General features: G+C 64.2%; 404 protein-coding genes and 4 pseudogenes (1 of these 408 only partly in view). 183 read left to right on the forward strand and 225 right to left on the reverse strand.

All coding sequences use genetic code 11. From position 1 onward, the window contains the following. The 3 genes from AAFG16_RS33715 to AAFG16_RS33725 all read right to left on the reverse strand — a co-directional run. On the reverse strand, positions 1-2,239 hold the 5' portion of the coding sequence (locus AAFG16_RS33715; RefSeq protein ID WP_283080764.1) for a CusA/CzcA family heavy metal efflux RND transporter. The gene continues 878 nt to the left of window position 1, outside the view; only the first 2,239 of its 3,117 coding nucleotides appear in the window; the start codon lies at positions 2,237-2,239; its stop codon lies beyond the left edge, outside the window. Between the two features lie 37 nt (positions 2,240-2,276). Continuing rightward, positions 2,277-3,521, reverse strand: coding sequence for an efflux RND transporter periplasmic adaptor subunit (locus AAFG16_RS33720; RefSeq protein ID WP_342732257.1), 1,245 nt, complete (start codon positions 3,519-3,521; stop codon positions 2,277-2,279). Positions 3,522-3,666: 145 nt separating this feature from the next. Then, positions 3,667-5,067 carry a CoA transferase gene (locus AAFG16_RS33725; protein WP_342732260.1) on the reverse strand — a complete coding sequence of 467 codons (1,401 nt, stop codon included), beginning with the start codon at positions 5,065-5,067 and terminating at the stop codon, positions 3,667-3,669. A 113-nt stretch (positions 5,068-5,180) separates the two neighbouring features. Here AAFG16_RS33725 and AAFG16_RS33730 point away from each other — a divergent pair, with 113 nt between their 5' ends. Both AAFG16_RS33730 and AAFG16_RS33735 read left to right on the forward strand, forming a co-directional pair. Then, the gene (locus AAFG16_RS33730) at positions 5,181-5,468 is read left to right on the forward strand and encodes a hypothetical protein (protein WP_027558723.1); all 288 of its coding nucleotides are present in this window, start codon (positions 5,181-5,183) and stop codon (positions 5,466-5,468) included. 199 nt (positions 5,469-5,667) lie between these two features. Further along, on the forward strand, positions 5,668-6,438 hold the full coding sequence (locus AAFG16_RS33735; RefSeq protein WP_283080767.1) for an SDR family oxidoreductase: 771 nt from the start codon (positions 5,668-5,670) through the stop codon (positions 6,436-6,438). Between the two features lie 231 nt (positions 6,439-6,669). Here AAFG16_RS33735 and AAFG16_RS33740 read toward each other — a convergent pair whose 3' ends face one another. The 3 genes from AAFG16_RS33740 to AAFG16_RS33750 are packed head-to-tail and all read right to left on the reverse strand — an operon-like array spanning position 6,670 to position 12,501. Beyond that, entirely contained in the window at positions 6,670-10,227 is a 3,558-nt protein-coding gene (locus AAFG16_RS33740; RefSeq protein WP_342732263.1) for an error-prone DNA polymerase, read from the reverse strand. Continuing rightward, entirely contained in the window at positions 10,224-11,816 is a 1,593-nt protein-coding gene (locus AAFG16_RS33745) for a DNA polymerase Y family protein (RefSeq protein WP_342732265.1), read from the reverse strand. The genes AAFG16_RS33740 and AAFG16_RS33745 overlap by 4 nt, the downstream gene beginning before the upstream one ends. Continuing rightward, positions 11,713-12,501 (reverse strand): DNA repair protein, encoded by a 789-nt coding sequence (locus AAFG16_RS33750; RefSeq protein WP_342732267.1) that lies wholly within the window; start codon positions 12,499-12,501, stop codon positions 11,713-11,715. The genes AAFG16_RS33745 and AAFG16_RS33750 overlap by 104 nt, the downstream gene beginning before the upstream one ends. 162 nt (positions 12,502-12,663) lie before the next feature. Between AAFG16_RS33750 and AAFG16_RS33755 the strand changes: the two genes are divergently transcribed. The 3 genes from AAFG16_RS33755 to AAFG16_RS33765 all read left to right on the forward strand — a co-directional run bounded on the left by AAFG16_RS33755 (position 12,664) and on the right by AAFG16_RS33765 (position 17,067). Beyond that, positions 12,664-13,899, forward strand: a complete 1,236-nt coding sequence (locus tag AAFG16_RS33755) for a putative DNA modification/repair radical SAM protein (protein ID WP_283080771.1) — start codon at positions 12,664-12,666, stop codon at positions 13,897-13,899. Further along, positions 13,899-15,341, forward strand: a complete 1,443-nt coding sequence (locus tag AAFG16_RS33760) for a UdgX family uracil-DNA binding protein (protein ID WP_283080772.1) — start codon at positions 13,899-13,901, stop codon at positions 15,339-15,341. Before AAFG16_RS33755 ends, AAFG16_RS33760 begins: the two co-directional genes overlap by 1 nt. A 97-nt stretch (positions 15,342-15,438) precedes the next feature. Further along, complete coding sequence (locus AAFG16_RS33765) at positions 15,439-17,067, forward strand: inorganic phosphate transporter (RefSeq protein ID WP_342732270.1); 1,629 nt, start codon at positions 15,439-15,441, stop codon at positions 17,065-17,067. Positions 17,068-17,142: 75 nt separating this feature from the next. Here the strand turns inward: AAFG16_RS33765 and AAFG16_RS33770 are convergent, their stop codons facing one another. Continuing rightward, positions 17,143-18,315, reverse strand: coding sequence for a M20 aminoacylase family protein (locus AAFG16_RS33770; protein WP_342732272.1), 1,173 nt, complete (start codon positions 18,313-18,315; stop codon positions 17,143-17,145). A gap of 212 nt (positions 18,316-18,527) precedes the next feature. Here AAFG16_RS33770 and AAFG16_RS33775 point away from each other — a divergent pair, with 212 nt between their 5' ends. The 8 genes from AAFG16_RS33775 to AAFG16_RS33810 all read left to right on the forward strand — a co-directional run bounded on the left by AAFG16_RS33775 (position 18,528) and on the right by AAFG16_RS33810 (position 24,580). After that, positions 18,528-20,147, forward strand: coding sequence for a GMC family oxidoreductase N-terminal domain-containing protein (locus AAFG16_RS33775; RefSeq protein ID WP_283080775.1), 1,620 nt, complete (start codon positions 18,528-18,530; stop codon positions 20,145-20,147). 12 nt (positions 20,148-20,159) lie between these two features. Beyond that, a complete protein-coding gene (locus AAFG16_RS33780; protein WP_342732275.1) occupies positions 20,160-21,041 on the forward strand; it encodes an alpha/beta hydrolase in 882 nt (293 codons plus the stop codon). Positions 21,042-21,175: 134 nt separating this feature from the next. Then, positions 21,176-22,120, forward strand: a complete 945-nt coding sequence (locus tag AAFG16_RS33785) for a metallophosphoesterase (protein ID WP_283080777.1) — start codon at positions 21,176-21,178, stop codon at positions 22,118-22,120. Between the two features lie 24 nt (positions 22,121-22,144). Continuing rightward, positions 22,145-22,483 carry a cupredoxin family copper-binding protein gene (locus AAFG16_RS33790; protein ID WP_235539447.1) on the forward strand — a complete coding sequence of 113 codons (339 nt, stop codon included), beginning with the start codon at positions 22,145-22,147 and terminating at the stop codon, positions 22,481-22,483. Positions 22,484-22,598: 115 nt separating this feature from the next. Then, on the forward strand, positions 22,599-23,147 hold the full coding sequence (locus AAFG16_RS33795; protein ID WP_342732278.1) for a sigma-70 family RNA polymerase sigma factor: 549 nt from the start codon (positions 22,599-22,601) through the stop codon (positions 23,145-23,147). Beyond that, positions 23,144-23,911, forward strand: a complete 768-nt coding sequence (locus tag AAFG16_RS33800) for an anti-sigma factor (RefSeq protein ID WP_342732280.1) — start codon at positions 23,144-23,146, stop codon at positions 23,909-23,911. Before AAFG16_RS33795 ends, AAFG16_RS33800 begins: the two co-directional genes overlap by 4 nt. 69 nt (positions 23,912-23,980) lie before the next feature. After that, positions 23,981-24,262: a type II toxin-antitoxin system RelE/ParE family toxin gene (locus tag AAFG16_RS33805; RefSeq protein WP_283080780.1), complete on the forward strand. Its 282-nt coding sequence runs from the start codon at positions 23,981-23,983 to the stop codon at positions 24,260-24,262. Positions 24,263-24,274: 12 nt separating this feature from the next. Next, positions 24,275-24,580 carry a HigA family addiction module antitoxin gene (locus tag AAFG16_RS33810; protein ID WP_342732283.1) on the forward strand — a complete coding sequence of 102 codons (306 nt, stop codon included), beginning with the start codon at positions 24,275-24,277 and terminating at the stop codon, positions 24,578-24,580. A gap of 24 nt (positions 24,581-24,604) precedes the next feature. On the opposite strand, the gene AAFG16_RS33815 is transcribed toward AAFG16_RS33810, so the two are convergent. Both AAFG16_RS33815 and hpnO read right to left on the reverse strand, forming a co-directional pair. Further along, positions 24,605-25,009, reverse strand: coding sequence for a GFA family protein (locus tag AAFG16_RS33815; RefSeq protein ID WP_283080782.1), 405 nt, complete (start codon positions 25,007-25,009; stop codon positions 24,605-24,607). 117 nt (positions 25,010-25,126) lie between these two features. Beyond that, a complete protein-coding gene (hpnO, locus tag AAFG16_RS33820) occupies positions 25,127-26,518 on the reverse strand; it encodes an aminobacteriohopanetriol synthase HpnO (protein WP_283080783.1) in 1,392 nt (463 codons plus the stop codon). A 140-nt stretch (positions 26,519-26,658) separates the two neighbouring features. Between hpnO and AAFG16_RS33825 the strand changes: the two genes are divergently transcribed. After that, positions 26,659-27,282: a DUF2147 domain-containing protein gene (locus AAFG16_RS33825; RefSeq protein ID WP_283080784.1), complete on the forward strand. Its 624-nt coding sequence runs from the start codon at positions 26,659-26,661 to the stop codon at positions 27,280-27,282. Here AAFG16_RS33825 and AAFG16_RS33830 read toward each other — a convergent pair. Beyond that, complete coding sequence (locus tag AAFG16_RS33830) at positions 27,250-29,838, reverse strand: MMPL family transporter (protein WP_342732286.1); 2,589 nt, start codon at positions 29,836-29,838, stop codon at positions 27,250-27,252. The two genes, AAFG16_RS33825 and AAFG16_RS33830, sit on opposite strands and share 33 nt — an antisense overlap. Positions 29,839-30,289: 451 nt before the next feature. Between AAFG16_RS33830 and ispH the strand changes: the two genes are divergently transcribed. Beyond that, entirely contained in the window at positions 30,290-31,216 is a 927-nt protein-coding gene (ispH, locus tag AAFG16_RS33835) for a 4-hydroxy-3-methylbut-2-enyl diphosphate reductase (protein WP_342741012.1), read from the forward strand. Between the two features lie 36 nt (positions 31,217-31,252). Continuing rightward, complete coding sequence (gene hpnH, locus AAFG16_RS33840; RefSeq protein WP_283080786.1) at positions 31,253-32,413, forward strand: adenosyl-hopene transferase HpnH; 1,161 nt, start codon at positions 31,253-31,255, stop codon at positions 32,411-32,413. 79 nt (positions 32,414-32,492) lie between these two features. Here the strand turns inward: hpnH and AAFG16_RS33845 are convergent, their stop codons facing one another. The 6 genes from AAFG16_RS33845 to AAFG16_RS33870 all read right to left on the reverse strand — a co-directional run bounded on the left by AAFG16_RS33845 (position 32,493) and on the right by AAFG16_RS33870 (position 38,684). Then, positions 32,493-33,242 carry a phosphorylase gene (locus AAFG16_RS33845; RefSeq protein ID WP_283080787.1) on the reverse strand — a complete coding sequence of 250 codons (750 nt, stop codon included), beginning with the start codon at positions 33,240-33,242 and terminating at the stop codon, positions 32,493-32,495. Continuing rightward, positions 33,239-35,221 (reverse strand): squalene--hopene cyclase, encoded by a 1,983-nt coding sequence (gene shc, locus AAFG16_RS33850; RefSeq protein ID WP_342732290.1) that lies wholly within the window; start codon positions 35,219-35,221, stop codon positions 33,239-33,241. The genes AAFG16_RS33845 and shc overlap by 4 nt, the downstream gene beginning before the upstream one ends. 63 nt (positions 35,222-35,284) lie before the next feature. Continuing rightward, positions 35,285-36,541: a hydroxysqualene dehydroxylase HpnE gene (gene hpnE / locus AAFG16_RS33855; RefSeq protein ID WP_342732292.1), complete on the reverse strand. Its 1,257-nt coding sequence runs from the start codon at positions 36,539-36,541 to the stop codon at positions 35,285-35,287. Continuing rightward, on the reverse strand, positions 36,541-37,380 hold the full coding sequence (gene hpnD, locus AAFG16_RS33860) for a presqualene diphosphate synthase HpnD (RefSeq protein ID WP_283080790.1): 840 nt from the start codon (positions 37,378-37,380) through the stop codon (positions 36,541-36,543). Before hpnD ends, hpnE begins: the two co-directional genes overlap by 1 nt. Then, positions 37,370-38,254, reverse strand: a complete 885-nt coding sequence (hpnC, locus tag AAFG16_RS33865; RefSeq protein WP_283080791.1) for a squalene synthase HpnC — start codon at positions 38,252-38,254, stop codon at positions 37,370-37,372. The genes hpnD and hpnC overlap by 11 nt, the downstream gene beginning before the upstream one ends. Positions 38,255-38,444: 190 nt before the next feature. Next, the gene (locus AAFG16_RS33870; protein ID WP_027558691.1) at positions 38,445-38,684 is read right to left on the reverse strand and encodes a hypothetical protein; all 240 of its coding nucleotides are present in this window, start codon (positions 38,682-38,684) and stop codon (positions 38,445-38,447) included. Between the two features lie 457 nt (positions 38,685-39,141). Between AAFG16_RS33870 and AAFG16_RS33875 the strand changes: the two genes are divergently transcribed. Both AAFG16_RS33875 and AAFG16_RS33880 read left to right on the forward strand, forming a co-directional pair. After that, positions 39,142-39,639 carry a hypothetical protein gene (locus tag AAFG16_RS33875; RefSeq protein ID WP_027558690.1) on the forward strand — a complete coding sequence of 166 codons (498 nt, stop codon included), beginning with the start codon at positions 39,142-39,144 and terminating at the stop codon, positions 39,637-39,639. A gap of 87 nt (positions 39,640-39,726) precedes the next feature. Beyond that, positions 39,727-40,572, forward strand: coding sequence for a hypothetical protein (locus AAFG16_RS33880; protein ID WP_342732297.1), 846 nt, complete (start codon positions 39,727-39,729; stop codon positions 40,570-40,572). Between the two features lie 18 nt (positions 40,573-40,590). On the opposite strand, the gene AAFG16_RS33885 is transcribed toward AAFG16_RS33880, so the two are convergent. The 5 genes from AAFG16_RS33885 to AAFG16_RS33905 form a co-directional block, all read right to left on the reverse strand. Further along, positions 40,591-41,382 carry a class I SAM-dependent methyltransferase gene (locus AAFG16_RS33885; RefSeq protein WP_342732299.1) on the reverse strand — a complete coding sequence of 264 codons (792 nt, stop codon included), beginning with the start codon at positions 41,380-41,382 and terminating at the stop codon, positions 40,591-40,593. A 73-nt stretch (positions 41,383-41,455) separates the two neighbouring features. Continuing rightward, the gene (locus AAFG16_RS33890; protein ID WP_342732301.1) at positions 41,456-43,822 is read right to left on the reverse strand and encodes an MMPL family transporter; all 2,367 of its coding nucleotides are present in this window, start codon (positions 43,820-43,822) and stop codon (positions 41,456-41,458) included. 205 nt (positions 43,823-44,027) lie between these two features. Further along, the gene (eutC, locus tag AAFG16_RS33895; RefSeq protein ID WP_342732303.1) at positions 44,028-44,810 is read right to left on the reverse strand and encodes an ethanolamine ammonia-lyase subunit EutC; all 783 of its coding nucleotides are present in this window, start codon (positions 44,808-44,810) and stop codon (positions 44,028-44,030) included. 6 nt (positions 44,811-44,816) lie between these two features. Beyond that, complete coding sequence (locus AAFG16_RS33900; RefSeq protein WP_342732305.1) at positions 44,817-46,403, reverse strand: B12-binding domain-containing radical SAM protein; 1,587 nt, start codon at positions 46,401-46,403, stop codon at positions 44,817-44,819. Positions 46,404-46,559: 156 nt separating this feature from the next. Beyond that, positions 46,560-47,942 carry an ethanolamine ammonia-lyase subunit EutB gene (locus AAFG16_RS33905; RefSeq protein ID WP_342732307.1) on the reverse strand — a complete coding sequence of 461 codons (1,383 nt, stop codon included), beginning with the start codon at positions 47,940-47,942 and terminating at the stop codon, positions 46,560-46,562. A gap of 220 nt (positions 47,943-48,162) precedes the next feature. On the opposite strand from AAFG16_RS33905, the gene AAFG16_RS33910 reads away from it, so the two are divergent. Then, positions 48,163-49,902: a HAMP domain-containing methyl-accepting chemotaxis protein gene (locus AAFG16_RS33910; protein WP_342732310.1), complete on the forward strand. Its 1,740-nt coding sequence runs from the start codon at positions 48,163-48,165 to the stop codon at positions 49,900-49,902. Between the two features lie 390 nt (positions 49,903-50,292). After that, positions 50,293-50,727, forward strand: a complete 435-nt coding sequence (locus AAFG16_RS33915; protein ID WP_283080799.1) for a low molecular weight phosphatase family protein — start codon at positions 50,293-50,295, stop codon at positions 50,725-50,727. Between the two features lie 442 nt (positions 50,728-51,169). On the opposite strand, the gene AAFG16_RS33920 is transcribed toward AAFG16_RS33915, so the two are convergent. The 17 genes from AAFG16_RS33920 to hpaR all read right to left on the reverse strand — a co-directional run bounded on the left by AAFG16_RS33920 (position 51,170) and on the right by hpaR (position 74,029). Beyond that, a complete protein-coding gene (locus AAFG16_RS33920) occupies positions 51,170-51,433 on the reverse strand; it encodes a hypothetical protein (RefSeq protein WP_342732312.1) in 264 nt (87 codons plus the stop codon). A 304-nt stretch (positions 51,434-51,737) separates the two neighbouring features. Then, on the reverse strand, positions 51,738-53,195 hold the full coding sequence (locus tag AAFG16_RS33925) for a hypothetical protein (protein ID WP_342732314.1): 1,458 nt from the start codon (positions 53,193-53,195) through the stop codon (positions 51,738-51,740). 340 nt (positions 53,196-53,535) lie between these two features. After that, entirely contained in the window at positions 53,536-54,765 is a 1,230-nt protein-coding gene (locus tag AAFG16_RS33930) for an acyl-CoA dehydrogenase family protein (RefSeq protein WP_342732316.1), read from the reverse strand. Positions 54,766-55,132: 367 nt separating this feature from the next. Further along, positions 55,133-56,344: an ABC transporter substrate-binding protein gene (locus AAFG16_RS33935; protein WP_283080802.1), complete on the reverse strand. Its 1,212-nt coding sequence runs from the start codon at positions 56,342-56,344 to the stop codon at positions 55,133-55,135. A 197-nt stretch (positions 56,345-56,541) separates the two neighbouring features. Beyond that, positions 56,542-57,117, reverse strand: coding sequence for an HdeD family acid-resistance protein (locus tag AAFG16_RS33940; protein WP_283080803.1), 576 nt, complete (start codon positions 57,115-57,117; stop codon positions 56,542-56,544). 124 nt (positions 57,118-57,241) lie between these two features. Next, positions 57,242-58,765, reverse strand: coding sequence for an FAD-dependent oxidoreductase (locus AAFG16_RS33945; protein WP_342732319.1), 1,524 nt, complete (start codon positions 58,763-58,765; stop codon positions 57,242-57,244). 31 nt (positions 58,766-58,796) lie between these two features. Then, positions 58,797-59,423, reverse strand: coding sequence for a GTP cyclohydrolase I FolE (gene folE / locus AAFG16_RS33950; RefSeq protein ID WP_283080805.1), 627 nt, complete (start codon positions 59,421-59,423; stop codon positions 58,797-58,799). Between the two features lie 270 nt (positions 59,424-59,693). Beyond that, positions 59,694-60,587 carry an alpha/beta hydrolase gene (locus AAFG16_RS33955; RefSeq protein ID WP_342732321.1) on the reverse strand — a complete coding sequence of 298 codons (894 nt, stop codon included), beginning with the start codon at positions 60,585-60,587 and terminating at the stop codon, positions 59,694-59,696. Positions 60,588-60,699: 112 nt separating this feature from the next. Then, positions 60,700-61,527 carry a metal-dependent phosphohydrolase gene (locus tag AAFG16_RS33960; protein ID WP_283080807.1) on the reverse strand — a complete coding sequence of 276 codons (828 nt, stop codon included), beginning with the start codon at positions 61,525-61,527 and terminating at the stop codon, positions 60,700-60,702. A 320-nt stretch (positions 61,528-61,847) separates the two neighbouring features. Next, the gene (locus AAFG16_RS33965; RefSeq protein WP_342732323.1) at positions 61,848-62,726 is read right to left on the reverse strand and encodes a transglutaminase family protein; all 879 of its coding nucleotides are present in this window, start codon (positions 62,724-62,726) and stop codon (positions 61,848-61,850) included. Then, complete coding sequence (locus tag AAFG16_RS33970) at positions 62,723-65,257, reverse strand: circularly permuted type 2 ATP-grasp protein (protein WP_342732326.1); 2,535 nt, start codon at positions 65,255-65,257, stop codon at positions 62,723-62,725. Before AAFG16_RS33970 ends, AAFG16_RS33965 begins: the two co-directional genes overlap by 4 nt. A 27-nt stretch (positions 65,258-65,284) precedes the next feature. Further along, a complete protein-coding gene (locus AAFG16_RS33975; RefSeq protein WP_342732328.1) occupies positions 65,285-68,554 on the reverse strand; it encodes a transglutaminase family protein in 3,270 nt (1,089 codons plus the stop codon). Positions 68,555-68,867: 313 nt separating this feature from the next. Next, positions 68,868-70,172 (reverse strand): methyl-accepting chemotaxis protein, encoded by a 1,305-nt coding sequence (locus AAFG16_RS33980; protein ID WP_342732331.1) that lies wholly within the window; start codon positions 70,170-70,172, stop codon positions 68,868-68,870. After that, positions 70,150-70,671 (reverse strand): PAS domain-containing protein, encoded by a 522-nt coding sequence (locus AAFG16_RS33985; RefSeq protein WP_342732333.1) that lies wholly within the window; start codon positions 70,669-70,671, stop codon positions 70,150-70,152. Before AAFG16_RS33985 ends, AAFG16_RS33980 begins: the two co-directional genes overlap by 23 nt. A 186-nt stretch (positions 70,672-70,857) precedes the next feature. Then, a complete protein-coding gene (locus tag AAFG16_RS33990) occupies positions 70,858-72,381 on the reverse strand; it encodes an altronate dehydratase family protein (protein ID WP_283080813.1) in 1,524 nt (507 codons plus the stop codon). Between the two features lie 97 nt (positions 72,382-72,478). Then, positions 72,479-73,255 (reverse strand): aldolase/citrate lyase family protein, encoded by a 777-nt coding sequence (locus AAFG16_RS33995; RefSeq protein WP_027558665.1) that lies wholly within the window; start codon positions 73,253-73,255, stop codon positions 72,479-72,481. A gap of 255 nt (positions 73,256-73,510) precedes the next feature. Beyond that, the gene (gene hpaR / locus AAFG16_RS34000; RefSeq protein WP_342732337.1) at positions 73,511-74,029 is read right to left on the reverse strand and encodes a homoprotocatechuate degradation operon regulator HpaR; all 519 of its coding nucleotides are present in this window, start codon (positions 74,027-74,029) and stop codon (positions 73,511-73,513) included. A 110-nt stretch (positions 74,030-74,139) separates the two neighbouring features. On the opposite strand from hpaR, the gene hpaH reads away from it, so the two are divergent. The 6 genes from hpaH to AAFG16_RS34030 all read left to right on the forward strand — a co-directional run bounded on the left by hpaH (position 74,140) and on the right by AAFG16_RS34030 (position 80,733). After that, positions 74,140-74,946 carry a 2-oxo-hept-4-ene-1,7-dioate hydratase gene (gene hpaH, locus AAFG16_RS34005; RefSeq protein ID WP_342732339.1) on the forward strand — a complete coding sequence of 269 codons (807 nt, stop codon included), beginning with the start codon at positions 74,140-74,142 and terminating at the stop codon, positions 74,944-74,946. A gap of 29 nt (positions 74,947-74,975) precedes the next feature. Further along, entirely contained in the window at positions 74,976-75,374 is a 399-nt protein-coding gene (locus tag AAFG16_RS34010; RefSeq protein WP_342732341.1) for a 5-carboxymethyl-2-hydroxymuconate Delta-isomerase, read from the forward strand. Further along, positions 75,367-76,905, forward strand: coding sequence for a 5-carboxymethyl-2-hydroxymuconate semialdehyde dehydrogenase (gene hpaE, locus AAFG16_RS34015; protein WP_342732343.1), 1,539 nt, complete (start codon positions 75,367-75,369; stop codon positions 76,903-76,905). Before AAFG16_RS34010 ends, hpaE begins: the two co-directional genes overlap by 8 nt. A 141-nt stretch (positions 76,906-77,046) precedes the next feature. After that, the gene (hpaD, locus tag AAFG16_RS34020; protein ID WP_342732345.1) at positions 77,047-78,030 is read left to right on the forward strand and encodes a 3,4-dihydroxyphenylacetate 2,3-dioxygenase; all 984 of its coding nucleotides are present in this window, start codon (positions 77,047-77,049) and stop codon (positions 78,028-78,030) included. A 182-nt stretch (positions 78,031-78,212) separates the two neighbouring features. After that, positions 78,213-79,082 (forward strand): fumarylacetoacetate hydrolase family protein, encoded by an 870-nt coding sequence (locus AAFG16_RS34025; RefSeq protein WP_342732347.1) that lies wholly within the window; start codon positions 78,213-78,215, stop codon positions 79,080-79,082. Between the two features lie 25 nt (positions 79,083-79,107). After that, on the forward strand, positions 79,108-80,733 hold the full coding sequence (locus AAFG16_RS34030; RefSeq protein ID WP_342732350.1) for a thiamine pyrophosphate-dependent enzyme: 1,626 nt from the start codon (positions 79,108-79,110) through the stop codon (positions 80,731-80,733). Positions 80,734-80,900: 167 nt separating this feature from the next. Here AAFG16_RS34030 and alkB read toward each other — a convergent pair whose 3' ends face one another. From alkB to AAFG16_RS34050, 4 genes are all read right to left on the reverse strand, one after another. Continuing rightward, positions 80,901-81,554, reverse strand: a complete 654-nt coding sequence (alkB, locus tag AAFG16_RS34035; RefSeq protein WP_342732352.1) for a DNA oxidative demethylase AlkB — start codon at positions 81,552-81,554, stop codon at positions 80,901-80,903. A 9-nt stretch (positions 81,555-81,563) separates the two neighbouring features. Beyond that, entirely contained in the window at positions 81,564-82,313 is a 750-nt protein-coding gene (locus AAFG16_RS34040) for a 2OG-Fe(II) oxygenase (protein ID WP_342732354.1), read from the reverse strand. 179 nt (positions 82,314-82,492) lie between these two features. Continuing rightward, the gene (locus tag AAFG16_RS34045; RefSeq protein ID WP_283080823.1) at positions 82,493-83,179 is read right to left on the reverse strand and encodes a DUF2848 domain-containing protein; all 687 of its coding nucleotides are present in this window, start codon (positions 83,177-83,179) and stop codon (positions 82,493-82,495) included. Further along, complete coding sequence (locus AAFG16_RS34050) at positions 83,172-84,521, reverse strand: amidase (protein ID WP_342732357.1); 1,350 nt, start codon at positions 84,519-84,521, stop codon at positions 83,172-83,174. The genes AAFG16_RS34045 and AAFG16_RS34050 overlap by 8 nt, the downstream gene beginning before the upstream one ends. 193 nt (positions 84,522-84,714) lie before the next feature. Between AAFG16_RS34050 and AAFG16_RS34055 the strand changes: the two genes are divergently transcribed. The 4 genes from AAFG16_RS34055 (at position 84,715) to AAFG16_RS34070 (ending at position 88,586) form a co-directional block, all read left to right on the forward strand. After that, positions 84,715-85,128, forward strand: a complete 414-nt coding sequence (locus tag AAFG16_RS34055) for a Zn-ribbon domain-containing OB-fold protein (RefSeq protein WP_212369054.1) — start codon at positions 84,715-84,717, stop codon at positions 85,126-85,128. Positions 85,129-85,131: 3 nt separating this feature from the next. Then, the gene (locus AAFG16_RS34060) at positions 85,132-86,271 is read left to right on the forward strand and encodes a thiolase (RefSeq protein ID WP_283080825.1); all 1,140 of its coding nucleotides are present in this window, start codon (positions 85,132-85,134) and stop codon (positions 86,269-86,271) included. A 158-nt stretch (positions 86,272-86,429) separates the two neighbouring features. After that, positions 86,430-87,344: an SDR family oxidoreductase gene (locus tag AAFG16_RS34065; protein ID WP_283080826.1), complete on the forward strand. Its 915-nt coding sequence runs from the start codon at positions 86,430-86,432 to the stop codon at positions 87,342-87,344. A gap of 129 nt (positions 87,345-87,473) precedes the next feature. Beyond that, complete coding sequence (locus AAFG16_RS34070; RefSeq protein WP_342732362.1) at positions 87,474-88,586, forward strand: SMP-30/gluconolactonase/LRE family protein; 1,113 nt, start codon at positions 87,474-87,476, stop codon at positions 88,584-88,586. Between the two features lie 131 nt (positions 88,587-88,717). On the opposite strand, the gene ppc is transcribed toward AAFG16_RS34070, so the two are convergent. The 3 genes from ppc to AAFG16_RS34085 all read right to left on the reverse strand — a co-directional run bounded on the left by ppc (position 88,718) and on the right by AAFG16_RS34085 (position 93,362). Next, on the reverse strand, positions 88,718-91,507 hold the full coding sequence (gene ppc / locus AAFG16_RS34075) for a phosphoenolpyruvate carboxylase (RefSeq protein WP_342732364.1): 2,790 nt from the start codon (positions 91,505-91,507) through the stop codon (positions 88,718-88,720). Positions 91,508-91,705: 198 nt separating this feature from the next. Beyond that, positions 91,706-92,110, reverse strand: a complete 405-nt coding sequence (locus AAFG16_RS34080; RefSeq protein WP_027558645.1) for a YccF domain-containing protein — start codon at positions 92,108-92,110, stop codon at positions 91,706-91,708. Positions 92,111-92,159: 49 nt separating this feature from the next. Continuing rightward, a complete protein-coding gene (locus AAFG16_RS34085; protein ID WP_342732367.1) occupies positions 92,160-93,362 on the reverse strand; it encodes a rhomboid family intramembrane serine protease in 1,203 nt (400 codons plus the stop codon). A gap of 224 nt (positions 93,363-93,586) precedes the next feature. On the opposite strand from AAFG16_RS34085, the gene glgX reads away from it, so the two are divergent. Then, positions 93,587-95,704, forward strand: coding sequence for a glycogen debranching protein GlgX (gene glgX / locus AAFG16_RS34090; protein WP_342732369.1), 2,118 nt, complete (start codon positions 93,587-93,589; stop codon positions 95,702-95,704). 35 nt (positions 95,705-95,739) lie between these two features. Here glgX and AAFG16_RS34095 read toward each other — a convergent pair whose 3' ends face one another. The 3 genes from AAFG16_RS34095 to AAFG16_RS34105 all read right to left on the reverse strand — a co-directional run bounded on the left by AAFG16_RS34095 (position 95,740) and on the right by AAFG16_RS34105 (position 98,466). Next, complete coding sequence (locus tag AAFG16_RS34095) at positions 95,740-95,949, reverse strand: hypothetical protein (protein ID WP_342732371.1); 210 nt, start codon at positions 95,947-95,949, stop codon at positions 95,740-95,742. Beyond that, positions 95,946-97,490 (reverse strand): acyl-CoA synthetase, encoded by a 1,545-nt coding sequence (locus tag AAFG16_RS34100; RefSeq protein WP_342732373.1) that lies wholly within the window; start codon positions 97,488-97,490, stop codon positions 95,946-95,948. The genes AAFG16_RS34095 and AAFG16_RS34100 overlap by 4 nt, the downstream gene beginning before the upstream one ends. 166 nt (positions 97,491-97,656) lie before the next feature. Further along, the gene (locus AAFG16_RS34105; RefSeq protein ID WP_342732375.1) at positions 97,657-98,466 is read right to left on the reverse strand and encodes a crotonase/enoyl-CoA hydratase family protein; all 810 of its coding nucleotides are present in this window, start codon (positions 98,464-98,466) and stop codon (positions 97,657-97,659) included. Positions 98,467-98,571: 105 nt separating this feature from the next. Between AAFG16_RS34105 and AAFG16_RS34110 the strand changes: the two genes are divergently transcribed. After that, entirely contained in the window at positions 98,572-99,444 is an 873-nt protein-coding gene (locus AAFG16_RS34110; RefSeq protein WP_342732377.1) for an SDR family oxidoreductase, read from the forward strand. A gap of 258 nt (positions 99,445-99,702) precedes the next feature. Beyond that, the gene (locus AAFG16_RS34115; protein ID WP_342732379.1) at positions 99,703-101,283 is read left to right on the forward strand and encodes a fatty acid--CoA ligase; all 1,581 of its coding nucleotides are present in this window, start codon (positions 99,703-99,705) and stop codon (positions 101,281-101,283) included. A 129-nt stretch (positions 101,284-101,412) separates the two neighbouring features. On the opposite strand, the gene AAFG16_RS34120 is transcribed toward AAFG16_RS34115, so the two are convergent. Next, positions 101,413-102,687 carry an acyl-CoA dehydrogenase family protein gene (locus AAFG16_RS34120; RefSeq protein WP_342732381.1) on the reverse strand — a complete coding sequence of 425 codons (1,275 nt, stop codon included), beginning with the start codon at positions 102,685-102,687 and terminating at the stop codon, positions 101,413-101,415. A gap of 213 nt (positions 102,688-102,900) precedes the next feature. Here AAFG16_RS34120 and AAFG16_RS34125 point away from each other — a divergent pair, with 213 nt between their 5' ends. Continuing rightward, a complete protein-coding gene (locus AAFG16_RS34125) occupies positions 102,901-103,680 on the forward strand; it encodes an enoyl-CoA hydratase-related protein (RefSeq protein ID WP_342732383.1) in 780 nt (259 codons plus the stop codon). Positions 103,681-103,915: 235 nt separating this feature from the next. On the opposite strand, the gene AAFG16_RS34130 is transcribed toward AAFG16_RS34125, so the two are convergent. Genes AAFG16_RS34130 through AAFG16_RS34140 form a run of 3 tightly spaced genes read right to left on the reverse strand, consistent with a single transcriptional unit; the run spans position 103,916 to position 106,062 of the window. Continuing rightward, entirely contained in the window at positions 103,916-104,287 is a 372-nt protein-coding gene (locus AAFG16_RS34130) for a DUF6285 domain-containing protein (RefSeq protein WP_342732385.1), read from the reverse strand. A gap of 3 nt (positions 104,288-104,290) precedes the next feature. Continuing rightward, positions 104,291-105,277 (reverse strand): phosphotransferase family protein, encoded by a 987-nt coding sequence (locus AAFG16_RS34135; RefSeq protein ID WP_283080837.1) that lies wholly within the window; start codon positions 105,275-105,277, stop codon positions 104,291-104,293. After that, positions 105,274-106,062 carry an enoyl-CoA hydratase/isomerase gene (locus tag AAFG16_RS34140; protein ID WP_342732388.1) on the reverse strand — a complete coding sequence of 263 codons (789 nt, stop codon included), beginning with the start codon at positions 106,060-106,062 and terminating at the stop codon, positions 105,274-105,276. The genes AAFG16_RS34135 and AAFG16_RS34140 overlap by 4 nt, the downstream gene beginning before the upstream one ends. A gap of 166 nt (positions 106,063-106,228) precedes the next feature. Between AAFG16_RS34140 and AAFG16_RS34145 the strand changes: the two genes are divergently transcribed. Both AAFG16_RS34145 and AAFG16_RS34150 read left to right on the forward strand, forming a co-directional pair. Next, positions 106,229-107,008, forward strand: coding sequence for an SDR family oxidoreductase (locus tag AAFG16_RS34145; protein WP_342732390.1), 780 nt, complete (start codon positions 106,229-106,231; stop codon positions 107,006-107,008). 108 nt (positions 107,009-107,116) lie between these two features. Continuing rightward, the gene (locus tag AAFG16_RS34150; protein WP_342732392.1) at positions 107,117-107,497 is read left to right on the forward strand and encodes a VOC family protein; all 381 of its coding nucleotides are present in this window, start codon (positions 107,117-107,119) and stop codon (positions 107,495-107,497) included. A 181-nt stretch (positions 107,498-107,678) separates the two neighbouring features. On the opposite strand, the gene AAFG16_RS34155 is transcribed toward AAFG16_RS34150, so the two are convergent. Then, complete coding sequence (locus AAFG16_RS34155; protein WP_342732394.1) at positions 107,679-108,626, reverse strand: IS110 family transposase; 948 nt, start codon at positions 108,624-108,626, stop codon at positions 107,679-107,681. 442 nt (positions 108,627-109,068) lie between these two features. On the opposite strand from AAFG16_RS34155, the gene AAFG16_RS34160 reads away from it, so the two are divergent. Further along, the gene (locus AAFG16_RS34160) at positions 109,069-110,346 is read left to right on the forward strand and encodes an acyl-CoA dehydrogenase family protein (protein ID WP_342732396.1); all 1,278 of its coding nucleotides are present in this window, start codon (positions 109,069-109,071) and stop codon (positions 110,344-110,346) included. Between the two features lie 171 nt (positions 110,347-110,517). Here AAFG16_RS34160 and yghU read toward each other — a convergent pair whose 3' ends face one another. Further along, positions 110,518-111,393: a glutathione-dependent disulfide-bond oxidoreductase gene (yghU, locus tag AAFG16_RS34165; protein ID WP_342732398.1), complete on the reverse strand. Its 876-nt coding sequence runs from the start codon at positions 111,391-111,393 to the stop codon at positions 110,518-110,520. Between the two features lie 169 nt (positions 111,394-111,562). Beyond that, complete coding sequence (locus AAFG16_RS34170; protein WP_342732400.1) at positions 111,563-113,218, reverse strand: NAD(P)/FAD-dependent oxidoreductase; 1,656 nt, start codon at positions 113,216-113,218, stop codon at positions 111,563-111,565. 255 nt (positions 113,219-113,473) lie between these two features. Between AAFG16_RS34170 and AAFG16_RS34175 the strand changes: the two genes are divergently transcribed. After that, positions 113,474-114,607 (forward strand): nitronate monooxygenase, encoded by a 1,134-nt coding sequence (locus tag AAFG16_RS34175; RefSeq protein WP_342732402.1) that lies wholly within the window; start codon positions 113,474-113,476, stop codon positions 114,605-114,607. A gap of 115 nt (positions 114,608-114,722) precedes the next feature. After that, entirely contained in the window at positions 114,723-116,240 is a 1,518-nt protein-coding gene (locus tag AAFG16_RS34180) for an acetyl-CoA acetyltransferase (RefSeq protein ID WP_342732404.1), read from the forward strand. A 159-nt stretch (positions 116,241-116,399) separates the two neighbouring features. Here the strand turns inward: AAFG16_RS34180 and AAFG16_RS34185 are convergent, their stop codons facing one another. The 7 genes from AAFG16_RS34185 to ltnD all read right to left on the reverse strand — a co-directional run bounded on the left by AAFG16_RS34185 (position 116,400) and on the right by ltnD (position 127,708). After that, positions 116,400-117,602, reverse strand: a complete 1,203-nt coding sequence (locus AAFG16_RS34185; RefSeq protein WP_283080844.1) for an efflux RND transporter periplasmic adaptor subunit — start codon at positions 117,600-117,602, stop codon at positions 116,400-116,402. After that, on the reverse strand, positions 117,589-120,768 hold the full coding sequence (locus AAFG16_RS34190) for an efflux RND transporter permease subunit (protein ID WP_342732406.1): 3,180 nt from the start codon (positions 120,766-120,768) through the stop codon (positions 117,589-117,591). The genes AAFG16_RS34185 and AAFG16_RS34190 overlap by 14 nt, the downstream gene beginning before the upstream one ends. 168 nt (positions 120,769-120,936) lie before the next feature. Beyond that, the gene (locus AAFG16_RS34195; RefSeq protein WP_342732408.1) at positions 120,937-122,631 is read right to left on the reverse strand and encodes a methyl-accepting chemotaxis protein; all 1,695 of its coding nucleotides are present in this window, start codon (positions 122,629-122,631) and stop codon (positions 120,937-120,939) included. A gap of 237 nt (positions 122,632-122,868) precedes the next feature. Then, positions 122,869-124,560: a methyl-accepting chemotaxis protein gene (locus AAFG16_RS34200; protein ID WP_283080847.1), complete on the reverse strand. Its 1,692-nt coding sequence runs from the start codon at positions 124,558-124,560 to the stop codon at positions 122,869-122,871. A gap of 165 nt (positions 124,561-124,725) precedes the next feature. Continuing rightward, positions 124,726-126,000: a 3-oxo-tetronate kinase gene (otnK, locus tag AAFG16_RS34205; protein WP_342732411.1), complete on the reverse strand. Its 1,275-nt coding sequence runs from the start codon at positions 125,998-126,000 to the stop codon at positions 124,726-124,728. Next, a complete protein-coding gene (gene otnI / locus AAFG16_RS34210; protein ID WP_283080849.1) occupies positions 125,997-126,779 on the reverse strand; it encodes a 2-oxo-tetronate isomerase in 783 nt (260 codons plus the stop codon). Before otnI ends, otnK begins: the two co-directional genes overlap by 4 nt. A gap of 11 nt (positions 126,780-126,790) precedes the next feature. After that, a complete protein-coding gene (ltnD, locus tag AAFG16_RS34215; RefSeq protein ID WP_342732415.1) occupies positions 126,791-127,708 on the reverse strand; it encodes an L-threonate dehydrogenase in 918 nt (305 codons plus the stop codon). 104 nt (positions 127,709-127,812) lie between these two features. Here ltnD and AAFG16_RS34220 point away from each other — a divergent pair, with 104 nt between their 5' ends. Continuing rightward, positions 127,813-128,499 carry an aldolase gene (locus tag AAFG16_RS34220; protein ID WP_342732417.1) on the forward strand — a complete coding sequence of 229 codons (687 nt, stop codon included), beginning with the start codon at positions 127,813-127,815 and terminating at the stop codon, positions 128,497-128,499. Positions 128,500-128,683: 184 nt separating this feature from the next. Here the strand turns inward: AAFG16_RS34220 and AAFG16_RS34225 are convergent, their stop codons facing one another. The 6 genes from AAFG16_RS34225 to AAFG16_RS34250 all read right to left on the reverse strand — a co-directional run bounded on the left by AAFG16_RS34225 (position 128,684) and on the right by AAFG16_RS34250 (position 134,276). After that, on the reverse strand, positions 128,684-129,388 hold the full coding sequence (locus tag AAFG16_RS34225; RefSeq protein ID WP_027558619.1) for an ABC transporter ATP-binding protein: 705 nt from the start codon (positions 129,386-129,388) through the stop codon (positions 128,684-128,686). Continuing rightward, positions 129,372-130,103 carry an ABC transporter ATP-binding protein gene (locus AAFG16_RS34230; protein WP_092216921.1) on the reverse strand — a complete coding sequence of 244 codons (732 nt, stop codon included), beginning with the start codon at positions 130,101-130,103 and terminating at the stop codon, positions 129,372-129,374. The genes AAFG16_RS34225 and AAFG16_RS34230 overlap by 17 nt, the downstream gene beginning before the upstream one ends. Next, entirely contained in the window at positions 130,100-131,083 is a 984-nt protein-coding gene (locus AAFG16_RS34235; protein WP_342732422.1) for a branched-chain amino acid ABC transporter permease, read from the reverse strand. Before AAFG16_RS34235 ends, AAFG16_RS34230 begins: the two co-directional genes overlap by 4 nt. After that, complete coding sequence (locus AAFG16_RS34240; protein ID WP_231164374.1) at positions 131,083-131,916, reverse strand: branched-chain amino acid ABC transporter permease; 834 nt, start codon at positions 131,914-131,916, stop codon at positions 131,083-131,085. The genes AAFG16_RS34235 and AAFG16_RS34240 overlap by 1 nt, the downstream gene beginning before the upstream one ends. A 211-nt stretch (positions 131,917-132,127) precedes the next feature. Next, positions 132,128-133,372 carry an ABC transporter substrate-binding protein gene (locus AAFG16_RS34245; RefSeq protein WP_342732424.1) on the reverse strand — a complete coding sequence of 415 codons (1,245 nt, stop codon included), beginning with the start codon at positions 133,370-133,372 and terminating at the stop codon, positions 132,128-132,130. A gap of 88 nt (positions 133,373-133,460) precedes the next feature. Then, the gene (locus AAFG16_RS34250) at positions 133,461-134,276 is read right to left on the reverse strand and encodes a putative hydro-lyase (RefSeq protein ID WP_283080854.1); all 816 of its coding nucleotides are present in this window, start codon (positions 134,274-134,276) and stop codon (positions 133,461-133,463) included. Between the two features lie 119 nt (positions 134,277-134,395). Here AAFG16_RS34250 and AAFG16_RS34255 point away from each other — a divergent pair, with 119 nt between their 5' ends. The 5 genes from AAFG16_RS34255 (at position 134,396) to AAFG16_RS34275 (ending at position 139,414) form a co-directional block, all read left to right on the forward strand. Then, positions 134,396-135,313: a LysR family transcriptional regulator gene (locus tag AAFG16_RS34255; RefSeq protein ID WP_027558613.1), complete on the forward strand. Its 918-nt coding sequence runs from the start codon at positions 134,396-134,398 to the stop codon at positions 135,311-135,313. A 32-nt stretch (positions 135,314-135,345) separates the two neighbouring features. After that, positions 135,346-136,596 carry a Zn-dependent hydrolase gene (locus AAFG16_RS34260; RefSeq protein ID WP_342732428.1) on the forward strand — a complete coding sequence of 417 codons (1,251 nt, stop codon included), beginning with the start codon at positions 135,346-135,348 and terminating at the stop codon, positions 136,594-136,596. Between the two features lie 12 nt (positions 136,597-136,608). Beyond that, positions 136,609-137,520, forward strand: coding sequence for an NAD(P)-dependent oxidoreductase (locus AAFG16_RS34265; RefSeq protein WP_342732430.1), 912 nt, complete (start codon positions 136,609-136,611; stop codon positions 137,518-137,520). Positions 137,521-137,531: 11 nt separating this feature from the next. After that, complete coding sequence (locus AAFG16_RS34270) at positions 137,532-138,605, forward strand: malate/lactate/ureidoglycolate dehydrogenase (RefSeq protein ID WP_342732432.1); 1,074 nt, start codon at positions 137,532-137,534, stop codon at positions 138,603-138,605. Between the two features lie 167 nt (positions 138,606-138,772). Beyond that, entirely contained in the window at positions 138,773-139,414 is a 642-nt protein-coding gene (locus AAFG16_RS34275; RefSeq protein ID WP_342732434.1) for a suppressor of fused domain protein, read from the forward strand. A 247-nt stretch (positions 139,415-139,661) separates the two neighbouring features. Here AAFG16_RS34275 and AAFG16_RS34280 read toward each other — a convergent pair whose 3' ends face one another. Further along, positions 139,662-140,735 carry a tartrate dehydrogenase gene (locus AAFG16_RS34280; protein WP_342732436.1) on the reverse strand — a complete coding sequence of 358 codons (1,074 nt, stop codon included), beginning with the start codon at positions 140,733-140,735 and terminating at the stop codon, positions 139,662-139,664. Positions 140,736-140,891: 156 nt separating this feature from the next. On the opposite strand from AAFG16_RS34280, the gene AAFG16_RS34285 reads away from it, so the two are divergent. Both AAFG16_RS34285 and AAFG16_RS34290 read left to right on the forward strand, forming a co-directional pair. After that, positions 140,892-141,668 (forward strand): SDR family oxidoreductase, encoded by a 777-nt coding sequence (locus AAFG16_RS34285; protein WP_342732438.1) that lies wholly within the window; start codon positions 140,892-140,894, stop codon positions 141,666-141,668. A 119-nt stretch (positions 141,669-141,787) separates the two neighbouring features. Beyond that, complete coding sequence (locus tag AAFG16_RS34290; RefSeq protein WP_342732440.1) at positions 141,788-143,206, forward strand: amidase family protein; 1,419 nt, start codon at positions 141,788-141,790, stop codon at positions 143,204-143,206. A gap of 54 nt (positions 143,207-143,260) precedes the next feature. On the opposite strand, the gene AAFG16_RS34295 is transcribed toward AAFG16_RS34290, so the two are convergent. The 3 genes from AAFG16_RS34295 to AAFG16_RS34305 all read right to left on the reverse strand — a co-directional run bounded on the left by AAFG16_RS34295 (position 143,261) and on the right by AAFG16_RS34305 (position 145,896). Beyond that, the gene (locus AAFG16_RS34295; RefSeq protein WP_342732443.1) at positions 143,261-143,473 is read right to left on the reverse strand and encodes a hypothetical protein; all 213 of its coding nucleotides are present in this window, start codon (positions 143,471-143,473) and stop codon (positions 143,261-143,263) included. Between the two features lie 123 nt (positions 143,474-143,596). Continuing rightward, on the reverse strand, positions 143,597-144,706 hold the full coding sequence (locus AAFG16_RS34300; RefSeq protein ID WP_342732446.1) for an amino acid ABC transporter permease: 1,110 nt from the start codon (positions 144,704-144,706) through the stop codon (positions 143,597-143,599). Positions 144,707-144,708: 2 nt separating this feature from the next. Further along, positions 144,709-145,896, reverse strand: a complete 1,188-nt coding sequence (locus AAFG16_RS34305; RefSeq protein ID WP_342732448.1) for an ABC transporter permease subunit — start codon at positions 145,894-145,896, stop codon at positions 144,709-144,711. A gap of 87 nt (positions 145,897-145,983) precedes the next feature. On the opposite strand from AAFG16_RS34305, the gene AAFG16_RS34310 reads away from it, so the two are divergent. Genes AAFG16_RS34310 through AAFG16_RS34325 form a run of 4 tightly spaced genes read left to right on the forward strand, consistent with a single transcriptional unit; the run spans position 145,984 to position 149,930 of the window. Then, positions 145,984-146,856, forward strand: a complete 873-nt coding sequence (locus AAFG16_RS34310) for a MurR/RpiR family transcriptional regulator (RefSeq protein ID WP_342732450.1) — start codon at positions 145,984-145,986, stop codon at positions 146,854-146,856. A gap of 3 nt (positions 146,857-146,859) precedes the next feature. After that, complete coding sequence (locus tag AAFG16_RS34315) at positions 146,860-148,209, forward strand: aspartate aminotransferase family protein (RefSeq protein WP_342732452.1); 1,350 nt, start codon at positions 146,860-146,862, stop codon at positions 148,207-148,209. Positions 148,210-148,221: 12 nt separating this feature from the next. Beyond that, positions 148,222-149,232: an amino acid ABC transporter substrate-binding protein gene (locus AAFG16_RS34320; protein WP_342732454.1), complete on the forward strand. Its 1,011-nt coding sequence runs from the start codon at positions 148,222-148,224 to the stop codon at positions 149,230-149,232. A 59-nt stretch (positions 149,233-149,291) separates the two neighbouring features. After that, the gene (locus tag AAFG16_RS34325) at positions 149,292-149,930 is read left to right on the forward strand and encodes an aspartate/glutamate racemase family protein (RefSeq protein ID WP_342732456.1); all 639 of its coding nucleotides are present in this window, start codon (positions 149,292-149,294) and stop codon (positions 149,928-149,930) included. Here the strand turns inward: AAFG16_RS34325 and AAFG16_RS34330 are convergent. Next, on the reverse strand, positions 149,927-150,574 hold the full coding sequence (locus tag AAFG16_RS34330; protein WP_283080870.1) for a TetR/AcrR family transcriptional regulator: 648 nt from the start codon (positions 150,572-150,574) through the stop codon (positions 149,927-149,929). The two genes, AAFG16_RS34325 and AAFG16_RS34330, sit on opposite strands and share 4 nt — an antisense overlap. A 155-nt stretch (positions 150,575-150,729) precedes the next feature. Here AAFG16_RS34330 and AAFG16_RS34335 point away from each other — a divergent pair, with 155 nt between their 5' ends. From AAFG16_RS34335 to AAFG16_RS34355, 5 genes are read left to right on the forward strand one after another with little or no spacing between them, the layout of a single operon-like run. Beyond that, on the forward strand, positions 150,730-150,939 hold the full coding sequence (locus tag AAFG16_RS34335; RefSeq protein ID WP_027558597.1) for a ferredoxin: 210 nt from the start codon (positions 150,730-150,732) through the stop codon (positions 150,937-150,939). Positions 150,940-150,999: 60 nt separating this feature from the next. Then, complete coding sequence (locus AAFG16_RS34340; RefSeq protein WP_342732460.1) at positions 151,000-152,223, forward strand: cytochrome P450; 1,224 nt, start codon at positions 151,000-151,002, stop codon at positions 152,221-152,223. A gap of 32 nt (positions 152,224-152,255) precedes the next feature. Next, positions 152,256-153,578, forward strand: a complete 1,323-nt coding sequence (locus AAFG16_RS34345) for an MFS transporter (RefSeq protein WP_283080872.1) — start codon at positions 152,256-152,258, stop codon at positions 153,576-153,578. An 18-nt stretch (positions 153,579-153,596) separates the two neighbouring features. Then, positions 153,597-154,256, forward strand: a complete 660-nt coding sequence (locus tag AAFG16_RS34350) for a sulfite oxidase-like oxidoreductase (protein WP_342732462.1) — start codon at positions 153,597-153,599, stop codon at positions 154,254-154,256. A 26-nt stretch (positions 154,257-154,282) separates the two neighbouring features. Beyond that, positions 154,283-155,506: a bifunctional alpha/beta hydrolase/OsmC family protein gene (locus tag AAFG16_RS34355; RefSeq protein ID WP_342732464.1), complete on the forward strand. Its 1,224-nt coding sequence runs from the start codon at positions 154,283-154,285 to the stop codon at positions 155,504-155,506. 9 nt (positions 155,507-155,515) lie between these two features. Here AAFG16_RS34355 and AAFG16_RS34360 read toward each other — a convergent pair whose 3' ends face one another. Next, positions 155,516-156,940: a PLP-dependent aminotransferase family protein gene (locus AAFG16_RS34360; protein ID WP_342741013.1), complete on the reverse strand. Its 1,425-nt coding sequence runs from the start codon at positions 156,938-156,940 to the stop codon at positions 155,516-155,518. A gap of 101 nt (positions 156,941-157,041) precedes the next feature. Here AAFG16_RS34360 and AAFG16_RS34365 point away from each other — a divergent pair, with 101 nt between their 5' ends. Beyond that, positions 157,042-157,956: a DMT family transporter gene (locus AAFG16_RS34365; protein ID WP_342732466.1), complete on the forward strand. Its 915-nt coding sequence runs from the start codon at positions 157,042-157,044 to the stop codon at positions 157,954-157,956. Here the strand turns inward: AAFG16_RS34365 and AAFG16_RS34370 are convergent. The 16 genes from AAFG16_RS34370 to AAFG16_RS34445 form a co-directional block, all read right to left on the reverse strand. Next, entirely contained in the window at positions 157,935-158,990 is a 1,056-nt protein-coding gene (locus tag AAFG16_RS34370; protein ID WP_342732468.1) for a YeeE/YedE family protein, read from the reverse strand. The two genes, AAFG16_RS34365 and AAFG16_RS34370, sit on opposite strands and share 22 nt — an antisense overlap. A gap of 2 nt (positions 158,991-158,992) precedes the next feature. After that, positions 158,993-159,997, reverse strand: a complete 1,005-nt coding sequence (locus AAFG16_RS34375; protein WP_342732470.1) for a zinc-binding alcohol dehydrogenase family protein — start codon at positions 159,995-159,997, stop codon at positions 158,993-158,995. 64 nt (positions 159,998-160,061) lie between these two features. Continuing rightward, a complete protein-coding gene (gene paaK, locus AAFG16_RS34380) occupies positions 160,062-161,393 on the reverse strand; it encodes a phenylacetate--CoA ligase PaaK (protein WP_342732472.1) in 1,332 nt (443 codons plus the stop codon). Between the two features lie 32 nt (positions 161,394-161,425). Beyond that, positions 161,426-161,875, reverse strand: a complete 450-nt coding sequence (paaI, locus tag AAFG16_RS34385) for a hydroxyphenylacetyl-CoA thioesterase PaaI (protein ID WP_342732474.1) — start codon at positions 161,873-161,875, stop codon at positions 161,426-161,428. Positions 161,876-161,930: 55 nt separating this feature from the next. After that, entirely contained in the window at positions 161,931-163,013 is a 1,083-nt protein-coding gene (paaE, locus tag AAFG16_RS34390; RefSeq protein WP_342732476.1) for a 1,2-phenylacetyl-CoA epoxidase subunit PaaE, read from the reverse strand. A gap of 2 nt (positions 163,014-163,015) precedes the next feature. Next, positions 163,016-163,519: a 1,2-phenylacetyl-CoA epoxidase subunit PaaD gene (gene paaD / locus AAFG16_RS34395; RefSeq protein ID WP_342732478.1), complete on the reverse strand. Its 504-nt coding sequence runs from the start codon at positions 163,517-163,519 to the stop codon at positions 163,016-163,018. Continuing rightward, positions 163,513-164,289 carry a 1,2-phenylacetyl-CoA epoxidase subunit PaaC gene (paaC, locus tag AAFG16_RS34400; RefSeq protein WP_342732480.1) on the reverse strand — a complete coding sequence of 259 codons (777 nt, stop codon included), beginning with the start codon at positions 164,287-164,289 and terminating at the stop codon, positions 163,513-163,515. Before paaC ends, paaD begins: the two co-directional genes overlap by 7 nt. Beyond that, entirely contained in the window at positions 164,289-164,576 is a 288-nt protein-coding gene (gene paaB, locus AAFG16_RS34405) for a 1,2-phenylacetyl-CoA epoxidase subunit PaaB (protein WP_008136594.1), read from the reverse strand. The genes paaC and paaB overlap by 1 nt, the downstream gene beginning before the upstream one ends. A gap of 9 nt (positions 164,577-164,585) precedes the next feature. After that, positions 164,586-165,578 carry a 1,2-phenylacetyl-CoA epoxidase subunit PaaA gene (gene paaA, locus AAFG16_RS34410; RefSeq protein WP_342732493.1) on the reverse strand — a complete coding sequence of 331 codons (993 nt, stop codon included), beginning with the start codon at positions 165,576-165,578 and terminating at the stop codon, positions 164,586-164,588. A 76-nt stretch (positions 165,579-165,654) separates the two neighbouring features. Next, positions 165,655-166,521, reverse strand: a complete 867-nt coding sequence (gene paaX / locus AAFG16_RS34415; RefSeq protein WP_342732495.1) for a phenylacetic acid degradation operon negative regulatory protein PaaX — start codon at positions 166,519-166,521, stop codon at positions 165,655-165,657. Positions 166,522-166,735: 214 nt separating this feature from the next. After that, a complete protein-coding gene (locus AAFG16_RS34420) occupies positions 166,736-167,506 on the reverse strand; it encodes an alpha/beta hydrolase (protein ID WP_342732497.1) in 771 nt (256 codons plus the stop codon). 188 nt (positions 167,507-167,694) lie between these two features. Further along, positions 167,695-168,981 (reverse strand): DUF445 domain-containing protein, encoded by a 1,287-nt coding sequence (locus AAFG16_RS34425; RefSeq protein ID WP_342732499.1) that lies wholly within the window; start codon positions 168,979-168,981, stop codon positions 167,695-167,697. A gap of 205 nt (positions 168,982-169,186) precedes the next feature. Beyond that, positions 169,187-169,642, reverse strand: a complete 456-nt coding sequence (locus AAFG16_RS34430; protein ID WP_283080888.1) for a phasin — start codon at positions 169,640-169,642, stop codon at positions 169,187-169,189. 223 nt (positions 169,643-169,865) lie between these two features. After that, positions 169,866-170,459 carry a GNAT family N-acetyltransferase gene (locus tag AAFG16_RS34435; protein WP_027558578.1) on the reverse strand — a complete coding sequence of 198 codons (594 nt, stop codon included), beginning with the start codon at positions 170,457-170,459 and terminating at the stop codon, positions 169,866-169,868. Then, positions 170,456-171,538, reverse strand: a complete 1,083-nt coding sequence (locus AAFG16_RS34440) for an alpha/beta fold hydrolase (RefSeq protein WP_283080890.1) — start codon at positions 171,536-171,538, stop codon at positions 170,456-170,458. The genes AAFG16_RS34435 and AAFG16_RS34440 overlap by 4 nt, the downstream gene beginning before the upstream one ends. Beyond that, entirely contained in the window at positions 171,535-171,915 is a 381-nt protein-coding gene (locus tag AAFG16_RS34445) for a hypothetical protein (protein WP_283080891.1), read from the reverse strand. Before AAFG16_RS34445 ends, AAFG16_RS34440 begins: the two co-directional genes overlap by 4 nt. Positions 171,916-172,082: 167 nt before the next feature. On the opposite strand from AAFG16_RS34445, the gene AAFG16_RS34450 reads away from it, so the two are divergent. Beyond that, the gene (locus AAFG16_RS34450) at positions 172,083-172,997 is read left to right on the forward strand and encodes an alpha/beta hydrolase (protein WP_342732504.1); all 915 of its coding nucleotides are present in this window, start codon (positions 172,083-172,085) and stop codon (positions 172,995-172,997) included. Between the two features lie 126 nt (positions 172,998-173,123). After that, on the forward strand, positions 173,124-173,588 hold the full coding sequence (locus tag AAFG16_RS34455) for a nuclear transport factor 2 family protein (protein ID WP_342732506.1): 465 nt from the start codon (positions 173,124-173,126) through the stop codon (positions 173,586-173,588). A gap of 136 nt (positions 173,589-173,724) precedes the next feature. Here AAFG16_RS34455 and AAFG16_RS34460 read toward each other — a convergent pair whose 3' ends face one another. The 6 genes from AAFG16_RS34460 to AAFG16_RS34485 all read right to left on the reverse strand — a co-directional run bounded on the left by AAFG16_RS34460 (position 173,725) and on the right by AAFG16_RS34485 (position 181,596). Then, positions 173,725-174,399: a spermidine synthase gene (locus AAFG16_RS34460; protein WP_342732508.1), complete on the reverse strand. Its 675-nt coding sequence runs from the start codon at positions 174,397-174,399 to the stop codon at positions 173,725-173,727. Positions 174,400-174,564: 165 nt separating this feature from the next. Further along, positions 174,565-177,801 (reverse strand): cytochrome P450, encoded by a 3,237-nt coding sequence (locus AAFG16_RS34465; protein WP_342732510.1) that lies wholly within the window; start codon positions 177,799-177,801, stop codon positions 174,565-174,567. A 133-nt stretch (positions 177,802-177,934) separates the two neighbouring features. Continuing rightward, a complete protein-coding gene (locus AAFG16_RS34470; RefSeq protein WP_342732512.1) occupies positions 177,935-178,930 on the reverse strand; it encodes an alpha/beta hydrolase in 996 nt (331 codons plus the stop codon). A gap of 10 nt (positions 178,931-178,940) precedes the next feature. Then, on the reverse strand, positions 178,941-180,491 hold the full coding sequence (locus tag AAFG16_RS34475; RefSeq protein WP_342732514.1) for a wax ester/triacylglycerol synthase family O-acyltransferase: 1,551 nt from the start codon (positions 180,489-180,491) through the stop codon (positions 178,941-178,943). Positions 180,492-180,538: 47 nt separating this feature from the next. Then, on the reverse strand, positions 180,539-181,339 hold the full coding sequence (locus tag AAFG16_RS34480; RefSeq protein ID WP_283080898.1) for an alpha/beta hydrolase: 801 nt from the start codon (positions 181,337-181,339) through the stop codon (positions 180,539-180,541). Further along, complete coding sequence (locus tag AAFG16_RS34485) at positions 181,339-181,596, reverse strand: DUF6489 family protein (RefSeq protein ID WP_027558568.1); 258 nt, start codon at positions 181,594-181,596, stop codon at positions 181,339-181,341. Before AAFG16_RS34485 ends, AAFG16_RS34480 begins: the two co-directional genes overlap by 1 nt. Before the next feature lie 376 nt (positions 181,597-181,972). On the opposite strand from AAFG16_RS34485, the gene AAFG16_RS34490 reads away from it, so the two are divergent. From AAFG16_RS34490 to AAFG16_RS34545, 12 genes are all read left to right on the forward strand, one after another. Further along, the gene (locus AAFG16_RS34490) at positions 181,973-183,574 is read left to right on the forward strand and encodes an ABC transporter substrate-binding protein (protein WP_342732517.1); all 1,602 of its coding nucleotides are present in this window, start codon (positions 181,973-181,975) and stop codon (positions 183,572-183,574) included. A 115-nt stretch (positions 183,575-183,689) separates the two neighbouring features. Then, on the forward strand, positions 183,690-184,670 hold the full coding sequence (locus AAFG16_RS34495; protein WP_283080900.1) for an ABC transporter permease: 981 nt from the start codon (positions 183,690-183,692) through the stop codon (positions 184,668-184,670). A 1-nt stretch (position 184,671) separates the two neighbouring features. Beyond that, positions 184,672-185,634, forward strand: coding sequence for an ABC transporter permease (locus AAFG16_RS34500; protein ID WP_342732520.1), 963 nt, complete (start codon positions 184,672-184,674; stop codon positions 185,632-185,634). Between the two features lie 13 nt (positions 185,635-185,647). Then, positions 185,648-186,634, forward strand: coding sequence for an ABC transporter ATP-binding protein (locus AAFG16_RS34505; protein WP_283080902.1), 987 nt, complete (start codon positions 185,648-185,650; stop codon positions 186,632-186,634). Continuing rightward, complete coding sequence (locus AAFG16_RS34510; protein ID WP_283080903.1) at positions 186,631-187,620, forward strand: oligopeptide/dipeptide ABC transporter ATP-binding protein; 990 nt, start codon at positions 186,631-186,633, stop codon at positions 187,618-187,620. The genes AAFG16_RS34505 and AAFG16_RS34510 overlap by 4 nt, the downstream gene beginning before the upstream one ends. 82 nt (positions 187,621-187,702) lie before the next feature. Further along, positions 187,703-189,508 carry a gamma-glutamyltransferase family protein gene (locus AAFG16_RS34515; RefSeq protein WP_342732523.1) on the forward strand — a complete coding sequence of 602 codons (1,806 nt, stop codon included), beginning with the start codon at positions 187,703-187,705 and terminating at the stop codon, positions 189,506-189,508. A 9-nt stretch (positions 189,509-189,517) separates the two neighbouring features. Then, a complete protein-coding gene (locus tag AAFG16_RS34520; RefSeq protein ID WP_342732525.1) occupies positions 189,518-190,228 on the forward strand; it encodes a DUF1028 domain-containing protein in 711 nt (236 codons plus the stop codon). Further along, on the forward strand, positions 190,225-191,214 hold the full coding sequence (locus tag AAFG16_RS34525; protein ID WP_342732527.1) for an ABC transporter ATP-binding protein: 990 nt from the start codon (positions 190,225-190,227) through the stop codon (positions 191,212-191,214). The genes AAFG16_RS34520 and AAFG16_RS34525 overlap by 4 nt, the downstream gene beginning before the upstream one ends. Positions 191,215-191,389: 175 nt before the next feature. Then, entirely contained in the window at positions 191,390-192,493 is a 1,104-nt protein-coding gene (locus tag AAFG16_RS34530; RefSeq protein ID WP_342732529.1) for a dipeptide ABC transporter ATP-binding protein, read from the forward strand. Positions 192,494-192,516: 23 nt separating this feature from the next. Continuing rightward, positions 192,517-194,040, forward strand: a complete 1,524-nt coding sequence (locus AAFG16_RS34535; protein WP_342732531.1) for an ABC transporter substrate-binding protein — start codon at positions 192,517-192,519, stop codon at positions 194,038-194,040. 31 nt (positions 194,041-194,071) lie between these two features. Beyond that, a complete protein-coding gene (locus AAFG16_RS34540) occupies positions 194,072-195,013 on the forward strand; it encodes an ABC transporter permease (RefSeq protein WP_027558557.1) in 942 nt (313 codons plus the stop codon). A 4-nt stretch (positions 195,014-195,017) separates the two neighbouring features. Continuing rightward, complete coding sequence (locus tag AAFG16_RS34545; RefSeq protein ID WP_342732534.1) at positions 195,018-195,905, forward strand: ABC transporter permease; 888 nt, start codon at positions 195,018-195,020, stop codon at positions 195,903-195,905. Positions 195,906-196,118: 213 nt separating this feature from the next. Here AAFG16_RS34545 and AAFG16_RS34550 read toward each other — a convergent pair whose 3' ends face one another. The 9 genes from AAFG16_RS34550 to AAFG16_RS34590 form a co-directional block, all read right to left on the reverse strand. After that, entirely contained in the window at positions 196,119-196,865 is a 747-nt protein-coding gene (locus tag AAFG16_RS34550; RefSeq protein WP_342732536.1) for a hypothetical protein, read from the reverse strand. Between the two features lie 9 nt (positions 196,866-196,874). Further along, complete coding sequence (locus AAFG16_RS34555) at positions 196,875-198,125, reverse strand: adenylate/guanylate cyclase domain-containing protein (RefSeq protein ID WP_342732538.1); 1,251 nt, start codon at positions 198,123-198,125, stop codon at positions 196,875-196,877. Next, the gene (locus AAFG16_RS34560; RefSeq protein ID WP_283080912.1) at positions 198,122-198,511 is read right to left on the reverse strand and encodes a response regulator; all 390 of its coding nucleotides are present in this window, start codon (positions 198,509-198,511) and stop codon (positions 198,122-198,124) included. Before AAFG16_RS34560 ends, AAFG16_RS34555 begins: the two co-directional genes overlap by 4 nt. Then, positions 198,508-201,087: a cache domain-containing protein gene (locus AAFG16_RS34565; protein ID WP_342732540.1), complete on the reverse strand. Its 2,580-nt coding sequence runs from the start codon at positions 201,085-201,087 to the stop codon at positions 198,508-198,510. Before AAFG16_RS34565 ends, AAFG16_RS34560 begins: the two co-directional genes overlap by 4 nt. Before the next feature lie 145 nt (positions 201,088-201,232). Further along, positions 201,233-204,328: a MexW/MexI family multidrug efflux RND transporter permease subunit gene (locus tag AAFG16_RS34570; RefSeq protein ID WP_342732542.1), complete on the reverse strand. Its 3,096-nt coding sequence runs from the start codon at positions 204,326-204,328 to the stop codon at positions 201,233-201,235. Between the two features lie 68 nt (positions 204,329-204,396). Further along, positions 204,397-205,587 (reverse strand): efflux RND transporter periplasmic adaptor subunit, encoded by a 1,191-nt coding sequence (locus tag AAFG16_RS34575; RefSeq protein WP_283080914.1) that lies wholly within the window; start codon positions 205,585-205,587, stop codon positions 204,397-204,399. A gap of 1 nt (position 205,588) precedes the next feature. Continuing rightward, positions 205,589-206,290: a TetR/AcrR family transcriptional regulator gene (locus AAFG16_RS34580; protein ID WP_283087036.1), complete on the reverse strand. Its 702-nt coding sequence runs from the start codon at positions 206,288-206,290 to the stop codon at positions 205,589-205,591. A gap of 144 nt (positions 206,291-206,434) precedes the next feature. Beyond that, positions 206,435-207,025, reverse strand: coding sequence for a thiamine pyrophosphate-dependent enzyme (locus AAFG16_RS34585; protein WP_283080915.1), 591 nt, complete (start codon positions 207,023-207,025; stop codon positions 206,435-206,437). Then, the gene (locus tag AAFG16_RS34590) at positions 207,022-207,564 is read right to left on the reverse strand and encodes a phosphonopyruvate decarboxylase (RefSeq protein WP_342732545.1); all 543 of its coding nucleotides are present in this window, start codon (positions 207,562-207,564) and stop codon (positions 207,022-207,024) included. Before AAFG16_RS34590 ends, AAFG16_RS34585 begins: the two co-directional genes overlap by 4 nt. 106 nt (positions 207,565-207,670) lie before the next feature. Between AAFG16_RS34590 and AAFG16_RS34595 the strand changes: the two genes are divergently transcribed. Together AAFG16_RS34595 and rocD are read left to right on the forward strand one after the other, a co-directional pair. After that, positions 207,671-208,903, forward strand: coding sequence for a cytochrome P450 (locus tag AAFG16_RS34595; RefSeq protein WP_342732547.1), 1,233 nt, complete (start codon positions 207,671-207,673; stop codon positions 208,901-208,903). A gap of 223 nt (positions 208,904-209,126) precedes the next feature. After that, complete coding sequence (gene rocD / locus AAFG16_RS34600) at positions 209,127-210,341, forward strand: ornithine--oxo-acid transaminase (protein ID WP_342732549.1); 1,215 nt, start codon at positions 209,127-209,129, stop codon at positions 210,339-210,341. A 70-nt stretch (positions 210,342-210,411) separates the two neighbouring features. On the opposite strand, the gene AAFG16_RS34605 is transcribed toward rocD, so the two are convergent. Beyond that, positions 210,412-211,143, reverse strand: coding sequence for a hypothetical protein (locus tag AAFG16_RS34605; protein WP_342732551.1), 732 nt, complete (start codon positions 211,141-211,143; stop codon positions 210,412-210,414). A 353-nt stretch (positions 211,144-211,496) separates the two neighbouring features. Here AAFG16_RS34605 and AAFG16_RS34610 point away from each other — a divergent pair, with 353 nt between their 5' ends. The 3 genes from AAFG16_RS34610 to AAFG16_RS34620 all read left to right on the forward strand — a co-directional run bounded on the left by AAFG16_RS34610 (position 211,497) and on the right by AAFG16_RS34620 (position 214,953). Further along, complete coding sequence (locus tag AAFG16_RS34610) at positions 211,497-211,892, forward strand: hypothetical protein (protein WP_342732553.1); 396 nt, start codon at positions 211,497-211,499, stop codon at positions 211,890-211,892. A 637-nt stretch (positions 211,893-212,529) separates the two neighbouring features. Next, positions 212,530-213,675 (forward strand): fructose-1,6-bisphosphatase, encoded by a 1,146-nt coding sequence (locus AAFG16_RS34615; protein WP_283080921.1) that lies wholly within the window; start codon positions 212,530-212,532, stop codon positions 213,673-213,675. 90 nt (positions 213,676-213,765) lie between these two features. Beyond that, a complete protein-coding gene (locus AAFG16_RS34620; protein WP_342732555.1) occupies positions 213,766-214,953 on the forward strand; it encodes a 6-phosphofructokinase in 1,188 nt (395 codons plus the stop codon). A 677-nt stretch (positions 214,954-215,630) separates the two neighbouring features. Here AAFG16_RS34620 and AAFG16_RS34625 read toward each other — a convergent pair. Next, positions 215,631-215,873 carry a hypothetical protein gene (locus AAFG16_RS34625; protein ID WP_342732557.1) on the reverse strand — a complete coding sequence of 81 codons (243 nt, stop codon included), beginning with the start codon at positions 215,871-215,873 and terminating at the stop codon, positions 215,631-215,633. Positions 215,874-215,897: 24 nt separating this feature from the next. Between AAFG16_RS34625 and AAFG16_RS34630 the strand changes: the two genes are divergently transcribed. Continuing rightward, positions 215,898-217,055 (forward strand): Spy/CpxP family protein refolding chaperone, encoded by a 1,158-nt coding sequence (locus tag AAFG16_RS34630; RefSeq protein ID WP_342732559.1) that lies wholly within the window; start codon positions 215,898-215,900, stop codon positions 217,053-217,055. 324 nt (positions 217,056-217,379) lie between these two features. Here the strand turns inward: AAFG16_RS34630 and AAFG16_RS34635 are convergent, their stop codons facing one another. From AAFG16_RS34635 to AAFG16_RS34645, 3 genes are all read right to left on the reverse strand, one after another. Beyond that, complete coding sequence (locus AAFG16_RS34635; RefSeq protein ID WP_342732561.1) at positions 217,380-217,568, reverse strand: hypothetical protein; 189 nt, start codon at positions 217,566-217,568, stop codon at positions 217,380-217,382. 785 nt (positions 217,569-218,353) lie between these two features. Then, positions 218,354-220,915, reverse strand: a complete 2,562-nt coding sequence (locus AAFG16_RS34640; protein WP_342732563.1) for an arylsulfatase — start codon at positions 220,913-220,915, stop codon at positions 218,354-218,356. A 191-nt stretch (positions 220,916-221,106) separates the two neighbouring features. Beyond that, the gene (locus AAFG16_RS34645) at positions 221,107-222,282 is read right to left on the reverse strand and encodes an OpgC domain-containing protein (protein WP_342732565.1); all 1,176 of its coding nucleotides are present in this window, start codon (positions 222,280-222,282) and stop codon (positions 221,107-221,109) included. Between the two features lie 857 nt (positions 222,283-223,139). On the opposite strand from AAFG16_RS34645, the gene AAFG16_RS34650 reads away from it, so the two are divergent. Continuing rightward, positions 223,140-224,069, forward strand: a complete 930-nt coding sequence (locus AAFG16_RS34650) for an AraC family transcriptional regulator (protein ID WP_342741014.1) — start codon at positions 223,140-223,142, stop codon at positions 224,067-224,069. A 124-nt stretch (positions 224,070-224,193) separates the two neighbouring features. On the opposite strand, the gene AAFG16_RS34655 is transcribed toward AAFG16_RS34650, so the two are convergent. The 9 genes from AAFG16_RS34655 to AAFG16_RS34695 all read right to left on the reverse strand — a co-directional run bounded on the left by AAFG16_RS34655 (position 224,194) and on the right by AAFG16_RS34695 (position 233,820). Continuing rightward, complete coding sequence (locus AAFG16_RS34655; RefSeq protein ID WP_342732567.1) at positions 224,194-225,057, reverse strand: sugar phosphate isomerase/epimerase family protein; 864 nt, start codon at positions 225,055-225,057, stop codon at positions 224,194-224,196. Then, positions 225,057-226,247, reverse strand: a complete 1,191-nt coding sequence (locus tag AAFG16_RS34660; protein WP_342732569.1) for a dihydrodipicolinate synthase family protein — start codon at positions 226,245-226,247, stop codon at positions 225,057-225,059. Before AAFG16_RS34660 ends, AAFG16_RS34655 begins: the two co-directional genes overlap by 1 nt. A gap of 130 nt (positions 226,248-226,377) precedes the next feature. Beyond that, entirely contained in the window at positions 226,378-227,529 is a 1,152-nt protein-coding gene (locus AAFG16_RS34665; protein WP_342732571.1) for a Gfo/Idh/MocA family oxidoreductase, read from the reverse strand. After that, the gene (locus AAFG16_RS34670; RefSeq protein ID WP_342732573.1) at positions 227,526-228,923 is read right to left on the reverse strand and encodes a hypothetical protein; all 1,398 of its coding nucleotides are present in this window, start codon (positions 228,921-228,923) and stop codon (positions 227,526-227,528) included. Before AAFG16_RS34670 ends, AAFG16_RS34665 begins: the two co-directional genes overlap by 4 nt. 206 nt (positions 228,924-229,129) lie before the next feature. After that, on the reverse strand, positions 229,130-229,975 hold the full coding sequence (locus tag AAFG16_RS34675; RefSeq protein ID WP_342732575.1) for an ABC transporter ATP-binding protein: 846 nt from the start codon (positions 229,973-229,975) through the stop codon (positions 229,130-229,132). Next, on the reverse strand, positions 229,972-230,964 hold the full coding sequence (locus AAFG16_RS34680; RefSeq protein ID WP_342732577.1) for an ABC transporter substrate-binding protein: 993 nt from the start codon (positions 230,962-230,964) through the stop codon (positions 229,972-229,974). Before AAFG16_RS34680 ends, AAFG16_RS34675 begins: the two co-directional genes overlap by 4 nt. Before the next feature lie 70 nt (positions 230,965-231,034). Continuing rightward, the gene (locus tag AAFG16_RS34685) at positions 231,035-231,844 is read right to left on the reverse strand and encodes an ABC transporter permease (protein ID WP_342732579.1); all 810 of its coding nucleotides are present in this window, start codon (positions 231,842-231,844) and stop codon (positions 231,035-231,037) included. A gap of 204 nt (positions 231,845-232,048) precedes the next feature. Beyond that, positions 232,049-232,801: a TetR/AcrR family transcriptional regulator gene (locus AAFG16_RS34690; RefSeq protein WP_342732581.1), complete on the reverse strand. Its 753-nt coding sequence runs from the start codon at positions 232,799-232,801 to the stop codon at positions 232,049-232,051. A gap of 170 nt (positions 232,802-232,971) precedes the next feature. Further along, positions 232,972-233,820, reverse strand: coding sequence for a VOC family protein (locus AAFG16_RS34695; RefSeq protein ID WP_342732583.1), 849 nt, complete (start codon positions 233,818-233,820; stop codon positions 232,972-232,974). Positions 233,821-234,036: 216 nt separating this feature from the next. Between AAFG16_RS34695 and AAFG16_RS34700 the strand changes: the two genes are divergently transcribed. Next, positions 234,037-234,930: a sugar kinase gene (locus AAFG16_RS34700; protein ID WP_027558529.1), complete on the forward strand. Its 894-nt coding sequence runs from the start codon at positions 234,037-234,039 to the stop codon at positions 234,928-234,930. 17 nt (positions 234,931-234,947) lie between these two features. After that, the gene (locus tag AAFG16_RS34705; protein ID WP_342732586.1) at positions 234,948-235,853 is read left to right on the forward strand and encodes a ribokinase; all 906 of its coding nucleotides are present in this window, start codon (positions 234,948-234,950) and stop codon (positions 235,851-235,853) included. A 170-nt stretch (positions 235,854-236,023) separates the two neighbouring features. Here the strand turns inward: AAFG16_RS34705 and AAFG16_RS34710 are convergent, their stop codons facing one another. Continuing rightward, the gene (locus tag AAFG16_RS34710; RefSeq protein WP_342732588.1) at positions 236,024-237,241 is read right to left on the reverse strand and encodes an FAD-dependent oxidoreductase; all 1,218 of its coding nucleotides are present in this window, start codon (positions 237,239-237,241) and stop codon (positions 236,024-236,026) included. 242 nt (positions 237,242-237,483) lie between these two features. Here AAFG16_RS34710 and AAFG16_RS34715 point away from each other — a divergent pair, with 242 nt between their 5' ends. After that, positions 237,484-238,278 carry an enoyl-CoA hydratase-related protein gene (locus AAFG16_RS34715; protein WP_342732590.1) on the forward strand — a complete coding sequence of 265 codons (795 nt, stop codon included), beginning with the start codon at positions 237,484-237,486 and terminating at the stop codon, positions 238,276-238,278. A gap of 4 nt (positions 238,279-238,282) precedes the next feature. Here the strand turns inward: AAFG16_RS34715 and AAFG16_RS34720 are convergent, their stop codons facing one another. The 4 genes from AAFG16_RS34720 to AAFG16_RS34735 all read right to left on the reverse strand — a co-directional run bounded on the left by AAFG16_RS34720 (position 238,283) and on the right by AAFG16_RS34735 (position 243,130). Further along, positions 238,283-239,623: a TRAP transporter large permease gene (locus tag AAFG16_RS34720; protein ID WP_283080940.1), complete on the reverse strand. Its 1,341-nt coding sequence runs from the start codon at positions 239,621-239,623 to the stop codon at positions 238,283-238,285. After that, a complete protein-coding gene (locus tag AAFG16_RS34725; protein WP_342732592.1) occupies positions 239,620-240,198 on the reverse strand; it encodes a TRAP transporter small permease in 579 nt (192 codons plus the stop codon). The genes AAFG16_RS34720 and AAFG16_RS34725 overlap by 4 nt, the downstream gene beginning before the upstream one ends. A 154-nt stretch (positions 240,199-240,352) precedes the next feature. After that, entirely contained in the window at positions 240,353-241,360 is a 1,008-nt protein-coding gene (locus tag AAFG16_RS34730; RefSeq protein WP_342732594.1) for a TRAP transporter substrate-binding protein, read from the reverse strand. Positions 241,361-241,417: 57 nt separating this feature from the next. After that, complete coding sequence (locus tag AAFG16_RS34735) at positions 241,418-243,130, reverse strand: IlvD/Edd family dehydratase (protein WP_283087037.1); 1,713 nt, start codon at positions 243,128-243,130, stop codon at positions 241,418-241,420. Between the two features lie 173 nt (positions 243,131-243,303). On the opposite strand from AAFG16_RS34735, the gene AAFG16_RS34740 reads away from it, so the two are divergent. Then, the gene (locus AAFG16_RS34740; protein WP_283080943.1) at positions 243,304-243,990 is read left to right on the forward strand and encodes a GntR family transcriptional regulator; all 687 of its coding nucleotides are present in this window, start codon (positions 243,304-243,306) and stop codon (positions 243,988-243,990) included. Between the two features lie 17 nt (positions 243,991-244,007). Here AAFG16_RS34740 and AAFG16_RS34745 read toward each other — a convergent pair whose 3' ends face one another. Genes AAFG16_RS34745 through AAFG16_RS34755 form a run of 3 tightly spaced genes read right to left on the reverse strand, consistent with a single transcriptional unit; the run spans position 244,008 to position 245,219 of the window. Beyond that, on the reverse strand, positions 244,008-244,466 hold the full coding sequence (locus tag AAFG16_RS34745; protein WP_283080944.1) for a MaoC/PaaZ C-terminal domain-containing protein: 459 nt from the start codon (positions 244,464-244,466) through the stop codon (positions 244,008-244,010). 52 nt (positions 244,467-244,518) lie between these two features. After that, a complete protein-coding gene (locus AAFG16_RS34750; protein ID WP_283080945.1) occupies positions 244,519-244,932 on the reverse strand; it encodes a hypothetical protein in 414 nt (137 codons plus the stop codon). Between the two features lie 23 nt (positions 244,933-244,955). Next, positions 244,956-245,219: a GlsB/YeaQ/YmgE family stress response membrane protein gene (locus tag AAFG16_RS34755; RefSeq protein ID WP_283080946.1), complete on the reverse strand. Its 264-nt coding sequence runs from the start codon at positions 245,217-245,219 to the stop codon at positions 244,956-244,958. A 193-nt stretch (positions 245,220-245,412) separates the two neighbouring features. Here AAFG16_RS34755 and AAFG16_RS34760 point away from each other — a divergent pair, with 193 nt between their 5' ends. Next, on the forward strand, positions 245,413-246,318 hold the full coding sequence (locus tag AAFG16_RS34760) for a transglutaminase family protein (protein ID WP_342732598.1): 906 nt from the start codon (positions 245,413-245,415) through the stop codon (positions 246,316-246,318). Between the two features lie 31 nt (positions 246,319-246,349). Then, entirely contained in the window at positions 246,350-247,180 is an 831-nt protein-coding gene (locus tag AAFG16_RS34765) for an ion transporter (protein ID WP_342732600.1), read from the forward strand. A 65-nt stretch (positions 247,181-247,245) separates the two neighbouring features. On the opposite strand, the gene AAFG16_RS34770 is transcribed toward AAFG16_RS34765, so the two are convergent. Beyond that, positions 247,246-248,070 carry an NAD(P)-dependent oxidoreductase gene (locus AAFG16_RS34770; RefSeq protein ID WP_342732602.1) on the reverse strand — a complete coding sequence of 275 codons (825 nt, stop codon included), beginning with the start codon at positions 248,068-248,070 and terminating at the stop codon, positions 247,246-247,248. Between the two features lie 89 nt (positions 248,071-248,159). Here AAFG16_RS34770 and AAFG16_RS34775 point away from each other — a divergent pair, with 89 nt between their 5' ends. Next, positions 248,160-249,137, forward strand: a complete 978-nt coding sequence (locus tag AAFG16_RS34775) for an SMP-30/gluconolactonase/LRE family protein (RefSeq protein WP_342732604.1) — start codon at positions 248,160-248,162, stop codon at positions 249,135-249,137. A 275-nt stretch (positions 249,138-249,412) separates the two neighbouring features. Here AAFG16_RS34775 and AAFG16_RS34780 read toward each other — a convergent pair whose 3' ends face one another. Both AAFG16_RS34780 and AAFG16_RS34785 read right to left on the reverse strand, forming a co-directional pair. Beyond that, the gene (locus AAFG16_RS34780; RefSeq protein WP_342732606.1) at positions 249,413-250,843 is read right to left on the reverse strand and encodes an aldehyde dehydrogenase family protein; all 1,431 of its coding nucleotides are present in this window, start codon (positions 250,841-250,843) and stop codon (positions 249,413-249,415) included. Positions 250,844-251,139: 296 nt separating this feature from the next. Further along, positions 251,140-253,503, reverse strand: coding sequence for a transketolase (locus tag AAFG16_RS34785; protein ID WP_342732608.1), 2,364 nt, complete (start codon positions 253,501-253,503; stop codon positions 251,140-251,142). Between the two features lie 134 nt (positions 253,504-253,637). Between AAFG16_RS34785 and AAFG16_RS34790 the strand changes: the two genes are divergently transcribed. The 3 genes from AAFG16_RS34790 (at position 253,638) to AAFG16_RS34800 (ending at position 256,682) form a co-directional block, all read left to right on the forward strand. Beyond that, the gene (locus AAFG16_RS34790; RefSeq protein WP_027558508.1) at positions 253,638-254,099 is read left to right on the forward strand and encodes an Lrp/AsnC family transcriptional regulator; all 462 of its coding nucleotides are present in this window, start codon (positions 253,638-253,640) and stop codon (positions 254,097-254,099) included. A gap of 206 nt (positions 254,100-254,305) precedes the next feature. Further along, entirely contained in the window at positions 254,306-255,226 is a 921-nt protein-coding gene (ppk2, locus tag AAFG16_RS34795; RefSeq protein WP_283080954.1) for a polyphosphate kinase 2, read from the forward strand. Between the two features lie 46 nt (positions 255,227-255,272). After that, positions 255,273-256,682 (forward strand): TAXI family TRAP transporter solute-binding subunit, encoded by a 1,410-nt coding sequence (locus AAFG16_RS34800; protein WP_342732612.1) that lies wholly within the window; start codon positions 255,273-255,275, stop codon positions 256,680-256,682. Here AAFG16_RS34800 and AAFG16_RS34805 read toward each other — a convergent pair. From AAFG16_RS34805 to AAFG16_RS34860, 12 genes are all read right to left on the reverse strand, one after another. Beyond that, complete coding sequence (locus tag AAFG16_RS34805) at positions 256,660-257,739, reverse strand: zinc-binding dehydrogenase (RefSeq protein ID WP_342732614.1); 1,080 nt, start codon at positions 257,737-257,739, stop codon at positions 256,660-256,662. The two genes, AAFG16_RS34800 and AAFG16_RS34805, sit on opposite strands and share 23 nt — an antisense overlap. Before the next feature lie 60 nt (positions 257,740-257,799). Then, positions 257,800-258,744, reverse strand: a complete 945-nt coding sequence (locus AAFG16_RS34810; protein ID WP_283087038.1) for a DMT family transporter — start codon at positions 258,742-258,744, stop codon at positions 257,800-257,802. Between the two features lie 188 nt (positions 258,745-258,932). Continuing rightward, entirely contained in the window at positions 258,933-259,772 is an 840-nt protein-coding gene (locus tag AAFG16_RS34815; protein ID WP_342732616.1) for an aldo/keto reductase, read from the reverse strand. A 185-nt stretch (positions 259,773-259,957) separates the two neighbouring features. Next, positions 259,958-260,860, reverse strand: coding sequence for an SMP-30/gluconolactonase/LRE family protein (locus tag AAFG16_RS34820; RefSeq protein ID WP_342741015.1), 903 nt, complete (start codon positions 260,858-260,860; stop codon positions 259,958-259,960). A 289-nt stretch (positions 260,861-261,149) separates the two neighbouring features. Continuing rightward, positions 261,150-263,135: a methyl-accepting chemotaxis protein gene (locus tag AAFG16_RS34825; RefSeq protein ID WP_342732618.1), complete on the reverse strand. Its 1,986-nt coding sequence runs from the start codon at positions 263,133-263,135 to the stop codon at positions 261,150-261,152. Positions 263,136-263,273: 138 nt separating this feature from the next. After that, on the reverse strand, positions 263,274-265,976 hold the full coding sequence (locus AAFG16_RS34830) for a molybdopterin-dependent oxidoreductase (RefSeq protein ID WP_342732620.1): 2,703 nt from the start codon (positions 265,974-265,976) through the stop codon (positions 263,274-263,276). Between the two features lies 1 nt (position 265,977). Next, positions 265,978-267,195 carry an FAD-dependent oxidoreductase gene (locus tag AAFG16_RS34835; RefSeq protein ID WP_342732622.1) on the reverse strand — a complete coding sequence of 406 codons (1,218 nt, stop codon included), beginning with the start codon at positions 267,193-267,195 and terminating at the stop codon, positions 265,978-265,980. Between the two features lie 10 nt (positions 267,196-267,205). After that, positions 267,206-267,634: a globin family protein gene (locus tag AAFG16_RS34840; RefSeq protein ID WP_283080961.1), complete on the reverse strand. Its 429-nt coding sequence runs from the start codon at positions 267,632-267,634 to the stop codon at positions 267,206-267,208. A 122-nt stretch (positions 267,635-267,756) separates the two neighbouring features. Then, positions 267,757-269,136, reverse strand: a complete 1,380-nt coding sequence (locus AAFG16_RS34845; RefSeq protein ID WP_342732625.1) for an MFS transporter — start codon at positions 269,134-269,136, stop codon at positions 267,757-267,759. Between the two features lie 337 nt (positions 269,137-269,473). After that, the gene (locus AAFG16_RS34850) at positions 269,474-270,268 is read right to left on the reverse strand and encodes an ABC transporter ATP-binding protein (protein ID WP_342732627.1); all 795 of its coding nucleotides are present in this window, start codon (positions 270,266-270,268) and stop codon (positions 269,474-269,476) included. A 13-nt stretch (positions 270,269-270,281) separates the two neighbouring features. Beyond that, positions 270,282-271,178, reverse strand: coding sequence for a nitrate ABC transporter permease (ntrB, locus tag AAFG16_RS34855; RefSeq protein WP_342732629.1), 897 nt, complete (start codon positions 271,176-271,178; stop codon positions 270,282-270,284). A 64-nt stretch (positions 271,179-271,242) separates the two neighbouring features. Next, positions 271,243-272,559 (reverse strand): CmpA/NrtA family ABC transporter substrate-binding protein, encoded by a 1,317-nt coding sequence (locus AAFG16_RS34860; protein WP_342732631.1) that lies wholly within the window; start codon positions 272,557-272,559, stop codon positions 271,243-271,245. 671 nt (positions 272,560-273,230) lie between these two features. Between AAFG16_RS34860 and AAFG16_RS34865 the strand changes: the two genes are divergently transcribed. Both AAFG16_RS34865 and AAFG16_RS34870 read left to right on the forward strand, forming a co-directional pair. Beyond that, positions 273,231-274,070 (forward strand): formate/nitrite transporter family protein, encoded by an 840-nt coding sequence (locus AAFG16_RS34865; protein ID WP_283080966.1) that lies wholly within the window; start codon positions 273,231-273,233, stop codon positions 274,068-274,070. A 67-nt stretch (positions 274,071-274,137) separates the two neighbouring features. Next, positions 274,138-275,868, forward strand: a complete 1,731-nt coding sequence (locus tag AAFG16_RS34870) for a bifunctional protein-serine/threonine kinase/phosphatase (RefSeq protein ID WP_283080967.1) — start codon at positions 274,138-274,140, stop codon at positions 275,866-275,868. Between the two features lie 55 nt (positions 275,869-275,923). On the opposite strand, the gene AAFG16_RS34875 is transcribed toward AAFG16_RS34870, so the two are convergent. Next, complete coding sequence (locus AAFG16_RS34875) at positions 275,924-276,967, reverse strand: medium chain dehydrogenase/reductase family protein (RefSeq protein ID WP_342732634.1); 1,044 nt, start codon at positions 276,965-276,967, stop codon at positions 275,924-275,926. A gap of 170 nt (positions 276,968-277,137) precedes the next feature. Between AAFG16_RS34875 and AAFG16_RS34880 the strand changes: the two genes are divergently transcribed. After that, positions 277,138-277,449, forward strand: coding sequence for a hypothetical protein (locus AAFG16_RS34880; RefSeq protein WP_283080969.1), 312 nt, complete (start codon positions 277,138-277,140; stop codon positions 277,447-277,449). Between the two features lie 81 nt (positions 277,450-277,530). On the opposite strand, the gene AAFG16_RS34885 is transcribed toward AAFG16_RS34880, so the two are convergent. Next, entirely contained in the window at positions 277,531-278,448 is a 918-nt protein-coding gene (locus AAFG16_RS34885) for an intradiol ring-cleavage dioxygenase (RefSeq protein WP_342732636.1), read from the reverse strand. Positions 278,449-278,611: 163 nt separating this feature from the next. Here AAFG16_RS34885 and AAFG16_RS34890 point away from each other — a divergent pair, with 163 nt between their 5' ends. Next, positions 278,612-279,886: a serine hydrolase domain-containing protein gene (locus tag AAFG16_RS34890; protein ID WP_342732638.1), complete on the forward strand. Its 1,275-nt coding sequence runs from the start codon at positions 278,612-278,614 to the stop codon at positions 279,884-279,886. 225 nt (positions 279,887-280,111) lie between these two features. Here the strand turns inward: AAFG16_RS34890 and AAFG16_RS34895 are convergent, their stop codons facing one another. After that, the gene (locus AAFG16_RS34895) at positions 280,112-280,345 is read right to left on the reverse strand and encodes a hypothetical protein (RefSeq protein WP_342732640.1); all 234 of its coding nucleotides are present in this window, start codon (positions 280,343-280,345) and stop codon (positions 280,112-280,114) included. A gap of 139 nt (positions 280,346-280,484) precedes the next feature. On the opposite strand from AAFG16_RS34895, the gene AAFG16_RS34900 reads away from it, so the two are divergent. Together AAFG16_RS34900 and AAFG16_RS34905 are read left to right on the forward strand one after the other, a co-directional pair. Beyond that, a complete protein-coding gene (locus AAFG16_RS34900) occupies positions 280,485-280,829 on the forward strand; it encodes a DUF1236 domain-containing protein (protein WP_283080973.1) in 345 nt (114 codons plus the stop codon). Positions 280,830-281,179: 350 nt separating this feature from the next. Continuing rightward, positions 281,180-282,637 carry a sensor histidine kinase gene (locus AAFG16_RS34905; protein ID WP_342741016.1) on the forward strand — a complete coding sequence of 486 codons (1,458 nt, stop codon included), beginning with the start codon at positions 281,180-281,182 and terminating at the stop codon, positions 282,635-282,637. Positions 282,638-282,718: 81 nt separating this feature from the next. Here AAFG16_RS34905 and AAFG16_RS34910 read toward each other — a convergent pair whose 3' ends face one another. Both AAFG16_RS34910 and AAFG16_RS34915 read right to left on the reverse strand, forming a co-directional pair. Further along, positions 282,719-283,450: a cytochrome c biogenesis protein CcdA gene (locus AAFG16_RS34910; RefSeq protein ID WP_283080974.1), complete on the reverse strand. Its 732-nt coding sequence runs from the start codon at positions 283,448-283,450 to the stop codon at positions 282,719-282,721. A gap of 206 nt (positions 283,451-283,656) precedes the next feature. Continuing rightward, positions 283,657-283,923 carry a hypothetical protein gene (locus AAFG16_RS34915; RefSeq protein ID WP_283080975.1) on the reverse strand — a complete coding sequence of 89 codons (267 nt, stop codon included), beginning with the start codon at positions 283,921-283,923 and terminating at the stop codon, positions 283,657-283,659. Between the two features lie 494 nt (positions 283,924-284,417). Between AAFG16_RS34915 and AAFG16_RS34920 the strand changes: the two genes are divergently transcribed. The 6 genes from AAFG16_RS34920 (at position 284,418) to AAFG16_RS34945 (ending at position 289,066) form a co-directional block, all read left to right on the forward strand. Next, positions 284,418-285,467, forward strand: a complete 1,050-nt coding sequence (locus AAFG16_RS34920) for a LysR family transcriptional regulator (protein WP_342732644.1) — start codon at positions 284,418-284,420, stop codon at positions 285,465-285,467. A 29-nt stretch (positions 285,468-285,496) separates the two neighbouring features. After that, positions 285,497-285,868: a helix-turn-helix transcriptional regulator gene (locus AAFG16_RS34925; protein WP_027558475.1), complete on the forward strand. Its 372-nt coding sequence runs from the start codon at positions 285,497-285,499 to the stop codon at positions 285,866-285,868. A gap of 374 nt (positions 285,869-286,242) precedes the next feature. After that, positions 286,243-286,674 (forward strand): hypothetical protein, encoded by a 432-nt coding sequence (locus AAFG16_RS34930; protein WP_342732647.1) that lies wholly within the window; start codon positions 286,243-286,245, stop codon positions 286,672-286,674. Next, positions 286,671-287,576 carry a L,D-transpeptidase family protein gene (locus tag AAFG16_RS34935; RefSeq protein WP_342732649.1) on the forward strand — a complete coding sequence of 302 codons (906 nt, stop codon included), beginning with the start codon at positions 286,671-286,673 and terminating at the stop codon, positions 287,574-287,576. Before AAFG16_RS34930 ends, AAFG16_RS34935 begins: the two co-directional genes overlap by 4 nt. A 120-nt stretch (positions 287,577-287,696) precedes the next feature. Continuing rightward, positions 287,697-288,518 (forward strand): enoyl-CoA hydratase, encoded by an 822-nt coding sequence (locus AAFG16_RS34940; RefSeq protein WP_342732651.1) that lies wholly within the window; start codon positions 287,697-287,699, stop codon positions 288,516-288,518. Positions 288,519-288,784: 266 nt separating this feature from the next. Continuing rightward, positions 288,785-289,066 carry a hypothetical protein gene (locus AAFG16_RS34945; protein WP_283080979.1) on the forward strand — a complete coding sequence of 94 codons (282 nt, stop codon included), beginning with the start codon at positions 288,785-288,787 and terminating at the stop codon, positions 289,064-289,066. Between the two features lie 40 nt (positions 289,067-289,106). Here the strand turns inward: AAFG16_RS34945 and AAFG16_RS34950 are convergent, their stop codons facing one another. The 3 genes from AAFG16_RS34950 to AAFG16_RS34960 form a co-directional block, all read right to left on the reverse strand. Next, entirely contained in the window at positions 289,107-290,186 is a 1,080-nt protein-coding gene (locus AAFG16_RS34950; protein WP_342732653.1) for an isocitrate/isopropylmalate dehydrogenase family protein, read from the reverse strand. A gap of 136 nt (positions 290,187-290,322) precedes the next feature. After that, complete coding sequence (locus AAFG16_RS34955) at positions 290,323-291,390, reverse strand: alcohol dehydrogenase (protein ID WP_283080981.1); 1,068 nt, start codon at positions 291,388-291,390, stop codon at positions 290,323-290,325. A gap of 148 nt (positions 291,391-291,538) precedes the next feature. Beyond that, positions 291,539-292,735, reverse strand: a complete 1,197-nt coding sequence (locus AAFG16_RS34960; protein WP_342732655.1) for a CoA transferase — start codon at positions 292,733-292,735, stop codon at positions 291,539-291,541. Between the two features lie 204 nt (positions 292,736-292,939). Between AAFG16_RS34960 and glgA the strand changes: the two genes are divergently transcribed. Then, positions 292,940-294,355, forward strand: a complete 1,416-nt coding sequence (gene glgA, locus AAFG16_RS34965; RefSeq protein ID WP_283080983.1) for a glycogen synthase GlgA — start codon at positions 292,940-292,942, stop codon at positions 294,353-294,355. A gap of 230 nt (positions 294,356-294,585) precedes the next feature. Here glgA and AAFG16_RS34970 read toward each other — a convergent pair whose 3' ends face one another. Next, on the reverse strand, positions 294,586-295,536 hold the full coding sequence (locus tag AAFG16_RS34970) for an oxygenase MpaB family protein (protein WP_342741017.1): 951 nt from the start codon (positions 295,534-295,536) through the stop codon (positions 294,586-294,588). A gap of 83 nt (positions 295,537-295,619) precedes the next feature. Beyond that, on the reverse strand, positions 295,620-296,768 hold the full coding sequence (locus tag AAFG16_RS34975; RefSeq protein ID WP_342732658.1) for a patatin-like phospholipase family protein: 1,149 nt from the start codon (positions 296,766-296,768) through the stop codon (positions 295,620-295,622). 198 nt (positions 296,769-296,966) lie between these two features. Here AAFG16_RS34975 and AAFG16_RS34980 point away from each other — a divergent pair, with 198 nt between their 5' ends. After that, positions 296,967-297,848, forward strand: coding sequence for a LysR family transcriptional regulator (locus AAFG16_RS34980; protein WP_342732661.1), 882 nt, complete (start codon positions 296,967-296,969; stop codon positions 297,846-297,848). Positions 297,849-298,043: 195 nt separating this feature from the next. Here AAFG16_RS34980 and AAFG16_RS34985 read toward each other — a convergent pair whose 3' ends face one another. Together AAFG16_RS34985 and AAFG16_RS34990 are read right to left on the reverse strand one after the other, a co-directional pair. After that, the gene (locus AAFG16_RS34985; RefSeq protein WP_342732663.1) at positions 298,044-298,760 is read right to left on the reverse strand and encodes a peroxiredoxin-like family protein; all 717 of its coding nucleotides are present in this window, start codon (positions 298,758-298,760) and stop codon (positions 298,044-298,046) included. 83 nt (positions 298,761-298,843) lie between these two features. Next, on the reverse strand, positions 298,844-299,128 hold the full coding sequence (locus AAFG16_RS34990) for a hypothetical protein (RefSeq protein ID WP_342732665.1): 285 nt from the start codon (positions 299,126-299,128) through the stop codon (positions 298,844-298,846). A gap of 237 nt (positions 299,129-299,365) precedes the next feature. Here AAFG16_RS34990 and AAFG16_RS34995 point away from each other — a divergent pair, with 237 nt between their 5' ends. Beyond that, complete coding sequence (locus AAFG16_RS34995) at positions 299,366-299,848, forward strand: cupin domain-containing protein (RefSeq protein ID WP_342732667.1); 483 nt, start codon at positions 299,366-299,368, stop codon at positions 299,846-299,848. 102 nt (positions 299,849-299,950) lie between these two features. After that, a complete protein-coding gene (locus AAFG16_RS35000) occupies positions 299,951-301,153 on the forward strand; it encodes an MFS transporter (RefSeq protein ID WP_342732669.1) in 1,203 nt (400 codons plus the stop codon). Here AAFG16_RS35000 and ccoS read toward each other — a convergent pair. The 10 genes from ccoS to AAFG16_RS35050 all read right to left on the reverse strand — a co-directional run bounded on the left by ccoS (position 301,150) and on the right by AAFG16_RS35050 (position 310,671). Further along, positions 301,150-301,317 carry a cbb3-type cytochrome oxidase assembly protein CcoS gene (gene ccoS / locus AAFG16_RS35005; protein WP_342732671.1) on the reverse strand — a complete coding sequence of 56 codons (168 nt, stop codon included), beginning with the start codon at positions 301,315-301,317 and terminating at the stop codon, positions 301,150-301,152. The genes AAFG16_RS35000 and ccoS overlap by 4 nt on opposite strands. Further along, on the reverse strand, positions 301,317-303,509 hold the full coding sequence (locus tag AAFG16_RS35010) for a cation-translocating P-type ATPase (RefSeq protein WP_342732673.1): 2,193 nt from the start codon (positions 303,507-303,509) through the stop codon (positions 301,317-301,319). The genes ccoS and AAFG16_RS35010 overlap by 1 nt, the downstream gene beginning before the upstream one ends. An 11-nt stretch (positions 303,510-303,520) precedes the next feature. Then, positions 303,521-304,006, reverse strand: coding sequence for a FixH family protein (locus tag AAFG16_RS35015; RefSeq protein WP_342732675.1), 486 nt, complete (start codon positions 304,004-304,006; stop codon positions 303,521-303,523). Positions 304,007-304,021: 15 nt separating this feature from the next. Then, complete coding sequence (gene ccoG / locus AAFG16_RS35020) at positions 304,022-305,488, reverse strand: cytochrome c oxidase accessory protein CcoG (protein ID WP_342732677.1); 1,467 nt, start codon at positions 305,486-305,488, stop codon at positions 304,022-304,024. 110 nt (positions 305,489-305,598) lie between these two features. After that, complete coding sequence (gene ccoP / locus AAFG16_RS35025) at positions 305,599-306,474, reverse strand: cytochrome-c oxidase, cbb3-type subunit III (protein WP_283080994.1); 876 nt, start codon at positions 306,472-306,474, stop codon at positions 305,599-305,601. Between the two features lie 6 nt (positions 306,475-306,480). Then, complete coding sequence (locus AAFG16_RS35030; protein WP_283080995.1) at positions 306,481-306,645, reverse strand: cbb3-type cytochrome c oxidase subunit 3; 165 nt, start codon at positions 306,643-306,645, stop codon at positions 306,481-306,483. A gap of 13 nt (positions 306,646-306,658) precedes the next feature. Beyond that, positions 306,659-307,393: a cytochrome-c oxidase, cbb3-type subunit II gene (gene ccoO, locus AAFG16_RS35035; protein ID WP_342732680.1), complete on the reverse strand. Its 735-nt coding sequence runs from the start codon at positions 307,391-307,393 to the stop codon at positions 306,659-306,661. A gap of 10 nt (positions 307,394-307,403) precedes the next feature. Next, positions 307,404-309,053: a cytochrome-c oxidase, cbb3-type subunit I gene (gene ccoN, locus AAFG16_RS35040; RefSeq protein ID WP_342732682.1), complete on the reverse strand. Its 1,650-nt coding sequence runs from the start codon at positions 309,051-309,053 to the stop codon at positions 307,404-307,406. Positions 309,054-309,386: 333 nt separating this feature from the next. Further along, complete coding sequence (locus tag AAFG16_RS35045; RefSeq protein ID WP_283080998.1) at positions 309,387-309,812, reverse strand: CBS domain-containing protein; 426 nt, start codon at positions 309,810-309,812, stop codon at positions 309,387-309,389. 25 nt (positions 309,813-309,837) lie between these two features. Continuing rightward, positions 309,838-310,671: a universal stress protein gene (locus AAFG16_RS35050; RefSeq protein ID WP_283080999.1), complete on the reverse strand. Its 834-nt coding sequence runs from the start codon at positions 310,669-310,671 to the stop codon at positions 309,838-309,840. Between the two features lie 205 nt (positions 310,672-310,876). Here AAFG16_RS35050 and fixL point away from each other — a divergent pair, with 205 nt between their 5' ends. The 4 genes from fixL (at position 310,877) to AAFG16_RS35070 (ending at position 314,298) form a co-directional block, all read left to right on the forward strand. Next, positions 310,877-312,394, forward strand: coding sequence for a sensor protein FixL (gene fixL, locus AAFG16_RS35055; RefSeq protein ID WP_342732686.1), 1,518 nt, complete (start codon positions 310,877-310,879; stop codon positions 312,392-312,394). A gap of 3 nt (positions 312,395-312,397) precedes the next feature. After that, positions 312,398-313,015, forward strand: coding sequence for a response regulator FixJ (gene fixJ / locus AAFG16_RS35060; RefSeq protein WP_283081001.1), 618 nt, complete (start codon positions 312,398-312,400; stop codon positions 313,013-313,015). A gap of 58 nt (positions 313,016-313,073) precedes the next feature. Then, the gene (locus AAFG16_RS35065) at positions 313,074-313,496 is read left to right on the forward strand and encodes a response regulator (RefSeq protein ID WP_283081002.1); all 423 of its coding nucleotides are present in this window, start codon (positions 313,074-313,076) and stop codon (positions 313,494-313,496) included. Between the two features lie 103 nt (positions 313,497-313,599). Further along, positions 313,600-314,298, forward strand: coding sequence for a helix-turn-helix domain-containing protein (locus AAFG16_RS35070; RefSeq protein WP_283081003.1), 699 nt, complete (start codon positions 313,600-313,602; stop codon positions 314,296-314,298). 37 nt (positions 314,299-314,335) lie between these two features. Here AAFG16_RS35070 and AAFG16_RS35075 read toward each other — a convergent pair whose 3' ends face one another. Genes AAFG16_RS35075 through AAFG16_RS35090 form a run of 4 tightly spaced genes read right to left on the reverse strand, consistent with a single transcriptional unit; the run spans position 314,336 to position 320,243 of the window. Beyond that, a complete protein-coding gene (locus tag AAFG16_RS35075) occupies positions 314,336-315,640 on the reverse strand; it encodes an MFS transporter (protein WP_342732688.1) in 1,305 nt (434 codons plus the stop codon). A gap of 23 nt (positions 315,641-315,663) precedes the next feature. After that, a complete protein-coding gene (locus AAFG16_RS35080; RefSeq protein WP_283081005.1) occupies positions 315,664-316,200 on the reverse strand; it encodes a PRC-barrel domain-containing protein in 537 nt (178 codons plus the stop codon). A 17-nt stretch (positions 316,201-316,217) separates the two neighbouring features. Next, the gene (locus AAFG16_RS35085; RefSeq protein ID WP_342732691.1) at positions 316,218-318,422 is read right to left on the reverse strand and encodes an amylo-alpha-1,6-glucosidase; all 2,205 of its coding nucleotides are present in this window, start codon (positions 318,420-318,422) and stop codon (positions 316,218-316,220) included. 57 nt (positions 318,423-318,479) lie between these two features. Further along, positions 318,480-320,243 (reverse strand): ABC transporter ATP-binding protein, encoded by a 1,764-nt coding sequence (locus tag AAFG16_RS35090; RefSeq protein WP_342732693.1) that lies wholly within the window; start codon positions 320,241-320,243, stop codon positions 318,480-318,482. A gap of 277 nt (positions 320,244-320,520) precedes the next feature. Here AAFG16_RS35090 and AAFG16_RS35095 point away from each other — a divergent pair, with 277 nt between their 5' ends. Then, positions 320,521-321,591 carry a glycosyltransferase family 4 protein gene (locus AAFG16_RS35095; protein WP_283081008.1) on the forward strand — a complete coding sequence of 357 codons (1,071 nt, stop codon included), beginning with the start codon at positions 320,521-320,523 and terminating at the stop codon, positions 321,589-321,591. A gap of 171 nt (positions 321,592-321,762) precedes the next feature. On the opposite strand, the gene AAFG16_RS35100 is transcribed toward AAFG16_RS35095, so the two are convergent. The 6 genes and pseudogenes from AAFG16_RS35100 to AAFG16_RS35125 all read right to left on the reverse strand — a co-directional run bounded on the left by AAFG16_RS35100 (position 321,763) and on the right by AAFG16_RS35125 (position 329,315). Beyond that, positions 321,763-323,691: an alkyl sulfatase dimerization domain-containing protein gene (locus AAFG16_RS35100; protein ID WP_342732696.1), complete on the reverse strand. Its 1,929-nt coding sequence runs from the start codon at positions 323,689-323,691 to the stop codon at positions 321,763-321,765. Positions 323,692-323,924: 233 nt separating this feature from the next. After that, complete coding sequence (locus tag AAFG16_RS35105; RefSeq protein WP_342732698.1) at positions 323,925-325,085, reverse strand: GGDEF domain-containing protein; 1,161 nt, start codon at positions 325,083-325,085, stop codon at positions 323,925-323,927. A 120-nt stretch (positions 325,086-325,205) separates the two neighbouring features. Beyond that, complete coding sequence (locus AAFG16_RS35110; RefSeq protein ID WP_342741018.1) at positions 325,206-326,489, reverse strand: TRAP transporter large permease subunit; 1,284 nt, start codon at positions 326,487-326,489, stop codon at positions 325,206-325,208. 288 nt (positions 326,490-326,777) lie between these two features. Continuing rightward, positions 326,778-327,098 (reverse strand): annotated as a pseudogene (locus AAFG16_RS35115) (TRAP transporter small permease subunit); the annotation flags it as partial. A gap of 235 nt (positions 327,099-327,333) precedes the next feature. Further along, on the reverse strand, positions 327,334-328,344 hold the full coding sequence (locus tag AAFG16_RS35120) for a DctP family TRAP transporter solute-binding subunit (RefSeq protein WP_342732700.1): 1,011 nt from the start codon (positions 328,342-328,344) through the stop codon (positions 327,334-327,336). Positions 328,345-328,544: 200 nt separating this feature from the next. After that, positions 328,545-329,315 (reverse strand): methyltransferase domain-containing protein, encoded by a 771-nt coding sequence (locus AAFG16_RS35125; protein WP_342732702.1) that lies wholly within the window; start codon positions 329,313-329,315, stop codon positions 328,545-328,547. A gap of 138 nt (positions 329,316-329,453) precedes the next feature. On the opposite strand from AAFG16_RS35125, the gene AAFG16_RS35130 reads away from it, so the two are divergent. After that, positions 329,454-330,197: an SDR family oxidoreductase gene (locus tag AAFG16_RS35130; protein WP_342732704.1), complete on the forward strand. Its 744-nt coding sequence runs from the start codon at positions 329,454-329,456 to the stop codon at positions 330,195-330,197. A gap of 132 nt (positions 330,198-330,329) precedes the next feature. Here AAFG16_RS35130 and AAFG16_RS35135 read toward each other — a convergent pair whose 3' ends face one another. The 4 genes from AAFG16_RS35135 to AAFG16_RS35150 form a co-directional block, all read right to left on the reverse strand. Further along, positions 330,330-330,527 (reverse strand): hypothetical protein, encoded by a 198-nt coding sequence (locus AAFG16_RS35135; protein WP_283081014.1) that lies wholly within the window; start codon positions 330,525-330,527, stop codon positions 330,330-330,332. Between the two features lie 133 nt (positions 330,528-330,660). Next, the gene (locus tag AAFG16_RS35140) at positions 330,661-330,918 is read right to left on the reverse strand and encodes a hypothetical protein (protein WP_283081015.1); all 258 of its coding nucleotides are present in this window, start codon (positions 330,916-330,918) and stop codon (positions 330,661-330,663) included. A gap of 18 nt (positions 330,919-330,936) precedes the next feature. After that, complete coding sequence (locus tag AAFG16_RS35145; RefSeq protein WP_283081016.1) at positions 330,937-331,107, reverse strand: hypothetical protein; 171 nt, start codon at positions 331,105-331,107, stop codon at positions 330,937-330,939. Between the two features lie 180 nt (positions 331,108-331,287). Next, complete coding sequence (locus AAFG16_RS35150) at positions 331,288-331,491, reverse strand: hypothetical protein (RefSeq protein WP_342732707.1); 204 nt, start codon at positions 331,489-331,491, stop codon at positions 331,288-331,290. A gap of 138 nt (positions 331,492-331,629) precedes the next feature. Between AAFG16_RS35150 and AAFG16_RS35155 the strand changes: the two genes are divergently transcribed. The 3 genes from AAFG16_RS35155 (at position 331,630) to AAFG16_RS35165 (ending at position 334,045) form a co-directional block, all read left to right on the forward strand. After that, a complete protein-coding gene (locus AAFG16_RS35155) occupies positions 331,630-332,019 on the forward strand; it encodes a helix-turn-helix domain-containing protein (RefSeq protein WP_342732709.1) in 390 nt (129 codons plus the stop codon). A gap of 131 nt (positions 332,020-332,150) precedes the next feature. Beyond that, entirely contained in the window at positions 332,151-332,576 is a 426-nt protein-coding gene (locus AAFG16_RS35160; RefSeq protein ID WP_342732711.1) for a hypothetical protein, read from the forward strand. A gap of 374 nt (positions 332,577-332,950) precedes the next feature. Beyond that, positions 332,951-334,045: an amidohydrolase family protein gene (locus AAFG16_RS35165; RefSeq protein ID WP_342732713.1), complete on the forward strand. Its 1,095-nt coding sequence runs from the start codon at positions 332,951-332,953 to the stop codon at positions 334,043-334,045. A gap of 554 nt (positions 334,046-334,599) precedes the next feature. Here AAFG16_RS35165 and AAFG16_RS35170 read toward each other — a convergent pair. The 5 genes from AAFG16_RS35170 to AAFG16_RS35190 all read right to left on the reverse strand — a co-directional run bounded on the left by AAFG16_RS35170 (position 334,600) and on the right by AAFG16_RS35190 (position 341,991). Continuing rightward, on the reverse strand, positions 334,600-336,663 hold the full coding sequence (locus AAFG16_RS35170; protein WP_342732715.1) for a pentapeptide repeat-containing protein: 2,064 nt from the start codon (positions 336,661-336,663) through the stop codon (positions 334,600-334,602). A gap of 15 nt (positions 336,664-336,678) precedes the next feature. Next, positions 336,679-338,697, reverse strand: coding sequence for an effector-associated domain EAD1-containing protein (locus AAFG16_RS35175; RefSeq protein WP_342732717.1), 2,019 nt, complete (start codon positions 338,695-338,697; stop codon positions 336,679-336,681). Positions 338,698-338,757: 60 nt separating this feature from the next. Further along, complete coding sequence (locus AAFG16_RS35180; RefSeq protein WP_342732719.1) at positions 338,758-340,317, reverse strand: hypothetical protein; 1,560 nt, start codon at positions 340,315-340,317, stop codon at positions 338,758-338,760. 82 nt (positions 340,318-340,399) lie between these two features. After that, entirely contained in the window at positions 340,400-340,549 is a 150-nt protein-coding gene (locus AAFG16_RS35185) for a hypothetical protein (protein ID WP_283081023.1), read from the reverse strand. Positions 340,550-340,929: 380 nt separating this feature from the next. Further along, positions 340,930-341,991, reverse strand: coding sequence for an isocitrate/isopropylmalate family dehydrogenase (locus tag AAFG16_RS35190; protein WP_342732721.1), 1,062 nt, complete (start codon positions 341,989-341,991; stop codon positions 340,930-340,932). Positions 341,992-342,163: 172 nt separating this feature from the next. Here AAFG16_RS35190 and AAFG16_RS35195 point away from each other — a divergent pair, with 172 nt between their 5' ends. Then, entirely contained in the window at positions 342,164-343,552 is a 1,389-nt protein-coding gene (locus AAFG16_RS35195; protein ID WP_283081025.1) for an MFS transporter, read from the forward strand. Between the two features lie 4 nt (positions 343,553-343,556). Here the strand turns inward: AAFG16_RS35195 and AAFG16_RS35200 are convergent, their stop codons facing one another. Beyond that, a complete protein-coding gene (locus tag AAFG16_RS35200) occupies positions 343,557-345,149 on the reverse strand; it encodes a B12-binding domain-containing radical SAM protein (protein ID WP_283087043.1) in 1,593 nt (530 codons plus the stop codon). Between the two features lie 344 nt (positions 345,150-345,493). On the opposite strand from AAFG16_RS35200, the gene AAFG16_RS35205 reads away from it, so the two are divergent. Genes AAFG16_RS35205 through AAFG16_RS35250 form a run of 10 tightly spaced genes read left to right on the forward strand, consistent with a single transcriptional unit; the run spans position 345,494 to position 354,646 of the window. Then, positions 345,494-345,943: a (2Fe-2S)-binding protein gene (locus tag AAFG16_RS35205; RefSeq protein WP_283081026.1), complete on the forward strand. Its 450-nt coding sequence runs from the start codon at positions 345,494-345,496 to the stop codon at positions 345,941-345,943. An 11-nt stretch (positions 345,944-345,954) separates the two neighbouring features. Further along, entirely contained in the window at positions 345,955-348,141 is a 2,187-nt protein-coding gene (locus AAFG16_RS35210) for a molybdopterin cofactor-binding domain-containing protein (RefSeq protein ID WP_342732724.1), read from the forward strand. A 47-nt stretch (positions 348,142-348,188) separates the two neighbouring features. Then, positions 348,189-349,472, forward strand: coding sequence for an NAD(P)/FAD-dependent oxidoreductase (locus AAFG16_RS35215; RefSeq protein ID WP_342732726.1), 1,284 nt, complete (start codon positions 348,189-348,191; stop codon positions 349,470-349,472). Further along, the gene (gene soxX / locus AAFG16_RS35220) at positions 349,465-349,917 is read left to right on the forward strand and encodes a sulfur oxidation c-type cytochrome SoxX (RefSeq protein ID WP_342732728.1); all 453 of its coding nucleotides are present in this window, start codon (positions 349,465-349,467) and stop codon (positions 349,915-349,917) included. The genes AAFG16_RS35215 and soxX overlap by 8 nt, the downstream gene beginning before the upstream one ends. Positions 349,918-349,921: 4 nt before the next feature. Beyond that, a complete protein-coding gene (locus tag AAFG16_RS35225) occupies positions 349,922-350,389 on the forward strand; it encodes a SoxY-related AACIE arm protein (RefSeq protein ID WP_283081030.1) in 468 nt (155 codons plus the stop codon). Further along, positions 350,389-350,706, forward strand: coding sequence for a thiosulfate oxidation carrier complex protein SoxZ (gene soxZ, locus AAFG16_RS35230; RefSeq protein WP_283081031.1), 318 nt, complete (start codon positions 350,389-350,391; stop codon positions 350,704-350,706). The genes AAFG16_RS35225 and soxZ overlap by 1 nt, the downstream gene beginning before the upstream one ends. After that, positions 350,703-351,482, forward strand: coding sequence for a sulfur oxidation c-type cytochrome SoxA (soxA, locus tag AAFG16_RS35235; RefSeq protein WP_283081032.1), 780 nt, complete (start codon positions 350,703-350,705; stop codon positions 351,480-351,482). The genes soxZ and soxA overlap by 4 nt, the downstream gene beginning before the upstream one ends. Positions 351,483-351,540: 58 nt before the next feature. Next, the gene (locus AAFG16_RS35240; protein WP_342732732.1) at positions 351,541-352,890 is read left to right on the forward strand and encodes an extracellular solute-binding protein; all 1,350 of its coding nucleotides are present in this window, start codon (positions 351,541-351,543) and stop codon (positions 352,888-352,890) included. After that, on the forward strand, positions 352,887-353,825 hold the full coding sequence (locus tag AAFG16_RS35245) for a sugar ABC transporter permease (RefSeq protein WP_342732734.1): 939 nt from the start codon (positions 352,887-352,889) through the stop codon (positions 353,823-353,825). The genes AAFG16_RS35240 and AAFG16_RS35245 overlap by 4 nt, the downstream gene beginning before the upstream one ends. Beyond that, positions 353,822-354,646 (forward strand): carbohydrate ABC transporter permease, encoded by an 825-nt coding sequence (locus AAFG16_RS35250; RefSeq protein ID WP_283081035.1) that lies wholly within the window; start codon positions 353,822-353,824, stop codon positions 354,644-354,646. The genes AAFG16_RS35245 and AAFG16_RS35250 overlap by 4 nt, the downstream gene beginning before the upstream one ends. Before the next feature lie 25 nt (positions 354,647-354,671). Here the strand turns inward: AAFG16_RS35250 and AAFG16_RS35255 are convergent, their stop codons facing one another. Together AAFG16_RS35255 and AAFG16_RS35260 are read right to left on the reverse strand one after the other, a co-directional pair. After that, the gene (locus AAFG16_RS35255) at positions 354,672-354,992 is read right to left on the reverse strand and encodes a hypothetical protein (protein ID WP_342732736.1); all 321 of its coding nucleotides are present in this window, start codon (positions 354,990-354,992) and stop codon (positions 354,672-354,674) included. A gap of 235 nt (positions 354,993-355,227) precedes the next feature. Next, entirely contained in the window at positions 355,228-356,739 is a 1,512-nt protein-coding gene (locus AAFG16_RS35260; protein WP_342732738.1) for a hypothetical protein, read from the reverse strand. Between the two features lie 311 nt (positions 356,740-357,050). Between AAFG16_RS35260 and AAFG16_RS35265 the strand changes: the two genes are divergently transcribed. Further along, positions 357,051-358,019: an AraC family transcriptional regulator gene (locus tag AAFG16_RS35265; RefSeq protein ID WP_342732740.1), complete on the forward strand. Its 969-nt coding sequence runs from the start codon at positions 357,051-357,053 to the stop codon at positions 358,017-358,019. Positions 358,020-358,096: 77 nt separating this feature from the next. On the opposite strand, the gene AAFG16_RS35270 is transcribed toward AAFG16_RS35265, so the two are convergent. The 3 genes from AAFG16_RS35270 to AAFG16_RS35280 all read right to left on the reverse strand — a co-directional run bounded on the left by AAFG16_RS35270 (position 358,097) and on the right by AAFG16_RS35280 (position 361,750). Further along, positions 358,097-359,749 carry a regulator gene (locus AAFG16_RS35270; RefSeq protein WP_342732742.1) on the reverse strand — a complete coding sequence of 551 codons (1,653 nt, stop codon included), beginning with the start codon at positions 359,747-359,749 and terminating at the stop codon, positions 358,097-358,099. A 10-nt stretch (positions 359,750-359,759) separates the two neighbouring features. Beyond that, positions 359,760-360,458: an isochorismatase family cysteine hydrolase gene (locus AAFG16_RS35275; protein ID WP_342732744.1), complete on the reverse strand. Its 699-nt coding sequence runs from the start codon at positions 360,456-360,458 to the stop codon at positions 359,760-359,762. A gap of 338 nt (positions 360,459-360,796) precedes the next feature. Next, positions 360,797-361,750 carry a hypothetical protein gene (locus tag AAFG16_RS35280; protein WP_342732746.1) on the reverse strand — a complete coding sequence of 318 codons (954 nt, stop codon included), beginning with the start codon at positions 361,748-361,750 and terminating at the stop codon, positions 360,797-360,799. Between the two features lie 163 nt (positions 361,751-361,913). Here AAFG16_RS35280 and AAFG16_RS35285 point away from each other — a divergent pair, with 163 nt between their 5' ends. Then, entirely contained in the window at positions 361,914-365,390 is a 3,477-nt protein-coding gene (locus tag AAFG16_RS35285) for an indolepyruvate ferredoxin oxidoreductase family protein (protein WP_342732748.1), read from the forward strand. Between the two features lie 256 nt (positions 365,391-365,646). Here AAFG16_RS35285 and AAFG16_RS35290 read toward each other — a convergent pair. The 4 genes and pseudogenes from AAFG16_RS35290 to AAFG16_RS35305 form a co-directional block, all read right to left on the reverse strand. Beyond that, positions 365,647-367,374 (reverse strand): annotated as a pseudogene (locus AAFG16_RS35290) (FAD-dependent oxidoreductase). A 245-nt stretch (positions 367,375-367,619) separates the two neighbouring features. Next, positions 367,620-368,639: a trypsin-like peptidase domain-containing protein gene (locus AAFG16_RS35295; protein ID WP_342732750.1), complete on the reverse strand. Its 1,020-nt coding sequence runs from the start codon at positions 368,637-368,639 to the stop codon at positions 367,620-367,622. Between the two features lie 106 nt (positions 368,640-368,745). Beyond that, positions 368,746-369,195 (reverse strand): hypothetical protein, encoded by a 450-nt coding sequence (locus tag AAFG16_RS35300; RefSeq protein ID WP_283081045.1) that lies wholly within the window; start codon positions 369,193-369,195, stop codon positions 368,746-368,748. A 197-nt stretch (positions 369,196-369,392) separates the two neighbouring features. Further along, positions 369,393-370,991 carry a GMC family oxidoreductase gene (locus tag AAFG16_RS35305; RefSeq protein ID WP_342732752.1) on the reverse strand — a complete coding sequence of 533 codons (1,599 nt, stop codon included), beginning with the start codon at positions 370,989-370,991 and terminating at the stop codon, positions 369,393-369,395. Between the two features lie 199 nt (positions 370,992-371,190). Here AAFG16_RS35305 and AAFG16_RS35310 point away from each other — a divergent pair, with 199 nt between their 5' ends. After that, positions 371,191-371,979, forward strand: a complete 789-nt coding sequence (locus AAFG16_RS35310; protein WP_342732754.1) for a thermonuclease family protein — start codon at positions 371,191-371,193, stop codon at positions 371,977-371,979. A 406-nt stretch (positions 371,980-372,385) separates the two neighbouring features. Here the strand turns inward: AAFG16_RS35310 and cyoD are convergent, their stop codons facing one another. From cyoD to AAFG16_RS35330, 4 genes are read right to left on the reverse strand one after another with little or no spacing between them, the layout of a single operon-like run. Continuing rightward, the gene (gene cyoD, locus AAFG16_RS35315) at positions 372,386-372,772 is read right to left on the reverse strand and encodes a cytochrome o ubiquinol oxidase subunit IV (protein ID WP_283081048.1); all 387 of its coding nucleotides are present in this window, start codon (positions 372,770-372,772) and stop codon (positions 372,386-372,388) included. Beyond that, a complete protein-coding gene (locus tag AAFG16_RS35320) occupies positions 372,769-373,410 on the reverse strand; it encodes a cytochrome (ubi)quinol oxidase subunit III (RefSeq protein ID WP_283081049.1) in 642 nt (213 codons plus the stop codon). The genes cyoD and AAFG16_RS35320 overlap by 4 nt, the downstream gene beginning before the upstream one ends. After that, complete coding sequence (gene cyoB, locus AAFG16_RS35325; RefSeq protein ID WP_283081050.1) at positions 373,410-375,410, reverse strand: cytochrome o ubiquinol oxidase subunit I; 2,001 nt, start codon at positions 375,408-375,410, stop codon at positions 373,410-373,412. The genes AAFG16_RS35320 and cyoB overlap by 1 nt, the downstream gene beginning before the upstream one ends. Then, positions 375,400-376,200: a cytochrome ubiquinol oxidase subunit II gene (locus tag AAFG16_RS35330; RefSeq protein WP_342732757.1), complete on the reverse strand. Its 801-nt coding sequence runs from the start codon at positions 376,198-376,200 to the stop codon at positions 375,400-375,402. The genes cyoB and AAFG16_RS35330 overlap by 11 nt, the downstream gene beginning before the upstream one ends. Positions 376,201-376,466: 266 nt before the next feature. Between AAFG16_RS35330 and AAFG16_RS35335 the strand changes: the two genes are divergently transcribed. From AAFG16_RS35335 to AAFG16_RS35345, 3 genes are read left to right on the forward strand one after another with little or no spacing between them, the layout of a single operon-like run. Further along, the gene (locus AAFG16_RS35335; protein ID WP_342732759.1) at positions 376,467-376,658 is read left to right on the forward strand and encodes a hypothetical protein; all 192 of its coding nucleotides are present in this window, start codon (positions 376,467-376,469) and stop codon (positions 376,656-376,658) included. A 13-nt stretch (positions 376,659-376,671) separates the two neighbouring features. After that, positions 376,672-377,226, forward strand: a complete 555-nt coding sequence (locus AAFG16_RS35340; RefSeq protein WP_342732761.1) for a carboxymuconolactone decarboxylase family protein — start codon at positions 376,672-376,674, stop codon at positions 377,224-377,226. A gap of 1 nt (position 377,227) precedes the next feature. Further along, positions 377,228-378,028, forward strand: a complete 801-nt coding sequence (locus tag AAFG16_RS35345) for an SDR family NAD(P)-dependent oxidoreductase (protein WP_342732764.1) — start codon at positions 377,228-377,230, stop codon at positions 378,026-378,028. Between the two features lie 172 nt (positions 378,029-378,200). On the opposite strand, the gene AAFG16_RS35350 is transcribed toward AAFG16_RS35345, so the two are convergent. Beyond that, positions 378,201-379,529, reverse strand: a complete 1,329-nt coding sequence (locus AAFG16_RS35350) for a sorbosone dehydrogenase family protein (RefSeq protein ID WP_342732766.1) — start codon at positions 379,527-379,529, stop codon at positions 378,201-378,203. Positions 379,530-379,765: 236 nt separating this feature from the next. Between AAFG16_RS35350 and AAFG16_RS35355 the strand changes: the two genes are divergently transcribed. The 5 genes from AAFG16_RS35355 to AAFG16_RS35375 all read left to right on the forward strand — a co-directional run bounded on the left by AAFG16_RS35355 (position 379,766) and on the right by AAFG16_RS35375 (position 383,995). Beyond that, positions 379,766-380,956, forward strand: coding sequence for a urate hydroxylase PuuD (locus tag AAFG16_RS35355; RefSeq protein WP_342732768.1), 1,191 nt, complete (start codon positions 379,766-379,768; stop codon positions 380,954-380,956). Positions 380,957-381,093: 137 nt separating this feature from the next. Further along, positions 381,094-381,951, forward strand: a complete 858-nt coding sequence (locus AAFG16_RS35360) for a VOC family protein (protein WP_342732770.1) — start codon at positions 381,094-381,096, stop codon at positions 381,949-381,951. A gap of 79 nt (positions 381,952-382,030) precedes the next feature. Then, complete coding sequence (locus AAFG16_RS35365; protein WP_342732772.1) at positions 382,031-382,306, forward strand: hypothetical protein; 276 nt, start codon at positions 382,031-382,033, stop codon at positions 382,304-382,306. Positions 382,307-382,485: 179 nt separating this feature from the next. Continuing rightward, entirely contained in the window at positions 382,486-383,436 is a 951-nt protein-coding gene (locus AAFG16_RS35370; RefSeq protein ID WP_342732774.1) for a lytic transglycosylase domain-containing protein, read from the forward strand. A gap of 94 nt (positions 383,437-383,530) precedes the next feature. After that, complete coding sequence (locus tag AAFG16_RS35375; RefSeq protein ID WP_342732776.1) at positions 383,531-383,995, forward strand: NUDIX domain-containing protein; 465 nt, start codon at positions 383,531-383,533, stop codon at positions 383,993-383,995. A 32-nt stretch (positions 383,996-384,027) separates the two neighbouring features. Here AAFG16_RS35375 and AAFG16_RS35380 read toward each other — a convergent pair whose 3' ends face one another. After that, positions 384,028-385,002: a tripartite tricarboxylate transporter substrate binding protein gene (locus tag AAFG16_RS35380; protein WP_342732778.1), complete on the reverse strand. Its 975-nt coding sequence runs from the start codon at positions 385,000-385,002 to the stop codon at positions 384,028-384,030. 405 nt (positions 385,003-385,407) lie between these two features. Between AAFG16_RS35380 and AAFG16_RS35385 the strand changes: the two genes are divergently transcribed. From AAFG16_RS35385 to AAFG16_RS35395, 3 genes are all read left to right on the forward strand, one after another. Then, positions 385,408-386,013, forward strand: a complete 606-nt coding sequence (locus tag AAFG16_RS35385) for a hypothetical protein (protein ID WP_342732780.1) — start codon at positions 385,408-385,410, stop codon at positions 386,011-386,013. Beyond that, a complete protein-coding gene (locus tag AAFG16_RS35390; RefSeq protein WP_342732782.1) occupies positions 386,010-386,279 on the forward strand; it encodes an HGGxSTG domain-containing protein in 270 nt (89 codons plus the stop codon). Before AAFG16_RS35385 ends, AAFG16_RS35390 begins: the two co-directional genes overlap by 4 nt. Positions 386,280-386,449: 170 nt before the next feature. Continuing rightward, entirely contained in the window at positions 386,450-389,560 is a 3,111-nt protein-coding gene (locus AAFG16_RS35395; RefSeq protein WP_342732784.1) for a hypothetical protein, read from the forward strand. Positions 389,561-389,668: 108 nt separating this feature from the next. Here the strand turns inward: AAFG16_RS35395 and AAFG16_RS35400 are convergent, their stop codons facing one another. Next, entirely contained in the window at positions 389,669-389,806 is a 138-nt protein-coding gene (locus AAFG16_RS35400; RefSeq protein ID WP_342732786.1) for a hypothetical protein, read from the reverse strand. A gap of 194 nt (positions 389,807-390,000) precedes the next feature. Between AAFG16_RS35400 and AAFG16_RS35405 the strand changes: the two genes are divergently transcribed. The 7 genes from AAFG16_RS35405 to AAFG16_RS35435 all read left to right on the forward strand — a co-directional run bounded on the left by AAFG16_RS35405 (position 390,001) and on the right by AAFG16_RS35435 (position 397,814). After that, the gene (locus tag AAFG16_RS35405) at positions 390,001-391,515 is read left to right on the forward strand and encodes a CHAD domain-containing protein (protein WP_342732788.1); all 1,515 of its coding nucleotides are present in this window, start codon (positions 390,001-390,003) and stop codon (positions 391,513-391,515) included. A gap of 16 nt (positions 391,516-391,531) precedes the next feature. After that, positions 391,532-391,900, forward strand: coding sequence for an avidin/streptavidin family protein (locus tag AAFG16_RS35410; protein WP_342732790.1), 369 nt, complete (start codon positions 391,532-391,534; stop codon positions 391,898-391,900). Between the two features lie 192 nt (positions 391,901-392,092). Then, a complete protein-coding gene (locus tag AAFG16_RS35415) occupies positions 392,093-393,340 on the forward strand; it encodes an MFS transporter (RefSeq protein WP_342732792.1) in 1,248 nt (415 codons plus the stop codon). Positions 393,341-393,427: 87 nt separating this feature from the next. Then, positions 393,428-394,621 carry a M20/M25/M40 family metallo-hydrolase gene (locus AAFG16_RS35420; protein WP_342732794.1) on the forward strand — a complete coding sequence of 398 codons (1,194 nt, stop codon included), beginning with the start codon at positions 393,428-393,430 and terminating at the stop codon, positions 394,619-394,621. A gap of 5 nt (positions 394,622-394,626) precedes the next feature. Further along, entirely contained in the window at positions 394,627-395,163 is a 537-nt protein-coding gene (locus AAFG16_RS35425) for a hypothetical protein (protein ID WP_342732796.1), read from the forward strand. 138 nt (positions 395,164-395,301) lie between these two features. Next, entirely contained in the window at positions 395,302-396,390 is a 1,089-nt protein-coding gene (locus AAFG16_RS35430) for a mandelate racemase/muconate lactonizing enzyme family protein (protein WP_342732798.1), read from the forward strand. A gap of 275 nt (positions 396,391-396,665) precedes the next feature. Continuing rightward, a complete protein-coding gene (locus tag AAFG16_RS35435) occupies positions 396,666-397,814 on the forward strand; it encodes an amidohydrolase (RefSeq protein WP_342732800.1) in 1,149 nt (382 codons plus the stop codon). On the opposite strand, the gene AAFG16_RS35440 is transcribed toward AAFG16_RS35435, so the two are convergent. After that, complete coding sequence (locus AAFG16_RS35440; RefSeq protein ID WP_342732802.1) at positions 397,811-398,032, reverse strand: hypothetical protein; 222 nt, start codon at positions 398,030-398,032, stop codon at positions 397,811-397,813. The genes AAFG16_RS35435 and AAFG16_RS35440 overlap by 4 nt on opposite strands. Before the next feature lie 126 nt (positions 398,033-398,158). Here AAFG16_RS35440 and AAFG16_RS35445 point away from each other — a divergent pair, with 126 nt between their 5' ends. Both AAFG16_RS35445 and AAFG16_RS35450 read left to right on the forward strand, forming a co-directional pair. Then, positions 398,159-398,884 (forward strand): DUF72 domain-containing protein, encoded by a 726-nt coding sequence (locus tag AAFG16_RS35445; RefSeq protein WP_342732804.1) that lies wholly within the window; start codon positions 398,159-398,161, stop codon positions 398,882-398,884. A gap of 63 nt (positions 398,885-398,947) precedes the next feature. Continuing rightward, positions 398,948-400,105 (forward strand): caspase family protein, encoded by a 1,158-nt coding sequence (locus AAFG16_RS35450; RefSeq protein ID WP_342732806.1) that lies wholly within the window; start codon positions 398,948-398,950, stop codon positions 400,103-400,105. Between the two features lie 131 nt (positions 400,106-400,236). Here AAFG16_RS35450 and AAFG16_RS35455 read toward each other — a convergent pair whose 3' ends face one another. Together AAFG16_RS35455 and AAFG16_RS35460 are read right to left on the reverse strand one after the other, a co-directional pair. Continuing rightward, entirely contained in the window at positions 400,237-400,416 is a 180-nt protein-coding gene (locus AAFG16_RS35455) for a hypothetical protein (RefSeq protein WP_342732808.1), read from the reverse strand. Further along, on the reverse strand, positions 400,413-400,637 hold the full coding sequence (locus AAFG16_RS35460) for a hypothetical protein (RefSeq protein WP_342741019.1): 225 nt from the start codon (positions 400,635-400,637) through the stop codon (positions 400,413-400,415). Before AAFG16_RS35460 ends, AAFG16_RS35455 begins: the two co-directional genes overlap by 4 nt. Positions 400,638-400,977: 340 nt before the next feature. Here AAFG16_RS35460 and AAFG16_RS35465 point away from each other — a divergent pair, with 340 nt between their 5' ends. Then, the gene (locus tag AAFG16_RS35465; protein ID WP_283081076.1) at positions 400,978-401,430 is read left to right on the forward strand and encodes an Hsp20 family protein; all 453 of its coding nucleotides are present in this window, start codon (positions 400,978-400,980) and stop codon (positions 401,428-401,430) included. A 115-nt stretch (positions 401,431-401,545) separates the two neighbouring features. Next, positions 401,546-401,884 carry a hypothetical protein gene (locus tag AAFG16_RS35470; protein ID WP_283081077.1) on the forward strand — a complete coding sequence of 113 codons (339 nt, stop codon included), beginning with the start codon at positions 401,546-401,548 and terminating at the stop codon, positions 401,882-401,884. A 30-nt stretch (positions 401,885-401,914) separates the two neighbouring features. Here the strand turns inward: AAFG16_RS35470 and AAFG16_RS35475 are convergent, their stop codons facing one another. Further along, positions 401,915-403,102, reverse strand: coding sequence for a CoA transferase (locus tag AAFG16_RS35475; RefSeq protein ID WP_342732811.1), 1,188 nt, complete (start codon positions 403,100-403,102; stop codon positions 401,915-401,917). A gap of 173 nt (positions 403,103-403,275) precedes the next feature. Here AAFG16_RS35475 and AAFG16_RS35480 point away from each other — a divergent pair, with 173 nt between their 5' ends. The 5 genes from AAFG16_RS35480 to AAFG16_RS35500 all read left to right on the forward strand — a co-directional run bounded on the left by AAFG16_RS35480 (position 403,276) and on the right by AAFG16_RS35500 (position 409,160). Then, complete coding sequence (locus AAFG16_RS35480) at positions 403,276-404,163, forward strand: hypothetical protein (RefSeq protein ID WP_342732813.1); 888 nt, start codon at positions 403,276-403,278, stop codon at positions 404,161-404,163. Between the two features lie 167 nt (positions 404,164-404,330). Next, complete coding sequence (locus tag AAFG16_RS35485; protein WP_283081080.1) at positions 404,331-404,690, forward strand: hypothetical protein; 360 nt, start codon at positions 404,331-404,333, stop codon at positions 404,688-404,690. A gap of 108 nt (positions 404,691-404,798) precedes the next feature. Next, positions 404,799-405,875, forward strand: a complete 1,077-nt coding sequence (locus AAFG16_RS35490; RefSeq protein WP_342732815.1) for an efflux RND transporter periplasmic adaptor subunit — start codon at positions 404,799-404,801, stop codon at positions 405,873-405,875. Next, positions 405,872-408,202, forward strand: a complete 2,331-nt coding sequence (locus tag AAFG16_RS35495; protein WP_342732817.1) for an ABC transporter permease — start codon at positions 405,872-405,874, stop codon at positions 408,200-408,202. Before AAFG16_RS35490 ends, AAFG16_RS35495 begins: the two co-directional genes overlap by 4 nt. Beyond that, positions 408,189-409,160 (forward strand): HlyD family efflux transporter periplasmic adaptor subunit, encoded by a 972-nt coding sequence (locus tag AAFG16_RS35500; protein ID WP_342732819.1) that lies wholly within the window; start codon positions 408,189-408,191, stop codon positions 409,158-409,160. The genes AAFG16_RS35495 and AAFG16_RS35500 overlap by 14 nt, the downstream gene beginning before the upstream one ends. A gap of 141 nt (positions 409,161-409,301) precedes the next feature. On the opposite strand, the gene AAFG16_RS35505 is transcribed toward AAFG16_RS35500, so the two are convergent. Then, positions 409,302-409,832 (reverse strand): cytochrome b/b6 domain-containing protein, encoded by a 531-nt coding sequence (locus AAFG16_RS35505; RefSeq protein ID WP_283087045.1) that lies wholly within the window; start codon positions 409,830-409,832, stop codon positions 409,302-409,304. A gap of 300 nt (positions 409,833-410,132) precedes the next feature. Between AAFG16_RS35505 and AAFG16_RS35510 the strand changes: the two genes are divergently transcribed. The 6 genes from AAFG16_RS35510 to AAFG16_RS35535 all read left to right on the forward strand — a co-directional run bounded on the left by AAFG16_RS35510 (position 410,133) and on the right by AAFG16_RS35535 (position 416,837). Further along, on the forward strand, positions 410,133-410,486 hold the full coding sequence (locus tag AAFG16_RS35510) for a carboxymuconolactone decarboxylase family protein (protein WP_342741020.1): 354 nt from the start codon (positions 410,133-410,135) through the stop codon (positions 410,484-410,486). A 206-nt stretch (positions 410,487-410,692) separates the two neighbouring features. Continuing rightward, entirely contained in the window at positions 410,693-411,676 is a 984-nt protein-coding gene (locus AAFG16_RS35515; RefSeq protein WP_283081084.1) for a zinc-dependent alcohol dehydrogenase family protein, read from the forward strand. A 148-nt stretch (positions 411,677-411,824) separates the two neighbouring features. Beyond that, on the forward strand, positions 411,825-414,356 hold the full coding sequence (mgtA, locus tag AAFG16_RS35520) for a magnesium-translocating P-type ATPase (protein ID WP_342732821.1): 2,532 nt from the start codon (positions 411,825-411,827) through the stop codon (positions 414,354-414,356). Positions 414,357-414,445: 89 nt separating this feature from the next. Then, complete coding sequence (locus AAFG16_RS35525) at positions 414,446-415,279, forward strand: universal stress protein (RefSeq protein WP_342732823.1); 834 nt, start codon at positions 414,446-414,448, stop codon at positions 415,277-415,279. Next, a complete protein-coding gene (locus AAFG16_RS35530; RefSeq protein WP_342732825.1) occupies positions 415,279-415,629 on the forward strand; it encodes a c-type cytochrome in 351 nt (116 codons plus the stop codon). The genes AAFG16_RS35525 and AAFG16_RS35530 overlap by 1 nt, the downstream gene beginning before the upstream one ends. A 377-nt stretch (positions 415,630-416,006) precedes the next feature. Further along, on the forward strand, positions 416,007-416,837 hold the full coding sequence (locus tag AAFG16_RS35535) for a Tat pathway signal protein (RefSeq protein ID WP_342732827.1): 831 nt from the start codon (positions 416,007-416,009) through the stop codon (positions 416,835-416,837). A 144-nt stretch (positions 416,838-416,981) separates the two neighbouring features. On the opposite strand, the gene AAFG16_RS35540 is transcribed toward AAFG16_RS35535, so the two are convergent. Genes AAFG16_RS35540 through AAFG16_RS35550 form a run of 3 tightly spaced genes read right to left on the reverse strand, consistent with a single transcriptional unit; the run spans position 416,982 to position 418,693 of the window. After that, the gene (locus AAFG16_RS35540; RefSeq protein ID WP_342732829.1) at positions 416,982-417,761 is read right to left on the reverse strand and encodes a sulfite exporter TauE/SafE family protein; all 780 of its coding nucleotides are present in this window, start codon (positions 417,759-417,761) and stop codon (positions 416,982-416,984) included. 29 nt (positions 417,762-417,790) lie between these two features. Continuing rightward, positions 417,791-418,339: a rhodanese family protein gene (locus AAFG16_RS35545; RefSeq protein WP_283081090.1), complete on the reverse strand. Its 549-nt coding sequence runs from the start codon at positions 418,337-418,339 to the stop codon at positions 417,791-417,793. Positions 418,340-418,363: 24 nt separating this feature from the next. Then, the gene (locus tag AAFG16_RS35550) at positions 418,364-418,693 is read right to left on the reverse strand and encodes a metalloregulator ArsR/SmtB family transcription factor (protein ID WP_283081091.1); all 330 of its coding nucleotides are present in this window, start codon (positions 418,691-418,693) and stop codon (positions 418,364-418,366) included. 93 nt (positions 418,694-418,786) lie between these two features. Here AAFG16_RS35550 and AAFG16_RS35555 point away from each other — a divergent pair, with 93 nt between their 5' ends. Then, entirely contained in the window at positions 418,787-419,674 is an 888-nt protein-coding gene (locus AAFG16_RS35555) for an MBL fold metallo-hydrolase (protein WP_283081092.1), read from the forward strand. Positions 419,675-419,764: 90 nt separating this feature from the next. Here AAFG16_RS35555 and AAFG16_RS35560 read toward each other — a convergent pair whose 3' ends face one another. Further along, on the reverse strand, positions 419,765-420,403 hold the full coding sequence (locus AAFG16_RS35560; protein WP_342732832.1) for a DUF6064 family protein: 639 nt from the start codon (positions 420,401-420,403) through the stop codon (positions 419,765-419,767). Positions 420,404-420,679: 276 nt separating this feature from the next. Here AAFG16_RS35560 and AAFG16_RS35565 point away from each other — a divergent pair, with 276 nt between their 5' ends. Genes AAFG16_RS35565 through AAFG16_RS35575 form a run of 3 tightly spaced genes read left to right on the forward strand, consistent with a single transcriptional unit; the run spans position 420,680 to position 424,721 of the window. Further along, positions 420,680-422,212 (forward strand): thymidine phosphorylase family protein, encoded by a 1,533-nt coding sequence (locus tag AAFG16_RS35565; RefSeq protein WP_283087047.1) that lies wholly within the window; start codon positions 420,680-420,682, stop codon positions 422,210-422,212. Continuing rightward, positions 422,209-423,129, forward strand: coding sequence for a ribose-phosphate diphosphokinase (locus AAFG16_RS35570; protein WP_283081094.1), 921 nt, complete (start codon positions 422,209-422,211; stop codon positions 423,127-423,129). Before AAFG16_RS35565 ends, AAFG16_RS35570 begins: the two co-directional genes overlap by 4 nt. After that, the gene (locus AAFG16_RS35575; protein WP_342732835.1) at positions 423,126-424,721 is read left to right on the forward strand and encodes an MBL fold metallo-hydrolase; all 1,596 of its coding nucleotides are present in this window, start codon (positions 423,126-423,128) and stop codon (positions 424,719-424,721) included. The genes AAFG16_RS35570 and AAFG16_RS35575 overlap by 4 nt, the downstream gene beginning before the upstream one ends. A gap of 29 nt (positions 424,722-424,750) precedes the next feature. Here AAFG16_RS35575 and AAFG16_RS35580 read toward each other — a convergent pair whose 3' ends face one another. The 4 genes from AAFG16_RS35580 to AAFG16_RS35595 all read right to left on the reverse strand — a co-directional run bounded on the left by AAFG16_RS35580 (position 424,751) and on the right by AAFG16_RS35595 (position 427,855). Beyond that, the gene (locus AAFG16_RS35580; protein WP_283081096.1) at positions 424,751-425,863 is read right to left on the reverse strand and encodes an OpgC domain-containing protein; all 1,113 of its coding nucleotides are present in this window, start codon (positions 425,861-425,863) and stop codon (positions 424,751-424,753) included. 34 nt (positions 425,864-425,897) lie between these two features. Next, positions 425,898-426,368 carry a CBS domain-containing protein gene (locus AAFG16_RS35585; RefSeq protein WP_283081097.1) on the reverse strand — a complete coding sequence of 157 codons (471 nt, stop codon included), beginning with the start codon at positions 426,366-426,368 and terminating at the stop codon, positions 425,898-425,900. A gap of 91 nt (positions 426,369-426,459) precedes the next feature. Beyond that, a complete protein-coding gene (locus tag AAFG16_RS35590; protein ID WP_283081098.1) occupies positions 426,460-427,281 on the reverse strand; it encodes a universal stress protein in 822 nt (273 codons plus the stop codon). 127 nt (positions 427,282-427,408) lie between these two features. After that, on the reverse strand, positions 427,409-427,855 hold the full coding sequence (locus AAFG16_RS35595; RefSeq protein WP_283081099.1) for a host attachment family protein: 447 nt from the start codon (positions 427,853-427,855) through the stop codon (positions 427,409-427,411). 292 nt (positions 427,856-428,147) lie between these two features. On the opposite strand from AAFG16_RS35595, the gene AAFG16_RS35600 reads away from it, so the two are divergent. The 4 genes from AAFG16_RS35600 (at position 428,148) to AAFG16_RS35615 (ending at position 433,117) form a co-directional block, all read left to right on the forward strand. Beyond that, positions 428,148-428,360 carry a hypothetical protein gene (locus AAFG16_RS35600; protein WP_342732838.1) on the forward strand — a complete coding sequence of 71 codons (213 nt, stop codon included), beginning with the start codon at positions 428,148-428,150 and terminating at the stop codon, positions 428,358-428,360. A gap of 339 nt (positions 428,361-428,699) precedes the next feature. Continuing rightward, positions 428,700-429,734, forward strand: a complete 1,035-nt coding sequence (locus tag AAFG16_RS35605) for an efflux RND transporter periplasmic adaptor subunit (protein WP_283087048.1) — start codon at positions 428,700-428,702, stop codon at positions 429,732-429,734. Further along, complete coding sequence (locus AAFG16_RS35610) at positions 429,735-432,809, forward strand: CusA/CzcA family heavy metal efflux RND transporter (protein WP_342732840.1); 3,075 nt, start codon at positions 429,735-429,737, stop codon at positions 432,807-432,809. Then, entirely contained in the window at positions 432,806-433,117 is a 312-nt protein-coding gene (locus AAFG16_RS35615) for a DUF3240 family protein (RefSeq protein WP_342732842.1), read from the forward strand. The genes AAFG16_RS35610 and AAFG16_RS35615 overlap by 4 nt, the downstream gene beginning before the upstream one ends. Before the next feature lie 50 nt (positions 433,118-433,167). Here AAFG16_RS35615 and AAFG16_RS35620 read toward each other — a convergent pair whose 3' ends face one another. Together AAFG16_RS35620 and AAFG16_RS35625 are read right to left on the reverse strand one after the other, a co-directional pair. Beyond that, positions 433,168-435,471 (reverse strand): heavy metal translocating P-type ATPase, encoded by a 2,304-nt coding sequence (locus AAFG16_RS35620; protein ID WP_342732844.1) that lies wholly within the window; start codon positions 435,469-435,471, stop codon positions 433,168-433,170. A 78-nt stretch (positions 435,472-435,549) separates the two neighbouring features. Next, positions 435,550-435,912: a c-type cytochrome gene (locus AAFG16_RS35625; RefSeq protein ID WP_342741021.1), complete on the reverse strand. Its 363-nt coding sequence runs from the start codon at positions 435,910-435,912 to the stop codon at positions 435,550-435,552. A gap of 302 nt (positions 435,913-436,214) precedes the next feature. Here AAFG16_RS35625 and AAFG16_RS35630 point away from each other — a divergent pair, with 302 nt between their 5' ends. Beyond that, the gene (locus AAFG16_RS35630) at positions 436,215-436,667 is read left to right on the forward strand and encodes a pyridoxamine 5'-phosphate oxidase family protein (RefSeq protein ID WP_342732846.1); all 453 of its coding nucleotides are present in this window, start codon (positions 436,215-436,217) and stop codon (positions 436,665-436,667) included. 153 nt (positions 436,668-436,820) lie between these two features. Continuing rightward, positions 436,821-437,177, forward strand: a complete 357-nt coding sequence (locus AAFG16_RS35635) for a cytochrome c (RefSeq protein ID WP_342732848.1) — start codon at positions 436,821-436,823, stop codon at positions 437,175-437,177. Here AAFG16_RS35635 and AAFG16_RS35640 read toward each other — a convergent pair. Next, positions 437,174-437,938, reverse strand: a complete 765-nt coding sequence (locus tag AAFG16_RS35640; RefSeq protein WP_342732850.1) for an IS5 family transposase — start codon at positions 437,936-437,938, stop codon at positions 437,174-437,176. The two genes, AAFG16_RS35635 and AAFG16_RS35640, sit on opposite strands and share 4 nt — an antisense overlap. 291 nt (positions 437,939-438,229) lie before the next feature. Here AAFG16_RS35640 and AAFG16_RS35645 point away from each other — a divergent pair, with 291 nt between their 5' ends. The 7 genes from AAFG16_RS35645 to AAFG16_RS35675 all read left to right on the forward strand — a co-directional run bounded on the left by AAFG16_RS35645 (position 438,230) and on the right by AAFG16_RS35675 (position 443,130). Then, positions 438,230-438,973 carry an MFS transporter gene (locus AAFG16_RS35645; RefSeq protein WP_342732852.1) on the forward strand — a complete coding sequence of 248 codons (744 nt, stop codon included), beginning with the start codon at positions 438,230-438,232 and terminating at the stop codon, positions 438,971-438,973. 52 nt (positions 438,974-439,025) lie between these two features. Further along, positions 439,026-439,322, forward strand: coding sequence for a hypothetical protein (locus tag AAFG16_RS35650; RefSeq protein WP_342732854.1), 297 nt, complete (start codon positions 439,026-439,028; stop codon positions 439,320-439,322). Positions 439,323-439,366: 44 nt separating this feature from the next. Then, positions 439,367-439,771 (forward strand): transposase, encoded by a 405-nt coding sequence (locus AAFG16_RS35655; RefSeq protein ID WP_080134401.1) that lies wholly within the window; start codon positions 439,367-439,369, stop codon positions 439,769-439,771. Beyond that, positions 439,768-440,115 (forward strand): IS66 family insertion sequence element accessory protein TnpB, encoded by a 348-nt coding sequence (gene tnpB, locus AAFG16_RS35660; protein WP_080134400.1) that lies wholly within the window; start codon positions 439,768-439,770, stop codon positions 440,113-440,115. Before AAFG16_RS35655 ends, tnpB begins: the two co-directional genes overlap by 4 nt. A 70-nt stretch (positions 440,116-440,185) precedes the next feature. Next, entirely contained in the window at positions 440,186-441,814 is a 1,629-nt protein-coding gene (locus AAFG16_RS35665; RefSeq protein ID WP_194482923.1) for an IS66 family transposase, read from the forward strand. Between the two features lie 197 nt (positions 441,815-442,011). Next, positions 442,012-442,362 carry a hypothetical protein gene (locus AAFG16_RS35670; RefSeq protein WP_342732856.1) on the forward strand — a complete coding sequence of 117 codons (351 nt, stop codon included), beginning with the start codon at positions 442,012-442,014 and terminating at the stop codon, positions 442,360-442,362. 105 nt (positions 442,363-442,467) lie between these two features. Beyond that, positions 442,468-443,130, forward strand: a complete 663-nt coding sequence (locus AAFG16_RS35675) for an HAD family phosphatase (RefSeq protein WP_283081108.1) — start codon at positions 442,468-442,470, stop codon at positions 443,128-443,130. 276 nt (positions 443,131-443,406) lie between these two features. Here AAFG16_RS35675 and AAFG16_RS35680 read toward each other — a convergent pair whose 3' ends face one another. Then, positions 443,407-444,249 carry a hypothetical protein gene (locus AAFG16_RS35680; RefSeq protein ID WP_342732859.1) on the reverse strand — a complete coding sequence of 281 codons (843 nt, stop codon included), beginning with the start codon at positions 444,247-444,249 and terminating at the stop codon, positions 443,407-443,409. Between the two features lie 237 nt (positions 444,250-444,486). Between AAFG16_RS35680 and AAFG16_RS35685 the strand changes: the two are divergent. Further along, positions 444,487-445,837: pseudogene (locus tag AAFG16_RS35685) on the forward strand (IS701 family transposase). A 77-nt stretch (positions 445,838-445,914) separates the two neighbouring features. Here the strand turns inward: AAFG16_RS35685 and AAFG16_RS35690 are convergent. From AAFG16_RS35690 to AAFG16_RS35705, 4 genes are all read right to left on the reverse strand, one after another. Beyond that, positions 445,915-446,616, reverse strand: a complete 702-nt coding sequence (locus tag AAFG16_RS35690; RefSeq protein ID WP_342732861.1) for a hypothetical protein — start codon at positions 446,614-446,616, stop codon at positions 445,915-445,917. A gap of 179 nt (positions 446,617-446,795) precedes the next feature. Further along, positions 446,796-447,014, reverse strand: a complete 219-nt coding sequence (locus tag AAFG16_RS35695; RefSeq protein WP_342732863.1) for a hypothetical protein — start codon at positions 447,012-447,014, stop codon at positions 446,796-446,798. A 191-nt stretch (positions 447,015-447,205) separates the two neighbouring features. Then, positions 447,206-447,769: a hemerythrin domain-containing protein gene (locus AAFG16_RS35700; RefSeq protein ID WP_342732865.1), complete on the reverse strand. Its 564-nt coding sequence runs from the start codon at positions 447,767-447,769 to the stop codon at positions 447,206-447,208. A gap of 289 nt (positions 447,770-448,058) precedes the next feature. Beyond that, positions 448,059-448,679 carry a helix-turn-helix domain-containing protein gene (locus AAFG16_RS35705; RefSeq protein ID WP_342732867.1) on the reverse strand — a complete coding sequence of 207 codons (621 nt, stop codon included), beginning with the start codon at positions 448,677-448,679 and terminating at the stop codon, positions 448,059-448,061. Positions 448,680-448,728: 49 nt separating this feature from the next. On the opposite strand from AAFG16_RS35705, the gene AAFG16_RS35710 reads away from it, so the two are divergent. The 3 genes from AAFG16_RS35710 to AAFG16_RS35720 all read left to right on the forward strand — a co-directional run bounded on the left by AAFG16_RS35710 (position 448,729) and on the right by AAFG16_RS35720 (position 452,012). Then, a complete protein-coding gene (locus tag AAFG16_RS35710; RefSeq protein WP_342732869.1) occupies positions 448,729-449,649 on the forward strand; it encodes an alpha/beta hydrolase in 921 nt (306 codons plus the stop codon). A 119-nt stretch (positions 449,650-449,768) separates the two neighbouring features. Continuing rightward, positions 449,769-450,233, forward strand: coding sequence for an NUDIX domain-containing protein (locus AAFG16_RS35715; RefSeq protein WP_342732871.1), 465 nt, complete (start codon positions 449,769-449,771; stop codon positions 450,231-450,233). A gap of 579 nt (positions 450,234-450,812) precedes the next feature. After that, positions 450,813-452,012, forward strand: coding sequence for an IS256 family transposase (locus AAFG16_RS35720; protein WP_342732874.1), 1,200 nt, complete (start codon positions 450,813-450,815; stop codon positions 452,010-452,012). Between the two features lie 850 nt (positions 452,013-452,862). Here the strand turns inward: AAFG16_RS35720 and AAFG16_RS35725 are convergent. After that, entirely contained in the window at positions 452,863-453,702 is an 840-nt protein-coding gene (locus AAFG16_RS35725; protein WP_342732877.1) for a cyclic nucleotide-binding domain-containing protein, read from the reverse strand. Positions 453,703-454,035: 333 nt separating this feature from the next. After that, entirely contained in the window at positions 454,036-454,500 is a 465-nt protein-coding gene (locus AAFG16_RS35730) for a MaoC/PaaZ C-terminal domain-containing protein (protein ID WP_283081117.1), read from the reverse strand. Between the two features lie 637 nt (positions 454,501-455,137). Here AAFG16_RS35730 and AAFG16_RS35735 point away from each other — a divergent pair. Beyond that, positions 455,138-458,353: an adenylate/guanylate cyclase domain-containing protein gene (locus AAFG16_RS35735; RefSeq protein WP_342732879.1), complete on the forward strand. Its 3,216-nt coding sequence runs from the start codon at positions 455,138-455,140 to the stop codon at positions 458,351-458,353. A 299-nt stretch (positions 458,354-458,652) separates the two neighbouring features. Here the strand turns inward: AAFG16_RS35735 and AAFG16_RS35740 are convergent. Next, positions 458,653-458,787, reverse strand: a pseudogene (locus AAFG16_RS35740) (SDR family oxidoreductase); the annotation flags it as partial. A 12-nt stretch (positions 458,788-458,799) separates the two neighbouring features. Beyond that, the gene (locus tag AAFG16_RS35745; RefSeq protein ID WP_342732881.1) at positions 458,800-459,381 is read right to left on the reverse strand and encodes a DUF6624 domain-containing protein; all 582 of its coding nucleotides are present in this window, start codon (positions 459,379-459,381) and stop codon (positions 458,800-458,802) included. A gap of 397 nt (positions 459,382-459,778) precedes the next feature. Between AAFG16_RS35745 and AAFG16_RS35750 the strand changes: the two genes are divergently transcribed. Next, positions 459,779-460,297, forward strand: coding sequence for a septal ring lytic transglycosylase RlpA family protein (locus tag AAFG16_RS35750; RefSeq protein ID WP_342732883.1), 519 nt, complete (start codon positions 459,779-459,781; stop codon positions 460,295-460,297). The last annotated feature ends 1,076 nt before the right edge of the window (positions 460,298-461,373 follow it).

Below are 461,373 nucleotides of genomic sequence, written 5' to 3' on the forward strand. Positions count from 1 at the left end.
TCGTGGCGTTGATGTCGCCGGGCGCAAGGCCATAGCGCGCGGCTTTGGCACGGTCGATGTCTATCTGGATGGTCGGCTGCCCGAGCGAGGTGAACACCGCAAGGTCGGTGACGCCCTGCACGGTCGACAGCACCTGCTTGATCTTGTTGGCGGTGTCGGTGAGCGCCTGGAGATCGCTACCGAACAGCTTGATCGAGTTCTCGCCCTTCACGCCGGAGACGGCTTCGGAGACGTTGTCCTGGAGATATTGCGAGAAGTTGAACTCGACGCCAGGGAAGCGGTCGTCGAGTTGCTTGAGCAGCTGCGCGGTCAGCTCTTCCTTGTCATGCGTGCCCGGCCACTGGCTCGCGGGCTTGAGCGGGGCGAAGAACTCGGCGTTGAAGAAGCCGGCGGCGTCGGTGCCGTCGTCGGGACGGCCGTGCTGCGACACCACGGATTCGACCTCGGGCCGGGCGCGGATCACCTTGCGCATCTCGTTGACGTAGGAATTGCCTTCCTGGAGCGAGATGGTCGGCGGCAGCGTGGCGCGGATCCAGAGATTGCCTTCTTCCAGCTTCGGCAGGAATTCGAGACCGAGCAGCCGGCTCAGTGCCACCGTCATCAGCACGAGGCCGACCGCGGCGCCGAGGACGATGCTGCGGTTTGCGACCGCCCAATTCAGCACAGGCATGTAGAGCCGGTGCAGGATCTGCATGACCTTCGTCTCGGTTTCCTCGACATGTGCGGGCAGGATGATCGCTGACAGCGCCGGGGTGACGGTGAAGGTCGCAAGCAGGCCGCCGGCGAGCGCATAGGCATAAGTGCGCGCCATCGGCCCGAAGATGTTGCCTTCGACGCCTGACAGCGTGAACAGCGGGATGAACGCCGCGATGATGATCGCCGCGGCGAAGAAGATCGAGCGCGAGACGTCGGCGGCGGCGCTGAGGATGGCGTGGCTCTTCATGCCGAACAGCGTCTCGGACGACATGTGCTCGGTTTCCGACACCGGCGTCGTCTGCGTCAGGCGGCGGAAGATCGCCTCCACCATGATGACGGTGGCATCGACGATCAGGCCGAAATCGATGGCGCCGACCGAGAGCAGGTTCGCCGATTCCCCGCGCAGCACCAGGATGATCACCGCGAAGAACAGCGCGAACGGGATGGTGGCGCCGACGATCAGCGCGCTGCGGAGATCGCCGAGGAAGATCCATTGCAGCAGCACGATCAGCAGGATGCCGACCACCATGTTGTGCAGCACGGTGTGGGTGGTGAGCTCGATCAGGTCGCCGCGGTCGTAGATGCGCTCGATGCGCACGCCCGGCGGCAGGATGCTGGAGTTGTTGATGGTTTGAACGAGCTGATGGACGCGCTTGATGGTTGGCGAGCTCTGCTCGCCGCGGCGCATCAGGACGATGCCCTGCACGATGTCGTCGGAATCGTCGATGCCGGCGATGCCGAGGCGGGGCCTCTGCCCGACGGTGACGGTGGCGACGTCCTTGACCAGCACCGGATTGCCGTTGGTCTGGGCGATCATGGTGTTGGCGAGGTCGTCGATCGAGCGGATCAGGCCGACGCCGCGCACCACCGCCGATTGCTGGCCGATATTGACGGTGTTGCCGCCGACATTGACGTTGGAATTGCTGACCGCCTGGAGCACTTGCGGCAGCGTCAGGCCATTGGCGACCAGCTTGTTGTTGTCGACCTGGAGCTCGTAGGTCTTGCTCTTGCCGCCCCACCCCGTGACGTCGATCACGCCGGGCACGGCGCGGAAGCGGCGCTGGAGCACCCAGTCCTGGATGGTCTTGAGGTCGAGCACGCTGTAGTTCGGCGGGCCGACCAGGCGGTAGCGGAAGATTTCACCGATCGGGCTGAGCGGGGAGATCTGCGGCTGCACGTTGCCCGGCAGCGGCGCGAGCTGCGCCAGGCGGTTCAGGACCTGCTGCTGTGCCTCGTCATAGGTGTAGGCGAACGAGAACTGGAGTTTGACGTCGGAGAGGCCGTAGAGCGAGATGGTGCGGATGGTCGTGAGGTTCTTCAGACCCGCCACCTGGGTCTCGATCGGGATCGTGATGTAGCGCTCGATCTCCTCCGCCGACAGACCCGGGCTCTGCGTCACGATATCGACCATCGGCGGGGTCGGGTCGGGATAGGCCTCGATGTTGAGCTGGTTGAACGCGATCAGGCCGCCGATCAACACGGCGACGAACATGCCGACCATCAGGAAGCGCCGGTTGACGGCAAGGGCGACGAGGCGATCCATTTAGGTCTTCAGCTTGTCTTGTTTGTTAGATCGTCGATCAGCTGCCGGACGCCGCGCGGTCGATGAACAGGCTGCCCTTGACGACGATCTGCTCGCCGGGTTTCAGATTGCTGGTGACTTCGACGAGGTTGCCGTTGATGAGGCCGGTCTTGATCTCGCGCAGCTCCACCGACTTGTCCTCGCGCGCGACCCAGAGACGGACCTTGTCGGCTTCATAGATCAGCGCCTGCTTGGGCACCGCGGGCGCGGCACGGTCGCCGGCCGAATAGATCGTGACGTTGGCGAACATCTCCGGCTTGAGCAAGCCGTCCTTGTTGTCGATGGTGGCGCGGACCAGGAGACGGCGGGTGCTGGGATCGATCGCGGCGGCGACGTAGTTGATCTTGGCGGTGAGCGGACGGCCCGGCAGCGCCATCACGTTGACGGTGATATCCTGACCGGTGCACACCGCTGCCGCATCGCTCTCGCGCACGAAGGCGGTGAGCCAGACCGTGGAGAGGTCGCCGACCACGAACACCGGATCGCTGGCACCGGCGTTGACATACTGGCCGGGGCCGATCTTGCGCTGCACGACGGTGCCGGAGATCGGCGAGTAGATCGTGATCTCCCGATCGATGACACCCTTGTCCTGGAACGCCTTGATGGTCTCGTCGGTGAAGCCGAGGATGCGCAGCTTGTTGTGCGCGGCCTCCAGCGCCGTCACCGATGAGCGCATGTCGTTCTGCGCCTGGACCTGGTTTGCTTCCGCCTGCTGAAAATCCTTCAGCGGAATGGCGTGGCCTTCATAGAGATCCTTGGCACGCCTGAACTGGATGTCGGCAAGATCGATCGCCGACTTCGCCTTGTTCTGCGCGGTCATCGCCGCGATGAAATCGTTCTGGGCCTGCACGGTGTCGGCGGCCTCGATCGTGAACAGCGGTTGACCCTGCTTCAGGGTCTCGCCGGGCTTGGCCAGCAGCTTGGTGACCCGGCCCGCATAGGGCGAGAACACCGGCGTCGAGCGGTCCTCGTCGACCGCGACCTTGCCTTCGGTGACGTACTCGGCCCGGAAGGTCCTGGCCTTGACCGGCTCGATCGTCAGCGTGGCCCATTCGGACGGCGTCGGCGTGAAGTTCTGCGCATTCCTGCGCGACTGGCTGGAAATCTCGGAGTGGCTCTTCTCCTTGGCTCCCGCGCGGAGGAAGCCATAGGCGCCGGCACCGGCAAGGGCTAGTAAAACTACGGATGTGATCACCCGTTGTTTCGTAAGCACCTGCATTCGCTTGGTATTTTCAACTACCATGGGGCCCGGTCGTGTCTGCGACGATCTCGGCAGATGGCTGCCTTATCGGTCGCGCTAATAGTGCTGAATTGGGATTTCAAACAACCTAAAAAACGCAACGTGCCTTTCGGTTTGCGTTAAAATTTTGCGATGCGTCAGCTTCCCGTCAGCTTCGCCCCGGCCACTGTGCCGGATGGCTGCCGAGCGGCATCGCCGGACGGCTCCATTGTGCCGGCGTCCTCGAGAGCAGCGCAGAATGGCGCACCGCCTTCAACGTGCCAAAGCCAGATGGCACGGCTTCGATGAACGCAGGATGTACGGCCTCGCCCGTAAGATCCGGGGTATCCAGGCCGCCCTCGAGCCGGCCGAGATTCCACAACCAGCGGCCGGTCTGGGCCAGCGACACACGCACGTGCCAGCTGCCGCCTTCGCGGGCCTGGCGCACCTTCGCCATCATCGCGCCGAACGCCATCAGATAACCGGTGGCGTGGTCGAGCATTTGTGCCGGCAATTCCTTGGGGCCGTCGATGCCGGCGGCCTTCCCTTCCGCATCGTTGAAGCCGGTCGTGGTCTGCACCAGCGAGTCGAAGCCGCGCCGCTCGGCCCAGGGGCCGGCATGGCCGTAGGCGGACAACGTCACGTAGACGATGCCGGGATTGATCTCCGCTGCGTCCTCCGGCGCAAAGCCGAGAGCGGCGAGCGCACGCGGGCGATAACCTTGCGAGAAGATGTCGGCATCCTTGAGCAACGCGCGCATCTGCGCCCTGCCCGGCTCGCTCTTCAGCTCGATGAAGGTGGTGAGCTTGCCGCGGCCGGTGTCGATGGTGAGCCAGGGAATGGCCGGCAGCTCCGGCCCCGACACCAGCAGCACGTCGGCGCCGTGCGCGGCGAGCGTGCGCCCGGCGACCGGGCCTGCAATGACGCGGGAGAGATCGAGCACGCGAATGCCAGAGAGCGGACGGTCGCCTTTGGGCCACGGCTTTGGCGGAGCATCGCCGACCTTCTCGATCGAGATCAGCGGCAATTCGGCGAGCGCACGCGCCTGCGGCAGCGCGGACCATTCGTCGTAGCTCCGCATCAAGGCAACGACACCGCCCGCGGCGTAAGCGGCGGTTTCAAAATCCTCGCCCCTCCATTGCATCAATGCGGCCTGCACTTTCTCGCGCTCCGCCTCGCAGCCGAGCACCTTGCAGACGGCATCGCGATGATGCGGAAAGTTGGTGTGGCAGCGGACGAAGCTGTTATCGCCGGTCCTGTAGACGCCGGCGATGGCGTCCCAGGCCGGAGGCGGCGGTTTGTCGTCCAGGCGCAGATAACGCTCGGAGCGGCATTCGGCGACAGCGTGGCGCATGTCGACGGAGACGTCCTGCGCCTCGCCGCTGCGCAGCTGCCAGAGTTCGGCCGCAGCGAGGCCGGCGGCAGCAATCGTCGTCTGTCCGGCGACAGCGACGCGAAACGAGGACGGGATCTGCGGCTCTTCCCCGATCAGCCGCACGCGCGCGAGCGCGGCCGCATCGCCGCCGGCGGAGGTCCAGATATCCCTAAGAATATCGGCGGGGGTTTGCATGACCGCTCCTCTCCCGTTCAAGTCCAGCATGATCTTTTCGGAAAACCGCTGCGCACTTTTCCGGATCATGCTGTAATTTTCGCGACCATGTCATGATCGCAGAAAGGATTGCAATGGCCGCCATCGATCCCCTCACCGCAGGCGCCGTGTTCGTCGCAACGGCGGCCACCGACGCGGTCTACGTGATGTTCACCTCGGCCGTGGTCGCGCGCAAGCGCATGCCGGCGGCGACCTGGAGCGCGATCTGGTACCTGCTCTCGTCCTATGCCGTGATCAGCTACACCGAAAACGCCTTCTATGTGGCTTTCGCCGCGATCGGCTCCTGGGTCGGCGCGTATGCGTCCCTGACCTTCCTGCACCGCCCGCCCGGCGGCCCGCCGGTGGGGGCCTCGCCGGAGTGAGGGCGGCGCAGACGATGTCATGCGCGGTGTCATCATCCGCGAAGGCGGATGATCCGGTATTCCAGAGACGCCGGCGATCGAACCGAGACGTTACGGCGTACTGGATACCCGCCTGCGCGGGGTATTACACCGAGAACGAATTCGATATCTTCACTCAAACAAACAAGCTCCGCACGACCAGCAAGAAGGAAAACCAACAATGGATCTCGGTCTCAAGGGAAAGAACGCCGTGGTGCTCGGCGGCACGCGCGGCATCGGGCGCGCGATCGCGGACACGCTGGCCGCTGAAGGCGCCAATGTCGCGGTGTGTGCGCGCAACGCGGATCAGGTTGCGGCGACCGTCGCTGAACTGAAGGCGAGTGGCATCCGCGCTACCGGCGGCACCGTCGACGTCACCGACGGCGCGGCGCTGAGAGCCTGGATCGAGAGCGCGGCGAAAGAGCTTGGCGGCGTCGACCTGCTGTTCTCCAATGCCGGCGCAATGGCGCAAGGCCAGGACGCCGCGTCATGGGAACAGAATTTCCGGCTCGACGTGCTCGGCGCCGTGCATGCGTTCGACGCGGCGCGGCCGTTCCTGGAAGCCGGCGGCGGGCGCAGCGGCGATGCCGCCTTCGTCATCATCTCTTCTATCGCGGCGGCGCAGGCGGATGCGGCAAGCTCCTACGGCCCGATCAAGGCGGCGCTGATCCACATGGCCAAGGGACTGGCGCGGCAATACGCCAAGAAGAAAATCCGCGTCAACGTGGTCTCCCCGGGTACCGTCTATTTCAAGGGCGGCGTCTGGAACACGATCGAGCAGAACATGCCCGATCGCTACAACGACGCGATGAAGCGCAACCCGACCGGCCGCATGGCAACGCCGCAGGAGATCGCGAACGCCGCAGTGTTTCTGGCGAGCCCGGTGTCGGCGTTCACGACGGGATCCAATCTCGTCGTGGACGGCGCGATCTCGAACCGGGTGAATTTCTAGGAAAGCGGCGCACACCTCCCTGCGCCGTCATGGCCGGGCTTGACGACTGAGGGTATGGGCGCGCGCGATCGGTCAACAAACTCGTCATTGCTAGTGCAGAATCTGTAGGGTGGGCAAAGCGAAGCGTGCCCACCATCCGTCAGTGATCGCAAAAGAATGGTGGGCACGGCGCCTACGCGCCTTTGCCCACCCTACGGCAGCTGAGGGTGTGGCGGCATCCCGTGCCACATCTCAATGAAAATCCCGCGACGGCGGCAGGATGCGGACGTTGCGGGGATGGCGGTGTTTTTGCGCGGGCATGTCCGCAAGCGCGCGGGGGTCTTCGTTGAGGGGCTCGACCACCGTCGCGCCCGTCGGCACCGGATGCTTGCGGCTCAGGGCGTCGTTGGCCAATCCGACCAGATCGTGCGAACGGTCGATCATGCGCTGGGCGATCAGATGGGTGACCTTCTCAGGGCTGCTCTGGATGTAGCCCTGAACCTCGATGAGGCGCGCGCCCATCACCTCCTTGCGGTACTGCTCCATCACCTTGGGCCACACCACGACATTAGCGATGCCGGTCTCATCCTCCAGTGTCATGAACACGACGCCGCTGGCGCTGCCCGGCCGCTGCCGCACCAAGACCACGCCGGCGCAGCGGACGCGACGCCGATCGTTCTCGTGGCTGATCTCCTTGCAGGCGACGACCCGCTCGCGCGAAAACATCTCGCGCAAAAATTCCATCGGATGACCCTTCAGCGATAGCCGGATGGTCTGGTAATCGGCGACGACCTGCTCGGCGCGCGGCATCACCGGCAGCGGCTTTGCGTGCTCGTCCGGCTGCTCGCGTGCGGTCGCCGCCTCGAACAGCGGCAGCGGCACGTCGTCGGGCAGCCGCCGCACCTGCCACAGCGCCTCGCGGCGGTCGAGCCCGAGCGAGCGGAACGCATCGGCATCCGCCAGCAGGATCAGCGCGCGCTTGGGCAGGCCGGTGTCGCGAGCGAAGTCTTCCAGCGAGGTGAAGGGCCGGCGGTTGCGGGCGGCGACGATGCGGTCGGCCCAGTCGAGCTCAGCTTCTTCAACGCGCATCTGGGCCAAGGCCGCACGGGAGGTGGATGGGTTCCCTCCCCCCTTGCGGGGGAGGGGTAGGGAGAGGGGTAAGCCGCGCGGGCGGTGCTCGTGGCTTACCCCTCTCTCCAACTCTCCCCCGCAAGGGGGGAGAGAGCCCAACTGCTCGTGCGTCCCTGACTCAGGCGCATCGATATTTCGCATGCGGCGCAATGCCTGATCGCGCTTCAACGACTCCTCATCGGGATCGAGCCAGTGAAAACCATCGATCTGGCGAAAGCCGAGGCGTACGGCACAATAATTGTCCTTCGTATTCTCCAGCGTGTTCTGCGCAAAGCTGTAGGACACGTCGATGTCACGCACCTCGACGCCGTTCTTGCGGGCATCGCCGACGATCTGCGCCGGGGCGTAAAAGCCCATCGGCTGCGAGTTCAACAGGCCACAGCAGAAGGCATCGGGATGGTAGTGTTTGAGCCATGACGAGATGTAGACGAGCTGCGCGAAACTCGCGGCATGGCTCTCAGGGAAACCGTAGGAGCCAAAACCCTTGATCTGGTCGAAGCAGCTTTTGGCAAAGTTGGGATCGTAGCCGCGCGCGACCATATTGCCGATCAACTTCTCCTCGTACTGGCCGATGGTGCCGACATTGCGGAAGGTCGCCATCGAGCGGCGCAGGCCGTTGGCTTCTTCGGACGTAAAATGTGCGGCCTCGATCGCGATGCGCATCGCCTGCTCCTGGAACAGCGGCACGCCCAACGTTTTGTGCAGCACATTGTAAAGCTCGTCCTTGTCGCCGTGATCCGGCGACGGAGACGGATAGCTCACCTTTTCCAGACCATTCCGCCGCCGCAAGTAAGGATGGACCATGTCGCCCTGGATCGGTCCCGGCCGCACGATCGCGACCTCGATGACGAGATCGTAGAACGTCCGCGGCTTCAGGCGCGGCAGCATGTTCATCTGGGCGCGGCTCTCGACCTGGAAGACGCCGAGCGACTCGCCGTCGCACAGCATGTCGTAGACCTTGGGGTCGTCCTGCGGGACGGTCGCCAGAACCCAACGCTCGCCTTTGTGCTGATCGATCAGATCAAAACACTTGCGGATGCAGGTCAGCATGCCCAGCGCAAGCACGTCGACCTTCATCATGCTGAGCGCGTCGACGTCGTCCTTGTCCCATTCGATGAAGGTGCGGTCGTCCATCGCGGCGTTGCCGATCGGCACATAGGTGTCGAGCCGGTCCTGCGTCAGCACATAGCCGCCGACATGCTGGGACAGATGGCGCGGGAATTCGATCAGCTCTGTCGCGAGCTCGACCGCGAGGTTGATCATGGGATTTTGCGGATCGAGCCCGGCCTGCCGGACCTGCATGTCGTTGAGGCCCTTGCCCCAGCTGCCCCAGACGGTGTCGGCGAGCGCGGCGGTGACGTCCTCGGTCAGGCCCAACGCCTTGCCGACGTCGCGAATGGCGCTGCGCGGACGGTAATGGATGACGGTGGCGATGATCGCGGCGCGGTGGCGACCGTAGCGGCGATAAACATATTGCATCACCTCCTCGCGCCGCGAATGCTCGAAGTCGACGTCGATGTCGGGCGGCTCCAGCCGCTCCTTGGAGATGAAGCGCTCGAACAGCAGGTCAACCTTGGTCGGGTCGACCGAGGTGATGCCGAGCACGTAGCACACGGCCGAGTTCGCCGCCGAGCCCCGCCCCTGGCACAAAATGTTCTGGCTGCGCGCATAGTGCACGATGTCGTGCACGGTGAGGAAGTAATGCGCGTATTTCAGCTCGGCGATCAGCGCGAGCTCTTTCTTGAGAGTGGCACGCAGCTTGTCGTCGATCTTGCCGCCGAAATATTTGTCGACGCCCGCCCAGGTCAGATCCTCCAAATGCCCCTGCGCGGTCTTGCCGGGCGGCACCGGCTCATCCGGATATTGGTATTTGAGCTGGTCGAGCGAGAAGTCGATTCTGTCCGCAAAGCGCATGGTCTCCGTGATCGCCTCGGGGAAATCGCGAAACAGCCGCGCCATCTCGCGGGGCGTCTTCAGAAAGCGCTCGGCATTGGCTTCCAGCTTGCGTCCCACCGCCTCGATCGTGGTCTTTTCCCGGATGCAGGTCAGCACGTCCTGAAGCGGACGGCGCGCGGGATGGTGGTAGAGCACCTCGTTGGTCGCGAGCAGCGGCACTTTGGCTTTTGCGGCGAGATCGTCGAGCCGCGCCAGGCGGCGGCGGTCGTCGCCGCGATAGATCAGGCTCGCCGCCAGCCACACGCCCTCGGCACCCCTGTCCTTCAGCTTTGCAAGAATATCCAGCACCTGCGTCGGCTCGAAGCGATGCGGCAGCATCAGGACCAGGAGCTGCCCTTCGGCGAACTCGAGCAGGTCAGCAAACCTGAGATGGCATTCGCCCTTCTCGATCCGCGTGATGTCGTCGCCGCGCTTGCCTCGGGTGAGGAGCTGGCACAGCCGGCCATAAGCGGCGCGGTCGCGCGGGTACACGAGAATATCGGGCGTGCCGTCGATGAAGACGATGCGCGCGCCGATCAGCAGTTTCGGCTTGTGCAGCACCTTGTCATTGTCGAGCTCCTTGTAGGCGCGCACGACGCCGGCGAGCGTGTTGTGATCGGCAATGCCGATTGCGGGGATGCCGAGGATGCTGGCCTGATGCACATAGGCGCGCGGATCCGAGCCGCCGCGCAGGAAGGAGAAATTGGTGGTGATGCCGATCTCGGCATAGGCTGATGTCGTCATGCGAAGAGCCCGTGTACATACCAGTTGGGAGAGGCGGGCTCGCCGTCGCCGTCGAACACTTCCCCTTCGTAAAGACCGTCGCGAAAGATCCAGAAGCGCAGGCCCTCGGCATCCTCGATGCGGAAATAATCCCGCGTCAGCTGCTTGCCGTCCTGCCGCCACCATTCCATCGCGATGCGCTCGGGCCCTTCCACCCGCACCACCGCATGCAGCGCGCGGCGCCAGGTGAATTGATGCGGCGGACCGTCGGGCACCGTCGCGAACGGCACCTTGATCGGCTCGGGCTTCTCGAACAGACGCAACGGGCGCAGCGGCGGCTCGCTCTCGGCGCGGGCCGGCCATTCGGCCTGCATGGCGGCCGCGAGATGATGCTGGCCGGGCGCGGTCAGCACGGCGCATTCCGGGATATGGGTATCCTGCGGCAGATGCACGACGACGCGCTTTCCCCCGATCCGCGCGGCGATGCGGTCGATCAAGGCGGCAAGCTCGTCATTGTCGTGGACATGGGCATCGAGATCGCGCTGCTCCTGCACCACGATCTCGGTGCGGCTCGCCGACAGGCGCACCATGTCGAAGCCGAAGCCGGGATCGAGGGGATCGGCGAGCGCATCGAGGCGCTCGCGGAACAGGCGGTCGACAACCGCGCTTCGCGTCACCGGCCGCCCGGTCTCGACCATGATCGCGCGCACCACGCCGTCGGTGCGGAAGAACGCGGCTTCGAGGCGCCGTGCGCCCTTGCCCTGCTTCTCCATGGAGGCGATCAACGTATCGGCCAGCCGCGACAGCGTCATCGCGATCATGGTGTCGGTTGCGATCGGCTCGGCAAAGCGCTTCTCGACGATATAGTCGGGCAGCGGCTTGCGCGGATTGATCGGCGCATCGCCCTGCCCCAGCGCATGCGCGAGCAGCGTGGAGAACCGGGCGCCGAACCGCGCCGTGATCTCGCTCGGCGAACGCGAGGCGACATCGCCGATGGTCTTCAGACCGGCACGGCGCAGGCCGGTGGTGATGGCCTCGCCCGCGCCGAGCGCGGACACCGGAAACCGGTCGATCGCCGCCGCCTCGCCGCCGTCGGCGACGATGCCTGAAGTCTGCCGCGTCAGCGTGCGCGCGCAGACGGAGGTGCCGGCGATCGCCGCGCTGACGGCAAAGCCTTGCCGGGCGAGCGCACGGACCAGTGTCTGCAACAGCGCGGCCTCGCCGCCGAACAGATGCGCGCAGCCGGTGATATCGAGGAACAGCCCATGCGGGGCATCGAGCGCCACCAGCGGCGTGAAGCGGTCGCACCAGTCCGCGATGTCGCTGAGCGTCTTGGCATCGGCCACGACATCGGCGTCGAACACCTTCAAGTCCGGACACATCGCCCGCGCATTGGCGAGCGGCTGGCCGATGTACAGGCCGAGATGCTCGGCAACCTCGTCGAGCGCATGGATCACCAGCGCATTGTTGTCCTTGATGACGACGATGCTCGGTTCGTTATTGTTTTTACCCAGCCCGGCGCTGCCAAGAAACCGCTGGATCCGGTCGATGGGCAGGCGCGGCAGCCACAGGCTGAGAATGCGTCGACGGTTCACTGAACTGGCACTCATCACAATTCCATTCCATGATCCACCGGCCGCACGGGCCATGACGATTGCGCAAGAGCTCGGCATCGAAGCGCGGCGCGCCCCAGGCACTCCATACTGGCCCCGGCGGCGAATGCGCCGCGCGCAGCATCCATCGCGTCTCCGCGGTCGAAGGCAGCGGCTGCGCCGCCATGCGCAGCATCAGCCCGGTGACGCCTGAAGATTGCGCGGCGAGCGTCAGCTTGCGGCTCGCGACGAGATCGAACTGCCTGACATCGCCCCAGAGCTCGAGCACCACAGCGCCGAGCGCATCGCAGGCGAGCGCGTCGGCCGAGGTGCGCAGCGCGCTCTCGACATCGGCGGCGCGCACCATCACCACGCGGCGCGGATCGAGGCCAAGCTCGGCGAGCCCGCTCATCGACAGCGCGCCGGTCTCAAATTCCGAAAAATCCTGCCGCACCCACAGCAGCGGCCGCTGTGCCGAGACGCGCCCTGCGAGGCCCATGACAAAACCCGTCGCGGCTGTCCCCTGCCGACCCTCGCAAAACACCTCGTGGATCGCCGCGCGCGCGAGCCCGCCCTTCAGCGCGGCGTCGGCCTCGCCATGGCCGAGCGCGATCCGATCGTGATGATGCACGACCTCCGCCGTCTCGATGCGCTCGATCTGGCCGCGCAAGGTCGCAAGCGCGCTGATGCGTGCGCTGCTCATGCTCGCCGCTCCTTCAGAGGTGATTGCCGGTGGCTCTCAAAAAGAGAACCAGCGGCTGGCTCATTTGTTCATGGTATGTTCTAATATAAAGCTAACGGCGCCCGAAGAGTCAATCGAATTGGCGCGCCAAAGATTCATGAGTGGAATCAAAGAGATTCAAGCATGGACATACAACGCAAACTGGCAATTCTCGCGGATGCCGCCAAGTACGACGCGTCCTGCGCCTCCAGCGGCACCGAGAAGCGGGATTCCAGCGACGGCAAGGGCATGGGCTCGACCGCCCCAGGCATGGGCATCTGCCATTCCTACGCGCCGGATGGACGCTGCATCTCGCTGCTCAAGGTGCTGCTGACCAACGCCTGCAATTACGATTGCCTCTATTGCGTCAACCGCGCCTCCTCCAACGTGCCGCGCGCCCGCTTCACCATCGAAGAGGTGGTCAAGCTGACGCTCGACTTCTACCGGCGCAATTACATCGAGGGCCTGTTTCTCTCCTCCGGCATCATCCGCAGTCCCGACTACACCATGGAGCAAGTGGTGAGCGTCGCGCGAAAACTGCGCGAGGAGCATCACTTCCGCGGCTACATCCATCTGAAGACCATTCCCGAGGCCGACGACGCGTTGATCGCGGAGGCCGGCAAATATGCCGACCGTCTCTCCATCAACATCGAGATGCCGCAGGAGACGAGCCTGCAGCAATTCGCGCCGGAGAAAGATGTCCGAGCGATCCGCCGCACCATGGGCCGGCTGCGGCTGAAGCTCGACGAGGCCGAGGAAAGCCGCACCGCGAAGACGAAAGCAAAACCGCAGCGCTTCGCGCCGGCCGGCCAAAGCACGCAGATGATCGTCGGCGCCGACAACGCGAACGACCACACCATCCTCCACACCAGCGCCAATCTCTACGGCTCCTACCGGCTGCGGCGGGTCTACTACTCCGCCTTCAGCCCGATCCCCGACGCCAGCCGCGCCTTGCCTCTGGTGCAGCCGCCGCTGCTGCGCGAGCACCGGCTCTACCAGGCCGACTGGCTGATGCGGTTCTACGGATTCGACGTCGGCGAGATCGTCGACGACAGCGCGATGCTGCCGCTCGACATCGATCCGAAACTCGCCTGGGCGCTGCGCCATCGCGATCGCTTCCCGCTCGACGTCAACCGCGCCAGCCGCGAGGAGCTGCTGCGCGTGCCGGGCTTCGGCACCAAGGCGGTCGAGCGCATCATCGCGACGCGCCGCACCACCACGATCCGCCTCTCCGATCTCGCGCGCCTGCATGTGCCCCGCAACAAGGCGCTGCCGTTCATCGTCCTCAGCGATCACCGCCCCTCAGCGCACCGCCTCGATGCGGCCGGGCTGATCGAACGGTTCAAGCCGAAGGCAACGCAACTGGGGTTTGGCTTCTGATGCAGTACATCATCCTCGACACCGAAACCGATTTCGACGGCTGGCGCAAAGCGGCGCGTTCACTCGTGCTTCATCATGTGGAGCCCGCCGATGTCACCTGGGCCGTGCAGGGCGGCGAAGCCGATTTGTTCGCGCCACCCGCGCCGTCTCCGATCCTCGAGGTGAACGACGGCACCTTCAACGTTCCGGCAAAATTCGTCGAGCTCGCCCAGGCCGCGATCCTGCATCGCGATGGCGAGCGTTTTGCGATCCTCTATCGCCTGCTGTTCCGGCTGAAGGACGATCACGATCTCATCGAGGTCGCGACCGACTCCGATGTCGCGCAGGTCATTGCGATGGCGAGAGCGGTTCATCGCGACGAGCACAAGATGCATGCCTTCGTGCGCTTCCGCGAGATCGGCCGCGAGCGCGCCGCGCATTACGTCGCCTGGTTCGAGCCGGAGCATCACATCGTCGAGCTCGCCGCGCCGTTTTTCGCAAAACGCTTTGCCGACATGCCGTGGTCGATCCTGACGCCGGACCTCTGCGCGCATTGGGACGGCCACGCGCTCTCGTTCACGCCGGGCGTGAGCAAGAGCGAGGCACCTGGCGAAGACCGGCTGGAGGAAACCTGGCGGCGCTACTACGCCAGCATCTTCAATCCGGCCCGGCTGAAGGTGAAGGCGATGCAGACGGAGATGCCGAAGAAATACTGGAGGAACCTGCCCGAGGCTTCGATCATTAAACCCCTGATCGAGGACGCCGAGCGCATGACCGGCGCCATGATCGCCAATGCCGCAACCGATCCGCACAAGCCTCAGAAGCGGGCGGAGGCTCCGATGAAACGCAAACCTGCTGCCGACGATCTCGAAGCCCTCCGCGAGGAGGCCGCGCATTGCCGCGCCTGCCATCTCTACAAGGACGCGACACAGACCGTGTTCGGCGAGGGCCCGAAGAACGCCAACATCATGCTGGTCGGCGAGCAGCCCGGCGACAAGGAAGATCTCGCCGGCCATCCTTTCGTTGGACCCGCCGGGCAGATGCTCGACCGCGCGCTGGAGGAAGCCGGCGTCGACCGCAAGAAGGTCTACGTCACCAACGCGGTCAAGCACTTCAAATTCGTGCCGCGCGGCAAGATCCGCCTGCATCAGAAGCCGAACACACCTGAGATCCGGGCCTGCCGGCAATGGTATGAGCGGGAAGTTTCGGCAATCCAGCCTGATCTCATCGTCGCGATGGGCGCCACCGCCGCGCAGAGCGTGTTCGGCAAGATCACTCCGATCGGAAAGACCCGCGGCCGGCTCATAGACCTGCCCGATGGACGCAAGGCGCTGGTGACGGTGCATCCGTCCTATCTGCTGCGGCTGCCCGATCCGGAAGCGAAAGTACTGGAGTATCAGCGCTTTGTCGAAGACCTGAAGATCGCCGCCGCCTTGCAGAAGAAAGCTGCCCGCGCCGCTTAAATAGAAGAGGAAAGCGACGTTAGCACGCAGGTTGTCATCCAGCCTTCAAATCATTCGCGGACAATAGCCCTTCCAATAGGTTAAGGGGCGTTCAAACATGACCGATGTAGCATTTAACGGGACGGTAGCCGATGGCACGCCGATCCAGCCGGCTTCCCGGCCAAACCTCGACAAGGGCTTCAACCCTCTCACGATGATCCTGTTCTTCGGCATCCTCGCCGCGGGCCTGCTGTTCGTCGCCTACAGCATCTATGTCGACGTCAACGCGACCGGCACCAAGGTCACGACCTTCCTGCCCTATATCCTCCTGTTCGTCGCGCTCCTGATCGCGCTCGGCTTCGAGTTCGTCAACGGCTTCCACGATACCGCCAATGCAGTGGCGACGGTGATCTACACCCATTCGCTGCCCGCCGAATTCGCCGTGATGTGGTCGGGCTTCTTCAACTTCCTCGGCGTGCTGCTCTCCTCCGGTGCGGTCGCCTTCGGCATCGTCTCGCTGCTGCCGGTCGAGTTGATCCTCCAGGTCGGCTCCAGCGCCGGCTTCGCCATGGTGTTCGCGCTGCTGATCGCTGCGATCATCTGGAATCTCGGCACCTGGTTCTTCGGACTTCCCGCCTCCTCCTCGCACACGCTGATCGGCTCGATCATCGGCGTCGGCATCGCCAATGCCGTCATGCGCGGCCGCGACGGCACCTCGGGCGTGGACTGGAGCAAGGCCACCGAGATCGGCTACGCGCTGCTGCTGTCGCCGTTGTTCGGCTTCATCTGCGCCGCCGTGCTGCTGCTGGTTCTCAAATTCATCGTGCGCAACCCGGCACTCTATGCTGCGCCCGAAGGCCACAAGGCACCGCCGCTCTGGATCCGCGGCATCCTGATCGCGACCTGCACCGGCGTCAGCTTCGCGCATGGCTCGAACGACGGCCAGAAGGGCATGGGCCTGATCATGCTGATCCTGATCGGCACCGTCCCGACCGCTTACGCGCTCAACCGCGCGCTGCCGGAATCCCAGGTCGCCCAATTCCAGAAGACCTCGGAGGCCGCCTCCAAGGTGATCTCGGCCAAGGGCGCCGGCCACAGCATCATCGGCGATCCCCGTCCGGCGGTGACGCAGTACATCGCACTGCATCACATCAACGAGGGCACCTATCCTTCGCTCGCCGTGCTCGTGAAGGATGTCGGCGATCAGGTTGCCAAATACGGTTCGCTGAACAAGGTGCCGGCGGAAGCGGTCGGCAACACCCGCAACGACATGTACCTGACCTCGGAAGCGATCCGCTTCCTGATGAAGGACAAGGAAAACGATCTCAACAAGGACGAGGTCGCGACCTTAAACGCCTACAAGGGCTCACTCGACGCCGCCACGAAGTTCATCCCGAACTGGGTGAAGATCGCCGTCGCCATCGCGCTCGGCCTCGGCACCATGATCGGCTGGAAGCGCATCGTGATCACCGTCGGTGAGAAGATCGGCAAGACCCATCTCACCTACGCCCAAGGCGCCTCCGCCGAGCTCGTCGCCGCCGCCACGATCGGCGCCGCCGACGTGTTCGGCCTGCCGGTCTCGACCACCCACGTGCTGTCGTCCGGCGTCGCCGGCACCATGGCGGCCAATGGCTCGGGCCTGCAATTGGCGACGATCCGCAACCTGCTGATGGCATGGGTGCTGACGCTGCCCTGCGCGATCATGCTGTCGGCCACGCTCTACGTGATTTTCTCGCGCATGTTCTAAGCCGAGCAGATCCCGCAACGACAAAGGGCCCGTGCGATGCGCGGGCCCTTTCATTTTGTGCGTCGGACGTGAGCCTTACGACGCCGCGAGCTGTTCCTCGACCAGCTTGACCCAATAGGACGTGCCGTAGACGATCGCCTCGTCGTTGAAATTGTAGGCGGGGTGATGCAGGCCGGCACTGTCGCCGTTGCCGCAGAAGATGAAGGCGCCGGGGCGCGCTTCCAGCATATAGGCGAAATCCTCCCCGCCCATCAGCGGCGGCATCTCGAGCACGTTGGCTTCGCCCGCAACCTGCTTCGCAATGCGCGTCGCCACTTCAGTCTCCGCGGCGTGGTTGTTCACGACGGGATAGTTGCGTTTGTAGTGCAGATCGATCTTGGCGCCCGTAATCTGCGCCACGCCCGCCACCACCTCGTGCACGCGCTTCTCGACCAGCTTGCGCACCTCAGGTGTCAGCGTGCGGATGGTGCCGCGCAGCGTCGCCGTCTGCGGAATGACGTTGCGGGCGTTGCCGGCGTGGAACTCGCAGATCGAGATCACCGCCGATTCCAAGGGATCGACGCTGCGCGCGACGATCGATTGCAGCGCCGTGATTACCTGCGCGCCGACCAGCACCGAATCCACGCATTTGTGCGGACGCGCGGCATGACCGCCGAAGCCCTCGATCACGATATCGACCTCGTCGGTCGCCGCCATGATCGGGCCCGGCCGGATCGCGAACGAGCCGATCGGGATGCCGGGGCCGTTGTGCATGCCGTAGACCTGCTCGATGCCGAAGCGCTCCATCAGCCCGTCCTTGACCATGGCCGCACCACCGGCGCCGCCTTCCTCGGCCGGCTGGAAGATCACCACCGCATCGCCGGCGAAGTTACGGGTCTCGGCAAGGTAGCGCGCCGCGCCGAGCAGCATCGCAGTGTGGCCGTCATGGCCGCAGGCGTGCATCTTGCCGGGGGTCTTGGAGGCGTAAGGCAGGTTGGTCTCTTCGTCGACAGGCAGTGCATCCATGTCGGCGCGCATGCCGATCACCCTGAGCCCCTCGCCGGCCGGCTTGCTGCCCTTGATCACGCCGACCACGCCGGTCTGGCCGACACCGGTCACGACCGCGTCGCAGCCGAACTCGCGCAGGCGGTCCGCGACGAATGCTGCGGTGCGGTGGACATCGTACAGCAGCTCGGGATGCTCATGGATGTCCCGGCGCCAGGCCTGAATATCGGGTTGGAGGTCGGCGACGCGGTTCACAACTGGCATGGAGGGTCTCAAGCTTGGTTGAAAATACAGCACTGTCTACCATGCAAGCGCGAGTCCACCCAACTGCTTGGGGTCCGGGGTAGCTCTGTCTTCCCGTCATGGCCGGGCTTGTGGCCAGCTTGTCTTGCCCATCCACGTCTGAGTATTAGGACGGGAAGCGCGTGGAAGCCCGGGACAAGCCCGGGCATGACGCCTGTTTGGGTGGAAGCAGAATGCCAAGACGGCTCGAAGGTGAGTTTGACTATATCGTCGTCGGAGCCGGCACCGCCGGCTGCATCCTCGCCAACCGGCTGTCCGCCGAGCCAAAGAACCGTGTCCTGATTCTCGAAGCCGGCGGCGACGACAACTGGATCTGGTTCCATATCCCGGTCGGCTATCTCTTCGCGATCGGCAATCCGCGCTCGGACTGGATGTTCAAGACCGAGGCCGAGCCGGGCCTGAACGGCCGCGCGCTCGCCTATCCGCGCGGCAAGGTGATCGGCGGCTGCTCGGCGATCAACGCCATGATCTCGATGCGCGGCCAGGCCGCCGACTACGATCACTGGCGCCAGCTCGGCATGACCGGCTGGGGCTATGACGATGTGCTGCCGCTGTTCAAGCGGCTGGAAGACCACTTCCTCGGCGCGAGCGAGCATCACGGCGCCGGCGGCGGCTGGCGCATCGAGGCGCCGCGGCTGTCGTGGGCGGTGCTCGACGCCGTTGGAGACGCCGCCGAGGAGATGGGCATCAAGCGCATCCCGGATTTCAACACCGGCGACAACGAAGGCACCAGTTACTTCCATGTCAACCAGAAGCGCGGCCGCCGCTGGTCATCGGCACGCGGCTTCCTCAAGCCGGCCCTGAACCGCCCCAATCTGCGGCTCGAGAAGCATGTGCTAGTCGATCGTCTCATCATCGAGCAGGGCCGCGCCGTCGGCGTGCGTTTCATCCAGAACGGCGAGATCATCGAGGCGCGTGCCAAGCGCGAAGTCGTCCTCTCGGCCGGCTCCATCGGCTCGGTGCAGGTGCTGCATCGCTCCGGCATCGGGCCTGCCGACTGGCTATCACCGCTTGGCATCGACATCGTCATGGACAAGCCCGGTGTCGGCCGCAATTTGCAGGACCATCTCCAGCAGCGCGCGATCTACAAGGTCGAGGGCGTACGCACGCTGAACGAGACCTATTACAATCTGTTCCGACGCGGCCTGATGGGGCTCGATTACGCCTTCCGCCGCCGCGGTCCCTTGACGATGGCGCCATCGCAGCTCGGCATCTTCACGCGTTCCGACGCGACGCGCGCGCGGGCCAACATCCAGTTCCACGTGCAGCCGCTGTCGCTCGATAAGTTCGGCGATCCGCTGCACCGCTTCCCCGCGATCACGGTCAGCGCCTGCAATCTTCAGCCGACCTCGCGCGGCACCGTGCGCCTGCGCACGGCGACGCCCGACGAGAAGCCGATCATCGCGCCGAATTACCTCTCGACCGACGACGACCGCCAGGTCGCCGCCGACGCCATCCGCACCACCCGCCGCCTGATGCAGCAGAAGGCGCTGGCAAAGTACCACCCGAGCGAATATCTGCCCGGCCCGTCGGTCGGCGACGACGAAGCCTCCCTCGCCAAGGCCGCCGGCGATATCGGCACCACCATCTTCCATCCCGTCGGCACCGCCAAGATGGGCGCAGCGAACGATCCCATGGCGGTGGTCGATGAGCGCCTGCGCTTCTACGGCCTCGGTGGCCTGCGCATCGTCGACGCCTCGATCATGCCGACCATCACCTCGGGCAACACCAACACGCCGACGGCGATGATCGCGGAGAAGGGCGCGACGATGATCCTGGAGGATGCGAAGTAGCATCGCATCGCCATGGTCAATCCGCACCGCTTTTCAATTGGCCCCGCCGGCGCAGAGATCGCCATGTTGCAATGGGGCGAGAGCGGGAAACCGCCCGCCCTGCTCGTGCACGGCACCGGTTTCGTCGCCGACGTCTGGGACGAGGTCGCACGCGAGCTTGCATCGACCTACACCGTCTACGCCCTCGACCGCCGCGGCCACGGCGCCAGCCACAAGCCCAGCACCTATCACTTCCTGGACTTTGCCGACGACGTCTGCCGCGTCATCGATGCGCTCGGGCTGCGCGACGTCTACGGCATCGGCCACAGTGCGGGAGCGACCGACCTCCTGCTCGCAGCAAAGCTATTGCCCGGGCGTTTCACGCGCCTGTTCGTGATGGAGCCGACCATCATGGACCCGCGCGCGGCACACTCCGGCGGATTGGACGAAGGGGCCCTGTCCCGCGTGCAAGGCGCGCTGCGCCGGCAGGCGGAATTCGACAGCCACGATGCCGTCTTCAACCGCTACCGCGCGGCACCGGCATTCGCGGATTGGACCGAAACGTCACTGCGGGCCTATGTGCGTCACGGCTTTATGCCGCTCGAGGATGGCCGGGTCCAGCTCTGCTGCACGCCTGAGATCGAGTCGGCGATGCTGCGTCCGATCTACGAGGCGATGACACAGGTTTACGTGGGCGATTCCCGCGGCAATCCGTTTGCCTCGCTCGCCGAGATCGACTGCCCGGTGCGCATCACCACCGCCGCGAAGTCGGGGCCGATCTACAAGGTGATGGCGGCGCGTGCGGTCTCGCTGATTCCGCGCATCAGCACGCTGGTCTTTGAAGGCGCCGGGCACTGCGTGGCGCAGGAAACGCCGGCATCCGTGGTGGAAGCCGTGCGGGAGTTCGCGAACTAAGTCTCGTGCCCCGGACGCGCTGCGTCCGGGACACGAGAGCCGCCTCACGAAATCGTCATCGCGTCCGGGAATAAGCCTCCCCCTCCCGCAATCACCTCCCCGCAGCCCTATTCCGGGCGAAGCGGAGAGGTGCGATGAGCGGACACGATCACGGGGACGACGGCGTCAGCCGCCGCAAGGTGCTGGAATGCATGACCTGGGCCGGCACGGGGGTGCTCTGGACCGTCACGGGTGGCGTGCCGCGCTCGCTCGGCATCATCGATTCGGCTGAAGCCGCGACGGCGGCCACGCCCGGCATGACCTTCCTCCAGATCAGCGACAGCCATGTCGGCTTCGACAAGCCGGCCAATCCCAACGCGCTCGGCACGCTGGAGGAGGCCGTGAACAAGATCAACGCGATGCCGGCAAAACCGTCCTTCATGATCCACACCGGCGACATCACGCATCTGTCGAAGGCCGCCGAGTTCGACAATGCCGAGCGCATCATCTCGCAGAGCAAGCTCGACGTGCACTACGTTCCGGGCGAGCATGACTTCCTCGACGAGGAGGTGAAGTTCTATCGCGAGCGCTACGGCCGCGGCACCAAGGGCCAGGGCTGGTACTCCTTCGACGCCGGCGGCGTGCACTTCGTCGGCCTCGTCAACGTCGTCGACCTCAAGGCCGGCGGCCTCGGCAATCTCGGCGCCGAGCAACTCGCCTGGCTCGCGGACGATCTGCGCGGCAAGTCGAAATCGACGCCAGTCGTCTTGTTCGCCCACATCCCGCTCTGGACCGTCTATCCCGAATGGGGCTGGGGCACCGAGGACGGCGGCCGCGCGCTGGAGCTCGTGAAGGGCTTTGGCTCGGTGACCGTGCTCAACGGCCACATCCACCAGGTGATGCAGAAGGTCGAGGGCAACGTCACCTTCCACACCGCGCGCTCGACCGCCTTCCCGCAGCCGTCGCCGGGGGCCGCCCCCTCGCCCGGACCGATGAAGGTCGAGGACGCAAAACTCCGCTCCATGCTCGGCGTTGCCAGCGTCAACTTCAAGCAGAACGAGCAGCGGCTCGCGATCATCGACACGCCGCTCCAGGGTTGATCCAGGGCCAGACGGAAGCTGACAATGAAAACCCTCAACCGCCGCGACTTCGGTGTCGACCTCGGTCTCGCTTTGGCCGCGGCCATCCTGTTGCCCGCCACAAAAGCCCGTGCCGACAACGACTTGGAAGTGCATATCGACAATTTCGTGTTCCAGCCGGCCGAGCTCAAGATCAAGGTCGGCACCACCGTGACCTGGACCAACCGGGACGACATCCCGCACACCGTGGTGTCGGCCGGCAAGTTCAGGTCCAAGACCCTGGACACCGACGACAAGTTCTCGTTCACCTTCACCAATGCGGGCGACTACAAGTATTTTTGTTCGCTGCACCCGCACATGACGGGGATGATCAAGGTTGAGTAACGTCTCCAACCAAGGCATCAACGTCTTGCCCGGCCGGTGGTCCCACGCCGGCCGGGCTCACGCGTCTTCGGCCGCGACCAAAGCAGAAGCAAAGCAAGAGGCAAAGCGAGGAGCGATGCCCGCCAACGACGATTTGCAGAAGGCCCAGCGCTTCCGCGAGGCCGCGCTGCCCTATCTCGACGACGTCTATACGCTCGCGCGCTATCTCTTGCGCGACGCCTCCGACGCCGAGGATGCGGTGCAGGAGTGCTATCTGCGCGCGCTGAAGCACTTCGACAGCTACCGTGGGCCGGCGATGAAGCCTTGGCTGTTCGCGATCCTGCGCAATGTCTGCAACGCCGAATATGCACGGCGGGCGCACCGGCCGAGCGCGATCGAGGATACGCCCGGCGCCGCCGAGCAGACGCCGCTCTGGCAGGAAAGCGAGGCAAGCCCCGAGACCGAGGTGCTGCGTAGCCGAGATGCCGGCACCATCCGCAAGCTGATCGACGCGCTCGCCGATCCGTTCAAGGAAACATTCGTGCTGCGGGAGATCAACAACCTGTCCTATCGTGAAATCGCCGAGGCGGCCGGCGTGCCCGTCGGCACCGTGATGTCCCGCCTCGCCCGCGCCCGCGCCATGCTGCGCGCGGCCTGGACGGCGGAAGAGGAGCATTCGAAATGACTTGCGACGAAGCAAAGATCCTGCTTCACGCGCTGCTCGACAACGAGCTGGACGCCGGCCATGCGCGCGAGGTCGAAGCCCATATCGCAAGCTGCCCGGATTGCGCCGCCGAGTTTGCCGCTCAGCGCGAGATGCAGCGCGTGCTCGCCGACACCGATTTGCGCTACACCGCGCCGGCCAGCCTCCGCACCCGCATCGAGGCCTCGTTGCCGCAGCCGCAGCGCCAGCAACCCACCCGCCGCTCCGTGCTGCGCGGCTTTGCCATGGGCTCGGCGGTCTCCGCGCTCGCCGCCTCCGGCGTCGTCGCCGTGGTGCTGCGTCAGGACGACCAGCAGCGCATCCTGTCGGAGGTCGTCTCCGCGCATCTGCGCTCGCTCCAGGCCGGTCACCTCATCGACGTGGTCTCGACCGACCAGCACACCGTGAAGCCGTGGTTCAACGGCAAGCTCGACGTTGCGCCCCCCGTGATCGACCTCACCGCGCAAGGCTTCACGCTGGTCGGCGGCCGGCTCGACTACATCGACGCGCGCGCCATCGGCGCCGTCGTCTACAAGCGCCGGCAGCACGTGATCAACCTGTTCGTGTCGCAGACGTCGAACGCGGAATATCGCGCACCGAAGACCGCGACCATGCAGGGCTTCAACTGCCGCCGCTGGGGCAATCGCGGCCTGAACTTCTGGGCCGTCAGCGATATCGGCGCCGACGAGCTCGCCGAGTTCGTCGACAAGTTCGAGGCCGCGATGAAGGCGAATGTAGAGGGGTAGACTCAAGGTATGTATCACACACTGATACATTCTCCTTGTGTCTGTATCAGACTATGATACACTGCCTCGGTGATCAGAACGTTTCGGGACAAAACCACTGAAGCGGTCTTTAACGGCGAAAGTCCAAAGGGCTTTCCGGCCGACCTCGTGAAGGTTGCGCGGCGGAAGTTGCGCTATCTTCACGCGGCCGCCGAGCTCGGCGACTTAAGGGCGCCGCCCGGCAACCGCCTCGAAGCCTTGGCAGGCGATCGCAAGGGACAGCACTCGATCAGGATCAACGATCAATTCCGAGTGTGCTTCATCTGGACCGCGGAAGGTCCCGCTGAGGTCGAGATCGTGGACTATCACTAAGAGAGCGAGAAGATGGCGAGAAAGCTCAAGCCCATGCATCCTGGTGAGGTTCTGCGGGAAGAATTTCTGATCCCGCTGAACATGTCCGCCGGCGCGCTCGCCAAGACATGCGGCCTGCCGCGCACGCGCATTGAGCGGATTGCGAGTGAGCAGACCGGGATTACCGCCGACACGGCACTTCGGCTTGGCAAGGCGCTCGGCACGACCGCCGAACTTTGGCTCAATCTTCAGAACGATTTCGACATCCAGATCGCCAAACGCGATCTCGGCAAGGCGCTCGATCGCATCGAGACCGTCAACAAGCCCAAAGCGGCCTGAGCGATCGTACGGCGCCTGCGCGCGTTATTCGAGCGGGGGAAACCGTTCGAACACCGGCAATTCGTGCGCCCGCTCCATCCAGCCAATCCGCTCGGCGATCTGGATGTGCATCATGGCCGGAATGGCATCGGGGTCATCATAGGTGCCGCTCTGGATGTCGATGACGTCGGGCATCAGGTTTTCGTTGACGTAGAACAGCCCCGTGCCGCAATCGGCACAGAAGTGCCGGCGTCCATGCTCCGAGGAGTGGTAGATCTTCGGCTGGCCCCGCACCACTTTGACCGCTTCGCGCGAATACATCGCCCAGCCGACCATCGGCGCTCCCGAATGGCGACGGCAATCCGCGCAGTGGCAGAGCGCGTGCACCATCATGTCGCCGTTCACCTCGTAGCGGATCGCACCGCAATGACAGCCGCCAGTCACAGGCATCGCGCAACTCCTCTCCCGGTCAGGTCAATGCCGGGAAAGTAAGTGCCGATTTGGCGTTTCAGGAGGCAGACTGCTTCAGCAGGCCGCACGTCGCGACATCAGGCCGCGGCGGAGGCCTTACGCCGACCGCCGCACCGCGTTGTCCACCAGCGTCTTGCCGAGCGACCAGATCGCGCCGGGGACCTTGTGGCTGCCGGCGATGACGTCGTCGAAGGCGCGCTCGATCCAGTTGCAGTCTTCTTCGGTGATGGTGAGCGGCGGCAGCAGCTTGATGGTGTGGCTGCCGTGGCCGGCGACCTGGGTGAGGATCTTGTGGTCCTTGAACAGCGGCACGGTGATGAGCTGGCAGAACAAGCCCTTGTTGGCGGTCTCCAGCACGTTCCATGAGGCGCGCAGGCGCAGCGACTTCGGCGGGCCGAACTCGACGCCGATCATCAGGCCCTTGCCGCGCACTTCCTTCATCAGCTCGTAGCCGGGCACCATGCGCGTCAGCGCGAGGCGCAGCTCGGCGCCGCGCTTGGCGGCGGACTCGATCAGCTTCTCGGACTCCATGACATCGAGCGTGGCGATGCCCGCGGCCATCGCCAGGTCGTTCTTGGAGAAGGTCGAACCGTGCACCACCGCACGGTCCATCTGGTTGAAGATCTTGTCGAAGATGCTCTTGCGCGTCAGCACCGCGCCGACCGGCACGTGTCCGCCGGACAGCGACTTCGACAGCAGCACCATGTCGGGCTCGACGTTCCAGTGCTCGACTGCGAGGAAGCGGCCGGTACGGCCCATGCCGGTCTGGATCTCGTCGGCGACGAACAGGGTGCCGTATTTCTTGCAGAGCGCGGCCGCGCCCGGCAGGAACTCGTCGGTGGGCATGTTGACGCCCTTGCCCTGAATCGGCTCGACGACGAAGGCTGCGACCTCGCGCGAGGCCAGTGCCTTTTCCAGCGCGGCCAGGTCGTTGAACGGGATCGACGTGCAGCCCGGCAGCAGCGGCTCGAAGCCGGTGCGGAAGTTCGAATCACCCGTCAGCGACAGCGCGCCATAGGTCAGGCCGTGATAGCCGTGGGCGCAATAGACGATGCCGGGACGCCCTGTCGCGCCACGGGCGAACTTGATCGCCGCTTCGACGCATTCGGCGCCGGAATTGGCGAAAAACGCCTTGTCGAGATAGGGGACGTATTTCAGGAGGCGCTCGGCGAGCACGCCGGCGAGCGTCGAGACGTCGAACTGGACGAGATTGGGCAAATCGGCGTCCAGCACGCTCTTGAGCGCCTCGCGCATGACCGGATGATTGCGTCCGATCGCGAACACGCCGAATCCGGACAACAGGTCGAGATAGCGCGCCCCGTCGCGGTCGTAGAGGTACTGCCCCTGCCCCTTCTGGAAGCCGACATCGTAGCCGATGGTCTTCAGAACCCGGACGAACTGCTCGTTCAGGTACCGATTATGCAGAGCGCTGCGCTGGGCCTGACGGTCCGCGAACAGCTGAGACATGTCTGGATTTGGACTGTGCATCCGCTACATACTTCGGTTGAGGGCCGTCTCGTCAACTGAAAACGGACCGTTACTGAAAACGGCTGTGCGGCCTTTTGCCCTTTTTCGGACCATCTTCGCAAGCACAGCTTTAGACCATGTTGCACTGCCAAGGAACTCTCATGCGTTTAGCCCTTTACACCGGAATTATACTGGCTGGCGGTTACACCTGCCTGACCCCGGCGCTCGCCGCCGATCCCACCGGCGACTGGCGGGTCGCCGACGGCGTCGCCAACATCCGTGTCGCCCAATGCAATGGCAGCATGTGGGGCGCAGTTTCCTGGGAAAAACAGCCCGGCGGCCGCGACGAGAACAATCCGGATGTGTCAAAAAAGAACAGGCCGACGCTGGGCATGGCGACCCTGATCGACATGAAGAAGAAGCCCGGCGTCGATCAGTGGGAAGGACAGGTCTACAACGCCAAGGACGGCCAGCTCTACAGCGCGACCATCACGCCTGCCGGCACCGACCAGCTCGAAATCAAGGGCTGCGTGATGGGCTTCCTCTGCGGCGGCGAGACCTGGACCCGGGTCGGCCCGCCGATCCCCTTGAGCACAGCGAACGCCATGGCGAAGGGTGGACCGAAGTCCACGGCGCCGAAAGCCCAGAGCACGACGGGCGCCGCAGCGCCTGCAGCCCCCGCGCCCGCAGCCCCGAAGACCGCCGCTAAGCCCGGTCAGAAAGGCGCCGCCGACACGGTCGGCGACATCTGCCTACTCCCTGAGATTGCGGGGCTTGCCCATTAGGGCCGGCTGGAACAGCAGCACCGCGGCAAGCGTCGTCACCAGCGAGAGTGCGAGCAGCTTGCCCATGCTGGACGTGCCGGGATGGCTCGACAGCCACAGGCTGCCGAACGCAGTCGCCGTCGTCAGCGCACTGAAGAAGATTGCGCGCGTGAGGCTGGTCTGGAGCAGATTCGTTCTGCCCGAGCGCCAGGCCACGACATAATAGATCTTGAAGGCGACGCCGACGCCGAGCAGCAGCGGGAACGCGACGATGTTGGCGAAGTTGAGCGGCAGGCCGATCAACACGCAGATTTCGAGCGTCACCGCGCCGGCCACCAGCAGCGGCACCAGCGTCATCAGCACGTCGACGAACCGCCGCAGCGTGATCCACAGCAACAGGCTGATCACCAATAGCGCGTAGATGCCGGCGTGGATGAACGCCTTCACCACGGTGTCGCCGGACTTCAGGATCGAGACCGGCCCGCCGATCGCAGTCGGCTCGGCCGCGAGCACGGCGGCGGCAAATCTGCGCAGCGTGTCGTTGTCGTTGGGATCGCCCTTGGGCAGCGCCTCGACGCGGATGACGCCGTCCTTGCTCTTCCAGGCGCTGACGAGATCGGGCGGCAGCGAGGCCAGGGTTACGGGACCCGCCTGCATCGCGTTCCTGAGCTGGTCGAACACGATCTTCATCGGCGTGACGAACACGGCCTGCGCCTTGTTGCGCGTGGCCTCGTCGCCATTGGCGAGCTTCTCGAGCGCGTCCGCCAGCCGCCGCGAGGCGACCGCGCCAGGGCCCTTCGTATCACCGGCAGTCCGGCGCAGATTGTCGACCGAGGATTTCAGCGCCTCGACATTTTCCTGATCCGTCGGCGCCGCATCGATCTGGTCGGGGTTGAGCGCGGGGTTCAGCACCTTGGCGCCCTGCGCGATCAGCTTCAGCTTCGGCTGCTGGTCCTGCGGCACGAAGCTGTCGAGCGACATCACCCGCAGCACTTCCGGGACCTTCTCCAGCCTCGCCTCGACCTGCCTCGCCTGCTCCTCCGATGTGGTCATCACGTTGATGGCATTGGCGCCGGTGTTGGGATCCTTGCGCAGGTCGAGGAAGGTCGCGATCGATTCGGCATGCGGGTTGCGCAGGTTCATCGGGTTGAAGTCGAACTTCATGAAATAGAGCAGCGGCAGGCCGGCGAGCGCCAGCAGCAGCGTGCCGCCGACGACCAGCACACGGTGCTTCTCCAGGAAGTGATCGAGCGGCGCCAGGAAGGCGTAGCCGACCGGCTCCATCTCGCCGGGCGGGTTCAAGAGCTTCAGCAGTGCCGGCAGAACCGTGATCGAGGACAGGAATGCCACCAGCATGCCGACGCCTGCAATCTGGCCCAGCTCCGCGATGCCCTTGTAGTCGGTCGGCATGAAGCAGAGGAAGCCGGCCGCGGTCGCCATCGCCGCCAGCGACAGCGGGATCGCCGAACGCTTCGCCGCCAGCACCAGCGCACCCGTGAGGTCGTCGTGCTTGTAGCGCTCCGAGCGATAGCGGACGCTGTACTGGATGCCGAAATCGACGCCGAGGCCGACGAACAGCACCGCGAACGCGATCGACAGCAGATTGAACGAGCCCACCATCATCAGCCCGGCCGCGGTCGTGATCGCGAGTCCGACGAAGAGATTGATGAACACGGCGAAGATGATCTTGGCCGAATGCAGCGCCAGCCACAGGATCACCAGCACGACGAGGACCGTGCCGACGCCGTTCAAGACAGCACCTTCCTGCACGGTGGCGTATTCCTCGTTCGCGATCGGCACCGGGCCGGTCAGCCGCACCCGGGCCTGGAATTTGGTCGGGAAATCGAGCTCGGCGGCAGCCTTGCGGATCGCGTCGGTGGCGTCCTTGCCGGGCTCCAGCGCGTTGTAGTCGAGGATCGGCTTGAACTCGATGAAGGCGCGCCTGTCCGAATCCGACAGCGGCTGGTCGCTGACGAGCTCGCGCCAGGAGAAGGTCGCGTTGCCCTTGTTGACCACGGTCTCGACGGTCTGCGCGATCTGGTTGAAAGGCCGCTCGGTGCTGTCGAGCTTCACCTGCCCGCGCTTGACGCCGGCAAGCCCGGTCTCGAGCGCTCCCGTCAGGCCGCGGATCGAGGGATCGCCGGCCATGATCTCGATCAGGGGCGCTGCGGATTCGAACTGACTGGTCGCCTTGGCAACCTCTTCGGTCGGCAGGAACAACAGGCCGTTGCGCTCGAAGAACTCGCCGGTGCCGAGCTGCTGCATCGACACGAAATTGGTCTTGTCGTCTTTCAGCTTCGCATAGAGCGCGTCCGCCGCGGCGGTCGTCAGCTCGGGCGTCGCGGCCTCAACGACCGCGAGAATCGTCGCGTCGCGGTCGAAGGCGCGGTCGAACTGCTGGTCGCGCTGGCGCCAGTCGAGATTCTGGGAAATCAGCGAATTGATGTCGGTGTTGATGGCGAAGTGCCGCGCGGCGTAATAGCCCGCGCCGACCGACAGCAGGAGCCCGAGAATGACGACGAGGGAGGCAAACCGGGTGCAGGCCCTGACGATGGCAACGACTACGCTTTGCAGCACATCTTTTCTTTCTGGTGAACAGCTTGCCGAAAACGCCCGCTGTTTATCGGAGTTCCCGGGCGAAACCTATTGCTGTTTTGGGTGGCACTCGCCGCACCGAGGTTCGAGGTAAACGGCAAAGTCCGTCGCGAAATGCGGCGGTCGGTATAGCCGGGGAGTTAAGGCGGGAAAGTGGCGATGCGGTGAGCACAAAGGTCGCTTTGCCCACCGGGGGGTACCATATTATAGTACCGCATCGTTAGGGCAGCCGGGAACCCGGGTTCATTGACCTTTCCTTGCTGCCGATTTTTTGACACAAAGTATTGCGCCTCCATGCGCCGGAACCCCGATGGGGGTGGGTGGTTACCGCGTGCGCGAAACCAATGGTGCGGTTATTGCACCTGATTGGTCAGGGTCGGGGTGCCGCCGGGGACTTGAAGCGGATTGGTGCAACTTGCGTGATGGGCGTCCTATGGAAGTTTACCTAGCGCAGCCGCGCGGCTTCTGCGCCGGCGTGGTGCGTGCGATCGAGATCGTGGAACGGGCGCTGGAGAAGTACGGCCCGCCCGTCTACGTGCGCCACGAGATCGTGCACAACAAGTACGTGGTCGAGAGCCTGAAGAACAAAGGCGCGATCTTCGTCGAGGAGCTGTCCGAGGTTCCGCCGAAGGCCGTGACGGTGTTCAGCGCCCATGGCGTCGCCCGCAGCGTCGAGGAAGAGGCCGCCGCGCGCGACCTTCCGGTGCTCAATGCCACCTGCCCGCTGGTCACGAAAGTTCACAATCAGGGGAAGCGCTACATCACCAAGGGCCGGACCCTGATCCTGATCGGCCATGCCGGCCACCCCGAGGTCGAGGGCACGATGGGCCAGGTTCCCGGCCCCGTGCTGCTGGTCCAAAGCGTTGAAGAGGTTAACGCCCTGGCGCTGCCGGCAGATACGCCATTGGCCTACATCACCCAGACCACCCTGTCGGTCGACGACACCAGGGACATCATCGCGGCCCTCCAGGCCCGCTTTACAGATATTCAAGGTCCGGATATCCGGGATATCTGCTATGCGACACAGAACCGCCAATCTGCGGTAAGGGACTTGAGCAAGCTGGTCGACATGATCTTGGTGGTGGGCGCTGCCAATAGCTCGAATTCGAACCGGCTCCGCGAAATCGGCACTGAGGCCGGCGTCGCGAGTTATTTGATTGCCGACGGCAGCGAGCTCAATCCGGAGTGGTTGAAGGATGCCAGGACCGTCGGCGTCACGGCCGGCGCCTCGGCGCCCGAGGTACTCGTGGATGACGTGATCGAAGCGATGCGGCGGATCGGACCGGTGAAGGTTCAAGTGCTGCCGGGCCGCGAGGAAAACATCGAATTCAGGCTTCCGGCCGAACTGGCTGCGAGCTGACCTACCCCGAATTCCAATCCCAGAAAGAAACCTGCAATGGCTATCCCCTTCTTCAAGGAAATGCGTATCGGCGGCTATTTGCTCAAGCAGAAACTGCTTGGCCGCAAACGCTATCCGCTCGTGCTGATGCTGGAGCCGCTGTTCCGCTGCAACCTCGCCTGCGTCGGCTGCGGCAAGATCGATTATCCGGATGCGATCCTCAACCGCCGCATGACCGCGCAGGAGTGCTGGGACGCGGCCGACGAGTGCGGCGCGCCGATGGTCGCGATTCCCGGCGGCGAACCGCTGATCCACAAGGAGATCGGCGAGATCGTGCGCGGCCTCGTTGCGCGCAAGAAGTTCGTCTCGCTCTGCACGAACGCGCTGCTGCTCGAGAAGAAGCTCGACCTGTTCGAGCCCTCGCCCTACCTGTTCTTCTCGGTGCATCTCGACGGCCTGCGCGACCACCACGACAAGGCGGTGTCGCAGAAGGGCGTGTTCGACCGCGCCGTCTCCGCGATCAAGGCGGCCAAGGCGCGCGGCTTCACCGTCAACGTCAACGCCACCATCTTCGACGGCCATCCGGCCGAGGAGATCGCAAAATTCCTCGACCTCACCGTCGAGCTCGGTGTCGGCGTCTCGATGTCGCCGGGCTACGCCTATGAGCGCGCGCCGGACCAGGAGCACTTCCTCAACCGCACCAAGACCAAGAAGCTGTTCCGCGACGTCTTCGCGATGGGCAAGGGCAAGAAATGGAACTTCATGCATTCCGGCCTGTTCCTGGACTTCCTCGCCGGCAACCAGGAATACGAGTGCACGCCGTGGGGCATGCCCGCGCGCAACATCTTCGGCTGGCAGAAGCCCTGCTACCTGCTCGGTGAAGGCTACGCCAAAACCTTCAAGGAGCTGATGGACACCACCGACTGGGACACCTACGGCACCGGCAAGTACGAGAAGTGCGCCGACTGTATGGCCCATTGCGGCTACGAGCCGACGGCGGCGACCGCAGCGCTCAACAACCCGCTGAAGGCGATGTGGGTGTCGCTGCGCGGCATCAAGACCACTGGCCCGATGGTGCCGGAGATCGACATGTCCAAGCAGCGCCCGGCGCAGTACATCTTCTCGGAGCAGGTCCAGAAGAAGCTGTCGGAGATCCGCAAGGACGAAGCGCTCGCCGCCGAACAGAAGGCCGCGCGGAAGGCTTCGACCGCCGCGTAAGCGCGCGGACAACAGATACAAACAGAAAGGCCCGGTCGCGCGACCGGGCCTTTTCTTTTGCTCAGCGCGAAGACGTCGCTCAGGCCGCCTTGGACACCAGGACCTCGCTCTCGATGAGCTCCGTCCCGATCAGATAGTCGCGGCAGCCGCGAAGTGAGCGTAGCGCGCGATTGAAGTCGATGCCGGTCGAGACCAGCGCATGCAGCGTCGTCGGATTGCGCACGATGCCGCGCAGCACGGCCGGAAGGTCGATCTGGCCGTTCGGCTTGATCGCGGCACGGGCGAGCGCCGGCAGCGCACGGTGAGCGGGATCGCTGATGACGCGGACCGCGGCGAAGGGCAGCCCGGCCTCGGCGGCATAGGCAGCCGCGATGTGGCTTTCCATGTCGACGGCCGCAGCCCCGGTCTCGGAATGCAGCGCCGCCTTGCAGGACCGCTTCGTGACCACCTCCTCGGCGCCGGCGAGGCTGCCGCGCACCACGCGGCGGCGGCCCGAGGTCAGGCGGTCGATCAGGTCGTCGCCGAGCGACAGGCCTGCGGCCCAGCGGGTGTCGCCGGACAGCACCTCGGTCGCCAGCACGACGTCACCGGAGCGCAGCGTCGGATCGAGCCCGCCGGCCACGCCGAACGAGATCACGCCGCGAATCGTATCGGGATCGACCACCGTCAGCAGCGCGCGCAATTGGCTGGGGCTGCTGGACGAGCAGATGACGGCCATTCCAGGCCCGGCCGCGATACGGGCCTCCTGAACCAGTCCAGTCACGATCAAGATCGGCCGCGGATCAATGGCATTGCCCGCGGTAAAATAGTCCCCCGTCCCCAAAGTCACATTCCGACCCCTACCACCCTGCTGTTGGTGTTCCGCAAGTTCCGATACCGCGCCAGCGCCCACAGCGGAAAGAACTTTGGGTAACCATGATACCGTAGATAGAACACGCGGGGGAAGCCTGTGGCGGTGTACCGCAGCTCGTCCCACAGTCCTTTTTTGTTCTGTGTTGCAATCAGGTACTCCACCCCGCGGGCGACGGCCGGGTGATCAACCTCGCCTGCCGCCATCAGGGCAAGCAAGGCCCATGCCGTTTGCGAGGCGGTCGACGGGGCGGCCTCCCAGCCCTTGTAGTCCAGGCGGTAGCTGACCGCGTCCTCGCCCCAGCCGCCGTCCTTGTTCTGGATCGAGGCCAGCCAGGCGGCAGCCTTCCGCATCATCGGGTCCTTGTGGTCGACGCCCGCCATGTTGAGGGCGCAGAGCACGGACCAGGTTCCATAGATGAAGTTCAGGCCCCAGCGGCCATACCAGGAGCCCTCGGGATGCTGGGTCTTGCGGAGATAGGCCACGCCGTCGGCGACGTGCTTGCTGGTCTTCTCGGTCTCGCCGAGCTGGGCCAGCATGGAGATGCAGCGAGCGGTGACGTCCTCGGTCGGCGGATCGAGCAGCGCGCCGTGGTCCGAGAACGGAATGTTGTTCAGGTAGTATTCGAGGTTGTTGACGTCGAAGGCAGCCCAGCCGCCATCGTCGCTCTGCATGCCCTCGATCCACTCCCGGCCGCGGGCGATCGGGGCATCATAACCGGCGACGCCGTGCTCCCGGCGCATGCGGTCCATCGACATCACCACCACGGCGGTATCGTCGAGATCAGGATAATGGGCGTTGTTGTACTGGAAGGCCCAGCCGCCCGGACGCACGTCGGGCCGCTTCACCGCCCAGTCGCCCTTCACCTCGAGCTCCTGCTTCGGGATCAGCCAGTCGAGGCCCTGCCGGGCCGCGGGCACCGCCTTGTCGCCGCCGGCTTCCAGCAGCGCATGCGCGGTCAGCGTCGTGTCCCACACCGGCGAGACGCAGGGCTGGCAATAGGCTTCGTCGTCGCGGATCACCAGCAGCTTGTCGATGCCCCGGCGCGTCACCGCACGCGGCGGATAGTTCTCGTCCTTGCCGAGCGCGTCGTACATCATGACGATGTTGGCCATTGGCGGATAAATCGCGCCCATGCCGTCCTCGCCGTTCAGCCGCTCCTCGGTGAAGGCGAGCGCCGCATCGATCGCGCGCTGGCGCAGGCTCTTCGGAAACATCGGCTCGATGACACGCAGGATCGCATCGAGCGAACGGAATAGCAGGAACCAGGCCATGCTCTGATGCGGCGCCTTCGCCGTCATGCCGATCGAGCGCGGATCCTGCAAAAACAGCTCGTCGATGCCGACGCCCTTCGGATTCTTCGCGCGCGGCTTCAGCGCAGCGATCACCATCAGCGGCACCATGGTGGTGCGCGCCCAGTAGGAGATCTTGTTGAGGTGGAACGGCGACCAGAACGGCAGCAGCACGATCTCGATCGGCAGCACCGGCACCGCGCGCCAGGTCACGACGCCGAACGTCGCGAGCAGGAAGCGTGTGAAGACGTTGCTGTGAATCGCGCCGCCGCGGGCATGGATCGCCTCGCGCGCACGCACCATATGAAGCGCATCGACGGAGTCGCCGATCATCTTCAGCGCGAAGTACGCCTTCACGCTGGCGCTCATGTCGAACTCGCCGTCATGCACCAGCGGCCAGCCGCCATGGGCGCCCTGGACGCGGCGCAGATAATTGCCGATCTTGGCCTCGAGCACGGTGTCGACGGGCTCTGCGAGATAATGGCGGAGCAGGATGTACTCGGCCGGAATCGTGCAGTCGGCCTCGAGCTCGAACACCCAGTGGCCGTCCGGTTGCTGGAAGCCGAGGACGCCTTGCGTGGCCGACGCAATGCTCGAGTCCAAGGTCCTCGATTCCAAGGTCCTCGATTCCAGGACTTCGCGATTGGGCGCGTTCACGGAATCCATCTCGCTCGATTACTCCGATAGTTGATTGAAAATGACCGGGACATCCGCCCGTCAGGGCCGCTTTCAAGATCCTTTGGCGGCCAGAACCAGATCCGCGGCGCGGTCACCGGACCGGACCGATCCTTCGATCGTTGCAGGCAATCCCGTAGCAGTCCAATCGCCGGCAAGGAACAGGTTTTTCAGCGTAGTCGCCGGCCCTGGACGCAGGGCATTCTGGGCCGGCGTCGCCGCAAATGTGGCACGGCGCTCGCGCACGATCTGCCACGGCGGCAGCTCGCCGGACACGCCTGCGGCCTCGCAGACATCGTTCCAGATCGCCTGCGCCAGTTCCTCGCGCGGCATGTCGACCAGGCGGTCGCCATTGCTGATGGTGACTGAGAGCCGGTTCGGGAACGCGAACAGCCATTCCACGACGCCGCCGATCACACCGAGGATCGGCGCCGAACCGGGCGGCGGCTCAAAGCGGAAATGCGCGTTCACGATGGCGCGGAATTCGGTCGGCGTCTTCAGGCCAGGCAGCAGGCTCGCTGCCGCGCGCGGCGGCACCGCCATCACGATGACGTCGCCCTCGCCGAGCTGGACCACGTCCTCGCCGCCGAAATTCAGCGCGGTCACCTTGCCGTCGCTGCTGACGAACGAACGCAGCTCGTGGCCGAGCTGAACGGAATGGCCGCGCTCCTGCAGGAATTTCACCGCCGGCTCGATCAGCACGGCGCTGAGGCCGTCGCGCGCGATCAGCGGGCGGCAGGCCTGCCCGCCCGCAAGCAGCGTCTCGCGCACGATGGCGCCGGCAAGTCCGGCCGAGCCCTCGGGCGGATCGACGTTGAGCGCGGCAAGCAGCAGCGGCTGCACCAGGCGCTGATAGAGGATGCCTTCGCAAGGAATCGACTTGCCGACCAGCGTGTCTTCCGAGGCCCAGATCAGCGGCGCCAACTTGAGATAATCGGTGAGCCCGGTGTCGGGCACGCGGCGGCTTTCGTCGAGCACCCAGGTCGGCAGCCGGCCGTTGCCGAGATCGATCTGCCAGCGCTGCCCGGTCTTGATGTCGACGAAGGGAAACTGCGCGCTGTCAGGGCCGACGAGGCCGGCCTCGGTGCCGATCGAGCGCGCATAGGCGCGCGCATGGCCGTTGCCCGACAGCAGCAGGTGATTGCCGTTGTCGATGGTGAGATTGGTGGCGCCGTCGAAATAGGAGCGGCAGCGGCCGCCGGCCTGGTGCGTCGCCTCGTGCACGGCGACCTTGACGCCGGCATTGGCGAGCCGCACGGCGGCAGAGAGGCCGGAAATTCCGGCGCCGATGATGTGAGCTGTCTTTTGCATCAGATGAAAGCGTAGCGGAGCAGGATCAGCATGCGTGTGACCTTCGACACACGCACCGGTTCGCGCGGCGCGTTGAAACCGCGCGCGATCAGGAGGTCCAGAATGGAATGGTAGTACTTCGACATGATCCGCGGCGCACGCACGGCGCGGCGCTTGTTGCGGTTCATGATCTCGTCCGACTTTTCGAAATGCGCCTTGGCGCGCTGCGTCAGCGGCACGCAGACCTTCGGCAGCGCGCGCTCGGCGATCACGCGGTTCGGATCGTTGGAGGTGATCCCGGCATGCAGCAGCGCCTCACGCGGCAGATAGAGCCGGCCAAGGCCGGCGTCCTCGTCGATGTCGCGCAGGATGTTGGTGAGCTGGAGCGCGCGGCCGAGATGATGGGCGAGCAGGATGCCGTCCTCTTCCGGCAGGCCGAACACGCGCACCGACAATCGTCCGACAGCGCTCGCGACGCGATCGCAATAGAGATCGAGCGTCGCCATGTCGGGCGCGCGGATGTCCTGCGGCACGTCCATCTCCATGCCGTCGACGATGGCGAGGAAATCCTCCCGCTTCAGGCCGAAGGTCTTCACCGAGGCGACGTAGTCCTTCAGCCGCGGCGGCGGATTGCCCTGATAGAGCGCATCGATGTCGTTGCGCCACTCCTGCAGCGCGGCGAGCCGCTCGTCGCGCGGGCCGTCGGAATCGGCGATGTCGTCGACCTGGCGGCAGAAGCTGTAGATCTGGAACATCGCTTCGCGCTGGTCATGCGGCAGGATGCGCATCGCAGCGTAGAAGGAGCTGTTCGATGCGGTCGAGCCATAATTGGCGCCGGGCGAGGTCGCCTCAAGCGTCATGGGCAGTCCCCGGTCTGGAAATGGCCTTGCGCCCGATCGCGCGGCGGCCGACTTCGCCGATCATGCCGGCGAGGCTGAAGGTGAGCAGCTCGAACTTGTTCAGGTGCACGCGCTCGCGCAAGGGGTCGCGCACCTTCAGAAGGCGCACGATGCGGTCGGCATAGGCCTGGATCACCGCGACGTCGACGCCGAGGCGGAAATCCCGGATCTCCGCAGCTAGCGACCTGCCCTCGTCGAGCAGGGCCTCATTGCGCGCGGCAAGCGACTGAAGGCAGGCCAGCATGGCCGGCGGCGACTGCGCGAGCCCGAGCTGCTCGACCGAGGCGCCGCTCGCGGCCAGCGCATCGCGCGGCAGATAGACGCGGTTGAGCTCGCGGAAATCCTTGCCGCAATCCTGGAGATGATTGTTGATCTGAAGACCTGCGCAGAGCGCGTCCGACGCGGCCCAGGTCGAGGTGCTCTCACCGTGGACGTCGAGCATGAAGCGTCCGACCGGCATCGCCGAATAGCGGCAATAGTGGATCACTTCGTCCCAGGTCTCGTAACGCAGCTTGGTCACGTCCATGCGGAACGCGATCAGCACGTCGAGCGCATGGCGCGGCGTCATGCCGCGGTCAGCCAGCGCACGCCGCAGCGTGACAGCCTCGGCCTGGGTGTCGCCCTTGCCGAGCAGTTCCGCCTCGAGCAGGTCGAGATAAGCGAGCTTCTGGTCGGGGGGCAGCGTGGCGTGGTCGGCGATGTCGTCGGCGGTGCGGACGAAATTGTAATACGCCAGGATCAGGGCGCGATGACGCGGATGAATGATCCAGGACGCGACGGGAAAATTCTCGTCGCGGTCACCCTTGCCGGATCGCAATTCGCTCGCAGAGGTCATCGAGGGCTGATTTACAATCGTTTGGACAGGAAGGGGTTTTTCGCTCGCGCGGGCTCATGCCGGCGATGCCGCCGCGGCCCCCATATAGGGGAATACGGCCGCAAAACCAATCCTGTCTCTCGATGGCAGCCCTTCCAGATCCGCCCGAAAAGGCGGCTCCAGGGCCGCCTTTGTGGGCCAGTGGCCGAGCTTACTGGTTGTGGTTCTTCAGGACCTGGTCGCAGGCCTGCGAGATCTTGGCCCGGTTCTCCTTGAGGCAGGCCAGGATGGTGAAATCGCCCTGGTCGATGACCGGACGGCAGAACTTCTGCACGTCGCGCGTGCAGGCCTTCTGCTCGGCGTCCGTGCCGCGCCCACCTTGCTGCTGGGCGAATGCTGCCGTCGAAAGAGATGCGGACACCAGGGTGAGAGCGACGAGAAGCTTACGCATTGTATTCCTTCATTCTGACGGCAGAATCGCACCGATCCCGGACAGCACAGCGCGGAGACGGGAACGGATTGTTCTGATGGCAAGTCGCCGCGGAAGCAGCGGCCTCGGAGAAGGCACAAGCACTGGCAAATGCGGCCAAATTGGCGCCGCGCCTCCCAAATCAGGTCTTCCCTACGCTTTCATTGGCAGATGTAACAGGTTGATACTACGTCATAATTCTGGCACGTCGCGTTTTGCTTGGCACCTGTTGCACACCTGCATCTCTCCGCCCGGCTGTTTCGCCCAAAAACATGCGGAAATACGGGGAATCGCGATATCGGGGCGGCGCGAGCCGTCGTGAACCGCCATCTCTGGCGGCCGGGATTTGAACCTGAGACAGGCTCAAGGCACTAAACTTTCGATGTGGCGAGACGTTCTTCATCATAAGCGAACGTCGTTCCAAAACGGGATATTTGAGATGAAATTCTTTGGGCGATCTGGACTGGCAATCAAGGCGGCCGGCATCGGGGCTGCGCTGCTCTTCTCAGTTACGGCAAGCCATGCTCAGTCGTCCGGACCCTTTGCCGGTTTCGACGGCGCGTGGACCGGCACCGGCACGGTGTCGCTGTCAGACGGCTCCACCGAGCGCATCCGCTGCAAGGCCGACTACAAGGTCGCCGGCAGCGGCCTCGCGCTCAAGCAGGCGCTGCACTGCGCCTCCGACAGCTACAAGTTCGACCTGACCAGCGATGTCACGAGCCAGGGCGAGCGGATTTCCGGCAATTGGAGCGAGTCCAACCGCAACATCTTCGGCAATCTGCAAGGCACCGCCGGCGGCGGCCAGATCGACGTGTTCGTCGAGGCCAACGGCTTTGCCGCCAATTTGTCGCTGCGCACCAACGGGACCAAGCAGACGGTCCAGATCTCCTCCAAGGGTGAGATCCGCGGCGTCAACATCACGATGACGAAGGGCTGATTGCCCTTCTCGCGTTGGAAGGAACACGCCCCCGGTTCTCGCGAGCCGGGGGCTTTTTGCTGACATGAACGTGGCCGGATTGCTGAAATGGACCTAATCCGCAGACATCTTCTCAAGGCCGCCGGGCTCTTCGTGGCCAGCCGCGCCTTCGCCGACGATCAACCGCCAAATCGACAGGGAACGAACATGCAGCCATCCTCGGTGAAGCCGCGTTGCGTGCTCTGCTTTCTCGGCAAGGACGAGAACCTGCTGCATCCACCGAAGGCGGTGGCCAGTACGATCGCCGATTTCAACTTCGAGATCGACCGCACCTATTCGCAAGCCAAACCCGATCCGCATATGGAGCGATCGTTCGGCGTGTGCTGGGACCGCGTCTTCCCGAAAGCATGGTCGGCGGCCGACGAAGCCGCCGTGGCGAGCCACAAGGCGGTTCTCTACGTGCTGAGCCCGCCGCTGGAGCAGCAGAAGGCGGTCGCCTATTCGGCGGCAGCCTTGCGTATCGTCGAGGAAATGATCGAGGCCGGCGCCACCGCCGTGAAGGGCGAAAGCGCCGGCGTCGCCCATGGGCTTGCGCGGTGGCGCAGCCTCGCTGATCAGGCACGCACGGGCGCAAAGATCAGCCAGGGCCTTGGCATGACGCTCGCCCTCGCCAAGGCCTGTCGCCTTGCCTTCGCCAAGCGCCCGCTCGGCGGCGATCGCTATTTCGAGACCGTCGGCTATCACCTCGTCGGCCTGCCGGAGGTCTATGTCGCAAAATCGCGCGGCAACGAGTGGTCCGCGGTGATGCTGATGGAGGAAATCGCCAACGCGATGGCGGAGCACGGCATCGAGGCGACGCTGCGCGACCGCAAGCTCACGCTCTCGCGGGAGCAGGACTACGCGGAAGACGATTTCAAGTTCAATCCGTACGGGATCGTCCGCATCGAGACGTGAGCGCCGCACGCCGCCGGGTCAGTCCTTGCGCGCGACGCATTCGCACCGGCATCTGAAATAGACAGCGTCCGGATCGCGCCCCCAGGCGTCCCATCCGGTCAGCGCAGCCTGAATTTCAACATCCGTGGCGAGCCCCTTCCCGACAAGCTGCGGCCCGAGACCGAGCAAGCTCCGCCGCGCATCGGCGACGGCCTCGCTGCGGCTCACGGCATCGGCGCTATGATTGACATAGCTCGCACCGGCCCAGACCGGCGTAAAACCGTGAGCGCGAAGAATCGAACCCTGCCGCCGGCCGAAGCGAAGCGCGTCCGGATCACCGTGCTCGTACCAGCGCTGCCAGAGATCGAGCGCGAGGCGCACGCCATCGATGTCAGGATGAAGGACGTTGCCGCCGATATCGGCGTCACGCGTCGCGATGAGGCCACCGGGCTTCAGCAACCGCCGGGCTTCTGCCAGCGCTCGCGCCAGCACCGCATGGCTCTGATGGTAGAGCACCGCATGAAAGAACACCGCATCGAACGACTCGTTCTCGAAGGGAAGCGCGGTGATGTCGGCTTCGACAAAGGCCAGATTGGTCAAGCCTTCCGCTGCTGCCAGCCGATTGGCGGCAACGATCGCATTCGGCTCGATGTCGACGCCGACTGCCTTTGCGACGACGCCCGCGAGCGCCGCCGTGATGGTCCCGGGCCCACAGCCGGCATCGAGCAGGATCATGCCCGACGTCAGGAACGGGACGAGAAAGGCGGCGGAATCACCGCTCCGCTTCCGCTGAAACTCCACGATGGAACTGTCGTGCCGTATCGGCCGCATGAGCTATCCTCGGAACGAAAATCGGCGCAGTCGTTCAGACTGCGCCGATTCCATGTCCGGTGGATGAAGCCGCTCAGATCGCCGGCTTGTCGGGGCCCTGAAGCCTGGCGTGCAGGTTGATCAGCCACATCGCCGTCGGCCTGAGGATGAAGAGGTCGGCGACGAGCGCCATGACCATCGAGAAGGCACTGAGCCAGCCGAACAGCCGCAGCGACGGCAGGTCGGAGAACACGGTGACGACGAGGCCGCAGGCCAGCACCACCGTGGTCAGGATCAGCGCAGGTCCCACCAGCACGGTCGCCCGCTCCACCGCGAGCGCCGAGCCGACGCCGGGCTTACTCTCCAGGCGGAGGCGATTAAGGAAGTGGATGGTGGCACTGAGGCCGAGACCGAACGAGACGGTGAGCGCGACGACGCTGGCAAATTGCAATCCCTCGCCCATCGCCCACAGCACCGTTCCCGACATCACGACGGGGAAGATGCCCGGCAGGATGCAGGCGAACATCACGACCCATGAGCGGAAGGCAAGGCCGATGAAGAGCGCGACCAGCGCGAATTCAACCGTGAGGCCGCGGTTCAGCTTCTCGATCATGCTGGCGGAGTTGCGCGCGGCAATCGCGGCAAGACCGGTCACCGCGATCTCATAGCCGGGATGCTTCTTGCGAACGGCGTCGAGCTCGGTATCGAGCTTGTCGACGATCGGCAGCAGCTGGCTGGAATCCTTGTCCGGCACGCGGCCCGCGACCACGACGGCATCCTGCTCGGCGTCGATGAAACGCCGCACCAGATGCTCGGGGATGACGCTGACATATTCCTTCAACGTCGCGACGTCGGCGCTGCCGGCCTTTTCCGCGAGCCAGCGGCGCAGGGTCTCGAGCGACCAGACGTTGCCGACCCCGGCCGCCTTCTCCACCGTCGCGTGCACGTCCGCGATGGTCTGGAGCGTCTCCGGCGAATACAGCGTCTCACCCTTGGGGAACTGGATCAGCACGTTGACCGGGTTGGCGCCGGTCAGCTTGGCGTCGAGCCGGTCGCTGGCGGCGACCGCCTGGCGCTTGTCCGGGACCTGGTCGGCGAGCCGATAGCGCGGCTCCAGATTGGCGTAGATGACGCCGAGGCCGCCGACGAACAGCACCGCGATCAGGCTGAACAGGCCGGGCCGGCCGACCATGCGCACCGCGATCCAGTAGCAGAAATTGCGCAGCGCCTGCACGCCGGCATCGGCGCCCTGGAACTTGACCGCGAAGACCTTCTCGTTGCGCACGAACAGCACGCCGAACACCGGCACCAGCGACAGCACCGCGACCAGCGCGATGATGGTGGCGGCAAGGCCCGCCTCGCCGAACTTGCGGATCAGGTCGGAGTCGGAGAACTGGAGCGCGATGAAGGAAATGCCTGCGGTGCCGTGCGTCAGCACGCAGGCTGGCCCCACCACCAGCACCGCGTTCTTGAATGCGGTGAACTTGTCCTGCCCTGCGATCAGCCGGTCGCGCGCGGCGAAGGTGAGCTGCATCGAGTCCGAGAAGCTGATCACCATGATGAGCGGCGTCATCACGTTCAGGAACATGTTGAGATTGAAATTGGCCCAGCCGAGCGCGCCGAGTGCCAGCAGGATCGCGATCATCGGCGGGAACGCCGCCGCGATCATGAAGGAGATCTTGCGGAAGAAGATGATGGCGATGACGCAGCCGGCGAGAATGCCGAGGATGTTGTAGGTCAGCCCGTCGCGCTCGACCGCGTTGCGGATCTCGAGCTGCATCACCGGCACGCCGGAGAGCTGCACGTTCAGCCCGGTATCGCCGAGATCCTCCTTCATCAGCGCGCGGATGTCGCCGACGGTCTTGGTCAGCTTGCTGGAGGCGACCACCTCCGGATCGAGCGAGAGCACGATCAGCGCCAGTGTGCCGTCCTCCGAGAGCAGCTTGCCGCGGATGATCTCGTTGTTCTTGACGGTCTCGATGAACTTGTCATAGGCCGCGCCCTCGGGCAGCTCGGGCGGGAACAGCGCCGCCGGCAGCTTGCCCGGCGCCGGTGCCTGGCGCGCCGAGAACAGCGAGACGAGGCCGCGGGTGCCTTCGACCAGCTGCATGTCGGTGATGAAGTCGCGCAGCTTCTCGAGGTTGTTCCGCGCCAGGAGATTCTTGCCCTCGACCACGACGAGGACGTCGAATTCCTCGGCCGGGAACTTCTTGGTCACCTCTTCATACTGCCTGAATTCGCGGGTGTCGGAGCGGAACAGCTGCGACAGCGAATCGTCGATCTTGATCCGGTGGATGCCGAACACGGCGCCGACGATCAGCGCGAGCAGGATGATGCAGGAGACGATCGGCGCTCGGACCGCGATCAGGCCGATGCGTTCGAGCCCAAAGGCGATCGAGGACGCAGGTCCCTGCTCGACCTTGTCGACATGAACCTCACTCTCGCTGTGCTTTTCGAGCATGCCTTATCCAGTTCCTAAATCGGCTCAAGCTGTTGGCTTATGGCGTCCCGCGAACGGCTTGAAAATGCCATACCAATGGGAGGCTTGCCCTTTGAAATTGCGCGGAAAATCGCCGGCAGCGGTTTAGCAGGTCAAAAGGCCTTTTCGCAAGCAGGCGGAGGGCGGCCGAATCGATCAAGATGCGGCGATTTTGCCGGAATGCCCGTCATTCGGGCCGCGCCGTACCGATTCGACGCGGCGCGCGGTCGGCGCTCTCGTCCTTCAGCGCCACCCCGGTGACCTCCCGGGCCAGCCCCTCGCGGACCAGCCAGGCGATCTTGAAGGCGGCCTCGTCATAGCCCAACCCGGCCTTGTGGATGTTCGAGACGCAATTGCGCTCGGCATCGCTGCGGCCGGGCTTCGGCGCGAAGGTCAGATAGGCGCCGAGGCTGTCGGGCGCCGACAGGCCGGGCCGCTCGCCGATGAGCATCACGACCATGCCCGCACCGAGAATCGCGCCGATCTCGTCGCCAAGCGCCACGCGCGCGCCTGAGGCGACGACCAAACGGCCGATCGCGACATCCCCTTCCGCAAGCAACGGCTGCAGGCTGGCCACCAGCGCCGCCGCATGGGCGTGGACCGCCGCTGCCGACAGGCCATCGCCAATGACGATCGCGAGCGGGCACGGCGTGGAAGCACTTCGTGCCAGTAGCTCAGCCGAGCCGGCATCGAGCTGTCGTCCGAGATCCGGCCGGCGCAGATAGTCCCTGCGATCGACCGCCTGGCTGCTCGCCTCGGTGACGACGAGGCCGAGCGCGCGGAGATCGGCAGCGAGCCGCGGCGCATCGAACACCGCATGCACGGCGTCGCGCGCGCGGGCATGATCCAGCGTGAAATCGAGTAGGGGCTTGGTCGGCACGCTCGCGCCGCTGCGGCCGAGCGCAACGCGCGCGGGTGTGAGCGACCTGAGATCAAGGGTCGGACGGCGCGGAACGGCCGGATCAGACATGTCGCATCATTCTGCGGGAACGGCAGCCTCGCGCAGCCGCAGCGAATAGTTCGACGCATTCTGCTGGCCGCTGGAGGCCGCGCGCGCGAAGGTGATGAGATGGTGCGCGATCAGGGTGCAGCCGATCAGGCCTTCGAGATCGCCGCGCTTGATGCGGCCTAGCGCGAACTTCCAGAACACGCGCCTGTAGTTGCCGAGCACGCCGACTTTCCAGAAGATGTTGCGCATCATGACGAGACCGCGCCGGATGTTCGGCCAGGTCTTCATCTCGTCCGGCACCGGTATCTTGAGGCGGTGGGGATAGACGTGATCACACTGATACTGGAAGCGCGCGTAGACCTTCTCGGGCTCGTAGGCGACGGCCATGGCGTGCTTCCAGGACGCGACGACGTCGTCATAAGGCAGCAGGAAGTCGACGTTGGAGTCGCGCCCGTCATCGTCGATCAGGCGCCCTTCCCGCTCCAGCCGGTCCCACAGCGGCGTCTTCGGCAGCGCCTGAAGCAGGTTGATGGTGAGCAGCGGAATGCGCGATTCCTCGACGAAGGCGAGCAGCGCTTCGGATGTATTCGGCTTGTCCGTGTCCAGGCCCATGATGATGCCGGACACCACCTCCATGCCGTAGGAGTTGATGGTGCGCACACCCTCGAGGATCGGGACCATCATGTTGTGGTCCTTGTGCATCGCCTTCAGCGCGTCGGGATCGGGCGTCTCGATGCCGCAGAAGATGGTGATGAAATAGGCCTCGCGCATCTTCTCGAGGATCTCGGGCCGCTTGGCGATGTTGAGCGTGGCCTCGCAGGCGAGACGCACCACGTAGCCGGTCTTCTTCTGCCATTCGATCAGATGCGGCAGCAGGTCCATCGCCGCCTTGCGGTTGCCGATGAAATTGTCGTCGACGAAATAGACCGTGTCGGTCATGCCGCATTCGCGCAGGCGGTCTAGCTCGGCGATGATCTGCTCCGGCGTCTTGATGCGCGGGTTGCGGCCGTAGAGGCCGGGGATGTCGCAGAACTCGCACTGATAGGGACAGCCGCTGGAATACTGGATGCTGCCGAGGAAGTATTTCTTCACATCGGCGAGCTCATAGGCCGGGATCGGAAACTCCGTCATCGGCACGCGGTCTTTGGTGGTCAGCACCACCTGTTCGTCGGGACGCGAGGTGTCGCGCGAAAGAATCTCGATCAGCTGGTTGGTGGCGTCGCCAAGTTCGCCGACATGGAGATAGTCGAACGACGGATAATCATCCGGGCAGGCGCTGACGGAGGGACCACCGAGCGCGACCGGCAGATCGAACTCATGGGCGCGGCGGCAGATGTCGTTCATCTGCTGGCGCTGGATGTGCATGCCGCTGACGAAGACGGCTTCCGCCCATTCGAACTCGTCCTTCGTGGTGCGGCGGAGATTCTCGTCGACGAATTTGACCTGCCAGTCCTCAGGCAGATAGGCGGAGATCAGCAGCAGGCCCTGCGGCGGCATGAAGGCGCGGACGCCGTCGGTCAAGGGATAGGAGTGCTCGAACGTCCCGAACGACGAGGTGTATCGCGGAAACACGCAGAGAATCCGCCGGGCCGTACCGTTGCTTTCAACTCGCATCAAAGCTCCCCCAGCCACGCTCGACAGATGGTGCGGAAATTGCCAGCAGACACATAGCGTAACGCTGCCGCCGGAATTTCTCAATATTGTGGCAGCATCTTAATTCGCAAAGCCTGCCAATGGTTTCCTCTCGGGGATCTGGGCGCTTCAGCGCCCTCATGCGATCAGCCGCGAGGCAAAATCGGGCAGCAGGCCTGCATCGCCGGCAAGGCGGAAATCGGCGCCTGCAATGCCTGACTGCACCAGCCAGTCGTCGAATTCCGGGGCACGGCGCAATCCGAAGACGTCGCGGACATAGAGCGCGTCGTGAAAAGACGTGGACTGGTAATTCAGCATGACGTCGTCGGCGCCGGGGACGCCCATGATGAAGGTGACGCCGGCCGCCGCGAGCAGCGTCAGCAGATTGTCCATGTCGTCCTGGTCCGCCTCGGCATGGTTGGTGTAGCAGATGTCGATGCCGAGCGGCAGGCCGAGCAGCTTGCCGCAAAAATGATCCTCCAGCCCGGCGCGGATGATCTCCTTGCCGTCATAGAGATATTCCGGGCCGATGAAGCCGACCACGCTGTTGACCAGCAATGGCGCGAAGGCGCGGGCGACCGCATAGGCGCGCGCCTCGCAGGTCTGCTGGTCGACGCCGTGATGGGCGTTGGCCGACAGCGCCGAGCCTTGGCCCGTCTCGAAATACATCACGTTCTCGCCGACCGTGCCGCGCCGCTGCGACAGCCCGGCTTCTCGCGCCTCCTTCAGCAAGGCGAGGTCGATGCCAAAGCTGCGGTTGGCGGCCTCGGTGCCCGCGACCGACTGGAAGACGAGGTCGACAGGCACGCCCTGCCCGATCAGCGACAGCGTCGTCGTGACATGGGTGAGCACGCAGCCTTGCGTCGGGATCTTCAGCCGCGCGATGATCTCATCAAGCAGCCGGAGCAATTGCGCGATCACGGCAGGATCGTCGCTGGCCGGATTGATGCCGATGCAGGCATCGCCGGCCCCCAGCAAAATGCCGTCGAGGATCGAGGCGGTGATGCCCCTCGCATCGTCGAACGGATGGTTGGGCTGAAGCCGCGTGCTGATTCGGCCCTTGAGGCCGATGGTGTTGCGGAAGGCGGTGGTGACCTCGCATTTCCGTGCCGCCAGGATCAGGTCCTGGTTGCGCATCAGTTTTGAGACCGCAGCCGCCATTTCCGGGGTGATGCCGCCCGCCAGCTTGCGCAGGACCTCGGGCGTCGCGGCATCCGAAAGCAGCCAGTCGCGGAAGGCGCCGACCGTGAGCGAGGAGACCTGCGCAAACGCTTTTGCGTCGTGGCTGTCGATGACGAGGCGGGTGACCTCGTCGGCCTCATAGGGGATGACCGCTTCCTGCAAGAACTGCCCGAGCGGGACGTCGGCCAGCGCCATCCGTGCCGCGATCATCTGCTCGGCGCTGGCGGCGGCGATCCCGGCCAACCGGTCGCCGGAGCGCGGCGGGGTTGCCTTGGCGAGCAGGTCGCGCAGATCGGGGAAAGTATAGGTCGTGGCATCGATGGTGTGGCGGTAGACCAAGGGCCTCTCCGGGACTCGTCGGCCAGCGGCCGACTCCAGGGACTATCCTGAAACTATACCTTCTGATCAAGACGCTGAAATATCTTACCTTTCTTTCGACTAAGGGCGAAGGGGGCGACGGCGCATGTTAACGCTGCATCCACCTTCGTTCTGCATAGTTTTGCATCAATTCTAGACGACCGCACTCTCCGGCCGCTCCCGGCCATTCGGGCTCCGCACCATGACATCAGACCGATCTGGGAATGCCGCCGGGCTGGCAGGCCGTTTCACGCTGACCGCCAAGCTCTATGCGATCTTCGCGCTGTTTGCCCTGCTGACGGCGGCGATCGCGATGCTGTCCGACTACAACAGCCGCCGCAGCGCCGAGCTAACCAGCGCGATCGAGACCGCGAACGCCGCCGCGCTGAACGTCGAGCGGGTCAATTCGCTGGTCTACGCGGTCGTGATGGAGTCGCGCGGCGTCTACATGTCGACCGAGCCTGCCGTCGTGAAGAAATACGGCGATGGCCTGCTCAAGTTCAACGCGCAGATCCTCGAGGTCGTCAAGCGCTGGGAGACCATCGTCAAGGCGGACGATGCCGAGCAGTTCGCCACCTTCAAGAAGCGCATCGAGCAGTTCGTCGAGTTCCGCAAGGAGCTGGTGCGCCGCGGCGTCGAGATCAATGCAGCCGCCGGCCGCGAATGGGGCGACAACGACGCCAACCGCGCCGTGCGCTCGGCGTTGAACAAGGATCTCGAGGCGCTCTCCAAGGTCTATGCCGAGCGCGCCAAGCAGATCGCGCACGAGACCGAGACCAACCGCACCCTGTCCTTCGTCCTGACCTGCCTGGGCGGCGTGGCGCTGGTGCTGGTCGTGATCGGCATCGTCATCATCGCCCGCTCGATCGCGCGGCCGCTCTCGGCCATCACCGCGACCATCAAGCAGGTTGCCGACGGCGCCGAGGATGTCACGGTGCCGCACACCGAGCGCGCCGACGAGATCGGGGCGCTGGCCCGCGCGATCCAGGTCTTCCAGGAGGCCATGGACCGCAACCGCAATCTGGCCTCGCAGGTCTCGCAGGACTCCGCGACGCGCGAGGAGCGTGCCCGCCACATCGAGACATCCGTCGAGGCGTTCCGCGAGGCGATCGGAGCGATCATGCGCGGCCTCAGCGACAACGCCACCGTCATGCGCGAGACCGCGCAGACCATCACGCGCGCCACGGCGAACGCCAGCGGCCGCGCCGGCACGGCGGCCAGCGCCACCGAGCAGGCTTCAAACAACGTCACCGCGGTGGCGGGCGCGGCCGAGGAGCTGTCGGCGTCGGTGGAGGAGATCGGTCGTCAGGTGCGGCAGTCCGCGAGCGCCGTCGAGCAGACCGGCCAGCGCACCGAGAAATCGATCGCCGAGATCGAGAGCCTAGCTGCCGCCACCCAGCGCATCGACGGCGTGCTCAATCTCATCCAGGCGATCGCCGAGCAGACCAACCTGCTCGCGCTCAATGCCACCATCGAAGCCGCCCGCGCTGGCGATGCCGGCCGCGGCTTTGCCGTGGTCGCCCACGAGGTGAAGGCGCTGGCGGGCCAGACCGCCAAGGCCACCGCCGAGATCGGCGAGAACGTCTCGATGATCCAGAGCTCCACCCGCAACGCGGTCGACGCGGTGCGCGAGATCGGCGGCGCGGTGCGCGAGATCAACGAGGTCACCTCGGCGATCGCCGGCGCCATCGGCCAGCAGGACCAGGCCACGCGCGAGATCTCGTCCAACGCGCAAAGCGCGGCGCAGGGCAACGAGACGCTGGTCGCCAACATCACCTCGCTGCGCGACGCCATCGGCGAGACCGACACGGCGGCATCCTCCGTGCTGACCGCCGCGAGCAGCCTCACCGCAACGGCCGCAACGCTGTCGCGCGAGGTGGAGACGTTCTTCCAGAACCTGCGCTCGGGAGCGGCCGACAGCCGCATCGCCAAAGCGGGATGACAAGGCGGGATGACAGCGGTTCCGCCCGCTCCAACAAAATATCGAAAACAACCCCATGCACAGTAGCCGGGGTGAGCCTTATCAACGGCTTCGCTGCCCCGCGCAGCGGTTGTGCGGATTTTACGAATTCCTTTTGACACGTCGGGCAAAACACTGGCATGATGTCAGTATGCCGATCCTGCCCGTAGCCGCGCGATGCTTCCATTCCTCATCCCATCACTCCAGCGCTGGATATGCATTCCCCCTCGAAGAGTGCGTCAGGTCGAATGTCCAGCACTTCATCGAAACTTCTATCTGGCGACGTACTATACGGGCTAGTCACGCAGGCTGCCGCAAACGGCAAAAGACGATCATCGCCGAAAGCACAACTCAATGAACAAGAACAATCGCGTGCTGTTTCTCTGCACCGGCAATTACTACCGCAGCCGTTATGCCGAAGAGATCTTCAACCACCGCGCCAGGCGCGAAGGACTGGATTGGCTTTCCTTCTCGCGCGGCGTCGCCGAAGCACTTTCGCCGGAAAACGTGGGCCCCATCTCGATTCATACGCTGGACGCCCTGCAGGCGAAGGGCATCGCGCCTGATGGCGCTGCGCGGAATCCGGCGCTGTGCACGACCAGCGACTTCGCGGACGCGGCGCTTGTGATTGCGCTGAAGGATGCCGAGCATCGCCCGATGATCGAGCGCCGCTTTGCCGGCGTCGCCCATCGTGTCGAGTACTGGGACGTGGATGACATCGAGTATCTCGATGCGCCAACGGCGCTGGGCAAGATCGATGAGCTCGTTGGGCAGCTGATCGGGAGCCTGCAAAGCCGCTCCCGATAGACGGCGTTGCTCCGCCGTCACACCGTCAGCAACGTCTTGATCGCGCGGCGCTGGTCCATCGCGCGCGTAAGGAGCTTGCGCGCCGGTGGCAGCCCTAGAGCATCATGGAAGCGAGGACGATCAGGCCGATCGCGGTCAACCCCCAAGCCAGCGAATGCATTGCCCACGGCCGCATCGTTGTACTCCGTCCGGATCTCCTGCGCTCAGCATGAAACGCCCGGGCGACACGCACGGCTTGAGGTAGATCAATGATTGAAGATGAGCGCAGAGACGACGGCCACAGTGAAAGCACCGGCCGCAATGGCGATGACGCGCAGGAGAAGCTCGTTGCCCATGCCCAAGACTAACATGGGTTAAGCCGGGCAAATTATGCAGTTTGTGCCAGAATGGACCGTTCGGACAATGCGCCGCTTCGATAGGCCGGGTTAGTCCGCCGTTGCGCCTATTTCGGCAGACATTCCACATTGTAGGCGATGATGATCTGGCTGGGGTCGGCCTTTCCCAGGCTCTTCAAATCTTCTAGGCCACTCTTCAGCCTCTCGCCTGCGTGGCTCAGGCTGGACTCGAGCGTCGTCTTTGCCGCCCTGCATCGCTCTTCGTTCGAGAACTCCTGAAACACGACGGTCGGCAGCAGCCGCCATTCCGCCTTGTCGTTCGTTGCGGCCGGACTGACCGAATAGGAGAAGACGTACATCAGGACCCACATTGTGCGGCTCCAGTGAGATGCAGACGAAACCGTACGGGCCCTATCGCGCCACGCGGCGCCGTGTCCTGCTTGATCCAGATCAACGAATGATGGGTGGGTCTCGCGGCCTGCGCAGCCATTCCCGTGGCGCAGGCCTCGACAACGAAAAGCCTCGGCATGGGGACCGAGGCTTGCGATCTAGCCCACGTACATCCGGCGAACCGATCGTCGATGCAAAGGTTAGCCGCGAATTTTGAATAGATGATGACGGACTGGCATCGACAAAATGTCGCGCCGGGTCGGAACCGGATCGCGCATGGTGGGACTATCGTTCCGAAATCGCTTTTTGATCGACGAAGATCCGAACGCGGCCGATATCCTCGACCTCACGATAGTGGCTCAACTCGAGCTTGAGCTCGGGATCCGAACTGGCCCAGGCCAGCCAATCGAACGGAACCGAGCTCAGCATGTAGGTATCCACCAGAATCACGTCGGGGCGGCCGCTTCGCAGGTCAGCCAACAGTTGCCGCCGTTCGAAATCGATGATGCCGTCCAGCTTTGCCCGCTCGCTCTGACTGAGCTGCGGGTTTCTCTGCTGCATCATCGCGCCGGCCGCCAGCATTTGCACACAGGCATTGCCCGCCCAGGTCCCCTTGATCTTGCGGACGAGCGGATGCCCCAGAGCGATGTGATCGGTGATCGTGATCAGCCGCGGGTTTTTGACGAGGCCCGCGATACGCTCCTCCAACGGAGGAAAGTGCCGGACCGGCACGGACAGGCAGAAGCCGATGAACACGATGGCAGCGAGGCCGCCGATCATGACCGGCAGGCGCAACGTCCTCGCGCGAACATGCAGCAACGGCGCGGCGATCGCAAACATGCAAAGCGCGAATGCCGTGTAGGTCCAGCCCTTGCCTTGCAGAACGAAGCTCGCGGCGCCGCCAACGGCTGCGGCGAGCCACGGGGTTGCCTCGCCGTCCAGCTTGAAGTGTTGCGGAGCGACCAGGCGCAGAAACGCGATGGAGGCGAAAATCACGATGGCCGGAAAGTAAAGCAGATCGCCCAGATTCATCCTCAACGGCACATAGGTGGCCGCGACCATCGGAGCATAGGTGAACAGATACTCGGGAAAGGCGAGAGCGAGCACCGCGCCGTAGCAGATGACGACGGCTGCGGCTGCGCACGCTTCAGCGGTGAACAAGGGCCTGAGCGAGCGCTGGCGCAAGGCGGCAAGGATGATCGGAACGCCTGCCACGAGCGCGAGATGCGGCTTGATGCTCATGGCGAGCCCGGCCCCCAGCCCCGCCACGACCGCAACCGGTCCGGGGCCAAGGCCGCGCCAGCGGATCGCGGTAATCGCGACGAAAGGGGTCAGTGCAATGACGGCGATGTGCTCGCGCTGTCCGAACACGGCGCTGGGAAGGATTGCGAACAGGAAGGCGAGCAGGCACGTCGCAAGACTTCTCTCGCCAGCCTCCAGCCCTGCCGTCACGGCAGCGCGGTCGATCACGACGAGCGCGCCGACGATCTCGATCATCACCAGGATGATCACGAAGATCTCGGGCGCAAGGCCGGTCGCACGCGCCAGCATCAACGCGGGCATGTAGAGGTAGACCGAGAGCGGCGGATTCACCTCGAAGACGTTGACCCCGAGCTTGCCGCCGTCCAGGACCTTCTCGCCTCCGGTCAGCAGGCAGCCCAGATCCGCGTTGAGAACGACGGGCATCTGAACAAGCAAGGCCGTCAGCAGGATCGCGGCCACGATCATCCAACGGTGCTTCATGCTGAAATTGCTTCCTGACAGACCCGGGGCGCGGCCGCCTCTCGTGAGGCCGGCAGAAGCGCTCTCCGCGGGCGGGAGCAGTCTATTCTCTTCACCTGCGTGAACCTGCCGTAGAGCGCGCTCAGCGCCACTCTCAACAGTAGTCGTTACTATTGTGCTACAATGATCTGAAACAATGCTGCGATAGCCTCGAATAATGCCCGTGTCATTACCGGAGGCAGGGCACCGGCGGCCTTCTCATTCTCGCCGATAACATAAAAACATAACATATAACAACAACGTTGCGCCGGCGATCCTGCGGTGCCCGACTGCGCATCCGTCTCGGCCGGCGGCTAGCGGCCTACCTCATCACCCCGCCGCGCTTGATCAGCTCCTTGCCGACCGCGGCAAGGTGCACCTGATCCGGCCCGTCGCCGATGCGGATGAAGCGGGCGTAGACGTAAGCACGCGCGAGGAACGTATCCTGCGAGACCCCGGCGGCGCCGTGGATCTGGATGGCGCGGTCGATGACGCGCGCGGCCATGCTGGGCACCACGATCTTGGCCGCGGCGATCAGATCGCGCGCGGCCTTGTTGCCCTCGCGGTCCATCTTGTCGGCGGCCTGCAGCGTGAGCAGGCGCGCCTGCGCGATCTCGCAGAAGGAGTGCGCGATGTCCTCGCGCACCGAGCCCTGCTCGGCCAGCGGCTTGCCGAAAGCAACGCGGGAGACCGACCGCTGGCACATCAATTCCAGCGCGCGCTGGGCGCAGCCGATCAGCCGCATGCAGTGATGGATGCGGCCGGGGCCGAGCCGCCCCTGCGCGATCTCGAAGCCACGGCCCTCGCCGAGCAGCATGTTCTCGGCGGGCACGCGGACATTCTCATAGACGATCTCGGGATGGCCGACCGGGGCGTCGTCGTAGCCGTAGGCGAGCATGTCGCGAATGATGCGCACGCCGGGCGTCGCCTTCGGCACCAGGATCATGGATTGCTGGCGATGGCGGTCGGGATCATCGGGCGCGGTCTTGCCCATCACGATCAGGATCTCGCAATCCTCGTTCATCGCACCCGAGGTGAACCATTTGCGACCGTTGATGACGTAGTCGTCTCCGTCGCGTCTGATCTCGCACTGGATGTTGGTGGCATCGCTGGAGGCGACCTGCGGCTCTGTCATCGAGAAGCCGGAACGGATGCGTCCTTCCAAGAGCGGCTTCAGCCAGCGCTCCTGCTGCGCCTTGGTGCCGTAGTTTGCGAGCACCTCCATGTTGCCGACATCGGGGGCCGAGCAGTTGAAGACTTCGGGCGCCCAGAGGATGCGGCCCATGATCTCCTTCACCGGCGCATAGTCGAGATTGGAGAGACCCATGCTGTTAGGGTCTTGGCCGTGTTCGCCTGACAGAAACAGGTTCCAGAGCCCCTGCTCCCGCGCCAGCCGTTTCAGGTCCTGAAGCACAGGCGGCGTCTTGTAGCGCGCGGCCTCCGGCTTCACCTGCTCGTAATAGAGCTCCTCGACCGGCTCGACATGGGTCGCCATGAACCGGCGGACGCGCTGCTGGAGCTCCAGCGAACGGGCGGAGTGTTGAAAGTCCATGGTGGTCTCCTGTTCCCTTCTCCCCTTGTGGGAGAAGGTGGCGCGAAGCGCCGGATGAGGGGTCTGTCTCCGCAAATTCAAATGCGAGTCAGCTCGCTGAGAGAGACCCCTCACCCGGCTCGCCGCTTCGCGGCGATCCACCCTCTCCCACAAGGGGAGAGGGTGCACCGCCTCTGCGGCCGTTAGTCAGTCTCGTAGGGTGGACAAAGCGACCTGTCCGCCGTAGCTCGAAGAGCGAAGGCGGAAGCGTGCCCACCATGTCTCTTGAATCATTGATAGGTGGTGGGCACGGCGCAAGTGCGCCTTTGCCCACCCTACGGCACCGAACGAGTGGAGAGAGCCCGCTCACCCCACTCGTTGCCCCGCTTCACGTCCCGCGCAAGAGCTCGCTCGCGACGACCCAGTCGTTGCCGTCGAACTGGAGCATGTAGCCGTCCTTAATCGGGCGGAAATCCTGCGGCGTGGTGTTGAGGGTGATGCCAGGCATCAGCAGCGAGAGCGGCACGTTCTTCAGGTTGGCCGCCTGCGCCATGATGTTCTCGCGCGTCAGATTGTCCTTGCATTGCTTCAGCAGCACCACCAGCGCCTCGGCGACGGTGTAGCCGTAGAGCCCGGCGACGTTGTTGATGTCGGCATTGGGCAGGCGCTTCTTCATGAACTCGATATAGGCCGTCATCGCCGGATCGTCCTTCGGCTGCTCGACGAAGGGCTTGAGCGAGCCGAGCGACAGCACGCCCTTGCCGGCATCGAGGCCGGCAGGCGTCATCACCGTCGCCTTGTTGGCGCAGCCGCTCGCAAGGAAGCGCGTCGGCTGCCAGCCGACCTCATGCGCCTTGCGAATCGCCTGGGCGCAGGCGCGCGGTGTCACCGAATAGATCATGAAGACGTCGGCCTTGGTGTTGGCGAGCGTCAGCACCTGGGAATCGACGGTGGGATCGGTGACCTCGAAGCTCGACGCCATCGCGATCGCCTTGTCGGCGTCGGCGCCGAGCGCCTCCTTGACGCCGCGGAAATATTCCTTGCCGGCGTCGTCGTTCTGGTAGAGCACGGCGAAGCGCGCATTCGGGTTCTTGGCGCGGGCATAGGCGACGTCGATCGCAGCCTCGCTGGTGTAGTTGGGCGCCCAGGGCAGCGCCATCGACCACGGCATGTTGGCGGGATCGTTCCACTTCGAAGCCGAGCTGATCAAAAAGATCTGCGGCACCTTGTTGCTGTTGAGATATTTCGCGATCGCCGAGCTCGGCGCGGTGCCCATGGTCGCGAAGATGAAGGCGACCCCGTCGCCTTCGACGAGGCGCCGCGCGGCCTCCATGGTCTTGGGCGGCGAGAATGCGTCGTCGAGCGAGATCAGGTTGAGCTTGCGGCCGTTGACCCCGCCCTTCTCGTTGACCTCGTCGAAATAGGCGGAGATCACCCGGCCCGTGATGCCGAGCGGCGAAGCCGGCCCGCTATAGGGCATGGTGTTGCCGATCTTGATCTCGGTGTCGCTGACACCAGGACCGTAGGATTTCTGCGCGAACACGGGTGTGGACAGGCAGGCGGCAGCTAGCGCTGCGGCCAGGGCCCAAGCGGCTTTCATGGTTTCTCCCCGATGATTTTCGCCGCGCGAGGCGACACGCGGCGTGCTGCTTCTTGTCAGCGCGTCAGATCAGCGGAGTTCCGCAAGAGGGTCTTGCGTCGAGTTGCTGGTAGCTAGTGCCTCAGGTTGTTGCTTGAGCATGATCTTTTCGGAAAACCGCCGCGCACTTTGCGCCAACGCGGCCGTCCGGGTCCGGATCATGCTCTCCGCTTCAGGCTCAAGCCGAGGCCGATCCAGCCCGCGCCCGCCATGATCAGGTCGATGCCGAGGAACAGGCCGAGGATGTAGACGCTGTTCACCGGCCAGCGCGCCACGATCAGCAGACCAAGCAGCAGCGTGATGGCGGCCGAGAGTGCCACCCACACCCACGGGCTTTCGCGCTTCATGCTGAAGGCGAGAAACAGCCTGACGGCGCCGGAGGCGATCAGCGATATGCCGAGGAAAAGCGTCAGCAGGACTGCCGCGAATAGCGGGTTCTCGAAGGTGAGGAAGCCGGCGATGACGTAGAGCACGCCGAGCAAGGCCCAGATCAGGAACTTGCCCCAGCTCTTCATCTGGAACGCACCGATGATCTCGGTGGCGCCGGCGACGATCATCATGGCGCCGACCACGATCACGCTCGCCACCGTCGCCATCACCATGCTGCCGAGCGCGATGAAGCCGGCGATGAGATAGACGACGCCGAGCGCGACGATCCAGCCCCATTTGGCGTGAAGCGCCGTGATACCCGAGCCGAGGCTTGAAGGATGAGTCGTATCCGAAGCACTTGTCATGGCGGCCACTCCTGCATGCAAGCCCGGAGGCACACGCCAGGATAGCACGAGCCGAGCCGGGGCGACAGCATCAGAGCAGCCCTCAGCGACAGCAACATTGACGCAAATCAAGAAATGCGGCGCGTCAGGGGCGCGAGCGCTCCATCTCGAGCTCGGCCTTGAGGCTGTCGAGGTCGCGATAAATTGAAGCGACCGCCAGCACGCGGCCGCCCTTGCGGTACTTCAGCAGACAGTCCTTGCCGGAGATGCTGCCGTCGATCGCGATGTCGTCAAAACTCTCGGCGTGGCCGACATAGTTGATCGGCACGTCGTAATGCTGGCTCCAGAAGAACGGCACGGCCTCGAAGCGCTCGCGCCTGCCGAGCATGTTGCGCGCCGCGGTCTGGCCCTGGCGCTCCGCCACCACCCAGTGCTCGACGCGGATGGTGTGCCGCGAGTGCGGATCGGGCCAACGCGCGATGTCGCCGGCCGCGAAGATGCCGGCGATGCTGGTCTCCAAAAATTCGCTGACGCTGACGCCGCGATCGGCGGCAAGGCCCGCCTGCTCGGCCAGCGCCAGGCGCGGCTTGACGCCGATGCCGACCACGACGAGATCGGCCTCGATCACCCCGCCGCTCTTCAGGGTGGCGCGGGTGCCGTCGAGCTTCTCGACCGTGTCTTTCAAGTGAAAGTTGACGCCGTTCTCCTCGTGCAGCGAGCGGACGAAGTCGCCCATCTCGGGGCCGAGCACCTTCTGCATCGGCCGCTCCTCGGGGGCGACGACATGCACCTCGATCTTGCGCGCACGCAGTGATGCCGCGACCTCGAGGCCGATAAAACTGGCGCCGATCACCAGCGCGCGCTTGGCGCTGCTGGCCGCCTTGATGATGGCACGGCTGTCGGCGACGGAGCGCAGGGTGTGGACATGCGGCTGGTCCGCGCCTGGAATCTGGAGCTTGACCGGCTCGGCGCCGGTGGCGAGCAAGAGGCGGTCGAACGGGAGCTTGTCGCCATTGCCGAGCGTCACGCTGCGCGCCTTCGGATCGATCGCCGAGACGTCAGTGTTCAGCCTGAGGTCGATGCCGGCGTCCTGATAATAGTCCTCGCCCCGCAGCGGCAGCCAATCCTCCGGCGCATTGCCGGCGAGGTAATCCTTGGAGAGATTGGGACGGTCGACCGGCATCGCGCCGTCATTGCTGAGCATGGTGATGGCGCCGGCAAAACCCTCGCGCCGGAGTGTCTCGGCCGCCGCAAAGCCCGCCGCACCACCGCCGACGATAACGAATCTTTCCGGCGTCGGCGCGTTGCGATGAGCCGTTGATGGCTTCGGCGCCTCGCGCTTGCGCTTGACGATGATCCTGTCGCCATCGCGCAAGACGTCCCATACCGCGAGTGCATTCAGCGCCGGCGGGCGCGTGGTCTCGCCCGTGCGCAAGGAGAAGCAGGCGTGGTGCCAGGGGCAGCGGATGGTGTCGTCGACCACGAGGCCTTCCGCGAGCGGGCCGTGATAGTGGCTGCAAGACGGCTCGATCGCAAAAATCTCGCTGCCGGCCTGCACCAGGAGGACATCCTCTTCGCCGACATGGCCGAGCAATTTGCCGTCCTTGAATTCGGTCAGCGACACGCCGCTGGTGAGGTCGGGTCCGCTCGGCTTCTTGTCCTCGGTCATGGTCGTCTCCTTGGCGTCGTCTCCTTGCGGATCAATCGTCCGAATTTGCCAGCCCCAACAGCTCCTGGCGGGTCAGCGCATTGTCGCGGAACACGCCTAACATGCGGCTGGTGACGAGATCGGTGCCGGGCTTGTGCGCGCCGCGCGTCGTCATGCAGTGATGCGTCGCCTTGATGATGACACCGACGCCTTCGGGCTGCAGCACATCGTTGATCGTGTTGGCGATCTGCGCGGTCATCTTCTCCTGGATCTGGAGGCGTTTGGCGTAGATGTCGACGACGCGCGCAAGCTTGCTGATGCCGACGACGCGGCCCTGCGGGATATAGGCGACCCAGGCGCGGCCGACGATCGGCGCCATGTGGTGCTCGCAATGGCTTTCGAAGCGAACCCCGCGCAGCACGATCATCTCGTCATAGCCTTCGATCTCCTCGAAGGTCTTTTGCAGGATTTCGGTCGGATCCTGCGCATAGCCGGAAAAGTACTCCTCGAAGGCGCGCGCGACGCGGTCCGGCGTCTCGCGCAGGCCGTCGCGCGAGGGATCATCGCCGGCCCAGCGGATCATGGTCCGGATCGCCTGCTCGACCTCCGCCCTGTCAGGCCGGTCGCTCGGCGCCTGCGCCACCGCGACCCGTTCCAGCTTGCGCGCTTGCAACTTCATCCAAAACCTCCCCTGCAACGAGCCGCAGACAAAAGCGGCCCCACAGCTTGGACGGCCGCGATTGGAAAAGGTTCCCGGGATCGGGAAAAATCGCGAAGGATGGCGGTTCAACAGAGCCACGCCCCCTTTAGACCCTCATGGTGAGGAGCGCCACAGGCGCGTCTCCGGACGATGCTTCGCATCGCCGGGAGAACCATGCAGGCCCGGCTGTGGCCTTCATCCTTCGAGACGCCCGCTGCGCGGGCTCCTCAGGATGAGGAGCTGGGCTGTCTATGACGCAGCCGCCTTGCGCGCGTCGATCGCGGCCTGCGCCCATTCGGCCGGCCGCTCCTGCGGCAGGTTGTGACCGGCGCCCGCGAACACGCGGCGCTCGACGAAAGCTTCGAACTTGCGCGCGTGGTGCGCGGTGCCGGGATTGACGCCGTCGCTGTCGCCGTCGATCGCGATCGTGGGAACGCGGATCTGGGGCTGCGCGGCGAGCTTCGCCTCGATCCCCGCATAGGCCGGATCGCCCTCGACCAACGCGTAGCGGTGGCGGTAGGAGTGGATCACGACATCGACGAAATCAGGATTGTCGAAAGACGCGGCGCTCCTCTCGAACGTCGCGTCGTCGAAGGTCCATGTCGGCGACCACATCGACCAGAGCTGGCGCGCAAAGCCGCGCCGGTTGCGATCCAGCGCACGGCGGCCGCGCTCGTTGTGGAAGAGATATTGATACCAGAACGCCGCCTCCTCCGGCGGCGAGGCCGGCTCCATGGACCGCGCGATGTTCTGGATGTTGTAGGAATTGCCGGAGACGAGCGCGACGACGCGCTCGGGATGCAGCGCCGAGACCACGCAGGCCGCGCGGCCGCCCCAGTCGTAGCCGCCGACCACCGCGCGCTCGATGCGGAGCGCGTCCATGAAGGCGAGGAGATCGGCCCCGAGCGCGGCCTGCTCGCCGGAGCGCAAGGTCGACGCGGAGCGAAATCGCGTCGGCCCATAGCCGCGCAGCCAGGGCACCAGCACCCGCGCGCCCGCTGCCGCGATGAGCGGCGCGGTCTCGGCATAGGCGTGCACGTCGTAGGGAAAGCCGTGGCCCATGATGCAGGGCCAGCCATCCTCAGCGCCGTAATCGAGATAGGCGATGTCGAGAACGTCCGTGGTGATGGTTTTTTGTTGCATGGTTTGCTCACGGATTGGGGGACCTCGTAGCCCGGATGGAGCGCAGCGTAATCCGGGGTTCGCGGATGCAGGCGTCCCCGCATTCCGCTCCGCTCCATGCTGGCTACGAGAGCTACTTCTGCGGCCCGGACAGTGAGATGTCGCGCTCGGCGCGGAACACGTTGCTGTAGAGGTTGGCGATCCACTGCCGGCCAATCTCGGTCTTGTTGAGATAGCCGATCTCGGTCTGGATGTGCGGTGCGACGCTATTCCAATAGAATTGTGGATAGCGGTTCACGATGTCGGCCGGCGAGTCGTAGCCGAGCTGGCGATTCATGCCGACTTCCTCGAACTCGTAGTAGAGCGCATTGGCCTTGCGCAGATAGTTGGGATCGCCGAGCTGGCCGATGAAGTCGGCGGCGCGCAGGATCGAGGCCTCGTCGTCATATTCCTGCCCCTCACGTGCCGGGAAGCGCGTTCCCTCGATGGCACGGACAATGCGCTCAGAGTCGAGGCCACGGATCGGCGGCAGCCGCCGCCGCACAAACAGTTGCGAGCGATCGACGTGATACATCATCAGACTGGCATCCGAAGCGCCGCGCGGCAGCGACACCTTAGTCCCGGCTTCGTCGATTATGAAACCATCTTCGTCATCCTCCGGAAACAGGCCGCGGACATAGCCGATGTCGTGCGCAAGGCAGGCAATCAGGACATGAACGTAGTCGTCCGCCTCCAGGTGAGTGTGAAGGTACCGCCCGCTGAGAATGGAATGGCCCGCCAAAGTCACCAGCATCGTATGCTCGATGTTGTGGTAGAGCGCATCGCTGTTGCCGATGCATTCCATGGTGGTGCGGGTGGCGCTCTCGATGACGTTCGCCGACTCCTCGCCGTACCTGCGACGCATGAACGAGCCCAGCAACTTCTCCAGGGATTCAGCCGCCAGTCTCGGCAACGTCAACATGGATGCAGCCCCGCTTGTCGGTGGTGTCCCACGCCAGCTCCCGACGTTATTGTCCTCAACGCGAGAGCCAGCATAGCCCATCTTGGGCCGGGGGGCCAAATCCCGCGCCCCAAATCGGTAAATTAAGTTGCTCTTGTGCCCCGCGAGATCGTGGTTGCAGTCGCGGCGCGATGCAGCCGGGCCGACCGGTCGGAAGGCTCCGGCCGAGACGCGTAAATCAAATTCGCTTTATCGGACGTCGGCGCAAGGCTGGCGCAATGGACCGCAGCTGGGCGCATGCGCCTGCATCGTCTTCGCGGCCGGGACGGCGGAGCGCGCCGTCACTCCACCAGCAACACGTCGACGGCGACGCCGAGCTTCTGTTTCGGCGAACCGACGATGATGCCGTCGACCGGGGAGACGTCGGAGAAGTCGCGGGCGACCGCGAGCACGATATGGTCGTTGGCGACAAGGAGATCGTTGGTCGGATCGAAATCGACCCAGCCGAGCTCCGCCCCGCACCACAGCGACACCCAGGCATGAGTGGCATCGGCACCTTGCAGGCGCGGCTGGCCCGGCGGCGGAATGGTGCGCAAATAGCCGCTGACATAGGCCGCAGGCAGACCGAGCCCGCGCAGCCCTGCGATCATCACATGAGCGAAATCCTGACAGACGCCGTGGCGCTTGTCGAAGACCTCGTTGAGCGGCGTCGAGATCACGGTGGCCTTCGGATCGTAGCGGAATTCGGTGCGGATACGGTGCATGAGATCGACCGCGCCGGCGAGGATACCCCTGCCCGACGCAAAACTCTCTGCAGCATAGGCACTGACGGGACGCAGAACAGGCACCAGCGGGCTTGCAAAGACGTAGCCGACCGGCGAGGACGGTCCGAGGCTGGTTGCTTCGAACGCGATGTCGCGAACGCTCTCCCAGGGCGGGCTCGACGCATCGCGCGCCGGCGGCTGCCGCTCAACGGAGACACGCGAACGTGAATCGATCCGCAGGTTTCGATGCGCGGCCTCGATCACGATGCTCTCGGTCAGCGTGCCGAAGAAATCGCGCCGCACGTGACGCTCGGCCGGGCGCGGACGGATCTCGACGCGATGCGAGATCAGCTCCTGGCCGCTACCGCTCTTCGGCTCGAGCCGCAGCGTGCAGCGGGCGAAGCTGACCGGACTTTCATATTCGTAAGTGGTGACGTGACGGATGTCGTAGATCACGCCAGCCCCGTCAGCTTTTCCGGCCGGCTGGCATTGGGGCCGTGCGGGAAGTAGTGCAAGCCCACCGCCTCGGCGAGGCTGAGCAGATCCTGCTCCAATCCGAACAGCGTCTTGACCTCGAGCTTCTCGGCTTCCGCGGTGGCGAGCATCGCCTGCACGGCGACCGCAAGCCGCTGCGGCTGCTCGATCAGGCCGTGCTCCTTCAGGCTCGGCAGTGCCGCGATATGCTCATTCAAGGTCGCGACCTGGAACGCGACCGACCGCGGGTTGTACGTGTCGAGCACGGCGAGGTCGCGCACGGGCGCGAGGATCGGCGTCAGCAGATAGCGCGAGCGGTAGGTGATCTGGGAATCCACCAGCGTCAGCAGGATGTCGAGATCCTCGTCGCCAGCCTCGTCATATGCAAATTGACGCGCAAAGCGCGTGGTGTTGATGGCGCGCTCGGCGCGGCGGCCGATGTCGAGGAATCGCCAGCCGGCAGCGCGGTTCATGTTCTCCTGCGCAAGGCCGGCAAAGCTCGCGAGCTCCTGCAAGGTGAGCTCGGCCGCGCTCAGCACGTCGTCGTCGTCCTCGACCTCGAGAGCGAGGCGCTCGGCCATCTCGGTGATGACCTGCCAGGCATCGGGCGACAATCGCTCGCGCAAGGAGGTCGCGGTGCGCTGTGCCGCGCGCACCAGCGACAGCGCCGAGCCGAAACGCGCCTCGCTCTGCAACGCTTCGGCGACGATGCGCCCCGGCGCCGCGCGCGAGGCCTGCGAGATCGCGCCCCACGCCACCAGCAGGCGCTGGATGCGGTCGGCCGATTGCAGCGAGGCCGCGGTGCCCTTGTTGGGCCCGCTCGGCGAGCCCAGCGCGCGCACGAGACGCAGCGTCGCCTCGGCGCGTTCGAGATAGCGGCCGAGCCAGAACAGATTGTCGGCGGCGCGGCTCGGCAGCACGCCGGCGATGCGGCGGATGCGGACCTTGTCGGTCGCCGGCAGCAGCGTCGCGGTCGAGACCTTCTTCTCGGAGACCACCCAGACGTCGGCCGCGCGCGCGCCGTCGCCCATCGACACCGCGCGCGCATCGGCCTGCTCGGCGATCCGGCAGAAGCCGCCGGGCATGATGGCCCAGCCGTCCGGGGTTGCGGCCGCAAACACCCGCAGCACGAAGGGGCGCGGCGTGAGCTGGCCCTGTTCCCACACCGGCATGGTCGAGAGCCGCACCACCTCCTGGCCGACATAGTCCATGCCGCGCGCGCCGATGGCGTCGACCAGGCGCTGACGTCCAGATGCATCGAGCTCGCTCGCGAGCACCGGACCTTTGCTCTCGAAGCCGGGAACGCCGCGGCGATAGGCGCCCTCGATCGCGACCTCGTCGAGCCGCGACAGCACCTCATCGCGCGCGTTGCGCTGGCCGCACCACCAGGTCGCGATGTGCGGCATCTTCAGCTCTTCGCCGAGCAGTCGGCGGCTCAGCGCCGGCAGGAAGCCGAGCAGCGCGCGCGCTTCGAGGACGCCGGAGCCCGGCATGTTGGCGACGACGACGCCGTCCTTGCGCAGCACATCGATCAGGCCGGGCACGCCGAGATGCGAGGATGCATCGAGCTCGAGCGGATCGAGCGAGTTGGAATCGACCCGGCGCAGCAGCACGTCGAGCCGCTTCAGCCCGGCCACAGTGCGGATGTGGATGCGGTTGTCGCTGACGGCGAGATCGTCGCCTTCGACCAGCAGGAAGCCGAGATAGCGCGCCAGCGTGGCGTGCTCGAAATAGGTCTCGCTGAAGCTGCCCGGCGTCAGCACGCCGATGCGCGGCTCGTCGCGATCGGCGCGCGCGCGAAGACTGTCGCGGAACGCCTCGAAGAACGGGGCGACGCGCGGCACGTTCATCGACTTGTAGAGGTCGGAGAAGGCGCGCGATTGCACCAGGCGGTTCTCCAGCGCATAGCCCGCGCCCGACGGCGCCTGGGTGCGGTCGCCGAGCACCCACCAGCGGCCGTCCGGGCCGCGGCCGACATCGGCGGCATAGAGCGAGAGATAGCGCCCGCCGGGCGGCGGCACGCCGCAGACCGGGCGGAGATATTCGGGACTGCCGGCGATCGCGGCCGCCGGCAGTGCGCCTTCGGCGACCAGCCGGCCCTCGCCATAGATGTCGCGCAGCACGAGCTCCAGAAGCTCGGCGCGCTGGGTGATGCCGGCGGAGAGCTGCTGCCAGTCGGCTTCGTCGATCAGGAGCGGCAGATGGCTGAGCGACCACGGCCGGTCGGCGCCGTCGCCGGGCGCGCGGTAGGTGACGCCGGCCTCGCGGAGGTGACGGTCGGCCATGGCGAAGCGCCGCTCGGCCTCGTCGGGCGCCAGCGCGCCGAAGGCGTCGAAGAAGCGGCTCCAGACCGAGCGGGGCGCGCCGTCGGGCCCCAGAAACTCGTCGGGAATGCCGGGCAGATGGCTGTAGTCGCGGACCCATTGGGCGAGACGGCGCTGGCCTTCACGCTGGCCATCACGCTGGCCTTGCGCCTGCCCCGCTCTGTCGTCCTCGGCTGCGCCCTCGGCCATGCCCCTCTCCCTGCCCCACCATCATACTCATTGCAGGAGCGGGGTCCGCAAGTCGAGGGTCAGCGGAAACTCATTTGTGCGTTCCTCGGGCGGCGGCTGCATCGGACCCGGGGTGTGGCCGTGGTCCTGGAAGCGCGCCAGCCGCCGCGCCTCGGCCTCGTAGGTGTTGACCGGCTTGGTGTCGTAGTTGCGCCCGCCGGGGTGGGCGACGTGGTAGACGCAGCCGCCGAGCGAGCGGCCGTTCCAGGTGTCGATGAGATCGAAGGTCAGCGGTGCATGCACAGGGATGGTCGGGTGCAGGCCGGAGGCCGGCTGCCAGGCCTTGAAGCGAACGCCAGCCACGGCCTCGCCCGAGCGGCCGGTCGCGGTCATGGGCAGGCGGCGGCCATTGCAGGTGACGATGTGGCGGCCTTCGACGAAACCTTCAGCCTTTACTTGAAGACGTTCAACCGACGAGTCCACATAGCGCACGGTACCGCCGGCCGAGCCCTCCTCACCCAAAACATGCCAGGGCTCCAGCGCCTGACGCAATTCCAAGGTCACGCCGCCATGATGAACCCGGCCGAACGCGGGAAAGCGGAATTCGAGCTGGGCCAGATACCATTCCGGCTCAAAGGGATAGCCTGACTGCTTCAACTCAGAAAGCACTTCAACGAAATCTTCCCAGATGAAGTGAGGCAGCATGAAGCGGTCGTGCAGCGCGGTGCCCCAGCGCACAAACTTGCCGGCTTGCGGCTCGCGCCAGAACTTTGCGATCAGCGCGCGGATCAGGAGTTGCTGCGCCAATGACATGCGCGGATCAGGCGGCATTTCGAGCGCGCGGAATTCGACGAGGCCGAGGCGGCCGGTCGGCCCTTCCGGCGAATAGAGCTTGTCGATGCAGATCTCGGCGCGATGGGTGTTGCCGGTGATGTCGACAAGCAGATGCCGGAACAGCCGGTCCACCAGCCACAGCGGCGTCTGGTAGCCCGGCGGCGGCACGTGCGAGAGCGCGATCTCGAGCTCGTAGACACTGTCGTGACGGGCCTCGTCGATGCGCGGCGCCTGGCTGGTCGGACCGATGAACAGGCCGGAGAAGAAATAGGACAGCGACGGATGCCGCTGCCAGTACAGCACCAGGCTCTTGAGCAGATCGGGCCGGCGCAGGAACGGCGAGTCCTGCGGGCTCGAACCGCCGACCACGACGTGATTGCCGCCGCCGGTGCCGGTGTGGCGGCCGTCGACCAGGAAACGGTTGGCGCCGAGGCGCACCTTGCCGGCGTCCTCATAGAGGCCCGTGGTGATCTCGACCGCGTCGCGCCAGCTCTTCGCCGGCTGGATGTTGATCTCGATGACTCCAGGGTCGGGCGTCACCTTGATGACCTCGATGCGCGGGTCGAACGGCGGCGGATAGCCCTCGACATGCACCTGGAGCTGCATCTCCTCGGCGGTCGCTTCGAGCGCCGCGACCAGCTCGAGATAATCCTCGATGCGCTCGACCGGCGGCATGAAGGCGCAAAGCACGCCGTCGCGGACTTCGACCGACATCGCGGTGCGGACCGGGATGGAGGTGTTGAGATGCTCGGGAGCGACCCTTGGCGGCGCTTCCGGGCGCGCCGCGAGGGTGAACACCGGCAGCTTGCCGCGCGCCTCCATCGGGTCCCGCTCGATGACGTAGGGATATTGGTTGGGCGGGACGTAGCCGAGCGAACCGATCGGCAGGCGCAGGCCGAGCGGTGAATCGCCCGGCGTCAGGAACAGATGGTTGCGCCGGAGTTGCCAGCGCTCGCTGCGCCAGCGCGGCGGCGCATTCCAGCGCTGCACCGGCAGCACGAAGCCGCGCGGCGTATTGAGGCCCTGCTCGAACACCCGCGCGATGCGCGCACGCGCCTCCGGATCGGATAATTTGGAGTCGGTCGGATCGACGTTGACGGGAAGCTCGGCTTCCTTCTGAAGCCAGAGCGCGGTGTCCTCATAGGCCGGCATGATGTAGCCGGGATCAAGCCCGAGCCGCAGTGCCGCGCCCTCCATGAAGGCTTCGGCGTCCTTCGTCCCGGCGGGCCGCGGATTTTCGATCTTCGCGATGAGGTCGGCGTTCTTCCAGATCGGCACGCCGTCCTTGCGCCAATAGAGGCCGAAGGCCCAGCGCGGCAGGCTCTCGCCCGGATACCATTTGCCCTGGCCGTAATGCAGAAGGCCGCCGGGCGCAAAGCGCGTGCGCAGGCGTCGGATCAGATCGTCGCCGAGTGCGCGCTTGGTCGGGCCGACGGCCTCGGTGTTCCACTCCGCCGCTTCGAGATCATCCACGGAAACAAAGGTCGGCTCGCCGCCCATGGTGAGCCGGACGTCCTGCGCGGCGAGATCGCCGTCGACCTGCTCGCCGAGATCGTTGAGCCGCGCCCAGGATTCGTCGGAGAACGGCTTTGTGATGCGCGGCGCCTCGCGGATGCGCTTGACGCTCATGTCGAAGGCGAATTCGACTTCGGCAAAGCCGGCGCCGCCGGAGATCGGCGCGGCCGAGCGATAATGCGGCGTGGCGGCCACGGGGATGTGCCCCTCGCCCGCAAGCATGCCGGAGGTCGCGTCGAACCCTATCCAGCCTGCGCCGGGCAGATAGACCTCGGCCCAGGCATGCAGATCGGTGAAGTCGTTCTCGACTTCTGGCGGGCCCTCGATCGGATCGATGTCGGGACGGATCTGGACCAGGTAGCCGGAGACGAAGCGCGCGGCGAGACCGAGATGGCGCAGGGTCTGGATCAAGAGCCAGGCAGAGTCGCGGCACGAGCCGGCACCGGACGAGAGCGTCTCCTCCGGCGTCTGCACGCCGGGCTCCATCCGGATGATGTAGCGGACCTTGTTCTGGAGCTCGCGATTGAGCTCGACCAGGAAGTTGACCGTGTTCGGGGCTTCATGCGGAATCGTGTCGAGATATTTCGCGAACAGGCGATCGGGCTTGATGGTCTCAAGATAGGGCGCGAGTTCGGTCTTGAGATCCTTCGGATATTCGAACGGAAAGCTGTCGGCATAGGGCTCGACGAAGAAGTCGAACGGGTTGACCGTGGTCATCTGCGCCGTGAAGTCGACCTCGAATTTCAGCTCGGTGGTCTTCTCCGGGAAGACGTAGCGCGCGAGCCAGTTGCCTTGCGGGTCCTGCTGCCAGTTCACGAAGTGATTGGCCGGCGTGACCTTGAGCGAATAGCTCAGGATCGGCGTGCGCGTGTGCGGCGCCGGCCGCAGGCGGATGGTCTGCGGTCCGAGATCGATCGGGCGGTCGTATTTGTAGTGCGTGACGTGGTGTAATGCGACGTAGATCGACACGGGGTGCGGTGCTCCAGCAGCTTTTTTGAGCAGAACACCTGATGTCAGTGCGATCAAGCACTAACAACGGGCAGAGGCTGCCTATGCAAGGTGCGGGCCGAGTGCTTGTGGGGCGTTCTCGGCGCATGCTGCCCTCCCTTCTCCCCTTGTGGGAGAAGGTGGCGCGCGAATGCGCGCCGGATGAGGGGTATGTCTCCGCTGCGCAAGAACGCTCGTGAGGATAGAGACCCCTCACCCGTCTCGCGGTATCGCAGCGAGCCACCCTCTCCCACAAGGGGAGAGGGTAAGAAGACGCCCAGTCTTGGCGCAAATCTTACGCCGCCGACGTCAGCCGCTGCAGGAACTGCGTCACCTCGTGGCGGAGCGTTTCGACTTCGCCGTGGACACGTTCGGAGGCGCTGTTGACGCGGCTGGCGACGCGGCCGGTGTCGGCGGCGGCATCGCTGATGCCTGTCACGTTGGAGGAGACCTGCGAGGTGCCGGCGGAGGCTTCCTGGACGTTGCGGGCGATCTCGCGCGTTGCGAGGCCCTGCTGCTCGATCGAGGTCGCGATCGCGGCGGTGATGCCGTTGATCTCGGCGATGGTCTGCGCGATCGCCTCGACGGCCGCGACCGAATTGGTGGTCGATTGCTGCATCTCGCCGACCTTGGCGCTGATCTCTTCGGTCGCCTTCGCAGTCTGATTGGCGAGGCTCTTGACCTCGGAAGCCACCACCGCGAAGCCGCGGCCGGCCTCGCCTGCGCGCGCCGCCTCGATGGTGGCGTTGAGCGCGAGGAGATTGGTCTGCGAGGCGATCTCGCTGATCAGCTTGACGACGTCGCCGATCCGCATCGCCGCGTCCGCAAGCGCGCGGATCTCGCTGCCGGCACGATTGGCCTCGTTGACGGCGCGGCCCGTGCTCGCGGTCGAGCCGGTCACCTGGCGGCCGATATCGGCAATCGAGGATGCCAGCTGCTCCGCCGCGCTGGCGACGGTCGCGACATTGCGCGAGGCCTGGTCGGAGGCGCTGAGCACGCCGGAGGTCTGACGGCTGGTCTTCTCGGCCGCCGCCGCCATCTGGTGGGCGTCGGATTCGAGGTCGGTCGCAGCGCCCATCAGCGTGCCGGCGACGCCGTCGAGATGCGTGCCGAACTGCTTGGCGAGATCGGCGATTTCCACCACGCGACGGCCAAGGCTGTCGGTACCGGAATTGATGACGACAGCCGAACGGCGGAACGAGCCAGGCAAGCCGCGCGCCAGGATCTTGCGGAAATGCTTGCCGCGGCTGGCATAGTCCATCGATGCCGAAGCCTCGCGCAGGAATGCGTCGGTGATGTCGAGCATGTCGTTGACCGATTTCTGGATCGACCCGATGCGCCCGGCCTGGCGGTCGCTCAGGATGCGCGCTTCGAGATCGCCCTGCGAGGCCTTGCGACAGACATCGGCGACCTCATCGACGGCCGCGGCGGTGCGATGCTGGCACCAGACCGCATAGCCGAGCAGCGCGACCGTCGCGCCGAGCAACACCGCTCCGGAGATTCCAGTTACACCGAGAAGCGAGAGTCCGAAGGCAACGACGGCAAGAACACACGCGAGCGCGGTCGCTCCCTGCGCCTTAGAGAGAGAGCACAAATTCATCGTAACCGATACCCTGTTGCTTCAGTAATCCGACCATCGCATCAAAGCTCGCATGCATGCCGTCCTTGGCATTGGCGTGCCGAGCCTCTTCCGCGCACAACGTCTTGTAGATCGGCGTGATGCGCTCGATCTGCGCCGGATCGGGCTTGCGACGGTTGGAGTGATAGCCGACGATGTTGCCGCGTTCGTCGAACGTCGGAGTGACGTGGGCAAACACCCAGTAATGGCTGCCATCCTTGGCCAGATTGACGACATAGGCGAAGATCTCCCGCTTCGCCTGAAGCGTGTCCCAGAGCAGCTTGAAGACGGCGCGCGGCATGTCAGGGTGACGGATGATACTGTGGGGCGCGCCCATCAGCTCCGCGTAGCTGTATTTCGCCATGCGGACGAAGACGTCGTTGGCGTAGGTGATGCGGCCCTTGAGATCGGTCTTGGAGACGATCAGTTCCTCCTCACCGAGGAGATTTTCCACGCCGGTCGGCCGCATCGCACGCGTCATCGTTGACGAATCCTGTCGAAAGGCAGCGCCCCTCGAAGGAGTCGCCCGCATCACCTCACGATTACGGTGGGAAACATTAATCCCGAGTGACCGCGGGAACTGCTGCGATCATATGACACCTACGTATGACTACGTAGGTGTCCGCCGTTCCTTCTGTCATTCCAGCAGCGAGGTGCATCAGCACCGTTACATCGTCGCGCCCAGCACCCAGGGCGCGAACTCGGCGCCGCCGAAATCGAAGCTTTCGCTCTTGGTCGGCTGGCCGGATGCGGTCTTGAGGATGAGATCGAAGATGCGCTGGCCGCATTCCTGAACGCTCTCCTCACCTTCGAGGATGGTGCCGCAATTGACGTCCATGTCCTCTTCCATGCGCTTGTACATGGGCGTGTTGGTGGCGAGCTTGATCGAGGGCGCGGGCTTGCAGCCGAACACGCTGCCGCGGCCGGTGGTGAAGCAGACGAGATTGGCGCCGCCGGCGACCTGGCCGGTCGCAGCGACTGGGTCGTAGCCGGGCGTGTCCATGAAGACGAAGCCCTTCTTGGTAATGGGCTCGGCGTAGCGCAGCACCTCGACGAGGTTGGTGGTGCCGGCCTTGGCCATCGCGCCGAGCGACTTCTCCAGAATGGTGGTGAGGCCGCCGGCCTTGTTGCCGGGGCTCGGATTGGCGTTCATCTCGGCGCCTTCGCGCTCGGTGTATTCATCCCACCAGCGCATCAGATCGACCAGCTTCTCGCCGACCTCGCGGCTGACCGCGCGACGCGTCAAGAGATGCTCGGCGCCGTAGGTCTCCGGCGTCTCCGACAGGATCACGGTGCCGCCGTGGCGCACGATGAGATCGCTCGCAGCCCCCAGCGCCGGATTGGCTGATACGCCGGAATAGCCGTCCGAGCCGCCACATTGCAGCGCCACGGTGAGCTCGCTCGCGGGAACGCTCTCGCGCTTGACCTTGTTGGCGTCAGCCAGCGCCTCGCGCACGAAGGCGATGCCTGCTTCGACCGTCTTGCGGGTGCCGCCGACCTCCTGGATGTCCATCGCGCGCAGACGGCCGGCAAGTTTCTGCTCTTCCATCAGCCCGCCGATCTGGTTCACCTCGCAGCCCAGCCCGAGCACGATGACGTGGGAGAAATTGACGTGCCGCGCGTAGCCGCCGAGCGTGCGGCGGAGCAGCGCTAAGGGCTCGTTCTGCGTCATGCCGCAGCCGGTCTTGTGGGTCAGCGCGACCACGCCGTCGACGTTGGGGAAATCGGCCAGCGGATTGTCGCCGGTGAAGGGATTCTTCTTGAAGACGTCGGCGACGAGGCTTGCGACATGCGCGCTGCAATTCACCGAGGTGAGGATGCCGATATAGTTGCGCGTGGCGACGCGGCCGTCCGGTCGGCGGATGCCTTCAAAGGTTGCCGGCAGGTCGAAATTCGGCGTCGGCTTGACGTCGGCGCAATAGGCATAGTCCTTGGCGAAGTCGCCCATGCCGATGTTCTGCACGTGCACATGCTGGCCCGGCGCGATCGGTGCGGTCGCAAAGCCGATGATCTGGCCGTAGCGGATCACAGGCTCGCCCACGGCGAACGGCTTGATCGCGACCTTGTGGCCGGAGGGAATGCGATCGACCGTGGTGACGCCGTCGGCGACGACCGTTCCCGGCGGCAGGCTGGCGCGCGCGATCAGCACGCCATCATCGGGATGCAGGCGGATGACGGGGCTGATGGTCATGGCGAATCTCCTTCGGAGGCGAATAGCGAATGGTGAGTGGCGAATGGAAAAGGGGAGCAGCGCCATTCGCTACTCCCCATTCGCCATTCGCGAGTTCCTAGGCTTTGCCGCCCGACTCCTTGCGGGTCGCGTTGACCTGCATCTTGGCATAGGTCGTCATTAGGCCGACCTCGTTCGAGAGCGTCACCAGCTTGAAGCCCATGTTGATCGCACGTGCCGCGCCCTCGGCGCCGCTGCAATGGATGCCGGGGTTGAGGCCGCGCTTGCCGCACTCCTTGATGATCTTCTCGTAGATCGCGAGGATCTCGGGCTCGGTGCGGTCGAGCTTGGGCTCGAGGCCGTAGGAGAAGCCGAGATCGGACGGGCCGATATAGACGCCGTCGATGCCCTCGACGTCGAGGATCGCTTCCATGTTCTCGACCGCGGTCTTCGTCTCCATCATCGGCAGCAGGATGGTGTCGGCATTGGCGGTCTTCTGATAGGAGCCCGCGGTGCCGTACATGCCGGCGCGGATCGGGCCGTTGGAGCGCACGCCCTGCGGCGGATATTTCGAATAGGAGACGAGGTTCCTGGCTTCCTGCGGCGTGTTGACCATCGGGCAGATCACGCCATAGGCGCCGCCATCGAGCACCTTGCCGATGATGCCAGGCTCGTTCCAGGGAACACGCACCATCGGCGTGACCGGATGCTTGTCCATCGCCTGGAAGCACTGCACCATCGAGAGGTAATCCTGCACGCCGTGCTGCATGTCGACCGTGACGCTGTCGAAGCCGCATTGCGCGATCATCTCGGCCGAGAAACCGGACGGTATCGCGAGCCACGCATTGACGACGGCCTTGCCCGACTTCCAGATCTCTTTGACTTTATTCGCCACGTTGCCTTCCTTCTTTGTTGTTTGGACCGTCGTTGTTTGGACCGTCGTCACCATGACGAGTGCCGCGACAGGGCGGCGCCGTTATTACCGCGAACTCGATCGCCGCGCTACGCTCGCGATGACGCAAGATGTCTTGGCTGGCGCGCGTTATCCGTTCCGGCGCCGATTTTCGCGCGATCGGCTTGGGCGGCACTTTGAGCGAAAAAGAGCGGCCATGTCCATGGTTTGTCGTCGCGCGACGGCGCATATCAGCTTTCACTCCTCTGCACTTGCCTCCTCGCCGGCGCCGAGCCCTGCCAGACTCTGCTCGAGCTCGCCGAGCATGTCCTGCAATTCGGCGAGCTTGCGGGCGCCGAAGCGCCGCGTGATCTCCGCATAGATCGCTTCCGACGTCGGCGCCACCGAGGCCATCAGCTTCACGCCCTCCTTCGAGATCGAGACCATGCTGCGGCGCTGGTCATTCTTCGCGGTCTTGCGCTCGATCAGATGGCGCGCCTCGAGATCGCGCAGGATGCGCGACAGGCTCGGCCCGAGCAGGAACGCGGTGCGCGCGAGTTCCGTAACCTCGACCGCCTCGATGGCCGCGAGCGCGCGCAGGATGCGCCATTGCTGCTCGGTGAGGCCGTGCTCCCGCAGCGAGGGGCGAAACTGCCGCATCACGGCCTCGCGCGCCCTGAGCAGTGACATCGGCAGCGAACGCGAGAAGTCGCGCATCGGCACCTGCCGCGCGGCAGGCGCACCACCATTTGCCGGATCACCCGGTCTCTTCGTCATGGCGCCCTTTCAGCCCGCAAAAGTTTGCAGTGCAGCAAAGCCAGATTCCGTTTGACGCATTCACTTAACATGTTAAGTATCTCCGGGCACCACGATTTGTAAGATCACAAATGGCGCTTTCCAACGACGATATCCAAGCTTGCGCGAGCCGTCTGCATCAGGCGGAGAAGACCCGCACGCAGATCCGGCAGCTCTCGCAGGATTTTCCTGAAATCACTATCGCTGACGCCTACGCGATTCAGAAGGCCTGGGTCGACGTCAAGATCGCGGAGGGGCGTATGGTCAGGGGCCACAAGATCGGCCTGACCTCGAAGGCGATGCAAAGCGCGCTCAATATCGACGAGCCTGACTCCGGCGTGCTGCTCGACGACATGTTTTTCGCCGATGGCGGCTTGGTTCCGACCGAGCGCTTCATCGCGACGCGCGTCGAGGCCGAGCTCGCCTTCGTCATGAGCAAGCGCCTCTCGGGGCCCGATTGCACCATGTTCGACGTGCTCAACGCCACCGACTTCGTGGTGCCGGCGCTGGAGATCCTGGACACGCGGATCGAGCGCGTCGATCCCAAGACGAAAGCGACGCGCAAAATCTTCGACACCATCGCCGACAACGCAGCGAATGCCGGCATCGTGCTTGGCGGACGGCCGATCCGTCCGCTGGACGCGGACCTGCGCTGGATCGGCGCGCTGTGCTTCAAGAACGGCCAGTTAGAGGAGACCGGCCTTGCCGCCGGCGTGCTCAATCATCCCGCCACCGCCGTCGCCTGGCTCGCCAACAAGATCGCGCCGCTCGGTCTTGCGCTGGAGCCCGGACAGGTGGTGCTCGCCGGCTCCTTCATCCGCCCGATCGAGACCCGCAAGGGCGACACAATTCAGGCCGATTATGGCGCCTACGGCTCTGTCAGCTGCTACTTCGCCTGAGAAATAAAAATACAGGGAGTGAAACCGCGATGCCGCATTTCACGATCGAATATTCGGCCAATCTCGATCGCCGCCTCGACATCGCGACGGTCTGCGAGGTCGTGCGCAAGGCGGCGGTCGAGACCGGCATCTTCCCGCTCGGCGGCATCCGCGTCCGCGCCATCCGTTGCGAGCATTATGCGATTGCGGATGCGCGCAACGACTACGGCTTCCTCGACATGGTGCTGCGCATTGGCGAGGGCCGCGACCTGCCGACCCGCCAGAAAGCCGGCGAGCATGTCTTCCAGGCCCTGTCAAAACATCTCGATCCCGTCTTCGCCGCCAGCAAGTTCGCTTTGTCGTTCGACATGCAGATCAACGACAAGGACACCAGCTGGAAGCGCAACAACATCCACGATGCCCTGAAAGTGGAGGCCGCCCATGGATAAGCCCAGCCCGAAAGCCGATGTGTTCCAGGCTAACCGCGACCGCGTCGCGCCGCTCTTGAAGAAGCTGCGGGCCGACGGCATCGGCCACATGATCGACGGCAAGACCGTCGCCTCGATCTCGGGCGAGACCTTCGAGACGAAATCGCCTGTCGATGGCGCTGTGCTCGCCACCGTCGCACGCGGCAATGCCGAGGATATCGACGCCGCGGCAACGGCCGCTGCCCTCGCCTTCAAGTCCTGGCGCGACATGGGGCCGGCGATGCGGCGCAAGCTGCTGCACCGGGTCGCTGATGCGATCGAGGACAATGCCGAGGACATCGCGGTGCTCGAATGCATCGACACCGGCCAGGCCTACCGCTTCATGGCCAAGGCCGCGATCCGCGCCGCCGAGAATTTCCGCTTCTTCGCCGACAAATGCGCCGAGGCCCGCGACGGCCTCAACACGCCGAGCGAGGAGCACTGGAACATCTCGACCCGGGTGCCGATCGGCCCCGTCGGCGTGATCACGCCGTGGAACACGCCGTTCATGCTCTCGACCTGGAAGATCGCCCCGGCGCTGGCCGCCGGCTGCACCGTCGTGCACAAGCCGGCCGAATGGTCGCCGGTGACCGCCGCCATCCTGGCGAAGCTGGTCAAGGAAGCCGGCGTTCCCGACGGCGTGCTCAACACCGTGCACGGCTTTGGCGAGGAGGCCGGCAAGGCGCTGACCGAGCATCCCGCCATCAAGGCGATCGGCTTCGTCGGCGAGAGCGCGACGGGCTCCGCGATCATGGTTCAGGGCGCACCGAGCTTGAAGCGCGTGCATTTCGAGCTCGGCGGCAAGAACCCGGTGATCGTGTTCGACGATGCCGATCTCGATCGCGCGCTCGATGCCGTCGTGTTCATGATCTACTCGCTCAACGGCGAGCGCTGCACGTCTTCCAGCCGCCTGCTGATCCAGCAGAGCATCGCGGACAAGTTCGTGGAGAAGCTGACCGCGCGGGTGAAGGCGCTGAAGGTCGGCCATCCCCTCGATCCCACCACCGAAATCGGGCCGCTGATCCACGAACGTCACCTCGCAAAGGTGTGCTCCTATTTCGACGTCGCGCGCCAGGATGGCGCGACGATCGCGGTCGGCGGCAAGGCTTTTGATGGTCCCGGCGGCGGGCATTATGTCGAGCCGACGCTGGTGACCGGCGCGCACGGCAAGATGCGCGTGGCGCAGGAAGAGGTGTTCGGCCCCTTCCTCACCGTGCTGCCGTTCAAGGATGAGGCGGACGCCATCGAGATCGCCAACGACATCCGCTATGGCCTCACCGGCTATGTCTGGACCAACGACGTCGGCCGGAGCTTGCGCGTCGCCGACGCGCTCGAGGCCGGCATGATCTGGCTGAACTCGGAGAACGTCCGCCATCTGCCGACGCCGTTCGGCGGCATGAAGGCAAGCGGCATCGGCCGCGACGGCGGCGACTACTCGTTCGACTTCTACATGGAAACCAAGCACGTCTCGCTGGCGCGGGGCACGCACAAGATTCAGAAGCTGGGAATTTAGCTGTCATTCCGGAGCGCGCGAAGCGCGAGCTATGATGCGCAATTGCGCATCTGAGAATCCATATCCACCAGCCGGGGTTATGGATCCCGGGCCTGGCCCTTCGGGCCATCCCGGGATGACGAGCCGAAAGGGGAGCCGCACATGCCCGTACCGCAACACGTCTTCGAGCCGCCGTTCAACATCATCCGCTCCAGCCACGTCGTGCTCGACGTCACCGATCTGAAGCTGAGCCGCGAGTTCTACGAGACCACCGTCGGCCTGCATGTCGAGGATTCCGACGACAATGTCGTCTACCTGCGCGCCGCGGAAGAGCATCAGCATCACTCGCTGGTGCTGCGGAAGGCGGCCGTGCCGGCCTGCGCCCGGCTCGGCTTCAAGGTCGGCAACGACGGGGACCTCGACAAGGCCGCGGCCTTCCTCTCCGAGAACGGCCTGTCTTACGCCTTCGCCGACCAGCCCTTCCAGGGCCGCACGCTCCAGTTCACCGATCCCTTCGGCTTCCAGATCGAGCTCTACGCGTCGATGGACCGCCGGCCGCATCTCCTCCGCCGCTACGACCTCTACCGGGGCTGCCATCCGCAGCGGCTCGACCATTTCAACGTGTTCGCCGCCGAGGTGCAGGACACCGTCGACTTCTATGCGCGGCTCGGCTTTCGTCTCACCGAATATGCCGAGGAGGACGGGCCGAACGGCCGCATCGCCGCGGCCTGGATGCATCGCAAGGGCAACGTCCACGATTTCGCGATCACCAACGGCAAGGGCCCTCGCCTGCACCACTTCGCGTACTGGACGCCGACGGCGATGAACATCATCCATCTCTGCGACGTCATGGCCTCGCAAGGGTTCGTGAAGAACATCGAACGCGGCCCCGGACGCCACGGCATCTCGAACGCGTTCTTCCTCTACGTGCGCGATCCCGACGGACACCGCCTCGAGCTCTACACCAGCGACTATTTCACCGGCGATCACGACCATGAGCCGCTGCGCTGGTCGCTGCGCGATCCGCGCCGCCAGACGCTGTGGGGCGCACCGGCGCCGCGCTCGTGGTTCGAGCAGGGCTCGCCGTTCACGGGACAGGCCGTTCGTGAGCCGAAGTTTGTCGCCGATGTGCTGGTGGCGGACTAATGCCGGTGACCGGCAAAGCCTCTCTCCCCGTCGTCCCTGCGAAAGCAGGGACCCATAACCACAGGGAGAAGTTTGGCGAAGACCCGTTGTTCGGTACTCCTGCCTCATCCAATCGATAGATTCCGCGGTATGGGTCCCGGCGTTCACCGGGACGACAGGAAATACAGGAAATAGAGTCGCTAATGAAGCTTCCTCGCCTCGCCACCTATTCCGTCAAGGGTGATGTCAGCTACGGCGCCGTCCTGGCGGGCGGCATCGTCGATCTCTCCGCGCGCTATGCCAAGACCTATCCGACGCTGCGCGAGGTGATCGCGGCGGGAAAGCTCGTGAGCCTTGCCGAGGAAGCGGCAGGCCGCGCGCCGGATCATGCGCTCGCCGACATCACCTGGCTGCCGCCGGTGCCCGCGCCGGAAAAGATCATTTGCATCGGCGTCAACTATCCCGACCGCAATGCCGAGTACAAGGACGGCCAGGACGCGCCGAAATATCCGAGCATGTTCATGCGCTCGCCCCGCTCCTTCGTCGGGCATGACACGCCGCTGGTGCGGCCGCGCGCCTCACACCAGCTCGACTATGAAGGCGAGATCGTGCTGGTGATCGGCAAGCCCGGCCGGCACATTGCGGAAAGCGCCGCGCTCGACCACATCGCCGCGCTGACGCTCTGCAACGAAGGCTCGGTGCGCGACTGGCTGCGCCACGCCAAGTTCAACGTCACCCAGGGCAAGAACTTTGATTCCAGCGGCAGCCTTGGGCCGTGGCTGGTGCCGTACACGCGGGAATCCCAGATTGCGGACATCAGGCTCACCACGCATGTCAACGGCGAGCTGCGGCAGGACGACCGCACCAGCCGGCTGATGTTTCCGTTCCGCTACCTCATCAGCTATATCTCGACCTTCGCAACGCTGATCCCCGGTGACGTCATCGTGACGGGCACGCCGACCGGCGCCGGTGCGCGGTTCGATCCGCCGCGCTATCTCAAGCCGGGCGACGTGATCGAGGTCGTGGCCGAGGGCATCGGAACCTTGCGCAACGGTGTCGTCGACGAAGCCTGAACAACAATGGAAGTGGAATAGTGCAATGACCACCCTCACCGGCGGCGAAGCGATCGTCAGCGGCCTCGTCGCCCACGGGGTCGACACCGTGTTCGGCCTGCCCGGCGCGCAAATCTACGGCCTGTTCGATGCCTTCCATCAGGCCCAGCTCAAGGTGATCGGCGCGCGGCACGAGCAGGCCTGCGGCTACATGGCGTTCGGCTATGCGCGCGCGAGCGGCCGGCCCGGCGTGTTCAGCGTGGTGCCCGGCCCCGGCGTGCTCAATGCTAGCGCGGCGCTGCTCACCGCCTATGGCTGCAACGAGCCGGTGCTGTGCGTCACCGGCCAGGTGCCGACGCAATTCCTCGGCAAGGGCCGCGGTCATCTGCACGAGATGCCGGACCAGCTCGCCACCTTGCGCACCTATGTGAAATGGGCCGACCGCATCGAGACGCCCGGCAACGCGCCGACCACGGTCGCGCGCGCCTTCCAGGAGATGAGCTCGGGCCGGCGCGGCCCCGCCTCGGTCGAAATGCCCTGGGACGTCTTCACCCAGCGCGCAGACACCTGCGCCGCACGGGTGCTGGAGCCGCTGCCCGCGCCGTTGCCTGACCCCGACACGATCAAGCAGGCCGCCGCGCTGATCAAGGCCAGCAAGGCCCCGATGATCTTCGTCGGCAGCGGCGCGATCGAGGCAGGCGTGGAGATCCTCGAGCTCGCCGAGATGATCGATGCGCCCGTCGTCGCCTTCCGCAGCGGCCGCGGCATCGTCTCCAATGCGCACGAGCTCGGCCTCACCATGGCCGCCGCCTACAGACTATGGCCGAACACCGACCTCATGATCGGGATCGGCACGCGGCTGGAGCTGCCGACCATGTCGCGCTGGCCGTACCGTCCCGAGGGGTTGAAGAGCATCCGCATCGACATCGATCCCGTCGAGATGCGGCGCTTCATCTCCGACATCGCCATCGTCGCCGATGCCAGGACCGCCACTGCCGATCTCGCCGCGGCCGTCAGCAAGGCCGGCTACAGCAAGACGGTCGGCCGCCGCGCCGCCATCCGCGAAGCCACTGCCGCCGCGCAGGCCGATATCCAGCGCGTCCAGCCGCAGATGGCGTATCTCAACATCCTGCGCGAGGTGCTGCCGGCGAACGCGATCGTCACCGATGAATTGTCGCAGGTCGGCTTCGCTTCCTGGTACGGCTTTCCGATCTACGAGCCGCGCACCTTCATCACCTCGGGCTATCAGGGCACGCTCGGCTCGGGCTTCCCGACCGCGCTCGGCGCCAAGGTTGCCAATCCCGACAAGCCGGTGGTCGCGATCACCGGCGACGGCGGCTTCATGTTCGGCGTGCAGGAGCTCGCCACCGCCGTGCAGTTCAACATCGGCGTGGTGACGCTGGTGTTCAACAACAATGCCTATGGCAATGTCCGCCGCGACCAGCGCGAACGTTTTGACGGCCGCGTGGTGGCGTCGGATCTGGTCAATCCTGACTTTGTTAAGCTAGCGGAGTCCTTTGGCGTGGCTGCGGCACGCGTCACCGCGCCGGATCAGTTCAAGGCGGCGATGGAGAAGGCGCTTAGCCATGGCGGGCCGTATCTGATCTCGGTCGAGGTGACCAGGGATTCGGAAGTCAGTCCGTGGGCGTTCATTCATCCGCCGAAGCCCTAAAGCGAAACATCGCGGCCGGGTTTCTTCCCTTCTCCCCTTGTGGGAGAAGGTGGATCGCTGACGCGGAGCGGCAGCGAGACGGATGAGGGGTCTGTCTCCGCGGATGGAGACCCCTCATCCGCCTTCCCTTCGGGAAGGCACCTTCTCCGACAAGGGGAGAAGGAAGATCACCGCGTCCTTCGAAACGTCAGATTGATCCGCTTCCTTCCCAGCAGCGCGTGCTCGCCCTCGGCGAGCGGCGCGACGCCGTGATAGGCGAGCCTGGACGGGCCGCCCCAGACCACGACATCACCATGAACGAGGCGGAAGCGGCGCGGCTTATCGCTGCGCGCGAGACCGCCGAACAGGAAGGTCGCGGGCAAGCCGAGCGAGACCGAGACGATCGGCGCCGAATAATCCAGCTCGTCCTTGTCCTGATGCAGCGAGAGCCGCGTGCCGGGCTCGTAGCGATTGACGAGGCAGGCATCGGGCGCGAAGTTCTGGAAGCCGCCCTGCTCCGCCGCGTTGCGGGCGAGATCACGGAGCACTTGCGGCATCGCCGGCCAGGGCGCGCCGGTTCGCGGGTCGATCGGATCATAGCGATAGCCGGTGTGATCGGTAATCCAGCCGCGCTCGCCGCAATTGGTCATCGCCACCGACATCAGATGGCCGCCCGGCGTCGTCATCCGCCGGAACGGCGACTGCGCCACGATGGCACGCACCGCGTCGATCAGCTCGCGCTCGATCGGCTTGACGAAGCCGCGCAGCAGCACGGCGCCGTCGGCGATGTCCTCGCGCGACGGCTGCGCCTCGGCAACGTTGTCGAACAAGTCAGCCGTCAATCACAGCGCTCATTTGGCATCGTGAAAGATCACACCCAGTGTGTGGCGCTGACCAGAGCGAATCCGGCTGACGCCATGGCGCATGTTAACGCGGTAGGTGCCGCGTGTCCCCCGCACCGGGCGGTGATGCACGGCAAAGGCGACCGCATCACCCTGCATGAGCGGAACCACCTCGGCACGCGACTGCATGCGCGGCCGCTGCTCGGTCAGCACGAACTCGCCGCCGCTGAAGTCGCGGCCGGGCTCGGACAAGAGGATCGCGACCTGGACCGGGAACACATGCTCGCCATAGAGGTCCTGGTGCAGGCAATTGAAGTCGCCGGCTTCATATTGCAGCAGCAGCGGCGTCGGCCGTGACTGGCCCGCCTCATGGCAGCGCTTCAGGAACGCCGCGTGCGCCTGGGGATAACGGATGTCGATCCCCATCGCCTCGTTCCAGCGATTGGCGACGGCTTGAAGATGCGCGTAAAGCGCCGGACGCAGCTGCGCGATCAGATCGGGCAGCGGATAGGAGAAATATTTGTACTCGCCGCGGCCAAAGCCGTGGCGGCCCATGACGATGCGGCTGCGGAAGTGCGCGTCATCGGGATAGAGGGTGGCGATGGCGCGGCATTGGTCCGGCGTCAGCAGGCCCTTGAGGACGGCGCAGCCCTGGGCGTCGAGCTCGGCGGTGATTTGCGGCCAGTCGAGGGTGTCGACGTGGGCGGCTGGGTCGGCGGAGGGCGGCGAACGAGACGTTTTGCGTGCTGTTGCTGTCATGGCTGCGACTTTCGCAATGCGTCCCCTCTGCCGCCACCCGATTTCCGATTACTTTCCCGTCATTGCGAGCGAAGCGAAGCAATCCAGAGTGTCTCCGCGGAGGGAACCTGGATTGCTTCGTCGCTTCGCTCCTCGCAATGACGCGGAGAGAGTCCCGCTCGCAATGACGACGGAGAGAACTAGCCCCTCACCGGCAGCGTCACCACGTCGTAGCCGTGCCTGATCGTCCGCTTCAGCACGGGGTCTTCCAACTCGAAGTCGAAGCGGTCCGCCGGGCGGATGCCGCCCTTGGCGGCAAAGGTGCCGCCGAACATGGCGCAGCCGTCGGGGAACTTGCCGCCCTCGAAACCTCGCGCGATGAGATCAGTGACGGGCAGCATCGCGTCCAGCGTGCCCTCCTGGTAGAGCACGCGCTCGCCCTTGATCGTGGCGTAGGAGCGCAGGATCATCTTGTCCCAGTGACCGATGACATCCTCGAGCTCCCACAGCGTGGAGGCGACCGGCTTGTCGCACATCTGCTTGGACACCGTGACGTTGTAGGCCTCGACCTTGCGGTCGGTGTGGTCGGAACCGCAGCCGACGAAGATGCGGCCCTGCCAGCCGATCAGCACGAACTCGACCTCGCCGGAGGAGTCCCCGCCGCAGCATTCGATGCTGTCTTCCTGGGTCAGCCGGCGCGCGGAGGCGCGGTAGTAGATCGGCGTCGAGGCCGGCGGAGCGATGCCCATCTCTTGCAGCTCGGCGATGTGCTTGTCGCGCGCAACGGGGTCGCGGCCGGTCCAGCCGGCGATGACCATCTGGTCGATCGCGAGCGTCAGCGGCGTGGTGGTGTCCTGGGCATCGACGGTGAAAGTGAGATCAAACACGAATGACAGCCTCCATGCCGGCAGCAAGTTCAAAGATGCGGCGGTCCGAGCCGCCCGCCCCCGCGAGCATCAAGCCGACGGGAACGTCGCCCTCGCGGTGCGCGGGCAACGAGATGGCGCAGCCGTCGATCATGTTGATCAGGGTGCAATTGCGCAGCGCACGCAGATTTTGCGTGGTGAACGCCTTGTCGTCGGCCAAGTCGGAAATCTTCGGCGGCGTGTTGGCGGTGGTCGGCAGCACCAGGGCGTCATAGGGCGCGATGCGCCCGTTGACGCGGGCGATCAGCGAGCGGCGCTCGTTCAGGAGATCGATGTAGTCTGCCGCGCTCTGCGCCTCGCCGCGCATGATGCGCACCGACACGCGCGGATCGTAGACGTCGCCCTTGGCGGTGATGAGATAGCGATGCCAGGCGTAGCTTTCCGCGGCGGCAAAGCCGCCCTTCGCGTTCATCGGACCGATATCGTGGAACTCCGTCATCTCGATGCGCTCGATCGCGGCGCCGTGGTCGGCAAGCGTCTTCAGCGCGCGCTCGAAGGTCTCGGCGACCGCCGCATCGAGATCGTCGAGCGCGATCGTGGTGGGCACCGCGAGCCGCATGCCCTTCACGGGACGCGGCTTCAGCGGAACGATCGGCTCGTTCGCCAGCACCGCGTCGAGAATGGCACAGCAGCTGACCGATCGCGCCAAGGGCCCGATGCTGTCGAGCGAGAACGACAGCGGCACCGAGCCGTCGAGCGGCACGCGGCGCTGCGTCGGCTTGTAGCCGACGATGCCGTTATAGGCGGCCGGAATGCGGCAGGAGCCGCCGGTGTCGGTGCCGAGCGCGCCATGCGCCATGCCGTCGAGCACCGAGACCGCGGCGCCCGAGGACGAGCCGCCGGGCACATGGCCCTCGGCGCGGTTCCAGGCGCCTTTCGGCGTGCCGTAATGCGGATTGATGCCGATGCCGGAATAGGCGAACTCGGTCATGTTGGTCCGCCCGATCACGACGAAGCCGGCGTGGCGCAGCCGCGCAACCGCCGGCGCATCGTGCTCCGCTGGATCGGAATCGTCGAGCGCGCGAGAGCCGGCGCGCGTCGTCTGCCCCCTGATATCGAAGAGGTCCTTGATCGAGACCGGGATACCCGCATAGGGCGACGGCGCCGCCTTGACCCTGCGCAGGGCATCCATCGCATCCGCGGTCGCGAGCGCGGCGTCCTTGTCGACATGGATGAAGGCGCGCTGGCCTTCACCGGCGGGGTCGGCGATCCTGGCGATGCACGCCTCCACCAGCTTGCGGGAGGTGGTGCGGCCGCTTTCAAGGTCTTCGGCCAGTTTCGCCAGTGTCGGAAAATCGGGCATGTCTGTCTCACGGAATATTGGCGCGCGCAATCTATAGCGCTGCCTCAGTTCGACACAAGCATTGTGCGCATGATGGCATGCATGCGCATTGCTGGACCGTTGACGCACGATGGTCGATTGTCGCATCAAGATCGAAACGGGCGGGCGTCAAGCCTGCCCCTTGTCAAAAGAAGTCCTGGGAGGGCGTTCCGAGATGGCCGAACCGCAGCGCGCGCGACCGAAACCGACGCCGGAAACCCAGCATTTCTGGGACGGCGCGAAAGCGGGCGAATTGCGGCTGCAGCGCTGCGATGCCTGCGCGCATGTCTACTTCCCGCCGCGCCCGTTCTGCCCCTCCTGCGCCTCGCGCAAGGTCAGCATCTTCAAGGCGAGTGGCAAGGGTTTCCTCTACAGCTACGTGATCAACCACCGGCCCGCCGCGCCCGGCTTCACGCCGCCCTACGCGATTGCGGTGGTCGAGCTCGACGAGGGCCCACGGATGATGAGCAACATCATCGACTGCCCGCAGACCCCGGAGGCGCTCGAGCTCGACATGAAGCTCGAAGTCGCTTTCCAGGAGCTCGACGACAAGATCACCCTCCCCGTCTTCCGTCCGGCGAAGGGGTAGACCATGCGCACGAACCAGGTTGCCGTCGTCGGCGCGGCCGAGACCACCGAGCTCGGAATCATCCCCAATGCCTCGCAGCTCCAGCTCCACGCGGATGCGGCGCTCAATGCCATCGCGGATGCCGGCCTGAAACTGTCCGACATCGACGGTTTCGCCACCGCGGTCGAAACACCGCAGCAGGTCTGCCACTATCTCGGCATCAAGCCGACCTGGGTGGACGGCACCTCGGTCGGCGGCTGCTCGTTCATGCTGCACGTCCGCCATGCCGCGGCGGCGATCGAGGCTGGTCTCTGCAAGACCGTGCTGATCACGCATGCGGAGAGCGGCAAGTCCATGATCGGTAAATTGCCGCGCTCGACGCCGGCGGACAGCCTCAATGGCCAGTTCGAGGTGCCCTATGGCGTCTACGGACCGCCCAGCATGTTCCCGATCCCCGTGCTGCGCTTCATGAAGACCTACGGCATCACGCATGAGCAGCTCGCCTCGGTGGCGGTGGTGCAGCGCGAATGGGCGGCGAAGAATCCGCGGGCGATGATGAAGGACCCGATCACGGTTGCCGACGTCCTCAATTCGCGCATGATCGCCTATCCGTTCCGCTTGCTTCAGTGCTGCCTCGTTACCGATGGCGGCGGCGCGCTGATCCTGACCTCGGCCGACCGCGCCAGGGATTTTCCGAGGAAGCCGGTCTACATCATGGGCACCGGCGAGAGCGTGGAAACGCCGATGGTCAGCCAGATGGAGACGTTCAACTCCTCCCGCGCGTTCAAGACCGCGGGTCCGCTGGCGTTCAGGGAGGCCGGCATCGCACACAAGGACGTCGATCATCTCATGATCTACGACGCGTTTGCGCATCTGCCGCTGTTCGGCCTCGGTGATCTCGGCTTCATGCCGTATGAGGAGACAGGCAGGTTCATCGCGGAGGGCAACACGCGGCCCGGCGGCAAGCTGCCGCTCAACACCAATGGCGGCGGCCTCTCCTACATGCATTCGGGCATGTACGGCATGTACGCGCTTCAGGAGAGCGTGCGGCAGATGCGCGGCATCGCGCCGGCACAGGTGCCGAATGCGAAGATTTCCGTGTGCCACGGCGTCGGCGGCATGTTCGCGGCGAGTGGCACGATCGTGTTTACGAACGAGAGGTAATTGCTGTCATTCCGGGGCGGCGCGAAGCGACGAGCTATGATGCGCAATTGCGCATCTGAGAATCCATACCCCCGATGGTGGTTATGGATTCCGGGCTCGCGCCAAGAGGCGCGCCCCGGAATGACGGCGGAATTTGGAACGCATAGCGGAGAACCCACATGAGCAAATCACTTCAGGACAAGGTCATCATCGTCACCGGCGCAGGCCGCGGCATCGGGCGCGAGATCGCGCTGCTCTGTGCTGCCGAAGGCGCCAAGGTCGTCGTCAACGATCCCGGCGGGGCCGCTGACGGCGCGGGCACCAGCGCCACGCCCGCGGAAGAAGTGGTGGAGGAGATCAAGAAGCGCGGCGGCACGGCCGTCGCCAATTTCGAGTCGGTGGCCGAAGCGATCCCTGCCAGCAAGATCGTGAAGACTGCGACCGATGCCTTCGGCAAGCTCGACGGCGTCGTCAACAATGCCGGCATTTTGCGCGACATGATCTTCCACAAGATGAGCGTGGAAGCGTTCGAGGCCGTCATCAAGGTGCATCTGATGGGCTCGTTCTACGTCAGCCACGCCGCGGCGCGCATCTTCCGCGAGCAGGAGAGCGGCTCCTTCGTCCACTTTACCTCGACCTCGGGCCTGATCGGCAACTTTGGCCAGGCGAATTACGCCGCCGCCAAGCTCGGCATCATCGGGCTATCGAAATCGATCGCGCTCGACATGGGGCGCTTCAACGTCCGCTCCAACTGCGTCTCGCCGTTCGCCTGGACGCGCATGATCGGCACCATCCCGACCGAGACCGAGGCCGAGAAGGCCCGTGTCGAGAAGATCAAGCAGATGGGGCCGGAGAAGATCGCGCCGATCTGCGCTTATCTGCTCTCCGACGCCGCCAAGGACGTCACCGGGCAGATCTTCGGCGCGCGCATGAACGAGCTGTTCCTGTTCAGCCAGAACCGCCCGCTGCGCTCGGTGCACCGGAGCGAGGGCTGGACGCCGCAGTCGATTGCGGAACACGGCATGCCGGCGCTGAAGGGATCGTTCTACAAGCTCGATCGTTCGGCCGACATCTTCCCCTGGGACCCCGTGTAGGGATTCCCGTCTAGCCACATTTTTGGCATCCCTGCGCTGCGGTCTCTGGTTGTCTGGTCCGGAGATCGCCCCGCTTTATGCCTGAATGCGGGCGAATGGTGTCCTCCCAACAAACTTTGGGAGGAAACCATGACAAGAATACTGACCAACTCCGACGCCACGACAGCAACCGGCGGTCTCGGCCGCCGTACGCTCCTCAAGGGCGCGGCAACTGTCGCCGCAATCAGCCTGCTCGCCACGAAGGCCGACGCCCGCGACTTCGGCGCCAATGCCGAGCCGCAGCGCTACCCCGACCCTGACATCCTCGTCATCGATCCCAAGCGCTTCAAGGCCAAGGTCGGCAACACCACGATCAAGCGGCTCTACACTGGCTGCCTGTGGGCGGAAGGACCGGCGTGGAATGCGCAGGGACAATATCTCGTCTGGAGCGACATTCCGGCCAATCGGCAGCTGCGCTATCTCGACGACGACGGCCATATCTCCGAGCAGTTCCACAAGCCGTCGAACGAGGCCAACGGCAACTCGTTCGACACCGAGGGACGCCAGATCACCGCCGAGCGGACCCGTCTCGTCCGCTACGAGCACGACGGCGCGGTGACGACGTTGGCCGAGCAGGCGGGCGGCAAGCCACTGAACGGGCCGAACGACATGGTCGTGCATCCCAACGACAAGGCGATCTGGTTCACTGATCCCGGCTATGGCGCGATCAGCATCTACGAGGGCAAGCTCGCCAACACAGGCTCGCTGCAGCCCTACCAGAAGGAAGCGGTCTACCGGCTGGACGCACAGACGGGACAGGTCGCGAAGGTCGCCGACGAGCCGTTCAAGCCGAACGGCATCGCGTTCTCTCACGACTACAAGAAGCTCTATGTCTGCGACACCGGCATCACGCATTATCCGCAAGCCGAGAACGTGGTGTGGTCCTACGACATCGACGGGCCGAAACTGTCGAACCCGAAGAAGCTGATCGACATGAAGCTCGAGGGCAAGTCAGGCTTCCCCGATGGATTGCGCGTCGACACCGAGGGCAATATCTGGGTTGGCGCCGGCTGGGTTGGCCCCGGCTATGACGGCGTGCAGGTGTTCTCGGGCGCCGACGGCGCGCGGATCGGGCAGATCCTGCTGCCGGAGACCTGCGCCAACCTCTGCTTCGGCGGCAAGAAGCGCAACCGCCTGTTCATGACCGCGAGCCAGTCGCTGTATTCGGTCTATGTGGAGACGCAGGGCGCGCATTTCTGTTGAGTGCTACGCTCTCACCACGCGTCATGGCCGGGCTTGACCCGGCCATCCACGTGGTAGCGCAAGCGAGGGAAGCCGTCATGGCCGGGACAAGCCCGGGCATGACGGCTGAGTGTGTGGCGGCAGCGTCGCCCCTACCCCGTATTCCTCAACCCCGCCGAGATGCCGTTGATCGTCAGCTGAATCCCGCGCAGCACCTGCTCGTCCGGGTTCTGCGCGCGGTGCTCTTTCAACAGCTCGACCTGCACGTGGTTGAGCGGATCGAGATAGGGGAAGCGGTGGCGCACCGAGCGCTCCAGCAGCGGATTGCCTTGCAGCAGGCGGTCCTGCCCCATGATGTCGAGCAGCGTCTCGATGCAGGAATGCCATTCGCGGCGGATGCGGCCGAAGATTTTTTCGCGCAAGGCCTCGTCCGGCACCAGCTCGGCATAGCGCGAGGCGATCGCAATCGAACTCTTGGCCAGCACCATGTCCATGTTCGACAGCAGCATGCGGAAGAACGGCCATTCCTTGTAGAGCTCTTTCAGGAACGGCATGCCCTGCTGCGGATGCGCCGCGATCCACTGCTCGACCGCGCTGCCAAAGCCGTACCAGCCCGGCAGCATCAGGCGGCATTGCGCCCAGGAAAACACCCAGGGAATGGCGCGCAGGTCTTCGATCGCGCGGGTCTTCTTGCGCGAGGCCGGACGGCTGCCGATGTTCAGCGTCGCGATCTCGTTGATGACCGTCGAGGCCCAGAAGTAATCGACGAAGCCGTCGGTCTCGTAGACGAGGCCGCGATAAGCCCTAAACGCAAGGTTGGACAGCTCGTCCATCGCGGCGAGATATTCGCGGCGCGGCGCGCTCTGGCGCGGCTGAAGCAGGCTCGCATCCAGCGTGGCGGCGGCGAGGATCTCCAGATTGTTGCGGCCGACCTCGGCGTTGGAATATTTCGACGAGATGATCTCGCCCTGCTCGGTGATGCGGATCTGGCCATTCACCGCGCCGCCAGGCTGCGCGATGATGGCGTCATAGCTCGGCCCGCCGCCGCGGCCGACCGAGCCGCCGCGGCCGTGGAACAGGCGCAGCCGTACGTGATGGCGCTCGAACACCTCGACGAGACCGATCTCGGCCTTGTAGAGCTCCCAGCCCGAGGTGACGAAGCCGCCGTCCTTGTTGCTGTCGGAGTAGCCGAGCATGACCTCCTGCACGCTGCCGCGGCTGTCGACGAGGCGGCGGTAATCGTGCAGCGACAGCATGCGGTCCATGATGCCGGATGAAGCCTGCAGATCCTCGATGGTCTCGAACAGCGGCACGATGTTGATGGCGCTGCGCCCGGACGGATGGACGAGCCCCACTTCCTTCAAGAGCACCGCCACCTCGAGCATGTCGGACATGCCCTTGCACATCGAGATGATGCACTGGGGGATCGCATCCGAGCCGAACTTCGCATGCGCTTCGGCTGCGGCATGGAAGACGTTGAGCTCGCCCATGGTCTCGTCGCTGTACTTCACGAACGGCGAGACCAGCGCGCGCGTCGAGCGCAGCTCGTTGGTGAGCAGCGAGATGCGCGCGTCCTCGCCGAGCGCGAGATAGGACATGCCGGGATTGGCGGCATCCATCAGCTCGGCGATGGTGCGCTCGTGCACCGCCGAATTCTGGCGGATGTCGAGCCGCGCCAGATGGAAGCCGAAGCAATCCACCGCGCGCCGCAACAGCCGCAGCCGGCCGCGGGCGATGACGCGGGCATTGTTGGAGATCAGCGAGCGGTGCAGCACGTCGAGATCGGCCTGCAATTCCCTGACGCTCTCGTAAGGCTTCCCCTTGCCGACCGGCCGGCGCGTGATCTCGACCTCGAGCTTTTCCGCCGTTGCGGTGAGACGGGCATAGATGCCGGAGACCGCGAGCCGATAAGGCTCGCCGCTCCGATGCGGCGAGGTGTCGGGCGATCGCTCCGCCAGCGTGCGCAGCTCCTCGGAGACGTCGGCGAGATGCGCCGCGATCGACAGCTCGGAGCCGAGCACGTGCAGCTCTTCGAGGTAAAACTGCATCACCCGGCTCGACTGCAGCCGCAACGTGCCGCGCATGACGTCGGCGGTGACGAAGGGATTGCCGTCGCGGTCGCCGCCGATCCAGCTGCCCATGCGCAGGAACGAGGCGAGCTCACTCGCGGCCGCCTCGCCGCCCTCCTCCAGCCGGTCCTCCAGCACGTTGACCAGCCGCGGCACCTCGCGCAGGAAGGTGTAGTCATAGAACGACAGGCCGTTGGCGACCTCGTCGAGCACGGTGAGCTTGGTGCGGCGGAGCAGATTGGTCTGCCACAGCGTCAGCACCTCGCGGCGCAGCTGCTCGTCGCTGGCGGCGGCCTCGTCCGCGGTCAGCGCGACGCGCTCGCGGCGGTCTAGCAGCGCGGCGACCTCCATCTCGCGGTCCATGGTGCTCTTGCGGCGGACCTCGGTCGGGTGCGCGGTCAGGACCGGGCTGACGAGCGCGCTCTTGAAGAAGCTGCGCAAGGTATCGGAGTTGATGCCCGCGGCCCTGGCATGGGCCAGCGTCTCCGCCAGTACACCGGAGCCGCCGCCCTTGCCGGCACGCATCTGGCGGATGTTGTTCTGGTCCTCGGCGATGTTGGCGAGGTGCGAGAAATAGCTGAAGGCGCGGACGATCCGCACCGTCTCGGAGATCGACATGCTGTCGAGGATCTGCTCGAGCTCGCGGCGGGCGAGCCGGTCCTCGTCGCGGTGGAACCGGATCGAGGTCTGCCGGATGCGCTCGACCAGGTCGAACACGTCGGCGCCCTCCTGGTCGCGCACGGTGTCGCCCAGAATGCGCCCGAGCAGGCGGATATCGTCGCGCAGCCGCGCTTCCGCTTCCGTGACCTGAACGTCCTCGGAACGGTTGGGGCGGTGATCAGGCGCGTCGGATGGTATGGTCTGGAGGGACATTGGCTCGCTCCCCTGAGTAGAGCTCCGTATGGCTCCCCGGCCGACCGAGTGTGCAAGTTTTTTGCCGCAGCGCAAGACGAAGTTGGGGGCGGCGCACACCCAGGGGGCTAGAGCGCGAAGACAATCGTCCTCGCGCTCTAGGTTGTTGTTTAGGCATGATCTTTTCGGAAAACCGCTTCGCACTTTTCCGGATCATGCCTATGCCGGCACGATCACCTTGCCGATCGGCCAGAGCGCGATGCCGGCGAGCTTCAGATGGGCCCAGGCGAAGGGGATGCCGATGATGGTGATCGCGAGCACCAGCGCGGTCACGAGGTGGCCGAGCGCCAGCCACCAGCCGGCGAGCACGAACCAGATGATGTTGCCGATCACCCCAAGCGGGCCGGTGCCGATATCGCTCTCGCCGGTGACGTCGTAGCGATTGACCGCGCGCGAGCCGAACGGCAGCAGCGTGTAGACCGCGATGTTGAACGCCGCCCGCGCCCAGGGCAGGCCGATGATGGTGACGGCCATGATGACCGCAGCCACCAGCCAGCCGAACGCCATCCAGGCGCCGCCGATGAGAATCCAGAGAATGTTAAGCAGGATGGAAACGGGGGACATGGGACGATCCGCGGGTCAGTGATCCCTCACTATAACACGATGCCCGAGGTCATAGTCCATGACGCCGGCTGCGTTCGGCCCGCAGCGACGTGCCGACAAACCCAACATCTTCGATCCCTCGCGAAATATCCTTCGCGCAGAGCCAAAGCGTCAGCGCGACAGCGCCAATCGCGCCCAATCCCGAGATGAGAAGCGGATTCGGGCAGAATATGACGAGAAAATTGTCGAGCGGAACGGATCCAGTTGGCCAGCGCGGTGTGCAAGAAAATGACAGTGCCCAACCGCAAATCATCACGGCGGCGGCGTTCGCTCCGGCCAGGGCCCCCACGACGATCGCGAGACCCTTCGTCATGGAGAGTGCGAGATCAACCAACTTCACGACGGCGCAACATGCGAGCACGACGATGATCGTCAGCCCCCATCCGGAAGCCCCCGCGGCGACGGTCTGGGCCTGACCGCTCCATGTCCACAGCGCAGTGACGCAGACGAGCAACGTCAGATTGACCTTCACGGCTTCGGGAAACTTGCAACGAAGCGCATAGGCATTCGCCTTCTCGACCAGGTCCAGCACCGCGCAGGCGATCAAACCGGCGGCAAAGCCACCGAGATGGACACCCCAGTCGATACGCGAGTTGCTGAAGGCGAACGCGATGTTCAAGCCGATGTTGATCGCGAAGAAGTCGAACCTGATGTCAAGCTTGCCGAGGATCCACAGGCAGAGCAGCGCACCAAGAATGCCAGACGTCGCGCCGGACGCTCCGACGGTCAAATAGGGGGTGGAATGGATGCCATTGCCGATGACGGCGCCGAACACCATCGCGCAGAGATAGATGATGAGGAAGTAGGCCGGCCCGATCCGTCTTTCGAGATGTCCTCCCCACAGCACAAGACACAGCATGTTCATCGTCAGATGAACGAAATTGACGTGCAGGAAGCCGTAGGCGACGAGCCGCCAATACTCATGCCGCGCGATTGCGGTCGAATACATGCCGCCGTAGCGATACAGCAGCTCCGCCGGCGCCGACGGGCCACCCGCCTGGATGAAGCAGATCCCCGATACGAGGACCGTCACGGTCATGACCGCGTAGACGGCGGCGTGCGGGATTTCGAAAAAGCCGGGGCTGCTGCGGTATGCGGGCATGAAAGAATCGCAATCGGATGCAAATGGAAATCGCAGCGTAGCGAACCCAATCGGCAATTGCCACTCTTGCGTGCACCGTCTCTCTTGCATATCATAGGGGTCGTGCAGCATCCTCGCTCATGGGCGGGACAGGCGAAGTCGATTGTCTCCGACGAGAGTTCGCGAGCCACTCATTGATCTCGGCGCGATTGCCTCGAACGGCCTCGCCGACTCTTGCGCGATCAAAACCGACGTTTCATCGAACTGACGTGCACACGGCCCAGAATGGCACGCCGCTTGAAACATTCGGCAGGCGTTGGCGTTGCCGTCGCGGCCATCGGGGCCTGGGGGTTCACATGTCCGATTTCATCATCGAGGAGGGCCTGCCCTATCCGCTGGGTGCCCATTGGAGCGGCAAGGGCACGAATTTCGCGGTGTTCTCCGCCAACGCCACCAAGGTCGAGGTCTGCCTGTTTGACGGCGAGCGAGAGACGCACCGCTTCGAGCTGCCGGAATATACCGACCAGGTCTTTCACGGCTACATCGCCGGGTGCGGTCCGGGCATCTTCTACGGCTACCGCGTCTACGGCCCCTATCAGCCCGACGCGGGTCATCGCTTCAATCCCAACAAGCTGCTGCTCGATCCCTATGCGCGGGCGCATGCCGGAAGCCTGACATGGGACCCGGCCGTGTTCGGCTACAAGATGGAGACCGGCGACGACCTCACCTTCGACGAGCGCGACAGCGCGCCCTTCATGCCGAAATGCGTGGTGGTCGATCCCGATTTCGACTGGCAGGCCGAGGCGGCGCGGCAGAACGTCCATTGGGACGAGACCATCGTCTACGAGACCCATGTCAAAGGCTTCACGAAGAAGCACCCGGCTGTTCCGGAGAACCTTCGCGGCACCTATGCCGGCTTCGCCGCGCCGGAGCTGATCGCCCATCTGACATCGCTCGGCGTGACCTCGATCGAGCTGCTGCCGATCCACTCATTCATCAACGACGACAATCTTCTGAAGAAGAACCTCGTCAATTACTGGGGCTACAACACCGTCGGCTTCTTCGCGCCCGATCCGCGCTACGCCTCCGACGTGCCGAACAGCCTGCGCGAGTTCAAGGAGATGGTGTCGAAGCTCCACGGCGCCGGGCTCGAAGTGATCCTCGACGTCGTCTACAACCACACCGCCGAAGGCAACGAGCTCGGACCGACGCTGTCCTTCAAGGGCATCGACAATGCGAGCTACTATCGCCTGCTGCCGGACCGGCGGCGCTATTACATCAACGACACCGGCACCGGAAACACCGTCAATCTCTCCCATCCGCGCGTGATCCAGATGGTGATGGACTCGCTGCGCTACTGGGCTGGCCATATGCATATCGACGGCTTCCGCTTCGATCTCGGCACCATTCTCGCCCGCGAGGTTTACGGCTTCGACGAGCAGAGCGGCTTCCTGAAGGCAATGGACCAGGATCCGCTGCTGTCGACGGTCAAGCTGATCGCCGAACCCTGGGATTGCGGCCCTGGCGGATACCAGGTCGGCGGCTTCCCGCCCGGCTGGGCGGAGTGGAACGACAGGTTTCGCGACACCGCGCGCGACTATTGGCGCGGCGAGGCGCCGCCGTCCGCGCTCGCATCGCGGCTGCTCGGCTCCGGCGACATCTTCGCCCGCTGGGGCGGCCGCCGCTCCTGGGCCAGCGTCAATTTCATCACCGCCCATGACGGTTTCACGCTGAACGACTGGGCGAGCTACAACGACAAGCACAATGAGGCCAATGGCGAGGGCAACCGCGACGGCAATTCCAACAACCGCTCCTGGAATTGCGGCGTCGAGGGCCCGACCGACGACAAGAACGTCATTGCGCTGCGCGAACGGCAGAAACGCAACATGCTGGCGACGCTGCTGCTCTCCCAGGGCACGCCGATGCTGCTCGGCGGCGACGAGTTCGGCCGCACCCAGCAAGGCAACAACAATGCCTATTGCCAGGACAGCGACATCTCCTGGTTCGACTGGAACATGGGCGAGAACGCGCAGAAGCTGCTCGCTTTCAGCAAGCGCGTGATCGAGCTCCGGCGCGACTACCCGATCCTGCGCCGCAGCCACTTCCTCACCGGCGCGCACGACACCAAGCTCGACATCCGCGACGTGGTCTGGCTCAATGCCAATGGCAGCGAGATGTCGAGCGCCGACTGGCAGACCGGCTGGCTGAAGTGCTTTGGCGTCGTCCTCGACGGCCGCGCGCGAAAAACCGCGATCCCGCGCCGCGGCGAGGACGACAGCGTGCTGATCGTCCTCAACAGTTTTGAGGGCGAGGTCGACTTCAAGCTGCCGCACACTTCGGCCGGCCCATGCTGGTCATTGCTGCTCGATACCAATGTCGGGGACGGCGGGTCAGGCGCCCGGTTCGAGTTCGACAGCATCTACAAGGTGCCGGGGCGGTCGTTCCTGCTGTTCGTCGGCGGGGAGCTGGTTTAGGAGCGCAGATCCGCTTTGCCTGTCCATGAAGGCTTTCATGGCACCTTGAGCGTGATGGTCGCGATGTGGTCCGCGACTGTGTAGAGAACTTCCTTCGCAGCGTCGCTCATGACAAATGTTTCCGCATCCGTTATCTCGTAGGGTGGGCAAAGGCGCGCTTGCGCCGTGCCCACCATTGTCTCCGTAATCGAATTTGGTGGGCACGCTTCGCTTTGCCCACCCTCCGGATTCTCGTCGAATGTCAAATCTTCCGTCCCGCCCGCTCCCAATAGGGATCGCGCAAGCGGCGCTTGAAGATTTTTCCGGAGTCTTCACGCGGCAGCCCGCTGCGGATCTCGATGTGCTTGGGCACCTTGTAATCGGCGAGCGAAGTCTTCAGCCTTGCGCGGACATCGCCGGCATCGAGCGTGATGCCCGCTTGCGGCTCGACCACCGCCATCAGCGCCTCGCCGAACTCGGCATCGGGGATGCCGAACACCGCGCAATCATGCACGCCCGGCACGGCATGCAGCACGGATTCGATCTCGGCCGGATAGATGTTGACGCCCCCTGATATCACCATGTCGCGCTTGCGGTCGCAGATGAAGACGTAGCCGTCCGCGTCGATATAGCCGACGTCGCCCGAGGTGATGAAACCGCCGCGGTCAATCTCGGCGCGCTTCTCCGGCTTGTTGTGGTAGGTGAAGTCGGCAAGCTCCGCCATGCGGGAATAGATCTCGCCGATCTCGCCGACGCCGAGCACGCGGCCGTCCTCGCCGATGAAGCGCAGCTCGGCGCCGGGCGAAATCTTGCCGACCGTACCCGGCTTCTTCAGCGCATCCTCGGAAGTTGCGAAGGTGACGGCGCTTGATTCCGTCGAACCGTAGAACTCGTAGATCACCGGCCCCCACCATTCGATCATGGCGCGCTTGACGTCGGCCGGGCACGGCGCGGCGGCATGGATGACGTGGCGGAGCGAGGAGACGTCGTACTTCCTGCGCACCTCTTCCGGCAGCTTCATCAGGCGAATGAACATGGTCGGCACCATGAAGATGGTGTCGATCTTGTAGCGCTGGATGAGCTCCAGAAATTCTTCGGCCTCGAAGCGCGGCATCAGCACCAGCGCGCCGCCGAGCTTGCCCGCGCGGATGCCGAACGAGTTCGGCGCGGAATGATAGAGCGGCCCCGGCAGCAGCGCGCGAGCACCGGGCTTAAGGCCATAGATCATCGCGCGCATGCGTTCGCCGGCGGCCTGCTGCCCCGGCGTCGGAGCATTGCGCCGCACGCCCTTGGGATGGCCCGTCGTGCCTGACGTGTAGATCATGTTCATCGGCTGCGGCACGACTGGGCCGTCATAGGGCTGGAATTGCGCGAGCCAGGGCTCGAAATCGATCGCGAAATCCGGCGTCTTCAGATGATCGGGATCGATCTTGTAGTTGGACAGGATCTCCGGCGGCGTCGGCACGCTGAGCGCGGTGACGCCTTTGGGAATCGCATCGCGCAGGGCATGCAGCATGTCGGCATGCCCGATCAGCACGGACGTGCCGGTGTCGTTCAGGATGTAGTTGATCTCCTCGGGCTTGAAGTGCCAGTTGATCGGCACGCCATAGCCCCCCAAACGCATCGCGGCGTAGGCCGCCTCCAGAAAGGCGATGTCGTTGCGCATCAGCATGCAGACGCAATCGCCCTGGCGGACGCCGATCTTGGCGAGGCCGGAGGCGATGCGATCGGCGCGATTGGTGACCTCGGCGTGGGAACGGCGGCGCTCGCCGGAGACGATGCCGAGGAATGGGGACGTTTCGCTCATTATTGTTTTTCTTTATTGTTGTGCGCCGATCTTAGTTAGTCGTCATCACCGGGCTTGTCCCGGTGATCCACGTTCTTGCTTCGCCGCCTGGATCAAGAACGTGGATGGCCGGGACATCTAGCGCGAAGACGCGCTTCGCGCTTTTGCCCGGCCATGACGGAGAGACTCAATCCGCAAACTTCGCCGCGCGCTTCTCCAGATTCGAGCGCACCGCCTCGGTCTGGTTCGCACTGCCGATCAGCTTCTGCTGCTCGACGGACTCCGCGAGCAGCGCAGGACCCGGATCGACCGAGAGGTTGTTGAGCAGACGCTTCGCCGCGCGGATCGCATCGGGGCTCTTGCCGGCGATCTCGCGCGCGGCTTCGAGTGCCGCAGCGCGTGGATCGTCACAGATGCGCGTGGCGAGACCATATGTCATCGCTTCCTGCGCGGAGAAGATGCGGCCGGTATAGGTGAGATCGCGCAGGATGTCGTCGCGCACGAGCGAGGCCAGGATCGGCGTGCCCGCCATGTCGGGGACGAGGCCCCATTTGATCTCCATGATCGACATCCGCGCATCTGCGCTGAGAAATCGCATGTCGGCGCCGAGCGAAAGCTGAAATCCGCCACCGAAGGCAACGCCATGGACCGCCGCGATCACTGGAACCGGAAGCTGACGCCATCCCCATACCGCCTGTTGCGGAAAGTTCGCCTGGCCATGCGTCCGCTTGGTGAGATCGCGATTTTCGCCACCCGGAATTCCGTTGCCGCCCTTCTCTTTCATGGCGGCAAAACGCCCCATGTCGAGGCCGGCGCAGAAGGCGCGGCCTTCGCCCGACAGCACGACGGCGCGCAGCCCTTTTTCCTTCGAAAGCCGCTCTGTTGCCGCGACAAGGGCCTCGAACATGGCCTGATCCAGCGCATTCATCTTGTCGGCGCGCACCAGCCGCACGTCGGCAACCCCTTCCGAGATCGAGATCGAGATGCGCTCTTCCATGGATCAATTCTCCCCTGTTCTTGTTCAGTGCCGCTTTACAGGAAGCTGGCGGCCAGATTTAGTCAATCGACCAATTAACTGACAATCCGTACGGGAGAAACAGCCATGTTCAAGGAAAATCTTCTGGCTGGGCGGCGCATTCTCGTGACCGGCGGCGGCACCGGGCTCGGCAAGTCGATGGCGGCGCGCTTCCTCCAGCTCGGCGCCGAAGTGCACATCTGCGGCCGGCGCAAGATCGTGTGCGACGAGACTGCGACGGAGTTGATGGATCAGTATGGCGGCCGCGTCACCAGCCACGGCGTCGACATCCGCAATGCGCTCGCGGTCGAAGAGATGATCGAGAATATCTTTCGGGACGGACCGCTGACTGATCTCATCAACAATGCCGCGGGCAATTTCATCTCGCGCAGCGAGGAACTGTCGCCGCGCGGATTTGATGCGGTCGCCAACATCGTCATGCACGGCACGTTTTACGTGACCCAAGCGGTCGGCAAGCGCTGGATCGCCCTGAAGCAGCCCGGCAACGTCGTCTCGATCACCGTGACCTGGGTGCGCAACGGCTCGCCCTATGTGGTGCCGTCGGCGATGAGCAAGTCGGCGATCCATGCCATGACGATGTCGCTTGCGACCGAATGGGGCCGCTACGGCATCCGCCTCAACACGATCGCGCCGGGCGAGATTCCGACTGAGGGCATGAGCAAGCGCATCAAGCCTGGCGACGAAGCCGGCGCGCGCACCAAGGCGATGAACCCGATGGGCCGCGTCGGCACCATGGAGGAATTGCAGAACCTCGCGGTGTTCCTGATCTCCGGCGGCTGCGACTGGATCAACGGCGAGACCATCGCCATGGACGGCGCGCAGGCGCTCGCCATGGGCGGCAATTTCTACCAGCTCCGCGACTGGAGCGACGACGACTGGAAAGCCGCGCGCGAGAGCATCATGGCGCAGAACGAGAAGGATCGGGCGAAACGGGGGTGATTGTGCGAAAGCTTGCAAGTGGCTGACACTTTCGCCCCACCCGCAATTGTCGTCCCTGCGAAAGCAGGGACCCATAACCACAGCGAAGAGTTGTAGGGCGAGACAGGCAACTCCGAGTCTTCGCCAAGCCACTCCCTGTGGTTATGGGTCCCGGATCTTCGCTTCGCTCGTCCGGGACGACAGTGGGGCTCCCATCTTGTCTTCACCCACAGATGACGCCACACTCCCAGCATAAAAACAAAACGCCACGGGAGAGACATGTCCACCACACAGCCATTGGCGAACCTCGCCGACATGGTGCGCGAGCGCGCGACGAGCCGCGGCGATGCCATCGCCTACGAGTTCGAGGGCCGCGTCACCAGCTTTGCCGAATTTGATATCAAGACCAACAAGGTCGCCAACGCGCTCCTCGCAATGGGCGTGAAGAAGGGTGACCGCATTGCCTATCTCGGCAAGAACAGCGACCTCTATTTCGAGCTGCTGATGGGCGCGATGAAGGCGGGCGTCGTGATGGCGCCGGTGAACTGGCGGCTCGCCGGACCTGAGGTCGCCTTCATCGTTTCCGATTGCAAGGCGCCGGTGCTGTTCGTCGGGCCGGAGTTCATCGCGCAGGTCCGGCAGATCAGGGACCAGATACCCGGCGTCCGCACCATCATCACCACCGAAGGCGGCGCACCGGAATGGCAGGATTTTACAGCCTGGCGCGATGCGCAGAGCGGCGACGACCCGAAGGTGCCGATCGACACCAAGGACATTGCGATCCAGCTCTACACCTCGGGCACCACAGGCAAGCCGAAGGGCGCGATGCTGTCGCACGCCAACTTCCTCAATCTCGTGCAGACGGGTAATGCCGAGGACAAGCCGGAGTGGAACCGGTGGTCGACCGACGACGTCTCGCTGGTGGCAATGCCGATCTTCCACATCGGCGGCTCCGGCTGGGGCGTGATGGGGCTCTATCATGGCGCCCGCGGCGTCATCGCGCGCGAGTTCGACCCGACCAAGGTGCTGGATTACTTCGAGCAGTCGGGTATCACGAAGCTGTTCATGGTGCCGGCGGCGATGCAGTTCGTGGTGCGGCAGCCGCGCGCCAAGGCGGTCGATTTCTCACGATTGAAATACATGCTCTACGGCGCTTCGCCTATACCGGCGGCGCTGCTGAAGGAATGCATCGAGGTCTTCAAATGCGGCTTCGTGCAGATGTACGGCATGACCGAGACGACGGGCACGATCGTCGCGCTGCCGCCGGAGGATCACGTCGAGGGGCTTGAACGCATGCGCTCGGCCGGCAAGGCACTGCCGGGCGTCGAGATCGCAATCCTCGACGTGGACGGCAAGCCGCTGCCGCCGCGTGAGGTCGGCGAGATCGCAACGCGCTCGGGCTCGAACATGGCCGGTTACTGGAATCTGCCTGAAGCCACCGCCGCAACGCTGCGAGGCGACGGCTGGCTACGCACGGGCGATGCCGGCTATATGGACGAGGACGGCTATCTCTACATCCACGACCGCATCAAGGACATGATCATCTCCGGCGGCGAGAACATCTACCCCGCCGAGGTCGAGAGCGCACTGTGCGATCACCCCGACGTCGCCGAGGCCGCGGTGATCGGCGTGCCCGACGACAAATGGGGCGAGGCGGTGAAGGCGGTGGTGGTGATGAAGCCGGGCAAACACGCCACCGCCACCGACATCATCAACTTCACCCGCGAGCGCATCGCCGGCTACAAGACGCCGAAGAGCGTGGAATTTCTGCCGGCCCTGCCGAGGAATCCGTCAGGCAAGATTTTGCGGCGGCAATTGCGCGAGCCGTATTGGGCGGGGAAGGATCGGCGGGTGAATTAGTCCCCGCAGTGCCGTACGTCCCGTAGGGTGGGCAAAGGCGCAAAGCGCCGTGCCCACCATCTCGTTCCGTATACAAAGGGGATGGTGGGCGCGCTTCGCTTTGCCCACCCCACGAGACCGGTGCAAGCCTCAGTGCTTGCCCGGCCCCATATAGCCGAACAAGAACCCCGCCACCTTGCGCATCTGGATCTCCTCGCTGCCCTCGGTGATGCGGTAGCGGCGGTGGTGACGATAGATGTGCTCGAACGGCTTGTGGCGTGAGTAGCCCATGCCGCCATGAACCTGCATGGCGCGGTCGGCGGATTCGCAGCAGAGGCGGTTTGCCCAGTAATTGCACATCGAGACGCGGTCGGACAGCGTGCGCTCGATCTGCTCCTCGGTAAGCTTGTCCATCTCCCAAGCCGTCTTGCGGATCAGAAGGCGCAGCATCTCGGCCTGCGTCGCGAGCTCGACCAGCGGGAACTGGATCGCCTGGTTCTCGGCGAGTGCCTTGCCGAACGGCTTTCGCTCGCGCGCGTATTTGACGCTTTCGTTGATGCAGTAGACGGCAGCGCCAAGCGAGCTCGCCGCCTGGCGGATGCGGTTCTGATGGACAAAGCACTGCGCCAACGACAGGCCGCGGCCGACCTCACCGAACTGCGCGTCTTCTGGCACGAACACGTCGGTGAAGCTGACGCGGGGATGGTCGGTCGGCATGTTGAAGGTCCACATGTACTCCTCGACCTTCACGCCGTGGCTCTTGGCCGGCACCAGGAAGCAGGTGATGCCGCGGGCATCGCCATCATTGCCCGAGGTGCGCGCGAACAGCGCGCAATGCGTGGCGACGTGCATGCCTGTGGTCCACATCTTCTCGCCGTTGATGATCCAGCCCTTGACGTTGTCGCGGGTCGCCGGCACCGCGCGCGTCTCCATGTGGGTGGCATCCGAGCCGTGATGCGGCTCGGTCAGTCCAAAGGTGATGCGATACTTGCCCTTGATCGAACCGTCGATCATCGCCTTCTGGTCGTCGCGGCCGTAGCGGTCGAGCATGGTGACGACCGGGAAGTTGCCGACGATGGAGTGCTCGTTCTGCAGATCGTTGTGCAGGCCGAGACCCTTGGCGGCAAAATGCTCGCGGATCACGGCCATCCAGAGATTGGAGCCGTCCTTGCCGCCATATTGCTTCGGCACCGGAAAGCGCAGATGACCGGCGGCATCCGCGAGATCTTTTGCCTTGCGCAGCAGCGCTTCCCATTCGTGGCGCGGCAGGCCGCCATTCTCGAAATCGGTGCGCGCCCATTCGCGACGATGGTCGAAGAAGCGGATGTTGTCGTCGGCCTCCTCCAGCGGCTTGATCTCGCGTTCGATGAAACGGTCGAGCTCTCCGAGATAGGCGACGAGATCGGCAGGCAATGAGAAATCCACAGGTTCTCTCCCGGATTGATTTTATCGTTTTGTGTTAAGGCGCTAGGCACGCTTTTGCTTCGTACGATTAAGGTGAGAAGAGCGCCGCCAAGTCAAGCAAGGCGAGACGTGCCGGATGCGCAAGGCGCGCCCGCGCAATTCGATGGTGCTCAGGCGCTGAGGCACGGTAGTATGACGCCAATATTCCTTCAGAAGAAAATGCGGGAGCGCACGATGGAGCTGAAGTTTTCGAAGGTGGAACGCAAGGGGCCGATCACGATCGTCACGCTGTCGCGGCCCGAGGTCTACAATGCGCTGCATATCGATGCGCATTTCGAGCTCAACAAGGTGTTTGACGATTTCTTCGCCGACCCTGCGCAGTGGGTCGCGGTCGTCACCGGCGCCGGCGACAAGGCGTTCTGCGCCGGCAACGATCTGAAGTGGCAGGCGGCGGGCGGCAAGCGCGGCTGGGACAAGGGCGGCTTTGCCGGCCTCACCTCGCGCTTCGACTGCGACAAGCCGATCGTCGCCGCCGTGAACGGCGTCGCGATGGGCGGCGGCTTCGAGATCGCGCTCGCCTGCGACCTGATCATCGCCGCGGAGAATGCGACCTTCGCTCTGCCCGAGCCGCGCGTCGGCCTTGCTGCGCTTGCCGGCGGCCTGCACCGGCTGCCGCGCCAGATCGGCCTGAAGCGCGCCATGGGCATGATCCTCACCGCCCGCCATGTCAGCGCCAAGGAGGGCCATGAGCTCGGCTTCGTCAACGAGGTGGTGCCGCAGGGCGAAGCGCTCGCGAGCGCACTGCGCTGGGCGGAGATGATCACCAAGAACTCGCCGATGTCGATCCGCGCGTCGAAGCAGGCCATCCAGCGAGGACTGGGCGTGTCGCTGGAGCAGGCCATCGCGGAGCAGCGGGACTATCCAGCCGTGCAGGCGATGGCGGCCTCACAGGATTACATCGAGGGCCCGAAGGCGTTCTCGGAGAAGCGGCCGCCGAAATGGGCGGGGAAGTAGGGTTCAATCCTCTCCGCGTCATGGCCGGGCTTGTCCCGGCCATCCACGTCGTGCCGCGCATTACGAAGAACGTGGATGCCCGGGACAAGCCCGGGCATGACGAGACGGAGGGAGCGCAACTCCCCAATACCGTCATTGCGAGCGTAGCGAAGCAATCCAGAATCGTTCCGCAGAAAGTGTCTGGATTGCTTCGTCGCAAGGGCTCCTCGCAATGACGAGAGAGAGGCCTACCCGCCTACCGCCCCAGCTCCCGCCTGTACGAGGCGTAATTCGGCTGATCGACGGCGAGCTTGTCCATCGTGGTCGCCCACAGGTGCTCGGCTAGCCCTGGCGTTGCGAGATCGACCTCGCCCTTTGCAATGCGCTCGGCAAGCGCGCGGTTGAGCTCGGTCACCGAACCATCGATGCCGAGCAGCGCACGCAGCCGCTCCACTTCCGCAGCATCGCTCCCCGCCTCCTGCGTCAGCTGCCGCGTGACGAGGTCGAGGATGTTGATGGCGACGCGCAGCTTGAAGGCCTGGTGGCCGGAGATCAGCGGCGTGATGTCGCTCCGGAGGAAATCGGCGACAGCCTTGGTCAGCTCGATCGGTGTCGGTTCGTCCTGCATGGGTCAGCTCCCGCGCGGCGCCAGCAGCCGCAACAGATCGATCTCGGTCTCGCTGGCGCGGCGGCCGATCATGGCGCGCTCCATGGAATGGTCCGGCCCCTCGCGAAAACGCTGCATCATGCCGCCGCACATGATGCCCCAGCGCAGCGTCCCCATCACTTCCCAGAATTTGACGCGCGCGGGATCGACCTTGCGGCCTGCCGCCTCATAGCCCGTGAACAGCTCCTCGCGTGAGCCAAAACCGCCGACGGGCTTGTCGATCTCGCCGAAGCGCCAGGAGTTGACGCACACCCAACCGAGATCCTCCATGGGATCGCCGAGATGGGCGAGCTCCCAGTCCAGGACCGCGCGGACGCCATCCGCGCCGATGATGAGATTGCCGTTACGAAAATCGCCATGCACCAGCGTGGTCTCGACCGAGGGGCCAGGATCGTGGTCGCGCAGCCAGCGCAGCGCCAGCTCGAATACGGGCTTGGGCCAGTTCAGGCTGCGATAGTCGCGCTCGAACTCCGAGATCTCCTGGGTCGCGCCGCGGCTGCGCAGCTCGGGCAATTTGTCCTGCGGCAGCTTGTGCAGGCCGGCCAGCACACCGCCGATCTGCCGCGCGAGCAGCGGCCTTGCCGCCGCGTATTCCTCATCACGCAGGATCTTGCGCGCGATGGTTTCGCCCTCGACGCGCTGCATGATGAAGCCGGTGCCGAGATCATCTTCCGGCACCAGCACATGCATCACGCGCGGCGACGGCACGCCGGCCTCGTAAGCGAGCTGCATCAACTGCGCCTCGGCGGCGAGCCCGGCCGCACGCGTCGGTGCTGCGCCATAGCCTTTCGGCGAGCGGCGCAGGATTGCACCGATCGGCCCGTCCGGATGCGTGATGTCGAAACGCCAGGTCTCCTGGCTGGCGCCGCCGGACAGTTTTGCCGCGCCGGCGACGCCGGTCGCGCCCTTGCACCAGCGCGCGACGCTGCGCGAAAGCTCCGCCTCGATCATTTGCCTTTGAACTGTGCGGGGCGCTTCTCCAGGAACGCGCCGACGCCCTCACGGAAATCCTGGGTGTCGCCAGCACGCAGCTGGCACTGGAATTCGAGATTGAGCTGGTCCTCGAAGGAATTTTCCGGGCTGTCCCAGTAGAGCTTGCGGATCAGCGATAGCGCCACTGTCGGCCCGCTGGCGAGATCGCGCGCGAGCTTCATCGCCTCCTCCATCAGCACGCCGTCGTCATAGACGCGGTTGACGAGGCCCCATTCCAGCGCCTTCTCGGCCGGCAGCCGCTCGCCCATCAGCGACAATTCGATCGAGCGCGCCCGGCCGACGAGGCGCGGCAGCAGCCAGGTCGAGCCGCAATCCGGCACGAGGCCGATACGGCGGAACGCTTGCAGGAAATAGGACGAGCGCGCGCAAAGGATCATGTCGCCGAGCAGGGCGAAGCTCATGCCGGCGCCTGCCGCCGGCCCGTTGACCGCGGTGATGATCGGGCAGTGCAGATTGCGGACGCGGCGCAGGAAGGGGTGAAAGCCAGTCTCGAGCGTCAGGCCGGCCTTGGTCTTCTTCGACTGGTTGTTGCGGCCTTGCAGATTAGCACCCGTGCAGAACGCGCGCCCCGCGCCGGTCAGCACCACGCAGCGCACCTCGTCCTTCCTCTCCTCGATCGCGTCCAGCGCCTCGGCAAGGCCGCCCAGCATGTCCACGGAGACCGCGTTCATCACCTCCTGATGGTCGAGCCTGAGGATCGCGACCGAGCCATCGAAATCGAGCGTGACGTGTTTGAACTGCATGGTTTCCTCGTCAGTTGCGGACCGCGTCAGTTTCGCAGACCGGAATTCGTTTTTGCCGGGCGCATATTTGATTTTTGTCGCGGCCTTGTCCATGGTGATCGGAGCATAGCAAGCAATCTTGTGCGCAGCGGCTGATGCGCCTCATATCAAGAACAGGAAACGCGCCATGAACATTTTCGACCTCACTGGCCGTGTCGCCGTGATCACCGGCGGCAATGGCGGCATCGGGCTCGGCATCGCACAGGCCCTCGCCGGCCAGGGCTGCAACGTCTCGATCTGGGGCCGCAATGCTGACAAGAACAAGGCTGCTGCCGCGAGCATGGCGGGGCTATCAGGCAAGGTCGACAGCCGCGTCTGCGACGTCACCGATTCCGGCTCGGTCAATGCCGCCATGAAGGCGACGCTCGACACGTTCGGCCGTGTCGACGGCTGCTTCGCCAATGCCGGCATCGGCGGCGGCGGGCGGCGTTCCTTCATCGAGCGCACCGAGGAGGAATGGCGAACGATGTTCGCGACCAATCTCGACGGTGTGTTCCACGCATTCCAGGCCGCCGCAAAGCACATGACCGATCGCGCCAATGCCGGCGATCCGTTCGGCCGGCTCGTTGCGACCTCGAGCCTCGCCTCGATCTTCGGCACCGCGCGCAACGAGCATTACGCCGCGACCAAGGCCGCTATCAACGCGCTGGTGCGCGCGCTCGGCGTCGAGCTCGCCCGCCACGGCGTCACCGCGAACGCGATCCTCCCGGGCTGGATCAAGAGCGACATGACCTCGGGTCTCATGGCCAACGAAAAATTCGTCGCCAATGTGATGCCGCGGATTCCGGTGCGGCGCTTCGGCGAGGCGTCCGATTTCGGCGGCATCGCCGTGTATCTGATGAGCAAGGCGTCGTCGTATCACACTGCGGATACGTTCGTGATCGATGGCGGCTATACCGCGTTTTGAGATTCGTAGCCCGGATGGAGCGAAGCGCAATCCGGGATTTCTAGAAGCAAGCAAGATCCGGATTTCGCTACGCTCCATCCGGGCTACACACTCTGAGGGGAATGGGCAATGTTCTCGCACATCATGATCGGCACCAACGATCTGGACAAGGCCAAGGCGTTCTATGACACGCTGCTCGGCACGCTCGAGGTGCGTCCGGCCAAGGTCGACGGCCATCGCATCTTCTACTTCACCAAGACCGGTGTGTTCTCGGTGACGAAGCCGATCAACGGCGAACCGGCGACCTGCGCGAATGGCGGCACGATCGGCTTTGCCGCCAACTCGCCCGAGCAGGTCGACAAGTGGCACGCCGCCGGCGTCGCCGCCGGCGGAACGCCGATCGAGAATCCGCCCGGCATCCGCGAGGGCGCGGGGAACAAGCTCTATATCGCTTACCTGCGTGACCTCGACGGCAACAAGATCTGCGCGATGCATCGGATGGCGAACTGATCGCTCTAGGACGCTGTCATTCCCCGCGAAAGCGGGGAATCTACCGTGATGTTCGTCAAGGGGGCGATCACGGGCGAGAGTGCGGCATCGTGCTCGCCGGTCAAGGCGACCGCTGCGCGGCGGCGATGCCGGCCTTGACCGGTTCCGCGCGTTGCCGCGTGAGCTTGGCGTGATCGACGGCTCATGCCGCAGGCTTGGCTGCGCGTCTCCAATCTGATCCGTCCCGGATCATGGCGTTGAGCGTCACGAGCATTTTGCGCATCACGGCGCTGAGCGCGACCTTGCCCGGACGGTGATTGTCGTCGACCAGGCGCTGGTAGAAGGCCTTCATGACCGGATTGTGCTGGATGGCGCTGCGGGCGCCGTTGAAGAGTACTTTGCGCACGCCTGGGCGACCATGACCGGTGGACGCATGGCCGCGCCGCTTGCCACTGTCGCGGGCGTGTGGGGCAAGGCCGCAAAGCGCGACAATTTTCTTGCCTGACAGATGTCCGAGCTCCGGCAGTTCGGCAATCAGGGTGTCCGCGATGGCGGGGCCGGCTCCGCAGAAGGTCTGCAGCCGTTGGCTGGTCTGGGCATGCGCCGAGCTTGCGATGTACTCGGCAATGGCCTTATCGACGGCAGCCAGCGAACGCTCAAGGATGGCAATGACCGCCTGCAGACTCTTGCGGACAATGGCGCTGTCCACCACGTCACAGCGGCAGGTCTCGGCATGCAGCAGAGCCTGCAATTGCCGGCGCCGCGCCGTGAGTTCACGTAAGACCTCATCGGCCTCCGGAACCGGCTCGAGTTCGCGGCGAGTGAGCTCCTCGGCGGCAAAGCCGGCCAGTAATCTGGCGTCGATGGGGTCCGTCTTGGCCTTGATGCCACGCCGCCTGCGATAGGCGACGACTTCGTTCGGATGCACTTGCTTAAAGGCAACCTTCGCCCGGCTGAGACAGCGGCGCAGATGCCGCTCATAGCCGCCTGTTGGTTCGAAAGCGACCAGCCCGATCGTGTCAGGGCCAATCTTGGCCAGCCAAGCGTCAATCGCGCGCTCATTGTTCGCGATCCGCTTCACCCGGCCATCGCCCGCGATGCCAATGTCGATCCATTCCTTGGCGACATCCATCCCCATCATCTTGCCCATGCTGCTGATCTCCGACAGAATATGGATCTGGTCGGCACGCCGGATTGCAATGCGGGCTCAGGCCCTCTCTACCGTGCGCGTGTCAGACCGTAACGCCGGCGGTCCCAAGATTCCCACGGTCTCACAGGACCCATCCAGTAACTCGAGGGTCCGCCGGCGCCCCATCCTGAGAGGATGGCCGCACATCATGCAATCCAGTACGCCGCGGCTTCTCCGTGACTCGCTGATGTCACGGCTTACTGGATCGCCCGCCTTCGCGGGCGATGACAACGGCGAGTACGGCGCGCGCCTGCCACTCACCCCCATTCAAACAACATTTCAAACGCCCTCGCTAAATTCCATCACGTGGCATGGCTCCGCGTGAAAAATACGCGCTCGCACTTTGGCGTCGCTGCGACTATTCTTGCGGCCAACACGATCTCAGCGCCCCTCGGGAGGAACAATGACAAAACACGCCTACATTCCCCGCACCACCAACTACACGCTCAATCCCGGCGACGAGCTGAACGATCTGCGCATGTCGGACCAGGTCCGGCCGCTCTATGATCACGTCAAGAAGTTCATCCGCGACACGGTCGAGCCGATGTCGATCGAATTTGCCAAGGCCGGTGAAGGCAAGGAGGATCGCTGGAGCTTTACGCCGAAGCAGCTCGAGGTGCTGGAGAAGGCCAAGAACAAGGCCAAGCAGGAAGGCCTGTGGAATTTCTTCCTGCCCGATGACGAGACCGGCCAGGGCCTGAAAAATCTCGACTACGCCTATATCGCCGCCGAGCTCGGCAAGAGCCCGCTGGCGTCCGAGACCATGAACTGCTCGGCGCCCGACACCGGCAATATGGAGGTGCTGGAGCGCGTCGGCACCAAGGAGCAGAAGGAGAAGTGGCTCAAGCCGCTGCTCAACGGCGAGATCCGCTCGGCCTATGTCATGACCGAGCCGAACGTCGCCTCCTCCGACGCCAAGAACATCTCGACGACGGCAAAGCTCGTCGGCGACGAATGGGTCATCAACGGCGAGAAGTATTACATCTCCGGCTTAGGTGATCCCCGCTGCAAGATCCTCATCGTGATGGTGAAGACCAACCCGGATGCGGCGCCGAGCAAGCAGCAATCGCAGATCCTGGTGCCGCGCGACACGCCCGGTGTCGAGGTGCTCGGGCCGATGTACGTGTTCGGCCAGGACCACGCGCCGCGCGGCCACATGCACATGCGCTTCGACAATGTGCGGGTGCCGAAGGAGAACATGCTGCTCGGCGAAGGCCGCGGCTTCGAGATCTCGCAGCTGCGTCTCGGGCCGGGGCGCATCCATCACTGCATGCGCACCATCGGCAAGGCCGAGAAGGCGCTCGACCTGATGGTGCAGCGTGGCCTCACCCGCGAAGCGTTCGGCAAGAAGATCGCCCATCTCGGCGGCAACATGCAGATCATCGCGCAGGCACGCTGCGAGATCGAGGCGATGCGGCTGATGGTGCTGAAGGCGGCGAAGGCGATGGACGTGCTCGGCAACAAGGAGGCCCGCGTCTGGGTCTCCATGGTCAAGGCCATGGTGCCGGAGCGTGCCTGCAAGATCATCGATCAGGCGATCCAGATGCACGGCGCCACCGGCATCTCGCACTGGACCCCGCTCGCCGAGATGTACCAGGACGTGCGCCACCTGCGCTTTGCGGATGGTCCGGACGAGGTGCACTGGATGGTGGTCGGTCGCCACGAGCTGAGCATGGCGTAAAGGTCTCTCCTCTTCCCACTCGGGAAGAGCCGTAGGGTGGGCAAAGGCGCGCCCTTCGCGCGCCGTGCCCACCATCTCGGGCGTCACAAAGAGTGGTGGGCACGCTTCGCTTTGCCCACCCTACGAGCCCCCCCTCTCCCCGCAAGCGGGGAGAGGCGAAGAAAGACCGCGCTACGTCGCCGGCTCGATCTTGTCCTGGGTCTTGGTCTCGAAATCACTCGCGTCGTGGCGCTCGTGGAGCTGGCTGGCAGGGTCGCCGGAGACGCGGTTGACCATGCGGCCGCGCTTCACCGCGGGGCGCTGCGCGATCTGGTCGGTCCAGCGCTGCACGTTCTTGTAGTCCTGCACCGACAAAAATTCGCCGGCGCCGTAGACCAGTCCCTTGGCGAGCGCGCCGTACCACGGCCACACCGCCATATCGGCAATGCTGTAATCCTTGCCCGCGAGGTACTCGTTGTCGGCAAGGCGCCGGTCGAGCACGTCGAGCTGGCGCTTCACCTCCATCGCGAAGCGATCGATGGCGTATTCGATCTTGGTCGGGGCGTAGGCGTAGAAATGGCCGAAGCCGCCGCCGAGATAGGGCGCGCTGCCCATCTGCCAGAACAGCCAGGACATCGCCTCGGTGCGGGCCTTGATGTCCTTGGGCAGGAAGGCGCCGAATTTCTCGGCGAGGTAGAACAGGATCGAGCCGGATTCGAAAATCCGGATCGGCTCCGGGCCGGAGCGGTCCATCAGGGCCGGGATTTTCGAGTTCGGATTGATGTCGACGAAGCCGCTGCCGAACTGGTCGCCATTGCCGATCCTGATCAGCCAGGCGTCGTATTCGGCGCCCTTGTGGCCGAGCGCCAGCAGCTCCTCCAGCATCACGGTGACCTTCACCCCGTTCGGGGTCGCCAGCGAATAGAGCTGGAAGGGGTGCTTGCCGACCGGCAGCTCCTTGTCGTGGGTCGGACCGGCGATCGGCCGGTTGATATTGGCGAACTGCCCGCCATTCTCCTTGTTCCAGGTCCAGACTTTGGGCGGCACGTAGGCGGGGGCGTCGGTCATGCAGGGGCTCCGGCAAAAAGATGCGCTTGCATTAATTAGCCCGCGCGCGGCCGATGACAAGGCCTCCGAAATGCATTGCCCGGCGGGGCAACTCACCGTTTCGTCATGGCAAGCCCCTCCCCACCGTCATTCCGGGGCGCGCACAGGGCGAGCCCAGGAATGACAGCCTCTATGACGCTGCCGCCTGCGGCTGCAGCTCGGCCTCCATCACAAAACCCTCATATCCCTTCGCCGCGACCCCGTCGCAGATGCGGCGATAGACGCCGACGCCGCCGATATAGGGCATGAAGATGCGCGGCTTGCCCGGGATGTTCGCCCCCATGTACCAGGAATTGGCCTGCGGATAGAGCGTGCCGTGGGCGACCTCGTTGACATGGGCGACCCATTTCTCCTCGGCGTCGCTGTCCGCCTCCATCGTCGCGAGGCCCTGCCCGCGCATATGGACAAGGCCATCGGCGATCCAATCGACATGCTGCTCGATCGAGACGATCATGTTCGAGAGCACGGACGGGCTGCCGGGACCGGTGATGATGAAGACGTTCGGAAAGCCCGCGCTCATCAGCCCGAGATAGGTCTTTGGGCCCTCCGCCCATTTCTGGCTCAGCCTCTGCCCGCCACGGCCCTGGATGTCGATCTTCGCGACCGACCCGGTCATGGCGTCAAAGCCGGTCGCCATCACCAGCGCGTCGACCTCGTGGTTCTTGCCTGCGACACGGACCGCGTTCGCGGTGATCTCCTCAATCGGGTTGGTCTTGATGTCGACCAGCGAGACGTTCGGCCGGTTGAAAGTCGCGAAATAATCCGTGTCGATGCAGATGCGCTTGGTGCCGATCGGATGGCTGTTTGGCTGGAGCAGTTTGGCGGTCGCGGGGTCCTTCACGATCTCGGCGATCTTGCCGCGGACGTAATTGGCGGCGGTGTCGTTCGCGGCCCGATCGAGGCCGAGATTGTTGTAGACGTACATGAAGGTGAGCCCGCCGCGATCCCATCGCGCCTTGTATTTGGCGCGCCTGACATCCTCGGCATCGTCGAGCGCGCCGCGGTCGGGCTGCTCGGCATAGATGCCGTTGCGGGCGACCTCGCGGGCGAAGCGGCGGATCTCCGGATAGTGCTTGCGGAACGCATCGCGCTCCTCGGCGGTGAGCGCTGCGTTGCGGGCGGGGATGGAGAAGTTCGCGGTGCGCTGGAACACGGTAAGATGTTTCGCTTGCTCCGCGATGATGGGTGCCGACTGGATGCCCGAGGAGCCCGTGCCGATCAGGCCGACGCGCAGGCCGGTGAAGTCGACGTCTTCATGCGGCCAGTTGCCGGTGTGATAGATGGGCCCCCTGAAATTTTCGAGGCCCTTGATGTCAGGCTTGCGCGCGTTCGAGAGACAGCCGGTGGCGAGCACGACGAACTGCGCCCGAACCGTCCTGCCGTCGGAAGTCGTAACCGACCAGACATTCGCACGCTCATCGAACACGGCGCGCTCGACGCGGGTGTTGAACTGGATGTCACGGCGAAGGTCAAAACGGTCGGCGACGTGATTGGCGTATTTCAGGATCTCCGTTTGCGGCGCGTAGCGTTCGCTCCAGTCCCATTCCTGCTGGAGCTCCTCGGAGAAGGAGTAGGAATATTGCATGCTCTCGACATCGCAGCGCGCGCCGGGATAGCGATTCCAGTACCAGGTACCGCCGACGCCGCCGCCCTGCTCGAAGACACGTGCCGAGAAGCCGAGCCCGCGCAACCGGTGCAGCATGTACAGGCCGGCAAAGCCCGCACCGACGACGACCACATCGTGGGCTTCCGTACCCTGAGCCGGATTCGCTTGCGCTGACGACATCTCTTGGCACTCCCTGATTTGTTTTCTGTTGTTGCGAGCCAGCATTCTCTGAAGGGTGCGAAAGCGCAAGAGGCTAATCGGACGGCCTTGGCCCGCTTATTTTGTAGAGCGGAATGGTGCGTTCTCTGCGCGGCGCCTGCACGCAAGATGCGGGGTCGAATCCGGCATGGCATCGCAGGCGACGATGGGGTAGCGTCGCGCAATCTTCGCACGCAAAGCAACAACAGCGACGAAGGCGGCCGCCGGGAGAGAACCATGAAATCGCCGATCTGCGACATGCTGGGCATCGAGTTCCCACTGCTCGCCTTCAGCCATTGCCGCGATGTCGTTGCCGCCGTCAGCCGCGCCGGTGGTTTTGGCGTGCTCGGTGCCACCGCGCACATGCCCGACACGCTCGAACGCGAGCTGAAATGGATCGACGAGCACGTCGACGGCAAGCCCTGCGGCATCGACGTGCTGATCCCCGAAAACATCTCGACCGCGGGCGAGAAGGACGTCACCTGGAAGAGCCTGGAAGCGCGCGTGCCGCAGGAGCATCGCGCCTACACGCGCGACCTGCTGAAAAAATACGATATCGAGCTGACGACAACTGATGTCGCCGACAACCGGCCGCAGCCGTTCGACGCCAAGACGGCGCTGGAGCTGCTCGAAGTCTCCTTCAATCATCCGATCCGCCTGATCGCCAATGCGCTGGGCGTGCCGCCGAAGGCGATGATCGAGATGGGCAAGACGCACGGCGTGCCTGTGGCCGCGCTCGTCGGCGCCAAGGAGCACGCGTTACGCCAGGTCGCGGCCGGCGTCGACATCCTCGTGGTGCAAGGCACCGAGGCCGGCGGCCATTGCGGCGAGGTCTCGACCATGGTGCTGGTGCCGGAGGTGATCAAGGCGATCAAAAAGGTCCGCGACGTGCCCGTGCTGGCGGCCGGCGGCATCATGACCGGGCGGCAGATGGCAGCCTGCATGGCGATGGGCGCGGCGGGCGCATGGACCGGCTCGGTGTGGCTCGCGACCGTCGAGGCAGAGACCAGCGAGATCTTTCGCGAGAAGATGATCGCCGCCTCGTCCCGCGATGCGATCCGCTCGAAGGGCCGCACCGGCAAGCCGGCGCGGCAGCTCCGCTCGGTCTGGACCGATGCCTGGGACCGCGCGCCGGAAAGCCCAGGTGCGCTGCCGATGCCGCTGCAAAGCATCATCAGCCGCGATGCCTTCCATTCGATCGATCGCGCCGCGGCAGCCGGTAACGCCAAGGCGCGCGATCTCGTCAGCTACTTCGTCGGCCAGGGCGTAGGACTGATCGACAGCGTGAAGTCCGCCGGGGCGGTGGTGCAGGAGTTCAAGGAAGATTTCGCCGAAGCCGTCGAGCACATGAATGCGCTGGTGGCGGAGTAGCATCCACATCGTCATTGCGAGCGAAGCGAAGCAATCCAGACTGCTTCTGCGGAAAGATTCTGGATTGCTTCGCTGCGCTCGCAATGACGAAACAACCGACATCGTGAATTGAAGCATGACAGATAAGACCAATACCCCTGAAGACCGCATTCCCGTCATCGTCGGCATCGGCGAAATCGTCGACCGCCCCAGGGAGATCACCGACGGCCTCGAGCCGCTCGATCTGCTCGAACAGGCATTGCGGCGCGCCGAAGCGGACGCGGGCGCAAAGCTGCTCGACGAGGTGCAGTCGCTCGACGTGGTCAATTTCCTGAGCTGGCGCTATCGCGATCCGGAAAAGCTGCTGGCGCAGCGGCTCGGCATCTCGCCGGCGCGTTGCTATTACGGCCCGGTCGGCGGCGAGAGCCCGATCCGTTACATCCACGAAGCGGCCAAGCGCATCGCGCGCGGCGAATGCACCGTGGCGGCGGTGTGCGGCGCGGAGGCGCAGTCGACCGCGACCAAGGCCGAGCGCGTGGGTGCAAAGCTGCCATGGACGCCGTTCGCGCATGACGTCGAGGAACCAAAACGCGGCGCGGCGTTCCAGAAGCCGCTGGCGGTGAAGCTCGGCGTGTTCCGGCCCGTCACCGTCTATCCGTTCTATGAGGCGGCCTCATCAGCGCATTGGGGCCAGACGCCGCGCGAGGCGATGGCCGAGTCAGGCACGCTGTGGTCACGCTATTCGGAAGCCGCCGCGCAAAATCCCAATGCCTGGCTGAAACGTCGCTATGCGCCTGAGGAGATCACGACGCCGACCGCTGACAACCGCCTGATCGCCTGGCCCTACAACAAGCTCATGGTCGCCAATCCCAGCGTCAACATGGGCGGCGCGCTGCTGCTCACCAGCCTTGCCAAGGCGCGTGCGCTTGGCATCGCGGAAGACAAGCTGGTCTATCCGCTCGGCGGCGCCTCGGCGGAAGAGCCGCGCGACTATCTGCTACGCGATCAGTTCTACGAGAGCCATCCGCAGAACGCGGTGCTCAGGAGCGTGATGGACCTCGCCGGCGGCGACGGCAAGAAGTTCGACGCGATCGAGCTCTACAGCTGCTTCCCCTGCGTGCCCAAGATGGCACGGCGGACGCTCGGCCTTTCCGACGACGTCCAGCCGACCGTGACCGGCGGCCTCACTTTCTTCGGTGCGCCGCTCAACACCTACATGACGCATGCCGCCTGCGCGATGGTACGGCGCCTGCGCGAGGGCGCAAAACTCGGACTGCTCTACGGACAGGGGGGCTTCGTCACCAAGCATCACGCGCTGGTGGTGGCGAGGACGCCGCCGCGCGAGGCGCTGGCGCAGGAGACGAGCGCGCAGGCGGAGGCGGATCGCAACAAACGCGCGGTGCCGGAGTTCGCTAACGAAGCCTCAGGCAAGGGAAAGGTCGAGAGCTTTACCGTGCTCTACGGCCGTGGCGGCGATGTCGAGCACGGTGTGGTGATGCTGCGGACGGAAGACGACCGACGCACGTTGGCGCGGATTCCGGCGGGTGATAGCGCGACGCTGGCGCATCTGCTGAACATGGATCGTACGCCGGTGGGTTCGCTTGGCGAGATCACCATGGCTGCGGATGGCGTGCCGGAGTGGCGGGTGGCGTGATCTCGTAGGGTGGGCAAAGGCGCTCTTGCGCCGTGCCCACCATTCTTTCCGCATCGCACGGAAGTGGTGGGCACGCTTCCGCCTACGCTCTTCGAGCTACGGCGGACAAGTCGCTTTGCCCACCCTACGAGTCTAGCGTCCGCGGCGCGAGATCGCGTCTCAGCCCTTCGGCGGCTGCTTCTCCGACGCCGTCGCCGGCTTGCCCTTGGCGCCGGCGCCAACCACACGCACCTGATCGCCATCGGAGAGACCATCCGGCGGAGCGGTGATGACGCGGTCATCAGGGGCGATGCCCGAGGCGAGCTCGATCTCGCGGCCGAGATCGCGGGCGATGGTCACGGTCTTGAACAGCACCTTGTCGTCGGCACCGACGGTCGCAACCCGCAGGCCGCTGCCGTTGAAGATCAGGGCGCTGGCGGGGATGCTGAGCGGCGCAGTGTCGCGCTGCAGGTTCAGCTTCACGCTGGCATAGCCGCCGGGCATCAGCTCGCCCGAGGAGTTGTCGAGGCCGAGCTGCATCCGCGTGGTGCCGGAGGCGACGTCGACAGCCTGCGAGGACGCCTCCACCGTGGCCTGGAAGGTACGGTTCGGATATTCCGGCAGCGTGATGATGGCCTTGGCGCCGATCTTGATCGCCGGCACGTAATTCTGGGGCACGTTGACGTAGACGCGCAGCTTGGTGATGTCGGACACCACGAACATCGCGGGGCCCGAGCCGCCGCCGGCATTGATCAGTGCGCCAACGTCGGTGTCGCGCGCGGTGACAACACCGTCGAACGGTGCGGTGATCTTCTTGTAGCCGGCCAGCGCCTCGAGCCGCTCGACATTGGCCTGTCCCGAATGGACGGCAGCGTTCTTGTTGGAGAGGTCGGCGGTGCGCTCGTCGATCTCCTGCGCGGAGACGAAGTTGGAGGCGACCAGCGTCTTGCGGCGGTTGAGCGTTGCTTCCGACAGCCTGGCGCTGGCCTGCTGGCTGGCGAGATCGGCGCGGGCCTGGAGCAGCTGCTGGTCGAGATCGGGCGCCTCGATCTCGGCAATCACCTGTCCGGCCTTGACGCGGGCGCCCATGTCGGCGCTCCAGCTCTTCAGGTAACCAGAGACGCGCGCGAAGATCGGGGCGCGGTAATAGGCCTCCAGCCGGCCCGGCAGATCGATGGTGGCATTAAGGGACTTGGCGTTGGGCAGGGTCACCGCGACGCTGGGAATAGCCTGGTCGTCGGTCCACTCCTTCAGCTTGGAGCCTTGCTCTTCGCGGGCCCGGATGCCGCTGCCGACGACGAGGCCCGCCGCGATCAGCGCCACCACGCCGAAGATGCCCAGTTTCCGGTGCGACACCGGGGAGCGAGGTTCAGTGGGCGACATGCGGTGTCTCCGATGAGGCGGCGGCTTTGGCGCCTTGTTTCTTGTGTACCATACTGAACACCACGGGAACAAACATCAGCGTGGCGAAAGTTGCAAAGATCAGGCCACCGATCACGGCGCGGCCAAGTGGCGCATTCTGCTCGCCGCCCTCACCCAATCCTAAGGCCATCGGCGCCATGCCGATGATCATGGCGAGCGCGGTCATCAGCACCGGGCGGAACCGGACGAAGCCGGCCTCCAGCGCAGCCGCGACGGGATCACCGAGTTCCTCGTAGCGCTCGCGGGCGAAGGAGATCACGAGCACGCTATTGGCGGTGGCAACGCCCATGCACATGATCGCACCTGTCAGCGCCGGCACCGACAGCGTCGTCTCGGTCATGAACAGCATCCAGACGATGCCGGCGAGCGCAGCCGGCAGCGCGGTGATGATCACGAACGGATCGGACCAGGATTGGAAGTTCACGACAATCAAGAAGTAGATCAGCACGACGGCGCCAAGCAGGCCGAACAACAGGCCGGTGAAAGCGCTGTTCATGGTCTGCACCTGGCCGAGCAGCACCACCGAGGAACCCTTCGGCACGTCCTTGGCGGTGTCGGCGATCACCTTTCGGATGTCGGCGGCGACGGCGCCGAGGTCGCGGCCCGAGGTCGTCGCGAAGATCTGCACCATCGACTGAATGTCGTATTGCGAGACCACCGCGCTCGAGGTCGAGCGCTTGATGTCGGCGATGCCGCCGAGGATCGGCGACTGCGCGTTGCCTGCTGCTGTGATCGGCAGGGTCTGCAGCGCGCCGAGCGAGTCGATCTGGTATTGCGGCGTCTGCATCACGATCGAGTAGGACACGCCGTTGTCGGGGTTGAGATAGTAGGTCGGCGCGACCTGCGAGGAGCCGGCGAGATTGACCACGAGGCTGTTGGTGACGTCGCGCTCGGTCAGGCCGACATATTGCGCGCGGGTGCGGTCGACATCGATGTTGAAAGTCGGGTTGTTCGGCGATTGCTGGATGCGCGCGTCCGCAACGCCCGGGATCTTGCGGACCTTGGCCAGCAGGTTGTTGGCGTAAGCGAAGTTGGCGTTGATGTTGGCGCCGCGGATCTGCAGGTCGATCGGCGCGGGCGCGCCGAAATTCAGGATCTGGCTGACGATGTCGGCGGGCAGGAACGCGAAGCTGACGCCGGGGAACAGGCGCGGCAGCTGCTCGCGCAGAACCTTCACATGCTCCTCGGTCGGCTTGTGGCCTTCCTTCAGCTTGATCTGAATGTCGCCGTCCTGCGGGCCGATCACGCCGGTGTTGTTGTAGGTCATGTTGATGCCGGAGATCGGCATGCCGATGTTGTCGGTCATGGTGTCGATCTCGCCCGGGATCAGCTTGCGCACCGCTTTCTGCACGTCGGCCAGCTGGTTGGCGGTCTCCTCGACACGGGTGCCCACTTGCGTGCGGACATGCATCAGGATGTTGCCGGCATCGACGGCCGGGAAGAAGTTGCGTCCGAGGAACGGCACCAGCGCGAAGGATGCGCCGACCACGCAGAGGAAGCCGACCACGAACACCGCACGATGCGCCAGCGCAAGGCCTAGCAGGCCGCGATACCCCGCGCGAATGTGCTCGAACCGCGCCTCGAAGCCGCGCTGGAACCAGACCAACGGATTGCGCGACTTCGGCGGGCCGCCCTCATGATGGACATGCGCCTGCAACAGGTAGTTCGCCATGGTCGGCACCAGCGTGCGCGACAGGATGAACGACCAGATCATCGCGAACATCACCGCTTCCGCCATCGGCACGAACAGGAAGCGCGCGACGCCGGTGAGGAAGAACATCGGCACGAACACGATGCAGATGCAGAGCAGCGAGACGAAGGCCGGCGTCACGATCTGGTTAGCGCCATCGAGGATCGACTGCTCGACCGGCTTGCCCTGCTCGAGATGGTAGTTGATGTTCTCGATCGTCACGGTCGCGTCGTCGACGAGGATGCCGACCGCGAGCGCAAGACCGCCGAGCGTCATGATGTTCAGCGTCTCGCCGATCGCCGATAGCATGATGATGGCGCCCAGCACGGAGAGCGGAATCGACACCGCGATGATGATGGTCGAGCGCCAGCTGCCGAGGAACAACAGGATCATGACGCTGGTCAGCAGCGCCGCGATCACGCCTTCGAAGGCGACGCCCTCGATCGCGCCACGGACGAACACCGACTGGTCGCCGATGAAGCCGATCTTCAGCGCGTCCGGCAGCTGGTCCTTGACCTCGATCACCTTCTGCTTGATGCCGGCGATGATGTCGAGCGTCGAGGTCGCGCCCGCCTTCAGCACCATCATCAGCACGGAGCGGTTGCCGTCGACATGGACGATATTGGTCTGCGGCGGATTGCCGTCGCGCACGGTCGCGACGTCGCGCACATAGACCATCGCGCCGTTGACGGTGCGGATCGGCAGATTGCCGAGCTCGTCGATCTTCAGCGGCGAGTTGTTGAGCTGGATGTTGTACTCGAACTGGCCGATCTTCTGGGTGCCGACCGGCGTGATCAGGTTCTGGGCTGCGAGCGCATTGGCGACGTCCTGGCCCGACAGGCCGCGGGCCTGGAGCGCGGTGGGATCGAGGTCGATCTGGACCTGGCGCTGCTTGCCGCCGAACGGATAGGGGATCGCCGCGCCCGGCACGGTGACCAGCGGCGTGCGCAGCTGGTTGATGCCGATGTCGGCGAGGTTCTGCTCGGTGAGGCCCTCGCCCGACAGCGCCACTTGGATGATCGGCACGGTCGAGGCCGAATAGTTCAGGATCAAGGGCGGCGTCGCGCCCGGCGGCATCTGCTTGAGCAGCGTCTGCGATATCGCGGTGACCTGCGCGTTGGCGGTGCGGATGTCGACGTTCGGCTGGAAGAAGATCTTGATGATGCCGAAGCCGTTATAGGAGTTGGCGGTAATGTGCTCGATGTCGTTGACAGTCGTCGTCAGCGCGCGCTGGAACGGCGTCGTGATGCGGCCGGACATCTGGTCCGGCGGCAGGCCGGTGTACTGCCAGACCACACCGATCACGGGGATGCGGATGTCAGGGAAGATGTCGGTCGGCGTCCGCAGCGCCGCCAGCGGTCCGATGATGAGCAGCAGGAGCGCGAGCACGACAAACGTGTAGGGTCGGCTCAGGGCAATACGGACCAGAGCAATCATTCGTCAGGCAATTCCAGGTCGAGCGAGGATTACGGAATCCGCCCCATGGGGACCCCTTTCCCGTTTACCCGAGCACCGCCGGAAACGCTAATCTCCGGCGGCCGTCCTGCATTCACTTCCCTGCTACCGCACTGCGAAATCTACATCGCAGCCATGCAGACGGACGCCTCAGGCGACGCGAACGTTGGTCAGGAACTTGCTGACCTCGGTCTTGAGCCGGTTGGAATCGCGCGACAGCATCTGCGCCGCCGACAGCACCTGTGAGGACGCCGAGCCGGTCTCGGAGGCGCCGCGCTGAACGTCGTTGACGTTGGAGGAAACCTGCTGGGTGCCGTGGGCCGCCTCCTGCACGTTGCGGGCGATCTCCTGGGTCGCCGCGCCCTGCTGCTCGACGGCCGCCGCGATGGTGGAAGATATCTCCGACAGCCGCGCAATGGTGCCGCTGATTTCACTGATGGCGCTGACCGATTCCTGGGTCGCCGCCTGGATCCCGCCGATCTGCTGGCCGATCTCGCCGGTCGCCTTGGCCGTCTGCTCGGCTAGCGCCTTGACCTCGGAAGCGACCACCGCGAAGCCGCGGCCGGCCTCGCCGGCACGCGCCGCCTCGATCGTGGCATTCAGTGCCAGGAGATTGGTCTGCCCTGCGATGGCATTGATGAGCTCGACGACGTCGCCGATCCGCGATGCGGCGCGCGACAATTCGCTGACCCGCTCGGTGGTGGCGTGCGCCTGGTTGACCGCCTCGCCGGCGATGCGCGCAGAATCCTGCACCTGGCGGCTGATCTCGCGCACCGAGGACGACATCTCCTCGGCCGCCGAGGCCACCGAATGGACGTTGGTGGAGGCCCGTTCGGAGCCGGAGGCGACGGCCGTCGCCAGATCCTGCGCGCGGCCCGCGGTCGAGGACAGCGTCGAGGCCGAAGCTTCGAGCTCGGTCGCGGCCGAGGATACGGTCTCGACGATCTCGCCGATCGCGGCCTCGAAGCCGTCGGCCAGCTTCGTCATGTCGGTCTTGCGCTGCGCCTCGGCACGGCGCTGCACCGCCTGCACCTCGTCGCGGCTGAAGCGGATGATGGTCTGGACGGTCTGGAGATTGCGCAGCGCCTCGCCGATCTCGTCGTCGCGCTCGATGTTGATGCGGTTGTCGAGCTTGTCCTGCACGAGGTTGACCAGCGTGTCGTTGAGATGCTGCATCGGCCCCTGGATTGCCCGCATCGTCGCAAGGCCGGCGAAGCCGGCGATGGCAGCGCCGATGACGGCCAGCAGCGACAGGATCAGGCTGGTCGAGCCGCCGGTGGAGAGCGCACCACCGGCGCCGAGCGCGAGCATGAACAGCGCCTGGAGCGCCATCGTCGTGACAAGACGCGCCTTCAGCGTGCCGGTGAAGACGCTGAAGCGGTCGAGCAGCGAGCGGCGGCGGATGATGCCGGCATCGATGCGATAGCCATGCGGCTTCTTCTCGCGGATCGCGGCGTAGACCTCTTCGGCGAGCTTGCGCTGGTCGTCCGGCAGCCTGGTGCGGATCGAGGTGTAACCCTTGACCTGCCCGTTCTCACGGATCGGAGATGCCGTCGCCAGCACCCAGTAGAAGTCGCCGTTCTTGCGGCGGTTCTTCACCGCGCCGAGCCATGGCTTGCCGGCCTTCAGCGTGTCCCAGAGATTGTCGAACGCCTCCGGCGGCATGTCGGGGTGACGGACGATGTTGTGCGGCTGGCCCATCAGCTCCGCCGACGTGAAGCCGGCGGCCGCGATGAAGTCCTCGTTGAAATAGGTGAGCTTGCCCTTGAGGTCGGTGCGCGAGACGATCAGCGTCTCGTCGCTGACCGGATATTCGGTGTCGGTGACAGGAAGATTCTTGCGCATCGGCCCCCCAGAGCAAGCTTCGGTATGGACTCATTCCAACCGGGGCTGCCGCCATGCGAGACCGCCCGCGCGCAACTCTCGTAAATCGAATTTAACCATCGATGAAGCGGCGCACCCGTACGATTACGGGTCATCCGACACGACGCCACCTTGAGACGACATCATGCGACCGCCCAAAGAAAACGGGCGGCGCTCGCGGCGCCGCCCGTTCGTCGATGGATGTCCGGCGCTGCGGCTTTAGGCTGCGCGGACGTTGGTCAGGAACTTGCTGACCTCGGTCTTGAGCCGGTTTGAATCGTTGGACAGCATCTGCGCCGCAGACAGCACCTGCGAGGAGGCGGTGCCGGTCTCGGTCGCGCCGCGCTGCACGTCGGTGATGTTCGACGAAACCTGCTGGGTGCCCTGCGCCGCCTGCTGGACGTTGCGGGCGATCTCCTGGGTCGCCGCGCCCTGCTCTTCCACCGCAGCCGCGATCGCCGACGAAATCTCCGAGAGGCGCTCGATGGTCGAGGAGATCTCCTTGATCGCGCCGACCGAGTCGTTGGTCGCCGCCTGGATGCCCGAAATCTGCTGGCCGATCTCGCCGGTCGCCTTCGCGGTCTGCTCGGCCAGCGCCTTCACCTCGGAGGCGACGACCGCGAAGCCGCGGCCGGCTTCGCCGGCACGCGCCGCCTCGATCGTGGCGTTGAGCGCCAGAAGGTTGGTCTGGCCGGCGATGGTGTTGATCAGCTCGACGACGTCGCCGATGCGGGATGCCGCCTTGGACAGCTCGCTGACGCGCTCGGTGGTGGCGCGGGCCTGACCGACGGCATCGCCCGCCATCCGCGCCGATTCCTGCACCTGACGGCTGATCTCGCCGACCGACGAGGCCATCTCCTCGGTGGCCGAGGCCACCGACTGCACGTTGGTCGAGGCTTCCTCTGAAGCTCCGGCAACCGTGGTCGCGAGCCGCTGGGAGCGATCGGCAGTCGAGGTCAGTGTCGAGGCGGAGGCTTCCAGCTGGGTGGAGGCCGACGACACGGTCTGGACGATCTCGCCGATCATCGATTCGAATTCGCGGGTAATGTTGTCGACGCGGCGGCCGCGCTCGATCTTGGCCTCGGCGTCGGCGGCGGCAGCCTCGTCGGCGGCCTTCTTGGCGATGAGGGCCTCCTTGAAGATCTGGAGCACGTCGGCCATGGCGCCGATCTCGGTCTTCTCGCCGCGATGCGGGACCTCGGCGGAGAGGTCACCCTTGCCCAGCGCCTGCATCGGCAGGGTGATCGAGTTGATGCCGCTGGAGACGTCGTGGACGAGATAGAAACCGACGCCGATACCGACGATGACGGCGGCGCCGAGGATGATCGAAAGCAGCATGAACGCAAAGGAATAGCTGCTGTCCGCGTCCCGGGCAGCCTGATCGCCACCTTTGGTGTTGAGATCGATGTCCTTGCGCAGAACCTCGTCGGACTGGATACCGATCTTGTTGGCGGTCTTGACGTTCAGCTCATGCGACTCGTGCGGAACCTTGCCGACCTCCTTGCGCGACAATGCAAAAACCTCGTCGGCGCCCTTCTTGTAGTCGTCCCACAGCTTGGACCATTCGGTGTAGAGCGCCCGCTCCTCCGGCGAGGTGATCATGGTCTCGTAGGTCTGGCGGGCCTTGGCCAGGGCCTCGCTGGTTGTGACCGCGATCTTTTCCATCGCGAGCTTTTCTTCCATGGTCTCGGCCAGCATGTGCTCGCGGACCACGCTGCGATAGGTGATGACCGAGGCCCGAAGCTCGCCCAGCACCCGCACGCTCGGCATCCAGCTCGTCGTGATATCGACCGTGTTGGCGTTCATCGACCGCATCTTCATGACGGCGAGCAGGCCCATGCCGGCCATCGCGACCAGCAGGAACGCCACGACACTGATGATCTTGGCGCGAATGGAAATCTTGGCGAGCATAAGCGGTCTCTTTGCGTTGGCGCGGCGGCGCGTCCGGAAATGATCATCAACCAAACGATGCGGCGCCGATATCCAACAACAAAGCGACTGAGCAGTTGTTAACTACGACTCCGCACAAGTACGGAAGCCGAAAGAAATGAATGAGGGGCTAAGAATGCTCTGCACTCAGCGCATGAGCCTAAGCGCATCCGAGAAAAACTCCGCGCCGCCGAAATTTCCGGACTTCAGCGCGAGCAGCATGTCGCCACCAGCACCGACCGCGCGCAGCACCGGAACGCCCGCGGCAATTTCCACTCCTACGAGAAACCCGGGAATCTTCAACCGGTCGACGACCGCGCCGGATGTCTCGCCACCGGCAACCACCAAGCGCCGTACACCTGATTTCACAAGGCTTTCGGCGATGTCGGCCATCGTCTGCTCGATGGCATGGCCCGCCGCGTCGCGGCCGTGACGCGCCTGAAGCGCGGCGACCTGATCCGGTGTCGAGCTCGATGCGATCAGCACCGGACCTTCGGCCAGTCGCGGCCTTGCCCAGTCCAGCGCACGCTGGGCTTCACCCGCTCCCGTAAGAATACGGTCCGGATCGAGATGCAACACCGGCATGACACGTTCGGCATTCGCGATCTGCTGAAGCGTCGCCTGCGAGCAGCTTCCGGCAAGACATGCTGCCGGTCCGCCGACAGCCGCGCCGGTCTCTGCGCCCGTCGCCGCCGATTTGACCTTGCCCGTCGACACCAGCGCCCGCGCCAACCCAAGGCCGATGCCGGAGGCGCCGACCGACAGCCGATGTCCGGCGGCGACGAGACCGATGGTCTCGAGATCGCGGTCGAACACGGCGTCGATGATCGCAGCGCCGATGCCCTTGCCCGCGAGCTCGGCCAGCCGCGCCCGCACAGCGTCCGCGCCGCGCGTGACGGTGGCGAGATCGACCAGGCCGATTTGCGTCCGGCTCTGGCGCGCCAGCACGCGCACCAGGTTGGAATCGTGCATCGGGTTGAGCGGATGGTCCTTCAGCGGGCTCTCGTTCAGCGGCACCGCGCCGACGAAGAGGTTGCCCTGATAGACGGTGCGGCCGGTCTCGGGGAATGCCGGCGTCACCAGCACGACGGCCTCGCCACTATCGGCACGGAGTGCATCCATCACCGGGCCGATATTGCCGGCGTCGGTGGAATCGAAGGTCGAGCAGATCTTGAACAGCACATGGCTCGCGCCGCGGCTCCGCAGCCATGTCTCCGCCGCGCGCGAGCGCGCTACGGCAAGGCCGGCCTCGATCGAGCGGCTCTTCAGCGACACCACGACGGCATCGACATCGGGGAGCGCGAGGTCGTCGGCGGGCACGCCGATGGTCTGCACCGTGCGCAGGCCCGCGCGCGTCAGCGTGTTGGCAAGATCGGACGCGCCGGTATAGTCGTCGGCGATGCAGCCAAGCGAAAGCGTCACGGCTTCCCTCCAACGTAAGGCTTGAACCAGGCGAGCCCATCGGTGGTCTTGCCGCGCGGATTGTATTCGCAGCCGACGAAGCCGGGATAGCCGAGCCGGTCGAGCTCCTCGAACAGGAACGGATAGTTCAGCTCCTCGCCGTCGGGCTCGTTGCGCGAGGGGATGCTGGCGATCTGGACGTGGCCGATGATCGGCATCATCTCGCGCAGCCGCATGGTGACGTCGCCATGGATGATCTGGCAGTGATAGATGTCGAACTGGAGTTTCAGGTTCGGAAGCCTCAGCTCCTGGATCAGGTCGCGGGCGAAGCCGAAATCGTTGAGGAAGTAGCCGGGCACGTTGCGGGCGTTGATCGGCTCGATCACGACGTCGATGCCATGCGGTGCGAAGAACTCCGCGGCCCAGGCCACCGATTTGTAGAAGGCCTCGATCGCGACCCGCTCGCCGCGATTGGCGATGCCGGCCATCAGGTGCAGACGCTTCACGCCGGTTGCCTTGGCGTAAGGCAGCGCGGTCTCCAGGCCCGCCTTGAGATCATTGAACCGCGCCGGCAGCGCCGCAAAGCCCTTCTCGCCCGCATTCCAGTCGCCCGGCGGCAGGTTGAACAGCGCCTGGGTCAGGCCGTTGCGCTTGAGCCGCTCGCCGACGGCCTCGGCCGGATGCTCGTAGGGAAACAGGAACTCGACCGCGGTGAAGCCTGCTTGCGCGGCGGCGTCGAAGCGATCGAGGAACGGCACCTCGGTGAACATCATCGAGAGGTTGGCGGCGAAACGGGGCATTGGAGATCCTCTTACTTGTCGCCGGGAAGCTTCACGCCGGTGACCTGCGCATACATCCGCGCCACCGAGGCGTCGTCGTCGCGGCCCATGCCGGCGGCTGCCGTCATCAGGAACATCTGGAGCGCGGCGGCGGAGACCGGCACCGGGAACCTGGCACTGCGCGCCATGTCCTGGATGATGCCGAGGTCCTTCACGAAAATCTCGACGGCGCTGCGCGGCGTGTAATCGCCATCGAGCACGTGCGGCATACGGTTCTCGAACATCCAGGAATTGCCGGCGGAAGCCGTGATCACCTCGTAGACCTTGCGGATGTCGAGACCCTGCTTGGCGGCGAACGCCATCGCCTCGCTGGCAGCGGCAATGTGCACGCCAGCGAGCAACTGGTTGATCATCTTGAATGCAGCGCCCTGCCCCGCGGCATCGCCAAGCTCGTAGAGTTTTGCCGCCATGGCATCGAGCGCCGGTCGCGCCTTCGCGAAGGCGGCGGCGCTGCCGGAGGCGAGGATCGTCAATTCGCCTTGCGCGGCGCGCTGCGCACCGCCCGAGATCGGCGCATCGAGATAATGCCGGCCGGTCGCCTCGAGCTGTTTTGCAAGACGCCGCGCCACGTCGGGATCCATGGTGGCGGAGGAGATGAAGACGCCGTCCCTCGGCAGGGTCTCGGCGACGCCATCCTTGCCGAACAGGATCGCTTCGGTCTGGGCGGCATTGACGACGACGCTGACGACGATGTCCGCGCCCTTCGCCGCCTCGGCCGGCGTTTTAGCACCGGCGCCGCCGTCCTTCACGAACCGCGCCACCGCATCAGCCGAGACATCGCAGCCGGTCACGGCATGGCCGGCGCGCTTCAGCGAGGTCGCCATGCCGTACCCCATCGAGCCGAGCCCGATGACGGCGATGCGCTGATTTTGTGACGTGGAGGCGGACATGCAACTGACCCTTGCGAACGTTTCCTGGACGGCCGCCCTTTGCGGCGGCTTGGCAACCGAATAACACGGCTTGGCCGCGCTGCCAAAGCGTGAGACAAGCGGGCATGACGGCCATGAGCACCGAAACGAGCAACGAGACAAGGCTGCGTGAGGATATCTGCCGGTTCGGACGGTCCCTGTTCGAGCGCGGGCTGACGCCGGGCTCCTCCGGCAATATCAGCGTCAGGCTGGACGGTGGTGGCTGGCTGGTGACCCCGACCAATGCCTCGCTCGGCTTCCTCGATCCGGCAAAGCTGTCGCGGCTGGACGAACAGGGGCGGCTGGTCTCGGGTGATGCGCCGACCAAGGAAGTTCCGCTGCACACCGCGCTCTACGACACGCGCGGCAGTGCCCGCGCGATCGTGCATCTGCACTCCACCCATTCGGTCGCGCTCTCGATGCTGCCCGAGATCGACCCGCGCGCCGCGCTGCCGCCGATGACCGCCTATTATCTCATGAAGTGCGGCGCCACCGCGCTCGTGCCCTATTACCGCCCCGGCGATCCCGCGGTCGCGGATGCGATCAAGGGACTGGCGGGGAAATATTCATCCGTGCTGCTCGCCAATCACGGCCCGGTCGTCGCGGGCGACACGCTCGAAGCCGCGGTGTTCGCGACGGAAGAGCTGGAGGAGACCGCGAAGCTGTACCTGCTGCTGCGGGGGATGAACCCGCGGTATCTGTCGCCGGAGCAGGTGACGGATCTGGTGAACGTGTTTGGGGTGAGCCTGCCGGAGCATGGGCACGAGCATTAGTGTTCGCCGCTGTCATTCCCCGCCACCGGGTCTCGCCTTCGGCGAGCCCGATGACAGGCTCCGGCGGGGAATCCAGTACGCCACGGCTTATCCGTATCCCGCTGACATCTCGGAATACTGGATCGCCCGCCTTCGCGGGCGATGACACCGAACATGTTGCCCGAGCGCGCGCAATACTTTGCGTCTACAGCCCCAGATACGCCTTGCGCACGTCGGGGTTGCCCTTGATCTCCGCTGATGGGCCCTGCATCAGCACGCGGCCGGTTTGCAGGATGTAGGCGCGATCGGCGATCTCGAGGCACTCGGCCATGCGCTGCTCGACGATCAGGACGGTCATGCCGGCGTCGCGGATGCGCTTCACCGCCTGGAAGATCTCGTCGACCAGTTTCGGCATGATGCCCTGCGAGGGCTCGTCCAGCATCAAGAGCCGCGGACGCGTCATCAGGGCGCGACCGATCGCGAGCATCTGCTGCTCGCCGCCGGAGAGTGTCTCGGCGCGCTGCTCCAAACGCTCGGACAAACGCGGAAACAGGTTGAAGACGAGATCGAGCGGCCCCTCGCGATTCGCCTCGCCGCGGTAGAGGTAGCTGCCGAGACGGAGATTGTCGCGCACCGACAGGCGCGGGAACAGGCGGCGATTCTCCGGCACATACGCGATGCCGGTGGCAGTGATGTGGTGCTGCGCCATGCCGTCGAGGCGCTTGCCGTCGAACGTCACCGTGCCCGAGCGCGGACGCTCCGCACCGGCGATGGATTTCAGCAGCGTCGACTTGCCCGCGCCGTTGGCGCCGGCAACGCAAACGATCTCGCCCTTCTGGACCTCGATCGAGACCGCGGAGATCGCGACCAGGCCCTGATAGGCGGTCGTGACTTCATGCACGCTGAGCATGACGATCTCCCAGATATGCGCTGATCACCTTGGGATCGCGGACGACGTCGGCGGGCTTGCCCTCGACCAGCACCTTGCCGAGGTCGAGCACGATGGCGCGGTCGACCAGCGGCATCACGATCTCCATGACGTGCTCGACCATCAACACGGTGATGCCGGCATCGCGCACCTTGCGCACCAGGGCAACGCCGGTCTGGGCCTCGGTTGGCGTGAGGCCGGTGAGGACTTCGTCGAGCAGCAGTAGTTTCGGTTCGGTCGCGAGCGCACGGGCGACTTCGAGGCGGCGCTTCTCGGCCGGCACGAGATCGCTCGCGAGCACGTCGGCGCGCGCGGCCAAACCAGTGAACTCCAGCACCTCATGCGCCTTGCGGCGCGCCTCACGCATCACGGTGTTGCGGACCAAGGCACCGACGATGACGTTGTCGATGACGCTCATGGTCTCGAAACTCTTGACCACCTGGAAGGTGCGTCCGACGCCGCGCTGGCAGCGCGCGGCCGCCGGCATGTGGGTGACGTCCTCGCCGTCGAACCAGATCGAGCCTTGCGTCGGCGGCAGGACGCCGGCGATGAGATTGAACAGCGTCGACTTGCCGGCTCCGTTGGGGCCGATCAGGCCGACGATCTCGCCGCGCCCGACCGAGATCGAGACATCGCTGTTGGCAACGAGGCCACCGAACCGCTGCCAGACGCCGCGGGTTTCAAGGAGCGCGGTCATCGCGTGGCTCCTTTCGCCTTCGAACGGGAGAACAGGCTCACCAGGCCTTGTGGCAGCGCCAGCGAGATCGCCACGATCAGCGCACCATAGACGATGAGATCGACGCCGCGGCCGGAGCCACCGATGTAGGAGCGCGTCAGCTCCGTCATCGGGATCAGGATGGCGGCGCCAAGCACGGGGCCCCAGAGGGTGCCGATGCCGCCGAGCACGGCCGGCAGCGCCATCAGCAGCGAGAATTGGAAGCCCATCACGCTCTCAGGATCGATATAGGCCAGGAACTGCGCATAGAACGCGCCGCCGATGGCGACGAGGAAAGCGGAGACCGCGGCCGCGCCCATCTTGGAGTTGAACACGACCACGCCGAGACTCTCGGCCGCTTCCGGATTGTCCTTCACCGCGCGCCACCAAAAACCCCATTTGGAGTCTTCCAGCCACCAGGTGACGAACCAGGCAAGGCTGCACAGCGCCAGCGCGAAATAGAAGTAAGGCAGCTTGCTGCGCAGGAATTGGAATTTCAGCCAGCTGTCGCCGCGCACGGGAATGGTGATTCCCATCGCGGCGCCCGCCCACTCCCAGTTCTGGAACAGCAGCAGGCCGATCTCGGCGATGACGATGGTCGCGATCACGAAGTAATGGCCGCGCAGGCGGAAGAAGGGATAGCCGAGCCCCATCGCGATGACCGCCGCGATCGCGCCGCCGGCGAGCATGCCGAACCAGGGCAGCACGCCGAACTTGGTGAACAAGAGCTCGGTGGTGTAGGCGCCGATGCCGAAATACAGCGCATGCCCGAGCGAGATCTGGCCGCAATAGCCGGACAGGATGTTCCAGCTCTGCGACAGCGCCGCATACATCAGGGTCAGGATCAGAATGTTCTGGACGTAGACGTCCTTGATGAACAGCGGCGCGAGCGCGGCGAGGACTGCCAGCACCGCGGCGATGATGAGGTCGCGGCGGCGCCGCGCGGCAAAATTCTTGTCCATCACATCGACCCGAACAGGCCGCGCGGCCGGATGAAGACGACGAGCAGATAGACCGCGTAGATGCCGACCGATTTCAGCGAGGGCGGCAACACCAGGGCGGTCGTGGCCTCGACGAGGCCGACGATGATGCCGCCGGCAAAGGCGCCGAACACGCTGCCGAAGCCGCCGAGCGCCACCGTGACATAGGCGATCAGCGCGAAGGACGCGCCGACATCGGGATAGATGTAGAAGAACACCGCCATGATCGCGCCGGCGAGGCCGACCAACGCGGCGCCGAGGCCCCAGCCGAGCGCAAACACGCGGTTCTTGTCGATGCCGACCAGCGCGACCGCGCCGGGATCTTCACGCGTCGCTTCCAGCGCGCGGCCGAAATCGGTGCGGTGGATGAAGAAATAGAGGCCGGCGAAAGCGGCGATCGACACCAGCGCGCCGATCAGCTGCGGCTCCGGCAGGAAGATGCCGGCGATAGACACCGTCTTGCCGCCGAGCCATGACTGCGGAATGCTGCGATAGTCCGGCGTGAAGAAGAACTGAGCGAGGCCGCGCATGACGATGGCAAGGCCGAAGGTCGAGAAGATCTGCACCATGCCGGCATTGGCCTTGGCCCGCATGGCGAAGCGTACAATCAAGAGGTAGACCACCGCCCCGAACACGAACAGCGCCGCGGCGACCAGCGGCGCCGACAGCAAGGGGTCGATGGCGAAGAACGCGAACAGGAAGAAGCTCGCATACATCGCGATCATCAGGAACTCGCCATGGGCGAAGTTCACGACGTCCATCAGGCCGAAGATCAGCGCGAGGCCGACCGCGATCAGTCCATAGAGCAGGCCCATGAGAAGGCCGCTCGCGAGACTCTGGATAATGGCTTGGGCTGTCAACTCTGGTCCCCCGTTCGAAACGTCATCGTTTGCTCCGTCATTGCGAGCGAAGCGAAGCAATCCAGACTGCCTCTGCGGCAATAGCCTGGATTGCTTCGTCGCTTCGCTCCTCGCAATGACGAGGCTCGCGCGACGATCTCGACTTGCTCCCCTGCTCCCGCAGCGCTTACTTCATCGGCCAGGTCGCCTCGGCGATCGCGGCCTGCGGCGGGAAGATGGTGACGAACTTGCCGCCGATATATTGCAGCAGCACCGGGTCGGCGTCGTTGTTCTGGCCCGTCTCGTCGAACTTGACGCGCTTCCACGGCATGATGGTCTGCTCGCCCGGGATGTCGGTCGCCGCCAGCGCATCGCGGATCTTCTCGCCGTCGGTCGACTTGGCGCGGCTGATGGCGTCGGCGAGGATGATCAGGCCCATGAACTGGCGCGAGGTGAGGTCGTTGAAGTCCTTGCCCGAGCGCGCCTTGAACATCTCGTTGATCTTGCCGACCATCGGGCGCTTCTGCGCGAGGTCGAGCGAGAAGGTGCCGCGCGAGATCACGCCTTCGAGCTTGTCGCCGACGGCGTCGTACAGCGCCTTCTCGGAGAACCCGGCGTCCTGCGCCACGATCGCGTTCGGCTTGTAGCCGAGCTCGGCCATGGTCTTGACCAGCAAGATGCCGTCGGTGGTGTAGCTCGACGGCATCAGCACGTCGGCATTGGCAGTCTTGAGCTGCTGGACCTCGGCCGAGAGCGAGGGCGAGTTGGCGCGATACTTGATGTCGGAGACGATCTTGTAGCCGCGCTCGCCGGCGATCTTGGCCTGGGCGTTGCCGGAATCGGTGCCAAAGATGGTGTCCTCGTGGAACAGCGCCAGCGTCTCGATCTTGGTGCCCTTCTTCTTCATGGCGTCGAAGAAGTCGAACATCGCGGCCGAGTACATCTCGTCGTGCGGGGCAGCGCGGAAATAGTACTTGAGGCCGCGGCGATGCAGGCTCGGCGAGGAATTGTCGGCGGAGACGAACGGGACCTGGTAGCGTTCGCAGATCTGGCTGACGGTGACGGCAACCGCGCTCTGGTAGGTGCCGATGATGGCGCAGACCTTCTCCTGTGTGATCAGGCGCTCGGCCTCGGCGCGGCCCTTCTGCGGATCGGCCTGGTGGTCGGCAAACACGAGCCGCACCTTGGCGCCGCCGAGGCCCGACAGGCCCTCGCCCTTGGCCAGCGGCAGATCGAAATCGGTATCCTTGTTGATGACCTCGAGCGCGGTTTCATAGGCCTTCTGCGCGTCGACGCCCTGCTGCGCGCTGCCGCCAGAGAACGGATAGATGACGCCGATCACGACTTCCGAGGTCTGGGCGCGTGCGGCGAGCGGCATCAGCGCAGCTGTCGCAGTGGCTCCCAGCAGCACGTCGCGGCGAGTGATCGTCATGGCAAAGTCCCCTGTTACGAATTTCGACTGTTCGAATGAAGCGATTGGCGGTTAGCGTAAAGCCCGAAGAAGCAGCAAACGCTGCCTCCTAAATCACGGCCATAGTCCTGTTCTTCAGATCCGTCACCAGCATCAGGCCAGGCGAATGCGTGATCGCGAACGGGAGCTTCGCGGCGTTGATCACCGATTGCGGCGTCACGCCGCAGGCCCAGAACACCGGGATCTCGTCGTCGGCAACGGGCACGGGATCACCATAGTCGGGCTTGGCGATGTCCTTGATGCCGATCAGGTGCGGATGGCCGAGATGCACGGGCGCGCCGTGCACGGCGGGATAGCGCGAGGTGATCTGCACCGCGCGGATCGCATCCGCCGGCTTGAACGGGCGCATCGACACCACCATGGGACCGGCGAACGGACCGGACACGCCGCAGGCGATGTTGGTGCGGTACATCGGGACACGCACATTGTGCTCGATATGGCGGATCGGCATACCCTCATCGAGCAGCGCCTCTTCGAACGAGAAGGAGCAGCCGAGCACGAAGGTCACGAGGTCGTCGCGCCAGTAGCTGGTCACGTCGGTCGGCTCGTCCGCTACCTCGCCGTCGCGCCAGACGCGGTAGCGCGGAACGTCGGTGCGGATGTCGAGATCGGCGCCGAGCGCCGGAATATACGGGCTGCCGACATCGGACATGCCGATGATCGGGCACGGCTTCGGATTGAGCTGGCAGAAGCGGTGAAAGGCGCTGGCGTATTCGGCCGGCAGGATCGCCAGATTGCCCTGGACGAAGCCGGGGGCGATTCCCGCGGTGGAAGCGACCAGCCCGTCGCGGTAGGCGAGCCGGGCCTTGCGGCTCTGGAGCGTGTCGGGCGTTTCAGTTTGCTGCGCTGCCACTAAAACAGTCATTTGATCGACCTGCCTATGAACTCGACAAGCACAGCCAACATCAAGCATACTATAAAGTCTAATCGTCCTTTTTAATCGATATCGATAAACTTGCTTTATCGATCAGGAAAATCCTTCCAATGCTCGACTTCAGGTCGATCGAGACCTTCCTCTGGGTTGTGAAGCTCGGCAGCTTCCGCGGCGCCGCAGCACGGCTCAATACGACCCAACCGGCGATCTCCCAGCGCATCGCGCAGCTCGAACGCGAGATGGGCGTCAAGCTCCTCAACCGCGACCATCGCGTCGCCTCGCCGACGCCGAGCGGCCGGCAGATGATGGTCTATGCCGAGAAGCTGATCGGCCTGCGCGCCCAGATGATGGCGGAGATTGGCGATCGCTCCGCGATGCGAGGCGTGATGCGTCTCGGCGTCGCCGAGACCATCGTTCACACGTGGCTGCCGCGCCTTGTGAAGAGCGTGAACGAGATCTATCCGAACCTGTCGCTGGAGATCGAGGTCGACATCACGCCGAACCTCACCGCGCGCCTGCTCGCGCAGGAGATCGAGCTGGCCTTCGTTGTCGGCCCGTTGTCGGCCTCGGGCGTGCACAACCGCGTGCTTGCGGACTATCCGATCGGCTTTCTCGCAAGCCCCTCGCTCGGCCTTGGCAAGGGCCCGGTCACGCCGGCGGAGCTCGCGCGGTTTCCGATCATCACCTTCCCGCGCAAGACCAAGCCGTACGAGGTCGTGCGTGAGGTGTTCGACCGGCCGGAGCTGCCGCCGATCCGGCTGCACGCGTCCGCCTCGCTCGCGACCGTCATCCACATGGCGGTCGAGGGGCTCGGCATCGCCGTGATCCCCGACGCCATCGTCGAGAACGAGCTTGCCGACGGGCGGCTGCAACTGCTCGACACCGATCTCGCGATCGCGCCGCTGACCTTTACCGCGAGCTGGCTCGCCTCGCCCGACGTGGTCGCGGTGGAGCGCGTCGCCGAGCTGGCACGGCAGATTGCGCAGAGGAGCCTTGCGGTTGACGCGCCCGCGCTGGCGGGTCATTGAAAAAGGCGCCGGACAAAAGAGAGAACGACCGCATGAGCCGAGCCGCCACCAATCTGCAAATCGATTCCACCCGTCTCTGGGGCTCCATCCACGAGACCGCGCAATTCGGCGCGACGGCCAAGGGCGGTGTGAAGCGGCTGACGCTGAGCAGCGAAGACAAGCAGGTGCGCGACTGGTTCCGCAAGGCCTGCGAAGAGGCAGGCCTGGAAGTGCACACCGATGCGCTCGGATCGCAGTTCGGCCTGCGCAAGGGCCGCGACATGTCGAAGCTGCCCGTCGGCATCGGTTCGCATCTCGACACCCAGCCGACCGGCGGCAAGTATGACGGCATTTTGGGAACGCTCGGCGCGCTGGAAGTGATCCGCACGCTGAACGATGCCGGCATCGAGACCGAGGCGCCGATCTGCGTGGTCAACTGGACCAACGAGGAAGGCTCGCGCTTTGCGCCGGCGATGATGGCATCCGCCGCCTATGTCGGCGATTTCACCACCGACGACATCCTGTCGCGCAAGGATATCGAGGGCACCACCGTCGGCCAGGCGCTCGACAGCATCGGCTATCGCGGCGACAAGCCGGTCGGCTTCCAGAAGCTCGGTTGCTTTGTCGAGCTGCACATCGAGCAGGGCCCGATCCTGGAGGCCGAGGGCAAGACCATCGGCGTGGTCGATTCCGGCCAGGGCGTGCTCTGGTACGACGGCAAGATCTCCGGCTTCGAGAGCCATGCGGGATCGACGCCGATGCCGCTGCGGCGCGATGCGCTGGCCACGCTCTCCGAGATCGTGCTGGCGATGGAGGCCATCGCCAAGAAGCACGGGCCGAACGCCGTCGGCACCATCGGCGAAGCCGTGATCGCAAACCCCTCGCGCAATGTCATTCCCGGCGAAATCGCCTTCACCATGGATTGCCGCAGCGCCGATGGCGCGATCATGGATGCGCTCGACCGCGACCTGCGCGCCGCCATTGCCGAGATCGCCGCGCGCCGCAAGGTCGAGGTCAAGATTGATCTCGTCTGGCGCAAGCCGCCGACGCATTTCGATCCCAAGCTCATTGTAGCCGTCGAGAACGCGGCCAAGACACTCGGCTATTCCTCCCGCCGCATCACCTCCGGCGCCGGCCACGATGCCTGCAATCTCAACACCGTGATGCCGGCGGCGATGGTGTTCGTGCCCTGCAAGGACGGCATCAGCCACAACGAGCTGGAAGATGCCACCCAGCCCGATTGTGCCGCGGGCACCAACGTGCTCATGCATACCGTGCTGGCGATCGCCGGCGTCGCGTCCTGATCGGAGGGAGCCATGCGCGGAGTTTTCGTCGACGCCAACGAAGCCCTCGCCGTGATCATGGAGCGGCTGGAAAAGCCCGGTGATCCCAAGGTGCGGATCCACCGGGACCCTGATATCAAGCCTGAGCAATATCCGGAAGTTCTCGACGGCGCCGAGATCGCGATCGTCGACCACACGGCGCTGCCGACCGAAGTCGCGAAGAAATGCACGGGGCTCAAGCACGTCGTCTTCCTCGGCACCGGCGCGCGCAGCTACATGAACCCGGAGGAGCTCGCCGAGCTCGGCATCTCCGTGCATCTGATCAAGGGCTATGGCGACACGGCGGTCGCCGAATCCGCGATCGCGCTGATGTGGTCCTCCGCCCGCGTCATCGCGATGATGGACCGCGAGATGCGCGCCGGCAATTGGCTGCGCGAGGACGGCATGCAGCTCACCGGCAAGACGCTCGGCCTGATCGGCTTCGGCGGCATCGCCGCTGAAGTTGCGCGCATCGCGTCCGGCTCAGGCATGAAGGTCATCGCCTGGAACCGCTCGCCAAAGAGCCATCCCGGCGTCGAGTTCACCGATCTCGACAGCGTCTTGGCGCGAAGCGACGTCGTATCGTTGCATCTGCTGCTCAACGACGAGACGCGCGGCATGATCACGCGCGAAAAGATCTTTGCGATGAAGCCTGGTGTCATCCTCGTCAACACCGCCCGCGCCGCGATCGTCGATGAAGCCGCCATGATCGACGCGTTGAAGTCGGGGCATATCCGCCATGCCGGCCTCGACGTCTTCAACACCGAGCCGCTGCCGGCGGACCATCCGCTGACCAGGATTCCGAACGTGACGCTGTCGGCGCATTCGGCCTTCCGCACGCCGGAGGCGAGCGAGAACCTGATTGAAGCGGCCTGGGTCCACTGCCGCCGCATCGTGAAAGGATAAGAGCAACAACAATGGCCGACTACCGCACCATCAAGGCAGAGCCGCTTACCAACGCCATCCACGCCATCGTCAAGGCCGGCGGCTCCTCGGACCGCGAAGCCGAGCTCGTCTCCACCAACCTCGTCGAGGCCAATCTGAAGGGACACGACTCCCACGGCGTCGGCATGATCCCGCGCTATGTCCAGAGCGTCACCAATGGCGGCCTCGCCGTGAACCAGCACGTCAAGATCGTGCTCGACACCGGTCCGCTTCTCACCCTCGACGGCCTCACCGGCTACGGCCAGGTGATCGGCCATGAAGCGATGGAGCTGGCGGCCGAGCGCGCCAGGCGCAACGGCGTGTGTCTCGTCGGCCTCTCCAACTCGCATCACATCGGCCGCATCGGCCACTGGGCCGAGCAGTGCATCGACCACGGGCTGGTCTCGATTCACTTCGTCAACGTGATCTCGCGCCCAATCGTGGCGCCCTGGGGCGGCAGCGATGCGCGCCACGGCACCAACCCGTTCTGCGTCGGCATCCCGCGCAGGGGCAAGGACCCGATTGTGCTCGACTTCGCCACCAGCAGGATCGCGCAAGGCAAGACCCGCGTCGCCCACAACAAGGGCGTCGAGCTCGAGCCCGGCACCATCATCGACAATGAGGGCAAGCCGACCACCAATCCGCGCTACACCGTGATCCCGCCGCACGGCGCCATCCTGCCGTTCGGCGAGCACAAGGGCTCGGGCCTCGCGCTGGTGTGCGAAATCCTCGGCGGCGCGCTCTCCGGCGGACAGGTGGTCAAGGGCCCGTCGGACGGCAAGTACAACGTCCTCAACGGCATGCTCTCGATCGTCATCGACCCGGACAAGCTCGGCACCGGCGAAAACCTCGCACGCGAAGTCGAGAGTTTTGTCGCCTGGCACACCGGCTCGCCTCCCGGCCCCGGCGTCGACAAGGTCAAGATCGCCGGCGAGCCCGAGCGCGAGACCAAGACAAAGCGCCTCGCCGACGGCATTCCGGTCGATCCGACCACCTGGCAGGAGATTCTCGACGCCGGGAAGAAGTTCGGGCTGGATCAGGCGACGATCGAGAAGATCGCGGGCTGATCGCGACGGAGCCCAATGCTCGGAAGAGTTCCGGCCGAATGCACAATTGCGCAACAGAGGCTGGACCAGGGCGAAACATTGGCGCACCTGCGGGATGGATTTGAACCGGTCCGCGTTGCCTTACGACAACGCGGATATCCCTGCTCACATCCGCCCCAGAGGTTCACATGCTCTCCCGTCTCGCAAAGTTCATGTCCGGCTCAGATCGGCCGTCAGGCTCGGCCGACCTCTATCGGCATCGGCTCGCGATCTATGAGAGCGAGCTTGGCGAGCCCGAGCACAGCTTCACCGACAGCGCCGAGCGCCGCCTCGACATTCACGCCTTTGGCCGCGATTTCGTGCCGGTCTGCCAAGAGGGATCTGACGAAGGTTATGTCCTTCTCACCAACGGCATGAGCGAGCAACGCATGTCGGGCGTGCATGGGGAGGCAAAACCGCGTGCCGAGCTGATGTGGTACGTCCGCGAGCCGACAGAGGAGATCTGCGCCAATCTGCGCTGGCTGGCCAATCTGCCGTTCATCGACACGACCTGGTTCGGCTTCGGTCACCGCGTCGCGCTGCCCTGGCCGCCGGTTGCGGGAACGGACTTCCAGACGTTCCTGTTTCTCACGCCGATCATCGGCCCGGATAAGAGCATCGCCGAGGCACTGGAGATCGCAGGCGATCCGGTGGAGATTTTGACGGTAAACCTGATCTCGCAGCAGGAGCTCGGGCTGATCAAGTCCAGGGGGCTCGATCCGTTTCTCGACCTGCTCGACGAGAACGACTATCCGCCGATCTTCGATCCGGCGCGGAAGTCGTATGTGTAGGGTGCGCGCCAAACCACCGCTGTCCTTCCCTTCTCCCCTTGTGGGAGAAGGTGGCATAGGCGGCCTTCGGCCGCCGTTCTTAAGAACGCCGATGCTTCGCATCGGCTATGGCGCCGGATGAGGGGTTCTCTCCGCGAGCAATTCTACGACTGATAGGTCTGCATCTGCGGAGACAGACCCTCACCCGTCTCGCCGCTATGCGGCGAGACACCCTCTCCCACAAGGGGAGAGGGGAAAACTGGCCGTCTCAATCCACCATGTCCGCGACTGCCTTGCCGCAGGCCGTGGTGTCGGCATTGCCGCCGAGGTCCTTGGTCCGCAACGTGCGTTCGGCCAGCGTCCGCTCGATCGCCTCGACGATCGATTTGCCGGCGACCTTCTCGCCGAGATGCTCGAGCATCATTGCGCCCGACCAGATCATGCCGATCGGGTTGGCGATGCCCTGCCCTGCGATGTCGGGCGCCGAGCCGTGCACCGGCTCGAACACCGACGGGAAATCGCCCTCGGGATTGATGTTGCCCGACGGCGCGATGCCGATGGTGCCGGTGCAGGCCGGGCCGAGGTCGGAGAGGATGTCGCCGAACAGGTTCGAGCCGACCACGACGTCGAACCAGTCCGGATGCAGCACGAAGTTCGCGGTGAGAATGTCGATGTGGTACTTGTCCCACTTCACGCCCGGGAACTTCTTGGCCATCGCCTCCACGCGCTCGTCCCAATAGGGCATGGTGATGGAGATGCCGTTCGACTTGGTCGCCGACGTCAGGTGCTTCTTCGCCCGCGACTGCGCGAGCTCGAAAGCAAATTTCAGGATGCGGTCGACGCCGGTGCGGGTCATCACCGTCTGCTGCGTCACGAATTCGCGGTCGGTGTCCGGGAACATGCGGCCGCCGACCGAGGAATACTCGCCTTCGGTATTCTCGCGCACCACCCAGAAATCGATGTCGCCGGGCTTGCGGTTCGCCAGCGGCGACGGCACGCCGGGCATCAGCCGCACCGGGCGCAAATTCACATACTGGTCGAACTCGCGGCGGAATTTGATCAGCGAGCCCCACAGCGAGACGTGATCCGGAATCTTGGCCGGCCAGCCGACCGCGCCGAAATAGATCGCATCGTGCTTGCCGATCTTCTCCTTCCAGTCGTCGGGCATCATCTGGCCGTGCTTCTCGTAATAGTCCCAGGACGAGAAGTCGAAATGGTCGAAATGCAATGAGACGCCGTGCTTCTTTGCCGCTGCCTCCAGAACGCGCAGGCCTTCGGGCATCACTTCCTTGCCGATGCCGTCGCCGGGAATGACTGCGATCCGGTATTGTTTCTTGCTCATCGAGAACGTCCTTCGTTGGTCCGGCAGCCGCCGCGTTTTGACCGCACTGCAATGGACCAAAGTCGCGGGCAGCGCAACGCTGCACTGCAATGTTGACCATGGCGCGGCCGAGCGCCTACTGGTTTCATCCTGTTCCCATCCTTGCGAGTACCTCTCATGGATCTGCATCTGCGTGGCAAGCGCGTCCTGATCACAGGCGCGTCCAAGGGCATTGGCGCCGCCGCCGCCGAGGCTTTCGCTGAAGAAGGCGCGCATCTCCTGCTCGCCGCCCGCAGCGGCGACCAGCTCAAGGTGCTGGCCGAGCGCCTGCGCTCCGCGCACCAGATCGATGCCGCAACCAGCATCGTGGATTTGCGCAAGGCCGAGGACATTGCGCGGCTCGCCAGGGAGGCGGCCGAGATCGATGTCCTTGTCAACAACGCCGGCGACATTCCCGGCGGCTCGATCGACAAGATCGACGAGGCGACCTGGCGACACGCCTGGGAATTGAAAGTGTTCGGCTACATCAACCTGACGCGGCAGATCTATGCGCAGATGAAGGCCAGGGGCGGCGGCGTGATCGTCAATGACATTGGTGCTGCCGGCGAGAAATTCGATGCCAACTATATCTGCGGCAGCGCCGGCAATGCCGCGCTGATGGCCTTCACCCGCGCGCTCGGGGGAAAAAGCCTCGCCGACAACATTCGCGTGGTCGGCATCAATCCCGGGCCCGTCGGCACCGACCGTCACGTCACCCTGCTCAAGACCCGCGCAAAGCACCAGTTCGGTGACGAGAGCCGCTACAAGGAATTCCAGAAGAGCCTGCCGCTCGGCCGGCCTGCGCATGCGCGCGAGATCGGCGACCTCATGGCGTTCCTGGCGTCGGATCGCGCGGGCTATACGTCCGGCGTGATCTATACGGTGGACGGCGGCATCAGCGCGGGATGGGGTTGACTCTATCCTCGTCATTGCGAGCGAAGCGAAGCAATCCAGGAATGTGGCCGCGGTGACAGAGTGGATTGCTTCGCTGCGCTCGCAATGACGACCAAAGAATAAGCACAGGAGTAAGATAATTGTCTCAAGACCTGATCCGCGACACCGCCTGCACCGTCGTCGACAAGCTGCGCTCCGGCGACGTCTCGCCGCTCGAACTGCTGGATGTGGTGGAGAAGCGCGTCAAGGAGGTCGACGGCAAGGTCAACGCGCTGCCGACGCTGTGCTTCGATCGCGCGCGCGACCATGCCAAGGCGCTGATGCAGAAGCCGGCCGGCGCGCGCGGCCTGCTCGCGGGCCTGCCGGTTCCGATCAAGGACCTGACTGACGTCGCGGGCGTCCTGAACACCCAGGGCTCGCCGATCTTCAGGGATAACATCCCAGCAACGTCCGACCTCATGGTCGAGAACCTCGAGGCCAACGGCGCGGTGGTCTACGCCAAATCCAACACGCCGGAATTCGGTGCCGGCGCCAACACCTTCAACGAGGTGTTCGGCGCGACGCTCAATCCCTGGGATACGTCAAAGTCGGCGGCTGGCTCGTCGGGCGGCGCCGCAGTGGCGCTCGCCACCGGCATAGCCTGGCTCGCCCAGGGCTCCGACATGGGCGGCTCCCTGCGCAGCCCCGCGGCGTTCTGCGGCGTCGTCGGCATGCGGCCGAGCATCGGCCGCGTCGCGCATACACCGAAATCGGCGATCGACCGCAATCTCGGCGTGGTCGGCCCGATGGCGCGCAATGTCGAGGATCTCGCGCTGCTGCTCGATGCCATGAGCGGCGACTATGCCGCCGACCCGTTGTCGCTGCCCGCGCCTCTGACCTCGTTCCTGTCGGCCGCGCAATCCGGCAAGAGGCCGAAGCGCATCGCCTATTCGCCCGATCTCGGCATTACGCCGGTTGATCCCGAGGTGAAGGCGATCACGCGCAAGGCGGCGGAGCGTTTTGCGGAAGCCGGCGCCATCGTCGAGGAGGCGCATCCGGATTGGCGCGAGGCGCATGAATGTTTCCACGTGTTGCGCGCTTTCGATTTTGCGATCACCAAGGCCAACCTACTGCGCACCAAGCGCGACCTGCTCAAGCCCGAGGTGATCTGGAACATCGAGGAAGGCCTCAAGCTCACGGTCGAGCAACTCGCGCGCGCCGAAGCGCAGCGCGTCGGCATGACCGCGCGCGCGATCGAGTTCTTCAAGACCTATGATCTGTTGCTGACGCCGACGACCATCGTGCCGCCGTTCCCGATCGAGCACCGCTATGTCGCCGAATGCGCTGGCAAGAAATTCGAGAACTACGTCGAATGGCTCGGCATCGTCTACGCGATCACCCTCGCCTGCTGCCCGTCGCTGTCACTGCCTTGCGGCTTCACAGCCTCGGGCCTGCCGGTCGGCGTGCAGGTGGTCGGCGCCCCGCGCGCGGATGCGCAGGTGCTCGCGGGCGCAAAGGTGCTGGAGGATATTCTGGGCCTGCGCGGGACGACGCCGATCGAACCGAAGGTCAAGGCATGATGCGGGCCGCGCCGGGGGACCTTAGCTGTCCCCCGGTGCCGGCATCCGCGTGCCCTAGTCGTCTGCTTTCGGGCCGCCATGATACTGATGCGCGTCGTAGCCCGCATCCTCCGACATTGCAGTGTAAGCCATGGAGCCCGGATGGACCTGTGACATCCGGACAGCCGCTTCCGAAGCCATGGTTGGATGGTGCGCCACATCGCGGGCGTCGGCAGCGGAGCAAAGCGCGACCAGAACGGCCGACGCGGCGAGAACAGATTTCATCATGATTTGACGTGCCTCGTGTTGAAGCCCACCAGCAAACCAAAGGTGGGTTTCGCAACGTAGGATTCCCAGTCTGAATCGATGCTCCTGCTATAGGCGCGGCATAAACATTTCGTGCTCCTGGATTTACCTCGCGGCGGTGTGAGCCTCCAGGCTCCGACTGTAGCGCGACATCGCAAAGCAAAACACAAAATAGATCGCGGCGACGAAGATATAGACCTCGACCGAAAACTGCTGCCAGGCCGGATCGATGATCGCGGTTTTGGCTGTCGTCAGCAGATCGAAGATGCCGATGATCAGGACGAGGCTGGTGTCCTTGAAGAAGGCAATGAAGGTGTTGACCAGCGGCGGAATGACGTGGCGGATCGCCTGCGGCAGGATGATCAGCCGGTGCTTGCGCCAATAGGACAACCCCAGCGCATCCGCCGCTTCATACTGCCCACGCGGCACGGCCTGGAGGCCACCGCGGATGACCTCGGCAAGATAGGCCCCGGCAAACAGGATGATCGCGATCTGGGCCCGCAAGAGCTTGTCAATGTTGAAGCCGGCGGGCATGAACAGCGGAAACATCACGCTCGCCATGAACAAGAGGCTCACCAGCGGCACGCCGCGGATCAGCTCGACATAGAGCACGCTGAGCGAGCGGATCGCCGGCAGTTTTGAGCGCCGGCCGAGCGCGACGAGAATGCCGAGCGGGAAGCCGAAGGCGAGACCGAACGTCGCCAGGATCAGCGTCACCGGCAGGCCGCCCCAGCGATCCTGCGAGACGAAGGACAGGCCGAACACGCCGCCCCACATCAGCACGCTGATCAGCGCCAGTGCGCCGATCCAGAGATAGACCAGCTCGCGCCGCCACAGGGCGCGACGGGTCGAGACATAATACAGCGCGATGAACAGCACGACCGACAGCGCCGGCCGCCACTGCTCGTCGAACGGATAGGTGCCGAACAGGATGAAGCGGTATTTTTCGGGGATGATCGCCCAGCAGGCACCGATGCCACGCGCGGCACGACAGGCGCTGGAGTCGTTCGCGGGCGTCACCCAGACCGCATTTGCGATGCCCCATTGCACGAAGCTGAAGATGCCCTTGGCGAGCAGCGCCAGCAGCACGACCGTGAGGATGCCGTTCGGGATCGACGAGAACAGGTTCGTGCGCAGCCAGCGCAGCACCGGATTGCCTGCCTGCGGGCGGCGCGCGGCACGCGGTGCATCGGGGATGTCGGTGATCGCGGTCATGCTCAGCGCTCCACCAGCGCGATGCGCGCATTGTACCAGTTCATGAAGAAGCTGATGGACAGGCTGATGGTCAGGAACACCGCCATGATCAACGCGATCGCCTCGATCGCCTGGCCGGTCTGGTTCAGCGTGGTGTTGGCGACCGAGACAACGTCCTGGTAACCGATCGCGACCGCGAGCGAGGAGTTCTTGGTGAGATTGAGATATTGGCTCGTCATCGGTGGCACGATGACGCGCAGTGCCTGCGGCAGGATGATCTGCCGCAGCATGAAGCTGCGGCGGAGGCCAAGCGCATTGGCGGCATCCCACTGCCCGCGCGGCACCGACTGGATGCCGCTGCGCACGATCTCGGCGATGAAGGCCGAGGTGTAGGTGACGAGCGCGATCAGCAGCGCGAAATATTCCGGCGCGAGCGTGAGCCCGCCGACGAAGTTGAAGCCGCGCAGCTGCGGCCACTCGATTGTCCAGGATACGCCGAGCAAAAGCGAGACTGCCACCGGAAGCACGACAATGAGACCAAGCGCAAAGGGCCAGGCTGGCCGCGGTTTGCCGTCGCGCATCTGCTCCGCGATCAACCGTCGCCGGATGAGATAGAATAGGGCAAGCCCAAGCACGGCCGTGCCGAGCACCCAGAGCTGCGGCAGGCCAATCGGGACCGCCGGCAGGATCAGGCCGCGATTGGACAGGAACACGCCCTCGACCGGCCGCCACGCCGCGCGAGCGGCCGGCAGCGCCTGCATGAGCACGTACCAGAACAGAAGCTGGAGCAGCAGCGGGATGTCGCGGAGCGTCTCGACATAGACGGCGGCGAGCCGTGACAGCAGCCAGTTGGTGGACAGCCTGGAGATGCCGATCAGCGTACCCAGGACGGTGGCTAGCACGATGCCGATCACCGCGACGCGCAAGGTGTTGGCGACGCCGACGACGAACGCCCAGAGATACGTATCCCTCGGACTATAGGCGAGCAGGCTGTCGGCGATGGGCATGCCGGCCTCGCGGCCGAGGAAGGCAAAGCCGGTCGTGATGCGGCGGGCGGTGAGATTGGTGACGGTGTTGGACCAGAGGAAGGCGATGATCGCAACCGCGATCCCGACCACCAGCACCTGCCAGAACAGGCCCTTCAGCTCGCGGGGGCCCCATGCGCCGAACAAGCGGCGACGCGGCGGCGGTCTTGGCGCGTCTGATGTCACAGCACAAAAATCCTTCTCAAAAGCAACGATTTCCGGCGGCGCACGTCAACTGTTGCACCAATTCCAGATTCATGCAACAAATGTTTCATGGCCGAGCCCGCGAAATCCTCGCCTTTGAGCGAACTGCGCATCGCATTGCCATCGCTTCCCCTGCGCCTGCAGGAGGTCGGCCGCTTCGTCGCCGCCAATGATTACGACGCCACCACCCGCTCGATGCGCGACCTCGCCGCGGAAGCCGGCGCCGATCCCGCCGCGTTCACACGGCTTGCCAAGGCGATCGGCTATTCCGGCTGGGACGATCTCCGCGCGGCGCTGACCGAAGCGCGGCGGCCGTCGCAGACCTCGCCTTTCTCCGCCAGGGCGAAGGGCCGGCGTCATGGCCCCAACGCCGATGTCGCGCTCGTCATCGACAAGCTCGCGGCCGAAGGCGCCGGCCTGCCACGTATTCCGGCGCAACCCATCGCGGAAGCGGCCCGTGCGCTGCACGAGGCCAAGCGAATCTGGATCGCCGGCTACCGCAGCTGCCGCAGCGTCGCGGAGCTCTTGAACTACGAGCTGCGGCTGTTCCGCCCGGAACAGGTGCAGCTCGTCGGCGCATCCGGCCCCGACGATCTCGATCTCGGCGCCTTCCGTCCCGGCGAAGCCGTCATCGTCGTCGGCTTCCTGCCCTACACGAACGCGAGCGTGCGGGTCGCGCAAGCTGCTCATCGCGCCGGCGCAACGTTGATCGCGATCGCGGACAGCCTCTCGGCACCGATGGCCGAGGGCGCCGACCAGGTGCTGCTGTTCGAGGCAGCCTCGTCCCCCGGCTTCTTCCCCAGCCTCACCGGCGCCATCGCGATCGCGCAGTCGCTTGCTGCGGTGACGTTCTCGCTCGGCGGCACCGCCGCGAAGAAGCGCCTGGAACATACCGAAGCGCGGCTCGCCGCGGCCTCCACCTACGTCTCAGAGAAAGGTTGACCCATGAGCACCCGCACCAGCCGCGTGCTGCACCGCTCGCTCCGCGAAACGCCGCCCAAGGCGATCGGCGGCGAAGCCGTCTATCTCTTCGCCGAGGACGGGCGCCGGGTGATCGATGCGTCCGGTGGCGCCGCGGTGTCCTGCCTCGGGCACCAGCATCCGCGCGTGATCGCGGCGATTGCCAAGCAGGCCTCGACGCTGGCCTATGCCCATACCGCCTTTTTCTCGTCCGAGCCGGCCGAGGCGCTCGCCGAAAGGCTGGTCGGGCACGAGCCGGGCGGCCTCGGTTACGCCTATTTCGTCAGCGGCGGGTCGGAGGCGATCGAGGCCAGCATCAAGCTGGCGCGGCAATATTTCATCGAACGCGGCGAGCCGCAGCGGCAGCATTTCATCGCGCGGCGGCAGAGCTATCACGGCAACACGCTCGGCGCGCTCGCCGCCGGCGGCAATGCCTGGCGCCGCGCACCCTATGCGCCGCTGCTCTCGGCCGCGTTCAGCCATGTGACGCCGGCCTTCGCCTATCACGAGAAGCACGACGGCGAGACCGATGCACAGTTCGTCGCGCGCCTTGCCGCCGAACTCGAGGCCGAGTTCCAGCGACTTGGTCCCGACACGGTCGCAGCATTCCTCGCAGAGCCCGTTGTCGGCGCCACCGCCGGCGCGGTGACGGCGCCCGACGGCTATTTCAAGGCGATGCGCGAGATCTGCGACCGGCATGGCGCGCTGCTCATTCTCGACGAGGTCATGAGCGGCATGGGCCGCACCGGCACGACGCACGCCTGGGAGCAGGAAGGCATCGCGCCTGACATCCAGGCGATCGCGAAGGGTCTTGGCGGCGGCTACCAGCCGATCGGCGCGATGCTCGCGAGCAGAGAGATCATCGACACCATCCGGTCAGGCTCCGGCGCGTTCCAGCACGGCCACACTTATCTCGCCCATCCCCTCGCCTGCGCAGCCGCGCTCGCGGTGCAGGATGTGATCCGCGAGGACCACCTGCTCGACCGCGTGAAGGAGCGCGGCAAGCAGCTCGAGCAGAGGCTGACCGAGCGCTTCGGCAATCACCGCCATGTCGGCGACATCAGGGGGCGCGGCCTGTTCTGGGCGATCGAGCTCGTCGCCGATCGCGCCAGCCGCACCTCGTTCGACCCGGCGCTCAAGCTGCACCAGAAGATCAAGGCGGAAGCCTTTGCCGGCGGGCTCGGCTGCTATCCCGGCGGCGGCACCGTGGACGGCGTCCGCGGCGATCATGTGCTGCTGGCGCCGCCCTATATCGCCTCGGCAGACGAGATCGATCAGATCGTCGACAAGCTCGGCACGGCCGTCGACAATGTGTTGCGTAGTGTCAATCACTGAGGGGAGAGTAGAATGAGGAAAGTGGTTATCGCAGCGGGCGTGCTCGCGGCATCGACGGTTGTCGCATCCGCGGCGACGCTGGACACGGTGAAGAGCCGCGGCACGCTGGTATGCGGCGTCAGCGCCGGCTTTGCCGGCTTCTCCGCACCTGACTCGCAAGGCAATTACAAGGGTCTCGACGTCGACTATTGCCGCGCGCTCGCGGCCGGCGTGCTCGGTGATGCCAGCAAGGTGCGCTACGTCTCGCTGACGGCGCAGAACCGCTTCACGGCGCTGCAATCGGGCGAGATCGACGTGCTCTACCGCAACTCGACCCAGACCTATTTGCGCGGCGTGACGCTGGGCCTGCGCCAGGGTCCGATCAATTTCTACGATGGCCAGGGCTTTGTCGTGAAGAAGGACCTCGGCGTGAAGGAGCTGAAGGACCTCAAGGGCGCCACCGTCTGCGTCGCGCAGGGCACCACGCATGAGGTCACGCTCGGCGACTACGGCCGCGCCAACGGCATCGACTGGAAGCCGCTGGTGTTCGACCGCGTCGACACCATGTACCAGACCTTCTTCGGCGGCCGCTGCGATGCCATGACCCAGGACGCCTCCGCGCTTGCCGGCGCCGTGACGACCGCCGCGCCGAACCCGGCCGATTACGTCGTGCTGCCGCAGACCATCAGCAAGGAGCCGCTCGGCCCCTTCACGCGCAACGGCGACGAAGTCTGGAGCGACATCATCACCTGGCTGCATTACGGCCTGATCGAGGCTGAAGAGCTCGGCGTCACGCAAGCCAATGTCGAGGAGATGACGAAGTCGCAGACCCCCGCGATCCAGCGCCTGCTGGGCGCCACCGGCGATCTCGGCTCGCGGCTCGGGCTGGACAACAAATGGCTGGTCATCGCGATCAAGGCCACCGGCAATTACGGCGAGATCTACGAGCGCAATGTCGGCAAGGCGAGCCCGCTCAAGCTCGAGCGCGGCCTCAACGGCCTCTGGAGCAAGGGCGGCTTGATGTACGCCGTGCCGTTCAAGTAAGGAAGCTCTCACCCCACCCCTCTCCCCGTAAGAACGGGGAGAGGGAGACGAGACATACGATGCGTATCGCCCTGATCCACGCCCTCAAGCACTCCATCGCCCCGATCGAGGCGGCATTCGCGCAGGCGTGGCCGGAGGCGCGGCTGATGAATCTGCTCGACGACAGCCTGTCGGCGGATCTGGCCCGCGACGGCGCACTCAACGATGCCATGACCGAGCGCTTCCTCGCGCTCGGCGACTATGCGGCGGCGACCGGAGCAAATGCGATCCTGTTCACCTGCTCGGCCTTTGGCCCCTGCATCGAAGCGGTGGCGCGGGCGCATGCGCCGATGCCGGTCCTCAAGCCCAATGAAGCGATGATCGAGCGTGCCGTGACGATGGGCAAGCGGATCGGGCTGCTCTCGACCTTCCCGCCGACGCTGGTGTCGATGCCGCCGGAGTTTCCCGCCTCCGTCCAGATCGTGCCGAAGCTCGCCGAGGGCGCGCTGGCGGCGCTCGACCGCGGGGACCGCGCCACGCACGACCGGCTGATTGTCGAAGCATCAAAAGACCTGCGCGATTGCGACGTCATTGCGCTGGCGCAGTTCAGTATCGCGTCGACGGCCGCGCTGGTCGCGGAGGCCACCGGCCGTCCCGTGGTGACAACGCCAGACAGTGCAGTCGAGAAGCTCATGAGGCTGCTGAAGGCGAAAGCCTAAGCGCCGGCCTTCTTCTGGCGCCGCGCGTCCTTGATCGCGACCGCGAGCGCCGCCTTCGTCTCGTTGACAAAATCCTCGACCAGCTCCTCGCGCGTCGCGTGCGCCGACTCGCCGGTGAACAGGCCCTGCTCGGCCAGCATCACCACTCCGTGCAGCGCGGCCCAGATCTTCAGGGCCTGCCGCTCGCGCAAATAGCCGACGGCGGGCGATTCCAGCGCTTCGATCACGAGCCCGAACGTCTCGCGCGTCGCCGCGTGCAGCTCGCTGTCCTTGGCCGCGCATGACACGATGCGGGATGCGAACATCAACCGGTAGATGCCGTTGCGGCGCAGGCCGAAATCGAGCGTCGCCTGCGCCAGGCGCGACAGCTTCGATTGCTTCGACGGTTTCGCCATCGCCTCGCGCAGGATCGCGCTGAGCTGCCGGAACGCTTCGGCCGTCGCCGCCGCAAGCAGCGCCTCGCGATCGGCAAAGTGCCGGTATGGCGCCGGCTGCGAGACGCCGAGCTGCTTTGCCAGCGCCTTGATGCTGATTGCTTCCACCCCGCCCTGCTCCGCCTCGCGCAACGCGGCCTTGATCAGAGCGTCGCGGAGATCGCCGTGATGGTAGGTCTTCTCGGGCTTGCGAGCGAGTTGTGAGCGCATGTTGCGGTCAAGCCTATAAGTTTGCGCTTGACAGGGGAAGCCTGTCGCGAATGTAATAGCATATAACTTAGAATAAGCCGCAAATGTCGCGGACAAGATAGACACGAGGAACGCGCCGCCCTTCCGGCCCCGCGCATACGACCGAGGAAGCCGCCATGACAGAGCGACTGAGGGTTCACGTCGATCCCGACAAGTGCCAGGGCCACGCACGGTGCAAGGCGCTCGCGCCGGAGCTGTTCGAGCTCGACGAATACGGCAACGCCCATGAGGCTGGCGATGGCGTCGTTCCACCGGGCCTCGAAGACAAGGCCTGGCTTGCCAAATCCAACTGCCCGGAAATCGCAATCGATGTGATCGAAGAGTAGCGGGGAGCTCCCCGCGCCCCGCGAGTTGCCAACGAACGCGAGCTACAAGGGATTTTCGAGATGTCCGACGTCAGCCAGCCCGCCGCCCATCCGCCCGTGACCGACTGGGTCCATGATTTCGACCACACCGACCCGCAATGGACCGACGACCCCTTCCCGATCTGGGAAGAACTGCGCGCCGCCAGTCCCGTCGTACATACCGAGCGGTTCCTCGGCTGCTACATGCCGACGACCTACGAAGCTGTGCGCGCGATCGCCAATGACACCGAGCATTTCTCGTCCCGCCGCATCATCGTCCGCGACGTGCGGCCGGAGATCACCAGCAGGAATGCCGCCCCGCCGATCACGTCCGACCCGCCCGTGCACAAGCCGGCCAAGCAGCTGCTGCTGCCGCCTTTCACACCGGACGCGATGAAAAAGCTCGAGCCGCGGGTGCGCGCCATCTGCAACGAGCTGATCGACGGATTCATCGCCGAGGGCCGGATCGATGCGGCGGACCGCTACACCAAGCACATCCCGGTGCGCGCAATCGCGCACATGCTCGGCATTCCCGAGACCGACAGCGACCTCTTCATCAACTGGATCCACATGATCCTCGAGCTCGGCATCAAGGACGAGAACGTGCTGCTCCAGGCGGTGCAGGAGATGAGCGCCTATTTCAGCGGACACATCGAGGAGCGCAAGAACAAGCCGACCAACGACCTGATCTCCTATTTGATGAATGCGAAGGACAAGGAGGGCAATCCGCTCGAGGATTCCCACGTGCTGGGCTCGCTGCGGCTGCTCCTGATCGCCGGCATCGACACCACCTGGAGCGCGATCGGCTCCTCGCTCTGGCATCTGGCCAAAACGCCTGTTGACCGCGAGCGGCTGATCGCCCAGCCCGGGCTGATCCCGACCGCGGTGGAGGAATTGTTGCGCGCCTATTCGCCCGTCACGATGGCCCGCGAGGTGGTCAAGGAGACCACGATCTCGGGCTGCCCGGTCAAGACGGGCAACATGGTGCTGCTGTCCTTCCCGGCCGCCAACCGGGATCCAAAGATGTTTCCGGACGCTGACAAAGTCGTGATCGACCGCCGCGAGAACCGCCACGCCGCCTTCGGCCTCGGCATCCACCGCTGCGTCGGTTCCAATCTTGCACGCATGGAGATGCAGGTGGCGCTGGAGGAATGGCTGAAGCGGATTCCGGACTTCGCCCTGGATCCGGCAGGCACCGTGACCTGGTCCCAGGGCACGGTGAGAGGCCCCCGCCAGTTGCCATTTTTGCTGGAAAAGGCGATGTAGACCTTTCCGACAGAGATACTGAGAGGCCGGACGTGACTGAGCAAGCAATCCAACCGGCCTCCGACCACATTGACCTCGCCGACGCCGAACGCCGGATCAAGGCGATCTTCATCGGCTCGATCGGCAATCTCGTCGAGTGGTACGACTTCTACGCCTACACCGCGTTTGCGCTCTATTTCGCCCCGGCGTTCTTCCCCGGCAATGACCCCGTCGTACAGCAATTGAATGTCGCCGTGGTGTTCGCGGCGACCTTCCTGATGCGCCCGCTGGGCGGCTGGTTCTTCGGCTACCTCGCCGACCATTTCGGCCGGCGCATCTCGCTGACCCTGTCGGTCGTCTTCATGTGCTTCGGCTCGCTGATCATCGCGCTGACGCCGACCTATGCGACGATCGGATTCGCAGCGCCGGTGATCCTGGCGCTCGCCCGCATCATCGAGGGCCTCAGCCTCGGCGGCGAATACGGCGCCAGCGCCACTTACCTCAGCGAAGTTGCCGACCCCAGGCATCGCGGCTTCTATTCGAGCTTCCAGTACGTCACGCTGATCGGCGGCCAACTCACCGCGATCATCGTGCTCCTGCTCCTGCAAAAGGTCTTCCTCACGCCGGAGGAACTGAAGGCCTGGGGCTGGCGCATCCCGTTCGCGATCGGTGCGGCGCTCGCGATTTTTGCCGCAGTGATGCGGCGCAATCTGCACGAGACCGAGGCCTTCGAGGAAGCCAAGAAGGTCGTGAAGCCGACCGGCTCGCTCGCCAATCTGCTGCGCTATCCGCGCGAGCTGCTGCTGGTGGTCGGCCTCACCGCCGGCGGCACCGCGGCGTTCTACACTTTCACCACCTACATGCAGACCTTCGTCAAGCTCTCGGTCGGATTGACCGAGGACCAGACGACTTTCGTGATCTTCGGCACGCTGATCTTCGCCACCATCCTGCAGCCGATCTACGGCGCGATCTCCGACAAGATCGGCCGCAAGCCGCTTTTGATCTTCTTCGGTGTCGCCGGCACGCTCGCGACCGTGCCGCTGCTGATGACGTTGAAGGAGACCAAGTCGCCGTTCATGGCCTTCATCCTGATCTGCTGCGCCTGGCTGTTCGTCGCCGGCTACACCTCGATCAACGCGGTGGTGAAGGCCGAGCTGTTCCCGACCAATGTCCGGGCGCTCGGCGTCGGCCTGCCCTATGCGATCACGGTCTCCATTTTCGGCGGCACCGCGCCGGCGATCGCGCTCTATTTCAAGAGCATCGGGCACGAGGACTGGTTCTATTACTATCTCGCGGGCATTATCTGCCTGTCGCTGATCATCTATTCCACCATGCGCGACACCAAGCACGCCTCCGCGATGCATCGCCACGAGTAGCCCATTCACGAGTAGCCTATGGCTGACGAGACGCCATCCGACAGCAAGCTGACGCGCACCAAGGAGAAATGGGCGCGCGAGGGCCGCTTCCTCACCGGCAAGGTCACGCGTCCGGAGGACCAGCGTCTGCCGCCGGGCCAGCATCTGACAAACGACTGGCCGGTGCTCGATCTCGGCGTCGTGCCGCCGGTGTCGCGCGAGCGCTGGCGGCTCGACGTCTACGGCGCGGTCGACAATCCCGTGTTCTGGAGCTTCGCCGAATTCGCTGCGCAGAAGCAGGCGCAATTCACCTCCGACATCCACTGCGTGACCACCTGGTCGCGCTATGACAATCAATGGGAAGGGCTCGCGACGCGCGAGCTGCTAGAAGCCTGCCGGCCGCGCGAGGATGCACGCTTCGTCGTGCTGCATTCCTATGACGGCTACACCACCAACCTTGCGCTGGACGATTTTGCCGCCGAGGACGCGCTGCTCGCCCATAGCTGGTCAGGCCAGCCGCTGTCCGACGAGCATGGCGGCCCGGTGCGGCTCGTGGTGCCGCATCTGTATTTCTGGAAGAGCGCCAAATGGCTTCAGGCCATCGAATTCCTGACCGAGGACGCGCCGGGTTTCTGGGAAGTCCGCGGCTATCATAACCGCGGCGATCCCTGGGCCGAGCAGCGCTATTCGGGCGACTAGACTTCGAACAAGAGCGGGGAAGAACCATGGCAACGGAGCGCTTTCAATTCACCGGCGAAGATGGCCATCAGCTCGCGGCCGCGCTGGAATTGCCGGACGGTGAGCCCGCGGCTTACGTGCTGTTCGCGCACTGTTTCACCTGCGGCAAGGACACGCTCGCGGCCAAGCGCATCTCGGTTGCGCTCGCCGCCAGAGGCATCGCCGTGCTCCGCTTCGACTTCACCGGGCTCGGCTCCAGCGAAGGCGATTTTGCCAATTCGACGTTCTCCTCCAACGTCGCCGATCTCGTGCACGCCGCCGATCATTTGCGCAGCGTCCGCAAGGCGCCGTCGATCCTGATCGGCCACAGCCTCGGCGGCGCCGCGATCCTCGCGGCAGCCGGAAAGATTCCTGAAGCCAGGGCGGTCGCGACCATCGCGGCACCGTCCGATCCGGCTCATGTCACGGGTCTCTTCAAGGAGCATCTCGACAACATCCGCGCGCAGGGCGAGGTCGAGGTTTCGCTCGCAGGGCGCCCGTTCCGGATCAAGCGCGAATTCCTCGACGATATCATCGAGCACGAGCTGATGAAGGACGTCACCGGCTTGCACAAGGCGCTGCTGGTGATGCATTCGCCTGTCGACGACACCGTCGGCATCGACAACGCCACAAAGATTTTCCTTGCGGCAAAGCACCCCAAGAGCTTCGTCTCGCTGGATCACGCCGATCATCTGCTGACCAAGCCGGCCGACGCGCTCTACGCAGCCGATGTGATCGTCGCCTGGGCAAGCCGCTACATCGACATGGCAAAACCTGCGAAGGCGATGGACCTCCCCGAAGAGCCGCGCAGGGTCGTGGTTCAGGAGACCCGCAAGAGCAAGTTCGACCAGATCATCACCGTGGGCCCGCATCACCTGATCGCGGACGAGCCGAAGGCTGCCGGCGGCGAGGATGCCGGCCCCGGCCCCTACGACTTCCTGCTCGCCGGTCTCGGCGCCTGCACCTCCATGACCATGCGCCTCTATGCCGACCGCAAGTCGCTGCCGCTCGATCGCGTCACGGTGACGCTGAAACATTCAAAAATCTACGCCAAGGACTGCGCGGAGTGCGAGACGCGCGACGGCATGCTCGACCAGATCGAGCGCGATATCGCGATGGACGGCGCGCTCGATGCAGAGCAGCGCAAGAAGCTGATGGAGATCGCCGACAAGTGCCCGGTGCACCGGACGCTGACCTCGGAAATCCGCATCGTGACAAAGGCCGTGGAGTGAACTGGCGCGCTAGAAGCACGACGCCATCGTCCGCAGCGCCGCGCTGATCTCGCTCTCGCGCCAGGCCGCAAAGCCGAGCAGCAGGCCGTGATCGCGCGGCCGGCCAAGCGCAAGACTCGATAGAGCGCGCGTCTCAACGCCTGCTGCGACCAGCCGCTTCACGGCCGCCTGATCGGCCCGGCCGCGCTTGAGGCGCGCGACGAGCTGGATCCCGCCCGAGGGCACCTCGACCGAAAGCACCTCGCCAAATTGGCGCTCCAGTCCCTCGGCGAGATGATCGCGGCGCGCATGATAGAGCCGGCGCATCCGGCGCAGATGCGCGAGGAAGTGCCCGTCGGCGATGAACTCGGCCAGCGCTTCCTGGATGTGGCTGGACGCGATCAGCCCGATGTGCCGCTGCGCGATCTCGAGGGTGCTGACCAGCGCGGGCGGCGCGACGAGATAGCCGAGCCGGATATCCGCCGTCATCGCCTTGGCGAAGGTGCCGACATAGAAGACACGGCCATGGGCATCGAGCCCTTGCAGGGCCGGCACCGGGCGGCTGTCGTAGTGAAATTCGCCGTCGTAATCGTCCTCGACGATCCAGGTCTTGCCGGGCATGCTTGACCTAAGAAATTCGGTGCGGCGCGCCAGCGACATCAGCCGTCCGGTCGGATGCTGATGCGATGGCGTCATGAAGATGAGCTTTGGCGCCGCCAGTCCCGGCATCCGCTGCATGCCCTGCTCGTCCAGCCTGATGCCGGTCACGCGCGCGCCGGAGGCGCGGAAGGCGGCAGCCGCGCCGGGATAGCCGGGATCCTCGACCCAGACCTCGTCACCGGGCGAAATCAGCGCAGCCGCGATCAAGGTCAGCGCGGCCTGCGCGCTCGGCAGGATCAGGATCTGGTCTGCCGTAGCGCGAACGCCTCTGCTGGTCGCGAGATAATGCGCCAGCAACTCGCGCAGGCGTGGCCGGTTGATCGGTCCGAGCTCACGCCTCGCCGCACGCACGGCACTGCGGCGCAGGCAGCGCGCCCAGACCTCGTTCGGAAACTCCCTGGAATCGCCATGGCCCGGACGCAACGGTTTCAGCGACGCCTGATAGGACATCGGCCAGTCGGTCTGCTTGAGCTTTGCGGCCCACGGCGAGAGCCGCGGCTTGGCGGCACGCGCACCCGCGGCGCTCGTCGCCTTGCCAGGCTCGCCGCCATCGACCGTGACGACCGGACGGCGTCCGTGCGAAGCCTCGAGATATCCCTCTGCGGCGAGCTGCTCGAACGCATAGGTGACAGTGTTGCGCGAGACGCCGAGATCGCTGGCAAGGCGGCGGCTCGACGGCAGCACGCGGCCTTTGCCGAGACGGCCACCCGCGATCAGGCTGCGGAGCTGGCTGGTGAGCTGCGCCATCAGCCCCTGGTCGTCGGCCCGGTTCAGGTCGATCAGGGCGGAGATCATACCGTCTGAAACTGGCACCTTATTATTCTCCGATCTGGCACTGTTTCAGGTGCCAATGACGATGCTATCCGGCGCACTGGACTGCTTCAAGGACCTCCGAGATGAACTCTCTGTCACCCCGTGCGGCCATCGGCCTGTTCCTGATCGTCGTCGTGGCCTGGGGCGTGAACTGGTCGGTGACGAAGCAGCTCGTCCAGTTCTTTCCGCCGCTGTGGACGTCAGCGATCCGGAGTTGGATCGCGCTGGCCGGATTGTTCGTGATCCTCGGACTGAGCAACAATCTGGTGATCCCGGAGCGGCGCGACATGCCGGTGGTGCTGAGCGTGGCGCTGCTGCACATGACGATATTCTCGGTCCTGGTTGCGGCCGGTGTGCGCTTCCTGCCCGCGGGCAAGGCCATCGTGCTCGGCTACACCACCCCGCTCTGGGTCGCGATCGCCGCGCCGTTGCTGGGGAAGGATACCTTGACTGCGCCAAAGCTCGCCGGCGCGCTGCTTGGATTGATCGGCCTCGCCGTGATCCTGAACCCGACCTCGATCGACTGGACCAACATCAACGTCCTCATCGGTGCCGGCATGGTCATCCTGGCCGCGATCTCCTGGGCGGCGAACATCATCTATATCCGCGCGCATCGCTGGATCGCCTCCCCGCTCCAGCTTCTGATCTGGCAGGTGCTCGTCGCGACGATCGTGCTGACAGTCAGCGCGACGGTCGCCGATGGGCTGCCGCACGCGGAATGGTCGTGGAAGCTCGTGCTGCTATTTCTGTATTCCGGTCTGATCGGGACAGCGCTGGCCTATTGGGCGATGTCGATGGTCAACAAGAGCATCTCGGCGTTGACGACCTCGCTCGGCACCACTGGCACGCCGCTCGTCGGCATCGCCGCCGCCGCGATCCTGCTGGGTGAGCCGATCGACACCAGCCTTGCGATCGCCGCCGGACTGATCGTGACTGGCATCGCTCTCGCAACGCTCGGCGACCGGCTGCTGCGCGGTCAGGCCACCGCGAGCGGCTGAACGCGCAAGCTCCCGCGCAGACCTGCCGTGGTGCCGAGCACGATGCCGGCAACGGCGACGAACGAGCCCAGCGCGAGCGTCGATAGGCCGGTGAGCCCCTGCCCGATCGAACAGCCGAACGCCATCACGCCGCCGATGCCCATCAGTGCACCGCCGCCGCCTGAACGCAGCATGTGGCGCGGCGAGGAATAGCCTTCGAGATGGAAGCGGCCGGTGGCGAGTGCAGTGACCAAGCTACCGGTGAAGACGCCGGCGACCGTCGCGATGCCGAAATTGAGCGTCAGGCCGGTCGAGAGCATCGCGTATTGCAGGCTATCGGCGATCGGCGCAATGAAGGTCAGCGACGTCACCGGCACGGGGTTGAAGTCGTCGGCACCGAGATAGCCGGTGACGTACCAGCCACCGGCGACGAGAAGACCGACGATGATTCCCGCCGCGATCTGGCCCGGCGAGCGGCGGAACGGCGGATGGGCGAAGGCGAACAGGACCAGCGCAAGAACGATCGCGGCAGCGGCCAGCGCGCGCGCAACCGCCTCCGTGAAACCGAGCGTCGCCAGCAGCGACGGCAGCGAGTTCGCATTGACGGTCATCTGCGAAGCCTGAACCATCGCGATGCGCGCAGGTGCGACCAAGCCCTTCAGCGTCATCTGCGCGGCGATCCCCAGCACGATCACGACGACGAAGGAGCGGAGATTGCCGCGGCCGAGCAGCACCAGCGCGCGCGAGCCGCAGCCATTCGACAGCACCATGCCGTAGCCGAACAGCAGGCCGCCGAGGAACAGCACGGGCACCGAAAAGGTTGGTTGCAGATAGATCGACTTGCCGAGATCGACCATGCCGTTGCCGGCAAGGAGCTGGCTCGCCGCGATCGCGACCGCGATCGCCAATGCATAAGAGCGCACCAGCCGCCCGTCTCCCTTCGTCAGCCAGCCGCGCATGCTGCTCATCAGGCAGAAGCCGCTAAGGAGGCCGACGGCGCCGTAGACGAGGCCGATGACGAGACCGGCGAGGACGACGAGTTGGGTGGGTTCCATCGTTACGGCTTCAGGATCACACGGTCGCGCGACGAGCCGGCGACGGCAACGTATGCTTCCTTCACGCGCTCCAGCGGATAGATCGCGTTCGCCTTGATCGGGAATGGCTTGAGGTGGCCGCTGGCAAAGCCCGGGCCGAGATCGCGCAGCACCGCACCTGTCGTGGCCGAGGACAGCCCAAGCGTGTCGATGCCGACATAGGTGTGCTGCCCGCGATAGAATTCGAGGATGTTGAACTGCACGATGCGGTCGATCGCGGCGATCAGGATTTGGCGGCCGCGAAGAGCAAGCGACTTGTGTGCGGCCTGGAAGTAGGGATCGCCGACCGTGTTGAAGACGACGTCCGCACCCTTGCCGCCGGTCAGTTCGCGCACGCGCGTGGCGACATCGGTCGCGGAGGCGTCGATCACTTCGATGGGCGCGTTGGCGTGACCTTCGTAAGCTTCCGCCTTGCGCACCACGCCGATGACGCGCGCGCCCTGCCAGGTCGCGATCTGCACGGCGGCCTGGCCGACCTTGCCGTTGACGCCGAACACCAGCACGGTGTCGCCGCTCTTCGGCACGCCGGCGCGGCGAAAGCCCTCCATCGCGGTCACGAAGGGCACGCCGATGCCGGCGGCCTCCTCCCAGGACACCGTCTTGGGCTTCTCCACGACCGCATCGGCCTCGACGACGAGATGGCTTGCGTGGGTACCGTCGCGGCGGATGCCGAGATCGCCGGAGGAGCCGAACACTTCGCGTCCCATCGTGCCGGCCGGTCCGTCGATCACCACGCCGGCATAGTCGCGGCCCGGTGTGCGCGGGAACACGGCATAGGGCATCAGCCCGGTCGCAGCCTTGACGTCGGACGGGTTGACGGCAGCAGCCTTCACCTCGATCAGGAGATCATTGGGACCGCGCGCCAGCGTATGGTGCTCGACCACCGGCGCAAGCGCGCCGGCATTCTCGGCCTTGGCATTGAGGCGCACGCAGCGCGCTTCGATGGCTTTGGGATCGGCTGATGACATGGAAAGACCCGCGATTTCTCGCGGGCCTTGTCGCCCCTGGGGGCGGTCAAGTCAATCCGTCAAGTCAGTCCTTGGGCCGCTTGTCGTAGAGGCGCTTGGCCTTGCCGAGCGAACGCTCCAGCGTGGCCGGCGCGACCACCTGGACCCTGGAGCTGATGCCGATCGTATTCTTGATATGGGTCGAGACCCGGTCGGCATGGTCGACGAGGCCCCGGCCGTCCCAGCTCTCGGGCCGCGCCTCGGCGATGATGGTCAGCTCGTCCATGCGGCCCTCGCGGGTCAGCTCCAGGATGAAGTGGCCGCCGCACCAGTCCGTCGCGAGCAGCACCTCCTCGATCTGGGTCGGGAACAGATTGACCCCGCGCAGGATGATCATGTCGTCGGAGCGGCCCGTCACCTTCTCCATGCGCCGCATGCCCGGCCGCGCCGTGCCCGGCAGCAGCCGCGTCAGGTCGCGGGTGCGATAGCGGATCACCGGAAAGGCCTCCTTGGTCAGCGAGGTGAAGACGAGCTCGCCCTTCTCGCCATCGGGCAGCACCGCACCGGTCTCGGGATCGATCACCTCCGGATAGAAATGGTCCTCCCAGATGTGCAGACCGTCCTTGGTCTCGATGCATTCCTGCGCGACGCCGGGACCGATCACCTCGGACAGGCCATAGATGTCGGTCGCGTCCATGTCGAAGGCGTCCTCGATCTCGCCGCGCATCGCGTTGGTCCAGGGCTCGGCACCGAAGATGCCGACTTTGAGCGAGCACTGGCGCGGATCGAGCTTCTGACGCTTGAACTCGTCGAGGATCGCGAGCATGTAGCTCGGCGTCACCGTGATGATGTCGGGCCGAAAGTCGTTGATGAGCTGCACCTGCCGCTCGGTCATGCCGCCGGAGATCGGCACCACCGTGCAGCCGAGCTTTTCGGCGCCGTAGTGAACGCCGAGACCGCCGGTGAAGAGGCCGTAGCCATAGGCGTTGTGGATGATCATGCCGGTGCGGCCGCCGGCGGCGCGGATCGAGCGCGCCATCACCTCGGACCAGGTGTCGATGTCGCGCTGGGTGTAGCCGACAACGATCGGCTTGCCCGTGGTGCCCGAAGAGGCATGCACGCGCACCAGTTTTTCACGCGGCACCGCGAACATGTTGAAGGGGTAGTTGTCGCGAAGGTCCGTCTTCACGGTGGACGGAAATTTCGCGAGATCAGGGAGCTCGCGAAAATCGGACGGATGCACGCCGGCCTTGTCGAACGCCTTGCGGTAATGCGCGACGTTGTCGTAGGCGTGCTTCAGCGACCAGGCTAGGCGCTGCGTCTGCAACGCCATGATCTCGTCGCGTGACGCACGCTCATGCGCGTCCATCTCGGCACTATAGGCGTTGCCGCCTTCCTTGAGCCTCGTCAGAGCCATCCTCGTTTCCCCACATGGATTTGTTCTTTTCTTTATTGATCTTGCGTCGGCAGCCACGTGCCGGGAATGACACGCGAATGCCCGCGGAATTCCGCGATGACGGTATCGCCAGCGGTGACGCGCACGTCGTAGATGCCGGAGCGGCCGCCACGGGTCACCTCGCGCGCCTTCGCGACGAGGCGGTCGCCGAGCCTGCCGGGCTTGATGAAGGTGATCTGCCCCTGCGCCGCCACCACGCGCTCGTTGTGCGAGTTGCAGGCGAACGCAAAGGCAGAATCGGCGAGCGTGAAGATGAAGCCGCCATGGGCGATGCGCTGGCCGTTGACCATGTCCGGCCGCACCGTCATTGCGAGCGTCGCAAAGCCCGGGCCGATTTCGACGATCTCCATGCCGAGACCTTTGGACGCATCGTCCTCCGCCCACATCGCATCAGCGCAGGCGCGCGCAATATCCTGAGGTGACAGGGCGGCTTTGACGTTCACGCGCTTCTCCCGGTCAATCGTTTGCTCATGATGTTCTGCTGCCTGGTCAAAACTGTCAAACGTGGTCGTAGTCGACCACGACGCGCGCGGAGGCTGGCTTGGCCTGGCAGGTCAGGACAAAGCCGGCCTTCAGCTCCCATGGTTCCAGCGAATAGTTGAGGTCCATCGGCGCCTCACCCTCGACCAGCTTGGCGCGGCAGGTCGAGCACATGCCGCCCTTGCAGGCGAAGGGCAGATCGACGCCGGCGCGCAACGCGGCATCGAGGATCGCTTCGTCCTCGGCGACCGGCACGTCGCGGCGCTTGCCGTCGATGATCAGGGAGGCGATCGCCTTCGGCGGCGCATCGGGCGCAACGGCCTTCTTCGGCCGCGGCTTGCCGCCGAACTCGGAGACGAAACGCTCGACGTGGATGCGCTCATCCGCGATGCCGAGATCGCGGCAGGTCACTTCGATCTCCTCGCTCATGCCGAGGGGACCGCAGATGAAGACGTGGTCAACGCTTGTTGCCGGCACCAGCGAGCGCAGCAGCACCCTCACCTTGTCGCCATCGAGCCGGCCATGCAGGATCGGGATGTCCTGCTCCTCGCCGGAGATGACGTGGAAGAGCGAGAGACGATCGATGAAACGATCCTTGAGCTCCTCGAGCGCCTCGAGGAACATGATGTTGTCGGTGGCGCGGTTGCCATAGAACAGGAAGAAGCGGCTATACGGCTCGCGCGCGAGGATGCCCTTGACGATCGACAGGATCGGCGTGATGCCGGAGCCCGCGGCGAAGCCGACATGGATGCGCCCCGCTTCGGCAGGCGGGACCACGCCAAATCGCCCCGTGGGCGTCATGACGTCGAGCTGGTCGCCGCATTTCAGCTCATCCGCGGCCCAGCTCGAAAACGCGCCGCCGTCGATCTTCTTCACGGCGATACGGATCTCGCCGTCATCAGGGCCGGAGCAGATCGAATAGGAGCGGCGCACCTCTTCGCCGTCGAGCATGGTGCGGAGGGTGAGGTACTGGCCGGGCGTGAAGGCGTAGTCGTCGGCGAGTTCACCGGGGATGGTGAAGGTCATTGAAACCGCATCCGACGCCTCGCGGCGGAGATCGGCGACGGCCAGGCGATGGAAGCGTGGTGCGGCTGCGGACATGGTCAATGACACTTGAAATAATCGAAGGGTTCGCGGCAGGCCTTGCAGCGCCACAGCGCCTTGCACGAGGTCGAGCCGAACTCGGACAGCAGCTCGGTCTTGCTGGAGCCGCATTGCGGGCACGCCACCGCCTGCCCGCCGAACAGCGCGCGGCGTGAACTTGAAGCTTGCGGCGGCGCGATGCCGTAGGCACGCAGCTTCTCGCGTCCCTCCTCGCTCATCCAGTCGGTGGTCCAGGCCGGCGACAGCACCGTGCGCACCTTCGGACGACGAAAGCCGGCACGCTCCAGCGCGACCTCGATTTCGAGTGCGATCATGTTCATGGCCGGGCAGCCTGAATAGGTCGGCGTGATCGCGACCTCGACGTGGTCGCCGTCGATGACGACATCGCGGAGCACGCCGAGATCGGCGATGGTCAGCACAGGAATTTCGGGATCAACCACGCTCGCCGCGGTATCCCAGGCGCGCTGGCGCAGCTCGCTGTCACGGTCCAGCACCGTCACCATGTGAGCCCCGGAAACGTTCGCTGCATCGATTGCAGCTCGGACAGGAGATGGCCGAGATGCTCGCTGTGCCGGCCGGCGCGGCCGCCCTGCTGCGTCCAGTCGTTCTGCGGCAGCGCGAGCGTGGCTTCGCCGACGACATCAGAGAGAATTGTCAGCCAGCGGCCGCGCAAGGTCCCGGGCTCGATGGCGATACCGGCATGAATCAGCGCGCGCTCGCCATCATCGACGGCGAACATCTCGCCGGTGAAGGCCCAGAGGTGATCGATCGCAGCCTGCGCACGTCGATGGCTTTCGTCGGTGCCGTCGCCGAGCCGGATGATCCATTCCGAGGCATGGCGCAGATGATAGGCGCTCTCCTTCTCCGACTTGGCGGCAATCGCCGCCAGCGTCGCATCGCGCGAAGTCATCATCGCGCGCCAATAGAGATCGGCGAAGGCGGAATAGAAGAACTGCCGCACCAGGGTCTGGGCGAAGTCGCCATTGGGCTGCTCGACCAGCAGCAGGTTGCGGTACTGCCTGACGTCACGCAGGTAAGCGAGCTTGTCCTCGTCGTTGTCCCTGCCTTCGACCTTGGCGGCATAAGTGTACAGCTCGCGAGCCTGGCCGATCAGGTCGAGCGCGATGTTGGAGAGCGCCATGTCCTCTTCCAGCATCGGCGCATGCCCGCACCATTCCGATAGCCGGTGACCGAGGATCAAAGCGTCGTCGGCGCGGCGCAGCGCGTAGAGCACCAGCGGCGTTTCAGAGACCTGGATGTTGGCGCTCGCCATCACATGTGCCCCACTTCTTCCGGCACCTCATAGAATGTGGGGTGCCGGTAGATCTTCGATTCCGCCGGCTCGAACATCATGCCCTTCTCCGCGGGATCGCTCGCGGTGATCGCGGTGGACGGCACGACCCAGATCGACAGGCCCTCGCCGCGGCGGGTGTAGATGTCGCGCGCGGCCTGCAAGGCCATTGTCGCATCGCTCGCGTGCAGCGAGCCGACATGCTTGTGCGCGAGCCCGTTGCGGCTGCGAATGAAGACTTCCCACAGCGGCGTGTTCGGCGTGGCCATATTGATCTCCTATTCCGCGGCTTGCGCGGTCCGACGCTGCGCGCGCTTGGCCGCGTAAGCGGCTGCCGCCTCGCGCACCCAGGCGCCCTCGTCGTGCGCCTTGCGGCGCGCGGCCATGCGGTCGCGATTGCAGGGGCCGTTCCCGGCGAGCACCTGCTTGAACTCGGTCCAGTCGATCTCGCTGTAGCGCCAGTGCCCTTCCGCATCCTGCGTCATGCCGGGATCGGGAATGGTGAGGCCGAGATATTGCGCCTGCGGCACGGTGGCATCGACGAATTTCTGGCGCAGCTCGTCGTTGGAGAAGCGCTTGATCTTCCACTTGGTCGAGGTGTCGCTGTGCTGGCTCGTGGCATCGGGCGGGCCGAACATCATCAGCACCGGCCACCACCACCTGTTCAACGCGTCCTGCGCCATCGCCTTCTGCTCGTCCGAGCCGCGGCACAGCGTCAGCATGATCTCGTAGCCCTGGCGCTGATGGAACGACTCCTCCTTGCAGACGCGGATCATCGCGCGCGCATAGGGGCCATAGGAGCAGCGGCACAGCGGGATCTGGTTCATGATCGCGGCGCCGTCGACCAGCCAGCCGATGGTGCCGATATCGGCCCAGGTCAGCGTCGGATAGTTGAAGATCGAGGAATACTTGGCTTTCCCTGCGAGCATCGCATCGACCAGCTCCTCGCGCGAAGTGCCGAGCGTCTCGGCGGCGGCGTAGAGATAAAGCCCGTGGCCGCATTCGTCCTGCACCTTGGCGAGCAGCGCGGCCTTGCGGCGCAGTGTCGGCGCGCGCGTGATCCAGTTGCCTTCGGGCAGCATGCCGACGATTTCGGAATGAGCGTGCTGGGAGATCTGGCGGGTCAGCGTCTTGCGATAGGCCGCCGGCATCCAGTCGTTCGGCTCGATGCGCTCCTCGGCATCGATGCGGGCCTGGAACTGCGCGGCTTTGCCTGCGTCCTCCAGACCGCGATCGTCGGTCTCGGCCGTGTTCAGCGCCTGGGTATACATGCGCGTCCTCCCGTTTTATTGGGAGGCAATATATAACAGAAATTACGTCATGCAAGATATTTCTGTAACATATAAATCAGGCCTCGAACCTCCTTTCCAGGAGCTTTCGGGCGGGCGGCAGCGGCCCCTTTTCGTTGGTTCCGTGGCCATCAAGCCATTGTTCGGACGGGGCAAGCAGCGCGCGATAGATCTCGCCGCAGAGCGCGCGGGCCGCCCTGCCCGGCCAGTCCGTCGGCAGCAGGCTCTCGGGCAGCAGCGGATCGCGCAGCACGACACGGCGGTAGTAGTGGATCAAGAGGATGCGCGCGGTGAACGCTTCAGGCTCGGACAAATCCGCGCCGCGTGATATCGCGGCGCGGAGCGGCTCAAAGGTCTTCATGAATTTCAGATAGGCGTCCGCGGTGCGCTCCAGCGGCCAGCTCGCGCTGAGCAGACGGCGGCCATTGTCGTCCTCGGCGGAGACTTCGAGACGGATCGCACCCGCGGCTTCGTCCGGCACCGGCACGCCTGATGGCGCCACCCACACGCCCGGCAGCGGGCTGCCGAAACCGGCATTGCGCAGCGCTTCGCGCGAGGCGTCGCGGTCCTCGCCGTTGCCGATCAGCAGCAGCTCGAAGCGCCCGGTCCAGTCGGACGGCGGCGGATCGTAGATGTGGCGCGTCGCGGCTTCAAACGTTTGGCGGCCCTTGTCGGCGAGACGATAAAAACTGTTGCGGCCGACCTTTTCGCGCGTCAGCCAGCCGTCGGCCGCAAGGCGCGACATCGCGGTGCGCACCACGCCGCTGTCGATATCGAGGCTCTCGAAGAATTCCAGGAGCGTGCCGAGCCACACCGAACCGCCGCGCGGCACGATGGCGTCGCCGAACACGGTGATGACGATGGAGCCGGTGCGCGACGGCTCGCGCTTGAGCTGGTCGATGATGCGGGACAACGGATGCGCCATGCGCGAGGCATAGCGCGTTTGGTGCGGGCGCGACAATGGACGGCAGCGACGCTTCCTCTTCTCCTTCGCCCCGCTTGCGGGGAGAAGGTCGGGATGAGGGGGACCCTCCGCACGTTCGGTGAGAGTTGGACTTGCGGAGACGCCCCCTCACCCGGATCGCATCTCCGAAGCGATCCGACCTCTCCCCGCAAGCGGGGCGAGGTGAAGAGAAGCACTACCGATGCGGATCGGGATAGGCCAGGCTGCGCCAGCCGCTGCGATCGAACGGGCGCCACTGGCCTTCCTTCTGCGCGAGGCGGTCGGCGACGGCATAGACCGCGGCGGGATGGTGGCCCATGCCGCAATGGCTGCTCTCGACTTCGATGCTCTCGGTCTGCGCGCCCGACTTCTCCATGCAGCCTTGCCAGGCGCAGACGCCGTCGGTGCGGCTGAAGATGGCAGTGGTCGGCACCGGCGGCGGCACGGCGAGCTCGCCGCCGAAACGTGGATCGACCTCGTCAGCGCGGCGGCCGCTCGCCCATTCATAGACGCGCCAGGCATTGGTCGATCGGGGGTTACCGGCGAAGGGGCTGCCGAGCGTGATCACCTGGCGCACGCGCTCCGGCATCATCTTGGCGAGCTGGCGCGCGTAGAGGCCGCCGAGGCTCCAGCCGACGAGGCTGATCTTGCGGCCGTGCTTGTCGTTGAGCTCCTCGACCAGATCGACCATCGCATGCTGCACACCCGGCCGCAGGCCGTAATTGCGGCCCTGGCGCCAGCCGCTCACCGCATAGCCCTTGCTGGTCAGGAACGTGCGTAGCGCGCGCGTGGACGCGTCGGAGGCCACGAGGCCCGGCAGCACCAGCACCGGATGCCCATCGCCGCGCGGCGCGAGGCTTAGGAGCGGCAGCGCGCCGAGGAATGCGCCGAACTCGTGGATCGCGCGCCCTTCCAAGAACATCAGAGTACGGGACGGTGGACGCAGCGTCTGGGCAGTAGCGGTCATCAATGGATCCCCTGGAGAAGGCGCCGGTCGCGATGCCGGCAATGGGCATGAATTCCAATACGCCGGCTTCTTGAACGTTCCGCAGCGCAACATGAATCAGCTAGGCGGCCGGTTCCGGATATTCAAGCGGGAGAGACGCGAAGCGACAATAGGTCCGCACGTTAATGCTAACGGCCGTGACGCAAAAGTCACAGCAATCGAAGCAGGAATTCTACGGAGTATAGCGCAAGACCGGCGAGGCCGCCGATCAGCGAGCCGTTGAAGCGGATGTATTGCAGGTCGCGGCCGATGTTGATTTCGATCAGCGAAATCAGCTGCGTCATATTCCACGCCTTGACCTGGTCGGAGATGAAGGTCGAGACGCCGCTCTTCTGGTCGGCGACGAAGCTGCGCAGCACCGTCACGAGACCCTGGTTGATCTCGCCGCGCAGCTCGGCATCGCCGGCGAGCGCCTCGCCAGCCGAAACGAACATGCCGGCAAGATGATGCTGCAAAACCTGCGTCTCGCCACTCGCGCTGCGCTCGATGAAGGAGCGCGTGTTGGCCCAGACAGTGCGGGCGAGATCTGCAAGCTCGGGGCGCGCGAGCAGGTCACGCTTCAAGCCGTCGATGCGGTCGATATAGGCCTGGTCGGTGCCTAGGCGATCGACGAAGCTGAGCACCATGCGGTCGAACTCACCGCGGAACGGATGCTTGGGATCGCTGCGCACCTCGTTGAAGAACGCGGTGGCGGACGACACGATCTTGTTCACCAGAAACTTGTCGGCGCGATAGAGATTGAGCAGGGTCGGCAGCTCCGCGCGCACCTTGTCGCGGATCATCGCCATCGTCTCTTTCTGGTTCAGCGTCTCGTGCATCACCCGCAGGAGATCGTCGAACAGGATCTGATGCCGCCCCTCCGCCACGAAGCCGCGCAACGTGCCGGCCGCGAGCGGCGCAAGGTCGATGGCCTGGAGCTGCGAGGACATGCGGCGGACGATGAAGGTCATCAGGCCGGAGCTTTCCGTCGCGGAGACGGCTTCCGGCAGCAGGCGCAGCGCGAAACGCGCAAGGTCATCGCTGCGCTTGCGGTCGCGCAGCCAGTCGGCGACGAAGGAGCCGAAATCGATCTCCTTCAGCTTGGCCTCGACGGGACCCGCCTCGAGGAAATGCACCTGGATGAACTCGCCGAGCTTGTCGGCGATGCGGGCCTGGTTGCTCTGGATGATTGCGGTATGCGGGATCGGCAGGCCGAGCGGCCGCTTGAACAGTGCGACCACCGCATACCAGTCGGCGAGCCCGCCGATGGTCGCGGCCTCCGCGAAGGCGGCGATGAAGCCGAACACGGGATGCACGGGCAGCAGCCATTTTGCGACGATGAACAGCGCCAGCGTCGAGGCCAGCACCAGCGTCGCCAAGGCCTTGACGCGGCGCAGCTCGGCAGCGCGTTCGGCATCGCCGGGAGTGTCGAAGGAGAAGGTGGCGGGTGCGTTCATGGCTGCATCACAGTACTCGTCATTGCGAGCGAAGCGAAGCAATCCAGCCCGCCTCCGTGGAAAGACTCTGGATTGCTTCGTCGCAGCAGCGCAAAATTGCTTTGCAATTTTGTCGCGGGCTCCTCGCAATGACGGCGGCGCAAAACAAAAAACAAAAGGCCCGCCGAAGCGGGCCTCAAATTCAGTTGCTACTCAGGCGGCCAAATCAGGCGGTCTTGGTGTAGACCTTGGCAAAGTTGTCCTGAGCGGACTTCGCACCATTGGCGGCGAGCTTGCCGAGATAGTCGGCGGTCGCCTTGGCGCGCGAGACGAACACTTCGCCGCGGGCGCGGAGCAGGCTCGACTGGATCTCGACGGCTTCGCTGACCGACTTGGCGGACGCGAGCTTGTCGATACCCGAGAAGAACGCCTCGGCGTCCTCGTAGATCGCATGCTGAATGTTGCGGCTGATCTTGCCGGCCTCAGTGACGGACTCGGTCACCGCGTTCTCGACGGCGGCGGTCACGCGCTCGGAGCCAGCGAACACCTCGGCAGCACGGTCCTTGGCGGTGTTGGCGGTCTTCTTGACGAATTCGCGGGCGGCCTCGGGAACTTCCAGGTTCTGGATGTTCTTGAAAGCGTCCTTGAAGCCCTCAAAAGCAGTGTTGGTTTCAGTGGTCATGGGGTTCTCTCCATCCTCATTGGGTTGAGCTATGGGCTCACCCCGTCCGCATTGGCCCGGGGCACGACCTATATGGCATAGTTAATTGTGCGATGCAATATTCCTATTGCACTGCGATATCACGAGATCGTGAACAGCCTTAACAGAAGGCATCCTGATGCCTCCCTGCCCAATCGGGGTTCCCAAGAGGCCGGGCGGTGCTGCGAGTACTGGACGCCCCCTTTCAGTGCTGGACGGCGCCCGGCAGACCATAGGCCTCCATCTGGGCCTGGACCTGCGCAATGTTGTGGCCGAGCACCACGATGTCGTGGGTCTTGCCGTCGACGTCCCGGACATGGTCGCGCAGAAGAGCCTCGGCCTTGAAGCCGAGGCTCTCGAACAGCGCGATCGCCGCCTGCTGGTCCACGGTCATCTGGACGGAGAGTTTTTCGAGGCCCGCGCCTAGAGCGAGCGCAAAGGTCTCCTGCGAGACCGCCTTCCCTACCCCCTTCCCGCGCACGTCGGGCGAGACCACCATGCGGATCTCTCCGACATGCGGCGACCAGGAGTGGGGATCGCGCACCAAGGTGCCGCAGCCGACGACCCTGCCGTCCTTGACGGCGAGCAGGCTCTGAATCGCGCCGCGCTCGATCTCCTTGACCCAGGCCGACAGCACCTTCGGCTCGCTGATGTTGCGTGGCAGGAACAACAGGTCATGGGTCGGCAGGCCCTTGCCGAAGGCCAGCACCGCGGCTTCATCCGCAGGCGACATCAGGCGGATCTCGATGTCGCCGGCGTCGGTCTTGACGTGACGCGGATAGGAACGCTGCTCGCTCATGTCGATCTCTTCCCCAGCCAGGAGTCCAGTTTCGGCCACAGCCGCTTCACCGCATTGGCACCCGCAACGAGCGAGACGTGACCGCCTTTCAGCATCACCTCTTCCTTGTCCTCGGACCCGATCTTCGCGATCAGGTGCTTTGCGGCGTCATAGGGCACGATGTGATCGTGCTCGGCGACCGCATGCAGGATCGGCACCTTGATGTCTTCGAGCTTCGCCGCACGGCCGCCCACCGACATGGTGTCGTTGAACAGCTTGTTGTCCCACATCAGATCCTTGGTGATGGTACGGAAATATTCGCCCGCCAGCGGCAGCGTGTCGGTCGCCCAGCGGTCGAACATCCGGTACGACTTCACGAACTCGTCGTTCCAGATGTTTTCCCAGAGCTGGATCTGGCTCACCGTGCGCGAGGCCGGACGCAGCATCTCGAACGAGGACAGGATCATCTCCGGCGGCACATTGCCGACGCTGTCGACGAGGCGGTCGACGTCGAAATAGCGGCGGTCGGAGAAGTTCGAGAACAGCTTCATTTCGCGGAAGTCGATCGGCGTGGTGAAGCAGATCAAATTCTTCATCGGCCCGTCCTTGAAGATCGAGCCGTAAAGCAGCGACAGCACGCCGCCGAAGCAATAGCCGACGACGGAGACATCCTGCTCGCCGGAATCGGCCTGCACGCGGCGGACGCAGTCCGGGATGAAGTCGAGGACATAGTCCTCCATGCGCAGGCTCTTCTCCTCCGGCCGCGGCGCACTCCAGTCGAGCATGTAGACGTCATAGCCCCGCTTCAGCAGGAACTCGATGAAGCTCTGGCCGGGCACGAGGTCGAGAATGTAGCCGCGGTTGGTGGTCGCCATCACGATCAGCACCGGCACGCGGTAGATCTCGTCCGACATCGGCCGGTAATGATAGAGGCTCATGGTGCCGCGCGAATGCAGCACGTCCTTCGGCGTCGAGCCGAGCGTCGGACCGGAGGTGGAGAAATATTCGACGCCCTTGATGCTGCGCATGATGGCGCGCTGCACTTCGGACTGGATGCGCTCCGGAATCCCTGCGAAATCAAGTCCCGTCGGCGCGTTCATTTTTGCTCTCCGCCTTCGGACGGCGGACGTTTCGTGCGCGGCGGCCGCGGCACGGCGCCAACCTGCTCTGCGCCCGAATTGGCCGACATCTGGCTCAGCATCGACTTGATTTCGCCGATCTGACCTTCGATCGACTGGAGCCGCTCGGCGATACCGGTCATCTGCTCCCGGCTCGGCAGGTTCATGGAAAGCAGGTACTTCTCCATGAGATCGCCGAATTGCTTCTGAGCACCTGCAGCAACGCCGCCGGCGCGGTTCATGGCCTGCGAGAATTCGGGCGTCTCCATCGCCTTGGTCGCGAAGGAGTTGAAACCCTTCTCCATCTCGCCAACCATCTTCTGCCACAAGGCGACCGGATCGGTGATCTTGTCGGTCATCAGCGTCCTCCCAATGTGGAGGGCTTTGCACCCTTCTTGTCTCGCCATACCACACCGTTGCGCGGTGCCGGTCAACCGGCAAGCCGCGGATGCGATCTCGCGCACGCGGCTTCTTCGCGGAACAAAACCGTGCGATACAGCATCGATCAGCAGGAGGGACCGCGCCCGTGACCACCCATCAGCCGCCCCACACCGTCCGCGCCAACGGCATCGACATCTGCTACGAGATCTTCGGCAACGACAACGCCGAACCGCTGCTGCTGATCATGGGGCTCGGCGCGCAGATGATCCATTGGGACGACGGGTTCTGCGAGCAGCTCGCCGCACGCGGCTTTCGCGTGATCCGCTTCGACAATCGCGACATCGGCAAGTCGAGCCATCTCACCGGCGGCAAGCGCCTCACGCCACTCGAGCTGCTGAAACTGCGCTTGCTCAGGATCCCCGTCGCCGCGCCCTACAGACTGATCGACATGGCCAGGGACACGGTCGGGCTGATGGACGCGCTCGGCATCAAGTCGGCGCATCTCGTCGGTGCCTCCATGGGCGGCATGATCGCGCAGGAGGTGACGCTGTCGTTTCCGCAGCGCGTGCGCTCGCTGACCTCGATCATGTCGACGACGGGCAATCCGCGCGTGCCGCCGCCGACGCGCGAGGCCGCCGCCATGCTGATGGCGCCGCCGCCGCGCAGCAAGGAGGAGTTCATGGTCCGCTTCGGCGAGACCTGGAAGGTGTTGCGCGCCGGGTCCTTTCCGGAAGAGGAAGCGCTCGATCCCGGCCGCGCCGAGCGCGTGTTTGCACGCGGTCTCAATCCGGCCGGCGTCGGCCGCCAGCTCCGCGCGGTGCTGGCCTCCGGCAGCCGCAAGGAGCGGCTGCACAGCGTCAAGGCGCCGACGCTGGTGATCCATGGCACGGTCGATCCGCTGGTGCGGCCCGAAGGCGGCAAGGATACGGCAGCGTCCATTCCCGGTGCCAAGCTGCTGATGATCGAGGGCATGGGCCACGCTTTGCCGATGCGATTCTGGCCGGAGATCATCGGCGCCATCGACAAGCACGCTCACGGGGCGGCGGCGAAGGCGGCGTAGACCGGTCAGTCTCCTCTCGGTGACCATGTGAGCTGCCGGTTACTCTCTTAACGCACGCCGGCGCGAAAGCTATACAGGCCCTCCCTCAGTCGCAAGATAAAGAGGCTGCGGCCTCTCGGAGCTCACATGCATCCCATCGTCCGGCCCGTCGCAATGATAGCGGCCTCCATTCTCATGCTGTCTTTCGCTGGCGGCGCCGCGATTGCCGGCAGCCCGCAGGAAGAAGCCAACCGCGCCGCCGTGCTTGCCTTCTACGAGAAAGGCCTCAACCAGAAGGACGTCGATGCCGCCCTCGCCTATGTCGGCAACCGCTATGTGCAGCACAATCCCAATGCGGCCGATGGTCCGGAAGGCTTCCGGAAGTTCATCGGTTTCCTCGGTGAGAAGTTTCCGAACTCGCACAGCGAGATCAAGCGTAGCTTCGTGGATGGGGACTACGTCATCCTGCACGTTCACTCCGTTCGCGAGCCCGGGACCAGGGGACGCGCGATCGTGGACATCTTCAAGCTGGAGAACGGCAAGATCGTCGAGCACTGGGACGTCGTTCAGGAGATTCCCGAGAATCCGGCCAACGGCAACACGATGTTCTAGCCCGCGGTTCGTAGGGTGGGCAAAGGCGCGCACTTCGCGCGCCGTGCCCACCATCCCTCCACATCGACGATAGGAATCGCGGGCACGCTTCCGCCTTCGCTCTTCGAGCTACTGCGGACAAGTCGCTTTGCCCACCCTACGGTTTCTTCGCCATCCAGATCACGTGGCGCGCACCGCCGCCTCGGCCGGTGGCGCGGACGTTGACTTCGTTGACCTCGAAGCCGGCGCTGCGAACGCGCTTGGTGAATGCGGGGTTGGGCCCCGACGACCAGACCGCGAGCACGCCGCCGGACCGCAGCGCAGCCTTTGCAGCTTTGAGCCCGCTCGCACTGTAGAGCGCGTCATTGCCTTTCCGGGTCAGCCCTTCCGGCCCGTTGTCCACATCCAGCAGAATGGCGTCGAAGGCCGAGCTCTTCGCCCGGATGATTTCGCCGACGTCGGTCTCGCGGATGCTCACCCTGGCATCATCGAGGCTGTCACCAAAAACCTCCGCCATCGGGCCTCGCGCCCAGGCGACGACCGACGGGACGAGCTCGGAGACGACGATCTTCGCCTTGGCGCCGAGCACGGCGAGCGCCGCGCGCAGCGTGAAGCCCATGCCGAGACCGCCGATCAGAACGACGGGCTTGGCGACCTTCTCGATTCTCTTCGCCGCGAGCGTCGCGAGCGCGGCCTCGGAGCCCGACAGACGGCTGTTCATCAGCTCGTTGGTGCCGAGCTTGATCGAAAACTCCTTGCCACGCCGCATCAGGCGAAGCTCCTCGTCGGAGCCGGGGATTTTGGCTGTGTCGAGTTTTTCCCAGGGAATCATGCCTGACGTTTAGCACGATTACTTCGTAGCCCGGATGGAGCGAAGCGCAATCCGGGGCGGTTTCTCCTGCGAGAGGCTGTCCCGGATTTTTCGCGGAGCCTGTCATCGGGCGGCGCTTTGCGCCGACCCGTTGGCTCCATCCGGGCTACGGCAACGGGGCTCGCCTTATCCCCCCGCCCAGACGTCCAGCACGTAGCGATTCTTCGTGCCCATCTCCTCGATCCACCGCGCGCTGGCGGCGGCATCGCTGCCGGTCTTCTCGCGATGGATCGCGACGAGCGCGGCCTTGACATCGGGCTCCATCTTGCCGCCATCGCCGCAGACATAGATGATCGCGCCCTGCTCGATCAGCGGCCAGACCCTGTCCTTTTGAGCGGCGAGCACGTGCTGCACATAGGTCTTCGGCCCGTCCGCGCGCGAGAACGCCGTGAACAGCTCGGTGATGCCGCCGGCCGCCAGTGCCTTCAGCTCCTCCGCATAGAGAAAGTCCTGGTCGGGATGGCGGCAGCCGAAGAACAGCATGGCCGGACCGAGCGTGGCCCCTTTCGCCTTGCGGGCGGCACGCTCCTGGAGGAAGCCGCGGAACGGCGCGAGGCCCGTGCCCGGGCCGATCATGATGATCGGCACGGATGGATCATCCGGCAGGCGGAAGCCGGCCTTGGTCTCACGCACGGTGGCGTAGATCGTATCGCCCGTGCGCCGATTGGAGAGATAATTCGAGCAGATGCCTTTGTAGACGCCGCGCCCGGAGGCCGCGGGCCCTTCGACCACGCCGACGGTGACGCTGCATCGCGCCGGATCCACTGACGGCGAGGACGAGATCGAGTAATAGCGCGGCGCCAGCAGCGAGAGCATTTCGAGATAAACGTGGAACGGCAAGTCGCAGGCGGGATATTCGAGCAGGAGGTCGAACACCGATTTGCGCCTGGACAGGATCTCGGTGCGGTAACGCTCGAGCGGTTCAGCCTCCTCGCCGACGAAGGCCAGCAGCTTCGGCTTGGTGACGGGGCAACGGGTGTGATCCGCCATGATCTGGATTTGCTTGCGCGTTGCGACCTGCTGCAGCTCGACGAACTCGCTGAGCAGGCGGCCGACTGATACGGCATCCCCCACCGGCAATTGTGCGCGGCGGCCTTCTGCGACCTGAAGCCTGATCTGATCGGCCGGCAGGAAGCCGAAGCGGCGGGCAACCGAATCCACCAGCGTTGGATCGTTGCGCGGGACCACGCTCAAATGGTCGCCGACGCGATAGGCGATGCTGGCAGGTAGCTGCACCTCGATGTGGCGCGTCGAGCGTTCGGAGGGATTCGGCCCGCTCTTGTTCTGAAGCTCGTCGTTGACCAGCACCTTCATCGCCACCGCGCCGCCCTGGGCGACGATGGTGTTGACGGCGGTCACCGCGACTGGCTGGATCGCGTAGAGCGGATCGTCTTCCGCCGTGCGGGTGAAATTCCAGTCGATGCCGAATTCCTTGGTCGCGACTTGCGCGGCCGCCGGGAACCATTTCTGGAATTGGCCGTCAAGGTCGCTGCGCGCATCGCCCTCGCCGCGCGGATAGACCGCGCGGGCGCCATGCGTCGACAATTGCTCGTCGATGAAGCGCGGCACTGACTGATAGGTCGCCGCCCAATCGCTGTTGCCGCAGCCGAACACGGCGTAGCGCACATTGGCGAAGGCATCCTTTGGCAGGTCCTCGCCGAGCCATTTGACGAACTGCGTCGCATTGTCAGGCGGCGCGCCGTTATAGGAGGCGCAGATGATCAGCACGCCGCCCTCCCGCGGCAGCTTGCCGACATAGTCGTCGAGCGCTCCGAGATGTACGGCAAAGCCGTTGATCTCGGCAAGATCCGCCATGCGGGTCGCAAGCTCTTCGGCGGTGCCGAGATTGGAGCCGTACAGCACCAGCATCGGCGTGTTGTGGCCGGGGCGCGTGGTCGGCTGGCGCTGCGCCTTCGGCACTGAGGATGCGGCCGCGATCGGCCCGCCATAGGCGCCGCGCTCGCGATCGGCCCGCGGCCGCACCTTGATCTTGAAGCCTTCCGGCTTCATCGTCAGCGTTTCCTTCAGATGCATCTGGTAGCGCTGGTGGTCAATCAGCTTGAAGCGTTGCAGGATCATGCCGAGCGCAAGTGCGGCCTCGTGCATGGCAAAGCCGCGGCCGATACAGGCGCGCTGGCCGTTGCCGAACGGCTTCCAGGCATTGACCGGCCGCTTGGCCTCGGCCTCGCGGCTGAAATTCTCGGGATCGAAGGCATCGGGATTCGGACCCCAGACGGTGGGATCGCGATGCAACGCCGTCACCAGGATGGTGATGAAGGTGCCCTTCCGGAGCTTGTACTTACCGCCGCCGATGGTCTCGTCGGCGAGCGGCGAGATGCCGTAGGCCGGCGCCGGCGGCCACAGCCGCAGCGCCTCCTTGAGGATCTGCGTGATGTAGGTGAGCTGCGTCACCTGCTGGTAGGTCGGCTTCGCGTTGACGTCTGGACCGAAGACGCGGTCGACCTCGTCATAGGCCTTCTTGAGAATGTCCGGATGCTTGAGCAGCGCATAGAGCGTGTAGGACAGCAGGCCGCTGGTCGTCTCGTGGCCCGCGATCAGGAACGTATTGATCTGGTAGCGGATGTTGACGTCGTCGAGCTGCTCGCCGGTGGAGCGATCGACACCGGTCATCATCGCGGCGAGCATATCCTTCTTGTCGTCGATTCCTTCCGAACTCTTGCGGCGCTCGGCGATGATCTCGTCGACCATCTTGTTCATGAAGGCGACGTCTTCGGCGAGCGTCTTGCGCCGCTTCTGCATCCAAAGCTGCTCGAACGGCAGGCCGCGCGTCATCATGATGGTTTCGAGCGAGCGCACCAGCGACTCGACGAAGGGATGGTAGTCGCGCCGGTAGAATGAGTTGAAGCGGTAATCGAAGCCGCACAGACCGATCGTGTCCAGCGTCAGCGCCGTCATGTCGTGGACGACGTCGATCTCGTCGTCGGCGTTGAGCCGTTCCCATTTCTGCACCAGCTGCTCGGCGATATCGACCATGCTCGGATGATAGGACTGCATGGCGCGGTTGCCGAACGGCTGCAGCAGGATGTTGTGCGCCTTGCTCCAGTTCGGCTCCCAGGTGTCGGCCGTGAACAGGCCGTCGCCGCCGACCGCGCGCACGCGACGCAGCGCGCCGCGCACCGTCTTGTCGAAACGCTTCTCGTCGGAGAGCTCGTCGACGAGATCGTGGCCGGAAACGACGACGATCGGCGCGCCCATCATGTCCAGCCAGAAGATCGGGCCCAGCTCCTTGGCCAGCCGCGTCAGATGCTGCACGGGGGCAGCGGAATCCAACGACAGCATGTTGCCGACCACCGGCTTGGTCGGCGGCTGCGGGATCGGGTTCAGTCGGTTCTTGGATGACATTTAACTGCGCTTCCCCCTGGTCGCGTCGTTCCGGGACGATGCGCAGCATCGAACCCGGAATCTCGAGGTTCCGGGCCTGGTCCTTCGGACCATCCCGGAACGACGTCTAAAACTCACATCGGCGGCTGGGCCATTACCCAAACCGCCTTCTACGCCATTCGATCAGCTTGGCACTGACCTCTTGCGGCTTCTCCTGCTGCGTCCAATGGCCGCTGTCCTTCACCAGATACTTCTCGAGGTCGGCGATCAGCTTCTCCATGCCGTCCGCCGCAGACGGCGGCAGCACGGCGTCGTTCTCGGCCATGATCATCAGCGACGGCACGCTGATGTGGTGGTCGAGCCCCTTCGACCGCTCCCAATTGCGGGTGAAGTTGCGATACCAGTTGATGCCGCCGGTGAAGCCGGTTTTCGTGAAGGTGTCGACGAACACCTTCTTCTCCTCCGCCGACAGGATCGGCGTGCGCGGATCATGTTTGGCGTCGTAATTCGCGATCATCTGCGGGAACGCCAGGTTGATGCGGGGCGAAGCACCAATGCCGGCAATCGGCTGTTCCTCGGGCGCATCCGGAGGGCGCGCGGCCGGCTTGCGCATGAAGGCATCGAAGGTCTCTTCGACGCGGCTGCCGAAGATCTTGTCCGGCCCACGCGCGGGGTCCTGGAATTGGACGATATACATCTGCTCGCCGAAGCGCTGGCGAAACAGCGCGATCGGATCCATCGGTGCGCGATCCCAATGCGGGGTGTTGACGCCGACGACGCCGGCGACGCGCGTGGGATGCCGCAGCGGCATCTGCCAGACGACAAAGCCGCCCCAGTCGTGGCCGACGAAGATCGCCTTGTCGATCCCGAGATGATCGAGCAGCCCGACGAGGTCGCCGGTCAAATGCTCCATGTCATAGGCTTCAACGGGCTCGGGCCGGTCGGTCGCGCCATAGCCGCGCTGGTCCGGTGCGATCACGCGGATGCCGGCCTCGCTCAGCGCCTTGATCTGGTGGCGCCAGGAAAAGGCGAGCTCGGGCCAGCCGTGGCACAGCACGACCGGCGGTTTGTCGCTCTTCGGGCCTGCATCGTAATAGCCCATGCGGATTCCGTTCGTCTGCGCGAACGCAAGCTGCGGCATTTCAATCATTGCAAGCTTCCTATTCGGCTGCGCCCTTGACGTCTGCGGCCGGCGGCGCGTAGGCCGCCTCCAGCGCGGCAAACTCCTCCGGCAGCATGTCGCACATCACCTGCACATGCGGAATGATGTTGGCGCCGACGATGAAGCCGAAATCGAGCTGGTCGCGATAGCTCTGCACGGTGATGTTGAGCGCCTGCCCATGCGTCGAGATCGACACCGGGAAGATATGCAGCAGCTCGGCGCCGGCCGCATAGAGCGTCTGCCGCGGCCCCGGCACGTTTGACACCGTGATGTTGGCTGCCGGCGGCAGCACGTCCGACAAATTGGTGCGGCTGTAGAGCAGCGCCAGGATCTGCACCATGATCGGTGCGCCCAGCATCGAGATGTTGGAGACCTGCGGCATCAGGGCGCGCAACGGGTGCGACATCTCCTTGGACTTGGTCGACTGCGCGATGATGGCCTCCAGCCGCGCCTTGGGATCGTCGATGTTGGTCGCGATCGCGCAGATCATGCCGAACACCTGGTTGTTGGCCTCGGTGTTGCCCTCCTCGCGCAGCGAGATCGGCACCGCCGCCGTCAAGGATTTTGCCGGCAGCATGCCATATTGCTGGAGGTAGCGGCGAACCACGCCGGAGGCGAGTGCCAGCACGACGTCGTTGAGCTTGCCGCCGGCCTGCTTGGCCAGCGCCTTCGCCCGCGACAGCGAGATCGACACGCCCGCGAAGCTGCGCTCCGACGAGATCGTCTTGTTGAGCATGGTCGGCGGCGAGACCATGCTGACGAGGCTCTCGCGCGACTTGGGATCAGAGACCTTGCCGAGCACGTCGGAGACGCTCTTGAGCACGGTCGGGATGTTGCCGGCAAAGCGCACCGCGCTCTCGATCTGGTACATCGCATTGTCGAACAGGATCGAGCCGATGTCGCTCTTGCCGGTGCGAGGCAGCTGCAGGTTCTTTGCCGCTTGCGAGGCATCGAGCGGCTGGCTGAACAGCTGCTGATAGGAATCGAGCAGGTTCGCCGCGATGTCGCGCGGCTCCTGTCCGGGCTTCGATCCGCCCGTCGGCGGATCAACCTGCCGCGGGATCGGCGAGATGTCGTAGATCATGTTGGTCAGCGCCGCACCGGCGCCGCCGTCGATGGCGGCATGGTGCATCTTGGAATAGAGACCGACCTCGTTGTCCTTCATGCCCTCGAACACGTAGAACTCCCAGAGCGGGCGGGCGCGATTCAACAGCTTGGCATGCATCCAGCCGACGATGCGCTCGAGCGTGGCGCGGTCGCGCGGCTGCGGCAGGCTGGCGCGGAAGATGTGGCGGTCGATGTCGAACTGGTCGTCCTCGACCCAGGAGGGATGGTCGATGTCGAGCGGGGCTTTCTCCAGCCGCGCCTTCAGGATCGGCGCGATGTGCAGGCGCGAGACGATCATCGCCTTGAAGTCTTCGAAGAAGTCGCCCTTGTAGTCGTCGGGCAGGCGAAAGATCGCCATGCTGCCGACATGCATCGGCATTTCCGGCGTTTCGAGATACAGAAACGACGCATCCAGCGACGACAGCTTCTTACCGTCAGCCATAGTTCCCTCCACTCATATTCGACGGGCGCCTTTGCCGGCGCTTCTCGTCAGGCCGATACTGCCCGCTCCGGCGGGGCATATGCAATGGCAAAGGGCCCTGCCCGGTCAAATGGCCAGAACTCTCCCTCCGGTTGCGCCAGCCGGTCCGCCACGGCCCACAATGCGGCGGGGTTCACCCCGAGGCCGATGTGGCTCGCCAGGTGGACCTCGATGTTCTCGGCGCGGTCGGACGGGCGGAGCAGACAGGTCCGCCAGTTCACGACGCCGTCGGCACGCGAATAGATCGACGTCGCGGGCACCGGAAGATCGCCGGCGATCGCCGCGCGCGCTTCGGCGAAATCCTCGACCCGGTCGCCGGACAGCGCCTCGTAGAGCCGCGTGGCGTTGGTCGCGCGTACGTCGTTCGCAAACGGGCTGCCGAGCGTGATCACGTAGCGGACCTTGTCGGGCGCCCAGAGCGCGAGATCGCGGGCATAGACGCCGCCGAGGCTCCATCCGACCAGGCTGACTTTGCGCCCGGTCGCGCCATGGATCTCGGCCAGGCGGGCGCGCAGCGACTCCCGCATCCGCCCGAGACCGCCGAGATTGCGGCCCATCCGCCAGGCATGTGCCTCATAGCCGAGCTCGCTGAGATAGCGTCGCATCGGTACCATCGAAAGATCGCTGGCGAGAAAGCCCGGCAGGGCCAGCACCGGATGGCCGTCGCCCCTGGGCGCGCGCATCAGCACGGGCGACAGCATGAGGCTCGCATTCAATTCGAACAGCCCGCGCGCTTCGGCGAGCAGCAGGCCGAGAGCCGGCGGACGAAGCCGGTCCGTCTCCAGCGGCGCGTCCCGCCCGGGCGCCACTACTTCTTCTTGTCGCCGCTGCGCGGGCCGCCGAGGCCGGCCATCGCGACGAACATGTCCTGAAACCGCTCGGCGATCTTGGGATCGAAGGTGAACCAGCTCTGGACCAGCGATTCCGGCGAGATCTTCTCGATGTTGCTCAGGACTTGCTGCTGCAGCTTGTCCATCACCGCCGTCTGCATCGGCGCCACGTCGGGCAATCCGAAGAACTGGCGGGCCTCAAGGGGGGTGCAGTCGATTTCGATGTTAACCTTCATGTCCCCTCCGGATCAGATTCGAGCGGCCTGTTGCAGTATCGCCGCGACACGGTGTGCAACGCAAGCGACCTGAGACGGCCGGCTGGGCGCCGCCCTGCGCAAATGGCGGGTATGGTCAATCAAATCGCGAAGGCGCCGCACCGGCGGCCGGGCACGACCGTCCTGCCCCCGGAGGATTTCATAGGTCGAAAGTCGATATCGTCCACGGCCCGCTCGCTCCAAAATTACCGGTCAGCATTGCTGCACAGCGGTGCAACTTGGCGCGTTCCTTGCTGGAATGCCGCTTGCACGGGTCGAGAACTCTGGGCAACATGGATAAGTCAGCCCCGCCGAACAATCAAAAATCACCGGCGCGGGCGAGTGGAGAGGGTCAAGAATGTCAGTCGGACGAAGTCTGTTTGCGGCGACGCTCGCCGGTGTGCTTGCGCTGGCGGTTTCGCCGGCGTCGAGCCAGACGCTGCGCTACGCCAACCAGGGTGAGCTGAAATCGCTCGACCCCTACACGCTGAACGAGTCGACCACGAGTGCGCATCTCGGCCATGTCTATGAGGGCCTTGTCGCCCGCGGCAAGGACCTGAAGATCATCCCGGCGCTCGCCGAAAGCTGGGAGACGCCGGAGCCGACGCGCTGGCGCTTTCACCTGCGCAAGGACGTGAAATTCCATAACGGCGACCCCTTCACCGCGGACGACGTCGTATTCTCGGCCGAGCGCGTGCGGGCGAAGGGCTCGAATTTCCAGAGCCGCGTTCCCGCCGATGCCAAGGTCGTCAAGGTCGACGACTACACCGTCGATTTCATCCTGACCTCGCCCAATCCCATCCTGACGGCGCTGTGGGCGACCTGGTACATCATGGACAAGAAATGGGCAGAGGCGAACGATGCGGTGGCACCGACGCCGGCCGCGGCCACGACCCCGAGCTATGCCTCGCTCCATGAAAACGGCACCGGCGCCTTTACCATCGAGAGCCATCAGCCGGGCGTGAAGACCGTCTTCAAGGCCAATCCGAACTGGTGGCGCAAGCCGGAGCATAATCTGAAGGAGATCGTCTTCACGCCGATCGCAAACCCGGCCACGCGTGTCGCGGCGCTGCTGTCGGGCGAGGTCGACGTGATCGAGCCGGTTCCGGTCCAGGACATCGAGCGCGTCAAAGCGAGCCCCAACGCCACCGCGCTGACGGGACCCGAGCTCCGCACCCTCTTCGTCGGCATGGATCAGGCACGTGACGAACTCCTGTACTCCAACGTCAAGGGCAAGAACCCGTTCAAGGACGTTCGCGTCCGCGAAGCCGTCTACCGGGCGATCGACGTTGATCTGATCAAGAATCGCGTCATGCGCGGGCTCTCCACGCCGTCCGCACTGATGGTCGCACCGGAGATCTTTGCGATTTCGAAGGACTTCACGCGACCGAAGCTCGATCCTGACGCCGCCAAGAAGCTTCTGGCGGACGCTGGCTATGCGGACGGTTTCGAGGTGACGATGGACTGCCCGAACGATCGCTACGTCAATGACGCCGCGATCTGTCAGGCCATCGTCGGCATGCTCGCCCGCATCAATATCAAGGTGGACCTGCTGACCCAACCCAAGGCCCAGTATTTCGCCAAGGTGCTGAAGCCCGGCGGCTACAAGACCTCGCTGTACATGCTGGGCTGGACCCCGGATACGCTCGATTCCCAGAACGTGCTCCACGACATCATGGGCTGCCGGGACGATCCCAAGGATCCCAACCGCGGTGAGGCCAATCTCGCAGGCTATTGCAACAAGCAGTTCGACGAGCTCGCCGACAAGGTTCTCGTGGAATCCGATACGACCAAGCGCGATCTCCTGATCAAGCAGGCCTTCGAGGTCTCGATGAAGGACTGGGCCTACGTTCCGCTGCACCAGCAGGCGCTCGCCTGGGGCGTGTCGAAGAAGGTGAAGCTGACCCAGCGTGCTGACAACATGGTCATGCTCTACTGGGCGACCAAGCAGGACGAGTAAGTGTCGACATCTTGTGAAGTCCCGGAAGCCATCGCTTTCAAGATCTGGCTTCCGGGACTTGCTATTTCGAGCTAACGCAATGATGCGTGCTGTTAAAGAGATGTGAAAGGAACAGATGCTCGCTTTCACACTGCGCCGAGCCATCCAGGCCATCGGTGTCATGATCGCCGTCGGGGTCATAGCGTTCTCGATGTTCCGCTTCGCGGGCGATCCCGTGAACCAGATGGTCGGGATGGATACGTCGGGCGCCGAACGCGCAGCGATCCGCAAATCGCTCGGTCTCGATGATCCCGTACTCGTGCAGTTCGGCCGCTATATCGGCAATGCCGCGCAATTCAAGTTCGGCGTGTCCTATCAGTTCCGCCTGCCCGTCACCAACCTGCTGGTAGAGCGGATGCCCGCGACGCTGGAGCTCGCCATCTGCGCCACCATCTTCGCGATGATCAGCGGCATCCTGATGGGGGTCTATTCGGCGCTTCGCCGCGACAGCTGGCTCGCGCACATATTCCAGGCCGTCTCGCTGATCGGTATTTCGCTGCCGACCTTCCTGATCGGCATTCTCATGATCTACCTGTTCTCGGTAACGCTCGGCTGGCTGCCCTCGTTCGGCCGTGGCGACGTCGTGCATATCGGCTGGTGGACGACCGGGCTCCTGACGCTGTCGGGCCTGAAGGCGCTGATCATGCCATCGATCACGCTTGGCCTGTTCCAGATGACGCTGATCATGCGCCTCGTTCGCGCCGAGATGCTGGAAGTGCTGCGGACCGACTATATTCGCTTCGCCCGCGCCCGCGGGCTCACCACGCGCGCGATCCATTTCGGCCATGCGCTGCGCAACACGCTTGTTCCCGTCATCACCGTCGCCGGCCTGCAATTTGGCTCGGTCATTGCATTCGCGATCATCACCGAAACCGTGTTCCAGTGGCCGGGCATGGGCCTCCTGTTCGTGCAGGCCATTCAGAACGTCGATATCCCGATCATGGCAGCCTATCTCATGATGGTCGCCCTGATCTTCGTCACCATCAATCTCGTGGTTGATATCCTCTACACCATCGTCGATCCGCGGCTGCGCTCGACGGTCAGCCGGGCGCATTGAGATGAGCGAAGCCGTCGTTCCGCATACAACCGAGAAGCGCGCTGCGGAGGCCCCCGGCTGGTTCAGGCGCGCGCTCGACAGCGACCTGTTCTATTCGTTCCGCCGCTCCAAGATCACCATGATCGCGGCAGGGGTAACGCTGCTGTTCTTCCTGGTCGCGATTTTCGCCTCCGTGCTGTCGGTGCAGAATCCGTTCGACCCGGCGCAGCTCCAGCTGATGAATTCGCGCATCTCGCCGCTCTGGACGGCCGACGGCCAGAGCCCGTTCCTGCTCGGCACTGACGAGCAGGGCCGCGACGTGCTGTCGGCGATCCTCTACGGCCTGCGCATCTCACTGCTCGTCGGCGTGCTCGGCGTCGTCTTGTCCGGCGCGATCGGCATCCTGCTCGGGTTGACGGCCGGCTATTTCGGCGGCGCCGTCGACGGGCTGATCATGCGCATCGCCGACGTGCAGCTTTCCTTCCCGGCCATCCTGATCGCGCTTTTGATCAACGGCATCGCCAAATCGGTCTTTGGCAACAAGCTTGACGAGATGAGTATGTTGGCGGTCCTGGTCTTCGCGATCGGTCTGAGTTTTTGGGTACAATATGCGCGCACGGTGCGCGGCTCGGTGCTGGTCGAGAAGAACAAGGATTATGTCGCGGCTGCGCAATTGATCGGCCTGCCCGCCCCCGTGATCATGCTCCGCCACGTGCTGCCGAACACCACGGGGCCGATCCTCGTGATCGCCACCATCAACCTGGCGCTCGCCATCATCACCGAGGCAACGCTCTCGTTCCTCGGCTCGGGCATGCCCGAGACCATGCCCTCGCTCGGCACGCTGATCCGCATCGGCAACGGCTATCTGTTCGCAGGCGAATGGTGGATCGTCGCCTTCCCTGGGATCGCACTCGCGGGGTTGATCCTGTCGATCAACTTGCTCGGCGACTGGCTGCGCGACGCCCTTAACCCGAAACTCCGATGAGTATGCAGCGTTCATGACCGAACCCGTTCTCTCCGTCCGCAATCTCAAGGTTGAGTTCGCCTCGCGTCGCGGCACGCTGCGCGCCATCGATGGCGTCTCCTTCGACATCGCCAAGGGCGAGGTGCTGGGCGTGGTCGGCGAATCCGGCGCCGGCAAGTCCGTCACCGGCTTGTCTGTGATCGGCCTGATCGATCCGCCTGGCCGCATCGCCGGCGGCGAGATCCGTCTCGCAGGGCTGCGGATCGACAACCTGCCGCCGGAGGAGATGCGCCGCGTCCGCGGCAAGCGCATCGGCATGATCTTCCAGGATCCCCTCACCTCGCTCAATCCGCTGTACAAGGTCGGCGACCAGATCGTCGAGACGATCCGGACTCACCTGAACTTGTCCGAGACCGCCGCCCGCCGCCGCGCCATCGACCTCTTGGCCGAAGTCGGCATCCCCGCACCGGAAAAGCGCATCGACGGCTATCCGCATGAATTCTCCGGCGGCATGCGCCAGCGCGTCGTCATTGCGCTAGCGATCTGTGCCGAGCCGGAGCTGATCATCGCGGACGAGCCGACCACCGCGCTCGATGTCTCCGTGCAGGCGCAGATCATCTCGCTGATCAAGCGGCTCGGCCGCGACCACGGCACCGCCGTGATGCTGGTGACGCACGACATGGGCGTGATCGCCGAAACTTCGGACCGCGTCGCGGTGATGTATGCCGGGCGCGTTGCCGAGATCGGCCCGGTGCAGGACGTCGTCAGGAATCCTCTGCACCCTTACGCCAAGGGCCTGATGGGCGCGATCCCGACGCTTGCAGGTGACGACAAGCGCCTCGTGCAGATCCCCGGCTCGATGCCGCGCCTGTCGGCGATCCCGCGCGGCTGTTCGTTCAATCCGCGCTGTGCCTTTGCCTTCGACCGCTGCCGCGTGGAGCGGCCGGAGCCGCTGCCGCGCGGCGCGCAATCTGTCGCGTGCCATCTCTATGACACCGTCCCGGCGGAGAGCGCAGCATGAGCACGCCCTTCGTTCAGGCCAAAAATCTGCGCCGCGTCTTCGACGTCTCGAAGCCATGGCTCAACCGCGTGCTCGAAGGCGGGCATCTCGAATATCTTAGGGCGGTCGACGGCGTCACCTTCGACATCCGGAAGGGTGAGACCTTCGCGCTGGTCGGCGAGTCCGGCTCGGGCAAGACTACGGTGGCGCGGATGGTGGTGGGCCTGTTGCCGCCAAGTTCCGGCGACGTGCTGATCGACGGCGTCTCGATGACCGATCCGCGGCAGGCACCGGCACGTCGAAAACTGCGCCGCCGCATCCAGATGATCTTCCAGGATCCCTATGCGAGCCTTAACCCGCGTTTCCGCGTCGATGCCATCATTTCCGAGCCGATCCGCGCCTTCGACCTGATCCAGGGCGAGCGCGACATCCAGGCCCGCGTCGGCGAATTGCTCAGCCTTGTCGGCCTGCATCCGGACGACCGGCTGAAATTCCCGCACGAATTTTCCGGCGGCCAGCGCCAGCGCATCGCGATCGCGCGGGCGCTCGCCTCCGACGCCGAGTTCATCGTCTGCGACGAGCCGACCTCGGCGCTCGACGTCTCCGTGCAGGCCCAGATCCTGAACCTGATGCGCGACCTCCAGGACAAGTTTGGCCTGACCTACATGTTCATCAGCCACAACCTCGCCGTGGTCCGTCACATGGCGAGCCGGGTCGGCGTGATGTATCTCGGCCGCATCGTCGAGATCGCGGAAGGACGCGAGCTGTTTTCCCGGCCGCGCATGCCCTACACCAAGATGCTGCTGGGCGCCGTGCCTGACCTTGCCATGAGCGGCCGCCAGCGCATTCCGGTCAAGGGCGAGATCCCGAACCCGATCAATCCGCCCTCGGGCTGCGCCTTCAATCCGCGCTGCCCGCTGGCGTTCGATCTCTGCCGCAGGGAAACGCCGGAACTGATCGACGGTGTCGCCTGCCACGCGGTGAACACCGCACCGGTCCCAGCGTGACGCGCGCGTGCCATGCGGCCTGCGCATTTGGCATCCCAGCACCGGCTGTGATCAATTGCGCGCGCCGCAAATGAGGTAGCCCATGGCCAGCAACATCAATCCCGATCCGTTCACGACGCGCCCCGAGATCGAGGGCACGTTCGGGGTCGTCGCCTCCACGCACTGGATCGCGACCGCCGTCGGCATGGGCATCCTGGAAAAGGGCGGCAACGCCTTCGATGCCGGCGTCGCCACCGCCTTCACGCTCCAGGTGGTCGAGCCGCATCTGAACGGTCCCGGTGGCGATGTTCCGATCATCGTCCACGACGTCAAGCGCGGCCGCACCGAGGTGATCTGCGGCCAGGGCCCAGCGCCGGCCCGCGCCACCATCGCGCATTACAAGAGCGAAGGCCTCGACATGGTGCCCGGCACCGGCCTGCTCGCCGCCTGCGTCCCCGGCACGTTCGAATCCTGGATGATGCTTTTGCGCGACTACGGCACGATGCGCGTGCGCGACGTGCTGGAGCCCGCGATCTCCTATGCGCGCGACGGCTATCCGCTGGTCGAGCGCGCCTGCGCCACGATCCAGACCGTCGAGCAATTGTTCCGCAAGCACTGGCCGACCTCGGCCGCGGTCTATTTGCCAAATGGCGAGGTGCCGAGGCCCGGCACGCTCTTCACCAACAAGACGCTGGCCGAGACCTACACCCGCATTCTGGGCGAAGCCGAGAGTGGCGGCGGTGGCCGCGATGCCGAGATCGAGCGCGCGCGAAAGGCCTGGTCGCAAGGTTTCGTCGCGGAGGCCATCGAAAAATTCTGTCGGACGCAAGAGGTGATGGACGTCAGCGGCTCGCCGCATCGCGGCGTGCTCTCCGCTGACGACATGGCGCGCTGGCAGCCGACGGTCGAGGCGCCGCTGACCTACGATTATGGCCGCTACACCGTCTGCAAGGCCGGCGTCTGGAGCCAGGGTCCGGTGACGCTGCAACAGCTCGCGCTGCTCAAGGGCTTTGCGCTCGACGGGCTCGACCCGACCGGGCCGGAATTCATCCATCTCCAGATCGAATGCGCAAAGCTCGCTTTCGCCGATCGTGAGAAGTTCTACGGCGATCCCAAGTTCACGGAGATCCCGATCGCGACGCTGCTGTCGGATGCCTACAACGACGAGCGCCGCAAGCTCGTCACCGACAAGGCCTCGCTCGATTTCATTCCTGGTTCGGTCGAGGGCTTTGGCGGCGTCGTCAAGCTGCGCCGCGCGGAAGGCCAGCGCGAGGCGGTCGGCGCGCTCGGCGCCGGCGAGCCGACCGTCGGCCGCTTCGGCGAGGTGCGCGGCGACACCGTGCATTTCGACATCATCGACAAGGCCGGCAACATGGTGTCCTCGACGCCGTCGGGCGGCTGGCTGCAATCCTCGCCGATCATTCCGGAACTCGGCTTCTGCCTCGGCAGCCGTGCCCAGATGTTCTGGCTGGAGGAAGACCATCCCGCCGCGCTCGCGCCGGGCAAGCGGCCGCGCACGACGCTGTCGCCGACCATGGCGCTGCGCGACGGTGAGCCGTATCTGGCCTGGGGCTCGCCCGGCGGCGACCAGCAGGACCAATGGATCACGCAGTTCTTCCTGCGCCACGTTCACTGCAACCTCAATCTCCAGGAGGCCATCGACGCGCCGGCCTGGCATTCCGAACATTTTCCGATCTCGTTCTGGCCGCGCACCGCACGCCCCGGCGTGCTCGTGGTCGAGAACCGCGTGCCGAAGGCGACGATCGAGAACCTGCGCGAGCGCGGGCATATCGTCGAGGTCGGCCCGGACTGGTCGGAAGGCCGCCTCACTGCGGCTTCGCGCGTCGGCGTGCGCCGGCGCGCCGCCGCCAATCCGCGCGGCATGCAGGGTTACGCCGCGGGACGCTGAAGGTAGCACATGACCTGGTCGATCATCGCGCGAGACCCTGCCACCAGCCAGTTCGGCATCGCGGTTGCGACCCGCTTCTTCGCCGTCGGCGCGCGCGTGCCCTATATCGCTGCGGGCCTCGGCGCGATCGCAACGCAGGCCTTCGTCAATCCCTATTACGGCATCGACGGCTTGAAGCTGCTGCGCGAAGGTTTGAACGCCCACGACGTGCTCGCCGCGCTGCTGGTGACCGATGACGGACGCGAGAGCCGCCAGGTCCACATCATGGATGCGAGTGGCGAGATTGCCGCGCATACCGGGCGCGACTGCATCGACTGGTGCGGCCACGTCGCAGGCAGCGGCTTTTCCATTGCCGGCAACATGCTGACAGGCGCCGACGTGCTCGACGAGACCGCAAAAACCTACATTGCCAATGACAGCCTGCCCTTCCCGCGCCGCCTGCTCGCCGCGATGCGCGCGGGCGAGGCCGCCGGCGGCGACAAGCGCGGCAAGCAGTCCGCAGCGCTGCTGATCCACGGTGAGGAGGAATGGCCGGCGCTCGACATCCGCGCCGACGATCATCCCGATCCGCTCGGCGAGCTCGAACGGCTCGAACGTGTCAGCCAGGAGCTCTGGGTTCACTTCCGCAGCTCGCTGCCGACGCGGCAGAACCCGGCCGGCAACACCGATCGCAGCGTCATCGACGCCAGCATCGCAGCCGCGCGCGCAAGGACGTCATGAGCGCGAGCCCCCTCATCGAAATCAGGGACCTGCGCATCCGTTTCCACGGCGACGACGGCCGCGTCACCCATGCGGTCGACAGCGTCGATCTCAGCGTCGCCAAGGGCGCCACGCTCGGCCTCGTCGGCGAATCCGGCTGCGGCAAGAGCGTGACGTCGCTGGCGATCATGGGCCTGCTGCCGAAGCAAAGCGCCGAGATATCAGGCGCGATCCGCTTCGACGGCTTCGACCTGCTGCATACGTCCGATCAGACCCTGCGTGACTTGCGCGGCAACCGGCTCGCGATGATCTTCCAGGAGCCGATGACCTCGCTCAATCCGAGCTTTACGATCGGCGACCAGATCATCGAGACGATCCTGCGCCACCGCGGCGGCTCGCGGAAGAGCGCGCGCGAGCGAGCGGTCGAACTCTTGCGTCGTGTCCACATTCCCTCGCCGGAACGGCGGATCGACGAGTATCCGCACAAGCTCTCCGGCGGCATGCGCCAGCGCGTGATGATCGCGATGGCGCTTGCGTGCGATCCGCAGCTCCTGATCGCGGACGAGCCGACCACGGCGCTCGACGTCACCCTGCAGGCGCAGATCTTGGAGCTGATGCGCGAGCTGAAAGCGGCGAGCGGCGCCGCGATCATCCTGATCACCCACGATCTCGGCGTGGTCGCCGAGGTCTGCGACGAGGTCGCGGTGATGTATGCCGGCGAGATCGTCGAGCGCGCGCCGGTGGATGAATTGTTCTCAGCGCCGCAGCATCCCTACACCGTCGGCCTGCTCGGCTCGATCCCGCGTCTGGATCATCGTGCCGAACAGCTCGCCACCATCGAAGGCATGGTGCCGAACATGGCGCAGCCGCCCGCCGGCTGCCGCTTCGCCGCGCGCTGCCCGTTCGTGCTGGACGCCTGCACCAAGGCGCCGCCGCCGCTGGTCGAAGTCAACCCCGGCCACCTCTCGCGCTGCATCCGCGCGCCGCTTGAGCTGTTGGTGTCGTGATGGCCTTGCTCACCTCTCTCGTGCCCCGGGCGCAGCGCAGCACGAGCGAAGCGCCGTGGTGCGCTGCTGAACCGGGGCCCATGCGGCAACAGACTGGGTCCCGGTTCAGCGTCGCAACACTTCGCGTTGCGCCGCGCCCGGGACACGATATCGGATTTCGCGGGGAGCACCGACGATGACCGCGCTCCTCGAAGTCCAAGGCCTGGTCAAGCATTTCGTCGCGCAGCGTTCGCTGTTCGGCCGCGCGCTGGCGCATGTCAAAGCCGTTGATGGCGTTTCCTTCTCTCTCGAAGCCGGCAAGACGCTGGCGCTGGTCGGCGAATCCGGCTGCGGCAAATCCACCGTCAGCCGCCTGGTGCTGCGGCTGATCGAGCCGGATGCGGGCACTGTGCGTTTCGACGGCCGCGACCTGCTCTCCCTCGACGCCGACGCGCTGCGAAAATTCCGCCGCGAGGCGCAGATCATCTTCCAGGACCCCTACGCCTCGCTCAATCCGCGCATGACGGTCGGCCAGATCCTGACCGAGCCGCTGGCCCTGCATGATCTGGTACCGCCGGCGCAGCGGCGCGAGCGCGTCGCAGAGATCTTGCGCCTGGTCGGCCTCGAGCCACGGCTCGAGCGGCGCTATCCGCACGAATTCTCCGGCGGCCAGCGCCAGCGCATCGCCATTGCCCGCGCGCTCGCGGTCGAGCCGAAGCTGATCATCTGCGACGAGCCGGTCTCGGCGCTCGACGTCTCGATCCGCTCACAGATCCTGAACCTGCTGCGCGAGCTCCAGGACCGGCTTGGCCTCGCCTACATCTTCGTCTCGCACGATCTTGCGGTGGTCAAGCACATCGCTGACCGAGTCGCGGTGATGAATCTCGGCCAGATCGTCGAGACCGCCGATGCGGACGCGCTGTTCGCCCAGCCACGCCATCCCTATAGCCGCGCGCTGTTGTCCGCGATCCCCGTGCCTAAACCGCGGGCAAAGAGCAGCCGGATTGTGCTCCAGGGCGAGATCCCGAGCGCCCTCAATCCCCCCGCCGGATGCCGCTTCCATACCCGCTGCCCCTACGTGATCGACCGCTGCCGCAGCGAAATGCCTCAGCTGGTGTCGGATGGCACCGGACATGCAACGGCTTGCCACCGAACGTCGGAACTGCCGTCCTCCGCGGCGATCGTGCCGATGGACGGCGGCTTCTCGCCGGTCCTTGAAAAATTGGTCGCCGCCTTCAGCGGCAGCCCGGAAGCAGCGCGCGTGAGCGGGGTTAGTCCATTGGGGACCGATCCCGCATAGCCGCAAAACAGAGGTTGAGAGCGATGAGTTTCATGCGTTTGGCAATCCTGGCGTCGGCCCTGCTGACGTCACTCGTGGGCGCGGCCCAAGCCCAAGTTCAAGCCCAGACTACGCTCCGCATCGGCATCGCCGAGGACCCCGACATCCTCGATCCCAGCATCGGCCGCACCTATGTCGGCCGCATCGTGTTCTCCGCCTTCTGCGACAAGCTGTTCGACATCGACGAGAAGCTCAACATCGTTCCGCAGCTCGCGCTGTCGCACGAGACCTCGGCCGACGGCAAGGAGATGACGATCAAGCTGCGGCCTGGCGTCAAATTCCATGACGGCGAGCCGCTCGACGCCGAGGCCGCCAAATTCTCCCTCGAGCGTCACATGACATTGCCCGGCTCGTTCCGGAAATCCGAGCTGGCAAGCGTGGATCATGTCGAGGTCGTCGATCCCCTCACCATCAAGCTGGTGTTCAAGACCCCCTACTCGCCGTTGATCGCCCAGCTCACGGACCGCTCCGGCATGATGGTCTCGCCGAAAGCTGCGAAGGAAGCCGGCGACAAGTTCGGCCTGCATCCGGTCTGCGCCGGCCCCTACAAATTCGTCGAGCGCGTCCAGCAGGATCGCATGGTGTTCGAAAGGTTCGCCGACTACTGGAACAAGGACAACATCCACATCGACCGCGTCGTGTTCCTGCCGATCGTCGATGCCACCGTCCGCCTCGCCAATCTGAAATCCGGCGGACTCGACCTGATCGAGCGCGTGCTCGCCACCGACATCAAGGACGTGCGCGCCGATTCCCGCCTCGTGCTGTCGACCGCGCCGGAGCTCGGCTATCTCGGCCTGACCGTCAACATCGGCAACGAGAAGAACAAGGGGCCGCTGAGCCAGTCGGCGAAAGTGCGCCAGGCGCTCGATCTGTCGATCGACCGCGAAGCGCTCAACCAGGTCGTCTTCAACGGCGAGTTCACACCGGGCAACCAATGGGTCAGCCAGACGCATCCCTATTACCAGAAGGCATTCCCGGTTCACGGCCGCGACATCGCGAAGGCGAAGGCACTGTTGAAGGAAGCCGGCGTCACCACGCCGGTGACGGTGGACTACATGATCCCCAAGGGCGCGGAGAACGAGGCCGTCGCCCAGGTCGTGCAGTCGATGGCCGCGGAAGCGGGCTTCGACATCAAGATCCGCGCCGTCGAGTTCGCGACGACCTTCAAGCAGGCCCAGGCCGGCGAGTTCCAGGTGTTCCAGATCAACTGGAGCGGCCGCATCGACCCCGACGGCAATTCCTACATCTTCATGCGCAGCAAGGCGCCGCAGAACGACGGCGTGTACTCGAACCCCGAGGCCGACAAGCTGATGGAAGATGGGCGAGCGACCTCCAACGTCGAGGAGCGCAAGGCGATCTACCAGAAGCTGACGAAAATCCTGCTCGATGACCTGCCGATCATCTACATCTACCACCGCACGCTCCTGATCGCGCATACCAAGAAGCTCGAGGGCTACAGGCAGATGCCGGACGGGCTGGTCCGCGTGGTCGGACTGAAGTTCAAGTGATGACGACATCGCATACGAAGCGATCGGCACCATGCTGAACTTCCTCGCCCGCCGCCTTGCGCAGATCGTGCCGACGCTGTTCTTCGTGTCGGTGCTGATCTTCTCGCTCCAGCAATTGCTGCCGGGCGATCCCGCGCTGGTCATGGCCGGCGAGGAACGCGATCCCGCCGTGATCGAGCAGATCCGCCAGCAGTACAAGCTCGATCAGCCGATCCCCGTGCAATACGTCTATTGGCTCAAGGGCGTTCTGACAGGCAATTTCGGCGAGTCCTTGCGCAACAAGATGCCGGTGCGCGAGCTGATCGCGCAGAAGCTGCCGGTGACGCTCCAGCTCGGCTCGATGGCGATCGTCATCGCATTCTGCATCGGTATTCCCGCTGGCATCGTCTCGGCCGTGAAGAAGGGCACGGCCTGGGACTATGGCGCAAATCTGTTCGCGCTGTGGGGCATCTCGACGCCGAACTTCTGGCTCGGAATTCTCCTCATCTTCCTGTTCTCGATCAAGCTGGGCTGGCTGCCGGCCTCCGGCTATGTGCCGCTCACCGAGAACTGGCGCGCGAGCTTGGCTGCCACCATCATGCCGGCCTTCGTGCTCGGCAACGCGATCTCCGCGATCCTGATGCGGCATACCCGCAGCGCGATGCTTCAGGTGCTGGAAAGCGATTATGTTCGCACCGCACGCGCCAAGGGCCTTTCCGAGCGCTCGGTGATCCTGAAGCACGCGATGCGCAATGCGCTCACGCCCATCATCACGCTCGGTGCGCTCGAGCTCGGTACGCTGCTCTCAGGTGCCGTGCTGACCGAGCAGATCTTCTCCATTCCCGGCTTCGGCAAACTGATCGTGGATGCCGTGTTCAACCGCGACTACGCCGTCGTGCAGGGCGTCGTGCTGGTGACGGCCACGGTCTATATCACGCTCAACCTGGTTGCCGACATCGCCTATGTCCTCGTCAATCCCAGGCTGAGGGGCTAGGCAAATGGCCGACGCCGCGCTTTCAGCCAGTCCCGCCACGCAAGCCTACGAGCTCGACAGCCCGGCCCGCCGGGCGCGGAGGCGCCTGTTCAAGCGCAAGGCCGCCGTGTTCGGGCTTGTCGTGATCGTTGCGTTCATCCTGCTTGCGGCTCTCGCACCGCTCGTCGTCCCCTATGATCCCATCGCCACGAGCTGGAGCCTGGTGCGCAAACCGCCGACGGCAGCGCACTGGTTCGGCACCGACGAGCTCGGCCGCGATATCCTCAGCCGCGTCGTCTACGGCGCGCGGGCATCCCTGATGGCGGGTCTGATCTCCGTCGCGATCGCGCTCGGCATCGGCGTGCCGCTGGGCCTTCTCGCCGGCTATCGCGGCGGATTTGTCGATGCCCTGATCAGCCGGATCACCGATGCGATGCTGGCCTGCCCGTTCCTGATCCTGGCGATCGCGCTCGCCGCATTCCTCGGGCCGAGCCTCGGCAACGCCATGATCGCGATCGGCATCTCGGCGACGCCAATCTTCATCCGCCTGACCCGCGGCCAGGTGCTGAGCGTCAAGGCCGAGGACTATGTCGAGGCCGCGCGCGCGCTCGGCAACCCGCCGTGGCGGATCGCGTTCTCGCACATCCTGCCGAACATCCTGCCGGCGCTGCTGGTGCAGGCCACGTTGTCGATCGCCGCCGCCATCATCGCGGAAGCTGCGCTGTCCTTCCTCGGCCTCGGCCAGCAGCCGCCGGTGCCGTCCTGGGGCAGCATGCTCAACGCGGCGCAGCGTTTCCTGACCCAGGCGCCATGGATGGCGATCTGGCCGGGCTTAGCGATCTTCCTCGTGGTGCTCTCACTGAACCTGCTCGGCGACGGCCTGCGCGACGCACTCGATCCGAGGCAGCGCTAAGGCCCGATGAGACCCGACTAGAGCTCCGACGTAGGTGCGTTCCCTCCCCCCTTGCGGGGGAGGGCTAGGGAGAGGGGTAGCCCAGGAAACGGCGCCCGTTGTTGATGATGCGCTGAAGATGGTGCACGAAGGATGGAATCCCCGTGTGACACCCCTCTCCCTGCCCCTCCCCCGCAAGGGGGGAGGGAACGGACAGAGCGGTGTTGAGGAGCTTCAAATTACGGTTTCCCGCATCACGCGTCGGCAATCCATCTCGTATTCGAGATCGACCACCGGCGGGCGAGCGAAATGCCAGGTCAGGCCGGAGCGTAGCGCGCCGCGGCGGACCAGCTCGTCCACCAGCGCGTGGTGGAAGTCGTGCACGGAATAGGCCTGCACGCCGGTCGTGTCCTTCCAGCCAAAGTCGAACGCCGTCATCCGGTTCTCCATCTGCGACGTCGTGGTGAAGCGCACCTTTTCGCGCAGGCCCTCCGGGCTGAGATCGCGGTAGCGCACCGTGCGCTCGACATAGGTGCCGCCGCCCTCGCGCGCCTCGGCGCCGCCGGCAATCACGAAAGACGGCGCCTTCGACGTCGTCGGCCGCGTGAACGAGAACGCATAAAACGACGGCTCGGACGGCGGATCGATCTCCGGACAGACATTGCTGCGCGCCACTGGATTGGTGGTGCCGTCGAAGATGCCCCATTCCGACAGCGTCTTCACATAATGCAGATTGAACGCGCGAAAGCCCTCTTCGCTGAACGCTGCCGGCGAGCGCAGCTCGCAGGCGCAGAAGGCGGTCAATGGCCGGCCCGCCTCCTGAATATACTTTGCGGCCAGTGCAAATCCCTCTGCCAGCGGCACCAGACGATCAAACCGGACGCGCTCGATCTCGTAACCGTCGTTTGCGGCCGCGCCGGCCGAATACTGGAACACGGACGGGATGAAACGATAATTGCCGGCAGAGAAGTCACTGACCATGTCGAACTCCTAGTCCAGTTGCATGCGGATGCCCTTGGCGCCGTTGAGTAGGCGCTTCAGGTGAAAGCTTGCCAGCGGATCCTCGGCATGCATCCCCACCAGCGCGGCGAAGGCCGGCATGGCGGCGACGTCGCCGGCCTCCATCTTGGCGAAGGCCTCGGAATAGAGCGCCGTCTCCGGCGCTTCGAATTTGGTCTGCGGCAGCGGCTCGAAGGCGCGCAACGGCTCGCTGCGTCCGCGCAGCATCAGCTCGCCCACGGGGCGGCCCTGAAAATTCTGCGCCGCCTTGGCAACGCTGGCGCTGACGCAGATGCGCGTGCCGAGATGCTTGTTGGCGGCTTCCAGCCGCGCCGCGATGTTGATGGAATCGCCATAGGCGGTGTAGTCGAAGAAGCGGTTGCCGCCGAAATTGCCGACCAGGGCTGGACCTGCGTGAATACCGATGCGCGTGGCGCCGAAGTTCACGCCCTTGGCGCTCTGGCGCGCACAAAAATCCTGCGCCCAGGCGTCGAGATCATGGGCGCAGGCGACCGCGCGCGTCGCATAGTCAGGCTGATCGCCCGGCGCGTTGAACAGCACCTGGAGCGCATCGCCGATGATCTTGGCGACCGTGCCCTCATGCGCGAAGACGACCTCGGTCATCCCGCCGACATACTCGTTGAGGAGCTCGCCCAGCGTCTCTGGCGGCGCGCTCTCGACCAGCGAGGTGAAGCCGGTGATGTCGGTGAAGATGGTGGCGACCTCGCGCCACTGCACCTCGATCCCCTCGCCCTCGCCGCTTGCCGCCAGACGCTTGGCAAGCTCCGGCGAGAAATGGCGCGACAATGCGGCATGGGCCCGCTCCGCCACCATCTGGCGGCGCCGCACCTCGCGCAGCATCTCGATGTGACGGATGGTCTTGTCGATCGTGGCTTCGAGGTCGGCGAAGTCGATCGGCTTGGTCAGGAAGTCGAACGCACCGCGGTTCATCGCGGTGCGGATGTTGCTCATGTCGCCATAGGCCGAGACGATGATGGTCGACTTCTTGTCCTCGGCCTCCTGGAGCTTTTGCAGCAGCGACAGCCCGTCCATGCGCGGCATGTTGATGTCGGAGACCACCATGTCGACCTGCGGATTCTGCTCGAGCGATTGCAGCGCCTCCAGGCCGTCGCGGGCGAACATGATGGCGAGCATCCCGTCGCGGATTTGCCTGCGGAATTTCTGCAGGACCAGCGCCTCGAGATCCGGCTCGTCGTCGACGAAGAGGATGGTCGCAGTCATGCTGCCTGCTCGAGCCTCGTGTCGATCTCCTGGCGCAGCAGCGCAAAGTCGATCGGCTTGGTCAAAAGCCCGACGGCGCCGCGCTCGATCGCCTTGCGGCGCGTCTCGGCATCACCATAGGCCGTGATCATGATGACGGGAACGTCGGGATGCTCGGCACGCACCTTGGGCAGCATGTCGAGCCCGCTCATGCCGGGCATGTTGATGTCCGACAGGATCAGGATCAGCGAGGGATCGCGCACCTCGGCGGCGAGCTTCAGCGCATCGGGCGCGGACGGCGCGAATTCCATCTGGAAACGGCCGGCGCGCAGGTCGCGCCGGAACTGCTGCCGGAACAGCGCCTCGACGTCGGGCTCGTCATCGACGACCAGGATGTAGACGTTCAACTCTTGCCTCCGGAAGTGCCGCCCGCCGCCATGATGCGCGGCAGGGTGATGATGAATTCGGTGAATACACCGGGTTCGGTGTTCACGTCGATTGTGCCGCCGTGCTGCTTCACGACGATGTCATGGCTCATGGACAGGCCGAGCCCGGTGCCCTCGCCGGCCGGCTTGGTGGTGAAGAAGGGATTGAACATCTTCTCCTTCACCTCCGCCGGAATTCCGGTGCCGTTGTCGCGGATCCGGATCTCGACCCCGCCGCCGAGATCTTTCGTGGCGGCGCTCAAGGTGGGCTCGAAGCCGTCTTGCGCGCTCTCCTTGCGCTTGGCGGACGCATAGAAGCCGTTCGAGATCAGATTGAGCAGGACCCGGGTGATCTCCTGCGGGTAGACATCGATCATGCCGGCGGCGGGGTCGAAGTCGCGCTTCAGCGTGACGTTGAAGGCCGGCTTTTCGGCACGCGCGCCGTGATAGGCGAGATTGAGGCTCTCCTCCACGATCGCGTTGATGTCCCTGGGGCGATGCTCGCCGGAGCCTTCGCGCGAATGCAGCAGCATGTTCCTGACGATGGAATCGGCGCGCTTGCCGTGCTGCACCACCTTTTCCAGATTGCTCTTGAGCATGCCGGTCAGTTCGTCGATGTCCTCCTTCGTCTTGGCATCGAGCGATACGGCTTGCAGCGTCTCGTTGAGCTCGTCGATCAACTCGGTCGACACCGACGAGAAGTTATTGACGAAGTTCAGCGGGTTCTTGATCTCGTGCGCGATCCCGGCGGTGAGCTGGCCGAGGGAGGCAAGCTTCTCGGTCTGGATCAGGCGGTCCTGGGCGGCGCGCAGATCGTCGAGGGATCGCGACAGCTCCCTTGTGCGCTCCTGCACTTCCTCGAACAATCGGACATTCTCGATCGCGATAAGGGCCTGATCTGCAAACGTCGTGGCGAGTTCGATCTGCTTCTCGCTGAAGGGCCGCACGACATGCCGCGTCAAGACGAACACGCCGATGGGTAACCCCTCGCGAAGCAGGGGCACACCCAGCATCGTACGAACGTTGGAGCGTCTTCGCGCGGACGAAGGCGCATAGTCCGGGTCCGCCTGCACGTCCGGAACATGGACTGTCTTGCAATCGAGCAAGGTCCGGCCGACGACGCTTCCCCGCTCCGGTACGGAGGCAAACGTCCGAAGCTTGGTCTCCTGCTCAGCGTCAAGACCGCAGCTCGCCGCCAGATAAAACACGCCATCGCGGGGCCGGAAGATCGTTCCTTCGTCCGCATCACACAAGCGGGCCGCCGATGCGACGAGCGTGTCCAGCACGGTTTGCAAATCGAACGTCGAGCGGCTGATCACCTTCAGCACATCGGCGGTTGCGGTCTGCTGCTGCAATGCTTCCCGCAATTCGGCAGTTCGCTGCTCGACCTTGTTCTCGAGGTCGGCATAGGATTCCTGCAGGCGCTCGCCCATGTGGTTGAACTGGTCCGCAAGACCCTCGAGCTCATCGCCGGTCTTGATCGAGATGCGCTGGGCGAAATCACCGCCGCCGATGCGCTCGGCGCCGACGCGCAGCGCCTGGATCGGTCCGACCATGCGGCGCGCCAGGAAAATCCCGGCAAGCACCGCGAAGATGGAGGCGACGAGCAGCACGAGCGCGAGACGCTCCAGCGCGGCATAGAGCGCCGCATAGGCCTCCTCGACCGGCAGCTCGACGAACATGGTCCAGTGCAGCGGCTCGATCGGGGCCGACGCGGTCAGCACTCTCTGTCCCTGGATGTTTCGCGCTTCGGCAAGCACGCCCATGGTGTCGCCGCCGGCGAGCGCAGCACGCACCTGCGCGAGGTTCGACATGTCGGTGTTGCGCAGGACAAGGCTGATATCGGGATGGGCGATCAGGCGCCCCTCCGGGCCGACGACGTAGGCGTGCCCGTGCTGGCCGACCTTGATCTGGGACACGACGTCCCAGATCAGCTTGAGATTGACTTCCGCGATGCTGACGCCGGCGTCCTTGCGCGACCCGGCCTGCGCCAGCGTCATGTAGGGCTCGGAATCCCTGCGGAAGTAGACCGGTCCGTAAAAGACCTTGCGCGCGACCGCCTGGGTGAACTTGGGGTCATCGGACAAATCGATCCCGCTGTCGATCGCGTCCATCGCGAGCCGCGACACGCGCAGCCGCTCTCTGCCGGTCGCGTCGACCTGGGCGAGCTCGGTGATCGCGGGCACCTGGCGCAGCAGCCGCAGCGCGTCGAACCGGCGCTGCTCGACCGAGCTTGCCGACCACGGCAGCTGCGTGGTCCAGCCGAGCTGGCTCTCGATCTCCTTGACGAACTGGCCGATCTTGGCCGCGGCCGCCTCGGCCTGCTCATGCTGGACGCGGATCAGCGAGGCCTTGTGTTCGCGATAATAAAAGAAGACCTCGAACAGCCCGTTGGCCAGCAGCGCGATGGCGACCACGGCCACGAACAGCGCCACATATTTGGTGAACAGCCGGGTCCTGATCCCTCGCCCCGCCGCCTCGCCGGACACAACGCCGTCCGCGGCCGCGCTCGGCAGCGTCCTGGCTTGCGGGGTGTCGGGATGGAGGGAGAGAGTCATATCCCGCCGAACCTAGCAAGAAGGCCCGACCTTGTCTCTCGTGCTCGCCCTAAGCCTTAGGGCGGACGCGGGCACCGGGACATAAAAAGGGCGGCAACGGACCCGCCGTTGCCGCCCTTCTCTCTTCGTTCGATTGTCCGCCGCCTCAGGTCGGCCGCAGCGCCTTGGCGTCGAGGTCGAGCGCGTTGACCTGCTTGTTCCGCTCGGAATCGGCCGCCGCGCGGTGGTCGGTCGCCAGCACCACATAGACGGCGGGCAGCACGAACAGCGTGAACAGCGTGCCGATCGACATGCCGGCGACGACGACCAGGCCGATCGAGAAACGGCTGGCCGCGCCCGCGCCGGAGGCGGTCAGAAGCGGGATCAGGCCGGTCACCATCGCGGCCGTGGTCATCAGGATCGGACGGAGGCGGATGCGGGCCGCCATCTCGATCGCCGAGCGGCGGTCGAGCCGCTCGTTGACCTGGAGTTCGTTGGCGAACTCCACCATCAGGATGCCGTGCTTGGTGATCAGGCCGACCAGGGTCAACAGGCCGACTTGGGTGTAGATGTTCATGGTCGCAGCGCCGAAGAACAGCGGGATCAGCGCGCCGACGATCGCCATCGGCACCGAGATCATGATCACGAACGGGTCACGCAAGCTCTCGAACTGCGCCGCCAGCACCAGGAAGATGATGATCAGCGCAAAGCCGAAGGTGATCGCGAGCTGGTTGCCTTCCTGCACGTACTGACGCGAGTCCGCCAGATAGTCGTGGCTGAACCCCTGCGGCAGCTTCTTGGCTTCGCCTTCGAGGAAGTCGACCGCGGCACCGACGGTCACGCCGGGCATCGGCACCGCCGAGAACGTCGCCGAATTGAGCTGGTTGTAGTGAGTCAGCGAGTTCGGGTCGGTCCTGGTCTTGATCGAGACCACGGTCGACAGCGGCAGCTGCTGTCCGGTGTTGGTGGTCACATAATAACCGCCGAGCGATTCCGGCGAGAGCCGCTTGCCGCGCGGCACCTGCGGGATCACCTGGTAGGAGCGACCCTCGAGGTTGAAGCGGTTGATGTAGTTGCCGCCGAGCAGGACCGCGAGCGTAGAGCCGAGGTTCTGCATGTTGACACCGAGATCCTGCGCCTTGGTGCGGTCGATCGTGACCTCCACGCTCGGCTGGTTGTAGGCAAGATCGCTGTCGGAGACGATGAACATGCCGCTCTTGCGCGCGGCGTCCTTCAGCTTCTCCATCTGCTCATAGACCGTCTGGAAGCTCGCGGTGGAGTTGATCACCATCTGCACCGGCAAGCCGCCCGGCCCGCCCGGCAGCGGCGGCAGGTTGAACGCGAACGCCTGCACGCCCTCGATCTTGGAGAGCTCGGCCTGCACCAGCGGCTTCAGCGCAATCGACGAGCGCTTGCGCTCCTCCCAGGGCTTGAGCAGCATGCCGGCGATGCCGCCCTGCGGGCCGTTGATGCCATTCAGCACGAAGCGAAGATCGGTCTCGGGGAACTTCTGGAATTCCTTGTCGAGCTTCTCGCCGTAGTAATCGACATAGTCGATGTTGGCGTATTTCGGCGCCTTGGTCACCGCGAACACGATGCCCTGATCTTCCTCGGGCGCCAGCTCCTTCGAGGTGTGCATGTAGAGGAAGCCGACGAGGCCGAGGATCGTCACCGCGAACAGGCCGGTGATGGCCTTGTAGTCGAGCGAGCGGTCGAGCCTGCGGCCGTACCAGCGCGTCATCGCGCCGAACACCTTGTTGACCAGCTTGGCGAAGCGGCCCTCTTCGGTGTTCTTCAGCAGCACCGAGCACATCATCGGCGACAGCGTCAGGGCGATCACGCCCGACACGATCACCGAGCCCGCGAGCGTGAAGGCAAACTCGCGGAACAGCGAGCCGGTGAGGCCACCGAGGAAGCCGATCGGGGCATACACCGCGGCCAGCGTGATCGTCATCGAGATGACGGGACCGACGATTTCGCGCGCGCCTTGCAGCGAGGCCTGGACCGGTGTCTTCCCCTCTTCCAGATGGCGGTGGATGTTCTCCACCACGACGATGGCGTCGTCGACCACGAGGCCGATCGCGAGCACCATCGCGAGCAGCGTCAGCAGGTTGAAGCTGAAGCCCAGCGCCAGCATCAGGGTGCAGACGCCGATCATCGACAGGGGAATGGTGACGACCGGGATGATGACCGAGCGCAGCGAAGCCAGGAACAGGAAGATCACCACGATCACGATGATCACGGCTTCGCCCAGCGTCTTCTCCACCTCGTCGATCGAGGACTGGATGAACTTGGTCGAGTCGTAGGCGACCTTCATCTTCATCGACGGCGGCAGGTTGCGTTCCAGTTCGGGGAACAGCGCGCGCACGCCCTTGACCAGCGTCAGCGGGTTGCCCTGCGGCGTGGCCTGCACGCCGATGAAGATCGCGTGCTCGCCGTTGAAGGCGACGCTCGCGTCCGTGCTCTGGGCGGCAAGCTCGATGGTGGCGATGTCCTCCATCCGCACGAAGCCGCCGTCCTTGGCCTTGACGATCATCTTCTTGAACTGGTTGACGTCGGTCAGGCCGGTATTCGTCGAGACGTTCGAGACGATCAGATAGCCCTTGGTCTGGCCCGCCGCGGACTGGAAGTTGTTGGCCTGGATGGCAGCGGCAACGTCCGCCGGCGACACGTTGCGCCCGGCCATCTTCACCGGATCAAGCCACAGCCGCATCGCAAAGGTCTGACCGCCGAGAATGTCGGCCGAGGCGACGCCGTCGACGGTCGACAGCACCGGCTGCACCACGCGCGTCAGATAGTCGGAGATTGCCGAGCCCGATAGCTCCTCGGACGAGAAGCCGAGATACATCACGGCCGTGGTCTGGCCCGTGGTCTTGGTGACGATCGGGTCGTTGGATTCCTTCGGGATCAGGTATTTGACCGAGTTGGTCTTCGCCAGCACCTCGGTGAGCGCCTGGTTCGGGTCGAAGTTCAGCTTGATGTAGACCTGGATCGTCGAGGTGCCGAGCACCGAGGACGAGGTGATGTAGTCGACGCCCTCGGCCGAGGCGACCGCCTGCTCGATCGGCGTGGTGATGAAGCCCTGGATCAGGTCCGCGGACGCGCCGGGATAGACGGTCGTGATGTTGATGACCGTGTTCGACAGCTTCGGATATTGCCGGATCGGTAGCACCATCGCCGCGCGCAAGCCGATCAGCAGGATCAGCAGACTGACGACGACCGACAGAACCGGGCGCTTGATGAAAATATCGGTAAAGGCCATCGCGGCGATCTCGATTTCTTTGTCTCAAGAAACGTGATCCGGCCGGGCCGGATCACGCGAGGATGTTGTCAGTAGCGGGGCGGCTGCGCCGGGATCGCCGGAGCCGGATCGGTCGAAATCGACACCGGCGCGCCCGTTTGCAGCTTGAGCTGGCCGACGGCGACGACCTTGTCGCCCGGCTTCACGCCCTTGATGATCTCGACGCGACCATCGACCCGGTTGCCGGTCTGCACGAAGGTGCGCACCGCGGAGAGGCTGGTCTTGCCGTCCTCTGCCTTCTTCTCGGTGATCACGAACACCGAGTCGCCGTACAGCGTGTAGTCGACCGCCGTCTCCGGCACGGTGATCACCGCCGGCTTGTCCGGCAGCACCACCGTGGTGGTCACGAACATGCCAGGCTTGAGGATCTTCTCGGGATTGGCGATCGTCGCCTGCACGCGGATGTTGCGGGTGTCGGTGGCGATCTGCGGCTCGATCGTGGTGATCTTGCCCTCGAAGCTGCGGCCCGGATAGGCGTCGACCTTCAGCCGAACGGTCTGGCCGACCTTGAGGCTGCCGGAATCCTTTTCGGTCACCGTGAAGTTGGCCCACAGTTCCGACAGATCGGTCAGCGACACGATCGCCGTGCCGGCCGTCAGATACTGGCCGACTTCGACCTTGCGCATGCCGAGATCGCCGGAGAACGGCGCGCGCACCAGCTTCTGCGAGATCAGCGCTTCGGTCTTGGCGATGCCGGCCATCGCCTGATCGTAAGCGGCCTGCGCGGTATCGACCGTCGCCTGCGGACCGAATTGGCGCGAGGCCAGCTGCTTGGCGCGGTCGAGCGACAGCTGCGCGACGGTCGCCTGCGCCTTGTAATTGGCGAGGTCGCCCTGCTCCGGCGTGTCGAACATTTGCACCAGCGGCGTGCCGGCTTCGATATGCGCGCCCGGCTCGAACTTGATCTCGGTGACGCGGCCATTGACGTCGGCGCTGACGTCGACCTGGTGCACGGCGACAAGGCTGCCGACCGCGGTGAGCAGGTTCGGCACGACCTCCGACTTCGCCTCGGCGGCGCTCACGGCGACCGGTGGCGGCTTGTTGTTGGCGAAGAACTGCTTGATCATCTGGCCGCGGAAATAGTTGAACCAGACGAGCCCCCCGACCAGCAAGCTCAGCAGCAGGCCGACGATGATGAACCAGCGGACCGGTTTCACGGGCCGCTTCGGCGCCTTGTCGATCGGTTCGCCCGATATCTTGTGTTCAGCTACGATGTTCATGTCATGCACTTTCTGCAATCGCCGCCTTGCCGGCACCCGGCGCCAAAGCGCGGCCCAGATGCAAAGCAATTGCGGCGTCGTTAAGTCCGATACCTCTCAGGAGAAACTCACAGAGCTGGCGCTCGAGATCACCAGCCTTGCCGTAGGCGAGACAGGGCGTGGCTGGCAGCCTGGTCAGCGCCGCCATCATCACCGTGTGATGTGCGAACCAGAACAGGTTGAGCGGATCGCCGCTGAATGGCCGCGCGTCCCCGGCGCCCACCGCGCGCTCGAGCGAGGTGACGAACACCGCGCCGATCAGCGTCTCGATCTTGGCATATAGCAAACGGGCGAATTCGCCGTCATCCAGATGGCTCGTGGCCATCAGTCGCAGGCGCTGCGCCTCTTCCTGGTCGGGCCCGTCGGCGGTCTCGAGGAAATGCTCAACCATGCCGCGGATCAGCTCGACCAGGGTCGCCGTCGACGGCTGCCGTTCGAGCAGATCGATCAGCGCCGGATCCGCTTCGCATTCGTCGCTGAGGATTTCCGCGTAGAGCGCCGCCTTGGACGGGAAATGCTTGAACAGCAGCGCTTCGGAAATGGCAGCGGCGGCCGCCACGCTCTTGGTCGTGGTGCCGTTATACCCATGTCGTGCAAAGCAGCGTTTTGCGGCACCGAGGATCAATTGACGCCTCAGGTCGCTCGTCATTCGCAATGAGCTCATGTTAGTGAGTAAGCACTCACCCACGCAAAAGTCAAGCAGAATGCTGCGTCGCAACCTAGATGCGTTATAAATTCAGTGGAAATCGACGCGGCCTGCACGGGGCGCGTGCAGGCCGGCGATGGCAGCGGAATCAGGAGGTCCGGCCTAGATGGGCTGGAAGCCGAGGTCGCCGCGGATTCGGTTGAGGATGTAGGTCCCGTCCCGGGTCGGCAGGATCCGCTCGAGGCTGGCGTTGTCGATCTTCACATTGGCGAAGCGCGGCCCGGCGGAGACGTCGTGGACGGCTTTGGCGAAGGCCTCGACCTCGGCCATGGTGGTCACGGCCCGGCTGTCGGCAATGCCGCAGGCCCTGGCGACCCCGACGAGGTCAGCGGCGGCCGAGGTGTGGCTGGTCTGGCCGCCGGTCTCGCCATAGGCCTCGTTGTCGAGCACTGCGATCGACAGGTTGGACGGTTTCTGCAGGCCGATGGTGGCAAGGCTGCCCATCCCCATCAGCATCTCGCCGTCGCCGGTGATGACCAGCACCGGCAATTTGGGCTGCGCCAGCGCAAGGCCCAGCCCGATCATGGCGGCGCCGCCCATGCCGCCCCACAGATAGAAATTGCGGGCGTGGTCGCCGGCCGCGCAGATGTCGTTGGTGGAGGCACCTAGCCCGCCGATCGCGACGACGTCCTTGCGGTTCGCCAGCAGCGCGGCGACAACCTGGCGGCGGTCGAGGAGATTGGCTTTGGTCATTTGGTGAACACCTTGGCGCCGATCAGGCGCTGCGACAGCAGGACGGCGCTGGGCGTGAGCGCGTTGTAGGCCTGCGCGGCGGCCGCCTCCATCACGGCCGGCACTTCGGCCGCGTTCGCGGCGCGCAGCACCTGGACGCCGGAGAGCTCGAACACGCCCTGCGTGGTCGACCCCATCGGCACCTGCCACGGATTGAACTCGCCCCACTCGCCGCGCATGGTCACGAGCGTGAGGAACGGAAAGCGCAGGATCGGGATCAGCGAGAGCATGTTGATGCAATTGCCGATGCCGCTCGATTGCATCAGCAGGACGCCGCGCTGTCCGCCGGCCCAGGCGCCGGCGAGTAGCGCCACGCCCTCCTCCTCCGTCGTCAGCGGAATGCCGCGCATGGTGGACGAAGCCAACACGCGCTGGATCAGCTTCGAATGGCCGGCGTCGGGCACGTAAGGCACCTGCCGGACGTCGAAGCGTTGCAAGGTCGCGAAAATATCGTCCGGCCAGTTCGGGGCCGTGTCGGCAGCGTCAGTGCGGGCGTGCATTTTCCTGTCCGGTCGGCTTGCAAATCACGGCACGACTGTAGACGGTGCGCCGAGCCGCTCGAAAGAGCGAAAACAGCATAACGGTCTCAACCGGCGAGTATGGCGGATGAACGCAAGTGCGAAAGAACTGGCGGCCAACTTCGATCTGGAGAAGCTGACGGCGGAATTCTACGAGGATCCCTATCCGACCTATCGTGCACTGCGGGAGAACGAGCCGGTCAAGCGCCTGCGCAACGGCACCGTATTCCTGACCCGCTATGACGATCTCGTCACCACCTACAAGAACACGAAGTCCTTCAGCTCGGACAAGAAGCGCGAGTTCGCGCCGAAATACGGCGACACGCCGCTCTACGAGCACCACACCACCAGCCTCGTCTTCAACGACCCGCCCGCGCATACCCGCGTGCGCCGCCTGATCATGGGCGCGCTGTCGCCGCGCGCGATCGCCGGCATGGAGGGCGACATCGTCAAGCTGGTCGACGGCCTGCTCGATGCCATCGCCGCCAAGGGCCATTGCGAGATCATCGACGACTTCGCCGCTTCCATTCCGATCGAGGTGATCGGCAATCTGCTCGATGTTCCCCATGACGAACGCGGGCCGCTGCGCGACTGGTCGCTTGCGATCCTTGGCGCGCTCGAACCCGTGGTGTCGCCTGAAGTCGCCGCGCGCGGCAACAAGGCGGTGACCGATTTCCTCGCCTATCTGGAAACACTGGTGGCGCGCCGGCGCGCGAAGCCCGGCAATCCCGAGCGCGACGTGCTGACGCGGCTGATCCAAGGAGAAGGTAACGGTGAGGAGAACGGCGAGCGGCTGACCGAGAAGGAGCTGCTGCACAATTGCATCTTCCTGCTCAATGCCGGCCACGAGACCACGACCAACCTGATCGGCAACGGCCTCGTCGCGCTGGACCGGAATCCGGACCAGAAGCAGCGGCTGATCGACAACCCCGACCTGATCAAGACCGCGGTCGAGGAGATGTTGCGCTATGAGAGCTCGAACCAGCTCGGCAACCGCATGACGACCGAACCGGTCGAGCTCGGCGGCGTCATGCTCGAGGCCGGCACGTCGGTGACGCTGTGCATTGGCGCTGCCAACCGCGACCCCGCGCAGTTTACCGACCCCGAGCGCTTCGACGTTGCCCGCACGCCGAACCGGCATCTCGCCTTCGCCACCGGCGCGCATCAATGCGCCGGCATGGCGCTGGCGCGGCTGGAGGGGGCGATTGCGATCTCGCGCTTCCTGGCGCGCTTCCCGAACTATGCCGTCAACGGCCAGCCGGTGCGGGGCGGACGGGTGCGGTTCCGCGGGTTCTTGAGCGTGCCCTGTGCGATGGGGTGAGGCCTCGAAACAAAAAGGTCGAAAACAACCCCATGCACAGTAGAGTGTGGATCGGCGAGCGATGCCCTGTGGCCACGCAGAAGCATCTGACATTTCGGGCAAATCAGGCCGCGCCGCGCCACCGGGCGCATCAAGGCTTCCGAGCGGGCAGGCTGCTACCCACATCAGTTTGAGCGCAGCCGGGCCGTCGGTTGACACCGGCGCAGCAAGGGAGTGACGACAGATGAGCTCCTCGGTCATTGATTTCGTCGCAACAGAAGCACGCTTTGGCGCCCGTAATTACGAGCCGATCGGGGTCGTCCTGTCGCGCGGCGAAGGCGTCTGGGTCTGGGATACCGAAGGCAACCGCTATCTCGATTGCCTCTCGGCCTATTCGGCGGTCAGCCAGGGCCACTGCCACCCCAAGATCCTGGCGGCGATGGTCGAACAGGCACACAGGCTGACGCTCACCTCGCGCGCCTTCCACAACGACCAGCTCGCCTTGTTCTACGAGGAGATCGCGGCGCTCACCGGCTCCCACAAGGTGCTGCCGATGAACAGCGGCGCCGAGGCGGTCGAAAGCGCGATCAAGTCGGTGCGCAAATGGGGCTACGAGGTGAAGGGCGTGCCCGACGGTCAGGCCGAGATCATCGTCTGCGCCAACAATTTCCACGGACGCACGCTGGGCATCGTCGGCTTTTCAACCGACCCCGAGACACGCACACATTTCGGACCGTTCGCGCCGGGCTTCAAGATCATCCCGTTCGGCGACGCCGCGGCGCTGGAGGAGGCAATCACTCCAAACACCGTCGCCTTTCTGGTCGAGCCGATCCAGGGCGAAGCCGGCGTCATCATTCCTCCAGCCGGCTATTTCACGAAGGTGCGAGAGCTCTGCACCGCCAACAATGTGATGCTGGTGCTGGACGAGATCCAGACCGGGCTCGGCCGCACCGGCAAGCTGCTCGCCGAACAGCACGAGGGAATCGAGGCGGACGTGACGCTGCTCGGCAAGGCCCTGTCCGGCGGCTTCTATCCGGTGTCGGCCGTGCTCTCGAACAACGACGTGCTCGGGACATTGAGGCCCGGCCAGCATGGTTCGACCTTCGGCGGCAACCCGCTCGCCTGCGCGGTCGCGCGCGCGGCGCTGCGCGTGCTGGTCGAGGAAGGCATGATCGAGAACGCGGCCAGGCAGGGCGCGCGCTTTCTGGAAGGCCTGAAAGACATTCGTGCCAACACGATCCGCGACGTGCGCGGGCGCGGCTTGATGCTGGCGGTCGAGCTGCATCCCGAGGCCGGGCGCGCACGCCGCTACTGCGAGGCACTCCAGGGCAAGGGCATCCTCGCCAAGGATACCCACGAGCACACGATCCGGATCGCCCCGCCGCTGGTGATCACCAGTGATGAGGTCGACTGGGCGCTGGAGCGGCTCGCCACCACCCTGACGCAGGATTTCGCTTGAGGCTGGCCTGCGTCGGACGAGGATGGCCGCCAGATCCGGAAAGAGCCTGGAAGCAGCCGCTTTCACATTTTCAGTTTGAGCAATCGCTGAACTCGCACAACTTTTTCTTGATCACGGATAGAACCCGCTCGGCGAACGGCAGCCCGCCCATCGCGCGGTAATCGGCGAAATTCGCGCCGACCGTTATTCTTGGTGTAATTCGAGCGTAGTAAGCGCAGAACAATGTCGGCCGCGGTGGCTCGCCACCGCTCACTTTGCACCCGCTGATCTTGTAAAGGCCGTTCGGCGACTCCACCCTCACAATTCCATCTTCATCGACCGGCATTCCTGGCTTCCAGGCCTCCGGCCGCGGAGGAGGCTTCTCATATTGAGTGAATCCTGGCTCGCGCTTCGTCGGAGCGTAATAAACGTTGAAGTAGGCGTATAATCGCCGGTCAACGTCATCCGGGTCGGAGTTGGCAATCCGGCGTTCGGCGATCGGCAGCGGCTCGCCTGTGTCGTGCGCGAGAAAGAGCACCAGAGCATCTACATCGGTCGCCACATCCGGCATCGTTTTCGGTGTCGGCCATTTGTAAGGCAACGCGAATTTGATATAGGCGCGCGGAATCACCATGTCCGGCGGGAGTTTGACTCCGGGCACCGGCTCCATTCGCTTGAAGGTGATCTTCACGGGAGTCATGTCCGTGCTCCAATAACTCCAAAGACCCTGGCCGCGCGGCGCTGGTGGCCTTTCGCAGGACGCAAGCGCGAAGACGATCGCGCATGCCGTGAACACCCGCGTCATGGCGCCGGCGAATTTCATTTACGGGTCTCCTCGGCTGTCTTCCCCTCCGCCTCCCCCACCGGCCGCACCTTGCACCGCACTCTCTCTGCGATGAGCAGTCGCGCCGTGATCCGAGCCGCTCCCGGCTTGATCGGAGTAGTCAACCTGAAACATCGGCCTTCCCACGACAGGATTACCCAGGGATTTTCAGGCATGGACCAATAAAATGGCGGTTACGACAATTGCAGTTTCAGGTTGTTGCCTAACGATTGCTTGCCCAGCACTGAAGAAAATGAGGGGAATTCCTTCTGCCGCGTTAGCCCCCTCGGGTAGCACGAACGCCGTGTCCGCCTTGGGGCCAGAAGCTGACGTTATGGGGGGTGCCTGCTACAATGGGCAATCCAGACGGCACGGTTGATGGTTTGATGATCGTGAAGCAGGGCGATGTGTGGACAGAAATCTCAAGAGCGTCGTTCATTACTATTCCGATAGTCGGAATATTATCCGCGCTGCTATGCATGCGAACGGCCTATTCGACGTATAAGTTGGTTGGAAGTCGTTTCGACGGCGCGAATTTTCCTTGGTTCTACACGGCGCTGCAAAGCCCCTGGTACGCAAAACAATTTTGGGGACAGGACGATATTGCTCTGGCGCTCCCTGACGACTTGAAAACGATGGTCACTCGCGCGAGAAACCGGATTAAATACGGAATAGCGACAATCATTTTGTGGACCATCTTTGCTCTCTCCGTCGGAGTCATAGCAGCCCATTTTCAGAGCGGCAGATAGCCGACCCTCATCGTAGCTCCGGATCCTTTCGACGACCCACATAGCGAAATGTACCGCCCGCTAAGCAGCGAGCAGAAGGCGCGCCTTCAACACGCTGCAACAGGTCGCAAGCCCGTGAGGGTAGCGCGCGTGGGACCTACACCACCGTCCGATACCGTTCGATGCAGGTGCGCAGCATCTCGTCCACCGACCTGCCCCACCAGTCGTTGCAGAAGATCGCGATCTCCGAGAAGCCGGCATAGCCCTGCCAGGTCTTCCGACGTCAGCACCCTGTCCGCAATTGGGCTCAAGCTGGATAGCCGCTCGAGATCGACCGGGCGCTCGAGCGGTTCGCCACGACCCTGACGCGGGACTTCTCTTGAGGCTGCCTGCTCTTGAGCCTGCCTGCGTCGGAAGACCGCAATACCGGCTGCGGCCAACAACGAGTTAGCGACCCGGCTAGAACCGGACTCGTGCGGCGCAGCGAATAGTGAGGCATGGTCCCAAGCAAAACTCTGCATGATCCCGGCAACCGGATGAATGGGGTGCGTGGAACCTATCGGAGCGATGGGCGTTTTGTCCGCGAATGAGCAGCGCCGTGCCCGGCGCAGCAAGCGCCGAGCGGAGGCGCTGAGCTGCGCGGATCGGAGTAATGCTCATGAGACTCACTCTTTCAGTCATCAAAGCTGACGTTGGCTCCGTTGGCGGCCATACGAAACCGTCTTCACGCATGATCGCGGCTGTCGAGGGCGAGGTTGCCAAGGCGATCTGCAATGGTCTGCTGATCGACGGTTTCATCTGCCACACCGGCGACGACATTGCGATCATCATGACGCACACACGGGGCGAAGGAAGCCCCGAGGTCCATCAACTGGCCTGGAAGGCGTTCCTCGCGGCCACCTCGGTCGCGAAAACCTCCGGGCTCTATGGCGCTGGCCAGGATCTTCTCGCCGACGCGCCTTCCGGGAACATTCGCGGCGCCGGCCCAGGCGTCGCCGAGCTCAGCTTCGACCACAGCCTCTCCGGCGTGCGACCCGCGGAGTCGTTCATGGTGTTCGCGGCCGACAAATGCGGCCCCGGCGCCTACAACCTGCCGCTCTATCTCGCCTTTGCCGACCCCATGTACTGCGCCGGGCTGATGCTGCCTCCGATGATCAAGGGCTTCCGTTTCCATGTCATCGACATGGACAACACAGCCGGCGACAGCCTACTCGAGCTCGACGCACCCGCCGACAGCTACCACATTGCCGCCCTGCTTCGCGACAACGAGCGCTTCGGCATCGATCGCATCATTTCTCGAACTCATGGCGAGGTCGTCGTGGCCGTTTCGGCACAGCGCCTCCACGCGATCGCAGGCAAGTACACCGGCAAGGATGATCCAGTCGCGATCGTCAGGAACCAGGGGATTTTCCCAGCTCCGGAGGAAATAGTCTCGCCGTTCGCCAAAGCGCACTTCGTGGGCGGCGATGCACGCGGCTCGCATGTGATGCCGCTCATGCCGGTGCCACTCAACACGTCCGTTACGGGCATGTACTGCCTGCCGATCGTTTCTTGCGTCGGCTTTTCGATCGACAGGGAAGGCCGCTTTGCCGAGTCCTACACCGATTTCTTCGACAACCCGGCATGGGATGAGGTCCGCCGGCGCGCCCAGCGCAAGGCCATCGAGATGCGCAGCCAAGGCTGGTCTGGCGCCGCCATGCTACCCTATTCCGAACTGGAATATGGCGGCTTCCGCGACACCGTGTCCGGACTGCTGAAGCGCTTTCGACTGCGCGACGACCGCAAGCCGGAAGCGGCCGAGTAGCGACCGCCTCCAACCAGAAACCGGAGCGACGTTCACCGTTCAATCGACAGATGCAGGCGCTATGACGACATGCCGATCCGGGAGGTGGATATGGCCAAAAAACGCATCGGCATTCTCACGGGCGGCGGCGACGTCGCCGGCCTCAATGCAGTCATCAAGAGCGTGACTTATCGCGGCAGTGAGGACGACATCGAGGTTGTCGGCCTGCGCCGTGGTTGGGAGGCCCTCACGCACCTGAACCTCGACGACCCAAACAGCAGGTCCCACTACGTCATCCCGCTGAATCGTGAAAACACTCGAACCATCGACCGGCGCGGCGGCACCGTGCTGCACTCGAGCCGCCTCAATCCCTCCAAAATACAAAAGCTGCCCGATCATCTCGTCGGCAACGATGTTCCGGTCTCGCTGAGCACCAACGGCGGCATCGCGACAAAGACGTGGGACCTCACCAGCCGGGTGCTCGCTAACCTTTCGGGACTTGGCATCGAACACCTGATCGCCATCGGCGGCGACGACACGCTCAGTTATGCGGCCAAGCTCAACGAACTCGGCGTCAAGATCATCGCCATCCCGAAGACGATGGACAATGACGTCCGCAACACCGAGTACTGCATCGGCTTCTCGACCGCGATCACCCGCGCCAGCGATGCCATCCAGCGGCAGCGCACCACCGTCGGCTCGCACGAGCGAATTGGCATTTTCCGCGTCTTTGGCCGGGATGCCGGATTTACGGCACTCTACACCGCGTATGCCACCTCGATACGATGCGTCATACCGGAGTATAAGGTCGACCTCGACAAGCTGATCCAGTTGCTCATCGAGGACAAGCGCGCCAATCCAAGCAACTACGCGCTGATCGTGCTCAGCGAGGGAGCTCAGTGGCAAGGCTACAAGCTGCGGGAATACGGCGAGCCTGACGCCTACGGTCACCGCAAGAAGGCCAACGTGGCGGAATCGCTTGCCGACGAGATCAAGCAGCGCACCGGCGAGGAGACGATCACCTCCGATCTCACCTACGATTTGCGATCAGGCGATCCGGATTTCATCGACAAGCTTGTGGCCCTGACTTTCGGTAACATGGCCTACGATGCCATGCTGGAAGGCAAGACCGGCCTCATGTCGGCGCTGGTCGAGGGCCGCTACGACCTCGTGCCCATCCCTGACGCCAAGCGCGGTCCGCGCAAATTGGACGTTGCGAGCAGCTACAACACGGAGCGCTACCGCCCCATCTACGCCAACAAGCAGGGGCTGCCGATCTTTCTCAACCGCGCGTCTTAGCGTGCCGGACCGGGCGAGCCAGCAGCAAGTCCGACCAATGTCCGTTCTGCCGCTGAAAGCGGACGTCAATGCAGAGGGCTCACGCTGACGGCCGTCTGAAATCGACTGGGCGCTGGAGCGGCTTGCTGCCACCCTGACGCAGGATTTCGCTTGAGGCTGGCCTGCGTCGGAAGACCGCATGCCGGCGGCGGCCGACAACGAACGATTCCGCCACCCGCCCGTTGAAAGTCGTGGGCGATTACGAGCTGGGAGCGACGATCATGCTTCCGCGTGGCGTTGGCCTGACGGCTGTCTTGGTTGGTGTCTCGATGCTGGCGACGGGCGTCGGCGCGTTCGCCCAAGGACCCGGCCAGGGACATGGAAGGGGCGGGCCAGCCGCGGGGCCGGCAGCACGGCCAGCAGCACCGCCGGCCATGGCCCGTCCGGCAGCCCCACCGCCGATGGCACGTCCCGCCGCGCCGGCATTCCATCCCCCGGCCATGCCGCAGCGACCGGCCATGGCGCCACATCCTGTGCCGCATATCGCCTCGCCGCCGCGTCCGGCTCCCCACTTCGCTGCACCACCGCCGCGGGCGGCCCCGCACATCGCAGCGCCGCGGCCTGAATTTCATCGGACACCGGCAGCTCCGCAACGTCCGGCCATGACAGCGCGGCCGGCGCCGCATATCGCCGCCCCTTCACGTCCCAGCGCACCCGCCGCCGCGGGCGAGCAACTGTCGCGACGGGACCAGATCGATCAGCGCGCGCAACGGCATCAGCAGCAGATCGAGCAGCGCCAGCAGATGGTGCAGCAGCGGCAGCGCGAGATGCTGTCGCGCCAGACAACGGAACGCCAGACCCGCATTGATCGCCTGCAGCAGCGCGTGCAGCAACTCCAGTCGCAGAAACCGGAAGGCGCCCGGGCGCTGCGCGAGCAGCAACGGACACTCCAGACGCAGAACCGCTTGCTTGACCGTGAGCAGCGCGCTCAGCAAACCGATCTGGCACGCCAGCAGCGACTTGGACTGCAAGCTCCGACCGGGCGGGCGCCGGCGATTGCGGCCGCTGCGCAGGCCGCCCAGCGCGGGCGGTTTGCCGAGCGCTTCCGCGACCAGGCGCCTGCGCAAGCCCAGGCGGCGCTCACCACCCGCCAGAGCGGCTGGGCTCCCCGGCAGGCCTGGCGACATCGCCATCCCGCGGTGTTCGTCGCTTGGCTTGGGCCCGTGTTCTGGCCTTATGCCTATTCCGACATCTTCGACTACACGTTCTGGTCCTATGCCTACGAGCCCGGCTATTGGGCGTACGCGTATGACGACTTCGTCGACACCGTGTTCTGGGGTGGTGACGACCCCTATTCCGCCTATGCCAGCATCAATCCGCAGGACTACCCGCCAGCCGGCGGCGGCGGCCGCGTTCGCCAGCGCGCCAGCGTGAGCCCGCAAACGCTACAGCAATTGTGCGGCACACCGGACAAGGGCGTGACCGCCTGGCCGCTTGCCGACATCGCGCGGGCCGTGCGCCCGACACCGGAGCAACGCGCACTGCTCGACGAGCTGAAGACCGCGGCGGCCAAGGCCGCCGGTGTGTTCAAGGACTCCTGCGCGGAGACCTATGCACTGACGCCGCCTGGCCGCCTGCGCGCGATGATGAACCGCGTCAGCGCGACGCTGGAAGCCGTCCAGATCGTGCGGCCGGCACTGGAGACTTTCTACAACTCGCTCAGTGACGAGCAGCAGGCCAGCTTCAACGCGCTCGGTCCCAATGTCGGCGAGCGCTCGCCGCAACAGCAAGCCAACGCCGAGGGCTGCGGCGATCCGAAATCCGGCCTGACCCAGTTGCCAATCCAAAGGATCGAGGCTGTGCTCCACCCCGCCGGCAAACAGAAGGAGGCGCTCGACCGCCTCAGTGACGCGACAGCCAAGGGCGTTGAAGGCCTGCAGGCGGCCTGCCCAAACGATGTACCGCTGACGCCGGTCGGACGGCTGGAGGCGATGCAGCGCCGGCTCGAGGCCATGCTGACGGCCGCCAAGCTGGTCGAACCTGCCCTCGACGAGTTCTATGCCACGCTGAGCAGCGAGCAGAAGGCGCGCTTCAACACGCTGCAACAGGTCGCAGGTCAATGAAGGGACGCGTTCACTCGTTGTAATTTGCTCAGCGCCCGAACAACGCCGGGTGACGTAATCGTTCTGCTTCAACGCTCAACGAGACCAGGTTTATCCCCGCCGCGGCCTCTGTGAGAGTGCAGCCGCCTCGTTCTGATCCCACGCGGAAATCGTTTTCCGCCGGGCATCATTGGTGCTTGTGATCGCTTGAGGCTGCTCTAAGGCGCGATGAGATCAGGATGAATCGTCATCGCGCTTTGGGATATTGTTTGAGCATGATCTTCTCGGAAAACCGCTGCGCACCTTGCGCTAACGCGGCCCTCCGGGTCCCGATCATGCTCTGTCTCATTCGAGCCAATGAGGTTGCGTCGTTGCAAGTGAGTTGCATTGCTGGAAGTGAGACGACAACTCGAGATCGGCCAGGTGATCCCAGTATTCTGCTTCGGCGAGCAGCTTCCATTTGTTCATGCTGTTGTACGCGGCCTGTTGGCGGCACAGTGAGCTCATCGCACGCAAGCGTCGCACCTTCTCCACTGCGGACCTCCTCCCTTCGCGCTTGCTTGTTTGCAAGCGCATTTGTGTTGTCACAGCTTCGCAGATCAAATTGACGAGTGATAGTCCGGTGTTTGACGGTAAATCTATGATAGCGCAATCGTCTGACTTTTAAGTCGCGCGGCCCGGACTTGAAACTATTTAGGCCCGACGCATTGAATTCCACGATCGTCCTTGGCGCTCCTTTCGCTGCAATAAAGCGCGCGGAGGCTCGGCAGAGGTCCCCAGCCCTTTCGCGCCGATCACAACAATGGCCCCGACGATTGCGCGCCGGGGCCATTCGAGATCAACAGGCAAGGGTACATCCGCCGCGTCTGCTGATCGTTGATGCCACTGATCACCACATCCAATCTGGCGCAGACTGTGACGAGGCTGCGGCATCGAGATGACGATATTCTGCCTGGGACTGATCGCCGTCCACCGCATCATTGGTGGTACTCCGACCGGCTAGCTGCTTCGCCAGCTAGAGGGGCCGTGCCGCCGGCGGCCAAGCCGGTCGAAGGCGCGCTGCAACAGGTCGCAAGCCCGCAGGCCGGGCGCACTTGTGGTAACCAGGGGCGTGAACTCACAAACACTGCCGCGGATCAGCGCGCCGATATCTGCTCTACGCCCGACAGCGGCGGAATAGCCAACATCCCTCAACCGGCGCTTGGGGCCAGCAGCTGACATGGCGCGCCACGCGATGTTCGACGGATTTCGCTGGACACCGGCACGCCAACGTCCGGCCAGACCCCGAGGAAAGGACGCCCGGCCGGATTGCTGAGGCATCAGTTGTTCGCGCCGGCGCGCGCGTGCCGAATGACCTGATGCTCGTCGCTGGTGAGCTGCACCGGCCCGACCTTGAAGGTGAGCTTGTCGAGCTTGCCGGTGAAGCGGAACGGCACCTGATAGTCCTTGTCGTCAACGGGGGTACGGGTATCGACACCCACGTCGAAGGTTTCCTCGATGGCAATGATGAACGGAATGGTGTGCGGGATTTTGTTGTTGGCGACCTCCTTACCGTCCACCTTCAGAACGCCCGTGCCGCCCTTGCCGAAGCCGGGTCCATCGTATCTGAAGTCGAACACGATGGTGTGCTTGCCGGGTGCGAGCGCATTCGGGCCTTCCCACCGAAAGCGTTCCAGGTCGAGGAAGTTGTAGAGAAATACTGGCTTGCCCTTGAGCAGATACAGGCCGTAGCCACCGAAGCGTCCCCCTTCAGTGACGATCATCCCTTCGCTGCCGTCCTGTGAGCCCGCACGCCCAACGGTCGAACCAGCACTGCCCGGAATGTCCACTTCGGCGGTGATCGTATAAGACCTGTTCAGGATGCTGGGCGCATCGCTCTCGGGCAAGCCTGATAACTCGCCCGAGTAAGTGAAGGCGTTCCGACCGGCGGTCGCACTTGGCCTTGGTGCGATGATGCGCGGAAGCACCGAGTTGTCCAGCGGAAACACATTGTACTTCGTCGCCTCGACCATAAACAGCTCCTGCAGCTCGCGCAGCTTGTCTGGCATCTTCGCCGCAAGGTCGTTGCTCTCCGAGTAATCCTCGGCAATGTTGTAGAGCTCCCACTTGTAGCCATTGACCACGTCCGTGGGCAGCTTGGCGGTGCCCAGGAGCCATGGCGGTGCAGGTGGCGTTGTCGCCGCGATCCAACCGTCGTGATAGATCGCGCGATTGGCGAACATCTCGAAATACTGCGTTGTTCGCGCCGACGGCACGTTGGCGCTCGACTTGTCGAAGGTGTAGCTCATGCTGACACCTTCAATGGGCTTCTGCGCGATGCCGTTGACCATCACCGGCGCGGGAATGCCGGTTGCCTCAAGGATCGTCGGTACGATGTCGATCATGTGGTGGAACTGGGTGCGGATGCCGCCCGTATCCTTGATGCGGTTCGGCCAACAGATCGCCATGCCCTGACGGGTGCCACCGAAATGCGACGCCACTTGTTTCGTCCATTTGAACGGAGTGTCGAAGGCCCATGACCAGGCCACCGACATGTGCGGATAGGTGGCGGCTGACCCCCAAGCGTCGTATGCCTTCAATTGATCGGCGATCGGCAGGTCCAAGATACCATTGTAGGCGGTGTATTGGTTGGGTGTGCCGACCGTTGTGCCTTCTGCACTCGTGCCATTGTCACCGCTGATATATATGATCAGCGTGTCGTCCAGCTTGCCTTGGTCCTGGACTTCCTGGATCACGCGGCCGATCTCATGGTCGGTGTAGGCAGCGTAACCGGCGAATACCTCCGCTTGCCGCGCGAACAGCTTTTTTTCGTCGGCTGTCAGCGTGTCCCACTTTTTCAGATCATCCGGCCAAGGCGTGAGTTGGGTGTTCGCCGGGATGACGCCAAGCCGCTTTTGATTGGCAAAGATCTGCTCGCGAAGTTCGTTCCAGCCCATGTCGAACTTGCCCTTGAACTTGTCGATCCATTCCTTGGTCGGCTGATGCGGCGAATGGGTGCCGCCGGGCACGTAATAGAGGAAGAACGGCTGATCCGGATTGGCCGCATTGAGCTGTCGCAGGTGGGCGATCGCATCGTCGGCCATGTCCGTGGTCAGATTGTAGGTGGAGTTTCCGACCCAGGGGAAAACCTGGGTGGTGTTCCGGAACAGATATGGCGTCCACTGGTTGCTCTCGCCGCCCATGAAGCCATAGAAGTAGTCGAAGCCCATGCCGATGGGCCATTGATCGAACGGCCCCGTCACACCGTACTGATAACTCGGCGTGTTGTGGTTCTTGCCAAACCAGGACGTGGCGTAGCCGTTCTGTTTGAGGATCGTGCCAATGGTGGCACTCTCAGGTCCGATGATGCTGTCGTAACCCGGATAGCCCGTCGATTGCTCCGAGATGATGCCGAACCCCACGGAGTGGTGATTGCGGCCGGTGATCAGCGCCGCCCGCGTCGGCGAGCAAAGGGCCGTGGAGTGGAACTGAGTGTAGCGCAGCCCCATTTGCGCAATGCGATCCATTGCAGGTGTCGGGACGACGCCACCAAACGTCCCCGAAACGCCGTAGCCTTGGTCATCGGTCATGATCAGGAGAACGTTGGGCGCACCCTTGGGCGGCACCACGCGGGCGGGCCAATACGGTTTTGACTGGCTGGCTTGAAGGTTGATGTCGCCGCCGAACTTCGGTGGCGGTGGCGGAAGATACTTTCCGTCTATCGTCGTGGTGGCCCCGGGTGAGCCCGGCGTGCCGGTGGTTTGCTGCGCGAGGCTGATTGTTCCCAGTGCGCACAGCAAATAAGCGGCGCTGAGTGTGGTGCCGCAAAGCAGTAAGTTGCGGCGGTTTAGTAAACAGCTTTCTGGCTTTGAGTTATCGTCATCCTGACGGGTACGGGTCATTGGAAGCTCCCTTTCGGAAACGTCAGAACCCTGGGGACGCCTAACCGAGACACAATGCCGCAAAGCTTCTGTTGATTCAGATCAACCTTCCGCCCACGGGTCCGAAACGTCGGCTTCGGCCATTTGCAGCGGTCAGCCTATCAGTCGGGCGGCGTCCGGCTTCCCTCAGACAGCACCCGCAATCTACCAGTTTAGCGAACCGGCGGAACTTTCCCGATCGACTGCGTCCCCGCTGACTTCCGCTCGCGCGGGATGTTGATCGCGTTCAGTAACCGCGCGACGCAGATCATCATCAGCACTCCGGCAACACTAACCACGATCTGCATCGCAAGCCCCTCCGAGAGCTCGAGCAGCGTAAGCTGGCTGGCGAGCACCAGAAGGACGCCGAGACAATAGATCGGCAGCGAGTTCTCGCCACAGCACTTCGCGCAGCTCAGCACCGGCGTCGATAGCCTCTCCCAATTCCGCGGAATGAATCGTAGCGCCACAATTGCAAGAGCCATAAAATGCAGCAGCCGTATCGGACTGAGATTCGATTTATCCGGTGGAAATAGCAGGTCCCTCAAACTTTGCGAGACCAGCGGCTCGATGCTCCAACTCTGCGCAAGGACTAGGCCCAAAACCAGATAGAGAACAGCCAGAACAAGCGTCAAGCGCGACATCAGCCACGGCCGGAATTTCGTTCCCTCAATGACGCACCATGCGCCCAGCACGATCAGAAACTGCCAAGCCAGCGGATTGAAGAACCAGACGCCGTTCGGCCAGGCGGAAACTCTCCAACCAAAGACGTGCACCAGCGCGTAGAGCAACAAGGACAACCCAAGCGTGACGTTCGGCGCTCGCAGCAGCAGCCATAGCAGCGGCGCGAACAGCACGTGAAAAATCACGAAAACCGGCAGGACGTCAGTGTTGACAGGCCGGTATTGCAGGATTGCGGCGTGCGCAAGCGTCGCGCCCGGACGTTCGAGCAGAATGCGCGTATTGCTCCCGTCGGCCAGATCATCGCTGCCCGCAAGGTAGACCAGGATGGCGCAAGCGAGCGTAAGCAGTAGAAACGCCGCGTAGATGTCCCATCCCCGGCGCAGCGAACGGCCGATCATGCCGCTCCAGCCCTCGCGCTCACGCGTCCTGCCATAGGCCAGCGCACAGGTCACGCCCGAGAGGAACATGAAGATCTCGGCGGCATCGCAGAGACCGTAGTTGCGCGGTGTCAGCCAGCTCCCGATGTTATTGGGAACATGATCGAGAAAGATCCACCATAACGCGATCCCGCGGCAGACATCGATACGCAGATCGCGGCCGTCCGCTCTGAACACCGGCGGAGCTTCGCCGAACAATCGCGTCGAGGTTTGAGTTCGATCGTCCATCTGTTGGCCCGCGCTCGCGCCTCATAAGGTCGATAACGCGCTCCAGCTACCCGATGGATGATGGGGGCTCCTTCGTCGCCCAGCTACTCCCTAGAGCGCCAGGGTCGGGAGGATCATCGTCCTCCCAAGGCGCTTCCAGGATTTTGTCGCCAACGCCCCGTATCAAAAGTTGCTTTCGCATTTCGGTGAGGCGGGCCCGGCAGTACTCGCGATAAAGCATGTCGAGTATGGTGGACATGATCGAACCTCTTCCTGATCACCACGGTTGACGTCCCATGTGACAGATCTGGACCATTTCATCCGGCAGCTAAAAGGAACAGTGCCGGGAAGTGATTTGGGTCCGACGAACCTTAAAGGTGATGCAGCGATCAAGGCACGATAGGAAACCGGATCAGAGGACAGTGTTGTTCTGCGGAACTTCTGCCCGCGGGCCGATCAGCCCGATCAGTCGCGAGCAGTGCGATAAAGTTGGATCTGGTCTTGCAGCCAGGGATGTTCAAATTGGATCCGATGGCAGCAATTTGAAATAGAGCCATTACAATCATCTCCTCTTAAAGGAGATATTTGCACGCGGCATTTGCAATCAAAAATTGCCGTAATTTTCTGGTCGCCACGTGAGCCAGTTCACATCAGCATCAATCACAGGTGAATGAGACTAGCAGACAAATGAAGTAGCTTCTTGGAATCCTGCGCACCTGAGGAGACAGTCGGTGCGCGAATTGCAAAATACGGATACCGGCAGCTGGCCTGCCGCAGCATTTTGACGCAGTGGCTTATCAAGGCTGGAGGTCCCCATGTCTACGGACGCAGCCAATTTCGTATCGCATCGATTCTCGACGCGCGAGCATCCGGAGCGGATGCGACTTCCACTATGGCGCGAGAGGTTTGTACGGGGAATAGTTCACGTCGATATCGAACCTCTAACGAACGGTCCGTTTCAAGCCGACGCAACATTGCAAGCGCTCCGGGGTCTACGCACGCTCGCACTGAAAGGCTCTCCCATGCGCTTCAAGCGCTTGCGGGCAAGCGTTGCTGACGGCGACGACTCGATCGGCCTCATCGTCTGTTTACCCGGCAAAAGCCGTTTGTCGCAGCGCGGCCGGGACATCGAGCTTTGCGCCGGCGACGCAACCTCGATTCTGCATTCGGAGCCCGCTACCGTCACCTATATCGACGGAATGCTATTTGGTCTGGCGGTACCCCGCGAGGCGCTTGCGCAGCGCGTGACAGACATCGAGAGCCTCGCCATGCGGCCCATTCCTCAGCGAAATGAACCACTCCGCCTCCTCATGGCCTATCTGAAGTCAGCATTTAAGGAGGGTGCTCTGGCCGCCCCCAAGCTGCGTGATGTGGTCGCAGCTCACACCTGTGATCTTGTTGCGCTCGCGGTCAGCGAGTGCGCTCCCTTGGGCGAGAGCGATGCGAGTGCGGTCGTGGCCGCGCGCCACAGCGCCGTACTCGACTACATCGCGGCACACTTTCAGAAGCCTGGGCTTAGCGTCGAGGAGGTCGCTCATCGCCAAGGCATTTCACCTCGCTATCTGCAGCGCCTGATGGCGTCATCAGGATCATCGTTCACCGGGCACGTGAATGAGCTACGTCTCCAACTTGCGTTCAAACTGTTAACCGAGGCGCGCGTCAACGCGCAGCTAATTTCCGATATCGCGCTGGAGGTAGGCTTCTCGGATGTTTCGCATTTCAATCGCCTGTTCCGAGCTCGCTTCGGCGATTCGCCGCGTGGGGTCCGTTACACCGGCAGGGATGCCGGCCGAGCCACCTGCCCCTGATCGGCGCGTGCGCGAGATCCCGCTAGCGAATGTCCGCATTTGGGTCAAAACCAGTAACGCTCAACCCGAGCAGATGCTTCCGCTCGGCCATCAGCTGCTGACGTTGCCTTGATGAGTACACGCGCTAGACCACCGTCTTGTGCCGCGCGATGCAGGTGCGCAGCACCTCGTCCATCGGCTTGCCCCACCAGTCGTTGGAGAAGATTTCGATCTCCGAATAGCCGGCAAACCCGTGCGCTTCGACGGCGGTGCGGGCCGATTTGATGTCGATGACGCCATCGCCCATCATGCCGCGGTCGTTGAGGATGTCCTTGGTCGGCACCAGCCAGTCGCAGACATGGAAGGCGAGCAGGCGATCCTTGCCGGCGCGCGCGATCTGGCCCATCAGCTCCGGGTCCCACCAGATGTGATAGACGTCGAGCGCGACGCCGAGCATGCCGCTGCGGCCGGGATCGAGCCGGTCGCAGATGTCGAGCGCCTGCTTTGTCGTGTTCACGCAGGCCCGGTCGGCGGCATAGGCCGGATGCAAGGGCTCGATCGCCAGCGGCAGCTTTGCCTGCCGGGCGTAGTCGAGCATATCGGCAAGAGCTTCCTCGACCTGCCCGCGCGCGGCCACGATGTCCTTCGAGGCCTCGCTGCCCGGCCGCGAATATTGCGGCAGGCCGCCGACGACGAGGACGATGCAGGAGGCACCCAGCGCCTTGGCTTCATCGACGCAGCGCCGGTTGTCGTCACGCACCTCGCCCCGGCGCGAGGCGTCCGAGGTGAACATGCCGCCCCGGCAATAGCCTGAGAGATCGAGGCCGGCATCGCGCACCGCGCGCGCGGCGCGGTCGAGACCAACGGCAGCGACCTGGTCGCGCCAGGGATCGATGGCGCGAATGCCATGCCTGGCACAGGCATCGATGATCTCGACGAGATTACCCTGCTTGCGGACGGTCGCCGTGTTCAGCGACAGCCAGCGATGGTCGGACGAGAAATCACGCATCAGGATTCGATACCGTGGGTAGCGAGCACGGTCTTCATCCGCTGCGTCGCGAGTTCGGGATTGGCGAGCAGGCCGGCCTTGTCGGCGAGACGGAACAGCTCGGCCAGATGCAACGTGGAGCGCGTGCTCTCCTGACCGCCGACCATGGTGAAATGATCCTGGTGGCCGTTGAGATACGCCATGAACACGACGCCGGTCTTGTAGAAGCGCGTCGGCGCCTTGAAGATGTGGCGTGACAGCGGCACCGTCGGGCCCAGCACATCGTGGAAGCCGGCTTCGTCGCCGGCCGCGAGCCGCGACAGCGCGTAGGATGCCGCCGGCGCGATGGCATCGAAGATGCCGAGCAGCGCGTGCGAAAAACCTTGGCTGTCGCCGGCGATCAGCTCCGCGTAGTTGAAGTCGTCGCCGGTATACATCTTGATGCGCTTGTCCAGGCGCCGGCGCATGTCGATCTCGCGCTGCTTGTCGAGCAGCGAGACCTTGACGCCGTCGACCTTGGCGGCGTTGTTGTTGATGATGGCCACCGCAATGTCCATCGCCTTGTCGAGATCCCCGGTGCCCCAATATCCGGTCAGCGCTGGATCGAACATGTCACCGAGCCAGTGGATGATCACGGGTTCGCGGACCTGCGACAGTACGCGGTTGTAGACCTTGGCGTAGTCATCGGCGCTGCGGCCGAGTTTTGCCAGCGCCCGCGAGGCCATCAGAATGATGCGGCCGCCGACCTTCTCGACCGCCGAGAGCTGCTGCTCATAGGCGCGGATCACGTCGTCGAGGCTCTTGGCATCCTCCACTGCAAGGTGATCGGTGCCGGCGCCGGAGAACACCAGCGCATTGCGCCGCTTGGCGGCCGCGACCGAGCGCGTGATCAGTTCCAGCGAGGTCGGCCAGTCCAGGCCCATCCCACGCTGCGCGGTGTCCATGGCTTCGGCGACGCCGAGGCCGAGGTCCCAGACGTGCTCGCGGAAGGCGATGGTCTTGTCCCAGTCGACGGCGACGGAGAGCCAGGGATCGTTGTCGGCGAAGGGATCGGCCACCGTATGCACGGCCGAGAAGGCGATGCGGTTCAGCGGGCCCTCGAGCTTTGCGGGAAACGTGCGCGAGGCCGCGAGCCGGTAGGTCTCGATCGAGCGATCGGCCTTCGGCAGCTTGAGCGACAGGGATGACATTGGCTGGACGGGCTTGTTCATGATTTCAGACCTCTCCCCGTCATTGCGAGGAGCGAAGCGACGAAGCAATCCAGACTGCCTCTGAGGAAAGACTCTGGATTGCTTCGCTTCGCTCGCAATGACGGCTCAACAGACACTTATCCAATCAACCTCAGGCCTTGATCGGGGCGACGTCGATCCAGCGCCGCTCCTTCCAGCTCTTCAGCGCGCATTCGGCGAGCTGAACACCCTTGGCGCCTTCGAGCAGCGTGAACTTGTAGGACGCATCCTCATAGACGTGGCGGATGAACATCTCCCACTGCTCCTTGAAGCCGTTGTCGTAGCTGACGTTGTCGGGCATCTTCTGCCAGTCGCCGTAGAAATCGTGCAGCCGCTTCTCGTCGGGATTCCACACCGGCCGCGGGGTAGCCTGCCGCGCCTGGATCATGCAGTCGGTGAGGCCCGCAACTGCCGAGCCCAGCGTGCCATCGACCTGGAAGGTGACGAGGTCGTCGCGATAGACGCGTGTCACCCAGGACATGTTGATGTGGGCGATGACGCCGCCCTTGAGCTGGAACGTCGCGTAGGCGGAATCGTCCGCGGTCGCCTTGTACTTCTTGCCCTGCTCGTCGTAGCGCTCGGGAATGTCGGTGTTGCCGATGCACATCACGCTCTCGACCTCGCCGAAGAGATTGTCGAGCACGTAGCGCCAGTGGCAGACCATGTCGAGGATGATGCCGCCGCCGTCCTCGCTGCGGTAGTTCCAGGACGGCCGCTGCGCCTCCTGCCAGCCACCTTCGAACACCCAATAGCCGAACTCGCCGCGCACCGAGAGGATGCGGCCGAAGAAACCGGAGTCGCGCAGGAAGGCGATCTTCTTCAACCCCGGCAGGAACAGCTTGTCCTGCACCGTGCCGTGCTTGACGCCCTTGGCATTGGCGAGCTTCACGACCTCGACGGCTTCCTCGAAATTCGTCGCGATCGGCTTCTCGCAATAGACGTGCTTGCCGGCGTTGATGGCCTGGGTCAGCAGGCCCGGACGCGCCTGCGTGGTCGCGGCGTCGAAGAACATGGTATCGTTCTTGTCGGCGAGCGCCGCATCGAGGTCGGTGGTCCAGCGCGTGATGTTGTAGCGCTTCGCGAGTGCCTCGACCTTGTCGGCGCTGCGGCCGACCAGGATCGGATCGGGCATCACGCGATCGCCGTTCTTCAGGCGGACGCCGCCCCGGTCGCGGATCGCGACGATCGAGCGGATCAGATGCTGGTTGAGCCCCATGCGGCCGGTGACGCCGTTCATGATGAGGCCGAGGCGTTGGGTGGTCATGCCAATTGCTCCTGAAGTGATCTTGGCTGTTCGAGCGGACGGAGCGCCGACCAGTCCGGATGGACCGACGTCGCAAAGCCCGTTGCATGAAGCGATCCCGTCAGGAGATCGCCGTCGTGAATCTTGAGCCGAATGCCGTGCCCGGCATCGGCATAGAGATCGGAATGCGCAGCGGCGAAGGCTTGCGCTTCGGCGGCGGGCGTCTCGCCAAAGCCGTCGACATAATGATGGCCGTTGCGCTCGGTATGGCTCACGCCAATGAAGGCACCGAGCGCGAGGTCCTGCTGCACGGCAAGGCCGGCCTGGCAGGTCAGGTCTTCGCCGGTGACGAAGAACCGCGCCCCACCCGCACTCCATTTCGCCGCGCGCGTCGCATTGACGATGGACTTGTAGAGCCCTTTGCAGGACTTTGAGGAAATGCCGCAATAGCCCAGCGCGCGCGCCGCCGGGAAGGCATCGTAGGAATCGTCGGCCTCGTCGATGATGAAACCGTATGCGGCGAGCGACCCCAACGGCGATTGCCGCGTGATGTCGCGCGGCATCGGCTGTTCGACATAGAGCAGGTGCGAGGCGATCGGCCGCAATGCGGAATCACGATCGAGCCGGTCCATCAGCGCCCGCAGCGCTGCCAGGTCAGCGTATTGCTCGTTGGCGTCGAGCGTCACCTTGTATCCGCGCCCGAGCGTATCGAGTTCCTTGCCGATCCGCGCCAGCCGCGCCGCATCGGCCCCGGGATCGCCCGACAGCTTGAGCTTGAAATAACTCGCACCGGCATTCTCATGTGCGTCGGCGACACCGCCCGCGCCTTCGACGGTATCGTCGAGGCCGACGGTATGCCTGATGGCAACGCGCGGCAGCGGCTTGCGGCCGGCAAGGAACGTCGTGATATCCGCGTCCTTCAGGTCAGGCGAAAGCCGCGCATCGATGCCGGCGATGTTGCCGGCCATCCCGTCGAAGACGCTGGTCTCGGACGCACGCAAGAGCGCATCGAGAATCGCCTTGTCGATCTCGGCGGGACCATAAGTTGCGGCAAGCGGCGGAATGTTCTCTTTCGCGCACGCCGCAACCTGGGCACCGATGCACGAGGCATGCAGGCCGAACGCCGTCTGGAAACCGGTTTGCGCCAGATAAAGATCACGCGCGATCTGAAGCGATCTGCGCAAGCCGTCGACCGTCTGCGCCGGCGACCGCTCCGGCCGCTTGTCGAACCACTTTGGCACCAGCAGCTCGGCGCTGGCGCCGACCGCGACGCCCCTGCCCTCGACTTCGATCTCGGCCCGCACGAACAGCTGCGGCGTCGCGTTGATGGTAACAGCGCCAAAGCGGAACGGCCGCGCGAACTGCACGGGACGTTCGAAGAAGGCGATCTCTCGCAGCTTCAGGCGCGGCGACATGGTGCTACTGGGCCCCAGAAATCTGGCGGCAGGGACGGTCACCTCTCCCGCTTGCGGGAGAGGTCGTCGCGCGAAGCGCGGCGGGTGAGGGTTTTCTCCTCTGGGGGGTTCTCGCGAGTGGAGACACCCTCTCCCCAGCCCTCCCCCGCAGGCGGGGGAGGGAGCGCACCGGCTCCATGGTTGCAGCGAGACTCAATCCCATCGCCCTAATCCAACGCCCCCTGCGAGAAGAAATGCTTGCGGATGCGTTGCACGAGCTCGGTGAAGACGGGGTCGGCCATCACGTCGAGCGAGCGCGGGCGCGGCAGTGGCACGTCGTAGATCGCGGCGACCGCACCGGGCCGTTCGGTCATGACCAGCACGCGGTCGGCGAGGAACACGGCTTCCGGAATTGAATGCGTGATCAGCAGCACCGTCTTCTTGGTCTCGCGCTGGATCCGCATCAATTCGACATTCATGCGCTCGCGCGTCAGCGCGTCGAGCGCGCCGAACGGCTCGTCCATCAGCATGATCCTGGGATCGTGCACCAGTGCGCGGCAGATCGAGGCGCGCTGCTGCATGCCGCCGGAGAGCTGCCAGGGCAGCTTCTTCTCGAAGCCTTCGAGGCCGACCAGCTTCAGAAGCGACCTGGCGCGATCGAGATATTCCTGCCGCGGCAGCCGCTTCATGTCGATCGGCAGCATCACGTTGTTGAGGATGTTGCGCCAGGGCAGCAGCAGCGCGTTCTGGAAGACGATGCCGACATTGCCGTGCGGCTTCGTCACCCTTTCGCCCTCGACTAGCACCTCGCCCGTGGTCGGCGGTAGCAGCCCCGAGATCAGCTTGAGCAGCGTGGATTTGCCGCAGCCGGAGGGACCGACCACGACAAAGAACTCGCCGTCATTGATGTGGAAGTCGAGCGGCCGCAGCGACGGCACGTCGCCGTCGCGCGTCCGGTAGGTCTTCGATACGCCTGACAGTTGGATGCCCGACGCATCGCCGGCCCGGTCGTGCACCAGTCTCAGATGCGCGGCCGGCTGCACGGCGTCACTCACGACCGTCGCTGGTTTCACGAGCCACTCTTCGGCAGATAGTCGTTGGTGTAGAAGGCCTTCGGGTTCTCCTTGGCCTTGGCGTCGAGGCCGCCATATTCGACCATCAGGTTGACCGAGTCGGTCATGTTCTGATCGGTGACCTGGAACGGCCGCTTGCTTTTGGTCTCCGCGGTCCGATACAGCGGAATGGTCAGCTCAAAGCCCTGCGTCAGCGTATCGATCTTGCCGCCCTTGGGGTTGGCATCGAGGATCGACTGCGCCGCCGCCTTCGGCTCCTTCTCGGCGGCTTCGACCGCCTTGGTCGTTGCCGACATGAAGCGGCGGACGAGATCGGCATTGGCCTTCACATAGTCGGAGTTGGCGATGATACCGGAGGAGACCATGTTGATGCCGTAGTCGGCGAACTTGATCGGGAACACGTCCTTGCCGGTCGCGTCCTTGATCTTCATCGACTGGTCCATGACGTAGCCGAGCAAGAGGTCAGCCTGGCCGTTGATGACGGCGTTGAGCTTGGTCTGGCCGTCGCCGGCGACGGTCTTGAAATCGCTTTCCTTGAGGCCAGTCTTCTTCAGGAACAGCGGCCAGATCTGGGTCATGGAGTCCGCCGGCGTGATCGCTACCGTCTTGCCCTTGATGTCCTCGGGCTTCCTAATGTTCTTGTCGGCGAAACCCATGGCGGACATCGGCGAGGTCTGGAGCAGCACGCCGGTCGCGACCACGGGCGCACCCTTGATCGCGGCGCGCATCATGGTGGGGACGTCGACATAGCCGAAGTCAGCGGTCTTGGCGGCGACGGCCTGCGTGGTCGCAGCCGAGCCGCGGCCTTCCTGGATCTCGAGGTCGATGCCCTCGGCGGCATAGATGCCCTTGGCCTTGCCGTAATAGAACGGCGCGTGCTCGCCATAGACGTACCAGTTGAGCATCAGCACGACCTTGTCGGCCGCCTGCGCCGGCGCAACTGCAAACGCCATCAGCGCCACCGAGACAGCCCCAATCCACCGCTTCATCGTCACTCTCCCTGTCGTTGTTGTTTCGGCCGTTGGTGGCCGTTCGTTGCGAGTTAAGAGGCGAAAATAGTTAGGACGCAAAGATCACGTCCTCGCGCTGGCTGACATGCCAGGGAATGACCAGCTTCTCGATGCGGTCCACGATCCAGAACAGGATCACGCCGAGCAGCGCCAGGATCACGAGCGCCGCGAACATGGTCGGCAGGTCGAAGGTGCCGATCGAGCGCTGCATCACGTAGCCGATGCCGGAATTGGAGCCGACGAACTCGCCGACGACGGCGCCGACCACGGCCAGCGTCACCGAGACTTTCAGGCCGGAGAAGATCGCCGGCAGCGCATGCGGCAGGTTCACCGCACGGAACACCTGGAAGCGGCTGCCCTGCATGGCGCGGGCGAGATCGACCATGTCGGGATCGACCGACTTGAAACCCTGCACGGCGGAGACCACCACCGGGAAGAAGCCGAGCAAGAAGGCCGAGATCACCTTCGGCAGGATGCCGAAGCCGAACCAGACCACGAACAGCGGCGCGATCGCGATCTTCGGCACGGACTGAGAGAACACCAGCAGCGGATAGACGTAGCTCTCCACCGTCTTAGATCCCGCAATCAGCATCGCCACGGGGATGCCGAACAGCGCGGAAAGCACGAAACCCCAGATGGTCGCGTATGTGGTTGGCCAGGACTGGCGCAGCAGTTCCGGCCAGTCGGTGCGGAGCACGGCGACCACGTCGGCCGGCGACGGGATCTGATAGGCCGGGATCTTGAACAGCCGGATCGAAAGGTCCCAGGCGACGACGATGAACACCAGGAACAACAGCGGCCGTACCCAGGCCGCGTTCAGCATCTTGGACACCGCACCCTGCGGCTTCACTTCAGCCACGTCTCACTCCCGGCATTCTTCTTCGTTCGGGCGCGAAATTAACCCGTTGGATAAATACTGTCCAGAGGATTCCCTGTGACGTTTTGTGCCGGGGTTCCGGAAGGTGAAACGTAACAGGTGGCCCGCGGCTTCTCCGTACCCACCGGCGGTCTCTGGAATACTGGATCGCCCGATCAAGTCGGGCGATGACAGCGGAGAGTTTGGTTACACCGTCTGCGCCACCGCGCTGCGCGACTTCGGCGCCTTCGCGATCTCGAACAGCGCGGCCGACTGGCCCGTCAGCGCGGCCAGCACCAGGCCGACCATGTGCGAAAGCCGCTCGTCCTTGGCGCCCTTGGCGAGCAGGTCGCGGCCGAAGATCACGCTGAGAGTCGCCGAGTTGGAGAGGTAGAAGAAGCAGAGGCCCGCGATCGAGATGTAGAGCTGCACCGGATCGACCGCGACCTGGAACTCGCCGCTCTCGACGCCGCGCCGCACCACCGTGCGGATCATCTCGACGAAGGGCGAGTGCATCGACTTGACCTTGGTCGATTTCTTCAGGTGCTTGGCGCGCGCGAGATTCTCGGTCTGGAGCAGCGACAGGAATTCGGGATTGCGCAGGAAGTAATTCCAGGTGAACTCGATCAGCCGCCGGATCGCCTCGGATGGATCGAGATGTTCGAGATCGAGTCCCCGCTCCTCGCTGCGGATCTTGTCATAGGCGCCTTCGAGCACCGCCAGATAGAGCTCGTCCTTGTTGCCGACGTGGTAGTACAGCATGCGCTTGTTGGCGCCGGCTTTCGCCGCGATGCGGTCGACGCGCGCGCCGGCAAGCCCATGGGCGGAAAACTCCTGCTTGGCGGCTTCGAGAATGCGCAGCCGCATCCCCTCGGGGTCGCGCTGCCATTTCAGAGTTCGCTTTGCCTTTGTCGCCAAACCGGATGCTCGCTGGGTGGTCGTCCAGATCGCATGTATCATGCGCGCGAACGTTTGAGAACGATCTCGTGCCCAGGAGGCGGTTTCGTAGGGTGGGCAAAGGCGCACTTGCGCCGTGCCCACGTCTTCCCATCAAATAGGCAAGACGTGGGCACGCTTCGCTTCGCTTTGCCCACCCTACGGGACTCTTCGAACGGAGAAAGCGGCGCGCCTCACTCCACCGGCTTCGGCGAGCGCTCCAGCAGCACGGTCTGGATGCCGCAGGTGCCGCTGCGCACCGTCATGATCCGCGTGCCGGGCTTGCGGCCGTTGCGGACCTCGCTGACGTCGAGGCCGGCGGCGATCAGGCGGGCGCGGGTGGCGTCGATGTCGGCGACGCGCCAGCTCAGGCCCCAGAGGCGGTCATGCTGTAAATCCCCGCCCGCCACGGGGCGGCGCACCACCTCGACGATGAGATCGCCGCAGCGGAAGAACATCAGCTGGCCCCAGTCGTGGTGCGAGCGATCGAGCGCGAGATCGAGCCCGAGCCGCGCGCCGTAGAGCGCGGCGGCGCGATCGGAATCCTCGGTCGTGACCACGACATGGTCGAGTCCGTCAATCGGCGCGAAGTCCGTCGCGACCGACTTCGGCCGCTCCTCGGCAAGCTCGAGGAAGAACATGCGCACCCCGCGCGTGAGCTCGGTCGCCGCGCGCGCGCGCTTCCAGTGCAGGACGGCGCCTGACGCCTCGTCGCTGCTCTCGACCTCGGCGACGGGATCGGGCCTGAGCGCCACACGCTCCAGCCGCCGGTGCATCTTGCCCATGTCTGCGACACGGAAGCACAGGCTGGCGAGCACGCCTTCATGGTCGTCGAGCAGCGCACGCATCCGGTCGGCGGTCGCGGTGAAGCCGCTCGGCGCCATCAATTCGATGGTCATGTTCTCGAGCGTGAACAGCACCCGGTCGGCGCCCTCGCCGGAATTCTGCCAGGCCGGCGCGCGTCCGAGGAGCGTCTGATAGGCCGCCTTGGCCGCGCCGATGTCCCTGACCAGAGCGACGACGTGATCGAGGCCGGTGATCATATGTCCCCCTTTTGATCGACCAGGAATTGAACGACCTGGAACCGCGCGCCGAAAAGACGGCGTTTGTCCGGGCTTGGCATGGGCCTGACATGGTCGTATTCCGGCCGACCTCAAGCACCTCGGGGCGGTTTTGCGAATAATTTCAGCGTCCCAGACGCGGAACCGGTGCTAGAGTAAGTGCGCCGGCCGGGACCACAAGCGCATCACGGACAAGCAATGCAGGCTCTCTTCATCGGACAGACCTATATCGACGTCGTCTTCATCACCGACCACATGCCGACCGGCGACGAAAAGCACGTGGCCAAGGACTACGCGGTCTCCTTCGGCGGCAACGCGGTGACGGCGGCGTTCTGCTGCGCCAAGCTCGGCATCGTGCCCGACCTGATCGCGACCGCGGCCAATGACTGGCTGGGGCGCATGTTCCAGGACATGTGCGCGAAATACGCGATCTCGCTGCACGGGCGGAAGGTGAACCAGTCCTCGCTGTCCTTCATCATGCCCAAGGACGGCAAGCGCGCCATCGTCCGCTGCCGCGACGACGAGCACATCCACCCTTTTCCGATGCTCAATCTCGGCGGCTGCCGCGCGCTGCATGTCGACGGCCATCAGCCGGACGCCGCGATCCACTACGCCAAGGTGTGCCGCGAGGCAGGCATCCTGACGTCGCTCGACGGCGGCGGCCTGCGCACCAACACGCATGAGCTGCTGGAGTTCATCGACGTCGCGATCGTCGCTGAACGTCTCTGCGAGCAGATGGATCTGACGCCGGAGAAGATGCTCGATTATCTCAAGAGCCGCGGCTGCAAGATCGGCGGCGTCACCATGGGTGAGAAGGGCCTGCTCTGGTACGACGAGACCGGGACGGTTCAGGTGATGCCGGCAATGCCGATCCCGCGCGAGCGCGTGATCGACACCAACGGCGCCGGCGACGTCTTCCATGGCGCCTATGTCTATTCTTATCTGGCCCATCCGGGCAAAAGCTGGCGCGAGCATTTCGATTTTGCCCGCGCCGCCTCGACCTACAAAATCCAGCGCCTCGGCAACGAGGCCGGCCTGCCGACACTTGTCGACATCGCAAAAGTCCGGCACGAGTTCGAGGTCAGGGTCTAGCGTTCGCTGGGGGGAACATGGGGCGCGTCTTCGTCGCCGGCAGCATCAACATGGATGTGGTGGCGACGGCCGATCGCCATCCACGCGTCGGCGAGACCGTCGCGGGAAAACAGGTGCTGTATTTTCCGGGCGGCAAGGGCGCGAACCAAGCGGTCGCGGCATCGCGGCTCGGCGCCAGGACCACGCTGATCGGAAGGCTGGGACAGGATTCGTTCGGGGCCGAGCTGAGGACGTTCCTCGGCGCCCAGGGCGTCGATCTCGCCTCCGTCCGCGAGGCCGACACGCACACCGGCACCGCGATCATCACCGTCGCGGCTTCCGACAACACCATCGTCGTCATTCCCGGCAGCAATGCCCTGGTCAGCGCGGAAGACGTCAGCGTCGTGCCGCTGCTCAAGGGCGACGTCGCGGTCAGCCAGTTCGAGATCCCGCTGCCAACGATTGCCGCGTTCTTCCGGCGCGCGCGTAGCGCTGGTGCCACGACTGTGCTCAACCCGGCGCCGGCGCAGAAGATGTCCGTTGAGCTGCTCGCGCTGGTCGACATCCTCGTGCTGAACGAGACCGAGCTCGGTTTCCTTGCGGGCACCGAGCTCTCCGACAGCGACGAGGCGGCGCGGATCATCGAGGTCGCGCGAAACCTTCGGGCGCGCGAGGACCAGACCATCTGCGTCACGCTCGGCAAGCGCGGCGTGCTCGCGCTGGCGGGGCGCGAGGAGATTGCGGTGCAGGGACGCGCAGTAAAGGCGGTCGACACGACAGGCGCCGGCGACTGTTTCGTGGGCGCACTCGCCTCGCAACTGGCCGAGGGCGCCGCTTTGCGCGCCGCCCTCGCCTTCGCCAACGCCGCCGCCTCGATCAGCGTGCAGCGCATGGGCGCCGGGCCGTCGATGCCGACGGCGGCGGAAGTGGCGGCAGTGCTTTAGAGCCCGGTGCGGCTTCTTTCGCCTCTCCCCGCGTGCGGGGAGAGGCCGGAATTTGCGAAGGCAAATTCCGGGTGAGGGGGAGTCTCCGCGAGTCCAACTCTCACCGTCCGCGCGGAGAGTCCCCCTCACCCCAACCCTCTCCCCGTAAGAACGGGGAGAGGGAGAGACACTCACGCCAGCGCGCTCTTCAGGTCGAAGCTCTCATCGGCGGCCTGCTCCGGCGTGATCGAGCGGTCCATGGCCTGCAATCTCCGGCCGAACATGTGATCGCCGGCGCGATTGATCGATTCGATGCCGAGCAGCCTGTCGCCGTGATAGCAGAAAGCAGAGAACGCCTTTTTCGCGGGATCGCCGCGCAGCACGACGCGGTCGTAGCCGGTGGTGAGTCCGGCGATCTGGAGCTTGTCGTCGCCCTGGTCGCTCCAGAACCAGGGATGGCTGTCGTACGGTTTTCGGTCGCCGGTCAGGCGCGCGGCCAAGCAGCGGGCGTGATCGGTCGCGTTCTGCACCGATTCCAGCCGCAACGATCCGCCGAAGCGCGGGCTTGCGAACAGCGCGCAGTCGCCGATCGCGGAAATGTCGGGATCGGCCGTCGACAGATATTCGTCGACGATGATGCCGGCGGCAACCGGCAGCCCCGCTTCGGCCGCGAGCTCGATATTCGGCAGCACGCCGACGCCGACCACGACGAGATCCGCGGGCAGATGCCGTCCGTCGCTCAGGGAGACGCCGGTGACCTTGCCGTTCTCGGCCTCGATGGCGGTTGCCTGCACGCCAAGATGGATGCGGATGCCGGCCTCGCGATGGCGGTCCTGAAAATATTCCGAGACCTCGGATGTCACCGCGCGCGCCATCACGCGCGGGGCGAGCTCGAGCACGTCGACCTCGAGGCCCTTGATCCGCGCGGTGGCAGCGAATTCGAGGCCGATGAAGCCGGCGCCGATGATCACGGCGCGCTTCTTCGACGGCATGATCTGCCTGAGCGACTCGCTGTCATCGAGGATGCGCAGATACTTCACGTCGGGCAGATTCGCATTCGGCAAGTCAAGCAGCCGGTTGCGCGCGCCTGTCGCCAGCACGAGATGGCCGTAAGGCAGCGTTTCGCCGGATGTGAGGAGGACCTTGCGCGCCGCGCGATCGATCGAGACCGCGCGGCCCGCGATAAGCTCGATCTTCTGGTCCTGGTAAAATTTTTCGGGGCGGAACATGAGGCTCTCAGGCCCCGCGGAACCCTTGATATAGCCCTTGGACAGCGGCGGCCGCTGATAGGGCAGATGCGCCTCGTCATTGATCAGGCTGATAGGCTCGGAAAAACCCGCCTGGCGCAGCGAAGCCGCGACCTGGTAGCCGCCATGGCCGGCGCCGACGATGATCACCGGACCGGTCATTGGGCAGCCCATTTCTTCAAGACACGAGCGTGACCCATGTCGTCTCCTCTCTCTAAAGATGGCTTGGCTAGCCTAGGAGGAGCCGGCGCTCGTGTCCGTCCCTAAACGAAGGCGGCCCCATTTGAGCCTATCATTCCGCCCGACGCAAGGGTGGCTCGCGGGGCACTGGCGGCTGGGGATTGTCTCCCCCCGCCTTCTGCGATTTAGTTGCAGCAACGAACCTCTAGCCGAGGATTTCAAAAATGCCAGCTCCCGTCTCAAAGCCCGACGATCCCGCGCTGCTGCGGATCGACGGTGCGATCGCGACCATCACGCTCAACCGCCCCGCCGCGTTCAACTCGATCAACCTCGCGATTGCGCAGAAGCTCGAGCAGCTCGCGGCCTATATCGAAGGTGACAGCGCAATCAGGGTGCTGGTGATCGAGGGTGAGGGCCGCGCCTTCTCGGCCGGCGGGGATTTGCAGACGATCGGCGCTGCGGCGGAAGCGGGCACGGTGACGCCGGTCGTCGGCGAGCTCCTGAAGCACTATCATTCCTTCATCGAGATCATCAGGCGCATGCCGAAGATCTCGCTGTCGAGCGTGCACGGCTCGGCCGCCGGCGCCGGCATGGGCCTCGCTTTCGTCACCGATCTCTGCATCGCCGCCGACGATGCCAAGTTCACGCCGGCCTATGCCAAGATCGGGGTGTCGCCGGACGGCGGCTCCACGGTCGGCATCGTCGGCACGGTCGGCTCCCGCCGCGCACTGCAGATCTTTCTCGCCGAGGACAATTTCACCGCGCAGCAGGCCCATGAATGGGGCCTCGTCGCCAAGACCGTTCCTGCGACCGAGCTGAAGGCGGCGACGCGACAACTCGCCGAGCGGCTGGCGCTGAACCCGCCGGCGGCGATATCGGGCACCAAGCAGCTGGTTTATTCCGCCGCGACCACGCCGGTGAAGCAGCAGCTCGACGCCGAGGAGCACAAGATCATCATGGCGATGAACACGGAGGAGTTCCGTGTCGCCGTGAAGAAATTCACCAGCAAGGGCAAGTAGCGCGTCACTGCGGACAGATATAGCCCGTCCCCGCCGGCGACTTGAAGCAGCCGACCGACTCCGGGAGCACGTGCCGCGGCAGCCACAGCACGACGCTCGGGAAGTAGATCGCGAACGCGATGGTGGTGAAGAACACGAGGTAGATCGGCAGCGCCGCGCGCAGCGCCTTTGCAAAGCTGATGCCGACGAATTTCGAGGCCATCAGCAGCACCAGCCCGTAAGGCGGCGTGATCAGGCCGAAGGCGAGCGTCGCGATCAGCACCACGCCCATGTGGACGCCGTTGATCTCACCGGCCTCGGTGAGCGCATTGACCAGCGGCATGAAGATGATGATGGTCGGCACCGGCTCGATGAAATCGCCGACCACCGTGAACAGCAACACCATCAACAGCATGATCAGATGCGGATCGTTGCCGGCGATCGAAGTGATCATGTCGGCAATGTAACTGGCGCCGCGCAAATAGGCGAGCATCCAGCCGAAGGCATTGGCGGCGCCGATGGTGATCAGCGGCAGCGAGAAGATCAGGCCGGCGAGGCAGAAATCATACGGGATCTTCCTGATGTGGCCACGGTTGAGCGCGGGGATCACGACCAGGATGATCCAGACCACGGCGACGACGCCGGCTTCCGTCGGCGTGAACCAACCGGTGAGGATGCCGCCCAGCAGGATCACCGGAATCATCAGCGGCAGCGCCGCATCTCCGGCCGCGAACACCACCTGGCGCAGCGGCGCGCGCGGTTTGCGCAAGCCCGAGGGACCGAAGAAATAGCAGTAGATCATCAGGCCGAAGCCGATCATCAGGCCGGGCACCACGCCCGCCATGAACAGGCCGGCGATGGAGACGTTGCCGACCGCGCCGTAGACCACCGCCGTGATGCTCGGCGGCACCAGCGCCGCGATAGTGGAAGCCGATGCGATGATGGCGGCGATGAAGGCGGGCTCATAGCCCTCGCGCTTCATTGGGCCGCCGAGCGCGCGGCTCATCACCGCGACATCGGCTGTGGTCGAACCCGACATTTCCGAGAAGAACATGCTGAAGACGACCACGACCTGCGACAGCCCACCTCTGATATGGCCGACCAGCGACACCGACAGGTTGGCTATTCGCACCACCACATTGGCCGAGCTCATGAGCTCGCCGACCAGAAGGAAGAACGGGATCGCCAGCAGCGCCTCGGAATCGACGCCGTCGAAGATCTTCTGGATGATCGCGGCGAGCGAGACGTCCGAGAGGATCGCGCCGATGAACACGCCGGCCATCAGCGAGAACGGCACGGGCACGCCGAGATAGCCGAACGACAGGAAGCAGATCGACATCAAGGCGAGGACAACAGGTGCGCTCACGGCTGCGCCCTCATCTGCGCGTCGGTGACGACGGGCGCCCCATCCTCCTCCGGCGGCTCGGGATGGTCAAAACCGTTGCGCAGGCCGTTGACGAGCTGCTCGATGGTGAACAGCCCGATCAGCACGCCCGACAGCGGGATGATCGCGTAGAGCGAGGCGATCGGCGTGCCCGACGGCAGGCGGAAGCTGCCGAAGCCGCGCAGATAATTCTGGTAGCCGTACCAGATCAGGCAGAAGGCAACGCCGAGCACGACGAGGCGGATGAGGACCTCGACGATCAGCCGCGATGTGCCGTGCATCGCCTCGGAGATCGCGGTGAGATAGAGATGGTCGTTGCGCCGGGTCGCCGCCGCGGTCCCGATGAAGATCGCGTAGATGAACAGTGTCGACGTGACCTCCTGCAGCCACAGCCAGGGATGGCCGATGGTGCGGGTGACGATGTCGGCGGTCACGGACAGCGAGAAGCCGAAGCAGAGCAGGCCGCAGAGGATCATCAGGCTGAGCTCGAGCCAGTCGAACGCGCGCCATTTCAGGTGGCGCTGGCGGCGAACGAGCAGTTTGTCGGCGATGGGCATTGTTGTCCCCGGCTGCGGCTTTCCGTCATGGCCGGGCTTGTCCCGACCATCCACGCCCTTGGCGCGGGCTCGAAGGAAGAACGTGGATGCCCGGGACATCTAGCGCGAAGACGCGCTTCGCGCTTCTGCCCGGGCATGACGACCTTGTTTGTGGTCAATTGATCGACCGGATCAAATTCTTGATCTTCTCGGCGTGCGGGCCGAGCTCCTTGGCGAGCTTGTCGAGGTAGGGGTCGGCGATCGCCGTAAAGCTCTTCTTGTCGACGTTGTCGACGACCTTGACGCCCATCTTCTTCAGCTTCTCGGCCGCGGTGCGTTCGAGCTCGAACGCCTTGGCCGGCTCCTTGGAGCTGATCTCGTTGGCCGCGGTCTGCACCCATCCCTTCTGCTCGGGCGTGAGACTCTGCCAGAGCTTGTCGGAGATGAACACCAGCGCGTTGTTGGCCTCGTGCTCCGTGATGTTGAGGACGGGCGCGACCTCGTAATGCTTGTTGACGAGGTAGACGTTGATGCTGTTCTCGGCAACGTCGACGACGCCGGTCTGCAAAGACGTGTAGACGCTGCCGAACGGCATGTGCACGGTCTGGGCGCCGTAGGCCGGGAACATGGTGTCCTCCGTCGCGGTCGCCTGCACGCGGACCTTCAGCCCCTTGATATCAGCTACATTGTGGATCTCGCGCTTCGAATACATGTGGCGCACGCCTTGCGAGCCCGTCGCGATCACGTGCAGACCCTGCGTGGTCTCGTCGATCATGGTCTTGAGCGCTTCGAACACGCGGGGATCGGCGAGGCCCTTGATGACGTGGTTCTCGTCGCGGAACAGGAAGTGCAGCGACATCACGCCGGCCTGCGGCGAGATGGTCGCGGTGTTGGCGGAGGAGATGATGGCGAATTCGACGTCGCCGGCCTTCACGAGCTGGAGCACCTGCGGCTCCTGTCCGAGCTGCGCGCCGGGATACTGGTCGATGATCATGGTGCCCTTGCTCAATTCCTTGAGCTTGTCGGCAAACAGGTCGCCCGCGATCGAATAGCCGGTGTTGCGCGGCTGGTCATAGGCGAAGCGATAATGCTTCACCTCCTGCGCTCCGGCGCCCGTGACGAAAAGCATGGCGGCCGCGGCCACGAGCCCATGTAAGAATCTTGGCATGGATCGCGCAATCATCGTTTCCCCCTGTTTTATCGCCCGCCGCTTGTGCGGTCTGAGCGCTCGTGCGAGTCGTTAATCCGTCTTTGGTCCAGTCCTCTGCATAAAGTCGAAGTCGCAGCCCTCGTCGGCCTGCAAGATGGTCTTGTCGAACAGCCAGGCGTAACCTCGCTTGGGTTCATCCGGCGCGGCTGCGGGCTTCAACGCCGCGCGACGCCGCTCCAGCTCGGCGGCATCGACCAGCAGCTCGATGCTGCGCTTTGCAACGTCCAGGCTGATCATGTCGCCGTTCTTCACCAGGGCCAGCGGCCCGCCGACGGCGGATTCCGGCGTGATGTGCAGAACGATGGTGCCGAACGCGGTGCCGCTCATGCGCGCGTCGGAAATGCGCACCATATCCTTGGTGCCGCCGCGCGCGAGCTTCTTCGGGATCGGCAAGTATCCTGCTTCGGGCATGCCCGGCGCGCCCTTCGGGCCGGCATTGCGCAGCACCAGCACGTCGTCGGAATTCACGTCGAGATCGGGATCGTCGACCCGCAGGGTCATGTCCTCGACGGATTCGAACACCACGGCACGCCCGGTATGCTTCAACAGTTTTGGGCTCGCGGCCGACTGCTTGATGACCGCGCCACGCGGCGCGAGATTGCCGTGCAGGATGGCAAGACCGCCCTCTTTCTTGATCGGATTGTCGCGCGAACGGATCGCGTCCTGGCCGGGCACGTCCTCGGCATTGGCGACGACATCGCGCAGCGTCTGACCACTGATGGTCTTGGCGTCGAGATCGATGAGGTCGCCGAGCTGCGCCAGCAGCTTCGGCACGCCGCCGGCATGGTGGAAATGCTCCATGTAATGCTCGCCGGACGGCTTGAGGTCGACCAGCACCGGGACTTCGCGGCCGATCTGGTCGAACGCCTCGAGATCGAGCCGGTGCGGCGAGCGATGCGCCATCGCGGTCAGATGGATCAGGCCGTTGGTCGAGCCGCCGATCGCCTGGAGCACGACCTGCGCGTTCTTGAAGGAGGCCGGCGTCAACAGTTCGCTCGGCTTCGGGCCCTTGGTCTTGGCCATCTCGGCGGCGACCTTGCCGCTGGCTTCGGCCAGACGGAAGCGCTCGGCATGGGGCGCGGGGATAGTCGCGCTCATCGGCAGCGACAGGCCCATGGCTTCGATCATGCAGGCCATGGTCGAGGCCGTACCCATCACCATGCAGGTGCCGACGGATGGTGCGAGGCGCCCGTTGACCGCCTCGATCTCGGCATCGTCCATGTCGCCGGCGCGATATTTCGCCCAGAGCCGGCGACAGTCGGTGCAGGCGCCCAGCACCTCGCCCTTGTGATGGCCGACCACCATGGGACCGACGGGAATGACCACGGTCGGCAAATCGGCGCTGATCGCCGCCATCACCTGTGCAGGAAGAGTCTTGTCGCAGCCGCCGATCACGATCACGGAATCCATCGGCTGGGCCCGGATCATCTCCTCAGTGTCCATCGCCATCAGATTGCGCAGATACATCGAGGTCGGATGCGCAAAGCTCTCGGCGATCGAGATGGTCGGGAACACGAACGGCATCGCGCCCGACAGCATCACGCCGCGCTTGGCGGCCTCGATGATCTCAGGAACGTTGCCGTGGCAGGGATTGTAGTCGCTATAGGTGTTGGTGATGCCGACGATCGGGCGCTCCAGCGCGTCGTCGGAATAGCCCATGGCCTTGATGAACGCCTTGCGCAGGAACAGCGAGAAGCCGGCATCGCCATAGCTCGTCAGACCCTTGCGCAGACCACTCGTCATCATGCCACTCCCTAGTTTGGCATTGTGGTACAGCCTGCCCCCTGATTGTCAATAAGACTGGTCCATATTGTCGCGCTTTCTGATCGGAAGCGCCACCTGAGGCACGAATTATTGACAATCTGTCCCTTCCCTGCTCCACAGGACGGACCGGCGAGAGGCCGGAGGCTGAGGGCATGTCCGACATACGCACTGCTGAGACAATGCCGGTCCGGCGTGACGATCCGGATGACGTGGTCGCGCGGCTGGAGGAGGACATCATCTTCGGACGGCTGCCGCCCGGCGCGCGCCTGACCGAAGACGCGCTGATGTCGCGCTACGGCACCTCGCGCCATTTCGTGCGCCAGGCGCTGGTCGATGCCGAGCGCCGCGGCATCGTCCGCCGCGAGAAGAATGTCGGCGCCACCGTGCGGTTCTATTCGGCCGAGGAGGTGCGGCAGATCTACGAGGTTCGGGAGATGCTGACGCGGCAGGCCGCGCTGATGATCCCTCTGCCCGCGCCGCAACCTCTCATCGACGAACTGACCGCCTTGCAGAAGCAGTATTGCGCGAAGGCAGACATACGGGATCTCCGGGGCATCCACGAGGCCAACGACGCGTTCCACGTCGCCCTGTTCTCGGCCTGCCGCAATCCCTATCTGGTGCGCTCGCTCCAGGACTACATGAACCTGACGCTGCCGATGCGCGCCAAAAACCTCGCCGACCGCGAGGGCCTGGCGCAATCGCGCCGCCAGCATGAATTGATGATCGAGCTGTTGAAGGGCCGCGACAGCTGGGCGCTGGCGCAGCTGTGCGTGGATCATATGCAGTTCAGCAAGTCGGATTATCTGGCAAGGATTGCGGGGGAGGCGGCGCGGCGGTAGGGCTTCGCTTCGACGTCTCAGGAGCTCGCGACCGGCCGGCGCGCGACGAGAACTGTGCCAATGCACTGCAGCACGATTTCACGCTTTTGATTGCGGAGATGGATTTGGTTGCGGACGACACCCCTGTCGGAATGCGACTTGGTTTCGCGCTTCTCTAGGATCGTCACCTCAAGACCAAGCTCATCTCCCGGGCGCACCGGCGCGGGCAACCTGAGTTCATCAAAACCGAGCCCGGCCAAAACACGAAGCGAAAAGGGCTGCGTCTTGCTCAACAATGAAATCAGGATCGCGAAGGTGTGAGCACTTGATGCCGTCAGCCCCGCAAAGACCGAGCGCGCGGCAGCTTCCTCATCGACATGAAAGGGCTGCGGGTCGAACTTCCTGGCAAATTCGATGATCTCGTCCTTCGATACCTGATACGGGCCCGCCGTCCGCAATTTGCCGACCTCAGCCTCGTCGAAATACAGCATGACCATCAACGTCTCCCAAGTGCCGGCTGGCCAAAGCTGCCGAATAGGCCTCTGATGTTCAGTACCGCCTCAACAACCCGCGATCCACACCGGCATCGCCATAGGCGGCGCAGGCCCGTTTCGGGTCTTTGATCAAGTCCGCGCGGACGCGGCGGAACGTTCTGCCGGCCGCGTCGGACACTTCGGAGCGGAATTTGCCGGGATCGTAGCTCTCGCCGTCGCGGGCCTTGATGGCCGCGGCATAGGCGTCGATCATCGCCATCGCGGCCTCGGGGCTGCCGAGCAGCCGGGCGCCGAGTTGAACGCCGCCGGCACCGTCGACCTCGTAACCGTCGCATCTCTGCTCCAGCACCACGGATGCGGTGACGAGCTGGTCGAGAAACGTCGCCTCGGTGTCGCTGAGCGCTGCGGCTCGCGCCTGTCCTGACACGAACAACGCGAGCATCGCGACAGCCGGCAGATTGATCTTCATGCTCAGCCGATCAAGTGGATCGATCAGGCGCGCCCCTGACGACCCATGACGAGCCCGTACAGAAACAGGAGGATGATGGCACCGACCACGCTTCCGATGAAGCCGGCACCCTCCCCGAACTTATACCATCCCACGGCCTGGCCGAGCCAGGTCGCGACGAACGCGCCGACAACCCCCAGGATCGTCGTCAAAATGAACCCCTTGGGCTCGGATTTGTCGCCGGGCATGATGAACTTCGCGACAACGCCAACGATGAATCCGATGATGATCGTCCAAATGATACCCATTCGATCGCTCCAATCGGTCAGTTTGCAGATCAACGTCTGAAACGAATGCCTGATCGCTTGATGGGCCAGACGATCCCTGGAGCGACGTTGATCTAGATCAATGGACAGACGCGACCAGACCGAAAGCTGGTACCTGCGCTTTCTTGCGCGGAAAGGTGCTCAACGCGCTCCACTGCGCGACGCGGATCAGTGCATGGCGATCATCGGCGAGATCACGCACACCACGACCTACCGCTATGCCAAGCCGGTGACGTTCGGCACGCATCGGGCCATGTTCCTGCCGCGGCGCGGCGCCTCGACCCGGCTGCTTCGCTGGTCCGCTTCGACCAACGTGCCGTCGAAGGTCCATTGGGTCACTGATTCCCGCTCCAATGCCGTCACGGTGATGGAGTTCAGCGAGCCCGGCAGCGAGCTGACATTCACCTTCAAGGTTCGCGGCATCTATTTCGGCATCAAGGGCCTGGAATCGTTTCCGCTGGAGCCCCGGGCCGAGGAAGTCCCCGTGCAGTATACGCCGGACGAGTGGACCGACCTTGCGGGCTATCTGCGTCCGCACGCCGACGATCCGGACGGCAGCCATGCGGCCTGGACCAAGAGCTTCGTTGCCGGCGATCAGGACCGGACCGCCGACGTGCTGCGACGAATACTTGGGATGTTTCGCAGCGAGTTCAGCTATCGTGGGCGAGATGCGGAAGGCACCCAGTCCCCTGGCGAGACACTGCGCACGAGATCGGGGACGTGCCGGGATTTCGCCTGGTTGATGATCGAGACGTTGCGCAGGCTCGGCTTTGCTGCGCGCTTCGTCAGCGGTTATCTCTATGACGCCGCGCTCGACGGCGGCGCCGTGGGCATGACCGGCTCCGGCGCGACCCACGCATGGGTGCAGGTGTTTCTGCCTGGTGCCGGCTGGCTGGACTACGATCCAACCAACAGCCTGAGCGCCGGCTTCGATCTCATCCCGGTCGCGATTGCGCGGCATCCGGGCCAGGCCGTGCCGCTGGCCGGCTCGTGGTTCGGCGATCCCGGCGACTATCTGGGCATGTCGATCAATGTCGCCGTTCACAAGATCGGCGAAGTGCTCGATCCTTCGGAAGGATAGACTACCGGCACAGGCGCGGCGGTCGCTGACCATGGTGTTTGTTCGCAACAACACGAAGGAACACGGGCCGCTCGGCGCCGTCGCCGCCCCGTTTGAGGGCCTGAAAGACCGGATCAGGCAACTCTACGAAGGCGACACGTTCGGCTGCATCAGATTCCGTTACGCTTTGCTCGCGCTCGACATCGTCACGGTCCTGTTCATCATTGCGACGTCGTTCCTGCCGCGCAACAGGGTGATCGAGTCGCTCGATGTCGTGTTCGGTGTCCTGATCCTTGCTGACTTCTCGGCACGGATGATCATCAGCCGTCAGCCGCTGCATGACCTCGCGCGACTTTCCACCTGGACCGACATCGTCGTGATCATTTCCTTCCTGGCGCCGCTCGCCGGAGAAGCCGGCGGCTTCCTACGCGCATTTCGAACGCTGCGGCTGCTGCGCGACTATCAGATGGTGGCGCGGCTCCGGGTCGACAGCGCCTTCTTCCGCCGAAACGAGGAAGTCGTCTTCGCGGTCGCGAACCTGGGCGTGTTCATCTTCGTGATGACGGGGATCGTCTATGAGACCCAGAAATCCCATAACCACCAGATCGCCAATTATGCCGACGCGCTCTACTTCACGGTCACCGCACTGACCACGACCGGCTTCGGCGACATCACCTTGCCCGGCACCGTCGGGCGCCTGATCACCGTCGTCATCATGATCTTCGGCGTGACCCTGTTCCTGAATCTCGCCAAAGCCCTGCTCGCGCCCTCCAAGGTGCGCTTTCCCTGCCCGGTCTGTGCCCTCCAGCGCCATGACGTCGACGCGGTGCATTGCAAGGCGTGCGGGACGATATTGAACATTCCCGACGAGGGTGCGGACTAGGCTGCAGCCCGTGCCACGAAGGGCTTCCCCTCACCCCGCAGCGGGAGCGAGGGGCCCATCATGTTCTACCGCTTATTCCAATCGATGATCCGGCTCGGGTCGGCGTCGAACTCCATGCTGCAGAACGTGCCGCCCTGGAAATAATCGCCGACCGGATCCGGCTTCAGCTTGGCCTGCTCGGCCATCGCGTGCTCGCGGAAATCCTCCGCGCGCCCCGTGGGGCGATAGCCGAACTCGTAGGCGCGGTGGTTGTCCCACCAGGCGCGCTCGTTCAGCGAAGCGCCGTAGAAGACCTCGAAATGGATGTCCGGATGTTCGAGCCCGATGCGGCAGAGCTGCACGAGGTCGTCGGGCTTGAGCCAGATCGAGAGCCGGCGCTGGTCGAGCGGCATGTCGCCGAAATTGCCGATGCGCAGGCACGTCACCTTCAGCCCATGCTTGTCGGCATAGAGCGCGCCGACCGCCTCGCCGAACACCTTGCTGACGCCATAGCGGCCGTCGGGGCGCGGGGTGACGTCGGTGCCGATCTTGTGGTGGCGCGGATAGAAGCCGACGGCATGGTTCGACGAGGCGAACACCACGCGCTTGACGCCCTTGCGGTAGGCCGCCTCGAACAGATTGTAGCCGCCGATGATGTTGGCCTGGAGGATCTGGTCCCAGGTGCCTTCGACCGAATAGCCGCCGAAATGGATGATGCCGTCGACGCCCTCGCAGATCGCCTCGCACTGCGCGAGATCGGCAAGATCGGCCGCCTTGAACTTCTCGCTCGCGCCAAGATCGGCGGGCGGCTTGATGTCGGAGAGCAGGAGATCTGGATAGATCGGCGGCAGCAGTTTTCGCAGGCTCGTGCCGATTCCGCCCGAAGCTCCCGTCATCAAAATACGCGGCATGTTGTCCCTCGCCTGTGGTGACCGATTTGCGGTCACATGTCTCTAATGATAGCAGGATTGTCCAGAGGGAACGAAACGAGAGAACCGACATGAATGAGGCATCGTCCCACACCCAGGAGCGGCCAGGCTGGCGGCCGGCGACCTATTACCCCGATCCGGCCATTCACGCCCTTGATCCCCGTTTCGAAAAATACTGGCTGAAACTGTCGGCGGTGGAGCGGCTCGCGACCGGCCTGCGCTGGGCCGAAGGGCCGGTGTGGTTCGGCGACGGGCGCTATCTCTTGTGCAGCGACATCCCGAACCAGCGCATCATCAAATGGGAGGAGGAGACCGGCGCGGTTTCGGTGTTCCGAAAGCCCTCCAACTTCGCGAACGGCAATACGCGCGACCGCCAGGGCCGGCTCGTCACCTGCGAGCATGGCGGGCGCCGTGTGACCCGAACCGAATATGACGGCACCATCACGGTGCTGATGGATCAATTCAACGGCAAGCGGTTGAACTCGCCGAACGATGTCGTTGTTAAATCGGACGGCTCGATCTGGTTCACCGATCCGACCTTCGGCCTGCTCGGCAATTACGAGGGCTACAAGGCCGAGAGCGAGATCGAGCCGAACGTCTATCGGCTCGACCCCGCAACCGGCAAGGCGACCATTGTCGCCGAAGGCGTGCTCGGTCCGAACGGGCTGTGCTTCTCGCCGGACGAGAAGATTTTGTATGTCGTGGAATCGCGCGGCGTGCCGAACCGCAAGATCCATGCCTATGACGTTTCGCCTGAGGGCACTGCGATTTCCAACAAGCGCGTCCATATCGATGCGGGGCCTGGCACGCCCGACGGCATGCGCTGCGACATCGACGGCAATCTCTGGTGCGGCTGGGGCATGGGCGATCCCGAGCTCGACGGCGTCGTGGTGTTCGCGCCCGACGGCGTCATGATAGGCCGCATCGCGTTGCCCGAGCGCTGTGCGAACGTCTGCTTCGGCGGCGTCAAGCGCAACCGCCTGTTCATGGCGGCGAGCCAGTCGATCTACGCGCTGTATGTGAACACGCAGGGGGCGATGGGGGGATAGGCACTCGGCAAGCGACGGTCCCGTAGGGTGGGCAAAGCGAAGTGTGCCCACCATCTCTCGTTCGTCGCGCAGTGGTGGGCACGTCGCTACGCTCCTTTGCCCACGCTACGGCACTGTCTTCCGTCATTGCGAGCGAAGCGAAGCAATCCAGACTGCCTCCGCGGCAAGATTCTGGATTGCTTCGTCGCTCGCGCTCCTCGCAATGACGACGGAGCGAAAAGAAAAACGCCGGAGCGGTTGCCCGCTCCGGCGTCATTCTTTTCACGCGCTAAAACTTACGCCGCGTTGAAGCCGGCCACCGCCTTCACCTCGAGGAAATCCTCGAGGCCGTACTTGCCCCACTCGCGGCCGTTGCCGGACTGCTTGTAGCCGCCGAACGGAGCGGTGCGGTCGTTGGGCACGCCCTGGAGGTTGACGTTGCCGGCGCGGATCTGGCGGCCGACGCGCTTGGCGTCCTCGACCGTCGCGCCCGAGACGTAGCCGGCAAGGCCATACGGCGTGTCGTTGGCGATCTGCACGGCGTCGGCTTCGTCCTTGGCGCCGAGGATGGTCAGCACCGGTCCGAAGATTTCCTCGCGGGCGATCGTCATCTCGGGGGTGACGTCGGCGAAGATGGTCGGACGGACATAGAAGCCCTTGTTGACGCCTTCGGGCAGGCCCGGGCCACCGGCGACGAGCGTTGCGCCCTCGTCGATGCCCTTCTTGATCAGCGCCTGGATCTTGTCCCACTGGCCGCGGTTGACGACCGGACCAATGGTGGTGCCTTCGCCGCGCGGATCACCCGCCTTGGTCTTGTCGGCGACGGCCTTCGCGATCGCGGCGACTTCCTTCATCTTCGAGAGCGGCACGATCATGCGCGAGGGCGCGTTGCAGGACTGGCCGGAGTTGTTGAACATGTGCATCACGCCGCCGGTCACCGCCTTCGTGAGGTCGGCGCCTTCGAGGATGACGTTCGGCGACTTGCCACCGAGCTCCTGGCTGACGCGCTTCACGGTCGGCGCGGCGCGCTTGGCAACGTCGATGCCGGCGCGGGTCGAGCCGGTGAAGGAGATCATGTCGATGTCGGGATGCTCGCTCATGGCGGCGCCGACCTCGGGGCCGAGGCCGTTGACGAGGTTGAACACGCCCTTCGGCACACCGGCTTCATGGAGGATTTCCGCGAAGATCAGCGCCGAGGTCGGGGTGAACTCCGACGGCTTCAGGATCATGGTGCAGCCGGCGGCAAGCGCAGGCGCGACCTTGCAGGCGATCTGGTTGAGCGGCCAGTTCCAGGGCGTGATCATGCCGACCACGCCGATCGGCTCACGCAGCACCATGGCGGTGCCGACCGGTTCCTCGAAATGATAGTTCTTGAGCACGTCGAGCGTGGTCATGAGATGGCCGAGACCGGCGCCGGCCTGGAGCTTTTCGGCCATCGGCAGCGGCGCGCCCATCTCGTCGGAGACGGCGGCGCCAATCTCCTTGAGGCGGCCCTTGTAGATTTCGATCACTTTGGTGAGCAGCGCGACGCGCTCTTCACGGCTGGTCTGGGAGAAGGTTGCGAAGGCGCGCTTGGCGGCGGCAACCGCCTTGTCCACGTCAGCCTTGGAGCCCAGCGCAACCTCGTACATCGCCTCTTCCGTCGCGGGATTGACCACGGCGGTGGACTTCTTGACGGCGGGATCGACCCAGGCGCCGTCGATGTAGAATTGCATGCGATTGACCATTTTGACCTCTTCTTGGGAGCTTGGAGGGGGCGTTTCGGCAGGCATCCTTGCACGAAAGCGCCGGCAGTTGAACCCGCCATATGCGGGGCCAGCGTTGCGGCGGACGGAGGGATATAGGGTGATGGACGTGCCCGAGGCAAGCGTGGGTCCCGGCTCAGCGTCGCGACATTTCATGTCGCGCCGCGTCCGGGACACGAGACTGGAACGAGTCGAAACAGCTCTCGTGCCCCGGATGCAGCGCAGCGCTCCCTAGCGGTGCGCTGCTAAGCCGGGGCCCATGTCGACGGTTACCTTGACTACACCGCCATCTTCCGATGTAGCACCGGCGCGCCGGTGGTGAGGCTTTCGGCCGCATCGATGATCGCATTCGCGTCGATGCCGTAGTGGCAATAGAGGTCGGCGATGCTGCCGGTCTGGCCGAACTGCTCGACGCCGAGCGCCTCGACGCGATGGCCGCGGACGCTGCCGAGCCAGCCGAGCGCGGACGGATGGCCGTCGATCACGGTCACGATGCCGCAGTCGCGCGGCAGCGGCGCCAGCAGCTTTTCGATGTGGCTGAGATGCTGCACGCCGCGCCGGTCGCGCCGCAATTTTCGCGCGGCGGTCCAACCCGCATGGAGACGGTCGGCCGACGTGATCGCAAGCAAACCGATGTCGCGCCGGCTCTCGCCGATGAAGCCGGTGGCCTCGATCGCCTCAGGGGCGACCGCGCCGGTATAGGCGATCACGACCTCGGCATTCGGGCCCGGCTTGCGCAGCCAATAGGCGCCATCGGTGATGCCCTGTTGAAGCTCCGGCGTCATGATGCGCTGCGCCTGCTCGATGCTGCGCGTCGAGAGCCGCAAATACACCGAGCCGCCCTCGCCCGGCTCCCGCTGCATGTGCTGGAATCCGAAAGCCATGATCACGGCGAGCTCGTCGACGAAGGCCGGCTCGAACGAGGCGAGCCCATCCTGCGCCATGCCGATCAAGGGCGTTGCGATCGACTGGTGCGCACCGCCTTCCGGCGCGAGCGTGATGCCCGAGGGCGTCGCCACCACCATGAAGCGCGCATCCTGGTAGCAGGCATAGTTCAACGCATCGAGGCCGCGCTCGATGAAGGGATCGTAGAGCGTGCCGACCGGCAGCAGCCGCTCGCCGTTGATCTGGTGCGACAGGCCGAGCGCCGAGAGCATGATGAACAGGTTCATCTCGGCAATCCCGAGCTCGAGATGCTGGCCCTTCGGTGAGAAGTCCCAGTTGAAGGTGGATGGAATTTTCTCGCTGCGGAATAAGTCCGCCTTCTCCGCGCGCGCGAACAGGCCGCGGCGGTTCACCCAGGGGCCGAGATTGGTCGAGACGGTCACGTCGGGCGAGGTCGTGACGATGCGGCTGGCGAGCTCGCTGTCGCCGCGCGCGATCTCGTTCAGCACGAGGCCAAAGCCCTGCTGGGTCGACATCTGCGGCGACGGCTTGAAGGCGAGCTGCGCGGGCACCTCGACTGCAGGCGCGGTGAGCCTTCGGCCATCCTGGTTGAACGGCACGCGCGCCAGGAACGCATCGAGCTCGGCCGCGTCTTGCGTCAGGCCCTCGTACTTGTCCCACTCATGGCCCGGACGGATGTTCTGGCTCTCGCGATATTTCTCCATCTGCGCGACCGTCATCAGGCCGGCATGGTTGTCCTTGTGGCCCTGGAACGGCAGGCCGACGCCCTTGATGGTGTAGGCGATGAAGCAGACCGGGCGGTCGTGATCGATGGATTCGAACGCCTCGAGCATGCTCGCCATGTCGTGGCCGCCGAGGTTCGACATCAGCGCCAGCAGCTCCTCGTCGCTGCGCCTGTCGATCAGCTTGGTGATCGGCCCCTGGTCGCCGATCTCGTCATGCAGGTGCTTGCGGAAGGCGCCGCCGCCCTGGAAGCACAGCGCGGCGTAGAGCGCGTTCGGGCAATTGTCGATCCAGCGCTTCAGCGCCTCGCCGCCGGGCTCGGCGAAAGCTTCGCGCATCAGCCGGCCGTATTTGACGATGACGACGTCCCAGCCGAAATTGCGGAACATGGTCTCGAACTTTTCCCAGAGCCCTTCGCGCACGACGGCGTCGAGCGACTGGCGGTTATAGTCGACCACCCACCATGTGTTGCGCAGGCCGTGCTTCCAGCCCTCGGCGAGCGCCTCCCAGATATTGCCTTCGTCCATCTCGGCGTCGCCGACGAGGGCAATCATCCGCCCCTCGCGGCGATCCTTCGCCCAGCCATGCGCCTTGACGTAGTCCTGCACCAGCGAGGAGAACAGCGTCTGCGCGACGCCGAGGCCGACCGAGCCGGTGGAGAAATCGACGTCGTCGACGTCCTTGGTGCGCGAGGGATAGGACTGCGCGCCCTTGAAGCCGCGGAAATTCTCCAGCTTCTCGCGGCTCTGCCGGCCGAACAGGTACTGGATGGCGTGGAATACCGGGCTCGCATGCGGCTTCACCGCGACGCGGTCCTCGGGGCGCAGCACACTAAAGTACAGCGCCGACATGATGGTCGCGAGCGAGGCGGATGAAGCCTGGTGGCCGCCGACCTTGAGGCCGTCTGCATTTGGGCGGATGTGGTTGGCGTGGTGGATGGTCCATGACGACAGCCACAGCGCCTTGCGGCTGAGGGCGGTCAACATGTCGAGACGGGCGGAATCAACGGGCATAGGCAATGCTCCCGAACATCAGTCCCTCATGATACGCCTGGGGGCGGCGCCAAACTTCTCAATTTTTCGCGCCATACCCGACGATATTGGGATATTTTACCAATCAATCACCTCCAGAAGCAGGTTTCATCCCAATGCCCGACCTCGACGCCATCGACCGCAAGATCCTCGCGCTGCTGCAGACCGACAGCCGGCTGACCATGCAGGAGCTTGCCGACAAGGTCGGGCTCTCGGTCTCGCCCTGCCACCGCCGGGTCAAGCTCTTGGAGGAACGCGGCGTCATCTCGCGCTATATCGCGACCGTGGACCAGAAGGCGCTGGGGCTGCATGTCAGCGTATTCATCTCGATCAAGCTGGCCCGGCAGAAGGAGGAGGACCTCAACCGCTTCGCCCGCGCCATCTCGAAATGGGACGAGGTGCTGGAGTGCTATCTGATGACCGGCAACCGCGACTACCTGCTGCGGGTGGTGGCGGCCGACCTCGCCTCCTACGAGACGTTCCTCAAGACCAAGCTGACCCGGCTCGACGGCATCGCCTCGATCGAGTCCAGCTTTGCGCTCAGCCAGGTGAAATATTCGATCGCGCTGCCGGTGTGACAGACTGTCATTGCGAGGAGCCCTTGCGACGAAGCAATCCAGACTGCCTCCGCGGACGGATGCTGGATTGCTTCGCTGCGCTCGCAATGACGGTGGAGGAGCGGCTCCGGGCAATTCCGAAGCAGCAAAAGGCGACGTTGTCACATGGATGAAACAAAGGGCACCGATGGTCATTTGACAACCGTCCCCACCCGAGAACCGCAACCATGACTGCATCCGACCGCACCTCCGAAACCGCCAAGCGCGAGCGCATCATTCAGGAGATGGCCGACGATCTCGACGAGGAGCTGGAGATGGAGATGGATGATGCCCGTCTCGACGAGCTCCTGGACGAGACCGACGCGCTGAACCCGACGGTCGACCGCAAGCTCTATTTCCGGGAGCTGCTGCGGCTCCAGGGCGAGCTGGTCAAGCTCCAGGACTGGGTGCACAGCGAGAAGAAGAAGGTCGTGGTGCTGTTCGAGGGCCGCGATTCCGCCGGCAAGGGCGGCGTCATCAAGCGCATCACCCAGCGCCTCAATCCCCGCATCTGCCGCGTCGCGGCGCTTCCCGCCCCGAGCGAGCGCGAGCGCACGCAGTGGTACTTCCAGCGCTACGTGTCCCACCTGCCGGCCGGCGGCGAGATCGTGCTGTTCGACCGCAGCTGGTACAACCGCGCTGGCGTCGAACGCGTGATGGGCTTCTGCACCGACGAGCAGTACCAGGAGTTCTTCAAGACCGTGCCGGAGTTCGAGCGAATGCTGATCCGCTCCGGCATCATCCTGGTCAAATACTGGTTCTCGATCACCGACGACACGCAGCAGTTCCGCTTCACCATGCGCATCCGCGACCCGCTGAAGCAATGGAAGCTGAGCCCGATGGACGTCGAAGCCCGCACCCGTTGGGAGGCCTACACCAAGGCCAAGGAGACCATGCTGGAGCACACGCATCTGCCGGACTCTCCGTGGTGGATCGTCGATGCCGTGGACAAGAAGCGCGCCCGGCTCAACTGTATCTCGCATCTGCTCAGCCAGATCCCATACCAGGAAGTGGCGCACGTGCCGGTGGTGCTGCCGGAGCGCGTGCGCAATCCCGACTATCACCGCGGCCCGATTCCGCCGGAGATGTACGTGCCGGCGAAATACTGACGGCGCCTGCCGCTAGCGGCAGGCCAGCCCGGACGAGGACAGCGCGATGCCCGTGCTGAGCGATCTGAGCGTGACCAGGGACTCGACCCGCCGCCGTAATCGCCTCAGCCCGTGGCTCGCGCTGGCGAGCGCGCTGTCGGTGCTGACGGTTGCGCTCGCGCTGTCTTATTGGGCCTGGCAGCCGGCCACGCTGCGCATCGCCGTGGGACCTGCCGGCAGCGACGACCAGACGCTTATCGCGGGGCTGGCGAAGGCGTTAGAGACCAAGGGCGGCGCGATACGCCTTGTCCCGATCGAGACCGACGGCACGCTGCAAAGTCTCAATCTGCTCGGCATCGGCAAGGCGGACCTTGCGGTGGCGCGCGGCGATCTCGCGATGCCGCCCGAGACCAATTCGGTCGCGATCCTGCGGCGGAATTTCGTGGTGCTGTGGGCGCCGACGGGGCGCAAGGGCGCAGCCCGGTCCAAAGTCACGGAGATCGCATCGCTCAGCGGACGCCGCGTCGGCGTCGTCGGCCTCGGCGATGCCAATCCCGACCTGCTGCGCGTCATCCTGGCCGAGTCCGGCGTCAATCCGCAGAAGGTGACGATCACCCAGTTCGGCACCGACCGCATCTCCGAGATGACCCAGGATGTCGCGCTCGACGCCTTCATGATGGTGGGCGCGCTCGACGACAAGGTCATCGCCAGCACGATCGCCACGACCGCGCGGCTGCGCGGCGAGCCCAAATTCCTCTCCGTCGACGTCTCCGACGCCATCGCCGAGCGGCATCCGCTCTACGAGTCCGAGGAGATTCCGGCGAGCGCGTTTGCCACGACGCCGCAGCGGCCCGACGACAAGATCGACACCATCGCCGTCAACCAGCTGATCGTCGCGCCCGCGTCATTGTCCGAGGACACGGTCGCGGCCTTCACCCGCGAGCTGTTCGCGGTCCGCCCGTCGCTCGCGAAGGATTTGCCCGGCGCCAGCCATATCCAGAAGCCCGACACCGACAAGGACGCCGCGCTGCCGGCCCATCCCGGAGCTGCCGCCTATATCGACGGCAACGAGCGCAGCTTCATGGACAAGTACAGCGACTACATCTGGGGCGTGGTGCTGCTGCTCTCCGGTCTCGGCTCGGTCGCCGCGTGGCTGCGGCATTATCTCCGGCGCGAGGAGCGCAGCCTCAACGCGCTGCATCGCGACCGGCTGCTGACGGCGATCTCCAGCGTGCGCGAGGCGACCTCGCTCGACGAGCTTGCGGCCATGCAGGGCGCCGCCGACGAGATCCTGCGCGAGACGCTGGCCTGTCACGAGGACGGCGCCATCGAGGACGGCGACCTCGCCGCCTTCGGTCTGGTGCTGGCGCAGTTCCACCAGGCGATCGTCGACCGCCGCGCCGTGATCGCGGAGGCGCCCGCAAAGCCGGGCGGCGGCGCGCTTCAGCCGGTGCCTATCTCCACGGCTGCACGATGATCTTGGTATGCGCCTCGGGATTGGCGAGGTCGGCAAACGCCTTGGCGACGCCGTCGATACCGACCTCCGCCGTCACCATCGCCGCGGCATCCACCTGCCCCTCCGCGATCAGGCGCAGCGACGCTGCGAACTCGTCCGGTGTGTAGCCGAGCACGTACTGGACGCTCAGCTCCTTCATGATGCCGAGCATGGGCTCGTTTCTGTCGGCCTCCATGCAGACGCCGACCACGACGATGCGCGCATCGCGCGGTGCGCCTTCGAACACCTGCTGGAGCAAGCCGGGCACGCCGACGCATTCGAAGATGATCGCAGGCTTGAGCGCCGGCAGCATGGCCTGGAACGGCGGCCGCGCCGCCTTCTCGGTGTCCGACATCTGGGCGTGCTCGGCCCAGGTCGCATAAGGCTGCGACACCCTGGGATCGACCACGACGTCCGCACCGAGCTTTGCGGCGAGCGCCCGGCGGGCCGGCGAATAGTCGGCGGCGACGATCGGATGCAGGCCCTTGATCTTCAGCGCCGCGATCACCGCGAGCCCGACCGGGCCGCAACCGATCACGAGGGGCACTTCGTCGCCCCCGATATTCGCCTTCGCCGCGGCGTGGACACCGACCGCGAGCGGCTCGGTCAGCGCCGCATGTTCCGGCGCAAGACCGTTGGGCACTTCGAGCAGGAGCGGCTCGCTCAAGATCATTCTCTCCGCATAGCCGCCGCTGAAGTCGTTGGAATAGCCGATGCCCTTGATGCCCTCCGCTGTCAGCAGCGCGGGCAGCGAGCAGACGTGCGTGCCCGGCTTGAGCCGACGTTCGGTGCCGGGGCCGTAGTCGACGATCTCGCAGCAGAACTCGTGGCCGAACACGACATCGCGCGACAGATCCATCGGCGTTAGCCCGGTTTTCTTCGCCATCTCCACCATTCGTGGCGCGTGCTGGCGGGCGTGCAAATCGGAGCCGCAGATGCCGCAGGCGAGCGTCCTGACCAGCACCTGGCCGGGACCGGGCGTCGGCTCCGCCATCTGGCCGACGACAATCTCACCGTTCCTGAAAATCGCAGCACGCATCCGGCTCCTCCCCTGTCGTTGGAGCCGTTGATAGCACGTATCAGGGTACGCGGACTTGCGTCAGGGGTTCGGGGAACGCTCTTCCAGCACCAGGAGCTGGGCGCGGCGGATGCGCTCGCGATGGGCGATATAGAGACCGCTGGCGACGATGAAGGCGGCACCAGTGATCGTCCAGATATCCGGCAGCTCACCGAAGATGAAGAAGCCGAGAATGCTGACCCAGAGCAATTGCGTGTAGGAGAACGGCGCCAACACCGAGGCATCGCCATAACGGTAGGCGAGCACGACGATCCACTGCCCCACGGTGGAGGCAACGCCGACGACGATGCCGAGACCAATCGCGGTCCAGCTGGGCGTCACCCAGGCGAACGGCACCATCACGGACATGATGGCAACACCCGTGAGCGCGGAATAGGCCATCGTGGTGAGAACCGCCTCGCGCCCGCTCATCATGCGGGTCATGATCAGCGCGGCAGCCCAGCAGAACGCCGAGACGATCGGAAAGAACGCCGCGACATGGAAAGCAGCCGAGCCCGGGCGAATGATGATCATCACGCCCATCAGGCCGATCGCGGTCGCGATCCAGCGGCGCATGCCGACCTTCTCGCTCAGGAAGATGATCGACAGCGCGGTGACGAACAGCGGCGAAACGAATCCGGTCGCGGAAGCTTCCGCAATGGGAAGGTAACTCACGCCGGTGATGAAGAAGAGCGAGGAGCCGAGCAGCGCCGTGCCGCGCATGATCTGCAAGCCCAATCGCTCGGTCCGCATCGCATGGAGCGGCGAACCCGGCAGCATCACCGGCAGGAACATCAGCGCGAACGTGACGAAGCGGATCCAGGTGATCTCGATCGAAGGCAGGCTCGACGACAGATACTTCGAGGTGACGTCGGAGCAGCCGAGAAACACCGTCGACAGCAGCACCAGCGCAATGCCCTTGAAGGGATGATCGACGCGCGCAGGCGCGCGGCGAGCCTCCTGCTTCTTCTCGGGCACGGAAGGCATGGGAATACTGTCGAGCCTTGCGGCTGCGGCGGGCGGCGGGGTCACGGCTGGAACCTGGGAAAACGACGATTCGGGAACGATCATAAAAAACGACAAAAGCGCCGCTTTCACAACTTCCGAAAACAGGATGCCGATATGCGCTCACGTCCGCGCGCGTCAATACTCCATTAATAATGGAGGTTTGTGCACTACAACATGGGCAGGCTGCGCGGCTTCGGACCGCGCGGAAACGCCGCATCGAGCGCCGAAATCTCCTCTTTCGTCAGCACGAGATCGCCGGCGGCCGCATTTTCGCCGGCATGTTCCGCGGACGACGCCTTCGGAATCGCGAACACCGTAGTCGCACGGGTGAGGAAGCTCAGCGCGACCTGACGCGGTGTCGCACGACGCGCTTCCGCGATCTGCGCGAGCACAGCGCCACCCTTGCTGCGCGCGTCAGGGAAATCATCATGGCCGAACGGCGAATAGGCGACCACGGCGACGCCGTGCTGCTCGCACCACGGGATCACCGCATGCTCGATCGCGCGCTCCTTGAGGTGATAGAGCACCTGATTGCAGGCGATCTTCCCTTCGCCGGCGACATCGAGGATGTCGCCGAGATCGTCGGCGTCGAAATTGGACACGCCCCAGGATTTGATCTTGCCCGATGTCACCAGCTCCTCGAATGCGGCGACGGTGTCCTCCAGCGGATAGGAGCCACGCCAGTGCAGGAGATAGCAGTCGAGGCGATCGGTCTTCAGCCGCTTCAGCGAGCGCTCGCAGGCCGTGATGGTGCCGCGACGCGAGGCATTGCTCGGCAGCACTTTTGACACCAGAAACACCTCGTCGCGCCGGCCCGCGATCGCGTCCGCAATCACGAGCTCGGCATCGCCATACATCTCGGCGGTGTCGATATGCGTCATGCCGAGATCGAGCCCGCGCTGCAGCGCCGCGATCGCGCGCTTGCGATCGCCATGGTCGAGATACCATGTGCCCTGCCCGATGACGGAGACATTGGCGCCGGTCTTGCCGAAAGGTTTTGTGTTCATGTTTGTCTCCGAACTCCGATGTTTCTTCCCCTCTCCCCGTTCTTACGGGGAGAGGGTTGGGGTGAGGGGCTGCTTCCGCAATCAAGGTAGCAGTTGGACTCGTGGAGAGTCCCCCTCACCCGCATTTGCGCTTCGCGCAACTGCGGCCTCTCCCCGCACGCGGGGAGAGGCGAAAAGCCGCGCGCTCAAGAGTTCAATCCGCCGATGTCAGCGACCAGCACGCTGCCGGTCGCTGACTCCGTGATATAGAGCCGATCCCTGTTCGCGCCACCGATTGCGACATTGGTGCAGTTCGGCCCGGCGCACGACTTGATCCGCGCAATCAACTCGCCATTCGGCGCGAACACGAAGACGTGGCCGAGCGAAGCGTGGCCGACGAACAGGCGGCCCTTCGCGTCCATGGTCATGCCGTCAGGGCCGCTGGTACCGAACAGTGAGCAGAAGCGGCCGACCTTCGACACGCTGCCGTCCTTCATGAACGGCAGCCGCCACACCGCGTTGTCGCGCGTCATTGCGACGAACAGCACGGTCTCGCTGGGATCGAGCACCAGACCGTTGGGGCTGATGCCGGTGTCGATCAGGTAGTCGAGCCGCCCGTTCGGTGCGAGCCGGTAGACGCGACCACTCGGATCATGCAGGCCGGTCTGGCCCTGATCGGTGAAGAAGATGTCGCCGTTCGACGCAAGATGCAGATCGTTGCAGCCGCGGAAAGACTCAGAGTTACGCGCGGTCAGCACCGGCGTGATGCGGCCGGCCTTGGCGTCGAGCTCCATGATGCCGTGCATGTAGTCGGCCACCAGGATGCGGCCGTCGGCGGCGATCTTCAATCCGTTCGGCCAGCCGTCATACTCGATCACAAGCGACCACTCGCCGCCGGGCGCGATCCGGAAGATGCGGCCGAACGGAATGTCGACGATGTAGAGATTGCCGTCCTTGTCGAACGAGGGGCCTTCGATGAAGCTGTCGGTCGGCACACCCGGCCGGTTGGCATCGGCCCAATCCGTCCGCACACCCTTGCGGCGGAATGTGTCGGGCATGGCCGAGAAGAGTCTTGTTTCGATCAGGCGCGGCGGCGTTTCCAGGTACATCATGATTGTTATGATTGCTGAGAGGGAGAGCGCAGCAACATAAGGCACAATCGCGGGCGCGTCGATTGGGGCAACGAGCATGGCTGCGTTGGCGAGCGGTACCGGCCCGCGCGACTCTCGTGTCTCGGACGCGCTGCAACGCGTCAGCGTTGCTGCGCAGAGCCGGGACCCATAAGTCCGTAGGGTGGGCAAAGGCGCGAAGCGCCGTGCCCACGATCTCTTCGTTATTTCGGGTGATGGTGGGCACGCTCCGCTTTGCCCACCCTACGGCAGTCTTCGCTCGCCCGTCTCAGGCCGCGCGCACCGTGGCCAGGAACTGATCGACCTCGCTGCCGAGACGCTTGCTTTCGTCGAGCAGCGCGAGCGCTGCGCCGTGCACCTGGCCGGCGGCGGCGCCGGTTTCGGACGCGCCGCGCCTGACATCCTCGACGCTGGTGGAGACTTCGGATGCGCCCTGCGCCGCCTGCTGCACGTCGCGCGCGATCGCCTGTGCGGCGGCGCCCTGTTGTTCGACCGCAGCGGCGATCGAGGATGCAATGTCCGCCATGGATTCGATGGTGCCGCCGATCTCCTTGATCGAGTCCACCGACTGCCGCGTCGCCAACTGGATCTGCGCGACCTGACGGCCGATCTCGTCGGTCGCCTTCGCGGTCTGGCCAGCGAGCGCCTTCACCTCCGAGGCGACGACCGCGAAGCCCTTGCCCGCCTCGCCGGCGCGCGCCGCTTCGATCGTTGCATTCAGCGCCAACAGATTGGTCTGCCCGGCCACCGCCGAGATCATGCGCACGACCTCGTCGATGCGGTCGGCGGTCTGCGAGAGCGCATCGATCTGGCTGTTGGTCCGGTTGGCCTGCGCGACGGCCGCGAGCGCCACCTCGTGTGACTGCGCGACCCGCCGGCCGACCTCGCCGACCGACGTCACCATCTCCTGGCATGCGGCGGCCGCCGACTGGACGCTCGCCGACGATTGTCCGGATGCGGCAGCGACCGTTGCGGACAAGGCATTGGTCCCCTCCGCCGTATTGGTCAATCCATTGGCGGCCAGCTCGATTTCGGACGACGCCGCGGTGACGGCATTGACGATGCTGCCGACCGCCGCCTCGAACCGGTCGGCAATCTCGAACATGGCCTGCTTGCGCTGGGCTTCCGCATCGTGCTTGGCCTGCTCGCGGGCATCGGCCATGTGCCGGTTCTCGAGCAGCTTGTGGTGGAAGACGGCGAGCGACGTCGAGATCTTGCCGATCTCGTCGTGGCGCGCGACCTGCTCGATCGGACGGTCGAGATCGCCATTCGCCAGATGCTCCATCGCCAGGACCATGCGGGTGAGCGGCGCAGTCAGCCGGCGGCCGAACCAGAATGCGATGACGATCATCACGGCGATGGTAATGGCGATGGACCAGACCACATAGCGATGCACGACCACGAGCTCATCGCTGACGGCCTCGAGGCGCTTGCCGGCCGCGGTCCTGACGGTCTCCAGATTTGGCCGCAGCCGATCGTAGATCTGGGCGAGATCCTCGGCCTCCTCATTGAGCGTGCTCTGGCCGGCCATGAAGGCGAGGAAGCTCGTCTTGTAGCTGTCGATCAGCTTCTTGATCTCGGCCTTGGCCTCATCGGGCAGATCGGATTTGCCAAGCTCGGTCAGGAATTCTCCGGCGCGCTTGGTCAACTCGTCGCCGTATTTCTCGTCGCCGCGCAGCATGAAATCCTTCTCGTGCCGCCGCATCATCAGCATGAGGACGGACAGCCGCGGCCGGTCGAATGTCCTAAGCTTGCTCTCGACCGAATGCACGGCCGCGCGCAGCTTGCCCTGCAGCCCGTCATTCTCGTTGAAGCCGACGAGCTTCTGAGCGGAGACCACATTGGCGAAGCGGGTGTTGTAGCTGGCGATGACGGGGCGGAACGACAGCGCCTTGCGCAGCGGATCGTCTTCCGCAAGGGCACCGGCGATCTCCTCGACTGCCGCCAGATGGCCGGTGGCCGCACGCAACGTCTCGTCATGCGCGGCGACCTTCTTGTCGGTCGGCTTCTGCAGGAAATTGGTGGCGAGTTCGCGCCCCTGCAACAGGCTCTCGGACAGGCGCGCGGTTTCGGATTCCAGCTTCGTGAAGCGGTCGGCGGTTGCACGGCTGCGATCCTCGATCTGCCGGCCGGCAAGATAGATCACGCCCACCATGAGGACGCCGGTCACGCCCAGCAAAAGCACCTGCGTGCGCAGGCCAAGGTGAAAGCTCCGCAGTTGGAGGCGGCGCGCCGACCGAAGTCTGCTCAACATGTGTTCCCAGCCTCGACGAGTATCAATTCGTAAAATTGATACATTCTGGCTGGAATTGCTTAACATTCCGGCAACCACCGGGGCTGGCCGGCGCCCGGCGCATGGCTCGGGCCGGGGTTCGCCCGGAAAGCGGCCGGATTAGCCCGCCGCCCCCGCCAGCTTGGCCTGCTTCGCCGGCGCCTCGGTCGTCGCGATCAGGCGCTTCAGCTCGGGGATGCAGGAGCCGCAATTGGTGCCGGCCTTGAGCTTTGCGCCGATCTCGGCCGCCGTGCGTGCGCCGGATGAGATAGCGTCGCAGATGGTGCCGCGGCCAACGCCGAAGCAGGCGCAGACGATCGGGCCGGTCGAGGCGCCGCCCTCGCTGGACTTGCCTGACAACAGCATGCGGCGCTGCTCGTCGGTGACGTGATCGGCGACGAACAGGCTCTTCACCACCTCCCAGTCGCCGGCGTCGTGCGCGGGTCCGACGAACAGGCAGGTCTCGATGCGGTCGCCCGCGAACGAGGCTGCCCGATAGACGCCGCCGCCGAAGTCGCGATACTCGGCCACGTCCTCGCCGGCGACGCCATCGAGCCAAGCCGGCCAGCGCGACAGATCGGCATTGTCGGCGAACAGATAGCCGAAGCCGTCTGAAACCGTGACGCGGGTCCACAACAGGTTTTGCGGCAGCTCAAGCTGCTTGCGCGACAACGCGAAGCCGCGGAAGACGTACTCATAGGGCGTGATCGCGGCAGGCGTCGCCTTGGACTCCGGCTGACCCGAGAACGGATCGGTGAACGACTGTACCAGCGCGCCGACGCGGCCGTGCGAGGCGTTCATCGCACTCCAGTGGATCGGCGCGAACAGCGTGCCGCGCTGCTGGCGTTCGCTGACGACCACTTTAAGGATGCACTGGCCGTAATCGGTGGTGATGCGGGCATAGCCGTCATGGACGATGCCGTATTTGCCGGCATCGTCAGGATGGATCTCGACGAAAGGCTCGGGCAGATGCGCGCCGAGCCGTTGGCTGAGGCCGGTGCGCGTCATGGTGTGCCACTGGTCGCGGATACGGCCGGTGTTGAGCCTTAAAGGACGCGACGGACCGGTCTCGCCGCGCAGCGACGGCACCTCGGGTGCGACGAAGCGGCCCTTGCCGTCATTGGTGAAGAAGCCGCCTTGCGCGAAGAAGCGCTCGCCGGGCAGCCCGCCTTCGCGCACCGGCCACTGCACCGGCTGCAAGGCATCGAAGCTCTCGTCGGAGAGCGACGTCAGCGCGCCGATGTCGAAATCGCGGCTGCCATCGTTCTCGAAGGCCGAGAGCGCGGCATGCTCGCGGAAAATATCGGCGGCGGATTTGTAATGAAAACTGTCGCCGAAGCCGAGACGCTTGGCGGTCTCGCTGAGGATCCACCAATCCGGCCGCGCCTCGCCCGGCGCCGGCAGGAACGAGCGCTGGCGCGAGATGCGCCGTTCCGAATTGGTCACCGTGCCCGACTTCTCGCCCCAGGCGAGCGCCGGCAGCAGCACATGCGGGCCGGCCTCGACGGTGTCGTTGGAGAGCACGTTCTCGGAGACCACGAACAGCTCGAGCTTCTTCAGCGCCTCGCGCACGAAATCCGCATCGGGCAGCGACACCGCAGGATTGGTGCCCATCACCCACAGCGCCTTGACCTCGCCGCGGTTGATCGCCTCGAACAGCTGCACCGCCTTCAGCCCCTCATGGGTGGCGATGCGCGGCGCCTTCCAGAACCGCCTGACCCGGTCGATGTCCGGCGGCGTGAAGCCCATATGGGCGGCGAGCATGTTGGCGAGCCCACCGACCTCGCGGCCGCCCATCGCATTGGGCTGGCCGGTGAGCGAGAACGGCGAGGCGCCCGGCTTGCCGATCCGGCCCGTGGCGAGATGGCAGTTCAGGATCGCGTTGACCTTGTCGGTGCCCTGCGCCGACTGGTTGACGCCCTGCGAATAGAGCGTGACGACCTTCTCGGTGTCGCGGAACATCCTGAAGAAGGTGGCAACGTCCGCCTCGGAGAGTCCCGTGGCCAGCGCGGTCGCGGTGACGCTGCCGGCGATGTTGCGTGCGCGCGCAAGCGCATCGTCAAAACCGCTGGTGTTCTGCGCGATGTAGTCCTTGTCGAGCGCGCCATTGTCGGCGAGATGGACGAACAGGCCGGAGAACAGCGCAGTGTCGGTGCCGGGCTTGAGGCCGAGGAACAGGTCGACGTCGCTTGCAGTGTCCGTGCGGCGCGGATCGATCACGATCATCCGCGCGCCGCGCTCCTGCCTGTTCTTCAACATGCGCTGGAACAGCACAGGGTGGCACCAGGCGGCGTTCGAGCCGACGAACACCAGCAGATCGGCCTGGTCGAGATCCTCGTAGCAGCCGGGCACGGTGTCGGCGCCAAAGGCGCGGCGGTGGCCGGCGACCGACGACGACATGCAGAGCCGCGAATTGGTGTCGACATTGGCGGTGCCGACAAAGCCCTTCATCAGCTTGTTGGCGACGTAATAATCCTCGGTGAGGAGCTGGCCGGAGAGATAGAAGGCGACCGCATCTGCGCCATCGCGCGCCACGATATGCTGCATGCGGTGGGCGACGTGATCGAGCGCATCGCTCCAGGCGACGCGCTCCAGCACGCCCTTGCAGCGGATCATCGGGTAGAGCAGCCGGCTCTCGAGCCCGACGGTCTCGCCGAGCGCGGAGCCCTTCGAGCACAGCCGGCCGAAATTGGCGGGATGATCAGGATCGCCCGCGATCGCCGCGCCGCCCTTGCCGTCCGGCGTTGCCAGCACGCCGCAGCCGACGCCGCAATAGGGGCAGGTCGTTCGGGTGGCTCGAAGGTTTGGGTCGATCGCCGTCATGTCAGGCTGCCTTGGACGGAAGGGCAAGCGTGCGGCCGAACATCATGTCGGCGCGGATCGCAGCGACCTTCTCGCGATTGCGAATCAGCTCGAGATACCAGAGCGCATCGACGGTATCGCCGATCAGCACCGCGCCGGTCAGCCGGCCGTCCGCGATGACGAGCTTCTTGTAGGTGCCGCGTCTGCGGTCGGTCAGCACGAGGCTCTCGCTGCCCTCGCCGCCCATGAAATCGCCGGCGGAGAACACGCTGACGCCGGAGACCTTCAGATTGGTCGAGACCACACTGCCTTGATAGGCGGCGGGCTTGCCGGCGAGATGCCGCGCCAGCACCCGCGCCTGCTCGTAAGCGGGCTCGACCAGGCCATAGCAGGTGCCGCGATGCTCGGCGCATTCGCCGAGCGCGTAGATGTCGGGCGAAGCCGTCTGCATCTCGTCGTTGACGACGATGCCGCGGTTGACGGCGATACCGGCCTCCTTGGCCAGCGCGATGTTCGGCTTGATGCCGGCCGCGAAGATCACGGCATCGGCCTCGATGCGGCTGCCGTCGGCGAGCTCGACGGCTTCGACATGGCCCTCGCCGTGGATGCGCGCCGTGGAGGCATTGAGCAGGATGCGGATGCCCTTGCGCTCGACCAGCGTCTTGAGGAGGTCAGCGGCCGTTCCATCGAGCTGGCGCTCCATCAGCCGGTCCATCAGATGCAGCAGCGTCACCGGCGCGCCGGCCTTGGCGAGGCCGTAGGCCGCCTCGAGTCCGAGCAGACCGCCGCCGACCACGACGACGCGCTTTTTCGCGGCCGCCAAAGTCAGCAGCAGGTCGACGTCGCGCGTGTCGCGAAAGGTGTGCACGCCGGCAAGGTCGGCGCCCGGCACGTTGAGCCGTAGCGGCGTCGAGCCCGTGGCGAGCACAAGCTTGGAATATTCCATGCTCTCTTCGCCTGCGATCTTGAGCTCGCGGCGGCCGGTGTCGATCTCGGTGACGCGATAGCCGTAGCGCACCGTGACGCCGCGTTCACGCCACCAGTCGGCCGGCCTGAGCTCGATCTCGTGCGAGCCGGTCTCGCCGGCCAGCACGGAGGAGAGCAGCACGCGATTGTAAGCGAGCCGCGGCTCATCGCCGATGACGGCAACCGCGTAGCGGCCGAGTGCGGTCTTGGCGAGTTCATCGACAAGCCGCGCGGCCGCCATACCGTTACCGACGATGACCAGCGGTTCACTCACAAGGCATCTCCTATTCGGCGGCCTGCGCCTGCGCGCCATAGGCCTCGGAAATCATGTAGCCGGACAAGACGCCGTAAGCGTCGGTCCAGGCGGTTGCGAGCTCGGGCGTCCAGGCCTCGCCAAGACCCTTCTCCAGGGTCCACAGCAAGGTCGCGCCGACCACGGGATAGTGCTCGGCCTTGGCGCCGTAGGCGACGTGGCGCTTGGCGAGCGCGGAGGCCGCGGGAAGAATCGTCTCGAGATTCGACAGGCCGCCAACGACGGCGGCGAGCATGGCCATCAGCTTCTTGCGCTGCTCGGTCATGTCCTCGGGAAACATCGCGCGCACGGACGGCGCCACTTCGAACAAGCGGTCGTAGAACAGTTTTGAGGCTGCTTCCGAAATCGGCGCGACCTTGGAAAAGCTTTGCTGCACGAGGGCGATCTGCTGAGGCGTCATGATGGTCTCCTGTCTGTTTCGGTCTGCCTTTGTCCGCGCCGTTGCGAACAAGGTTCATGGGTCAAACGTCATCAGAGCGGCTTCTCCCCGCGTACGGAGAGAAGCGATTTTCATACCAAGTACTAGACACGCGCTTCGGCAAGGCTTGGCGCGCCTTCGCCCTGCGGGCTGCGACGCAAATAGAACCACCAGGTCAAAGCCAGGCACGAGGCGTAGAAGGCGAGATAGATCGCGAGCGCGAGCTGCGGACCGCCGGTCATGGCAATCGACTTGCCGAAACCGCTCGGGATCAGATAGCCGCCGACAGCACCGACCGCGCCTATGAAGCCGACCGCCGCACCGCTCTCGATGCTCGCGGTCTTCAAGGCAGCCGCACGCGCGACATCGCCCTTGCCGCGCACCCTGAACAGGTTCTGCTCGCGGAAGATCGACGGGATCATGCGGTAGGTCGAGCCGTTGCCGATGCCCGTGGTCACGAACAGGATCAGGAACATCGACAGGAAGCCGACGAAATCCTTCTGTCCGACGAAATAGACCACGCCGACCGTGGCGCCCGCCATCACGATGAAATTCCAGAACGTGATGATGGAGCCGCCGATCCTGTCGGCAAGCCAGCCGCCGAGCGGACGCGATAGCGAGCCGACCAGCGGGCCGAGGAAGGCAATCGAGATCGTCACCGTCGGAAACAGCGTCTTGAGCAGGAGCGGGAACGCCGCGGAGTAGCCGATGAAGGACCCGAACGTGCCGATATAGAGATAGGCCATGATCCAGGTGTGCTTGCGCTTGACCACCGCGAGCTGGTTCTTGATCGACGATTTCGCCGTGGTGAGGTTGTTCATGAAGAACACCGCGCCGAACACCGCGATCGCGATCGGCAGCACCCACATCAGCCCGGCGTTCTGGAGGAAGATGCCGTCGACGGGGGAGGCCTGGAACAGGTTGATGACGGCGAGCGTCATCAGGATCGGGGTCAGGAGCTGCACACTGGAGACGCCGATATTGCCGCCGGCGGCATTGAGGCCGAGCGCCCACCCCTTCATCCGGTCAGGGAAGAAGAAGGAGATGTTGGTCATGCTGGAGGCGAAGTTGCCGCCGCCGAGACCGGCGGTTGAGGCGACCAGCAGCATCAGCCAGAACGGCGTGTCGGGATGGCTGACGAAATAGGCGAGCGACAGCGTCGGAATGAATAGGATCGCCGCACTGAAGATGGTCCAGTTGCGGCCGCCGAAGGTCGTCACCGCAAAAGTGTAGGGAAAGCGCATGAATGCGCCGATCAGGCCCGGCACGGCGACGAGCTGGAACAGCTGGTCGGTGGTGTAGTGGAAACCCGCCTGCGGCAGCTTGGTGGTGACGATGCTCCAGATCAGCCAGACCGAGAAGCCGATATGCTCGGCCACGATCGACCAGATCAGGTTGCGGCGCGCGATAGTCTTGCCAGTCGCATTCCAGAACGCCTCGTCTTCGGGGCGCCAATCTGAAATCCAAGTCGGATTCTTCGTCATTGAGTATCCCTTCCAGGCTCACCGCTGCGTCGTTGCAGGCTCAGCCTCCGGTCACGGAGGCACGCTCCGGGGCTTCTCCCCGGTGGCGAGTCACGATGCTGATTGATGATGTTGAGGGACGTCGTCGTTGGCGTCGGAAAAGGTGCTTCAATTTCCGTGCCAATTGCGCTCACGCTGGAAATGCAGGGATTTCCGGGCGTTATTCGCATTGCCCGAAATCTTCGCAGCGCTAATCCGCACGCTAAATTTGCGATTCGCTCAATCCTTGTGCGGCGCACAAGGATTGAGCTTGATGTCAAATATTTAGGCGCGCTCGTCTCGCGCATTAACCTTTGGTTTATGCGGCCTCTACGAAGCGATGACGCTCATAGAGGAATTCGAGCACGCGCTGGCGGCACTTCAGATACGTCGCGTTGGTGGCGAGCTCGAGTCGCTTGCGAGGCCGCGCCAGCGGCACCTCCAGCACCTCACCGATCCGCGCGCTCGGCCCATTCGTCATCATCACGATGCGGTCGGAGAGCAGCACGGCCTCGTCGACGTCGTGGGTGATCATCAAGATGGTGTTGCCGAGCTTCTGATGCAGCGCCATCACCGAGTCCTGCAAATGCGCCCGCGTCAGCGCGTCGAGCGCGCCGAACGGCTCGTCCAGCAGCAGCACCTTCGGTTCCATCGCGAGCGCTCGCGCGATGCCGACACGCTGCTTCATGCCGCCGGAGATTTCGGACGGACGCTTGTCCCTGGCATGCGCCATCTGCACGAGATTCAGATTGTGCATCACCCAAGCGTCGCGCTCGGCCCTGGTCTTGGTCCTGGCGAAGACCTTGTCGACGCCGAGCTTGACGTTCTCGTAGACGGTGAGCCACGGCAGCAGGCTGTGGTTCTGGAACACCACGGCACGATCGGGCCCCGGCGAGTTGACCTCGCGGTTCTCCAGCAGCACGCCGCCGGTGGTGGCATTGGTCAAGCCAGCGATGATGTTGAGCAGGGTCGACTTGCCACAGCCGGAATGGCCGATGATCGAGACGTATTCGCCCTTCTCGATGGTGAGATTGATGTCCTTCAGCACCTCGGTCGTCGCAGCGCCGCGGGTAAAGATCTTGTCGATGTGATCGAGCTTCAGATAGGCGGTCATGTGCCCTTCTCCCTCAGTTCTGCGCCGTGCCGCGGGTGACGATCTTGCCGAGGCCCGCGATCAGGCGGTCGAGCACGAAGCCGACGATGCCGACATAGAACAGCGCCAGGATGATCTCGCTGATATGCGAGGAGTTCCAGGCGTCCCAGATGAAGAAGCCGATGCCGACGCCGCCGATCAGCATTTCCGCGGCGATGATGGCGAGCCAGGACAGGCCGATGCCGATGCGAAGGCCCGTGAAGATGTAGGGCGCCGCCGCCGGGATCATGATCTTGGCGAAGAACTCGAGCGGATTGAGCTGCACCACCGCGGCGACGTTGCGATAATCCTGCGGGATGTTGCGGATGCCGACCGCGGTGTTGATGATGATCGGCCAGATCGACGTGATGAAGATGACGAAGATCGCCGAGGGCTGGCCGTCGCGGAACGCGGCGAGCGAGAGCGGCAGCCAGGCCAGCGGTGGAATGGTGCGCAAGACCTGGAACAGCGGATCGAGCCCGCGCATCGCCCAGACCGACTGCCCGACCAGCACGCCGAGCGCGATGCCGGCGATCGCCGAGAGCGAATAGCCGAGCGCGACGCGCTGGAGGCTGGCGGACAGATGCCAGAACAGGCCCTTGTCGATGCCGCCATGGTCGAAGAACGGATCAAAGATTAGTTCCCTGGTGTCCTTGAACACTTTTGACGGCGGCGGCAGCGCAGAGCCGGCACGGCGGCAGACCAGCTCCCAGACCAGCGTCAGCAGCACGATCACGACCAGGGGCGGGATCACGCGCACAGCAAGCTCCCGCGCCACGCGTGCGTAGCTCTCCCCGCGCGGCGGACGCTTTGGCGTCATCGCGACGACTGGCGCGACGCTCGCGGCAGGCGTTGCGGTCTCAACCTCAATCTTCGTAGCAGGCATGTTCATCGAAATCCCTCTCCGGCTTTCCGCAAGGACGATGCGGCCGCCCGGAGGCGGCCGCAGGGCTCCATCAGACTTCGACGCGCTTGATCGCGAGCGACTTCAGATAGGCAGCCGGATTTTCAGGATCGAACACCTTGCCGTCGAAGAAGGTCTCCTTGCCGCGCGACGTGGAGGCCGGGATGTCGGAGGCCGCGACACCGAGCGTCTTGGCCGCGTCCTTCCAGAGGTCCTCGCGGTTGACCTTGGCGATCAGCGCCTTGGTGTCGAAGCCGGGCTCGTACTTGCCCCAGCGGATGTCCTCGGTGAGGAACCAGAGATCATGGCTCTGGAACGGGTAGGAGGCCTGATCCTTCCAGAACCGCATCTGCTGCGGCGAGTTGTCGACGACGCGGCCGGTGCCGTAGTCGAACTTGCCCTTCATGCGATCGGTGATGTCCTCGACCGGGCAGTTGATCCACTGGCGCTTGGCGCAGATCACCGCGGCTTCCTCGCGGTTCTCCGCCTTCTCCGCCCATTGCTGGGCTTCCATCACCGCCATCAGCAGCGCCTTCGCCGCCTTCGGATATTTGTCGACCCAGGCCGCGCGCATGCCGAACGACTTTTCGGGATGCTTGTCCCAGAGCTCGCCGGTGGTGATCGCGGTGTAGCCGATTTCCTGATGGATGAGCTGGAGATTCCAGGGCTCGCAAACGCAGAAGCAATCCATGGTGCCAACCTTCATGTTGGCGACCATCTGCGGCGGCGGCACCACGATGGTTTCGATGTCCTTGTCCGGATCGATGCCGCCGGCGGCGAGCCAGTAGCGGATCCACAGATCGTGCGTGCCGCCCGGGAAGGTCATCGCCGCCTTCACGGCCTTGCCGCCGGCCTTCTTCTTCTCAAGCGCGGTCTTGAAGGGTGCGGTGTCGATGCCGACCTTGAGATCGGCATATTCCTTGGCGACCGAGATGCACTGACCGTTCAGGTTCAACCGCGCCAGGATGTACATCGGCGTCGGCTGGTTGTTTTGCGTCACCTTGCCGGCGGAGATCAAATACGGCATCGGGGAGAGGATATGCGCGCCGTCGATGCCGTTGCCTTCGGAGCCGAGCACGAGATTGTCGCGCGTCGTGCCCCAGGAGGCCTGCTTCTGCACCTCGACATCGGGCATGCCATATTTGGCGAAGATGCCCTTCTCTTTCGCCACGAACAGCGGGGTCGCGTCGGTCAGTGCAATGAAGCCGAGCTTGGCACCCTTGACCTCGGGGCCTGCGTCCTGCGCGAAGGCGCCGGCGGGGAAATTGAGCTTGGCGGCGGCGAGAAGAGCGGCGGTCGAGCCGGTGGCCTTCAACAATTGCCGGCGGCTGAGGCCCGTCTCCGAGGGCCCACGGGTGCGCTTGGTCATGAGTCGTGTCGTCCTTTTGCGTCGTTGCAGAATTGATGGCGTCTGTGCTCACGAGCAGCCCGTCCGTCCGGCGGCGCCGTCTTTGGCGCATGCGAACGCACGGCGGGGAGACCCCCGCCTGGTGGCGTCGGCAAGTCGGATGAGAAGTCTCGCGGGACGGCTTCAATGGCGTCGACATGGAACTATTCAAGCTTCATGCCAAGCCCGCGATAGCAAAAAGACTAACCTATTTAATGGGTTAGAGGCTCTGCGCCAGCCTGCCGCAGGTCAGATCCGCTCGCCGAATTTGCGGCTTGCTCAATCTTTGTGCGGCGCACAAGTCTTGTGCAGTCGCTTATGCAAGAGGCCGACGGGCGTCCAAAGGCCCGATCCAATGGGGCGCGATCGCGCTGATATCACTCAGCTTTCAGGACTGCCGCGCTCGGCACGCAACTTGCTTATCCCTTGATGTCAACGAAGACTGCGGCTTGCCGCATTGCTGCGGCCTCTGGCGGCCGCAAGAGGAAGCTCAACTGCTTCGCGGCCGTTCTCGGCTCAGTCGTCGTGACGCGATTCCCAGGGCTTCCAAATCTCCCAACTCTCGTGCGCGGCAGGCCACCCGCACGCCAATGACGTTCAGCCGCTCTCTTGCGAGAGCGTCGATCTCACTTACGAAGCAAAAGGAACCATTGATGTCGTATCTCGCGCCTTCGGAATTCGTCACCAAGATGGTGGATGCGGGCGAGTCCAAGATCTTCATGTCCACCCGGGATACGGTCATCCGCGCCTATATGGCTGGTGCCATTCTCGCCCTCGCCGCCTGGTTCGCCGTCACCATCAACGTCAACACCGGCCAGCCGCTGGTCGGCGCGCTGTTGTTTCCGGTTGGCTTCGTCATGCTCTATCTGCTGGGCTTCGACCTTCTCACCGGCGTGTTCGTGCTCTCGCCGCTCGCCCTGATCGACAAGCGCCCGGGCGTCACGCTCAGTGGCGTGCTACGCAACTGGGGCCTGGTCTTCCTCGGCAATTTCGCCGGCGCCTTCACGGTGGCCTTCATGATGGCGTTCGTCACGACCTTCGGCTTCACGCAGGACCCCGACAAGATCGGCACCGCCATCGGCAATATCGGCGAAGGCCGGACGCTGGGCTACGCCGCGCATGGCGCGGCCGGCATGGCGACGCTGTTCATGCGCGGCATGCTCTGCAACTGGATGGTCTCGACCGGCGTCGTCGGCGCCATGATCTCGACGTCCGTCCCCGGCAAGGTCATCGCGATGTGGATGCCGATCCTGGTGTTCTTCTACATGGTGTTCGAGCATTCCGTCGTGAACATGTTCCTGTTCCCGTCGGGCCTGATGCTGCACGCAAAGTTCTCGATCATGGACTATCTGATCTGGAACGAGATCCCGACCGTGCTCGGCAACCTCGTCGGCGGCCTCGCCTTCACCGGCATGACCCTTTACGCCACGCATGTCATGACCCTGCCCAAGCGCCAGCCCGGCAAGGTGACGCCGCCCCGCGTTGCGGCCTGATCGCACGCACCTCAACAAGAGAGCCTCGCCCGGCTAGGGTGAGGCTCTCTTCGCCTTGGTGACGACGATGACCCGCGGACTCCTGATTTCGATCGGCCAGCACTCCGACAGGGGCCGCAAGCCCGTCAACCAGGACTTTCACGGTATCCTCATTCCGGACGAGCCGCTGCTCAGCCTGAAGGGCATTTCAGCCGTCCTCGCCGACGGCATCTCCAGCAGCACGGTGAGCCAGATCGCCAGCGAGTCGGCGGTCAAGAGCTTCCTGATGGACTATTACTGCACGTCGCAATCCTGGACGGTGAAGACCTCCGCCCGCCGCGTGCTGGACGCCACCAATTCCTGGCTGCACGCGCAGACGCGCAAGAGCCAATATGCCTATGACCGCGACAAGGGCTATGTCTGCACGCTGAGTGCCATGGTCATCAAGGCGACCACCGCGCACATCTTCCATGTCGGCGACTGCCGTATCTACCGCGTCGCCGGCAAGGCGCTCGAGCAGCTGACCGACGATCACCGGATCATCGTTTCGTCGGAGCAGACCTATCTCGGCCGCGCGCTCGGCATCAATCCGCAGCTCGAGATCGACTACCAGGCGCTGGAGATCGAGGCCGGCGACACCTTCCTGCTCGCGACCGACGGCGCCTATGAATTCGTTGACCCGCGCTTCGTCACGAGCGCCATCAACGAGCATGCAGCCGAGCTCGACGCCGCGGCGAAGGCGATCGTCGAGGAAGCCTACCGGCGCGGCAGCGACGACAACATCACCGTGCAGATCCTGCGCATCGACGCGGTGCCGCAGCGCGAGCCCTCGGGCATCTTCAACCAGACCGCGGAGCTGCCGCTTCCGCCATTGCCGGAGCCGCGGGCGATCTTCGACGGTTACCGCATCGTTCGCGAGATCCACGGCAGCAGCCGCAGCCACATCTATCTTGCCGTCGACACCGAGACCGAGCAGCCGGTCGCGCTCAAGCTGCCGTCGATCGACCTGCGCGACAACGCCGCTTACCTGAAGCGCTTCCTGATGGAGGAGTGGATCGCGCGCCGGATCGACAGCCCGCATGTGCTCAAACCGTTGTCACAGTCGCGGCGACGCAGCTATCTCTACGTCGCGACCGAATTCGTCGAGGGGCAGACCCTGAAGCAGTGGATGACCGACAATCCGCGGCCCGATCTCGAAACCGTCCGCGGCCTCGTCGAGCAGATCGCCGCGGGCCTGCGCGCCTTCCACCGCATGGAGATGCTGCATCAGGACCTCAGGCCCGACAACATCCTGATCGACAAGACCGGCACCGCGAAGATCATCGACTTCGGCTCGGTCAGGGTCGCCGGCGTCGCCGAGGCCGCGCCGCCGGACGAGACCGACGACATCCTGGGAACGGTCCAGTACACCGCGCCGGAGTATTTTCTCGGGCAAGGCGGCTCGCCGCGCTCCGACATGTTTTCGCTGGCCGTGATCTGCTACCAGATGCTGACCGGCAAGCTCCCCTATGGCACTCAGGTCGCGAGGATCCGGCGCAAGGCGGACGTGCGGCGGCTCAAATATCGCCCGGCGGACGACGACCGCAACGTACCGGCCTGGGTCGACGGCGCGCTCCGTCGCGCGCTGCATCCCGATCCCTACAAGCGGCATGAGGATCTCTCCGAATTCGTCTTCGAGCTGCGCACGCCCAATCCGGCCTATCTCGACACGCGGATCACGCCGCTCCTGGAGCGCAGCCCGCTGATGTTCTGGAAGCTGACCTCGGCGGTGCTTGCCTGCGCGGTGATCGTGCTGCTGGCGCTGCTGCACGCGCGGTAACGCCTCTGTCCACCGTGGCCCAGACGACAGGGGTCTATCGTGCTGACGCGCCGCGTCAGGCGGCGCGCTGGCTGCGTCGCGAGGAGAGATCCGGGCAAAGCACGAGCTTGCCCTCGAGACCGCCAGCCTCGAGGCGACGGTGGGCATCGGCGACCTCCTCGAAGGAAATTCGCTCGGCGATGCGCGGCCGGATGGCGCCGGTTGCCAGAAGCCCGAACAGTTGCTCCAAGTCCTCCTTGAACCAGGCGGGATGTCGCGCCCGCATGGCATTGACCGAGTAAAAGCGGGCTCGCTTGCCGCCGGGCAACAGTCTCCACAGGTAGAGGCGCGCGATTTCCATCAAGATAGGGAGCATTCGACGCTGTGCCTGCACGCTTGCCGAAAATCCGATGGCACAAAGCAGGCCACCTGGCTTGAGCGCTGCGTATGAGCGGCGATAGCCGTCTTCGCCAACGCCGTCGACGATGACGTCGAACCCACCCGGCACAATCCGCGTGAAGTCCTCGTGCTGGTAGTCGATCGGCGTTGCCCCGAGATCTTGCACGAGCGCAATGTGCTCGCGGCGTACAGTGCCCCACAGCTCGAGACCGGCCAATCTCCCGAGCACGAGTAGCGCCTGGCCGACTGCGCCGGCGGCGCCGTGCACGAGCACACGTTGGCCTCGCTGGACCTTGGCCGCGCGGTGCAGAAGCTGGTGCGCGGTCGTCCAGCTCAAGATCAGCGCAGCCGCTTCAGCCGGATCGACACCCATCGGCACGCGAGCCACGTCGTTCGCTCGAAGCGTCCGATAGTCGGCGTTTGACCCGACCACCGTCATGTCGGCCACGCGGTCGCCAATCCGAAAGTCGTGCACGCCTTCGCCGAGCTGATCAATTGTCCCCACCACGTCGTAACCCATCACGAATGGCGGCCGGAGGCGCATCGTTTGCGGATAGAGATGCCGCCTGATCAACACCTCGGTGTAGTTGAGGCTCGACGCGATGACGCGAACGCGTACCTCGCCCGGGCCGGCGGTCGGCAGGGGAGCCTCGACAACCTTTAGTTTCTCGGGATCACCGAAGCGGCTGACCTGAACAACTCGATTGCGCTGCTCGATCATGGCCATCTCCATGCAGTGCCGTCATTCAGCGCAAGGACGGGCAGCCTGCCGCCGGGCTGGAGACATGGAGTTGATCCAGATCAAGCTTGAGGCTGCACGCTTTGGAATTCTCCTCCAGCCAAATGACCAAACCGGTTGTCTGGCGCCATCATTGCTCATTGGAGGGGAAAATGCCTGCAGTCGTCATGCAGTTCGTTTCGCATCCAAGACCCGGTAGTGATCTTGCGACCGTCTTGCAGCTGGCAAAGGAGGCCGCGTCACTCTGGAAGAAGCACGGAGCCGATGTCAGCTATTGGTCGGTGATCGGTGGTGAGATCGGCAACTATGCCTTTGTCGCCCGCTTCGATAGTGTAGAAGCTTATGGGCGCACCTTGTCGTCACTGGGTGCCGATCCTGCTTTCGTTGAATTTCAAGCCAAGCGGCTGAAGGCCGGGCAATCGGATTGGGTACGCTCCAACGTTGCCATCCAAGTCGATCTTTAACGGGCGTCTTCTCGCCCAAATGCGAGACCGCCCTCGGGCGGTCTCTTGCTACGCAGCCAATGTCGACTTGAGCGCCGAGTGTCACGCCGGCTCCGCCGCCTTCACCCCGAGCGGCTTCGGCGCCATGCCGCCGCCGGGCTTGAGGTGGAATTCGTAGTTCATCAGATGCCACCGCCCGCTCGCCTTGGTGCCGTCGGGCATTTCAGGGTCGTTGCGCGGCTCGACCTTGGCGACGAGGTCGTCCTTGACGCCGAACACCACGTCGGAATCGAGATATTTGTCGCCTTCCATGAAGACGTGGGTGATCAGCGGCTCATAGCCTTTCGCGTTCACCAGGAAGTGCACATGCGCCGGACGCATCGGATGACGCTTGGTCTGCACGATCATCTCGCCGACCGGCCCATCGGTCGGGATCGGGTAGCTGCACGGCAAAATGGTGCGGAAGAAGAAGCGGCCGTCGCCATCGGTGATGAAGCGCGCCCGAGCGGAGGCGCCGACCTCGTCGTAGTTCGCCTTCTGTGAATCGTAGAAACCGTCGTCGTCGGCATGCCAGACGTCGACGGGAACGCCCGCGAGCGGGTTGCCCTTCAGATCAGTGACGCGGTTCTGCACGAACATCCGCTCGCCGGTGTGATTGTTCGGCGAGATGTCGGTGCCGTGCGCGGTCACCTTGTGCTCGCCGACATAGAACGGGCCGAGCACGGTGGTCTGGGTGGCGCCGGCGCGATCCCTGTGGTTCACCGCATCGACCAGCATGGAAACGCCGAGCACGTCGGACAGCAGGATGAACTCCTGGCGGGTGTCGGTGCATTTCTGCCCCGTCCGGGTCAGGAAATCGATGGCATATTCCCATTCTTCGAAGGTGAGACCGGTCTTGCTCACGTAATCGTGCAGCGACTTCACCAATTCCTGGAGCAGGAATTTTGCCCGCGTATCAGGTGTGTTGTCGAAGCTCTCGACGACGGCTTCGGTGAGTTCGGTCTCGTTGAACTGGGTCATGGTGCGTTTGCCCTGGCGTTTTCTCGTTGGCCCGGATGGGCTCCTTGGAGGCGTTCCAGAGTGCAGCCTACACCAGTCGGCGGGGCCGCGTTAAGCGCAACCGGCTTGGAATGGGCCCCGCATTTCGCTATCAACTTTCCGACAAAACGCCCCGGAGGAACTGATGCTCGCGCCCACCCCCGCCTCGCCCGAATCCGTCGGCATGTCCAAGGCCGCGCTCGACCGCGTCGATGCGCATCTGAAGCGCCGCTACATCGATGCCGGACGCTTCCCCGGCACGCATCTCTTGGTCTACCGCCGCGGCAAGGTCGCGCACTCCTCGGTTCAGGGCTTTGCCGATCTCGAGCGCAAGCTGCCGGTCAAGGACGACACCATCTACCGCATCTATTCCATGACCAAGCCGCTCACCAGCATCGCCTTCATGATGCTGGTCGAGGAAGGCCTCGTCGCGATCGACGAGCCCGTCGCAAAGTACATTCCGGAATGGAAGGACCTCGGCGTGTTCGTCGCCGGCACCGCACCGGCGTTCCTGACCCGGCCGCCGTCCCGGCCGATGCTGATCGTCGACCTGTTGCGCCACACCGCCGGCCTCACCTACGGCTTCCAGCAGCGCTCCAATGTCGATGCTGCCTATCGCGCCGAGAAGATCGGCGAGGTCGAGAAATCAGGCACGCTGCAGACCATGATCGAGGGCCTGGCAAAGATCCCGCTGGAGTTCTCGCCGGGCGAGTCCTGGAACTACTCGGTCGCAACCGACGTGATCGGCTACCTCATCGGCAAGATCTCGGGCATTCCGTTCGAGCAGTTCCTGAAGCAACGCATCCTCGATCCGCTCGGGATGACCGACACCGACTTCCACGTGCCGGCCTCGAAGGCGCATCGTTTTGCGGCCTGCTACTCGGCCGATCCCGGCGGCGGCATGACCTTCCATGCCGGTCAGCGCCGCGAAGGGCTGACGCTCCAGGACGATCCGGCGACGAGCTCGTTCCTCACCCCGCCTTCCTTCATCTCCGGCGGCGGCGGACTGTGCTCGACGGTCGCCGACTATCTCACCTTCTGCCGCGCGCTGCTCAATGGCGGCGAGCTCGGCGGTGTCAGGCTGATCGGGCCGAAGACGCTGGCGCTGATGACGACCAACCACATTCCGGGCGGCCGCGCGCTGCCGGAGGTGTCACGCTCGCTGTTCTCGGAGGCCACCTATAACGGCATCGGCTTCGGCCTCGGCTTTGCCGTCACCATGCGCCCGGCCGAGACGCTGATCGCCGGCAGCCCGGGCGAATACAATTGGGGTGGCGCGGCCACGACCTCGTTCTGGATCGACCCGGCCGAGGAGCTGATCACGATCTTCATGACGCAGGTGCTGCCGTCGAGCGCCTATCCGCTCCGGCGCGAGCTGCGCAGCATGGTCTATGCCGCGATCACCGAGAGCAATCTCTGACGTAACGAACGCCTGCCGAACTTTAGAGATCGTCATGGCCGGGCCTGTCCCGGCCATCCACGTCTTGGCCACGACGAACGAAGAACGTGGATGCCCGGGACAAGCCCGGGCATGACGCTTCGTAGTTCGTTCTCAGTGGAAATGGCCGATCAGATAAATGCCACCGCCGATCACCAACACAGCCGGCACGGCCCACAAAATCAGAACTGGCATGTGTCGTCCTCCTCAGTTCGACGTGCAGACCTTGACGGTCTTCATGCCGCTTTCAGCTTCGGTGCGCGACTTGTAGATCGTGCCCGAGGGGCTGACGACGGTCATTGACGACTCCGTCGGCTTCTTGTCGACGACGGTGCACTTCTTGGTCTTGACGTCCTGGACGACATAGAACTCGTCGGCCGCGAACGCCGGCAGGGACATTGCAGCAACCATCAGCGCTGCAGTTGCAATCTTCAGCTTCATTCTTCTCTCCTCCTCCAATCCCGGGCACTCCGGCCCGGTCGAGTCACAAACGGGAAAAAGCGGCAGTTTGTTCCTGGAGGTGGGAACGCCATGCACGGTGGGATGTTGTTGCGGCGCTTATTCCCATGAGGAGGACAAGATGAAGAAGCTGTTCCTGCTATCCGCTGCAGTGGTAATGATCTCGACCGGTGCGTTCGCGCAATCCACCGTGGTGACCACCACCGGAACCGGCCACGCGGCCGCCGTGCAGATCGAGCCGCAATACCGCACCAAGATCAAATCCTACGTCACCGAGCATCGCATTCGCCCCGTGACGACGAAGGAGAAGATCATCGTCGGCGCGACGGTTCCAAGCGATGTCGAGCTCGAAGCCGTTCCGGCGGACTGGGGTCCGTCGCTGACGAAATATCGCTACGTCTATTCCGGCGATCGCGTGATGCTGGTCGATCCCGGCTCGCGCACCGTCGTTCAGGAAATCGACTAAGGCGTAACGGACGGGCGGCGGCCGCGACGGCAGCCGCCCTTTCCGGAGTTCAGCGCATGAGATCGCATCGAGAGGCCCGGATTGCCGGGCTCAGCCTGGCGGCTGTTTACGCCATGTGTCTACTATTGACCGCAATCAGCATGACCTGAAGCGCAGGGCGTCCCGCAACTGCGCCGCAATATCGCTCTCCAAGACCGCTTGCCGCATGCGAAAATCGTGGCGCCGCGCAAAGCCCGCTCGTATGGTCTGTTCAAAATCATAATCCGGCGCCGTTGCGCCGGAACCGGGACGCCCGCGTTTTGTCAAAGCTCACCCTGCCGGTCCGGCTTGCCCTTCTGGTCACGGGGACGATGTTGCCGCTGATCGTCTTCGCGGTCGGCCTTGCCTATTCCAACTACCGCCAGGACCGCAGCGACGCGACGCAGCGCGTACTGGAAACGGTGCGAAGCATGCGCCTCGTGCTCGATTCCGAGGTGCAGCGGATGACCGGCGGCTTGCAGGTGCTTGCGCTGACGAATGCGCTGCGCGACGACGATTTCCCGAACTTCCGTCGCATCGCGCTCGGCTTCCTCGATCAGTACGGCAAGGGCGGACTGCTGCTGATCTCCGACCGCAAGGGCCGGCTGCTGTTCTCCTCGGCGACGGAGGACACCGCAAGCCTGCCGCGGCGCGGCCATCTGCAGACCGTCGAGAAGGTGTTTGCGACCAAGGCGCCGCAATATTCCGACCTGTTCACCGGCGCTATCAACGGGCGACAGGTGTTGACCGTCGAAGTGCCGGTCTTGCGCGACGGCGAAGTGATCTACGATCTCTGCTTCTCTCCGCCGGTCAGCATCTTCCAGCAGCTGGTCGAGAAGCAGCGGCCCGACCAGCTGTGGACCGTCTCGCTGCTCGACACCACCGGCACGGTGTTCGCGCGCGTGCCCAATCCCGGTGAGACCTTCGGCAAGCGCGCCTCGCCCTCGCTGTTTGCGGAATTGTTTCGCACGCCCGAGGCGAGCCTCTCCTCGATCTCGCTCGACGGCGTTGCGCTCGCGTCCGCCTACACGCGATCGCGACTGACGGGATGGACGGTCGCCGCGGGCGTGCCGGAAAGCTCGTTGATCGCACCGCTGTGGCGCAACATCGCGATCTCCAGCCTGATCGGCGGCGTGCTGCTGCTGATTGGCCTGACCTTCGCGGTGCGGATGGCGACCACGATCGCGCGCGGCGAGATGCTGCACAATCTGCTGATCGAGGAGCTCAATCATCGCGTCAAGAACACGCTGGCCCTGATGCAGGCGATCGCGGTGCAGACCTTCCGCAGCGCCAGCCGCGACGAGCGGACCAAGTTCGAGGGACGGCTCGGCGCGCTCGCCGAGGCGCACAATCTGCTCAGCCAGGAGAAATGGGCCGGCTCGGAGCTGCGCGACGTGGTCGCCCGCGCGCTCCAGCCGTTCCTGCTGAGCAATCCCGACCGTATCCGCATGGCCGGGCCCGACGTGCCGCTGTCGCCGCGGCTCGCCGTGGTGCTGTCGATGATCGTGCACGAGATCGCCACCAACGCCGCGAAATACGGCGCGCTGTCCAACGAGACCGGCCGGGTGACGCTGGACTGGGAGGTCATCGCCGATACACCGAAGCCGCGGCTGCGGTTGATCTGGACCGAGATCGGCGGGCCGCCGGTGACGGAGCCGGTGCGGCGCGGCTTCGGCTCGCGCCTGATCGAGCGCAGCGCCCGCGACCAGCTCGGCGGCGAGGCGACCGTCGACTTCCTGCCGCGCGGCGTGGTCTGCACGATCACCTGCGCGCTGGACGAGACGCGGTGAACGGGGTCGTGCGCGTGCCGGACGGGCCAGGACTAGGCATCGAGGTCGCCGCGAGGCGCTTGCGCGCTTTGCTGCGAGTTCTTACCCGATCGTCTGCAGCGCCGGGAACGTCTCCAGCAGCCAGATGCTCACATTCGAGACCGCGCCGGTGAGGAAGCCGATCCCGGTGATCACCATGAGGACGCCCATGGCACGCTCGACATTGACGAGCTGGCCCTTCATGCGTGCGAACAGTTTCGAGAACTGCTCGATCATCAGTGCGGCGATCAGGAAAGGAATGCCGAGGCCCGCGGAATAGACCGCGAGCAGCCCTGCGCCCTTTGTCACCGTCGCTTCCGCCGCGGCGATCGAGAGGATCGCAGCGAGGATCGGGCCGATGCAAGGCGTCCAGCCGAAGGCGAAGGCAAGGCCCATGACATAGGCGCCCCAGAGGCCAACAGGCTTGGGTGCGGTCAGGCGCCCCTCGCGCATCAGCAGGCCGATGCGGGTCAGCCCCAGGAAGTGCAGGCCCATGACGATGATGACGACGCCGGCAAGGATCGACAGCTCGGCCGACCAGGCGCGGATCAGGGAGCCGACCAGCGAGGCGCTGGCCCCCAGCGCCACGAACACGGTGGAGAAGCCGAGCACGAACAGCAGCGCCGCCATCATGATCGCGCGCTTGGAGGCCGAGGCCGGCTCCTCGCTCTCCACATGCTCGATCGTCGCGCCCGTCAGATAGATCAGATAGGGCGGAACCAGAGGCAGGACGCAAGGGGAGAGGAAGCTGACGAGGCCGGCAATCAGCGCCGCCGGGATCGAAACATTTTGCATGATGCAGTCGGAGCCATCTCAGGCTCTTTGGCCGCGCGCGGGGGATGCGCGCGCACCGGAGCCGAACGGCTCTGGTGTAGCCGATGCGGCATAATGCGCAACAGAGGCGCGATCAAACCAGGGCTCCTCCCGATGCCGCCTGCGATCACAGATGCGGCATCGGGACGCGCACAAACCTCGCCAAAAAGCGAGATCCGGCGGCGCGGCTACTTCACCACGCGGAGCAGCGGACGCCGGGGCTGGTCCTGCGTCTGCTTGGAAGGGGGCGGCGGTTCGCTTCCGGCGTTCCGCAGCATTTCGTCGCACAGCGCCTTGAGATCGGCGCTGTCAATTCCTTTGAGTTTCATCCGCACGTCGAGAATGACGATGGACAGAAGTTCGGCCGACTCACGGCTGTTGATCTCGTTGAGGACCTTGCGGCACTCCTCAAGTGTTTCCAGCACCGACTGCAACTGTTCGTCTGAATGCGACACCGGCGTTCTTTCCGTTAATTCGGCCTGTGAGACGTGTTTGTGACCACCCCTTCGGCCCCCATGGGTAACCGAGGATAGCATGAGGCCGTGGCGCCTCCGAACATGATTTCAGTGTGTTTCTGACTTGAAACCGCGGCATCTGCGAATATTGCGCGGCTGCGCTGCCGGCTGGTCCCGAAGCGGTCCATGGTCAAACGCTCTGCGCGCCGCGATTGATCCATCCCGGAGGGCTGCGCCGGCTCTTGCGCAAGGACCACCATTGTGGGCAGCGCCGACAATCCCGCAGCCATGTCTCGGCTCGCAACGGAACTCACGCTACACCCCTCATCCGGGCGATGGTCTGCCCGATTCCCAGCCTTTGTCCCAGCTCCCGGCAGCACTCCAATACCTCCCATTAGGTAGTAAGGATGACGTTCAAAACTCGTCATTCCCCAACCCGTCGTGGTTGTGGTTCGCGCCAGATTCTGCCAGTTTAGCGGACCGAAGGGACTTGTATGCACTCCTTGGCGGAAAGGGGCGTTCCTCTGGAGGAACGCCCGAAGGCAAATCTCAGCGGGCTCTCGGATTGGGATGCGGCCCGCATATTTCTGGAAGTCGTCCGTTGCGGCAGTTTCCGTTCGGCGGCCGAACGCTTGTCGCTGTCGATCAACGCAGTGCGCCGCCGGATCGATGATTTCGAACGCCAGACCGGCGCGACCCTGTTCACCCGCGACGTCCACGGCACTCATCTGACCGACGAAGGCGCGCTGGTGGTGTCCGCCGTGGAGCGGATGGAGGCGGCCACCTTCGACGTGCTGCGCGCCAGCGATTCGATGGCCAACGTCCTGTCCGGCGAGGTCCGGGTCGCCGTCACCGAAGGGCTCGGCACATTCTGGCTCGCTCCGCGCCTCGTCGAATTCCAGCAGGCCTATCCCAAGATCCTGGTCGATTTGCATTGCGCGATGCGCTCGGCCGACGTCTCCCGCCACGAGGCCGACGTCGCCATCCACCTGTCGCGTCCTTCGGCGCTCGACATCAAGCTGGTGCGGCTCGGCCGCATGCACCTGATGTTCTGGGCTTCGGAAAAATACCTTGAGAAATACGGCACGCCACGCTCAGCGGCGGAATTGATCAAGCACCGCCTGGTGCTGCAATTCGCCGATCAGCTCGCTGCCAAGGAAACATTCGAGAGCTTCTTTCCGGGCGTTCAGGAACGTGACCTTCTGGTCATGAAGACCAACGTCTCGAGCGCAAACTATTGGGCAGTCGCGAATGGCGCCGGAATCGGCGTATTCCCGAGCTACGCCATTGCGCTCGGCGGGAAGTTGATTCCACTGGAGGTCGAATTGAACCGACCGCTGGATATCTGGTTGTCCTACCATCCCGGTAGCGGCCGGATTCCACGCGTGCGGCACATGATTGACTGGCTGATCGAGGCTTTCAGTCCGGCTCGCTTCCCGTGGTTTAAGGAAGAGTTCGTGCATCCGCATGAATTCAAGGACTCGTATATGGGCGAACCCCTGACCCAGCTCTTCGGGGGATTTTCAACCGAAGAACAAAGGTGAAGACTAAAATGAAAGCAGCGGCGAAGAGAATGAAGCAGCGCAGTGCCGGCAAGCCGGACATCGAGCTTGGCAAGCGGATTCGTTTGCGGCGCGTCGAGATGAAGATCTCGCAGGCCGAGCTCGGCGAAAAGCTCGGCGTCAGCTTCCAGCAGGTCCAGAAATACGAGAAGGGCGTCAATCGCGTCGGCGCGGCTCGGCTTCAGCAGATCGCCTCCGCCCTCGACGTGCCCGTGACCTTCTTCTATGACGGCGACAACAAGGCGCGCGAGGTCGAGAGCCTGCTCTTCCTCGACAGCGCCTTCAGCCTCCGGCTGCTGCGCGCCTACAGCAAGATCAAGGACCAGACGGTGCAGCGTCAGCTCGTTTCGCTGATGGAATCGATTGCAGCGAACGAAGGCTGAGATCGGATCTGGCTGCTACGGCCGATGTTCAATCCGCCGCGTCGCGGGGGCGTGGCCGGATTGAACGAGACCACGGATTTGGGCTCGCGCGCATGCGCGCGGCCTTTCTCAGGGCGGCTTGGCCGCCTTTTTCTCGGCTATTGAGCCGCCATTCGTCGCGGATATCGCGAACCCATCCCACCCCTGGCGCGACCCAATCGAGAAGCCCGCATCGGACGCGCGGGGTTTTTGCCTGCCGTGCTTAATGGGACCTCAACTCTGGTGCCGTAATTTCCCGCCGGTTTGACCAATCGGCGCACGCGGCGCGGCGGGCCTTGGAATTGCCAATGCGAGCGCCCGTTGCGGGCCTCGTTCTCAAGGGGAAGACGGGACACATGTCGAAACGCGTTGCGATGATCATTGCCCTCGGCGTGCTCACGAGCGTCTCCGCGCTGGCGCAGACGGAGACCATTGGACAGGCCGGTCCCAAGCCGGCAACATCAGGTACGATGCCGGCCGCGGCGAACCCGGCCCATTCGGCCGCGCCGAAAGCGGCCGCGTCGACGCCCGCCTCGACGCCGGAGAGCCGCTCGGCCGCAGCCCTCGCGATGACGCATGAGCCGACCTATGACGAGGGTTCTGCCCAGCGCATCAAGGACGCGGCGCTGAGCTATTCGGACCTCGCGGTGCGCGGCGGCTGGCCGACGATTCCGGCGGATGCCAAATTCGGTGTCGGCGTCCAGGGTGCCAACGATGATCTGTTGCGCAAGCGGCTGATCGTCTCCGGCGATCCGGCGCCTTCGACCAGGATCTCGCGGGCGCCGTGAAGCGTTTTCAGGCCCGCCATGGCCTCGCCCCGACCGGCATGATGACGCCGCGCACGATCGCGGCGATGAACGTGCCGGTGCAGAAGCGGATCCGGCAGCTGGAGGCATCGCTGCAGCGGCTCGAGAACATGAATTTCGACTTCGGCCAGCGCTATGTCGTGGTCAATATTCCCGCCGCCTTTGCCGAAGCGGTCGAGAACGACGTCGTGGTGCGGCGTTATCGCGTCATCGTCGGCAAGACCGAAAAACCCTCGCCGACGCTGACGGCGCAGATCACCAGTGTCGTGCTCAATCCGACCTGGACGGTGCCGGCCTCGATCGCCAAGACCGAGATCTCCGCGCATATGCGGAAAGATCCGACTTATCTTTCGCGCATGCACATGGAAGTGCTCGACGCCCATGACAATCCGATCGATCCGCATTCGGTCGACTGGTCGGGCACGCACACGCCGAACTTCACCGTGCGCCAGCAAAACGGCACGTTCAACGCGCTCGGCGCGGTCAAGATCGACATGCCGAATTCCTATTCGGTCTACATGCACGACACCAACCAGCGCAATCTGTTCAGCGACGATTATCGCTTCGATTCCCATGGCTGCTCGCGCGTCGACAATGTGCGCGATCTCGCCGCCTGGCTGCTCAAGGACCAGCCGAAATGGAGCCGCGCCGCGATCGATGCGGAGATCGCCACAGGGCAGCATCTTGACGTCGCCATGGCGAAGAAGGTGCCGGTGGCCTGGATCTATCTGACGGCGTGGATGACGAAGGACCAGACCGTCCAGTTCCGCAACGACGTCTATAACCAGGACGAGCAGCTCCTGGAGGCCACTGCCGAAGAGGCGGCGTTCTTCAGCAATGCCGGCGGCCATCCGCTCACCGCGCACATGCATGTGACGCAATAAGCGCCTCTCGCGCCATGCAATCGCGGCACAGGCGGGTGCAAGGCCGCATGCCTTGCCGCGGTTGACCCGGGCCCGGCCGGGGCCGCACATTGCGCTCGGCCCATGACGAGCGAGCGCGCGATGCCCGACACTTTCAACCCGACCGAAACACCTTACGCCGACGGCAAGATCCTCAAGCGGGTCACTGACGGTGTCGGCGTCATCGTTTTCAACAATCCCGACAAGCGCAACGCGATGTCGCTGGAGATGTGGGAGGGATTTGGCGAGGCGCTGACGGCCTTGCGCGACGACGATGCAGTCCGCGTCGTGATCCTGCGCGGCGCCGGCGGCAAGGCGTTCGTCTCGGGAGCCGATATCAGCCAGTTCGAGAAGACGCGCCACAACGCGGCAGCGTCGGAGGAAACCGGCAAGCGCAGCGCCGCCCAGCGCGCATTGCTGGCCGATTACCCCAAGCCGACCATCGCCTGCATCCAGGGCTTCTGCCTCGGCGGCGGCATGCAGGTCGCGATGCTCGCCGACATCCGCATCGCCGCGCATGACAGCCAGTTCGGCATTCCCGCCGCGAAGCTCGGCATCGCCTATGGCTTTGACGGCTTGAAGCACCTGGTCTCGCTGGTCGGCCCGTCCTGGGCGCGGCTGTTGATGTATACGGGCATGCGGATCGATTCCGCCGAGGCGCTGCGCATCGGCCTCATCGAACGGGTGTTCCCCGACGATCAGCTCTGGGGCGAGACCATGGCGATCGCCGAGACGATCGCGCACAACGCCCCGCTCGCGATCAAGGCCGCGAAGATCACCATCGCACAGGTGCTGAAGGACGAAAGCCGGCGCGACATGAACGCCATCAAGGCGATCGGAAATGCCTGCATGGACTCGGCGGATTTTCGTGAGGGCCGGCAGGCCTTCATGGAGAAGCGCAAGCCGAAATTCTCGGGGAAGTGACGATCCAGTCGTTGCGAGCGCACACCTCTCACCACCGTCATTGCGAGGAGCTCTTGCGACGAAGCAATCCAGAATCTTTCCATGGAGGGATTCTGGATTGCTTCGCTGTGCTCGCAATGACGACGAGGAAAGACCCCCAACGCATTTGGAACCACGAGCCAGGGTGAATAGACATTCACCAAGATTAAATTCCTCTGCTTCCCGCATCGCGATAGCAACTACTTGATCCGCCGCAAGTTCTCTCGCCACTAACGAGGGAGATCGCGATGAAACTGAAATTTGCTGTTCTTGGTCTGGCTGCCCTGGGCGGAGCTGCGCTGGCGTCGGGACAAGCGCTCGCGGCGATGCCGAACGGCATTCCGCAGGCCGACAAGGTCGCAAGCGGCCCGGCGGCGAATGTCGACCAGGTACGGATGGTCTGCAATGCCTGGGGCCGCTGCTGGTGGCGTCCGAACTACTACGGCGCCTATGGTTACTACGGCGGCCCGCGCCGCTTCTACGGTCCCCGTCCGTGGGGCTACGGCCATCGCCACTGGCGCCGCTGGTGAGCAACGAAGGGGCCACAAGGCCCCTTTTCCTTTGCTCCGACTACAGCGCTCCCAGCACCGCCTTCGTGATATCCGCCGTGCCGTTGCTGCCGCCGAACTCCATCGGCTTGATGCCGCCGGCATAGACCTGGTCCACCGCGCGCTCGATCTGCTCGCCGGCTTCCGCCGCGCTCTCGACGCCGTGCTTGTCGGCGAGCCAGTCCAGCATCATAGCCGCGGACAGGATCATGCCGGTGGGATTGGCCTTGCCCTGCCCCATGATATCGGGGGCGGTGCCGTGGCACGGCTGGAACACGGCGTATTTGTCGCCGATGTCCGCCGACGGCGCCATGCCGAGACCGCCGATCAAACTCGCGGTGATGTCGGAGACGATGTCGCCGAACATGTTCTCCATCACCATCACGTCGAAATCCCAGGGCCGCTTCACCAGCATCGCGGAGCAGGCATCGACATAGAGCCGGTCGGTCTTCACATCGGGATGCTTCTTCTCGATCTCGTCGAAGATGCCGCGGAAGAATGCAAAGGCCTTGAACACGTTCGCCTTGTCGACGCAGGTGAGCGCACCCGGCTTGCCGCGCGCCTTGCGCCGCTCGGCGAGGCGAAACGAGAACTCGAACAGGCGCTCGGAGGTCTTGCGCGTGATCACCATGGTCTCGCGCGCGTCCTCATGGGTGACGACGCCCTTGCCCATCGAGGCGAACAGGCCTTCGGTGGACTCGCGGATCACGACGAGATCGATGCCGCGCTTGTCGGCACCGACGATCGGGCTCGGCACGCCGGGAATGAGTCGCGCCGGACGCACGCCGGCATAGAGATCGAAGATGAAGCGCAGCTCGATCTGCGGCGCGATCTCGGTGTTGTCGGGGTAGCGCACCGACGGCAGGCCGCAGGCGCCCAGCAGGATCGCGTCCGCCTCCTCGCACAGCTTGATCGTGGAGTCGGGCATCGACTTGCCGGTCGCGAGATAATTGTTGGCACCGGCCGGCGCCTCGGTGAAGCGGAAGCGCAAGTCCGATGTCTGCTCGATCTTGCGCAGCACCTCGATGGCCGGTGCCATGACTTCGGGACCGATGCCGTCACCGGCGAGCACGGCAATGTGGAAGGCGTTGTTTGCGGACATTTAGCGAGTTCCTGCGCAAAGGAAGAAGTGGTTCGTCATTGCGAGGAGCGAAGCGACGAAGCAATCCAGACTGTCTCCGCGGAAAGACTCTGGATTGCTTCGCTTCGCTCGCAATGACGAAGAAGAGAGCGTGGGACTACGGCGTCAGCACCGTGCGGCCGACCACCGCGCCCTGCTGCAACTGCAGCAGCGCATCGTTGGCCTTGGCGAGCGGTGCCGTCGTCACCGGGATCGGCGGCACCTTCTTGGTGCGGACCAGATCGAGCAGCTCCTGCGTCTCGCGCAAGTTTCCGACATAGCTGCCCTGGATCGTCACCGCCTTGATCGGGATCAGCGGCAGCGCCCAGGTCGCACCGCCGCCGAACAAGCCGACGATGACGAGCTTGCCGCCCTTGGTCAGGCAGTCGAAGCCGAGCTGCGTGGTCGCAGCGTTGCCGACGAGATCGATCACGGCGCGGATCGGTCCGCCCGCTTTCTTCGCGAGCTGCTCGAGCGCGTCAGGTGCCTTGGGATCGACGGTGGCGAGAGCGCCAGCCTTTTCCGCCGCTTCGCGCTTCCTGGCGTCGATGTCGACCATGATCGCGCCCTTGCCGCCCATCGCCTTCAAGAGCGACAGCGCCATCAGGCCGAGACCGCCGGCGCCGAACATCACGATCGGCGTGTCGAAATGCTGCTCGACCTTCTTCAGCGCGCTGTAGGTGGTCACGCCCGAGCACGCATAGGGCGCGGTCGTTGCGGGATCGAGGCCCTTGAGATTGAGCAGATAGCGCGGATGCGGCACCAGCATGTGGTCGGAATAGCCGCCGTCGCAATAGACGCCGAGCGAGCGCGGCGTCAGGCACATGTTCTCGTCGCCGGCAAGGCAGGTCGCGCATTTGCCGCAGCCGATCCAGGGATAGACGAGGCCGACATCGCCGAGCTTGAGGTCGCCCTGGTCGGTTGGCTTGACGTCGGGACCGAAGGCGAGGACTTCGCCGACGGTCTCGTGGCCCATGGTCAGCGGCAGATTGATGCCGCGATCCTTCAGCGACAGCGGCTTGCGGCCGTGGCCGAGATCGTAGCCGCCTTCCCAGATGTGGAGGTCGCTGTGGCAGACACCGGCGGCCTTCACCTTGATCAGCACCTGCGTGCCCGACGGCTGCGGCGTGGCTTCGTCGAACTCCTGCAGCGGCGCCTTGAAATCGGCAACCTTGAAACTCTTCATCGGCGTCCTCCCGCATACTTCTTGTTGTCCCGCCAGCATGCCATGGCAGGCCGGGCGAGACAAACCTGGACCTGTCTAGTTGACACCGGTGGACCGTGGCAAGCCGAGCACATGCAGGGCCGGATTGCTTGCCGCAGGACGATGTTCGTCAGCCACGCGCGGCGGTCTTGCCGGGCGGAATGGACGCGTCATCGGTGAGTCCGACCTCGCCGCGCAATTCGCGCGTGTGCTCGCCGAGCACGGCCATCGTCCTGCCCGGCGTGGTATCGGCGCCCGACATCCGGAACGGCAGATTGAGCACCTGGAACGAGCCGCCTTCGTCCTCGACGGGCGAGAGCGCCTGGCGGTGCGCGAGCTGCGGATCGGCCAGCGCCTCGGCCACGGTGCGATAGGCCGACGCCGGCACGCCGGCCGCGGCAAGCGCGGCGAGACAGGCCTCGGTCGACAGCTGCCGCGACCAGGCTTCGACACCGTCCATCAGGTCCGCCCAATTGCCGCGGCGCGCGCCATAGCTGGCGAAGCGGGCATCGGTGATCCATTCGGGACGGCCGATCACGCCCATCAGCAACTGGAACGTCTTCTCGCTGGCGATCGTGATCATGACATAGCCGTTCGCGGTCTCGGTCGGCCCGAACATCGGCCGCGGCGGCGGCTTGACCGCAAATTGCGAGCTCTGCAATTCGATCACCGTCAGGCTCAGAATCGACTCCAGCATGGAGACATCGATGTGCTGGCCCTGCCCGGTGACGGTGCGCTGATAGAGCGCAGAGGCAATCGCGCCGAAGCCATAGGTGCCGGTGACGACGTCGGCATGATAGATGCCGCAATAATCGGGGCGATTGCGGCCGGGCTGGTAGGCGAGATGCGCCATGTCGTAGCCGGAGGCCGCATGGATCACCGGCGCATAGGCCGGCAGCTCGGCCGACGGCCCGGTCTGGCCATAACCCGAGATCGAGCAATAGATCAGCCTCTCGTTGACCGGACGCAGGCTGTCGTAGTCGAGCCGCAGCCGGCGCATCACACCGGGGCGAAAATTCTCGACCAGGATGTCCGCGGTCGCGGCCAGCCGGCGCACCGCCTCCCTGCCGTCCTCGGATTTGAGGTCGAGCACGACGCTCTTCTTGCCGACATTGAGCTGGCCGAACACGGTGCTGCAGCCCTTGCGCAGCGGCGGCCGGGTCCGCATCGTCTCACCGCCGTCGGTCTCGATCTTGATGACCTCCGCCCCCATGTCGGCGAGCATCCGCGCGCAATGCGGGCCGGCGATGGTGGTCGAAAAATCCAGGACCCTGAGGCCGGCGAACGCCTTTGTCGTCGTCCCCTCATGCTTATCTGCTAACTGCATGCTTGCCGCGTCCTCGCCTGTGTCCTTGGGTCGCTTAGGAACAACCAATGTTCTCTTTTGTTGGTGCGTCGACCCTAGAGGGCAGCGGCTGAGTAGGAAAGTCTTTACCGAACGGACGCGACTTGTAGGCGGGCTTGGGAATTCCGGGACAACTGGACCCGTTCTTGCATAGCAGCAAACGGGATCGGAAGAGGGCAGCTGTTCTTGAGGGTCTTGTTCGTCACGACAGAGATGGACGACTTCGTCCGCGTCGGCGGGCTTGGGGCCGTTTCCGCCGCCTTGCCCCGAGCGCTCCGCCCCTTTGCCGATATCCGGGTGATGCTGCCCGGCTACCGCGACATCATCGAACAACTCACGCATATTCAGATCGTTGGCCGCTGTCCGGCCTTCGCCGAGATGCCGGCCTGCTCGCTGGGACGGGCCGCGACCAAGGACGGCCTGCCGGTCTATGTGCTGTTGTGCTCACAACTCTACGACCGGCCCGGCAACCCCTATGGCGACGAGTCCGGGCGCGACTGGCCTGACAACGACATCCGCTTCGCGCGGTTTGCCTCGGCCGCCGCTGAGCTGGCCATGGGCAAGCTGGACAAGAATTGGGCAGCCGACCTGATCCATGCCAACGACTGGCAGGCGTCGCTGGTGCCGGCCTATCTCGCCTGGCGCGGCGCCAAGCTGCCGTCGATCTTGACCATCCACAACCTCGCCTATCAGGGCCTCTTCCCGAAGGACTCGCTGCGGCGGATCGGCGCACCGGAGAGTTCCTTCCACATCGACGGCGTCGAATTCTACGATCAGCTCTCCTTCCTGAAAGCGGGCCTGGTCTACGCCTCGCACCTCACCACGGTCAGCGGCACCTATGCGCGCGAGATCACCACGGAGGAATTCGGCTGCGGCCTCGAAGGCCTGCTGCGCGTCCGCTCGGACGCGTCCGAGCTCACCGGCATCCTCAACGGCATCGACGAGAGCTGGGACCCGCGCTATTGCGCCCAGCTCGCCCAGCAGTTCGGCGCCGGCGACTGGGTCGGCAAGAAGGCCAATGCGGATTATGTGCGCAAGCAGTTCGGCCTTGCGGTCTCGCGCGGACCGATGTTCGCGATCGTCGCGCGCCTCGTGCACCAGAAGGGCATCGACCTCGTGCTGTCGGCCGCCGACGAGATCGTCGATGCCGGCGGGCAGATCGTGGTCACCGGCTCCGGCGAACCGGCGCTCGAGCAGGCCTTGATCAACGCGCATCGCCGCCGTCCCGACGCTATCGGCGTCACCATCGGCTTCAACGACGCCCAGGCGCGCCGCATTTTTGCGGGCAGCGATTTCACCTTGATGCCGTCGCGGTTCGAGCCGTGCGGCCTCAGCCAGATGTACGCCCAGCGCTTCGGCTCGCTGCCGATCGGCCACCAGACCGGCGGCCTTGCCGAGACCATCTCCGACGGCGAGACCGGATTCCTGTTCTCAAGACCCTCGCACGAATCCTTCCTCGGCGGCGTCCGGAGGGCCTTCGAGGCCTTCATGGCCCATGACCAGCTCGACACCATGCGCCGCAGCGCCATGGGGCGCTCGTTCTCCTGGAGCATCTCGGCCGGCAGCTACAGCGCGTTGTACAGGAAGCTGGCGTCGGCGTGAGGCCGAGGCGTTGTGAGGCGCGACCGCGCTGCCCCATCCTCCGTCATTGCGAGCGCAGCGAAGCAATCCAGAGTCTTTCCGCGGAGAGATTCTGGATTGCTTCGCTGCGCTCGCAATGACGATGTGGATAGAATGCGCACCTCACTCTCCTCTCGTGCCCCGGACGCAGCGCAGCGCGTCGCCCTTTGCGACGTGGTGCGCTGCTGAGCCGGGGCCCGAGAGATTGGGCCTCAGCCCTTCCCGCGCTGATCCATCTGCGGCCGGCCGATCCAGGCGCGGTTGAGGCAGCGGATCATCCAGTCGGGCTGAGCCTCGCCCCGCAACCGCGCCTGCGCTTCCTGGTAGGGGCTGGCATAGCGCAGCCGGCCAGGCAGTTTCGGATAGACGCGCCGGATCCATCGCAGCGCGCGGTCGGCAGACCTGACGTCCCGTTCGTCGAGCGCAAGGGCGAAGCCGGCGCGCAGGTGCTCCGGCAGCATCCCGGCGGTGAGCGCACGATACCAGCGCGGCGGCCGCAACCACGGTCGCGCACCGCCAAGGATCTTCGCGGCGATCTCGCGCGCGGCCGGGCTGACGGTCAGCGTCTCCGACTGCGCCATTGCCGCGGTATAGGCTGCAAAGCCAGCCCAGTCCGCCGGCAGATCATCGCCCGTCAGCCCGAACAGCGCGCCAAAGGTCCGGCTCTCCGTCCAGTAGCGCTCACGCTCCTCGATCGAGAGTGGCGGCAGAACCAAATCGTGCGCCATCAGCGCGGACTCGGTCAGCGTGGCATGAACCCAACGCAGCGACGGGATGTCGTTGGCGCAGTAGCGCGAGCCGGCCGCGAAGGGGCCGACGGTCTCGGGCATCTCGCCGACGATCATGGTGTGGCGCCGGTGCAGTTGCCGGGCCGACAGCAAGGCACGGTCGAGCGAGCCGAACACCATGGCGAAGACGACGTCGAAGGTGCGATGGAAGCGGCCGATCGGATCGGCAAGGGTCGTCGAGTGCTCGGCGATGGCGGCAGCGACCCAGGGATGCGCCAGTTGAAGCAGCAGCGCGCGGCCGGCACCGAGAAAGACGGCGGCTTCGCGGTCGATCCGCCAGGTCAGCGTGTCAGGACCGAACACGCCCGCAACCGGTCCCGCGGCGTCAGCACGGACCTTGTCGAGAGCCAATTCCAGATCGTTCGCGGACACCAATTGCAGGACCTTTCGAGGTCGAACCAAGGCCGACGATCCGCAAGGCCTGTGGCAATTCGATGAAGCGCGCGATCGCTTATACCCTATTCCGCAGCCATCGGCATCTCGTCCGCATGCTCGTGCAGCACCACGCCGGCGAGCGGATCGAATTCGCCGATCCACGGCCTGCGCGTGAGCACCGACTTCGTGTGAGCATAGCCGGCATGCCAGCGCCGCGTGATGCCGGACGGGCTGAAGTCGATGTCCTTGGTGTGGGTCTCGCGCTCGAGCTGCGGCGCCAGCAGCCGCACCACATGCATGCGGGTCGGACAGCCGTAGCTCATCAGCTCCATCACCGCGGGATCGTTGCGCTCGCTCTCGGGCAACCGCGCAGCAAGCTGGTTGATGACGTGGCGCAGGCGATGGGCCTGCTGCTGGCGCACGATCTGGCTGGCGATGCGGCTGGAATATTGCACGTCCTTATGCCGGTTCAGCACCTCCGCCATCGTGGTCGGCTCGGGGCCGACGGGATTCCACAGATGCACGGAGAAGATCAGCGAATCCCTGCGCGGGTTGTCGTCGAACACCGCTTCCGTCGGCGTGTTCGACAGGATGCCTCCGTCCCAATAGAGTTCGCCGTCGATGCGCACGGCCGGGAAAGCCGGCGGCAGCGCGCCTGAAGCCATCACATGCTTCACCGTCAGCTCGCCGTCGCGGCTGTCGAAATAACGCATCTCGCTGGTGCCGACATGGGCCGCACCGACCGTCAGTCGCGGCGCGCAGCGATTGGCGAGGTCGAAGTCGACCAGATCGGTCAGCGTCGTCTCCAGCGGCGCGGTCGAATAGTAGCCGGCGTGATCGGCGCCCAGCGGATAGGAATCCCCGGCATGCGCCAGCGGATTGGGGCGGAAGAAACCCGCGATGCCGTGGGTCACGGTCGACCAATAGGCCAGCTTCTCGTTGAAACCGGGAAACGCGGCGCGCCAGTCCCAGACCGGCTGCTGCTCCATCCGCTTCCAGAATTCCCTCAAGCGCGCGAGCCGGTTCTGCGGCGCGTTGCCCGCAATAAGGCTGGCGTTGATGGCCCCGATCGAGGTACCGATGATCCAGTCCGGCTCGATGCCGGCCTCGTGGAGCGCCTGGTAGACCCCGGCCTGGTACGAGCCGAGCGCGCCGCCGCCCTGAAGCACGAGAACGACCTGACCCGGCAGGTCCATACTCTTTCGTTGCGGGTTGTCCTGCATGCCGTTCATGTCTCGCTCCTGTCGAGTCTATGGTTATCATTCGCCCGGCGTAAGGAAATTGTTACGTCCTGCCGTTGTCGGCGATAGTCGGGCTTTTTGGAAATGCCGGCTGGCTTCCGAAACCATACGCGCGTGCTATAGCAGCCAGCATATCATTCCCCGCCCCGATCGGTTAGATTTCCGGCCGATCTCGCTGGGAGCCGATCCATGGAAATGCACCAGGTCCGCTATTTCCTCGCGGTTGCGCAGCTGTTGAATTTTACGCGCGCCGCCGAGGAGTGCAACGTCACGCAGCCCTCGCTGACGCGCGCGATCAAGCAGCTCGAGGCCGAACTCGGCGGCGATCTGTTCCGCCGCGAACGGCCGGCGGCACAACTGACCGAGCTCGGCCAGCGCATGCATCCGCTGCTCAAGCAGTGCTACGACGCAGCGGCCGGCGCGCGCTCGCTCGCCTCTTCATTCAAGGGCGGAGAGATCGGCGCACTTCGTATCGCGCTCACCCATTCGATCGACCTTGCGCTTCTGATTCCGCATCTCAGCGAGATCAAACGGCAGTTCAACCGGCTCGAACTCCGCTTCCTGCGCGGCTCGAGCCGCGATGTCGCCGAGTTTCTGAAGAAAGGCGAAGCCGAGCTTGGCATCGCCGCCGAGATCGACGAGTCCTGGGAACGGCTCGACGTGTGGCCGCTGTTCACGGAGGGTTTCGAGCTCGTCGTCAGCAGCGGACACCGGCTGGCCGGCCGCAGCAACGTCGAACTCGACGATCTGCGCGCGGAGCAGTTGCTGGGGCGGACGTTCTGCGAGCACTCCAGCCGCATCGCTGCAAGCCTGCGCGAGCACGGCATCGAGCATGGACATGAGATTTCGAGCGAGCGCGATCTGATCGAGCTGGTCGAAGCCGACGTCGGCGTCGCCATGGTGCCACATACCTCGCAGGTGCCGGAGAGCCTCAAACGCGCCGCTGTCACCGGGCTCGATGCGCGCCGCACCGTCAGTCTTTACGGCGTGGCCGGCCGGCAGCGCACGGCGGTGGCCAACGCCGTGATGCGGATGCTGCGCGGCGCGGACTGGCGGCAGATTGCTGGGTAGCTGCGATAACTATCGCTGCTGCTCTTCTCCTTCTCCCCTTGTGGGAGAAGGTGGCGCGAAGCGCCGGATGAGGGGTTTGCATCCGCGCACTCGACGCGAAATATTCACTCGTGGAGAGAGAGACCCCTCACCCGTCTCGCCGCTACGCGGCGAGCCACCCTCTCCCACAAGGGGAGAGGGAAAGACTATTCGGCGCTATTGATCGACGCCCGCATCTTCCAGCGCTGCGAGCAGATCGTCGATCTCCATGCGCTTGCGGAAATCGGGGTCGACAAAGCGGGCCTTCACGATCCCGTCGCGACCGACGACGAACACGGCCGGGATCGGCAGCATCCAGCCGTCATTGCCGTGGAATTTCGCCATGTCCTGATAAGACAGCAGGCTCTGGATTTCGGCGCCGAGCCAGATCGCGAGATTGAGCGACAGCGCATAGCCGTTGTCGAGATCGGTCAGGACCGGAAATGGCGCGCCGGATTCGGCCTTGAGCTGCCGCGCATATTCCTGCGTCTCCGGCATGATCGCGACGACGCGCGTGCCCATGGCCTCGATGCGGCCCAGCGCCTGGACGACCGCGCGGACGTTGAGCCGGCAATAGGGGCACCAATGGCCACGGAAGAACATCACCGCGACCGGGCCGCTCTCCAGCAGCGCAGTCAGCGTGACGAGACGCCCGCCGTCGTCCGGCAGCATGAATGGCGGCATCGCATCGCCCGGGCGTGGCGCGGTCTCGCCTCCGCCGTTTCCGCCCAATCGCCTCACCAGGCGGTCGACCGCCTCGCCATAGGCCGGGAAGACCTCGCGGCTGGCATCGGCATAGGCGCGGAGCTGTTCGTTCAGCGTGCCGTCCATGTCGCGGCAGCGCAGGAAGGCAGATCTGAGCCGCTCGGCGTCGGCTGGCAAGAGAGACGTCATCTTCCGCTCCGGCGTTCGTGAGATGAATATTAGTTTCCTGGTTCGGCCGCCCGCAAGGGGGCGGCCGCAATGCCGGGACCGGTTCAGTTCACGTAGAAATTGCCGGTCGGATCCAGCCGGCCCCAGGTCGAGTACAGCGTGCCGTTGTCCATGAAGAAGACGGTGTTCTCCGGCACCTTCTTCGCGTTCTTCATCATGGCCTCGTGGTTCTTCTCGGCAGGGGCCATGGCCATCGCCGACATCTTGCCGGGTCCGCCATAGATATAGGCCATGCCGGCCTTGAAATCCCAGGCCGCCTCCGAGAAAGCCGATGTCGCGATGACCGCGAAGGCGGCGGTGAAAATCAGGGTTTTGGACACTTTCGTCATGAGATGCTGCTCCGGATTGACATGCACGCCCGCCAATCGGGCGCACTGCCATCGGACGCCAGACACAGGAGAAGCGGAAATGCCGATGCCCAATCGGTTCGATAGCCGCCGCGCATCAACATAGCGCGCAGCTATCGCATCGAGAGCAAGCCGGCATTTCAGAATCGAGACGGTCTCGACGAAGCTCCTGCCATCGCCGGCGACCAGCGAGGTCGCGGCCAACTCAGGAGACCTCCCATGTTCACGAGCCACACCTTCTCTCGCCTGCTCTGGCCGGGCCTTGCCGCTATCGGGGCACTGACGGTCTCGGCGCAGTCAGTCCTCGCCGGCGAATGTCCGGCCGACAAGGTCAAGCCGAACGCGCAGCAGATGGTCGACTACAAGCCTGTCGGCGTCACCGACGTCACGCTCGGCGCAATCGACCTCGGCAAGCAGCCAGCCCATATCGAGGGCCGCGAACTCCGCTTCCGCAAGCTGACCATCGAGCCCGGCGGCATCGTGCCCTGGCACAGCCATGACGATCGCCCTGCCCTGATCTTCGTGCAGCAGGGCGAAATCGTTGAACACGCCTCCAACTGCATCGATCCGATCGTGCATAAGGCCGGCGACATTCGTCCCGAAGTCTACGGCACCTCGCATTGGTGGAAGAACCTCGGCAAGGAGACCGTCATTCTCTATGTCGGCGACGTCCGCAAGGATCCCAACGACCATCACATGTAACGAGCGCACCCAGCCCCAGCGCACTCGTTACCGGATGTGGCGCCCGGAATCCCCCATGCCATCCGCATGCCGGGCGTCACATTCTTCAAGGACAATCACGCCATGACCGATCTTTCCGCGTCGATCAAACCGGCCGCGATGACGATGGAGGCGCACTCGCCTGGTTTCGCGCTGCGCTCGCTCGTGATCGGCCTCACCGCATTCCTGACCGTCGTCGACCTTTTCGCGACGCAGGCGATCCTGCCCTCGTTGACGCGGCACTACGGCGTCACCCCCGCAGCAATGGGCTTTGCCGTCAACGCCAGCACCTTCGGGATGGCCATTGCGAGCCTCGTCATCGGTTTCTTCAGCCCGCGCATCAACCGCCGGGCCGGCATCCTGGTGAGCCTCCTGCTGCTGGCAATCCCCACCAGCCTGCTGGCGTCCGCACCCGATCTTGCCGTCTTCACGATCTTGCGGGTCGCCCAGGGCCTGTGCATGGCGTCTGCCTTCGCACTCACCCTCGCCTATCTCGGCGAGCAATGCAGCGCGATGGATGCCGGCGGCGCGTTCGCCGCCTACATCACCGGCAATGTCGCGAGCAACCTCTTTGGCCGGCTGATCTCGGCGGCGCTCGCTGACGGCCTCGGCCTTGCCTGGAATTTCTATGTCTTCGCAGCGCTCAATCTGGCCGGCGCGGTGCTGGTCTATTTCACCATCGGACGCGTGCGGCCGATGCATGCGATGATGCCGGCGGCTTCGCCGCTCGCCGCCACCATCGCGCATTGGCGCAATCCGCGGATGCGCGCCACCTTCGGCGTCGGCTTCTGCATCCTGTTTGCGTTCATCGGCACCTTCACATTCGTCAATTTCGTGCTGGTACGGCCGCCGCTGTCGCTGGGCATGATGGACCTCGGCCTCGTCTATTTCGTCTTCCTGCCGTCGGTCGTCACGACGCTGCTCGCCGGCAAGGTGGCCGCACGGCTGGGAACGCGGCCTGCGATCTGGTTATCGCTCGCTACCGCTGGACTGGGCCTGCCCTTGATGCTGGCGCCGCATCTCGGTGAAGTGCTCGCCGGCATGGTGATGGCCGGCATCGGCACGTTCTTCGCGCAGGCCGCAGCGACAGGCTTCGTCGGACAGGCCGCAACCGACAACCGCGGCATTGCCAGCGGGACCTATCTTGCGTGTTACTTCTGCGGCGGGCTGGTTGGTACCGCCGTGCTCGGACGATTGTTCGACAAGTTCGGCTGGCACGCCTGCGTCGCGGGTGTCGGCGTGTCGCTCGCGCTGGCGGCCCTGCTCACCTTCGCCCTGAAGCGCTAGCGTCTCGCCGGGGTTTCCTGCGGCGGCTCGTCGTCGGCGATGGCGCGCCAGGCGGCGCCGTCGAGGTCGTCGTACTGGCCGCTTTTCAGCGACCAGAGGAAGGCAACGAGACCGGCACCTCCGAGCATCAAGGCCAGCGGCACCAGGATGACCAGGATCTCCATTACCCAATCTCCCGCGAGGTGTTCCGGGCGCGCAGCGAGTTCAGCATCACCAGGATCGATGATCCGCTCATGGCCGCTGCCGCAATCAGCGGCGTGACGATGCCGCTGATCGCGACCGGCACGGCGAGCACATTGTAGCCGATCGCCAGCCAGAGATTTTGTCGCATCAGATGTAACGCTTTGCGCGAGGCATCGATGGCGGCGACGACGGGAGCGAGCGGCCGGCCAAGGAAGACGAGATCGGCGGTGGCCTGGCTGAGATGCGCGGCCGAGATCGGCGACATCGAGACATGAGCGGCCGCCAGCGAGGGCGCGTCGTTCATGCCGTCGCCGACCATCAGCACTTTTGTGCCGCGCCGCTTCAGCTCCTCGATCCGCGCGATCTTGTCGGCCGGCGTCACGCCAGCGCGCCACTCGGGAATGCCGAGCGCATGCGCCGCCGCGATCACCGCCGGCTCACGGTCGCCGGAGAGAATCTCGATGCCGATGTTGCGCGCCTTCAGCGCCGTAATCACGGCCTGGGCGTCCGGTCGCAGCCCCTGGCGCACCGAGAGGATGAACTTTTCGCTCCCCTTGCTGAACGCGACGATGGAGGCCTTGGGATCGAGATCGTCGGTCAAGCCGACGAGTGCCTCGGCGCCGCAGAAGGACGGACGGCCAAGACGAAGCTCGACACCGTCCACCGTGGCGCGCACGCCCTGGCCGGCCTCCTCGACAGCTCCGACGATCGGCGACTTCGCGCCGGCGGCCTGCGCCACCGCGGCGGCCACCGGATGATGGCTCGACAGCGCCAGCCGGCCGGCGAGTTCAAAGACATCGGCAGGGATGTCGGCCGCGTTGGTCACTTCGAGATCAGGCAGCGTCAACGTGCCGGTCTTGTCGAAGATGATGTGGTCGGCCTCGGCGAGGCGTTCGATCGCGTCGCCGGCATTGAGTAGAACGCCGGACTTGAACATGGCGCCCGCCGCGACGGTCTGCACGGTGGGGATCGCAAGACCCAGCGCACAGGGACAGGTGATGATCAGCACGGCGACGCCGGTCACGATCGCATCGTGCCACGACGCGCCGGCGACGACCCAGCCGAGGATCGTGATCAGCGCCGTCGCATGCACCACCGGCGCATAAAGCCTCGAGGCCCGGTCGGCGAGCCGCATGTAGCGAGAGCGTGCGGCCAGCGCGTGGTCGAGCAGCCGCGTGATCTCGGCGAGCAATGTCGCTTCCGACGCCGCCGAGACCCGCACCCGCAGCGTGCCGGAGATGTTCATCGATCCCGCATAGACCGGCGTACCCTGCTCCGCGGTGACATAGAGCGTCTCGCCGGTGATCAGGCTCTGGTCGATCTCGGAGCGTCCCTCGATCACGGTGCCGTCGACCGCGCAGCGCTCGCCGGGCCGCAGCAGCACGATATCGCCGGGATGGATCGCTGCGACCGGCACCTGGGAGATTTCATCAGCCCCGATGAACTTCGCCGCGGTCTCCGCCTTGAGCGCGGCGAGATTGCCGGCGACCGCGCGGGTGCGCCGTCGCATGTTCTGGTCGAGGAAGCGGCCGACCAAGAGGAAAGTCAGCAGCATGATCGCCGCGTCGAAATAGGCGTGCTCGGCATGGTGGATGGTCTCCACCACGGACATGCCGAGCGCCAGGCACACGCCGATCGAGATCGGCACGTCCATGTTGGTGGTCTTGTTCGACAGCGCGCGCCAGGCCGAGCGGAAGAACGGCTGGCCGGCATAGGCCGCCGCCGGCAGCGCGATCAGCGCCGACAGCCAGTGGAAGAAGTCGCGCTGCTCAGGCAGCATGTCCGAGACGTTTCCGGACCACACCGGGATCGACAGCATCATCACGTTCATGGTGGCGAACGCCGCGACGCCGAGACAGCGCAGCAGGAAACGGGATTCGGCGACCTCGGCCTCTTCCGCGCTTTCAGTCTCGTAAGGATAGGCCTTGTAGCCCAGCTCCTCGAGCCTATCGATGAAGCGAGCCGGATCGAGCGTGCCGGCCTTCCACTCCAGCGCGACGCGCCGGTCAGTGAGGTTCACGCGCGCCAGCGTGACGTCGGGAATGGCGGAGAGACCGCGCTCGATCTTGGCCATGCAGCCGGCGCAGTGAACGCCCTCGACGGCGAGATCGATATGCTTGATCCCCTCGCCCGCGGCGCGGACATAGTGCGAAAAATCCCGCGTGACCTGCATGACCATGTCCCTCAATTCAGGATCACGCGGTTGCGCGACATGAACACGCGCGTGCCGCGCGCTTCCCCTTCGATCACGAGATCCCACTGGCCGGGCGCGACGGCAGCGGCATTGCCGCGATAGGTGCCGATGCCGGCCTCAGTAAGCGCGACGGCGAGGTCGGCGCGCTTGTCGGTCGGCCGCTCCAGGCGGCCGCCGAACTTCAGCCCGCTCACCGGCTGGCCCTTGGCGTCACGCGCGTCGACCTGAAGCGTGGCACCGCCATCGGCGCGGCGCTCGATATGGGCGCTGACCTGCCAATTTCGCGCGGCTTGGTCGTGAGCTGCCGATATCTCGCGGTCATAGTTGAGGCCCGCGGCGTAGGGACTGTCGACGTCGGTGCCGGGCAGCGTCGCGATCGCGAGCTTCATCATGGTGACGTTGACGCCGATCACGAGCCCGAAGAAGGCGACCAGCATCAGGAACACCTTCGTTCCGGTCAGCGGCTTGGTTGCCATGGCAGTCTCCTCGTCTTACGGCGCGACAAAGTTGTCGGTGGTGGTCGCGACCTCGCCGAGGCCGATGTCGGTGACGTGGAAGCGCACCGGGATCGACTTCTCCGGATTGCTCTCCGCCGGCGCGGTGATCAGCAGGCGCAGCTCGCTGGTGGAGTCGCGCGGAATCACGATCATCGGCCGATCAGGCGTCACCGAATCGATGCCGACGACATGCGTGGTCAGATTGGCCGGGCCGTCCGCGTCGATCGCGACGACGCGGTCGTAGCCGCTCTTGTTGAGCAGACGCACCGTGTAGGCGTTGCGGATCGAGCCGTCGCTGAGCCTGACCGCGACCGGATTACGGTCGTGCAACACGTTGACGTCGAGCAGGCTGCGGGTCGCAAGCGTGTAGATCATGATGCCGCCGACCGCCGCGATGATCGCGCTGTAGACGATGGTCCGCGGCCGGACGATGCGATAGACCGGCGCCTTGCCTTCCTGGCGGCGCTGGATGTTGATGTCGTTGTCGTAGCCGATCAGCCGCTTCGGCCGGCCGATCTTGGTCATCACGTTGTCGCAGGCGTCGATGCAGAGCCCGCACTGGATGCATTCGAGCTGCGGCCCGTTGCGGATGTCGATCCCGGTCGGACAGACCGCGACGCATTGATAGCAGTCGACGCAGTCGCCGACATGCTCGCCGAGCGCGCGCAGCTCGGCCGCCTTCTTCACCGAGGTGCGCTTCTCGCCACGGTCGTAGCGGTAGGTGACGTTGAGCGCCCATTCGTCGGTCAGCGCGGCCTGGATGCGCGGCCATGGGCACATATAGGTGCAGACCTGCTCGCGCATGAAGCCGGCGAGCACGTAGGTCGTCGCGGTCAGGATGGCGATCCAGATATAGGCGATCATCGGCGCCTGGAAGGTGACGAGCTCCTTCACCAGCGTCGGCGCGTCGTTGAAATAGAGCACCCAGGCGCCGCCGGTCCACCAGGCGATCAGCAGCCAGATCGAATGCTTGAGCACGATCTCGGAGATGCGCTCGAGCTTCATCGGATCGGACGACTTGTCCTTCTTCATCCGCTCGCGCCGGTCACCCTCGACGAGGCGCTCGACCGCGTAGAACAGGTCGGTCCACACCGTCTGCGGGCAGAGATAGCCGCACCAGATGCGGCCGCCGACGGAGTTCATCAGGAACAGCGCCACCGCGGCGACGATCAGAAGGCCGGTGAAGTAATAGACCTCCTGCGGCCACAGCTCGATGAAGAAGAAGTAGAAGCGGCTGTTGGGCAGGTCGATCAGCACCGCCTGGCTGGGCGCGCCGAGACCGCGATTCCAGCGCACGAACGGCAGGAAGTAGTAGACGCCGAGGCAGAATGCCATCAGGCCCCACTTGATCCGGCGGAAGGTGCCGTGGACGCTCTGGGGATAGACCTTCTTGCGGGCTGCGTAGAGCGGCCCGTAGTCGTCGTCCGATGTGAGCTCGTTCGGGTTCACGGTCTTGTTCATCGCGAAGTTTGTCTCGAAAAGGTGCGATTAAACCTAGACCCGGCGTCGCAGCGCCGATTGATCCAGCTCAAGCGGGGGCATTTTGTCCACCCCCGCCTGTTCTCCTTTGGCTACTTGCCGCCGCCCAGCGAGTGGACGTAGACCGCCATCGCCTTGAGGGTGGCGGGGTCGAGCCGGCCTTCCCAGGCCGGCATGACGCCGGCGCGCCCCTGGCTGATGGTCTCGATCAGGGTCGCCTCGTCCGAGCCGTAGAGCCAGATCTTGTCGGTCAGGTTCGGCGCGCCCATCTCCGGATTGCCCTTGCCGCCGTCGCCATGGCAGGCGACGCAATTCTCGGCAAAGATCTTCTCGCCCTTGGCGGCGTCGAAACCCTTGCGGGTCGACAGGCCCGACAGCGACCGCACGTAATTGGCGACCGTGACGATCTCGTCCGGCTTGAGCACGCCGTCCTTGCCGAAGGCGAGCATCTGGCCCTCATGCGTCTTGGCATGGCCGGAGCGCGCGCCGAACTGGATGGTCTGCATGATCTGCTCGAGCGTGCCGCCCCACAGCCAGTCGTCGTCGTTCAGGTTCGGAAAGCCCTTGGCGCCGGCGCCGCCTGAGCCGTGACACGGCGCGCAATTGTCGCCGAACACGGTCCTGCCCTTGGCGCGCGCGAGTGCGAGCAATGCCGGATTTTTCTCGATGTCGGCGAGCGGCGCCGCCGCCAGTGCCGCCATCTTCTCGCCGCGCAGCGTCTCGAGATTGGCGAGCTCCACCGCGAGGCTCGCGCGGGTCGAGTAGCCGAGCAGCCCGGTGGTGTTACTGGAGATCAGCGGCCAGGCCGGATAGACGATCCAGTAGCCGATCGACCAGATGATGGTGAGGTAGAAGGAGATCACCCACCAGCGCGGCAGCGGCGTGTTGAGCTCCTTGATGCCGTCCCACTCATGTCCGGTCGTGGACTTGCCGGTGACGGAATCGATGTCGCCATGATGATCGGTCATGATTTCTTACTCCTCCCGCAACGGCAGGCGTGCCGCTTCGTCGAACGCGGCCTTGTTGCGGGGCCAGAATGCGTAGGCGATGATCGCGAGAAAGATCGCGACGAACACCGGCGTCCAGATCGTGGTGACGAGGCTGGAGGCGAGATTGTCGAGTGTCAGGATGGCTTTCATCGGTGATGCCTTCTCAGCGAAGATTGGCTTTCTCGTTGTAGAGCTTGAAGTCGACCAGCGTGCCGAGCATCTGCAAGTAAGCGATCAGCGCGTCCATCTCGGTCGGCGTGCCCGCCTTGCCGTCGAAATTGCGCACGGCGGCCTTGGCGTAGCGCTTGGTGAAGGCGTCGGTGCCGGCATTGTCAGGATCGGCCTGGGCCTTCAGGTCGGCGCCTGCGTTCGCGATCTGCTCATCGGTGTAGGGCGTGCCGACGGCCTTGAGCGTCTTCATGTGGTCGGCGATCGTATCAGGGTCGACCTCGGTCTGACTGAGGAACGGATAGCCCGGCATCACCGACTGCGGCACGATCGCGCGCGGGTTGGTCAGATGGGTGACGTGCCAGTCGTCGGAATATTTTGCGCCGACGCGGGCAAGGTCGGGGCCGGTGCGCTTCGAGCCCCACTGGAACGGGTGGTCGTACATGCTCTCGGCGGCGAGCGAGAAGTGGCCGTAGCGCTCGACCTCATCGCGCAAGGGGCGGATCATCTGCGAATGGCAGAGATAGCAGCCCTCGCGCACGTAGACGTTGCGGCCCGCGAGTTCCAGCGGCGTGTACGGCCTGACGCCGTCGACCGCCTCGATCGTGCTCTTGAGGTAGAACAGCGGGGTGATCTCGACGAGGCCGCCGATCGCGATCACCACGAGGATGCCGACGATCAGGACGATCGAGTTCTTTTCGAAGATTTGGTGGCGTGTCCAGAACGACATGGAAAGCTCCTCATTGCGCCGGCTGGAGCGCGACGGGCATCTGGACTTCCTGTTCGCCGACGCGAACGGTCATCCAGAGATTGTAGGCCATGATCAGCGCGCCGATCAGAAACAGCCCACCGCCGGCGGCGCGGATGATGTAGAAGGGATGCATCGCCTCGACGGTCTCGATGAAGGAATATTCGAGGAAGCCGAGCGAGGTGTAGGCGCGCCACATCAGGCCCTGGAGGATGCCGGACACCCACATCGCCGAGATGTAGAGAACGATGCCGAGGGTGGCGATCCAGAAGTGCCAGTTGACGAGCTTGAGGCTGTAGAGGCCCTTGCGATTCCAGGCCCACGGAACCAGGCAATACAGCGCGCCGAAGGAGACGAAGCCGACCCAGCCGAGCGCGCCGGAATGCACGTGACCGATGGTCCAGTCGGTGTAGTGGCTGAGCGAGTTCACCACCTTGATCGACATCATCGGGCCTTCGAAGGTCGACATGCCGTAGAAGGCGACGGACACGACCAGCATGCGCAGCACTGGGTCGGTGCGCAGCTTGTCCCAGGCGCCCGACAGCGTCATCAGGCCGTTGATCATGCCGCCCCAGGAGGGCATCCACAGCATGATCGAGAAAGTCATGCCGAGCGTCTGCGTCCAGTCGGGCAGCGCCGTGTAGTGCAGATGGTGGGGACCGGCCCAGATGTAGAGGAAGATCAGTGCCCAGAAGTGGATGATCGAGAGCCGGTAGGAATAGATCGGCCGCTCGGCGCGCTTGGGAATGAAGTAATACATGATGGCGAGGAAGCCGGCGGTCAGGAAGAAGCCGACCGCGTTGTGGCCGTACCACCACTGGAACATGGCATCCTGGATGCCGCCCCAGGCGACGTACGACTTCGAGCCGAACACAGAGACCGGAAGCGCCGGATTGTTGCCGAGATGCAGCACGGCGATCGTCACGATGAAGGCGAGATAGAACCAGTTCGCGACGAAGATGTGCGGCTCCTTGCGCTTCATGATGGTGACAAGGAACACCAGCAGATAGACCACCCAGACGATGGTCAGCCAGAGATCGGCGTACCATTCCGGCTCGGCATATTCCTTCGACTGGGTGACGCCGAGCAGATAGCCGGTGCCGGCGACCAGGATGAAATAATTGTAGCCGAGCACAACGAACCAGGGCGCGAGATCGCCGGCAAGGCGCACGCGGCAGGACTTCTGCACGACGTAGAAGGACGTGCCTATCAGCACGTTGCCGCCGAAGGCGAAGATTACTGCGGAGGTATGCAGCGGCCGCAGGCGGCCGAAGCTGGTCCAGGGCAGGTCGAAATTCAGCGCCGGCCAGGCCAACTGCGAGGCGATGATGAGGCCGACCAGGAAGCCGGCGATGCCCCAGAACATCGCCATGACGGCGGTGAACTTGATCGGGCCCATGTTGTAGTTGGGGCGGCCGTTGGTCTCGGCCGGCGGCAACTCCGCCGGGCGATCGAAGTAGCGATTGATGATGCCGAACACCACAGCCAGGCTCGCGATCGCGCTGAGACCGGCATGGAAGGCGAAGGGCGAATCGAGCGCCTTGGCCGAGGCGATCACGCAAAGGAAGGCGGTGACTGCGAACACGGCAGCCAGTCCGCTTTCACCTGATGTCATGGATTTGGAGATGGAGGGCTGGCTCATCGCGGATTCTCTTTCGAAAGAACACGGAGCCAGAAACCACATTCACCCTCGCGGGGAATTGATTGAAATCAAGATATGCGGTTTGGTTCTGCCTCGGGGGCGAACATTTTTGGGGGAGCTCCCGTATTTCTGCGGAGCCGCCAGTTGAGGCGCCGAGGCTGCGAGGACCGCGCGGCAGACTCACTTGGGCGAAGGGTCGGCTCCGAGAGAACAGAACCGTAGGGTGAGCAAAGGCGCACTTGCGCCGTGCCCACGATTTGTCTCGAACACGCGACAGAAATGGTGGGCACGCTTCGCTTTGCCCACCCTACGACATTCCCCGAGGGAGGGGAATCACTCCATCGCCGTCGCCTTCAGCGCCGCAATGACGTCCTCGCGGGCGATGATTCCGGCGAGCTTCTGCGCACCGTCGAGCACGATGATGCTCCTGATGCGATGCTCGACCATGATCTGGAGCACGCGCGTCAGCCGCGTGTCGGGGCTGACATAGATGAACTCCGGCGTCATGACGTCGCCGATGCTGCGGCTCATCAGGTCGTGATAGCGCGGCAGCATCTGGTTTGGGGTGAACGCAAAGCATTTCAGGATGTCGAACTTGGTGACGATGCCGACCACCTGCCCGTCGTCCTCGACCGGATAGGAGTTGAAGTCGTCGGTCTCGAACATCTCGCTGAGCGCGAGCAGGTCCTGGTCGCGCCGCACTGTCCTGACCTTGCGCGTCATGTAGCGATCGACGGTCTCCTCGAGAAACTTGTACACGGCGCGTCCTCCTCGAATGGTTCAGTCAGTGCGACAGCAGCACGCAGCGCACCGACTGCGTGACCAGGTGCTCCGTAACGCCGCCGAGGATCAGCTCGCGAAAGCGCGAATGACCATAGGCGCCCGCAACGATGAGGCCGGCGCCGACGTCGCCTGCGACCTGCTCCAGTTGCGCGGCGGCGGTTTCGCTATCTGCGGCCTCCGAGATGCGCGCGCTCGCGGTGATGCCGTGACGGGCGAGCCAGGCGGCGACGTCGGTGACGCCGGCCATCACCATCTCCCGGTCGTCGTCCTGCTCCGGAATCTCGACAATGGTGACGTCCCTCGCCTTGTGCAGCATCGGCAGCGCGTTGGCCACTGCACGGCGAGACTCCGGCGTGTCCTTCCAGGCCACCAGCACGCTGCGCAAGTCGAGCCAGTTGACCTTGTCGGGGACGACGAGAAGCGGGCGGCCCGCCTGCATCACCAGATCCTTGGGGCTCGCCAGCGCGAACGCGTCGGGGAAGGCCGGGCCGTACCCGCCGCTGACGATGATGTCGGCGCAGCGCGCCTGCGCCAGCACGAAGCGGGCCGGAAAATCCATGGCGCTGCGCCATTCCGCCCGGCCGCCGCGCGCTTTCGTGGCGCTGCGGAACTGGGCTTCCAGATCGGCAAGGCGCTTCTTGATGGAGGCTTCCTCCTGATCGATCAGGTTCTGGGCTTCAACGCCGTCGGCGAAATAGAGCGGCGGCGCGAACCGCGCCGCGGCGACGCCGATGATGGCGGCCTCGAATCGCTCGGCGAGCTCGCCCGCGACCTGAAGACGCGCCTCATTGGACTGATCGAGCGCCAAGCTGACCATCACGGTCGCGTATGTCATGGGGGGTCTCCGCACAGCCAAAGAACTGGCGCGGAATCTAGCCGCGCCGGCGCGCCGCATGATGAGGTAGATCAAACCGCCCGGGCCGGCTTGCGGCAAATCCGCCAATGGAATCAGACATCCGAACTTGCCTCTCGCCCGCTCATGGGCGAAATTGCGGCCATGTTCGCGGCATCGCCGGCCGCACCAGAATGGGAGCCATCGATTGTCGCCGACCCGTGTAACGCACCCGCCAGACGACAGTCGCGGCGAGCATTTCCGGGTCCGAATCGAGGGGTTCGGAGTCGGCACCTGGGATCTCGACCTCACGACGCGGGAGCTGGAGTGGTCCGAAACCGCGCGGATGCTGCTGGGTATCGAGCGCGGCGAGCAGGCCAGCTACGAGCTTTTCCTCTCCCGCCTCGAGCCCGAGGACCGCGCCCGCGTCGAGGACGCGATCAGGCAGGTCACCGAGCATGGCGGCGGCTTCGACGTCTCCTTCAAGATTTCCGGCAATGCCGACCGCGGCAAATGGCTCAGGGCCCGCGCCGGCCTGATCCGGGACGATGCCGGCGTCGCCCGCCATCTCAGCGGCATCCTGCTCGACATCGACGAGGAGAAGCAGGTCGAGGAAGCCTTGCGCACGCGCGAGACTCACCTCCGCTCCATCCTGCATACCATTCCCGATGCCATGATCGTGATCGACGGCCACGGCATCATGCAGCTGTTCAGCACGGCCGCGGAACGCCTGTTCGGCTGGTCGGAGCAGGAGGCGATCGGCCAGAACGTCAGCATCCTGATGCCGGAGCCGGACCGCACCCGTCACGACAGCTACATCGCGCGCTATCGCTCGACCAATGATCCGCACATCATCGGCATCGGCCGCATCGTCACCGGCAAGCGCCGCGACGGCACGACGTTCCCGATGCATCTGTCGATCGGCGAGATGCAGTCCGGCGGCGAGCCCTATTTCACCGGCTTCGTCCGCGACCTCACCGAGCACCAGAAGACCCAGGCGCGGCTGCAGGAGTTGCAGTCCGAGCTCGTCCACGTCTCGCGGCTGACCGCGATGGGCGAGATGGCCTCCGCGCTCGCGCACGAGATCAACCAACCACTGGCGGCGATCAGCAATTACATGAAGGGATCGCGGCGGCTGCTCGCCGGCAGCGCGGATCCCAACACGCCGAAGATCGAGAGCGCGCTGGACCGCGCCTCGGAGCAGGCCTTGCGCGCCGGCCAGATCATCCGGCGGCTGCGCGACTTCGTCTCCCGCGGCGAATCCGAGAAGCGGGTCGAGAGCCTGTCCAAGCTGATCGAGGAAGCCGGCGCGCTCGGGCTAGCCGGCGCGCGCGAGCAGAACGTGCAGCTCCGCTTCAGCCTCGATCCCGATGCCGATCTCGTCCTCGCCGACCGCGTGCAGATCCAGCAGGTGCTGGTCAATCTGTTCCGCAACGCGCTGGAGGCGATGGCGCAATCCGAGCGGCGCGATCTCGTCGTCGCCAACAAACGCGCCAATGACGACATGATCGAAGTGGACGTCTCCGACACCGGCTCCGGCTTCCAGGACGACGTCATTCCAAACCTGTTCCAGACCTTCTTCACCACCAAAGACACCGGCATGGGCGTGGGACTGTCCATCAGCCGCTCGATCATCGAGGCTCACGGCGGGCGCATGTGGGCCGAGAGCAATGCATCGGGCGGCGCGACATTCCGCTTCACCCTGCCGGCAGCCGACGAGACCTGAGCAATGACGACCAAGGGACATGTCTACGTCATCGACGACGACGCCGCGATGCGGGACTCGCTGAGCTTCCTGCTTGACTCCTCCGGCTTCGGCGTCACGCTGTTCGAGGACGCGCAGAGCTTCCTCGACGCCCTGCCCGGCCTTGCCTTCGGCTGCGTCGTCTCCGACGTGCGCATGCCTGGGCTCGACGGCATCGAGCTGCTCAAGCGGATGAAGGCGCAGGCCAGCCCGTTCCCGGTCCTGATCATGACCGGCCATGGCGACGTGCCGCTCGCGGTCGAGGCGATGAAGCTCGGGGCCGTCGACTTCCTGGAAAAGCCGTTCGAGGACGATCGCCTCACCACGATGATCGAGACGGCGATCCGCCAGGCAGCGCCGGCGGCCAAGACCGAAGCGATCGCACACGACATCGCCGCTCGCGTCGCTTCCCTCAGCCCCAGGGAGCGCCAGGTCATGGAAGGCCTGATCGCCGGGCTCTCCAACAAGCTGATTGCCAGGGAATACGACATCAGCCCGCGCACCATCGAGGTCTACCGCGCCAACGTCATGACCAAGATGCAGGCGGGCAGCTTGTCGGAGCTGGTCCGCCTGGCGATGCGCGCCGGCATGCTGAAGGATTGACGCAAGTCGGATTGAGCCAAGTCAATCCGGGCCGCTCCGTCTGTGCTAGCCAGATGCGATGATCGAGATCGGCTCGCACCCTCAGCGGCTTCCCATGGCGCCTTCGGCAAAGCCCGTCGTCTATGTCGTCGACGACGATGCCGCCGTGCTGGGATCGCTGCGTTTCCTGCTCGAAACCGACGGCTTCGACGTGCGGACCTTCAGGAACGCCACGGCGCTGCTGAATGCCGCCAGCCAGCCCGGCGCCGACTGCTACGTGATCGACTACAAGATGCCCGACATCAACGGCATCGAGCTCGCCGGCCGCCTCCGCCAGTCCGACGGCGAGACCCCGGTGATCCTCATCACCGGCTATCCCGACGGGAATATCTCGGCGCGCGCGGCGGCTGCAGGCGTCAAGGACGTGATTCTGAAGCCTCTTTTGGACGAAAACCTGGTCAAGCGCATCCGTGGTGCGATCCAGGAAAGGCGCCGGAATTGACCTACGGGATTCTACGTAGGTAAACCTCCTTAAGATAACGCGCGAAATTTCCGGATTGCGCAAACCCGCGTAGCAATGCTCCATCACAACGGAGATGGCGCAGATGCTGACCCAGACGCTCGACACCCACGCGATCAACACGCAACTTCGTGGCAAGATTGCCCCCGCCCATCCCGTCACCGACCAGTTCGGCGCGATCACCGGCCATGTCGGGCTGGTCGCCACCGAGTTCTCCTATCGCAAGGACGAAGAGATCTACGGCGAAGACGAGCCGGCCGAATATGTCTACCAGGTCGTTTCGGGCGCCGTGCGCAGCTACAAGCTCCTCTCCGACGGCCGCCGCCAGATCGGCGCCTTCCATCTTCCCGGCGACGTGTTCGGCCTTGAATCCGGCCCCACCCATCGCCTCGCCGCGGAAGCCATCATCGACACCAATGTTCGCCTCGTGAAGCGCGCCAGCCTGGAGAAGGCCGCCGGCACCGACGTGCAGGTCGCGCGCAAGCTCTGGGCCATGACAGCGAGCGAGCTGCGCCACGCCGAAGATCACATGCTGCTGCTCGGCCGCAAGACCGCAATGGAGCGCGTTGCGACCTTCCTGCTCGAAATGGACCGCCGCCTCGCGGTCGCCGGCATGATGGCGCTGCCGATGTGCCGTCGCGACATCGGCGACTATCTCGGCCTGACGCTGGAGACCGTCTCGCGCGCGCTGTCCCAGCTCCACGCCCAGGGCATCCTCGGTTTCTCCGGCGCCCGCCAGATCGTGCTGCGCAACCGGGCGCGCCTGCACAATCTCGACGCCTGATTTTTCCTCCCCACTGACTTGGCCGGCTTGATGTCGTTCAGCCGGCCTTTTCTTTTGGCGCAAGGCGCCTGGTTTCCGGCATCACCAGCAGGATCAGCAACAGCCCCGTCGCCGCGATGCCGGACAGCCCGATGAACGCGGTGGCATTGCCGAACTTGTCGCTGACATAGCCGCCCAGCGCCGTGCTGAGCGACGCGCCGATGCCGGTCGCGGTGCCGACGATGCCCTGCGCCAGGTTGAAATGCCCGCTGCCGAAGGCGACGTCGGCGACGATCAGCGGGATCATCACCGCGAACACCGCCGCGGTGATGCCGTCGAACACTTGCACCGCGACCAGCAGATACGGATCGCGCACCGTGGCGAACAACAGGCCCCGGATCGTCAGCGCACCGAAGCCGATCAGCAGCAGCGGGCGGCGGCCCCACGCTTGCGCCTTGCGCCCGACCGTCGGCGACAGCAGCGCCACGATCGCCTGGGGCACGACGATGCAGAAAGCCACCAGCACCGTCGCCCACTGGCTCGACCGCGCCGTCACCGCGCTCGCCATCAGCGGCATCATCGCGGCGTTCGCCAATTGCAGCAGCAACACGCTGAGCGCGAAGACGATGAGCGGCCGCTGCCGGATCAGATGCCAGACATTGGTGTCGCCCGGGACCGGCGCCTCGCGCGGCATCTCGCCGTGGCAGCGCGCGATGTCCACTTCCTCCTCGCGGATCCGCGACAGCGCGATCAGGGTCGGGATCGCCAGCAGGAAAGTGACCAGGAACACCGAGCGGCTCGACAGCAGATAGCCGGCGGTGCCCATCACGGCCGCCGCGACGCCATTGCCGAGCGAGGCAAAGCGTGCGTTGCGGCCGAGCCGCTCGCCGATCGCGAGCGGGCCGACGAGGCCGAGGCTGATCGCCGCGATCGCAGGCCCCAGCACGCAGCTCGCCGCCGCATGCAGCGTCGCCGCCGTCACCACCACGGGGAAGATCGGCATCGCGGCATAGGCGAGCGCGCAGAAGCCGATGGTCACGATCGCAAGGGCTGCGACCAGCCGCTCGGATTTTGCGGCATCGATGATGGCGCCGCCCGGCATCTGCCCGATCAGCGCGACGATGCCGCCGATCGACAGCACGAGGCCGATCTCGACCTGGGTCCATTTCTGTGTCGTCAGGTAAACCGCGATGAAGGGACCGAACCCGGTCTGCACGTCGGCGAGGAAGAAGATGAACCAGTCGAGGCCGCGCAGGCTCTGGCGCGATGGCGTCGGAATGGGCGCAAGCCGCAGCGCGGCGGCGTTGTTCTGTTCAACGTGGCCGCCGCGATCCGCATGGTTCGGCTTCCTCGACAACAGCACAGGCAGTCAGCCCTCCCCGCGCCTCACTGGATGGCTTGCAGTGGTTGAAGACTGCCGGACGCGCCGAGCACGACCATCGGCGTGTCTTCCTTGTACTCCGGCGCGGCGGCGACCTGCGCCTTGGTCAGTTCCAGCGTGATGCTGTCCTTCTTGTTGGTGATCTTGCCGAAGCGAAGCGCATTCCAGTCCACCACGATCTTGCGGCTGCCGACGCCGAGGAAGCCGCCGAAATCGATCACGGCAGCCCGCACATGGCCGGTGCGGTCGACGATGATGTCGACGATGCGGCCCATGTCCTCGTCGGCGGCGCTGCGCACGTCGCGACCGAGCACGCCATGGGCGTCGCTCGCGCCGATGATGGTCACCGAGGGCGGCGGCGCGGCGTCCTTCGGGGTCACCGGCACGGTCGAGGCCGGCGGCTGTGCGGTCGCCGGCGCATTCGCTTCACTTGGCGGCGAGGTTGGGGCCGCCGCAGGCGGCTCCTCCGCGGCACGCGACATTGCGACCGTCAGGCCGGCGACGATCGCCACGCTCAAGACCAGCCATCGGACAGCACGCATGGACCCTCCTCGCGCGCCTAGCGCGCCAGCACGATCGAGACCTGGATCTGGCCGCGCGTGCGCAACACCTCCAGCGCCACGTCGTCGCCGTGGCGGCTGACGCGCAAATCGACGCTGGACTCGCCGAGGCGCAGATCGCGCAGGATCACCTCGTTCAGGAACGCCGGCAGATGCGGATTGCGCAAACGGATCTCGCCGCGCGCCACATCGAACTCGATGCCGAGCGCCGCCTCGAGCAGCGTGAACGGCGTCGCGCTGGCCCAGGCCTGCGGCGCGCAGGCGACCGGATAGAGCGTCGGGCCGCGCCGCTTCTCGCGCCGGAAGCCACAGAACAGTTCCGGCAGCCGGCGCAAATCCATGTAGGTCGCGGCGTCGAACAGGCCCTTGAAGACATGTGCGACCGAATGCTTGAGCCCGTAGCGCGCGAGCCCGAGCGCGATCAGCGCGTTGTCGTGCGGCCAGACCGAGCCGTCATGATAGGACATCGGGTTATAGCGCACCTCGCCTTGCGCGACGGTGCGGATGCCCCAGCCGGAGAAGAAGTGCGGCCGCATCAGATCGGCGGCGACGAGGCGCGCGCGGTCCTCGCGGATCATGCCGCTGAACAGCACCTGCCCGGCATTCGAGGTGCGCACCTTGCACGGCCGCTTCTTGCCGTCGAGCGCGAGTGCGTAGGTGCCGAGCTCCTCGCACCAGAACGCCTTTTCGAAGCGCTCGGCCAGCGCCTTGGCTTCGGTCTCGAGCTTGCGCACCCGGTCCGGCTTGCCGAGCCGCAGCGCGCAACGCGCGGCGAGCTGCTTGGCCGCGTAGACGTAGCCCTGGACTTCGGCGAGCGCGATATTGCCTTCCGCGAGCTGGCCGTCGGCATGGAAGATCGCGTCGTAGGAATCCTTCCAGCCCTGGTTGGCTAGCCCCTTCTCCGTCGCGCGCTGGTATTCGACGAAGCCGTCCTGGTCGGGATCACCCGGACCGTCGATCCAGGCCAGCCCCGCCTCGATCGCCGGCCACAGCTCGATTAGCGTCGCGGCATCGCCGGTGCGCTCGAAATAGCTTCCGGCGAGTAGGATGAACAAGGCGGTCGAATCGACGCTGCCGTAATATTGCGAGAACGGCACCTCGCGCAGCGCCGCCATCTCGCCGCCGCGCATCTCGTGCAGGATCTTTCCAGGCGCCGCATCGGCGAGCGGATCGACCGTCTTGGCCTGGAAATGGGCGAGCCGCCTGAGGACGCCCTTGGCGACGCGCGGATCGACCCACAGCATCTGTAGCGCGGTGATCAGCCCGTCGCGGCCGAAGGTCGTCGAATACCAGGGAATGCCGGCATAGGGATAACGCCCCTGCGGCGTCTCCGTCATCAGCATGTTGAGGTCGGCCATGGCCTGGCACAGCACCTCGTTGAAGATGTTGTTCGAGGTTTCGATGCTGGCCGCACCCATCGTGGAGTGCCGCATCTCGCGGCGATGGGCGAGCAAGCCCCGGAAGAACCGCGCCGGCTTTTCCGACGCCGGCCTGTTGCAGGACACCGCGACGAACAGCGATTTGGCCTGGTGCGGATCGAGGTCGATCTGCCAGGCCGCGGCGTTGACGGAGAGCCGCGTCGGCCGCGGGTCGAAATGCAGGCCGGTGGTGCGCTCGGCATCGTCGAGGCCGTGATAGTCGAATAGCACGTCGGTCGGCCCGAGCAACTTGCTCGTGCCGGTTCCGCGGCGCGGCCGCCGCTCGCCGCGGACCTCGAACAGGTCGGCGAAATCGTTGTCGAACAGCAGCATCAGCTCGAAGCTGGCCGGCCGCTCGCCGTGATTCTGCACGCCGATGCGCTGATAGGCCGAGCCGCGCCACAGGAAGATCGTGCGCACGATGTGCAGCAGGTCCTTCTGCAGCACGAGGGCGCCCTCGCGGTAGATGTCGGGATTGGTGAGATCGACCGTCAGCGCCGAATTGTCGTCGCGTAAGTTGGAGCCGAGCAGCAGCGGCTGGAGGTCGTTGAGCACGAGCTCCAGCCGCGCCAGGTAGCGCGTGTCATGGTGGAACAGGCCGTCCGGCCCGCCGGCCGAGGCGCCGATGTCGCCGTGACTGTCGAGCACGATGAAGGTGTCGTCGTGCTTGAGCGAGCGACGGGGCCGCGCCGACGGTCCCGTCATCGGGATGTAGAAGGGCTGCTCCGCGACTTGCTCCACGGTCCGCGCCACGGAGACGAATTTGGTGACGACTTCGGCTGCCATAAGCTGCTCCCCTGCCCCTGTTTCGAAACGCAACCAGCGCGGACGCGACTCTTGAGGTTACGCGGCGAACTTCGCGAGCCGGCTCATCTCCTGCGTCACCAGCTCCCGGTACGGACCGTGACCCTGCATCAGGCGGTCGGGCGCGCCGTCCTCGATGATCTTGCCGTTCTTGAGCACGATCACACGGTCGAAATTGCGCAGCGTCGCGAGCCGATGCGCGATCGCGATCACGGTGCGGCCGCGCATCAGGCGCGACAGCGCCTCGCGGATGGCCTCCTCGGATTCGCTGTCCAGCGCCGCGGTCGCCTCGTCCAGCAGCAGGATCGGCGCATCCTTCAGGAAGGCGCGCGCGATCGCGATGCGCTGACGCTGGCCGCCGGACATCTTCACACCGCGGTCGCCGACCATGGTGTCGAGACCATCAGGCAGATTCTCGACGAAATCGCAGCGGGCCGCAATAGCCGCGCGCAGCACCTCGTCGTCGGTCGCATTCGGGCGGCCGTAGCGGATGTTCTCGCGGATGGAACGGTGGAACAGCGAGATATCCTGCGGGACCACCGAGATCGCCTCGCGCAGGCTGAGCTGTGTCACCATCGAGATGTCCTGGCCGTCGACCGTGATGCCGCCTTCGTCGACGTCGTAGAAGCGCTGAAGCAGCGTGAACAGGGTCGACTTGCCGCCGCCGGACTGGCCGACCAGGCCGACACGTTGGCCGGGCTGCAGCCGCAGGCTGAACCGCTCGAAGATCTTCTCGCCGCCGGGATAGCCGAAGGTCACGTTGTTGAACGCGATCGCCGCGCCGCTCTTCACCAGCGGCTCCGCCTCGGGGTGATCGCGCAGCTCATGCGGCACCAGCAGCGTCGCGATGGCCTCGGTCAACCGCGCGACATGCTGGGTGACGTCGACCAGCGCCACCGCGAGATCGCGGGTGGCGTTGAGGATGGACAGGCCGAGGGTGCAGACCAGCACGACGTCGCCGGTGGTCGCCTCGCCCTGCTGCCAGAGCGTGATCGCCCAGGCCATCAGCGCAACGGTCAGGACGACTGTCACACCGGCATGGGTGAGCCGCAGCTTTTCGAGATAGCGCAGGCTGCGGCCGCGCGCGGTGAGCTCGCGATTGACGGTAGCGTCGAACCGCTCGTGCTCATGGCCGATGCCGCAGAAGGCGCGGACCAGCGGCATGTTGCTGATGACGTCGATCATCTCGCCGTCGACCACGGCCGCCTTGTCGGCGAAATCGTCGTGCAGTGGCTTGCCGGCGGCCGCCAGGTGGAACATCGCGATCACCATGCCGCCCGCGACCACGATCAGGCCGAGCGCCATATAGGGACTGACGGTTCCGATCAGCATGATCGCCGCAATTGTGGCAATGCACGGCGGCAACACATTCCAGACGAACATGTTCTCGACCGTGAACACCGCGTTCGAGGTCGCGGTGACACGGCTCGTCAGCATGCCCGGCATGCGGTCCGAGAAGTAGCTCGGCGCATGTCCGGTCAGATGGCGAAATATGTCACGGCGTAGATCGCCCGTGACACGAACGAAGGTAAAACTTGCTGTCCAGCTCGCGATCCGCCACAGGAAGTTGTCGGCAGCGATCAGCGACATGAGCAGAATGAATGCCAGCCATACGCTGCCACCATGCGATGTTCCCGCCGACAGACTGTCGACAAGGGATTTGACGCCGTACTGCGTGCCTACGGAGCAGGCAACGGCGGCGACGACAGCAGTCAGGATCACGAGATGCGACGCGAGACGACGTCGGAGATAGCGCAAGACAAAGGCAAATGGCCTGCGCGCGTATCCAGAAAGCTGATCCATGTGACACTCTACCCCGCGTGATGGTTTTAATTTTCGTAGCTGACCGACTGAACATCGACCAGCTCGCCTCGGTTCCCGGGCAAGCTCATCACGACATGCGGATGCGGACGATCTGCGAAGACGAGATGGCAGCATCGAGACAGGTGCGAGATGTGTCCAATAAGTAACGTTTGTTGAGAGGAACTTCGCAACTGCGGAAACGTTCCCTTTGCTGGCATTGCCGGTGCCGTACGCGCTGGGGGTTTTCAATATTCATGATCGCAAAGGAGAAGGTGAGATGCGCATCGCGCAGGTAGCTCCGTTGACGGAGGCTGTTCCACCCAAGCTGTATGGCGGCACCGAGCGGGTGGTGCATTGGTTGACGGAAGAGCTGGTTGCCCTTGGACACGACGTCACACTGTTCGCCAGCGGCGACTCGCAGACGTCGGCGAAGCTGGATGCCTTATGGCCGCGGGCGCTGCGCCTCGACGGTTCCGTGCGCGATCCGAACGCGTTGCACATGGTGCTCTTGGAGCGGGTGCGGCAGAAATGTGACGACGAGGAGTTCGACTTCCTCCACTTCCATCTCGACTATTATCCCTGGTCGCTGTTCCATCGGCAGCCGACGCCTTTCGTGACCACGCTGCATGGCCGGCTCGACCTGCCGGAGCATCAGCCGGTGTTCGAGACCTTCTCCAAGATGCCCGTGATCTCGATCTCGAATGCGCAGCGGCGGCCGGTGCCGCAGGCGAACTGGGTGACGACGATCCATCACGGCCTGCCCGAGACTTTGCTGACGCCGAAGCCGGCGAAACAGGAATATCTCGCCGTGCTCGGCCGCATCGCTCCGGAGAAAGGCGTCGACCGCGCCATCAAGATCGCGACCCATTGCGGCATCCCGCTGAAGATCGCGGCCAAGGTCGATCGCGCCGACCAGGATTATTACGACGAACTGATCAAGCCGATGATCGTGAACAATCCGCTGGTGGAATTCATCGGCGAGATCAGCGACCACGAGAAGTCGGACTTCCTGAGCGGCGCGCTGGGACTTCTGCTGCCGATCGACTGGCCGGAGCCGTTCGGCCTCGTGATGATCGAGGCCATGGCCTGCGGCACGCCGGTCGTCGCCTTCAACCGCGGCTCTGTGCCGGAGATCATCGACGAGGGCCTCACCGGCTTCGTCGTCGAGGACATCCTCAGCGCCGCCGGCGTCGTCAACCGTCTTCCGAGACTGGACCGCTCCGCGATCCGCAAGCAGTTCGAGACGCGCTTCACGGCGCGGCGGATGGCGCTCGACTATCTTGCGGCCTATCGCAGCCTGACCGAGGAGCAAGCACCGCGGATCAAGCTGGTGAGCAGCGCGGAGTAGTTGCCTCACCCACAGCTGTCGTCCCGGACAAGCGAAGCGCGGATCCGGGACCCATAACCACAGGATAGTGTTTGGCGAAGACTCGGAGTGACCGTCTCGTCCAAAACGTCTCCCTGGGGTTATGGTCCCGCGTTCGCGGGGACGACACCGAATACGTTGCTGCGGTGGTGGCTACACCACCACCGCCCGCTTCGGCTCCACGATCTCGAACATCCGCGGAAACTCATCCATCAGGCCCATCAGCTCGGCGAGCTTCATCGGGTTGCCTGACAGCTTGATCTTGCCGGCCGCCACCGCCTCCGGAAAACTCGTCAGCTTCGCGATCACCTCATCGAGCGTCGATCGCGCCAGCGTGAAGCTGGCATCGGCGCCTTCGGCCTGCACGCCCGCGGTATAGGTCAGCGCGCAGTTCTCCAGATTGAGCACGAAGGTCTCGCCGGTGTCCGAAAAGCTCCAGTTCAGCACGATGTGCTTTCCTTCCGCCTTCGGACCGTTGAGGCGAATGCCGAGCACGTCCCAGAGCTGCTCCGTGCGCAGCGCGGCCACCGTCTCGCGCGGCATCGGCGGACGCGGCGGGGTCTTCGGCATGCCCTGGCGTAATTCCTGCGCGCCGAACAGATAGGCGTTGCGCCAGGTCGCGCTTTCGGCGGCATAGCCCAGCTGCTCCAGCGTGTCCGCCAACAGCGCGCGCGCCGCCTGATTGTCCGGCTCGGCGAAGACGAGATGGCCGAGCGCCTGCGCGACGAAGCGGAATTCACCCTTGTCGAAATCCGCGCGCGCCCGCGTCAGGATCGCGTCGGCGCCACCCATATACGCGACGTATTTCTTGCCGGACTCGACCGGCGGCAGTGGATCGAGATTGACCGGGTTGGCGTCGTACCAACCGAGATACTTTTGGTAGATCGCCTTCACATTGTGCCGGATGTGACCGTAATATCCGCGGCCGTGCCAGGCGCCTTCGAGGCTCTTCGGCAACTGGATGGTCTCCGCGATCTCCGTCGCCGTGAGGCCGTGGTTCATCAGACGGATGGTCTGGTCATGCGCGAACTTGTAGAGATCGCGCTGCTGCCGGATCATGGTGCCGATGCGCTCAGTACCCCACACTGGCCAGTGGTGCTGGCCGCACATCGCCTCCGCCTTGCCGTCCCACAGCTGCAAGGCCTCGTTGAGGTACTTCGACCACGCCAGCGCATCGCGCACGTCGGCGCCGCGGAACGGCAAGAGATTGTGGAAATTGTGGGTGCAGTTCTCGGCAAGGTTCAACAGCTTGTAGCGCGGGATGAAGAAGTGCATCTCCGCCGGCGCCTCGCTGTTCGGCGCCATCTGGAATTCGAATGCGACGCCGTCGATCACGCGCCTGTCGCCGGTCGCCATGATCAGATCGGTCGGCCGCAGCAACGCGACCGAGCCCGCGGCCATCGACTTGCCGAGGCCGCAATCGACCTGGCCTCGTGCCCCCTTGGCCAGGAACGGCCCGAATTGGTACTGCGCCCGCCGCAGCATCGCAGGGCCCGCGATGATGTTCTCGGAAACCGCGTGCTCCATGAACAGGTTCGGCGCGATGATCGGCACGCGGCCGGTCGCCAGCGCATCCTCCTCCAGCACGCCGCGCGCGCCGCCCCAATGGTCGGTGTGGGTGTGGGTGAAGATCAAGGCCGCAACCGGCTTCTGGCCGCGATGCGCAAAATAGAGATCGAGCGCGGCACGCGCGCCTTCGATCGAGGTCAGCGTGTCCACGACGATGACGCCGCTGTCGCCCTCGATCAGCGTCATGTTGGCGATGTCGAGCCCGCGCACCTGGTAGACGCCGGGCACGACCTCGAACAGCCCATGCTGCATGTTGAGCCGCGACTGCCGCCACAGGCTGGGATTGACCGTCGGCGGCGCCTGCTCGGCGGAGAGGAAGCCGTAAGGCTCGAGGCTCCAGACCGTGCGCCCTTGCAGATTTGTCACCTTGGCATTGTCGATCGTGCCGAGGAAGCCCCGCGCAGCATCGTCGAAATCCCGCGTGTCGGAAAACGGCAGTGCGTTGAGCATCGCCGTCTGCTGCGCGATGACGGACGGCGTTGCGTCCTTGGGCTCGCTGCTGAACTCAGTCATTTTGCGTCCTCCCGGCCTGGCGGCATCTAACCGCATCTCGCGGATGATTGCCATCGCCGGTGGAGGCAGCACAGGTGCCCTTCCCTTCTCCCCTTGCGGGAGAAGGTGGCGCGAAGCGCCGGATGAGGGGTATATCTCCGCTCGTACGACTGCTCGTGAGGATAGATACCCCTCGCCCGTCTCGCCGCTTTGCGGCGAGCCCCCCTCTCCCGCAAGGGGAGAGGGTGCATCGTCTACGCGGCCAGTCCTTCGGCGACGGGTTGATTCGACGCATCAGTCTTGTCCGCCATCCTCAACTCCCGCGCCAGCACATAGCCGCCGCGGCTTTGCTTGGCCTGATAGAGCGCCTTGTCGGAGCGCGACAACAGCGCTTCCGCGGTGCGCCCGTCGTGCGGCGCCACGGCGACGCCGACGCTCACGCCGAGCTCGATCATCTGTCCGTCGACATCATAGGGCGCACTGATCGACTGCACGATACGCCGGGCCATCTCTTCCGCGTCTGCGGTCGCACGCTGCACCAGGACGAACTCGTCGCCGCCCATGCGGACCACGAGATCCTCGGCCGCGGCGATCGCCCTGAGCCGGCCGGCGACCTGCCTCAGCAGCGCATCGCCGACAGGATGGCCGAAGCGGTCGTTCGCTTCCTTGAAGCGGTCGAGATCGAGCGTATGGACGGCAACCATCCCGGCCGCGAGCATGGCGGGCAAATCCGTCGCCAGCACCGAACGATTGGACACGCCGGTCATCGGATCGATGCGCGACAGCTGCTCGAACTGCCGCTTGAGCGTGATCTGGCTGATCGAGGCATTGAAGCTCAGCCGCACCATCTCGAAGCTCGCGACCACATACATCAAGATCAGCAGCCCGAGTCCGACATGGCGCAGATCGGGCTGCATGAAGGTGACGATCGCGGCGGGCGCGGCGATGGCGGCCAGATCGAGCAGCGCCGCGACGGGGCGCAGCGCCAGCCGCGCCACCACGCCGGCACCAAAGCCGAAGCCGATGCCGATCGCCATCACGGAGCAGAGCGCATCGCCGAGCACAATGCTGCGCGCGGCAAACAGGCCAAGAATGAGAGCTGTCACGACGGTGCCGGCCACATAGCACCGCTCCCAGCGGACGGCCTCGGCCCGGCCGAGCTGTGGCGCACGCGCAAGGCGGCGGCGGAATGCAAAGACCTCGAACAGACGGACAATGGCCACCAACACGCCGGCGGCCGTCAGGGCGGCCGTGACCATGTCACCGGTCTCATAGGTCGTGATGGCGCCGACCATCGCCAGGCAAGCGGCCGCGAGAATGTTGGGCATCGTCGTGCCGTGAAGGCCCGTGATGACTTCCAGATAGACGGCGTCGGAAATCGACGCCCGCCCAGATTCCATTCTGTTGAACAACATGCCAGCCCCTATCCCGCTGGCACGTTCTTACCGCAGACCCGTAAAATCGGCTCCTTTCGGAGTGATGGCATTTGAGCGAGCGGGTTTACCGCTCGTTAGCCATCTCCGCCGGCGCATCGGCTAGTGCATTCCCAGCACCCTCGGCAGCCACAGCGTCAGGTCCGGCCAATACGTCACGATGACGAGGAAGCCGAGCATGGTGATCAGCCACGGCATCACCGCGACCGCAAGATCGGTGATCCGCATTCGCGCGATCATCGAGGCGACGTACAGGTTCAGGCCGACAGGCGGATGGCAGAGACCGACCTCCATGTTGACGTCCATCACGATGCCGAAATGGACGAGGTCGATGCCGAGCTTCTTGGCGGCCGGCGCCAGGATCGGCGCCATGATCAGGATGATCGAGTTTGGCTCCATGAAGTTGCCGGCGAGCAGCAGCAGGATGTTGACCACCAGCAGGAAGCCGACCCAGCCGAGATTCTGCGCCGCGATCCAGTCGGCGAGCGTCGCCGGCAGGTTCTCGTTGGAGAGCACGAAGGAGAACAGCACCGCGTTGGTGACGATGTAGAGCAGCATCGCGCTGGTGTTGGCGGCGCGCAACAGCACGCGCGGCACGTCCGCCATCTTGATCGCCTTGTAGACGAACACCGCGATGATGAAGGAATAGACCGCCGCCATGGCGGCGGCTTCGGTCGCCGTGAACAGGCCGCTATAGATGCCGCCGATAATGATGACGACCAGCATCAATCCCCAGATGCTCTCGCGGAAGGTGCGGACGGTTTCGCCCCAGGTCGCCTTCGGCAGCCGCGGATAGTCGCGATTGCGGGCGAGCCACCAGGTGACGATGCAGAGCATCGTCGTCAGCAGGATGCCGGGGAGCAGGCCTGCGACAAACAGCGCGCCGATCGAGGTGTTGGTTGAGACCGCGTAGACGATCTTCGGGATCGACGGCAGCATCAGGATTCCGAGCGAGCCGGCGACGGTGATGATGCCGGCGCCGAAACGCATGGGATAACCGTGCCGGACCATCTCGGGCAGCACGATGGCGCCGATCGCCGCCACCGTCGCAACGCTCGAGCCGCAGACCAGTGCGAACATCGCGCAGGCGACGATGCCGGCAAGGCCGAGGCCACCATACCAGTGACCGATCAGCGAGGTCGCGAAGTTGATCATGCGGCGCGCGACGCCGCCATGGGTGAGGAAATTGCCGGCGAGGATGAAGAACGGGATCGCCATGATCTCGAAGCCCTCGATGCCCGTGAAGAGCTTCATCGAGACCGCCTCGATCGGCACCGTGGTCAGCGTGAACAGGAACGTCATCACGGTGAGACCGAGCGCGATCGAGACCGGGATACCGGTCAGCATCAGCGCGATCAAGAGCGCGAACACGGTCGCGGCGCGCATCCAGTGCGGCAGCACCACCACGCCGAACTTCTCGGCAAGGCACATCATGAAGATCAGGACCGGCGCCATGATCAGGATGACGCCGAGCGGCGAGACTTTTCGCGCAGCCGCGCGGGTTGCGGCGCCGGCGGGCTGCGGATGCAGCGCCGGCGAGGCGTCGGCTTCGACGCCCTCGACATGGGTCTCGTCGTGATGCGGCAGCTCGCCGGTCCAATAGTAGTGCCAGGAAACCTGGAGGAAGCGGAAGCACATCAGGCCCGAGCCGAGCGGGATCGCGAGATAGACGAACCACATCGGCGCTTCCAGATCGTTGGACTGCTGGCCGGTGTGGAACATCTCGCGCACGAAGGAGGCGCCGAAGGCGGCAATCATGCCGGTGAACAGCGCGCCGCACAGCATCGCGAACAGGATCACGTGCTTGCGCGAATGCTCCGGCAGGCGGTTGACGAGCAGGTCGACGCCGACATGGATGCCGGTCCGCACGCCATAGGCCGCGCCGAACTTCGCCATCCAGATGAACATGTAGATGCAGAGCTCCTGCGCCCAGGACAGATCGAGCTCGGACAGGAAGGTGAACACCGCCATCGACAGCGACGCGAGCCAACTCATCCCGTGTGCGGCCGCCCATCTGGAGAGGGCGATCGATTCGCCGGCGCCGTAACGGTGCACAACGGCGATGAAGATCAGGCCGGTTGCAGCCGCAATGAGCGTCGCGATCAACCATTCTTCGAGATGGTTGAGCGCCGAATTGAGCACGCGAAGCAAATCGAGATCCCCCTATCGATACGAAACGGCCGGAAGTGCTTGCACTCCCGACCGTTGGTATTGTTCTCCAGGAAACGCGTCAGTTCATCTTGACGTCGAGTTCCTTGGCGACGAGATCGAGCACTTCCTGCCCGACCCGGCCCTTGGCCCATTTATAAGTCGGCTGCATCGCCTCCTGCCATGCCTTGCGGTCGGCGTCGCTGAGATAATGCAGCGTGGTCTTGCCGGTCTTCTTGATCTCGGCGAGCGCATCCTCGTTTTCCTGATGCGCGATCAGATTGGTGTAGTCGGTCGCCTCGTTCATCGCCTTCTCGAGCTGGGCGCGGGTGTCGGGCGGCAGGCCGGACCAGAATTTCGAGTTGACGATGACGGCGTATTGCAAATGCGCGTGATAGGACACGGTGATGTCCTTCTGCACCTCGTAGAACTTCTGCGTCAGATAGTTGGACGCGGTGTTCTCGCAGCCGTCGACGACGCCGGTCTGGAGCGCCTGGTAGACTTCGGAGAACGCCATGATCTGCGGGATCGAGCCGAGAAGACGGAAATACTGGTCGGCGATCTTCGAGCCGGAGATGCGGAACTTCAGGCCCTTGAAATCCTCCGGCTTCATCAGCGGACGGTTCGACGACACCATGTGGAAGCCGTTGTCCCAATAAGCGAGCCCGGTGATGCCCTTGGCTTCCAGCTTCTGGAACAGCCATTTGCCGACCGTGCCTTTCATCGCGCTGGAATAGGTCGCATCGTCCTTGAACAGCCAGGGCAGGTCGAGCGCCTCGAACTCCTTGATGCCGAGCGGGGCGAATTTCGCGGTCGAGGGCGCCAGCATCTGCACCGAGCCGAGCTGGAGCGCCTCGATCTCCTCCTTGTCCTTGTAGAGCGAGGAGTTCGGATAGACCTCGATCTTGACCTTGCCGTCGGTATACTTCTCGGCGAGTTCCTTGAACTTCAGCGCGCCCTTCCCCTTCGGGGTGTCGTTGGCGACGACGTGGCTGAACTTGATGATGATCGGGCTCTGGGCGAAGGCGGGGGGCGCAAGGAAGGTGGCGAAAGCGAGCGTCGCCGCTGCGACCGCAGGAAGCAGTTTGCGCATGAAGGACCTCCCCAATAACCCCAGCAAACCGGGTCTTTTTTGTTTTGCGTCCCCAGTAGTGGCAGCAATCCGCCACCCTGCCAACTAGACCTAAGCCCAATTTGCCGTAGGCAAGCTATCTTGACGGCTGCCGCATGCGCAACCCGGCACCGGCTCCGGCCCAATGGAGCGAGCGCTTATGTCGCATTGCGGCAAGGCGATCAGCCCTTGCGCTGCGCGACCATGAACAGACGGCGGAACGGAAACAGCGTCTGCCCCGCGGCGTTCTTGGGATAGGCTTTTGCGACCCGCTCCCCGTAGGCCGCTTCGAACGCCGCCTTCTCCTCGCCCTGCAAGACGTCGAGATAGCGCGTCAGCCAGGTCCCCTTGGTCCACTCCTTCACGGAGTTCTCGCCCTCGAGCACCTGAAGATATTCGGTCTCCCAGATGTCGATATTGGCTGACATCGGAGCAAGGAGGTCGTGATAGAACGCCGGTCCCTCGACTGGTGGCGGCGTGACGAGGTGCTCGACCTTGGACCGCCATGGGCCGCTCAATGCAGTCTCGCCGATCAGCACATGCGAGGGCGCCAGAAAGTTGCGCGGCATCTGCACCGCGAGGATGCCGCCGGGCTTCACCTTCTCCATCACCGACGGAAACAGTGCCGCATGATTGGGCAGCCAGTGGAGTGCGGCATTGGAATAGACGACGTCGTATTGCCTCAAGGGACGCCACTGGCCGAGGTCCTCATGTGACCATTCCACGTCAGGTGCCGCCTTGCGGCCTGCGGCGACCATCTCCGCCGAGCCCTCGACACCGGTCACGGCCGCGTCCGGCCAGCGCTCCTTAATCAGTTTCGTCACGTTACCGGCACCGGCGCCGAGATCGGCGACCGTGCGCGGGCCGACATCCGGAATCCGCATCAACAGGTCGACGGCGGGCCGCAAGCGGTGGCCGGAGAATTTCAGATATTGCTGCGGATCCCAGACCATTACATGCGCCTTTTCTTTTTCGTGTTTCCTTCGCTGCCGCTCTTGGTTACCACTGCTCGTCCCGATCAGGCAATTCGCAAAGCCGGCGGGACGGGCAGGAAACGAACAGCAACACGCAAAAAACAAGAGAGCGTTGTTATGGACCTCGGGCTCAAATCGAAAACCGCAGTCGTGACGGGAGCGAGCATCGGCATCGGCCGCGCCATCGCCAAGGGCCTCGCTGCCGAAGGCGTGCGCGTCGTCGGCGTGGCGCGCCGCACCGACCTGCTCGCCGAGCTGGTGAAGGAGGTCGGCGGCGGGCTGATCACGCCGCTCGCGCAGGACGTAATGGAGAAGGACGCGGCGGAGAAGATCGCGGCCTTCGCGCTGAAGGAGCTCGGCCATGTCGACATCCTCATCAACAATGCCGGCGGCAGCCGTCCCCTCCCCGTCGATGCGCCCGACAGCAAATGGGACGAGGCGATCGCGTTGAACTTCACCAGCTACCGCCGCATCGCCCATGCGCTCTTGCCGCAGATGATCGAGCGCAAATGGGGCCGCATCGTCAACATCACCGGCAAATCCGAGCCGGAAGGCCTCAACGCCGCCTTCGCGGCGAAAGCCGCCGTGCACGCCTGGGCCAAGGGCCTGTCGCGCGAGATCGGCGAGCACGGCATCACCATCAACTGCATCCCGCCCGGCCGCATCATGAGCGAGCAGATCCGCCGCAACTATCCGCCGGAGTATCGCGAGCGCTTTGCCGAGGAAGAGATTCCGGTCGGCTATTGGGGCGAGCCGGAAGACCTCGCAGCCCTCGCGGTGTTCCTGGCCTCGCCGGTGGCGCGCTACATCACGGGCACGGTGATCCCAGTGGATGGGGGCTTGCGGCGGTATCAGTTCTAAAAGATCATGCTCAAATAACAACCTAAAGTGCGATGACGATTCGTCCTCATCTCATCGTGCTTTAGAGTCATTGCGTTGACCGGCTTGCCGTTGCTCTTGAAGTCGATCACGATCTGATCGCAGCCGTCGCGCTCAAGTCGCGACGCTGCTCTTGGCGGCGCGGCAGTGCTTTTCGCAGAGCGCATCCAGCCTGACCCGATCCGGCACGCTTCGAAGATCGTCATTCTGATGGAGCAGCTGCTCCAGCTCGAAGGTCTCGTCCGGGGAAAGTCCGGGAAGGATGATCATGCCTTTGGCATTCGTGGTGAACTCGAAATAGCGAGCGCTCATCTGGAATTCCGAAAATGACTTAGGATCAATATCGGCGATCCTAGCGATGGGACGACAATCCGCCAAGGGGTGACAAGAGGCGATAACGGGCGACCATGCGACAGGTGCAGGACTTGCACGACGGAATGTGCGGTCAGACCGATGTGATCTTGCGCAATTGCGCGGCAGGCGCATCGTGGAGGTCGTCCGGTGCGGCGAGATAGGCTGGCCAATCGATCGGCCGGCAGAACAGACCGCGGCGGCCGATCTCGCGAAACAGGCGGTCCGCGCGCTGCTTTGCAGGCACGCCTACGAGGGGGGTGCCGGCCAAGGCATCGGCTTGCACTTCGTTGCGGATGAACTCGTACATCCGCAAGATGAAATGGTCGGAGAGGCCTTCAAAGTCGTCCATGGAGATCCCAGGCTCGTGTCAAGACAACGTCCATTCGAGGACACGCCAGCTGACCCAGGCGATCGCGCCGATCCAGGCGATCATCGCGCCGCCGACCGCGCCAAAGAACGCAAGCGCGACCAGATAGTCGCTGGTCGGCCGGCGCTGAACGCCGACAGGCACTTCTTGCGTGGCGGTTCTATCAAGCATTCTGGTCCCTGACGGATGACAGGGATAACGAGCTCAATGCGGATCGACAAATAGACGACGATATTAACCTCACCAGTCAACCTTAAGACGGAAACCGCGCCTCCTCGCGCGAGGCGTCCGACCGGGCGCGAACCGCTGGCTGATGACAAACCAGCCAGGGATCACAGCCAAGGGCCACAGCTAAGGGCCGTGAGGCGACATCGGCGGCTTGGCTGCGGCCGTGTCGCCCAGCATCTCGAGCTGGCTCGCCAGTGCGCTGAGGCTGCGTGATATGCTCTTCAGGATGGTGGCAGTCCTGGCGGGCAGACCTGCTTCGGTCGCCTTTCCGTTGAAAGCCCTCGCGAGTGCGCGGCACTCTGCGGCGGAGGGCAGACTTCTATGCACGGTCGCTTTGACTCCAGCTGACACATTCGCGTTTTCTGGGCGTTTTGCAAACGAACATGCGCGCGCTAAACACAAATGCAAGCAAAAACGAGAGTGGCGAAAATGGCCGGAAAAATCCCAGACAATTCAGATCCAGCCTTGGCGAAGCGTCACAAGCAATCGGCGATCATCGGCCGCCTGACTGTGGCCTGCTTCGTGGCGATGCGCAGCGGCTACGCGCGCAAGCATCTCGGGGCGGTGTTCGAAGAGCTGCTGACGGCGCTGGCGATCCGCGTCGCCGACGATCTCGGCGCACCGCCATTGACGGCGTCCGATCTGTCCAGGCATCTGGGATTGCCGCGCTCCAACGTCCGCCGCTGCCTCGACGCCCTGATCGAGGAAGGCGTTGTCCGCAAGGAGAATGAGCACGGCTACAGGGGAGAGTTGGACTGGCTCGCCTCCCGGATCGATGCGGAGTATTTCCTGACGATCCGCAATGCGATCATCTCCGCGGCTGACGAGTTGAAGGCGCTGGACGCGCCCGCGTAAGGAGGCCTGCGCAGGCGGCGCCTGGCGCCGGATACTTGATCTAGATCAAGCTTGCCACGGCACCGTCATTCCGGAATGGTTGTCGATGGCCGCGCAGAAGCGCCGCCCCATAGCCAAGGAGATGATCGATCATGACCTCCTCGAACTCCCTGCGTCGCCTGATGCTCGCTGCGGCAAGCACCTTGCTTCTCGGCACGGGCGCCCAGGCCGGGCCGATCCCCACACATCTGTCGGCGATCAAAGCAATGGTCGAGCCGACCACGACCGAAGTGCGCTGGGTCGGCGGCTGGCGCGGCGGCTATGGCTATCGCGGCGGCGGCTGGGGCTACCGCGGTTGGGGCTATCGCGGCTACGGCTATCGCGGCCTCGGTTATGGCGTCGCCGGCGCCGTGGTCGGCGGCGCGATTGCGCGGAGCGTCTATTACGGAGGCTATGGCGGCTATCCCGCCTACAGCTACGGCTACAGCTACCCGCCCGCAGCGTATTATGGCTATGGCGGCGACTACGGCTATGGTGGCGATTATTGCGCCCCCTCCGGCAGCTACTGGGCCTACTAGAGCGTAGGATGGGTAGAGCGCAGCGAAACCCATCAACCGCCATTTAACCTGAAACGTGATGGGTTTCGCAAGCGCTCTACCCATCCTACGGACTTCATCCCTCGCCCGCCGGCGGGATCACATACAGCGTCAGCACGCGCGGGACGACGATGAAGCCGACGAAGGCCGACGCCGCGTTCACATAAAGTTGCTGCCGTGATGCGATGACGTGACAAGGCGGGGTATCGCCCGGCGACGAAAAATCGGCACACTTAAACTCCCAACAATGATGACCCACGCTGCAGTCGCACGGGACTGCAAATGGACGACGTTCATCGCCTGGGTGAGCACCACCGGGGCCTGCCCTTGCCAATTCGTCACGAGAGCCACGCAACATGAACACGTTGGATCGGACATCACGAGAGCATCACTCCTGCCCTTCCTGTTGCGGCCCGTCCTGGTCGCGGCGCGGCTTTCTTGCAGGAGCCGGTGCGCTTGGCCTGGCCTCGGCCATCCCGACCGTTGCGGCATACGGACAGACAAGGCCAGCGCTGATCGATACCCACCTTCATTTCTATCCGCCCGAATATCAAAAGCTCTGGCTCGGCTACGAAGACGCACGCAAGCAGCCGCACTTTCCCGGTCAAGTCGCCTGGACCCGCGAGAAGCTCGTTGAGGACATGGACCGCAATGGCGTACGGACCGGCATCCTGTCGATCGCCTCCACGCCGGGCGTATGGTTCGACCTCGGGCCGGCGGAGGCCGGCCGGCTCGTCCGCATCTGCAACGAGTACGCGGCGGAGATGATCCGCGACCATCCTGGCCGTTTCGGCCTGTTCGCGACCTTGTCGATGCTGGATGTCGATGCCACGCTCAAGGAGATCGAATATGCCTTCGACACGCTGAAGGCGGACGGAATCGGACTGCAAAGCAGCTATGGCGACAAATGGCTCGGCAATGCCGCCTACAGGCCAGTGCTCGAAGAGCTGAACCGCCGCAAGGCGGTCGTTTATGTGCATCCGCTGGTCGCGAGTTGCTGTAGCGCGCTCAGCGTCGGCACGTTTCCGGCGGTGATCGAGGTCCCGCACGACACCACACGCACGGTGACGAGCCTGCTGCTTAGCGGCGCCTTTGCCCGCCACCGCGACATCAAGTGGCTGTTCTCGCATGCCGGCGGCACGATTCCGATGATGGCCGGGCGGATCAATTCGTTCTATGGGGCGCGGCCCGACCTGAAGGAGTTTGCGCCGGACGGGATCGAAGGCGAGCTGCGCCGGCTTCATTACGACACTGCGAACGCGACCTTCGCGCCATCGATGGCGGCGCTGCTCAAGCTCGTGCCCGCCTCCCAGATCACCTACGGCACCGACTATCCGTACTTCGGCTTCAACCAGTTCGCGCAGCTGGAAAAACTTGGCCTCTCGACCAGGGATCTCGATGCAATCGGCCACGAGAATGCGGTGCGCCTCGTTCCCCGGCTGCAGTCATAGAGCATCCTCGTGAAAACGTGGCGCGGGTTTCGCCCGGGCCCGGTGGCGCGGTACGTCACGGGCACGGTGACCCGGTAGATGGGGCTGCGGAGGTATCGGTTTTGCGGCGGGGCTCCTGAATCCGATCAGCTCCTCCACTCGCTCTCAATAGCGGACGTGGCAGCTCGCCTTACCAGCCGGCCGACGGCCAGAAGCAGCCATCAGGGGGACTTCGAAAGTGAAGCAGATCACACAATGTCTGGACCAGGTGCGCTAGGTTGTGGGATGGCGGCACAGCTCGTCGGGTCAGGGAACAGCACCTGAACACCGGCCCACGCGAGCATTGCAGCGCAACACATTGTACCTGCACGGGTCCTTTGTTACTTGCACCACCGTTGCCGCGTATGCGTAGGAGAGTTCAATGAAACATATTCGCGCATTTGCTTTTGGAATCGGGTTGCTGGCTCTGGCCGGCCTGGCGGTGGGTACATGCCTGGTCGTAAACCCGACGGTTGCCGTCGCAGGCTGCAGCGGACGGTGTTAAGCCGGACCTGCCGTATCCATGTGAATAGTGGTCAATTCGACTCCTTGCTCAATTTGGCGGCGAGTTGCGCCCTGAATGCGTCCTTTATGTAGTCACGCAGAAGGTAGAGTTCGTGGCTGGGCACGTAGTTGCGACCCTTAAGTGACTTCTCGAGATAGGTTTCTGCCTTCTGATCAAGCCGCCGCCTTTCGTCATCGCTCTTTTCCAGCGTCGCGAGCGCGTGCAATGCGATGGCATATTTGAATAGCAAATCACCCCGTGAAAGGGCCTCATCCCTCTCGAGCCCCCCGAACAAATCTACAGCATCTTTCGGCTTATCTAGCTGCAACAGAATATAAGCCTTCGTATCTGTGAAGTTCGCCCGACTATCGGCTAGCCACTCCTTCGATGCTCCCTTGATTTTCTTAAGTTCATCCAAGGCGTCATTTACGCTTTTCAGCGCGCTCGGCAGATCAGCTCCGTAGATGGCGTAAGTCCACGCGACTTCGTTCAGCGCCCGTGCGTGGTTTTCCGGCCCGCCCGCACCAGCGAGGTTCTTCTTTCTTGCGTCGATATCCTTATTGAATATCTTGGCGTCCTCGATTTTGATCTTGCCATATTGCGCGGCGAATTTTTCGATCTGCGGCAGGGTCCAGCCAAAGGCAAGCCACCACGCAGTTCCGGTGAAAGTGAGATCACCATTTATCGTGACGTTTCTAAACGAGGTAGACCGGAGGTCGGTGTTCGAGAAATCGTTGACGTCGTTGAATTGCGCGTAGTCGAAAATGGCGCGATACAGCGTTGCCCCGGAGAAATTTGTCTTGGTGATGATCGCTTCGTCGAAGCGCGCCGACGACAATTCGGCACCCGAGAAGTTGACGTTCTGAATATTGCTTTGACTGAATGAAGCGTATGGAAGAGTCGCACCGCTCAAATTTACTTTCACGATCGCCGATTGGAAGAATTCCGAGATCACAGCCGTGTTGGTGCCGGTATACAGTCCTTCCAGGTCGAGATCCTGCAGAAGCTGCGATTGCAGGTTAAGCGGCTTGCGATATTGGGCGAGCTTCCGAATGGTTTGTTCTTTCAGTTGCGTATTGTTCGTCGTGACCGCCACGAGCACGAGCTTGGCTATCTCGGCTTCCTCCTTCGCCGCTGCCCAGCGGTCATAGAGATGCTTCGAGACAACCCCTAGAGCTGGGAACGCCACAGCGCAGACAAGCGACATGGCAATGACCATGTTGCGGCCATACGACGATCTGGCTGCTATATACTCCCGCTCCAACGCGTTCAGGTCAGCATAGTCTGTCAGCGCCCTATTGGCTTGCCCGGCGGATCCCAGCGCACGAATGCTGCGCGCCCGCCGATCCCAAATTAACGCTGTACCGCGAAAGTCAGCGCGCTCAGCGATCATTGATCGAAGTGCATCCCACTCTCGGGTCAGCGCATCATACCGCAGCGAGACCATATCTCCCGTCTCGTTGGATTCGACGTGCAAAACGCCCGACGCGACAAGGGCATCAAACACTTCTTTCGATCGCTTGAGATCACCCAACGAAAGAAGATCGTTGCGCTTTACTGTGACCGCCTCGCACGTTTCCTCACCTTCCGACAGACGAATGGCGCGCAACAGCATCCGTCGCGCGAGATCCTGGTAGCTGGCGGCATCTTTGCCAAGCCAGGGAGCGAAGCGTGGCACAATTTGGCGCAGAAAGCTCCTGGGCTCTTCCTCGTCTTTCCGGCTGAGCGAGGCCAGTACCCTGTCGCCCTTGGCGGCCGTAGCCGTAACCGCCGCGAGATCAAAGGGCCACAGCAAAGTGCTGGCCTTTGCCGACGACCGTTGCTTGGTGTGAGCTTCGCTGGCGATCGCGTAGCTTTTCGCCAGCCAGAAATCGACAAGCGCCTGTGCGGCCCTTCGATCGTCCGGTGCATCCAGGACGGTACCGGCCATGGTGGCTTGATCGATGAACTGCCCTATCCGCTCGCAGAGAGCATCGCGCTCCGAGTCGGAAATCGGAATTTCATCTTCGGGGAGGCTTGCGATCAAGGCATCGCTTGCATTCTTGAGAACCGTCAGCGACGCGTAAGCCTGAGATTCATTCGCTGTCATGGTCATTGCGGTCAGATCCAGTTATGCGCTCAGGAGAGCGTCAAGCGGTATCTCAAACGACGCGATCTTCTTGCAAAGCTCGTTCAGCTCGTGGTCGACCTCTATGAAGCGATCGACGCATTGCTTGTAGAAAGTTTGAAAATCTTCCTCGAGCTTCCTGATGTTGGCCGGTATTTGCGGTTCGGGCGGCGGTTCGTCCGCCATCCACGGCTTCATCATTGTCTTCAAATCTATCGACCACTCTTCCTGGGGAAACGCATCGCACAATGCGATGAGTTTGGCTTTGAACTGCGGCCATGACGAAAACTTGGCCTGGGGCTGAATCTTCTTTTGGGTCTTGGTGTATTCGAGGTCAGTATTGAGGGATTGCCACTCGTCGTGCTCGGAAACCAAGCCAGCAAGCCGTGCCCGCAGCCTGCCGACTGAAAGCGTACCCTCGCGCAGACGGCTCAAGGAGTTCTCCGGCATGGCTGCGCCAAGCTGCTGCTCGACCAGGCGCATTGTTTCGGCGAAGTTATTGAGGCCAACATCCTTTGCCGTGCCGACCAGCTCCTTGTTGATGTGCGAAGCTTTGGGCAAAAGATGCGCGAGGCGCTCGGGCACGAGCAGAACTTTTTCGTCGATGACGGATACTGCGAGACTCGCGGCCTTCATGTCTTCGGCGCAGGCATCGAGCTCATTGATCCAGCCCTGCTCGTCTTCCGCCGTCGGAAGATTCACGGTCTGGTTGCGAGCCTTTCTGGCCAAGTTTCGCAGGAAATTTGCATCATCCTTCAAGTATAACCCAACATTGTCACCCGATTTGAGGCGTCCGACGTTGTTGTCTATCTGATTGAGCCGCTTCTGCAGCTCGTGCAGGCAGTTGTGCAGCTCCTTGTACTTGGCGAGGACGACGATCTGCTGGCGTGTCTTTTCGAAGTCGGGCCGGTAGCTGGCCATGATGTGATGGAGGTCCCGCGCCTGCCTGATACGATTCAGGTCTATCAGCGCGCGTTCAATCTTGCTTTCCAACTCGCGATCATGGGCTTCCTGAACGTCGCGATCATCGCTCAGCGGCTGCAGCGAATAAGGTGATACCTGCGGTGAAACCTGTTGCGCGAAGGCGCGCAGATCCTGGTTCTCTGGACGTGCAGTAATGGCACTGCGCAGGAGCACGCTGATCATGCCGGGTCCTTGTTGAGCCAGCGCGGGCAGCAGCGTGGCTATGAACTCGTCGACGTCCTTGGCCGGTGTCGCGCTGCGCTCCACCTGGGCGCCAAGCGAAAATCTCACGATGCGGCGCAGACCGTTGAGATTGTCCGCGAAGGCCGTAGCCAGAAGTCCCGCCAATTGCGCCATCTGCTCCGGCGTCAGGAGGACGGTTGGCGCGAGCGGCGGCCGCAAGCTCAACCGTTCCGGGTCGAGCGCAACAATGTCCCGGGCGCTGCAGCCGTAAAGGGTGCCGGCGACTGCGCGACCGTCCTGCATCAGGGCGAAGCGCATCAATCCGATCGCCGCGGTGCCGACAATGATGGGAGCGCCCGAGAGCCCCTTCGGCGGTGCGCCGCTGCCGGCACCAGCCTCCTCGCAGAAGAGTTGCAGGACCGGCTGGTATGCAGATCGCCGCTGCGCATAGAAGTTGGTCAGTTGCGCCCCGTAATCCCTGACCTTGCCGGCCCAGGTCATACCGTCGACCGGCTGCGCGTCGGGATAGCCTCGGGTCTTGAACAGATCATCCGACTGATCCAGTTCGCCTGGCGCAATCGTCTCGCGCAGCGGAATCGTCGGATAGGCGGCCAACTGCCCTGGCTCGAGGCATCGCAGCAGAACGCAGTCCGCGTCCTGATTCCATTTATTGGGTATCACCTCGGCGGCGGTCTTGTGGCCACCACGGAATTCGAGATGGATCGTGCCGGCGAAAAAAGCGGGTGGTTCGACCTTCCGGTCGGCGACGACGTGAAGCGCGGTTGCCACGATGTCGGGCGCCACGAGGAAACCCGTGCCGCGCCCGTTTTCACCATCGATGGTGATCCTGGCGATCGCGTCGCGAAATTCATCCATGGCGGCTGTCCGGCAAGCGCCGGGCGCCGGAGTGCCAAGACGCGCTGGGAACGCAGGGGTTCATGACGTTGCGGCCTCCGAGAAGTTCAGAAGTTCAGCCTTCGAAACCTTTCCATCGTCACCGACCTCAAAATGGACATAGGTGGGACGAAACAACGTCCAGGCGGAAAAATCGCCGGCTTTCATCTGCGCCACGAAAGCCTGCAAGGCGGGCAGCGCGTCGGCCTCGGACTTCAGAATCTCATTGGGAAACCGGAGGACATCGGCCCATGTACCGGTGTTCAAATAGAACCGGCCGTCGCCCAGAGATACGCGCTTGGCTTGATGGGTGTGGCCGAACACGACATAGCGGAAGCCGCCGCGATCGCAGAGCATTTGCGCGGCGTCCAGATATTCCTTCGCGCTTTCCGTGCCGAGCTCGAACGTATCGGTGTCCTGCAGGCCACGCATGGCCTTCAGCAGCGCGGGCATTCGCCTCTCGAAGGGTTGGGACGTGCGCCCGAAGAGGAGCGCCGCGAAGCCGTAGATCCGGCTGACAGTGTCGGACGCGGTGACCTCGTCTCCAAGCTGGCCAAGCGGATCGGCTTCGGCAATTTCGGTGTCGAGGTCCCGGAGAAACCGTTCGGCCTGGTTTCCCAACGCAGCCTGCAGCGCCTCCTTCAGTGCCGCGCTCTTCTCGGACCGATCCGTATCTGTCTTCACGTTTCCATCGGAAGAAATCTCTTCGCCAAATCCCTCCGGGGCGGGGTCGGTGCGGCCTCCAATATCCTCGCCGGGAATGATGCTGATATCCTGCTCGGACCGAATGTCGCCGCCGAACCTGGGGGTCACCGGATTCGAGAGACCGTGGCTGCGGGTTCGCTTGTAGAGGAGGGCGATCGTGGCAAGGCGCGAACGAAAGCCCGGCTCGAGGGCGAGCAGCATCGGCACCACGGCGGCCGTCTCGGGCTTCAGCAAATCCACGAACGGATAGTCGAGCTTGATCGTATTGATGACTTCGGTCACCATCTCGCTGCCGGCGGGCGGGGTGAACACATGCTCATCGGGTACATCCAGCCGGCGCGACTGAACCGAGCGAACATGACGAAGTGCGTCGTAATCGACCTGGTTCCAGCTGTCGTAGCGATTGCCATGCTCGATCAGCGCGTCGCCGACAATGTAAGCCTCGCCGTCGTAGAGAAATTCGAAATCATGACCTGCCTTGATGCCGAGCGCGCGGCGGAACGCTGCGCGCACCGTAGGCAGGCTCAGTTCGATATCGTGATTTCCGAGCAGCACCACGAGACGGCCTCCCTTGTCGAGAAACCGCCCCATGGCGTCGAACACGGCCTGGTCCCGTTCGACGATCGATTGAAGTTTCTTGACTGCCAGGCCCGGATCTCTCGTGAAGGGAGACCATGCATTCGGCTTTTCATCGTGCTCTGCTAGAAAGTCGACCGTATCGCCGTTCAGGATCAGCTCGCTCGGACCTTGCTGTGCGAACTTCTGAGTGATGCCATCGATGAACTGTGCCACTGCATCGGCGCGGGTGCACAGCCGGAAGCCGCGCTTGCCCGATCCGCGCGGGTGCGCGTAATCACCACCGAGATGCAAGTCAGAAATGATATGCGTACTACGCACTTGGCCCTCTCACACATAGCGACCAAGAAGCTGAAAAACGATCAAGACGCAGATTCGTCTTGGGTTACCAAGATGCCGAAAATCACACCTGGCCGTTGTTGCGACCGGAAGCCTCGAAGACGTTGAAATGGAGGCCTGCGCCGTTCAGCTCGCCCTGAACGGCTTGCGGGCGCTCTCGAGTGGCAGAGTGCAGAAAGGCAAGTTCGAAGGATTGTCGGTCCTTGCCGGCCATTGACCACTCCAACAGTGCTGAAGCAGGCGTCGCAAGGCTCGGTCAGGCGGAGCACTCGCTACCGCTGCATATTGACACGATCTATTCTTGTACGGGAAACACGCCTCGACAAGTGATCTACTTCACACGCTCGTCGAGCGTGTCATTTTGTCGCGACTCTTCGATGTGCGCTGCTGTGACCGGGCCTCGCTCGATCGGCGGCACGATAGCAGCGTGGCCGGTGTTTTGCCCGACGTGTCAAACGTCGTCACGGCAGGACATGCCGTCGCGGCGCGGGCCGAAAATCCCTTATCGATCAAGGCCCCTTCTACTGTGCATGGGGTTGTTTTCGACACTTTTGTTGTGAGCCTCGGAGAAAAGAAAGAACGCACAGTGCCGGCTCACTCCGCCTGCAGGATCTCCGCGATCGCAGCGCCTGCCGCGATGGTGCCGAGCTTGCCACCGACGTCGCGCGTCGCCCTGCCCTCGCGAAGCGCCTTCGCCACCGCGCCCTCGATCGCACGCGCCGCTTCCTCATAGCGCACCGCGCCGCTTCTCTCGCTGTGCCAGGCCAGCAGCAGTGCCGTCGACAGGATCAGCGAGACCGGATTGGCGACGTCCTGTCCGGCGATGTCGGGCGCCGAACCATGCGCGGCCTGTGCCATGGCATAGCGGTCGCCGACATTGAGCGAGCCGCCGAGGCCGAGGCTGCCGGAGAGCTCCGCGGTGAGATCAGACAGGATGTCGCCGAACATGTTGGTGGAGACGATCACGTCGAAGCGATCGGGATTGCGCACCACATGCGCCATCATCGCGTCGACCAGGATGTCGTCGACTTCGAGACCCGGATAGCTCTTCGCCGCCGCGCGGCAGATGTCGAGGAACATGCCGTCGCCGATCTTGAGCACATTGGCCTTGTGCACGATGGTGAGATGCTTGCGCCGCTTCATCGCGAGACGGCAGGCGGCGTGCGCGATGCGCTCGCAGCACAGGCGCGTGATCCGGCGCAGCGAGATCGCGACGTCAGGCGTGACCAGCATCTCGCCGTTGCCCTGCTCCATGTTGCGGTCGGCATAAAACCCTTCGGTGTTCTCGCGCACCACGACGAGGTCGAAATCACCGATGCGGCCGGGCCGCCCGGCATAAGTGCGCGCCGGCCTGACATTGGCGTAGAGGTCGAGGCTCTTGCGGAAGTGGCGTGAAGGGTTGATCTCGCCATGCGCCTCGTCCTTGAAGTCGAAGGTCGCGGTCGGGCCCAGGATCAGGCCGTCCGCGGCGTGGACGACGTCGAGAAGCTCGGGGCGCACCGTCGTGCCGAACTGCTTCAGGCTCGCATGCCCGACCGCGTGCTCCTCGAGCCGCAGATTGAGCTGGAAGCGCTCGGAGGCCGCGCGCAGCACGCCCGATGTCGCGGTCGTGATCTCGGGCCCGATGCCGTCACCGGGCAGAACGACGATTTGCATGGCGTTTCCCTATCATTGCGGCAGCCGGCGCGATCATACGCCGGCGCGAGGCGACATCGCCTCACCTTCGCGCATACACAGCATGCAAGCATATGCCTGTGGAAGCCGCCTTCGGCGTAGTACATGCCAAAAGTCCCTTTCAGCCACGCCGCCGGAGCAACGCGCTCACGCAATGACAATCACGTTACCTGCCGCAGCGCGCGAGCCCGACCATCCCATTGCCGACGGCCTTCCGGTCACGCAGCGGCGCTGGGCGATTGCCGCGATCTTCACCGCGCTGGCGATGGCCTCGCTCGACACCGCGATTGCCAACATCGCACTGCCCGCCATTGCCGCCGACCTGCACGTCACGCCGGAGCAGTCGGTCTGGGTCGTCAACGTCTACCAGATCGCGCTGGTCGCGACGCTGCTGCCGCTCGGGGCGCTCGGCGAGATCGTCGGGCACCAGCGCATCTATCTCGGCGGCCTGATCCTGTTCACCATCGCTTCGCTGTTCTGCGCGGTGGCGTGGTCGCTCGACAGCCTGCTGGTCGCACGCGCGCTGCAGGGCCTCGGCGCGAGCGGCATCATGAGCGTCAACACGGCGCTGGTGCGCTTCGTCTATCCCGGACGGATGCAGGGCCGCGGCTTCGGTCACAACGCGCTGGTGGTCGCGACCGCCTTCACCTTCGGACCGTCGATCGCCTCCGCCATCCTCGCGGTCGGGCCATGGCCGTGGCTGTTCGCCGTCAACATCCCGTTCGGCCTGGTTGCGACCGGCATCGGCTTTGCGATGCTGCCGAAGACGCCGCGGGCCGATCACGGCTTCGACTTCCTCGGCGCGCTGCTCGCCGCCGCCTGCCTCGGCCTGTTCATCACCGGCATCGGCAGCGCCGCGCATAATCTGTCGCCGGTCGTCGTCGGCATCGAGCTGATTGCGGCCATCGCGCTCGGCTTCATCCTGACGCGCCGGCATGCCGATCATCCAGCGCCGATGCTGCCGATCGACTTGTTCGGCCGGCCGATGTTCGCGCTGTCGGCGGCGACGGCCGTGTGCTCCTTTGCCGTACAGGGCCTCGCCTTCGTTTCGCTGCCGTTCTATTTCGAGGACGTGCTGGGACGTTCGCAGGTCGAGACCGGCTTCTTCATGACGCCGTGGCCGCTGGTGGTCGGCATCATGGCGCCGATCGCGGGCCGCCTGTCCGACCGCCATCCGGTGGGCCTATTGGGCGGCATCGGCCTCGTGCTGCTCGGCATCGGCATGGCGCTGCTCGCGCTGCTTCCGGCAAGCCCGAGCATCCCCGATATCGTCTGGCGCATCATGATCTGCGGCATGGGCTTCGGCTTCTTCCAGGCACCGAACATGAAGGCGCTGATGGGAAGCGCGCCGCCACATCGCAGCGGTAGCGCCTCGGGCATCGTCGCCACCGCCCGCCTGACCGGACAGACGACCGGTGCCGCGCTCGCCGCGGCCTGCTTCGCCATCGCCGGACACAACGGCGCAACCGTCGCGCTGGCGCTCGGCGCCGGCTTTGCCGCGCTCGGCGCCGTGATGAGCTTCCTGCGGCTCGCGGTGAAGTAGGCTCTCAGGCCAGGTGCCGGGCGGCCGTCGTGTCGATCGCCGCTGCCGCCGGCACGACCGGCCCATCGTCGATCGCAGCGAGGCGCCCATCGATGGCCTCGATCACCTTGTGCGAGAACGGGCCGAGATGCGCATAGGCCGCAATCAACTGCACCGCGATGCGCGCCGATGAGGTGTCGCGCTTGGCGCAGTTCATGAAGGTCTGCCACAACGGCCCGCGCGCCTCCGGAATGGCGGTGACCACGCGGTGCACCGTCTCCATCGCGCCGACCCGCGAGCGGATGTCGCCCTCGGCGAGCTCGTGGCGCTGCCTCGAGCGGTCGAGCAGGCTCATCAGCTTGTCGACACGGCCGGCATAGGCGGCCGGGCTGTAGATATGCTCCAGCACCCGCTTATAATCGGTCAGGATGTCGCGCAACGGGCGGACCGGATCGAAGTTGATGCCGGCCGTGCACTGATCGGCACCGATCGTCGGCGCCACATCGTGGCCCGGATGCAGCCGGCCTTCGCGCTCGAGCCGGCGCGTGAGCTGCGTGTTCGGCAAGGCATAGAGCAGGCCGACCATGGCGACGGGAATCGCCGCCTCCTCGATGAAATCGATCATCGCCTCGGCCATCGAGACCTTCTCGTTGTCGAAGCCGACGATGAAGCCGGCGGTGACCAGGATGCCGGCGGCGTAGATCTTGTGGATGCTCTCGGCGATGTTGCGCCGTGTGTTCTGCTTCTTGCGCATCGCGACCAGAGTTGCCGGATCGGGGCTCTCGATGCCGACGAAGATGCCGAAGAAGTTTGCGGCGCCCATCAGCTCCAGCAATTCAGGATCGTCGGCGAGATTGACCGAGGCCTCGGTCGATAGCTCGAAGGGGTAGTTGTGGGCGCGCTGCCATTCGGCGAGCCGGGGCAGGAACTGCCGCAGCGACTTCTTGTTGCCGATGAAATTGTCGTCGACGAAGTCGAGATGGCCGCGGTAGCCCATGTTGTAGAGCGTCTCGAGCTCGACGAACATCTGCTCGGTCGTCTTGGTCCTGGGCACGCGGCCGTAGAGCTCGATGATGTCGCAGAACTCGCAGGTGAACGGGCAGCCGCGTGAATACTGCACACCGAGATAGAGGTAGTCCTCGAACTTCAGGAGGTCGAAGCGCGGCACCGGCGTCTTGGTGACGTCGGCCTGGAATTTCGGCGCGGTGAAGACGCCGGAGCGCTGCCCGCTCTCCCAGGCCGCGAGGAATTCGTCGATGACGCCCTCGGCCTCGCCGAGCACCCGGAAGTCGGCCTTCTCATAGATGTGCGGGCTGGAGGTCGGATCGGGACCGCCGACGACCACCGGCTTGCCGGCCGCGCGGCAGAGTTCGATCAGGCGCAGCGTGTCGGCCTGCTGCGGCAGCATGCCGCCGGTGAAGACCACATCGGCCCAGGCGAGATCCTCGTCACCGAAGGCTTGCGTGTTGCAATCGACCAGCCGGACGCTCCAGTCCTTGGGCAACATCGCGGCGACCGTGATCAAGCCCAGAGGCGCGGCGGGACGCCGCACGCCCATTAGCTTGCAGGATTCGCCAAAACTCCAGAACGACTCCGCCGTGAACAGCGGATAGAGCATCAGTACGTTGCAGGGGCTTGGCACGTCGACGGAACTCCTTTTGACTCGGGCGCAGTGTAGCAAAGAGCCATCGTCTTGCACCCCGGCAAATGGACCAAACTATGGTCGGTGCCATGCGAGGGAACCTGCAAACGTCGCTCCAAGCCGGAGAATTGGCGCACCCGGAAAGGTAGCTTACCCGCCCACCGGGGGCGAGGCAAAACACCGCGGGTGCCCCAATCTTCCCGCAGGCGCGAGAATCTTCGATAGTTGCCCCTCGGACTATTGATTTGAACAGTTCCAATTTGCCGGACACATTGCGCCCCTGAGTCCAATCGGTGGATTGGGCCAATCAGGGGACTGCGATGGCAAACCTAACAATCAACGGAAAATCCTTCACGCTCGACGTGGAGCCGGATACCCCGCTGCTCTGGGCGATCCGCGAAAATGCCGGCCTGACCGGCACCAAATATGGTTGCGGCATTGCACAATGCGGTGCCTGCACGGTTCACATGGACGGCGTCGCGACCCGCTCCTGCGGGATTTCGGTCGCCGAGGCCGAGGGCAAGAAGATCACCACGATCGAGGGGCTCGCCTCCGGAGCCACGCTGCACAAGGTGCAGGAGGCCTGGATCGCCCAGGACGTGCCGCAATGCGGCTATTGCCAGAGCGGCATGATCATGGCGGTGGCGGCGCTCCTGAACGAGAAGCCGAAGCCGACCGACGCCGACATCGACGAGGCCATCACCAATATCTGCCGCTGCGGCACCTTCCAGCAGGTGCGCGAGGCGATCCACACGATCGCAAGCGCCTAAAGGAGCCGCCCATGAACAAGCACGTCTCTCCCAAGATGAACCGCCGCGCCTTCGTCATCGGCACCGCCGCTATCGGCGCCGGCCTTGCGATCGGCCTCGATCTCCCGTTCGGTGGCCCCACTGTGGTCCGCGCGGCCGATGGCTCGCCGGAGGTCAACGCCTGGGTCGTGGTCCGGCCCGACGACACCGTGGTGATCCGCATCGCCCGCTCCGAGATGGGCCAGGGCTCGCTGACGGGCCTTGCCCAGCTCGTCGCCGAGGAGCTGGAATGCGACTGGACCAAGGTCACCACCGAATATCCGACGCCGGGCCAGAGCGTCGCCCGCAAGCGCGTCTGGGGCGATTTCTCGACCGGCGGCAGCCGCGGCATCCGCTCGTCGCAGGACTATGTCCGCAAGGGCGGCGCCACCGCGCGCGTGATGCTGATCGAGGCCGCCGCCAATGAGTGGAAAGTGCCGGCCTCCGAATGCACCGTCGCCAACGGCGTCATCACCCATACGCCATCGGGCAGGACCACGACCTACGGCAAGGTCGCCGAAGCTGCGGCGAAGCTGACGCCGCCGGCCGACGTCAAGCTGAAGGATCCGAAGGACTGGCGGCTGGTCGGCAAGGGCGTCAAGCGGCTCGACACCGCCGACAAGACCACCGGCACCATGATCTACGGCATCGACGTCAAGCTGCCGGGCATGCTCAACGCCGCGATCAAGGACTGCCCGGTGTTCGGCGGCAAGCTGAAGAGCTACGACGAGTCCAAGATCGCCGGCATGAAAGGCGTCAAGAAGGTCGTCAGGGTCGGCGATACCGCGGTCGCGGTCGTGGCCGACACCTGGTGGCACGCCAAGACCGCGCTGGAAGCGCTGCCGATCGTCTGGGACGAAGGCGAGAACGCAAAAGTCTCCAGCGAGTCCATTGCAAAGTGGCTGGCCGAAGGCCTGAACAACGACCAGCCGGCCTATGTCGGCAACAAGAACGGCGACGCCAAGTCCGCGATCGCCGGCGCCGCCAAGAAGGTCGAGGCCGTCTACAGCTATCCCTACCAGAACCACGCCACCATGGAGCCGATGAACGCCACCGCGCTCTACACGGCGGACAAGTGCGAGGTCTGGTGCGGCACGCAGAACGGTGAAGCTGCCTTCGCGGCGGTGCTGGAGGCCTCCGGCCTGCCGGCGGAGAAGTGCGACGTGCACAAGGTGATGCCCGGCGGCGGCTTCGGCCGGCGCGGCCAGACCGACTATGTCCGTCAGGCGGTCATGGTCGCCAAGCAGATGCCGGGCACGCCGATCAAGCTGCTGTGGTCGCGCGAGGAGGACATGGCGCACGGCCGGTATCACCCGATCACCCAGTGCAAGATGACCGGCGCGTTCGACGCCAACAACAATCTGGTCGCGCTGCACTACCGCCTGTCCGGCCAGTCGATCCTGTTCTCGCTGCGCCCCGAAGCACTGCAGAACGGCATGGACCCGGCCGCCTTCCAGGGCGTCGCCCAGTCCGGCGAGGCCGCGTTCGGCTATTCGGTGCCGAACCTCTTGATCGAGCATGCGATGCGCAACCCGCACGTTCCGCCCGGCTTCTGGCGCGGCGTCAACGTCAATCACAACGCGATCTACATGGAATGCTTCATGGACGAGCTGGCCCAGGCCGCAGGCCAGGACCCGCTCGAATTCCGCCGCAAGCTGATGGGCAGTCACCCCAAGCATCTGGCCGTGCTCAATGCCGTGGCCGAGAAGATCGGCTGGACCACGCCGGCGCCGCAGGGCGTCTATCGCGGCATTGCGCAGGTGATGGGCTATGGCAGCTATGTCGCCGGCGCCGCCGAGATCTCGGTGACCGACGGCAGCAAGATCAAGGTGCATCGCATCGTCGCCTCCACCGATCCCGGCTACATCGTCAATCCGGCGCAGGTGGAGCGGCAGATCGCTGGCTCCTTCGTCTATGGCCTCTCCGCCCTGTTCTACGGCGGCTGCACCGTCAAGGACGGCAAGATCGAGCAAACCAACTTCGACACCTACAATTCGATGCGCATCAACGAGATGCCGAAGGTGGAATCGGTGATGGTGCCGAGCGGCGGATTCTGGGGCGGCGTCGGCGAGCCGACCATCGGCGTTGCGGCGCCGGCAGTGCTCAACGCCTATTTCGCCGCGACGGGCAAGCGGGTCCGCTCGTTCCCGCTGCGCGACCAGAACATCACCTTCGCTTAAAGCAACATGCTGCGGCGGCGCGAGATCGCCGCCGCAGCCTTATTCAGATGCCCCTGATGACCACGCGCCCGGTGACACGGCGCAATGCCGTGTTCGGCATCACCATGGCGGCCGCGACGCTGGCGCGGCCATCGATCTTGCGCGCGCAATCCACGGGACGTGTCGTCGTGGTCGGCGGCGGTTTCGGCGGCGCCGCTTGCGCCCGCGCGCTGAAGCGTGCGCAGGACAATCTGCAGATCATCCTGATCGAATCAAACGCGGTCTTCACCTCCTGCCCCTTCAGCAACGAGGTGATCGCGGGCCTGCGCGAGATCGACGTGCAGCAGTTCGGGTACGGCAAGCTTGCCGCCGAGGGCGTCACCGTGGTCGGCCAGGCCGTGACCGCGATCGAACCGGAGCGGCGCAGCGTCATGACGAGCGATGGCGTCGCGCTGCCCTATGACCGCCTCGTACTCTCGCCAGGGATCGACTTCCATTTCGAAGCACTGCCCGGCTATGACAATGCGGCATCGGAAAAGATGCCGCACGCCTGGAAGGCCGGCGCACAGACGCTGCTGCTGCGCAGGCAGTTGGAGGCGATGGAGGACGGCGGCACGGTTGCCATTGCGGTCCCCGCCAATCCCTCGCGTTGCCCGCCGGCGCCCTACGAGCGTGCCAGCCTGATCGCGCATTACCTGAAGACGAAGAAGCCGCGCTCCAAAGTGCTGGTCCTCGATGCCAAGGACAATTTTTCGCAGCAGCGCCTGTTCGAGAAGGCGTGGAAGGAGCTTTACGGCGACATGATCGAGCGCATCGCGCTGTCGCAAGGCGGCCGGGTGACCTCGGTCGATCCCGTGACCAAAACCATCGTCACCGAATTCGGCAACTACACGCCTGATGTCGCCAACGTCATCCCGCCGCAGCGCGCCGGCCGCATTGCCGAGATCGCGGGCGCTACGGATGCGACCGGGTGGTGTCCGATCGATCCCCTGACGTTCGAATCGAAGCTCGTCAAGAACATCCATGTCATCGGAGACGCCAGCCTCGGCGGCGGCATCCCCAAATCGGCATCGGCCGCGAGCGCGCAGGGCAAGGCCTGCGCCGCGGCGATCGTCGCCCTGCTCGCCGGCCGCACGCCTGAGACACCCCGGCTGACCGGCGTCTGCTACAACACCGTCGCGCCCGGTTACGGCTTCTCGCTCGCCGGCAACTACCAGCCGAGAGGCGACATCTTTGCCGAAGTTGAGGGCGGCGCGACCAGCCCGGTCGACGCCCCGCGCGAACTGCGTGCCCGCGAGGCCGGGGAAGCGGAGCGCTGGTTTCAAACCATCACGGCGGACACGTTTGGCTAGAGCATTCCACCATATCGCGACGATGATCGCCGCCGGCCTTGCCTTCGCCTGTCCTGCGAAAGCGGCCGAGCTCGCGCCCTACAAGATCACCGGCGACGGCATCGCGGAATCCCTCACCGGCTCGCTCGGCGACGCCGCACGCGGCCGAGCGCTGGTGCTGGCGCGCACGACCACCTGCATCCTCTGCCATTCCGGCCCGTTCCTGGAAACGCGGTTCCAGGGCGACCTCGCGCCTGACCTCACAGGTGCCGGGAACCGCTGGACAGCGAGCCAGTTGCGGCTTCGACTGGTCGATGCGGCGCGCTTCAACCCGGAGACCATAATGCCGTCCTATTACCGCAACGATGGCCTCGTGCGCGTCGGGCGCAATTTTGCCGGCAAGCCGATCTTGTCGGCTGCAGAGATCGAGGACATCGTGGCCTTTCTTGCAACGCTTCGGGACTAGGTTCATGCCGACCACGCGACGAAAATTCTTGGGCCTTGCCGGAGGCGTGACAGTCGCCGGGACGATCCCGATCGTCACGTTACGGCCGCTCGAGGCAACGCCGGCGATGCTCAGCACCGCGATCCGCAATGTCGTCGGCGAAGCGCCGGTGCGCTTCGGCAAGGTGAAGCTCGACATCCCGCCGCTGGTCGAGAACGGCAACACCGTGCCGATGACGGTGAGCGTCGCAAGCCCGATGACGGCGACCGACTACGTCAAGAGCATCCATGTCTTCAACGAAAAGAACCCGCAGCCGAACATCGGCAATTTCTATCTCAACTCCTCCTCCGGCCGTGCCCAGGTCTCGACCCGCATCCGCCTCGCCGACACCCAGAAGGTGGTCGCGATCGCCCGCCTGTCCGACGACAGCTTCTGGCAGGCTGCCGCGGACGTCGTCGTGACGCTGGCGGCCTGCACCGAGGAGCTGAACTGATGGCCGCGCTCATCAACGTTCCCGCGAAGGCCAGACGCGGCGACATCATCGAGATCCGCACGCTGACCTCGCACATCATGGAAACCGGCTTCCGCCATACCGCCGACGGCGCGCTGGTGCCGCGCGACATCATCACCAGCTTCACCTGCCGCTACAACGGCACCGAGGTCTTTCGCGCCGACCTGTTTCCGGCGATCGCCGCCAATCCGTATCTGTCCTTCTTCACCGTCGTGAAGGAGAGCGGCAAGTTCGAGTTCGAATGGATCGGCGACAACGGCTATGCGTCCACCGCGTCGGCATCGATTACCGTCGAATGAGACTCTGGCGCGCGATAGCGGCAGCGATACTGCTCGCTGCGGCCCCTGCTCTGCTCGCCGGTGAAATCCCGCCCGATGCGCGCCGGTCCGGCTACGCCTTCATGGGGCCTGATACCCGTGCGATGCAGGACGACGACACGTCCAATCCGGGCATGCTGTTCGTGCTCGACGGCGAGGGGCTCTGGAGCAAGAAGTCGGGCAGCGCCGACAAGGCCTGTGCGGATTGCCATGGCGATGCACGCAGCAGCATGAAGGGCGTCGCGGCGCGCTACCCCGCCTTCGACAAGGCGCTCGGCCGTCCCATCACGCTGGACCAGCGCATCAATCTCTGCCGCGCCAATCATCAGCAGGCGACCGCGCTGCCTTACGAGAGCCGCGACCTGCTGGCACTGTCCGCCTTCGTCGCCCACCAGTCCCGCGGCGTGGCGATCACGGCCGGCGATGATCCGCAACTCGAGCCCTTCGTCGAGCAGGGCCGCGATCTCTTCATGCAGCGCGAGGGCCAGCTCAACCTCGCCTGCACCAATTGCCACGACGACAATTTCGACAAGCGTCTTGCGGGCGCGCCGATCACGCAAGCGCAGCCGACCGGCTATCCGCTCTACCGCCTAGAGTGGCAGACGCTGGGGTCGATCGAGCGCCGGTTGCGCAGTTGCATGACCGGCGTACGCGCCCAGGCTTATGACTACGGCTCGCCCGAGCTGGTCGCGCTTGAGCTCTATCTGATGTCGCGGGCGCGCGGCCTGCCGATGGAGACGCCTGCCGTGCGTCCCTGAGGCGCCAGATTAGGACTAGGCAGGCGTGGCACGGCCGTTAGTATCTCTCCCAAAGAAAATGAATCAAAGGGAGGGATTCGACGTGGCCAACCAGAATATCTCGCGCCGCACGCTGTTGACGGGCACCGCCGCGGCTGGCGCGCTCAGCCTGACCGGGCTCCCGGCGCGCGCCGAGGTCAACTGGAAGAAGTATGCCGGGACCAAGCTGGAGGTGATCCTCGCCAAGGGTCCGCGCGGCGACAACCTGCAAAAAAACATCAAGGAGTTCACCGAGCTCACCGGCATCCAGGTGGAATCCGAACAGATCCCCGAGCAGCAGCAGCGGCAGAAGGTCGTGATCGAGCTGACCTCGGGCCGGCCGAGCTTCGACGTCGTCCATCTCAGCTATCACGTCCAGAAGCGGCAGTTCGAGAAAGCCGGCTGGCTCACCGACATGACGCCCTTCATGAAGGATCCGACGCTGACGGCCCCGGATCTCGTCGAGAGCGATTTCTCGGCCGCCGGCCTGCAATACGCCAAGAACGACAAGGGCCAGATGCTGTCTCTGCCCTGGTCGGTCGATTACTTCATCCTCTACTACAACAAGGAGCTGTTCCAGAAGAAGGGCGTCGCCGTCCCCAAGACCCTCGACGAGATGGTCGCGGCGGCCGAAAAACTGACCGACACCAAGGAAGGCACCTACGGCTTCGTCGGACGGGGCCTGCGCAACGCCAACATGACATTGTGGACCAACTTCTTCCTCAACTATGGCGGCGAATTCCTCGACGCCAAGGGCAACATCCTGACCGACGGCCCGGAAGCGATCGCGGCGACGAAGCTCTATCAGACGCTGCTGACCAAGGTCGCCCCACCCGGTGTCGCCGGCTTCAACTGGATGGAGTCGATGGCCTCGTTCACGCAAGGACGTTCGGCGATGTGGATCGATGGCGTCGGCTGGGCGCCGCCGCTGGAGGACCCCGCCGCCTCGCGCGTCGTCGGCAAGGTCGGCTACACCGTCGTGCCGGCCGGACCGAAGGGGCAATATTCGGCCACCTATGGCGACGGCATCGGCATTGCCGCGGCGAGCAAGAACAAGGAAGCTGCCTATCTGCTCTGCCAATGGGTGGTCTCGAAGAAGCAGGGCGCACGGCTGTTGCAGGCCGGCGGCGGCGTGCCGTTCCGTAACTCGATCCTGAACGACACCGAGGTCCAGAGCGGCGTGAAGATGCCCAAGGAATGGCTGCAATCGGTGATCGATTCCGCCAAGATCAGCAAGCTCGGCCTCCCCGTCGTGATTCCGGTCGCCGAGTTCCGCGATCTCGTCGGCGCGGCGCTCACCTCGACACTCTCCGGAGCCGATCCCGCAGCCGAGTTGAAGAAGGCTCACGATCAGTTCCGGCCGATCCTGGAGCGCAGCGAAAAGGCGTGAGCGCGTTGACACAATCGACTCCGGCCGCGGCACGGTCCGATGCCGCGCCGGAGAAGGAGCTGCGGCCGCCGTCCTACTGGCCGTTCGTGGTGCCGGCACTGGTCGTCGTGCTCGCCATCATCATCTTCCCGTGGGTCTTCACCATCTGGATGAGCCTGAACGAGTGGAAGGTCGGCTCGCCCACCACCTTCGTCGGGTTCTCCAACTATCTGCGGCTCACGAACGATCCGCGTTTTCTCGAGGCGGTCGGTCACACGCTGGTCTACACCGTGCTGTCGGTGGCGCTGCCGCTGATCCTCGGCACGCTCTCGGCCGTGGTGTTTCACCAGAACTTCGCCGGCCGCGGATTTTTGCGCGGCGTCTTCATCATGCCGATGATGGCGACGCCGGTGGCGATCGCGCTGGTGTGGACCATGATGTTCCACCCGCAGCTCGGCGTGCTGAACTACCTGTTGTCGCTGGTCGGCATCCCCGCGCAGCTCTGGGTCTTCCACCCCGCAACCGTGATTCCCTCGCTGGTCCTGGTCGAGACCTGGCAATGGACGCCGCTGGTGATGCTGATCGTGCTCGGCGGCCTCGCCGCAATCCCGACCGAGCCTTACGAGAGCGCGCAGATCGACGGCGCCAGCTTCTGGCAGGTGTTCCGCTTCATCACGCTGCCATTGATCATGCCGTTCCTGTTCATCGCCGGCATGATCCGCATGATCGACGCGGTGAAGAGTTTCGACATCATCTTCGCGATCACGCAGGGCGGACCGGGCTCGGCGTCGGAGACGATCAACATCTATCTCTACAGCGTCGCCTTCACCTATTACGACCTCGGCTACGGCTCGGCAATCGCGGTCGTGTTCTTCCTGCTGATTGTCCTGCTCGCGGCGGTGATGCTCTACGCCCGCCAGCGCATGCTGTGGACCGAAATCGCGAGCGGCGCATGACACCTCGTCAGATCATCGGCAAAATCGGCCTGTGGCTCTCCGTGTTCGTCATCGTCTCGCCGGCGATCCTGTTCTTCCTCTGGATGATCTCGCTGTCGCTCAAGTTCGAGGTCGACAATGCCGCCTACCCGCCGGTGTTCTTTCCGGATCGCATCGCCTGGAAGAACTATGCCGACGTGCTCGCTTCCAACCGCTTCCTGACCTACTTCATGAACAGCCTGATCGTTACCGGCAGCTCGACCGTGCTGGCGCTGCTCGTCGGTGTCCCCGCCGGCTACGGCATTGCGCGCATGGCCGCGCATAAATCCGCGGTCGTGATCCTGATCGCCCGCATCACGCCGGGCCTGTCCTATCTGATCCCGCTGTTCCTGCTGTTCCAGTGGCTCGGTCTGCTCGGCACGCTGGTACCGCAGATCATCATCCATCTCGTCGTGACCGTGCCGATCGTGATCTGGATCATGATCGGCTATTTCGAGACGACTCCGATGGAGTTGGAAGAAGCGGCCCTCATCGATGGTGCCGGCCGCTGGCAGGTGTTCCGCCACGTCGCGCTGCCGATCGCCAAGCCCGGAATCGCGGTCGCCTTCATTCTCGCGGTGATCTTCTCCTGGAACAATTTTGTGTTCGGCATCGTGCTGGCCGGGCGCGAGACACGCACCCTGCCGGTCGCGGTCTACAACATGATCTCGTTCGACCAGCTGAGCTGGGGCCCACTGGCCGCCGCCGCGCTGATCGTCACCTTCCCGGTGCTGCTGCTGACGGTGCTGGCGCAGCGGCAGATCGTCGCCGGGCTGACGGCGGGGGCCGTCAAGGGCGGGTGATCGCCCGCCCTCACGGCAGTTCGGACTACCGCTTTGAGGCATCTGCCTGCGGCGGGACGGGTTGAGCAGCGGCGGGCGTGGCGACCGAAAGTCCATAGAGCCTCCAACTGCCGCCGACGTTCTGAAACAGCAAATCGAAATCGATCTGCAATGGTCTCGTCGGAATATTGCCGCTCAGCCGCAGCATGCCGTTGGCATTGACGCTGGGCGGCACCGACAATCGCGGCGCGAGAAGCGCCGCTCCAAACAGGTCGAACTTGCGCGACCGCAGGTCGGAGAAGGCGAGCGCGAGGTCGGCCGCACTGTTTCTGGCCTGGAATTCAGGCGCGGCAAGGTCGCGCAACACCGAATAGTTGCCCGAGCGATTGGCATCATTCAACGTCAGGAGCGAGGAGCGGATCAGATAGAGCGCCTGCTCGATGGCGACCTGAGGCCCGCCCTGCTTTGTCGGTGCTGTGGCTGGCTGAACCGCCCAACGATCCGCGAAGCCGGAAGGCGATGGCTGCGTCTCCGCTCGCACGGGCGCGCAAGCCGCGACGAAGAGAAGGCACGCGGCCAATCGCGAGGATACGATCATGCGCTCACCAGCCCATGCGCAGGCCGACGCGCCCGCCGGCGACTTTCTCGTCCGGCCCGTAGCCGATGCCGCCATTGAACTGCATGTTGCCATTGAGGCGAAGTGCCGCGTTGAACGCGAGACCGTTGGCTCGCTCGAAGGTCCCGTAGTTCATCGTCATGGCAAAGCTCTCGTTCGGCAGCAGCGTCGGTACACCGGCCATGGCAAACGCCATGGCGACGCCGCTGGTCGCCTTGTTGGTGCGGCTATTGAGGTCGTCGAGCCGCCCGTTGATGGTGGCGAGCTGGCCATTGATGGCGCCGAGATCGGCCGTCGAGGCTATGCCTAGGGCGCCGAGGGTGGTCGTTGCGAGATTGCCGGCACCGTCGGCCGTCACGAGCTGTGTCGCGCCGCTTTGCGCGGCCTTGCTTGCGGACGAGGTGATGCCGGCCATGGTGTAGGTATTGCTTGCCGTGCCGAACGTCTGCTGGTTGGCGCGCGTCACCGTGGCGCCGTTGCCGAAGGCGGACGAGTTGGCGAAACCGGCGCTGGTGTTGTTACCGACGGCGACCGCGTTGGCGCCGGCAACCGACACGGTGTTGCCGATCGCAATGCCGCCCGATCCGCTGACGGTCGCCGTGTTCGCCATCACCAGCGCATTGGGCGCATTGACGGCGTTGCCGGAGCCGAACACAGAGGAGCCGGCAGCACTCGCCGTGCCGGCCACGGCATTGTTGGAGCCGACCACGTTGACGCTGTCGCCCCAGCCGGTCTGGTTGGTGCCGTTGATCGTGTTGTTGTCGCCCAGCACGAAGCTGCCATTACCGTTCAGAATATTCGGATCACCGATAGCGTAGCTGCCATTGCCGCGGACGGTCTGCCCGGTGCCGAACGCGCCGCTGTTGTTGCCGGTGACGCTGTTGCTGGCGCCAACCGCGGCGCTGTTGGCTCCATTCACCCCGATATTGTAGCCGACCGCCGTGCCGTTCGTGCCCGCGGCATAAACGTTGGCGCTGGCACCTATCGCCAAGGCGTTGTCGGCGAACGCCCGACTGGCGTTGCCAACCGCGGTGCTGGCAATGCCGCCTGCTGCCGCTCCATAGCCTACGGCCGTACTGGCAAAGGCGCCAGCGGCCGCCTGGTAGCCGATCGCCGTGCCGGCAAAGCCTAACGCGGAGCTCTGGTAGCCGAAAGCCGAAGCGTTGGCGCCGCTGGCCGAACTGGAGGCGCCGGTCGCCGTGCTCCAGAAGCCGCCCGCATAGCTGTGATAGCCCAGCGCCGTGCTCATGCCGCCTGCGGCGAGGCTTCCGGCACCAAAGGCCGAGGCCTCCGAACCGGCAGCGCTCGAAGCGCCGTATGCGGCACCCTCGGTCGTCGCGCTCGCATTGGCTCCGCAAGCGACGCTCGAAAACGAGCCTGCGGTTGCACCGGCGGCGCTGTTGCTGGCATCGACGCAGACGAACTGCGCCCGCGCGGATGGGGCATCCAGCCAGGCGACGGCGAGCGCGATTGCCGCAGCCGCGAGATTCCCGAGCAAGGGCCGATTGCACCCGCAACGCGCGGCCGTCCTCGCGGCCAGCGTCTTTCTCTCGACGATCCGGCCCTCAGCCGGCTTTAACGCAAACGCAATCCCCTGCTCGCTCATCGCTCACCTTCACGTCATTGCAAATTGCGCGGGCCGGCAAACACACAGGTCTAGCCCGCGCGCAATAATATGAATATTCATGTCCGAAGACTGCGGTTCGGCGGTGCGGAAACTTGCCTGTTCGTCCCAATTTGCAGACCAACTGCCCGAGGGAGCGGCCTGGCATGACCAAAATTCCGTATCTGCGCTTTGACAGCGCGGAATTGCCCGCCGGCGAGCGCCTCGACCGCTACCGCGCGATTCTCACGCATTATGAGGTGTCGCTCCCCGACGGCACCGACCACGACACGTTCCAGGTCCACGCCGAAGCGTGGCTGCTCGGCGGCCTGGTCGCCGCATCGACCCGGATGGGGCCGGTGCGCTTCACGCGCTCCGCCGCACTGGCAAAGGCCGATGGCCGCAACTCATTCGCGCTGCTGCTCCGTCGCGGCGCCTGGAGCGGCGAGGTCGAGGGCGAGCCGATCTCCGCCGGCCCCGGCCAGGTGCTGGTTCTGGATCTGACCCGCCCCTTCGATGGCATCGCGACGACGACCGATACCATCAGCCTGGATGTCGAGCGCGATCCCATCGTCAGCGCCGCGCCCGACGGGCTCGACCTGCACGGGCTGGTCCTTGACGGCGCCGCCGGCCGGGTGCTCGCCGATCAGATGGCGCTGTTGCGGAGAAGGCTCCCGGCGATGGACGAGACCGACGCGTCCGAGGCGGTGCAGACAACGCTCGGGCTGCTGCGCGGATGTTTTGGCGTGGCTGCGCGGCCGCGCGAGCAAGGGCTTGCGCGGCGTGACATCGGCATCCTTCATCGCGCCAGCCGTTTCATCGACCAGAATCTGGGCCACCCCAACCTCTCGGTGGCGACGATCTGCCGCGAGATCGGCGTATCACGCTCGGTGCTCTATCGCGTCTTTGAGCCGCTCGCAGGCGTCGCGGATTACATCCGCGGGCGGCGGCTCGAGGCGATCCACGTACTGCTCGACGACGCGGGCGAGGAGCGCTGGAATGCAGAGATCGCCGCTGAATTCGGCTTTGTGAGCCAGGCGCATTTCAGCCGTAGCTTCCGGCAACGCTTCGGCTACTCGCCACGCGCAGCGCGCGACGCCCGCCTGCACGATCTTGCAGCCGTGGTCGAAGCCGGCCCCGAGCTGTTTCGCGAATGGATTGGCCGGCTCGGCTGAATCGCCGCAGTAGGCAGGACCAAATGAAACGGCCGGGCAACTCATCGCCGCCCGACCGCAGTCGATGTCTCGCTTCCCTACTCCGCCGGCGCGGCGTGCATCTCCGGATGCGCGGCGTAGTGCTCGCTGGTGCCGAGCTTGCTGGCCGCGAACAGACCGGCCGACACCACGGCATAGGCGAGCGCGACCGCCGGCGTCACGCCAAAGCCGCCGCCGATGCCGACGGCTTCGCCGTGCATGAAGCCGAAGTAGGTCAGGATGGCACCGACCAGCGCGAAGGCGGCGGCCTTCTCGAAATCGCGCTCGATGATGAAGACACCGATCGCACCCAGGATGAGGCCGCCGAGGATGGAGCCGCCGCCCATCACCTCCAGGCCGTGATAGAACACGCCCTGCTGCGGCAGCGCGGCGATCGCGGCAGCCTTGACCGCGTCGGCCTTGTCGGCTGCCATTCCGCCGACCGTCGCCGCAGCCGTCATCGTCGAGCCAAGCATGGTGTCGATCTGGAGCTTGGCCCAGGCGGCGAGATGCGGCGTCAACGCCAGCACGATCGCGGGCGCGTGCTTGACCGGCGTGGTCTGGAATGCCTGCGCGCCGATGAGCATGCCGATGTAGAGCAGGATCGGCGAGATCGCGACGACGGGCACCAGTGCCAGCAGCACCGAGATGATGCCGAACCAGGCCAGCACCACGACCATGATGCCGGTCGCAGCCGAATAGCCGATGCGGCCGCCCATCGCCTTCCAGCCGGGATGGCCGATATAGACCGCGTTGATGAAAGGATTGCCCATCAGGCAGCCGATCAGGCTGACGACGCCGTCGGCGGTCAACACGCGCGTGGTCGGATATTCGTCGCCGGCCGCTTCCGCGCTCTCGACATTGTCCATGGCCTCGACGAGGTCGTAGATGCCGAACGGAACGGCGGTGACCAGGATAATTCCGAGGAATTCGAAGCCGGAGAAGACGTAGCCCACGGCCGGGATCGGCACCGAGAAGCCGAAGTTCGCGAAAGCGGCTCCAACACCCGCGATGCTCAATCCGCCAAGGCCGAGCCCGAACAGGTTGGAGCCCCAGGCGATGATCATGCCGGCCGCGATCGCAACCAGACCAGCGGGAATGCCGCGCCAATATTTCACGCCGCCGAACCAGCTCACCAGGATGATGGCGAAGCAGACGAGGCCAATCTGCGGCGTCATGTACATCTCGAGCGCAGGCCGCATCGAGATGAAGGTGACGGAGACGCCGGCGAGCGTGCCGAGCAGCGCTGCGCGTGGCGTGATCTTGCGGATGAACGGTGCGATGAAGCCGCCGATCATCAGGATGAAGCTCTGGAAGAACACCCAGACGAGGCCGGCCGACCAGCCCTTGAGCGGATCACCGGTCTTCAGCGTGATCGGCAGCATGATCACGAAGGTGACGATGAACATGTGCGGCACGCTGACGCCCGACGGAAGCGCGCAGACGTCGCTGCGGCCGGTCTTCTGCGCCAGGCGATAGGCGAGATACGCGTAATAGAAGGTGGAGAGGCACATCATCAGCCCGAGCGCCGGCAGGATGCGGCCGAACACGAGGCTGTCAGGCATCTTCAGGACGAAGCGAAGCAGGCCCGTGAGCACCAGCATGTTGACGAGGATGTTGGTGCCGAAGCCGAAAAACGCGTTCCAGTCGCCGGATGTCCATAGTGCCGGCTTGAAGCTGGACTTGCCGGCCGTCCCCGTCAATGTGCTCATGATAATACCCCTATGTGGTCGAAACCTTCATTGCCTCCAGGACTGCGGCCGAGTCCGCGACCCAGCCGAAGATGCCGCCTTGGGCCTTGATCATCCTCAGGCCCATCTCGTGAAACTCGGGGAAGTAGGACGCGCAGCCGTCGGAGATGACGACGCAGCGATAGCCGCGGTCATTGGCCTCGCGCACGGTGGTGTTGACGCACACTTCGGTGGTGACGCCGCACACCAGCAAGTTCTCGATGCCGTATTTCTCCAGAACGTCGGTGAGCTCGGTGGCGTAGAACGCGCCCTTGCCGGGCTTGTCGATCACGACCTCGCTGTCGAGCGGATAGAGTTCCGGGATGATGTCGTGGCCGGCTTCGCCGCGAATGAGGATGCGGCCCATCGGGCCGGGATCGCCGATGCGCAAGGACGGCGCGCCGCGCTCGACCTTTGCCGGCGGCGCGTCGGACAGATCGGGCAGATGGCCCTCGCGGGTGTGGATCACCAGCATGCCGGTGTCGCGCGCAGCTTTCAGCAGCGCGCCGATCGGCTTCACCGCGCGCGCAAGCTGGCTGACGTCATTGCCGAGCGTCTCGCCAAAGCCGCCGGGCTCCATGAAGTCACGCTGCATGTCGATGATGACGAGCGCCGTACTCGACCAGTCGAGCTTGATCGGCTCGGGCTCGGCGCTGATGACGCCCAGTGTCGGCTTGGGTGAGTTCAACATGACGCCCCTCGCGAGAACTCTCTTTACGGAGAGTTCTGCAAGCGCCGTGCCATTGTGTACAATTGCGATAGGACGTGAGCCGCGAGCGAATTCGTTGTGCGGTCAGAAGGTTACGTCAGAGATCGACGTCTGCTTATTCCCTGTGCGACGGCTTTGCGACGTGCATTTGCTTAAGAGATGGGCGGCGCACGACGCACTCTCCGCCGTCATTCCGGGGCGACGCGTCAGCGTCGAGCCCGGAATCCATCGGGCCGCAGTACGCGAGGTGAAATGGATTCCGGGCTCGCGCTACGCGCGCCCCGGAATGACCGAGCAGAGTATGTGGCGACGCCTAGCGCCTACCGCCCTGCCCCATACAGCTGCCGATACTCATTCTCATACGGCGCATAAGAGTCCTTCAGCGTCGCCATGTTGAGCAACATCGTCGCGACCATCGTGCCGGCCTTATCGAACACCCGCGTTTTCACCCAAGCACTCTCAGTGCGGCGGCTGCCGGAGAGCGCGACCACCTCACGCTCGACCTCGTACTGTTCGTCGACGAAGAGCGGGCCCTTCACCAGGCGGATCTCCTGATCGGCGAACAGGCCGACCGCCGGGCCCTTGGCCAGCAGCGGATCCTCCTTGGAGCGGTACTGGAACAACACACTCAGCATCTCCATCGGAATGATGGGCCTGCGCCACGGATTGTCGGCGGTCGCGTAGTAAGGCGAGTTCTCGGTGATGACGGAGAGCTTCTGCCGCAGCGAAAACGGATAGAGGTCGCCCATGTTCTGGTCGAACGCCATCCGCACGCTCTGCCGCTTGCTTGTCTGCGCCACCTTCACGTCGCGCAGGATCACGGGATCGGTGAGCGGCTTGAGCTCCGTAAGACGCGTCTCCAGCGCAGTCTGGGCGTGCGGCTCACCGATCGAGGCCGTGCCGCGCAGTACCTCGGTGCCGTCGCGCTTCACCATCTGGACCTGGCACTGACTCGTCCCCGGCAGCGGCTTCGACAGGATCGCCTGCACCTCCTCACCCTCGTAGCAGACGCTGCGATAATGCGCCGAGAGGCAACCGGTCTCGAACCAAGCGCGCCCCCACAAGCGCTCGCCGAGCGGAGCGAACTGGCTGAAATGCGTCGGACCCTCGATGGTGCCGCCCTTGAAGCCGAGCTTCTGCGCGGTGGCGTCGTCGTGGATCGAGGCATGCGCGTCGTAGGTTTGCGCCTGCAACATCTGGCGCGGCCGGCGCCACGGGCCGGTCAGGGCCTCGGCCGTCTCGGTGATCTCGGTGTCGAATGCGTTTGCAGCCATGGTGCTCTCCACTGGAAGCCATGACTAGCAGGAGCGCCACGGATGCGGCCAGCGATATTGACTTCGCGGCCCCATGCCTTTGACTGTCACAATTCGCGTCGCGCAGCCGCAACCCCTCCCGCAGCGCAAACCCCACGCCGAACGAGACACGAGGACTCCTGAAATGACGCTGATGCAGGTCGAGCTGGACGATAAATACCGGCTCGAATCGAAGCGGATCTTCCTGTCCGGCACGCAGGCCCTGGTCCGCCTGCCCATGTTGCAGCGCGAACGCGACCGGCTCCAGGGGCTCAACACCGGCGGCTTCATCTCGGGCTATCGCGGTTCCCCGCTCGGCATGTACGACCACGCGCTGTGGCGCGCGAAGTCTTTCCTCCAGCAGCACGACATCGCCTTCGTCCCCGGGCTGAACGAGGATCTGGCGGCGACCGCGGTCTGGGGCAGCCAGCAGGTCGGCCTATTCCCCGGCGCCAAGGTCGATGGCGTGTTCGGCATCTGGTACGGCAAGGGTCCCGGCGTCGACCGCTCGGTCGACGCGCTCAAGCATGCCAATGCGGCCGGAACCTCGCTCAACGGCGGCGTGCTCGCGCTGGCCGGCGACGACCATGGCTGCCAGTCCTCGACGCTGGCGCATCAGAGCGAGCAGGTGTTCGCGGCGGCGCTGATCCCCGTGATCAATCCGGCAACGCTGCAGGACTATCTCGATCTCGGTCTCTACGGCTTTGCACTGTCGCGCTTCTCCGGCTGCTGGGTCGGCTTCAAGGCGATCAGCGAGACGGTCGAGAGTTCGGCCTCCATCTACAGCGATCCCGAACGCATCAAGATCGTGCTTCCCGATGATTTCGAGATGCCGCCCGGCGGCCTCAACATCCGCTGGCCCGATCCGCCGCTGGAGGCCGAGCGGCGCCTGTTCGGCCCGAAGATGGCCGCGGTGCAGGCTTTTGCCCGCGCCAACCAGCTCGATCGCATTGTTCTGGATTCGAAGCCGGCCCGGCTCGGCATCGTCGCGACCGGCAAGGCCTATCTCGATCTGCGCCAGGCGCTCGCTGACCTCGGCATCACCGACAAGGACGCGCAGGATCTGGGCTTGCGCATCTACAAGGTCGCGCTGACCTGGCCGCTGGAGGAAAGCGGAGCAAGGCGCTTCGCCGAAGGCCTTCAAGATGTGCTGGTGGTCGAGGAGAAGCGCGGCTTCATCGAAGACCAGCTGATGCGCATCCTTTACAACATCGATGCGTCCAGGCGCCCGACCGTGACAGGCAAGCGCGACGAGCGTGGCGCACCGCTGCTGCCGAGCGAGGGCGAGCTGACGCCGACCATCGTCGCCGGCGCGCTGGTGGCGCGCTTGCGCAAGCTCGGCCATCACAGCCCGGTGCTGGAGCAGCGCCTCGCCCGGCTCGAGGCATTCGACAATCCCGTCACATCAAGCTCCCAGATCAAGCTCGCGCGCACGCCGTTCTTCTGCTCGGGCTGCCCGCATAACTCCTCGACGCGCGTGCCCGAAGGCAGCCGCGCCATGGCCGGCATCGGCTGCCACGGCATGGCCCTGAGCATGCCGACCCGCCGCACCGACCTGATCTCGCACATGGGCGCCGAGGGCGTGAACTGGATCGGCCAGTCACCGTTCACCACCGAGAAGCACATTTTCCAGAATCTCGGCGACGGCACCTATACCCATTCCGGCCTGCTGGCATTGCGCGCCGCCTCCGCCGCCGGCATCAACATCACCTACAAGATCCTCTACAACGACGCCGTCGCGATGACCGGCGGCCAGCCCGCCGAAGGCGCCTTCAATGTCGCGCAGATCGCGCACCAGGTCTGGGCCGAAGGCGTCAAGCGGCTCGCGATCGTCTCGGACGATCCCAGCAAATATCCGCAAGGTGACTACTTCCCGCAAGGCGCGACCATCCATCACCGCCGCGAACTGGACGCCGTGCAGCGCGAGCTGCGCGACATCAAGGGTCTTACCGTCGTGATCTACGACCAGACCTGCGCGGCGGAAAAGCGCCGTCGCCGCAAGCGCGGGCTCTATCCCGATCCGGCAAAACGCGCCTTCATCAACGAGCTCGTCTGCGAAGGCTGCGGCGATTGCTCGCAGGCCTCCAACTGCGTCTCGGTGCAACCGCTGGAGACCGAGTTCGGCCGCAAGCGCCAGATCGACCAGTCGAACTGCAACAAGGACTTTTCCTGCGTCGAAGGCTTCTGCCCGAGCTTTGTCACCGTGCATGGAGGCACGCTGAAGCGGATGAAGACCTCGGCCGTGGACTCCGGCCAGCTGTTCGCCGATCTGCCGCTGCCGCCGGCGCGCGAGCTCGACGGACCCTACAACATCCTCGTCACCGGCATCGGCGGCACCGGCGTCATCACCATCGGCGCCCTGCTCGGCATGGCCGCCCATGTCGACGGCCGCGGCTGCTCGGCGCTGGATTTTACAGGCCTGTCGCAGAAGAACGGCGCGGTGATGAGCCATGTCCGCATCGCGCCGAGGCCGGAGGACATCTCCGCGGTCCGCATCACCACCGGCGGCGCCGACGTCATCCTCGGCTGCGACATGATCGTCTCGGCTGGCCCGACTGCGCTCAGCCGCGCCGAGCGCGGCGTGACCAAGGCCTATATCAACGCCGACCTGCAGCCGACCGCGAGCTTCGTGCAAAACCCCGATCTCGATTTCGAGCTGGGCACGATGCAGACCGTGCTGCGCGATGCCGTCGGCGACAAGAACCTCGACATCATCGACGCCACCGGCATTGCCGCCGCGCTGATGGGCGACAGCATCGCGACCAATCCCTTCATGCTCGGCTTCGCGTTCCAGAAGGGCGCGATCCCGCTGTCGCTGCAGGCCCTGCTCCGCGCCATCGAGATCAACGGCGCCGCAATCGAGATGAACAAGCTCGCCTTCACCTGGGGCCGCCTCGCCGCCCACGACATGTCGCGGGTGCGCAGCGTGCTCCAGTTCAAGAACAGGGCGTCCGCGCCGACAAAATCGCTGGATGACATCATCGCGACCCGGGCGGAGTTTCTGACCAATTATCAGGACAAGGCCTATGCCGACCGCTACCTCGCGGCCGTCGCCAAGGTGCGCAAGGCGGAAACGGCAGCTTCGCCCGCCTCCACTGAGCTGACCGACGCCGTGGCAAAAAACCTGTTCAAGCTGATGTCCTACAAGGACGAGTACGAGGTCGCCCGCCTCTATACCGATGGCAGCTTTGCGAAGAAGGTGTCCGAAAAGTTCGACGGCGACTTCACGCTGAAGTATCACCTCGCTCCGCCGATCTTCGCCAAGCGCGACAAGGCGACGGGCCGGCTTCAGAAGCAGGAGTTCGGCGGCTGGATGATCCACGCCTTCCGCGTGCTGGCGAAGCTCAAATTCCTGCGCGGCGGCGCGTTCGATCCGTTCGGCCGCACCGACGAGCGCCGGACCGAGCGGAAGCTGATCGCGGATTATGTTGCGATGATCGACCAGCGGATGGCCGGGCTGACGGCGGAGCAGATCCCACTGCTGGCGCGGCTCGCGAGGGTGCCGGAGAGCATCCGCGGCTTCGGGCATGTCAAGGAAGCCAACGTCAAGCTGGCGGCGGCCGAGGCGGCGCGGCTGGAAGCGGAGCTCGAGAACAGCCGCTTTGCGGCGGCGGCGGAGTAAGGGTTAGGCGCGAGCTCTCTCCGCGCGTCATTGCGAGGAGCGAAGCGACGAAGCAATCCAGGATCTTTCCGCGGAGGCGGCCTGGATTGCTTCGCTGCGCTCGCAATGACGAGATTGTGGAGTGCGCTTGCCACATGCTTGGTGTCATCGCCCGCGAAGCGGGCGATCCAGTACGCCGCGGCAGTTATTGTTGATCTCGCCGTCTCTGGAATACTGGATGCCCCGCTTTCGCGGAGCATGACAGCGGTGGAGATGGCTAGACCGGCGCTGCGGCCGCACCCGCTGCGACTGCCCCACTCCCCTCCGCCAGATGCCGTCCCGCGATGTACCCGAACGTCAGCGCCGGCCCGAGCGTGACGCCCGGCCCGGGACAATTGCCATTCATGATCGAGCCCATGTCGTTGCCGCAGGCGTAGAGGCCAGCGACCGGCGTGCCGTCCCCGCGCAGCACGCGGGCCTGCGGATCCACCTTCATGCCGATGGCGGTGCCGAGATCGGCCGGATAGATGCGCATCGCGAAGAACGGCGCGCGGAGGATCGGCGCGACGCAGGGGTTGGGCTAGTGAGCGGCATCGCCGAGATGACGCTGATAGATCGTGCTGCCGCGGCCGAATTCGGGATCGCGGCCTTCCTTGGCGCCGGCGTTGTAGCTCGCAATCGTCGCCGTGAGCGTGGTTGGCTTGATGCCGATCTTCGCCGCCAGCTGCGCGATGTCAGGTGCCTCGACCAACTCGCCGTTCGCCACATAGCGCCGCAACCTGCGCGTGAACGGCTTGATGCGGCCGAGGCCGTAGGCCCACAAGAACGCGCGGTCGCAGATCAGATAGAACGGCCGGTCCGGCTCGCCATTGCCATCGCGCAGCATTGCGAGCACGAACTCATGGTACGACAACGCCTCGTTGACGAAGCGACGGCCGGCGGCGTTGACCGCGATCACGCCGGGCTTGGCGCGGTCGGTCGCCGTGTGCGGAAAGACTCCGCGGCTGCCATCGGCGCGACGGAACAACGAGGCCGGCACCCAATAGGCCGGGCTCGTCGCGTCCGTATTGAGCGCGGCGCCGACCGTGGCCGCGAGCCGAAGCCCATCGCCTGTGCTTGATGTATTGGTCGCCGAGACGAAGCCGGCCCCAGGCGGGAAAAAGCGCTTGCGCAAGGTCGCGTCGTGCGAAAAGCCGCCGGTCGCCAGCACCACGCCGCGTCGCGCGGCGATCGGGCGATCACGGGCGCCATGGCGGATGATGACGCCATCGACGCGATCGCCGTGCATCGACAAATCCTCGACATCCGCGCTGAACAGAATCTCGACCTGCCGGGCCAGCAACGAGGCGTAGAGCCGCGCCGCGAGCGCGTTGCCGAGATGCAGCGTCGTGCCGCGCGGGCTGTGCAGCCGCCGCAGCGCGTATGCGGAAACCAGCCGCGTAGCGCGCAACGTCGAACGCAGCGATTTTCCGGCACGCCGCAGATGCGGGATATCGAGCGGATCGACCATCATCCCGCCGAACAGCGTGAACTCCGGCAGTGGCGGCCGCAGGCGCGCAAAAGCCTGGCCGAGCCGTGTGCCGTCGAAAGCGACCGGCTCCAGCACGCGTCCGCCTGATGTTGCGCCCAATCGTTCCGGATAACAATCCGGATAGACGTTCACGGGCTGGAGCCGCACCTCGGTATTGGCTTCGAGCCATGCGACCGCCTCCGGGCCACGCGTCAGGAAAGCAGCGCGCAGGCCCGCATTGGCAGGCTCGGGAACCGTGCTCGACAGATATTGAACTGCATCCGTGATGCTGTCGGAGAGTCCTGCCTCTTTCATCCTGGCATTGGCGGGGATCCAGACCATGCCGCCGGACCGCGCCGTGGTGCCGCCGACGAAGGCGGTCTTCTCGATCACCAGCACGCGCAGACCTTCAGCGGCAGCCACTGCCGCGGCGGTCATGCCACCGGCACCGGCGCCGATGACAATGACATCGTAGGTCTCATGCGCCGGCATCATGCGGCAAGGGTCCGAGGGCGAGGCATGACAGCGTCATACCCCGCCCGAGCAGAGATAGGCCATAGTCTGATGCCGGCGCTTCACCTCTCCCCAGCGGGGAGAGGTCGGATTGCGCAGCAATCCGGGTGAGGGGCCGCGGCGACCAGCGAGAGTGTAACCCCTCACCCGGATCGCATCTGTCGATGCGATCCGACCTCTCCCTACGGGAGAGGTAACACCGCGTCCTCGGCTTGGACCAAAGCCTTTTAGCGCGCCGGCTTCCGCTCGATCGGGTCGATGTCGATCGCCCGCAGGCGGCCGAGCCGCAGCACGTCCATGGCGAGCCGTCGGCCGATCCGGTCGCGGTCGAGCACGCGGATCAGATCGTCGACGCCGTTGATCTCGACGCCGTCGAGCCTGATCACGACGTCGCCGGGCAGCAGGCCCGCCTTGGCCGCCGGGCCGTCAGGCTCGATCTGCATCAACAGCGCGCCCATCTTGTTCTCGACGCCGGCCAGCACCGCATGCCGCCGCGGGACCGGCGCGGTCTGCCCGGCCACGCCGATATAGGCGCGACGGACATAGCCGTGGCGGATGATCTCCGACAGCACGAATTGCGCGGTGTTGCTGGCGACCGCAAAGCAGATGCCTTGCGCGCCGTTGATGATGGCCGTGTTGATGCCGATCACCTCGGCATTCGACGACACCAGCGGCCCGCCGGAATTGCCGGGATTGAGCGCGGCATCGGTCTGGATCACGTCCTCGATGGTGCGCCCGCTCACCGAACGGATCGAGCGTCCGAGCGCCGAGACCACGCCGGCCGTGACGGTCGATTCGAAGCCGAGCGGATTGCCGATCGCGATCACCAGCTGGCCGCGCTTGAGGCTCTTGGAATTGCCGAGCGCGGCATAGGGCAGATCGCGCACGCCGTTGGCGCGGAGCAGCGCAAGATCGGTGTCGGGATCGACGCCGAGCACCCGGGCATCGCCGACATGGCCTTCAACATCCCGCAGCCGGATCTCCTTGGAGGAACCGACCACGTGACTGTTGGTGAGCACGAGTCCGTCAGGCGAGATCACGATGCCCGAGCCGAGCCCGCCGCGCTCGCGGCCATTCGGCACCTTTGGCCCGGTCTCGACCCGCACGACCGCTGGGCCGACGCGATCGGTCACGTCGATCACGGCATTGGAATAGGCGTCCAGCAGCGCCCGGTCATTGGCCGGGGCAGCCGCCGTCGTCCGCGATGACGAGGCGTCATCGGCGATATCTGAGGTGAAATCCAGCATGACAAGAGTCCTTGAGGCTCACACAGATGGTGGCCTGTTCCCTCCTATGCAAGGGACCCGCCCGGGGGCGCAGGGCTGGACTGCCAGTGCTTGACTACCCAGGTGGCTAGGGCACCCGCCGCAGCGTGCCCGCCCTCGCCTTGACCGGATCGAGCAACGACCAGTCGCCATCCGGGAGCACATGGCCCTTGGGGAACGGCGCGCGCAGCTCGAGCCCGAGCGAGCGCAGCACGCGGTCGTCGCGGTAGTAACATTGCAGCACGACGCGAACGAGCGTTGCGGCAGGCGCGCCGCCGTGCTTGCGAAACTCCTGCGCCACCGCATCGCGCGCGGCAGGTTCGAGATCAGCGAGCGGCATCCCCGCAAGCCGCGCCAGATGGTCGAGCGCTGCCGCGACAGGTCTGGTGTCGCGGCCGAGCGTTGCAAGGATGTCGGCCTGGATGATCTCGTCGTCGGCGCCGGGGGCGCGATATTCCTCGCTCGGAGGAATGATCATCGCGGCGATGGTGCGCAAGTCCTGGCGCTGCCGCGGCGTGAGGGTCGGCTGATCAGTCATGGCGTACTCTCGTTAGTTCATTCCCGCCGCAAAGACGGTGCGCTCCCTCCGCCGCTCGCGGGGGAGGGTTGGGGGGAGGGTGTCTCCACAGAGGGATTCCCCCAGAGGAGAAAGCCCACACCCGGCACTTCGCACCGACCTCTCCCGCAATCGGGAGAGGTACACGGAGGTCGCGGCTCGCTTCGATCCACATCATCTCAATCGAACAAATTGGCGAGGCGCTGCTTCATCTGATCCGCGATGTAGAGCGCGAGGGCCTGGATGGTCGAAGTCGGGTTCACCCCGCCCGAGGTGACGAAGATGCTGCCGTCGACGATGAACAGGTTCTTCACGTCGTGCGTGCGGCCCCATTCGTTGACCACGGAGCGCGCGGGATCGGTGCCCATGCGCGCGGTGCCGAGCAGATGCCAGCCGCCCCAGGGGATCGGCGAGTTGACGCAGATGTCAGTCGCCCCCGCCGTCTCGAGAAACTCCCGGCCGCGCGCCAGCCCATGCTCCATCATCTTCCGGCTGTTCTCGCTGATCGTGTAGTCGACCTTCGGCGCGGGAATGCCGTGGCTGTCCTTCAGCACCGGATCGAGCGTGACCTGGTTGTGCTCCTCCGGCAGATCCTCGCAGATCGCGGAGAAGCCGAGCCGGTGCCCGTTGAGCTTGCGGAAGACGCGGTGATGATCTTCGCCCCAGGGCAGAATGCCCTTCTGCTCGCTGACCACGGCCTCGAACACCGGACCTGCGCCGCGCACGAACTGCACGCCATAGCCGCGCACGAAGCCGCGCGACAGGTCGGTGTCGTACCACTCCTTGCTCCACAGGCAGGTTGGCGGCGCGCGATTGCTGTCGGTCGGCTCCTTCACATAGCCGTAGATCTGCGCATAGGGGTGGAACATCAGGTTCTTGCCGACGAGGCCGGACGAATTGGCAAGGCCGTTCGGGAAGCGGCTGGATTTCGAGTTGAGCAGCAGCCGCGGCGTGCCGACGCCATTGCAGGCGATGATGACGACATGCGCCGGCTGGAACTGCTCGACGCCGTCCTTGTCGTAATAGACCACGCCCGAGGCCATGCCGTTCTCGTCGGTGGTGATCTCGCGCACCCGGCAATGGGTGCGCAGCTCGACGCCGGCGCGGATGGCGTGAGGCCAATAGGTGATGTCGGTCGAGGACTTTGCGCCTTGCGCGCAGGCCGGCGTGCAATGGCCGAGATTGATGCAGCGTGCCCGGCCCTCATAGTCCATGGTCGCGACCGTGGTGTCCGACGGCCACCAGTGCCAGCCGAGCTTGTTCATGGCCTTGCCGATGATCACGCCGGACAATCCCATCGGCTGCTGCGGCATCGGCGGATGCGTCAGCGGCGACAGCGGATCGCCCGACATCCCCGACGTTCCCATCATCCGGTCGTTCTCTTCGAAGAACGGCGTGAGCGCGTCGTAGTCGATCGGCCAGTCGTCGGCGACACCGTCGAGCGTCTTCACCTTGAAATCGGAAGGATGCAGCCGCGGCCAGTGCGCGGTGTACATCACGGTGGAGCCGCCGACCGCGTTGTAGTTGACGACCTTGATCGGCGAATTGTCGTCGTTGATCGGATAGTCCTCGGGCCGGCCGCGCACGTTGGGGCTCGACGACCACTCGCCGTAGAACTTGGCCTCCCAGTCCCGCCCCGTGCTCGGATATTCCGCCGGGTTCATCCAGCCGCCCTGCTCCAGGCAGAGGATGTGCATCTTGGTCTCGGCCAGCGACCACGCCACCGCCGCGCCCGACGCGCCGGCACCGATGATCAGGACGTCCACGGGATCTTTCATCGCAACCTTGCCCTCCCCTCGCCGCTTCCCGGGCGATTCGGCCTCCGCAGTCCGGAAGGCTGCGCAAACGATAGGGGCAGAGCGACGGCCGAGTAAAGCCGCGAGGCCGGAATGTCGCACTTCGCAGGGCGCAGACCATTGGTAACGCCTCGTCCGGATGCTAGGAACAATGCGCCAGAGCAATCGATAGCGAGACCGTATGTCCTTCCGAAATTTCTTTGCCGCCGCCCGCGCTTTTGCGCTCGTTTCGTTTTTCGCTCTGCCCGGATTTCTGGTCCCGTCCGAACCGGCCGCCGCGCTGACCGCCGCCGCGACGGTCCGGGACGGCAACTCCATCCAACTCGGCGACGTGACCTATCGGCTCGACGGCGTCGACGCGCCCGAGCTGGACCAGGTCTGCATCGACGACCACGCCGATCCCTGGACCTGCGGCATCGAGGCCCGCGAGCAGCTGAGCAAGCTGATCAACAAGCGCTCGGTGCGCTGCGACGACGTCGGCCCGGAAAAGAGCTTTGGCAAGCGGCACCGCGCGATCTGCACCGCCGAGGGCGACAAGGCGAGCTTGAACGAGCAGCTGGTCAAGCTCGGCTATGCCATCGCGCGCGAGCCGATCAAGGCGAACGTCAAGCCAGCGGCGACCGACGCCAAATCCGCATCGGCCGGGATCTGGAAGGGCTGCTTTGTTGCACCGCAAGATTTCCGGACCGGCAAGAAGGACGGCACGCTGCTGGGCGCCGCCTGCCGCGCCGACCGCGACAAGGAAATCCGCGCGGTTCTGTTTCCGGAGGATCTGGCGATGCCGCCGAGCTGCAGCATCAAAGGCAAGCTTGCGGTGCGCGCACGCGTCACCGGCAATATCGGCATCTACCATTTGCGGGGTTGCCCGAGCTACCCGGCGACCACCAAGCCCGACCGCTGGTTCTGCTCGGAGGACGACGCCCAGGCCGCGGGCTTCCGCAAGGCCTACAACTGCCGCCGGCCAAGGTGAAAAATTGGTTCACGCAGCCATGAGTGGTACTCCAAGACAGTATTGATCCGGAATTGAACTCCAGCGCGAATTGCGACACCTATATGTGTACGCAAGCGCTTTGCGCGGGCGTTTCCTTGGCAGCAATCCGGCTTCGGCCGATTGTCTTTGCTCGGGCGTTTCCTCCCTAGACTTGGGCCGCTTGTCACAAACAAGCGGCTCTTCTTTTTTGCATCGATACAAGCATAGGCCGTCATGCTCGGGCTTGTCCCGCCTGCGCGGCCGAAGCCGCTTCGGCGAGGCGAAGGCCCGGGTATCCACGTTCTTCATGCGGCGAAGCAAGACGTGGATGGCCGGGTCAAGCCCGGCCACGACGATGTGGAGACGTTAGCGGATCAAACCGTCTTGCTCTGCCGCCGTCAGCGGCCTACTGCATCCTCATGATCTGATCCATCGGCGGCATGTTCTGGTTGAGATGGGACATGATCCAGACGGTGCCGCCAACCACCAGGAAGACGACCAGCAGCCCGAACGCCAGCGCCAGCACGTTGTTGGTGTTGTCGGGGCCCGTGGTGATGTGCAGGAAGAACACGAGATGCACGCCCATCTGCGCGATCGCGAGCACGATCAGCGCGACCGGAATTGAAGGCTGCCAGACAAGGTCGGTTCCGGCGATGAAGAACGACATCGCCGTGAGCACCAGCGCCAGGGCAAGGCCGACGACGTAGCCGAGGATCCGTTCGCCGACACTGTGTTGCTCTTCCTCGCCCGGTGCGAGGCCATGTTCGGCATTCATGTGCGTCTGATCGCTCATACGGCACTCCCAAGCAGGTAGACGACGGAGAAGACCCCGACCCAGATGATGTCGAGCGCGTGCCAGAACAGCGCAAAGCACATCATCCGCCGCAGGACGTCGGCGCGAAAGCCCTTGGCGAAGACCTGGGCCATCATGGTGAGCAGCCACAGCACGCCGGCCGAGACGTGCAGGCCGTGGCAACCGACCAGCGAGAAGAACGATGACAGGAAGGCGCTCCGCGACGGGCCGTAGCCGCGCGCAACGAGATCGGCGAATTCGCGGAATTCGATGACGAGGAAGATCAGGCCGAGCACACATGTCACGGTCATGCCGAGGTAGAACCAGAAGCGGTTGCGCACATCGGCTGCGATGCTGGCCATGCCGCAGGTGAAGCTCGACAGCAGCAGGCAGACCGTCTCGATCGCGACATTTCGCTGCTCGAAGATCTCCGAGCCCTTCGGTCCGTCCGCGGTCTGATGGACAAGCACTGCATAGGCAGCGAAGAAGCAGGAGAACATCACGATATCGGAGAGCAGGAAGACCCAGAAACCGTACGCGGTGACGATCCGCTTCGACGCGGGCCCGGGATGCTCGATGACGACGCCGATGTGATGGGGATCGGCATGGGCGTGGCCGGCGGTCGCGGTCATCGACATCAGATTGCTCCCGCCATGCTGACGAGGCTGCGCCGCTCCTCGAGATTGACGCGGTCGATGCGGGCGACCTCGGCGGCCGGAATGACGTATTCATCATGGTCGCGCCAGGCGAACACGACGAAGGTCGCGAACGCACCGACACCACCCACAATCACCATCCACCAGATGTGCCAGATCAGCGCAAAGCCCATGATGGTGGCGAAGAAGGCGCAGACGAAACCGGTCGGCGAGTTCCGGGGCATCTCGATGTCCTGATACTCTGGCACGTCATGTTCGAGCGATTGCTGCTGGGCTTTGGCCTTCATGTCCCAATAGGCGTCCTCGCCGCGCACGTCCGGATTGAAAGCGAAATTGAACACGGGCGGCGGCGACGAGGTCGCCCATTCCAGCGAGCGCCCGTCCCAGGGATCGCCGGTGCGGTCACGCAGCGCCTCGCGGTTGCGGATGCTGACGACGAGCTGCATGATCTGGCAGATCACCCCGACGCTCAGTACGGCCATGCCGATCGCTGCCACGATCATCCATGGCCGCCACGCCGCGACCTCGTAGTGCTGCAGGCGCCGCGTCATGCCGAGCATGCCGGCGATGTAGAGCGGCATGAAGGTAATGTAGAATCCGACGAAGGTGAACCAGAACGCGGCCTTGCCCCAGCGCTCGTCGAGGCGGAAGCCGAACGCCTTCGGAAACCAGTATTCGAAGCCGGCGAAGGCGCCGAACAGCACGCCGCCGATGATGACGTTGTGGAAATGCGCAACCAGGAACATGCTGTTGTGGAGCATGAAGTCGGCCGGCGGCACCGCGACCAGCACGCCGGTCAGGCCGCCGATGATGAAGGTGACCATGAAGCCGACCGCCCACAGCATCGGCGTCGCAAAGCGGATGCGGCCGCCATACATCGTGAACAGCCAGTTGTAGATCTTCACCCCTGTCGGTATCGCGATGATCATGCTGGCGATGCCGAAGATGGCGTTGACGTCGGGGCCGGCGCCCATCGTGAAGAAATGATGCAGCCAGACCATGAAGGAGATGACGCAGATCGCCATGGTGGCGAGCACCATGGAGCGGTAGCCGAACAATGCCTTGCCCGAGAAGGTCGACACCACCTCGGAGAAGATGCCGAACGCCGGCAGCACCAGGATGTAGACCTCCGGATGTCCCCACGCCCAAATCAAGTTCATGAACATCATGACATTGCCGCCGGCTTCATTGGTGAAGAAGTGGAAGCCGAGGTAACGGTCGAGCAGCAGCATCGCGAGCGTGGCGGTCAAGATCGGGAACGCCGAGACGATCAGGAGGTTCGAGGCGAGCGTGGTCCAGCAGAACATCGGCATGCGCAGATAGTTCATGCCCTTCGTGCGCAGCTTCAGCACCGTCGTGACGAGATTGATGCCGGCCACCAGCGTGCCGACGCCGGAGATCTGGAGCGACCAGGCGTAATAATCGACGCCGACGCCCGGCGAATAGGACAGTCCCGACAGCGGTGGAAAGGCGAGCCAGCCGGTGCGTGCGAACTCGCCGATCACCAGCGAGAGATTGACCAGCAGCGCGCCGGTCGCGGTCAGCCAGAAGCCGACGGAATTCAGCGTCGGAAAAGCGACGTCGCGCACGCCGAGCTGGAGCGGCACGACGAGGTTCATCAGACCGATCACGAAGGGCATCGCCACGAAGAAGATCATGATGGTGCCGTGAGCCGAAAAAATCTGGTTGTAGTGCTCGGGCGGCAGATAGCCCTGCGACTGGTAGGCGACTGCCTGCTGGATCCGCATCATGATGGCGTCGCTGCCGCCGCGCAGCAGCATCACGGACGCGAGCAGGATGTACATGACGCCGATGCGCTTGTGGTCGACGCTGGTGATCCATTCGTGCCAGAGATAGGGCAGATGTCCCTTCACCACGACCCAGGCCAGCACGCCCAGGATCGCCACCAGCACGATTCCGCCTGCGACGAGCGGAATGGGCTGATCGAACGGGATCGCCGACCAGTCGAGCTTACCGAGCATCGTGGCCTCCCATGTGCGACCGGCCGGCCTCGGATGCGAGCTCCGGTCCGGGCCCCGGCGGGATGTGCTGGGTCGCGATCAGATCGAACAGGCGCGGGTCTTCGAGACGGTAGGTCGGCCGGCCCCGCTCGATGCTCTGCTGCATCAACTTCTTGTAGCTGTCCTCGTTCAGCACGGCGTCGGTCTTCGCGGTGTTCGCCACCCAATCAGGGAAGTCGAGCGGCGAGACCACGTTGACGTCGAACAACATGTCGGGAAAGCCGTCGCCGGAGAAATGCGCCGACAGGCCCTGGAGCTTGCCCTCATTGTCGGCACGCAGATTCAGCCGCGTCACCATGCCGTTCATGGTGTAGATCATGCTACCGAGCTGCGGGATGAAGAACACGTTCATCACGCTCGACGACGTCAGCCGGAAATTCAGTTCCGCACCGGCCGGCACCGTCAGCGTGTTGACGGTGGCGATGCGCTGGTCGGGATAGATGAACAGCCATTTCCAGTCGAGCGAGACGGCCTGGATCCGCAGCGGGCTACCGGTACCCGGCACGGGCGCCGCGGGATCGAGCTGATGCGAGCCGATCCAGGCAACACCGCCGAGCAGGATGACGGTGAGCGCCGGGATCGACCACACCACCATTTCGACGCGGCCAGAATAGACGAAGCCCGGCTGGAAGCGCGCTTTGGTATTGGAGGCGCGAAACCAGAACGCGAACGCCAGGATCGCGAAAATGGTCGGCACCACGATCACGAGCATGATGAAGACGGAATCGACCAAAATGGTGCTGTTGGCCACAGCTACGGGCCCTTGTGGATCAAGCAGATTCATCGGCAAGCCACTGGCGGTTGGGAAGCCCCGGGACAGAGCCTAGCGCGCGAAAGGCTCGGCAACAAACGCGATCGTGTGGGGTCGGTTCCTTCGGATCGTCCGCTCCGCCCCGCGCAATCTCGCGCGGCGGCATGCAATTCCGTGCGATGTCAATGACATGAGCGTGGGACGGTCGGCCTTCTCACCCCTGCACTCCATTGCTAACTTGCACGAAAATATCAGGATGAAGCGACATGCAGGACCCTGACGATGATGCCGGCCACGCCGGCAAGGTCGCGCTGATCAGCGGCGGCGGCGCCGCGGACGATGGCGCGGGCAATGGTCGCGCCGCAGCAATCCTGCTGGCGCGCGCCGGCGCGAAGGTGCTGGTGGTCGACGGCGGCGTGAGGTTGCAGGCGCCCGAACCCGAGTCACAAGAACACTAGAGGAAACACAGCAATGGCCCACCTGCCCTATCTCGAGGCCGACCAGGTCGCGCCGGAATATCGCGACATGCTCCAGCGCAACACCAATCTGCATAAGCTGCTGGTCAACTCTCCGGAGATGGCGCGCGCCTTCAACGGCATCGGCGGCTATATCCGCTTCAAGAGCAAGCTCGATCCGCGCCTGCGCGAGCTTGCGATCCTCCAGGTCGGCTGGATGGAGAAGTCGGAATATGAATTCACACACCACGTGAAGATCGGCAAGGAGTTCGGCGTCACCGACGAGGACATCGCCGGCCTGATGGCCGAGACCGAAGGCAAACCATCGAAGCTGGAGCCGCTCGCCAAGGCAATCCTGAAGGGCGCCCGCGAAATGGTGCGCGAGCTCGCGATGTCGGATGCGACCTTCGCCGAGATCAAGCAGCACCTGTCCGACGAGCACATGATCGACCTCGTGCTGACCATCGCCTTCTATTGCGGCGTGGTGCGCGTGCTCGCCACCATGAAGATCGACAACGAGCCCTATTACAGAGAGGTACTCCAGCAGTACCCGATCCCGGGAGTGAATTGAGATGCGCTTGAAGGACAAGGTTGCGATCGTGGTCGGCGCCGGCCAGAGCCCCGGCGAAGGCATGGGCAATGGCCGCGCCACCGCGCTCACCTTCGCGCGCGAGGGCGCGAAGGTCTTGTGCGTCGACCACCATCTGGACTCGGCGCAGGAGACGGTTGCGATGATCGCCGCCGCGCACGGCACCGCCGCGGCCTGCAAGGCCGACGTGACCAAAGCTACCGACATCAAGACGATGGTGGCGGACGCGCAATCGCGCTGGGGCCGCATCGACGTGCTGCACAACAATGTCGGCGTCAGTCTCGCCGGCGGCGACGCCGAGCTGCTTCAAATCACCGAGGAGGCGTTCGACCGCGTCGTCGCCATCAATCTGAAGAGCTGCATTCTCGCTGCGAAGGAGGTGATCCCGATCATGCGTGCGCAGCGAAGCGGCGCCATCATCAACATCTCCTCCATGGCGGCGATCACGACCTATCCTTACGTCGCCTACAAGGCGACGAAGTCGGCGATGATCGCCTTCACCGAGCAGCTCGCCTACCAGAACGCCGAATACGGCATCCGCGCCAACGTCATCCTGCCTGGCCTGATGAACACGCCGATGGCCGTCGACACCCGCGCCCGCGAATGGCACAAGACCCGCGCCGAGGTCGAGGCAGAACGCGACAGCAAGGTGCCGCTGCGCCGGAAGATGGGAACGGGTTGGGACGTCGCGAATGCCGCGCTGTTCCTGGCGTCGGACGAAGCGAGTTTCATCACGGGGGTGACTCTGCCGGTTGACGGCGGGGCGAGCGTGAGACGGGGGTGAGTCGAAACGACCTCAGTGCCCTTCCCTTCTCCCCTTGTGGGAGAAGGTGGCGCGAAGCGCCGGATGAGGGGTTCTCTCCAATCGCACGACCGTTCGTGAGGATGGAGACCCCTCACCCGCCTCGCCGCTTCGCGGCGAGCCACCCTCTCCCGCAAGGGGAGAGGGGGCACCGTCACCGCGGCACGCTTGTCACCCGCCAGATCGTGCCGTTGCCATCCTCCGACACCAGCAGCGATCCATCCTTCGCCACGGCAACGCCGACCGGCCTGCCCCACACCTCCTTGTCGCTCACCACGAACCCCGTGACGAAATCCTCGTACTCGCCGGTCGGCTTGCCGTCCTTCATCCGGATGCGGATCACCTTGTAGCCGGTGCGCTTCGATCTGTTCCACGAACCGTGCTCGGCAGCGAAGGCGTCGCCCTGATACTCGGACGGAAACTGCGTGCCCTGATAGAAGGTCATGCCGAGCGAGGCCGAGTGCGGTTGGATCAGCACATCAGGCACCGTCACCTTGTCCTTGAGGTCCAGCCGCGCGCCGGCATGGCGCGGGTCTTCGTTGCCGCCGATATAGAACCAGGGCCAACCGTAGAACGCGCCCTCCTTCACGCTCGTCACGTAATCAGGCACGAGATCGTCGCCGAGACCGTCGCGCTCGTTGGTCGAGCACCAGGGCAAGCTGGTCTCCGGCTGGACCGCAAGGCCGACGCAATTGCGGATGCCGGTGGCATAGATCTTCCGATCCTTGCCATCGGGATTGAAGGCCAGCACCGCGGCACGCTCGAGCTCGCTCGCCCAGGCTGCACCGAGCGGCTGCGCTTTCGCCCACGCCTCCATCCCGCCCGGCGGCGTGCCCATGCCCTCGGCGACGTTGCTGAGCGAGCCGACCGACACGAACATGCGCTTGTTGTCGGGCGTGAAGACGACATCACGCGTGGAATGACCGCCGTCATGCGGCAGGCTCGCCACGATCGTCTCCGCCTTGCCGCGCGCCTTGAGATCGCCGGCCTGATACGGGAAGCGGATGACACTACCGGTGTTGGCGACGTAGACCCATTGCGGATTGTCGCCGTTCGGGAAGAAGGCGATGCCGAACGGCTGCCTCAGGCCGCTGACAAACACCTCGTTGGCAGCGAGCTTGCCGCCCTCGCCGGTGCGCAGCACGCGAATGGCGCCGACCCGCGTCTCCGCGACGAAGACGTCACCGTTCGGTGCGACCCTGATGATGCGCGGCCCACGCAAACCGTCCGCGAGCAACTCGATCTTGAAACCGGCCGGCACCTGGGGCGCGGCTTCGGATGGGCGCGACACCACGCGCGCGGAGCTCGCAAACGAGCGCGTGGCGCCGGGCCGCACGAGATCCTCCGCCCGGATCAACCGGACTGTACCGGGCTTGTCCGCCCGCCAATCGCCGTAGGCATCCCTGCCTTGCAGCACTGGCTCGGCTTGCGCAGCGGTCGCAACCACGACCGCAGCCATCGCGATGGAAATCCTGTTTCTCACCTCGGTCTGCCTCCCGGCCTGCATGTCCCGGCATCAATGCCGTTCAACCCGCAAACGTTCTGCGACAGGTCAAACGCCTGCCGAATCGCACGTCACGTCCTGCCCGCACGATGTGCATCAGCTATGACCTAGCATACTGGAAAACAGCACGGATCGGTGCGACACATTGTAGGGGTTGAGCCGCCGGTTGCGGTCATCAAAGCTGCGGCATCGGCGCCGCAATTGACGGGACGATCATGTGGGGATCCATCATATCGGAATGGGCGAGCCTGCTGCTCCGCTGGCTGCACATGGTCGCCGCGATCGCCTGGATCGGCAGCTCCTTCTATTTCATCGCGCTCGATCTCAGCCTCAGGCCGAGAGCCGACTTGCCCGGTGGCGTGCAGGGCGAAGCCTGGCAGGTCCATGGCGGCGGCTTCTACCGGATCATGAAATATCTGGTGGCGCCGAGCCAGATGCCGGACGAGCTGACCTGGTTCAAATGGGAGGCCTACACCACCTGGCTGTCCGGCTTCGCGCTGATGGTGGTGGTGTATTATCTCGATGCCGATCTGTTCCTGGTCGATAAGTCGATCCTCGACCTCACGCCGTTCCAGGCCGGCCTGTTCAGCTTCGGCAGCCTTGCCCTGGCGTGGCTGCTCTACGAGGCCGCCTGCCGCACCGGGCTGGCGCAGCGCGAGCTGCCCTTTGCCATCGGCGGCTACCTGTTCCTGGTCGCGCTGACCTACGCCTTCACGCACGTGCTGAGCGGTCGCGGCGCCTTCAACCAGATCGGCGCGATCATCGGCACCATCATGGTCGCCAATGTCTTCGCGCTGATCATCCCGAACCAGAAGAAGATCGTCGCGTCGCTTATCGCCGGACAGGCGCCCGACCCGAAGCTCGGCAAGGCCAGCAAGGAGCGCTCGGTCCACAACAACTACCTGACGCTCCCCGTGGTCGTGCTGATGATCAGCAACCACTATCCCCTGCTCTACGCCACGCGCTTCAACTGGATCATCGTCGCGATCGTGCTGGCGCTCGGGCCGGTGATCCGCCACTTCTTCAACGAGCGCCATGCCGGGCGAAAATCGCCGTGGTGGGTGTGGGGCGTTGCGGCGGCGGGTGCGATCGCGATCTGCCTGCTCTCCGCGGCAGGTCCGCGCGAGGTGAAGACGAGCGCGCTGCCGGCACAGCCCACGCTCGCCAACGTCGAGGAGATCGTGATGTCCCGTTGCAGCATGTGCCACGCGGCCGAGCCGGTCTGGGCCGGCATCGTGACCGCGCCGAAGGGCATTTTGCTCGATGCGCCCGAGCACATCCATCGCAACATCCGCCTGATCGGCCGTGTCGCGGCCTGGTCCAACGCGATGCCGCCGGGCAACGTCACCGAGATGACTGGCGAGGAGCGCGCCATGCTCGCCGCGTATCTCGAGCAGGCGCGCTGACGTCGGGTCCGCTTTTGGCGGAATGAAATTCCGCATCTGCCGCCGATTAGAAAATGACTTGACCGCCTATCCGGCGTAGACAAGGCCGATGGCTGCTGCCGCGGCCGAAAATCAGTTTGCATGCGGGGAAAAGAACAGTGGCCCTCAAGAACATCATCGGTATCGACCACGCCGTGGTCATGGTGAAGGACCTCGACAAGGCCGCCGAGAACTATCGGCAGCTCGGCTTCACCGTCTCGCCGCGCGGCACCCACAGCGCGCATATGGGCACCGGCAACTACACCATCATGTTCGACCCTGACTACATGGAGCTGCTCGGCGTGCTGACTGCAACCGAGCACAACGCGCCGGCCCGCGCCTTCGTCGACAAGCACGGCGAAGGCATCGAGCGCATCGCCTTCACCGCGGTCGATTCGGCCGCCGGCGCCGAGGAGATCCGCGCACGCGGCCTCACGCCGATCGGCCCGACCGATTTCGAACGGCCGGTGACGCTGCCTGATGGCACGGTCTCGGCGGCGAAATTCCGCACCTTCATGTGGCCGACCGCGGAGGCGCCGGGCGGCGTGCGCATCTTCGCCTGCCAGCACAAGACCCGCGAGACCGTGTGGATCCCTGAACTGATGAAGCACGCCAATGCGGCCAAGCGGATCAAGCAGACGCTGATCACAACGCCGGAGCCGGCAAAGGAGGCCGCACATCTCGGCCGACTGATCGACCGCGAACCGAAGGCCGAGACCGATGGTGCCGTCACGGTGCCCTCCGGCGGCGAGCGTGCCGACTTCGTCTATCTGACCTTGGAGCAGCTCGACAAACGCTATCCGAGCGTGCCGCTCGCAGGGCTCTCCGAGCGCGGCGGTGCGGCGCTCGTTCTCGTCAGCGGCGATCTCGCGGCGACGGAGAAGGCGCTGGGCTCGGCCGCCGTGCGCAGCGGGGCCGCGATCTGCGTGCCGCCGGCCAAGGCCAACGGCACCCTGCTCGCCTTCGTTGCCGGCTGATTTGAACTAATTCTTTAACGAGCGTTTACCCGGCGGGCTCTAGGATTTCGGGCGTTTCACACCGCCCGAGGCCAAGCGCATGTTCAAAGAGGAATCGCCGATCGCCTATGACGCGCCGGCCGAACTGAAGAAGTGGCCGTCGCTGAAGGGTGAGCGACAGAAGGACAGAGGGCCGCCCTATCTCGTCTACAACGGCACGCTCGCCGAATGCGTCCGCGAGCTGATGGGCAAGCCCATCAAGGGCATCTCGCTCTACGATATCATGACGAGGCCGCAGGCGGCGTTCGACCAGACCGTGCTGTCGCCCGGCGATGCCGCCGAGATCGCGATGCGCAAGGACTTTCCCAAGATGTAGCCGCCGCTCTACCGGTTGCACGTACGCATTTGTTGGTGGTTCCCGGTTCTGCGGCGGGAACACCCGTACTAACACCGACCCACGCTGTGGAATCGCAGCTTCGCCGCAATTACGGTTAATGAAGTCCTCGTCGCCGGCGCACGCCGGATGTTCCCCACAGTTCGAGGACTCTTACCGAGATGCGATTTCTCGTCGCGGCTTGCGCTGCGTTCCTGATCGTGATGTGCGACGTCGGCTCGACGACGTCCCGGCAAGCGGAAAACACCGACAACGCCCTTCTCAAAACCGATCGCGGGCCCTCGCTGGTTCCCCTCGTCGAGATCTTCCTCTCCAGCGTGCAGGCCATTGAGCTGGCGAATGCGCGCGCTGCCTATGAGGAGACGATCGAGCCGGCGCGCACGGTTGAAACCGTCGCTCCCGCCCCGCTTTCGCCGACTGAAAAATTCTGCCACGCGCTACGCGAGGCCGCGGAAGCCAGCGGCATTCCGGTGCCGTTCTTCGCGCGCCTGATCTGGCAGGAGAGCCGCTTCAAGTCCAACGAGGTCAGCCAGGCCGGCGCACAGGGCGTTGCGCAATTCATGCCGGAGACGGCCGCCGAGGTCGGCCTCGACGATCCCTTCGATCCGATGAAGGCGCTGCCCGCATCGGCGAAATTCCTGGGCAGGCTGCGCGACGATTTCGGCAATCTCGGTCTTGCCGCGGCCGCCTATAACGCCGGCCCCGGCCGCATCCAGAAATGGCTCGCCAGGGAGAGCGAGCTGCCGCGCGAGACTCGCGATTATGTCCGCATCATCACCGGCACCAAGGCCGAAGACTGGACCGCACGGGCCGAAGCGCTCGCGATCCGGATCGACCTGCCGCGTGAAGCACCTTGCGAAGGCATCGGCAGTCTGTCCAAGATCAAGGACGTCGCCTGGGTTCCGGTGAACCTGACGCCCTCGGTCGCCACCATCATGCGCAAGGCCGAGCAACTGGCGGCGCGTTTGACCGCCAACCGTGCGCGCAAGCGGCTCGCCTCGGTGATTCGGAAGACCACCAAGGCACGCAGCATGATCGCGGCGCGTGCGGCCGGCAAGAGTGCCAAGGCCCGCGCCATCCGCCTTGCCGCACGCGAACGGTCTTCAAGCTGATGCGCGGACCGGAAGCCGTTCGTGGAAGCGGCGTTGGACGACGTTGAGAGGCTCGGTTTCAGCCGAGCCGTGAAGGCGAGATGAGGAACCAGCGATGCCAACGAGAAGCGCCGGGATCGTCGCTTATCGCGTGCGATCGGAGATCGAGGTTCTGCTGGTCCATCCCGGCGGCCCGTTCTGGCGCAACAAGGATCTCGGCGCGTGGTCGATCCCGAAGGGCGAATATGAAGACGGGCAAGATGCCGAGCAAGCTGCGCGGCGCGAATTCGCCGAGGAGCTCGGCGTCGAGGTGACCGAGCCCCTCATTGCGCTGGGCGAGGTGAAGCAGCGCGGCGGCAAGATCGTGACCGCCTTCGCCATCGAGCTCGATGTCGATACGCACAATATTCGCAGCAACACGTTCGAGATCGAATGGCCGCCGCGCAGCGGCAAGCGGCAGGCGTTTCCCGAGATCGACCGCGCCGCGTTCTTCACGCTCGAGGAAGCGGCCGGGAAGATAAATGAGGGCCAGCGTCCGCTGCTCGAGCGGCTGGCGCGACTGGTCGGCGGCGCGGGCTAGCTCGCCGCGGTGCGGTCCCTCACCCGGAGGTCTTACTCCGCCTTGATGTTCGCGGCCGCGACGACCTCGGCGAGATCCTTCGTCTCCTTCGCGATCTTGGCGGCATAGTCGGCCGGGCTCAGCACGCTGACGACGCCCTGCGTCTCCAGCCGCTCCTGCAACACCGGGTCCTTGGCGGCGGCGACGATCTCACGATGCAGCGTCTCCAGGATCGGCGCGGGCGTCGCCTTCGGCATGAAGAAGCCGACCCAGAACGAGATGTCGAAGCCGGGATAGCCGGCCTCCGCGACGGTCGGCACATCCGGCAGCGATGGCAGCCGCTCGGCCGAGGACACCGCGAGCGCGCGCAGCTTGCCGGCCTTCACCAGCGGCACCGCGGAGAGCGGATCGAACACGGCGAGCACCTCCTGCGCGAGGATGCCGACCTCGGACGCAGCCCCACCGCGATAGGGCACGTGGATCAGCTTGATGCCGGCCTTCTGGCTCAGCAGCTCCATGGCGAGATGGGCGAGGTTGCCGTTGCCGCCGGAGCCGTAGGCAAGCTCGCCCGGCTTGGCCTTTGCGGCTGCGACGAGATCAGCGACGGTCTTGATGTCAGCGGTCTTGGGATTCTCGGGATTGACCACCAGCACCAGCGGCGCCGAGACGACCGTGGTGAGCGGCGCGAAATCGCCGATCGGATCGTAGCGGGCATCCTTGAACAGCGTCTTGTTGAGCGTGATGGTGGAGGAGTTGCAGGCGAGGATGGTGTAGCCGTCCGCATCCGCACGCGCCACGCCCTCTGCGGCGATCATGCCGTTGGCACCCGCCCGGTTCTCGACCACGAAGGGCTGCCCGAGCTTGTTGCCGAGGCGGTCGGCGACGATGCGCGCGACGACATCGACCGGGCCGCCGGCGCTGAAGCCGACCATGATCTTGGCCGGATGCGCCGGATATTTTTGCGCGAGGACCTCTGTCGACGCGCACAGTGCGGCGACAAGCGCCAGCAGGCGAAGCGTTCGTTGCATTGGTCTCTCTCCCCACCTTCGCCGCCGCTTGTGTGTGATGCGGGTGCATTCGTGCACCATGATTAGCGGCCGCGCGCGATTGCGCAATCGCGGTTCCATGCCGGCATTCCGCCGCGCGGCAGGTCAGAGCCGATTGCAAACAAAAAATTTGAAAACAACCCCATGCACAGTAGCCGGCGCCTGCGAGAACAAGGACTTGCGCATCGCGCGAGAGGATTTGACACGTCGGGCAAAACACCGGCAGAATGGCACCATCGCAACAATCGGCAGCATCCATACCGGACCGGCCGCGGCCGTGCCGACGCAGTTGCGCGTAAGCCCTTCATCGACATCCCGAAATTCGCATCCGCGCGCAACGAGCGAACGGTCGCTCGCGCGCGCCTGCGTCAGCAAAGGACACAGCATATGACGACGGCTCCGACCCTCCAGGCCACGCCGCCGGTTGCGGCAAACGATCGCAGCGGCTCCATCGCGAACCCGCGCATCCGGCTCTACAAGAAACGCATCGCGATCAAGCATCCCGATCCGCAAGCCGGCGAAAGGCTACTGGCCGAGGCGCTCGGCGCCGTCGACCGCGACGCGCTGCACGGCATTCTCAAGCAGTTGGCGAAGGCGAGCGCGATTGGGCATAGACCCGACGAAGCCAATCTCGCCTTCATGATTTCGACGATCAAGCGCATCGCCCCCAGCGATTCCATCGAGTCCATGCTCGCGGCGCAGATGGTATGCGTCCACATGGCGGCGATGCGCTCCGCCTGTCGCCTCGCCTGCACCGACAATCTTGCGCAGCAGGAGAGCATCACGCGCGCATTGACTCGGCTGACACGCACCTTTGCAGCCCAGATAGAGGCGCTCGGCCGCCATCGCGGCAACGATGAGCGCGCCATCACGGTGCGGAATCTGTCGGTGCAGGACGGCGGCAAGGCGATCGTGGGCCATGTCACGCAGCACGCCAACGTGCTTGTTGCTGAGGCAGGCCCGAGCGAGGCGAGGCAAGAGGCGGGCCGATGACCGGCCGTCACGATCGGAACACCGGCCCGATGCTGACCAGTCCCCGCTGCGGCGCCAGAACCCGCGACGGCGATGCGTGCCGCGCACCGGCGTCGAGCGGCAAATCCCGCTGCCGTATGCACGGCGGCGGACGCAGATGCGGCGCGCCGAAGGGAAACCAGAATGCGCGGAAGCACGGAGGGTTCACGCGAGAAGCCGTGGCCGAGCGGGTACAGGTGCGACTGCTGCTCGACGAGGCGCAAGGACTGCTGCAGAAGTTGAAGTGACCCGCCGGTGAATCGAGCCGCCTCTCCCGGAATCGATGGATTTCGCTTCCGCCTTCGCTCTTTCCCACCAAGCTTTGACAATTTATACGTGCTTGTGAACTATCTCACACGCGCGCTGTTCCCGCTGTCGCTAGCTTGGTCCTGTCTCGGTGAAACAGGGGAGAGGTGTCGTGGGGGCATTGAACCTTTCGCAGGTGCTTTGGGAGGAGCGGCGGGCGCTTGCCGGCGCACCTCTGGAATTCCCGCCGAAAGACAAAGATCCGGCAACCGGCGGCTCGGCCAAGCTGGCACCCGCTCAGCCGGCGTCCGAGGCGCCGCCCACACCGGCGCCACCGCCCTCGGCGACATCGGCTCAAGCTTCGCAGCGCTCCTCCCTGTCCTCGCAGGGCCCATCGCTGCCGCCAACGGCTCCCGTCCCTGAGCAACTCCTTGAAGTCTACCGGGCGCTCAACGCCGACGATCGGTGGGCGCTCTGCCTGTCCGGTGGCGGAATCCGCAGCGCGTCGTTCGCGCTCGGCATCCTGCAGAGGATTGCAGCCCTCAAGGTCAGGTCGAAGCGTCCAGATGAGGAGCCGGGCTCGGCTCTCGCGCAGTTTGAGTATCTGTCGACCGTGTCGGGAGGCGGATATATCGGCAGCTGGCTGTCAGCCTGGCTCTATCAGGAGCGCCGGCGTGAGAAGGTGCGCGAAAAATCGTCTGCCGCGGCAGCCGCAGGTGCACACAAGACCAATCGGAGCTCCGCGCCGGACCCGGTCGGTTTGCTCAACCGGCGCGACAGCCGCGGTCGACTCGGAGATCACGAAGAGGCGGAGCCGATTTCGAACCTCCGGCGCAATTCGCACTTTCTCGCGCCGAGCTTCTCGTCGATCTCCCCTGACCTGTGGAGCGACGTTGCCAGCGTGCTGCGCAATCTGTTCCTGAACTGGGTCCTGCTCGTCCCGCCGATGATCCTCGCGGTGCTCATCACCAAGGCCCTCTACTTTGCCGTTATTGATGCCCAAAGCATCAAGGACGAGAGGATGTGGTTCCTGGGTTTGATGATCGTACCCACCTTGTGCTTCCTGGTCTCCCTGTCGTTCTCCTTTGCAAACCGCCCCGCCCGCGGCTGGATCAATGTCTCGCAATCCTGGTTTCTCGTGTGCGACCTCGCGCCATTCCTTGTCGGAGCCGCACTGCTGGTTTTCGTGCTGCAAAGCCCTTATGGCCTGGCGACGCTCACGGACGTGACCGACAAGCTCGGGTTCAAGCCCGGAGAGGCCGAGGGACTTCGATTCTACGTCAACGTCGTCATTCGCGGCGCCCTCCTTGGAGTCGTCTTCTATCTCGCCTCCTCGTTGCTGGCGCGCGTATGGAGGCGTGTCTTCGGCCATTCAGCGCGCTCGCCGCGCACGGGCACGGTCAGTCCCTGGCAGCGCTGGATCGATCTCGCCGCCTGGTGCGTCGCCGGCGGGGCTTTCGGGCTGCTGAGCGCCGCGGGACTGGCCTTGCTCTGGTATCTGAACCAGCATGGCTCCAACGCCACGACAGCAATCTTTGCCTGCGTCCTCGGCCTGCCCTGGTTCGTGATGGCGCGCATCGTCGCCGACGTCATCTACATCGCGTTTGCCGAATTTCTGTCCGAGGTGGACGTCGGGCTCGAATTCCAGGCGCGATCGAGCGGAATATTCACGTTGGCTTATATCGGCTGGCTGTTGTGGTTCGGGCTCGTGCTTGGCGCGCCCGCGGCTGCAAAATGGATCGAGAGCAGCGCCTTCGTTCCCTCGCTCGCCGCTGGCGGGGGTATCTCAGGCCTGCTTTCGGTCATCCTGGGCGCGAGTACGAAGACCAAGGCCGCCGCCGAGCAGGTATCAGGCTTTCGCCAGTACCTCGGACTCAACACGATCGCCGCGATCGCGGCTGCGCTTTTCGCGATCATCCTGGTCGCCCTGCTGTCCATTGGCTGGGATGCTGCTTTCAGATCCTTCGAGCCCGACGCGAGCAGCCATATGCCCTGGACAATCGTGCTCCTGGCCGGCTTCACGCTTTCGGTGCTGATCATCGCGGCCTCACTCGTCCTCAGCATCAACCGCTACTCTCTCCATAGCCTCTACCGGAACCGCCTGGTGCGCGCGTTTCTCGGCGCATCGCGCGACGAGAAAGACCGCGACAAGACCAAGAATGCCTTTACGGATTTCGACGGCCGCGACAGCCCGTATCTGCAAGACCTCTGGGAGCCTGGCGTCGTCCCGCGAGGGGCCCGTTGGAGGCCGTTCCACGTGATCAGCGCGGCGCTCAACCTCGTGTCGTCCAAGAACCTCGCCTGGCAAGAACGAATGGCAGCGCCCTTTACGTTCTCGCCACTCCATTGCGGCAGCGGCAGCGCGGCATTTTCGGACGGCGCTTATCGGACGACCTACGCTCGAGCCGAACAGGAGCGGCCTTACGGCGGAGCACCGCTCGGCCTTGCGCTCGGGACCGCAATGGCGATTTCGGGCGCTGCCGTAAGCCCGAGCATGGGTTACAACTCCTCGCCGGGTGTCGCCTTCCTGATGGCGCTCTTCAACGTGCGCCTCGGCTGGTGGCTGGCCAACCCGCGTGGCGACAATCCCGAATACGCGAACGTCAAGCCACCCTTTGCGCTGTGGCCGTTCTTCATGGAGATGTTCGGCCTGACCAGCGAAACCCGGCGCTGGGTCTATCTCACCGACGGCGGGCACTTTGAGAATCTCGGCCTCTACGAAATGGTTCGCCGGCGTTGCCGGGTTATCGTCGTTAGCGACGCCGGCTGCGATCCCGATTATTCCTTCGAGGATCTCGGCAATGCGCTGCGCAAGATCTGGATCGATCTCGGCGTGCGCATCGACTTGCACGGCCTCGACCTTCTCAAGAAGCGCTTCAAGGAACGTCCCACCCCTGCAGAGCAGGCGCCCTACTGGGCGATTGGCGATATTCGCTATCACGAGGCCGATGGCGGCAAATCACAAGACGGAGTGCTGTTGTATTTCAAGTCCGGCCTGCACGGCACGGAGCCCATGGGCGTCCTGAGCTATGCGATAGCCCACGCGACCTTTCCACACGAGACGACGCTGAACCAGTTCTTCTCGGAATCTCAATTCGAAAGCTACCGCACGCTCGGCTATGAGATCGCAGAACGCGCATTCGCCTCCGGCGGCGGTCTTTCGGCGACCGCGACGACCGGGGCGCCCCCCACTTTCCTTTCAATCGTCGAGAAGCTCAAAGGCGACATCAGAAAAGGCCAAGATGGGGAAGTCGCCGACCGCGTCATCCCGGCCCTGGCCTGATCGGCGTCACATCGCATTGCACGCGACGAACTGCGCCGGCCATGCACGGCCGGCGCCGCGATAGCTCGCTCCGCCTGTCCACTTCGAAGCTCCCACTTCCAAAGGCCGTCAATCCGACGCCGTCTTGGCCGAGATATCGTGGCTGGTGCGAGTTCCTTCGCCATTGTCCAGACGATAGAGCGCGGTCGCACCGCCGGCCAGGACACACACGATGACAAGGATGGCAATGACGTTCTTTGTGCTCACGGACGCCTCCTCCTGGTGACGCGATCAAGTGTCGCGATGACGTCAGTCAATCGAGCGTTCTCAGGCGGAGTTCCGTGAATTTTCGATGACGCCTGCGGCGGGATCGGTTGCCGGATCATCGGGATTCGAAATGTCCGTTGCCGCCGGAACTTCTCGCGGTGGCGCCACTTTGAATGGGCAACGGAAGCACGCCGATGAATGCCGAAACGGAACTCAAATTCCGCCTTGCGCCGCGAAAGCTGTCATCCGTCTTGCGCGCTGCCGCTTCAAACGGGCGACTCGGCGACCGCTCGGAGCAGGCGCTTGTGTCAACCTATTACGACACGAGCAATCAGAAGCTCAGGCGGCATGGCCTCACGCTCCGCGTCCGCAAGGTTGGCGATCGCTACGTGCAGACCGTGAAGGCGGGCGGCTCCGGAACCGTCACGCGCGGCGAATGGGAACATGAGGTCGCAGGCGCAAAGCCCGACTTCAAGAAGATCAAGAACACGCCTCTCGACGACCTCGCGTCCAAAAAACTTCCGCGCAAGCTGCGGCCGGTGTTTCAGACCGAGATCCATCGCACGACCGAAGCAAGGCGAGTGCGAAAAAGCCAGATCGAGCTCGCCGTCGACCGCGGCCACGTCGCTGCCGGGCGGCGCTCGCGGCCGGTTGCCGAGCTCGAGCTGGAATTGAAATCGGGGCAGGTCACTGATCTGTTCCGGCTGGCGCGCAATCTCGAACGCAAGACGGGCGCCGAGCTCGATCTGCGGTCGAAAGCCGAGCGAGGCTTTCAACTCGTCGCGGGACACGACGCGGGCGCGCAGCACGCCGAGCCGATCGCGCTGAAAGGCGAGCTCTCGCCGCGCGATGCCTTCGGCGTGATCGCACATTCGACGCTGCGCCAGATCACGGCGAACGCCGATCCGGTGCGCGACATGGATTCGGAAGGCGTCCACCAGATGCGTGTCGGCCTGCGGCGCTTGCGGGCCGCGATCTCGCTGTTCTCCGACATCCTGCCGCGCGCCAGCACGGAGCGGATCAAGGCCGAGCTCAAATGGCTCACGGGCGAGCTGGCGCCGGCGCGCGAGATCGACGTATTCCTCGAGGAAAGTATTCGGCCGATCGCCGACCAGGGCGTCCCGAAACGCGGCGCTCGCGCGATCGCCAAGAGATTTTCCGCGGAACGAAGCGCAGCCTTCGCACGCGCCCGCGAGGCGGTCGGCTCCGCCCGCTACCGCCGCCTGCTGATCGACGTGATCGAGTGGATCGAGACCGGACAGTCCCGCGCCGGCGACGACCGGTCGATTGCCACCTACGCCGCTGCATTGCTCGACCGGCGGATCAGGAAGGCGCGCAAGCAGGGCAAGCATCTGGACGATCTCGACCCGACGCAGCGCCACAAGCTGCGGATCAAGGTGAAGAAGATCCGCTATGCCGTCGACTTCTTTGGGAGCCTCTACAGCGATCGCGACCGCAAGCAGCTCGGAAGCCTCGCCAGCCGGCTGAAGCAGATTCAATCCGCGCTGGGATCGCTCAACGACTTCATGACGCATCGCGAGCTGGCGACCGAGGCGGCGCTGGCGGCGCCGCCGGCGAACCGGCGCGCCCAGGCGTTCGCATCGGGATTCATCGTCGGCCGGGAGCGCGAGGCGGCGAACGGCCTGATGAAGGACGCCGCAAAAGAGCTGCATCGACTGCACCGGCTGCGCGTCGCGCCGGGCAAGTGAACGGGGGAGAACCGGCATGTCATGGGTCGGCAGTTGGCGAAACCAGTTCGGCTCCATCCTGCGCATCATCAGCGATGCCGAGGGACGCATCGAGGGCACGTTCGAGACCGCGCTTGAAGACAGCGGTTTCTATGGGCAGACGGTGCAGGTCACCGGGTTTCATCGGGGCAATTGCATCGGCTTTGTCGCCGTCGGCTCGTCCGCGACAGGGGACCGCGTCGTCTCGTACACGGGCTTGTTGCGCCACGGGAAGATGGAGACCGCCTGGTTCGTGGTCGCCGACCAGGCGCTGAGCGCCGCCAGCGAAGGCGATCCCGCAAAACTCAAGCCGCTGAACTGGTGGCGCGCCGTGACAACCAATGTCGACACGTTCGAGCGCACCTAGCGCCCGGCCTTCGTCTGCTCCCATCAATGCCATTGCCGACAACCTCGGCAAGCAGCATCTGCCCCTGTATCTGATCTTCCGCGCCGCGATCTAGCCAAGGCAATCCGGAATGAGGGGGCTGCCCTCGCCCGCCATTGGCACCCTCCCCCCGATCGTGTAACCCGGCCAAAACCCTTGCCGGGACGGGACGCTATGAGTGCGGTTGCCACGGATGAAGCGGGACATGGCACCCGCGCGCTGATCTTTGCGCTGCTTGCGCTCGCCTGCGGGCACATGCTCTCGACCTTGCTGCGCACCATCCCCGCCGTCAGCCTCGATCTGATGGCGGCGGATTTCCGCATCGAACCGCAGGCGCTGGCGAGCCTCACCTCGGTCTATCCCTTCGCCTTTGCCGCCGCGCAGATTCCGGTCGGCGCGGCGATGGACCGGTTCGGCGTGCGGCCGGTGTCGCTGAGCCTGCTCGCGGGAACCGTGGTCGGCGCCATCGCGTCGGGCTTTGCGACGGGACCTTCGAGCTTTGCCTTCGGGCAGGTGCTGCTCGGCGTCGCGACCTCGGGCATGCTGATGTGCCCGATGACGCTCGCCGCGAAGCAATTGTCGGCGGCGCGGTTCGGGCTGTGGTCGGGCGCGATCCTCTCGATCGGCAATATCGGCATGCTGCTGTCGTCGAGCCCGCTTGCCTTCGTGGTCGACACTTACGGCTGGCGCGCCGGGTTCTGGATCTCGGCAGCTGGCGGCCTGCTGGTGGCGCTCGCGGTGTTCCTGCTGGTGCCGAGCCAGCCGGCCGAGCACAAGGACGATTCCTCGCCGCTGTCGCAGATGACCGAGGTGCTCAGGCTCGGCTTCTCGCGGCAGCTGCGCGGCCTGATCGCGCTGGCGCTGGTGTCGCTGGCGACCTCGCTGGTGCTGCGCGGCCTGTGGGGCGGGCCGTGGCTGATGGAGGTCAAGGGACTGACCCGGGTCGAGGCGGGCAACCAGCTCGGCGCGTTCACGCTGGCGATGATCGCGGGACCGCTGTGCATCGGCGTGATCGACCGCAGGCTCGGCCGCCGCCGCGCGCTGGTGGCCGGCTCGCATCTGGCCGGCGCGCTGCTGCTGGCGCTGATGGCGCTCGGGGCACCGCATTATCCGGTCTCCGCGCTGCTGGGCCTGCCGGTGATGCCGCCGCAATACGACCTCGTGCTGTTCGTGCTCATCGGGCTTGCGACCTCGGCGCAGCCGCTGGTGTTCGGCATGTCCAGGCAGCTGGTCGACGCGCAAACCGCAGGCAAGGCGCTCGCGGCCGTGAACCTCGCCTTCTTCCTCGGCGCGGCGCTGATGCAGTCGATCACCGGCGCGGTCGCGGCGGTCGCGGGCTTGCCGGCGGTGCTGCTGTTCATGGCTGCGGCGCTGTTCCTGGGGGTGCTGATCTTTTTGACTTACACCTCGCCGCATTCGTAGGATGGGTAGAGCGCAGCGAAACCCATCATCTTGAGGCGATGGGTTTCGCTTCGCTCTACCCATCCTACGAGTCAAGGAATTCAGCTCATGCCCGTCGACACCAAGGCCGCCACCGACCGTCTCATGCGCTTCCTCGCCGTCGAGGGCGTCACAGGACAGGAGGCGGCGATCGGGCGTGAGCTCACGGCCGCATTGAAGCAGGCCGGCGTGCCGGCCAAGGCGATCCGGCTCGACGATGCCAACACGCGCATTCCGGTGCCGACCGAGACCGGCAATCTCATCGTCGACCTGCCCGGCCGCGGCGCGCTGCACAACCAGCCGCGCATCATGTTCATGACCCATATGGACACCGTGCCGCTCTGCGCCGGTGCCAAGCCCAAGAAATCCGGCCGCAAGATCGTCAACGAAGCCAAGACCGCGCTCGGCGGCGACAATCGCTGCGGCTGCGGCGTGCTGGTGACGCTTGCGGCGGAGCTCGCCAAGCAGAAGCTCGACCATCCGCCGATCACCCTGCTGTTCTGCGTGCGCGAGGAGAGCGGGCTCTATGGCGCGCGCCACGTCAAGCTGGAGGAGCTCGGCAAGCCGGTGATGGCGTTCAACTATGACGGCGGCGCGGCCTCCAATGTCGTGATCGGCGCGGTCGGCGCCGATCGCTGGACCGTCGAAATTCTTGGTCGCGCCTCGCATGCCGGCGTCGCGCCGGAGCGCGGCATCTCCTCGACCATGATCATGGCGCTGGCGCTTGCCGAGGTGAAGGCCGGTGGCTGGTTCGGCAAGGTGGTGAAGGGCAAGCGTCAAGGCACCAGCAATGTCGGCCCCGTCACCGGCGGCGAAGGCCGCCCCGCGGGCGATGCCACCAACGTCGTCACCGACTACGTCCATGTGCGCGGCGAAAGCCGCAGCCACGACGGAAAGTTCTTCAAGGAGATCACCAAGGCCTACAAGGCCGCGTTCGAGAAGGCGGCCAAGAAGGTCACGAACGCGCAAGGCAAGTCCGGCAAGGTCAAGTTCAAGGCGGAGACCGATTATTATCCGTTCCGCATGAAGGAGAGCCTGCCCGTGGTGAAACGCGCCATTGAGGCGGTGGCCGCGGTCGGCGGCACGCCGAATGTCCGCGCCGCCAATGGCGGCCTGGATGCCAACTGGATGGTGCGCCATGGCGTTCCCACCGTGACTTTCGGTGCCGGGCAGAACGAAGCGCACACCATCGACGAGTGGATCAATCTCGACGAATACGACCGCGCCTGCGCGCTGGCTGTGCAGCTCGCGACGATGCGGTGATTGGCGTGGTTCGGTTCGCGCTCGCAGGATTTGCGCTGCTGGCGCTTGCGGGCGCGGCTGGTGCGGAAGGGGACAACGGCGCCTTGCTGGTTGATCTCTTCGCAAAGATCTGCGCGCCCAAGCCGGCGAGGCCAAGCCAGGTCGAGCGTATCGCAGCGGACCTGGGTTTTGTCAGCGACGGCGGCCCGATCACGGCCGAGATGGAGCGTGGGCCAAAAATCGACCTTCTCTACTCGGCCAAGCTGATCAGGCGGGGCGAGAGGCTCGGCAGCATGACAGCCTATTTCGCAGGACCTGACGATGGTCCGAGCGTGACCTGCACGGTGTCGGCCGTCGGCGTCTCGGCCGATGCGCTGCCCGGGCTGATCGAGACATCTTTGAAGGCCCGTGAGCGGACCGACAAGCCGTCCAACAACGACAATCATCGTCTGGCGAGCTGGCGTGTCGGTGCCGGCAGCGGCGACACGCTCGAGATGTCGGTGTGGCGAACCTCGCCGCAGCGGGCCTCGATCAGCATCAATTATTACGCCACCAAGCGGTAAGCGGGATCGCCCGCGCCTTGTTGCGCGTTGCAGTGCGTAGGATGGGTAGAGCGTAGCCAAACCCATCGCCCTACGTTGAAGATGATGGGTTTCGCTGCGCTCTACCCATCCTACGACAAGAAAAAACCGGGAGGCTACATGCCACGCATCGCAAATCTCGAATCCGCTCTCTACCGGATCCCCCTGCCCGTCACGCTCTCCGACTCAACCCATGGCGAGATCGCGGCGTTCGAGCTGATCACCTGCCGAGTGCGCGATGCCGATGGCGCCGAGGGCGTCGGCTACACCTACACCGTGGGGCGCAATGGCGGCGCGGTCGCCGATATTCTCAAGCGCGAGATTCCGCCGCTGGTCGAAGGGCGCGAGGCGGACGACACGGAAGCCGTCTGGCATCATGTCTGGTGGGGCCTGCATTATGGCGGGCGCGGCGGGCCGGCGGTGCTGGCGCTGTCCGCGCTCGACATCGCGCTGTGGGACCTGAAGGCGCGGCGCGCAAGGCTGCCGCTGTACCAATTGCTCGGCGGCTTCGATGCGCGCGTGCCGTGCTATGCCGGCGGCATCGACCTCGACCTCTCGGTCGAGGCGCTCTTGAAGCAGACCGACGGCAATCTCGCGAAAGGCTTTCGCGCCATCAAGATGAAGGTCGGCCGGCCTGATCTGAAATCCGACGTCGCGCGCGTTTCCGCGATGCGACAGCATCTCGGCGACGGCTTTCCGCTGATGGCGGATGCCAACATGAAGTGGACGGTCGAGGAAGCGATCCGCGCCGCGCGCGCCTTCGTTCCCTACGATCTCACCTGGCTGGAAGAGCCTGTTATCCCCGACGACGTCGCGGGCCACGCCCGCATCCTGCAGGCCGGCGGGGTGCCGATCGCGGCGGGGGAGAATCTGCGCTCGCTGTGGGAGTTCAAGAACTACATCGTCGCGGGCGCGGTGTCCTATCCCGAGCCCGACGTCACCAATTGCGGCGGCGTCTCGAGCTTCATGAAGATCGCGCGGCTGGCGGAAGCCTTCAACCTGCCCGTCACCAGCCACGGCGCGCACGACATCACCGTGCACCTGCTCGCGGCCTGCCCGAACCGGTCGTATCTGGAGGCGCACGGCTTCGGGCTGGACAAATATATCGAGCACCCGCTGGTGCTTGAGGACGGCAAGGCGCTGGCGCCGGACCGCGCCGGCCATGGCATCAGCTTTGACTGGACAGGGTTGGCGAAATTGGCGGCGTAGGGCTGATCGCCGCTGCGAGCGAGGTGCGCCCCTCTCCCGCTTGCGGGAGAGGGTTGGGGAGAGGGTGTCTCCGCAGTGAGATCCCCAATGACGATCGAGCCCTCTCCCGGCCTCTCCCGCAAGCGGGAGAGGTGAAGCGGAGCGCGCGGCGCGGTTGGTCTACCCAGCAGGCACGGAGTTCATTGCTGCACGCGAGGCATTCCAAGGGGCTTGATGTGGGACGCCAATAATCGGCTATGGTGGCAACAGCCGACACCATCCGAAAGTCTCCCGCCTTGACCCCCGATCTGCACAAGAAACTGACCGAATGGCGCCAGCATCTGCACGCGCATCCCGAGCTGTCGCTCCAGGAGAAGGCCACCGCCGCCTTCGTGCAGGAGAAGCTGACCGAGCTCGGCATTCCCTTCAAAGCCGGCATCGGCGGCCACGGCGTCGTCGCGACCTTGAGGCGCGGGTCTGCGGAGGGCCGCGTCGGCCTGCGCGCCGACATGGATGCGCTGCCGATCACCGAGGATACCGGGCTTGCCTACGCCTCGACCACGCCGGGCGTGATGCATGCCTGCGGCCACGACGGGCACACCGCCTCCCTGCTCGGCGCCGCCGCGCTGCTCGCCGCCGACACCAACTGGAGCGGCACGGTCGATTTCATCTTCCAGCCGGCCGAGGAAGGCTATGGCGGCTCGCGTGCGATGGTCGCGGCCGGGCTGTTCGAGCGCTTTCCGATGGACCGGGTCTTCGGCTTCCACAACTGGCCGGGCTTGGAGGCCGGCACCATCGCGGTCCATGACGGGGTCGTCATGGCCTCCGGCGGGCGCATCACCATCACCATCGACGGCCATGCCGGCCACGCCGGCATGCCGCATCTGACGCGCGATCCAGTGATGGCGGCGGGCCATCTCATCGTGGCGCTGCAGACGATCGTGTCGCGCAGCGTCGATCCGCTCGACACTGCCGTGCTCTCGCTCTGCACCATCGAAGGCGGCACCGCGCCGAACCAGATCGCAGGCCGCGTCACCATCCGCGGCACGCTGCGCTACCACCGCGACGGCGTCAAGGACACCATCCTCGACGGTATCGAGCGCACTTGCGCCGGGATTGCGACGAGCTTCGGCGTCAAGGTGACGCCCGAGATCGTCATGGGCGTTGGCGTCGTGATCAACACGCCGGCGGAGGCGGACCTTGCCCGCATCGCCGCCGACAAGGCGCAGGCGCCCGTGCGCCGCGACCTCGCGCCCAGCATGGCGGGCGAGGACTTCGCCTTCTACCTGCAGAAACGGCCCGGCGCGTTCGTCTGGATCGGTAACGGCGAGTTGCGCGACGGCGCCGAGTTGCACGGCCCGCGCTACGATTTCAACGACGCGATCCTGCCGGTGGCATCGACCTGGATGGCCGAGGTCGCCAAGACGGCGCTGGCGTCGAACTAGCTGATCTCGTGCGGCAGCTTCCACTCCGGCCGGGGCTCGCAGACCTCGGCCTGCTCCACACGCGCGACGTGATATCCCTCGGGCAGAAGCCGGCCGCCTTCCTCGTCCGCGACCGGCACGTCGGTCACCAATCCCTCGATCAGGGCGGCTTCCCATACCTCCTTCTCGGAAGGAAAGGGATCGCCGATCTGCTTGTTGCCTTCGAACAGCGCATACATCAGTTCCGGCCCTCCCGTTGACCAAGCTCACGAGAAACGTATCGATAGCACGGACGTTCCTTCCGGCAGGCGCGGCTTCCGCCATGGAGCGAGCCGCGTCCGGCGATGGCAAGGGATGTCACGTGAATGGCGCGCGTTCTGATCGGAACCTCCGGCTGGCACTACGCCTCCTGGCGCGGTCCGTTCTTTCCTGAAGGCGTGAAGCTGAAGGATCAGCTTCGCTACTATGCCGGGCAATTCGAGACGACGGAGCTGAACGGCGTGTTCTACCGCACGCCGACGCCCGAAGCCGTCGAGGCCTGGCGCGCGCAGACCGGGCGCGATTTCGTGTTCGCCTGGAAGGCGTCCAAATTCATCACGCACTGGAAGCGCCTGTCCGATCGCTCGGTGAACAGCCTCGAGCTGCTGGAGGACCGCATCTCGCGGCTCGGCGGCAAGGTCGGGCCGATCCTGTTCCAGCTGCCGCCGCAATTCGAGGCGAATGCCGACCGGCTTGCGTCCTTCTTCAAGCTGCTGTCCAGGAAGCGGCGCTACAGCTTCGAATTCCGCCATCCGAGCTGGTACCAACCGCGCATCCTGCGGATGCTCGCTGACGAAAACATCTCGCTGTGTCTGTCCGACCATCATGATGCGCCGGCGCCGTGGAGGCGCACGGCGGATTTCGTCTATGTGCGCGGACACGGGCCGGGCGGGCGCTATCACGGGCACTACAGCAAGGCCGCGCTGGCGCAATGGGCCCGCCGCATCAAGTCGTGGAAGCGGCAGGACTGCGACGTCTACGTCTATTTCGACAACGACCAGAAGAGCGCGGCGCCCGCCGATGCCAAGGCGTTGAAACAATTGCTAGGGTAAGCCCGTGGCTCCCCCGGCTCCGTTGCGCTAGGATCAAGGCTGGTTCGAGCCAGCGAGATCCGGATGAACCGGCGCGAATTCGTCTCAAGGTTGACGGCCGCAGCCGCGTTTGCGGGCGTGGCGCCTTTGGCTGAAGCCGCGGAAGGCCGGCGGGTCGCGCTTGTCATCGGCAACGGAGCGTACAGGAACGTGCCCGCGCTGCCCAATCCGCCGAACGACGCGAGCGACATCGCCGCGGCGCTGAAGCGACTTGGCTTCGCTGTCTCCCTCGCCACAAACGCCAGTTTCGATGCCATGCGCCGCGGCCTGATCGCGTTGGGACGCGACGCCGCCGGCGCCGACATGGCGGCGGTTTATTTCGCCGGCCATGGCATGGAGATCAATGGCGAGAACTGGCTGATCCCTGTTGACGCAGAGCTGAAGCGGGATACGGACGCGGCGAACGAAGCCGTCAACCTGCAAAGCGTGATGTTGCAGGTGTCGAGCACCACGAGCCTTGGTCTCGTCATCCTCGACGCCTGCCGCAACAATCCGTTTGCCGCCAAGATGAGTAGATCGATCGCCACGCGTGCGGCCACCACGAGCGGGCTCGGCCGCATCGAGCCCGTCGGTAACGTTCTCGTCGCCTATGCCGCACGCGACGGTACCACGGCGCTCGACGGCGATGCGCGCAACAGCCCGTTTGCCGCGGCACTCCTGCGCAACATCGAGGTGCCCGGCGTCGAGGTGACATTCATGTTCCGCAACGTCCGCGACGACGTCATGGAGGCGACCCGCAACGAGCAGCAGCCGTTCGTCTACGGCTCGCTGTCGCGCAAGGCGATCTACCTCGCCGGCCGGCCGCCCGCCGGCGCCGAAGGCGCGGCGCCGCCGAGCCCACTTCCGGCCGCCGTCTCCCCTGCTCCACCACCCACGCCGGCATCGCCAACGATCGACCCCGCGCTGGTCGGCACCTGGGAGATCATGGTGCCGAGCGGCCGCGGGCAGTCGCGCTGGATCTGGCAGATCATGGGCGACGGCACCTACAAATTCCACGCCGAGCCGCAGCGCTCGGCGCGTTCGCATGAAGGCACGATCACCGCCGCGAACGGCCGCTGGACCCTGCACGCAAGCAGGGGCCTGTCAGGCTACAGTGACGGCGGCGCCTACGAGATCCGCGATGCGCTGGCGGTGATCACGGGCAAGCTCGGCACCGGCGCCTGGAAGCGCAGCGCCGACTAAAGCGCGATGAGATTAGGATGACGCGCCACAGCAGGGGGTCCTCGTTTGCGGAGACACCCTCTCCCCAACCCTCTCCCGCAAGCGGGAGAGGGAGCGTATCTCCCATGGTGCTTCAGACACGGCTGGACCGATCAGGCGGCAACGTCCTGCTGCCAGCCGCCGTGGAGCTCGCTGATCAGCTTCTCCTCCCGCTCGATCCGGCGCCGGTAGAGCTCGCGCTCCGTCTCGGTTTTCGCGCCGGCCAACAGCAGGCGATAATGCCCTATGACCTTCTCGCTGCCCCGGATCAGCAGGGTTCGGACGTCCGTCATGGCGCGCCCCCCGCGTTCTCAGACACGGTGGCGCCCTTCGGCCAGGTGAGTTCGACAGGGAACGTGTTGGAGGCGAGCGCCGCGAGGGCCGTCTGTTCCTCCGAGAGGCGCCGTTCGATGAACTGACGCTCGAGGTCCGACAGCCGCGTCTTCAGCAGGCGTCGATAGCGGGAGATGTTGTTTCGGTGCGCGCGAATGCGGGGCAGATCTTCATCGAGCATCATCGTCGGCTCCTGACGGTCTTTCACGATCCTTTTCGGTTGTCGGGTGCTGCAAGAGCAGCCTTCCGGCGGGAAAAATATTCGCGCTTCTTACGCTGTCAAGATGCTCCCTTGCCGCTTCCTGCTCGCCGGAACGACCGGCCGGCCGCGCCTTCAAAAAAAATTTTCGTCACCCTCTTGCAACGACTTCACTCCGCTCTAAGTCGTTTTTCGCCGCGAGAGCGGTGTGCCGGATGCCCGATCGGGTCCGGCGCGGGCGCCGGGCCGGGGTCTTCGGACCCGTTCCGATTCCCTGTCTTGCGCTCCTTCGTATCCATCTTGCTCTTTGGAGGACTTGGTTATGAGGACCACCTTTGACTTCGCGCCCCTGTGGCGCTCCACCATCGGCTTCGACCATCTGGCCGACCTCGTCGACAGCACGCTTCGCCAGGCGGGCGAGGACAACTATCCCCCCTACAACATCGAGCGCTCCGGCGAAGACCAATACCGGATCACGCTTGCCGTGGCGGGCTTCGGCGTCAACGACATCACCGTGACCGCCGAGCAGAACGCGCTCGCGATAGAGGGCAGAAAGCCCGACGGCGCCTCGCGCGAATATCTCTATCAGGGTATTGCGGCGCGCCCCTTCCGCCGTGTCTTCAACCTCGCCGACTACGTCCAGGTCAAGCAGGCCGCCTTCCAGGACGGACTGTTGATCATCGATCTGCTGCGCGAGATTCCGGAGGCCATGAAGCCGCGGCGCATCCCGATCGCAGGCGCCCTGTCACCGCAGATCGAGAAGAAGGCGGCCTAGACGCGCCGAGCGCGTTCGCGCCTTGCCAGCAACCGCATCGGCGGATTGCGACCTCATCGCCATCCGCCGACTGGACAACCATTCCCTTCGAAAGGAGTGTAGAGGGAGACGACCGATGACTAATGCCAATACGACTGCCGGCGGTCTCGACCCGCTGTTTCATCCTGCCGCACATTATTCATCTCCGGACGCCGTTCTCGACGACCGCAAGCTCTCAACACCGGAGAAGCGGATCATATTGTCGTCCTGGGCCTCGGACATGTACGCCGTCGAATCCCAACCTGCACTGCGCGAGCTTCCCGGCATGGATCATCCGGTCCGGCTTGCGGACATTCTCGCCGCACTGCGCAAGCTCGATGACGACGACGACCCGCCGCCCGGTGGCGGCGTCCCGATGCGGCTGCGGCGGCCCTGGAAGCGGACTTGGGCCGCCGCGACAGAGCCTTATCCGTGATCGTTCAGCAAGATCCGTGATTGGTTTCGGCTAGATGATCCCGCCCTGCCGGAGCGCTGCGATCGCAGCCTTGTCATAGCCGAGCTCGGCCAAAACGAGATCGGTATGCTCGCCGAGCGTCGGCGGACGGCTCGCGATTGCGCCTGGTGTTTCCGACAGGCGGACCGCGGCGCGGGCGACCGGGGCCTGTTTCGGCAGACCCGGATAATCGACGTCCTGCAGGAAGCCCGCGGCGCGGATGTGCGGATGATCCAGCGCCTGTTGCGGGCTCAGCACCGGCCCGGTCGGGATCATCGCCTCACCCAACGCGTCGACCGCCTCCTGCGTGGTGCGCATCGCGCACCAGCGCGCCATCCGCTCGCTGATGACAGGCCCGTTATTGCCGCGGCTGATGTCGTCGGCAAAGCGCGGATCGTTCAGCCAAAGCTCCTCCTCGCCCATTAGCCTCGCCCAGCGCTTGAACAGCGGCTGGCCGGTGACCTGGCACAGCACCCAGCCGTCCTCGGTGCGGTAGATGTCGGCGGGCGCGGCGGTCTGGCCGAGATTGCCTGATGGCACGCGGTTGACGTTGATGACGGCCTGCTCGATCAGCGTGGCATTGGTGAAGGACAAGGCGGTTGCGAGCAGCGCCCCCTCGACGATTTGCCCGCGTCCGGACTTGCCGCGCTCGATCAGCGCGGCGAGCGTGCCAAAGGCGCAATGCAATGCGGTGCCGAAATCGACCCAGTTCACCGCGGCGCGATAAGGCGGATCGCCCGCGCCAGTCATATAGACCGAGCCCGACATGACCTGCCCGACACCGTCGAAGCCGACCCGATCGGACCACGGCCCCGGCCCGCCGAACGCGGTCGCCGTGGTCAGGATGATGTCGGGCTTGATCGCCTTGAGCGAATCGTAATCGAGCTTCATCGCGCGCAGCGTCTGCGGCGGCAGATTGGCGACGACGACGTCCGCGGTCGCAATCAGCCGGCGCATCACCTCCTGCCCTTCAGCCTTCATCGGATCGAGCGTGATGCACTTCTTGTTGCGGTTGACCTGGAGGAACAGCGCGCCCTCGCCGTTTTCGCCGACCGGCGCGACGAAGCGATCCTCGCTGCCGTCGCGCTTCTCCACGCGGATGACCTCGGCGCCGAATTCGGCCAGCAAGGTCGCGCAGTAGGGCCCTGCGATATAGCGCCCGAAATCGAGGACGCGCACGCCCGCCAAAACTCCTCCCATCGATCCCTTCCCTTATCTTTATGTTCTCGCAGCTTACAGGGACTGGCTGCCACGGCAAGGCGGCGACGGGCATGCTGCCTTACGCCGAAGATGTGATCGGCGACCCGTTTCGGCTGGCGGAAATTCTGCTCTAGAATGAGCTGCCCGTCCCCCGAAGCGAGAAGCGCCCGGCCATGCCGCAACAATTCGACCGATCCGCAGAAGATCTCGGCAACGCGATCCATTTCGAGCACGTCAACATCCAGGTCCCCGACCAGCGCCTCGCCACGCTGTTCTACGTCACCGGGCTCGGGCTCACCCGCGATCCCTATCTGATGGTGTCCGACACCAACATGTGGATCAATGCCGGACGCAGCCAGTTTCATCTGCCAAGCGGCAAGGCGCAGGTCCTGCGCGGCCATACCGGGCTGGTGATCGAGGGCCGCGAGGCGCTGCTGACGCGCCTGGCATCGGTTGCGAAGAAGCTCGAAGGCACCGCGTTCGCGTTCACCGAGCGCAATGATCACATCGAGGCGATCTGTCCGTGGGGCAATCGAATGCGCTGCTACGAGCCGGATGCGGCGCGCTTCGGCCGCATCGCGCTCGGCATTCCCTATGTCGAGTTCGACGTGCCCGTGGGCACCGCGAAGGCGATCTGCGCCTTCTACCCCGAGATCATGGGCATGCCCGCCAGCTTGCGGAACGGCGACGGCACTGTTGCCGCCGTGCAGACCGGCCGTGACCAGCATCTGCTGTTTCGCGAGACCGACCGGCCGCAGGGCGGCTATGACGGCCACCATGTGCAGATGTACATCACCGACTTCTCCGGCCCCTACCGCAAGCTGCTGGCGCGCGACCTGATTTCGCGCGAGGACAACCAGTACCAGTACCGGTTCTGCGACATCGTCGACCTCGACAACGGCAAGCACCTGTTCACGGTCGAGCACGAGGTGCGCTCGGCGACCCACCCGATGTTCATGCGCCCGATGGTCAACCGCAACCCGGCGGTGAACAACCGCAATTATGCCTACGGACACGATCAGACGTCATGGGCGATGGGACTGGATCAATACGAGGGGTAGAGGGCGTGCCGGCTGGCCTCGATGATTTCGAGACGCATTTGGAAAAAGCACGACGCTCGCGGGCCGTGCTCTTTGAACGATCGAAAGAGCTGCTATCTTGTCGCAGCGCAAATGCAGCATAGGCTCGTGGCCGCCGTGCCGGACAGCCACAGCCCGGAGACATCGCGATGAAGAAGTGCGTCTATTGGGCCGCGGCGGCGGTCTGTCTCGCCGCCTCCAGCTCCGGAGCTGAGGCTCGCTCGGCTTATGACGGCGCCTGGGATCTCGTCTTCGTAACCCAGCGCGGTGAATGCGATGCGAGCTACAGTTTCTCCGTCAACATCACCGACGGGATCGTGACGCATCCGAACCTGGTCCGGTTCAGGGGCTACGTCGCAAGATCCGGGGCGGTTCGCGCCTCGGTCGCCGTTCAGGACAAATTTGCCTCAGGCAGCGGCCGGCTTTCGGGTAACGCCGGCCAGGGACGGTGGAGCGGTTATTCCGGGACCGCGCGTTGCTCCGGATATTGGACCGCACGGCGAAATTGATCGTCGGCCCTGCCGAGAGGATTCGAGGCAGCGCAACGCGGCGGACGAGACTTTACAAGCACGACATGGAAAGCCGCTATCCCGGTCGAGCGCCAAGGGGATCAGTTCATGGACACGCCGACCTCCGACAAGGACAGTCAGGCCAAGGACATTCTAGCCAAGCCTGACGCACCAGGCGACGATCACAAGCCGGGCCCGCGCAGCGCGACGCGCACGCCTGCCATCATCGTCGCCATCGTGGCAGCCGTCGTCGCCGGGCTGTCGATCTTCTATCTGCTGCGGCCGGAGCCGCTGCTGGTCCAGGGCGAGGTCGATGCGACGCGGCTGGACATCGCGGCGCGCGTTGACGGCCGGGTCAAGGAAATCCCCGTCCAGCGCGGCCAGAACGTTGCTGCGCAGGCGGTGCTGGTGCGGATCGACAATCCGGAGACGATCGCGAAGCACGACCAGATGAAGGCGGCCAAGGCCGTCGCCGACGCCCAGCTCGCCAACATCATGGTCGGAACGCGCGTCGAAACCATCACCGCGCGCAAGGCCGAGATGGAGCGCGCGCAAGCGGCCGTGGTGCTGGCGCAGAAGACATTCGACCGCACGCGGACCCTGACCGAGCAGGGCAACGCGCCGCAGGCCCGCCTCGACCAGGTCACCGACGCCCTGCACGAAAGCGAGCGCGCGGTCGATCAGGCCAAATCGGCCTATGAGCAGGCCGTCAACGGCTACACCAAGGAAGAACGGGCGATCGCGAAGGCCAATGTCGAGAAGGCCGATGCCGACATCCAGAGCGTCCAGTCCATCATCGACCAGCTCGTGGTCTACGCGCCGGTCGCCTCCCAGATCTACCAGCGCAATGTCGAGCCGGGCGAATACGTGTCGCCGGGCGTGCCGCTGGTCACGCTGATCGACCTCGGCGATGTCTGGGTTCACTTCGACCTGCGCGAGGATCTGGTCAAGAGCCTCAAGGTCGGCGATCGTTTCGACGTCCGCATTCCCGCGCTCGACGACCGCAGCGTCACCGTCGAGGTCAAGCTGATCGCGACCAAGGGCGAATATGCCAGCTGGCGCGCCACGCGCGCCTCGGGCGATTTCGACCTGCGCACGTTCTCGATCCGCGCCTATCCCGTGAAGCCGGTGCCTGAGCTGCGGCCCGGGATGAGCGCCTATCTCGACTGGCGGTCGCGGCAATGACGTTTGCCACAAAGCCCGGGTTCTGGCTGGTCGCGCGGCGCGAATGCCGCTGGCTGTTTCATGACCGGGTTGCGCTGCTGCTGATCTTCGGCGTGCCGCTGTTCGCATTCGTGGTGCTGACCACCGTCTTCAGCCATCCGGTCATTCGCGGCCTCGGGGTCACGGTCGTCGACGAGGACAAGTCGGATGCTTCGCGCGCCCTCGTGGAGTATGTCGCGGCGTCGCCGAGCCTGAGGATCGTAGACCGATCCGGCACGCTGTCCACGGCCGTCGAGGACATCCGCTCGGGCAAGTCGATCTCGGCGGTCTTTATCCCGCCGGATTTCGAGCGCGACCTGAAGGCGGCGTGCCGCCCGCAGGTCGTCGGATTCTACAACCAGCAGTTCTTGACGCCTTCCGGCATCGCCTCCTCGGGACTCAGCGACTCGCTCTCCGCCGCGGCGGCCGTGGCCGCGCCAGCCAGCCGCGCGGCGCCCGCGCCATCGTCTTTGGGAACGCTCAAGGCGGAGACCATGGCGCTGGTCAATCCGCAGAAGAACTATGCGCAGTTTCTACTGCGCGCGCTGCTGCCGACCATCATCCATGTGGTGATCACGCTGGCCGCCGGCTATTCCGTCGGCTCCGAGTTCCGCCGCAGGGACGCGCGAACCTGGCTCGCAAGCGCCGGCGGCGATCCGCTCGTCGCGCTGGCCGGCAAGCTCGCGCCGCTGTTCTGCATCTTCTTCCTGGTCATGCTGGCCGAGCCGCTGTTCCTGGAGGGCGTGCTGGATATTCCGTTCAGGGGCGACCTGCCGTTGATGATCGCGGCGGCCTCGCTGCTGATCATCGCCTATCTGTCAATCGGCGCCCTGCTCCAGCTTCTGGTCGGCGATCTCGCCACCGGGCTCGGGCTTGCGGGTCTCATCGCCTCCCCCGCATTCGGCTATGCCGGCGTCGGCTTTCCTACCATCGCCATGAATAGCTTTGCGCAAGTCTGGAGCGCGATCCTGCCGCTGCGCTGGTACATGGCCGTTCTGCTCGGGCAAGCGGCGCGCGGATTGCCCGTCGCCGATTCCGCCATTCCCTTCGCGGCGCTGGCGGGCCTGGCGCTGCTCTTTGCCGGCCTTGCGCTGCTGCGCATGGCGAGCCTCACGCGCCGAGGCTGGTTTGCAGCCGCGCGACCGGCCGAGCCTGCCGAGGCCAGCGAGGCGCCGCGCGGCGTCGGCGGCGCCTTCATCGCGGAGTGGCGGCGGGTACTGGGCACGCGGAGCGCCTTCAGCCTTTTGTTTCTCGCGCCCCTCGTCTACGGCATTTATTATCCGCAGCCCTATCTGAACCAGATCCTTCGCAAGCTTCCGATCGCCGTCGTCGACAATGATCTCAGCGATCTCAGCCGCCGGATCGTCGAGACGCTGGATGCGAGCGGCGCATTGAGCGTCACGGTTCGCGCCCGGACGCTTGCCGAAGCGCGCAGCGCGATCGATCGCGGACGGGCCTTCGCCGCCGTCGAGATTCCGCCCAACACCGAGCGCGACGTGCTCAAGGGCATCACCGCGCACATCCCGGTCTACGCCGATGCGACCTATCTGTTCATCTTCCGAACGAGCGCGAGCGGGATCGCCACCGCCGTCGGCGCGCTGACGTCCGAGCTCGTCTCGCGCGGCGCGCGCGCCGATGGCAGCCTCGTCAAGGCGAAGCTTGCGAGTTCGAGCCCGGCCGACGTCCTGCTGCAGCCGATCTTCAACCCGGTGGGCGGCTATGCGAGCTACATTGTTCCGGCAGCGTTCATCCTGATTCTGCAGCAGACCCTCTTGATCGGCGCGGCGATGCTGACCGGCACGGCGCTCGCGGCCGGAGGCGGAGCCTTTGCCGGCGTGCTCGGTCGCGGCATCGCCCATCTGACCGTCTATCTTCCCGCGCTCGCGCTCTATGTCGTCGTGCTGCCGCGCATCTACGGTTTTTCGACGCTCGGCCATCTCCCGCAGATCCTCGCGCTCGGAACCGTCTTCCTGCTGGCGACGAGCTTCATGGGACAGGCGGTCGGCGCCTGGTTCACGCGGCCGGAGAATCCGACGATCCTGCTGCTGGCGACCAGCCTGCCGCAGTTCTTCATGGCCGGCTTTGCCTGGCCGCGCGAAGCGATTCCGGACGTGGCGCTCGCGTTCGGACGGATTTTCCCGGCGGACTCGGCGATCGACGGCCTCGTGCGCATCAATCAGATGGGCGCCAGCATCTGGGAGGTCGCGCATGACTGGCGCGTGCTGTGGGGCCTGGCGCTCGGCTATTTCTTGCTTGCGGTGATCTCGGCATTTGCCTTCAGGAGAGGACAGCGACATGCGCAACCTTAGAGCTGCCGCCTTCCTCGCAATTCCGCTCGCCCTCGTCGCGGCCGCACTGATCTATGCCACGCGTCACTCCGAACTTCCCGCGGCCATCGTCGGCATCGTACGCGCGACCGAGGTCAGGGTGGAGCCGGAGGTGAGCGGTCAGCTCGCCGCGATCGCGGTCGAGAAAGGCGCCCACGTGAAGGAAGGCGACGTGGTGGCGCGGCTGTCGGCGGTGGAGCTGACGGCGCAGGCGGACCAGGCGCGTGCCGCGCTCGCCTCCGCCGTCGCCAACCGCAACAACGTCTATGCCGGCGTCCGCCGCGAACAGGTCGAATCCCTGAAGGCCGCCATCGCCAAGGCGCGCGCCCGCCTCGACTATGTGGAGGCACAGCTCACCCGCACCAGCACGCTCGCGCGGCAGAGCTTCGAAACGCAGCAGGCGCTCGACCAGGCCCAGAACGACGTCGCGGCCGCGCGCGCCGACGTCGCGGAGGCCCAGGCCAATTACGATGCGGCGGTGGCGGGTCCGACACGCGAGGAGCGCGCCATTGCCGATACGCAGGTGCAGGCCGCCGCCGCGGCCGTCACCGTGCTCGAACGCCGTCTCGACAAGATGGTGCTGCGCGCTCCCGCCGACGGCACGGTCAGCGTCATCGCCGCGGAGGTCGGCGAGAACGTCCGCGCCGGCCAGCCGATCCTGATGGTCGCGGCCGCGGGCCGGCAATGGCTCTCATTCAACGTGCGCGAAGATCATCTCGGCCGGGTCGCAATGGGGAGCACGGTGAAGGTGGCGCGGACCGGGAGCAACGCCGCGACGACGGCGGTCGTGACCGAGCTGCGGCCGCTGGGCGTGTTCGCCACCTGGCAGGCCGAACGGGTCATCGGCGATCACGACCGCAACACGCTGCGCCTCCGCCTCGATCCCGCGCGCGAGACGGCGGACCTCGAACCAGGCATGACGGTCTGGATCGCGCGTTGACGGCACGCGCTTGCGTCCCCTGCCAGAGCCTCATGATGCGAGACCCGCGCGATAGGCGTCGCTCTGCAGCGCCTCCTCGCTCCGTCTCTGCAATACTTTCCTTGGCCTGACGGCCTATTTCTCCGGCGCGGTACTGTCCGCTCAGCGGGACAACATGCGCGCCATGACGCGATCTCGATAATACATCAGATGAACAAGGGCGGCGGCTACGTGTGCACCGACCAAAATCAAAAGAAACCATTCAGTAGCCTGGTGCAGACCATCGATCGCTTTGCCTGCTGCCGGATTGTTGGAGAAGAGCATCGGAAACGGAAACAAGTAGAAGAAGGAGATCGACCAGCCACGGAATGAAGCGAACAGCCAACCGGTGACAGTCGTCAGCAGCACCATCAAGTACAGCATCCAGTGCAGGACCTCGGAAGTCACCTTCTGCCACCCTGGCAACGAGCTCTCGGGCGCGACTGGATGAGTGAGGCGCCACGCCAAACGCAGCACGATAAGGATCAGCAAGACCAATCCGATCGAAACGTGCAGGGTCATACCCACGCCGGGCTGCATGCCACGATGGATATCCGGCATCAGCCAACCGACGGGATATTGGATGAGCAGAAGGGCGACGATGGTCCAATGAAGGACCTTCGCGGTGGTCCCATAGTTCAGTTGAGGCAGCATCGATTCTTTTCTCGGTTCAAGATTGAACGGTGCGGCCGACGCGTTGGCCACGGGCCTGATGAACCCTTCGCAATGGCCGGTTCCGAGCAGCAGATAGACCAACCCGGAATGCGCGTTGAGCGTTTCGCAAACCACCCGCACTTCCCGCGGAACCGCAATATATCATCTGTCTCGCGCCTGGCCTTGATCAGGCTCAATGCATGCTTTCGCGCCGAGGTGCAAAATAGGGCCGGTCCCGCGATGTCGGCTACGACCAACCTTTCGCGATCCAGTACGTTGCAGATGCGCAGAGGGCAAGCCATGGACAAAAACTATCCGGACATCACCCGGCAAATCTCCGCAAACCTGCGCAAGCTGTGCAACGACATCCCCGATACGATGAAAGGATTTGCCGTGCTCGCGCAGGCTGCCACGCGGAACGGCGCGCTCGACAAAAAGACCAAGGAACTGATTGCGCTCGCGCTCGGCGTCGCTGCGCATTGCGACGGCTGCATTGGCTTCCACATCGAAGCGCTCGTCAAGCTCGGGGCGACGCGCCAGGAGATCGAAGAGGCGCTCGGCATGGCCGTCTACATGGGCGGCGGGCCATCCCTGATGTACGCTGCCGATGCAATCGCCGCTTACGAACAATTCGCGGCGCAGCCCGCATCATGACTTTGTATTTGCGGCTCCCTCCTGGCCGAACAGCCTGGCGGAGCCGGTGCGGCTTGCGATGCGCGCGGGCCGGCTCAACGATTGAGCCACGTCAAGGCCCTTCTCACACCCTGCGGGAAGTCGCATGTTGCGCCCGCGTAGCGAACGGCGCACACTGACTTCAGCTCCGGCGAGACAAGACCGGACAACGCATTACGAGCCGTACCATGTACGCGATGGTGCTTTCCGCGCGCGGCGCGCCGTTGACATTCCAGCAACGACCCGACCCGGTCCCCGGCCCCGGCGAGGTTCGCGTCAAGGTCAGCGCGTGCGGCGTGTGCCGGACTGACCTGCACGTGGTGGATGGCGAGCTGCCCGATATCTCCTATCCAATCATCCCGGGGCATGAAGTCGTGGGCCGCATCGATGCACTCGGCGCAGGCGTCGATGAGTTGGAGTTGGGCATTCGCGTAGGTGTTCCATGGCTCGGCTTCACGTGTGGCGAGTGCTCTTATTGCCGCACCGACAAGGAAAATCTCTGCGATCGTCCCGAATTCACCGGCTACACGCGCGACGGCGGCTTTGCCAGCCACCTTATCGCCAATGTCCGATATTGCTTTCCGCTCGGCGAGCACGGCGAGGACGCAGCTCTTGCACCGCTGCTTTGCGCCGGCCTGATCGGCTGGCGATCCCTGGTGATGGCCGGCGACGGCAAGACGCTTGGCATTTTTGGCTTTGGCGCGGCGGGCCATATCGTCGCGCAGGTGGCCCACTCACAGGGGCGGAAAGTCTACGCCTTCACCCGTGACGGCGACAAGGAAGCACAGCAACTTGCGCTTGCGCTCGGCGCTGACTGGGCCGGCGCTTCAGGGGACATTCCGCCGACCGAACTCGATGCCGCCATCATATACGCGCCGGTCGGAGCATTGGTGCCGCTTGCCCTGCGCTCGGTGCGCAAGGGCGGACGCGTTGTGTGCGCCGGCATTCACATGTCCGACATCCCATCGTTCCCCTATCGTATTCTTTGGGGCGAGCGGCAGATCGTATCGGTTGCGAACCTCACGCGAAAGGACGGCATCGATTTTCTCGCCGCCGCCGCAAAGGCCAATATCCAGACACACACGACGGTATTTCCGCTCGTCGAGGCCAATGAAGCGCTCTCCCGTCTGAGGGACGGCAAGCTCATTGGCGCAGCCGTGTTGCGTCCCTGACCGCAGCGTCTGGAGGCGACATGGTGAACTCCTTTGGCCCGTGCAACCAAACCATCTTGTCCGAGGCCGAATTGAGCTGCATCAACCCGAAGATCGAGCTGGCTCTTACGTTGCTGGTCAAGAGACCAACAGGCCGGCGAGCCCTTCGATGATCGAGCAGCCTAGCGCGGCCAAGGCATGGGCCGCTGCCGACTTCTGGCGAACACCAAAAGACGCCCTCTACCGCGCGCTCGGCTCCGGCCCCAACGGCCTATCACAGGTCGAAGCGGACCGGCGCCTCGTGATCTTCGGAGCAAACCACGCTGACGCCTCTCAAAGCCGATCGGTCTTGCGCAAGCTCGGGCAACGCGTTTGGAACCCCTTGATTGCGATGCTCCTGGTGGCCGCCCTCCTATCCGGATTAAGCGGCGACGTTGGCAGTTTCGTGATTATCGCGGCCGTGCTGTCTCTGTCCATCACGCTGGACATCGTTCAGGAACATCGCGCCGAGGCGCTGCGCGAATCGGTGGCCATTCGGGCTGACGCCGTCCGCGATGGCAAGGACGTTACGGTACCGGTGACGGAGCTCGTCCCCGGAGACATCGTGAAGCTCCGTGTCGGCGACCTCATACCTGCCGATGGCATCGTTCTTGATGCCCAGGAATTGCAGGTCAATGAGGCCTTGATGACGGGTGAGCCGTTTCCGGCTTTCAAGACGGACGCTCCCTGCTCCGCGGCATCGCCGGCGGAGGCGACGAATGCCCTGTTCGCCGGAACCAGTACCGTCGGCGGAAGCGGCAGGATGTTGGTGGTGAAAACCGGAGGTCAGACCCGGTTTGGCGCGATCGCTGCGGCACTCGCGGCCAATGCTCCGCCAACGGCTCTCGAACAGGGTGTGCACAAGCTTGGGCTCCTGATCCTTCGGCTTACGCTCTTTCTGACCCTCTTCGTGTTGTTGGCTCATCTCGTCGCGCAACGCGCCGCACTGGAGTCCTTCCTGTTCGCGGTCGCACTCGCCGTCGGCCTGACGCCTGAGCTGCTGCCCATGGTGATGACGGTGACGCTCGCCCGCGGCGCGCTGCGCATGGCGGACCGAAAGGTCATCGTCAAGCGACTGTCCGCAATCCATGATCTGGGTGCCATGGACACGCTTTGCGTGGACAAGACCGGCACGCTGACGGAAGCCAAAATCACGCTCGAAGCGCATGTCGATCCGAAGGGGCGACCCAGCGATCGCGTTCTGAGCCTCGCGTACCTCAACAGCATCTTCCAGGCCGGCGTCAGAAGTCCCCTCGACGATGCGATACTCTCCGCGCGGAACGGCGCCACAGATGGCTGGGTTCGGGTCTCGGAAGTGCCGTTCGACTTCGAGCGAAGGTGCCTGTCGGTGCTGGTGGCACGGAACGACGAACGCATCTTGATCGCAAAAGGCGCTCCGGAATCCATCCTGGCCCGCTGCGTCGCCGTGGACATCGATGGTCTGGCCCATCCGCTCGACGCCGCCTGGCAGCAAAAAATGAGGGACATCCAGGATCAATTTGCCCGCGACGGTCTTCGGCTTCTTGCCGTCGCCGTCAGGTCTGTTCCGCCTGAGCAGCAGACGATTGCGGTCGGCGACGAGGCGGGTCTGACCATGATTGGGTACTGTGTCTTCGCTGATCCTCCGAAGCAGGATGCAGCCTCGGCCATTGAAGCCCTTACCTCGCTCGGCATAACGGTAAAGATTCTCTCGGGTGACCACGGCGCAGTGGTCTCGCATGTCGCGCGATCGGTCGGTCTTCAGTCGGATCGTATCATGACCGGTGCCGAGATCTCGGAGCTCAGCGACGCCGCGCTCACGGCCCGTGTCGATAACATCGATCTGTTTGCCCGCATCGATCCTGATCAGAAACGACGGATCATTGCTGCACTCCGGCATCGCAACCACGTGGTCGGCTTCATGGGGGACGGCGTCAACGATGCCCCGGCCATCCATGCAGCCCATGTCGGCATATCCGTCACGGGTGCAACCGAAGTCGCCCGCGCGGCCGCCGACATGATCCTGCTGGCTCCCGATCTTTCAGTCCTTGCGGCCGGCGTGCGCGAAGGCCGCAGAACTTTTGCCAACATCCTGAAGTATGTCCGAATGGGAACGAGCTCGAACTTCGGCAACATGCTCTCGATGGCCCTGGCCTCGATCGTTCTTCCGTTCCTGCCGTTGCTCCCGCTGCAGATCCTGCTGAACAACCTGATCTACGACCTCTCCGAAATCGGCATCCCTTTCGATGAAGTCGACCGCGAAGACCTTGCGCAACCGGAAGCCTGGAACATGGCAAGCATCCTTCGTTTCACGATCATCATGGGAATTGTTTCTTCCGTGTTTGACGTGATTACCTTCGCCGTCCTTCTGAAGCTATTTGAAGCGAATGCGGCGCAGTTCCAGACCGGGTGGTTCGTGGAATCAATATCGACGCAGATCCTGGTGATTTTCGTAATCAGATCTCGCCGGATGCCCTGGCGCGCAAACCACCCCCATATTGTCCTGATCGCAAAGTCTCTGGGCGCTCTCGCTGCCGGCGTGGCGCTTGCGCTCGGGCCATGGGGAGGACTGTTCGGCTTTACCCCACCTTCCGCGGCACTGCTGGCGACGATCATCGCTATCGCGGCTGCTTATCTCTTCTCTGCGGAGATTGCCAAGCGCCTAGCGGTTTCGGGTCCGTAACCCCCGGGTGTCTGCCGCTTTGACGTGCGTCAAATCTCTCGATGACGACATGTGCTGTTCTGAAGCTCAGATCGGAGCGGGAGGTACGCATGTTCAGAGACCTGCTGGTGCACATTCCAACGGAGCGGTCACCGCGACCCGCCATCGATGCGTCCGTTTCCATGGCGATCAAGACCGGCGCGCACTTGGATGCTATTGCCACGGGATATGCGTCGACGAATCTGCCCTTTGTTGCGGAAGGCGGCGCAGCCATCGCATCATCGCTGCAATTCGAGTATGAACGTGCGCTGGAACGTGCCGATGCAGCACTTCGCATTTTTGAAGTCGAGGCGAAGAACGCTCGAATCAACTACGGAAAATGCGCACTGAGCGGGGCTATCGCCGAGACCGTTTCAAAAGTCGGGGCGACGGCGCGCCTTTATGATCTCACGATCGTGTCACAAGGCGACCCGGATATCGAGACGTTCGACAACCGGCTTCCACAGGAACTCCTCTTGCAGGCGGGCGGGCCGGTGCTATTCATCCCCTATACTTTCCGCGGCGACTTCAAGGCGGCGCGCGTCGGCATCTGCTGGGACGGCAGCCGCCTTGCCGCCCGCGCCTTGCGGGATGCAATGCCTTTCATCACCAACGCAGACGCCCTAACAACCATAACCCTCAATGCATCCGAGGTACCGCCCGACGCATCGCCCGACCGCCTCCTGACACACCTCGCGCGGAAGGGCTTGCCGGCGAAGACCGTTTCGCTTCAGTCCGACCGTGGCAATCTGCAGGCGAGCATCCTGTCGATTGCCGCGGATGAAAGCCTCGACCTACTGGTCATGGGCGGTTACGGCCATTCTCGACTTCAGGAAACGGTGTTCGGCGGCGTCACGCGAGAGATGTTCCGCAGCATGACGGTTCCCGTCCTGATGTCGCACTGATGGAGCGCGACGTGATGGTGCTTTTCCGAGCTGAGCAAGCTATCGCAGGCGGCATCGTCGCTGCAGCTTTGCTTCTCTTCTCAAACCCAACTGCGGCTTCAAGCGTCGAACAAGGCCGACGTCTTGCGCTGCAGTATTGTGCAAAGTGCCACTCGACGGACAAGGTCAGCCCCAGCCCGCTCAAGATCGCTCCCCCGTTCAGGACGTTACACGAACGATACCCAATCGAGATGCTGCAAGAGGCCCTGGCCGAAGGCATCGTCACCGGACATCCCACGATGCCGGAATTTCGTTTCGATTCCGACCAGGTCGGCGACTTCATTGCGTTCCTGAAGACGTTAGAGCAATGAGGGCTCGTGGCGCTGCCTCCACAAGGCTCTGATTGACCTAGAAAGTTGAGTCGCTCCGTCCTAGCCTTCAGATGCATCCCTTTCGACTACTAGAACAATCAACTCGCGCGGTCTTTGGATTTTTCGGCGTGCTTCCCGGCCTTCGGATTGCGGCCATCGCGGTTCATCGAAAGTCGACCCGCAGAGCGCCGATCGCAAAGCCCGCCGCTGTTATTGCGCGGAGCTGACTGTCTGCGAGGCATGAATGTATCGTCGATCCCTGCGAGCTCGTACGCGCAGCGACGCTGGCCGCGAACAGCCACAACACGCAGCCGTGGCGGTTCATCCTTTCCGACAACGTAATCACCATCCGTCCGGATCTCGTACGTCGTTGCCCCGTGGTCGATCCCGACGATCATCACCTCTTTGCTTCACTTGGCTGCGCGGCTGAGAACATCGTGCAGGCTGCCCCCATGCTCGGCTTGAATGCCAATGTTGCGGTCGACACCGCCGATCCGGGTTCGGTTTCCATCGCTCTCGACCGCACTGCGCCGTCGCACCACGCGCTCGCAGATGCGATCACGCAGCGGCAATGCACGCGCGCAAAGTATGATGGCCGTGCCGTCAGCTCAGAGGACCTGCGCACGGTCGAGACCGCCGGCGCGCTATGTGGCGTCGAGTGTTTCATTGTGACCGAGCGATCGCGCATGGAGGCAATTCTCGACTACATCATTCAGGGTAACACGATGCAGATGCGCGATCCCGCGTTCATGGCAGAGCTCATTTCCTGGATCCGCTTCAACGATTCCATGGCGATCGAGCGGTTGGACGGGCTCGCCGCGCGGAGCTCCGGCAATCCGGCACTGCCGGCTTGGCTTGCGCGTCGCCTCCTGCAGTTCGTGCTCACCGAGAAGGGAGAGAACGACAAGTATGCCGAGCATGTCCGCTCGTCCGCGGGCATTGCCGTCTTCATCAGTCCGCGTAGCGACAAGGCAGGCTGGGTTGCTGCCGGACGCGCCTACCAGCGTTTCGCGCTGCAAGCGACGATGCTCGGAATTCGGAATGCTCTTCTCAATCAGCCGGTCGAGGTCTCTTCCCTGCGTCCGCAGATTGCAGACTATCTGGGGCTTGGCGTCCGGCGCCCGGATCTGATCGTGCGATTTGGCCGCGGCGCATCACTGCCACCCTCGCTGCGTCGGCCGGTGACCGCTGTGATCGATGCCTCCTGAAGCCCGAGCGAAACTTTCACTTGGGTTCATACTGGCTGCCCTCATTTGTGCGGACGCTTTGGTCTATTGAGGCGGCGCCTAAAAATCACCTCCGTCGTGGTCGTCCTCAAGGCGACCTTCGACCGCTTGTTGCGAAATCCCCAATCACGTGAAGCCGAGATTGCGGACCAGCATATAGATCGCCACCGCAAATATCAGGGCCGCGAATACGGTGTTCAATGCGCCTTTGCGCGCGGCGAGCGAGCTGGCCGAGCCGGCGCCGAGCATCCCGCCAAGAACTCCGCCGGAGATAAACAACGCGGCGAGATACCAATCCACGAAACCGGACAGGGCGTAGTTGGCCGCCGTCGTCAGCCCGAAGGCTGTCACCGCCACAAGGGAGGAACCGACCGCATAGAGGATAGGCATGCCGGTGGCCGCAATCAGCGCCGGTACGACTAGAAAGCCACCGCCGATCCCGAAGAAGCCGGACAAGGCTCCCGTGAGACCTCCCAGCGCGAAGAGTTTCGGCAGGTTCTCTCGGTTGAGCCGGACCGATGGCTCGCCCGCGCCGGCGCGGCCCTTCAGCATCAGCGCGCCCACCGCCATCATGACGATAGCGAACAGCGCCAGCAACTTCTGTCCTTCGATGACCTTGCCAAGGGTAGAGCCGAGAAAGGCGCCGGCCATGCCTGCGAGCGCGAACACGGAGGCGCAACGCCACTTCACATTGCCAGCCCGAGCGTGGTTGACGAGGTTCACTGCAGCGTTTGCCGCAACTGCGATCGCACTGGTGCCGATCGCCACGTGCGGATCCGACACCCCGACGAGATAGACGAGAAGCGGCACGGCCAAGATCGAACCGCCTCCTCCGACCAGCCCGAGCGAAAAGCCGACCAACGAGCCAGAGGCGAGACCGAGCGCACCTTGGGTCAGCGACAGCATAGTGGGCAACTCCTCATTTTAAGGCACTGTCACGTGGCCCGCGTGGGCGGGGCGTAGACGCTGCGGTTCCAAGGCGCGCGCATGAGAATCCGGGCCATGCCGCAAAAGCCCGTGACACCAGCCGCGAACAGCCCCGCACCGACGAAGGCCGGCACAGCAAAGAACCACGGCGATACGAAGAGCCCGAGCAGCGTGCCCACGACAGCAAGACTGCCGGCCCCGATCTGCACTTGGCGCTGAAGCTCCAGCGGTTGGCGCCGGTCGTTCACGACCGGTAGGCCGGCCTTGCGCCAGGCGTCGAGCCCGCCTTCGACGATAAAGGCTTCGCAGGGTTCGCTCAGCTTCGTCGCGAGCCGTGGCGCGTTGGCCTGAGTGCGGGCGCCGCTTTTGCAATGAAAGATGACCGGCTTGCCCTGATGCAAGGCGAAGTCGGCCTCGTCGAGCTTCGACAGGGGAAGGTGCCGCGCGCCCGGAATTTTCGCGCGGGCGTGCTCATCAGCTTCGCGGATGTCGATCAGGAGGGCACCACTGTCGAGAAGGCGGCGTGCCTCGGTCGGCTTGATTGTGGGTAGTGACATGATTAGCTCCTCTACTCTCCTAAATCAGCTCTTCGCCTTGACGGGCTTGCAATAGAGCTGGTGCAGCGTCGCAAAGAGTTGCTCGATGCGCGGATCGGCGATCCGGTACCAGAGCGTCTGGCTTTCGCGCCGAAAGGTGACGAGGCCCTCGTCGCGCATCCTCGCGAGGTGCTGCGACAGCGCCGATTGCGACAGCCCCACGGCTTCCGCGAGGGCATTCACGTTGCTCTCGCCGCATTCGACGAGGTTGCACAGGATCATCAGGCGACGCTCGTTGGCGAGCGCGCGCAGGATTCCGGCGACCTCAACGGCCTTCTTTTCGAATGTCTCCAGATCGAAGGCCCGGGAGGCCATTGGTCAACTCCATATATTAGATATTGCTTATTTAGGACTTACTAATATATATGTCAAGTTCAAACGAACCGGTGACATCAGGAGATTCAAGCCATGTCAGGACAACCCATCATCCGAGCGTTCTTCGACGAGCCGACCAACACGGTGAGCTATCTGGTCGCCGATCCGGCGACCAAGAAGGCCGCTATCATCGACCCCGTATTTGACTACGACCACAATTCGGGCGAGGTGGACACGCGATCGGTTGCGTCCATGCTGAAGAGCGCCGTAGAGGCGGGCTACACGATCGAATGGGTGCTCGAGACGCATGCCCATGCCGACCATCTCTCGGGCGCCCCCTTCATCAAGGCGAAGACAGGTGCCCAAATCGGCATCGGCGAGCACATCAAGGACGTGCAGCGCATCTTCCGGCCGATCTTCAATGCCACCGACCTGAAGACGGACGGCAGCGACTTCGATCGCCTCTTCCGGGACGACGAGCGCTTCAAGGTCGGCGAACTCGACGTGGAGGTGATCTTCACGCCCGGGCACACGCCCGCCGACGTTTCTTACAAGATCGAGGATGCCCTGTTCGTCGGCGATACCCTGTTCATGCCGGACTACGGCACGGCGCGGGCCGACTTCCCAGGCGGCGACGCGCACAAGCTCTACCGGTCGATCAAGCGCCTCCTGGCGCTGCCGCCCGAGACACGGCTATTCATGTGTCACGACTACAAGGCGCCGGGCCGCGACACATACGCCTGGGAGACCACGGTGCACGAACAGCGCGAGAAGAATGTCCAGGCCAAGGAGGGCGTCACGGAGGCTGAGTTCGTGGCCATGCGCCAGGCGCGAGATGCCACGCTCTCGGCGCCCAGGCTGCTGCTGCCGTCTATCCAGGTCAACATCCGCGCCGGCAAATTTCCGCCTGCCGAAGCCAACGGAGTACGCTATCTCACCATTCCCGTGACGCTGAAAGGAGGAGCGGAGACCTGCGTTTGAGGCAGGCCAGCCGCTATCGTCAGTGATGTCGTCTTCTGGACCCAGAGCTGACGAAAGTGAAGCAAGATTACAGAATGCTACCGCTCATCGTCAGGGGGCTGGCGCCAACCTCTGGTCGCGGCGAGCGAGCAAAGCGGCTGATACGATTCCACTCACGAGCAGCCCCCAGTCCTGCGGCACGTGCAGCAGGATTGCCGCGCTGCCGCCGATGAGCGACCAGAGGACAGGAATGATCAGCAGCACGCGGGGAATCGGCCGGATTGCGAGCAGCAGCATCCCGAACGTGAAGATCGTGACGGGGCATGGCGTTACACCGAGTTCCGCAAGGTCATGACCGGTCGCCACGCCAAGAAGCGAGTAGATGGCTGCCGCATAGAGAACGAATGCAATGCCAATCCATGCTACCGGACCGTTGCTCCGGCCGAAAGTCATTCGCCCCTGTATGACACCAACGTATCCAAACGCCATGGCCTGAACTGCGAACAATGCACCGAATGCATAGGCCATCTTGTTGATGGGCGCGAAAAATATCAAATGATAGATGAGCCCCGTCCACGCCCACATCACAGCAAGGACACCGGCGATGATCTCGTCGGACCGCTTGCACCTGCGGAATACCAGTGCGAACGCCAGGCCCCCTATCATCAAGGCAACGATCTGTGCCGGCCAAATCGCTCTGTTGTAGCTTGCGAAGACCCCGAAAAATTGCTCGACAGAAAACGGCAACATAATCCTGTTCCGCTGGCGATTTAACGTTAGCTGCTTCCGATGCCTGTCATTTGACGCGGATCAAGTCGGAGGACCTGTTGAGGAGCCCGCCAGCCCCCGTTCGACCTGCCGCGTACCCGGAGACATTACGAGCGCATCGATCTCACTGAGGCGGCCGCATCGCCGGCGCCCCACGACCTCTCCATGCTTGAGGACCGGCGACGGGTTGATCTGTCGCAAATCGGGCTCCTCGGCGAGCCCTATCCTCGCTTCGCCGCGACAAAGAAGTTTTCATCGATGAACGCCATTCCACCCGCCCGCGCCCAGCTCAGATCCCGCCGTGTCAATCTCGACACCGGCCGGGAAAACGTCGTTGTAATCTCCCGCCGCTCAACGGCGCTGCGGCCGGACCTGTTTCGAGGATTTTCGAGAGTCGAGCTGCGTAGCGGCTCGAAGACGCAGCTGGCGACGGTCCTTCTCACCGATGACGACAGCCTGGTCGGGCCCGACGAGCTTGGCATGGCCGAGCCTGCTTTTCGCCGCTTTGGCCAGCCGGCAGGCAGCTACATTGCGGTCACCCCTGCTCCTTCGCCAGCAAGTCTGGACGCGGTTCGCTCCAAGATTCAGGGCAAGACCCTCGAGGCTTCCGAGATCGGCGCCGTCATCGACGATCTCGTGCACTATCGCTATTCGGATATGGAAATCGCCGCGTTCCTCGTCAGCTCCGCCAATTTCATGACATCCGGTGAGTTGATCGCTCTTACGGAGGCCATGGCGAGAGCCGGAACGCAGCTCAGATGGAATGCCAGGACCGTCGTCGACAAGCATTGCATTGGCGGCATTCCCGGCAATCGCACGTCCATGATCGTGGTCCCGATTGTGGCTGCGCACGGACTGACAATCCCGAAGACGTCGTCGCGCGCGATCACGTCGCCTGCCGGAACGGCCGATACCATGGAGGTACTGGCCCGGGTCGACCTCAGCGTCGAAGCGATGAAGGAGGTCGTTGCCTCCTGCAATGGCTGCCTTGCCTGGGGCGGACACGTCAATCTGTCGCCGGCAGATGACATCCTGATCGGCGTCGAGCGGCCGCTGGCGCTGGATACGCACGAACAGATGGTTGCATCCATTGTGTCGAAGAAGCTGGCCGCCGGCTCGACGCATCTTCTCATCGACCTTCCCGTCGGGCCTAACGCCAAGCTTACGACTGCATCGCAGGCTATGCGGCTCCGCAAGCTGTTTCAGTTCGTCGGCGATCGGTTTGGCCTCGAAGTGGAGGTCGTGACCACCGATGGACGGCAGCCCATCGGCAACGGTATCGGCCCGGCGCTTGAGGCCCAGGACGTGATGGCAGTCCTCGCCAATGAGCCCCAGGCCCCGCGCGATCTTCGAGAGAAGTCGCTACGCCTTGCCGCACACCTTCTGGAACACGACCCTGACTTGCGCGGAGGCGCTGGCTATGCACGTGCAAGCGAGCTCCTGGAGAGCGGGGCGGCGCTTCGACAGATGGTGAAGATCATCGAGGCCCAGGGCCCAGCGCCTTCCGCCAGCGAAATCGGTAGTCTTACCCTCGACATTCACGCCGCAAGAGACGGTGTCGTCTCCGCGATCGATTGCTTGCGCCTCAACCGGCTGGCGCGGACGGCAGGCGCCCCGCTCGACAAGGGCGCAGGCATCAAGTTGTTCAAGAAGATTGGCAATCGGGTCGAGCAAGGGGAGCCGCTCTATCGCATTCACGCGTTCGAGCCCTCGGGGTTTGACCTCGCTGTCGGCATGGCCCAGCTGGACTCTGCTTACCGGATCGAACCGCAAGCCGGGGCAGCGCCATGATCAGGAGTGCAGCTCAATGGCTGCCCACCTCCACCCATTTCGGGCCTCGGCTTGCTGAAATTCTGGGTATTGTCGGCCATGAAATCCTCTTGCATCGATTTCCCGATGGGGAGCTGCGGGCAACCGTCGGCCCAGCGGCGACCACCACGATAGTCTGTTGCTCGCTCAATCAACCTAATGAAAAGCTGATTGCGCTGCTGTTTGCTGCGGAGGCCTTGCGGCGCGATGGAGCCAAGCGTCTCGTGCTCGTTTCGCCATATCTCGGCTACATGCGCCAGGACGCGGCGTTCCATCCGGGTGAGGCGATTAGTCAGCGCGCAATCGGCACCCTTCTGGCGAACACCTTCGATTGCGTCATCACGTTTGATGCGCATCTCCATCGGACGCCGAACCTCGCCGAGGTCTTTCCTGGTATTGAAGCGCACAACCTGTCGGCGGCTCCTGCGATCGAAGCTGTGCTTCGTGCCGAGACAGTCGCGCCCACGACCGTTGTGGTCGGTCCCGATGAAGAATCGCGATCTTGGGTGGCCGACATTGCCGGCCGTCTCGGACTTGCGTACAGCGTGGCGCGAAAAGTACGCCGGAGTGATCAGTCGGTGCAGATCGCCTTCACAGACGCGTCGCTGTTCGCCGGCCGTCCCGTGCTCTTCATCGACGACATCGTGTCGTCCGGTGGGACCCTTACCGCCTGTGCGGAAGCTCTTGCCGCGTCAGGAGCCTCTTCTATCGAGGCCATCATCGTTCACGCACTATTTCCGCGCGCACTGATGACAGCGTTCGGTCGCGCCGGCATTCGTTCCGTCCGATCCACCAACAGCGTGCCACATCCAACCAACGCCATCCGCCTCGACGAACTTCTCGCTCGCGCGTTGCGGCGGGAAGTTGTTGGCATGCCGGAGACTGGGAGCCCCCCGTGAGCGTCACCATCCAGTTTTGCGGCGCCGCCCGCACCGTTACCGGCTCCTGCTATCTCTTTGCTACGCCGAAAGGACAATTCCTGGTCGATTGCGGGCTGTTCCAGGGACCGAAAACGTTGAAAGCGCTGAACTATGGTGCATTCCCGTTTCGCCCCGCGGATGTCGATGCCGTTTTGCTGACGCATGCCCACATCGACCACAGCGGGCTCCTGCCGAAGCTCAAGCGTGAGGGCTTTTCAGGCCCGATCGTGGCGACGCGCGGCACCATCGACCTCTGCTCCTACATGCTTCCCGACGCAGGCAACATCCAGGAAACGGAGGTTGCCGCCTTGAACCGCCGAAACGCCGCCCGAGGGCGGGCCGCCGTCACGCCCATCTACAGCCAGGCCGATGCGATTGCGACGCTCGATGCCTTCCGCCCGGTCGAATACCAGACGTGGCACACGGTGGTGCCGGGCGTACGCGCCCGCTATTGGAATGCCGGCCATTTGCTCGGCTCGGCTTCGATAGAGCTGGAATTCGCCGATCAAGGCAAAAACGGAGGGCCGTTGCGTGTCTTGATGTCGGGTGACATCGGCCCAGACGCCAAATTGCTGGAGCCGGATCCGGAGGCACCGACCAACTTCGATTACGTATTTTGCGAGTCGACCTACGGCGATAGCGACCGCCCGTCCACAACTCACGCGCTGCGGCGCGCGCATCTCGCCCAGGAGGTGCGCGATGCCGCCAGCGGACGCGGCGCGCTGCTAATCCCCGCTTTTGCGGTAGAACGCACCCAGGAGCTGATCGTCGACCTGGCCGACTTGATGGCCCGCGGCGAGATTCCGACCGCACCGATCTTCCTCGATTCGCCTTTGGCGATCCGTGCGACGGAAGTCTTCCGGAATAACGCGGCCAGCCTCGATCCGAGCGTCGGTCTGGACCGGCTTCTGACCTCCAGTCAGTTGCACTTCACGGAAACCGTTGATGAAAGCAAGTCGATCGCCAGGCTCTCCGGCTTTCACATCATCATTGCCGCAAGCGGAATGTGCGACGCCGGCCGCATCCGCCATCATCTGAAGCGATGGTTGTGGCGCAGGGAGTGCACGGTCCTGCTTGCGGGATTCCAGGCTCAAGGCACCCTAGGCCGCTTCCTGCGAGATGGCGCGAAAGCGGTGAGGATTCAGGGCGAAGAGATCAAAGTCGCTGCGAGGATTCGATATATCGACGAATACTCCGGGCACGCCGACGGTCCGGAACTCGCGCGCTGGATTGCCGCTCGGCGTCCCATTCATCGTGGTCTGTTGATCGTGCATGGGGAAGAGCACGCGCTCGGAGGCCTTCTGCACCGGGTCGCCGAACGGACCGTGCCAACAGCGCAGATTTTCACGCCGATGCTGGACGACGTCTACGAATTATCGACAGCCGCGCCGACACCGATCGACGTTGCTCGCCGCCGCAGGCTCGCTCCCGATGCAGTCGTCAACCTCGATTGGCACAACGATATGTCCAAACTGCTTCTCGATATCAACGACCAGATCGAAGCGGCCGCAGACGATCGATCACGGGGCGTGATCATCCGAAAATTGCGCAGAGCGCTCGAAGAGATGTGAACGGCCCGAAATGTCGAAGATGCACTTGATCAAAGTAGCCTTATTCGAGGCGCGGCAAGGCCAGTGAACCAGGTCAGCAAGGTGGCAAAGACGGTAAGAAGGGCGATGCCCGTGCCGCTGACTATGACTTGAGCGAGCACGCCGTCAAATACGGTTCTCAGAAAGATATATGCCGCAAGGGACAACAAGACGCCCACACAGTAGATCTCAAGCGAATTCTCTCCGCAACGAACGGCTCCCAGCAGCGCGCTCGACCGCAAAGCGGCCCAATGCGCCGGCACGAGATTGGTGATACAGATCGACAGCGCAAGGAAATGCAGAAGTCGCAGCGGATCAAGGTCCGGCTTGTTTATCGGGTAGATCAAGCCTTTCAGGAACTGCGGAACTGCGAGCTCAAGAGCCGGACTGATCCAGCTCATTGCAACAGCTAGCGACCAAATCAGGTATGCGGCCGACAGTGCGAACACCGGACGTGACGTCACGAGTGGCATTAGCCGCCAGCGCCCCACCACCACCCACCATCCACCCAGCGTGACGAGAAACTGCCAGGCGAGCGGGTTGAAGTACCAGTCGTTCGTCGGCCATCCCCGAAAATTCCAGCCGTATATCTGAACCAGGCCATACAACAGGGCCGAAGCGGCCAAAACGGCATTTGGCCATCTGAGCAAAAGCAAAAGCCACGGTGCAAACAGCAAATGGAAGAGCACGAAGGTCGGCAGCACATCCGTATTGACGGGCCGGTATTGCAGGATTGCCGCACGCGACAGCGCTTCTCCCGGCTTCTGCAAGACGATCGCCACATTTGCCTCGTCTGCGAGGTCGGCATCCATCCAATGAACGGCCACGACCAGAAATAGCGTCAACAGCAGAAATGCCGAATAAATCTCCCAGCTCCGTCGAACCGTATGACAGATCGTCGCCCAAGTCCCAGCGCTTCTGAACACGTGTCCATATGCCATCGTACACGTCAACCCCGAGACAAACATGAAGACTTCCGTGGTGTCGCTGAATCCATAGTGGCTCAAGGTGAGCCAACTGCAGATATTCCCCGGGATGTGGTTGATGAAGACGAACCAGAGTGCAATGCCTCTGCAGGCATCGAGCCGAATGTCTCGGTCTGGCATATCGTCGAGCGGGCCCATCGCAATTGTTCAGAATATCTCTGCCCGGCCAATCCTACTCCCTTAAGGCTCGCCCAGGCTCCCTAAGACAGCTCTCCAGCGCTGTAAGCATCTGCATTCGGCCAACGATACCCACGACCTTTCTCTTGCGGAGCACCGGCACCTGCGAGATCTGGTAGACATCCATTTCCTTGACGACCGCATCGATCGTCGCATTCTCGTCGACGCAAACGGGGTGACGGCTCATGACCGCTTCGACCCGCAGTCCCCTGGTTCGCTCACGAGCGAGCTCGCCTTCCTGCTTCCCCAGTAGCCATTCGAGCCAACACCCCTCGGGATAGGTGACGCCTAGCTCATGACGATGGAGGAAATCGCCTTCGGCAATGATGCCGACCAAGGCCCCTTCATTATCGAGGACCGGCAGGCCGCGTTGATTGGTCTCGAGCAGGAGATGGAGGGCCTCCAGCAACGGCGCTTCCGGCTTCACGGTTGCGAACGAGGTCCGCATGATATCTGACGCCCTCATTGCTTCTCTCCCATCGGAACCGTGTCTCGACCCTCATGATCGCGGCATTGAGCAGCCATTAATTGACCCGAATAGAAGGGGCGTTGCGCGCCTAGTGGGCCATCAGCAGGCAGACTCGCGCCTGTTGGAGGAGGCTATGCGTCATGCCGCCAAATATCCATTCGCCCAACCTGCTATGTCCATAGCCTCCAGTAACGATGAGGTCGGCACCGACGCCCGCGGCAAGGCGAATGAGATAGTCAGCATCCGGCTCCGCCGTATGCACACGAACTTCGTGCTCGCAGCTCACGCCATGTTTTTTGAGATAGTTGGCCACATCCCGGCCCCCGCCATGTGCCGCATCCTGTTCGTCCGGTGTGCAGATTTCGGCGATCGTGACCTTCGACGCCCGTATCAAGAACGGCAGCGCTTCGCGAACGGCGAGACGCGCTTCCCGAGTATCCTTCCAGCCGATCACGATGCGATCGCCGGCCAGTTCCGTCACACCGTCCGGCACCGAAAGCGTGGGACGGCCCATTCGCAACATGGCGCCGGCGGAATCGAGATACCGGGGGGTCATTGGCCTTAAGCTGTTTCGCTTGACGACAACAAGGTCAGCAGCCCTGGCTTGCTCAGCAAGAAACTCAGTCGGGAATCCGATTGCCGAGCGCCATTCAACCTTTTCGCTTGGAAGGCGGACAATTCGCCTGAACCACATCTCTTTGGCCGACAGCGTTGCCCGTATGCGCTCGAGATCCTCGGCTGTCGTCTCCTGGATTATCACGCCCTCGGCAGCTATCGTGGGTTCTGTCGCGATCGCCGCGACACCGAGGATGGACGCCTCAAATCCACGCGCGATGCCTTCCGCGACGGCAATCTGCCCTTCTTCCTGCTGCTCCGGATGGACGTAGACCATGACGCTGGCGAAAGACATGTCGGCACTCCGATGGACTAGAATTAGTGGTCAATAATCGCGCGTCGGGCCGCCTCACGGCTTGATGCACGTCAAGCGCGAAAATGTGCTCTCGCAGCACAGGCTGCCCCCCTGCGAGCAACCTGCCCTACTCGTCCAGCAAATGCCTTTCGATGTCACCGACCGGATGCCTGGTGAGGTCTTTGGCAAGCTCCGCCACGATCCGTCGCTTTACATCAGGATGAAAATCCGACCGAAGCGCCGCCAGAGTGCGCGGCGGTGCGACGATGATCAGCGCCGTCGACGGCTCGCCGCGTACAATGCGCTCCACGGCAACCGCCACCTGCTTCACAAAGCGGCGCTCCTCGAGCTCATGCCAATCGGTGGCCTCCAAGGCGCTTCTCTGCCCGCTATGCGAGGCTTTGCTCACCCGGCCAGGCCGATCGCTTCCCTGGTCATGAGCCGGCGGGTTCTGATCCTCGAAGGCGGCTTCTACCTTCAAATGCGGGAACTTCTCGTCGCCTTCGTTCCGGAAGAATAGCGCCTTTCGCCCGTCGCCGACGAACACTACGGCACGATGCGGTATCTTGGTCATGCGAATTTCCTCCCTAGAAGGTCGACAATTCTGACCGCTCGGCAGGCCCCCTCGCTTGATCCCGATCAATCTCGACCGCTCTCAATCCGGCAAGATGCCGACAAACTGAAGCTGAGCGATTGATACGGAGGTTGTCATGCAGGCACGCACCGTCCGTGGCCGAACGAACGGCCATCCGCGTAGCGGCCGAAGCTATTCCTGGCGTCGTGACGGTGAATGATCACCTGCTTGAGACACCGACCTTCGTGTATTGACGCGAAGCAGAACGCCGGATTTGCGTCAGGAGGTATGCATGGCACATTTTGTCGTCCGCTTTATCAAAGATATAGTCGGCGACCAGGGCCAGCCTTGCGAGGCGTGCCAGCACACGATCGACGTCGATGCGCGGGACGAGACGGAAGCGGCTCGCCTGGCGAAGCAGAAATTCTGCGAGGGGCGCGCGATTCGGGACTGGTCATTTCACGCCGATCGGATCGACGTGGAGCCGGCCGACTTTCCGTCTTAACGGATCGGCAACGCGCTGTGGCGATCGATCGAGCAACGTGCCGGCCAAGAGATGCAGCGCCGCGACGATCTGCTCGCTGTTCGCCGCGGATCCTATAGCCGCGGCTCTCGCTTCTCATCAATCGACGAGCAGTCAGTGGATCGTGCTCAGTTGATGCAAATCAACCCACCAAGGCGCTGGGGGAGTAAGCAGACTCTGCAATCACGGGACGCTTCGGCTGCTCGGTGACAGAGGACATCCGTCATGCAACGCCGGCAGGCGCCTTTCCGTCCGAATCCAATTCGGAGCGGGACCTACGCTCTTCTTGCGCTCGCACTTAGTTTTCTGCCTTCAGTGTCGATGGCGGAAGACGAGGTGAAGCTAAGCGCCGCGCAGGCTCAGAATCTCGGAGTCCGGGTGACGCATCCGGTATCGAGCCGTACCGACCAGACGTTGCCCTACCCGGCACAGATCGTGATCCCAACGCCGCAATTATGGGTCGTCAGCGCTCCCGTTGCGGGGATGGTCTCCAATCTGGCTGTCGCTCGCGGAGATCGTGTCAACGCCGGCCAGCCGCTCGTCACGCTGGAAAGCCCAAGCTTCGTTTCGCAGCAACGCGAGTATCTGCAAGCGGTCGCGCAAGAAGTTCTGGCTGCCCAGCAGCTCAAGCGCAACGCCGACCTGTTTGAAGGCAAGGCGGTGCCGCAGCGTGTGCTGGAGGCGAGCCAGACCGAGGCGCGGCAAGCGAGCATCACGGTCGCAGAGCGACGCCAGATGTTGCGCCTGAGCGGATTGTCCGATGAAGCCGTCTCGCGGCTGACCAACGAGGCGGCGATCAGCGCGAGGCTGACCGTCCAGGCACCGCAGGCGGCTTCCGTCGTTGATATCGCGGTTTCGCCAGGCCAGCGGCTCGAGCAGTCCGCGCCGCTCGTCAAGCTCGCGCAGCTATCGTCACTCTGGGCAGAGATCGCGATTCCAGCGGCCAACATCCGTGCGATCCGCACCGGTGCGAAGATTGAAATCGAAGGCTATGCCATACCGGGCACCGTCGTGCTGGTCTCCGAGACCACGGATGCGGCAACTCAGACCATTTTGGTGCGCGCGGAAATCCCCAACAATGGTGAGCTGCATCCTGGCCAGACAGCTGCGGCACGCATCGGCTTCCTCTCCGCCGGCGAAAGCGCTTGGGAGATTCCCTATAGCGGGCTGGTCCGCCGCGGCGAACAGACTTCTGTCTTCGTGGCCATCGACGGCGGCTTCCGCGTCGTTCCAGTCACTCTGCTCGCGGAAGATCAGGACCACGTCGTGGTCTCCGGCCCTATCACGGACAAGAACGAGATCGCGATCGGTGGCATCTCGGCGCTTCGCGGTATTCTCTCTGGGTTGGGGCCATAGATGCTCCAGCGCCTCGTCGCATTTGCACTTTCGCAGCGACTGTTCGTCGTCCTGAGCGCGCTGCTGTTGATTGGTGCCGGCGCCGTGTTTCTGCCAAGCCTGCCGATCGACGCCTTTCCGGACGTATCACCGGTTCAGGTGAAGATCATCATGAAGGCGCCGGGCCTCACCCCCGAGGAGGTCGAACAGCGCATCACGGTTCCCATCGAGCTTGAGCTTCTCGGACTCCCCAACAAGAAGATTCTGCGCTCGACCACCAAATATGCGCTGGCCGACATTACCGTCGATTTCGAGGACGGCACCGACATTTACTGGGCGCGCAACCAGGTCTCGGAACGCCTGTCAAACATTTCACGCGATTTTCCGGACGGCGTGAGCGGTGGGCTTGCGCCGATCACGAGTCCGTTGGGCGAGATGTTCATGTTCACCATCGACAGCCCCGAGCTCTCACTCGCGGAGCGGAGGACCCTGCTCGACTGGGTGATCCGCCCGGCCTTGCGCACCGTTCCCGGCGTTGCTGATGTCAACGCGCTCGGCGGCTATGTGCGTGCCTTCGAGATCGTTCCGCGGAACGACGCACTTGCCGCCCGCGGCATCTCCTACGACCTGTTCCGCCGGGCCATCGAGGCCAACAGCCGCAATGACGGCGCGGGCCGCGTGAACCAGGGCGAAGACAGCGCGCTGGTTCGCATCGAAGGCAGCATTCGCGGCGTCGAAGATATCCGTTCCATCGTCGTCGATACCCGCGACGGCATTCCGATCCGGGTCAATGACGTGGCACGCGTCAAGGTCGGCGCGCTGACCCGCTACGGGGCGGTCACGACCGACGGCCGCGGCGAGACCGTCGAAGGGCTGGTGCTCGGCCTGCGTGGCGCCAATGCCGGCCAACTCGTCCGCGACGTCCGGGCGCGGATTGCGGAACTGCAGCCGTCGCTGCCAAAGAGCGTCTCGATCAACGTGTTCTACGACCGCAGCCATCTGGTCAACCGTGCCGTCGGCACCGTGGTGCGGGCGCTCGGCGAAGCCACTGTACTTGTGATCGTGCTTCTGCTGCTGTTCCTAGGTAACTGGCGTGCCTCGCTCGTGATCGCACTCAGCCTGCCGCTCGCCATCGTGATCGCGCTGCTCGTCATGCGTGCGGTCGGGATGTCGGCCAATCTGATGAGTCTCGGCGGCCTTGCGATCGCGATCGGAATGCTGATCGATGCACTTGTGGTCGTAGTCGAGAACATCGTCGGCAATCTCAGCAAGCACGATCCCGGCAGAGCCACGCCGCTGATCCACATCGTATTCCGCTCGGTTTGCGAAGTCCTGCAACCCGTCGCTTCCGGCGTCCTGATCATTATCATCGTGTTCGTGCCGCTCTTGACGCTGCAGGGACTGGAGGGAAAGCTCTTCATTCCCGTAGCGCTCGCAATCATTTTCGCCCTGGCCGGCTCGCTTCTGCTTGCACTCACCATCGTGCCAGTCGCGACCTCCTTCGTGCTCAAGTCCGCCTCGCATGGCGATCCCCTCCTGATCCGGGCCGCGCAGCGCGCCTACGCGCCTGCCCTGGGCTGGGCGTTGAACAACGAGCGCAAGGTCGTCGCGGCAGCGCTGATCGGCCTGATCGCCGCAGGCTTTGCCTACACAAGACTCGGCAAGACCTTCATGCCGACCATGGACGAGGGCGACGTCATCGTCAGCGTGGAAACACTCCCTTCCGTTAACCTGGACGAATCGCTCGCCATCAATGCCAGGCTGCAATCCGCGCTGTTGAAGGTGCCGGACATTGGCGGCATCATCGCCCGGACCGGGTCGGACGAGCTCGGCCTCGATCCCATGGGTCCCAATCAAACCGATACGTTTCTCGTGCTCAAGCCGGCGGCAGAGCGGCAGACTACGGACAGGGAGGCCCTGCTGCAGAAGCTTCGCGAGGTTCTGGCCGGCTTTCCCGGCATCTCGCTCAGCTTCACCCAGCCGATCGACATGCGTGTGCAGGAGATGATCAGCGGCGTACGCGGCGACGTCGCGGTCAAGATCTTCGGCCCGGACATCGTCAGGCTCAATGAGATCGCGGCGAAGCTGTCCTCCACCCTGTCCGGCATCGATGGTGCCGAGGACGTCTACACCACGCTCAACGAAGGCGCCCAATACTACACTGTAGCCGTGAATCGGATGGAGGCCGGCCGCCTCGGCCTGACGGTCGATTCCATTGCGAACTCGCTGCGCACGCAGATCGAGGGCCGCACGATCGGGACGGCGCTCGAGGAGGGACGCCGCACGCCCATCCTGGTCCGCGGCAGCGAGACGACTCGGGAGGCGCCGACCCTGCTCGCCAGCCTGCCATTGACGCTCGCGTCCGGGCAGCACGTCGCGCTGTCGCAGGTCGCCCGTATCCAGCGCGTCGATGGACCCGTGAAGATCGACCGCGAAAACGGCAATCGCATGAGCGTAGTTCGCGCCAACGTCCGCGGCCGCGACATGGTCGGATTCGTCCAGGCAGCTCAGCAGAAGGTTGCCGCCGAGCTTCCGCTGCCAGACGGCTATCGGCTGACCTGGGGCGGCCAGTTCGAGAACCAGCAGCGCGCCGCCGCCCGGCTCTCAGTCGTGGTTCCGGTCGCCATCGGCCTGATCTTCGTGCTGCTGTTCACCACATTCGGCTCGGTCCGCCACGCCCTGCTGGTGCTGGTCAACATCCCCTTCGCCCTGATCGGCGGCGTATTCGCGCTGGTCTCGAGCGGCGAATATCTGTCCGTTCCGGCGTCGGTCGGATTCATCGCACTGCTCGGCATAGCCGTGCTCAACGGCGTCGTGCTGGTCTCCTACTTCAACCAGCTGCGCGCTCATGGGCTGAGCGAGGGGCGCATCGTCGTCGAAGGCGCCATGCGAAGACTGCGGCCCGTTCTAATGACGGCCAGTATCACGGCCCTCGGATTGATCCCGCTGTTGTTCGCCTCGGGTCCTGGATCCGAAGTGCAGCGACCGCTGGCCATCGTCGTCATCGGGGGTTTGGTCTCGTCCACACTGCTGACGCTGATCCTGCTGCCGATCCTGTACCGCCGCTACGGCGGCGCTGCGAAGGGGGCCAAATGACGAGCGATTCCGTCTGCCTCACGCTGATCCTTCCGAGCTCGCTTCGCGATGAGCTGTTCGACTATCTCGGCGAGCAAACCGATCTGGTGAGGGGTTTCACGGCCTCCGATGCTGCCGGACACGGCGCCGGCGTGCGGCTCCAAAGCCCGGCCGAACGCGTCAAAGGGCACGCCGATCAGGTCATTGTATGGATTATCCTGCCAGGGAGCGATGCCGAGCGCCTGCTGGACCGGGTGCGGACTTCGTTTACCGGCACCAATCTCGTCTATTGGATCCTGCCCGTGGCAGAATTCGGCACCATCGACTAATCAACGGGCTTTGTCGCCTGGCGCTTAGACTGCGTAAAGCTCGCCCCTGATTACTGCGCGGACACCGCTTCGTAAATGTCCTCCTCTTGAGCAGTATGCATGCGCACCAGCGTTTCGATCGCCTCGATAACACGTTGGGCGTCCCGTATAAGATAACGATCGATCTTTTCTGACGGTAGGTCCGCCGCGATCCGCGCGAGCAGCCGCGCAAGGTGTAGGATCTCGCGGTGCGCGCGGCTCATGGCCGAGAGGCCGTGGCGTTCTCGCAGCACCTCTGCAATTTTGGGATAGACGCTGCCCTCGTCCTCGCGCTCGTGCGTCACAACGCTGCCCTGGACCAGGCGATGGGCCTCTTCGATCAAGGTCGCCGCGGTGTCTGGGGTCGCATCGTCAATCGCATCGACGATCTTGCGCAGCCGGTCGAGATCCCTGAATAGCGCCTGATGCTCGTGATGCAGCGCCAGCCCCTGCTCTGCTGATATCCGGCGACTGGTAGTCCCATGGGCTGGAGTGAGCGCCCGAAGCGCGTTCAGGATGACGGCAACATCGATCACCTCTTGCACGATCGCTGCCGGGACGGGATTCAGCCAGCCGACGGTGGCGGCCACCATGGCCGCCATCGACAATCCCATACCAATAATGATGCTCTGGAGGGCGATTCGCCGTGCTCGCTGCGCAATTAGGATCGCTTCGCCCACGCGATCAAGCCGATCGGTCAGGATCACCACATCTGCCGCCTCGGACGAGGCGCTCGCGCCGCGCGCGCCGAGCGCGACTCCGATATCGGCCACGGCCAATGCCGGGGCATCATTGATGCCATCGCCGACCATGATGGTCGGATGCAGCCGCTGTTCCGTGCGCACGGCCTCGACCTTGTCAGCGGGAACGCGATCGGCCAGCACGGCATCGAGGTCGAGCGCTGCTCCGATAGCCTGCGCCGCTGCAGCGCGATCGCCCGTGACCATCACCATTCGCGCAATGCCCGCATCGCGAAGTAACCGGATCGCTCTCGGCGTATCAGCCCTGAGCTCGTCGGCCAGCAGCAGCGCACCGACCGGGCGGCCGTCCACGGCAACAAAGACGATCAGCGCCGAGCGCCAAGATGCGCGCCGGATTGCCCGCAGCTCCCACGGCGACAGCTCGGCATGTGAGCGAACTAGCTCTCGCGAGCCGGCGGCGACATGGCGGCCGTCGATCAGGCCGGACAAGCCGGTGCCCATGGTCTCCTTGACCTGTTCGGGCGTTTTCAGCTTGAGGCCGCGATCGACAGCGGCAGCGACGACAGTCTTGGCGAGGACGTGATGCGAGGCCTGCTCAAGCGATGCCCCGAGGGCGAGGATCTCGTCCGGATTTTCCCCTGGGGCGACTTCAACCGAAAGCAGCCGGGCACCTCCCACCGTCAGCGTACCGGTCTTGTCGAACAGCACGGTGTGCGCGCGAGCCAGCGCCTCCAGCGCGCCTCCACCCTTGGCCAAGATTCCACGGCGGGCCGCTTGCGCCACGCCTGCGATGAAGGCGACCGGTGCGGCCAGAATCAGGGGACAAGGTGTCGCCGCCACCAGCACGGCGAGGCTGCGGGTCAGATCGCCGGAGATCTGCCACGCCAGGAAGGCGATGGCGAGAGTCACCGGGAGAAAGATCAGCGCATAGCGGTCGGCCAAGCGCACAAAAGGCGCCTTCGCCGTTTGCGCCGCCGTTACCATGCGCACAATACCAGCGTAGGTGCTCTCGCCGGCCGGTGCGGTAACGATCAACTCGAATGTCTCACCCGCATTCAGCGAACCAGAAAGAACGGCACTGCCCCGCGTCTTCTCGACTGGTATCGGCTCTCCCGTAACGGCGGACTCGTCGATGGTCGCCCCGGCCGAATGGACGATGCCGTCGACCGGAACGATCTCGCCGGCGTGTACCAGCAGCTCATCGCCGACGGAGACCACCTCGACCGACACCTCCTCGACCCGCTCGCCGGTCTTGCGATGTGCCTGGCGCGGCGCACGGTCGACCAGCGACCGCAAGTCGTGCTCCGCTCGTGCGATCGCGATATCCTCCAGCACGTTGCCGCCGGAATACATCAGCGCGACCACGGCGCCGGCAAGCGGCTGGCCGAGAGCCAATGCCGCGCTCATCGACAGGAGAGCGATCGCGTCCACCCCCAGGCGGCCGCCCAGCAAGTCCCTGACGATCGAGACCGCCAGTCCTCCTATCACGGGTGCCGTGCCGATTGCCCATGCGAGATCGGCCAGATCAGGCCGGCCCACGGCCCGCGCAACAATGCCCGCGGTCAATCCCACGATTGCGATCGCAACCAGGGTCCACGGCAAAACCCGCTCAAACGAGATGGTTTGGTTCGGCATTTTCACATGCAGATCGCTCTCTTCCGAAGCCAGCCTCCTTGCTTGAGCGGAATCAACAACATTGGGAATGCTACGACCCTAGAGACGGCCACCCTGCAGAGATCGTTTCGGCTTCGGTGATTCCTGGACTGACTTCATGTAGTTTAGGACTGCCTCGGCATCATCCCTGTTGAAGCGAAAGGTCGGCATTGCAGGATGAATGCTGCTATAGCCATCCTGAAGTCGCTGCAGAAAGTCGCTGTCGTAGAGCTTGGTTTCGCTAAAGCTGCGAAAAGGTGGCGCCTGCCTGTTCGGACTCGCGCCGGTCCTGCCAACTGAGTGACAGCGGGCACACATTTTTTTCAGCAGCTCCCTGCCATGTCGATGTTCCTCGTCGAACGCGTGGGCGCCGGTGCTCGACCAGAGAGTGATTGTCGAAAGTATAAGCAAGCATCGCATCATCGCAGTCGTTCCCGCGAAATAGTTCACCAGCGCGAGGTCGCCTTCTCACACGATGTCACCGCCGCTGAAGGCCAGCTTGATGCAGCTCAAAGGATGCGCTCGGTTGGCGATAGGACTCGCAATAGCGGCAAGCATGACCACCAAATGGCACCGCGCCGCCCAAAGCGATTGGCGCAACTGCTCTCAGGGGTATAGACAGGCCAGTTGCGCCCAGGGTTGACGGCCGGCTGCTCCGATACTTGACCTGCCTCAAAACGTGCAAGCCACTTCGGGGCTACACTGGTCCAAATCGGAGGCGACCAATGGACGAAACGTTCAGGCGGAAAATCCTTCGGCTCCTGGATCAGCACCGGACCACGAGGATCGCGACGTTGCGATCTGACGGCTGGCCCCAGGTGACCACTGTCGGCTACGCCAATGACGGGCTCGTCATCTATTTCCTTTGTGGAGCGGACAGCCAGAAGGCAGCTAACCTGGCGAGGGACGATCGAGTCTCGCTAACGGTGGACGACGATCCCGCCCAAGTGATGGAGATCGCCGGCCTATCGATGGCGGCACACGCGAAGCTTGTGACCGATCCCGCCGAATTTGAAAAAGCCTTGCGGCTCCTGATCTCGCGATATCCGAACCAAAAGGGCCTCGATCTTCCCATGCCGAAAACTTCGGATGTCTGCGTCTTTCGCCTGACACCGACGATCGTCTCCCTGCTCGACTACTCAAAGGGATTTGGACATACCGACCTGATCGCGTGCTAAGGAGCCGCGGCTTCCGCCAAGGCGCGGTTGCGCTCGGCCATTTTGCCTGCGTCCGCCGGAACCGCTGATCGGCAGGCGGTTTTGGCGATGAGGGTGCCCGCAGGCGCTCGCGCGATTTTGCTGTGAGTGCCCGACCGTGAGTTGAGACAGAACATGTTCCGCACCATACGCGTCGATATCAGTCTCGCGATCCTGATCGCACTAGCAGGGTTGTTTCTCGTCCGCGTGCACAAGGCTGACGGATCCAAACTTGCTGCAGATGGGGCGTCGGAAGGACGTCGCCTCGCGGAAGCATGGTGCAAGCCATGCCATGCAATCGAACCGCACATGGCGGGGATATCGGATCAGGCACCGGGCTTTGCGGCAATCGCAAACAGGCATGGAACGACAGCTCTTTCGCTGAAAGTGTTCCTGAAGACCAGCCACCAGAACATGCCGAACCTGGTCATCGCACCCGATCAGGCCGACGCTCTCGCGAACTATATCCTTAGCCTAAAGACTCAGGACTAGGGCGTGGACTCATAACGCGCGGCCAACCATAGCCTGATGGACGCGAGTTGAACGAAGGCCAGATAGTTGGCAGCAAGCCTGTCGTAGCGCGTCGCCACCCGACGACATTGTTTGATCCTGTTGAAGAACCGCTCGACCCTGTTGCGGGCGCGGTAGAGATAGGGGCTGAAGCAGATCGGATCGCTGCGGTTGCTTTTCGGCGGGATATTGGCGCACGCGCCCTTCTTCAGGGCAAGCTCTCTGATCCAGTCTGCGTCATAGCCACGGTTAGCAAGCAGCATTGCCACCGATTTGAGACGAGACAACATTCTTCCTGCAAGTCGAACATCATGGGCCTCACCGGGACTCAGCGCCAACCGCACCGGCAAACCATTGCTATCGACCACCGCATGGATTTTGCTCATCAAGCCGCCGCGGGACCTTCCCATCGATTGGCGTCGGTTCCTTGTGATACAGGATCCATGCTGATGCACGCGGACAATTGAGGTATCGATCATCTGGACGGCGGCGTCATGCGCAGCGGCAAGCGCCTCTATGATGCGCCCCCAGACACCAGCCCGCCGCCAGCGGACGAACCGGTTGTAGCAAGTGGTGTATGGGCCAAACGCCGCCGGCAGATCACGCCAGGGTGCTCCTGATCGAAGCACCCAGAAGATACCATTGAGGACACGTCGGTCGTTCACCCGAGGAACGCCACGCGGCTTGTTCGGCAGCATCGGCCTTATGGCAGACCATTCACAGTCGGCGAGTTCGTAGCGCATGATTCGACCCCCAATTTGGGAGTTTGAATCACAAGCCTTCGGCCTAACGCAACGCTCCCGGTTCAGTCGCCGTTGGGTGTTAACGATGGACGTCAGCGCGACGAGCAACCACTAAGGCTGCATGTGCGGACGCACGGATTGTTCCGCCTTCGTCAACGCTTCGGCGCACAAGTCGCTTCTCTCGCAACGAGTAAACGTTACACTCGCGCCATCATTCGTGACTCGCCTTCCACGACTACCGCGTGTATTTAGTGCGCGCCGCTCGGGAGGCGGCGGGGGCTGGGGCCGCACATGCACGACGAGACGTCACTGCGTTACGCCGGCTGGCGGGTCGTGCTTGCCTGCTTCTTGCTGGCGCTGTCGATTTTCGGCTTTGCTCTGTACGCGCAGGGTATCTACCTGGTCGAGCTGGAGCGTCTGAACGGCTGGCCGGCCTCGCTGATCTCGGGCGCCAGCACGCTGTCGCTCTTGATCGGCAATGTCATCGTCATCTTCACCGATGAGATCGTGCGGCACCTCGGCCTGAAGCGCTTGGCGCTGGCAGGGATTGCGTGCCTCGCCACCTCAATGGTGCTGCTCCCCTTCGCGGCCGCGCCGTGGACCATCTATGCGGCATTCGCGTTGATGTCGCTCGGCTGGGTCGGCATGGGCACCGTAATCATTCCGGCGGTGGTCGGCGCTTGGTTCGTGCGACGCCGAGGTCTTGCAATTAGCCTAGCCTTCCTCGGTGCTAGCTCCGGCGGCATCATCGTCACGCCACTACTGATGGTCCTGGTGGGCCACCTTGGATTTCAGACCGCAATGGTGGCCGCAAGCGCAGTCCTGCTGATCTTTCTACTTCCGACCACGTTCGCCTGGATCGGCCCGCCGCCGAATGTGTGCGCGACGACCGCAAGCGCTGACCAATTTTCGCCGGCGCCCGGTACTAGCATCTGCCGTGGCGAGATAGTGCGCCGGCCGGCGTTCTGGACAATCGTTTGCGCTCGGGATCATCGCTCAGGTCGGCTTCATCGTGCATCAGATCGCTATACTTGAACCGAAAATCGGGGCTCTTAAGGCGGGGCTCGCAGTCAGTGTAATGACTTCGATGGCGATTGTAGGAAGGGTCTCACTCAGCCTCGTCGCAGACCACCTCGATCCTCGGCTTGTTGCCGCCATCTCGCTGGTGAGCCAGGCCGTGGCGGTGTTCACCATCCACCTGAGCGACAACGTCCATCTCGTGCTGCTGGCCTCCGCGGTGTTCGGCTTTTCGATCGGAAACCTCATCACACTGCCGCCGCTGATCATCCATCGCGAGTTCGAAGTCCAAAATTTCACAGTGGTGATGGGGCTGTTCACCTCGATCAGCGGCACGGTCGGCGCCTTCGGTGTCTCCCTCCGGTGAGGGCCGCCTTGTCGGGTTAATACCAGTGCTGTGTAACAGCCCTTATGGACAGCAATAAGTTCAGTGCTCAGATTGAACGGTTCGAGGTTGTCGAGACTGGCCGTCGCCGTCGCTGGACCGATGATGAGAAACTCAAGATCGTTCTGGAGAGTTTGCAGGCCCCGCGCGCGGTCTCGTCGACAGCACGACGATACGGCATCTCGCGCTCGCTCCTGTTGACTTGGCGACGATCGTTTGGGACGCGGACGAGCAATACTGAACAACCTCAGCCAGCGTTTGTGCCAGCGATGGTGATGCCGGACCAACCGCCGGCGCCGCCAGTAACTTTAGCGGGGCCAGCGAGCGGACGCATGGAGATTGTCGTCGGCAAGGCCTGTCGGGTGATCGTGGACGCCGGCGTTGATATGACCGCGTTGTCTCGCGTATTGGATCTGCTGGAGCGGCGATGATCCCGATCGCGGCAGGGGCGAGGATCTGGATCGCAACCGGTCACACTGACATGCGCAAAGGCATGCAGGGTCTGGCATTGCTGGTGCAGGAGGGGCTGGGGCGGGATCCTTTTGCCGGCGACGTCTTTGTGTTCCGTGGTCGTGCTGGCACCCTGATCAAAGCCCTTTGGCACGACGGGATCGGGCTGTCGCTCTACGCCAAGCGACTGGACCGTGGCCGCTTCATCTGGCCGGCGACGGTGGATGGCGTGGTATCGCTGACCGCAGCTCAGATGGGCTATTTGCTGGAGGCGATCGACTGGCGCAATCCCCAACACAGCTGGCGGCCGCAGAGCGCAGGATAGGTTGCGCAATAGTCCCGTGAGATTGCAAAAAGCGCACGCCAAATCGTCGCTTTTGTGATTCCATCGGTGCATGGGTGACGGTCCCCAGAAGCTGCCGGAAGACATTGAGGCGCTGCAAGCGGCGTTGCTGGCGACGCGCGCCGAACTCGCCAGCGTTCGCGCCCAGCAGTCCGACGACCATGCTCTGATCGCTCACCTGAAGCTGCAGATCGAAAAGCTGAACCGTGATCGTTATGGCCCTCGCTCGGAGCGTACCGCAAGGCTGCTGGATCAGCTCGAACTGACGCTGGAGGAGCTCGAGGCCTCAGCGACTGAGGACGAACTCGCTGCCGAAATGGCCGCGGCCAAGACGACGAAGGTGGCCTCGTTCACGCGCAAGAGGCCGTCGCGCCAGCCGTTCCCGGACCATCTGCCTCGCGAGCGGGTGCTCGTGCCGGGACCTGTGGCGTGCGCCTGCTGCGGCGGAGCGAGGTTGTCCAAGCTCGGGGAGGACATCACCGAGACGCTGGAGGTGATCCCGAAGTCCTGGAAGGTGATCCAGCACGTCCGGGAGAAGTTCAGCTGCCGTGATTGCGAGAAGATCAGCCAGTCCCCGGCGCCGTTCCACGTCATCGACCGTGGTTGGGCCGGCCCCAGCTTACTGGCGATGGTGCTGTTCGAGAAGTTCGGCCAGCACCAGCCGCTGAACCGTCAGGCCGAACGCTATGGCAAGGAAGGCGTGCCGATCAGCCTGTCGACCCTCGCCGACCAGGTTGGTGGCTGCACTGTTGCGCTGACGCCCTTGTTCCGGCGCCTCGAGGCCCATGTGCTGAGTGCCGAGCGATTGCACGGGGATGACACGACGGTGCCGGTCCTGGCCAAAGGCAAGACCGACACCGGCCGCATCTGGGTCTATGTACGCGACGACAAGCCTTTTGGCGGGCAGGCCCCGCCGGGAGCAGTGTTTTATTACTCGCGCGATCGCGCGGGCGAGCATCCCCAGGCCCATCTGGCCGGCTACAACGGCATCTTCCAGGCCGATGCCTATGGCGGCTATGGCAAGCTTTACGACCCGAGCCGCAACGTAGGTCCGATCCTGGAAGCGGCGTGTTGGGTCCATGCCCGACGACCGTTCTTCGTGATGGCTGATCTGGCGGAGAATGCGCGCCGCAAGGTACAAGGCAAAAAGCCAGCGGTGATCTCGCCTCTGGCACTGGAAGCAGTCCGTCGGATCGACGCCTTGTTCGAGATCGAGCGAGGCATCAACGGCGAGACGCCCGAACGGCGCCGGGCCGTCCGCCAGGAGCTGAGCGCGCCGCTGATGGCCGATCTGAAAGTCTGGATGCGTGAACAACGCGCCAAGCTCTCCCGGCGCAACGACGTTGCCAAGGCGATGGACTACATGCTCAAGCGCTGGGATGCGTTTACCCGCTTCCTCGACGATGGCCGCATCTGCCTGTCGAACAACGCCGCCGAGCGAGCCCTGCGCGGCATCGCCCTGGGGCGGAAGTCTTGGCTGTTCTGTGGCTCCGACCGCGGCGGCGACCGTGCCGCGATGATGTACAGCCTGATCGTCACAGCCAAAATGAACGACGTGGATCCACAAGCTTGGCTCGCCGACGTCCTGGCACGCATCGCTGCACATCCCGTACAACGGCTCGACGAACTTTTGCCCTGGAATTGGCGCGACCGAAATAAGCAAGTCAACCAAGCAGCCTGAGTGACCGCTACGCGGTCCTCACCGGATGCTTACCCTTCGGTCCCGGATTGATCGGTCTAATCCGCGGCTGGAGAGGCGATTACGGCGCTGCGCTGCTGTTGACCATTGCGCTGGAAGTGATCGCCGCCGCGATTGTCCTAGCGCGTGCCGGAGATCCAAGAGTGGCCAAGGAGCTCGATTGTGCGCGAAGGTAAGCCATGCTGTTTGAACGAGATCGCGTAGCTGCGGCGTTACTGCATTCTTGGTCCGTGCAAACCAGCGGACAATGGCTGGCCAGCAATCCAGCGCGCGGTCAGTGCAGTGTAACAGCATTGCTTATCAATGAGCTCTTCGGCGGCGAAATCCTAAAGACACCGCTTGCCGAGGGGGACCACTTTTACAACCGAATCAATGGGCGGCGAATCGACCTGACCGATAGCCAGTTTGAGGCCCCTCTGAACTACCTGGATCTTAGATCAGGTCGAGATGAAGCTCTGGCTGGCACGTCGACCGCCAAGTACGAGTTCTTCAGAGCTGCCTTCTCTTGCTACTACAAAATTGAACTGTAGGAGTCCGCTACCTTCAGATCCTCTGCCGACTTTTCCATTCGTCTCTCGCGCGACAGATCTCCGACCGCTGGTTGCTGCAAGGTCGAAATTCACGGATGCTTGTCAATGATCCCAAAGCCCCTTAAGGCCGTCGTTTTCGATATGGACGGATTGCTGCTCGACACCGAGGCGCTCTACCGTGGGGCAATTTTCGCCGCGTGTGCGGCTCAAGGGCACCAAATGGTTGATCATGTGCATCTCAGCTTGATCGGCGCGCCGAAGGATCTAGGTGACGAAAAGCTTATTGGCTATTTTGGACGGGCGTTTGATCTTGATCGCTACCATTTAGACTGCGAGGAACATTTTGACGGCCTGTGCGCAATTGAAGTCCCACTTCGCCCTGGCGTTATTGATCTCCTCAAAGTTCTGCGCGACGCCGCGATCCCCATGGCCGTTGCAACGTCAACCGCACGACCGAAATCTGAAGCGCAGCTGAAGAAGGCAGACATCTTCCACAATTTTGATGTGCTAGTCACGCGAAGCGACGTTGAGATAGGCAAGCCCCATCCCGAGACTTTCCTAAAGGCGGCCACACTCCTCAGTGTCGATCCACCAAGTTGCTTAGCACTCGAAGACTCGCACAATGGAGTTCGTGCGGCAGCGGCGGCGGGAATGTCTACGATTATGATCCCCGATCTCCTCCAACCGACGCCGGAGATCGCGGGTCTATGCGTCGGCGTGTTGCGGAGCCTGAATGACGTTCGGATCAGGATTTCTCAGCAGTTATAACGGAGGCAGCTTCTTGGCTGCCCCTTTTTGGCACGCTACCTGTTCGTCATCAATCTAAAGACTGTGAAGTCGTTTGGGCTCGAAATTCCATCGACACTGGCGGCGCTCACGGACGAGGTAATCGAATAGGCCAGCGACTTCCGTTCGTGGTTCGCTGCTGACTTCATGCGAACCACCGCAGCGTCCGCCATCCGGCGTAGACCGGACCAGCCCTGAAACGGGGTTGAAGTCGCAGTTTGGACCCATAGCGGACATGCGGAAAGCGGATGCCGCAATTCACCAGTCTCGCGGCGCGATGCTGGGGCACAATTTTTTGAACCAGTCGTGGATTTCGGCGTAGCTGCATGCGCCACAATCATCGACAAGTCTGTTATTCTTCACGTCAAGCACAGCCCACTTCGCATACGCCACGTCGCCGCTGTCAACGAACTGGCTCCGATCCACCGTCTCGATACGACCTAGAAGGCGGTAGCGTAAGCCATTCAAGCCGGTCCATTCTTTTGCTTGACAATCAGCCGTGATCGTCCTGTTTCGACTTTGGGCGCGTTCCTGATATGCCTCTTCTGCGGCTGTCTGCGAGTAGCTTTCGCCCATCGTTTGGCCAATGGTATAGTACAAGGCAGCCCGTCGGCTTGGTTTCGTGTGGATCACAGCGTGGCTTGTATCCAGCCCGACGGCGCTCTCGATTTCATCGTCCATGCCATCCCTCTCGCCGTAAGCAACGAACAACTTCTTGTCACGAGGGCCAAGATAGATGCCTTGGTCGAGAGACCAAGCGCAAACATACGTTGTGCGGTCGCTCCAACATCCGGCCGCCTGTCTCAGCTTCCCAAGCGGCCAGTCACGAGGTGTTTTATGTGGGCCTGTCCAGCTCGCAATGCCTTCGTCCGGAGCGGTCACCTTAACCTCGGCTTCAATACCTGATCCACTGGTGTTCGCAATGCGAAAGGAGCCCTTCTTGTCTATGGGCGTAAACTCGCATGGCGAACCAATATAGTGCGCCCCATCAATTTCAAAGAGGCACTTCGCCTGCCTTGCTTTCGCGGGTGTTGCGAAAGCATGCACGGCGATGAGCAAAAGCAGTAGGGACAGCGTGTGTCTCATCGCGATCCAATTCATCAGAACCACATCAGATCAAGCTGGCCTCCGTATATCTCTACGCAACAGCGAGCGGAAGAGTTCGCTGATACTTGATACGTCGGCTTCTAGCCCTTCTCGGACCTCATGCAATGCCCGTTTCAACGCCCCTGTTGGGAGATAAGCGGACATCGCGGATTTATGAGTACACGCCCTAGCACTACTTTGGCAGATTATCGCTTTTGCCGCGTTTTTTAGGATTCCCGAATCGATTTTTCAATGATTCATGGGTGGTCGGCTCTTGGAGGGCTGACCAATGGCGGAATGGGAAGACGAACTCGAACGCTGGCTGAAGCCGTTCCTGGACCGATTAGGTCATAAGACCCGGCAGCGGATGTGCCCCCTGTACGTTGCGGGATTGATCGGCCCTGGCGATCGCAAAAGCGTTCAGCCGATGGCAGAACGCCTTGCAACCGGCAACTACGATCAGCTGCACCATTTCATCGCCGATGGCGTCTGGGACGCGACACCGTTGGAATCCGAACTGCTCAACCAGGCGGACCGGCTTGTCGGCGGCAAGGATGCGGTGCTGGTTATTGACGACACGGCAATGCCGAAGAAGGGCGAACGCTCGGTTGGTGTCGCGGCTCAATATGCGTCCTCTCTTGGCAAAACGGCAAATTGCCAAACGCTGGTGTCGCTGACACTTGCGCGCGGCGAAGTGCCCGTGATGGTCGCATTGCGTCTCTTTCTGCCCGAGAGTTGGACAGGCAGTGTGTCTCGTTTGAAGCGTGCTCGCGTGCCGATCGAACACCGAACGGCACGATCCAAGCCGGAAATTGCTTTGGCCGAGGTTGACCGAGCGATGGCAGCCAACGTGCGCTTTGGATGCGTGCTGGCGGATGCAGGATACGGGCTCAGCGCACCGTTTCGACAAGGGCTAACAGACCGCGGCCTGGCCTGGGCCGTTGGCATCCCTCGGCATCTCAAGGTGTATCCGGTTGATGTACAGCTCATTTGGCCGATTACCAAAGTCCGCGGGAAGCCACGAAAGCACCACGTACCAGATATCTTGTCGATTGCGGCGGAACAAATGCTGGCCAGCGCCAAATGGAAAACCGTGAGTTGGCGCAGCGGGACGAAAGGTCGCCTGAAAGCGCGATTTGCTGCTCTCCGTGTCCGCACCGCCGACGGCCCTCCGCAGCGGATATGGGATAAAGGTCAGCAGCATCTCCCGGGCGACGAAGCTTGGCTCATTGGCGAGCAACGTGCCTCCGGGGAGAGGAAATACTATCTCGCCAACCTCCCTGCGGCGACGGATCTGCGCACACTGGCCGCCACCATCAAGGCACGATGGATTTGTGAGCAGGCGCATCAGCAGTTGAAGGAGGAGCTTGGACTTGATCACTTCGAAGGGCGATCATGGCAAGGTCTTCATCGCCATGCCCTGATGACAATGATTGCCTACGCCTTCCTGCAACATCGTCGCCTCGCATACGCGGGGCGGAAAAAAAAGAATCAACGGGCCTCCGCCTCAGCCAACCATGCCCGCCGTACGTCACGCCATCGTCGATCTCATCCTTCGACCGCCGTCGCAGCGGTGTCCATACTGCAGAAAACAAATCCTTGAAAAACAGTGGCGCAACCACATTCTGCCAAAGTAGTGCTAGAACGCTGATCGCCGCGACAGTATCGTAGGCTGGGCTCTTAACGAGCCCGGTCGGCCCGCAAGGTCTCGAAGAACGCCACGATCGCGTCAATCTGGTATTCGACAAGTTTTGGCTTGAGCATTGCTTCGTTCGGGCCTACTCGACGGTGGCTTGACGCCAACAACAGTCGGAGATCGTTGGCTGAGAAAGATGGTCGACTGGCAATTTCGCTGAAGCTTGGCGCGGGGAAGCGAAAGGCTGGTGTCTCCTTTGAAGAATCCGAGATGACGTGACAGAGGCCGCAGGTCCCGCGAGCCAGCGCACGCCCCTCCGCGATCTGATCCGCGAACAACTGATCGCCGAACGGCGAATTGACCGGCACCTGGATGGTGATCGAACCGAATCCGCTCGCGCGGTGGCAGGTATTGCATCCGCTCGTGAAATCCGCGTAAGCCTTCGCGAAAGCTGCACTATCCTTCAGTTCAATCGCACGATCCAAGGCTTGTAACTGTTCGGTAGTTTGAGACAATCGCGAGCTTTCGGATGGATAGAGCATTGCCTTCCGCAAGCCGGCTTCGATCTGTCGAAGCTCGTAATTCGCCAAGCTCCAGTTGCCGAGCTTTCCGGCGAACCACAGTTTGATGTGTTGGAATTGGAGCGCGACCATAAGGTCGGATAGTTGCGTTGACGTATTGCCAGCAGGCTGGTTCTCTGCCCCCGCATTGAATAGTGGAAGCATGGCGACGATCCCGGCGATCATCAGCGTCCGACACTTCATACCAGCGCTCGAAAAGATGAGGCAAGGCCAGCCTCGGCGCCGATTCCGATCAACACCTTTCCAAATGACTGACGTCATGCGCGCGCACCAAAGCGATTTCTCGACGCACCGACCGAGCGCATCAAACGAATTTCCCTGTCGATCGGCCCAGGCGTCGTTGATTAGACAAGCAGGTTCGTAAAGAACGGCTCGGCAATCTCAGCGACTGATGGCTCTATCCCGTCAGATGCGACGGCGGTGATAAATTCGCGCTTGCAGTTCCAGCAGCGCCAGAGCTCTTGGGCTTCCTGAGGATTGATACGTTCACGCCACTCGAGATCGACCAACCCGGAACCACAGCGAGGGCATTTTTCGTTATGTGGTGCTGAGACCGATGCCATATGGGCTTTCCTCGTATTCGACGCGTAGCATGCGTTCTTGGCAGTATAGCGAAATGATCTAGATCAACGATCTGCTCGCTCTTCCCCCATAGCTGACTTGAGGTGTAAGCCATCGTCCGCAATTTTCGCCGAGGCCACTGCGGTATCTGCCATTGGGACGCTCATCAACTGGCTAACCCCACAGCACGCTTCTAACGCCGTTCGACTTCGGACTCTTGCTCCATCTGCAAGATGCGCGCTCGTAGCGCGTCGAAGGTTTCTTCGGCGGCCTCGCTGAACAGCGGATCCTCATGATTGACTGTGGCCGAGGCGATCTCAGTCCAATCTGCCGGCTTGAGAGCCTTGAGGGCGGCGGGGAAGAAATCGCGGTCTTCGATCATGATGTGACGCCGCTCGCTCTCTATGAAATCGCGAACGATGTTGTCCACATTCTGCCGAAGAATCTCTCGATCCGCCAAAACACTGTCGATCGCCTGAGCGACGCGGCGCAAACGCTGGGTCCCTTTTTGGTGTTCGAGCGTCAGATCGCCGATCCTTGCCGCCGCAGCTGGATCTCGAAGCTTTAGCTTGGAAAAGACCAATTCTTCTTGGGGATGATGATACAGTTCCGGATAGAGCTCAAAGTAGCTGATAATCGCGCGGATGACCTCATAGTCGGGATGGTCCCCGCGATCGAAAATCTCAAGCTCGCGATCGAGTACGGCGAGTAGCGTCTCGATGTTGCGATGTTCCCGGGATAGACGCTCAATGATCATTGCGACCTCCAATGAACCATTGAATGATGGAAGCTATCTTGAAAGCGATCCCAGTTTCTTGCGCTAGATCAAACACGGAGGATCGGTCGCGACGTCGACGGGGACGACATACTGCTGTCTGGAAGGTCGAGGTGGCGCCGGTGCGGGTTCCCCCGAACGTCAGCTTTGCGCCAGAAGCAGTCGCTTCGAAGGTCTGAGGCGTCTCTATCTTCCTCGCTGCGCAATCCTGCTTTGGTCAACAATTCGGTCGCTCGGACTGCGGGAGCGAATCGCGAAGCTTGTCGTTTCGTCACGCCTCTGCAAGGTGGCGCGCGATCAACTGAACTGCGAATTTGAGGAAATCGCGTTGGTCGAGGGCGGCGGGATCTTCGGCGACGCTTGCCAACAAAGCTTCTCCTGACATCGCGGCATGCATGTGGGCCGCGCTCAGGATAGCGATGGCGTATTGCGTGTCGGAAATCCGCGGTGCGCGCCGCCTCGCCTTCCGCGCTGCTTGGATCCGCGCTCGATGAACTCGCTCGACCAGCGACTTGAGCATGCCTGATCCCTTTGGCCGCCAGCCAGCGAGACTAAGCCAGAGGGCGAGTCTCGCGGCCCGTTCGTCGGCATAGGCGCGCTGAAAGAGCCGCCCTAGGGCAGCGACGTCGATTTGATCGGGCGCCCAGCTTTCGATGGTCGCTTCAATGTCATCTACCAGCCGGCGCCCTATGCGCCGCAGGAGCGCGTCCATCAGCGCTTCGCGGGTGCCGAAGTGGTAGTGGATAGCCGCGTCCGTAATGCCCAGATCTGCGGCGATGCGCTGGATGCGCACGCCTTCGGGGCCCTCGTCGTGCAGTCGCCGCTCCGCGGCATCCAGGATCGCGAATTTCGCCGCTTGTGGTGTTCGACGTTGTCGCATGGCCATTGACATACCTGCGTTCGTGGGTCTTACTTAGGATACCCTAAGTAAGGGGCTGTCGGTGAACGATTGGCATCCCGAGGCGCTGGCGACAATAGCCGATCGGCTCGGTATTGCCTTTACCGACCTCGCGCCGCCGCGCTCAACGCGTTTCCGCACGCATGGCGGACCCACTATCCACGTCCTCGATTGGGGCGGCCAAGGACCTCCGGCGGTGCTGCTGCACGGCGGCGCGCTGACCGCCCGCACCTGGGATTATGTCGCCGTTGCCCTGCGGTCTGATTTCCGGCTCTTGGCACTCGACATGCGTGGCCACGGCGCCAGCGATTGGGCCGACGACTATTCAATCGAAAGCTGTGCGACGGACCTCGTGGCAGTTATCGACGGCCTCGGGATCGAACGCGCGCGCATCGTTGGCATGTCGTTGGGAGGAATGGTGGCCTGCGAGTTCGCGCTGCGCCACCCGGACCGGACCGAAAGTCTCGCGATGGTCGATGTGACCTCACGACCGGTGTTTGCTGCAACGGCGCGGATGCGCACCTTCATGACGGACTTTCGTGGCGCAGCGACAGTGAATGAAGTGGTCGAGATGGCGCTTGCAGTCAGTCCCAGGAGCAATCCAGAGCGCCTCCACTATCGAATGCGCACCCTTCTGAAGCGTGGCGACGATGGGCGCCTCGTATGGAAAAGCGACCGCCGTCGTCCGGCGGACTATCGCATGATCCTTAGCCATCTCGCAGGCTTCGAGGCTCGCATCCCGGACATGGCCGCGCCTTTCCTGCTGGCCAGGGGTGGTGAAAGCCTCATCGTCTCCAAGGATGCCGCCCATGACTTCACCGCGCGCTTTCCTGACGGGCGGTGGATCAACATCAAGGGCGCGGGCCACAACGTCCAGGAAGACAATCCGCGCGATCTGGCCGACGCGCTGAGAGCCTTCTGGGGCGGACGTCTGCGGAGTATGACGCAGAAAGGCATTCAATGAAGACTTGCCAGGTCTTTGCCGCATATGATCGCGACGCGACTACGCAACATGGCTGGGCCTACTGCCCTATGTGCGGCTCCGGCCTGGTCCGACCACAAGGGGAGAACCGGAAAGGACATGTGAAAACCCGGCCTGTGCTTTCGTGCTGTACTGAAATCCAAACGCCGATCATCGCCGTTCTCATCGTCGACGGCGACCGGTTTTTGTTGTGCAGGCGGAAGCGAGAGACGTTCGAGGGGGCAAGTGGTGCCTGCCGTTACATCGAATTTCACGAGGATTATCTGACGGCAGGCAGGCGCGAGGTGAAAGAGGAGACCGGCCTTGAGGTAGAGATTACTGCCCTGCTCAGTGTCGCTTCCAACTTCCTTCGCCCGGACATCCACACGCTGGCAGTTGCCGTGCTCGCCAAGCCGGTGGGCGGAGCAGCCTGTCCCGGCGACGACGTCGACGAATTGGGATGGTTTTCCCTTGGAGACAAATTGCCGAGCTTTGCATTCTCAGCCGATCGTCACATGGTGGAGCGCTACTTTGCGACGCGCCTGTCGGGCGCGCCCGTCGATCTCGCCTACGCCCGGCAGGTGTGAATTGGACGTGGCTCGAATTCGCCGGACACACGAAGCCGGTTAATTCTCAACGGCGCTTGAGAATTTCTATTTCCAAACGCGGTAAGAATTTTGACCGCAACAGAGTTTGTTCATCCAACGAACTCCGCAACTTAACTGCTGGCTGGGGAGGGATCGAACCTCCGAATGGCGGAATCAAAACCTGCTTGATTATTCAATGATTTCATCGCGCATTTGGAAAAAATGGTCAAAATGCGCTTCAGTAATTTCAATAGCTTGGCTGCCATTTCCAAATGAAAACGCTCTGAAGCTTGAAAGCGATCGACTGAGCAGCTCAGCTAAGTTGAAACTCGCTTGGCCGTGGGCTGGCGATATCACGCATGCAACCGTTTACGCGTAGGCACCCTGAAATCCTGACCGAGCTAATTAAGAGACAGCCCCGGGGTCGTGTCCCCAGTGATGGTGTAGCTCGGTAGAGCGAAGCCGTCCGCGCGCGCGCCCTCAGATAGCGCCGTAGCGGGCGGACGGCTTTGCGGTGGTCACCGGCAGTTCGCCGGTAGGGTCGGGTTGCTGACACCAACCTGATTCGAGGAACCACCGATGACCGACGAGATGATGAACCTTCGCGCGCTCGTGGAGAAGGCCCCAGACGCCGATCTGCTTCGCGAGATGATTGGCTTTGCCGCCCAGCGATTGATGGAGCTGGAGGTCGCCGGGCTGACCGGAGCGGCCTACGGCGAGAAGAATGCCGAGCGCCTTGCCCAGCGTAACGGCTACCGTGACCGGACCTGGGAGACGCGCGCCGGCGCGGTCGAGCTGCGCATTCCCAAGCTGCGCAAAGGAAGCTACTTCCCGGGCTTCCTGGAGCCGCGTCGGATGGCCGAAAAGGCGCTCACCGCGGTGGTGCAGGAAGCCTATGTGCAGGGCGTCTCGACCCGATCCGTCGATGATCTGGTCCAGGCTATGGGCATGACTGGCATCTCCAAGAGCCAGGTGAGCCGACTGTGTGCCGAGATCGACGACAAGGTGAAGGCCTTCCTCGCCCGACCGATCGAGGGTGACTGGCCGTATCTGTGGATCGACGCCACCTACGTGAAGGTCCGCCAGAATGGCCGGATTGTCTCGGTCGCGGTGATCATCGCGGTCGGCGTCAACAGCGACGGCCGGCGTGAAGTTCTCGGCATGGACATCGGTCCCTCGGAGGCCGAGACGTTCTGGACCGCGTTCTTGCGCAAGCTCGCTCGGCGCGGGCTTCGTGGCGTCAAGCTCGTGATCTCCGATGCGCATGAGGGCATCAAGGCCGCCGTCAGCAAGGTGCTCAACACCGCCTGGCAACGCTGCCGCGTCCACTTCATGCGCAACGTCCTGGCCCATGCCGGCAAGAGCGGAAGACGCGTCGTCTCCGCCTTCATCGCCACCGCCTTTGCCCAGGACGATGCCGAAGCGGCCAGGGCTCAGTGGCGCAAGGTCGCCGACCAGCTCCGTCCCAAACTGCCAAAGCTCGCCGCCTTCATGGATGAGGCCGAGCCAGACGTGCTCGCCTATATGAGCTTCCCGCCTCAGCACCGTGCCAAGCTGCATTCGACCAATCCGATCGAGCGCCTCAACGGCGAGATCAAGCGGCGGACCGAGGTGGTTGGCATCTTCCCAAATGAAGACGCCATCGTTCGCCTGGTCGGCGCGATCCTGCTCGAGCAGAACGACGAGTGGGCGGTTCAGCGGGCCCGCTACATGACGCTGGAAACCATCGCGCCGTTGAGCGATGATCCCATCGTCGGCTTGCCCGCCGTGGCAGGCTGATGCCTTCCGACCCGCCGGAAAATCGGCGGTGACCTGCCGTCAGCTACACCACGCCATGGGACACGATCCAGCCCCGGCCTGAGAAAAATCAATGACTTACGGATCGCATCACTGGACTTAACCGGCCGAAGCTGGGCATTCGTCGCACGATCATGGTGTTGCACTGCCTGATATCCGAACCCGCGCTACTTGGACTTTACCGGGTCAACTGGGACGACCAAACCATCGGTCGATAGGTTCAAATCGAGGAGGCGCAGCCTCCGATACCGACATCCGCTTCAAATATTGGTTCGACGAAAGTACCCCATTTTCCCGGCGCAACTGTGAGACAGAACGGAGTGATGACCGCTCTCAAGGCCTCCCGTTGATACGCTTTTCAAGCTGCAACGTTCGCTCGACCAAATCATCCAATTCAAAAAGACTGCGAGTCGAGGAACGCAATGGACCCATTGTTGGGGTCAGCAGCCAGACGGTGGATCTCGCTCAAATGATGTTTGAGCCAGGTCCTGGTACAAGCGCGTCAGCGAGCCGGACACAGCGAACGAATCCTTAGAAAGCGATGCTTCGGCGAACGCACGTAGAGATGTTTTCGCATCTGGTTCATTAGCTAAGTGACAGTGCGTCATTGACGCGCATTCGCTTAGGCATGGCGGACCAAGACGTTTAGTTCGTTTCGACCCTAAGCTGACTTCCTCTCTTGGCCTCGCACGGTCCGCTTCCGGGGGCTGAGCGGAAAGCCATCGTGGACACGCCGAGGGCAGCCTTTGACCCCAAGCGGACATCGTTGCGTCGCGAGAGCCGCACTGCGCGGGGACAGTCGTGCCACCAATGGTGCAGCAGTCAAGGCCATTCAAGCTGTGCCACGCGCGGCTGCCGCCTGTCGCGCCGCTTTCTCTTGTGCGAGAGTTGATTCCAGCCGCGAGATGTTTTCCTGGAGGCGCTGGTTGTTTTCCAGGAGACGCTGGCTGATCAGGACGAGGATATAGTAGCCGAATTGCTGATCACTTTGAAAATAGATTTCAAGTAACCTTTCATAAGTTATGGTCAGGACTTGGCCGTCTTCTATGCACTCGATCGTTCCGGTTCGTCGGTTATTGGGCGTAAGGAAGCCAAGTTCTCCCATGAAACACCCCGGCGGAAGCTCGACGCCGATTTCTTTGACGAGAAACTTCCCGGTGACGGTGAGGAACATTTCCGTAGCGGGATCACCCTTCCTGAATAGTCTGTCGCCCCGGCGATATCTACGTTCGGTCATGAATGGTTTGAGCCATTCCATCGACCTGTCACCCTGCGTCGCGTTACGTGCCTTCTTAACGAGCTTGAGCAGTTGACGGAGGCGAACGGCATTGACTGGCAACAGCAGCAGATAAAGCAGAAAGGTGGCGACACTTCCGGAAAGCGCGCCAGAAATTGTGAAGAATGTACAGCCAACCATATTCGCGACCCGCAGCGGCACCATTCTCTGCATCAGCAAGGTAGCGACAAGGAAGATGGCGCCAACCAAGGCGAACATGTTGGCGAGCGTGATATTGGCCAACACAATTTCAAACAGCCGATTAAACAGTGCGTCGTAGGTGATGTTGTTGGGATCAAGTCCCATTTGAACGAGAATCTTTGCGATCCTGAGATTATCCGCGGCCGCATCAAGGATGCGGTTTAGAATTGTCGAAAGATCTGCACTGGAATTCATCGGATCACCCCTATGCAAACAGTCGGTTATGTCGGAACTCGCGGATACCCGACAATCGAAGTCTGACAAGCACAAGCGGTATTGGATCAATTTTACCCGGCGCTGTTGTTTTCGGCAATCGCAGGCGCGTGGCCAGTAGCGTACTCGCGCTCACATCGGAAATGGCTCCCGCTCGCTTCGACCCGCGATGCATGAGTCCGCTCCTGGCCTTAACCGCCTGAATGTCGGCTTTCCGACCGCGAGCGGACTATAGGCAAATGGAGCCACCACGCCCGCTTGTGACTCACAAGAGACATCGGAGCGAAACCAACCGACGGCACCTTGTAGAACGGCTTACGCCGATGCTTTCGCGTCCGGTCGCCTTGCAACGAGGATGGTGCCGATGCATTGCAAGGCGATTTCGTTTCTTTGATTACATAATCGGATTTGATTGCGCACGATACCGCGATCAGGTTTCGATTTTGATTCCAGCTTCTCCAGGATAGTCGCTTCGAGACTAAGTTCATCTCCTGGGCGTACCGGGTTCGGCAACCTCAGCTCATCCCAGCCCATTCCGGCGAGGACATGGAGAGGCCGAGGCTGGAGCTTGGGCGTGAGCGAGATGAAGACTGCAAACGTGTGGGCGCTCGATGCGGTCAATCCACCAAAAATCGAACGTGCTGCTGCCTCCTCATCGATGTGGCGCGGTATCGGATCGTATTGCTTGGCGAACTGAATAATCTCTTCCTTCGAGACCAAATAAGGACCCGCCTTTCTGGCGGTACCAATTTCGGCATCTTCGAAATATATACGGGTCATTGGTCAATCCTTTGCGAGCGGACAAACTACAGGGATGGCAAACGCCACTATAGTTCGGTGATCGCGGAACCGTTGACTTGGCTCAACGGGCGGACAATCGCCCGGGCCGACCATCCTGACATGGCCGAGTCCGAGAAACTGAGCGACGTGAAAGAGCCAAAGCCATCCCGGCAGGAGGACGCGTGGCGGATCATCGAGGAATACGCCGCCAGCCTCCGAGAGATCATCAAGCAGCTCCACCGTCCCGGTGGTCGAATGAGGACATCAGATGGTGGACGTCCGCGTTTTGGGTCCATCGAAAAGCTTTCTTCAGGAATCGCTTGTGGGGGATCCGCACCCGCGCACACAACAAGGCGGCGATGACGTCATGTTCGATCTCTCCAAAAGGGTACGGCACGCCGTCACGTCGGATGACGTCGGGGACGCTTCGCGGCTATGGACCCGTCCTAAAGTGCGCCCAGGAAGCACTGCCATTTCAAAAGTTTGACGCAGAATGCGCTGTACGACTGCGAGCACATGGTATTCAATCCGTGGAACTGTCTGCCTGGGCACGGGCCGCTCGGCAGCGTCAACTGGATGCGGCTCGCCGTCTATCTTGCCTCGCGGCAGGTACGGCGGAAAGTGAACTTGGTGGGTCATGAGCAGCGAGCCGAAGCCCGATCGTTTGGGCGGACTTCAGCGGACACAGGGGCCGCCGAACGTCGAGAATGAGGCTCCGCATGCCGAACGCCGCCAGCTCACCGTGACATTTATCGATATCGTCGGTTCGACACCCCTGAGCGAGCGGATCGATCCCGAGGAGTTCTTCGCGATTATCAGAACTTACCGCGATATCTGCGACGAGCAGATTCGCCGCTACGGCGGTCATATCGCCAGAATGATTGGTGACGGGTTGCTCGCATTCTTTGGCGTCCCGCAAGCCCATGAAAATGATCCTGAGCGCGCGGTCCGCGCCTCTCTGGCGATTGCCGCGGCGATCAAGGAACACAAGTTCTTGCTGTCGGACGGCAGCTTCGTTCGCCTGGGCGTGCGCATCGGGGTCAACACCGGGGTCGTCGTCGTCGGCAGCGTGCCCGGCGAGCCTCCCGATCGACGGGAAGTGTTCGGCAGTACGGCGCATGTCGCTGCCCGCCTCCAAGGACTCGCGAGTGAGAACGGTATCGTAGTCGGCTCGAGCACTTACGATCTGACCCGCAGAACCTTCAGCTATGCGCCGCTTGGCCGACAAGCTCTCAAGGGCGTGGAGGAGCCGGTCGAGGCTTGGCGTGCAGAGGCGCTTGGGTCAAACGAAAGCAGGTTCGACCGCGCGCGGAGGTCGCCTCTTGCCCCGATGATAAACCGAACCAGCGAAAGTGCGTTGCTTGCCGAGATGTGGCAGCAGACTCTCGCCGGCTCGGGGCAAGTTGGCGTCATTTCCGGCGAGCCCGGCATCGGCAAGTCACGTTTGATCCGCCAGTTCCGCAGTTCGCTCGGTGCGTCTCCGCGTGATGTTCTATCGCTGCAATGTTCACCGTTCCACATCAACACGCCGCTTGCCCCGGAAATCGAGCGCCTCATGCGCGCGACCGGCATCCACGAGACCGACAACGCGGAACTCGCGCTGGCAAAACTGCAATCGCTGTTGGCGAGCACCGTCACCGATCTCAAGCACGCGCTTCGTTACTACGGGGCGGTGCTATCGATCCCCGCATGCGCGGGATACGAGCCCGCGGATTTCGGATCTCCCCTGGAGCGCGAGCGTGCGTTTCAGGTGTTCGTCGACGCTCTTGTCGCCGCCTCGCGCAAGCAGCCGATCCTCGGGATCGTCGAGGACGTCCAGTGGATGGACCCGACCACCATCGAACTGCTGGTACGCGTGATGGCTCGCTGTCCTGGCGAGCGGATCATGGTCCTGATCACGCATCGCGATGATTACAAGGCCGACTGGTTGTCAAGCACGGCAATTAGACGGGTCCCCCTCCGGAAGCTGGCAGCGCATGAATGCGAGCAGATGGTCGCAGCCGTCGCGGGCAGCGATTTCGTGCCGCGCCAGATTACCAGCCAGATCGTGGAAAGGACCGACGGCGTGCCACTCTTTGTCGAGGAGTTCACGCGGGCCGTCGTCGATGCCGGTGCGGTCCCGCCGGCCGCCGAAAGCCCTGTGCCGAAGTTGCCGGAACCCCTGGTGCCGTCAAGTATTCACGATTCCCTGATGGAGCGCCTTGATCGTCTCGGTCCTGCCAAGCGCGTCGCCCAGATCGCCTCCGTTTTCGGAAGGCGTTTCGATTATGAAGGCATTTTCAACGTGTTTCCGGATAAGAGCCAAACGCTGCCACAGGCGTTGCGAGCTCTCGAGAGAGCGGGGATCGTGTATCGCAGCAAGGAACCTCAAGGCGAGGTCTTCACGTTCAAACATGCGATGATACAGGAAGTCGCCTACTCCTCGTTGCTCATGGAGGAAAGGCGTGAACTCCATGCGCGCGTGGCATCGTGGCTGCTCCAGGAAGCCTCCATCGAAGAAAGCGGCCAGCCGGCGGTATTAGGCTATCATTATGCGCGCGCAGGCAGCATTCCGGAGGCGATCGAGGCCTGGCTCCAGGCTGGCAAATCCGCGCTGCGCAGATCTGCCACCAAGGAAGCCGTGGCTCACCTTCGCGAAGGCCTCTCGCTGATATCCAAGATGCCGGCGTCGCCACGCCGCTTCGAGGCTGAAATCGGACTGCAATCCAATCTGGCGATGGCGTACACGGCCAACGCCGGATGGTCCGACCCGAACGTCTATGGCCCCTACAGTCGTGCACTCGAGCTTTGCGCGAGCCATGGCACCATTCGCGAGAAGGCGACGGTGCTGTGGGGAAGTACCATAGCCAAGCTGGTCAACTGCGAGCTCACCAAGGGCCTCGAACACGCGGAAAATTTCGTCCGGCGGGCAGAAGAGTGGCGCAACGAAGAGGCCGCCCTCATGGCCTACACCGCCGCCGTGATCGCCAATTTCTTCCTCGGTCGTTTGCAGCAGGCGAGTGAGCTCGCAGCTCTGGTCAGCGCTCGCTACAATCCGCGCGAGCACGGCAAGCTGGTCCAGATCTATCAGCATGATCCATTAATTGTATCGCTCGTCTATTCCGGACACATTGAATGGCTGTTGGGCCGGCCCGGCCGGGCCAGAGAGTGCTGCGTGACGGCGCGGCAGCTTGCGAACGAGATCGGACATCCGTTCATGGTCGCTTTTGCCTCCATTCTCGGCGTCGCCGATCACTGGTACGAGGGTGACCTTGCGGAGAACCTTGCCAGCGTGAAGCGTGGTCTGAAGGTCGCTGACGAGTATGGCTATCCGATGTACCGGGTCATCGGTCCATTGTGGGCAACCGCAGCGTTGGCGGCACGAGGCCCCGCGCCGGACGTGCTCGAGCAGCTATGCGGCCTGCTTGATAAGCTGCCCGCCGAGAACCGGTGCATCCAGATGCCGCTCTATCGAATTCTGCTTGCCACGGAATTCGGACGGATCGGGCAGATGGGCAGGGCTCGAAACTTCGCTGCCTCGGCTGAGGCCCTGGTGAAGCAAACCGGCGAGCGCTGGGCTGCTCCCGAGATTTACCGGATCCACGGCTCGCTGCTCTGTCGCGATCCATCGCGGGACGACCGGGCCGCCATGCGCTTGTTCAAGCGCTCGCTTGCCTCTGCCAGGAAGCTCGGGGCGGTCGGTTGGGAATTGCGCACGGCGATCAGCATCGCGCGCCTGGTCAGCGCAGGCGAGAGCGCATCCGGACGCACCGAGGCACGAGACCTGCTAATATCGACCCGGACGAAATTCGCATCCGCGGAAACTTCCCGCGATCTGCGCGAGGCTGACGATCTGGTGAGAGTGTTGAACTAGTGTTGGCGCCTGAGATCGGACCGTTGGAGCCGGTGACGCGCAGAGCCCGGAGGCCAAGATTCAGCCAATCGCAGGACATAGCCTCGAACTTGGCGCTAGAGACGTCAGCCATGATGGCCTCCTCAATTAGTGAGGCGGGCCATTTTGGAGCCGGTAAACTCCTGAATGTAGGTCGGCTCTTGGACCGTTTGAGACTTAGTTTGGATGGGATCAACCGACCAAGCGACACTTTTGACCAAAGGCGACCTTGACGGTTTGCGCCGTCAAGCGCCACCTCAGGCGTCATGTTTGCCAATCAATCAGGCATTGGTCCCGCCATCGACCGTCAAATTTGCTCCAGTGATGTATGACGAGTCGTCGCTGGCTACGAATGCCACGAGCGCAGCTACTTCTTCTACCTCACCGTAGCGATTGAGGGCCGTGACCGCCCTCTGCGGGGTGGCCCCTCATGCTGGTTGCTTACTCGACGATTCCGGACGTGCGCGCCAACCGACCGCAATGAGCCACTCCTCATAGTCGTGCTCGAACCGTTCACGGTCGGCCGGCACTGGCTGCGGTTTTGCGCGCGCAAGTACTTGGGCGAGAGGTTCGAGACCAACCGCGCGGCGTCGTTCGTCCACTCCCTCTGCATCCTTGATCGCGTGTGGCCGCATGTTGCCGTGCTCATCGGGCTCGAGCTGTGTGCCGTAGAGCTGCGGCCTACCTTCGAATACACGGATCCTGTCGTCTAGCATGGCCGGCTGCCAGGCCGGGACCAGGTGCTCGCGCGCGGCCATAGCAAGGAACTCAAGGCACGAGCGCTGGAATTGCGGGAGCGCGATGGCATGCTGAGCGATCAGCCAGGCTGCCTCCGCGGCTCGTTCGCCGACGAGGCGCTCCGTCGGCCATCCGATCTGGGCCATGATCTCCCGGAGCCGCAGCGCATTCTTTTCGTGAACTGCGGCCATACGTGGATCATAGCCCTCGTACAGCGCCCCCGACGCCGCCAGCTCATCACTGACTTTACGGTCGTATGACGTTGATGACATTGCTCGCCGACGGGGTGAGAGGAAGTGCGCGGAATTGCGCGGTGGGTGCCGTCGGCGAAGCGGCGTTGCGTCCGTGGGATGAATTATGACTCTGGAGTAGTGAGCGAATAATTACTTGCGATAGTCCGGTCCTGTTGAACCTATCGGATGAGAAAACCCGCAGCCGTCCCCATTCTCATTCGGCTGTGCATGATACCCACGCCTTCCGTTTCTGCGCTGCACGATGCCCGGCAATGCAATGCAACGACTCTACTCCCCGCGTTGCACCTTTGGGCTTTTGCCCCCAAGATCGGCCAGCATCGGTATGAAGTCACCGCTTTTCCGAATTAAGCGCCAATGTGCAGGAACGCGCCTCAAAGGATCGCATTGTTTCCATGCTCTACTTTTGAGGTCGACGATGCGTACTCTTTGCAGAATAGCCGCGATTGCAGCCGTACCAGCGTGGATGTGCACTTATGCAAACTCTGCCGCTGCACAAGACTTCAATGAAAGGTGGTCTATCATTCCAAAGGCACATGCCGAGCCCGCTCCTGAGCCGCCGGAGCAGACCAACCAGAGTCCACAGAAACAACCTCGTATCGAACAGGAGCCGACGCGCAAATCGGGAGATCCTTCAGCTCCTCAATCTCTCAATCGAGTGTTTTCCGGGAAAGCTTCCTACTACTCTTATTCGAAACGGAAAACAGCGAGCGGCGCCACGTTCGATAGGAATTCGTTTACTGCTGCTCATCGCAACCTGCCATTCGGCACGCTCGTTCGCGTCACGGACCTTAAGAGCAGCAAATCGGTGGTCGTCCGCATCACCGATCGCGGACCATGGGTCCCCAGTCGTGTCATCGACCTCTCACTTGGCGCAGCTCGCAGCTTGGGAATCACCGATCGTGGCATCGCCCAAGTTCGCGGTGTGGTGCTTTAGCTGGCGACCGATCAAGGCAGATCTATAAACTGCCTGTTCCCATGATACTTGCGCAGCTCCGCGCAGAGCTCCTCGAAGCGAGCATCGCGGTCGGCGCTCCCCCCATTGATGGGCCACCCGGGTGCAATTTTTCTGATGACAGCTCACACTGTTTCCCTGTCACCCGAGTTTGCCGCTCCGCCAGCGAGCTGCGCTTCCAAGTTTATAGGTGAATGGCGGCATTCCGGAGGGAATAAGGAGACGCTCACGCTGACTGCAGGCGATCTGTAGGGAGCACGCGGCGTATCAGGATGACGGCACCTGGACCTGCTTTGGAAACGATTGACCTACAAGACCAGCCTGGGCTCGTGAGTCTGCACGCTGTAGCCCGAAGGCGCGATTACGACCAGCGTATCGACCGTACCGTGCGGATCGGCGGAGCGCCCACGACCGCAGTCAGGCCGCTCAGATTGTAGCAAAGCACCTGCTTTCGGTGACCAAAACTCACAACTGCTAAGCCGACGAAGAAGTAGCGGCGTCAGTGGAAAGGTGAACGGCGTCGAACTGAAGTTAATGAAGGCGATGAAGCACCGCCGAAGGCCGCGGCACAGACGCCGGCGCCGACAACTCAGCCCGCCAAGCCACCGCAGGCCACCTCCGACGCGGTGTCCGGATCGAAGCGCGCCCGGGATGCCATTGCGGATGTTTCGCGGGACTTCAGATGGCCCTCGAGAACGCATCGCTACTTTAGTAAATGCGAAGATTAACCCTTCACGCCTGAGCCGGTTGTCGAAGAACCCGCGCGCGCCTAGGCAAAGTAGAAGCAAACAGAAACCCCAGTGGAGCGCGAATTCTGAACGATCCGGAATCCAAAAATTAGCGGAGCGTCTTTGCGGAATTGCGCGGTGGGTGCCGTCGGCGAAGCGGCGTTGCGTCCGTGAGGCGAAATGTAACTCAGACGCGGTTGTTGAGAAGTTTATGGGCTGTGGCGAAGCCCTCTGGCGCAAACTCGCTCCGCGTCCCTCCGGAATGAAGCGTTATCGTCGATTCAAAGCGGACATTGGAGACGCGGCATCATTTCCCAGCTTGCACACGAG

The sequence above is a fragment of the Bradyrhizobium sp. B117 genome (genome assembly GCF_038969555.1).
In the GTDB taxonomy this organism is placed as follows: Bacteria; Pseudomonadota; Alphaproteobacteria; order Rhizobiales; family Xanthobacteraceae; genus Bradyrhizobium.

Bases quoted from the DNA above. Each gene is read 5' to 3' on its own strand.
- AAFG16_RS33720 (WP_342732257.1), bottom strand. From the start codon at position 3,521: ATGGTAGTTGAAAATACCAAGCGAATGCAGGTGCTTACGAAACAACGG.
- AAFG16_RS33725 (WP_342732260.1), bottom strand. From the start codon at position 5,067: ATGCAAACCCCCGCCGATATTCTTAGGGATATCTGGACCTCCGCCGGC.
- AAFG16_RS33730 (WP_027558723.1), top strand. From the start codon at position 5,181: ATGGCCGCCATCGATCCCCTCACCGCAGGCGCCGTGTTCGTCGCAACG.
- AAFG16_RS33735 (WP_283080767.1), top strand. From the start codon at position 5,668: ATGGATCTCGGTCTCAAGGGAAAGAACGCCGTGGTGCTCGGCGGCACG.
- AAFG16_RS33740 (WP_342732263.1), bottom strand. From the start codon at position 10,227: ATGACGACATCAGCCTATGCCGAGATCGGCATCACCACCAATTTCTCC.
- AAFG16_RS33745 (WP_342732265.1), bottom strand. From the start codon at position 11,816: ATGAGTGCCAGTTCAGTGAACCGTCGACGCATTCTCAGCCTGTGGCTG.
- AAFG16_RS33750 (WP_342732267.1), bottom strand. From the start codon at position 12,501: ATGAGCAGCGCACGCATCAGCGCGCTTGCGACCTTGCGCGGCCAGATC.
- AAFG16_RS33755 (WP_283080771.1), top strand. From the start codon at position 12,664: ATGGACATACAACGCAAACTGGCAATTCTCGCGGATGCCGCCAAGTAC.
- AAFG16_RS33760 (WP_283080772.1), top strand. From the start codon at position 13,899: ATGCAGTACATCATCCTCGACACCGAAACCGATTTCGACGGCTGGCGC.
- AAFG16_RS33765 (WP_342732270.1), top strand. From the start codon at position 15,439: ATGACCGATGTAGCATTTAACGGGACGGTAGCCGATGGCACGCCGATC.
- AAFG16_RS33770 (WP_342732272.1), bottom strand. From the start codon at position 18,315: ATGCCAGTTGTGAACCGCGTCGCCGACCTCCAACCCGATATTCAGGCC.
- AAFG16_RS33775 (WP_283080775.1), top strand. From the start codon at position 18,528: ATGCCAAGACGGCTCGAAGGTGAGTTTGACTATATCGTCGTCGGAGCC.
- AAFG16_RS33780 (WP_342732275.1), top strand. From the start codon at position 20,160: ATGGTCAATCCGCACCGCTTTTCAATTGGCCCCGCCGGCGCAGAGATC.
- AAFG16_RS33785 (WP_283080777.1), top strand. From the start codon at position 21,176: ATGAGCGGACACGATCACGGGGACGACGGCGTCAGCCGCCGCAAGGTG.
- AAFG16_RS33790 (WP_235539447.1), top strand. From the start codon at position 22,145: ATGAAAACCCTCAACCGCCGCGACTTCGGTGTCGACCTCGGTCTCGCT.
- AAFG16_RS33795 (WP_342732278.1), top strand. From the start codon at position 22,599: ATGCCCGCCAACGACGATTTGCAGAAGGCCCAGCGCTTCCGCGAGGCC.
- AAFG16_RS33800 (WP_342732280.1), top strand. From the start codon at position 23,144: ATGACTTGCGACGAAGCAAAGATCCTGCTTCACGCGCTGCTCGACAAC.
- AAFG16_RS33810 (WP_342732283.1), top strand. From the start codon at position 24,275: ATGGCGAGAAAGCTCAAGCCCATGCATCCTGGTGAGGTTCTGCGGGAA.
- AAFG16_RS33815 (WP_283080782.1), bottom strand. From the start codon at position 25,009: ATGCCTGTGACTGGCGGCTGTCATTGCGGTGCGATCCGCTACGAGGTG.
- hpnO (WP_283080783.1), bottom strand. From the start codon at position 26,518: ATGCACAGTCCAAATCCAGACATGTCTCAGCTGTTCGCGGACCGTCAG.
- AAFG16_RS33825 (WP_283080784.1), top strand. From the start codon at position 26,659: ATGCGTTTAGCCCTTTACACCGGAATTATACTGGCTGGCGGTTACACC.
- ispH (WP_342741012.1), top strand. From the start codon at position 30,290: ATGGAAGTTTACCTAGCGCAGCCGCGCGGCTTCTGCGCCGGCGTGGTG.
- hpnH (WP_283080786.1), top strand. From the start codon at position 31,253: ATGGCTATCCCCTTCTTCAAGGAAATGCGTATCGGCGGCTATTTGCTC.
- shc (WP_342732290.1), bottom strand. From the start codon at position 35,221: ATGGATTCCGTGAACGCGCCCAATCGCGAAGTCCTGGAATCGAGGACC.
- hpnE (WP_342732292.1), bottom strand. From the start codon at position 36,541: ATGCAAAAGACAGCTCACATCATCGGCGCCGGAATTTCCGGCCTCTCT.
- hpnD (WP_283080790.1), bottom strand. From the start codon at position 37,380: ATGACGCTTGAGGCGACCTCGCCCGGCGCCAATTATGGCTCGACCGCA.
- hpnC (WP_283080791.1), bottom strand. From the start codon at position 38,254: ATGACCTCTGCGAGCGAATTGCGATCCGGCAAGGGTGACCGCGACGAG.
- AAFG16_RS33870 (WP_027558691.1), bottom strand. From the start codon at position 38,684: ATGCGTAAGCTTCTCGTCGCTCTCACCCTGGTGTCCGCATCTCTTTCG.
- AAFG16_RS33875 (WP_027558690.1), top strand. From the start codon at position 39,142: ATGAAATTCTTTGGGCGATCTGGACTGGCAATCAAGGCGGCCGGCATC.
- AAFG16_RS33880 (WP_342732297.1), top strand. From the start codon at position 39,727: ATGGACCTAATCCGCAGACATCTTCTCAAGGCCGCCGGGCTCTTCGTG.
- AAFG16_RS33885 (WP_342732299.1), bottom strand. From the start codon at position 41,382: ATGCGGCCGATACGGCACGACAGTTCCATCGTGGAGTTTCAGCGGAAG.
- AAFG16_RS33890 (WP_342732301.1), bottom strand. From the start codon at position 43,822: ATGCTCGAAAAGCACAGCGAGAGTGAGGTTCATGTCGACAAGGTCGAG.
- eutC (WP_342732303.1), bottom strand. From the start codon at position 44,810: ATGTCTGATCCGGCCGTTCCGCGCCGTCCGACCCTTGATCTCAGGTCG.
- AAFG16_RS33900 (WP_342732305.1), bottom strand. From the start codon at position 46,403: ATGCGAGTTGAAAGCAACGGTACGGCCCGGCGGATTCTCTGCGTGTTT.
- AAFG16_RS33910 (WP_342732310.1), top strand. From the start codon at position 48,163: ATGACATCAGACCGATCTGGGAATGCCGCCGGGCTGGCAGGCCGTTTC.
- AAFG16_RS33920 (WP_342732312.1), bottom strand. From the start codon at position 51,433: ATGTGGGTCCTGATGTACGTCTTCTCCTATTCGGTCAGTCCGGCCGCA.
- AAFG16_RS33925 (WP_342732314.1), bottom strand. From the start codon at position 53,195: ATGAAGCACCGTTGGATGATCGTGGCCGCGATCCTGCTGACGGCCTTG.
- AAFG16_RS33930 (WP_342732316.1), bottom strand. From the start codon at position 54,765: ATGGACTTTCAACACTCCGCCCGTTCGCTGGAGCTCCAGCAGCGCGTC.
- AAFG16_RS33935 (WP_283080802.1), bottom strand. From the start codon at position 56,344: ATGAAAGCCGCTTGGGCCCTGGCCGCAGCGCTAGCTGCCGCCTGCCTG.
- AAFG16_RS33940 (WP_283080803.1), bottom strand. From the start codon at position 57,117: ATGACAAGTGCTTCGGATACGACTCATCCTTCAAGCCTCGGCTCGGGT.
- AAFG16_RS33945 (WP_342732319.1), bottom strand. From the start codon at position 58,765: ATGACCGAGGACAAGAAGCCGAGCGGACCCGACCTCACCAGCGGCGTG.
- folE (WP_283080805.1), bottom strand. From the start codon at position 59,423: ATGAAGTTGCAAGCGCGCAAGCTGGAACGGGTCGCGGTGGCGCAGGCG.
- AAFG16_RS33955 (WP_342732321.1), bottom strand. From the start codon at position 60,587: ATGCAACAAAAAACCATCACCACGGACGTTCTCGACATCGCCTATCTC.
- AAFG16_RS33960 (WP_283080807.1), bottom strand. From the start codon at position 61,527: ATGTTGACGTTGCCGAGACTGGCGGCTGAATCCCTGGAGAAGTTGCTG.
- AAFG16_RS33970 (WP_342732326.1), bottom strand. From the start codon at position 65,257: ATGGCCGAGGGCGCAGCCGAGGACGACAGAGCGGGGCAGGCGCAAGGC.
- AAFG16_RS33980 (WP_342732331.1), bottom strand. From the start codon at position 70,172: ATGAATTTGTGCTCTCTCTCTAAGGCGCAGGGAGCGACCGCGCTCGCG.
- AAFG16_RS33985 (WP_342732333.1), bottom strand. From the start codon at position 70,671: ATGACGCGTGCGATGCGGCCGACCGGCGTGGAAAATCTCCTCGGTGAG.
- AAFG16_RS33990 (WP_283080813.1), bottom strand. From the start codon at position 72,381: ATGACCATCAGCCCCGTCATCCGCCTGCATCCCGATGATGGCGTGCTG.
- hpaR (WP_342732337.1), bottom strand. From the start codon at position 74,029: ATGACGAAGAGACCGGGTGATCCGGCAAATGGTGGTGCGCCTGCCGCG.
- hpaH (WP_342732339.1), top strand. From the start codon at position 74,140: ATGGCGCTTTCCAACGACGATATCCAAGCTTGCGCGAGCCGTCTGCAT.
- AAFG16_RS34010 (WP_342732341.1), top strand. From the start codon at position 74,976: ATGCCGCATTTCACGATCGAATATTCGGCCAATCTCGATCGCCGCCTC.
- hpaE (WP_342732343.1), top strand. From the start codon at position 75,367: ATGGATAAGCCCAGCCCGAAAGCCGATGTGTTCCAGGCTAACCGCGAC.
- hpaD (WP_342732345.1), top strand. From the start codon at position 77,047: ATGCCCGTACCGCAACACGTCTTCGAGCCGCCGTTCAACATCATCCGC.
- AAFG16_RS34025 (WP_342732347.1), top strand. From the start codon at position 78,213: ATGAAGCTTCCTCGCCTCGCCACCTATTCCGTCAAGGGTGATGTCAGC.
- AAFG16_RS34030 (WP_342732350.1), top strand. From the start codon at position 79,108: ATGACCACCCTCACCGGCGGCGAAGCGATCGTCAGCGGCCTCGTCGCC.
- AAFG16_RS34040 (WP_342732354.1), bottom strand. From the start codon at position 82,313: ATGACAGCAACAGCACGCAAAACGTCTCGTTCGCCGCCCTCCGCCGAC.
- AAFG16_RS34050 (WP_342732357.1), bottom strand. From the start codon at position 84,521: ATGCCCGATTTTCCGACACTGGCGAAACTGGCCGAAGACCTTGAAAGC.
- AAFG16_RS34055 (WP_212369054.1), top strand. From the start codon at position 84,715: ATGGCCGAACCGCAGCGCGCGCGACCGAAACCGACGCCGGAAACCCAG.
- AAFG16_RS34060 (WP_283080825.1), top strand. From the start codon at position 85,132: ATGCGCACGAACCAGGTTGCCGTCGTCGGCGCGGCCGAGACCACCGAG.
- AAFG16_RS34065 (WP_283080826.1), top strand. From the start codon at position 86,430: ATGAGCAAATCACTTCAGGACAAGGTCATCATCGTCACCGGCGCAGGC.
- AAFG16_RS34070 (WP_342732362.1), top strand. From the start codon at position 87,474: ATGACAAGAATACTGACCAACTCCGACGCCACGACAGCAACCGGCGGT.
- ppc (WP_342732364.1), bottom strand. From the start codon at position 91,507: ATGTCCCTCCAGACCATACCATCCGACGCGCCTGATCACCGCCCCAAC.
- AAFG16_RS34080 (WP_027558645.1), bottom strand. From the start codon at position 92,110: ATGTCCCCCGTTTCCATCCTGCTTAACATTCTCTGGATTCTCATCGGC.
- AAFG16_RS34085 (WP_342732367.1), bottom strand. From the start codon at position 93,362: ATGCTGCACGACCCCTATGATATGCAAGAGAGACGGTGCACGCAAGAG.
- glgX (WP_342732369.1), top strand. From the start codon at position 93,587: ATGTCCGATTTCATCATCGAGGAGGGCCTGCCCTATCCGCTGGGTGCC.
- AAFG16_RS34100 (WP_342732373.1), bottom strand. From the start codon at position 97,490: ATGAGCGAAACGTCCCCATTCCTCGGCATCGTCTCCGGCGAGCGCCGC.
- AAFG16_RS34105 (WP_342732375.1), bottom strand. From the start codon at position 98,466: ATGGAAGAGCGCATCTCGATCTCGATCTCGGAAGGGGTTGCCGACGTG.
- AAFG16_RS34110 (WP_342732377.1), top strand. From the start codon at position 98,572: ATGTTCAAGGAAAATCTTCTGGCTGGGCGGCGCATTCTCGTGACCGGC.
- AAFG16_RS34115 (WP_342732379.1), top strand. From the start codon at position 99,703: ATGTCCACCACACAGCCATTGGCGAACCTCGCCGACATGGTGCGCGAG.
- AAFG16_RS34125 (WP_342732383.1), top strand. From the start codon at position 102,901: ATGGAGCTGAAGTTTTCGAAGGTGGAACGCAAGGGGCCGATCACGATC.
- AAFG16_RS34130 (WP_342732385.1), bottom strand. From the start codon at position 104,287: ATGCAGGACGAACCGACACCGATCGAGCTGACCAAGGCTGTCGCCGAT.
- AAFG16_RS34135 (WP_283080837.1), bottom strand. From the start codon at position 105,277: ATGATCGAGGCGGAGCTTTCGCGCAGCGTCGCGCGCTGGTGCAAGGGC.
- AAFG16_RS34140 (WP_342732388.1), bottom strand. From the start codon at position 106,062: ATGCAGTTCAAACACGTCACGCTCGATTTCGATGGCTCGGTCGCGATC.
- AAFG16_RS34145 (WP_342732390.1), top strand. From the start codon at position 106,229: ATGAACATTTTCGACCTCACTGGCCGTGTCGCCGTGATCACCGGCGGC.
- AAFG16_RS34150 (WP_342732392.1), top strand. From the start codon at position 107,117: ATGTTCTCGCACATCATGATCGGCACCAACGATCTGGACAAGGCCAAG.
- AAFG16_RS34155 (WP_342732394.1), bottom strand. From the start codon at position 108,626: ATGGGCAAGATGATGGGGATGGATGTCGCCAAGGAATGGATCGACATT.
- AAFG16_RS34160 (WP_342732396.1), top strand. From the start codon at position 109,069: ATGACAAAACACGCCTACATTCCCCGCACCACCAACTACACGCTCAAT.
- yghU (WP_342732398.1), bottom strand. From the start codon at position 111,393: ATGACCGACGCCCCCGCCTACGTGCCGCCCAAAGTCTGGACCTGGAAC.
- AAFG16_RS34170 (WP_342732400.1), bottom strand. From the start codon at position 113,218: ATGTCGTCAGCGCAAGCGAATCCGGCTCAGGGTACGGAAGCCCACGAT.
- AAFG16_RS34175 (WP_342732402.1), top strand. From the start codon at position 113,474: ATGAAATCGCCGATCTGCGACATGCTGGGCATCGAGTTCCCACTGCTC.
- AAFG16_RS34180 (WP_342732404.1), top strand. From the start codon at position 114,723: ATGACAGATAAGACCAATACCCCTGAAGACCGCATTCCCGTCATCGTC.
- AAFG16_RS34185 (WP_283080844.1), bottom strand. From the start codon at position 117,602: ATGTCGCCCACTGAACCTCGCTCCCCGGTGTCGCACCGGAAACTGGGC.
- AAFG16_RS34190 (WP_342732406.1), bottom strand. From the start codon at position 120,768: ATGATTGCTCTGGTCCGTATTGCCCTGAGCCGACCCTACACGTTTGTC.
- AAFG16_RS34195 (WP_342732408.1), bottom strand. From the start codon at position 122,631: ATGCGCAAGAATCTTCCTGTCACCGACACCGAATATCCGGTCAGCGAC.
- AAFG16_RS34200 (WP_283080847.1), bottom strand. From the start codon at position 124,560: ATGCTCGCCAAGATTTCCATTCGCGCCAAGATCATCAGTGTCGTGGCG.
- otnI (WP_283080849.1), bottom strand. From the start codon at position 126,779: ATGCCCCGTTTCGCCGCCAACCTCTCGATGATGTTCACCGAGGTGCCG.
- ltnD (WP_342732415.1), bottom strand. From the start codon at position 127,708: ATGTCCGCCTCCACGTCACAAAATCAGCGCATCGCCGTCATCGGGCTC.
- AAFG16_RS34220 (WP_342732417.1), top strand. From the start codon at position 127,813: ATGACGGCCATGAGCACCGAAACGAGCAACGAGACAAGGCTGCGTGAG.
- AAFG16_RS34225 (WP_027558619.1), bottom strand. From the start codon at position 129,388: ATGCTCAGCGTGCATGAAGTCACGACCGCCTATCAGGGCCTGGTCGCG.
- AAFG16_RS34230 (WP_092216921.1), bottom strand. From the start codon at position 130,103: ATGACCGCGCTCCTTGAAACCCGCGGCGTCTGGCAGCGGTTCGGTGGC.
- AAFG16_RS34235 (WP_342732422.1), bottom strand. From the start codon at position 131,083: ATGGACAAGAATTTTGCCGCGCGGCGCCGCCGCGACCTCATCATCGCC.
- AAFG16_RS34240 (WP_231164374.1), bottom strand. From the start codon at position 131,916: ATGGGCCTGCTCTATGGACTGATCGCGGTCGGCCTCGCGCTGATCTTC.
- AAFG16_RS34245 (WP_342732424.1), bottom strand. From the start codon at position 133,372: ATGACGATCACTCGCCGCGACGTGCTGCTGGGAGCCACTGCGACAGCT.
- AAFG16_RS34250 (WP_283080854.1), bottom strand. From the start codon at position 134,276: ATGACTGTTTTAGTGGCAGCGCAGCAAACTGAAACGCCCGACACGCTC.
- AAFG16_RS34255 (WP_027558613.1), top strand. From the start codon at position 134,396: ATGCTCGACTTCAGGTCGATCGAGACCTTCCTCTGGGTTGTGAAGCTC.
- AAFG16_RS34260 (WP_342732428.1), top strand. From the start codon at position 135,346: ATGAGCCGAGCCGCCACCAATCTGCAAATCGATTCCACCCGTCTCTGG.
- AAFG16_RS34265 (WP_342732430.1), top strand. From the start codon at position 136,609: ATGCGCGGAGTTTTCGTCGACGCCAACGAAGCCCTCGCCGTGATCATG.
- AAFG16_RS34270 (WP_342732432.1), top strand. From the start codon at position 137,532: ATGGCCGACTACCGCACCATCAAGGCAGAGCCGCTTACCAACGCCATC.
- AAFG16_RS34275 (WP_342732434.1), top strand. From the start codon at position 138,773: ATGCTCTCCCGTCTCGCAAAGTTCATGTCCGGCTCAGATCGGCCGTCA.
- AAFG16_RS34280 (WP_342732436.1), bottom strand. From the start codon at position 140,735: ATGAGCAAGAAACAATACCGGATCGCAGTCATTCCCGGCGACGGCATC.
- AAFG16_RS34285 (WP_342732438.1), top strand. From the start codon at position 140,892: ATGGATCTGCATCTGCGTGGCAAGCGCGTCCTGATCACAGGCGCGTCC.
- AAFG16_RS34295 (WP_342732443.1), bottom strand. From the start codon at position 143,473: ATGATGAAATCTGTTCTCGCCGCGTCGGCCGTTCTGGTCGCGCTTTGC.
- AAFG16_RS34300 (WP_342732446.1), bottom strand. From the start codon at position 144,706: ATGACCGCGATCACCGACATCCCCGATGCACCGCGTGCCGCGCGCCGC.
- AAFG16_RS34310 (WP_342732450.1), top strand. From the start codon at position 145,984: ATGGCCGAGCCCGCGAAATCCTCGCCTTTGAGCGAACTGCGCATCGCA.
- AAFG16_RS34315 (WP_342732452.1), top strand. From the start codon at position 146,860: ATGAGCACCCGCACCAGCCGCGTGCTGCACCGCTCGCTCCGCGAAACG.
- AAFG16_RS34320 (WP_342732454.1), top strand. From the start codon at position 148,222: ATGAGGAAAGTGGTTATCGCAGCGGGCGTGCTCGCGGCATCGACGGTT.
- AAFG16_RS34325 (WP_342732456.1), top strand. From the start codon at position 149,292: ATGCGTATCGCCCTGATCCACGCCCTCAAGCACTCCATCGCCCCGATC.
- AAFG16_RS34330 (WP_283080870.1), bottom strand. From the start codon at position 150,574: ATGCGCTCACAACTCGCTCGCAAGCCCGAGAAGACCTACCATCACGGC.
- AAFG16_RS34335 (WP_027558597.1), top strand. From the start codon at position 150,730: ATGACAGAGCGACTGAGGGTTCACGTCGATCCCGACAAGTGCCAGGGC.
- AAFG16_RS34340 (WP_342732460.1), top strand. From the start codon at position 151,000: ATGTCCGACGTCAGCCAGCCCGCCGCCCATCCGCCCGTGACCGACTGG.
- AAFG16_RS34350 (WP_342732462.1), top strand. From the start codon at position 153,597: ATGGCTGACGAGACGCCATCCGACAGCAAGCTGACGCGCACCAAGGAG.
- AAFG16_RS34355 (WP_342732464.1), top strand. From the start codon at position 154,283: ATGGCAACGGAGCGCTTTCAATTCACCGGCGAAGATGGCCATCAGCTC.
- AAFG16_RS34360 (WP_342741013.1), bottom strand. From the start codon at position 156,940: ATGATCTCCGCCCTGATCGACCTGAACCGGGCCGACGACCAGGGGCTG.
- AAFG16_RS34365 (WP_342732466.1), top strand. From the start codon at position 157,042: ATGAACTCTCTGTCACCCCGTGCGGCCATCGGCCTGTTCCTGATCGTC.
- AAFG16_RS34370 (WP_342732468.1), bottom strand. From the start codon at position 158,990: ATGGAACCCACCCAACTCGTCGTCCTCGCCGGTCTCGTCATCGGCCTC.
- AAFG16_RS34375 (WP_342732470.1), bottom strand. From the start codon at position 159,997: ATGTCATCAGCCGATCCCAAAGCCATCGAAGCGCGCTGCGTGCGCCTC.
- paaK (WP_342732472.1), bottom strand. From the start codon at position 161,393: ATGGCTCTGACGAGGCTCAAGGAAGGCGGCAACGCCTATAGTGCCGAG.
- paaE (WP_342732476.1), bottom strand. From the start codon at position 163,013: ATGTCCGCAGCCGCACCACGCTTCCATCGCCTGGCCGTCGCCGATCTC.
- paaD (WP_342732478.1), bottom strand. From the start codon at position 163,519: ATGGTGACGGTGCTGGACCGTGACAGCGAGCTGCGCCAGCGCGCCTGG.
- paaC (WP_342732480.1), bottom strand. From the start codon at position 164,289: ATGGCGAGCGCCAACATCCAGGTCTCTGAAACGCCGCTGGTGCTCTAC.
- paaB (WP_008136594.1), bottom strand. From the start codon at position 164,576: ATGGCCACGCCGAACACGCCGCTGTGGGAAGTCTTCATTCGCAGCCGC.
- paaA (WP_342732493.1), bottom strand. From the start codon at position 165,578: ATGTATACCCAGGCGCTGAACACGGCCGAGACCGACGATCGCGGTCTG.
- paaX (WP_342732495.1), bottom strand. From the start codon at position 166,521: ATGGCGCATCCGTTGTCCCGCATCATCGACCAGCTCAAGCGCGAGCCG.
- AAFG16_RS34420 (WP_342732497.1), bottom strand. From the start codon at position 167,506: ATGACCGCTACTGCCCAGACGCTGCGTCCACCGTCCCGTACTCTGATG.
- AAFG16_RS34425 (WP_342732499.1), bottom strand. From the start codon at position 168,981: ATGAACGCACCCGCCACCTTCTCCTTCGACACTCCCGGCGATGCCGAA.
- AAFG16_RS34430 (WP_283080888.1), bottom strand. From the start codon at position 169,642: ATGACCACTGAAACCAACACTGCTTTTGAGGGCTTCAAGGACGCTTTC.
- AAFG16_RS34435 (WP_027558578.1), bottom strand. From the start codon at position 170,459: ATGAGCGAGCAGCGTTCCTATCCGCGTCACGTCAAGACCGACGCCGGC.
- AAFG16_RS34440 (WP_283080890.1), bottom strand. From the start codon at position 171,538: ATGAACGCGCCGACGGGACTTGATTTCGCAGGGATTCCGGAGCGCATC.
- AAFG16_RS34445 (WP_283080891.1), bottom strand. From the start codon at position 171,915: ATGACCGACAAGATCACCGATCCGGTCGCCTTGTGGCAGAAGATGGTT.
- AAFG16_RS34455 (WP_342732506.1), top strand. From the start codon at position 173,124: ATGCATCCCATCGTCCGGCCCGTCGCAATGATAGCGGCCTCCATTCTC.
- AAFG16_RS34460 (WP_342732508.1), bottom strand. From the start codon at position 174,399: ATGATTCCCTGGGAAAAACTCGACACAGCCAAAATCCCCGGCTCCGAC.
- AAFG16_RS34465 (WP_342732510.1), bottom strand. From the start codon at position 177,801: ATGTCATCCAAGAACCGACTGAACCCGATCCCGCAGCCGCCGACCAAG.
- AAFG16_RS34470 (WP_342732512.1), bottom strand. From the start codon at position 178,930: ATGATTGAAATGCCGCAGCTTGCGTTCGCGCAGACGAACGGAATCCGC.
- AAFG16_RS34475 (WP_342732514.1), bottom strand. From the start codon at position 180,491: ATGGCTGACGGTAAGAAGCTGTCGTCGCTGGATGCGTCGTTTCTGTAT.
- AAFG16_RS34485 (WP_027558568.1), bottom strand. From the start codon at position 181,596: ATGAAGGTTAACATCGAAATCGACTGCACCCCCCTTGAGGCCCGCCAG.
- AAFG16_RS34490 (WP_342732517.1), top strand. From the start codon at position 181,973: ATGTCAGTCGGACGAAGTCTGTTTGCGGCGACGCTCGCCGGTGTGCTT.
- AAFG16_RS34495 (WP_283080900.1), top strand. From the start codon at position 183,690: ATGCTCGCTTTCACACTGCGCCGAGCCATCCAGGCCATCGGTGTCATG.
- AAFG16_RS34500 (WP_342732520.1), top strand. From the start codon at position 184,672: ATGAGCGAAGCCGTCGTTCCGCATACAACCGAGAAGCGCGCTGCGGAG.
- AAFG16_RS34505 (WP_283080902.1), top strand. From the start codon at position 185,648: ATGACCGAACCCGTTCTCTCCGTCCGCAATCTCAAGGTTGAGTTCGCC.
- AAFG16_RS34510 (WP_283080903.1), top strand. From the start codon at position 186,631: ATGAGCACGCCCTTCGTTCAGGCCAAAAATCTGCGCCGCGTCTTCGAC.
- AAFG16_RS34515 (WP_342732523.1), top strand. From the start codon at position 187,703: ATGGCCAGCAACATCAATCCCGATCCGTTCACGACGCGCCCCGAGATC.
- AAFG16_RS34520 (WP_342732525.1), top strand. From the start codon at position 189,518: ATGACCTGGTCGATCATCGCGCGAGACCCTGCCACCAGCCAGTTCGGC.
- AAFG16_RS34525 (WP_342732527.1), top strand. From the start codon at position 190,225: ATGAGCGCGAGCCCCCTCATCGAAATCAGGGACCTGCGCATCCGTTTC.
- AAFG16_RS34530 (WP_342732529.1), top strand. From the start codon at position 191,390: ATGACCGCGCTCCTCGAAGTCCAAGGCCTGGTCAAGCATTTCGTCGCG.
- AAFG16_RS34535 (WP_342732531.1), top strand. From the start codon at position 192,517: ATGAGTTTCATGCGTTTGGCAATCCTGGCGTCGGCCCTGCTGACGTCA.
- AAFG16_RS34540 (WP_027558557.1), top strand. From the start codon at position 194,072: ATGCTGAACTTCCTCGCCCGCCGCCTTGCGCAGATCGTGCCGACGCTG.
- AAFG16_RS34545 (WP_342732534.1), top strand. From the start codon at position 195,018: ATGGCCGACGCCGCGCTTTCAGCCAGTCCCGCCACGCAAGCCTACGAG.
- AAFG16_RS34550 (WP_342732536.1), bottom strand. From the start codon at position 196,865: ATGGTCAGTGACTTCTCTGCCGGCAATTATCGTTTCATCCCGTCCGTG.
- AAFG16_RS34555 (WP_342732538.1), bottom strand. From the start codon at position 198,125: ATGACTGCGACCATCCTCTTCGTCGACGACGAGCCGGATCTCGAGGCG.
- AAFG16_RS34565 (WP_342732540.1), bottom strand. From the start codon at position 201,087: ATGACTCTCTCCCTCCATCCCGACACCCCGCAAGCCAGGACGCTGCCG.
- AAFG16_RS34570 (WP_342732542.1), bottom strand. From the start codon at position 204,328: ATGGCCTTTACCGATATTTTCATCAAGCGCCCGGTTCTGTCGGTCGTC.
- AAFG16_RS34575 (WP_283080914.1), bottom strand. From the start codon at position 205,587: ATGAACATCGTAGCTGAACACAAGATATCGGGCGAACCGATCGACAAG.
- AAFG16_RS34580 (WP_283087036.1), bottom strand. From the start codon at position 206,290: ATGAGCTCATTGCGAATGACGAGCGACCTGAGGCGTCAATTGATCCTC.
- AAFG16_RS34585 (WP_283080915.1), bottom strand. From the start codon at position 207,025: ATGACCAAAGCCAATCTCCTCGACCGCCGCCAGGTTGTCGCCGCGCTG.
- AAFG16_RS34590 (WP_342732545.1), bottom strand. From the start codon at position 207,564: ATGCACGCCCGCACTGACGCTGCCGACACGGCCCCGAACTGGCCGGAC.
- AAFG16_RS34595 (WP_342732547.1), top strand. From the start codon at position 207,671: ATGAACGCAAGTGCGAAAGAACTGGCGGCCAACTTCGATCTGGAGAAG.
- rocD (WP_342732549.1), top strand. From the start codon at position 209,127: ATGAGCTCCTCGGTCATTGATTTCGTCGCAACAGAAGCACGCTTTGGC.
- AAFG16_RS34605 (WP_342732551.1), bottom strand. From the start codon at position 211,143: ATGAAATTCGCCGGCGCCATGACGCGGGTGTTCACGGCATGCGCGATC.
- AAFG16_RS34610 (WP_342732553.1), top strand. From the start codon at position 211,497: ATGGGCAATCCAGACGGCACGGTTGATGGTTTGATGATCGTGAAGCAG.
- AAFG16_RS34615 (WP_283080921.1), top strand. From the start codon at position 212,530: ATGAGACTCACTCTTTCAGTCATCAAAGCTGACGTTGGCTCCGTTGGC.
- AAFG16_RS34620 (WP_342732555.1), top strand. From the start codon at position 213,766: ATGGCCAAAAAACGCATCGGCATTCTCACGGGCGGCGGCGACGTCGCC.
- AAFG16_RS34640 (WP_342732563.1), bottom strand. From the start codon at position 220,915: ATGACCCGTACCCGTCAGGATGACGATAACTCAAAGCCAGAAAGCTGT.
- AAFG16_RS34645 (WP_342732565.1), bottom strand. From the start codon at position 222,282: ATGGACGATCGAACTCAAACCTCGACGCGATTGTTCGGCGAAGCTCCG.
- AAFG16_RS34650 (WP_342741014.1), top strand. From the start codon at position 223,140: ATGCGACTTCCACTATGGCGCGAGAGGTTTGTACGGGGAATAGTTCAC.
- AAFG16_RS34655 (WP_342732567.1), bottom strand. From the start codon at position 225,057: ATGCGTGATTTCTCGTCCGACCATCGCTGGCTGTCGCTGAACACGGCG.
- AAFG16_RS34660 (WP_342732569.1), bottom strand. From the start codon at position 226,247: ATGAACAAGCCCGTCCAGCCAATGTCATCCCTGTCGCTCAAGCTGCCG.
- AAFG16_RS34665 (WP_342732571.1), bottom strand. From the start codon at position 227,529: ATGACCACCCAACGCCTCGGCCTCATCATGAACGGCGTCACCGGCCGC.
- AAFG16_RS34670 (WP_342732573.1), bottom strand. From the start codon at position 228,923: ATGTCGCCGCGCCTGAAGCTGCGAGAGATCGCCTTCTTCGAACGTCCC.
- AAFG16_RS34680 (WP_342732577.1), bottom strand. From the start codon at position 230,964: ATGAAGCGGTGGATTGGGGCTGTCTCGGTGGCGCTGATGGCGTTTGCA.
- AAFG16_RS34690 (WP_342732581.1), bottom strand. From the start codon at position 232,801: ATGATACATGCGATCTGGACGACCACCCAGCGAGCATCCGGTTTGGCG.
- AAFG16_RS34695 (WP_342732583.1), bottom strand. From the start codon at position 233,820: ATGATCACCGGCCTCGATCACGTCGTCGCTCTGGTCAGGGACATCGGC.
- AAFG16_RS34700 (WP_027558529.1), top strand. From the start codon at position 234,037: ATGCAGGCTCTCTTCATCGGACAGACCTATATCGACGTCGTCTTCATC.
- AAFG16_RS34705 (WP_342732586.1), top strand. From the start codon at position 234,948: ATGGGGCGCGTCTTCGTCGCCGGCAGCATCAACATGGATGTGGTGGCG.
- AAFG16_RS34710 (WP_342732588.1), bottom strand. From the start codon at position 237,241: ATGACCGGTCCGGTGATCATCGTCGGCGCCGGCCATGGCGGCTACCAG.
- AAFG16_RS34715 (WP_342732590.1), top strand. From the start codon at position 237,484: ATGCCAGCTCCCGTCTCAAAGCCCGACGATCCCGCGCTGCTGCGGATC.
- AAFG16_RS34725 (WP_342732592.1), bottom strand. From the start codon at position 240,198: ATGCCCATCGCCGACAAACTGCTCGTTCGCCGCCAGCGCCACCTGAAA.
- AAFG16_RS34730 (WP_342732594.1), bottom strand. From the start codon at position 241,360: ATGATTGCGCGATCCATGCCAAGATTCTTACATGGGCTCGTGGCCGCG.
- AAFG16_RS34735 (WP_283087037.1), bottom strand. From the start codon at position 243,130: ATGACGAGTGGTCTGCGCAAGGGTCTGACGAGCTATGGCGATGCCGGC.
- AAFG16_RS34740 (WP_283080943.1), top strand. From the start codon at position 243,304: ATGTCCGACATACGCACTGCTGAGACAATGCCGGTCCGGCGTGACGAT.
- AAFG16_RS34745 (WP_283080944.1), bottom strand. From the start codon at position 244,466: ATGGTCATGCTGTATTTCGACGAGGCTGAGGTCGGCAAATTGCGGACG.
- AAFG16_RS34750 (WP_283080945.1), bottom strand. From the start codon at position 244,932: ATGAAGATCAATCTGCCGGCTGTCGCGATGCTCGCGTTGTTCGTGTCA.
- AAFG16_RS34755 (WP_283080946.1), bottom strand. From the start codon at position 245,219: ATGGGTATCATTTGGACGATCATCATCGGATTCATCGTTGGCGTTGTC.
- AAFG16_RS34760 (WP_342732598.1), top strand. From the start codon at position 245,413: ATGGCGATCATCGGCGAGATCACGCACACCACGACCTACCGCTATGCC.
- AAFG16_RS34765 (WP_342732600.1), top strand. From the start codon at position 246,350: ATGGTGTTTGTTCGCAACAACACGAAGGAACACGGGCCGCTCGGCGCC.
- AAFG16_RS34770 (WP_342732602.1), bottom strand. From the start codon at position 248,070: ATGCCGCGTATTTTGATGACGGGAGCTTCGGGCGGAATCGGCACGAGC.
- AAFG16_RS34775 (WP_342732604.1), top strand. From the start codon at position 248,160: ATGAATGAGGCATCGTCCCACACCCAGGAGCGGCCAGGCTGGCGGCCG.
- AAFG16_RS34780 (WP_342732606.1), bottom strand. From the start codon at position 250,843: ATGGTCAATCGCATGCAATTCTACATCGACGGCGCCTGGGTCGATCCC.
- AAFG16_RS34785 (WP_342732608.1), bottom strand. From the start codon at position 253,503: ATGCCCGTTGATTCCGCCCGTCTCGACATGTTGACCGCCCTCAGCCGC.
- AAFG16_RS34790 (WP_027558508.1), top strand. From the start codon at position 253,638: ATGCCCGACCTCGACGCCATCGACCGCAAGATCCTCGCGCTGCTGCAG.
- ppk2 (WP_283080954.1), top strand. From the start codon at position 254,306: ATGACTGCATCCGACCGCACCTCCGAAACCGCCAAGCGCGAGCGCATC.
- AAFG16_RS34800 (WP_342732612.1), top strand. From the start codon at position 255,273: ATGCCCGTGCTGAGCGATCTGAGCGTGACCAGGGACTCGACCCGCCGC.
- AAFG16_RS34805 (WP_342732614.1), bottom strand. From the start codon at position 257,739: ATGCGTGCTGCGATTTTCAGGAACGGTGAGATTGTCGTCGGCCAGATG.
- AAFG16_RS34810 (WP_283087038.1), bottom strand. From the start codon at position 258,744: ATGCCTTCCGTGCCCGAGAAGAAGCAGGAGGCTCGCCGCGCGCCTGCG.
- AAFG16_RS34815 (WP_342732616.1), bottom strand. From the start codon at position 259,772: ATGAACACAAAACCTTTCGGCAAGACCGGCGCCAATGTCTCCGTCATC.
- AAFG16_RS34820 (WP_342741015.1), bottom strand. From the start codon at position 260,860: ATGTACCTGGAAACGCCGCCGCGCCTGATCGAAACAAGACTCTTCTCG.
- AAFG16_RS34825 (WP_342732618.1), bottom strand. From the start codon at position 263,135: ATGTTGAGCAGACTTCGGTCGGCGCGCCGCCTCCAACTGCGGAGCTTT.
- AAFG16_RS34830 (WP_342732620.1), bottom strand. From the start codon at position 265,976: ATGACGGCGATCGACCCAAACCTTCGAGCCACCCGAACGACCTGCCCC.
- AAFG16_RS34840 (WP_283080961.1), bottom strand. From the start codon at position 267,634: ATGACGCCTCAGCAGATCGCCCTCGTGCAGCAAAGCTTTTCCAAGGTC.
- AAFG16_RS34845 (WP_342732625.1), bottom strand. From the start codon at position 269,136: ATGACGAAGAATCCGACTTGGATTTCAGATTGGCGCCCCGAAGACGAG.
- AAFG16_RS34850 (WP_342732627.1), bottom strand. From the start codon at position 270,268: ATGACCGCCTATCTGAAGCTCGATCACATCGACAAGATCTTTACCCGC.
- ntrB (WP_342732629.1), bottom strand. From the start codon at position 271,178: ATGAACATGCCTGCTACGAAGATTGAGGTTGAGACCGCAACGCCTGCC.
- AAFG16_RS34860 (WP_342732631.1), bottom strand. From the start codon at position 272,559: ATGACCAAGCGCACCCGTGGGCCCTCGGAGACGGGCCTCAGCCGCCGG.
- AAFG16_RS34865 (WP_283080966.1), top strand. From the start codon at position 273,231: ATGTCGTATCTCGCGCCTTCGGAATTCGTCACCAAGATGGTGGATGCG.
- AAFG16_RS34870 (WP_283080967.1), top strand. From the start codon at position 274,138: ATGACCCGCGGACTCCTGATTTCGATCGGCCAGCACTCCGACAGGGGC.
- AAFG16_RS34875 (WP_342732634.1), bottom strand. From the start codon at position 276,967: ATGATCGAGCAGCGCAATCGAGTTGTTCAGGTCAGCCGCTTCGGTGAT.
- AAFG16_RS34880 (WP_283080969.1), top strand. From the start codon at position 277,138: ATGCCTGCAGTCGTCATGCAGTTCGTTTCGCATCCAAGACCCGGTAGT.
- AAFG16_RS34885 (WP_342732636.1), bottom strand. From the start codon at position 278,448: ATGACCCAGTTCAACGAGACCGAACTCACCGAAGCCGTCGTCGAGAGC.
- AAFG16_RS34890 (WP_342732638.1), top strand. From the start codon at position 278,612: ATGCTCGCGCCCACCCCCGCCTCGCCCGAATCCGTCGGCATGTCCAAG.
- AAFG16_RS34895 (WP_342732640.1), bottom strand. From the start codon at position 280,345: ATGAAGCTGAAGATTGCAACTGCAGCGCTGATGGTTGCTGCAATGTCC.
- AAFG16_RS34900 (WP_283080973.1), top strand. From the start codon at position 280,485: ATGAAGAAGCTGTTCCTGCTATCCGCTGCAGTGGTAATGATCTCGACC.
- AAFG16_RS34905 (WP_342741016.1), top strand. From the start codon at position 281,180: ATGTTGCCGCTGATCGTCTTCGCGGTCGGCCTTGCCTATTCCAACTAC.
- AAFG16_RS34910 (WP_283080974.1), bottom strand. From the start codon at position 283,450: ATGCAAAATGTTTCGATCCCGGCGGCGCTGATTGCCGGCCTCGTCAGC.
- AAFG16_RS34920 (WP_342732644.1), top strand. From the start codon at position 284,418: ATGCACTCCTTGGCGGAAAGGGGCGTTCCTCTGGAGGAACGCCCGAAG.
- AAFG16_RS34925 (WP_027558475.1), top strand. From the start codon at position 285,497: ATGAAGCAGCGCAGTGCCGGCAAGCCGGACATCGAGCTTGGCAAGCGG.
- AAFG16_RS34930 (WP_342732647.1), top strand. From the start codon at position 286,243: ATGTCGAAACGCGTTGCGATGATCATTGCCCTCGGCGTGCTCACGAGC.
- AAFG16_RS34940 (WP_342732651.1), top strand. From the start codon at position 287,697: ATGCCCGACACTTTCAACCCGACCGAAACACCTTACGCCGACGGCAAG.
- AAFG16_RS34945 (WP_283080979.1), top strand. From the start codon at position 288,785: ATGAAACTGAAATTTGCTGTTCTTGGTCTGGCTGCCCTGGGCGGAGCT.
- AAFG16_RS34950 (WP_342732653.1), bottom strand. From the start codon at position 290,186: ATGTCCGCAAACAACGCCTTCCACATTGCCGTGCTCGCCGGTGACGGC.
- AAFG16_RS34955 (WP_283080981.1), bottom strand. From the start codon at position 291,390: ATGAAGAGTTTCAAGGTTGCCGATTTCAAGGCGCCGCTGCAGGAGTTC.
- AAFG16_RS34960 (WP_342732655.1), bottom strand. From the start codon at position 292,735: ATGCAGTTAGCAGATAAGCATGAGGGGACGACGACAAAGGCGTTCGCC.
- AAFG16_RS34975 (WP_342732658.1), bottom strand. From the start codon at position 296,768: ATGAACGGCATGCAGGACAACCCGCAACGAAAGAGTATGGACCTGCCG.
- AAFG16_RS34980 (WP_342732661.1), top strand. From the start codon at position 296,967: ATGGAAATGCACCAGGTCCGCTATTTCCTCGCGGTTGCGCAGCTGTTG.
- AAFG16_RS34985 (WP_342732663.1), bottom strand. From the start codon at position 298,760: ATGACGTCTCTCTTGCCAGCCGACGCCGAGCGGCTCAGATCTGCCTTC.
- AAFG16_RS34990 (WP_342732665.1), bottom strand. From the start codon at position 299,128: ATGACGAAAGTGTCCAAAACCCTGATTTTCACCGCCGCCTTCGCGGTC.
- AAFG16_RS34995 (WP_342732667.1), top strand. From the start codon at position 299,366: ATGTTCACGAGCCACACCTTCTCTCGCCTGCTCTGGCCGGGCCTTGCC.
- AAFG16_RS35000 (WP_342732669.1), top strand. From the start codon at position 299,951: ATGACCGATCTTTCCGCGTCGATCAAACCGGCCGCGATGACGATGGAG.
- ccoS (WP_342732671.1), bottom strand. From the start codon at position 301,317: ATGGAGATCCTGGTCATCCTGGTGCCGCTGGCCTTGATGCTCGGAGGT.
- AAFG16_RS35010 (WP_342732673.1), bottom strand. From the start codon at position 303,509: ATGCAGGTCACGCGGGATTTTTCGCACTATGTCCGCGCCGCGGGCGAG.
- AAFG16_RS35015 (WP_342732675.1), bottom strand. From the start codon at position 304,006: ATGGCAACCAAGCCGCTGACCGGAACGAAGGTGTTCCTGATGCTGGTC.
- ccoG (WP_342732677.1), bottom strand. From the start codon at position 305,488: ATGAACAAGACCGTGAACCCGAACGAGCTCACATCGGACGACGACTAC.
- ccoP (WP_283080994.1), bottom strand. From the start codon at position 306,474: ATGACCGATCATCATGGCGACATCGATTCCGTCACCGGCAAGTCCACG.
- AAFG16_RS35030 (WP_283080995.1), bottom strand. From the start codon at position 306,645: ATGAAAGCCATCCTGACACTCGACAATCTCGCCTCCAGCCTCGTCACC.
- ccoO (WP_342732680.1), bottom strand. From the start codon at position 307,393: ATGTCGTTCTGGACACGCCACCAAATCTTCGAAAAGAACTCGATCGTC.
- ccoN (WP_342732682.1), bottom strand. From the start codon at position 309,053: ATGAGCCAGCCCTCCATCTCCAAATCCATGACATCAGGTGAAAGCGGA.
- AAFG16_RS35050 (WP_283080999.1), bottom strand. From the start codon at position 310,671: ATGACATACGCGACCGTGATGGTCAGCTTGGCGCTCGATCAGTCCAAT.
- fixJ (WP_283081001.1), top strand. From the start codon at position 312,398: ATGACGACCAAGGGACATGTCTACGTCATCGACGACGACGCCGCGATG.
- AAFG16_RS35065 (WP_283081002.1), top strand. From the start codon at position 313,074: ATGATCGAGATCGGCTCGCACCCTCAGCGGCTTCCCATGGCGCCTTCG.
- AAFG16_RS35070 (WP_283081003.1), top strand. From the start codon at position 313,600: ATGCTGACCCAGACGCTCGACACCCACGCGATCAACACGCAACTTCGT.
- AAFG16_RS35080 (WP_283081005.1), bottom strand. From the start codon at position 316,200: ATGCGTGCTGTCCGATGGCTGGTCTTGAGCGTGGCGATCGTCGCCGGC.
- AAFG16_RS35085 (WP_342732691.1), bottom strand. From the start codon at position 318,422: ATGGCAGCCGAAGTCGTCACCAAATTCGTCTCCGTGGCGCGGACCGTG.
- AAFG16_RS35090 (WP_342732693.1), bottom strand. From the start codon at position 320,243: ATGGATCAGCTTTCTGGATACGCGCGCAGGCCATTTGCCTTTGTCTTG.
- AAFG16_RS35095 (WP_283081008.1), top strand. From the start codon at position 320,521: ATGCGCATCGCGCAGGTAGCTCCGTTGACGGAGGCTGTTCCACCCAAG.
- AAFG16_RS35100 (WP_342732696.1), bottom strand. From the start codon at position 323,691: ATGACTGAGTTCAGCAGCGAGCCCAAGGACGCAACGCCGTCCGTCATC.
- AAFG16_RS35105 (WP_342732698.1), bottom strand. From the start codon at position 325,085: ATGTTGTTCAACAGAATGGAATCTGGGCGGGCGTCGATTTCCGACGCC.
- AAFG16_RS35110 (WP_342741018.1), bottom strand. From the start codon at position 326,489: ATGCGCGCCGCGACCGTGTTCGCGCTCTTGATCGCGCTGATGCTGACC.
- AAFG16_RS35120 (WP_342732700.1), bottom strand. From the start codon at position 328,344: ATGCGCAAACTGCTTCCTGCGGTCGCAGCGGCGACGCTCGCTTTCGCC.
- AAFG16_RS35125 (WP_342732702.1), bottom strand. From the start codon at position 329,315: ATGGTCTGGGATCCGCAGCAATATCTGAAATTCTCCGGCCACCGCTTG.
- AAFG16_RS35130 (WP_342732704.1), top strand. From the start codon at position 329,454: ATGGACCTCGGGCTCAAATCGAAAACCGCAGTCGTGACGGGAGCGAGC.
- AAFG16_RS35135 (WP_283081014.1), bottom strand. From the start codon at position 330,527: ATGAGCGCTCGCTATTTCGAGTTCACCACGAATGCCAAAGGCATGATC.
- AAFG16_RS35140 (WP_283081015.1), bottom strand. From the start codon at position 330,918: ATGGACGACTTTGAAGGCCTCTCCGACCATTTCATCTTGCGGATGTAC.
- AAFG16_RS35145 (WP_283081016.1), bottom strand. From the start codon at position 331,107: ATGCTTGATAGAACCGCCACGCAAGAAGTGCCTGTCGGCGTTCAGCGC.
- AAFG16_RS35160 (WP_342732711.1), top strand. From the start codon at position 332,151: ATGACCTCCTCGAACTCCCTGCGTCGCCTGATGCTCGCTGCGGCAAGC.
- AAFG16_RS35165 (WP_342732713.1), top strand. From the start codon at position 332,951: ATGAACACGTTGGATCGGACATCACGAGAGCATCACTCCTGCCCTTCC.
- AAFG16_RS35170 (WP_342732715.1), bottom strand. From the start codon at position 336,663: ATGACCATGACAGCGAATGAATCTCAGGCTTACGCGTCGCTGACGGTT.
- AAFG16_RS35175 (WP_342732717.1), bottom strand. From the start codon at position 338,697: ATGGATGAATTTCGCGACGCGATCGCCAGGATCACCATCGATGGTGAA.
- AAFG16_RS35185 (WP_283081023.1), bottom strand. From the start codon at position 340,549: ATGGCCGGCAAGGACCGACAATCCTTCGAACTTGCCTTTCTGCACTCT.
- AAFG16_RS35190 (WP_342732721.1), bottom strand. From the start codon at position 341,991: ATGCAAATCGTCGTTCTGCCCGGTGACGGCATCGGGCCCGAGATCACG.
- AAFG16_RS35195 (WP_283081025.1), top strand. From the start codon at position 342,164: ATGACAATCACGTTACCTGCCGCAGCGCGCGAGCCCGACCATCCCATT.
- AAFG16_RS35200 (WP_283087043.1), bottom strand. From the start codon at position 345,149: ATGCTCTATCCGCTGTTCACGGCGGAGTCGTTCTGGAGTTTTGGCGAA.
- AAFG16_RS35205 (WP_283081026.1), top strand. From the start codon at position 345,494: ATGGCAAACCTAACAATCAACGGAAAATCCTTCACGCTCGACGTGGAG.
- AAFG16_RS35210 (WP_342732724.1), top strand. From the start codon at position 345,955: ATGAACAAGCACGTCTCTCCCAAGATGAACCGCCGCGCCTTCGTCATC.
- AAFG16_RS35215 (WP_342732726.1), top strand. From the start codon at position 348,189: ATGCCCCTGATGACCACGCGCCCGGTGACACGGCGCAATGCCGTGTTC.
- AAFG16_RS35225 (WP_283081030.1), top strand. From the start codon at position 349,922: ATGCCGACCACGCGACGAAAATTCTTGGGCCTTGCCGGAGGCGTGACA.
- soxZ (WP_283081031.1), top strand. From the start codon at position 350,389: ATGGCCGCGCTCATCAACGTTCCCGCGAAGGCCAGACGCGGCGACATC.
- soxA (WP_283081032.1), top strand. From the start codon at position 350,703: ATGAGACTCTGGCGCGCGATAGCGGCAGCGATACTGCTCGCTGCGGCC.
- AAFG16_RS35240 (WP_342732732.1), top strand. From the start codon at position 351,541: ATGAATCAAAGGGAGGGATTCGACGTGGCCAACCAGAATATCTCGCGC.
- AAFG16_RS35250 (WP_283081035.1), top strand. From the start codon at position 353,822: ATGACACCTCGTCAGATCATCGGCAAAATCGGCCTGTGGCTCTCCGTG.
- AAFG16_RS35270 (WP_342732742.1), bottom strand. From the start codon at position 359,749: ATGAGCACATTGACGGGGACGGCCGGCAAGTCCAGCTTCAAGCCGGCA.
- AAFG16_RS35275 (WP_342732744.1), bottom strand. From the start codon at position 360,458: ATGTTGAACTCACCCAAGCCGACACTGGGCGTCATCAGCGCCGAGCCC.
- AAFG16_RS35280 (WP_342732746.1), bottom strand. From the start codon at position 361,750: ATGGCTGCAAACGCATTCGACACCGAGATCACCGAGACGGCCGAGGCC.
- AAFG16_RS35285 (WP_342732748.1), top strand. From the start codon at position 361,914: ATGACGCTGATGCAGGTCGAGCTGGACGATAAATACCGGCTCGAATCG.
- AAFG16_RS35295 (WP_342732750.1), bottom strand. From the start codon at position 368,639: ATGCTGGATTTCACCTCAGATATCGCCGATGACGCCTCGTCATCGCGG.
- AAFG16_RS35300 (WP_283081045.1), bottom strand. From the start codon at position 369,195: ATGACTGATCAGCCGACCCTCACGCCGCGGCAGCGCCAGGACTTGCGC.
- AAFG16_RS35305 (WP_342732752.1), bottom strand. From the start codon at position 370,991: ATGAAAGATCCCGTGGACGTCCTGATCATCGGTGCCGGCGCGTCGGGC.
- AAFG16_RS35310 (WP_342732754.1), top strand. From the start codon at position 371,191: ATGTCCTTCCGAAATTTCTTTGCCGCCGCCCGCGCTTTTGCGCTCGTT.
- cyoD (WP_283081048.1), bottom strand. From the start codon at position 372,772: ATGAGCGATCAGACGCACATGAATGCCGAACATGGCCTCGCACCGGGC.
- AAFG16_RS35320 (WP_283081049.1), bottom strand. From the start codon at position 373,410: ATGTCGATGACCGCGACCGCCGGCCACGCCCATGCCGATCCCCATCAC.
- cyoB (WP_283081050.1), bottom strand. From the start codon at position 375,410: ATGCTCGGTAAGCTCGACTGGTCGGCGATCCCGTTCGATCAGCCCATT.
- AAFG16_RS35335 (WP_342732759.1), top strand. From the start codon at position 376,467: ATGCAGGACCCTGACGATGATGCCGGCCACGCCGGCAAGGTCGCGCTG.
- AAFG16_RS35340 (WP_342732761.1), top strand. From the start codon at position 376,672: ATGGCCCACCTGCCCTATCTCGAGGCCGACCAGGTCGCGCCGGAATAT.
- AAFG16_RS35345 (WP_342732764.1), top strand. From the start codon at position 377,228: ATGCGCTTGAAGGACAAGGTTGCGATCGTGGTCGGCGCCGGCCAGAGC.
- AAFG16_RS35355 (WP_342732768.1), top strand. From the start codon at position 379,766: ATGTGGGGATCCATCATATCGGAATGGGCGAGCCTGCTGCTCCGCTGG.
- AAFG16_RS35365 (WP_342732772.1), top strand. From the start codon at position 382,031: ATGTTCAAAGAGGAATCGCCGATCGCCTATGACGCGCCGGCCGAACTG.
- AAFG16_RS35370 (WP_342732774.1), top strand. From the start codon at position 382,486: ATGCGATTTCTCGTCGCGGCTTGCGCTGCGTTCCTGATCGTGATGTGC.
- AAFG16_RS35375 (WP_342732776.1), top strand. From the start codon at position 383,531: ATGCCAACGAGAAGCGCCGGGATCGTCGCTTATCGCGTGCGATCGGAG.
- AAFG16_RS35380 (WP_342732778.1), bottom strand. From the start codon at position 385,002: ATGCAACGAACGCTTCGCCTGCTGGCGCTTGTCGCCGCACTGTGCGCG.
- AAFG16_RS35385 (WP_342732780.1), top strand. From the start codon at position 385,408: ATGACGACGGCTCCGACCCTCCAGGCCACGCCGCCGGTTGCGGCAAAC.
- AAFG16_RS35390 (WP_342732782.1), top strand. From the start codon at position 386,010: ATGACCGGCCGTCACGATCGGAACACCGGCCCGATGCTGACCAGTCCC.
- AAFG16_RS35405 (WP_342732788.1), top strand. From the start codon at position 390,001: ATGAATGCCGAAACGGAACTCAAATTCCGCCTTGCGCCGCGAAAGCTG.
- AAFG16_RS35410 (WP_342732790.1), top strand. From the start codon at position 391,532: ATGTCATGGGTCGGCAGTTGGCGAAACCAGTTCGGCTCCATCCTGCGC.
- AAFG16_RS35415 (WP_342732792.1), top strand. From the start codon at position 392,093: ATGAGTGCGGTTGCCACGGATGAAGCGGGACATGGCACCCGCGCGCTG.
- AAFG16_RS35420 (WP_342732794.1), top strand. From the start codon at position 393,428: ATGCCCGTCGACACCAAGGCCGCCACCGACCGTCTCATGCGCTTCCTC.
- AAFG16_RS35430 (WP_342732798.1), top strand. From the start codon at position 395,302: ATGCCACGCATCGCAAATCTCGAATCCGCTCTCTACCGGATCCCCCTG.
- AAFG16_RS35440 (WP_342732802.1), bottom strand. From the start codon at position 398,032: ATGTATGCGCTGTTCGAAGGCAACAAGCAGATCGGCGATCCCTTTCCT.
- AAFG16_RS35445 (WP_342732804.1), top strand. From the start codon at position 398,159: ATGGCGCGCGTTCTGATCGGAACCTCCGGCTGGCACTACGCCTCCTGG.
- AAFG16_RS35450 (WP_342732806.1), top strand. From the start codon at position 398,948: ATGAACCGGCGCGAATTCGTCTCAAGGTTGACGGCCGCAGCCGCGTTT.
- AAFG16_RS35455 (WP_342732808.1), bottom strand. From the start codon at position 400,416: ATGACGGACGTCCGAACCCTGCTGATCCGGGGCAGCGAGAAGGTCATA.
- AAFG16_RS35460 (WP_342741019.1), bottom strand. From the start codon at position 400,637: ATGCTCGATGAAGATCTGCCCCGCATTCGCGCGCACCGAAACAACATC.
- AAFG16_RS35465 (WP_283081076.1), top strand. From the start codon at position 400,978: ATGAGGACCACCTTTGACTTCGCGCCCCTGTGGCGCTCCACCATCGGC.
- AAFG16_RS35470 (WP_283081077.1), top strand. From the start codon at position 401,546: ATGACTAATGCCAATACGACTGCCGGCGGTCTCGACCCGCTGTTTCAT.
- AAFG16_RS35475 (WP_342732811.1), bottom strand. From the start codon at position 403,102: ATGGGAGGAGTTTTGGCGGGCGTGCGCGTCCTCGATTTCGGGCGCTAT.
- AAFG16_RS35480 (WP_342732813.1), top strand. From the start codon at position 403,276: ATGCCGCAACAATTCGACCGATCCGCAGAAGATCTCGGCAACGCGATC.
- AAFG16_RS35485 (WP_283081080.1), top strand. From the start codon at position 404,331: ATGAAGAAGTGCGTCTATTGGGCCGCGGCGGCGGTCTGTCTCGCCGCC.
- AAFG16_RS35490 (WP_342732815.1), top strand. From the start codon at position 404,799: ATGGACACGCCGACCTCCGACAAGGACAGTCAGGCCAAGGACATTCTA.
- AAFG16_RS35495 (WP_342732817.1), top strand. From the start codon at position 405,872: ATGACGTTTGCCACAAAGCCCGGGTTCTGGCTGGTCGCGCGGCGCGAA.
- AAFG16_RS35500 (WP_342732819.1), top strand. From the start codon at position 408,189: ATGCGCAACCTTAGAGCTGCCGCCTTCCTCGCAATTCCGCTCGCCCTC.
- AAFG16_RS35505 (WP_283087045.1), bottom strand. From the start codon at position 409,832: ATGCTGCCTCAACTGAACTATGGGACCACCGCGAAGGTCCTTCATTGG.
- AAFG16_RS35510 (WP_342741020.1), top strand. From the start codon at position 410,133: ATGGACAAAAACTATCCGGACATCACCCGGCAAATCTCCGCAAACCTG.
- AAFG16_RS35515 (WP_283081084.1), top strand. From the start codon at position 410,693: ATGTACGCGATGGTGCTTTCCGCGCGCGGCGCGCCGTTGACATTCCAG.
- mgtA (WP_342732821.1), top strand. From the start codon at position 411,825: ATGATCGAGCAGCCTAGCGCGGCCAAGGCATGGGCCGCTGCCGACTTC.
- AAFG16_RS35525 (WP_342732823.1), top strand. From the start codon at position 414,446: ATGTTCAGAGACCTGCTGGTGCACATTCCAACGGAGCGGTCACCGCGA.
- AAFG16_RS35530 (WP_342732825.1), top strand. From the start codon at position 415,279: ATGGAGCGCGACGTGATGGTGCTTTTCCGAGCTGAGCAAGCTATCGCA.
- AAFG16_RS35540 (WP_342732829.1), bottom strand. From the start codon at position 417,761: ATGCTGTCGCTGACCCAAGGTGCGCTCGGTCTCGCCTCTGGCTCGTTG.
- AAFG16_RS35545 (WP_283081090.1), bottom strand. From the start codon at position 418,339: ATGTCACTACCCACAATCAAGCCGACCGAGGCACGCCGCCTTCTCGAC.
- AAFG16_RS35550 (WP_283081091.1), bottom strand. From the start codon at position 418,693: ATGGCCTCCCGGGCCTTCGATCTGGAGACATTCGAAAAGAAGGCCGTT.
- AAFG16_RS35555 (WP_283081092.1), top strand. From the start codon at position 418,787: ATGTCAGGACAACCCATCATCCGAGCGTTCTTCGACGAGCCGACCAAC.
- AAFG16_RS35560 (WP_342732832.1), bottom strand. From the start codon at position 420,403: ATGTTGCCGTTTTCTGTCGAGCAATTTTTCGGGGTCTTCGCAAGCTAC.
- AAFG16_RS35565 (WP_283087047.1), top strand. From the start codon at position 420,680: ATGAACGCCATTCCACCCGCCCGCGCCCAGCTCAGATCCCGCCGTGTC.
- AAFG16_RS35570 (WP_283081094.1), top strand. From the start codon at position 422,209: ATGATCAGGAGTGCAGCTCAATGGCTGCCCACCTCCACCCATTTCGGG.
- AAFG16_RS35580 (WP_283081096.1), bottom strand. From the start codon at position 425,863: ATGGGCCCGCTCGACGATATGCCAGACCGAGACATTCGGCTCGATGCC.
- AAFG16_RS35585 (WP_283081097.1), bottom strand. From the start codon at position 426,368: ATGAGGGCGTCAGATATCATGCGGACCTCGTTCGCAACCGTGAAGCCG.
- AAFG16_RS35590 (WP_283081098.1), bottom strand. From the start codon at position 427,281: ATGTCTTTCGCCAGCGTCATGGTCTACGTCCATCCGGAGCAGCAGGAA.
- AAFG16_RS35595 (WP_283081099.1), bottom strand. From the start codon at position 427,855: ATGACCAAGATACCGCATCGTGCCGTAGTGTTCGTCGGCGACGGGCGA.
- AAFG16_RS35600 (WP_342732838.1), top strand. From the start codon at position 428,148: ATGGCACATTTTGTCGTCCGCTTTATCAAAGATATAGTCGGCGACCAG.
- AAFG16_RS35605 (WP_283087048.1), top strand. From the start codon at position 428,700: ATGGCGGAAGACGAGGTGAAGCTAAGCGCCGCGCAGGCTCAGAATCTC.
- AAFG16_RS35610 (WP_342732840.1), top strand. From the start codon at position 429,735: ATGCTCCAGCGCCTCGTCGCATTTGCACTTTCGCAGCGACTGTTCGTC.
- AAFG16_RS35615 (WP_342732842.1), top strand. From the start codon at position 432,806: ATGACGAGCGATTCCGTCTGCCTCACGCTGATCCTTCCGAGCTCGCTT.
- AAFG16_RS35620 (WP_342732844.1), bottom strand. From the start codon at position 435,471: ATGCCGAACCAAACCATCTCGTTTGAGCGGGTTTTGCCGTGGACCCTG.
- AAFG16_RS35625 (WP_342741021.1), bottom strand. From the start codon at position 435,912: ATGATGCGATGCTTGCTTATACTTTCGACAATCACTCTCTGGTCGAGC.
- AAFG16_RS35630 (WP_342732846.1), top strand. From the start codon at position 436,215: ATGGACGAAACGTTCAGGCGGAAAATCCTTCGGCTCCTGGATCAGCAC.
- AAFG16_RS35635 (WP_342732848.1), top strand. From the start codon at position 436,821: ATGTTCCGCACCATACGCGTCGATATCAGTCTCGCGATCCTGATCGCA.
- AAFG16_RS35640 (WP_342732850.1), bottom strand. From the start codon at position 437,938: ATGCGCTACGAACTCGCCGACTGTGAATGGTCTGCCATAAGGCCGATG.
- AAFG16_RS35645 (WP_342732852.1), top strand. From the start codon at position 438,230: ATGCACGACGAGACGTCACTGCGTTACGCCGGCTGGCGGGTCGTGCTT.
- AAFG16_RS35650 (WP_342732854.1), top strand. From the start codon at position 439,026: ATGGCGATTGTAGGAAGGGTCTCACTCAGCCTCGTCGCAGACCACCTC.
- AAFG16_RS35655 (WP_080134401.1), top strand. From the start codon at position 439,367: ATGGACAGCAATAAGTTCAGTGCTCAGATTGAACGGTTCGAGGTTGTC.
- tnpB (WP_080134400.1), top strand. From the start codon at position 439,768: ATGATCCCGATCGCGGCAGGGGCGAGGATCTGGATCGCAACCGGTCAC.
- AAFG16_RS35665 (WP_194482923.1), top strand. From the start codon at position 440,186: ATGGGTGACGGTCCCCAGAAGCTGCCGGAAGACATTGAGGCGCTGCAA.
- AAFG16_RS35670 (WP_342732856.1), top strand. From the start codon at position 442,012: ATGCTGTTTGAACGAGATCGCGTAGCTGCGGCGTTACTGCATTCTTGG.
- AAFG16_RS35675 (WP_283081108.1), top strand. From the start codon at position 442,468: ATGATCCCAAAGCCCCTTAAGGCCGTCGTTTTCGATATGGACGGATTG.
- AAFG16_RS35680 (WP_342732859.1), bottom strand. From the start codon at position 444,249: ATGAATTGGATCGCGATGAGACACACGCTGTCCCTACTGCTTTTGCTC.
- AAFG16_RS35690 (WP_342732861.1), bottom strand. From the start codon at position 446,616: ATGATCGCCGGGATCGTCGCCATGCTTCCACTATTCAATGCGGGGGCA.
- AAFG16_RS35695 (WP_342732863.1), bottom strand. From the start codon at position 447,014: ATGGCATCGGTCTCAGCACCACATAACGAAAAATGCCCTCGCTGTGGT.
- AAFG16_RS35700 (WP_342732865.1), bottom strand. From the start codon at position 447,769: ATGATCATTGAGCGTCTATCCCGGGAACATCGCAACATCGAGACGCTA.
- AAFG16_RS35705 (WP_342732867.1), bottom strand. From the start codon at position 448,679: ATGTCAATGGCCATGCGACAACGTCGAACACCACAAGCGGCGAAATTC.
- AAFG16_RS35720 (WP_342732874.1), top strand. From the start codon at position 450,813: ATGACCGACGAGATGATGAACCTTCGCGCGCTCGTGGAGAAGGCCCCA.
- AAFG16_RS35725 (WP_342732877.1), bottom strand. From the start codon at position 453,702: ATGAATTCCAGTGCAGATCTTTCGACAATTCTAAACCGCATCCTTGAT.
- AAFG16_RS35730 (WP_283081117.1), bottom strand. From the start codon at position 454,500: ATGACCCGTATATATTTCGAAGATGCCGAAATTGGTACCGCCAGAAAG.
- AAFG16_RS35735 (WP_342732879.1), top strand. From the start codon at position 455,138: ATGAGCAGCGAGCCGAAGCCCGATCGTTTGGGCGGACTTCAGCGGACA.
- AAFG16_RS35745 (WP_342732881.1), bottom strand. From the start codon at position 459,381: ATGTCATCAACGTCATACGACCGTAAAGTCAGTGATGAGCTGGCGGCG.
- AAFG16_RS35750 (WP_342732883.1), top strand. From the start codon at position 459,779: ATGCGTACTCTTTGCAGAATAGCCGCGATTGCAGCCGTACCAGCGTGG.